The organism is Bradyrhizobium sp. LM2.9 (genome assembly GCF_054056555.1).
This window is the reverse complement of record NZ_JBSRYJ010000002.1, coordinates 2,282,590-2,730,855: the sequence shown is the minus strand read 5'-3', so window position 1 is coordinate 2,730,855 and position 448,266 is coordinate 2,282,590. Positions and strand designations below refer to the sequence as shown.

The following is a 448,266-nucleotide window of genomic DNA, read 5'->3' as shown; positions in this document are numbered from 1 at the left end:
TGTCGGCCGACATTATCGCGGAGCTGAAGGCCAACAAGCGGCCGTCGAAGATGGCCGAGGACGAGACCGTCGTCTACGACTTCGTCACCGAACTCACCACGACCAAGAAGGTCGGCGACGAAACCTATGCGCGCGCTAGGAAGGTCTTCAACGATCAGCAGATCGTCGACCTCACCGCGCTCGCAGGCAACTATGTGATGGTCGCCATGCTGCTGGCGATGGCGGAAGAGACGGTGCCGCCGGACAAGCAGGAGCCGTTCAAGGCGGGTGAGCCGTAGAGCTCGTCATTGCGCGGAGTGGGTCAGGCGTCCTTCTGCCGGCCGATCCGGCCGAGATGGGTGAAGCCGAACCCGGCCGCATATTTCAGGCCATAGCCGAGCGTCCGGTCGAGGCCGATATGGGCGAGCCAGATCAAGGCGATGGACAGGGTGAGCGGCGAGGCGAGGCCGAAGCCAAGCGTCATCAGCGCGACCGGCGCCATGTAGCTGTGGGCGGCGTTGTAGACCAGCGCGCCGAATTTGGCGTCGGCAAGATAGGCGAGAAAACTCAGATCGGGGACCAGGAAGAGCAGGGCAAAGACTGCCCAAGAGCCGTCCCAGGTCCAGTAGAGCATCACCATCCCCACAAACAAGGTCAGGCCCTCCAGCCGCAGCACGATGTTGACGCCGCCCGTCGCCGCGCCCGTCTCAGCCGTTCCTTCGGTCATGCTCGCCTCCCAGGCAAAACTTTGTAATTCCTTGCGCTTTCGCGCTGCGGCAAGGCAGCTCTGCGGCGCCGAAAGCGGCTTCCCGGCCTGTAAAATGCCGTGTTAGAACCCCGGCAATCGCATTTAGGCTAAGAACTGGCGGGAGCAAATGAAGAATATCCTGGACGCCCTCGAAGACCGTCGCGCCGGCGCAAAGCTCGGCGGCGGGGAGAAGCGCATCGAGGCGCAGCACGCCCGCGGCAAGCTGACCGCGCGCGAGCGCATCGAGCTCTTGCTCGACAAGGGATCGTTCGAGGAATTCGACATGTTCGTCGAGCACCGCTCCATCGAGTTCGGCATGGAGAAGAACAAGGTGCCCGGCGACGGCGTTGTCACCGGCTGGGGCACTGTCAACGGCCGCAAGACGTTCGTCTTCGCCAAGGATTTTACGGTGTTCGGCGGGTCGCTCTCTGAAACGCACGCGCTGAAGATCACAAAACTTCAGGACATGGCGATGAAGGCGCGGGCGCCGATCATCGGCCTCTATGACGCGGGCGGCGCCCGCATCCAGGAGGGGCGTAGCTGCCTTGGCCGGTTATTCCTACGTGTTCCGCCGCAACGTGCTCGCCTCGGGCGTGATCCCGCAGATCTCCGTGATCATGGGCCCCTGCGCCGGCGGCGACGTCTATTCGCCGGCCATGACCGATTTCATCTTCATGGTGAAGAACACCAGCTACATGTTCGTCACCGGCCCGGACGTGGTGAAGACCGTCACCAACGAGGTCGTCACCGCGGAAGAACTCGGCGGCGCTTCGGTGCACGCCACGCGCTCCTCGATCGCGGACGGCGCCTTCGAGAACGACGTCGAGACGCTGCTGCAGATGCGGCGCCTGATCGACTTCCTGCCGTCCAACAACACCGACGGCGTGCCGGAATGGCCGAGCTTCGACGACATCGGCCGCGTCGACATGTCCCTGGACACGCTGATCCCGGACAATCCGAACAAGCCCTACGACATGAAGGAGCTGATCCTGAAGGTCGTGGACGAAGGCGACTTCTTCGAGATCGCGGACGCCCTTCGCCAAGAACATCGTCACCGGATTCGGCCGCATCGCCGGCCGCACGGTGGGCTTCGTCGCCAATCAGCCGATGGTGCTGGCCGGCGTGCTCGACAGCGACGCTTCGCGCAAAGCCGCGCGCTTCGTCCGCTTCTGCGACGCCTTCAACATTCCGATCGTCACCTTCGTCGACGTGCCGGGCTTCCTGCCCGGCACCGCGCAGGAATATGGCGGCCTGATCAAGCACGGCGCGAAATTGCTGTTCGCCTACTCGCAGTGCACCGTGCCGCTGGTGACCATCATCACCCGCAAGGCCTATGGCGGCGCCTTCGACGTCATGGCCTCCAAGGAGATCGGCGCCGACATGAACTATGCATGGCCGACCGCCCAGATCGCGGTGATGGGCGCCAAGGGTGCGGTCGAGATCATCTTCCGCGCCGACATCGGCGACCCCGACAAGATCGCGGCCCGCACCAAGGAGTACGAAGACCGCTTCCTGTCGCCGTTCATCGCCGCCGAGCGCGGCTACATCGACGACGTCATCATGCCGCACTCGACGCGAAAACGGATTGCAAGGGCGTTGTCGATGCTGAAGGACAAGAAGGTGGAAACGCCTGCGAAGAAGCACGACAATTTGCCGTTGTGAGGAACTTACAGCGGCTATTCTGTACAAAATCGCGTGGTGCCCCTGAACGGACTCGACTATATTGGTGCGATGACTGACGCTCTCAAGAAACTAATCGAAGCTGCGAAGACCGCCAATCCGTCCCCCGAACACCGGGAGGAGCAGCGGCGCAGCTTCGTATATGGCAACACCCATTTCGAGAATTCGCTTATTACGCGCGAAATGGTGGACCGTGAGGCCGAAAAATTGGCCAAGGAAAAGAAATGACAAGCGAAGAGCGTGAACGGCGCGATAGCCGTGCGCTCGAACCTGAGTTAATTACAGATCCTCAGCAGAAGGCCGCTGCGGAAGCTCGGAACGGGTTCCGCCAATACGACGCAGCCATTGGTGCGATCCATACGGCCCTTGAGCGGGGCTCATTCAAGCTCCGCCCCTCACTCATCCTCGGTTTGCAGCGAGAAGCCTTAGCAGGTATCAGCTCCTATGCTGGAAACTATCGCCCCGGTGGCGTTGCCATCGAGGGAAGTAAGCATGAGCCCGTCGGTGCACATCTGGTCCCCGAACTCGTTGAGGACATGTGCGACTACGTCAATGATCACTGGGAAGCTAGCACGCCGATCCATCTCGCCGCTTACGTCATGTGGCGGCTAAACTGGATTCATCCGTTCGCGGATGGGAACGGTCGTACCTCCCGAATTGTCTCATATGTTGTGCTTTCGGTTCGCGCTGGTGCGGTTCTGCCAGGCACGCCAACGATACCAGATCAAATCATCGACAACCGAAAGCCCTATTTTGACGCGTTGGATGAAGCAGATTTGGTCTTTCGCGGCGGAGGCCGGATCGACGTTTCGAAGATGGAAGATTTGTTGGCCTCACTGTTAGCGAACCAACTTGCGGAATTCTATAAATCGGTTGGGGGCAAGCTACCTAGCTAAGCGAAGGACTTCGCCGCTAGGCTTTATTCGCAATCGAGCTTCCCAAATTTTGAAATCCGATGACCGAAACCGATCCGACCGACGAGATTTCAGACCTTGAAGACCGGATCGCGGCGCTGGCCGAGATTGCCGAGCGATGCCGGAAGTATATTCTGGCGTCCAAGGTCGCGATCGGCGGCGGGGCTGCACTGTTGCTGATCACGATCCTCGGTCTGTTCGGGACAGGTCAGACCGCCGCGCTGGGATCAGTAGCTCTCGTGCTCGGTGGGATCGTCTCGCTCGGCTCGAACGTCAGTACGCTGCGACAGACTGACGAGGCCATCGGTGCTGCGGAGGCGCGCCGTTCAGCTTTGATCAGCAGCTTCGACCTTCGCGTGGTCGCCGATACGCCGATGAAGCTCGTGTAACGAGCTGCCTTATGCCGCGGCCTTGTGCGTCAGCACCTGCAACTCCGTGCGGCATTCGGCTGCGAGCGCCTGAAGGCGTTGCGCGGTTTGTTGGTCGAGGATCGCCTTTGCCAGGCGCTCGGCGCGGGCAAGCTGGTCTTTGAGATATTCGATGCGGGCCATGTGTCACCTTCCGCCCTGATAATTGAAGCCGTTTGCTTCGTTCCGATGGTCGCGATCGTATGGCCAATGCCGGGCTAGTTATGTGAGGCACGTCACGCAGATCGTACGGCGTCCGCCGCGGCGAAATGCGCCATCTGGTCGGCGCGGGCCTTGACGAAGGCGGGGCGCGCCGTAGCGCGGGTGACGTAGGCGCGGCAGGCCGGATGTTCCGCCAAACCGTCGAAGCGATCGACGGGGCGCAGCACGTCCGACATCAGGATGTCGGCGATGGAGAAGGAGGCCGCCAGCCATTCGCGGCCGGCCAGCACGGGCTCAAGATGCTTGAGGCGGAGCTTGAGGAAGCCGTCCACGAATTTCCACGCCGGCGTATCGCCCGCATCGCCCATGAACTTCAGCATCGACCACGGCAGGCTTGGCATCTCCACCGAATTGAGTGCGGCGAACACCCACGCGATCGCTTCGCTGCGGCCGCGCGGATCAGTCGGGATCAGCTTTGCGCTGCGTTCGCCGAGATGGAGCAGGATAGCGCCGCTCTCGAAGATCGAGATGTCGCCGTCGGTGAGCCACGGCACCTGCCCAAAGGGCTGGTGCGCGAAATGCGCAGCGTCGCGGTCACCGAACGGCACGCTCGCAACGCGATACGGCAAGGCAGCTTCTTCAAGGGCCCAGCGCACGCGAAGGTCCCGCACGAAGCCGCGAGGCATCTCGGGAACCCAATCGAAGGTGGTCAGGGTGAGGTCGGCCATGCGGTGTCTCCGTGCTGTCTGGGCATAGGACGGATGAAGCGAGTATGTTCCGACAGCGTCGCCAACTCTTTTGTCGTCGGCGCCGTAAACCGGTTAATCTCACCCCACAAACAGGAGGAACCCTGATGCCGTCAGCCTTCTTCGTCGTTCGTGCCACCGTCACCGATGCCGGCAAGCGCGCCGCCTTCGACAGATGGTACGAGACGGAACATCTGCCCGACGCGGTGAAGGCGTTCGGTGTGAGCAAGGCGTGGCGGTTCTGGAGCCTGGACGATCCGTCGCTGCATCAGGCGATGTATCAGTTCGACGACGAGGCCAGGCTCGCGGCGATGCTGAAGGGCGATGCCTTGAAGCAGCTGGTCGCCGATTTCAACCGCGATTGGCCCGACGTGAAGCGCACGCGCGAAACGCTGGTGGTGGCGCAGGAGTTTGGGAAATAGCGCACCGGCGTTGTAGCCCGGCGTCGGGGCTACGAAACCTCTCACTTCGCAACTAACCTGAATGCGGGATTCAGCTTTGGTTCATGTCGTGACCACGACACTGCCTCTGCATCACTTGCTCGATAGCCCAGAGGACATGCCATGGAGCGCCGGAACTTCTTGAAATTTGCAATCGGTGTCGCTGCCGGAGCCGCCGCGTTCACCACCGCCGCACAGGCCGCGCCGCTGGCGCCGCACCCGCTCGGTGATCCCGGCATGCCGCAGCGCAATCCGGACGCTCATCCCGCAGTCACCAGCAGCGATGAAGCGGCGCAATTGAAACCGGAACAGGTGCATTGGCGCGGCCACGGCCACTGGCATCGCCGTCACTGGGGCTGGCGCCGCCGGCGCTGGCATCGCCGCCATTGGTAACCGCTCGTCGATCGACATCGGGACGGGGATCGCGGTTGCGACCCCCGTTTGATTCGGAGCCGCTTGCAGGAACGCGGACCAACTGTTTGGAGACGTCTCAAAAAGAAAATGGCCGCGGGCTTTCGCCGCGCGGCCATTTCGCTATGCGAAAAAAACGAGATCAGAGCGGGCGGCAGCGGCCGGCGTACCAGCGGAAGCCGTAGGGGCACACGCGCGCGCGCGGCACGACCACGACAGGGGCCGGCGCAACCACGATCGGACGGGGGCGGACAACGACCGGACCGCGCATCGGCCGGCAACCGCCATAGGCGCCGCGATGCCAGCCGGGGCCGCAACCGCCGGCGGCGCTGGCCGCCTCGCTGAAACCAACGACCGCGCTGGCGAGCATCACGGCGGCAAACAGGTATTTCATTTGATCTTCCTTCTCGTCTTTGGGGCAGGCTTTGGAGGGCAGGCTTTGGCGGGCAGGATTGGGGCAGGTTCTAGGAGGGCTTGGCGCTTTCGGCGCACAATGAATCAAAAGACACGATTCGACACGTTAAAGCTCGCAACATGCCGACACGACGCGACGCAGATCTGCCAATCATGACCTGAATGCGGCATGAACATTCCCCGCAGGCGGCCTCAGGCGACGGCAATGGCGTTAGCGGCCGAGAAAGCCCAGGACCAGCTCCTTGTACTTCTCCGGTGATTCCAGGAAGACGAGATGGCCGGTGTCCGGGATCACCTCGGCCCGCGCGTTCGGCATCTTCGCAGCCAGTGCCTTAGCCAGTTCGGCGTTCTGCCCCATTTTCGCGCGCAGCGCCTCCGGTGCGTTCGGTCGGCCCGGTGCGTTGTGGTCGTCGGCACCCATGATGAACAGCGTCGGCTCGGTGATCAGCGCGACCTCGTGCGCCACCGGCTCGCGATAGATCATCTGGCCGGAGCTGACAAAGGCGCGCAGCCAGCGTGGATAATCAGGACTGCCCTTGATGTTGAAGCGGGCGTCGATGAACGGCGTGATCGCGTCCGGCGGCAGCTTGATCGCGTAATTGGTCTGGAGCTGCTTGCGATAGCCTTCGGCCGTGAGCTTGTCTTCGGTCTGGAAAATCTTCTCGGTCGGTGTCGGCGGCACGTAGAGGCGGTAGTCTTCCAGCCCAATTGGGGCCGTCAGAACAAGGTGAGCGACGCGGTCGGGATAGGCGCGGGCGATGCGCACGCCCAGCATGCCCCCGAGCGAATGGGCGACGATCTCCGCTTTTTCGATCTTGAGATGATCGAGTAGCGCCATCGTATTGCGTGCCAGTGTGTCGAAATGCAGCTCACCCGTCGGCTTGGAGGATTTGCCGAAGCCGATCTGGTCCGGCACCACGACGCGGAAACCGGCCTCGCTCAGCATCTTGATGACAGGCGCCCAATAGCTCGACGGGAAATTGCGCCCATGCAGCAGCACCACGGTGCGGCCGTTCGGCCGCGCAGCCGCAACATCCATATAGGCCATGCTGAGCTGCTCGCCGTCATTGGTCACAGGCAGCAATTGCACGGGGTAGGGATAGGCAAAGCCTTCGAGCGCGACGCCGTAGGGCTCGCGCGAGGCGGTGTCGGCGGCGCGAGTGGAGGTGAGCGGAGAGGCGATGAGGGCGGCGGCGAGCGCGGCCAAAGCGAAGCGGTTCATGGGAGTCTCTGAAGGTCAGGGAACGATCGTTCGCATAAACACGTGGATGGCCGGGTCAAGCCCGGCCACGACGAGAGACGTCGTTCACACGGACTTGTGTTTATTCCCGCCCATCACCGAACAACGCCGCAAACTGCTTCTCGCCGGTGCGCGTAAAATTCACCACGCGGCTGCCGGGCGTGGCGTCGCGGGCGGCCCATTTCAGCTCGGCGAAACGTTGCATCATGGCGGCACCAAGCGTACCGGCGAGATGGTGGCGCCGCTCGCTCCAGTCGAGGCAGGCCTTGCAGACCGGCCGGCGCGGATGGGTGAGCATGTCGGGCGAGATCTGCAAATGCTTGGCCAGGAAGCGCTCGCCCTCCGCCGTCAGCTCGATGTCCTGCTTCTTCTGCCTGACTAGGTTTTGCGCGCGCAGGGTGTCGAGCATCTGCACGCCGAGATCGCCGGCGAGATGGTCGTAGCAGATCCGCGCACGCCGCAGCGCCGGATCCTTCGGCCCGGTGCGCACCCGCATATGGCCGGTCCGCGCGGCGAGGCCCGCAAGGCCTTCGAGCACGCCAGCGACGTCGTCGTCGGTGAGGCGATAGTAGCGGTGGCGGCCCTGTTTCTCCGGCTCGATGAGGCCACCGGCCTCAAGCTTGGAAAGATGCGAGCTTGCGGTCTGCGGCGTGATGCCGGCCTCCTGCGCCAGCTCGCTCGCAGTGAGCGCGCGGCCGTTCATCAGCGCCGTGAGCATGTTGGCGCGGGCGGGATCGCCGACCAGCGAGGCGATCATGGCAATGTCTGGGCCTGACTTCATACTTCGATGATAGCCGAAGCATCGCGGTCGGGCAAGCGCGTATTCTTTCACCACGTCGTCATTGCGAGAAGCGAAGCGACGAAGCAATCCAGCATGTCTCCGCGGAGGCACTCTGGATTGCTTCGCTTCGCTCGCAATGACGAAGAAAACAGGAGCTCATCATGTCCGTCACCGTCTTCGTCCGCTACCAGCTCGATCCTTTCAAGCGCGCGCAGTTCGAGGAGTATTCGAAGCGCTGGCTCACCATCATCCCGAAATGCGGCGGCGACTTGATCGGCTATTTCATGCCGCACGAGGGCACCAACAACATCGCGTTTGCGCTGATCAGCTTCGAGAGTCTTGGCCGCATACGAGGCCTATCGCGCCCGGCTGCGTCAGGATACCGAAGGCATGGCAAACTTCCACTTCGCCGAGGAGCACAAATTCATCCTCGCCGAAGAGCGCACGTTTTTGCGCCAAGTGATCTTGTAGGTGGTATTATAGGCCATCAATGACAGGAGAGATGCCCATGATTGCCGTGATCTTCGAGGTTTGGCCGAAGCCGGAACACCGCCAGGACTATTTCGACCTCGCGGCCGACCTCAAGCCCATCCTGCAAACCATCGACGGCTTCATCTCGGTCGAGCGTTTCGAGAGCCTGACCGACAAGGGCAAGATCCTGTCGGTATCGTTCTGGCGGGATGAGGCGGCGGTTCAGGCGTGGCGCAACACGATGGAGCACCGGCGCACGCAAGCGAAGGGCCGCGCAAAAATCTTCGCCGATTATCATTTGCGTATCGCCAGCGTCATCCGTGACTACAGCATGAATGATCGCGAGCAGGCGCCGAAGGACAGCCGCGCGGTGCACGACGCGCACTAGCGCTCGCGGCGGCACGTCCCCATCTCTGCGCGATCAACAAGGGAGAAAAACATGCAGGTGACAATTGCTGACAAGCGCGCGACCTTCAGGAAGCTGCACGAGAGCGGCTGTTTCATCCTGCCCAATCCGGTCGACGTCGGCAGCGCCAAAGCGTTGCAGCATCTCGGTTTCAAGGCGCTTGCGTCGTCGAGCGCGGGCTTTGCATGGACCGTCGGCAAGGCCGACAACCGCGTCTCGGTCGAGGACGTCTGTCAGCATCTGGCAGCATTGAGCTCCTCCGTCGACATCCCCGTCAACGCCGATTTCGAGGGCGGCTTCGCGGTCGAACCCGACAAGGTCGCGGACAATGTCGAGCGCTGCGTGCGCACCGGCGTTGCCGGTCTCTCGATCGAGGACTCCACCGGCGACAAGGACAAGCCGATCTACGAGCGCGCGCTCGCGGTCGAGCGTATCAGGGCTTCGCGCAAGGCGATCGGTGACAGCAACACCCTGCTGGTGGGCCGCTGCGAGGCATATCTGTGGGGCGTGACGGACCTCAAGCTCGTTATCGACCGGCTCGCCGCTTACGCCGATGCCGGCGCCGATTGCCTTTACGCGCCGGGCCTGAAGAGCCGTGAGGACATCGCCGCGGTGGTGAAGGCGGTGCATCCCAAACCGTTCAACCTGTTGATCGGCGGCTCCGGGCTGTCATTGCAGGAAGCGGCCGATCTCGGTGTGCGCCGGATCAGCGTCGGCGGTTCACTCGCGCGCGCCGCCTGGGGCGGCTTCATGCGGGCCGCCAAGGAAATGGCGGAGAAGGGCACCTTCGCGGAACTCGGGAGCGGCTATCCCGGCGGCGAGCTCAACAAGATGTTCAGCTAGAGCATGATCCGGAGAAGTGTGCAGCGGTTCTCCGAAAAGATCATGCTCAGACGGTAGAGGCAAACGAAAACGGCGGGACGTGAGTCCCGCCGCTGTTGCATGTTGTTGCAAATCGTTACTTCGCGCCGTCAGACGGCTTCTGGGTATCCGGGGCCGGCTTACTCGGCGCGGCGCCTGTGGTCACGCCAGGCCCGGTGTTGGTGCGCGGCGGCGTCACGTCGCGCATGCCGGGAGGTGCCGCCGGATTGGCCGACGGCGCCTGCTGCGCAGTCTGCGTCGCCGGCGCGTTGCTCGCCTCGTTGCCGGTGTGTGTGTTGTTCAGGCCGTAGAATACGGCACCCAGCACCAGCGCAATTGCTACTGCAAACATCGCAACCTTGCCGCTGGAGGCAGGGCCTTCACCAAGCTCGGGATCGGCCTGAAGCTGGGCATCCCGTCGCGCCGCGTTGCGATACTCATCATCGGCGAGATTCGGGCGATACGGATCGTTGGTAAAACGGTCGTCAGCCATCGATTTGGTCTCCTCGATTATTGCGCTCGGACAACCCTCAGGTGCGAGATTCTGTTCCATTCCCCATTATGCTTTCGTCGCATGTTGCCCCCATGCCGGGAATCGGGAACCTGTTCGCCTGGGAACCCGAAGCGTAAGTTCCGTGGCATAGGAAGGAACTGAACGATGTGGAGCTTGCCGCCGAGCGATAGCGTGCTGCACCTGCTGTCGCTGGTCGCGGTCGCAGCGCAAGGCATGAGCGCCGCGCTCGCAGCCGGCCGCCGCAGCATGGACTGGCTCGGCGTCTGCTTCCTCGGCTGCATCACGGCGCTCGGCGGCGGCACCTTGCGCGATCTCTTCCTGGGTCACTATCCGCTGGCCTGGGTGCAAAACCCAATCTACCTCGCGCTGGCCGGCGGCGCCGCTTTCCTCACCATCCTGATGGCGCGCCTCGTGCACCGGCTGAAGGTGGCCTTCATCGTGCTCGATGCCATCGGCCTCGTCGTCTTCACCATGACGGGCTGCGATATCGCCTGGCAGATGGATGCCACGCTGCCGATCGTCATTGTCTCCGGCATGGTGACCGGCTGCGCCGGCGGCGTGTTGCGCGACGTGCTCTGCAATGACGTGCCGCTGCTGTTCCGCTCCGAGCTCTACGCCAGCGTCTCGGTCGTTACCGGCTTGTTCTATGCGACCGCCTTTGGCCTCAAGCTCAACACCGAGCTCTGGACCATTTTGACCTTTATCCTCGGCATCAGCTTCCGCCTGTTGGCGGTGCGCTACAAATGGGAGATGCCGAAATTCGTCTTCACGGAAGATGAGGAGCGAAAGCCCTGACTACGGCTCCTGCTTTCGCGCCTTGGCGACCTGTGACGCCGTGACCAGCGGCGCGGCATTGCCCCAGGAATTGCGGATGTAGTTCGTCACCGCCGCGATCTCTTCGTCGGACAATTGCTTGCCATAGGCCGGCATCTCGCCGGTGTTGGGCGCGCGCCGCGTTGTCACGGTGTGGGCGCCGTCGAGGATGATGCGCAAGGTCGAGGACGGATTGACCGATTGCAGCAGCGCGTTGCCAGGCAGCGGCGGATAGATGCGCGGCGCGCCGGAGCCGTCGGCCTCGTGGCAGGCAATGCAGAGTTTGGCGTAGACCGCTTGGCCGGCCTTCATCTCGGCATCGTCAGGCGGCGTCACGATCGTCTCGCGCCGTGCCGGCGGCAGGCCCTTCAGGTAAACCGCGATCGCACGCACATCGGCATCGCTCATTTTCGAGGTCGAGTTGACGACCACCTCCGCCATCAGCCCGCCGGCATGGCTCCTGGCGTTGCGCCCGCTCTGAAGATATTCGGTGATGTCCTCGACGCTCCACGACTTCAGCCCGGCGCGGGGAGCGCCATCGAGCCTTGGTGCGTACCAGCCGCCGACCTTGTTGCCCGAGAGTGCTTGCGCCTGCTTGTCCGCGCCAAAATAGTTCTTCGGCGTATGGCAGGCGCCGCAATGGCCGAGCCCGGTGACGAGATAGCCGCCCCGATTCCACGCCGCGCTCTGGCTCTGGTCCGGCTCGAACAAGCCGGGCTTGAAATACACCATGTTCCAGATCCGCATCAGGCCGCGATAGCCGAACGGCCAGCGTAGCTCCGGTGGCTTGTTCCGGCTCGTGACGGCCGCGAGCGTTCCGAGATAGGCCCGGATCGCCAGCGTGTCGTCTTTCGTCATCCGCGTGAAATAGGGATAGGGGAACGCCGGATAATAGTTCGAGCCGTCGGGTGCGACGCCGGTGCGCACAGCGCGGGTAAAATCGGCATCCGTCCAGGCGCCGATGCCGGTGTCGCGGTCCGGGGTCAGGTTCGGCGCGTAGATTGCGCCAAAGGGCGTGTCGATGCGTTTTCCGCCCGCGAACGGTTTTGCGGGATCGGCGGTGTGGCAGCCCGCACAATCGCCGGCCTCAACCAGCACCTTGCCGTAGGCGATCAGCTCCGGCGACGGCTCTGAAGCGAGGGCCGCGCTCGTAACCGCACTGCACAACGCCAGACCCACGAGAGCCAAGCCAGCCAGAATCGTCCGCATCGAAAGCCTCTCCTGCGACCCATCGACGCCGTGCCGCGTGACCGGGGCGTCAATTCGTTTCGCGACGGCGGGGGTATCGTGACACAAATTGACAATCGCCGATGCCATTGCAGCCACGAAATTGCGATTATCACCCGGCGCCGTCTCTGGGCCAGATTTGTGATGCGGAGCGTGAAATATCCGACATAGAGTGGCAAAGATGGTCGGCGCGCCCTAGCTAAAAACAACGGGCAGGCAACGGCTTAAGCAGCCAAGCGCTCAAAAGGGCGGAAGAGGACATAATGGGCATCAACCAGGGTCCGATCAGTCTCGATCAGAAATACACCCAGGACACGGGACATATTTTCACAACCGGCATTCAGGCGTTGGTCCGCCTGCCGATGGCCCAGATCCGGCGCGACCGTGCCGCGGGGCTGAACACCGCGGGCTTCATCTCCGGCTATCGCGGCTCGCCGCTCGGGGGCTATGACCAGCAGCTCTTCGCCGCGCGCAAGCATCTCGAGCAGTACAACATCAAGTTCCAGCCCGGCGTGAACGAGGATCTGGCCGCGACCGCGGTCTGGGGCTCGCAGCAGCTCAACCTCTCCCCCGGCGCCAAGTATGACGGCGTGGTCAGCATCTGGTACGGCAAGGGTCCCGGCGTCGATCGCTGCGGCGACGTGTTCCGTCACGGCAATGCCGCTGGCTCCGCCAAGAACGGCGGCGTCTTGTGTCTCGCCGGCGACGACCACGGTGCAAAATCCTCCACCGTCCCGCATCAGTCCGACCACGCCTTCATGTCGGCGCTGATGCCCTATCTCTACCCCTCGAGCGTCCACGAGATGATCGAGATGGGCCTGCTCGGTATCGCGATGTCGCGCTACTCGGGCTGCTGGGTCGGCATGAAGGTGATCACGGAGACGGTGGAGACCACCGCCGAGATCGACCTCACGGACGAGATGACGCCGTTCGTGATCCCGACCGATTTCGAGATGCCCGAGGGTGGCCTCAATCTGCGCTGGCCCGACGACCGCTTTGCCCAGGACCGCCGGCTGCAGGACTACAAGGGTTTTGCCGCGATCGCCTTTGCGCGTGCCAACAAGGTCAACCGCATCACCATGGATTCGCCGAACGCCCGCTATGGCATCATGGCGTCCGGCAAGAGCTACGAGGATATCCGGCAGGCGCTGCGTGAGCTCGGCATCACACCCGAGGTCGCGGCCAAGATCGGACTTCGATTGTACAAGATCGGCATGCCCTGGCCTCTGGAGCCGGAAGGCGTCAGGCAATTCGCTGTAGGCCTCGAGGAAATCTTCATCATCGAAGAGCGCCGCGAGATCGTCGAGAATCAAGTGAAGCAGGAGCTGTTCAACTGGCGCGACGATGTCCGTCCCCGCATCATCGGCAAGATGGACGATCACGACAAGCGCTTCCTTCCCTTTGCCGAAGAACTCAGCGTCGCCTCTTTGGCCAGTTCGCTGACCGAGCGTCTGCTTCGACTTGATCTCAATCCCGAAATTGCAACGATGCTGCGTGCCAAGGCCGATTGGTTCAACGGCCGCCAGGCTTCGCAAATGCAGGCGACCGCGCCTGTCGCCCGCACCCCGTATTTCTGCTCCGGCTGTCCGCACAACACCTCGACCAAGGTGCCCGAAGGCAGTCGCGCCTTTGCCGGCATCGGCTGCCACTTCATGGCGTTGTGGATGGATCGCTCCACCGAGACCTTCACCCATATGGGCGGCGAGGGCGTGCCGTGGGTCGGCGTTGCCCCCTTTACCAAGGAAGAGCACGTGTTCGCCAATCTCGGCGACGGCACGTATTTCCACTCCGGCAGCCTCGCGATCCGCCAGGCGGTCGCCTCCGGCGCCAACATCACCTACAAGATCCTCTATAACGACGCGACCGCGATGACCGGCGGCCAGCATGTCGACGGCGAATTGTCGCCCCAGCAGATCACCTTCCAGCTCCACAGCGAAGGCATCCGCGAGATCTATCTGGTCTCGGAAAATCCCGACGCCTATCCGGCGAGCGAGATCGCGCCCGGCGTCAAGACCGCGCATCGTGACGAGCTCGACGCGGTCCAGAAAACGCTGCGCAAGGTCAAGGGCGCCTCCGCGATCGTCTTCGTGCAGACCTGCGCCGCCGAGAAGCGCCGCCGCCGCAAGCGCGGCACACTGGAGGATCCGGCACGCCGTGTGCTCATCAATCCCGCGGTGTGCGAAGGCTGCGGCGATTGCTCGGTGCAATCGAACTGCATTTCGGTCGAGCCGCTGGAGACCGAGTTCGGCCGCAAGCGCGCCATCAACCAGTCGACCTGCAATAAGGATTATTCCTGCGTAAAGGGCTTTTGCCCGTCCTTCGTCACCGTCGATGGTGGCAAGATGCGCAAGCGCGCGCCGGCGGGCGTCGGCGATATCGGCGATCTGCCTGAGCCGGCGTCGCGCCCCAATTTGGACAAGCCCTACAACATTGCGGTCGGCGGCGTCGGCGGTACCGGCGTGCTGACCATCGGCGCGCTGCTCGGCATGGCCGCCCATATCGAGGGCAAGGCCTCGATGATCCTCGACATGTCCGGTCTCGCGCAGAAGGGGTGGGGCGGTGCTCAGCCATGTGCGCCTGTCCGACCATCCGGCCGAGGTGACTTGCTCGCGCATCGTCACAGGCACGGCCGATGTCGTGCTCGCCGCCGATGAGGTGGTCGCGGTCGCCAAGGACACGATCTCGCTCTGCGACACCAGCCGCACCCGCGGCATCATCAACAGCCACGTCATTCCCACCGCCGACTTCGTCCTCAATCGCGACTTCAACTTCCAGACCCGCAAGTTGAATGGGTTGCTGGAAACGGCGCTGCACAAGGACTCCGTGTTCTTCGACTTCACCAAGCCGGCAGAGCAGCTGCTCGGCGACAGCATCGCCACCAACATGATGATGATGGGCTACGCCTATCAGAAGGGGCTCTTGCCGTTGTCAGCGGAGTCGATCGAGCAGGCGATCGAGGTCAACGGCGTCTCGATCAAGATGAACAAGGAAGCTTTCCGCCTCGGCCGTCTCGCGGTCGCGGACCCCCAGCGTCTCGCCGGTATGTTGAAGGGAACGGACGAGGTCATCGCGCCCAAGACACTGGACGCAATGACGCTCGACGAGATCGTCGAGCACCGCGCCAAGCATCTCACCGCCTATCAGAACGGCCGGCTGGCCAAGCGCTACCGCAAACTGGTGGACCAAGTCAGCGAAGCCGCCAGGCAGGGCGGCTATGACGAGGCGCTGACCCGCGCCGTCGCGGTCAACTACGCCAAGCTGCTGGCCTACAAGGACGAATACGAAGTCGCGCGCCTCTTCACCGACGGTGCTTTCGAAAAGCAGCTCCGCGACCAGTTCGAGGGCGACTTCAAGTTCAGCTTCAATCTGGCACCGCCGATCCTTAGCCGTGGCGTCGATGCGCTCGGCCGCCCGAAGAAGCGCGCGTTCGGCCCGTGGATGCTTCCGGTGTTCCGCGTGCTGGCGAAATTCAAGGTGCTGCGCGGCACGCCGCTCGACATCTTCGGCCGCAGCGCCGACCGCAAGCTCGAACGCGACCTGATCACCGGCTACGAGAAGGACGTCGCCACTGTGCTCGGCCTGTTGTCGCCGCTCACGATCGACACCGCGGTGGAGCTGCTCTCGTTGCCCGACCGCATCCGCGGCTACGGCCCGGTCAAGGAGAAGGCCGTCGCGGACGCCAAGGCCCGCTACGCCCAGCTCGCCGCGGATTTGGCGAACCCGCCGCCCGCGCCGAGGCAGATCGCGGCGGAATAGAACTTCGCAGGGTGGGTTCGCTTAACCCACCCTGCGAAATCCTGTGTGAAATCAACCACCGTTCTACTGTGCATGGGGTTGTTTTCGATAAAAACGGGTTTTCGATAAAACGAAACCGCTTGTGCAGTCGGGCAAAACACCTTTACGACTTGGACCGAACGAAGCTCTCGTGCCCCGGACGCAGCGCAGCGTTTTCTTTAGCGGTGCGCTGCAGAGCCGGGGCACATGTCGCAACGATTTGCGTGGCCACATGGGTCCCGGCTCTGCGCGGCAACGTTGAGGCGTTGCAGCGCGTCCGGGACACGGGCGCATCATTTGCGCCAAGCCGCCACCCTCTCGCCCGACGGAATATTTCCGCGCTTGCCAATCAGGCCACCGCGGTTCAGAAAAACGGAGCAAGAAGAAACGCCAGCGGAGACCTGAAGTTTTGACCATCAAGGGCAAGGCCTACATTGCCGGGATTTTTGAACACCCGACCCGGCATGCGCCGGACAAATCCACCGCTCAGCTTCATGCCGAGGTCGCCAAGGGCGCGATCGAGGATGCCGGGCTCAGCAAGGACGATGTCGACGGCTATTTCTGCGCGGGCGATGCGCCCGGCGGCGCCTGGCCGATGGTCGATTATCTCGGCCTGAATACCAAAAAGCTCCGCCACGTCGATTCCACCGAAACCGGCGGCTGTTCCTACATCATCCATCTCGGCCACGCCGCCGAGGCGATCGCCGCGGGCAAGTGCTCGATCGCGCTGATCACGCTGGCAGGGAAACCGCGCACCGGGGCGATGCCGCCGCGTGCGGCCGGCGCCGAGGCCGATTTCGAGATGGCTTACGGCGCGACCACGCACAATGCCTACGGCATGTGTGCCATGCGCCACATGCACGACTATGGCACCACGAGCGAGCAGCTCGCCTGGATCAAGGTCGCGGCTTCGCATCACGCGCAATACAATCCGCATGCGATGCTCAAGGATGTCGTCACCGTCGAGGACGTGCTGAACTCGCCGATGATCTCAGATCCGCTGCATCGCATGGACTGCTGCGTCGTCTCTGATGGCGGCGGTGCGCTGATCGTGACCACGCCCGAGATCGCCAAGAGCCTGAAGAAGCCGCTGGTCAGACTGATCGGACATGGCGAGGCCATGAAGGGCCCGCGCGGCGGCAAGGATCTCGACCTCACTTACTCCGCCGGGATCTGGTCCGGCCCGCGTGCGTTCGAGGAAGCCAGCATCACGCCGAAGGACATCAAGTACGCCTCGATCTACGACAGCTTCACCATCACCGTGCTGATGCAACTCGAAGACCTTGGCTTCTGCAAGAAAGGCGAGGGCGGCAAGTTCGTCGCCGACGGCAATCTGATCTCGGGCGTCGGCAAGCTGCCGTTCAACACCGACGGCGGCGGCCTCTGCAGCAATCATCCCGTCAACCGCGGCGGCATGACCAAGATCCTTGAGGCGGTCCGGCAGTTGCGCGGTGAGGCGCATCCGAAGGTGCAGGTTCAAAACTGCGATCTCGCGATCGCCCACGGCACCGGCGGATTGCTGGGCGTGCGCCACGCTGCCTCGACTGCTATTCTGGAGCGCGTGTGATGAGCGAGACAAAGAAATATCCGGCCCCGGCGACGAACCCCGAGACCGCCGCGTTCTGGGACGCAGCCAAAGAGGGCAAGTTCATGATCAAGCGCTGCACCGCCTGCGGCGAAGCGCACTACTTCCCGCGCGCGATCTGCCCGTTCTGTTATTCGGACAAGACGGTGTGGGAGGAGAGTTCGGGCGAAGCCACGATCTACACTTACAGCTTGATGCGGAAGTCGCCGACCGGTCCTTACGCAATCGGTTACGTCACGCTGAAGGAGGGACCTTCGCTCCAGACCAACTTCGTCGATTGCGATCTCGAGAAGCTGAAGATCGGCCAGAAGGTGAAGGTGGTGTTCAAGCCGACCGACGGCGCGCCGCTGCCGTTCTTTACGCCGGCGTAAGACGGTCCTCATCCTGAGGGCTTGCGAAGCAAGCGTCTCGAAGGATGGCCACGACAAAGAAAGCGTTTCGGGCATCCTCATGGTTCGAGACGGCGCAAGAGCGCCTCCTCACCATGGGGATGAGAACCATCCGGAAGGAAACAAACAAAATGTCCGCCAGATACGAAGAGCTCAAAGGCCTGAAAAACATCGGCCAGAAATACGCCTACAGCGATCGCGAAGTCATGCTCTACGCCTACGGCATCGGTCTCGGCGCCGATCCGATGGACGAGAACGAGCTTGCCTTCGTCAACGAGGGCACGTTGACGCCGCGGCCGCTCAAGGTCGTGCCGACGTTCGCCTCCGTTGCGGCGTGGGGCGCTGGGCCCGGCGAAATGAACCTCAATCGCGTGATGGTGGTCGACGGTGAGCGCGACATCACCTTCCACCAGCCGCTGCCGGTCGCCGCGCACATCACCGCCGATTCCTCCGTCGTCGAAGTCTACGATAAGGGCAAGGACAAGGGCGTCGTCATCAGCCATCAGACCGTGCTCAAGAACGAGAAGGGCGAGAAGCTGGCAACGCTGGTCGCCTCGCGCTTCGCCCGCGGCGATGGCGGGTTTGGCGGGCCGAACCTGACCCAACCCGATCCGCACAAGATCCCGTCGCGCTCACCCGACAAGACCATCGACATCATCACGCGCCCCGACCAGGCGCTGGTCTATCGCCTCTGCGGCGACCGCAACCCGCTGCACTCCGATCCCGAATTTGCGAAGAAGGCCGGCTTCCCGCGCCCGATCCTGCACGGCATGTGCACCTACGGCATCACCTGCCGCGGCGTGCTCCAGACCTATGCCGATTACGACGCCTCCGCCTTCCGCCAGCACGTCGCGCGGTTCTCCTCGCCGGTCTATCCCGGCGAGACCGTGACAATGGACCTCTGGAAGGACGGCAACACGATCTCGTTCGAAGCCAAGGTGAAGTCGCGCGGCGTCACCGTGATCAAGAACGGCAAGACGGTGCTGGGTTAGGGCGGTCTCGTGCCCCGGACGCAGCGCAGCGCTTCTTCAGCGGTGCGCTGCAGAGCCGGGGTCTAGCGAGCCCAAGCAAAGAAAGAGCTGGGTCCCGGCTCTGCGACGCAGCGTTGCACGCTGCATCGCGTCCGGGACACAAAAAAACAACAGGGAGACGCCACCATGGGACTACTTGACGGCAAGGTCGCGCTGATCACCGGCGCGGGCGGGGGGCTCGGTGAGGCCTACGCAAAGCTGTTTGCGCGGGAAGGGGCGTCCGTCGTCGTCAACGATCTCGGTGGCCCCCGTGACGGCTCCGGCGCCGACAAGTCGATGGCGCAGACAGTGGTCGACGCGATCAGGGCCGATGGCGGCAAGGCGGTCGCCAACGGCGCCGACATCTCCAGCATGGAGGGGGGCCAGTCGCTATTCGACGACGCCATCAAGCATTTTGGCCGCGCCGACATCCTGGTCAACAATGCGGGCATTTTACGCGATCAGACCTTCTCCAAGGCCAGCGAGTCCGACTGGGACAAGGTCATCAAAGTGCATCTGAAGGGGACCTTTTGTTGCACGATGCCGGTGTTTCGCTGGATGCGGGAAAACGGCGGCGGCGTCATCGTCAACACCTCCTCGACCTCGGGCCTGATCGGCAATTTCGGCCAGACCAATTACGGCGCGGCCAAGGGCGGCATTTGGGGCCTGTCCAACGTGCTGGCGATCGAGGGCCGGAAATACAACATCCGGATCTGGACGCTCGCGCCGGGCGCGCTGACCCGCATGACCGCAGACCTGCCCCGCTATAAGGAGAACCCCGGTGCGGCGCTGGGGCCGGACGGCATCGCGCCGGCCGTGCTATACATGGTCAGCGATTTGTCGGGCGATCAGACCGGCAAGGTGCTGGGCGTATCCGGGCCCCGCGGCGTGCGCGAAATGCGGATGATGGAGATGGACGGCTGGAAACCACCGCACACGGGCTGGAACGCACGGGACATCGCTGAGCATGCCAAGGAGATCTTCTTCTCCGAGGAGCAGATCAAGATGGGCGCGCGACGGTTTTAGGCCATGGTCTCCCGGACCCCGCAACGCGCGAGCCCGGGGATCACGAACAAAGGATACAGGGACTGATGAAACTCACTGCCGACGCCAAGGGCACCTTCGCAATCGCGCCGACGCCGTTCCACGACGACGGCCGGATCGACGAGCGCTCGATCGACCGCTTGACCGATTTTTACGAGGAGGTCGGCTGCGACGGCGTCACAGTGCTGGGCATCCTTGGTGAGGCGCCGAAGCTCGATGCCGCCGAGGCCGAGCAGGTGGCGGTGCGCTTCGTCAAGCGTGCCAAGAAGATGCAGGTGATCGTCGGCGTCTCCGCGCCGGGCTTTGCTACCATGCGCTCACTTGCCAACGCCTCGATGGACGCCGGTGCGGCCGGTGTGATGATCGCGCCGCCGCCCTCGCTCCGCACCGACGACCAGATCGTCGGCTATTACAAGCAGGCGGCCGAGGCGATCGGTCCCGACGTGCCTTGGGTACTCCAGGACTATCCGCTGACCTTGATGGTGGTGTTCACCCCCGCCGTGATCCGCAAGATCGTCATGGACAATCCAAACTGCGTGATGCTCAAGCACGAGGACTGGCCGGGCCTGGAAAAGATCTCGACGCTGCGCAGCTTCCAGAAGGACGGCTCGCTGCGACCGCTCTCGATCCTCTGCGGCAATGGCGGCACGTTCCTTGATTTCGAGATGGAGCGCGGCGCCGACGGCGCCATGACCGGCTACGCCTTCCCCGAGCTTCTGATCGATGTCGTGAACCTCTCGAAGGCCGGCAAGCGCGACGCCGCGCATGATCTGTTTGACGCGCATCTGCCGCTGATCCGCTACGAGCAGCAGCCGGGTGCAGGCCTTGCCGTGCGCAAATACGTGCTGCAGAGGCGCGGCATCATCGCCTCCAGCGCCCAGCGCAAGCCCGCCGCGACCATCACGTCGGCGGCAAAGGCAGAGGTCGAGTACCTGCTGTCGCGCGTCGCTCGAATCGACAAGCGCGCCAAGCTTGGGCCGCAATCCAGCGCCGCAGGTTAGGTTGAATGGCCGAGGCCTCAGCATCACGTCCCGCGTCGACGATCCTCCTGCTGCGCGACGGCGCAGCAGCGAAGGAAATCGAAGTCTTCATGATGGTCCGCCATCATCAGATCGAGTTCAATTCGGGCGCGCTGGTGTTTCCCGGCGGCAGCGTCGATGCCGGCGATCAGGAGATCGTCAAGCGCTCCGACCTGTATTCGGGCGGCGAGGGCCTGAGTGAATCGGACCGCGGATTTCGTATCGCCCGCGATCCGCGAGACCTTTGAGGAGAGCGGCATTTTGCTGGCACGGTCCAAGGATTCGGGCACGCCTGTTGACGCCAGGCGCGCCGGCGAGATCGCCGATGCGCATCGCGTCGCGCTCAACGAGCACAAGGTCAGCTTCCTGAGCATTCTGGCCGACAACGGTCTCCAGCTCGCGCTCGATACGCTCTTGCCTTACGCGCACTGGATCACGCCCGAGGGCATGCCAAAACGTTTCGATACCTGGTTCTTCCTCGCCGCAGCCCCGCCCGACCAGCTCGGCGCGCATGACGGCCGGGAATCGACCGACTCGATCTGGGTCTCCCCGCGCGAGGCAGTTGAGGGCGGCGAGAGCGGCCGCTTCAAGCTGCCGTTCCCGACCACACGTAATTTGATCCGGCTCGCCAAGCAGTCGAGCGTGAGCGCGGCGCTGGAGTCCGCCCGCGGCATGTCCGTCGTGACGGTGATGCCTGTCATGACCAAGACCGAAACCGGCCGCCAGCTCCGCATCCCCCGCGAGGCCGGCTATGACGGCGAGGTGTTCGAGGTCGGGGCGGTCGGCTAGGACACTTCGATACAAAGCGAAGTATTGACGAGGGCAGACGCGCTAGGTTCCGTGCCTGACAACGGGACGGAGCGCGCGACATGGACAACCGGCAGGACAACAACGTCGCCGTCGAGCTGGCGCTGCTGCTCGCGCTCGCAACGCTCTGGGGCGGCTCCTACACCTTCATCAAGCTCGGCGTCGCCACCATCCCGCCGATCACGCTGATCGCGGCGCGCACCACGATTGCGGGCCTGCTGCTGCTCGCGATCATGTGGGCGCGGGGCATCAGGATGCCGACGGATGCCGCGACCTGGCAGCGCTTCGCCTTTCAGGCCGTGCTCAACAGCGTGATCCCCTGGACGTTGATCGCCTGGGGCGAGCGCCACGTCGATGCCGCGCTCGCCACCATCCTCAACTCGGCCGGGCCGATCTTCACCTTCCTGCTCACGGCGGTCGTCACCCGCCACGAGACGACGACACCGCGAAAGCTGGTCGGCGTGGTCGCCGGCATGGCCGGCATCCTGCTGATCGTCGGCGTCGATGCCTTCCATGATATCGGCAGCGGTCTCGTCGCGGAGGCCGCGATCGTTGCCGCCACCATCTGTTACGCATGCGCCGCGATCTTCGGCCGCGGCTTCAAAGGCCTCGATCCCATGGCGCCCGCGGCAGGTTCGCTGCTGGCGGGGGCCGCGGCGCTGATCCCGGCCTCGCTGATCGTTGAACAGCCCTGGACGCTGTCTCCCTCCCAGAGCTCGGTGCTGGCGCTGCTCGCGCTTGCGACCTTCTCGACCGCCGCGGCCTTCGTGATCTATTTCCGCCTGATCCAGACCCTGGGCTCGGTCGGCACCACCGCGCAGGCCTATCTCCGCGTGCCGATCGGGGTTGCCATCAGCGTCGCCTTCCTCGGCGAGAGCCTGAGCCGGACCGCCTGGATCGGCCTTGCCTGCGTCGTCCTCCGGCGTCGCCGCCATGACTATCCCGGCCCGGCGGCCGGCCAGCGTCAAAACGTCATAAAGCCGGGGCCAGGAAAGGCGACCGGGCTGCAATATTAAGGATATTCGGCGGCTGACGCGTGTTCCCCCGGGGCCGCAATACGTCGTATATTGCGCCTCCAGCAGCCCCGGTCCTCAAATCACGAATGTCCGCCGAATTGACGCCGACCCCTGAGAAAAAGCAAATATTCTCGCTCTCCATCGGCCAGCTCACGTTCGGCAGCTTCCTTCTGGTGCTGGCGGTGATCATCGTGACCTCGACCGCGAGCGTGATCGCGATCCGGCACATCGACACGACCTTTGTCGAATTGCAGCGGCTCCAGAGCGTCGGCGACCTCGCCGAGGACATCGACCGCCGCATGAACGAGTTGCGGCTCGCCGCGCGCGATTTCGTCACCGACCCCGGCGCCGGCACCCAATTCAAGCAGGTGGGCGAGGCGGCCTCGACGCTCAGCGACATCCTGAAGAAGACCCGCATCGAGCTTGCGCCCGAGCAGCAGGACATGATCGACGGGGTCACCGAGCGGCTTGCGACCTATCGCAGCGGCCTGGAGCGGATCTCGACGCTGATTGATCGTCGCGCCCAGCTGCTCGCCGGCCTGCCGCCGCTGCGCGACCAATTCGATGTGGCGGTCGCGGGCACCGCCGACCGCGAGCTGGCCTCCCGCCTGTCGGAGGCGCAGAGCCGGATCGCGCTCGGACTGCTCGCGCGCAATCCGTCCGCGGCCGAGCAGGCGGCGCAGAGCATGCGGGCGATGGACATCGGCGATGCCGGGCTGAAATCGTCCGTCAATAATTATGCCGGGGCCATCATTGCGGTCGCGGTCCGGGAACGGCAGATCGCCGATATCGATCGCGAGGTGCTGGGAACCGAGGGCCGGCTGATCGGGCGCGTCACCGAATTGCTGCGCGAGGTCAGTGCCCGGCGCGGCCACGTGCTGTCGCGCGACTTCGCCCGGACGCTGACGGAGGCGCGCTGGCAGAGTATCGTGCTCGGCACCATCGGCGTGCTGATCGGCATTCTCGCGGCCGGCTTCGTGGTGCGGCGGACGGTCCGTCCGCTCGCCCAGATCGCACGGTCGATCCGCGCGCTCGCAGCAGGCGAGAAGAATACCTCGATCCCGTCCGCCGACGTCGACAACGAGATCGGCGACATCGCCCGCGCGGCCGAAGTGTTCCGCCGCGCGCTGGAGGAGGCCGACACGGCGCGCGAGGCAGCGGTGCGCGCGCTGACCGAGCAGCGCCTCGCCGAAGAGAGCTACCGAAAACTGTTCGAGGGCTCGGTCGACGGCATTTACGTGACGACACCGGCCGGTGATCTCCTCAACGCCAATCCGGCGCTGGCGCGGATGATGGGCTATGACAGCCCCAAGCAGCTCATCGACAGCATCGACGACATCGCCCACACCATCTACGTCAATCCCGAGGCGCGCGTCGAATATCAGCGGCTGATGGCCCGCGACGGCATTGTGCGCGAGTTCGAATACCAGGTACGCCAGCGCAGCGGCAACATCCTGTGGCTGTCCGACAGCGCCACCGGCGTCCCCGACGAGGCGGGCAACATCGTCCGCTACGAAGGCACGCTGCGCGACATCACCGACCAGAAGCGGGCGGAAGACGCCATCGCCGAAGGACGGCGCCTGCTCCAGCAGGTCATCGACACCGTGCCGGCAGTGATCAACGTCAAGGACCGCGACCTGCGCTACGTGCTGATGAACCGCTACATGGCCGGGATCTTCGGCATCGAGCCCGGCGATGCGCTCGGCCGCACCACGGCGGATCTGATGTCGCGCTACGGTGCAGCCAAGACCGACGAGAACGACAAGCGCGTGCTCAGGCTTCGAAAAGGTCTCGGCTTCTACGAAGAGGAGTACAAGGATTCTTCCGGCCACATGCGGCAATGGCTGGTCAATAAGCTGCCGCTGCTCGATATCGAGGGCGAGATCGAGCGGATCGTCACCGTGGCGCTCGACATCGGCGAGCGCAAGCGCGGCGAGCAGGAGATGCGCAAGGCCAAGGAATCCGCCGAGACCGCGCTGCGCAATCTGCGCGAGACGCAGGCCTCGCTGATAGAGGCGGAAAAGCTGGCGGCGCTCGGGCGCCTCGTCGCCGGCGTCGCCCACGAGGTCAACAATCCCGTCGGCATCAGCCTCACGGTTGCCTCCGCGCTGGAGCGCAAGACCGCGATGTTCACCGCCGAGGTCGAGCGCGGCGAGCTGCGCCGCTCTACGCTCAACGACTTCCTTCACACCAGCCGCGACGCGTCCTCGCAGCTCGTCTCCAATCTCAACCGCGCCGCCGAGCTGATCCAGTCGTTCAAGCAGGTCGCCGCCGACCGCAACTATTCGGATCAGCGCAGCTTCGATCTCGGTGACCTCACCGAGCAGGTAGTGATGAGTCTGCGGCCCGGCCTGCGCAAGCACAATTTGACGCTCAATGTCGAATGCCAGCCTGATCTGACCATGAACAGCTATCCCGGACCGTACGGCCAGGTGCTGACCAATCTGTTTCTCAACGCGGTGGCGCACGCTTTCCCGGACGGACGGCCGGGGACCATCGACATCCAGGTGCGCGAGTCCGGCAAGGACAATGTCGAGATCACCTTCTCCGACAATGGTTGCGGCATGTCGCTCGACGTCCGCCGACGTGCATTTGATCCGTTCTTCACGACGCGGCGCGACCAGGGCGGGACCGGTCTCGGGCTGCACATCGTCTACAGCATTGTCACGAACCGGCTCGGCGGACGGCTGGATCTCGATTCCGAGCCGGGCAGCGGCACACGCATCCAGATCATCCTGCCGCGCGTGGCGCCGCTCGAGCAGGCCGCGGAATAGCTGGAGCGTTTTCGGGCGAAGTGGATATCGGTTCGCGAAGAAAACGCTTCAAAACAAAATCTGGAGCTTCGGTTCTGATTCAATCAGAACCGATAATGCCCTAGTCGGCCTCTGCGAGCTTGTGCAGCGTCGCGCCGAAAATCTGGCTGGCCTTGCCGACCAGCGCGGTGCCGGTCATGTCCCCGCGCGTCTCCGTGAAGGTGCCGCTGACGCCGATGCCGACCGCGGCAGGGCCACCGAACAGCGGATTGTCGTCGCCCCGCGGCGAGGTGTGACGCTGGACCAGCACCTCGCCCTTAAAGGTGTTGTCCTTCACCGTGTAGCGGCCGGTGTAATAGAGGTAGGCATCGCCGCCAAGAATCTTGCCGTCGCGAAAAAGAATCACGCCGCTGCCCTTGCCGACTCGACCATCGAGCAGGTTCACGTGAATCGAATAGAGGCCGTTCTTCATAACGTCCCGAGGCCGGCCGCCATCGCCCAATGGCGTAACCGGTAGGGCATTTATGCCAAAGCGCATCCGCTCACGCAACGCGGGAGTTTGGCCGCCGGCCGTGCGGGCCTGCCCGTGAGCCGTAGTTGTCCCGGATTGTCTATGACACTGTCATGACGGTCTGATCATGAAGCGAGGCCTGTCGTTGCTAATCAGGTTGGCCCGCGAAATGCATAACTATCGTTGCACTGGCCGCGGGGTGCTGGAGCAAGACAGACGTGAGCAACTGGATCGATTCCGGCGGCGAATGAGCCGCGTCTGCACAGTGCGCGTCCCACGATTTGCGAAACACGACAACGGCGGATGGGCGGCGCGGCACGCTGGCGAAACGTGGCGAGCCTCCGCTTGCGCCTTGGCCCTGATTGCGCTCGCAGCCCCCTCCGCGCACGCGCGAGACCGCGACCAGTTCGTCAACACCAGTGCCGAATTGAAGGCCTGGTTCGACGGACTGCGCAGCGGCGAGGGGCCTTGCTGCTCCGATGCCGACGGCTTGGCGCTCTCGGACACCGACGCACCGTTCAGGTATATTTCTTGTCGCGCTCGAGCAGCTCGATGGAGATGCCTTCGGGGCCGCGGATGAAGCAGATGCGCACGCCGGGGCGGATCGTGGTCGGCTCGCGCGTGAAGGTGACGCCCTTTGGCCTTGATCTCGGCCGCGACGGCGTCGATGTCCTTCACCGTGAGACCTAAATGGTCGAGGCCCTGGTGCGGGTGCGGCGGCGGGGGGTTGACCGCATTGTCGCCCTCGAGCGGTGCAATGAAGATTTTTGCGCCACCGAGATTCACGTCGATCCGTCCCGGTGCGTGCACGATCTCGCCACCGAGGATGTCCCGCAACCAGGCCGCCGTAGCCTCCGGATCGGGGCTGCGCAGATGGACGTGATCCCAAGTGACGACTGGCATGTCATGTTCTCCCGACGTGTCTTCGATGTTGCGGCGCATGTTAGCGGCCCCGGCCGGTGACCGCCACCGCCCTTGCCGATTCGATAGCTGCGCGGGAACCTTAGTTGGTCTTCCAGATTAAGGTAAACAGTGGCCGGGTCCGTCGTCGAACGTGCTTCCGCCGCTATCGGTGATGCAATCATGAATGCTGGGTTTGACCGCATCGGGTTGAGGCGTTTCGCCGGAACCGGCGAGCGACTGGCACGGGCCGTGACGATCGCGAGCGTCTCATTTGGGCGGGTCCTGCTGTGGACGTTGGCGGCCATGATCGTCGGTTGCGGCGTCTGGATGATGCTTCCACTCTCCAGAGGCAATAGTGCCGAGCCGGTGACGTCCGACGTGGCAGCGGTCGAGACGGCGCCTTCGGGCAAAGCGGCAGAAGCCGTGTCGCCGGCTTCCGAAGCTCAGATTCCGGCAATGGCAGAACTCGGTCGGATGAGGATTTCATCGCAGACCTGGCGCCGCGGCGGCCTTGGCTCGAAGGCGCTGGTGACGTTCACGTTGCGAAACGACAATGACTATGCCGTAAAGGATGTCGAGATCGTCTGCGCTTTTGCGCGGCGCGACGGCAGTCATCTCACCGACCGCAGCCGCGTTCTGGCGGACCCGGTCAGCATGAAGAGCCGCAAGACTTTTGCGCGCATTCCCGTCGGATTCGTCAACGTGAATGCCGATCAGGCGAAGTGTTCGCTTGTGGGCGCGCGTCGTGCGTGAGGGCGGCATTTTCCGGTAGCGGAAAAGTTACCGTCCTTGGGCCTTGGAGCAGAAACTTGGCGTCGCCATTTGAACCGAACGGCTGGGCCAGGAACCAATTGAATGATCCCCTGTTAAGACGGAGAGCCCTCGCGGGATGCGACGGGCGGAGCGCGGCCAATGCCTATCTTTCGGTATTTCATGTTTGTCGGTGGAGCTCTGCTCGCACTGCTGTTCGCGGCGAACTACTTTCTGCCGGCTTCGCCCCTAGCGCAGGCCGTCGCAACCGCGAGCAACGAACAGCCGTTGATCCGGATCCGGTCCGATCGCCACCTGCCGGAGCGCGTCGTGCTCGATACCAGTCAGCCGACGATTACCGCGCCTGCGGTGGAGATCGCCGCTGTCGTGGCTCCCAAGCCGCCAGTGGAGGGCGTGTCGCCGGCTTTGGCCGAGATGTCCGCCAAGACGCGGGTCCGCGAGACGTTCGCGCAATTTACGCCGGCCGGGAAGGCCGATACCCGCGGAGCCGGGAAGACCGATCCCAAGCTGCAGGCTCCAGTTCAACGGCGCAAGGTCGCCAGAGCGCATCCGGCGCCGCAGCAGGGTCGGCCGATGATGGTGATGGCGCAGCAGCCGCATTTCGGTTTCTTCAACAGCACCTGGTAAGAGCCCGTCTGACCCGTCTCGAATCGGCACCGGAAGGGCTTTTTATTGGCCGGCCTCTCTGCTAATTCGAACCCATCCGAACGTCGTCCGGCCTGCTGGCTCGCAAGCAGCGGTCCTTGGCGTCTCGGTTGCGGCCCATTGCCTGGGCCAGGGCGCTCGTAGCTCAGCTGGATAGAGCATCGGATTTCGATTCCGAGGGCCGGGAGTTCGAATCTCTCCGAGCGCGCCACTTAAGCGACTGAGCGACGCGAGAACGCGCGTCAGTGAATTTTTGAAAGATCAGCGGTACAGGCCGCGGGTTCACGGCGATTACAGCCTGAATAGCCCGGTGGGCGTGACGTGGCTCGATACGAAGACGGACGCGGATCGCCTTTGGGCCTGAAACGACAACCCGAAAATATGGTGACCCGCTTCACTTGGCGGTCCTAGCACTCCCGGCGCTCTGATCCGCAATTGAATCGGCAGCCGGGAGCATTGGGGCTGGAAAGCGAGCCGTGCCATGTTCGCCTCTTAACGACAATTGGTAGAAAGGCGGACTCCGGTAGTTGTACCGACTCCATTTTTGGAACGGGGTGTTCTACTGTGTGAACACCGGCGAGATTTAAGTACTCATCAATTTTCAGTTGTCCGGGATGGCCGCAGTGGGGGCTGGAACCACCCTGCGGCCTTTCCCCATTGGTCCAAGCGTAACCCGGTGTCTTTTTTGTTCCAGAGCGGGAACTGAACTTACGTTCTTCCGTTTTGGAGCCGTCAATGCGGCTCACGGAGTGCGACATGACTGAGCACCGCCGCAGAGTGAAGTAAACCCGCTCCCTGGAAGAACGAATGGCCGAACTGGGCCGCCGAGCTGAAAGACCAAGCCAATCAATTGCCCGCTGGCGCGGAGCGCGAGCGCCTTCTCAGGAAGGCGCGGTTCGCGGAAACGGGCGCGCGCCTCAGTGATTGGGTTTCCTCGTCCGGTTTGCGGCCTCCGGAGTAAGGCCGCATCTTCGGCGGCATGCCGGCTACGATCAATCTGCGGCTGTTGCGTCGTTCCTATTCTGGCATGGTTGGCGGCCTGTTTTGCGAGTGCAAATTCAGGCTGGCGGGCCTATGACCACGTACTCGAACGCCACGCCTTCGGGATCGTTCTCATCGAGCCAAGCCTTGGCGGCGTCCTCGGTCGAGAAGATTTTGATGTGCTCGACCTCGCCAACTTGCATGGCGGTGTTCACATAGACGAAGACGGTGGCATGACCCCGATACGGGTGAAGAACGTCGTGCCGCCACCTTCCGCAATCAAGATCAGCGCCTCCATCGCGGCCTGCCACTCCGGCGCGGCGTGCTCTTTTGTTGGCAAATTGGCGATGTACTCGCCGGCGTCGACCAATGTCACGATCTGCCGGCCTTCTGGCTGCACGATCGCCGTGTCAAACGCGGCGGACCAGGTCATGCCTTCGCCAGCAAATCCTCGCCTGGCGTCAGAAGCCGCACATAGGTCCCGCTTTCGTGCAAATCTAACCAGCCCTTCTCGACCAGGTCTCTGAATTGGTGGCGATGAGGCCAAAGCGGTCTGCCGGTTCTTATACGATCTCTTAGTATCGGACGCGCCGGTGATGGATGCATTTGAACTGGCCATCGACGAGGCAATCGACTTCAATACTCAGCGGCCGAAGCTACTCAAAGAACGAGCTGACTTCATGGCGTACATGTTCAGCGATATACGAAATGCATTGCAGGTCCAGCATCAGGGGTGCGAGGCATATTCAATCATTCGTCCCCGAACCGGGGGAGATCTGGATGCGGTCGATTTTCGCGCGCGAGGTCTTAGAGGGGGAGTCCCGCATCGTGAATTGGGCAGATCAAGATCAGAGGCAGAACTTTTTGCGAGAGCGGCGGCATGTAGCAGAAAGTTTAGAAGCCTATCATCTCGACCACGACGGCGTGCTGGCGATGGCTGGCGGCAGATCGTGCCCGCGCTCGTAGACAAGCCCCCAAAGCGCACGTGCAACCATGTGGTCAGTTTGGGCCAGCTTCTTAGCGGCTTCATCGAAGTCGCTCCAAAAGGGCGGGTGCGACGGTATTATCCGATAGCCGCTGAGGCGGGGCTGCGTCGGTGTGTAGCCATCGACGCATTGAGGCGAGTGCAGATATTGGAAGCTAATTCGTTAGCTCTGCGGGGGCAACTTGGCGTCGTCTCGCAGCAATTGCGATATGATCCGCTCGATCCGGACGGCGTCCAATCTCATGTCAGCCATCGATTTCTCCGGTGCAACGTTCTGAACGTGCGAAATTCTCCAATGCCGTCAATGCGTGAACGGATCGGGAAAGTTCAGAACGTGCGTTGATTTTGCTGGTCGGGCTGGGCGGAGTTCGATTCCGAGGGCCGGGAGTTCGAATCTCTCCGAGCGCGCGAATTCTCAGGCCAGAGTTTTTCGGATCTGGCCGCGGCCGGGAGCCGCCGCTACTTGCCCTGGATCTTCAGCCCGTTGGGACCGACATTGATTTGCAGGCCGTCGGGCTGCTTCTTCGTCTGGTAAAGATTGTAGCCGAGCACGGCCGCCGTGACGACCAGAGCACCGATGATCAGAAACAATAGATTGCGGCTGATGGACATTCTTTTCCCTGAACCACTTGGTTGACCGCGAGAAAAACCCCGCGCATGGGGGCGCGGGATGCATCGATACGCCTCGGGGCTGGCGGCGCACTGCGTTGACTGGGATAATGCGGCTCGAAGGAACTGGTTCCCCGTGCGGCTGGCGCCGCATGTGCAAGGCCGGAGCCGTGTCTGGTCAGTCTGCCGGCGAACCCGTGTGTCGGCCCCTTGCCAGCGTGTCCGAGGGCGACTCGCGAAATGTCGCGCGGTAAGCTGCGGCAAACTCGCCGAGGTGATGGAAGCCCTGGGCGCGCGCGCATGAGGCGACGGTGGCGCCGCCGCCTTTAAGGAGCCGGGCGCGGGTGGCCCACAACCTTTTCAGGCGGATGTAGTGGTGCAGGCTCATGCCGCGTACCTTGCTGACGGCGCCGCCAAGCGTCCGGATCGAGACGCCAAATTCACCGGCAAGATCGGCTGTGTAGATCGGAGCAGTCGGATGTGCCGCGACGTAATCGTCGATCCGCTGCACGAGTTTGATCGATCGCTCGCCCTGGACCGAGGCACTCCGGTCGGAGAGCGGATCGATTCGAAACAGATCGTCGAGCGCGAGCAGCAGGCCTTCCTGGAGATGGCCGGCCACCTCGGTGGTCTCGAACAGCAACGGCTGCACCGACGCGGTTCGCAGAATGTCGAGCAGGAGTTGCCGTATGTGGAGCAAGGCGGGCCGGTTCGCGACATAGGCCCGCAAATCGTCGGCCTGATCGAACCAGCCCCGGTCTCTCAAGCCGGGTGAGAGGATGATCATCGCATGATGATTGGTCTGGGGCTCGACGAAATGGCATTCATCGTTGCCGCGGAGCGCAACGAAGAAGCGCGCGTCGAGATCCATTCCCTTGGAATTGACCCGAAGGTCGTCCGTCATGGACAGGATCACCATCCCGCCGGGCATCCGATAGGCGGTGTCGAGGATGCGCGCGAACGAACGCATCAGGACGATGCGGCACGCCGGCAGGGAGACGACGGCACGGGCGGCGGCGAAGTTCGGGACGTCGAGCGGAATGCTTCTGGCATCCTCCATCGACTCGATCGGCCAAAATGCATCGACGTCGGCAAAGCCGATCAGTTGAAGCGCTGAGGATGGGGCGAGGCCGTCGAACAACATGTGTCTGGCCGGATGCTGCAATGTGACAATCAAATGAACGTCAGTACATCGCCATCAATGGCGAAACATCGCGCTTCAGTAAACCGGATTCCGGGCCGTAGTATTGCGGACATCATGGCATGAAGCCCGGCAGATCGATGTCGTCGTCAACGGTCTCGGCTCATCGGCCGGCCGGAGGCGAGGTCGATGAAATGGAGCCGCGTGCAGGCGGGACAAGGTCCGGACCAACCGCGACCGCGACATCCATGATCTCGCAAAAGCGAAGGGGCCCGGAGGGCCCCTTTAAACTTACCAGCGGCGATAGCGTGGTCCGTAATAGCGCGGCCCACCATAATAGCGTGGCGCATATCGGCGACCGTAATAGGGGGCCGGCGCGCCGTAGTACCCATAGTAGTTCGGGCGCCAGAAACAGCGTCCCCAGGCGTCGCAGACCATGCGGACCTGCTCGACGTCCGAGACCTGCGGCGTCGCCGGAGCAGGCGCGATGGGCATGGCAGACGCCGCCGGTGATGCTGCCAAGGCACCCAACAAGGACGCGGCGACGAGGCCAATTCTAAGATTCATGATGTGTCTTCCTCCGCTTACGCACCAGGATATCGAAGTTTGTTCTGATCAAATTGTGGCGGAACCAAAATGTAACGCTGAAGAACAAATCTTCAGCCAGCCCGCCGCAGGCCAGACCTTTAGCTCCGCCAAGACTATCCGAGGTTCGAGCCCGCTAAATGTTGGGCTTGCATCGGCGCCGCCGCGACCTCGCCAAGCTGCCGGTCTACGAAATCGAGAAGCAATTGCTGCTGTCGAGCGCCGCCAAATAGCGGCACCCGCAGAGCACCTGCCGGGGCCCCTCAGAAGCAGGGATGCCGGCGGCGATCCTGGCCGACATAGCCGGCCGCGCTGCGGTAGCAATGGTTGGTCGACGGGCCGTCGTAAAAGGCGAAGGTACCGGGGGTGATGCCGGGCCCGTAATTGTGCAGGTAGCTGATCGAGTAGGGCAGCGGGTTCGCGTGGTAGCGGTGATACCGGTGATGTCCCCGCGCCTCTGCGAGGCCAGGGGCAAGGATTGCGGCCGACAGGACAGCAACCGCGGCTACAAGCTTCAACTTGCTCATCTCGAATCTCCGGAACCCGCACGAATAGGTCAGCCGTTTATAGCCATTTCGGGCCGCCGGAACACCCGTCAGGCACCCGGAAATCGAGGCCAACCCCACAGATTCACGGGTGGGTGTGACACAATTGCCGGACATGGGGTCGAAGCCTGCCCATTTTTGGCCTTTTCGAGATGCTTAACGAATTTCCCACACAAGTATGACCAAAGAGAATTCGGTTAAGAATCTTGCCGCCGGCTCGAAGGATCATCACCTTTGGGATCCCACGAGGCCGGTCCCATTCCTGAAGGTTTTCGCCGTCACCTCGCCATGCGCATCACGCTTCTGAGCCTGCTGTTGCTCTCGGTCGTCGCCGCCACGCCGGCGCGCGCCGAGCTGCACATCACCCGCGACCACGGCGGCTATGTCGAGGAGTACAAAGCCAAGTACAAGCGCGTCCGCGAGAAGGGCGAGCGCGTCATCATCGACGGCATCTGCAACTCGGCCTGCACCCTGGTGCTCGGTATCGTGCCGATGAACAAGATCTGCGTGACGCCCCGCGCCAGCCTCGGCTTCCACCAGGCCTATTACGACAAGGCCTTCACCTTCGGGATCAAGGTCACCAGCGCGGAGGGGACGTCCGATCTGATGGCCTATTATCCCGACACGGTGAAGGACTGGATTCGCCGCAATGGCGGGCTCACCACCGACATGAAAAAGATCAAGAACGGTGTCGAGCTCTGGAAGATCATCGATCCCTGTCCCGAAGAATGGTGAGCGGCTGAGCCGTCACTGTCCGTCGCAGCGCAGCATCGTCCGTACGAAATTGGCCTAAATTCGCATTGCCGCATGGGCCGCCGGTGGGGCAATGAGGGCGGCAATGAATAATAATCAAGAAGCCCTGACCGCCCGCGCCGCGCCGATCCTGTTCGTCCTGCTCTGGAGCACCGGCTTCATCGGCACCAAATACGTCATCAACAACGCCGACCCCTTGACCTACCTCGCCATCCGCATGGCGATCGTGGTCGGCCTGATGGCGATCATCGCCGCAATCGCGCGACCGAAATGGCCGGACGGTATCGGCATCGCGCACAGCGCGGTTGCCGGCATTCTCGTCCATGGCTTCTATCTCGGCGGCACTGCGATCGCGATCGCGCACTCAATTCCGGCCGGGCTCTCTGCGCTGATTCCGGGCCTTCAGCCGATCCTGACCTCGACCATCGCTAACCGCTGGCTCGGCGAGAAGGTGACGCCGGTGCAATGGGCAGGCCTGATGCTTGGCCTCGGCGGCGTGGTGCTGATCCTGCACGGCCGCCCCATGACCGGCGAAGCCGGGCTCGGCTGGCTCGCCTCGGTGGTCTCGCTGATCAGCATCACGCTCGGCACGCTCTATCAGCGCCGCTACTGCAACCACATCGACTGGCGTGCCGGCAATCTCGTGCAATATGTCGCCGTGACGATCTTCTTCGCGGCCGGTGCCTTCCTGTTCGAGGACCGCGTGGTGCATTGGACGCGGGAGTTCATGCTCGCGCTGGCCTGGCTCGCCGTGGCGCTCTCGATCGGGTCGATCGGGCTGCTGTACTGGCTGATCCGCAACGCCGCCGCCACGTCGGTTGCGAGCCTGTTCTACCTGGTGCCCGCCGTCACCGCGCTGATGGCCTATCTGCTGTTCGGAGAAAAGCTCGATGCGCTGGCGATCGCCGGCATGATGATGTGCGCGGCAGCGGTGTTCGTGGTCAACCGACGCTTCTAGCGCCGGCAGGCCGGGCCGCTGGAATACATCCCTGACGTGCGCGGCATGTTCGTGCTAGGGTCGGCGTATTTCAGTGTCCCTTTCACAGGTGGTTTTCCATGAAGAAGGCGAGACGCGCACTGCTCGGCAGGTCCCTGAAGCCGGTCCGGATTGCCTGCATCAACTACGCGGAGCCGACGATCAGCGGCCGCAAAATGGCCAAGCTCACTGCGGCGCTCCAGAAATGCTACGACAAGCACTTCCTGCCGGTGTGGGGCTATCCGGGTCGACCTTTATGTCACCGAAAGGCCGAAGCCGAGCGATTGGCAGCTGGTCTACTTTGACGAGGCCTCCCACAAGAACATGCTCGGCCGCCATGAGCTGACGTATCGTCGCCAGCCGATCTCAAAGATCTTCGTCAAGGCGCTGGGCAGCGAGCCGGTCAGCGTGGCGGCCTCGCACGAGCTGTTCGAGATGGCGCTCGATCCCATGGCCAATCTCTGGGCCGACAAAAATCCGAACACCCAATATGCCTATGAGGTCTGTGACGCCGTGGAGGAGGATACCTTCTCCGTCGCCGGCTTTGAGATGTCTAACTTCGTCTATCCGTCCTGGTTCGAACCGTTCAAGCATCCCCGAGGCACCAAGTTCGACCACAAGGGGACACTGACGGAGCCGTTCTCGATGACCGAGGGCGGCTACGTCATCAAGCGGGTCAACGGCCGGAAGGTGATCAAGGCGTTCGGCTCGCCTGAGAAACGGCGGAGCTTCGCCAAGGAGGACCGGCGCGGCCATCGCAGCGAATTTCGCGATCCGCAAGGCGAGCATCACCCCGGCCGGCGCGCAGCCAGGAGGCGAGGGTAGGGTATCGCTGGAGCTGTCTCCGGGCGCGTCCGCACCCAGAGACGTGAGCGTTGCGATCAGCGCTTGGCCTTCCTGGCCTTCTTTTTCGACTTGGCGGCTTTCTTCGTCGCCTTCTTTGCAGTTTTCTTGGCCGCCTTCTTCGACGACTTCTTTGCAGCCTTCTTCGAAGTCTTCTTCGCAGCCTTCTTGGCTTTCTTCTTGGAAGCCTTCTTCGGCGCTACTTTCTTCGTGACCTTCTTGGCGACTTTCCTGACCTTCTTCACCGCAGTGACAGCGGCGTCCTTGGTCGCTTCCACGGCGGCGGTGATCGTGTCCATCGCCTGTTCGGTGATCGGCTTGTCGTCGTCCATATCGTCCCCCCACGGTTTGCATGGAGCGATGACGATAGCGAGTTTCATAGTTGTGTCAAAGCAACGCTCAACCGCCATCGAAATTCGCTTGGAGGTTTTCGGTGGCGAGATTGGGATGGTCGTGGAGCAGGTGCCGGCAGAACTCGCGCCAGCCAAGCTCGGTCAGACCAACCTCCTGGCGCTGAATGCCACCATCGAAGCCGCGCGCGCGATGCCGGCCGCGTTTTTGCGGTGGTGGCCCAGTTTTTGCGGTGGTGGCCCAGGAGGTCAAGACGCTCGCCGGCCAGACCGCCAAGGCCACCGACGAGATATCGAACCAGATCGCCAGCATGCAGCTTGCGACCCAGCATGCAGCTTGCGACTGAGGAATCGGTTGTCGCATCAAGGCGATCAGCCAGACCATCAAGCGCAGCAGCGGTATCGCCGGCTCGATCCCGGCTGCGGTCGAGCAGCAGAAAAGCGCGACCCACAACATCGTGGTCAGCGTTCGCGCGCCGGTATCGGGCACGGCCGATGTCGCCGTCAACGTCCGTGACGCCGCCGAGGGGGCGAACGAAACGGGCGAGACGTCCAGCCGGATGTTCGCTTCCGCCCAGGCGCTGTCGGGCGAGAGCCTGCATCTGAAGGCCGAGGTCGACGGCTTCCTCGACCGCGTCCACGCGGCGCGAGGGCTCTAACGTCGTCATTCCGGGTCGGTGCTGACGCATCGCCCGGAACGACGTTTGGGTTATTTCGGCTGCGGCACGATCCGGATGTAGGGCTTCGGTTCCTTCCAGCCCTGCGGGTAGATCGTCTTGGCCTCGTCGTTGGAGACTGAGCCCGCGATGATGACGTCGTCACCCTGCGACCAGTCGGCCGGGGTTGCGACGCGATGCTTGGCGGTGAGCTGGAGCGAGTCGATGACGCGCAGGATTTCCTGGAAGTTTCTGCCCGTCGTCATCGGATAGACCAGCACCAGCTTGATCTTCTTGTCCGGGCCGATCACGAAGACGTTGCGGACGGTCTGGTTGTCGGCGGCCGTGCGGGTGAGGGGATCACCCGAGATCGCGGCCGGCAGCATGCCGTACAGCTTGGACACGTTGTAATCGGTGTCGCCGATCATCGGGTAGTTCGGAGCTGTGCCTTGCGTCTCCTTGATGTCCTCCGACCATTTGGAGTGACGGTCGACCGGATCGACCGAGAGGCCCATCAGCTTGACGCCGCGCTTGTCGAATTCCGGCTTCAGCTTGGCGAGCACGCCGAGCTCGGTCGTACAAACCGGCGTGAAGTCCTTTGGATGCGAGAACAGCAGCGCCCAGCTGTTGCCGATCCAGTCGTGGAACTTGATCTTCCCTTCGGTGGTTTCGGCTTCGAAGTCGGGTGCGGTGGCGCCGATCGGAAGTGTCATGGTTCTACCTCATCGAATTGAATTTACTTGAGAATTCATCCTTGGCCGTCACCATCAGTATAGGGTCTTCGCGACCTCAAGTGAACGCCAACTGAACCGCTTCAAGTAAAATGTGAATTCCTTCTTTGAAGGCCTGATGTCCTAGCACCTTTTTGTTACAGCGGCGCCTGCGGCGAAACATCTCCACCGGGGCCACACGGGCCCGATTGCCCCGATAAAGCCTTTTATGACTTCCATCACGCTCGCCCGGCGCTTCCTAGAACCTAAACGGTCTTGGCAGCGACCAATTGGCAACCATCTAGAAAAGTCGTGATCCCCGTATCGAATCATTAACCACCCCTTTACGCCGGCGTGAAAATGCTGGCCGATCAGAAGAAATCTGGAAGTGAACTATGTCTGCCGCTGCGCATACGTCTGTTGAGTCGCCGTCCCTCGAACCGTCCTGCCGCGATACCTCGGCCCACGCACTGACCATCGTGCGCGACGGCGTGATCACGGGCGAAGGCCCGACCACCAAGGGGAGGGTGCACTTCTCCCGCGCGCTCGATGCCGATGACACCGCCTGGTGCGCCCGCATCCTGACCGCCACAGCCGTCAACGACCAACCGATCAGCCGCGCGGAAGCCGAAGCGCTGTTCGAGATCAACGAAGCCGCAACCGAACGCACCGATGGCGGCCGGTTCGACGACCTGCTCGCCAAGGCGGTGGCCCATTATGCCGCGAGCGCCTCGGGCCTGAAGGTGCCGCCGCGCAGCGTCGCGCTGTCTGCCGAGTCCGATATCGAAGGCTGGGCGCCGTCCTATGCCTCCAAGGTCAACAGCGAAATGCTGGAGTGGATTGCCGGCCAGATGCGCGGCAAGCGCCAGAACAACCGTCGCCTGATGGCGATGGTGGCGACCTTCCTGGGCGCCACCGCGCTGCCTCTGGCGGGCCAATTGCCGAACGTGTTCGACATCGGCATGTAAAGTCCGGGCATATAAAGTCCGGTCATGTAAGATCCGGGCATGTGAGAGTGAGATGAGATTGTCGCGCCCCTTGCGAGGCGCGAGAGGCAACGGTGGGGTTATTTCCCCGCCGTTTTTTGTTTGCCGGTGTCCGGCTCGAGGCCGAGCGTGCGGCCCGGGAAACCGGCAGTGTCGAAATAGCGCTGGCTGCCGACGCGCTGGAAATTGAGCAGGGTCTGCAGGCCGTTCTCTGACTTCTTCGACTTCTCAACCGCCTTGTATGCCTTCGGAATGATGCCGTTGAGCAGGGCCTCCGACATCACCCGGCCGACCAAGCCGCCGTTCTGCGTGCCGCGCAGGCCCATCAGTCGGGCGGCCGTCATGCCGACGTCGGCATTGCTGACCGGAATCTCGCTGACGTAGCCGGCCTTGAAGTCCGGTCCGATGGCAGCCATGAAGTTCATGGTGTCGCCGCGGCTGAAGCTGCCATGCATGCCCTGGCCCTGGCGCAGCACGGTGTCGGCGACGTGCACCGAGCAGTTGGTCGGCGCCTCGCCGCAATCGCTGGCGTAGGATCGGAAGTTGACGACGATTGCCGGCGTCGGCGTTGCTGCCTTGCCGCGCAGACTGACGCTCGACAGTGGCAGCGTGCCGGGGAAGCGGCCGAGGGAGTCGTCGACGAACATGCCGGAGACGTAGTCCTGCTCGAGCAGCACCTTGACGGTTTTAGCCGCCAGCTTCTTGTCCTTGTTCGGCAAATAGATCAGGTCGGAGCCGCCATTGGTGGCGACGACGAGATCGGGCTTTTCCGGATCCTTGCCGAGCACGCCGTTGCCGGCCTTGGGATGCTTGTTGCCCTCGACCTTGGCATTCTTGTTGTTGGGGTCGAACAGCGGCAGGTCGAGCGCCTTGGCGAGGTCGAGCGCCAAAAAGCCCATCGGAAGGAAGTCCTTCGGCGTGTCGTCATAGCTGACCTTGGTCGAGGGGCTGGTCTTGCTTTCCTTCGAGATGGTCGAGAAGCCGTGGTCGGCCTGGACCATGATGTTGGTGTTGGCGGCAAGGCCGAGCTCGTCCAGCGCCTTGCGGAGCTGGGCGAGGTTGTTGTCGGCATTCTTGATGCCGGCCATCGAGGTCGGCCCGTTGATGCCGGGCATGATCTGGTTGAGGCTGTCGCCAGTGTTGTGCTGACTGCCGTCGGGGTCGCGCGACCAGAACACCAGCACGAATGGCTTGTTGCGCGCCTTGAACATCGGCAGCACGACCTTGGCAGCGACGTCAGCGAAATAGGCCTGCTGGGCGACGTTGGCGACCGTGGTGCCCGGCGTCTTGGCGTCGCCGGCCTTGCTGTTGTCGCCGCGTGGCGGCGTGGCGATGGGGAGCCCGGCCTTGGTCAGCGCAGCCTTGACCTCGTCGGACAGCGCCACGCCGTTCTTGGCACCGGTGGCATCGTCGAACACGATCGAATGCAGGCCGGTCTTTTCGGGTTTGTCAGTGTGATCGAACTGATAGGTCGGGCCATGCTTGCCAAGGGCCGCCGTGCTGTAGCCCTTGTCGCGGGCCAACTTCAGGATCGTGTCTTCATTGAGATAGTCGCCCTTGAAATGCTCGTCGATGTCGCCGAGCACGGCGTCGTTCTCGATGAAAGGGACTACGGTGTCGCCGGCGGGGACGGACGTGTAATTGGTCCAGATCGTGTTGGAGAACACACCGGTATCGCCGAGATAGTGCCCGGTCGACATCGCCGAGCCATTGGCCATGGTGAAGGTCGGGAACAGCGAATGCGAGTTCTTGAAGTTGACGCCCTTGTCGCGGATTTCGGCCATGGCGGGGGCGGTCTCCGGTGTGACCTTCAGTGCCCGCAGACCGTCCGGAATGAACAGGATCAAATTACGTGGGGTGTTGTTCTCGGCGGAGGCACGTCCCGTCGAAAGCCCGGTGGACAGCAGTGTCAGTCCGGCTGACAGCAACACCAGTGAACGGCGCATAAAGTCTCTCCCTGCGAGGCAGCTTGGCCGCCAACCGCGGCCCCCGGCTTCGTTTAGTTTCGCTGTATGACGGTCTTGTTACAAGAGCGGAGCGGCATGCAAAGAAGGGCAGGGACCGTCCGCGTGTCCCGGACGCGCTGCAACGCCTCCTCGCCTTGCTGCGCAGAGCCGGGATCCAGAAGACCGCGCACTCGCTGCTGCATGGGCCCCGGCTCTGCAACGCACCGCGAAGGGGCGCTGCGCTGCGTCCGGGGGCACGAGCTCGTTGTTGAATAACTGACATGGGCTTGCATCCTCGCGGCGTGTTGCGCCCGAGCTTTGCTTCGTCGCTTCACCCTCAATTGAAAGAGGGTGCAGGGAAGACCGGGAGCCGGCTGGCTCCTATTGATCCGCTATGCCAGGAGCAGATTGCGCTACATTGCACAGCGGGAAACAGGGCAACCGGAGCATCCCGGCCTTCCCTGCGCAATGGTTGGAACGGCTTATGTCGTGCTCTCCCCGGGGAGCGATGCACTATTGCCCCCGTCGCCCTGCGGATCGCTGATGCGCGCGGTCCGGTCGGACAGCACACATCACCGCAAGACTTGGCGCACAGACCCCGGGCGCCAGGACGACACGATTTGGCCGTACGCCGATCACACCGGTCGTGCGCGCGACGCCTTCGCTCACGGCTCTCCGCCCTGCGAAACCATTCGCGCCGATGTGATCGGCGTCCACTGCCGCCCGGCCCGCGTTCGTGACGATCGCGATACGCCCCTCTTCCTTGGGCCGGAGTGAGTAATTCCTAACAAAATCCGAATTCTAATAAAGCGAAATATTTTGTCGTCGTTCCGTTGACCCCGCGCTTGGGATGTTTCGCCCGACGCGACACAAGGGATTGTGGCCGGCAATCAATCCGGCGCGGTCGGCACCCGCGTCGTCCGTGCGAGCGCCTGGACCCGCCCTGTCGTCGAATAGCCGCCGCCATCGGCAGTTCACCCGGTGATCGAAAGTGAGGTGCAACATGAGGACGAGAACGGCACGTCCGTCATTACCCAGAGCGGTGGTCTGGCGCAGGTCTAGGTCAAGATCGAGAAGGAGACCGGGCGCACGACGGTTTATCGCCGCAGCGGTAGAAACACTGCCATCGTGACACAGGGCACTGGAAATCCGCAGGACATGCCGGACTGGCTGCGCAAGTAGCAGGGCCGCTGACGCACGAAGGCCCATCGTCCGTCATGGACGATGGGCCACATCGTGAAGGGCGTTACCAGTTGCGATAGACGCCGGTCAGGGTGCCGTTGTTGTTGCCCTCCGGGCCGACATCGCCCTGCGTCGAGCTCGGCGCCGGATGGTTGGTGCCGTTGAGCGCGCCGTACGGTCCGGCCGGATAGTACGCGCGTGGCTGAACCGGTTGGTAAGCGGGGGCGGTGCGGTCCCATCCCACGCGCGGTCCGTTCCAATCATAGCCCTGGGCCGAGGCGGCCGTCGTGCCCGCGACGAGCGAAGCCGTGATCAGGCAGAGGAGTTTTGAGTTGTTCCGCATTCGAGATGCTCCTTGCTTGTGTCGCGAGACAACGGCCGCAGTGCGGGAGCGTTCCGGACGCGATCGGCGGAAGCGATCAACTCCGATCAACTGGTTATGAAGTCCGCGGAACAAGTGCGACATCAGCCCGGAATCCCGCGCGTCTTGCCGCAGCTTGTTCCCCGTTAATCCCGTGCCTTAACCAACAATTAATTATACGTTTGCGGGTGGGCGACAGCCCGGCCTAGCGTGCGGTGGGGAGCCGTTTTCGCGAAGCCAAACGAGTTGGTGCGTATCATGATGTCCAGATCACAACACGGGGCCTTGCTTGCCTCGCTCGGCGCAGCCGCGCTGCTCCTTGCCCCCAGCGCCAGTTTTGCCAGACCCGGCGGCGCCGTCGCGCACGCCCACGCGCCGTCCGGCCCGGTGGCGCGTCCGCCGATTGCGCCAGGCGCCCGTTTCCGCGGCCGTAACACACCCTGGGTCTATTGGCCGGGCGGTGGCGGGTTCTTCTATGACAACGCAGGCTACGGCCAGCCTTTCGCCGATTCCGGCCAACCCGTCTCCAGCGACGTGCGCTACACCTATACGTACGACGTTCCCTGGGACTGGACGCATCGCTTCCCGCCGAACGTGGTGCCGTCCGACCGGCCCTATGTGCCGAGCTGTCCGACCGAGCAGGTGACTGTGCCGGGTCGCGGCGGCGGCGAGCATACCGTCAACATCATGCGCTGCTACTGAGCGGCGCATTTCCCTCAGCTAGCCCAGCTCAAAACTCGTCACGCCGAAGACGCGGTCGATCCGCAGCGGCGGGATCGGCCCTGTGTACATCCGCGCCGTCTCGAACACCGGCGCGAGGCCGAGCGATTCCGCGAGCGCAATCGCCTCGCGATTGACGGCGGGAACGTCGAGGAAGACTTCGCCGTCACCCGTACTTGCCAGCAAGGCCTGCGCGATCGCTTCCGCCGCCGCGCGGTCGTCGGCAACGAGCGGGCCGATCTTGCGGCCCGTCCGGCACGGCCGGATCACACCCCATGCCGCGAGCTTGCCGTCGCGCAGAAGCGCGCGACCGATATGTCCCGACGTGTCGATCCAGGCACGCAGGAAGCCGGCGCGCGGGGCCGGGAAGACCGTTGCATCGTCGGCTTCAACACGCGCGAACGGGATCGTGTCGAGCGCAATGACATCGGCGGGCGGCCTCAGTGGCGCGGCGACGATGCCGCCATAGCGGATATTGGCGTAGGCGAGCTGGAAGCCGGATTTTTTGTAATTATCCTGCTGCGCCACGACGCCATCAAGGCCGATCACGCGGGTGCCCGCATGCGCGATCGCCGCGTTCCAGATGCGCAGCCCGTGGCCTCTGTCGCGAAAATCCGATCGCACGATGTAGAAGCCCAGGAAGGCGAAGCGATCATCGTAGTTGACGCAGGAGACGGTCGCGACCGGCTCGCCGTCGATCTCGCCGACGAAGAAGCCTTTCGCGTCCGGGATCGCGAAACAGGCGGCATCGGAGAGGCCCGGATTCCAGCCTTCGGCCGCGGCCCAGTCGGCGGCGATGGACATCTCCTCCGGGCGCAAATTGCGGATCTGCAAATCGCTCATCTTTCAAATTGCTCGCGACGGTGGACCTGCCGGCAGGTCCGGCGGTAGAAGGCCTCATGATAGGCCGGGCCTGCGGCTCGCCTCAACGATATCACAGAGGATGATCGATCATGGCAGCAGAGAAGGTCGCACTCGTTACCGCCGGCGGCAGCGGCATGGGGGCAGGGGCTGCGCGTCGGCTCGCAGCCGACGGCTTTCGCGTCGCCATCCTGTCCTCCTCCGGCAAGGGCGAGGCGCTGGCAGCCGAGCTCGGCGGGTTAGGGGTTACCGGTTCCAACAAGTCGAACGACGATCTGAAGCGGCTTGTCGACGGGGCGCTTGCGCAATGGGGACGCATCGACGTGCTCGTCAATAGCGCGGGCCATGGGCCCCGCGCGCCGATCACGGAGATCACCGACGAGCAGTGGCATACCGGCCTCGACACTTATCTGCTCAACGTGATCCGTCCGACGCGGCTGGTGATGCCAATCATGCAGGCGCAGAAGGCCGGCGCCATCATCAACATCTCGACTGCCTGGGCGTTCGAGCCCAGCGCGATGTTTCCGACGTCCGCCGTGTTCCGCGCCGGCCTTGCCGCCTTCACGAAGATCTTCACCGACACCCATGCCGCCGACAACATCCGCATGAACAATGTGCTGCCGGGCTGGATCGACAGCCTGCCGCAGACCGATGCACGCCGCGACAGCGTGCCGATGCAGCGCTACGGCAAGGTCGAGGAGATCGCCGCGACGATCTCGTTCCTGGCGTCCGATGGCGCGGCCTACATCACCGGCCAGAACATCCGCGTCGACGGCGGACTGACGCGTTCGGTCTGAGACGCGGAGAATCGAATCGCGTTTCGCGCTCTTGTCGTAATGCGACACGGGCGTGCGTCGTGCGCCGCGGATCAGGGATCACGCGTGGCCCTTGGGTCACACCCGTCGCGCGTTCGCGCGCCGCACGGCTCACATTACGTCACAGTCCCTATGAACTTCGCCGCAGCCCAAGACGGCACGGGACCGGCGGCGTATGCCCGATCTGCGCCGGACGCCTTCCGCCCGCGCGCATTCGAAACGCGAGATCAATCGCGTGAGGCAAGGAGACTGGAATGAAAAAGTTTTTGCTGGCGGTTGCTTCGGTCGGCTCGGTTATCTTGGGCCCCGCATCCCGTGCAGGCGGCCGATCTCGCGGCGCAATACACCAAGGCGCCCATGATGGCGCCGGCCTACAACTGGACGGGCTTTTACGTCGGCGGCAATGTCGGCGGGCAGTGGGGCAGCGCCGATCCGACCACCTCGACCGTTTTCGATCCGCCCGGCTATTTCGCGGCCAGCAGCGTCCCTGCCATCAACGCGGTCGGCGCCCAGGGCGTCAACAGCTCCAGCGTGACCGGTGGCCTCACCGCAGGCTACAACTGGCAGGTCAACCACGCCGTGCTCGGCCTCGAAGGCGACATCAACTATTTCGGCGTCAAGGGCAGTGCGACGGGTTCCGCGGTCTATCCCTGCTGCGCCCCAACCGGCTTCACCGTGTCCTCGCAGGTCTCGGCCGACTGGCTCGCCACGATCCGCGGCCGTATCGGCTTCCTCGCGGCGCCGACCTGGCTGCTCTACGCCACCGGCGGCGCGGCGATCGCCGAGGTGAAGGGTAATTTCAACTTCACCGACACGTTCGCTGCGGCGACGGAGTCGGCGGCGTTCCGCGACACACGCCTCGGCTGGACCGCAGGTGTGGGCACCGAATATGCCGTCGGCGGCGGCTGGTCGCTCAAGGCGGAATATCTCTATGTCGATCTCGGACGCAGCGCCGTGACCAGCACCAATCTGCTTGGCGGCGCATTTCCGGCCAACGTCTTCACCCACTCGGTCGATCTCAAATCGAACATCGTGCGCGTCGGCGTGAACTACAAGTTCGGCGGACCGGTCGTCGCCAGGTACTGAGCTTCCCGTTCCGATCCTGGCGTGGAAAGCCCCGGCCTGGCCGGGGCTTTCCGTCTTGAGGCTCAGCCTGCGTGCGAAGCCACGAGGCGCGCCAGCGCGGGCAGGATCTTGTAGCGTGCGATCTCGTGCGGATATTCACCCCGGTTAGCGAGCAGGACGATGCCGATCCGCCGCGCCGGCACGAGGCCGATATAGCCGGAGGCGTTGTTGAGCCCGCCCGGCTTGTCGACGACGCTGACGCCCGGAAGACGCACCGCCTCCCAGGCCATTCCCTGGCCAAACTTCTCGTCGACGCGGAAGATCTCGTGCTGTGTCATCCGCAATGCCTCGCGCAAGTGAGGGTCGATCAACCGCCCGTCGACGCAGGCCGCAACGAGTGTCGCAAGATCCCGCGGCGAAGAAAACATCTGGCCCGTGCCGGGAAAATCGAAATAGCTTTGCTGGTCGCCGATCGGGCCGATCGCCATGCCTTGATCCGAATAGCCCTGGACCGCGCGGTGCATCCAGGCCTCGTCCATGACGGCACGGCTATCCTCGCCGCGTTCGGGCACGGAGGTCGCATTCATGCCGATCGGCTTGAGGATGCGCTGTTCGAACAGGGCAGCGATCGGCGTGCCGTAACAGCGCTCGAGCACGAGCTGAAGCAGCACGTAACCGGCGTGGCTGTAGACGCGCTGCTTGCCGGGCATCTCGCCGGCCTGCGGTCTCCAATTGTTGAACATGTCGATGAACTGCGCGCGCGTAAAAGTCCCGTCCGGCCAGGGCGGATGGTCGGTCGGCAGCAGCATGCCCGAGGTGTGCGTGACGAGTTCGCCGACGGTGACGCGGCGGATATAGTCGCCGGTGAGCTCTGGGAGATGTTTCGGCAGATGATCGCCGAGCCGCAACTCGCCGCGGAGGGTGCCGAGCGCGACCAGCGTCGCCTCGAACGGCTTGCGCAGGGAGCCGAGATTGAACAGCGTGTCCGGCGTGACCGGCCTTTGCGTGGCGTCGTCGGCAAAGCCGTAGTTGAAGAACTCGACATGGCTGCCGGCATAAAGCGCGGCGGCAAGGCCGCCCGGCTGGTCCGGCGTCGCGGTCGGCGCCAGCTCATTCGCGACGATGTCGCGCATCTGCGCGATCATGTCGGAATCTGCCGCGGCGCGGTGCGGCCACGCCAGCGCGACCGGAACGAGCGCCGCCCGGGCGAATGCCCGCCGGGTGAGGTGCGATGAGGTGACAACAGACGGCACGGCCCTGACGCAGGATGCGATGCGCCCCCGGTCTCTTTTAACGGGAAGGGCCGTGCCTCCCTATTCACGATTGCGCGTGGTGGGTTCCGCCTGTGGAGCCTCCGAAAAGATTACTTAGCTTATGAGCTAACAATTCTTGACGCCGGATGGTGGCAGCCCTATAATTAGCTCCATGGCTAACCAATTGTCCCGGCTCGACCAGGTCTTTTCCGCACTCGCCGATCCCACCCGGCGGGCGATCGTGATGCGGCTCTGCGGCGGCGAAGCGTCGGTCGGTGAACTCGCCGATCCCTTCGAGATGGCGCTGCCGAGCTTCATGAAACACATCCACGTGCTGGAGACGAGCGGGCTCGTTCTGTCGGAGAAGTCCGGCCGCGTGCGCACCTGCCGTCTCAGCCCGGACGCGCTCGTCGGAGCGGAGGACTGGTTCCAGCAGCAGCGCGCGATCTGGGAGGCGCGGCTCGACCGCTTCGAGGCCTATGTGATGAAGCTGAAGAAAGACAAGGAGAGGGCGGGCGCCAAACGGCCGTCCAACAGGACAACCGGCAAGACAACCAAACGGAAAGGTTCCGAGTGATGACGAATTCTGCCAATCCCGCCCTGTCGCAATGGTCGCTCGACCGCGAGATCGTGATGTCGCGTGTGATCGACGCGCCGCGCGATCTGGTGTTCGAGGCGTGGTCCGACCCGAAGCATCTGCCGCAATGGTTCGGGCCGAAGGGTTTCAAGCTCGAGACCTTCGAGATCGACGTGCGCGTCGGCGGCGTCTGGCGCTTCAACATGATCGGCCCCGACGGCACCGTCTATCCGAACCGCATGCGTTTTCGCCGCATCGAGCGGCCGTCTTTGATGGAGATGGACCACGGCACCGACCAGGATGAGGATCCCGGCCTGTTCCGCTTCACCGTCACTTTTGCCGAGCAGAGCAACGGCAAGACGGTTCTGATGATGCGGCAGCTGGCATCGAGCACGGCGCAGCGCGACGGCATGATCAACTTCGGTGCGGTCGAATACGGCTACCAGACGCTGGACAAGCTCGCCGCGTATGTCGGTGGGATGAAGAGCTGAAGGAGGCCGCGCGGCCCGCCTGCCGCGCGCTCACTCCTCATGGCCGGGGCTAAACCCGGCCATGAGGGAGATGACAGAATTGGGCCACCCCTTACCGAACAGCGTTACTCCTTCGCCTCATCCGTCACGATGCCGCCGAGCTTCTGCCAGCGCTGGCCGTCGAATTGCACCATCTGGAACTGCTTGTTGACGCGATAGTCGGTCGGGCTTGTCGTCACGGAAATCCCTGGCAGGGTCAGGTCGAGCTCGATGTTCCGGAGATTGGCGGCCTGACGCATCACGTTCTCGCGGGTGAGATCGTCGCCGCATTGCTGCAGCACCTGCACCAGGAGCTGGGACGTGATGTAGCCGTAGACGTTCAGGTTCGAATCCTTGTCGCCGTCCGGATAGTACTTGGCCATGAAGGCGAGATAGCGTTTCATGCCGGGATCGTCCTTCCACTCGGGATCGGCGGAATCCTTGACATAGCCGACGCTGACGACGCCCTTGGCGTTGTCGAGTCCGGCGGGTTTCAGCACCGCGCTGACCGAGGAGGCGTTGATGTCGATGATGTGCAGCGGCTTCCAGCCGATTTCGGCGACCTTCTTGATCGCCTGCGCGGCCTGTTTCGGCGTCGTCGCGCTGAACAGCACGTCGGCACCTGCATCCTTCAACCGCAGGATCTGCGAGTCGATGGTGGGCTCGGTGATCTCGTAGGACGTCTCGGCCACGATCATCTTCGCCTTGTCACCGAGACCTGCTTTGAAGCCGGCGAGGTAATCCTTGCCGAGATCGTCGTTCTGATAGAGCACGCCGATCCTGGCGTTCGGATAGTTCTTCAGAAGATATTGCGCGTAGATGCGGCCCTCAACGAGGTAGGAAGGGTTGAAGCCCATGGTCCAGGGGAAGTTCTTCGGATCGGTGAAGCGCGCCGCGCCCGTTGCCGCGAACAGCTGTGGGACCTTCTTGGCGTTGAGATATTTTTGCACGGCGACATTCGGCGCCGTGCCGATGATCTGGAAGGTCAGCAGCACCTCGTCGCTTTCGACCAGCTTGCGGGTCTGCTCAACCGTCTTCGGAGGCGAATAGGCGTCGTCATACTGAATCAAGTTGACCTTGCGGCCGTTCACGCCGCCCAGATCGTTGATCATTTTCATGTAGGCTGCCTGGGTCTTGCCGATCACGGCATAGGCCGAGGCCGGACCGCTGAGCGGGACGGTCTGGCCGACCTTGATCTCCGTGTCGGAGGCGCCGGGATCGTATTTCTTTTGCGCCTGTGCGGTCGGGATCGACAGCGCGAGAACGAGCGCGGATGCCGCGGCGCGTTTGATAAGTGCGTTTTTCATTTCCATTCCCTGTTCGTGACCGTCACTCGCCCTTGAGGCCCGCCTCGCGGATCAGCCCGGTCCATTTCTGCGTCTCGTTGTCGATGAACTGGCCGAACTCGGCCGCGGTGCCGGCGCGCACTTCGAGGCCCTGTGCGGTCAGCTTGTTCTTGATCGCCGGCTCGGCGAGCGCGCGCAAAACTTCGGCCTGCAGTTTGTCGACGATGGCGCGCGGCGTCGTCGATGGCGCCATGAAGCCGTACCAGCCGGCGGCAGCCACGTTGGGAAAACCCTGCTCACGCAGGGTCGGCGCTTGCGGATAGAGCGCGCTGCGTTCGGCCGAGGCGACGCCGAGCACGGTGAACTTGCCGCTCTGGATGTAGGGCAGGGCGGTCGGCAGCGCCGTCAGCGTGGCATCGACGCGGCCGGCGAGCAGCTCGGTGTAGGACGCCGCATCGCCACGGAAGGGAATGTTGAGACCATTGACGCCGGCGTCCCTGAACAGGAGTTCGCCGGCAAGATGCGGCTGCGAGCCGGCGCCGGGTGAGGCGAAGGTCAGTCCGTCCGGTTTCGATTTGCCGTAGGCGATCAATTCGGGAAGCGTCTTGAACGGCGCGTCCGCGCTGATGATCAGGAACAGCGGCGCGATCACCGCCATCGCGACCGGCTGTAGATCCTTGCGGTCGTAGGTCAGCTTGCCGAACAGCGCTTCGGCGGTGGCGTAGGGCGCCGCGACATAGAGCAGGGTGTAGCCGTCGCCCGGCGCATGCGCGACCGTGTCGTTGGCGATGCGCGTGCCGGCGCCCGGCTTGTTTTCGACGATGAATTGCTGGTGCAGGTTGCGGCCGAACTCTTCGGCCAGCAGCCGCAGCGAAATGTCGTTGGAGCCGCCGGGCCCGTAAGGCGAGATCAGCCGCACCATGCGCGACGGCCAGGCGTCCTCAGCGTGCGTGGAGAATGGAAGTGCGGATAGCGAAAGGGCGAGGGTGCCCAGGAATGTTCGCCGTGTGACGGTCATGATGGCCTCCCGGTGGAGCGCCAATTGTCGTGTTCATCGCCTGGCGCTCTTCTTGTTTTGCTTTGGTGTCTCGATCGGTCCCGCGGCGCCCACGATGGCGCGGATGCTGTCGGCAAGGGCGGCAATGCGCGGGCCGATCTCGCTCTCCAGCTGGCTGGGTTGGAGCCGGAACGCGGGAATGCCGCAATTGATCGAAAAGGCCTGCCTCGCCTCGCTCGCATGAAACAGCGGCGCGGCGACGGCATGGATCGAAGCCATGTACTCGCCGAAGCAGGTGCAGAAGCCGCGGCTGGCGCATTGGGCGAGGCCAGCGCGGTATGTCCCGCGGAAGGCTGACCACAACTCGGTGTCTTCGCTCGCGATGCGCTCTTCGAGCAGCGCGGCATCAGCCTGCGGCAAGGTTGCCGCCGCGGCACGGCCCATCGCCGTCATCACCACGGAAATGGGCATCCCGATGTCGGGGACGTGCGGGCCCACGTCGCCGGAACGCGCGGTCTCGACATAGATCATGGAGGTCGCATCGAGCAGGCCGATCGAGACCGTGCCGCGCACGCTCTGCGCCAACTCCTGCATCATGGGCCGCGCGACCTGACGGAACTGCATGTCGGCGAGCAGCGGATGCGCCATGCGAAGCGCCCGCGCGCCGACGCGATATTTGGCGCGTTCGGAATCGTAGCGGAGGTAGCCGAGCTCGGCGAGCGTATGTGTCAGCCGCGCCACCGTCGGCCGCGGAATCCCGGTCAGCGTCGACAGCTCCATGTTGCCGAGCTGCGTCGCCCCCGCCTTGAACGCCTCGAGCACCACGAGGCCTTTTGCCAGCGTCGTCGCAAACGCGGCGTCATCGGCGCTCGAAGCCAGCACGGCGGCGGCGGACGAGGAAGCGCGGATCGGTTTGGACGCGGTTCGAGCCATGCATGTTTAATGAACCTGGTTAGGCCCGTTGTCCAATAGATTCAGAAAATACGTACTTGTGTCCACTATACGGACGATCGGCGGTTGCTTCGGCCGGGACAAAATGGACGCGACGATCACTGCAGCAACACAGATTTTTGTCGCGATTCCGTAGTTTGTCGTGACAGGATTATTACGATCAGACGTCATATCGATTACGGCGGAGCGCTTCATGTTGCAGTGGCAGGCAAGGTCAAATCCCCTCGCGTGGTGGTGGGGGTCCCTGACGCTGGTCAGTGCTGCCAACATTCTCGTCTGGTTCATGCTGTACCGCGAGTTCTACCCGACGCCTGCCGGCAGCATCAGTGGCGGCTCCGACATCGGGCTGATGTTCCTGCTCTGCGCGGGTTATGTCTTCGGCTGCGCCTTCCGCTCGTTCCTGCCGCGCGCCGACGTGCAGCGCATCTGTCTGTTCGACACATGGCTCTCCAGCATCTTCGTCGGCCGCACGGTCGCGACCGTGGCCGAACTGTGCTTCGTCGCGCAATGGGCGATCATCCTGCATCAGCTCGGGATCATGACGGGCGCCGAGACGGTGGTGAACATCGCGTGGGTGATCGTGCCCATCATCATCATCGCGGAGTGCTTCTCCTGGTACGCGGTGGTGACGACCAACTTTCTCTTCAATGCGATCGAGAATTCATTGTGGGCGGTGACATTCTTCCTCGCGGGCATCGCGCTGTGCCGGCTGATGCCGGAATTCCAGGGGCCGGTGCGTTGGGCGCTGATTGCCGGCATCGTCGGCATCGCCTGCTTCCTGGCCTTCCTCGTCACCGTCGACGTGCCGATGTATCTCAGCCGCTGGCGGGCCGGGCATGAAGAGGGTAACCGATTGCTCGGCTTCCTCGAAGGCCTGCATGACGTCTCGACGCGGTGGGTCGTGACCCACGACATCGCGCACTGGAAGGGCGAGCTGACCTGGATGTTCCTGTATTTCACCGCCGCCGTGTGGTCGAGCCTCGCGCTCTGTGCGCTCTACGCGATGGAAGGCTATCTCACGCGCTATCTCGCTTGACGGCTTATTTGCCGACCAGACCGCACTTGCTGCGTTCAAGCGGGCGGAAGGCCTGGTCGGGCGGGATGGTTGCGACCAGCTTGACGAAGTCCCACGGCCCTTTTGATTCCTCCGGCGTCTTGACCTGCACCAAGTAGAGATCGTGTATCATGCGCTGGTCCTCGCGGATGCGCCCATTGGGCGTGTAAGCGTCCGAAACGGGCGTCGCCTTCATCTTAGCCATCACCGTCGCGCTGTCGTCCGAGTCGGTATCCTTCACGGCCTGGAGATAGTGGCGCACGGCGGAATAGACCCCGGCCTGGATTTGTGACGGCATCGCTTTGCGGCGAGCGAAGAACGCATCGGAGAATATCCGGGCTGCCGGCGAGACGTCCTCGAAGAACGACGTGACGATGAGATCGCCGCGCGTCGCCTTTAACCCGACGGCCTGGATATCGACGTTTTGGAACGACATCGGCACGATTTTCATGCCTTGGTCGGCAAGGCCGAATTCTTCGGCCTGCTTGATCGCGGTGGCGTTGTCGCCGGCGACGTTGATTGCCAGGATTTTTGCGCCCGAGGACTGCGCCTGGAGCAGGAATGAACTGTAGTCGGGCGTGCCGAGCTGCGCCTTGACGCTGCCGGCGACCTTGCCGCCAAGCGAGATGATGCGTTCGCGGGCGGTTGCCTCGATCGAGTGGCCGAAGGCATAGTCGCCGGTGATGAAGAACCACGGCTCCTTGCTGGTCTGCATGACGCCGGAGACCACGGCGGTCGCGGTCGAATAGGCGTCCTGGGTCCATTGCACGCTGCTCGGTGCACAGGCTTCATCGGTGAGCTGGTTGGCGCCGGCGCCGGAGATGAGGAAGATTTTCCCGTTGCCGCGCACCAGTTCCTGCACCGCGAGCGCGGCACCGGAGCTGCCGCCGTCCGCGATCGCCTGCACGCCGTCGCTGAACCATTTGCGGGCGAGCGATGCGGCGAGGTCCGGCTTGTTCTGGTGGTCGGCCTGCAAGATCTCGATCGGTTTGCCGTTGATCTTGAAGCCGAACTCCTCCGCCGCCATCCGCGCCGCCTCGGCCGAGCCCGGGCCCATCGCGGTCGCGAATATCCCGTTCATGTCGGTGAGGACGCCGATGCGGACGACATCGCCCTTGATTTCCGCGTGCGCGGTGGCGCCTGCGAGCGCCAGCGCGATCAGCAGGATAGCAGTCGATGTCGTACGAAGCGTGCTCATGGGTTTCCCGATCCTGTTGTCGTTTTGATTGATTGGTGCCCGCGGTCAGGCCGGTTCGGCGATGACCTTGTTGCGCAAACTTCCGATGCCGGAGATCTCGACCTCGACGGTGTCGCCGGGACGCATCCACAGTGGCGGCGTGCGCTTGGCGCCGACGCCGCCGGGGGTGCCCGTGACAATGACGTCGCCGGGGACGAGCGGGCAGATCGCCGAGATGTAGGCGATCAGCTCGGGTATCGCGGTGATCAGGAGATCCGTGGTGGTGTCCTGCACGACGGCGCCGTTCAGGCGCGTCTGCAACGTCAGCTTCGACGGATCGGGGATCTCGTCCGTCGTCACCAGCCACGGGCCGAAACTGCCGCTCTCCGCAAAGGTCTTGCCGGAGAGGAACTGGCTCGTGTGCCGCTGCCAGTCGCGGACGCTGCCTTCGTTGTAGCAGGAATAGCCGGCGATGTGGTCGAGCGCGCGGCTCGCGGGGATGTGACGGCCTTCCTTGCCGATGACGAGCGCGAGTTCGCCTTCGTAGTCGAAATCGTCGCTGACTTTCGGCTTCACGATGGGCTGGAGGTGTCCGACCTGGCTGCAGGGAAAACGCACGAACAGCGCTGGCTTCTCGGTAACGGTGCGCTCCGTTTCGGCAACGTGGTCGCGATAGTTGAGGCCGACACAGATGATCTTTCCGGGATCGGGAATGACGGGCGCGAAGGTGATCTTGTCCAGTGGATGATCGGGCGCCGCGGAAACGGCGAGCTTTGCCGCCTCGGCAACGCGATTGGTTTCGAGCAACTGCCGCAGATTGGTGCAGCCTGCCATGCGTGCGCCGAGATCGACGACGCAATTATCCCTGACGGCTCCGAAGGAGGGATGTCCGTTGGCAATAAAGGAGAGCAGCTTCATGAGATATCCTTGAGAGAAGTCGGTCAGGCCGCGGACGGCACGTGGGTTGGCGTGATGGCGGCAATGAGCCGGTCGAGCTCGGTGTCGTTCCGGGCGGTGCCACGGACGTAGCGGTCGGGGCGAACGAGCGCGGCAATGATGCCGTGCTCGCGCAGCCATGGCCCGACGCCTTCGGCGTCGTCGCTGATCAGGATGTCGATTCCTGCCTGCGTCAGAGCCAGACGTGACGAGAGCGTGGCCGCGCTCTCGACGAGCAGCACGTGGCTGTAGCCGATCCGGTCGTCGCCGCGGCGGCCGTCTTTCAGCTCGAACTGCGGCGCCAGATGTCCGGCAAGAGCCAGATCGCCGAGCGCAAGGCCGGGGCCGAGCAGGGGCTTTTTGACGTGCAGTTTGACCGGTGCATTCTCGCGGGCTTCGCCGGAAGCAAGGCCCGCTTCGATCGCCTTGGTGTTGATGACGCCGCCGAGCCGGATAGCGAGCTCGATGAACTCGCGCACGTGCGGCTGGCGCTCGCGCTGATAAGTGTTGAGCAGATTTGCCTCCGCCCGTCCGTGCAGGACCGCGGCGAGCTTCCAGGCAAGGTTAGCGGCATCTCGAATGCCTGCGCACATGCCCTGACCGAGGAAGGGCGGGGTCTGATGTGCGGAGTCGCCGGCGAGCAGCAGCCGACCGCTCCGCCATTGCTGCGCGATGACGGAATGAAAGGTGTAGACCGCGGCGCGCTCGAGTTCGGCATCCTCGGGCGTGATCCAGCGCGACAGCAGCTCCCATACATGTGCCGGCTGCGCCACATCGTGGGAGTCCTCGTCCGGGAGTACCGTAATCTCCCAGCGCCGCCGCGTGCCTGTGCCGCGAACATAGGTCGCCGGCCGGCGCGGATCGCAATGCTGGATACTATAGTCGCCGAGATCGTCGCGGTCGCGCTTGAGCAGCACGTCGATCACGAGCCAGCGCTCGTGGAAGCCGAGATCGTCCAGGCCTGAGCCGATGAAGCGGCGCACCAGAGATCGGGCACCGTCGCAACCGATGACATACCCGGCGCGGACTTCGCTCAGCTTCCCGTTGGAAAGGTCCTCGTAACGGACGCGCACGCCGGTCTCGTCCTGATCCAGCGCGAACACCTCGCAGCGGCTGCGCAAGGCGACGTGCGGCCAGCGCGCGAGACCGGCGATCAGCTCGTCTTCCAGGTCGGGCTGGTGGAAGCGATAGCTGAGATTCCATCCCATCGGCGTCAATGTCTGTGGCCGCGACCAGTCCAGCAGCATCCGGCCGTCGGCGTCGAGAAAGAGCATGCCGGGGCTGAGGATGACATGCGGCAGGATCGCCTCGGCGAGGCCGATGGTCTGGAACACCCGCATGCATTCGTCGTCGAAATGTACTGCGCGCGGCAGATGATAGGTCCGCGCCTCGCGCTCCAGCACCAGCGTCCGTACGCCGCACAAGCCGAGCAGGTTGGCGAGCGTGGTCCCGACCGGGCCGCGGCCGACGATCACCACGTCAAACTCTTCGGGGGCGGATTTATCTTGCATAGGGGTATCTCTTCCCCCAGCGATGCCGCCGCATCAACGCCGCCGTGCCAAGTGTCCGCCCAGCGGACGGCCTTGCCTAGATCTCGAGCGGAATGGTGGACGCCGTCTCCCGAAGTTGCGCCGCAAACTGTGCGACCGCCTCCTCGATCCCCAGCGCCGAGCGGATCCAGATGATCGAGATGCAGCCGAACACGGCGCCATTGCGCACGATAGGGACGGCGATCGAGGCGGTCTTGGGATTGTATTCGCCCTCGCTGCGGATCGCGTAGCCCCGCGCTTGCGTCTCGGCGATCATTCGGTCGAGGCGGACTTCGTCGAGGAAGGGGCGATCGTCGGCCTCGTCGATCCGGCGCAAATGATTGACGATTAGCTCGCACTCGCGCGCGGGGCATGCGGCGAGATAGGCGCGGCCCGCCGAGGTCCGCAGCATCGGCAGGCGCTTGCCGATCATGCCGCGGTCGATCGAGAGCGGGCTGCGCGAATGCGTGGTCTCCTGCACCACCATCGCGGCGTTCTCGTAAGTCGAGAGATCGACCGGCCAGACCAGGGTCTTGCTCAGCTCGGCGAGGAAAGGTGCCGCCGCCTGGCAGATCACTACGCCGGGATCGTAGCCGTCACCAAGGCTGAGCGCTCGCCGGGTTACGCGAAAACGGTCGTCGCTGGCGCTGCGGGCGACATAGCCCAGTTCCTCTAGTGTCGCGAGCAGGCGGTAGACGGTCGGGCGAGGCAGGTCGAGCGCGCGCGCCACGTCGCCGGCGCGGATGCCGCCGGAGCGGTTGACTTCATGCAGCACGTCCAGCCCGCGCTCGAAGGCGCGGACGCCCTCAGACTGCCGCGGCTGACCGTTCCGCGTCCGCTCCTTGGACACTTCGCATTTCCTCCCTTGTGGCCTGCAGCCTCGCGACTATCGTCTTTGCGAACGCGAAGCGATTGCGGGCACCACCGTAGGATGGCGCGCGGCCGGTATCAAGTTCGCCGCAGTGGGGCGGACGCGGTGCCTCGGGAGGACGTCTATGGAAATCACCGCGCTCGGGTATATCGGGATCAACTCGTCGCAGCTCGACCAGTGGGACCGGATGGCGACCGGGCTGCTCGGCATGCAGCAGGTCGATCGCGGCGGCAACATGCGCGCCTTCCGCATGGACGATCGCAAGCAGCGGCTGATCGTCGATGGCAGCGGCGATGCCGGCCTTGCGGTGATGGGATGGGAGGTTCTGTCGACCGCCGAATTGAACCATTTGGCCGGCCGGCTGGAAAGCCATGGGGTCAGGGTGACGCGGGGATCGCGCGCGCTGGCCGACGAGCGGCATGTCGCCGAGCTGATTGTGTTCGGCGATCCCGCCGGAAACCGGCTCGAGGCCTTCTCCAAACCGGAGCTTGCGACCGAGCCGTTCAAGCCGGGACGGCCGATCTCGGGTTTCCGCACCGGTGCGCTCGGCATGGGGCACGTCGTGCTCAATGTCGAGGACGTCGAGCCGCTGGTGCCGTTCTATCGTGACGTGCTCGGCTTCCATGTCTCCGATTTCGGCCTCAAGCCCTACGGACTTTATTTCTTCCACGTCAACGGCCGCCACCACTCCTTCGCAATGGTTGGCTCGGGGCGGAAGGCGCTGCACCATTTCATGGTCGAGGTCGGCAGCCTCGATGATGTCGGGCAGGGCTACGACCTCGCGCAACTGGACGACGGCCGCGTCGCCTACACGCTCGGACGGCACACCAACGACCACATGACGTCATTCTACGTGAACACGCCGTCCGGCTTCTTCATCGAATATGGCTGGGGTGGGCGCGTGATCGAGCCTGCGACCTGGCAGCCGCACGAAACCTTTGACGGTCCGTCGCTGTGGGGCCACGAGCGGCTCTACATGCCCGAGGAGCAGCGCAAGCGCCTGCGCGACATGAGACTGGATGCAGCGTCGCGTGGCGTTCGTGTGGCCGACCCCCGCGTGCCGCCGCTGAACTGCGCGTGGCTGGATTCAGTGGTCGCGCGCGAATGATCCGCGGCCTCGCGGCAATGATGTGACATCCAAGAAAGGACAATATGTTTGGGATCCTCCCGAGGGCATGCTTCGTGCTGCTCGCATTCGCCTCAGCTGCCTCGGCCGACCCGATCAAGGTCACACTGCTGGGCACCGGCGTGCCGACGCCGCGGCCGACCAGCTTCAGTGCCTCGACGCTGGTGGAGGCGGGCAGCGAAAAACTGCTGTTCGATCTCGGCCGCGGTTCGACGATGCAGCTCTACAAGCTGAAGATTCCTCTTGGCGCGATCACCGCCAACTTCATCACGCATCTGCATTCAGACCATATCGTCGGCCTTCCCGATATGTGGCTGACCGGCTGGCTCGCCACGCCCTGGGCATCGCGCAAGGGGCCGATGAAGCTTTATGGCCCTAAGGGCACCGTCGCCATGACGGAGAACCTGACCAAGGCGTTCACGGATGACATCCGCATTCGTATCGACGACGAGCATCTCGATCCGGTTGCGGCCACTTTCACGGCAAAGGACATCGGGCCTGGGCTGGTCTATGAGAACAACGGCGTCAAGGTCACCGCCATCGAGGTCGATCACGGCGACAAGATCAAGCCGTCTTTCGGCTACGTCGTCGCGTATGGCGGTCACAAGGTCGTGCTCTCGGGCGACACCAGGTACGATGAGCGCATCGCGACGGCGGCTGAAGGCGCCGATTTGCTGATACATGAGGTCGCGGTGATCGAGCCGGAGCTGTTGGTCAGGAATCCCGTCTACAAGGACATTCAGGCACACCACACCTCGCCCGAGGAAGCCGGCCGCATTTTTGCTTCCGCCAGGCCCAAACTCGCCGTGTACTCCCACATCGTGTTCGGCACGGTAAAGCCGGCGCCCGACATTCCGGAGGAGCCGCTGATCCTGCGCACGCGGACGGAATACAAGGGACCGCTCCTCGTCGGGCGAGACATGATGTCGTTCAGGATCGGCGACACGGTCGAGGCGTTTGCACCTGACGGAGCGAAGCTGGCGCCATAGCGCAGGGAGCGATCAGGCCTCGCCGAGATCGACTTCCGTCAATATTCCCTGGCGTAGCGCCAGCCGGACGAGCTCGATGTCGGAGCCGACGCCGAGCTTGTCCTTGATCAGGGAATGCAGGTTCGCCACCGTCTTCGGGCTGACATGGAGCGTCTCGGCGATCTCGTCCGTCGTGTTCTCGGCGAGCAGCAGCCGCAGCACCTCGAACTCGCGCGGTGTGAGGACGTCGGCGGCCGAGCTTTCCCCGGCGAGCCGGCTCAGTGCGAGTTCATGGTCGATGTCGGGGCTGATGGCGATCTTGCCGGCCAGCACGTCCATCACCGCGCGCACCAGCGTCTCCGGCGGACTGGTCTTGGTGACGTACCCCCTGGCGCCGGCGCGGATCGCTTGCACGGCAAAGCCGGCATTCTCATGCATGGTGAAGACGAGAATCCTCGCGCTCTTGTCCCACTGCCTGATGCGCCTGACCGCCTCGATACCGCCGATGCCCGGCATGCTCAGATCCATGATGACGAGATCGGGCGCCTCGGATTTGAACAGACGATAGGCCTCCGCGCCGTCGGCGGCTTCGGCGATGACGCGCAATCCCGGCTGCTTCTGGAGCACGGAGCGATAGCCCTCGCGGACGACGGAATGGTCGTCGACCAGCAAAATGGTCGCGTCGGCCGCGCTCATGCGGCGCGCTCCAGCGGCTGCCGATCGGCGGCTGCGAGCGGAATGACCACGCGCAGTGCGGAGCCTCCGTTCGGCGCGGCCTCGAAGCTCAATTGGCCGCGCAAGGCTGCGACGCGCTCACGCATGCCGAGCAGGCCCATTCCGGATTTCGCGACGGGATCGGTCGCGCGTCCGTCATCGTCGATCGCAAGCGCGATCTCGCTGGCCCCCATCGTCAATTCCAGGCTGACCCGCGTGGCGACGGCATGCTTGGCGGCGTTGGTGAGCGCCTCCTGCACGATGCGGTAAAGGCTGGCGCTGATCGTGGCCGGCAGCGTCTCGAAAGCCCCGTCGAACCGGATCGAGAAACGTGTCTCGCCGCGGCTGCGCCCGTTCCAGCCCGCGACCAGGCCTTCGAGGCTGGCGACCAGCCCGAGCTCCTCGACATCGGGTGGCCGCAGCCGGAACAGCGTGCCGCGCAGCGTCTCCATCATGCCGGTTGCGGTCCGCGCGATGCCGTCGCATTCCCCAAGCAGGGAAGGGCAGTCCTGCGCGGCGGTCTGGCGGGCGGAGGAGGCGAGCGCGCGGATCGCGGCGAGCGACTGGCCGAACTCGTCATGCAGCTCGCGCGCGAGGTGGCGGCGCTCCTCGTCCTGGAGCGCGATCAGCTTCCGCGTCAGCTCGCTGCGTTCGGCAAGCGCATTGTCGAGGCTTTCGGCAAGATGGTTGAATCCGACGCCGATCGCGGAGAGCTCGGCAAGGTCGAACGGCGGCAGCCGCGTGGTGAGGTCGTTGGCGGCAATCCGCTCGAGGCCGGTGCGGATCATGCGGGTGGGGCGCAGCGCGCGTGCCAGCGCGGCGTAGACCAGCGCGCAGAGCAGCGGCAGCGCGATCGCCAGCGCCAGCATCAAGCGGCCGGCCTCGTGCCAGGCCTCCGCCGTCTGTACGGCCGGCTCGACCGAGACCACGGCCTCGCCGAGCTTCGCTCCGCGCACGATCACAGGCCGTGCCGCTTCGCGGCCGGGGTCGAACAGGCCGCGATAGAAGGCCGCGAAAACTTGCGGCGGCGGGCTCGCCGGGACCGGCGCGCCGCTGCAGAAGCGCTGGAGGATGTCGCCGCTCGTGCCGCGGAACGCCAGGCACAGGCCGGGCGTCATCACATAGGCCGAAACGGGGTCGAGGTTGGGAAAGTCCGAGCGCGGGCTGGCGACCCACTGGATCTTGCCCTGTTGCAGCTCCAGCGTCTTCGCCACAATGGCGGCGATATCGTCGAGGCGCGCATGCGCCGCGCGGTCGGCCGTAATCAGGAAATAGGCGGAGATCGCGGCGAAGCAGGCGGCCGATATCGCGGCCACGCGCAACGTCAGACGGACTTTGAGATCGAACCTCGGGCGGTTCCACATCGGCGGGCACCTGGTGCGAACGGGTTTGTCGCGCCCGCATTAAACGGCAGAACGCAACCGGCGGAAAGCCGCCAGGCGTGACTACGGTGCACCGTCGTGAAATTTTCCCGGCGATCGCCGGGACCGGCGCTGCTGTATGGCCTGATTCCGCCGTCCAGATTGGCGCGCCGCTCCGTCCCACGAGGCCCTTTCATGCACCTGCGCCGGTTGATCCTCTCTGCTTGTTTCCTTGTCGTCCTCCCGGCGTCTTATGCGCTGGCCGGCGCCGAGACCGCCCTCGGCGTCGCCATGGACGACTTCAGCTATACCGATACGTCGGCTGAGCCGGCCAACCAGACCGCCGCCCACGAGCGACGGCTGTCGGCCTTCATGGCCGCGCTGCGGCGAGACATCGGCGAAGACCGGCGCTACCGGCTCGTGCCGTCGGCGCAGGACGGCGCGGCGTTCAAGGTCATCGGCGGCATCCAGAAGACGAGCACGTTGGTGCAATGGGCCAAGGTCGCCGTCATCGACGTTGGCGCCAGGAAGGTCGTGATGGACAAGCTCTACACCTTCCGCGGCGACAATGATGAATCATGGGAGCGCGCCGAGACCTTCGTGTCCCGCGAGGTTATGGCCGCGCTCGGCACGCCCGCGCCGATCGCGCTGACGGTGTTCGAATTCGAGCTCGACGACAACACCGCGGCACCGGCCGCCGGCCTCACGGCCGCAGATGCATCCTATCTGGCCGAAGTGACCGGCAGCGTCCGCGACGCCCTCGGCCAATCCGGCCGCTACCGCCTCGTCGATGTCGGCAGTGCAAACGAGGAGGCGGTGAAGGCGCGCGCGCTACGCGACTGCGGTGGCTGCGAGGCGGCGATTGCGCAAAGGCTCGGCGCGGATCAGTCGCTGATCGGGGTGGTGCGGCGGGTTAGCCGCACCGAATACACGCTCGGATTCCAGGTGCGCGATGCAAAGACGGGCGCCGTGCTCGCACGTGGCGACAGCGGCCTGCGCCTGGGCGCGGACTATTCGTGGAAAAGGGGCGCCGTGCGGCTGGTCAGCGATCGCATGATCGAGAACCAGCCGCGGCAATAGGCTTCAGGCGGCTTCAGAAGGTCAGCTGCACCTTCATCGACTGCGAGCGGTCGCTGGCGAGCTCGAATGCCGCGACCGCGTTCTCGAACGGCATCGTCGCCGTAATCAGCGGTTTCACGTCGATCAGGCCTTCGCCCATCAGCCGCACCGCAAGCTCGAACTCGGGATCGAAGCGGAAGGTGCCGCGCAACTGCAATTCCTTGGCGACGATGGAGTTGATCGGCAGCGTCATCTCGCCGCCGAGGCCGAGCTGCACCAATGTGGCGCCGGGCCTGAGCACGTCGAGCGCGGTGCGCAGCGCGGCCTGGTTGCCCGAGGCTTCGAACAGCGTGTCGAACACACCCTTGCCGGTGCGCCAGGGAGATCAAGCGCCGTGGCATCGGCCGCGACATTGATGGCGTGACTGGCACCGAGCTTCCTCGCGACCGCAAGCGGCGCCTCCGCGACATCGGTAACCGCGATCTCGGCCGCGCCGCCGAAGCGCGAGACCAGGATCATCAGTGCGCCGATCGGGCCGCAGCCGGTGATCAGCACGCGCTTGCCGAGCAGGGGGCCGGCCTGCTTGCCGGCATGCAGGCACACCGCGAGCGGCTCGGCGACCGCGGCTTCCGCCAGCGACAGCTTGTCCGCGATGGGCACGGCCTGCGTCGCATCGACCGTGACGAACTCGCGAAAACCACCTTGCACATGAGGAAAGCGCATCGCGCTGCCGAGGAAGCGGATGTCGAGGCACTGGTTGCGCATGCCTTCCTGGCAATGCAGGCACCGCCCGCACGGCTTGCTCGGATTGACCGCGACGCGCGTGCCGGCCTTTACGCCGGTGACGCCGTCACCGACATCGGCGACCACGCCGGCGATCTCGTGCCCCAGTGCCATCGGTTGCTGGATGCGCACGACGCCAAAGCCGCCGTGATGATAGTAGTGCAGATCGGACCCGCAGATGCCGCCGTTCGCGATCTTGACGCGGACTTCACCCGGACCGGGCGCTGCATCCGGATGGAGATCGATCCGCAAATCTTTCGGTGCGTGAATGACGACGGCGCGCATGGGTTCGTTCCTTGGTTTTTCGCGATCACATCGCGGCGATCATGCCGCCATCGACGTAGATGATCTGGCCGTTGACATAGGTCGAGGCCTCCGACGCCAGGAAGATCGCGGCGCCCACCAGCTCGTCCGGTCTGCCCCAGCGCTTCGAGGGGACGCGGCCCATCAGCCAGTTATTGAAGTCGGTGTTGTTGACCAGTGCCTCGTTCATGTCGGTCAGCATGTAGCCGGGACCGATCGCGTTGGCCTGGATACCATGCTGGGCCCATTCCACCGCCATCGATCGGGTCAGATTCTTGATGCCGCCCTTGGCGGCGGTGTAGGGCGCGATCGTCGGACGCGCGAGTTCGCTGCCGAGTGAGCCGATATTGATGATCTTGCCGTGCTTGCGCGGGATCATGCGCTTGGCCGCCTCGCGGCCGATCACGAAGGCGCTGGTGAGGTTGGTCTCGATCACCTTGCGCCACTCGTCGGTGGTGAACTCCACGAGCGGCTTGCGGTGCTGGATCCCGGCATTGTTGACGACGATGTCGACCGCAATGCCTTGTCTGTCGAAGCCGTCGAAGGCTGCGACGATTGCGGGCTCGTCGGTGACATTGAAAGCGGCGCCTTCGGCCTGGTGGCCGGCGGCGCGAAATTCGGCGGCGGTCTGCTCCACGCGCTTGGGATCGACGCCGTTGACGATGATCCTGGCACCGGCCTTGGCCATGCCCTCTGCGATGGCGCGGCCGAGGCCGCGGGAGGAGCCGGTCACGAGCGCGGTGCGGCCGGAAAGGTCGAAGAGGGCGGTGCTCATCTCAAATATCCCTAGGCGTTGGAACGGCGCACGGTCAGATCGGAGCGGTCGAATACGGCGGGCAGAAGGTCGACGCCGAGGCCGGGCCCTTCCATCGGATAGACAAAACCGTCCTTGATCGTGGGCATGGTGGTGACGAGCTCATTGTACCAGCCCTTGTAGAAGGCGCGCACCGATTCCTGGATCAGCGTGTTGGGCTGGCTGAACGACATGTGGATGGCGGCGATGAAGCCGATCGGGCCGATGCAGTCGTGCGGTGCGAAGGGCCGGTGATAAGTCTCGGCCATCGCCGCGATCTTGCGGCCCTCGGTGAGGCCGCCGGTCCAGCACAGATCCGCCATCACCACATGCATGGCATCGCGGTCGAGCATGTCCTTGTAAGGGAAGCGCGAGCCCAGCGTTTCGCTGGCGCAGACCCAGACGTCGGTGCAGCGGGCATATTCGGCCAGCGCCTGAGGCGAGTTCATCCGGATCGGGTCTTCGTACCAGGTCGGCTTGTAGGGCTCGAGAGCGCGCGCGATCTGTTTGGCGGTGGGCAGGTTCCAGAGCGAATGGAGCTCGACCATGATCTCCATCTTGTCGCCGACCGCTTTTCGGATCTTCTCGAACGGCTCGATCGCCTGCTTCATCTGCGCGGCGGTGATGTAGAGACCCTTGTTCTCTTGCGCCGCCGGATCGAACGGCCAGATCTTCATGGCGGAGATGCCGCTCTCCAGCAGGTTTTCCGCGAGCGCATCGGCGCGGTGCATGAAGCCGTCGAGATCCTCGTAAGGACTCTTGGAAGCACCGAGATTCCAGTTGGCGACCGGGCTGATATTGGTCGAGCGGACATATTGGGTGCCGGCGCAGGTGTTGTAGATGCGCTGCTTGTCGCGGCAGAGGCCGCCGAGCATCTGGTGCACCGGCTGATTGCAGACCTTGCCGAACAGATCCCACAGCGCGATGTCGATCGCCGAGGCCGCGCGATATTCGACCCCGGTCGAGGACTGTGCCATCGGCAGGTTCAGCATGTCGCGATGGATCGCCTCGATGTGCAGCGGATTGCGGCCGAGCAGGCGGCCGGCAAAGGTGTCGTGAATCTGCGCTTCGACCGCGCCGGCGCCGTAGAAGGTTTCGCCGAGACCGATCATGCCCGTGTCGGTGTGGACGCGCACCCAGATGACGTTGGAGAATTCCTCGGTGCGCAGCGTCTCGATCGACGTGATCTTCACGGCAATACTCCTCCCATCGCGGGGCGCGCGCAGCGCCGTCTTGTTGCCATTCTGCACCGCAGCATGGTGCGGGCACGGACGGAATCTTACGTCTGCTTGTAATATATCACAACATGTTTTAAGGATATCACAAGCAAGGCGCCGCTCTTCAACGACTGCGCGGGCCGAGGGGAGGGACGGCATGGCAACGCGCAAGCGCACGCTCAAGGTGGTGAGGAACGACGACGGCGAGGGCAAGCCCTCCCGCCGCAACCGCCTCAATTTCTTCGAGCTGGCCTATCAGAAGATCGAAGAGCTCCTCGTCCATTGCGAGCTCAAGCCCGGCCAGTTCATGACGATGCTGGAATTGCAGCACATCACCGGCTTCGGCCGCACACCGGTGCATCACGCCGTCAATCGTCTCTCCGCCGATACGTTGATCATCATCCGCCCGCGCCACGGTCTGCACATTGCGCCGATCGATCTGGCGCGCGAGCGCATGCTGCTGGCCTTGCGCCGCGACATGGAGCGTTTCGTGATCCGGCTTGCGGCCGATCGCGCCAGCCTCTCGCACCGCAATCAGGCGCTGCACATCGATAGGCTGCTGCGCGAGCGCCGCGCCAGCCTGACCCTTGACGAGTTCAACAGCATCGACCGCCGCATCGACGCGCTGGTCCTGGACGCGGCCGGCGAGCCGTTTCTGGTGCATACGCTGCGGCCGTTGCACACGCTGTATCGGCGCATCGGCTACATCCACCACCGCTTCATGCCGGGGCAGGCGGAGCTGTCAGGAACAATCGATCATCATCTGGCTATTCTCAATGCGGTTGCCAATCGTCGTGTCGAGGACGCCGTGAAGGCGAGCGATGCGCTGATCGACTACATGGGCGAGATGTTCACGGGCATGGAAGCCGGGATCGACCCGCGGCTGCTCGATTGCAGCATCGAGCCGCTGCTCGGCACGTAAAAGTTCAGGAGGACCAAGCATGTCGACGATGGCGATGCCACAACCGACGGCGAGCGAAGCCGCGGTCCGTTACCTCATCACGAACTACAGTCCCAAGGGCAACAAGGTCGGCTGGCTGATGATGGCCTCGATCCTGGTCGAGGCGTGGGATCTCTATTCGATCGCCTTCGTGCTGATCTTCATCAAGGAGCAGTACAATCCCGATCCGCTGATGCTGGGCTTGGCTGCGGCCGGCACGCAGGGCGGCGCCCTGCTCGGCGCGCTGCTCGGCGGTTGGCTGTCCGACAAGATCGGACGCCGCGTGATGTTCCTGATCACGATGGTGATGTTCATCGTGCTGGCGCTGGCACAGGCCGTCGTGCCCAGGCGTCGGCTGGCTCGTGGTGATCCGCTTCCTGCTCGGCGTTCCGCTCGGCTCCGACATCTCGACCGGCTACACCTACATCATGGAATCCATGGCCAAGGGTGAGCGCGAGGTGATGGGCAATCGCTGGCAGTTCATGTTCGCCGTCGGTGAAGTCCTCACCATCGGCGTCATCGTGATCTTCCTGCTGCTCGACATCCAGCACGAGATGCTGTGGCGCGTGACGCTGGGCCTCGGAGCGGTGCCGGCGCTGATCATCCTGATCATGCGCCATGACGTGCCGGAGACCGCGGTGTGGCTGGTGCAAAAGGGGCGCTTCCGCGAGGCCAAGAAGGTGGCGCGCGAGATGTTCAATGACGATCTTGCCATGCTGCCGGACCAGGACGTGGTGATGCCGAAGGTCAGCACCAGCGCCTTCATCGCGGACCTCAAGAAGGATCCGATCCGCTGGCGCGCGACGATCTACGGCTGGATCGCCTGTTTCGCCCAGGGTAGCGAGTTCTCGACCTTCGCCTTCTATTTGCCGGTGCTGTTCGTGATGGTGGGCGTGTCGAGCGTGCTCGGCAACAACCTCGTGACGATGGGGCTGTTCTGCTTTGCCGCGGTGTCGGGCTGGGTCGGGCCGCTACTGACGCCGAGGATCGGCCATCGCGGCATCGCGATCGCGGGCTTCTCGATCGTACTGGCCTCGCTGCTGGTCGCCGCTTTCGCGCTCTACACCGACAACACGATCCTGCTGCCGTTCGCGGCCGCCGCCATGTTGTGGGGCCATTATTGGGACGCGTCGAACTGCATGACGATCCCGACCATGGTCGCGAAACCGAAATATCGAGGCACCGCCAGCGGCTTCGCCTACATGTTCGTGAAGCTGCCGTCGTTCCTCGCGATCTTCCTGTTCCCGTCGTTGTTCGCGGCGATTGGGCAGGCCGGCGCCACGCTGTTCGTCGCGATCTTCCCGCTGATCGGGTTGCTCGCCGCAATCTTCATCCTGCCGGAAGTCTACGGCTACGAGAACGACTGACGGCAAAGCGCGATGATTTCATCGCGCTTCAGCCTTTTGCTTTAAGCATGATCTTGTCGGAAAACCGCTGCCCACTTTTCCAGATCATGCTCGTTACCTGATCGCGGCGGCCAAGGCCGCGATCAGGGCCGGCGGCGTCACCAGCATGCCGAGCTTGAGGAACGGCCAGGCGCCGACCTCGATCTTCTCACGCCGGAGTGCGACCAGCCAAAGGATCGTGGCGAGCGAACCGGTCACCGATAAATTAGGTCCCAGATCGACGCCGATCAGGATGGCGCTGACGACCGGCGCGGGCAAATGATCGCTGGCGGCGACCGAGCCGGCAACGAGGCCGACGGGAAGGTTGTTGGCGATGTTGGTGGCGATTGCGGTTGCGACGCCGACACTCCAGGCGGCTTGTGGCACGGATTGCGCCACCGCTTCGTGCAGCAGCGCGCTGAGCTGCCCGATCACGCCCGTCTTCACCAGCGCCTCGACCATCACGAAGAGGCCGCCGACCAGCGGCAGCACGCTCCAGGAAACGCCCTTCAGCACGGGGAGAGGCGACTGGCGGTTGATGAGCAGCACGGCGGCCGTCGTCGTGCTCCCGCAGAGGAATGTTGGCAGACCCAGTTGCAGATCGAGTGCAGAGGCCCAGATCAGCACGATGCCGATGGCGCCGATGCCGTAGGCGGTCAATCGGCCGCCGCGGCCGAGCTTGGGGTGAGGGGCCCGCATTTCGATCGATTCATTCTTGAGCTCGCGATGCAGCGCAAGGCGCAGTGCGACATAGGTGAGACCGATCGAAGCAAGCGACGGCAGGGCAAACTGGCGCAGCCAAGTCCCGAGATGCGGCATGTGCTTGCCGAAGACCACGAGGTTGGCCGGATTGGAGATTGGCAGCACGAAGCTCGCGGCATTGGCAATGAAGGCGCAGACGAAGAGATAGGGTAGCGGCTTGGCGCCCGCTGCGCGCGTCGCGGCGTAAACGGCGGGTGTCAGGACGATCGCGGTGGCGTCGTTCGACAGGAGCACCGTCACGAATGTGCCGACGAGATAGATCAGCAAGAACAGCCGCTGCGGCGAGCCGCGTGCATGTTCAACCGCGAAAGCGGCCAGATAGTCGAACAGTCCTTCGAGCCGGGCGAGCTCGGCGATCAGCATCATGCCGATCAGGAAGAGGTAGACGTCGATGCCTTTCTCGATTCCTGTGAGCGCATCCCGCCACGGCAGGAGGCCGAGCAGCACTAGGGTGCCAGCGCCGATCGCTGCCCAGATCGCCTCGGGCAGGCGAAAGGGTCGGATGATGACGCCTGCGGTCGCGGCTGCGATGATGCTCCAGGCCCAGATGGCTTCAGTCGGCACGGTTGGCAAGTCGATCTCCAAAATCCGTCCCTGACTACCGCGCCTCGGACAGATCCGCCAGCCTCAAAACTTCGCCGCCAGCATCGCTGCCGGTGCAAAGCTATTCACCGCGTCACCGACAGCTTCTCCGAGATCGCCTTTGCGCAGAATGCGCGATAGCGATTCTACCGAATACGGTTTCCGGATCAGCTCGAAACCGCGATGGGCGTTCTCGGCGAGCACGTTGCTGTAGCCAGAGGTGAGCACGACGGGCAGGCCCGGATAACGCTCGCGGATCATGCCGGCGAGCTCGACGCCGTTCATGCCGGGCATGATGACGTCGGAGAAGACGAGGTCGACGGCGAACTCGTTCTCGCCGAGGATGGCGAGCGCCGCATTGGCGTTGGCGGCGCGGCGGACGACATAGCCGAGGTCTTCCAGTAGCTCGGTGGAGAAGCGGCCGACCTCGTCATCGTCTTCCACCACAAGCACGCGATAGCCGCGCCCGGTGGCCGCGGTCTCAATGGTCAGCGCCGCGGCTTCCTTGTCTGTCGCGGGGCTTTGCGCCTGCGGCAGATAGATGGTGAAGGTCGCGCCTTCGCCATGCGTGCTCGTCACCGCGATGTCGCCTTCGGACTGCTTTGCGAAGCCGAAGGCCTGGCTAAGGCCGAGGCCGGTGCCCTTGCCGACTTCCTTGGTGGTGAAGAACGGCTCGAAGATGGCCTCGATATTGTCCGGCGCGATGCCACTGCCGGTGTCTGCGACCGAGATCGCGACATAGTCGCCGCCGCGCGATGATTGCGCGCGCAGCTGAGGGATGCCCCGAACCTTGCGCACGGCGATGGTGAGGCGGCCCTCGCCGTCCATGGCGTCGCGCGCGTTGATGGCGAGGTTGATCAGCGCGGTCTCGAATTGCGCGATGTCGGCGACTGTGAAGCAGTCGGCATCATGAACCTCCACCGCGATCTCGATGCGGCCACCGACCAGCGGGCGGACCAGTTGCGCGACGCCCTCGACCTGACTTCCGACGTTGAAGATCTGCGGTTTGAGCGGTTGCCGGCGCGCGAACGCCAGCAGCTGTGCGGTCAGCTTGGAGGCACGCTCGACGGTGTCGGAGATCGCGTCGACATAGCGGCGGCGGCGCTCCTCCGGCAGTTCGCGGCGGCGCAGGAAATCGGTGGCCGAGCGGATGATCGTGAGCAGATTGTTGAAGTCGTGCGCGACGCCGCCGGTGAGCTGGCCGATCGCCTCCATCTTCTGCGATTGCCGCAGCGCTTCCTCGCCGAGGCGGCGCTCGGTGATGTCGACAGCCTCGGGCACCGCGCCGGTGATGTTGCCGTGGCGGTCGAGCACCGGGCGCATGCCGAATTCGAAATCGCGCTCGCCGATGGGAAGGCGCAGGCGCATCTCCAGCCGCACAGCTTCGCCTTTGAGCACGGTATCGAAGGCCTCGCGCACAATCGCGCTCATGCCGTGGGTGCCGGTAAACCAGGGCGTCTCCCACAACGGCTTGCCGATCACGTCCGCGGAGCGGGCCTTGATGCCATCGAGGACGGTGTTGTTGGCATAGAGCAATTCGCCTTTGAGATTGACCAGCCCCTGATACTGGTTGCTGGTCTCCAGGATCGCGCGCAGCCGCGCCTCGTTGGATTCGAGCTCGGCGGTCCGCTCGGCGATGCGCTCTTCCAGCGTCTCGTTGAGCTGCCGCAGCTCGATCTCGGCTCGCTTGGCGGCGGTGATGTCGTGGGCGACGCCGATGAAGCCGATATGCTTGCCGGTCGGGTCCCAGCGCGGTTGCGACTCCGAGCGCAGCCAGCGCCATTCACCCGATGAATCCTTGTAGCGCGCTTCCAGCACGAATGGTTTTAGCGAGGTTTCGCCCTGGACCGATTGCTGCAGCACGTGCGGCAGGTCGTCGGGATGCAGCACCTTGCGCCAGTCGAAGGCAATCGCCTGGTCGTAGGGCAGGCCGACGAAATCGACATATGCCTGGTTGGCGAACGACCGTGTGCGGTCGAGTTTCGTGACCCAGATCGGCACCGGCGCGCTGTCGGCGATCAGCCGGAAGCGCTCCTCGCTCTCGCGCAGCGTCTCACGCGCGAGCGCCTGGGCGGTGACGTCGATATGGGCGCCTACGAGGCGGATCGCGCGACCGTCCCGGGTCGCGCTCGAACTTGGCGACGACGCGGATCCAACGGGTCGCGCGGTCGCTGGGACGGATGATGCGGTATTCGGCGGTGTAGTCCTCGCTGGTGCCGGCCAGCGTATCGAGGAAGTGCTTCACCGCGGCGTCCCGGTCGTCGGGATGAATGCGATTGACCCATTCCTCGTGTGACTCGTCGGCGGCTTCCGCCGGCAGGCCGTGGAGCAGCAGATATTCCGGCGAACGGCGGTTCTTGAAGCCTTCGCGGAAGTCGACCTCGAGACCGCCGACCTTGCCGATGCGCTGGATGCGCGCGAGCTCCGCCTCGCGCTCCTGGAGCGCGCGATAGGCATTGTCGCGCTCGCGCGCGACATCTTCCAGGTGCTGGCGCAGCCTTTCGGCGGCAATGGTCTCGGGCAAAGGATCGTTCAAGGCGTTGGCCGTTGTGATGCGTGAGCGCACGTGCCGGACCGATATTCACACAGACGAAGCGTGATGGCCATTGCTCAAAAGGGAATATGAAAGGAAAGGCGCCACCGAATGCAGTGCAGCGGGTATGAATGAACGCCACGTCTGGCTATTTGTTCCGAACATTGGAACGATGAGCCTGCGGGCGCGTATCTGCGAGGCGCCACAACTGTCATTCCCAAAACTCCCTTTCCGAAGAGGCTAAAGCTTGAAGCTCTTTGTCTGCCAGGCCTGCGACAACGTCCTCTATTTCGAGAACCGCGCCTGCGAACGCTGCGGCCATCGCGTCGCGTTCCTGCCGGAGAAGGAGACGATGTCGGCGATCGAGCCCGACGGGGAGGCTCAAGGTGGGACTTCTCAAGGTGGGACTTCTCAAGGTGGGACTTGGAGTACGCTGGCCAACAAGGGCGAAAGCCGCATGCTGTGCAGCAATGCCGAGTACGATTCCTGTAACTGGCTGACGGATGCAGGTGATACCACCGGCTATTGCCGCGCCTGCCGCCACAACGGTATCGTGCCGGACCTGTCGGATCAGGTGCAACTCGCAGGCTGGCGCGAGCTGGAGGTGGCGAAACACCGGCTGTTCTATTCCCTGATCCGCTGGAAGCTGCCGCTCCAGACCCGGCAGGACAATCCCGAGCACGGCCTGATCTTCAACTTCCTCGCCGACGATCCAAACAGCGGGGAGAAGATCCTGACCGGCCATGACAACGGCCTGATCACGATCGCGCTGACCGAGACTGACGACATCGAGCGCGAGCGGCGCAGGCTCGAGATGGGCGAGCCCTACCGGACGCTGCTTGGGCATTTCCGCCACGAGGTCGGGCACTATTTCTGGGACGTGCTGGTGCGCGACGGCGGCAAGCTCGACGAATGCCGCGCCGTGTTCGGCGACGATTCCGTCGATTACGGCCAGGCCTTGCAGCGCCATTATGCCGAAGGCGCTCCGCCGGACTGGCAGCAGACCTATGTCTCGGCCTATGCGACCACGCATCCCTGGGAGGATTTCGCCGAGACCTGGGCGCACTATCTGCACATCGTCGACAGCCTGGACATGGCTGGCGAGTTCGGTATGGAGGTGCGTCCCAAGGTCGATCGCGACGGGGAGTTGACGACGCGCATCCGTTTCAACCCCTATGAGGCGAGGGACGTCGAGGCGATCGTCAACGCATGGCTGCCCTTCACCTTCGCCATGAACAGCGTCAACCGCGCCATGGGCATGCGCGACCTCTATCCCTTCATCCTCTCGCCTGCGGTGGTCGCCAAACTCGGCTTCATCCACAGCCTGGTCCGGAACGTGGCCAAGGACAAAGCCAAGGCCGGAAAGCCGTAGGTCGTCCGGGGCTTGCCAAGCCTGTTTCGGTCTTGCGCTGGTACGCCAGAGGGGCCGGATTTAGACCGTTGCCTCCGGCCGATTTTGATGTACCACGGGAGCCACACGGCCCATCCCGATAGGCTCCAACGGCCAGGGAAGGGTCCCGCCCACGGTCGAGATTCAAGAAAAGCATGTTCAAACGCATTCTGATCGCCAATCGCGGCGAAATCGCCTGCCGGATCATCAAGACCGCTCGCCGCATGGGAATTCAGACGGTCGCGGTCTATTCCGAGGCCGACCGCGACGCCCTCCATGTCGAGATGGCCGACGAGGCCGTGCTGATCGGCCCGCCGGCTGCGGCCGAGAGCTATCTGGTGATCGAGAAGATCGTGGAGGCCTGCCGCAAGACGGGCGCCGAGGCTGTGCATCCCGGTTACGGCTTTCTGTCGGAGCGCGAGGCGTTTCCGCGCGCGCTGGAGGCGGCCGGCATCGTCTTCATCGGCCCCAACCCGGGCGCGATCGCGGCGATGGGCGACAAGATCGAATCCAAGAAGGCGGCGGCGAAGGCAGATGTCTCGACCGTGCCCGGCTATCTCGGCATCATCGAGGACGACAAGCACGCGGTCAAGATCGCCGACGAGATCGGTTATCCCGTGATGATCAAGGCCTCCGCCGGCGGCGGCGGCAAGGGCATGCGCATCGCGCATTCGATCTCCGAGGTCGCAGAGGGTTACAACCTCGCCAAAGCCGAGGCCAAGGCCTCGTTCGGCGACGACCGCGTCTTCATCGAGAAGTTCATCGTTGACCCCCGCCACATCGAGATCCAGCTGCTGGGCGACAAGCACGGCAACGTGATTTATCTCGGCGAGCGCGAATGCTCGATCCAGCGCCGCAACCAGAAGGTCATCGAGGAAGCGCCGTCGCCGCTGCTCGACGAAGCCACCCGCCGCAAGATGGGCGAGCAGGCGGTCGCACTCGCCAAGGCCGTGAACTACGACTCTGCCGGCACCGTCGAATTCGTCGCGGGCCAGGACAAGAGCTTCTACTTCCTTGAGATGAACACACGCCTCCAGGTCGAGCATCCCGTCACCGAGCTCGTCACCGGCGTCGATCTCGTCGAGCAGATGCTCCGCGTCGCCGCCGGCGAGAAGCTCGCCATCACGCAGAAGGACGTCACGCTCACCGGCTGGGCCGTGGAGTCACGTCTCTACGCCGAAGACCCGTTCCGCAACTTCCTGCCCTCGATCGGGCGTCTGGTGAAATACCGTCCGCCGGCAGAAGTGAGCCAGGACGGCATCACCGTGCGCAACGACACCGGCGTGCAGGAGGGCGGCGAGATCTCGATTCACTACGATCCGATGATCGCCAAGCTCGTCACCCACGCGCCGTCGCGCGCGGCCGCGATCGAGGCGCAGGCTACCGCGCTGGATTCGTTCTATGTCGACGGTATCCGTCACAACATCCCGTTCCTGTCGGCGCTGATGCATCATCCGCGCTGGCGCGAGGGCCGGCTCTCGACCGGCTTCATCGCCGAGGAGTTCCCCAAGGGCTTTGCTGTGCGCATGCCGGAAGGCGAGGTCGCGCGTCGCATTGCCGCGGTCGGCGCCGCCATCGATCACGTGCTCGGCGAGCGCAAGCGGCAGATCTCGGGCCAGATGGGCGGCCGCATCGTGCAGCGCGAGCGTCGCCGTGCGGTCTGGCTCGACCGCCAGGAGATAATGCTGGAGGTCGCGCGCGAAGGCGAGGCAGTCGCGGTGCGCTTCGTCGATGCCGACGGCAAGGCCGGCAATTCACATCTGTTGCAGTCGCCGTGGAAGCCGGGCGATCCGGTCTGGCAGGGCACCATCGACGGCCACTTCGTCGCGGTGCAGGTGCGCCCGGTCGCGAACGGCATCCGCCTCGCGCATCAGGGCGTCGAGGTGCCGGTCTATGTCTGGACCGAAGCGGAAGCAGCCTCGGCGCGGCTGATGCCGGTGACCACGGCTGCCGACACCGGCAAGAAGCTGCTCTGTCCGATGCCTGGCCTCGTGGTCTCGATCGCGGTGACCGAAGGGCAGGAGGTCAAGGCCGGCGAGACGCTCGCGGTGGTCGAAGCCATGAAGATGCAGAACGTGCTCCGCGCCGAGCAGGACGGCACCGTGAAGAAGATCCACGCCAGCGCCGGCGCGACGCTCGCCGTGGACGCGCTGATTTTGGAATTTGCGTAGGGCTTCAGAGCACAACATTAGACCCTCACCCTGAGGAGCCGCGCTACGCGGCGTCTCGAAGGGCGAGGCCACCAGCCGGGCCTTCATCCTTCGAGACGCGCGTAAGAGCGCGCTCCTCAGGATGAGGAATTGAGAGTGAGGCAACCATGGCCTTTCGTTCCCGCCGCGAAAAACTGCGATCGATCCTGTCGGGCGGGACTTGCGTCCATCCCGGCTCGGTCTACGACGCCATCTCGATCCGCATCGCCGAGGATCTCGGTTTCCCGCTCGGCATGTTCGGCGGCTCGGTGGCTTCGCTCGCTGTGCTCGGCGACCCCGACATTACGCTGATCACGCTCACCGAGCTTGCCGAGCAGATGCGGCGGATGTCGCGCGCGGCATCTCTTCCGGTACTGGTCGATGCCGATCACGGCTATGGCAATGCGCTCAACGTGCGCCGCACGGTGCAGGAGCTGGAGACGGCGGGCGCCGCCGGCCTAACCATCGAGGACACGCTGCTGCCGGCCGGCTTCGGCGAGGCAAAGACGCAGCTGATCTCGCTGGAGGAGGGCGTCAGCAAGATGAAGGCCGCGCTTGACGGCCGCAGCGATCCTTCACTCGTCATCATGGGTCGCACGGGGGCAGCCTCGGTCAGCTCGATCGAGGATGCGATCCGCCGCGCCAGGGCCTATGAAGCCGCCGGCGTCGATGCGCTGTTTTTCACCGGCATCAAGTCGCGCGCCGAGCTCGAGGCGGTCGCGTCCGCCACGCACTTGCCGATCGTCCTCGGCGGTGCGCCGGACGAACTGAACGCGATCGATTATCTCAAGAGCCAGCGCGTGCGCATCGCGCTTCAGGGCCACGCGCCGATCGCAGCGGCGACCCAGGCGGTGTACGAGACGCAGAAGGCGCTGCGCGACGGCACCGCGCCGAAGAATCTCAAAGGCCTGCCAGCGTCGGACTTGACCAGCCGCGTCATGCGTGAAGCCGATGCGAAAGCGCGCAGCGCAGACTTTCTCGGACCGAAAAAGTGAGCCGGGCAATCCTTCAGGTCATGATCCGCGGCCGCGTGCAGGGCGTCGGTTATCGGGCCTGGGTCGAGTACCAGGCGACGGCGTGCGGTCTCGAAGGCTGGGTCCGCAATCGCCGCGACGGCAGCGTCGAGGCGCTGTTCGTGGGATCGCCAAAGCACGTCGCCGACATGGTCGCGCTGTGCCGCCACGGCCCGCCGTCCTCGCGCGTGGACAGCGTCACCAGCGAGACGGCCGATGTCGACGAGCTGAACCTGCGCCGGGCAGGCGAGGCGTTTTCGGTGTTGCCGACGGTGTAGGCCGGTACTCCCTCTTCCCGCACGCGGGAAGACGAAGAAGCAACCTCACCGCGGCAGCTTGGCGATCGCTTCGCTCAATTCGTGGATCTCGTAGGGCTTGCGCAGGATCGGGAAATCGCCGCGCACCCCGGCGGCGACGTCGCTGTAGCCGGTGGCAAGCAGGATCGGCAGGCCGGGACGGATCTGGCGAAGGTGATGGGCGAGGCTGAGCCCGTCCATCTTGCCGGGCATGACGATGTCCGAGAACACGAAATCGACGCCGTTCTTCTCGATCTCGCGAAGTGCGGATTCGGCGTCCGCAACCCGGTGCACCTGATAGCCGAGCTGCTCCAGAAGTCCGATGCTGACGGTGGCGACGTCCGGATTGTCCTCGACCAGCAGCACCGTGCCGCTGCCGTGGAACGCAGGTTCTCCCGCCGCCTCGCGCGATGGCGCTTCTTCTCCGCGCGGCAAGAGGATGGTGAAGGTCGTGCCCTTGCAGAGCGTGCTCGCGACGCGCACCGTGCCGCCGGCCTGATGGGCAAAGCCGTGCACCTGGGAGAGGCCGAGGCCGGTGCCCTTGCCGATCGGCTTGGTCGTGAAGAACGGCTCGAAGATCTTGTCGAGAACGTCGGAGGGAATGCCGAGCCCGGTATCGGTGACGTCGATCGCGACGAATTCGCCGGCGAGGGGCGCCTCGTCGAGCACCGCATTGCGCGCAGCGATCGTCACCGTGCCCCCGTCGGGCATCGCGTCGCGGGCATTGATGACGAGGTTGAGCAGCGCGGTCTCGAGCTCGGAGACGTCGGTCCTGATCGGCCAGACGTCGCCGCTGACGTCGAAGGCCAGGCGCACGGAGCTACCGACGCCGGCATCGAGCACCTCGCGGATCGCCGTGATGCGGTCGACGAAGTCGATCGCCTGCGGATTGACGCTCTGCCGCCGTGCGAAGGTGAGGAGCTGGTTGGTCAGCGCCGCGCCGCGCTTGGTGGCAGTCTCGATGGCCGAGATCGCGCGCTGAATCTTGGCCTCGTCGTCGGCTCCTCGCTTCAGCATGTGGAGGCTGCCGCTGATGATCATCAGGAGGTTGTTGAAGTCGTGAGCGACCCCGCCGGTGAGCTGGCCGAGCGCATCGAACTTCTGGGACTCGGCGAGCTGCTTCTGCATGGCCTCGAGCTTGATCTGGGTATTGCGCCGCTCGGTGATGTCGCGCGTGATCTTGGCGAAGCCGACCAGGTCGCCGTCCTCGTAGATCGGATCGATCACGATGCTCGCCCAGAAGAAGGTGCCGTCCTTGCGGACGCGCCAGCCTTCCTCCTCGTAGCGGCCCTTTTCCCGTGCAGTGCCGAGGGCACGGGCGGGCTTGCCGTTGGCGCGGTCGCTCTCGGTGTAGAAACGGGAGAAGTGCTGGCCGAGGATCTCCCCGGGAGAATAGCCCTTGATGCGCTCGCCTCCGATGTTCCAGCTGGTGATGATCCCGGTGGGATCCAGCATGTAGAGGGCGTAGTCCGCAACTCCCTCAACCAACAGGCGGAAACTGCGTTCGCTCTCGAACAAGTCTCTCTGCTGATTTAACTTTTCGATCATTCCGGACCCCGACTCGACGGGAGCAAACGCCACAGATGGCGGATGGTTCCCCGAGCTTGGAACATTTTTAAGCAATATCGCGGGCCGGTATGCAGGACGCAAGCTGGCAGGCGCTCGCGGCGCACTCGAGGCGTAAAGCCGTGCGGCGTCAGACCGCTACCGCGCTCCGGAACGTCGCTGCCACCGCACGCAGCGCCGCCAGTTTCGCTGGATCGCTGACCTTCGAATGCAGCATCACCTTCGAACTGCCGAGTTTCGGCAGCTTGTAGGCGGATCCGACATCGACCAATCCGGGAGGCGCGATCCGCCGCGCCAGTGGTGCGATTGCAAGCCCGGCAAGGGCAGCTGCAACCACCGCCGTGACGCCGCCGCCGACAAAACGCTCACGCCAGACGAGGCCGGCCTTGTCGAGCGCGCGCACCGCGATGGCGCGGACGCCGCAGGGCGGGGCGAGCGTTGCGAGCGGCAGCGCTTCGCCCTTGGGCAAGGTGAAGCGCCTTGACGCGAACCAGCCGAATTCGTCCTCGGCCAGCTTCTCGCCGCCGCGGCGGCTGCCTTCCTGGCGGACGATCACCGCATCGAGCTCGCCCGCGTCATAGGCGTCCTGCATCTCGCGCGAGAAGCCAATGGTGACGGCGAGCGTAAGGTTTGAGGACATCGCATGCAGCCGTTCGAGCAGCGGCACCAGTTCCGGGCCTGCAGCATGATCGGAGATGCCGAGCGAGAGCGACTGCGCCACTGGGGCCTCGCCCGACAGCGCGCTGTCATGCGCCGCGATCAGCGCGCGGGCGCGATCGAGGAACGTCGCGCCGTCTGCCGTGAGCCGGACCGCGCGCGGCGAGCGCTCGACGAGGCGCTTTCCGAGCAATGTTTCCAGCCGTTGCAGCTTCAGGCTGACCGCCGCCTGTGTCGTGCCGAGCGCCTCAGCGGTGCGGGTAAAGCTCTGGAGGTCGGCGACCAGCAGGAAGGCCCGGACCGTGGCGATGTCGAGTGTTGCTGTCATTATGATTGATTATCACTGCTATCAATAGCGATAAGATACCAAAATGACGGCGGAAGGTCTATTTCTTTCATCGACGCCGCGCGGACCGCGCGACATCTTGAGGAGAACAACCATGCCGCTGATCACCGTGTCCTACACCACCTCGCGCCAGTCGCCCTCGCTGAAGGCCGACATCGCAAGCGCCGTGTCCGAACTCACCGCAACAATCCTGCACAAGGATCCTGAAGTCACCGCCATCATCGTGAAATCGGTCGATGCGAGCGACTGGTTTGCGGGCGGCAAGTCGCTCGCGGAGCAGAAGCTTGCGAGCTACTGGATCGACATCCACGTCAGCGAAGGCACCAATACCAAGGACGAAAAGGCCGCCTATCTCGCCGCGATGTTCACGCGCATGGCCGGGATTTTGGGACCGCTGCATCCCGAGACGTACCTGCACGTCGACGAGGTCAAGGCCGACGCCTACGGCTTTGGCGGCCTGACCCAGGAGCGGCGCTACATCGCCGGCAAGCTCGATGTTTCGCCGAAGGCGGCGTGAGGCGGCAAGTCGCGGGTGAGCAATCTCACCCCCGGCCTGATCGTCAGCTCGCTATTCGAAACTGGACTTCGGAATTGTTCAGGAAACAGGTCTTGTCGAACAGCTTGAGGTCCAGCGGGTTCGGCAGCCTGACATCGCTAAGGTCAGGGCAGGACTTGACCGAGGGATCATAGGAACGATCGATCTGCGAGATGAAGACGACGATCAATCCCTTGTCGCGCGCGAATGATTTCAACGCGCGCACCTGAACGGTGATGTCGGGGTTTTCCCGCCGCTGGTCGAGCAGTTGCAGATAGTCGATCACCACGACTGTGCCGCGCGGTGCTGCGGCCATCTGCTTGACGATGTAATCGGCATTGATGGCATCGGAACAATCGACCTCGAAGAGTTTTTCGAATTCCGCCGGGTCCACGCCGATCACCCGAAAGCGATCCTGAACGTCTTTCTCGGTGTATTCGAGCGAGAAGAACGCGGCGCGGTGGCCCGAGCGCATCGCTTCCACGGCAAGTTCGAGGCTCATCAGGGTCTTGCCCTGGCCGGGGCGCGCCCCGACCAGCACCAGATCGCCCGGTTGAAATTGCGGGAAAAGCCTGTTGGCCGGCGTCGCTGCGGCAGCTTTCGCCGCGAGCATGCTCCAGGCGGAAAATCCTTCCGTCGCGGCGATGCGGTCAAGCGCATCGTGCAACGGAATGCCTTCCTCGCGCGACATGCGCTTCGCTCGCCGCTTCAGATGATAGATCGGTGCAGACAGCTCCATCGTGAGAACCTCCCATTACGAGCATGATCGCAACCCCTCCTTATGCCTGGCGCTCGAACAGTCGGTCCGACGATCAATTCGCCCGGCATGGTCTCTACTTTCCCGGCGGAGGGGGGAGGCGTGGGCGACACCGGGGTCAAGCGTAGCCGATTCCGTGTCGGCGGAGAACGAGACAGGCGGGGCGCTCTCCAGAAAACGTCAGACGACTTCCGGCAGCAGCGCCCGGGTCGGCCCGAACAGCTCCTCAAAGGCCTGCCGGAGTGCGACGTCGATATCGGCCATCGTCACGAGCTGGCCGAGATCGACCAGCGAGGTAACGCCGTAGCGGGGATCGGCGACGCCGCAGGGCACGATGCCGGCGAAATGCTCCAGCTCCGGCTCGACATTGATGGCGATGCCGTGGAACGAGACCCAGCGCTTCAGCCGGACGCCGATCGCCGCAATCTTGTCCTCGCGCTCGGGGCCCTTGTCGGGCCGCTTCACCCAGACGCCGACCCGGTCCTCGCGCCGCTCGCCGCGGACGTTGAAGGCGCCGAGCGTCCGCAGGATCAATTCCTCCAGGCTCGCGACATAGGCCCGAACATCAGGTCGACGGCGCTTGAGGTCGAGCATGACGTAGGCCACCCGCTGTCCGGGCCCGTGATAGGTGAGCTGCCCGCCGCGCCCGGTGGCAAAGGTCGGGAAGCGCGGATCGAGCAGGTCGGTGGCCTTGCCCGAGGTGCCGGAGGTGTAGAGCGGGGGATGTTCGAGTAGCCAGACCAGCTCCGGGGCGTCACCGGCCGCGATCGCGGCGACGCGCGCCTCCATTTCGGCCACGGCCTCCGGATAGGGCACGGGCGCGTCCGAAATCCGCACACTCCACGGGTTCGCCCTCTGCGGCGGAAAACGACGCCAAATCGAGGTCTTGACGTTGATTTTGGCGGTGGTTTTTGGGTGAATTAACCATTGGCTAACCATAACCGGGTGATGATCCCAGGCGCAAATGCCAAGTCCCTAGTCCGAGTCCCAAGTTGCGGTGGTGCTGAAGTGCCTACTCTCGACAAAGTCACCGTGGATCTCATGGTCGTCCTCGGGACGACCACCATGCCGATCCATCAAGTATTACGTCTTTCCCGCGGTGCCATCATCGAGCTGGATGCAACCGAGGCCGACGAGGTCAAGGTTTTGGCCAATAATTTGCCGGTCGCCTCCGGCGTCGTGCTGGTCGATCGCAATCGGATCGCGGTCGAGGTCAAGCAGATGCTGCCGCGTACGCCGGGCACGCGGTAGCGGCCGGGGCACGCCGTAGCGGCCCGGGCACACTGTCGCGGGCCGGGCACGCGGTAAAGGGCTCTCCCGGGTCAAGCGACCGGAACTTTCCTGCAAAGCTTGTGGAATTCAGGGCCTTTGGAGGCTTGTACCCCTCTGATGGATTTGTTAGATCGGCGCCGTTGATCCGGTTGGCCTTCAAGCCTCAAGCCGGCATCCCCAAAAGCGCTCGTGGCGGAATTGGTAGACGCGCTGCCTTGAGGTGGCAGTGAGTAAAATCGTGGGGGTTCGAGTCCCTCCGAGCGCACCAAAATCATAAGTCATTGATATAAAAACTATTTTCGCGATTTCTACTCCCGCATTGTTACTCGCAATGAATCTATTCTTTGAACTTTTCCATCAGCGTCTCTCCGACGTGCTTCCGGCGTTCGCTTTTGTGGGGTCAGCTCTGTTTTAGCCAAAATCTTGCGAAGGAAAACCACCATCTGCTTACGAAAGGACAGTAGCGTAGCCCATCGTAGAGATAGGCGGGTTCGTACTTTCATTCACCAAAGCCTGACTTGAACTCTAAGCGACGGCCTTTGGGATTCTGGCCTCAACCAGGGCTTGGAGGTCGGCAAGAGAAATGTCGTCAAATTTTTTTAAGCATCAATGGGGTTCATTTCGAACGATAGAATAGCACGCGTCCGGTTGGTATGAGCTGGCATAGAATATCATAGTCGCCGACATTTGCAGTCAGGACAACGACGCCGAGCTTTTGTGCCTGCAGGAAGAGCACGCAGTCCTGAAGCGCGCGCAACTTGCTGTCCTTTTCATATCCCTGGAGGCGGCAGAGGATCCCTGATAACAGCGCGGCTCGTCCCAGCACCTCTATGTCCGGCGCAAAGATCCGGTGTGGCGGCATCGCTTTGATCTGCCTCCCGATCACATCGACGACAGATGCGGTTCGCACGTCGGACGGATTTAGCACGCCGACCGTGTGCATCAACTCCTGGATCGCGACAGTCGAATGGTTGACTTGTCGCTGCGCGATCAGGTCGTCCAGGACCTGAGGCGAACGATCTTGCATTTGATCGATATAGACGCAGGTATCGAGCAGTAGTCCCAGTGTCCGGCGATCAGGCTGGCGCTGACGAATGGAAGTTCATCGTCGCTGCGCCGTGCCAGCGTGTTTTCTGGATCGAACCGCGCCCAACGTCGCGCCGCGTCAAAGTCGAATTCCGCCACCTTAGAAACCGAGCTTCAACGTTGGATCGACCGTGCATCGAGACTCCTTGAACGCGCCTGCGAAATTGTCCTCAAGTGCAACCGTCGCCAACGCAAACTCAATCAAGTCCGTATCCGTCTCGATGCCCGTCTGGCGCTTGGCCTGCCTGACCAAGGCCGGACTCACCCGGCCACCGATACGGCTGCCTTTTTCGCTCAGAAGGCCAGATTGTTCCGCCGCCAGCATGACCGCTTCAAATCGTGCCTTGCTCACGACAAGCCCGCTGGTCGCAAGCTCACGCTTAAAGGTCTTTATCAGTACCGAGCTGCCCTTGGATGGAGCTCTCCTCCGTTTCGCCCGGAGCAGTGTGGGCTTGTTCGCTGATGCCTTTGCCATGGAATTTCGCCCGTATGTTAGACAAAAATGAGTTTTGTCTAACATAGCGCTTTGCTGCCCCACCTTCAAGGCGTCTAATAGAAGCGAGCCCCAATCAGGGAGGGCTCGGCGTTCTGCTTCGGTTTTTGTGCCGCCTTTCTTGGCAGGCCACTTCTTTTTGACAGCTGGATCGTCACAGTGTGGGCTAATGGGGAACGATGACCGTTGGGATCGCATTGCAGTCGGTGAGGTCGCCGGGCAAATGCCGGCTGCCGGCGCGTGGCTATGGTTCGACGGTGGAGGACGATGAGAGATAGCGCGTCGGAGGTTGCCGACATCAGCGATGCCGTTCATCTCTGCATCGACATGCAGAACATTTTCGCTCCGGGCGGCCTCTGGGCGACGCCCTGGATAGCGAGAGTTTTGCCGACGATCGCCTCGATCGTTTCGCGTCATCAGGCCAGAACGATCTTCACGCGGTTCATCACGCCGGAGGATCCGGAAGATCGTTCCGGACAGTGGCAGAGCTATTTTCGTCATTGGCGCGAGGCGACCCGCAGGCATTTGCCGCCATCCGGTCTCGAACTCGTGCCGGCTCTGAGCCGCTTCGTTCCGCCCGCTGCTGTCATCGACAAGCCGGCCTATTCCGCGTTCAGCAATCCCGGCCTCGCCAGCCTGCTCATCGAGAAGAACGTTGGCACGGTCGTGATCACGGGCGCAGAAACCGACGTCTGCGTGCTCTCGACGGTCCTGAGCGCCGTCGATCTCGGCTTCAGGGTCGTCATCATCGAGGATGCGCTGTGCAGCTCCTCCGATGTCGGCCACGATGCCCTCATGACGATGTACCGCACCCGCTTTCACGGCCAGGTCGATCTGATGACCGCCGAGGAATTGGCCGAGTTCTGGCGGGAGTAGGGGACGGTCCGCTCAATTGACATTGTCGCCGAGCATGTTGCGGAAGGCCGTGGCGACGGCGGCGATGCCGCTGGCGCCGTGCATCAGTGCGATCTCGCCCTGCTGTTCGTGGCGGATGGCGTGGGCCATGACGCGCAGGCGCAGATCGCCGCCGCTATGCCACATCTGGTCGGCCATCCTGACCGCGCCGGCGTGATGCTTGCTCATCGTCTCGACGAACACCGTGTCGAATTGGTCCGCCGGCGCGGTCTTGACCTGTCGCATCTCGGCCTGTGTCAGGAAGCCCGGCATCGCGGCACGTTCTTCCGTGTTGCAGTCGGGCATCTCGGTGTCGAACCAGCTCAGCCACCAGGTCTCGAAAATCCGGTTCTCGCCGGACTGGCTGGCGACCATCAGCATCGCCAGCTTGCGCAGATGCGGGTCCTGCGCGCGCTCCGCGCCGATGCGCGCCAGCTCGATGCCCTGGGCGTGATGCGCGGTCATATGACGGATGTAGGTCTGGTCCGCGTCCCTGTCGCGGCCCATCCACGGCGGCTCGTAACCATGGCTGCCGAACAACGCGACCACCCCGAGCAGCATCATCACGGCCAGCGCGCCGGTGGTCCAGGCACTGGTGAAGCGAACATCGCGCTCGGGTGCTGCGCCCCGCGTCCAGCGCAGCCGGGCGAACAGGGGGTACATCACGGCCGAGGAGCTATGGACGAGCAGGCCGATCCAGTAGGGCTGCTGCAGCGTGAACAGCGGCTGCCAGAACGGAAACAGCGGCACCAGCACGAACCATTCCATGCTTGAAGAGAACACGGCCCAGGGCAGCGCGAGCAGCAGGATCGTGAGCGGCCGCAGGTCGGCGGTCCAGCGCCCGAGCACGCCGAAGAAGACCAGCGCCCACGAAAAGTCCGCCCATTGGTGAAAGGCGATCCCGGCAAGGATCGCGCTCCACGACGGCTCTGCGCTGACCGCCCAATCGCGCGCGGGAATGGAGGCGACCGTCATCCAGTCGACGGCGGCATCGCGCCCGATCCGCGCGGCGAAGAGCTGGCTGACGATGGTCGAGAAGGTGCTGCTGATCAGGCCCAGCTCGGCAGCGGCGATCCAGCGCGAACGGCGCCGTCTCTTGGCGGCTCGAGGCACGCTTCCGTCAGTGCGCCACGCTGCATTTGAAAGCGCCAGTCGCGGCTCCGCGTTCACGTCCGCTGCTTGAGCTTTTTCAGTGGATCGGGCTCGCCCGGCTTGTCCTGATCGTCGCGGCCGCGCTGCGCTTGCGCCTTGCCGTCATCGTGGAGGTCCTGGTCCCCGATGATCTCGCCGATTGCCTGCCTTGTCTTGCCGCCGATGCGTTGTTCAAGACCCGTCGTCTTGCCCATGAGCTGCCTCCAATAGATCTGCCTCCAAGCTCACGCCGCTACCCCGGCGCTTGAAAAGGGGTGAGCGCCGGGGCCGCGGGTTCGTCTATTCAGTCTCCGGCAGGGGGACGCCGGAAGCGTGAAGAGACTCTCTGAGGCGCGGATGGTTCCTCGGCCGTCATCTTGCCTCGCGTGCGACGATCACGCCTTCATTGCCGCGGAGCAGGATGGAGGCGTCCGGCAACGGCTCGGACGGCCGGTCCAGATGCGTCGACATCAGCAGACGGCCGCAACCTTGCCAGTGCCATTTCCGCGGCTCGGCGGCGATGTTGAGCGCGACCAGAATGTCGCTGCCGCCAACCGTCCGGCGGTAGGCAAGAACGTCGTTCTGTGAGCGTAGCGGCTCGTAATCGCCGTGGCGCAGGCAGGCATGCTCGCGCCGTAGCGTCATCAGTGCGCGAAACAGTGCCAGGATCGAACGCGGGTCGCGCTGCTGCGTGGCCACGTTGGCCGCGCCGTCGGGCGGCTCCAGCGGCAGCCATGGATCGCCGGTTGTAAAGCCGCCGTTGGTGCTGTCGTCCCAACGCATCGGAGCGCGTTCGGGATCGCGGCAAAGGCCATACCCCGGCACGAGCTTCTCGAAGGGATCGCGGACGCGGTCGGGCGGAACGGGAACGCGCTTGCGGCCGATCTCGTCGCCCATGAAGAAGAACGGCGTTCCCCGCAGCGTCATCAGCAGCATCGCCAGAACCCGCATCTGCGCGTCGCCGATTTTGCTCGCGATGCGTTGCTTGTCGTGACCACCGATCACCCAGACCGGCCATGCATGATCCGGGATGGCGTTGAAATACGCGTCGATCGCCGCTTGCAGCGACAACGCATCCCAGGGTGCGTCGAGCAGCGCGAAATTGAGCGGCAGATGCAGGCGCGGCCGATCGTTGCTGTAGAAGTGACCGATGCGGTCGGTCTTGCCCTGGACTTCGCCGCACAACATTCGCCCCGGATAGCAGTCGATCACCTCGCGGATGAATTCGATGCAACCCATCGTCTCCGGCCGGTCGTCGGTAAACACGGGCGTCTGGCGCTGCGGCGGCGGCTTGCCCTTCGCTTGCGGGTTCTGCGGATTGTCGCGCAACAGCTCGTCCTTGATCAGGACCGCGCTGGCATCGACGCGAAAGCCGTCCACGCCGCGATCGAGCCAGAAGCGCATGACATCGGCGATCGCGGCGCGCAGCTGCGGGTTGCGCCAGTTCAGGTCAGGCTGCTCGACCAGGAAGGAATGATAATAATATTGCCGCCGCGCCTCGCACCATTCCCAGCCGCTGCCGCCGAAGCGGCTCAGCCAGTTGTTGGGCGGACCGCCATTCTCGGCCGCATCGGCCCAGATGTACCAATCGGCCTTCGCGCTGTTTCGTGAGATGCTGCTCTCGACAAACCATGCGTGATCGTTCGCAGTGTGATTGGGCACGAGATCGAGGATCAGGCGGATATCCGCCGCGTGCAGGGCCTTGAGCAGGCGGTCGAACACCTCGAGGCTGCCGAAGGCAGGGTCGACGGAGCAGTAGTCGGAGATGTCGTAGCCGAGGTCGCGGAAGGGGCTCTTGTAGATCGGCGTCAGCCAAACCGCGTCGACGCCGAGCCATTTCAGATAATCGGTGCGCGATATCAGGCCAGCGAGATCGCCCTTGCCGTCGCCGTCCGAGTCCTGGAACGAGATCAGTGCGATTTCGTAGATGACGGCGGATTCCCACCACGGGCCTTCGTCACGGGACTCGTCGCTCATTACCTTGCATCACCTCGTCGTGCTTCCTCAGGTCCGCCCGCCGTGGCGTGCGCTGCGATCTGCTTTGCAGCGGTTCTGGCGTTCTCGATGCCCTTGGGAAAGCCGCTGCGGTTCGGATACAGCTTGCGCCGTGCATCGCGCGTCGGCCGCCGCGGCCTGGTGTCCTGAGCGGCGCGATAGTCGAGCATCGCGATGCCGCCGACCATCAGCAGCGCCAGCGCGATATTGCCATTTTTGGGATTGTCCGCCGTCAGCCCCGAGAGCAGCGCGGCGGCATCGAGGCCGTCGCCGCCGACGCGGGCCCACAGGCCGGCGTTCTTGTCGACCGAGAGCGACATGATCCCGGCCATGATCTCCCGCACGCCGAAGGCGCGGACCAGCGTCTCATGGCCTTCCATGCCCAGCGTTTCCGTGACGCGCCTCGGCGCGAAGAATTCCACGACGCCGAGACCGATGCTGAACCAGCCCAGCGCACGGGCAAGCTGGTCTTCGGGCCGCTTCAGGCTCGGCCCGCCCGCGACGATTTTCGGGTCGCCCTTGGTGCGAACGATGTTGGAGAAATGAAACATGGATCTTGCTCCTCAGGGCTTCAGCACGACCTTGACGCAGGAGTCGCGCTTGTCGCGAAACACCTGATACATCTCGGGGCCTTGGCTGAGCGGGACGGTGTGGGTGATGACGAAGGACGGATCGATCTGACCTTCTTCAATGCGATGGAGCAGGTCGTCGGTCCAGCGGTTGACGTGGGTCTGGCCGGTGCGCATCGTCAGGCCCTTGTTCATGAAGGCGCCCATCGGAAGCATGTCGGAGAATCCGCTGTACACGCCCGGCACCGAGATGATGCCGCCGGGGCGGCAGACATAGATCATCTCGCGCAGCACATGCGGCCGGTCGCTCTCCACCATCACCATCTGCTTGGCGCGGTCGAGCAGCGTGTCGGGCAGCGAGGCCATCACGTGCGACTCCATCCCGACGCAATCGATGCATTTTTCGGGGCCTCTGCCGTCGGTGAGCTCCTTGAGCCGCTCCAGAACGCTCTCGCTCTCGAAGTCGATGGTGGTGGCGCCGCCGGCTTCGGCCATGCTGAGCCGTTCGGGCAGGCAGTCGATCGCGATCACCTGATTGGCGCCGAGCAGGATGGCGCTGCGGATCGCCATCTGCCCCACGGGACCGCAGCCCCAGATCGCGACTGTATCGGTCGGCTCGATGTCGCATTGCACCGCGGCCTGCCAGCCGGTCGGGAAGATGTCGCTGAGGAACAGCAATTGCTCGTCGGGAATGCCGGCGGGCACCTTGATGTGGGTGGCGTCGGCAAACGGCACGCGAAGATATTCCGCTTGGCCGCCGGGATAGCCCCCGGTCAGATGCGTATAGCCGAACAGGCCGGCGCAGGAATGACCGAACGCTTTTTCAGCGAGGTGACGCTTGCGGTTGGTGGTCTCGCAGACCGAGAAATTACCGCGCTTGCACTGGTCGCATTCGCCGCAAATGATCGTGAAGGGGACGACGATGCGGTCGCCCTTCTTCAGCTTGCCGTCGACGCCCGAGCCGACTTCGACCACTTCGCCCATGGTCTCGTGGCCCATGATGTCTCCGGGCAGCATGCCTGGAATGTAGTTGTGAAAGAGGTGCAGGTCTGAGCCGCAGATGGCGCAGCTCGTGACTTTAATGACGGCATCGCGCGGGTCCTGGATTTCCGGATCGGTGACGGTGTCGCAGCGAATGTCCTCCTTGCCGTGCCAAACCAGCGCCTTCATCTCCGTCCTCCCGCGAGCTACGAGGCATCCAAGTCGAACAACGAACGATGGTTGCTATTGCACGTGGAAAATCATCGCACCGCACATGCTTTGACTTGAGGTTTGGCTTGGATAGGAACGAGAGGCGGTCGCAGCCATTGGAGCGTCATCAACGCCATCGCAAGGATACGCTCATGTCCGCCAAGCAGTTCGCCGTCGTCACCGGCGCCTCCACCGGTATTGGCCTGGGAACTCGCCAGATGCTGTGCCCAAGCCGGTTTCAACCTTGTCATCGCGGCGGACGAGCCCGAGATCGAGAGAGTGGCCGTCGATCTCCGCAAGCTCGGCGCCAGCGTCGAGGCGGTCGAGGCCGATCTCGCCACCACTGAAGGTGTCGACAAGCTCTGCGCCGCGGTCGGCGACCGGCCGATCGGCGCGCTGCTGGCCAATGCCGGTGTCGGCCTTGGCAAGGCGTTCCTCGATCAGGATTTTGCCAGGGTCAAACACCTCGTCGACACCAACATCACCGGCACGCTTTATCTGATCCATCGGGCCGGCAACGAGATGCGCCGTCGCAATTCGGGCCGCATCCTGATCACGGGCTCGATCGCCGGCTTCACGCCGGGCAGTTTTCAGGCGGTCTACAACGCCAGCAAGGCTTTCCTCGACTCGTTCTCCTTCGCGCTGCGCGAGGAGCTTCGCGACAGCGGCGTCACCGTCACCTGCCTGATGCCGGGCGCCACGGAAACGGAGTTCTTCGACCGCGCCGACATGATGGACACCAAGGTCGGCACCGAGAAGAAGGACGACGCGGCTGAGGTCGCGAAGGCCGGCTTCGACGCCATGTTGGCCGGCGAGTCCGACATCGTGACCGGACTGAAGAACAAGATCCAGACCACGGTCGCCAACGTCACACCGAATGAGATGTTGGCCAAGCAGCATCGCAAGATAGCCGAGCCGGGCACGGCGAAGTCTTAGAACGATACGGTCGCAATCTGCGCTGAGTGGCGCGGCCAATCCCGCGGACCGACAAAGGAGAACGCCGATTCACATAGCCTAATGCGCAAAGCTCCTCGAGCCGTCAGACTGGTTCGGCTGGAAAGAGGGGCTGTGGCGATGGATCGCGTCGAACAGGCTTTTGTCGCGACGGCAATCACGGGTTTCCTCGTGATGTTGGGCGCAATCGTCTGGATGATGATGGGCTGACGGCGGGAAGGGGTCATGTCTTGCGCGTCATGCTGCCTTATGCTGCGGTCCTTCTGTGCCTGGCGGTGAGCGGCTGGCTCGCTTTAGCGCATCTGTTCTGACCGCCGTTCGGCTCAACCGTGCGGATCGGCGATGAGCGCGGCCAGCCTCTGTGCCATCGCCGGCAGATCAATCGGTTTTTCCAGGATCGGCACGTCGTGGAATTCCGGACTAATGGCGACCTTGTCGTATCCGGTCGTGAAGACGAAGGGTACGTTCCTTGCCTTCAGTTCACGGGCCACCGGAAAGATCATCTCACTGCGGATGTTCACGTCGAGCACGGCGGCATCGAGGATGCTGCCGTCGTGCAGGATCCTGAGTGCGTCGTCGAGATCACCCACCGGGCCCGCGACATCTGCGCCGAGCGCGCGACATGCCCTGCCAATGTCATCGGCGAGAAAATATTCGTCCTCGACAACGAAAATCCGCCGCCCGCTGAGCGGCGACAGCGGATGTGACCACGTGGGCGAGATCGTCATGGTGCCTCCCATGCTTTCCTTTCCCGTCCTAGGAACATAGGGCGGTGACCCGCCTTGGTACAAACGCTACAGAAGAAAGTGGGTTCCATGAGCAACCGCGACATCATCGTCATAGGTGGCTCGGCCGGCGCGACCGCACCGCTGAAGCAGATCCTGGGCCGCCTGCCGCCCGATCTGCCCGCGGCGGTGTTCATCGTTCTGCACATCCCCGCGCAGGGCATCGGCATTCTCTCGACAGTGGCCAGCAGCGCGGGCCCGCTTCCGGTCCGGCAGGCCGAAAACGGCATGAAGATAGAGCCCAGCCAGGTTTATCTGGCCGCACCGGACCATCATCTGCTGCTGTCCGAGGATCGCGTGTTCCTCGGGCGCGGTCCGCGCGAGAACATGGTCCGGCCAGCCATCGACGCCTTGTTTCGTTCGGCCGCCATCAATTACGGCCCGCGCGTGATCGGCGTGCTCCTCAGCGGGCTGCTGTCCGACGGTGCGGCCGGTCTCAACGCCATCAAGCGTTGCGGAGGGATCTCGGTGGTTCAGGACCCCTCGGACGCCATCGCCGATGAAATGCCAAGGAGCGCCCTGGAGGCGACCATCATCGATCTTTGCGTCCCCGGCGCCGGAATGGGTGATGTCCTGTCCGATCTCGCCAGGGAGACTGCTGGCGCCGCGCTGCCGATCCCGCCGGAGATCCGGCTCGAGGTCGAGATCGCGGCCGGCGAACGGATCGGCAGTGACAATCTCCTCTCCGTGGCTGATCCGGTTGCGCTGACCTGTCCGGCCTGCGGGGGCGTGCTGTCCGAGATCAAGGAAGCGCGTCCGATGCGCTTCCGTTGCCAGGTCGGTCACGCCTTCACCGGCGACATCCTCGCAAAAGAGCAGGAGGGGCGGGTGGATGAAGCCCTGCGGGTCGCGCTGCGCATCATCGAGGAGCGGGCTGAGTTGGTGCAGCGCATGGCGACCGACGGCCGGCGCAGCGGCCGGCCTGCGGTCGCCGAGATGTACGGGACGCGGGCTGCCGAATATCGCGAATATGCCGACATGATCCGGCGCGTTGTGCTAAAATCGCTCGATCCTCCGGTTTCGCAAGCGGAAGGCTTGAGGGTGTCGCCATGACCATCTCCCTCGCCGAATGGACCGAGCAGCTCGATACCGAGCGCCGCCATCTGATCAAGGCCGATCGGGATATCGAGGAGGGTTCGCAGCGCATCCGCGACCAGGAGGATCGGGTCCGTCAACTCAGCGCCGGCGGCTGCGACGCGGGCCAGGCGGAACGGTTGGTGGAGGCGCTGAAGCAGACTCTGACGGAATGGCTGCGCCATCGCGTCCTGATCCAGCAGCGGATTGCCTATCTTCGGCAGCAAGTCGGCCCGGAGTGATCCAGGGCGCGCTGGCAGGCCGCCCGAACTCTACGCCGAGCTCGTACATCAAATCGAGTTGCCGCTCGGCGCTGCGGCGCAAACGATCGTTCTCGCGGAGCAGCCGACGGGCGGTCGCGGTGGCGTCCTCGGCCCGCCTGATCAGGGCCGTGAGTTCGTCGGACGTCTGCATCACGGGGCTCCTGCCGCACGCAACTATCGGCCTTTGGCCGGGAATTGACAACGATGCTCGCGGTATGGAACGCAGCGTGACATATCCGCCTTTCACCTGTTGGGATAACATCAATTCTGCTATTTGCGGCGAGCGGGCGACCCGCTGGTTCACGTCACTGAATGAGAGCTACCGAGATCATGCATGAAATCGGCGACCAGCCGGTCGAAAGAGAGCACCAGACCAGGTCCCCGCTGATCATCGGGGTGGGCGCCCCGCCGGCAGCTCTGGATAGCATCGAGCGCTTCTTTGCCAAACTGACCGTAGGCGCCGACCAGGCCGTCGTACTGGCGCTTCAACATCATGAGGCGTTCGATGAGCCGCGGCTGCGCCGGATCGTGCGAAATTCCAGCGGCGGCAAGATCGCCGACATCAGCGACGGCCAGACCATCGAGGGCGGCACGGTCTATCTGTGCCCGCCGGCGATGATCACGACGATCCATGGCGGTCGCTTCGCGGTCCGCGAGGCCGAGCAGGCGCCCGGCGAGCGGGCCACGATCGACAGCTTCCTGGTGTCGCTGGCGGAAGAACGCGCCGAGCAATCGATCGGCGTGATCCTGTCCGGCATCGGCGGCGATGGCACGCTGGGTACCGCGACGCTGAAGGATCACGGTGGTCTCGCCATCGCCGAAAAGGGCGCGAGTGACGAGGCTGATCATCTGAAGGACGCCAATACGCCGGCGGCGATCGCCGACTACGTGCTGACCGCGGAAGAGATCGCCGAGCACATCCAGGTCTATGCCCGTCATCTGCGGCGGCTGGACGAGAAGCAGGGGTTCGATGAGGGACTGGCCGCTGCGGCGAGCTCGCTGTCGCGCATCGCCGACGTCCTGCGCAGCAAGACCGGCAATGATTTCCACGGCTACAAGCAGAACACCTTTCTGCGCCGCGTGCAGCGGCGGATGCAGGTGGTTCAGATCGCCGAGATATCCGCCTATGTCGATTTCCTGCGCAACGACCAGGACGAGGCGCTGCACCTCTTCAACGATCTCTTGATCGGCGTCACCGAATTCTTCCGCGACAAGCGCGAGTTCGAAGTGCTGGAGAGCCAGATCGTCCCGAAGATCTTCGAAGGCAAGAGCGCGGGCCAGCAGGTTCGCGTCTGGGTGCTCGGCTGCGCCACGGGAGAGGAGGCCTATTCGATCGGTATCCTCCTGCGCGAGCACATGGCCAAAATGGACTCCGCCCCGCAGGTTCAGATCTTCGCTACCGACATCGACGGACGGGCACTGGCGACCGCGCGCGTCGGTCGTTACCGCACCAAGATCGAGGCGGACATGACCAGGGAGCGCCTGGCGCGCTGGTTCGTGCGCGAGGGCGATACCTATTGCGTGGTCAAGGACCTGCGCGAAATGTGCATCTTCTCGCAGCATAACGTGATCAAGGACGCACCGTTCTCCAAGCTTGATCTCGTCTCCTGCCGCAACCTGCTGATCTACCTCAATGCCGAATTGCAGAACCGGGTGATTCCGCTATTCCACTTCGCGCTTCTGCCGGATCGCTTCCTGTTCCTCGGCAATTCCGAGAACGTGACGCGGCATCCAAAACTGTTCGTGCCGATCGACCGCCGCGCCCGCATCTTCAAGAAGCTCGAGACCGGAACGCGGCTGCCGCCGGAATTTCCGATCACGACCGCTGCGGGCAGGGCTCCCGCCGAGGTGCCGCCGCTGCGCTCGTTCCGTCCCGACGTCGGTCTGGAGCGCCGCGCGCAACGGGTCGCGGAGCGCTACGCGCCCGCCTATGTCATCACCGACGGCAACTTTCAGGTCCTGCACTTCTCCGGGCGCACCGGCCGCTACATCGAGCCGACGGCAGGCGCCGCCACGCTCGACCTGCTCCAACTCGTCCATCGCGATCTCCGCCTGGAGCTGCGAACGGTGCTCAGCCGCGCGGCGGAGACCAATGAGCCCGCCCATGCCGAGCAGGTGCAGCTCGGCGTCAACGGCCATCGCATTCTCGTCGACATCACGGTGGAGCCGATCCAGGATGGCGACCACCGCAATTTCGTCGTCCTGTTCAAGGATGGCCCGGTGCGCACCATGGATGCCGACGAGGTCTATCCCAATGCGCTGGTGCAGACCGAGCACGTCGAGCGTATCGAAGGCGAGCTGCGGGCGACGCGGGAGCGCCTTCAGGCGACCATCGAAGAGCTCGAAAGCACCAACGAGGAGCTGAAGTCCTCGAACGAGGAGTACCAGTCGCTCAACGAAGAGCTTCAGTCAGCGAACGAAGAGCTCGAAACTTCACGCGAGGAATTGCAGTCGGTGAACGAGGAACTGACCACCGTCAACGGCGAGCTGGCCCACCGCGTCCAGGAATTGACGCGCGCCACCAGCGATCTCGAGAATTTCCTGGAGAGCACGCAGATCGCGACCGTGTTCCTCGACAACGATCTGCGCGTGATGAACTTCACGCCGGCGATCACGCAGGTTCTGCATCTCGTCGAGACCGACACGGGCCGGCCCATCGCGCACATCAAGGCGCGCATCCCGATCGAGGAGCTCTATGACGACATTCGCGGCGTGCTGCGGACGCTTGCCAGCGCCGAGCGCGAGTTGAGGGAGCCGGACAGCGGCACGCGCTACATCGTGCGCATCCTGCCCTATCGCAGCATCGACAATTTCATCGCCGGGGTCGTCATCACCTTCGTCGACATCACGGCCATTACCCGCGCCGAGGAGCGGCAGCGCCTGCTGCTGGCCGAGCTCCAGCATCGGGTCCGCAACACGCTCGGCGTGGTGCGCTCGATCGCCCGTCGCACGGCCGATAGCAGTTCGACAGTCGAGGAGTTTGCTTCCCATCTCGACGGCCGGCTCAACGCATTCGCCCGTACCCAGGCACTCGTGACCCGCGATCCTGAAGGCGGCGTAGATCTCGAATACCTCGCCGTCGAGGAGCTGCTGGCCTATAATGCCAGGGAAGGCGAGCAGGTGCGTGTCAGCGGTCCCACGGTGCGTTTTCACTCGAAGGCAGCGGAAACCTTCGCGCTTGCCATTCACGAGCTCGCGACCAACGCGCTGAAATACGGCGCCCTGAGCCGACCGATAGGTCGCATCGAGATTTCCTGGCGCATTGAGCAGGGCACCGAGCCGGCGGAGCTGGTGTTCGAGTGGCGGGAGCGCGGCGGGCCGCCGGTTGCGCTGCCGCCGCACAAAGGATTTGGGACCGAGCTTCTGGAGCGCACACTCGCGTTCGAGTTCAAGGGGCAGACCACGATGGCATTCAATCCCAGGGGATTGGAATGCACGATCACAATTCCTCTTAGCAAGCGGGCGTTTCATACACCGGCGGTGGCCAACTGATGCCCTTGTCGACGCTAGATCGCAGCATGGTGGACCCGGTCATTCGCCGGCTGAACGTGCTGAGGCCCTTGTCGACGGAGGCCCGCACCTCGCTTGAATACGCAATGCTCGAGGGAATCCAGCGCGCAGGATCGGGCGAGGATCTGATCTCGGAGGGCGATCCGGTCGACAGTGTCCGCCTCGTGCTGTCGGGCTGGCTCTGCCGCTACAAGACGCTCGAGGACGGTCGGCGCCAGATCGTCAACTTTCTGTTTCCCGGCGAGAGTTGCGACGCGCACGCGTTCCTGCTGTCGGTGATGGATCATTCCATCGCGGCGATGACGCCGGTTGTCTACACCGAAATCAAGCGTGCGCGGTTCGAGGGTCTGGTGGCGGGCGACCGCGCGCTGGCGGAAGCGTTCTGGTGTGAGACCCTCGTCAACAACGCCATCCAGCGCGAATGGGCCATCAATCTCGGCCGCCGGGTGGCGTTTGAACGCGTGGCCCACTTGTTCTGCGAGATTATCGAGCGGCTGCGTCCCGTCGGCATGGTCGACGGCAATTCCTGCGTGATGCCGGTGACGCAAATGGATCTTGCGGACGCCACCGGGCTGTCGGTGGTCCATCTCAACCGCACGGTTCAGGAACTGCGGGCCTCCGGCCTGATCGTGCTGCGCGATCGCACGCTGACCATCACCGATCTCGATGCGCTCAAGGATGCGGCGCTGTTCTCGCCGAGCTATCTGCAACTCTATCGGCGGGGCTAAGCACTCTTTTTTGCTTGGGACGGTACGTGGGTCCTCGGCCGCGGGCGGTCGACAGGTTCCGAGATACTTGATCCAGGTTAACGTTCGCGGATGATTTGAGCGGATGGCTGGTTTTGAGTAACTTACGTAACTTACGTAAAGGCGCTGTGGTCCCGAAGCTTCTATCGTCGCTCCATGAACGACGTCCTGTTTGCCCGCGCTGAGCGCGCGATCGAAGCGAGCCGCGCCCTCCGGGCGCAGCACAGAGCGCTCGCGGATCAGCTTGATGATGCCACGCGCGAGGTGCGCCGAGTGGTGATGGAAAGCGCGATGTTGCGCTCGGAGATCAAGGCCCTTCGCGACCACCGGGAAGAGTAGGCCCTTCGATAGTTGCCTGGCATGGAGAAACCGTTCGCGGTCCGGAACGTTGAGCCTCCGCTCCGGTCTGGCTATGGAAGCCGTCAGAGAAGGACGCAACGGCGCGCTCTGTCCACGAACAGGGAGAACTCTTCATGTTGACGCGGCATCGTGTCAAGCAAACGGATGCACTGGAAGTGCGCCTGGCCGCGGAAGCCGAGCGGCTTCGCGAACAGGCCAAGTCGCTCCCGCCCGGCGCTGCACGCGACGAGATGTTGCGCAGGGCGCGTCAGGCGGAAACCGGTTCTCAGATGAGCGAGTGGCTGCGGTCGCCGGGGCTGCAGCCGCCGGAATAGGGCCGGCGAAGCGAATGCGCAGCGCCGGAATGGTGCCCCATTCAACGCCGCTTCGCGGCGCAGTCGAAGTCGCGCCGGCGCGCGAAGTGATGCGCATCCGCTGCCCGGTCGCGGTGCTTCGCACCAGCAAAATCATGCACCGTTAACTTATTGAAATGCCGGAACCGGCGGTTGCGGCCGAAGCTGCCAACGTTGCCGGGGCTGGGCCGCCCTCAACCGGCACGGAAACCTGGGCCCTGGCGCCGGACCTCCCGCCGGGGCCAATTTCCTTCCAACCAAAGCGCTTTGTGAAAGTACAATGACCGCCAAACGCAATCGCAGGAAACAGACCCAATCGCTCCAGGAACGGTTGGCGACATTCGCCGAAACCGCTCGCGAACGCGCGCGCAGCCTGCCGCCTGGCAAGGAGCGCGACATGCTGCTTCGGCGCGCCAAGCAAAACGACGCGACCTCGCACCTGACGGAATGGTTGAGCACGCCCGTCTACCCGAGACGTGGAGGATGACGGTGCGGAGAATCAGGCACTACCGCGCATTCCAGATCGATCCGGACGGGCATGTGTTCGGATGCATCAATCTCGTCTGCGATGATGACGAGCAGGCCAAGCGCGAAGCGGCATCGCTCGTGCTGGGCCACAGCATCGAGCTGTGGCGGCTGGACCAGCGGATCGCGCAATTCGACCTGCCGCCGGACGTCGCTCACTGCTAGAGTAACGAGGAACCGCGCGCTGCGTCCCGGGTTGGTCGGGCTGGTCCGACTTCGCCAGGAGCCAGCATGACGGAAGCCGACGTTCGCAAAGGGATGCCGCCCGTCAAGCTGTCGCGGGAGGCGTTCGAACGGCGTTACAAAAATCAGTTCGTCGATCCCGCCTTTGCACCGCTCCAGCGCGAGCTCGATGCCATCGTCGGCGCTGCCTGGGATGCCTACAGCCATTCACGCAAGGTCCCGCTGACGCGAAAGGCGGGCGCCGGATTCTCCGATCCCGACTACGACATCTCCATCGACTGGCTCGATACGCGCGCGAAAATCCTGGCGGCGCAGCGAATTCATGACGATGCGGACGAGACGCCGCGTATCCTCATCATCAACGGCTCGGCCCGCAGCGAGCACACCTGTCCCGGCGAGATGTCCAAGACCTGGCGTCTGGTCGAGCTTGCTGAACCGGTTTTTGCCGAGCTTGGGTTTGCCGTCGACATCCTCGATCTGTCGCGCCTGGCTTCGGAGTTCGGCAAGCATATCCATCCCTGCAAGTCTTGCGTCGGAACCGCGATGCCGCTCTGCCACTGGCCCTGCAGCTGCTATCCGAACTATTCGCTGGGGCAGACCGGCGACTGGATGAACGATATCTATCCGCTGTGGGTCGCGGCCCACGGCATCCTGATCGTGACGCCGGTGAACTGGTATCACGTGCCCGCCGGGCTCAAGGCGATGATGGACCGCATGGTCTGCGCCGACGGCGGCAATCCCGATCCGACCTCGACCCACGGCAAGAAGGCCGCCGAGGCGAAGGCGCTGGAGCTGAAGGGCTGGTCTTATCCCCGCCATCTCGCCGGCCGTCATTTCGGCCTCGTTGTTCACGGCGATGCGGTCGGTGCCGAGGGCGTGCGCCGCGCCTTGTCCGACTGGCTGACCGACATGCAGCTGATCTCGGCGGGCCGCTTCGCCGAGCTCGACGGCTATGTCGGCTACATGGAGCAATACGCCACCTCGCACCGCGCGCTCGATGACGACGGCGAATTCCAGGAGGAGGTGCGGAATGCGGCGCGCGCGCTCGGCAACGCGGTCCGGCTGGCGCGGAGCGGACAGCTTCGCGAGCCCGGTGAGGGCCTGTCCGATCCGAATCCCAAATGAGCGGGGAAAATCAATCGCATGATTGCCTGATCGTCGGCGGCGGCCCGGCCGGGCTGATGGCCGCGATCTACCTCGCGCGATTTCGGCGCCGTGTCTGTGTCGTGGACGCAGGCGCAAGCCGGGCGGCGCTGATCCCGCGCAGTCACAACGTGCCGGGCTTCGTCCACGGCCTGTCCGGCACCGACTTGATGGCACGCATGTCGGCGCAGCTGGACGAGCTCGCGGTCACGCGGGTGACCGCCGAGGTCACCGCCTTGCGGCGGCACGACCATGGTTTTCAGGCGATCTGGAATGGCGACGTGCATGCGGCCGCCACCGTCATCCTTGCCTGCGGTATCGTCGACACCCATCCGCCGTTCGACGAATGGCGCGCCGCGGTCGCGGACGGGCTGTTGCGCTATTGTCCGGTCTGCGACGCCTTCGAGGCGATCGGCCACCGTATCGGAATCGTCGGTCCGATTCACCGTGCCGCCGGCAAGGCGCTGTTCCTGCGCGGCTACTCCCGCGACGTGACGTTGCTCGCAACGGGCGAGGATGACGGGAAGGCCGCAGTGTCGGAGCTGACTGAAGCAGGTGTCGAGGTCGTGGTTGCGCCCGGCGTGCGCCTGAGGCGGAGAGACGACGGCGTCGAAGCCGTCTTCGAAGGCGGCCGGACGGCGCAATTCGAGATGGTCTACCCGGTGATGGGTGAGGAGGTGCGCTCGCATCTCGCGATGACGCTTGGGGCCGAACATACCGGGGAGGGTTACCTGAAAGTCGACGACCATCAGCGCAGCTCCGTCGACGGGCTCTACGGGATCGGCGACGTCGTCACCGACTTGCACCAGATCTCGGTCGCGTTCGGCCACGCCCGCGGTCGCCGCCTGCACGATCCACCGCAGCCTGCCGCGACGGCTGGCATGAGGAACGGGGTATCGGACATTGGCAACAGAATCATCCTCGAGGACCGCGGTCTATGCGGCGCTGCTCGGCAATGTCCTCGTCGCGGTCACGAAGATCGGCGCCGCCGCGTGGACGGGGAGTTCGGCCATGACGAGCGAAGCGGTGCATTCGCTCGTCGACACGACCAACGAGATCCTGCTGCTTTACGGCTACCGGCGCGCGAGCCGTTCGCCCGATGAATCCCATCCGCTCGGCTATGGGCGCGAGCTGTATTTCTGGAGCTTCATCGTTGCGCTGCTCATCTTCGCGCTGGGCGCCGGTGTCTCGCTGTATCAGGGCATTCTGCATGTCGCCGCACCCGAGCCGATCGAAAGTCCGATCGTCAGCTTCGTGGTGCTCGGGCTGTCGTTCCTGTTTGAAGGGGGCTCCTGGCTGATTGCCCTGCGGCGCTTCAGCTCGGACGGCCAGCGGTTGGGATATTATCAGGCTTTCGTTCGCAGCAAGGATCCTCCGGCATTCATGGTGCTGCTCGAGGACAGTGCGGCGCTGGTCGGCATCGCCATTGCTGCGGCGGCCACTGCGGCCGCCGTATTGCTGAGCCAGCCGGTCTGGGATGGGATCGGGTCGATCCTGATCGGGATATTGCTGGCGATCGTGTCGATCGGTCTCGCGCGCGAGAGCAAGAGCCTGCTGATCGGCGAGCCCGCCGATCCGGAGCTTGCGCGATCGGTCCTCGACATCGCAAGGCGTTCGCCCGGCGTGCTCAGGGCCAACGGCCTTCTGACGGTGCAGCTGTCGCCGGTCGAGGTCGTTGCGGCCCTCAGCATCGAATTTGCGGATGACAAGCGCGCCGACGACATCGAACGATGCGTCGTTTCGATCGAGACCGAGATACGCAAACGCCATCCGAGCGTGGCGGCGCTGTTCATCAAGCCGCAGACCGATGCTCGCTACCGGGCGGTGCGCGCGACGCGTTACGGCTAGCTTTGCGAGGTTCCCCCGATGTCGCAATCGGCACGACGGCAGGAACGATCACAACATCCCACTGGTTGACCGGTGCAGGGGGCGAGCATTGGAGAAAGCGGATGGCTCAATCCGAAGACATGACGCGCTGCATCGCGCTCTGCATGAGCTGCTACCAGACCTGCCTCGGCACGGCGATGAACCATTGCCTCGAGACCGGCGGCAGGCACGTCGAGCCCAAGCATTTCCGCCTGATGATGGCGTGCGCCGAAATGTGCCGGACGGCGGCGCATTTCATGCTGATCAACACCCCGCATCACCGGCATACGTGCGGCGAATGCGCCGAAATCTGCACCGAATGCGCCGAGGATTGCGAGCGGCTCGGCGGCATGGACGAGTGCGTCGCCATGTGCCGCTCCTGCGCACAATCCTGCCGTGCGATGGCAGCCTGAGGACAAAGTCCATGCTGGAGGAGAAGCTCAAGGAAGCCATCATCGGCGAACTGCAGCGGCAGGCGGCTAACCGGCCGCAATCGCTCAAGGTCCAGGACACGGACGCTCTGAAAAGCTCGGAGGAGCTGATCGTCAACGGCAAGATCGACCTTGCCGCCCTGGTCATGGTGATCGCGGGATCGGTCTCCGGCGGCCCCTAGTTGCGCCGGTCAACGGCGCCCTCAGCCGTATTCGTCGCCGATGCCGTATTCCCGGTAGATCTCCAGCGGATCGAGGTCGGGAAACAGCCGGCATTTGGCCTGGGCGAGGTGCAGGCTCACCGCCGCCGGCTCCTTGCCGTTCGAGAGCATCTTGCGGATATCGTCCATATGCGCGTTCGGCTGGTGCTTGGTTTCGAGCTGCTCCAGCGCGACCAGCGCGGTCGCCAGCGCCTCGGTCAGAACCCAGTCGTCGTGGCCGGTGATTCCCTTCTTCGGCATCGGAAGCCCCACATGTGGTGGCGGTAGTCTATCGCGGCTTTCGCCAAATCTCCATTGAGCCGTTGCAGCAGCAGGGCGCGCGGAACGAGCCGACAGCCGTGCTCCAGCTTGCATTATGGCGGCGCGCGCGTGGCTAAAAGGCGGCAAATTGCAGGGGCAATAGTATCTTTGTTGAAACAAAATTGGCGTAGACGGGGCCTGCACGGCATCCAGGCCGGCTGTTCCGCTCTGGGCCCCCTGATCCCGTATTCGCAACACGATCCGGTTGCGCCACCCCTTCAAGGCTTGAGCCCGCATGGTCTTTCTAAGCTTCGTCTATCGGTTCGTGACCAACTTCGCATTCATGGCGATGGTCTATTTCAGCCTGAACTTCATGGAGAAGTACCAGAACCGGGCGATCATCGCGATCCTGGTGCTGGTCTATGCCGGTATGCGCGCGGCCTCGACGCTGCGGGCTTTCTTCTTCTACCAGAAGATCGAGAAACTTGAGGCCGAGACCAAGCGCCTTCAGGCTCCGCTCAATGCCGGCGCGGGCGGAACGAATGTGCGCAAGCAGGTCGTGGCCGACGTTGCGCGGGCTGCGGCGCGACGGCGAGCTCAAATCCTATATGGACCTGTTCTTCCTGGCGCTGATCGTGCTGCTCTGCGTCGCCAACATCATGCGGCAGTAGGGCTTTTACTGCGCGCGCTTCTTCAGGCTCGCGACGCGCGTCGGATGCGTCGCAGCGCCCTTCGGAGCAGCGCTCTTGGGGGCCGCGGCATGCTTCGCTCCCGCCGGCGCGGCATGTGCAGTGCGATGTCCGCGCAACTTGCCGGCCTTGCCCCTGGCCGCCCGAGGCGTCTCGGCTGCCATCGCCAGCCGCGTTGCGGCGCGCCGTGACAAGGTCGTCGACAGCAGCACCTCTACCGAGCCTTCAGGGATGGCAAAGAGATCGCGGCCGGGCACGGGCAGGGTGGCCGCGACATTGGCCATTGCCATGGTCCTGCGCGGCAGCAGCGGTTGATGATCGGTCTGCGCGTTGAGGTCGGCCAGCGTGGGCGCCAGCAGCATCTTGGTCTGCGCGAACACGAAGTTCGGCACGGCGGGCCAGCGCGCGATCGGGGTGGTCTCGGTCGGCGGATGCAGCAGCCATTCCACCGGCGTCGTCGGCGTCGCCGGCCGCTCAGCGGTCGCGGGCACCACATGCACGATGCGATAGCCGCGCGCCTTGAGGTCGCGGATGATCTTCGGCAGTGCCGCCACCGTGCGGGCCTGGATATCGTGCAGCAACAGGATGCCCTTGCCCTTGGCCTCCAGCCGCTGGATCGCGAGTTGATAGACGCGATCGGACGACACATGGCGCCAGTCGTCGGCCGGGAAATCGGCGCTCCAGACCTGGATGCCGCGCGAGATCAGAAGGTTCTCGACGCCTTCGGCGCGCATCAGGCCTGGAATGCGGAAGAACGGCGCCAGCTTGGACGGATCGGTCATCGCAGCCGAGGTCCATTCGATGCCGCCGTTGATCTGCGCCTCGGCCTTATCGAGCGGCATCCGGTCGAACGTCAGCGGATGGTTCATGCTGTGGGTGCCGACGGTGTGGCCCGCCGCCACCAGCTTGCGCACGCCTTCCGGATTCGCCTTGGCCTGTTCGCCGATGATGAAGAACGTCGCCTTGATGCACTCGTCGGCGAGCATCTGGAGGATCTGGTTCGAATATTTCGGCAGCGGACCGTCGTCGAAGGTCAGGACGACTTCATGGTCCTTCAGCGGCAGCGTCTCGCGGTACTGCATGGTGCCGATGCGCGGATGCTCGTGCGGATCGACCACGAGGGTGCGCGAAGTCCCGAGCGCGTCCGGATGGCCGGGGCAGTCGGCCGCAACGGCCGCCGTCGAAGTGGTGGCCAGCAGGCCGATACAGAGGACGATCCACGATCGCGTCCGAACAACAACGCTACTTCCGATCATGAATCCCGTCTGCCCTCTTATGCGACTGCCGCCATAGTAGGTCGGAGACATCAGAAAATGGTTCAGGCGCAAGAACCTTTCCCGTTACAAGCATCCCCTAATGCTTGCATGGCGTAGCATGAACAGACTGTTAATAGGGTCCAAATCACCCCATCTTGCGCCGGCGTGACATTCCGGCATCAACGGGCGTCGGCATTCTTCTGTGATGTGCCCGCCGGTACGACGTGAACCACCCGATAGCCGTTCTCCCTCAGATACCGCAGGAAGGCCGGCATGATCGCGGCCGTGCGTGCCTTGGGATCGTGGAACAGGATGATGCCCTTGCCGGCGGCGGCGAGGCGCTCGGTGACAAGCTTCAATTCCTGCTCCGGCGTCATCTCGTTCCAGTCGCTGGCCCAGAGGTCAGCCCCGAACACGACGATGCCGCGGGACTGAAGCAGGTCGAGCTCGGCTTGCGTGGCTTCGAAATACGGAAACCGGAAGATCGGCGTCGAAGGTGTCGTCGTCGACGTCCCGTGTAGCGCCATCTCGTCGGCGGCAATGCCGCGGTCGATCTCGCTCTTCGCCTTGTCGAACGGGATCCGCGCCATGAACGGATGCGAGAAGGTGTGGTGGCCGATTGTGTGGCCCTCGCGCGCGATGCGCTTGACCATGTCAGGGTGTTCGGAGGCGTGCAGGCCGATCAGGAAAAAGGTCGCGCGCACGCATTCCTGCGCCAGCGCCGCCAGCACCTTCGAGGTCGTCGGCGGATGCGGTCCGTCGTCGAAGGTCAGCACGACCTCGTGATCGGCGAGGGCTAACGTCTGCGGAAAGCTCTTCAGGCCCACGCGCGGCGTGGTCCTGGCCTCGACGCTCAGAACGCGGGAGGTGCCGAGCGCGTCCTTGCGCGGGCACTCGGCGGCTTCAGTCGAGGCGATACCGGCGAGGGCGGTCAGCGCTGCGCCTGCCGCCATCGAGCCCCACCTCAGTCGAAGCATCTTTGTCATTGCGCTCAGAGTTGCCTTGTGGGTATTGCCTGAACCATCAGCTCAGACCACTCGTTCCAACCTGTCAAACGGCGAGGCGCGCCATGGATGAACATATGGACGGTGCCGCATCTGCCGCGGAGTCGGTACTCGACCACGTGCCGATGCGCAATGAAGACGGCGAAATTCGTCACGAATTCGTCGAGGAAATTGCCCATGCGATCGAGGCCGGCAACAGCGCCGCGCTGCGCGCCTGCGTTGCCGAGTTGCACGAGGCCGATCTCGGCGATCTGATCGGGGCTCTCGAGCCCGACGACCGCGTCCGCCTGGTCGAGCTGACGGGGCGCGATTTCGACTTCTCCGCGCTGAACGAGCTCGACGAGGGCGTGCGCGAGGAGATCCTCGAGGAACTGCCGCCGGAGACCGTCGCGGAAGGTGTCCGCGAGCTTGAATCCGACGACGCCGTCGAGCTGCTGGAAACCCTCGACCAGGCCGATCAGGAGGAGATCCTCGAGAAGCTGCCGCTCAAGGAACGCGTCGTGCTCGAGCGCAGCCTGCTTTATCCGGAAAATTCCGCCGGCCGCCGGATGCAGACCGAGTTCATCGCAGTGCCCCAGGATTTCACCGTGGGCCAGGCGATCGACTACATGCGCGAGACGCCGGATCTGCCCGAGCGCTTCTACGAGATTTACGTCGTCGACAAGGAGCAGCACTGGCAGGGCGCGGTCTCGCTCGACGTGCTGCTGCGCGCCCGCCGCCCGGTGGCGCTCGTTGAGCTGACCGACGAGGATCGCCGCCGCGTCTCCGTCCTGGAGGACCAGGAGGAGGTGGCGCGCATGTTCGGCAAATACAATCTCGTCGCAGCGCCGGTGCTCGACACCCAGGATCGCCTCGTCGGCGTCATCACCGTCGACGACGTCGTCGACGTGATCGAGGAAGAGGCGGACGAGGACCTCAAGGCGCTCGGCGGCGTCAACAGCGACGAAGAGCTCTCCGACACCGTGTTCACCATTGCGCGCGCGCGGTTCAACTGGCTGCTGGTCAATCTCGCCACCGCCTTTCTGGCGTCCTCGGTGCTTGGCCTGTTCGAGGGCCAGCTCGAGAAGATGGTGGCGCTCGCCGTGCTGGCGCCGATCGTCGCGAGCCAGGGCGGCAATGCCGCGACCCAGACCATGACGGTCGCGGTGCGCGCGCTGGCGACGCGCGAGCTCGGCTCCTCCAATGCCTGGCGCGTGGTGATGCGCGAGGGGCTGGTCGGCCTCGTCAACGGCCTCGCCTTCGCCGTGATCACGGGAATCGCGGCGGTGGCCTGGTTCAAGATCCCGGGCCTTGGCATCGTCATCGGGCTCGCCATCATCGTGAACCTCTTCGCCGGCGCGCTCGGCGGCATCCTGATCCCGATGGCGCTCGAACGTGTCAGGGCCGATCCGGCCGTGGCCTCCGGCACGTTCGTGACCACGGTCACCGACGTCGTCGGGTTCTTCTCCTTCCTAGGTATCGCGACGTTGTGGTTCGGGCTGAGGTAGGTCTCTCGTGTCCCGGGCGCGCTGCGGCGCCATAGCGCGTCGAAGACGCACGTAAACGCGCTTATGGCGCTGCTGCGCAGAACCGGGGCACGAGACCGTATACGCCGCCGCTATCTTTAATCCGAACTTAAGCGGCCTGCCGCATCATCGCCCTTGCTTGGGGGAATGAGCATGCGTGTGCGGCTGAAGGCGGACGGACGGATCGTCGAGTTGCGGGACGGGCAAGAGTTTCCTGTTCAGCCGCTTCCAATCCAGCCCTTTCCAATCCAGCCTGCGGCCAGCGCAGCGCCGGCCGAAGCCAGCTCGCTCGCGGTGCGCGATTTGCGCCGTCGCGCCTGCCTGACCCAGATGGAGTTCGCGGCCAAACTCGGCGTTCCCGTCGAAACCATCCGCAATTGGGAGCAGGGCAAGCGCGCCCCGCGGGGACCGGCCCGCGCGCTGCTTGCCGTGATCGCGCATGCGCCCGACACCGTGTTCCAGGCGCTCGCCAAAGCCTGAACTCCAGACCTGACGTAAAGCTGGTGCGAACCTCCCGTTAGCATTGCGCCGAATATCCGGCCCGGCAGCCCGGGTCGTCCGTTGGCAGTGTCACCAGCCGGGTTCATAATGACACCTGGATGATGATTTGGGGCGACCGCGACAGAGAGGATTCCTCATGCTGTTCGTCGAGGCCAATGGCGCAAGGATACCGGCGATCGGGCTGGGGACCTGGGAGCTGAGCGGGCGCATGTGCGCGCGTGTGATCGAGCAGGCGCTGCGGCTCGGCTATCGCCACATCGACACCGCACAGGTCTACGACAATGAGCGCGAGGTCGGCGACGGCTTGCGCGCCTCCGGCGTGCGCCGCGACAACATCTTCCTGACGACAAAAGTCTGGACCAACCATTTCGCGCCCCACGATCTCGAGCGCTCGGTCAAGGAGAGCCTGGCGCGCATGCGGCTTCCTTCCGTCGATCTCCTGCTGTTGCACTGGCCCAATTCGCACGTGCCTATCGAGGAGACGCTGGGCGCGCTGTCGCATGCCAAGCGCATGGGCCTGACCCGCCACATCGGCGTCTCTAATTTCACGGTGGCGCTGATCGAGCAGGCGGTCGCACTGTCGCCGGAGCCGCTGGTCTGCAACCAGGTCGAATACCACCCTTATCTGGACCAGGCGAAGGTGAGGGCGGCCTGCGACCAGCACGCGCTAGCGCTGGTCGCCTACAGCCCGATCGCCAAGGGGCGGATCAAGACCGACCAGACGCTCGCGGAGATCGGGCGTCTGCATCGCAAGACGCCGGCGCAGATCTGCCTGCGCTGGCTGGTGCAACAGAATGTCGCTGCAATCCCGCGCACTTCGCGCGTCGAACGTCTGTCGGAAAACATCGATATCTTCGATTTCGAGCTTTCGGACGACGAGATGGCCCAGATCGCCGCGCTGGCCAGTCCCAGGGGTCGCCTGACCGATTTCGGCTTCGCGCCAAAATGGGATTGAGAGGGGGCTGCCGTATGCTAGGACCAGCTTGGCAACCCGAAGTCAGGCAATGGAACTGCGGAAGATCATACGGACGGACATTGCAGCGTCGGCGATCGCCCATCTGACGCTGGTCGCGCTGATCATCGTGATCAGCGAAGTCCATCCGTTTCAAGCCAGCCCGCCCGAATCGGTTTCCGTCAGCATCGTGACGCCGGAGCAGGTGAAGCAGGAGGAGGCCAAAGCCGAGAAGGCCAAGGACGAGCTCAAGCAGAAACCGCCGGAGCCGATCCCCGACTTCAAACTGCCGAAGCTGGATTTCACCGACAACGACAAAGACAAGCCCGCCGCGGCGACGAAGTCTGCGGCCAAGCAACAGGCCGCGCCATCACCATCACCATCGCCATCGCCGGCGCCGCAGGCCTCGCCCGAGCCGCAACGTCCTGCGCAGCAGCAGCAACAGCCACAGCAGCCGCCCTTGCCAAAGCCGAGCGAGGCCAACGCACAGCCGCAACCGCCGCCGCCGCAAGCGATGCAGCAGCCAGAGGCCGCACCGCCGCCGGCCTATCAGGCGCCGGAGCCTGACGTCACCGTCAAGTACGGCGTCATGCTGGGCCTGCCGCCGGAATTGCCGCTGGAGCTGCCGAAAGACGCCCCCAAGGACGATGGCGGCGACGCCAAGGATTCAATCGCAGCCAAGCTGCCGGCCGAAATCATCGCCGAGCTGCGTCGTCACTTGCGAAGCTGCGCCAAACTGCCGGCCGGGGTCGCGCCGACCGACAACGTCAACATCAAGCTGCGCACGGTGCTCGCCACCGACGGCACGCTGGCGCGCGAGCCGATCCTGATCGAAGCCCCGCCGTCCGCGAAGGGCGTGGCCCTCGTGAAGTCCGCAATGAGCGCACTCCAGGCCTGCCAGCCCTACAAGATGCTGCCGGCCGACAAATACGGGGAATGGAAGGTGATGGACCTTCCGTTCAGCCCGCGGGATTTCGGCGGCTAGCTCTCGCGTAGCCCATCAACGACCGCGCTTCATCTCATCGCCATCCACCACCTCCGGCGCCATCGCCTCCCACGCACTCGAGGCGAATTGCCGCCGCCAGGTCACGATCACCACGGCTGCCGTGGTCACGAACAGCACCCAGGGGCTGACGAACCAGCCGAGATAGCCAAGTGCGAAGAAGAAGGAGCGTTGGCCGCGGTTGAAATGGCGGCCGGCGGATTCAAACAGGCGCGAGGTGCGGATGACATGGGCTTCCGCCTCCGGCGTGCCGCGCTGCGAGACCGGCGGCATGCCGCCGAACAGGATCGCGACATAGTTGAACAGGCGATACGACCACGCGAATTTGAAGAAGGCGTAGACGCAGATCAGGACGAGGCCGACGCATTTCAGCTCCCACAGCGCGGGCGAGGGGCTGAGGTCGATCGGCAGCTTGCCGAGAATCGCAATGGCGTCGTTGGTCGCGTGCAGCAGCGCCAGCGCGCCGCCAAGCGCGATCAGGCTGGTGGAGGCGAAGAAGGCGGTGCCGTTCTGCAGCGAGGCCATGATCTGCATGTCGACCATGCGCGCGTCGCGGTCGAGCAGCCGGCGCACCCAGACCTCGCGGTAGCGGTTCATGCGTGCCGACAGGCTGTCGCGGCCATAGGCCGAATGCTCCAGCGTCAGCGCGTAGACCAGCCATTCGATGGATGAAGAAGCCGACGGCGGTGATGTCGACCCAGTGCCTGCTCATGTCTGTCTCCTGGCGAGGATCGCAACGCTTGCCACGCATGGCGAGGTGCAGCAACGATTGATTGGCGGCAGGCGATGGCGTTAAAAGCAGCTCGCTTCAAGACGTCTCGGGAAGGACTGATGACATGGCCGCGCTGAAACTCGCAATCGGCAACAAGAACTACTCGTCATGGTCGATGCGGCCCTGGCTCGCGCTTCGCGCCAACGACATCCCGTTCGTCGAGACCGTCATCCCGCTCTACACCGACAATCCCGCGGACAAGGAGCAGATCATCTCGTTCAGCCGCGCCGGCAAGGTGCCGGTGCTGGTCGATGGCGAGATCACGGTGTGGGATTCGCTCAGCATCATCGAATACCTCGCAGAGCGCTTCCCGGACGTGAAGCTGTGGCCCGACGACGCCGCCGCCCGCGCCCATGCCCGTTCGGTGTGCGCCGAGATGCATTCCGGCTTCATGGCCCTGCGCAACGAATGCGGCATGAACCTGCACCGCCCGGTGCGGCCCGTGACGTTGTCGGCGGACGCGCAGGCCAATATCGCGCGCGTGCAGGAGATCTGGCGCGAGTGCCGGGCCCGGTATGGCGCCAACGGTCCGTTCCTGTTCGGGCGCTTCGGCGCGGCGGATGCGATGTATGCCCCGGTCGTGCACCGCTTCCGCACCTACGCGATCGCAATCACGCCGGAGACCAAGGCTTACATGGACACGATGCTGGCGCTGCCGGCGTTCCAGGAATGGACCCGGGACGGGCTCGCCGAAACGCTCGTCATCGAAAAGTTCGAGAACGTGTAGTCGCGAATGTGATTGAGCGCGGCTTGACGGCACGGCGCACGGCGGCGCTCAATCGCGGCGGAGCTACGGCTTAGGAGAGGGCACAGTCATGGGAATCCTGGACTCGCTGGAGAACAACCCGGCGCTCCGTAGCGCGCTCGGCCAGCTCGGCGCAGCCGTGTTGCCGGCCGTGCTGAACGAGGTGATCGGCAGCAATAATCAGGGCGGCCTCGGCGCGATCGTCGCAAAACTCCAGCAGGCGGGGTTCGGTGACCAGGTCAAATCCTGGCTCGGCAACGGCCAGAACCTGCCGATCTCGGCCGACCAGCTCCGCGCCGTGCTCGGCAGCGACACCGTCCGCCAATTGGCTGCGCGCTACAACATCCCGGTCGACCAGTTGGGCCAGATTCTGGCCCAGGAACTGCCCAAGGCCGTGGATCACGCCAGCCCCGACGGCCATTTGCCCCATACCGCCTGAAGAACCGGTTCCAGCGGTATCAGCGGCCGGGGGCATCACTCTGAAATAACTGCAAAATTGGCAGGTTTGCCATGTCGCATACTGCTGGCCAAAAAGGCCGGCCGCATGCTATATGACGGCCGGGTTTCCGGCCGGCCGACGCAGTGGGACCATGGGCGTGGCAGGCGTTGTTTGAGTGATGGAGAGGGTGTTGAAGCACAAATTCCCTATTGGATCGCGCGTGTTGTTCACGGCCAGCAATGTCGCACGCCCCGCTGCCAGCGGATCGTATGAGATCATCCGCCTGCTGCCGACGGATGGTGACGACTGCCAGTACCGGATCAAGAGCTCGACCGAAGCCTTCGAACGCGTCGCCAAGGAAAGCCAGCTCGCGCTGTCCTGAAGCCGACGCTATCCGCGCGTTGGCGCGTACCGGGGAATTCCATTCTGCCGCCGTCAAAAGGCCCGCTTCACCTTCAAAAGGTGGGCCGGGGGCAGTTGCCGACTCTCGGTGCTCGCTTTGACCATTCGCTCTCTGCTCGCGTGAGGGGACGTCGCGCATGAACTGGGCATGGGCCTCGCCGCTCGACCAAACCTGGCGCTCGCCGGTTTTTCCGATGTGGATGACGCTGGCGGCTGCCGGCTTCTTCGGACTGATCCTCCTGATCACGCTGCTGCGTGCCGAAAGATCGGTCGCCAACGGCGCGCTGACTGTCATCGCACTGCTCGCCATCGCCGTCGCATTGGCTGCCAATGTGCACGTCTCTGGACCGGCGGGGCAGGCCACGCCGACCGAGGCGCGTGCTCAGGCCGCGGTCATCGCGAGCCTGCCGGCGCTGTCCTGTCTCGACGATCTCGCCGGCGATGCCGTGGCCATTGGCTGCGAGAAGTCGCTGTTCGGCGCGCCTGACGCAGCCGCCGCGGCGATCTCCTACACCGCCGCCAGGATCGACCGGCTGATGGCGCTCGGCGATGCCGCGACCGCCGAGAAGAGCCTGACGCTCGACGTGAGGGTGCTGCGCAGATCGCTGGAGCGTGATCGCTACGGCCTGGTCGCGCAGGTGCTGGTTGCGCGCGACGGCTGCACACAGTTCGACTGCGCGGCCTTCCGCTCGCTGACCGATCAGCAGCAGGTCGCCGCCAACATGGATTCCCATCTCTACGACACGCTGGTCGCGCGCTACGCGCCGACCTGGAATGCGCCTGGAACGTCGCAGTTGCCGGCCACTGCCGCGCTTGCCGGACTGCCGCCGTCGATGCCGACGGGCAAGCCGACCAATGCGGAGTTCCCGAGCGCCTCGTCGACGCCGCCGATCAGCATCATGAATCCGGAGCCGCCAACGCGCCAGGCGGCGCCCGCCGCAAACGCTGGGGCCTCGCCGGCTCCGCGCGCGCCGGCAGCGGCTTCGGCACAGGCCGCCGCGCCCGCCGCAAAGAAATCGTCTGCGCCGAAGGCTGCGCGGGCGCCGGTGGCACCGCCGGTTCCGCTGGCGCCGCCGGCCGCGGCGCCCGCGGCTGCGGATAACGAGTAGATCGGCATTCCAAATGCGTGGCTGCCCGGCTAATGCTGGGGCATGCCACTACATCTGATCAAGCTCGCGGTCGGTTGCGACTCCGTCAAGGAATTGAAGGAGTGGACCGCCGAACGGATGCAGACCGCCAAGAAGAAGGGTCTGCCGCAACATCACATCCACATCACCCGCATGGTGCCCAAACGCGACGCCGAGATCCTGTCGGGCGGGTCGCTCTATTGGGTGATCAAGGGCGAAGTCGCCGCGCGCGAAAAAATCATCGGCATCGAGCCGTTCCGCGACAAGGACGGCATCGGCCGCTGCCGGATCGTGATGCAGCCGAAGGTGATCTCGGTGTCGCCGCGGCCGATGCGCCCGTTCCAGGGCTGGCGCTATCTCGCCGACGATTCCGTGCCGCCTGATCTCGGCAAGTCCGCAGCCGGCTCGATCGCCGCGATGCCGGAGCCGATGCGGCGCGAGCTGCGCAATCTCGGATTGCTCTAGATTGCGATATTGTCGATCAGCCGGGTGCTGCCAAGCTTGGCCGCGACCAGGATCCGCAAAGGGCCGTCCGTGCGCGAGGTGGCCGGCGCCAGCGTGATAGCGTGGCGCACCTCAAAATAGTCGAGCGCAAAGCCAGCCGCCGTGATCATACCGGCACCGCGCGCCATTGCGGAAGCGATCGCTTCGCCGGCGCGGATGCGCCCGGCGCTCTCCTTCATGGCGCGGTACAGCGTGGTTGCGGTCTGCCGCTCCTGTGGCGACAAATAGACGTTGCGGGAGGACATCGCGAGCCCGTCGCGCTCGCGCACCGTGCGGGAGCCGATCACCTTGACGCCGAGGTCGAGGTCGCGCGCCATCTGCGTCACCACCCGCAACTGCTGAAAATCCTTCTCGCCGAAGATCGCGACATCCGGCCGGCACTGCGTGAACAGCTTGCCGACGACGGTCGCGACACCCCCGAAGAAATGCGGGCGGAAGCGATCCTCGAGGCCGGCCAGCGCCGGTCCCTCCGGCACGATGCGGGTGGCAAAGCCCTCCGGATACATGGCCTCGGCGCCGGGGTGCCAGACGATATCGACGTCCTCGGCGGCGAGCTTGGCGATATCGGCCTTCCAGGTTCGCGGATAGGCGCCAAAATCCTCGGTCGGTGCGAACTGGGTCGGGTTGACGAAGATCGACACCACCACGCGGCTCGCGCGCCGCCTGGCGAGGCGCACCAGCGACACATGGCCGTCATGGAGCGCCCCCATGGTCGGGACCAGCGCGATCGTGGCCTTTCGCTTGCGAAGATGGTCGACGGCGCGTCGCAAGGCGGGGACCGTGCGGGCGATCAAGGGGCTGCGTGACATCAGAACTCGACGGAGTTGGGAATCGGCGAGCGCGTCCCGGCGCCCGGCAGACTAACCTTAACAAGCGGCGACCGTGGACGCCATGCGTCCGACTGCGGCACAGCATCCCGCGCAAGGCCGCGCACGATGTCGCGACGTTGTGGGTTGGATCACAGGCGAGAGAAGACGCCGCGATTCATGATGAAGAACGGCGCAGTGCGAATTGCATTACCTGTCACGCATTTCACTTGACCGCAGGCGCGGCCAACTCGAAGATATTTGTTAGGGGTGTTAGGGATCGCGATGCTTGTGCAAGCTAGCCAAGGCCAGTCCGGCGCGGCGCATGTGGTCGTGCTCGGCAACGAGAAGGGCGGCTCCGGCAAGTCGACCACCGCCCTGCACATCGCGGTCGCGCTTCTGAAAGCCGGCCAGCGCGTCGCCACCATCGACCTCGACTGCCGTCAGCAGAGCTTTACTCACTACATCAACAACCGTTCCGCCTGGGCGCGCCGCACCAAGCTTGACCTCGAACTGCCGCTGCATCGCTGCATCAAGCTCGGCGAGACCATGCAGGTCGCCGAGAACGAGAATTCCGAGTTCCTTCAGTTCATGGAGGCGGTCTCGGCGGTCGAGAGCAGCTTCGACTTCATCGTCATCGATACGCCCGGCACCGACAGCTATCTGATGCGGCTTGCGCACTCGATGGCCGACACGCTGGTGACCCCGATCAATGACAGCTTCCTCGATTTCGACGTGCTCGGCACCGTCGATCCCGCCAACTACGCGGTGACGGGCGAGAGCCACTACGCCGAGATGGTGCGAGACACCCGCCGCAAGCGCCGCCAGCTCGACGGCGCGACCACCGACTGGATCGTCGTGCGCAACCGCCTGTCGATGCTCGGCTCCCGCAACAAGCAGCTCGTCGCCGAGGGGTTGAAAGATTTGTCGCTGCGGCTCGGCTTCCGCTACGTCGACGGCTTCGCCGAACGCGTCGTCTATCGCGAGTTCTTCCCGCGTGGCCTGACCGCGCTGGACGAGATCGACGAGGCCACGCTCGGCATGCGGCCCAATCTCGGCCATCTGACCGCGCGGGAGGAGGTGACGAGTCTGCTCCGCCAGCTCAAGCTTCCGCTCGACGAGCGCGGCCGCCGCCGTGCGGCCAACCGCGCCGAGTGGTTCAGCCAGGTCGATAAGCCGCTCGAGGTCCACGACATCCTCGGCGCTTGAGACGGCGGTATATTGCTACTTCCAGTCGATCAAAGCGGCCGGGTCCCCACGGGAACCGAGCCTTCGCTCGGCCGTTTTCACCTCGCGTTTACTGCGAAATTGAACCCAATCGAGACCGTTGCGTAGGAGGGTGACGTGCACCCTGACGTAGCCGTATGAGAGCAGGGATGCCCAAGAAACGTGTGCGACGCACAATGAAAGGGCTGTCAGTTCACAATATTTGGCCTTCCTGTCACGCCCCTGTGACATATATTAGGGAATAGGCGACCAGGGGCCGAAGAGCTCCGGAAGAACACGATTTTCAACAGGGATTCAGGCCGCACGAGCCTGAGGCTGAGGACGAAAATGAAGCGTGGAATTGCCGTTCTGGTTTCGGTCAGTGCCCTCTGCGGCGTCGCCTATTTCACGGCGAGCAAGTGGGCGATCAAACACGAGACCATCACCTTCTACGACGGCTCGCGCGACAACCGCGCCGTGCCTGTCGATATCGCGATCCGTCGCGACAAGGAAATGCAGGCCAATGCCGGCATGATCACGATGCCGGTCGCCGTGATCAACCACGGCAATACCGTGAAGAACACGGAGTACGGCTTCCTCGCCAACATCTTCGCTGCGCGTGGCTACCTCGTCGTCAGCCCGCAGCATGATCTGCCGACCGATCCTCCGATGGTGACCAAGCCCGGCGAGCTCTATGTCGGCCGGCTGCCGCAGATCCTGCGCGGCGTCGCCAACATCCATCTCGCCATGCAGGAGATGAAGAAGGTTCAGCCCAACGCCGACTACGGCAGGGTGACGATGGTCGGCCACTCCATGGGCGGCGACATCACGATGTATTTCGCCAAGCAGTATCCGGACGAGGTCAAGAAGGTCGTCACGCTCGACAATCTGCGCGTGCCCTTCGTCACCGCCGGCAAGTTCAAGATTTTGTCGTTCCGTTCGCAGGACCCGCAATTCAAGACCGATGCGGGTGTGATCCCGACCGATGAGGAATGCGAGAAGGCAGGCATCCAGGTCGTGAAGACCGAATTCCAGCACAACGACATGCGCGACACCGGTCCGGACGCAGCCAAGAACTCGATCCAGGGCATGCTCGACAAGTTCCTGAGCGCGACTGACAGCGAGGTCGCGCCGGTCGACACGCAATCGTCCCCGCCCAAAATTCTCGAGCCTGGTCCGGTCGCGTTGATGGCGCCTGCCAAGAGCTGACGTCTTCCTCATCGTCAGTATCGATTTTCGAAGCCCCCGCCGGCCCTGCCTGCGGGGGCTTTGCACATTGACCGGGCTGCGCGCGCTAACCACATTAGCCGCTCACGCAGGGTCAATGGATGTCGGGCGAACCCATCAAACCGCGCGGCCGCGATGCCGTCTCGGCGAAACCAGGCGGCGCGGTGCCGCAGGCGGGGGCGTCGACCTCAGAGGACATCGCCGCCTTCGTCGCCAACGCGCGAGCGCTGTCGCCACATGCTCCCGGTGCGAAAGGCCGGCTGATCTTCGCGCTGGATGCGACGATGAGCCGGCAGCCGACCTGGGACATGGCCTGCGCGCTTCAGGCTGACATGTTCCGTGAGACCTCCGCGCTCGGCAGTCTCGACATCCGGCTCGTCTACTATCGCGGATTCAACGAGTGCCGCGCCACGGGATGGATTTCCGACAGCGCCAGGCTTGCGGCGCTGATGAGCAAGATCGATTGCCGCGGCGGCGACACCCAGATCGGCAAGGTGCTGAGCGAGGCGCGGCGCGAGGCGGTCGCATCCGGCGTGCGCGCCGTTGTCTTCGTCGGCGACGCCATGGAAGAGAACGTCGACGAGCTCTGTGCCAAGGCCGGTGAGCTCGGCATGCTCAAGGTGCCTGTGTTCGTATTTCAGGAGGGCCATGACGCCGTCGCCGAGCAGGCTTTTCGCGAAATCGCGCGCCTGACCGGCGGCGCCTGGTGCCGGTTCGATCCGGGCGCGGCGGCGCAGTTGCGCGAGCTGTTGCGCGCAGCTGCCGCCTACGCCGCCGGCGGACGCGAGGCGCTGTTGCAATTGGCGAAGACCGCCAGCGGCGCGGCCAGGCTGATCGGCCAGATGAAGTAGCGCTGGCGCGGTCTGCGGGGGACAAGACACCATGCATTTTGACGATAGGCCGAGTATATTCCGGCCATGACCCTGATTGCCGGCGCTATCGCTGTTATCACCCTTTATCTGCTGCTCCAGATGTTTCGTTCCGCCAATCCGGCCGTGCTGGCACGCACGATCAGGTTCGGTGGCGGCGTGGTGGCGCTGGCTGTCGCAGCGTTCACGGGCTTGCGGGGCGAACTGGTAGTGGCGATCCCGCTCGGGATCTTCGGCGCCGGGCTCCTGGGCTGGACACCGCTGGCAAACGCCGGCTTGGGCAACGTCGGCGGACTGTTCGGCGGAGGCGCGACGCGCCCGGCCGGTCAGGCCTCGCGCGTGCGCTCGCAATTCCTGGATATGCGGCTCGATCACGAGTCTGGCCAGCTCGGAGGCCGGATCGTCGCCGGGCCTCATGCCGGGCGCGATCTCGACGAGTTCGATCTGGCTGGCCTGCTGGCAATGGTCCCGGCGTTCGACGCCGAGAGCGTGGCCTTACTTGAAAGCTATCTGGACCGCCGGTTTCCCGCCTGGCGTCAGAACGCGCAGGGCAACGCGGCAGGGGGGCAGCGCCGCACGGTGGCGAGCGGCAAAATGACGGCGGAGGAGGCCTATCAGATCCTTGGCTTGCAGCCGGGGGCGGGGCGTGACGATATCAGCCGCGCCCACAAGTCCCTGATGAAGAAATTGCATCCCGACCAGGGGGGCTCGACGTATCTCGCTGCCCGTGTAAACGAGGCCAAGGATACTCTGCTTCGTACGCATAACGGCTAACTCCGGCACCACGCTACAAACGCCCGTCCCGTGTGAGCCCCACTTGCTCTGTTTGCCGTCGCCCCGATGCCCGCCATTGTCGGCGTGGTCGATCCCTTGCGCAAAATTTTAACCGTAAATCCTTGACGAGAGGTTGTCGTGGAACAGCCCCGGTATCAAACAGCCTGGCATCACGGCCTTTGGCATCGCAGCCTTGCTATCGAAAGGTCTTGGCATCGAAAGGTCTTGGCATCACCGCATCCCGAAAATGAAAATGCCCGCGCAAGGCGCGGGCATTTTTTGATTGGCGCGGTGCGAAAGATCAGTTGCGGACGGTGATGCAGGAGATATCGGCGCGCTTCAGGGTGCGGCAGACGGCTTCGGCCTGGTCGCGCTCGAGCCCGGCGAAGCGGGCGCGGTAGAGCTTTCGATTGTCCTTCGCGACGACCTCGGTGAACGGGTCGGCCTTGCTGAGCAGGCCGCGGGCCGAGCTGCGCGCCGCGTCGATGCGCTGCTGGGCTTCGTTCTCGCTCTCGAGCGCGCCGACCTGGACGATCCAGCCGCTATGGGTGACGGCCGGCCTGGTGGTGGCGCTCATCTGGATCGGCTGCAGCGTCGGGTCGGCTGAAGCGAGCTTCGCGACGGCCGGAGCGGGCGCGGCGGCGGTTGCGGCCGGCAATACGCCGAGGATGCCATTGCCGGTGCCGAAGCCCGCCGGCTGCCGCGGCAGCTCGGTACGGGCGAGCTCGGCCCTCGGAGCTTCCGGTTGGCCGACGACCTCACGCTTGTTGATGAGGTCTGCCCGGGCGACGACGGCGCTGGAGGTTTCGGCGATGTCGGAGCGGGCCGCGATCGTGCTCGTGACCTGCGGTGCGACCTGAGCCGGGGCGGCGGAGGCGACCTTCACGGTGCCGGCCTTGACCTGGACAGTCTTGACCCGGACCGGCTTCATCGGCTCGGACGAACCGGGGATGAGAGAGAGCGGCTGGCTCGAGATCACGCCATTGGTGAGCGGCGCGGGCTCGATCTTGGATTCAGTCGGCCGAACTTCAGGCTTGCTGGTTTCAGATCTGGGCTGAGCCGGCGGCATCGCGGCGGTCGCAGCGGCAAGCGCCGACAGGCGCGAGGCGAGACGCTGCGGGGCTGTTTCGGGGCCAGGAGCGGCGGCGGCCTGAACCTGCGGAGCGGAGGGGGCCGGGGTATCCGACGTATCGGCGACCTCGACAGCGGCGCCAGAGCCATTGCGCTCGGTGACCGCGGCGACGGTGTGGGTGGTCGCGCCCTTATCGAGGTTCTCTGCGAGCAGGTTGCGCATGATGATGGCATCGCGCGAGCCGCCGCTGCGGCCGCCCAGCACCACGCCGATCAGGTGGCGGTTGCCGCGGCGCATCGAGGTCACGAGATTGAAGCCGGAGGCGCGGGTGTAGCCGGTCTTGATGCCGTCTACGCCCTCGACACTGCCGAGCAGATGATTGTGGTTCCGGATCGGCTGTCCGTGCCAGTTGAACGTCGAGGTCGCAAAATAGCGATAGTAGCGCGGGAAGCGCTCCTGGATGGCGCGGCCGAGCGTGGCCTGGTCGCGCGCGGTCGTGACCTGCTCGTCGTTGGGAAGACCGTTGGCGTTGCGGTAGACCGTCCTGGACATGCCGAGCGAGCGCGCCTTGCGCGTCATCATCTGGGCGAAGTCGTCCTCGTCGCCGCCGATCGCTTCCGCGATCACCACGGCTGCGTCGTTGGCCGAGCGGGTAACGAGACCCTTGATAGCGTCCTCGACACGAATGGTCTGGCCGGCACGCAGGTTCAGCTTGGTCGGATCCTGATCGGCGGCGTGCTGCGACACCGGCATCTCGGTGTCGAGCTTCATCTTGCCGGACTCGAGACGCTCGAACAGTAGATAGAGCGTCATGATCTTGGTCAGTGAGGCCGGATGGCGGATCCCGTCGGGGCTCGTTGCCTGGAGCACGGAGCCGGAATTGCCGTCGACGATGATCGACGCGAATTTCGGGCTGGAACTCTCGGACACATCGCGCTGCACGCGATGCTGCGCGTAATGGCGCCGATGGCGCCGCGCCTCGGCAGCATCGGTGGTGAAGATGACTGCGGTGGTGACCGTAAGAAGCCCGAAAACGCCAATCCGCGCCAAGCGCGAGGAAGACAAGTTTTTACGAAGCATGAAACCCCGTCCCCGTTTCTGACTTGATCACCGGCTCGTGAGGCGAAATTGTGCCCATGGGATCCGGGATCATTACCTGCTCAGGCTGCCCCTCCGCAGGTGTTCGCCGCGGGGGAGGTTGGGCCTGAGCCGCTATTCTGGCTAAGGTGATGTTCTTCAACGGCTTTCGGCCGCTTGCGGTAGTTGAAGACGTCCAGGGAATCAAAGTACGGGGCCGCGGTTTCCAAAAGCTTAAGGAACCATTGCGGGAAACCCCGGGAATCTCCGCGAATTTGCATGCATTTTTGTGCGTCGCACAAGATTCTTGACTTTTTTGTGCGTTGCACTAATTGTGAGCAGAGTCAGGGAGCCGGGGCTTCCGACGAGAGCTAGGGAAAAGGATTCCGAATGTTCAAGGTTGAAGACTTTCAGGGCTACGGGAAAGAGCACTTCGAGCAGTGCGTCGCCTCCGCGACCTCGATGCAGCACGGCCTTCAGGCGATCGCCAGCGCCTATGGCGACTACACCAAGAAGTCGTTCGAAGACACCAAGTCCTTCGTCGAGAAGCTTTCCGGTGTGAAGTCGCTGGACAAGGCCGTCGAAGCGCAGACCGATTTCGCCCGTTCCGCCTACGAGACCTTCGTCGCGGAATCGCAGAAGATCGCCGGCCTCTACAGCGATCTCGCCAAGCAGGCGTTCAAGCCGGTCGAGACCATCGTGTCGAAGTTCACGCCGGCCGCCAACTAACGTTTCCTGGGCATCCTGGAATCAAAAGCCCGGCTGAAGCAGCCGGGCTTTTTTGTGTCGCGGCGGGTCGGTCTTAGCGCGCCACGCGCAGCTTCGACAGCGACGTCCCGATGTCCTTGAACACCGAGACGGTCTGATCTGCCTTCGTTACCAGATAGAACTTGTCGGTGCCGCTCGCGCAATATTGCAGCACGCTGGAGGTCGGGTCGCTGCCGGTGTTCACCTGCACCGTATAGATCGTGATGTTGCTGGGCTGAGCCTTGGCGTTGTCGCACAGCTTCTTCTGCCGCGTGTCGATCTGCGAAGCGCTGCTGTACCAGCGGTTCTGCGTATTCAGACCGTCGGAAAGGATCACGATCGCGTCCTTGTAGGTGTAGTTGGTGTCCTTGGCCGGCGCGTTCATGGGATCGCCGGTCGACAGCGTCATCCAGCCCCAGGCAAGGCCAATGCCCTGGTTGGTGTTACCGGTGGGCTTCATGTCGTCGATCCGGCCCTTGAGCGAGCTCCAGTCGTAGCTCAGCGGCATGATCGGCTGCAGATAGGACGAACTGCCTGTGTTGCAGTAGGAGTATTGTTCGGCCGGGAACAGCGTCCCCACATTGCCGCTCGTGGGCGTCGTGTTCTTGATGTCGTAATCCTGGTCGCGGTCGACCACGCACCCTGTCCAGGCATTATGGTTGGCCGGTGTCCACTTCCAATTGTTGCAGTTGTTGTTGCTGCCTGACGTGCAGCTCCAGCTGCCGTTCGCCGCGTCCCAATCGCTGAAATCGATCCAGTACTTGCTGGAATTGCTGTTGCCGACGTTGACGTCCTTGGCAAACGGAACGACCGAGATGTAGACGTCGCCGCTGGTCTTGGCGAGCGCGCTGAGCTGATCGACCAGGCTCTTCGCGGCGGTCTGCATCGCCGCCATCTTGCCGTCCTGCGCCATCGAACCGGTGTTGTCGAGCACCAAGGCCACGCGCATGCGCACCAGGCCCCAGGCGCTGGTGGAATTGGCGCCGACGTCGAGCGTCGGGAAGCCGGCGACCTTCATGAAGGTGGTCGTGTAACTGCCGGTGCCGGTGACCTGGATCGTGGAGCCCATGCTGGTGCTCGCGGTGTAAGTGGCCGCGACGGTGACTGACGGCAGGGTGCTGGTGGCGGTGAACAGGGCCTTGAAATAGTCCTGCGCCTTGGTGCTGATTTGCGACGTCGTGATGGTGCCGGACGACAGATCCTTGGAGACCATCAGCGCAGTGGAATCGAGGGCCGACTGCATCGCGGAACGGGCCTGGACCGCGCGGCTGTAGTCGACCGCAGCTCCGACGAAGGTCAAAACCGGGAGCAGTGCGATGGCGAAGATCACGGCGATATTGCCTTGTTCGGCCGCTCCGAACCGGGCGAGCTGTCGACCGATACGGCTGACGAGGGGCAGGCGAGACATGGCGATCCCCGAAAATCTTTGACTTTGCCGGTTTTCGCGCCACGCCATTGAACGCCCGGTAAATTCAACCGTAGAAAACCGAAGTATCCCGCGCGAAACCGTCGCAGCGGCGTCAACGGCCGGGTTCCTGGTCAACATCTTCTAAACGGGCGGGCGGAAGCTTTTGTCAAATCGGTCCGGATTGATTAACCTTGCCGAGGATCGCTCCGACCGAGAATCGGGGCCGCCGCGGCCGCATCGGCCGATCCGTCGCATGCTTGCGGCGAGCCGGGGGCAGGCCCATATTCGCTGAAGCCGATCTGGTTTGGACCGGATCGGTTGAAAGCGGCGATCCAACAAGGCGGCGCGCCTATGCGAAGCTCCGAAGACGGGGCTGCGCGGTGAACCGTCATACGCTTCCGTGGGGAATTTGAACGCCTGAGCCATGCCGCAATTGTCTTCCAGACCAGAATTGTCCGCCGCCGCCCACGCTCCCCGGATGAGCAACGACGAGAAACCGTCCCGGCGGTCCCTCCGCGCCAAACACGTCCGTCATCACCAAGGTCAAACCCAAGACCAAGCGGCCGAACCTGTACCGCGTGCTGATCCTGAACGACGATTACACGCCGATGGAATTCGTCGTTCACGTGCTGGAGAAGTTCTTCCAGAAGGATGCCGAGGCCGCGACCAAGATCATGCTGCACGTCCATCATCATGGGATCGGGGAGTGCGGCGTGTTCACTTACGAGATCGCCGAGACCAAGGTGACGCAGGTGATGGATTTCGCCCGCAAGCACCAGCATCCGCTGCAATGCGTGATGGAAAAGAAGTAAGACACCTACGGCGCGTTCGAGGCCGGCTCTTGTGCATGTCGCAGTGTGATGGTCGCGTGAGGTCTGCGCGCGATGTTCGTTGCGGGCAAAACTACGGAATTCTGCACCGGCGCCGATCGCGCCCGAACCGGAACGGGTTTTGCATCAAAAAGTACCGCAGCTGTGCAGCCGCCTGAGTCGCGGAACCGGCCTTTCGCCGCGATCTTATATACCTATATGTGACAAAGGTTGTTGTTGCCTGACCGGTCGATGACGATCATGATGGTGGGGGCCATAGAGGACGCGAATGCCGACTTTTTCCCAAAGCCTTGAACAATCCCTGCATCGTGCACTGGCGATCGCAAACGAGCGTCATCACCAATACGCGACGCTCGAGCATCTTTTGCTCTCCCTGATCGACGACTCCGATGCAGCCGCCGTCATGCGCGCCTGTAGCGTCGACCTCGACAAGCTCCGCACGAGCCTCGTCAATTATCTTGAGACCGAATTCGAGAATCTGGTGACGGACGGCGCCGACGACGCCAAGCCGACTGCCGGCTTCCAGCGCGTGATCCAGCGCGCGGTGATCCACGTGCAGTCGTCCGGCCGCGAAGAGGTGACCGGCGCCAACGTGCTGATCGCGATCTTCGCCGAGCGCGAGAGTCATGCCGCGTATTTCCTGCAGGAGCAGGACATGACGCGCTACGACGCCGTCAACTACATCAGCCACGGCATCGCCAAGCGGCCGGGCGTCTCCGAGGCGCGCCCCGTGCGCGGTGTCGACGAGGAGACCGAGACCAAGGGCAGCGACGACGCCAAGAAGAAGGGCGAGGCGCTCGAGACCTATTGCGTCAACCTCAACAAGAAGGCGCGCGACGGCAAGATCGATCCGGTGATCGGGCGCAATTCCGAGATCAACCGCGCGATCCAGGTGCTGTGCCGCCGGCAGAAGAACAATCCGCTGTTCGTGGGCGAGGCCGGTGTCGGCAAGACCGCGATCGCGGAAGGCCTTGCCAAGCGCATCGTCGACAGCGAGGTGCCGGAAGTTCTGGCGGCTGCGACCGTGTTCTCGCTCGACATGGGCACGCTGCTCGCCGGCACGCGTTATCGCGGCGACTTCGAAGAGCGCCTGAAGCAGGTGCTGAAGGAGCTCGAGGCGCATCCCAACGCCATCCTGTTCATCGACGAGATCCACACCGTGATTGGTGCGGGCGCGACGTCGGGCGGGGCGATGGACGCCTCGAACCTGCTCAAGCCGGCGCTTGCCTCGGGCACCATCCGCTGCATGGGCTCGACCACCTACAAGGAATATCGCCAGCACTTCGAGAAGGACCGCGCCCTGGTGCGGCGCTTCCAGAAGATCGACATCAACGAGCCGACGGTCGAGGACGCGATCGCGATCCTCAAGGGTCTCAAGCCTTACTTCGAGGACTACCACCGGCTGAAATACACCAATGAGGCGATCGAGGCCGCGGTGCAGCTCTCCTCGCGCTACATCCACGACCGCAAGCTGCCGGACAAGGCGATCGACGTGATCGACGAATCCGGTGCGGCGCAGATGCTGGTCGCCGAGAACAAGCGCAAGAAGACCATCGGCATCAAGGAGATCGAGACCACGATCGCCTCGATGGCGCGGATTCCGCCGAAGAGCGTGTCAAAGGACGACGCCGAGGTGCTCAAGCATCTTGAGCAGACCCTGAAGCGCACCGTGTTCGGCCAGGACAAGGCGATCGAATCGCTCGCTGCCTCGATCAAGCTGGCACGTGCCGGCCTGCGCGAGCCGGAGAAGCCGATCGGCTGCTATTTGTTCTCGGGCCCCACCGGCGTCGGAAAGACCGAGGTCGCAAAGCAACTCGCGGCGTCACTCGGCGTCGAGCTGCTGCGCTTCGATATGTCCGAATACATGGAGCGGCACACCGTGTCGCGCCTGATCGGCGCGCCTCCCGGCTATGTCGGGTTCGACCAGGGCGGCCTGCTTACCGACGGCGTCGACCAGCATCCGCATTGCGTGGTGCTGCTCGACGAAATCGAGAAGGCGCATCCTGATCTCTACAATGTGCTGCTCCAGATCATGGACCACGGCCGGCTCACGGACCACAACGGCAAGCAGGTCAACTTCCGCAACGTGATCCTGATCATGACCACGAATGCCGGCGCGTCCGATCTCGCCAAGCAGGCGTTCGGCTTCACGCGCTCGAAGCGTGTCTTCTCCTAAGGCGACGACCACGAGGCGATCAACCGGCAGTTCGCGCCGGAATTCCGCAACCGTCTCGATGCCGTCGTCTCGTTCAGCCATCTCAGCGTCGAGGTGATCGGCACGGTGGTCGAGAAGTTCGTGCTTCAGCTCGAAGCGCAACTCGGCGATCGCGACGTCACCATCGAGTTGTCCGAACCCGCCAAGACCTGGCTGGTGAAGCATGGTTACGACGAGCAGATGGGCGCACGTCCCATGGCTCGCGTGATCCAGGAGCACATCAAGAAGCCGCTAGCTGACGAGGTGCTGTTCGGCAAGCTGAAGGGCGGCGGCCACGTCCGCGTCGTCCTCGTCAAGGACGAGGCCGACGAGACCAAGGACAAGATCGGCTTCGAGTTCGTCGAGGGTCCGGTTACGCCGAAGCAGGAGAAGCTCCCGGGCGCCCGCAAACGCCCGCCGGGCAAGTCCAAGCCGGGCGGTTCGAAAGGGCCGACCAAGGGTCCGCTGGTCAAAGCTTGATCTGCGCGCAATGAATTGAAAAGGCCGGCTGAAGAGCCGGCCTTTTTATTTGGAGGGCCACACTTCCTTAGGTAGGGGGCGCCGATGCCCTCGTGAGAGACGAAGCTTACTTTTCTTCCGCTGGCGGCGCAGCCGCAGCGGTAGGAGCGGGCTCGGCCCTCGGTTTCGCCTTGGGTCTCTTCGAAGGCCCCGCGACCACCTTTTGCGCCTCTCCGGTGACTCCCGCTGCGACGTTTTGAGTCGGAGAGAGGCCCGCTAATCGCCGCGCAGACGCTGATCGTCCTGCACGCGGACATGCTCGGCACCGCGCGCGCACGCGGGCGACAGCCGCAACATGCTCAGCATGGCTCCGCAGAGCGCGAAGCCGACGCCGGTGAGCAGAGCGATCCTGGTTCCTTCGATCGGATAGCGACCCAGGAACAGCGCGACCAGCGCCGCGCCGGTGGTCTGGCCGAGCAGCCGCGCGGTGCCCAGCATGCCGCTCGCGCCGCCGGCGCGCTCGCGCGGAGCGGCGGCGATCATGGTGCGGTTGTTGGGGGTCTGGAACAGGCCGAAGCCGGCACCGGCGAGCGCCATCCGCCAGATCACGTCGAGCGGCGTAGGCGTCGCCGGCAGGAAGGCGAGCGTGCCGAGGCCGCACGCAAACAGCGTGAGCCCGATGCCGCCCAGCAAGCCCGCTGGATAATGCTCGACCAGGCGGCCGGCCAGCGGCGCCGCGAACGCTACAGCGATCGGCCATGGCGTGATCAGGAGGCCCATATGCACCGCCGAATAGCCGAAGCGGCTCTGGAGGTAGAACGGGATCGCAACGAAGGCCAGCATCTGCCCGCAGAACGAGGCGATCGAGGTCGCAATTGAAAGCGCGAACACCGGGATGCGCAACAGGTCGACCGGCAGCAGCGGCGAAGCCACGTGGGTTTCGCGGTAGATCAGCAGCGCGCCGGCGACGATGGCGATGGCAAACTGCACGAGGCAGGTGATGGCGGCCTCGCCATGACCGGACGCTGTCGACGGCCGCGATGCCGATGCCGAAGGTGATCGCGGACAGCCCCGCGCTCTGCCAGTCGAAGGAGTGGCTCGCAGCCTTGGTGTGAGGCAGGCTACGCAGGCCGAAGACGAGTGTCACCAGGCCGAGCGGGACGTTGATGGCGAACAGCCAGGGCCAGCTGCCGAACGCTAGGATGCCGGCGGCGAGCGTCGGGCCGACCGCGGCCGAGAAGGCGACGACGAGGGCGTTGAGCCCGATGCCGCGGCCGAGTTGGCTGCGCGGGTAGGTGAAGCGCACCAGCGCCGCGTTGACGCTCATGATGCCGGCCGCGCCGAACCCCTGCACGATGCGTGCAATCGTGAGGAGCGGCAGCGTGTGCGCCAGCGCGCAGAAGGCCGACGCGAGCGTGAACAGCACCAGCCCCACCAGATAGACGCGGCGATAACCGACGATCTCGCCGAGCGAAGCCAATGGCAGCAGCGAGATCGTGATCGCGAGTTGGTAGCCGTTGACAATCCAGATCGAGAAGGCCGGGCTTGCGTCGAGGTCGGCCGCGATCGTCGGCAGCGCGACGTTGGCGATGGCGCTGTCGACGACCGCCATGATGATGCCGAGCGCAATCGTCAGCACCGCCTGGTTGCGCTGCGGCTGCGGCAGGCCGTCGGCATGCTCGATGGGGGCAGGCGACATGGTGGAGGCGCGCTTGATTCGAGCCGTGGTACATCTCCGAATAGGAAATAGCGAGATGCATCGCAACCCGGCAGGAGACGGACAGTTCCTGCACCGGGAGCGGGTCTCCCGGCGGCGAGGCATGGGCAGGACGGCTTTCGCAGCCTGCCAGGCGATTTCGCGTTTCCGAAGGTGTCTACACCGGCGGCGGATTGCGGTCGGTGAAGGTCGTGCGCTGGTGCCAGTACGGATAGGGCAGGGTCACCTTGCTCGCGGCATCGAGCTTTGCGATCTGATCCTTGGTCAAGGACCATCCGACCGCGCCGAGATTTTCGCGAAGTTGCGTCTCGTTGCGCGCGCCGATGATCAGCGTCGAGACTGTCGGACGCTGCAGCAGCCAGTTCAACGCGATCTGCGAGACGCTCTTGCCCGTTTCCTTCGCGACCTCGTCGATGGCCTCGACGACACGATAGACGTGCTCGTCCGGCACCGGCGGGCCGAACTCGGCCGTCTTGGGTAGGCGGCTTACGTCAGGCTTTGGCTGGCCGCGGCGGATCTTTCCGGTGAGGCGTCCCCATCCGAGCGGCGACCAGACCACGGCGCCGAGCCCCTGGTCGAGGCCGAGCGGCATCAGCTCCCATTCGTAGTCGCGCCCGATCAGTGAATAGTAGGTCTGGTTGGCGACATAGCGCGGAAAGCCGTGCTTGTCGGCGACGCCAAGCGACTTCATCAGGTGCCAGCCGGAGAAGTTCGAGACGCCGACGTAGCGGATCTTGCCGGCGCGCACGAGCCCATCGAGGGTCGCAAGCACCTCTTCAGGCGGGGTGAAGGCGTCGAAGCCGTGAAGCTGGAACAGGTCGATGTAATCGGTGCCGAGCCGGCTCAGCGAAGCATCGATGGCCGCGAGCAGATGTTGCCGTGACGATCCGATGTCGTTGGGGCCGTCGCCGAAGCGGAACGTTGTCTTGGTCGAGATCAAAACCTTGTCGCGGCGGCCCTTGATGGCCTCGCCGAGAACGCGCTCGGACTCGCCGAGCGAGTAGACGTTCGCGGTGTCGAACATCGACACTCCGGCATCGAGGCAGATATCCAGAAGGCGCCGCGCTTCGGCTGCGTCCGTCGTGCCCCACGCAGCGAGGCGGCCGACGCCGCCGAAGGTGCCGGTCCCAAGACTCAAGGCGGGCACCATGAGGCCTGAGCGGCCCAAGCGTCGGTATTCCATCGATATGCTCCTCGGCTGGCCGCTGGTTGAACGGTACGGCCTTGGTGCCGAATGGTAATGCAAGCTGGCGCCGTGTCCTACTCCACGCCCACATACCGGCCTTGCTTGGGAGCGGCCCTAGTCGTGCAGAAGCATGTCGTCGAAGGCTGCGTCAGTCACGCGCGCGCCGGTCGTCGTCGCCGGAAGCCGAGCCGCGCTCCACGTTACAGGTGAGGGAAGGCAGCCGGCGTCACTCTCGCGCGCCTGCCGCGGCAAGAGCGTCAGGGTCCAGCCCACCACGACCAGCACCGCGAGCCGGATCGCGATGATGCCCAGCAAGACCTCCGATCCGCTTGTGTTGGCGTGAGTCCTCATGTGCGCCAGCCTGATCCCGGCGGCAGCACCTGACAATCTGGAATTCACGAGCATTGCCTTTGCCTGAAGCGAAGGCTCCGGCTAATGGCTGCCCCCGGATGTCAATGCCGCAATTGGCTCTGTCTGAAGTCGCGCGGCGACATCCCAAAATGCTCGCGGAAGACGCGACCGAAATGGGAGAGGTCGTTGAAGCCCCAGGCAAAGGCGATCTCGCTGATGTGGCGGTGGGCGAGCACGGGCGAGGCGAGGTCGCGCCTGCATTGAGCGAGGCGCTCACCGAGGAGGTAGCGCTGGAACGAGGTGTCCTCGTCGGCGAGGAGATCGTTGACGTAGCGGGAGGAGATGCCGAGCGCCGCTGCGGTCTCGCACAGCGAGAGGTCGGGATCGGCAAGATAAGCCCGGATATGCGCTTTCAGCCGGTAGAGCAGGGCGGAGCGATGGGTCGAGGACGGCAGCGGCGTCTGGCCTAGCCGCTCGCCCAGCGCCATCGCCAGGACGTCGACCGCCTGTTCCGACAGAGCAGCGGCGTGGAGCGGATCGATCTGATCCGCGCTCTGGCAAAGACGGTAGATGAAATCGTAGGCGATCCTTTGCAGCGGCGAGTCCGGTCCGAAAGTGCTGGCGGTAAGGGCTTCGGTCGCGCCGAGCCGGCGCTGCAGCATCTCGCGCGGCACCTTGAAGATGGTCTGCGTGAACGTGCCGTCGAATTTCAGCTCGTAGGGGCGGGTGGTGTCGTAGAGCGCAAACTCTCCCGGATGCACCACGGCCTCGCGGCCGTCCTGCACCACGCCGCCGGCGCCGCGATTGCCGAGCGCGATCAGGATGAAATCCTGATCCGAGCGCGCGATGCGAGAGGGCGTGCGCAACACGTGCTGACGATCGGAACAGACCTCGGAGCATTCCGCCTTGCCCAGCGGCGCCCGGGTGACCGAGCCGCGAAAGGCGCTGCCAAGGTCGGACTTGCAGTCGAGCCCGACGAAGACGTCGCAGACGATATCCTGCCAGAGCGCAAGCCGGCGGTGGCCGGGGCTGTCGTCCGTGGTGAACTGGATTGGCATCTGCAGAGCCTCCCTTTCACATCCCGTAAAATCGCATGTTGCGCGGATCGCGCCTGACCGAGGCAAATCCCGTACCGCCGTTCCAGTCGAGTTTTCGTGCCGGGGCGGTCGAGCGGGCCTGGTCCGGCTCTGGCCCAATAGACTGCATCGGACGTAGCTTCCGATCAACCGGCAAGGGAGGCGGGAATGGGCATCCAACATCCGAAATACAAGGTCGCGGTGGTTCAGGCGGCGCCCGCCTGGCTCGACCTCGATGCCTCGATCGACAAATCGATCGCCCTGATCAGGGACGCCGCCGAGAAGGGCGCCAAGCTGATCGCCTTTCCGGAGGCCTTCATCCCCGGCTACCCTTGGCACATCTGGATGGATTCGCCGGCTTGGGCGATCGGTCGCGGCTTCGTGCAGCGCTATTTCGACAATTCGCTGTCCTACGACAGCCCGCAGGCCGAGCGGCTGCGCGACGCCGTGCGCATGGCCAAGCTCACCGCTGTGTTCGGCCTGTCCGAGCGTGACGGCGGCAGTCTTTACCTGGCGCAATGGCTGATCGGGCCGGATGGCGAGACCATCGCAAAGCGCCGCAAGCTGCGGCCGACTCATGCGGAGCGCACCGTCTATGGCGAGGGCGACGGCAGCGATCTCGCCGTGCATGCGCGGCCCGACATCGGCCGTATCGGCGCACTCTGCTGCTGGGAGCATCTCCAGCCGTTGTCGAAATACGCGATGTACGCCCAGAATGAGCAGGTGCATGTCGCGGCCTGGCCGAGCTTTTCGCTCTACGATCCTTTCGCGCCGGCGCTCGGCGCCGAGGTCAACAACGCGGCGTCGCGCGTCTACGCGGTGGAAGGATCCTGCTTCGTGCTGGCGCCTTGCGCGACGGTCTCGCAAGCCATGATCGACGAACTCTGCGATCGTCCGGACAAGCACGCGCTGCTGCATGTTGGCGGTGGCTTTGCTGCGATCTACGGCCCTGACGGCAGCCAGATCGGCGACAAGCTCGCGCCGGACCAGGAAGGGCTGTTGATCGCCGAAATCGATCTCGGCGCCATCGGTGTCGCCAAGAACGCCGCTGATCCCGCCGGGCACTATTCGCGGCCCGACGTGACGCGGCTCCTGCTCAACAAGAAGCGATACCAGCGCGTCGAGCAGTTTGCGCTGCCGGTCGACAGCGTCGAGCCCACCGACATTGCCGCGGCGGCGAGCTGATCGTCGGGATCGAGGGAGGGACACGATCATGGAATCCGCAATTCCTCTGCATCTCGAGACCCCGCGCACGCGCCACAAGCGTGTGCCGGACGATTGCCGGCCGCCATATCCGTCCTTCGTGGCGCGCTACAAGCCCGCCGTGAGCCGCGTGTTGATGGCCTATTTCGGCGTTCAATATCGTGGCTCGGCGCCGGCGGTCGCGACGGACGCGCTCGCCGAAATCGCGGAGCGCTTTGCGGCGGAAGACGGGCCCTCGCATTGGGACCGCGCGCAATATGTCGATCAGGCCGGCTACGAGAACGTCGTCTCAGTGGCCTATTGGGACGACATCGCGCGCTTCGACGCCTGGTTCGGACCGGCGCGCGAGGCCTGGACCGGGAAGCAGTTCGAGGGCGTCGGCACCTTTATCGAGGTGCTGCGCCCCACGGTGGCGCGGCACGAGACGCTGTTCTCCTCGCTCGACCGGCCCGAGGGCGTTGCGGTGATTGCGCAGGGCATGAGCGGCGAGGTGCAGGAGCACGCCTATTGGGGCGGCATGCGCGACCGCATCCCGCTGTCGCAGACCGATCCGATGTCGCCGGGCGGCAATCCCGAGCTGATCCGCGACGGCGCGCGGCTGCGCGTGAAAGCGCACGACAATCTCTGCCTGATCCGGTCAGGACAGGATTGGAGCGATACCGAGACCTCGGAGCGAAAGCTCTATCTCGACGACGTCGAGCCGGTGTTGCGCGAGGGGATGGATTTCTTGCGCGATGACGGTCTTGGCATCGGCTGCTACGCCAACCGCTACATGCGCGTGCTTGCAGCCGACGGGAACGCGAGCGAAAAGTCCTACGGCCAAAGCTGGTGGAAGAGCCTGGCTGCGCTGGAGCGGTGGGCGGAATCGCATCCGACCCACGTCAAGATATTCGGCGCGGCGATGAAATATCTGTCGACGCTCGGGCCATCGGCAAAATTGCGGCTCTATCACGAGGTCACTGTGGCCGCGGCGGACGAGCAGTTCTTCGAATATCTGAACTGCCACGCCAAGACCGGCATGCTGGCGGCGGTGGAGACCGTCAGTGCCTAGAACTTAGGCCACGCAGTGAGTGAGCAGCTCGGGATGCGCAGCGCATATGTGATGCGCGCCGGCGTCCCGGAGCTCGGCCTCGCTGCCATAGCCATACAGAACGCCGATCGCCGTCATGCCATTGGTGAGGGCGCCGACCACGTCATGGCTGCGGTCGCCGATCATGATCGCGCTGGCGGAATCGACCTTGGCTTCGTCGAGCGCGTAGCGCAGCAGGTCGCGCTTGTCGACGCGGGTGCCGTCGAGCTCGGAGCCGAACACGCGCTCGAAATACGGTTTTAGTCCAAAATGCTCGACGATGCGGGTGGCGTAAACCGCGGGCTTGCTGGTCGCCACGAACATGCGCGGTGTCGTCGCGGCAAGCGTTGTCAGGGTGTCCATGATGCCGGCATAGGCCTCGTTCTCGAACAGGCCGACATCGCTGAAGCGCTCCCGATAGAGCAGCAGCGCCCGGTCGGCGAGTTCCGCGCTGCCGGTGAGCTTTTCCAGGCTGGCGTGCAGCGGCGGGCCGATGCACCAGGTCAGCTCGTCCTCGCTCGGCACCGCCGCGTTCAGCCGCTCCAGGGCGTACTGGATCGAGCGCGTGATCCCGGGTTTTGGGTTGGTCAGCGTGCCGTCGAGATCGAAATAGATTGTAACCATGTTGCCGCGCCTGGGTTGATACCGCCGTCTATTGCTTGACCTAAACGAGGCCGCGGACCAAGGCAACGCGCAACAATCGTCACGCCGACATCCGCCTTCTTGATATTGCGTATCCCTTAAAGCTCGCTATTCGCGGGAGGGACGCGTAGAGTCGCGCCATCACCGCCCTTCCATTGGCATCAACCGGTGACTGAGGGTCACCAGTGCTCCCGCCGACTGAGCAGGAGCGTGTATGGCTGGATTTCGTCTGGTCGACTGGATCCGCCGGAGAGCGCTTCTTGTCGCATTGATGCTGGGCACACTGTCGCAAGGCGCTGTCGCGGCAGGACCGGACTGCCGCGCGATCGAAAGCACGAGCGAACGTCTCGCCTGCTACGATACTGCATTTCCTCCAAAGGAGAAAAAGCCCGCTGCTGCGGAGAACGATGCGTCCCGTAGTGCCTACAAGGACCCGTTCGTTGCGGAAGAGGCCAAAACCGCAGCGAAGCTGAAGAACATCTGCCGCGGCTGTTGAGGGTTGCTTGTTCGCCGTGTTCTCGTCGACCGGCGAGTCCGGACTAGGATCGAGACAATTTTTTGGGAGAGGCCGGATGAGCGAGCGACTTGAAACTCTGCAGAAGGCCCGTGATCGCATGATCGAGGACAGGGACGCGCATGCGAAAGTGCTGGCCGCTCCCTTTGTGCGCGACACGGCCGAGCGAGCGCGCAACAAGTTTATCGAGATCCAGGCGCTGATCGATGCCCTCGACCGCGCCATCCGGGGCGAATTCCCGGTTCCGGTCAAAACCTAGGGCGATAAGCAGCGACACCAGCGGAGCGTTCATCGCAGATGCCGCTACAGCTTCCTCATTGCTGTCTCGCCCATTCGACGATTGCGGTCGCCTCCGCGCCTGCCTGGGTTTCCCAGGCGGCGATCGCGTCCTTTGCTGCCTTCCGCAGCTCCGTGACAAGGAACGCAGGCGCCGGCTCGGCGATATGGACGCCATTGTCCCGCATGCGCGTATAATTTTCGGATGTGCGATGGGCGAGCAGCGCAAACTGGCTTTGCTCCGTCTCGGCCGCAGCAGCCAGCACCTCGCGCTGCATCGGCTCGGACAGTTCGGCAAATGCGTCGCTGCGGACGAAGGCGATCGAGATCGGCATCGCGTAGTTGATGGCCGTGAAATGCGGCAGGAAGTCCCACAGTTTGCGCCCCGCGCCGCCGTCGCCGGAGGTGAGGAAGGCATTCAGCCGGTGCTCCCTCAGTCCGGCAAGTGCTGCGTCCATCGGCAGGAATTGCGCGTTCGCGCCGGCCGCGCGCATGACCTCGCTGGAATTGGCATCGTAGGCCCGCAAGTTCAGTTTCGGCAGATCGTCGGCGCTGTCGAGCGACCGTTCCGACCAGAGGCCCGTGGCCGGCCAGATCGTCAGATAGAGCAGCTTGAGGCCGCGCGCAGCGAGCGCCTTCTCATAGAGCGGGCGCGCCCGCAAATTGCTGGCGCGGGCGATTTCGACCGATTGCACGAGAAAGGGCAGGGTGGACAATCCGAGCACAGGGTCGAGGCCCGAGAGCGCGCCCGCGAAGGCATCGCCGCCCGCGATCCGGCCGTCCAGCGCCGCGCGCGGCATCTCGCCCGAGTTGATCTTGAGCTCGTTGTCGAAAGCGTTGGTCACGGTCACGAAACCGTGGGTGCGCTCGGAGATGCGGCTGGCGAAGGTCGTCAGCCCGATCCCGGAGATGTTATTCTCAGGATATTCCGTGGTCATCCGCCATTTCACCTGCGCGGCGGCTGGCGCGACGCTCAGGATGATTGCGGCGAGGGCAAGGATCGCGCGGATCCGTTTGGCGGGATATCGCATTGAGAAAAGCAGGTCAGGCAGCATATATTGGCAACTCGTCGAACCATGGCACGATGCCACAACATGGCAGATCATCTTGTTGCACGCCGCGCCGGCGCGCGCCATCACCATGCCTGCACGAGATGGGTGCAGATTGCGTTGTGCATCATCACCGCACTGCTTGTCTCGGCGACACGGGTCGCAGCATGGGACAGCTCGCCTGCAAAGACTGACGTCGCCGTCCCCAGCGTCGAGGAACTCGCGACGCCGCCGGCTAAGTCCGGCGATGCGCGCGAGAGTGACACGCGGGAGTCGATCTGCCTGATTATCGAAGCCGCTGCGCGCGATGCCAATCTGCCGCTGGAGTTCTTTGCCCGCGTGATCTGGCAGGAGAGCCGCTTCCAGGCTGATGCGGTGGGGCCGATGACGCGCAGCGGCGAGCACGCGCAGGGGATCGCGCAATTCATGCCGGGCACCGCGAGCGAGCGAGGACTGCTCAATCCCTTCAATCCGGTGCAGGCGCTGCCGAAGTCGGCGGAATTTCTGAACGAGCTGCGCAATCAGTTCGGCAATCTCGGCTTGGCGGCCGCCGCCTACAATGCCGGCCCGCGCCGGGTCCAGGAATGGCTCGCCGGCACCGGTCCGATGCCGGACCAGACGCGCAACTACGTCTTCGCCATTACCGGCACGAGCGTCGATGCATGGGCCAAGGCCGGCAGCACCGGCAAGGGCCCGCCGAGCTCGCCGCCGACGAGCTGCCGCGATCTGATGGTGCTCCTGAAGCGCGCGCCAAATGCCTTCGTCGCCGAGCTCGAGCAGCATGTGGAGCTCGCGGCCGCAAAGATCTGGGGCGTGCAGCTCGCCGCCGGCTTCGACCGCAACCGGGCGCTGGCGATGTATTCCCGCGCGGTCACGCGGCTAAGCGCCGTGATCGGCGAACGTGATCCGAGCCTGCTGAGCTCGGTGATGCGCAGCCGCGGCACGCGCGCGTTCTACCAGGTGCGCATCGGCGCCGATACGCGGAGCGAGGCGGATGAACTCTGCGGTCGCATCCGCAAGGCCGGCGGGGCGTGCTTCGTGCTGAAGAACCGCGGCGTGAGCGGGTAGGGGCATCTGTCCCAGCGTGCATGCCAGCCCCGCCGCGCGCTTTCTTGACGCGAGGCGCCACTTTGCCCGTTATGCAGGCACGATTCCTCATCCGTCCAAGACTCCCGTGGCGCTTCCTCCGCTCGATTCACCTCAATGGCAAAGTCCCTGGCGCGCCTTTGCGTGGGGACTGCGCTCGATCACGCAGACGATCCTCACCCTCGTCCTGTTCGCGACCTATCTCGGCATTGGTGCGCTCGCCCACGATAGCCATTTCAGCCTGCTATGGGCGCTTTGCTCGACGCTGTTCGTCTGGGCGGGACCGGCGCAGATCATCCTGATCACCACGCTCGGCTCTGGCGCGACCGTCATCCAGTCGGCGATCGCAGTCACGGTCAGCGCCGTCCGCCTGTTTCCGATGGTGGTCTCGGTGCTGCCGCTGATGCGCACGCCGACGACAAAACGGCGCGAGCTGTTTTTCGCGGCGCATCTCACCGCGGTGACACTGTGGGTCGAATGCCATCGCTTCCTGCCGCAGGTGCCGCGTGAGCGCCGGATCGCCTTTGTCAACGGACTTGGCTTCGGTCTCGTCTCGGTGTGTCTCACCGCCAACACGGTCGGCTATTTCCTCGCTGCAAATCTGACGCAGACGCTGGGCGCCGCGATCCTGCTGCTGACGCCGCTGTCCTTCCTGTTCTCGACCGCACGCAACAGCCGCGAGGTCGCCGACGGCGTCGCGCTGGCGCTCGGGGTTCTGCTCTATCCGCTGGCCGCGAAGATGAACTCCGGCCTCGACATCCTCGTCAGCGGCCTCGTGGCCGGCACGATTGCCTATGGCGTGCATTGGTGGCGCGAGGTGCGCGCATGAGCTTTGCACAGCTCATCGGCGACTGGCACGCGCTCGCCGTGCTGTTCGTCGCTGGCGTTGTTCCCAACCAGATATGGCGCATGCTCGGCCTGTGGTTCGGCGGCGGCATCGACGAGGGCTCCGAGCTTCTGGTCTGGGTACGGGCGGTCGCCACCGCGATCCTGGCCGGCGTCATCGCCCAGATCGTGGTCGAGCCGCCCGGGGCGCTTGCGAGCGTGCCGGATGCCTTGCGCTACGGTGCGGTCGGCGCCGGCCTCATCGTCTTCCTGCTGACCCGCCGCTCGATCTTCGCCGGCGTGGTCGCGGGCGAAGTCTTCATGCTGGCCGGTACGTGGTGGTTGGGCTAAAACCGCCGGCGAACAGCAGGGAATTGGAAATATGGTTCGCGAAAACCAGCTCCGCGAGGGTGAAGTCTCTATCGAGCTGCCATCGACGCAAGATGCCGGCCTCGTCTTCATCGGCCGCATCCGCACGCCCTGGACCTCGCGGCTGGAGACCCCGCGGCAAGGCCGGCATGACGGCCCTATATGCCGGCTCGAGATCTTCGAACCGTTCGTGCCGGCGATCAAGGGCGTCGATTTTTACAGCAACCTCGAAGTGCTCTACTGGCTCGACCAGTCGCGCCGCGACATCGTCCTGCAAAGCCCTAAGAACAACGAGAAGACCCGGGGCACCTTCTCGCTGCGCTCGCCGGTCCGGCCCAATCCGATCGGCACGTCGATCGTGAAGCTCGTCGGCATCGAGGGCAATGCGATTCTGGTGCGTGGACTCGATTGCATCGACAACACGCCGCTGATCGACATCAAGCCCGATCGTTGCGAGTTCACCCCGCTGGCCGCACCGCAGCCGGGGGATTTTCAGACGGAGTGAAGGCGCTTCGCTCCATCCGCGTCATTGCGAGGAGCTCTTGCGACGAAGCAATCCAGACTGCCACCGCGGACACAGTCTGGATTGCTTCGCTTCGCGTAACTGCCCAGGTGGCCGTTTGTATTCTCTTGACTGACCACATGTGTTTGTGAGTCAAGGTATGGGTGACGCCGCCAAATTCCTCATTGTCTGTGGACGCCCTGCTGGCCCTGATTGGGGAGTTGCAGGAGCGCAACCTGATGTTGGAGCAGCAGAACGCATTGCTGACGGTGCGTGTGGCCGATCTGGAGCGTCGGCTTGGTCTGGACAGCTCCAATAGCAGCAAGCCGCCTTCGAGCGATGGACCGGGCCAGGCTTCTCGCCGGACACAGAGCCTGCGTGAGCGAGGGTTGAAGAAGCCCGGCGGCCAGCCCGGCCATGCAGGCAAACACTTGAAGCGGTCCGAACGGGTCGATCATACGATCATGCATCGCCCTGTCAGATGCGGGCGCTGCCGAATGGCGCTGGAGGGTGAACAGCTGGAACTTGTCGGCAGCCGTCAGGTGTTCGATCTGCCGGCGCCGGCGCCGCTGCTCGTCACGGAGCATCAGCTCTATCGTTGCAAATGCAGCGGCTGTGGCGCGGTCACGACAGGATCGTTTCCACCCGAGGTAAGGGCGCCGGCGCAATATGGCGTCCGGTTGGCCGCTGTGGTGACCTATCTGTCGGCGGGACAGTTTCTGCCTGAAGATCGGCTCGGGCAAATCCTCTCCGATCTGTTTGGCGTGACCATCTCGGCCGGCACGATCGGACAAATGATCGCCCGGGCTGCCAGCCGGACGCAGGATTTCGCTGCGGCAGTCTGCGAGCAAATCCGCCGGGCACCGGTCAAGCATTTGGATGAGACCGGGTTCTGGGTGGGCGCCACGCCGCAATGGCTGCATGTCGCGGGCACCGCCGGGATCAATGGGCTGGTGCATTATCGCGTCTCACCCAGGCGCGGCGAGGTGCTGACGCAAGCGGCGCATATCGTTGTGCACGACCATTGGACATCCTATTTTCAGATGTCCGGTGTCACGCATGCGCTGTGCAATGCGCATCACCTGCGCGAGTTGACGGCGCTGGTGGACATCGATGGCGAGGCCTGGGCCCGGCGCATGCGCGGGTTGCTCCGCTGCCTGTGCCACGAAGTCAATCTGGCGTCAGAGCATCCAACCGACCAGACAGGCGCGCTGCGTCCCAACAGAATCCGCGCCGCCGAGCGACTTTATGACCGCATTATCCGCGCCGGTATCGCCTGGCACGAGGCGCTACCCGCGCTGCCTCGCGACATCAAGCGCGGGCGGATCAGACGGCGCACGGGCCATAATCTCCTGTTGCGCCTCAAGTTACATAAAGCGGCGGTGCTGCTGTTCCTGCACAACTCGGCGGTGCCGTTTACCAACAACGAGGCCGAGCGCGATGCTCGGATGATGAAATTGCGGCAGAAGATCTCTGCCGGCTTCCGCACCTCACAAGGCGCAGACAATTTCGCCACGCTTCGCACCCTGATCGGTACCGCTCGAAAGCGCGGATGGAACATGCTCGAAACATTGTCCCGATGCCCCACACAACTCATCCACAAACTCAGCGTCGCCTAACCGAGCAAACGGACCTGGGCAGTTACCGCTTCGCTCGCAATGACGAGCCGAGAAACTCAAACCTCCTTCAACGCCGCGATCAGCTTGGTCGCGTTCTCTTCCAGCACCTTGACGTCTTCCTTGCGGCTGGCGGGCGGCAGTAGGGCCACTCCGTCGTGGCGCGGCATCACGTGCATGTGGAGATGAAATACCACCTGTCCGCCGGCCGCCTCGTTGAACTGCTGCACGGTGATACCGTCAGCCCTAAACGCTGTCATCGCAGCGGCTGCGATTTTGTGCGCGCCGCGGGCGACATGGGCGTAGTCATCAGGCTTGATGTCGAGGATGTTGCGGGCAGGGGCTTTTGGAATCACCAGCGTGTGGCCTGGTGCCCGCGGCATGATGTCGAGGAAGGCAAGCACGTGCTCATCCTCGTAGACCTTGTGGCAGGGGAATTCGCCGCGCAGAATTTTTGCAAAGATGTTGTTGGTGTCGTAGGCGGTCATGGCGGCGGCTCCCTGGAATTTCGCGCTACTGTCACCAGCAGCAGTGAACCGATCAAGGCGCCTCGTCGGCGCCTTTGCGGAACGGGCCGAGCTCGGCCAGCTCCCGTCCGGCTTCTGCGACATAGGCGCGCTCGCGCTTGAGGTAATCGTCGATGGCGCGGCGCAAGCCGGGATCGGCGATGAAGTGGGCGGAGTGGGTGGTCCGCGGCAGGTAGCCGCGCGCGATCTTGTGCTCACCCTGCGCGCCGGCCTCGACATTCCCCAGGCCGTGTTTGATGGCGAAGTCGATCGCCTGATAATAGCAGACCTCGAAATGCAGGAAGGGATGATGCTCGACCGCACCCCAGTTGCGGCCGAACAGCGTGTCCGAGCCGATGAAGTTGATCGCGCCAGCGATCCAGCGATCGTTGCGGCGTGCCATGATCAGCAGCACGTCCTGGCTCATGGTCTCGCCGATCAGCGAGAAGAATTCCCGCGTCAGATACGGCCGGCCCCATTTGCGCGAGCCGGTCTCCATGTAGAATTGAAAGAAGGCGTCCCAGGCATCCTCGGTGATGTCTTTGCCCGTGAGCCAGTGGATGGTGACCCCGGCGGCCAGTGCATCGCGCCGCTCGCGCTTGATCGACTTGCGGTGGCGTGAGTTCAGCGTCGCCAGGAAATCGTCGAACGTCGCAAAGCCCGGGTTGTGCCAGTGGAACTGCTGGTCGGTGCGTTGGAGGAAGCCGTGCTTCCCGAGCAGCTTCCACTCCGCCTCGCGCGCGAAGGTAACGTGCACCGAGGAGGCCTTGCTGACGCCGCACAGCGCCACCAGCCCGCTCGCCAGCGCCTCCGTGATGCGCTCGTGGTCAACGCCGTCGCGAACTAGCAGCCGCGGCCCCGTCGCCGGCGTGAAGGGAACCGAGACCTGAAGCTTCGGATAATAGCGCCCGCCGGCGCGCTCATAGGCATCCGCCCAGCCGCGGTCGAAGACGTATTCGCCTTGCGAATGCGATTTCAGATAGCAGGGCGCTACCCCCGCAACGCGGCCGTCGATCTTGGCCACGAGATGCCGCGGCCCCCAGCCGGTGCGGATTGTTGCCGAACCCGATTTCTCGATCGCGGATAGAAACGCGTGGGAGACGAAGGGGTTATAGGCGGGCCTTGAGAGGCCGTGGAAATCGCCTGGAAGCCCGGATAAGGTTCCCTTGCCATGCCCGTTACAAATCTTGCCGGGATTGGCGCAGGCGTCCCAATCGTCCGGCGACACTTCGCCAATGGAAGGTACTGCTTCGAGGGTGATTTCGGATGGTGCCATCGTGCCCAAGATCGTGCATTGCAGCAGCGACTTCAAGAGTGGGAACATCAAGCCTGCGGCACGAAGCCCTCGAAGATCATCTGGTCTGCATATTGCCCGACCCGCGTCCGCTGCTCTGTCGTACGCACGGTCCAGCCTAGCAGGGCGCAGCCGAGCACATTGCGGGCGATCCAGGGCGCCGGGGCCGGGAGGTGGTCGACCTTGAAGGCGACGAAATGCGGCTGGGTCTGGAAGCCGTGGCGCAGGTACAGCATGCTGTCGCGCTGCTCCTGGTTCAGGTAAGCCCAATATTCGTCCTCATAGCTCCGCTGCGCGACGATGCCGCGCGGGAGGGAGGGCAACAGGTCGCGCAGCGCCAGCACCTGGTCGGGATCGAACGACATGCCGACCGCGGGCCCCTGATAGGACGCCAGCACCTCGGCCATCCGCTTCACCAGATTGCGGTCGCCGTCAAAATGGCTTTTGACCTCGATCACCAGCGGCACGCGGCCGGCGACCATGCTGCAGAGGTCGCTGAGCGACATCATCCGCTCGGCCGTGTCCTTGAACGCGACGGCCTTCAGTTCGGCGGCGGTCTTCTCGACCAGCGCGCCGGCGGCTTCGGTCAGGCGGCCCAGCTCATGGTCGTGATGCACCATGGCCTCGCCGTCGGACGACAGCTGGATATCGACTTCGATCGAGAAATTGCCTGCGATCGCAGCCTGAACCGCGCCCGGCATGTTCTCGACGATGCCGCGGGAAATGTCGTGCAGGCCGCGATGGGCGACCGGCCGGGCTGTCAGCCAATCGGGAGCGCGCATTCCGCTCAGGCGACCTCGAACACGCCGTCGACCTCGACCGCCGCATCCGCGGGCAGCGAGGCGACGCCGACGGTGGTGCGGGCATGGCGGCCCTTGTCGCCGAAGGCGGCGACCATCAGGTCGGAGGCGCCGTTGAGGACCTTGGGCCCGTCCAGGAAGTCCGGCGCCGAGTTGATGAAGCCGCCGAGGCGCACCACGCGAACGACCTTGTCGAGGTCGCCCAGCGCCGCCTTGACCTGGGCCAGCAGGTTGACGGCGCAGCCGCGGGCGGCAGCCGCGCCGTCTTCGATGGTCACGCCGGCGCCGAGCTTGCCCTTGGCGATCAGCTTGCCGTCGGGGGCGAAGCAGACCTGACCGGAGACGAACAGCAAATTACCGGTACGCACGAACGGCACGTAATTGGCCACGGGGGTGGGGGCCTCGTGCAGCTTGATGCCCTGTTCCGCCAGCTTCTGTTCGACCGTGCCCGCCATGTTCGACCTCGTTGTCCAAAATCCATCCGCCCGGGCGCATCCGTTGCAGGCCGAGCGCGCCCTGTTTCGCCCATCGTGCCGCCACATGCAAGCAAGCCCAAGGGCCTGCAAGCGGCTGCATTTTGTCGAGGCGGGGCAGGTGGTTCAACTGTAGCCGCAACTTTACGTGAAACGGCCTCAGTTGCGACGCAATGGAACGTTCATTAAAATGTCGGATTTGCGCTTTCCCCAAGGGACCAGACATGCTGCACCTTTTCCGGACTTCGCTCGGTGTGACGGCGCTCGCGGCGGCCGCTTTCGGTCCCGGAGGCGTCGCGCAGGCGGCCAACGGTCCATTCCTCGCGCATCAGGCACTCTACGATTTGAGCCTAGTGAAATCGCGCTCCAATTCGGTCAACAGCGCGCGCGGTCGCATCCTCTACAATTTCGCCGGCAGTTCGTGCGAGGGCTACACCTCCGAATTCCGCCAGGTCTCCGAGCTCGACAGCGGCGAGGGCAAGGTCACGCTCAGCGACCTCCGCTCCAATTCCTGGGAGGACGCCGCCGGCAAAAGCTACCGCTTCAAGATCGAGACGCGGATGAACGAGGCGGATGCCGGCCGGGTCGACGGCTCGGCCGAGCGCGACGGCGACCACATCAACGTCAAGCTGAAGCTGCCGGCGCCGAAGAGCTTTACGCTCGATGGCAAGATCGTATTCCCGACCGAACAGATCCAGCGCATCATTGCCGCCGCCAAGGACGGCAAGTCGCTGCTCGAGCTCTCCGTCTATGACGGCTCCGACGATGGCCAGAAGGTCTACAACACGCTGACCGTGATCGGCCAGCCGATCCCGGCCGAGCGCGAGGGCTCGCCCGATCCGTCGACGTCCGACGAGCACATGAAGTCGCTCAAGCGTTGGCCCGTGACCGTCAGCTATTTCGACCGCGAGGCCCAGCAGAAGGAAGGCGAGCAGACGCCGGTCTACGCGATGGCGTTCGAGCTCTACGAAAACGGCGTCTCGCGCCAGCTCGTGCTCGATTACAACGATTTTGTGATTTCGGGCGCGATGGGCAAGTTCGACGCGAAGGACAGCAAGCCCTGCAATTGAGGGTTCTTTCGTCATTGCGAGCGAAGCGAAGCAATCCAGAATCCCTCCGCGGAAAGATTCTGGATTGCTTCGTCGCAAGAGCTCCTCGCAATGACGGGGCTGGCTCTCCGCTCCCTCTCCAGCTACGCTTCCTCCCAACCACAAACATCCGGGAGGCCAACCATGCCCAAGCTCGATCATCTCCGGCCCAGCGGCCTGCATCACAATCCGGCCTATTCGCACGTCGTCACCGCCACGGGGGCGCGGACCATCTACATCTCCGGCCAGGTGTCGGTGGACGAGGAGGGACGGATCGTAGGCGAGGGCGATCTCGCCGCGCAGACCACGCAGGTGATGCAGAATCTCGGCCACGCGCTGAAAGCGGCCGGCGCGAGCTACGCCAACATCGTCAAGATCACGACCTTCGTCGTGAACTACAAGCCGGAGCTGCGCCCGATCATCGGCAAGGCCCGCTCGGCCTTCTTCGATGGCATGGAACCGCCGGCCTCTACCCTCGTCGGTGTCTCCGCGCTCGCCGCGCCGGAGTGGATGATCGAGATCGAGGCGATCGCGGTGGCGGATTGATTTCGGGCTACGCTCCAGACGCCTCTTGCAAAACAGCCATCGCTTCGTCGGCCCGGTCAGCAGGCACGAAGAGATGGTCGTGATAAAAGGCCGACACAGCGTTCACGCTGATGCCGGCTGCGGCGAGACGCGCCGTGATCGCCGCCAGAAAGCCTACTGCATCGAGTGCGGAGTGAACCGTCAGCGTGATTAGGCGCGAGGCGAACGCGTAGCTTAGGCCTGCTGCTTCGGCCTCTTCGCGAGGGATCACGAGCGTGATGCCCTCCTGTTCGCGAAACGTCAGCAGCGGACTGAGCGCTGCGGGAATCGGCTGGTCTGTGGGGATCGCACAGAACACGAAGATGCCCGGCCGCATCTCCGGATTCATGTATCTCAGCAGCGCGTCGAGATCGCGTTCGCCTGTCATCACTCCTGCGCCTTTTCCGGCCCCTCATAGGCGATGCCTCGGATCACCGCGGCGCTGCCGAATTTTTTACGCAAGCTGTCCACCGCGCGCTCGGCGTGGGCGGCGCGGCGGTCGAGCATGTCGGTGTCGTCGGCGACCGAGCCCTCGCGCAGTGCGCTGACGCCGGCGCCCATCAGGCGGAAGGCGGTGCCGTCGATCTCCTTGGCCAGCATCTCGCGGCAGATCGAGAAGATCTTTGCGGCAAGCTGCGTCGGGGCTGCGATCGATTGCGAGCGCGTACGCTGGCGGAAGTCGGCGGTCTTCAATTTCAACGTGACGGTGGAGCCGGCAAGCTCGCTGCTCTTCAGCCGCGACGACGTCTTCTCGCACAGCCGCCACAGGATTTTCTCCAGCGTCGCGAAGTCGCGGATGTCGGTCTCGAACGTCGTCTCGCTCGAAATCGTCTTGGCGCCCCGATCAGGCTCGACGCGGCGGTCGTCGATGCCGCGCGCGAGCCGCCACAGCCTGCGGCCCTCGCTCGGAAACTGCCGCATCATCTCGATCTCGTCAGCCTTTTGCAGATCGGCGATGATGCGGAAGCCGCGCTGCACCAGCCGCTCCTGCATGGCCGGTCCGACGCCGAAGATAAAGCCGACCGGCCTCGAAGCCAGCATCTCGCGGGCTTCCTCCTGGTCGAGTGCGGCAAAGCCGCGCGGCTTGTCGAGGTCGGAGGCGATCTTGGCCAGAAACTTGTTGCAGGAGAGGCCGACCGAGACGCTGATGCCGATATCGCGCTCGATGTTTTGCGCGAACCGCGCCAGCACCTTGGCCGGGATCATGCCGTGCACCCGCTCGGTGCCGGAGAGATCGAGGAAGGCCTCGTCGATCGAGAGCGGCTCGACCAGCGGCGTCAGCGCCTGCATGGCCTGGCGAACCTCGCGCCCGACCCGGACATATTTGGCCATGTCGGGCCCGATCACCGTCGCGTGCGGGCAGGCTTCCAACGCCTTGTACATCGGCATGGCCGAGCGCACGCCATACGTGCGTGCGATGTAGCAGGCGGCCGACACCACGCCGCGTTTTCCCCCGCCGATGATGACGGGCTTGTCGGCGATCTCAGGATTGTCGCGCTTCTCGACCGTCGCGTAGAAGGCGTCGCAGTCGATATGGGCGATGGTCAGGGTTGCGAGCGCACGGTGGCGGACGACGCGAGGGGAACCGCAGGCGGAACAGCGCCGCAGGCCCAGGCTTTGGATGGCCATGTCCAGATCGGCCGAACAATCCCGGCAAAAGCAGAGAGGCCCGGCCGCCTCCGGAGCGGTCACGGCACGTCGCGCTCCCAATGGCGGTCGCCGAGCGCTTCGCCCAGGACCTGCCGCGCCGCAGCAACGTTGGTCGGATGCAGCTCCGCAGTGTCCGCAAAGGCCTTCACGGTGGCGTCATCGCGCATCACGAAATCGAGCACGCTGAGGAGGAAATTCGGGTCCGAGGCGGCATTGCGCAACATCTCCGGGCCGACCCCCGTCTCGGCCAGGAACAGGCCCAGCCGCTCAGGCTCGCCGGCGACGAAGGATAGCGCCTGAAGCGCAACGATTTCAGCGACTTCGCGGGGGTTGTGAACAGGCTTTTTCACGTGGCCGGTTTGCCTTTCCGTTAACTTTCAGTGTCTACTTTGGAGTCATCATGCCCGAGTCTCGTGCCCAAGTCTTGCGACCCCGGACAAGCAACTGGAAACCACATCGCAGAAAGTCGGCCCCCGGGTTTAACGAAACTCAAGCGAATCTGAGGCTAGTTTGAATCCAGTTTTCGAAGCGCCGGTGAGCGGCGCCTGAGGCGGCACATGTATCGGTCTGTGGACCAAACAGGAGGGCGGGATGGCTAAGACCGTCCTGATCGTGGAAGACAACGAGCTCAACATGAAGCTCTTCCGCGACCTGTTGGAAGCGCACGGCTACCAGACCTCGGGTACCAGCAACGGCTACGAGGCGCTCGACCTCGTGCGCAAGACGCGGCCCGACCTCGTGCTGATGGATATCCAATTGCCGCAGGTCTCGGGCCTGGAGGTGACGCGCTGGATCAAGGATGATCCGGAGCTGCGCAGCATTCCCGTCGTCGCCGTCACGGCGTTCGCGATGAAGGGCGACGAAGAGCGCATCCGCGAGGGCGGCTGCGAAGCCTATTTGTCCAAGCCGATCTCGGTCGGCAAATTTATCGAGACGGTCCGGCGTTTCATCGGATAGGAAGTGAGTTCACAGTGTCCGCGCGTATCCTCGTCGTCGATGACGTTCCTGCCAACGTCAAGCTGCTCGAAGCCCGCCTGTCCGCCGAATATTTCGACGTGATGACCGCCTCGAACGGCACCGAGGCGCTGGAGATCTCGCGCCGGTCCGAATGCGACATCATCCTGCTCGACGTCATGATGCCGGACATGGACGGTTTCGAAGTCTGCCGCCGCCTCAAGACCGATCCGGCCACGCATCACATCCCTGTCGTGATGGTCACCGCGCTCGACAGCCCGTCCGACCGCAACCGCGGGCTGGAGGCCGGCGCCGACGATTTCCTCACCAAACCGGTCTCCGACGTCGTGCTGATCGCGCGCGTGCGCTCGCTGACGCGGCTGAAGATGATGACCGATGAGCTGCGCATGCGCGCCATCACCTCGCTCGAAATCGGCATGCAGGCGCCCGAGCGCACCGCCGTGGCCGACACCGGCAAGGGCGGCCGCATCCTCCTGGTCGACGACCGCCAATCCTCCTACGAGCGGCTGGCGACGATCCTGGCCGCCGAGCACACTATCGACGTCGAGCCGAACCCGACGGAAGCGCTGTTCCACGCCGCCGAGGGCAATTACGACCTCCTGATCGTCTCGCTTGACCTCAACAATTTCGACGGGCTGCGGCTATGCAGCCAGGCGCGCTCGCTGGAGCGTACGCGCCACGTGCCGATCCTGGCGATCGCCGACCCCGAGAACTCGACGCGGCTGCTGCGCGGCCTCGAGATCGGCGTCAACGACTATCTGCTGCGTCCCATCGACAAGATCGAGCTGCTGGCGCGCGCCCGCACCCAGATCCGCCGCCGCCGCTACACCGATCATCTGCGCGACAACGTGCAGAACTCGATCGAGATGGCGATCACCGACGCGCTCACCGGGCTGCACAATCGCCGCTACATGGAGAGCCATCTCGCGACGCTGGCCGAGCAGGCCGCGACCCGCGGCAAGCCGCTGGCGCTGATGATTTTGGACATCGACTACTTCAAGTCGATCAACGACAATTACGGCCACGACGCCGGCGACGACGTGCTGCGCGAATTCGCCGTGCGGGTGCGCAAGTCGATCCGCGGCATCGATCTCGCCTGCCGCTACGGCGGCGAGGAATTCGTCATCGTGATGCCGGAGACCGATCTCCACGTCGCCGGCATGGTCGCCGAGCGGCTGCGCCGCTCGATCGCGGGCGAGCCGTTCGCGATCCACAAGGGCACCAAGCGCATCGAAGTCACGATCTCGATCGGGCTGACCACGTTGGAGCAGAAGGGCGAGGCGGTTGGCGACGTCCTCAAGCGCGCCGACACCGCGATGTATCGCGCCAAGCACGACGGCCGCAACCGCGTGGTGTCGCAGGCCGCGTGAGGCCGCTCGCACAGGGCCGCGCGAAAAAAAACGCGAAAACAACCCCATGCACAGTAGCCGGTGATGGTGAAATCAACGGCTTACGTCGGCCGCAAAACGGCTGATGCAGACAGCAACGCCGTTTGACTCGTCGGGCAAAACAGGGGCATGCTGCTAGCATCCCGAACGTCAACAAACTGCGCCGTCATTCCCCGCGACCCGGCTACGTCAAGGCTTCGCCGAGGTGAGGTCCAGTGGCGCCGAAGCTTTTAGCGTGGGCGGCAGGCGGGGAATCCAGTCCGCCGCAGCGTCTCGGCTCAAGCGTTGCTGCCCGCACCGGTGAACGCGGCCTTAGGATGCGGGTCTCGGTATCCTTGGGGAGCAAACTTGCCGCCGCTGCCGAATGGCTTCGTCTTCCTCGTCGATACCGACGGGGCATTTCTCACGGATGCCGATGGCGCTTACCTGATCGAGGCAGCCTGATGACCATGACTCACACTCTTTCGCCCTTCGCCGTTGGGTGCGCGACTTCCAAGACTTCAAAGTATTCATCGGGTGGGCGCAACTTCATTAAAGCATGTGAATCTGGAGCAAAAGGACCCCAGCTTCAGGGCGGTGAAGCTGGGGCTGTCTTGAGGCTGCCCTTTGGGGAAGGCAGTCGCCCCTTGGCAAAGGGCAACGGGAAAACTTTGCCATCGGCAGGTCGTTCCAAAGCCATTCGTCGGCCGCAGAATTCCCGGATTTGTTGCGGCAAGCCGCTCCCTCAGGGGTATCGGCTCGCTCTCTTCAAAGGACCGCTCTTGGACTTTCCGAGAGCGGCTGTTTCGAATGGCTTGTCAGGCAGCCTTTTCCTTGAGTTGGAAGTCCATGGTCCAAGTAGAATTTCCCGGCTGCCTTCGGAATATCCATATCGTCACGGTCGAACCGGGTGGGATGACGATGCTGTCCCCTTCGTGCATCGTGAATTGACGGATGTTGCTTTCGGTCGCCCAAATCGAATGGGAATAAACGTCCTTGTCGCTGGTCTTTGTGCAACTCAGAACTCCTCCCTTCAAAACGGCGCGGGTGGCGGTCTGGCTGAGGGACGAGTCCATGTGGATGGTAGTCATCGGCAATCTCCAAGGGCATGAAAAACGCCAGATGCTTCCTTGCGTTGTTGTCGCGTGTCAAGCGTCACCTGAGATCTTCCACTTCCTTCAAGCCGCTTGATATGTATCGACAAATCGAAACCGCCGCCGCCCTGGGAGGCGACGGCGGTTCTAGCCAAAGGTCCTAATAAAAGGTGGGGCGGCCACCCAATACTACGCTCCGGTGGCGCATGAGCTTGTTTAATATCGAGGCGGAGCGCAAGCCGTTCCTCTCAGGGACGAAGCCTCAGGCGACGTTCGGCAGGTGGGACGGTTACGAGTGTCAGGACAGATATCGATTTTCGAGACTTCGGAGTTTTTGGCGTCGATCGTAGTGTAGGTGCACCGCAGGCGCGTCGCTCCGCTTCTTTGATCCGAGTTCGAAGTTCTTCCAATTCTGAGAGCTGAGAATTGAGTTCGTTCAACCGTTGGGCAAAAAGGAGACCGGGAGAGTTCTTCATCAATGCCTCCAACACAAAGCCGCTGAAAACTCTTAGCAAAAGAAAGGGCAGGCAGCCGCACTGGGCGGTGAACCGAAGGAAGGTATCGGATTTTAGCCCTGCTTTCTGTGCACTTTTATGAAACTGCTCACATTTTCCGCTGCATTCGAACTTCGACCCTATTGTAGGGCGCCTGTTCGCTCCCTTCAGGAAGCCAAGATGCTTTTCAATCCCTTAACCAGCCTGGAAATTCTTCAGGTTGGTTTGGAGGCACTCCCTGGTGTTGTCGGCGAGAATCCACTGGAGATCTTGGAGTGACCTATCTCGTCATAGAAGGCGCAACATATTTGTTATTTAGGTAAAGGATGATCTCGCCTCGGGTGAAGATAGAGAAGTCTCGCTCACCGAAGGCTTTCTGAAAGGCTCGGCTGCTCTTTGCCAACGGCAGCAGCTTCCAGTCATGTGGCTCGATGAAGACTACGCACACGTCATCCAACCAGGCGAGATTGTCTGTGAAGAGGTCGCTCTCGAATCCTTCGATGTCGATTTTAGCAATAAGCAGCGTTCCGTTTTTTACTTGTTCGAGCGCGTCATCGATGGTCACGATGTCTATTTCGCCCGTCGATGATCGCGCAGTTTCGTGACCCCACGATTGGCCGCTGGAGTTTGAGAGGGTTGCTGAACCCGACTTGGAGCCGATGGCTGCCATAATTGGAATGATGTCGCTGTGACTTTGCGTGTTGTTTTTCAGGACCCCGTAGTTCTTCGGATCGGGTTCAATCGCCACTGTGACAGAGCCTGGATACTTTTCGGAGAACCAGATGCTCGCCAACCCGATATTTGCTCCTGCGTCGACGATTACTGGCGTTTTGCCACTCGAAACAATGTCCGCATGTCTGGCGGCGATCGCCTTCTGTATGACGGTCGTGTTGAACCAGTACTCTTGCTGAACGTAGACCTGACGAAGCGTGAGATAGTCGCTATCACGTCGACGAATGGTGACCCGCGAACTTCCGGGCAGTTGTAGGGAAAGGGGGGGATGTCCCGATCGGTGTTGAACTACGTCGGGCCGACGTTGCCGGAGTGAATGTTACGCGGCCCTCGTGACGTGGGCAACGGGCTTGATCGTCATGCGATCGTGGTGAGCTTGAAGGGCCGCACGCAGAACCGACAATTGCTTATGCGCCTTCAATCGTCGGAAGCCCTTGTTGGCCTCGATCATGCCGGCCGCGACCCATCGCAAGGCCATACCGGCATCCCGCCAGCGTTTGACGTTGCGCGTGACGCGGCGAATGGTGCCCATCATGTTCTCGGCGATGTTGGTACAGGCGAGCGATCGACGAAGCTCCTTCGGCAGCTTCAACCGGACGACAGTCAGGATTTCGTCGAGGCCTTCGAGGATGCTGGCCGCTACGCCGGGCCATTGCTGGTCGAGTCGACGCGCGAGATTGCGGATCAATTTTTCAGCCTTGTCGGCGTCATCGAGCTCCCAGGCCTGGCGCAGCACCCGACGGGTGGCCGCATGATGTTCTTTCGGCAGGCGTTCCACGATGTTGCGCGCCTTGTGGATCTGGCAGCGCTGGATCGCAGCGGCCGAACCGAAGGTGCGGCGGATCGCCTTCGACAACGCTTTCGCGCCGTCGGCGATGAACAGTCTTGGCACCGTCGGGTCGAGCCCGCGCGAGACCAGGTTGTCCAGCAGGGCCTGAACCGTTGCGGCATTCTCGGTCGCCCCTTCCACCAGAGCCAGCGGATGCTTGTTGCCTTCGCCGTCAATCCCGATCGCGGCGACCAGCACGAGATCGTCGCCGAGATGCAGCCCATCGATTTGGACCACTAGAAGGTCGAGCGCGGACAGGTCGGCAGCCATGAAGTCGGCCAGCCGCGCCGCCGACAGCGCTACGAACCTCCGCGAGGCCGCCGACTTCGAAACCCCCGATCCGGGCGGTGCCGGCACGTCACCCTCGGGCAGCCGGACAGCGCGGCCGAACCGGCGCGTCGACACATTGATCAGCATCAGGTTCATCGCCCAGCGACCGAGCCAATCCTCCTGCGCCGCCGTTTCCCAGCTCGGGATCGTGACCTCGCGGCCGTCCACGCCCCGGGCCCGCGGGCGCTCGACCTCGATCTTGCCGCCGTGGAAGCCGATCCGTCCCCGCGTTCGGCCCCAACGGTGCGCCCGCCGCGCCGCGTCGCGACCGTGGCGCAGCCCGCAGGCTGCCGTGACATCCGCCTCCATCATCGTGCCGAGCGCCTCGATCCCTGCCGCAAGGCAGAACCGATCGAAGCTCGCCCGCACTTCTGCAAAAGCTTCGTCCACAGCCCCGGTCGCCGGCGAACCAGCCAGTGTGATATCTCTCGTCATGGCGTTGCTCTCCTTTGTGGAATCAGCACCCCGAGCCTACCGGCTCAAGGTGGGCAACGCCGACCTCTTCAGAAATTCAACAGAACCCGGGACATCCCCGGAAAGGGCGCCTTCGCCGGACATTGATCGAGCGCCCTGCATGGTAGCGTACAATCCTAGAGCATCGAGGTCGTGCGCCAGATGAGTAATTTTGCTCAAGATTCTTGAAATCATGATCGCCCCACTATCTACTGCGGATCAAAGGTTAACTGTTGCCGGCATGCGCCTACTTACTCAAGCCGCGCGGCAGCGGACGTCACCGACGCGAGATCACTTCTCTCACTGTGTATCCCACAGCAAAGCCACTCGCGAAGATCGCCAGAAATACAAATATACCAATCATTGCGTCCAACTAAACTGCACCATCCTAACGTCCTCCGCTGCAATCCCAGCAAGGGCGACCTGTCGGCTTGGTTTAGTCCCTCAGGGATATCGGCTCGCTCTCTTCAGGGGAGCGTCTCTCGGGCATTGGACCGATCTCTTCGTCCCAGCGCTTGGAGAGGTTTAAGGGGAAGCCCACCATCCGTCGGGGAATGACTCCAGCAAAGTCCAATCGACTTGGTTGTCGTTGTCAGGCGGGCTGATAGCTCCTGCATTCCTGCTTGGTGGCGCGTGGCGACGGAGGCGGACAGACAGGGCGCCCGGTTCACGCCTTCGAAGGCGGCGCGAAGCAGGATGTGTCAAGCGTAATGGAGGCACACCGCGGGCGCTTCGCTCTGCTTCTTCGACCAGACCTCGAAGATATTCCAATTCTGAGAGCTGAGAAGTGAGTTCGCTAAGTTGTTGGGCATAAAGGATTGCGCGAGAGCTTTGCATAAATGTCCTCCCCAGCACAAAAACACTATCGGGAAAAAGTAGAAAACTACCATGGGCGAACATCGGATTTCAATACGTCAGGCTCACTGCCTCAGGGCGCTGGTTCGGCCAGCGCGGTCCATGACGCGCTCAGGAAGATGTCGGCTGGCCCGGAGGCGATTGAGTGCTCGGGGGCGACTGCAATGGAGGCACAATGCAAGCGCGTCGCTCCGCCTCTTCGACTTTAAGCCGGAGATCTTTCAGATCTGACAGTTGAGAAGAGAGGTCGTTAAACCGTTCAACAAGAAGGGTCGCGTGATCAGCTTGCATCAACGCCTCCTGAGGTCTGCAGACCAAATTGTCCAGACAGCAAAAGGACCCCAGCTTCAGGGCGGTGAAGCTGGGGCTGTTGAGGCTGCCCTGGGGAAGGCAGCCACCCCTTGGCAAAGGGCAACGGGAAAACTTTGCAATCGGCAAGTCGTTCCAAGCCCATTCATCGGCCCCAGAATTCCCAGATTGTTGACGCAAGCCGCTCCCTCAGGGATATCGGCTCGCTCTCTTCAAGAGATCGAAGGGTGAAGCACGGTGAACTGGGTTGGACGTTCGGGGGCGTGCTCGCCTATCCGGGCTTCTTGCGGCGAGCGGATCGGGTTCTGATCTATCAGCGGCTTCAGGGATACCGGGCCGCCCGCTTGCCTGCCTTCACTGCAGCCTTATCTCCCACATCCACCCCCGCATTCCGCAGCAGCACCTTCGCCGCTTCCTTCGCCGCGCACGCCATCGCGGGGTCGTCACGCACCAGGTCCTGCGCGATCGAGCCGTCGACCAGCAGCACGAGCTGTGTTGCCAGTGCCTCCGCGTCCGTAACGCCGAGTTCGTTCAGCCGGTCGCGAAACCAGACGCGGCGGCTTTCCTTGAAGGCGATTGCGATCTTCTTCACGGCGCGATCCGCCGGGCCAAGCTCGGCGACCGCGTTCACGAACGGGCAGCCGCGAAAATCCTTGGCCGCAAAACGCCGCTCCAGCGAATCGAAGGTGGCGAGGATCTGCTCGGCCGGGGCCTTGTCGGAGGCGCGGGGGGCTGCACGAAGCGGCGTTCGAGATACGCCGCGATCAGCGCGTCCTTGGAGGGGAAGTGGTTGTAGAGCGTGCGCTTGGAGATGCCGATCTCGGCCGCGATGGTATCGACGCCGATGGCGCGAATGCCTTGCAGATAGAACAGCTTGTCGGCGGTCTCGAGGATCCGCTCTTTCATCGTCTGTGGGGCGGGCGGGGGAGCCATGCGGCGGTGAATGTCCTGTTCGCTTGACAGCGCACGCTATCCATAGCCTAAGTACACAGGTCTGTGTAATCAAAATCAACGAGCGATGCAGACGACGGCGCGCGCGCCGCGCCGATGAGGGAGGAGAAAATGCCCCTGCTGCAGGTCCTGCGTCCGACATTGCCTATCCTGATCGGCGCCTCGATCATGCTGACGCTGAGCATGGGGCTGCGGCAGAGCCTCGGCATCTTCATGCAGCCGCTGACGCACGACATTCATCTGTCGATCTCCGACTTCACGCTGGCGTTGGCCGTGCAGAATCTCGCCTGGGGCTTTCTCCAGCCGCCTATAGGCGCGCTGACCGTGCGCTACGGCTTTCGTCCGATCATGATTGCCGGATCGTTCATGTACATCGCGGGCTTGGTGCTGATGGCGACCGCCAACGGGCTCGTCAGCATCATGATCGGCGCCGGCGTCCTGATCGGGACGTCGCTGGCCTGCACCGCGGCTGCGATCGCGATGTCGGTGGCGGCGCGCGCGGTGCCGGCGACGGTGCGCTCCACCGTGCTCGGCATCGTCTCCGGAGCGGGCTCGCTCGGCGCACTGCTGTCGGCGCCGATCGGGCAGATGCTCAACGAGGGATTCGGCTGGCGCGCCGGCCTCGTCGGCTTCGTCGTCATGTCGGTGCTGATGATCCCTGCGGCCTGGTATGCCGGGCGTGTCGACGCGATCCCGCTGCCGAAGCCTTCCGCCGATGACATCGGCGATGCAACGGCCGCGACCGCGGCGAAGACCGCGTTCGGCAACGCGTCCTTCGTGGTGATGACCTGCGCCTATCTGGTCTGCGGCATGCAGCTCGTGTTCCTCACCACGCACCTGCCGTCTTATCTCGCGATCTGCGGCCTCGATCCGATGCTGAGCGCGCAGACGCTGGGCATGATCGGCGGCTTCAACGTGCTGGGATCGCTGTTCTTCGGCTGGGCCGGCCAGCGCTGGAACAAGCTGGCGCTACTCGGCGGTATCTACATCCTGCGCTCGCTCGCACTCGCCTGGTACTTCATGCTGCCTGCGACGCCGGCCTCGACGCTATTGTTCGGCGCGATCATGGGCTTCCTCTGGATGGGCGTCGGCCCGCTGGTCGCGGGCGCGGTCGCCGAGATGTTCGGCTTGCGCTGGCAGGCGATGATCCAGGGCCTCGCCTTCATGAGCCACCAGATAGGCAGCTTCCTCGGCGCCTATGGAGGAGGGGTGATCTACGACGCGCTCGGCTCCTACACCATGGCCTGGCGCATCGGCGTGGCGCTCGGCCTCGCCGGTGGCATCATCCAGGTCGCGTTCGCGCTGATCCGGCCGTCGCAGCCCCCGGCGCCGGTGTTACGGACGGCGTAGGCTATCGTCAGTTTGCGAGCTTTGAACGGACGCCACGCTGCTTGGCACGAACGTTCGTCTGATACGGAAACGGATCGGTAAGCTGAGAACTTTGCTCCAAGCCATTTTCCAATCTCCGCTCAGCAATTACGAGATGCGACGGTAGGATCGAGCGCCTGCCCTGGGAAACAAAAATCGACGAGAACTACGCAAAATAGAAGTTAGAAGAATCTGCCGCATTTGCATAGCTCCCGGTTGCGTCAGTGTGACAAGCTAATCCAGCGGGACACAAACAATGATCCGGGAACGCCTCGGGCCGGCATCGGTTGGGAACGACCAACTCGATTGCTTTGAGGGCCGCTATGCAAGAGGAACACCTGACCATCGACCAGTGCGACGAACTCGCGAAAGCCCTGCGTGAAGATGCCGCTCGCTTACCGCATGGACCGGGGAAAGGGAAAACCTTTTGCAATTGGCGAAGGGTTACCACGCCCTTGCAAACATGAAAAAAATGGTTCTTGCTGCGATGAATTGACTGTGTCCAATGGCCAATGATGTCGGTTATCGGCTCGTTGTCGACATCGAGCGACTCGGCTTCAGCGTCGTCTTCTGCGCGCATAGCGGACGCGACATTTCCAGAAGCACGCGTCCTCGCGCTCTCGCGCCCCGTACGCAGCGCAGCGCTTCTTCAGTGGTGCGCTGCTGAGCCGGGGCCCACGTCTCTGCAGCGTGTTGTGTTGCTTTCTGGGTCCCGGCTCGACGCAGCAGCGTTTCACGCTGCAGCGCGTCCGGGACACGAGAGAGAACGTGCGGGGCGCAGTCGCAGTCCTCGCGCCAACGCCGGGCGTCTGGTTGCCGGCCGCCTTTCCGGAAGCTTTCCGAAATGTGAAAGCGCTTGCATCAGCGCAGACACGGAGAGAGGCACAAATAAAAACGGGGCCCGAAAGGGCCCCCGCAAAACTCAGCAGCGTTTTGCCGATCTTACTTGATCTTGGCTTCGCGGAATTCGACGTGCTTGCGCGCGACGGGATCGTACTTCTTCTTGACGATCTTGTCGGTCATGGTGCGCGAATTCTTCTTGGCGACGTAGTAGAAGCCGGTGTCGGCCGAGGACACGAGCTTGACCTTGATGGTGACCGCTTTGGCCATGTTCTGAACCTCAACAATAAGGGAATCTGGAGCCGGCCAAACGGCCCGCGTTGGGCGGCAACCTAGCCAGAAACCGCGTGTTGTCAAGATTTTAGGGGTCGAAAAGCACTCAAATCGCCCCGATCACCCCTCGAAGAACCGGTTTTTCGGCCGCGGCAGGCCCAGATTCTCCCTCAAGGTGGGCCCTTCATACTCTTTGCGGAAAATCCCGCGCCGCTGCAGCTCCGGCACGACCTTGTCGACGAAGTCGTCGAGGCCGGCGGGCAGGAACGGGAACATGATGTTGAAGCCGTCCGAGCCGCGCCCGACCAGCCATTCCTCCATCTGGTCGGCGATGGTTTTTGCGGTGCCGACGAAGGACAGCCCGCCATAGCCGCCGACGCGCTGGGCGAGCTGGCGCACCGTGAGCTTGTCGCGCGCGGCGAGGTCGACCATGCGCTGCCGGCCGCTCTTGCTGGCATTGGTCTCGGGGATTTCGGGCAGCGGGCCATCGGGATCGAAGCCGGAGGCATCGGTGCCGAGGATGACGGACAGCGAGGCGATGGCGCTGTCGTAGTGCACGCGGCTGTCGAGCAACGCACGCTTCTCCTTGGCCTCGTCGACGCTGTCGCCGACCACCACGAAGGCGCCGGGCAGGATTTTCAGATGCTCGGGGTCGCGGCCGATCTTCTCCATGCGGCCCTTGATGTCGGCATAGAGCTTTTGGCTGTCGGCGAGGCTGCCGCCGCCGGTGAACACTGCCTCTGCTGTCTCGGCCGCAAGCTGCCTGCCGTCTTCCGATGCGCCGGCCTGCACGATCAGCGGCCAGCCCTGCACAGGGCGGGCGATGTTGAGCGGCCCGCGCACCTTCAGATATTTGCCGTTGTGCTCGAGCACATGCATCTTCGCGGGATCGACGAACACGCCGCTTTCGACGTCGCGCACGAAGGCGTCGTCGGCGAAGGAATCCCAGAGGCCGGTGACGACGTCGTAGAACTCGCGGGCGCGCTTGTAGCGCTCGGCGTGCTCCATGTGGTCGTCGAGGCCGAAATTCAGCGCCGCGTCGGGGTTCGAGGTGGTGACGATATTCCAGCCCGCACGTCCGCCGCTGAGATGGTCGAGCGAGGCGAAACGCCGTGCCACGTGATAGGGCTCGTCAAAGGTGGTCGAGCCGGTCGCGATCAGGCCGATGCGCTCGGTGACGGCGGAGAGCGCCGACAGCAGCGTGAACGGCTCGAACGAGGTCACGGTGTGGCTGCGTTTGAGCGCGTTGACCGGCATGTTCAAGACGGCGAGGTGATCGGCCATGAAGAAAGCGTCGAACTTGCCGGCCTCGAGCTTCCTGATCAGCGTCTTGATGTGGCCGAAATTGAAATTGGCGTCCGGCCAGGCCCCGGGATAGCGCCAGGCGCCGGTGTGGATGCTGATCGGGCGCATGAACGCGCCAAGCTTGAGTTGCCGTTGTGCCATCGCCCCGTATCCGTTCCTTGTGTGGTTGAAGAAGACATAGGCACGCCGGGGAACTCCGCCATCGGTCAAGGCGGGAAGATTCTTTTGTTTTTCGCGACGCACTCAGCACAATTCCGTCATTCCGGGGCGCGAGTCTGGAACGACGGCGAGGGGCTATCGAACCGATCCGCCGCTCGCTCCGACCAAGCCATGACTTCGGCTCGTGAGGAGGCCTTCAATGGCAGACGCTATGACCGTGGACGGCAATATCGTCCGCATCGACCGGCCCATGCCCTGGGTCGGGCGGCTGCTGTCATTGCCGCTGCTGGCGGCGAGCGGCTATCTGCTGTGGAATGTCGCGCTCGGCCTGCGCCAGGATTTTGCCGGCTTCGGAAGGCTCGCCGATGATCTCGTGCCGGTGCTGGTGTTCACGGGGCTCGGGCTGCTCGTCGGGATTCCCGGAATCATCCTGTTGACGTTCCGCTATTTCGTCGTGCTGAACGAGACGCTGCGCCAGATCGTCATCACCAGGCAGTTCGGTCCGCTGAATTTTCGCAAGCGTCGCGATCTCGCCGACTATCATTTCATTGGCATCACCGACGACTACGATCTGCAAGCGACGACGTACGACGTCAATCTGTGCGGCAACAAGGGCACTGAGCCGATCGCGCTGATGAGCTTCACCAAGCGCGAGGAAGCCAGCCAACTCGCCAACGAGCTCGGGCGAGCGCTGAACCTTCCCGCGCGCGACTATGTCGGCACCGAGCCGGATGCCGACGAGTAGTCAGCTCAAAATATCCTTCTGCATCTTGCCGCCGTAGAAATGGAAGAACGGCACCGGCGCATCGTGACGGAGCGGGCCGGTAGCAAGGCGCGTGTGGAGTTCGTTGAGTACGTTGCGGGTCATCGGATGCAGATCGGCGAGCGGCTTTGAGCCGAGTTCGACCCAGACCAGCTCGACAAGTTCGGCATCGGCATGGATCACGCCTTCGACGTGATGGGTGATCGCGGAGGCGTCCGCCGTGAAGAAGCGCGTGTCGAACCGCTTGACGCGGCCGGGCGGGGTGATCGCGCGCGCGATCAGGAACAGGCTGGAGGGATCGGGCAACAGGCCAGCATCCGCGAACGGCTTCCAGGCACCTTCGAGTTTGGCTTTGCCCTCGAACTTGTCCTGAATCTTGCGCCCGAGGCAGAGGCCGGTCTCCTCACAGGCTTCGCGGATCGCGGCAATGGCGAGCGACTTCGCACGCGAGGCCGGGGTCTTCGGGCTGCCCTTGGCGAGATTGGCTTCGAGCTCGGCGGTGATCGGCGCCGCGCACGGCACGCGATAATCGTCCTTGTCGACGCGGCCGCCGGGGAAGACGAACTTTCCGGGCATGAACACCACCTTGTCGTGGCGTTTGCCGACCAGGACTTTTGGAACGGCGCCGCTGCGATCGACCAGGATCAGTGTGGCCGCATCCCGGGCACGGAAATAGGGATGGTGGTCGGCTTCCTTGCCCTCGTGGATCTTTGCCTTCTCGGCTGTCTGCGACGTATCCGTCATGTCCTCACCCAAACCGCTTCTTGTTTATTTTGCTTACACCGGCGGAATACCATCCTGTGGGTTCTCGTCAAACCCGTGCATACGCAGAGCCCATTGCAATCCGACCACGGCGCCCTTGACCGGCTGCAGCAGTGCGAGCGAGGCGACGAAGGTGAAGGGCAGATAGGCCGCGAAGCTGATCCAGACCGGCGTGGTGTAGTTGGTCTCGATCCACAAAATAGTCGGCACCACGATGTGGCCGACGATGACGATGACGAGATAGGCGGGCAGATCGTCGGCGCGATGCGGCGTGAAATCGAGGCTGCATCTGGTGCAATTGTCCGCCGTCTTCAGGAAGGCGCGGAACAGCTTTCCTTCGCCGCAGCGCGGGCAGCGGCCGCGAAAGCCGCGCTTCATGGCAGTCCAGACGTCGCGCTTCTCGACGAGGCCGGTCTCGCGGGTCCAGAGTTTTGGGGCTGTGCTTGTTGTCACCACGCCTTGCCCTTCTGTCCTTGGCCTTTTCCCTTGGCCTTTTTGCCCTTACCGGGCTTCTTCTGCTTCTCCGGCTTGCCTTTCTTGGCTGGACTACGCCCGGGATGCGCCTTGAACGAGGGCCGGCGTTGCGGGCCAGATGACCTGCGGTGCCGTGGCGCGGTTTCGCCCGTGGAGGACAGCAGCTCGAAGCGTAACGCGCCTGCGATGGGTGCTGCTTCGATCAGGCGGACGTCGACGACGTCACCGAGCTGATGCATGGTGCCGCTGCGCGTGCCGACCAGTGCGTGGCGGCCTTCGTCATAGTTGAAATATTCCGCGCCGAGGGATCGGATCGGGATCAGGCCGTCGGCGCCGGTCTCGGCCAGCTTGACGAACAGGCCGGCACGCGTGACGCCGGAGACGCGGCCCTGAAAACTCGAGCCGATGCGGTCGGCGAGGTGATGGGCGATCAGGCGGTCGACGGTCTCGCGCTCCGCCTTCATCGCGCGGCGCTCGGTCACCGAGATGTGGGCGGCGACCTCGCCGAGAGTTTCCGGCGTCTCGCTGTCGGGCAACGCGCCGTCGCCGAGGCCGAGCGCGCGGACCAGGGCGCGGTGCACGACGAGGTCGGCATAGCGGCGGATCGGCGAGGTGAAATGTGCATAGCGGCGCAGGTTCAGGCCGAAATGACCGTAGTTCTCTGAGGAATATTCCGCCTGCGCCTGGGCGCGCAGCACGACCTCGCTCACCAGCGGAAAGTGGTCGTGGCCTTCGAGCTGCGCCAGCACGCGGTTGAACAGAGCGGGGCGCAGCGCGCCGCCCTTGGCGAAGGGGACGTCCAGCGTCGCCAGAAACTCGCTGAGCGCGTGGACCTTCTCCAGCGTTGGCTCGTCATGCACGCGGTAGATCAGCGGCAGCGACTTCTTCTCGAGCATCTCCGCCGCCGCGACGTTGGCGAGGATCATGAACTCCTCGATCAGCTTGTGCGCGTCGAGCCGGTCAGGCACGACGACGCGGTCGACCGTGCCATCGCTCTTCAGCAGGATCTTGCGCTCGGGCAGATCGAGATTGAGCGGATCGCGCTCGTCGCGCGCGCGCTTGACGCAGGCATAGGCGGCATAGAGCGGTTTCAGGATCGGATCGAGCAGGGGGCCTGTGGTGTCGTCGGGCCGGCCGTCGATCGCGGCCTGTGTCTGCGCGTAACTCAGCTTCGCTGCCGAACGCATCAGGATGCGGTGGAACGTATGCGAGCGCTTGCGGCCGTCGGGGCCGATCACCATCCGCACCGCGAGCGCGCCGCGCGGCTCGCCCGGCACCAGCGAGCAGAGATTGTTGGAGATGCGCTCAGGCAGCATCGGCACGACGCGGTCGGGGAAATAGACCGAGTTGCCGCGGTCGAGCGCGTCGCGATCGAGCGCGGTGCCCGGCTGGACGTAGAAGCTAACGTCGGCGATAGCGACGTTGACGATGAAGCCGCCTCTGTTGTGGGGATCGTCATCCGGCTGCGCATGCACCGCGTCGTCGTGATCTTTCGCGTCCGGCGGATCGATGGTGACGAGTGGGACGTCGCGCCAGTCCTCGCGGCCTTTCAGGTTGGCCGGTTCCGCCGCTTCGGCTTCGCGCTCTGCCGCGGGGCGGAATTGCAGCGGAATGTCGTGCGCGTAGATCGCGATCAGGCTGATCGCCTTCTCCGACTTGACCGAGCCGAGCTTCTCCTTGATGCGGCCTGATGCCAGGCCGAAGCCGCGCGAGCGGATGATGTCGACGCTGACGAGATCGCCGTCCTGCGCGCCGTGCATCTCGGTCGGGGCGATGTTCAGCTCGCGGTCGGCGGACTTCTTGTCGACGGGGATGATCCGTCCGCCACCTTCGGGCAGGCTGCGGAAGACGCCGAGGATGCGGCTCTTGGTCTTGTCGAAGACCTTGATGATGTGGCCGCGATAGGCCGGGCCTTCGGTCTCATCGGAGCGCTCGACGCGCAGCAGCGCGCGATCGCCGATGCCGGCCGCGGTGCCGGGCCTTGGCCGGCGCGGCATTGTGATGAGGATCTTTGGCGGTTCGCCGCCCTCGACCTCGTCCCATTCGGTGGGGGAGGCGACCAGCTCGCCGTCAGCGTCGCGGCCGGTGATGTCGGCGACCAGCGTCGACGGCAGGCTGTCGGGCTCTGAGATCGTGTGGCGTCTTTTCTTGACGAGGCCGTCGTCGGCGAGCTCGCGGAGCATGCGCTTGAGCTCGACGCGATCGGCGTTCTTCAGGCCGAACTCGCGCGCGATTTCGCGGGTTCCGACCTTTCCGGGATTTGCCTTGATGAAGGCGACGATGGCGTTCCGGTCGGGAAAGCCACGGTCATTGTTACGTTTCACTTAGCCTCTAATTGGTGCCGGCACTCTTCTTGGCCGGAGCTTTGGCGCCAGCTGCCTTGGTCGGCGACGTCTTGATGGCCGAAGTCTTGGCCGACGACGACACGGCGGCGCGCGCCTTGCTGGTGGATTCGGATTTGGGTTTGGCCGCCTTCTTCGCGGCCGGCTTTTTGGTTTTTGGCGCGGCGTCATCGCCGCCCGCGGCCTTCTTGGCCTTGGCCTTGGCCGGCTTCGCCGTCTTCTTCGGTTTCTTGCCGCCACCCTTGGCCGCGCGTTCGTCGATCAGCGCGATCGCCTGCGGCAGCGTGATGGCATCTTTCTCGATGTCGCTCGGGATCGTTGCGTTGACGCCGCCGGCTGTGACATAGGCGCCGTAGCGGCCGCCCTTCACCGTGACGGTGCCGAGGGTGGGATGATCGCCGATCGCCTTGCCGGGATCGGCGCCGAAGCGGCGGCTCGGGCCTTTGGCGATCTTCTCCGCGATCAGCGTGACCGCGCGGTTGATGCCGATGTCGAACACCTCGTCGCCGGCCTCCAGGCTGGCATAGGTTTTCTCGTGCTTCACGAACGGCCCGAAGCGGCCGAGACCTGCCGTGATCGGCTCACCGGTCTCCGGATGCTTGCCGATCTCGCGCGGCAGCGACAGTAATTTGAGCGCAAGCTCAAGCTCGACATCGCCGGGCGAGGTGCCGTTCGGAATGCCTGCGCGCTTCGGCTTCTCGCCTTCGGCATAATCCTTCGCCTCGCCGAGCTGGATGTAGGGCCCGAACCGCCCCGCCTTGACCCAGACATCACGACCAGTATCAGGATCCTGGCCAAGCGAACGGTCGGCGGTCGCCTCGCCGTCGGCGGCAAGCTGACGGGTGTAGCGGCATTCCGGATAGTTCGAGCAGCCGACGAAGGCGCCGAACTTGCCGGCCTTGAGGTTGAGCCGGCCGTTGCCGCAGCTCGGACACTGCCTGATGTCGCCGCCATCCGTGCGCGGCGGATAGATGTGCTGTCCCAGCACCTCGTCGAGCACGTCGAGCACCTGCGCGACGCGCAGATCCTTGATCTCGTCGACGGCGCCGATAAAGCCGGTCCAGAAATCCTTCAGCACCTGCTGCCAGGAGATCTCGTTGTTGGAGACGCGGTCGAGCTGCTCTTCCAGATTGGCAGTGAAGTCGTATTCGACATAGCGGGCGAAGAAGCTTTCGAGGAATGCGACCACGACGCGGCCCTTGTCCTCGCCGTGCAGGCGCTTCTTCTCCAGCTTGACGTAACCGCGGTCCTTCAGGACCTGGAGGATTGAGGCATAGGTCGAGGGTCGGCCGATGCCGAGCTCTTCCATGCGCTTGACCAGCGAGGCCTCGGAGAAGCGCGGCGGCGGCTCGGTGAAGTGCTGGGTGACGGCGAGCGACTGCCGCTTCAGTGCGTCGTTCGGGCTCATCGCGGGCAGGCGGCGCGAGTCCTCGTCCTCCTCGTCGTCGCGGCCTTCCTGATAGAGTGCGAGGAAACCGTCGAACTTCACCACCTGGCCGGTCGCGCGCAGATCCAGCGTGCGGCCGCCGGCTTTCGCCGTGATGTCGACCGTGGTGCGCTCGAGTTCGGCCGATTCCATCTGGCTCGCAATGGTGCGCTTCCAGATCAGCTCGTAGAGTCTCGCCTGATCGGCATCGAGCCTGCGGCTCATGCTGTCGGGGCGGCGGGACATATCGGTCGGGCGGATTGCTTCGTGCGCTTCCTGGGCGTTCTTGGCCTTGGCCTGGTACTGGCGCGGCGCGTCGGGCACGTAGGCGTTGCCGTAATCCTCGCCGATCACCTTGCGCGCCTGCGTGATCGCGGACGGATCGATCTGCACGCCGTCGGTACGCATATAAGTAATGAGTCCGGTGGTCTCGCCGCCGATGTCGATGCCCTCATAAAGCCGCTGCGCGATGCGCATCGTGTGCGCCGGCGCAAAGCCGTATTTGCGGCTGGCTTCCTGCTGCAGCGTCGAGGTGGTGAAGGGCGCCTGCGGATTGCGCCGGGCCGGCTTGGCATCGACGGAGGTAACGGCAAAGGCCGCTGTTTCCAGCGCCTTCTTGAAGTCTTCCGCTTCCGCGCCGGTGCCGATGTCGAGACGCTGGATCTTCTTGCCGTCGGCGCCGATGAGACGCGCCTCGAAGGCATCGCCGCGCGGCGTCAGCAGGGTCGCGACCAGCGACCAGTATTCGCGGGCGACGAACTTCTCGATCTCGAGTTCGCGGTCGCAGACCAGCCGCAGCGCCACCGACTGCACGCGACCGGCCGAGCGGGCGCCGGGCAGCTTGCGCCACAGCACGGGGGAGAGGGTGAAGCCGACCAGATAGTCCAGCGCGCGGCGCGCCATGTAGGCGTCGACCAGCGCGCCGTCGATCTGGCGCGGATTCTTCATCGCGTCCGTGACGGCCTGCTTGGTGATGGCGTTGAACACCACGCGCTCGATCTTGTGGTCTTTCAGCGCGCGTTTCTCTTTCAGCACCTCCAGCACGTGCCAGGAGATGGCCTCGCCCTCGCGATCAGGGTCGGTCGCGAGAATCAGGCGGTCAGCGCCCTTCAGGGATTTTGCGATGTCGTTGAGCCGGCCGGCCGCTTTGGGGTCGATCTCCCAGATCATCTTGAAATTGGCATCGGGATCGACGGAGCCGTTCTTCGCAGGCAAGTCCCGGACATGGCCGAACGAGGCCAAAACCTCGTAGGACGAGCCCAGATATTTGTTGATCGTCTTGGCTTTCGCCGGCGACTCCACAATGACGATATTCATGTAGTTCCAGTAACTTACGGGGAAATTTGGGGCCGAATTCGATGAGATTCGGGTCGGCCGTTTCGTCCCGAACATGGGTGGTGCGACCCTCGCTGTCAAATCGAGGGCTGTTGAAAGCCGTCCCGATGGGAAAAGTTTCATATCGAGAAAGTTGCAAAATACCACCTTTGAGTTGCGGTCGATGTCGGCGTAATGTTTCTGCGGGGATATGGATTCGGGTGGGGTCTGGTGACTAGGCCAGGAAAGAAGCGGGCGCGCGCCGTATCAGGCGCTTCGGGAGGCTCGCGTCACGAGGAACCGGGCGAGGGCGGCGTCGAGGAGGCGGTAGCCTTCATCACCGAGCAGGTCGGCGCATTGCGCAAGCTCGCCGAGCGGCACAAGCTCGACGTGCTGCATTATCTCCTGGGGATGACCAAGCTGGAAGCCGACGAGCATCTGCGGCTGCGGAGCAAGCGCAAGCTGTCGTGAGGGCGCCGGCCAGTATCAGACCCGTCATCCTGAGGTGTGAGCGGCGCGATGCAAAGCATCGCGCCGGGAGCCTCGAAGGATGAGCGGTTGGGATGCAGCCGGGCTGTCATCCTTCGAGGCTCGCCCTGCTTTGCAGGACGAGCACCTCAGCATGACGGTCAAAGATCTGAGCGCGCTGCAGCCGACCGCCGCCGCGGCGCCGGCCGCGGCTTCAGCATCGTATCGGCGGGACTGAGCAGCCGCCCGTCCTCGGCGCGCATTTCGAGCTTCTTCACCGGGCGGCGCTTCTCGCGATCGACCAGAATCGTCGCGATCTCCTCCGGGTGATCGTCGAATTCCTCGCTCCATTGCCGCAGCGCCACCAGGATCGGGAAGGTGCCGCGGCCCTTCTCCGTCAGCACATACTCCTGATACGCGCTGCCGTCGGAAGCGGGGGCGGTTGCCAGAATGCCGTGGTCGACCAGCACGCGCAGGCGCGCGGACAAAATGTTCTTGGCCATGCCGAGCTTGTTTTGAAACTGGCCGAAGCGGCGCAGGCCGAACCGCGCCTCGCGGATGATCAGCAGCGACCACCAGTCGCCGATTGCGTCCAGTGATCGCGCAATCGGGCAGGCATCGCCCTCGAAGCTCGTTCGTTTCACCATCGTCTTCGTTCCGTCGTGCCGTGCGTTTTGACATCAGTCACGCGCTTGTGTGGTTGCATCATAAAACCATAGGCCCTAGATGGCAATCTAGTTTTATGATGCAACCACTGGAGGCGAGCGTGAGACTGAAGAACAAGACGGCCCTGATCACCGGCGGCAACAGCGGCATTGGATTGGCAACGGCGAAACTTTTCGTGGCCGAGGGCGCCAAGGTGGTGATCACCGGGCGCAACAAGGAGACGCTGGAGGCTGCGGCGAAAGAGCTTGGCCCGAACGCGCTCGCGCTCGCTGCCGACGCCACTGACATCGCCGCGACGGAAGCTGCAATCAAGAAGGGCGCCGAAAAATTCGGCAAGTTCGACATCGTGTTCGCCAACGCCGGGATCGCCGGCGGCACGCCGCTCGGTTCGTCGACGCTGGAGGTCTTCGAGAAGGTCATCCGCACGAACCTCACCGGCGTGTTCTTCACAGTTCAGTCGGCGCTGCCCTATCTCAACGATAATGCCTCGATCGTCCTCAACGGCTCGGTGATCTCCGTGCTCGGCATTCCCGGCTACTCGGCTTACGGGGCTGCGAAGGCGGGCGTGCGCGCGATGGCGCGGATCATGGCATCAGAACTGTCGCCGCGCGGCATCCGCGTCAACGTGGTCTCGCCCGGCGCGACCCGTACGCCGATCTGGGGACCTGCGACCGCGACACCCGAAGCCGAGAAGGCGTTCGAGAAGCGGATCTCGCTGTCGACGCCGCTCGGCCGCATTGGTGAAACAGATCACGTTGCGAAGACGGTGCTGTTCCTCGCCTCCGATGATTCCGCGCATGTGCAGGGCCAGGAGATATTCGTCGACGGTGGCGCGGTCGCTTCTCCGAGCGGCGCGCCGATCTATCGCGGCTGATCAATCTTTGCGAAAATTGAATCGGTCGGCGCCGCGGCAAGCGGTTGCGCCGGCCGGTTCCCTCGTCCTGCGAGACGTTTTTCTGAACCTTGCGTGAGGCGTTGAACCTTCGCTTGCGCTGCAAAGACACTTTTTACGGGCAGGGTCACAAGACCCATTTTCAAGGGAACCCGATATGCCGAAGGCAGCTCGCATTTCATCGTCGATTTCGGCACCGCGTATTTACGCCGAACGTTCCGCCATTCCCGCCAAGCGGTCCGACACCTCCGAGTTCATCGGGGTGGCTCTTTTCGCCGGCATCGGTCTGTTCGTTTCGCTCGTCGCCGTCATTCTCGGCGTTCAGGGCGCGTGGTTTTAATTTCGTCGAACTCGCAGCCGCCGCCGGAGTCCGGCAGCGGCTGGTGTCGGCGTAAGCTTTACGCCGCGCGCAAGCTGGTGGCCGCCTCAAGTGCGCCAGCCACCGCTTTCTCGCGGTGATCCGGACCAACCTGAATACCGTCGGCGAAAATGAACTCGGGGCTGGTGATGCCGATGAAGCCGAACACCCAGCGCAGATAGGTTTCGAGATGCTCACCGAGCGCGGCTGGGCCGTAATAGCCGCCGCGCGAGATAGCCACGATCACGCGCTTGTCGCCGGCAAGACCCTGCGGTCCGTTCGCCCCGTAGCTGAACGTCTTCCCCGCCACCAGGACCCGGTCGATCCAGGCCTTGAGCTGGCTGGGAATGGTGAAATTGTACATGGGTGCGCCGATCACGATGATGTCGGCGGCCAGGAACTCGTCCAGCACCGCCGCGCTCGCGGCAAGATCGGGTCCGAGCTCCGCCGGCGCAGGTGCGCCTTGCGCGGCGGCGAGGTGCGAGCCGGAGAGGTGGGCGAGGGGGGTCTGGGTCAGGTCGCGATAGACGATGTCGAGCGACGGTGTCGATTGCCGGAGCCGGTCGACGATAGCGGCGGAGACCTGCCGGGAGACGGAGTGGGGGCCGAGCACGCTGGAGTCGAGATGGAGGAGTTTCATTTGGGGTCACCCTGGTATATGTTTGTAACCAGAGCTACATGAGTGACTATCGAAATCCCCGCAAGAACGCACTTTTTTGAGCCATGGGCACATCCCTGAAACCTGCACACATCGATTTGCCTGCCTCACCGAGGCCGGATCCCAACCATGCGGACTGCCGCGGGGTCGCCTCCGTGCTGTCCCGCGTCGGCGACAAATGGAGCGTGTTCGTGATCATGATGCTCGGCGATGGGCCGAGGCGCTTCAACGAGCTCAAGCGCATGATCAACGGCATCTCGCAGCGGATGCTGACCTTGACGCTGCGCGGGCTGGAGCGCGACGGCCTCGTCACGCGCACGATCTTTCCGACCATTCCGCCGCGCGTGGACTACGAGCTGACCGATCTCGGCCGCGGGCTGTCGCAGCCCGTCGAGGCACTCGGCAAATGGGCGATGGACCATCTGGCGCAAATCGAGGCTGCAAGGACGCGTTTCGATCAGCGCAACGAAACCTAAAGCAGCGACACCAGACCACCGCCGTGACGCTCGAGCCGGCCGGCGAGCTCCAGCTCCAGGAGCACGATGCGCACGATCGCGGGCGAGGCGCCCGACATCCGTACGAGATCGTCGATCGTGACAGGCGTGGGGCCGAGCAGGCCGGTGATCTGGTCGCGGTCGTGCCCTTGCGGATCGCTCTCGAACGGCTCGCTGTCGGGTTCTCTCGCCGGATGCATCAGCGGCCGCTCCATGATCGGCTGGATCGCGTTGATGACGTCGGCGGCTTCGGTGACGAGCGTCGCGCCCTGCTTGATCAGATCATTGGTGCCGGCGGCGCGCGGATCGAGCGGCGAGCCGGGCACTGCGAACACTTCGCGGCCCTGTTCGGCCGCCATGCGTGCGGTGATCAGCGAGCCCGAGCGGTGCGCCGCCTCCACCACGACCACGCCGAGCGCTGCGCCCGAGATCAGCCGGTTGCGGCGGGGAAAGTCGCGGGCGCGCGGCTCGTGGCCGAGCGGCATCTCGGAAATCGCCGCACCCTCGTGGTCGAGGATCGAGGCCAGCAAATCGCCGTGCTCGGGCGGGTAGATGCAATCATGTCCGCCGGCGAGCACCGCGATCGTGCCGCTTTCGACGCTGGCGCGATGCGCGGCCTGGTCGACGCCGCGGGCGAGCCCCGAGATGATGATAAAGCCGGCCTCGCCAAGCTCGCGGGCAAGCTGACCGGCGAATTTCAGTCCAGCGCCCGAGGCGTTGCGCGAGCCGACGATGGCGATGATCGGCCGCATTAACGTTGCACTGTCGCCGCGCACGGCGAGCAGCGGCGGTGCATCGTCGAGCGTTGCGAGCCGGGTCGGATAACCATCCTCGCCGGGCGCGAGCCAGGCGATGCCGAACCTGCGGCCTGCGGCAAGCTCGGCCTTCGCCTCGTCGGCGCTGCAGATGCGCGCCGAACGCTGCGCGCCACCACGGCTTGCGAGATCAGGCAGCCGCTCCAGCGCCGCGCGGGCCGTGCCGAAATGATTGACCAGCGAACGGAAGGTGCGCGGCCCGACATTGTCGGAGCGGATCAGCCGCAGGCGGTCGAGCCTGTCGGCCTCGGTCAGCTCCACGCTCGGATTGATGGCGTCCACGGCAGCTCCTTGCAGGCGCAGCATGGAACAACCTGAGGGCGTGGGCAACAGCGACGTGCGCTTGCGCGGTCTCGTCGCGATGCTAAAAGCGATGGCAATAAGAAGGGTATTGCCATGATCTCACTCGCCGATCTCCAGCGCCGCATCGAAGCCGGCGAGCTTTCGCCCGAGGCCGCCATCGCGCAATCGCACGCGGCGATCGAGGCCCGGGAGAAGGAGGTCCACGCCTTCGTCCGTCACGACAAGTCTGCGCAGGCGCAAGCCTCCGGTCCGCTGCGCGGCATCGCGGTCGGGGTCAAGGACATCATCGACACCGCCGATTTCCCGACCGAGATGGGCTCGGAGATCTATCGCGGCTGGCAGCCGCGCGCGGACGCGCCTGTCGTGATGATGCTGAAGCGGGCGGGCGCCACCATCATCGGCAAGACCACGACCACGGCATTCGCCTCGCGCGATCCGACCCCGACGCTCAATCCGCACAATCTCGGCCATACGCCGGGCGGCTCGTCCTCCGGTTCGGCCGCGGCCGTCGGTGCCGGCATGATCCCGCTGGCGCTGGGCACGCAGACCGGCGGCTCGGTGATCCGGCCTGCGGCCTATTGCGGGGCTGCTGCGATCAAGCCGTCGTTCCGGATGCTGCCGACGGTCGGCGTCAAATGCTATTCGTGGGCGCTCGACACGGTCGGCCTGTTCGGGGCGCGCGCGGAAGATCTCGCGCGCGGATTGCTGGCGATGACCGGTCGCACCGAATTCTCCGGCATCGTCGCGGCGAAGGCGCCGCGCATCGGCGTGGTCAGGCAGGAGTTTGCCGGCGCCGTGGAGCCGGCGGCCGAAGAGGGGCTGCAAGCCGCGATCAAGGCCTCCGAGAAGGCCGGCGCCAGCGTGAAGACCATCGATCTGCCGGAGGCGGTGCAGGAGGCCTGGCGCATCCATCCGATCATCCAGGATTTTGAGGCGCATCGCGCGCTCGCCTGGGAATTTTCGGAGCATCACGACGAGATCGCGCCGATGCTGCGCGCCAGCCTCGATGCGACCGTCGGCCTGACGCCGAAGGACTACGACGACGCACGCCGGATCAGCCGCCGCGGCCGCCGCGAGGTCAGTGAATTGTTCGAGGGCGTCGACGTGCTGCTCACCTATTCGGCGCCGGGCACGCCGCCGGCCAAGGACCTCGCCTCCACCGGCGACCCCCGCTACAACAGGCTCTGGACGCTGATGGGCAATCCTTGCGTCAACGTGCCGGTGCACAAGCTCGCGGGCTTGCCGATCGGCGTGCAGGTGATCGCGCGCTTCGGCAACGATCCCGGCGCGCTTGCTGCCGCGTGGTTCCTGGAGAACGCGTTGGCGAAATCAGGCTAGCGCCGGTTCAGGTGCGGGACGAGCGCGTTTGGCCTCCGCGCCTGTCGCGCCTTGCCCGAGCCAGCGCTCCGCGGCCTCGCGCCCGCTCCGGTGCAGCGCGCGAATGAAGCCGCGGCCGAGATCGGTGCATGAGCGCTGCGCCAGCCCGTCGACGAAATCTTCGGCGGCGATCCTGGAGAGCCGCAGCGAAGACGCCGCGTGCGATTGCGTCCATTCGATTGCCGCGATCTCGGCATTGAGGGCGGCATTGGCCGCGATCTGGTCGAGCCGGCGGTCGATCGCGGCGAGCGTGATCGGCACGTAGCTGTCGCGCGCCGGCGTGACCTGGACGAGCAGGATTTCGGAGCTTGTCGTGTCCTGCACGAGCCGCAGCAGCGGCGGATTGCCGCCGAGGCCGCCGTCCCAATAGGCCTCGCCGTCGATCTCCACGGCGCAGTGAACCAGCGGCGGACAGGTCGAGGCCAGCGCGACGTCGGCGGTGATCGCGTCATTGCGAAAAATCTGCTGCTGTCCGTCGCGGATCCGCGTCGCCGCGATCAGAAGCTTCGGGCAACGCGCGTCGCGCAAGGCGGAAAAGTTGATGTCGCGCGACAGCGCCTGCCGCAGCGGATCGAGATCGAACGGATCGAACTGGCCGGAGCGCAGCGTCGGACCGAACGCGACCGAGCTTCCCGCCGGCGAGAAGCCGCCGATCAGCATCAGCGATCGAAACGAGGCCTCGTGCATCAGCCGGATCCAGAACCGGTTCAGCCGCGCGCGCGCGCCTTCACGGCCGCCCTCGGCGAAACCGGAGGCGAGCAGCAGCGCGTTGATGGCGCCGGCACTGGCGCCGCTGATGGTGTCGATCGCGATGGACGGCTCTTCCAGCAGCCGCTCCAGCACGCCCCAGGTGAAGGCGGCGAAGGTGCCGCCGCCCTGGAGCGCCAGCGACAATTTCTGCGGCGGCCATGGGTCGGCGCGGGGCCGCGCCGGCGCAACTGGTGCGGCCGCGATCACGGCCTCAACCGTCAGAGGAGCTTGCGCGATGCGAGCAGGCTGCGGCGCTGGTGGCGAAACGGACACAGGCTTGGGAGCAGGAAACGGCGAGGGCGCACTGGACCAGATGTCCGTCATCGAGAGCAGCCGGCTTGCCGCCGTGCCCTGCAAGCCACCTTCAACGTGCGCGCCGACAATTTTCTCGCTCATTCTGAGCAACCGCGTAGAGCCATGCCCATGATCAGGGCCAGGCCAGGAACCCGTTCCACCATACAGCCGTGATTCGGCGGCAAGTTGCGAACAGCATCTAGGACATAATGCAGAAGGGCCGCTTCGGAATCCGTAGATGCCCGGCTCAGACCTTCTCGCCGATGCGGCTTTCCTTACCCGATTGCAGCCGCTTGATGTTCTCGCGATGCGCGTAGAACAGCAGCAGGGTCAGCACCGCTGATAGCGCAGACAATGCAGGCTGGCCGAACCACCACAGGAACATCGGCGTGATGAAAGCCGCCACCAGCGCCGAGAGCGATGAGTAGCGGGTCGTGGCTGCGGTGGCGAGCCAGAGCAGGCAGAACACCACCGCTGCCGGCCAGATCAGGCCGAGCAGGATGCCGATATAGACGGCGACGCCCTTGCCGCCGCGGAACTTGAGCCAGACCGGGAAGAGATGGCCGAGGAAGGCGCCGAGCCCGGCCAGCATCGCGGCATTGGGGCCTGCGATGTAGCCGGCGATCACGACCGCCGCCGTTCCCTTGAGCGCGTCGAGCAACAGGGTGGCCGCGGCAAGCCCCTTGCGCCCGGTGCGCAGCACGTTGGTGGCGCCGATGCTGCCGGAACCGATCGAGCGGATATCCTGCGTGCCGCCGAGCCTGGTCAGGACCAGCCCGAACGGAATCGAGCCGAGCAGATAGCCGATGACGAAAGCCACCGGCAGGAATGCTTCAAGCCCCATGGCTGAACCTCCAATGGCCGCATCTGAAGGTCGAACAGAGACGCCACGCATGATCTCGGAGGTCAGACATGCTCGTACACCGTCCGTCCGCCGACAATGGTGCGCACCACGCGGCCTGTAAAGCGGGCCTCGTCGAACGGCGTGTTCTTGCAGGGCGATTTGAGGTCGGCGGGATCGACCACCCAGGGGACATCGGGGTCGATCACGATGACGTCGGCCGGGGCACCTGTGCGCAGGGTTCCGCCAGGCAAGCCCAGGATCTCGGCCGGTCGGGTCGACATCGCCCGGATCAGTGTCTTCAATTCCAGCTCGCCATTATGCACGAGCCGCAAGCCCCGCTGGCAGCATGGTCTCGAGCCCGACGGCACCGGGAGCGGCTTCCGCGAACGGCAGGCGCTTGCCCTCGACGTCCTGCGGATTGTGGTCGGACATGATGACGTCGAGAAGGCCGGAGGCGACGGCTGCGACCAGCGCGCGGCGGTCGTCCTCTGTGCGCAGCGGGGGCGACAGCTTCAGGAATGTCCGGTAGGGGCCGATGTCGTTCTCGTTCAGCGCGAGGTGGTTGATCGAGACCGACGCGGTGACGGGGAGCCCGGCATCGCGGGCGCGTTTCAGGACGTCGAGCGAATCCGTGCAGGACAGCGAAGCCGCGTGATAGCGACCGCCGGTAAGCGCGACGAGGCGCATGTCGCGTTCCAGCATCACGGCCTCCGCCGCGTTTGGGATGCCCATCAGGCCGAGCCTCGTGGCGAACTCGCCCTCGTTCATCACGCCTTCGCCGACCAGCTTGGGGTCTTCGGTATAATGCACGATCAGCGCGTCGAAATCGCGCGCGTAGGTCAGCGCCCAGCGCATCACCTGCGCGTTGGTGACGCTCCTGTCACCGTCGCTGAAGGCGACCGCTCCTGCGGCCTTCAGGAGACCGAACTCGGTCATCTCCTCGCCGTGCATGCCCTTGGTGAGCGCCGCCATCGGCAGGATGTTGACGATTGCGGTGTCGCGGGCGCGGCGCATCACGAAGTCGACGGTCGCTGAATTGTCGATGACAGGCTCGGTCTCGGGCTGGCAGATGATGGTGGTGACGCCCCCGGTCGCCGCCGCCTGGCTCGCCGAAGCAAACGTCTCGCGATGGCTGAAGCCGGGTTCGCCGACAAAGGCGCGCATGTCGATCAGGCCAGGGGCCACGATCTTGCCGGAGCAGTTGACGATGTCGGTGCCTTCGGGGACGCCGGCAGCTCCAATGCCGCGGCGGGTCTCGCGGATGGTGCCGTCGGCGATCAGGACGTCGCCGACGCCGTCAAAATCCCTGGAGGGATCGACGACGCGGGCATTGGCAAGCAGAATGGGTCGTCGATCGATCAACATGGGCATCACGCGTTCGGAAGGTTACGGGCGAGCGCTTCCAGCACGGCCATGCGCACGGCGACCCCCATCTCCACCTGTTCGCGGATCAGGGACTGTGCGCCGTCGGCGACCGCCGTGTCGATCTCGACGCCGCGGTTCATGGGGCCGGGATGCATCACCAGCGCATCGGGTTTTGCGTAGGCCAGCTTCTTCTGGTCCAGCCCGAAATAATGGAAGTATTCGGAGGAGGAAGGCACGAAGGAGCCGTTCATGCGCTCGCGCTGCAGCCGCAGCATCATGACGATGTCCGCGCCGTTGAGTCCCTCGCGCATGTCGCGCGCAACCTCGACCCCCATCCGTTCGAGCCCCGGCGGCAGCAGCGTCGAGGGGCCGACGACACGGACGCGCGCGCCCATGGTGTTGAGCAGGATGATGTTGGAGCGGGCGACGCGCGAATGCAGCACGTCGCCGCAGATCGCGACGACGAGGCCTTCGATGCGGCCCTTGTTGCGGCGGATGGTGAGGCCATCCAGCAGCGCTTGCGTCGGATGCTCGTGGGCGCCGTCGCCGGCATTGACCACGGAACCGTCGACCTTGCGGGCCAGCAGTTCCACCGCGCCGGAGGCGTGATGCCGGACCACCAGGATATCCGGGTGCATGGCGTTCAGCGTCACCGCGGTGTCGATCAGCGTCTCGCCCTTTTTCATGGACGAAGAGGACACCGACATATTCATGACATCGGCGCCCAGCCGTTTGCCGGCGAGTTCGAACGAGGATTGGGTCCGGGTGGAAGCCTCGAAGAAGAGGTTCACCTGCGTCCGTCCACGCAGGACGGTGCGCTTCTTGTCAACCTGGCGGTTGACCTCGACATATTCTTCGGACAGGTCGAGGAGGCCGGTGATGTCGGCCGCGGAAAGGCCCTCGATGCCCAGCAAATGCCGGTGGCCGAGGACGAAGGTCGATTTCGATGTCATTAAAACGAGAGCTATAGGCGGGGATGGCTAAGGGGGCAAGGGCCAAAGCCGAACCGGTGAGTTATCCCCTGATCTGTCTTAACGTCACGATGCAGTCCGGAGCCGCAGCGGTCCGTCATGCCCGGGCTTGTCCCGGGCATCCACGTTCTTGCATTGCCGCCGAAAAAAGGGCGTGGATGGCCGGGACAAGCCATGACGATGTGGATGGATCTCGTGAAATCAATTCGAATTGCGCTTGTATTGACGGCGATCTCTTCGAGTGCCCACGCCCAATCGCTTCCCGGCGGTTTCGTCTATTTGCGCGACATCGACCCCAGCATCGTCCAGGACATCCGCTACGCCACCTCGAACAATTTCGTCGGCCGTCCGCTGGCCGGCTATGGCGCCGGTGAATGCGTGGTGAAGCGTGAGGTGGGGCTGCGGCTGAAGGCGGTTCAGCAGGAACTGGCGGGGCAAAATCTCTCGCTGAAGATGTTCGACTGCTACCGGCCGGCGCGGGCCTCGCTCGACATGGTCAGGAGGTGGTCGCAGAACGGCCACGAGACCGCCGCCGAGCGGCGCTACAATCCCAAAATTCCCAAGACGGAGCTGTTCCGCCTCGGCTACATCGCGAGCCGCTCGCAGCATTCCACCGGCGCGGCGCTCGATCTCACCCTGATCGATCTCAAAGCCGACAATTCGGGCAGATACGATCCGTCAAAAAGCTACGCCGATTGCACGGCGCCGGTCGAGGCGCGGCTGCCGGAAGGCAGCGTCGACATGGGCACGGGCTATGACTGCACCGACGTGAAAGGGCATACCGCCGCACCGTCGATCAATCCGGACCAGCGCGCCTGGCGCAGGCGGCTGGTGGCTGCGATGGCGAAGCAAGGCTTTGTGAACTATTCGAAGGAGTGGTGGCATTTTTCCCTGCCGGGGACGGGTGGAGCGGCCTATGATTTCCCGATTCCGCCGCGGCGGAACTGATCCCGCGCCGAGAAACAAGATGACCCAGCCCAGCTTCGCGACTCACGAGGTCTTCAAACCAGTCGCCGCCGCTCGAGGACGTCGATCTGTTCGCCATGGATCGGCCGCTAGTCGAGGCGGTGAAGGCCAATGGCGGCGCGGCGGCGGAACGGGCGCTGTCGGAGTTCGGGAGGCATTGGGGCTCGGCCGCGATGGCGGACCGCGGGCGCGTCGCGAACGAGAACACGCCGAAGCTGCGGACCTTCGATTCCAAGGGCAACCGCCGCGACGAGGTCGAGTTTCATCCCGCCTATCACGAGCTGATGGCGCACAGCGCGCATGCCGGCCTGCACAATTCGACGTGGACGACGGATGGAAAGCCTACGGGCGATGCCGCCGAGGTCATTCGTGCGGCAAAATTCTACATCGCCGCGCAAGTCGAGACAGGGCATCTTTGTCCGATCACGATGACGCGCGCCTCCGTCGCGGCGCTGGTGATGCAGCCGGATCTGCTCGGCAAGGTGATGCCGGTGCTGTCGACGAAGAGCTATGATCCCGCCTTCGCGCCGTGGTGGGACAAGCGCGGCATCACGCTCGGCATGGGAATGACCGAGAAGCAGGGCGGCACCGACGTGCGCGCCAACATGACGCGGGCGGTGCGCGATGGGGATGCCTATCGCATCACCGGCCACAAATGGTTCATGTCGGCGCCGATGTGCGATGCGTTCCTGGTGCTGGCGCAGGCGGAGCAGGGGCTGACCTGCTTCTTCATGCCCCGGTTTGCACCTGATGGCTCGGTCAACGCGATCCAGTTCCAGCGTCTGAAGGACAAGCTCGGCAACCGCTCCAATGCCTCGTCCGAGGTCGAGTTCGTCGGCGCCTATGCGGAAGCCGTCGGCGAGGAGGGCAAGGGCATCCGCACCATCATCCAGATGGTGCAGCTCACGCGCCAGGATTGCGCAATCGCCTCCGTCGGCCTGATGCGCTCGGGGCTCGCGCACGCGCTGCATCACACCCGTCACCGCAGTGTGTTCCAGAAGCATCTTGCCGATCAGCCCTTGATGCAGGCGGTGCTGTCGGACATGGCGCTGCATGTCGAGGCGAGCGTCGCGCTGATTATGCGGCTCTGCCGCGCCTTCGACCGCACGCCGCACGATGCGGCGGACGCCGCCTATATGCGGCTGCTCACGCCCGCGATCAAATACTGGACCTGCAAGAGCGCGCCGGCGTTTCTCTATGAGGCGATGGAGTGCCTCGGCGGCAATGGCTATGTCGAGGACGGCATTCTGGCACGTCACTACCGGGAGGCGCCGGTCAACGCGATCTGGGAAGGCTCGGGCAATGTGATGTGCCTCGACGTGCTGCGCGCGCTCTCGCGCGAGGCGGATGCGGCGATGGCGGTGCTGCAAGGACTTGCGGCTGAGACGAAGGGCTTGTCCGGAGCAGGCGAGGCGATCACTTTCATCGGCGAGAGCTTCCGCCGGGCGGACGGCGAGCGCGTCGCGCGGCTTGCGGTCGAGAAGCTGGCGCTACTTGCCGCAGCCGCCGCGCTCAACGCTGTGTCGCCCCGCCATGCCGAGCTGTTCGCCGTCACTCGGCTCGCGGCCAACCACGCCAGCATGTATGGCGCGGTGGAGCTGGAGAGCGGTGAGGTGCGTGCACTGCTGGAGCGGGCGCTGCCTTGAACGGGGCATGCTGGAACCACATCGTCATGGCCGGCACATCCGTCCGAAGGACGGCGTCGCTTCCGTTCACCTACGTCCCGGGCATGACGGTCGCTCGATAGACTGCTTCTAACGAAAGCCCTTCATGGACTCCCTCAATCCCGACCATCCGCCGCTTACCGTGACCCTTGCGACGCCGCGCGTCTGGAAGTTCCTGGGCACGGCGCTGTGGGGCCTACTCATCTTCGTCGCGATGTTCGTCGGGCAGATCGGCGCCATCGTTCTGCTGGTGGCGCAGCGTGGCCTGCCGATGGACCTCGCCTCGCTTCAGCTCGTCGGCCGCGAGCCGCAGGCGCTTGCGCTGTCGGTGACCATGGGCCTGCCGGCGACGCTGGCCGCGGTGTGGCTGGCCATCCGCATCAAGAAGGCCGCTTTCGCCGATTATCTCGCGCTGCATTGGCCGTCCTGGAAGCAACTCCTGTTCGGCGCCGTCGGGCTTGTCCTGATCGTGGTGGCCTGGGAGACGATGTCGCGGAGCCTCGGCCGCGAGGCGACGCCGGGCTTCATGACCGATCTGCTGAAATCCGGCCGCGACAAGGGCGCAGCCTTCTTCCTGCTATTCGCCTTCAGCGTGGCAGCGCCGATGTCCGAGGAGGTTTTGGCGCGCGGGTTCCTCTACCGTGGCTGGTCGGCGAGCTTCCTGCGCGTGCCGGGCGCGATCGTCCTGTCGTCGCTGGTGTGGACGGCGGTGCATCTGCAATACGACATGTACTTCCTCGCCGAAGTCTTCTCCATCGGCCTGTGGTTCGGCTACATGCGCTACCGCAGCAGCTCGCTCTGGCTCACGATCGTGCTGCACGCGCTGAACAATTTGACGGCGGTGGTGCTGACGATGTGGCTGGGGAGCTAGGCCACCAGCGCGATCGCGATCGCGATCGGCATGGTGATTGCCGCCAGGATCGTTTGCAGCGTGATGATCTGCGCCAGCAATGGCGCGTCGCCGCCCATCTGGCGGGCCAGCACGTAGGCGCTGGGCGAGGTCGGCACCGCCGCGCAGATCGCGATGATCGCGAGGTTGGTGCCTGCTAGCCCGAACCAGACGGCAAGCGCCAGCGCGAGCACGGGCATCAGCACCAGCTTGAACGTTACGCCGATCGTCGCGCCGACGCTCGGGCGGAGCAGGCCTTTGAGCTGCAGGCCGGCACCGGTGACGAGCAGGCCGATGGCGAGCGAGGAGCGGCCGAGCGCATCCGCGACCTCGTGCCAGATTTTTGGCAGCGGCAGATGGCCGACGTTGATGACGAGGCCGATCACGCAGGCCCAGATCAGGGGATTGCGGACCAGCGTCATTACGATCGCGCGGGCAGACTGCTTTTCCGGCGCGGCGTAATGGGCCAGCACCGCGACGCTGAACACGTTGACCAGCGGGATGATCGCGACCATAGCGACCGAGGCGAGGGCCAGCCCGACATCGCCGAACATGTTGGCGGAGACGGAGAGTGCGACATAGGTCTGCCAGCGGGTAGCGCCCTGGAAGATCGAGGTGAAGGCGGGACCGTCGATGTCGAGCCGCGCGAGAGCCGGGCGGAGCGCGAGGCAGAGCAGCGACATCGCGAGCGCCGACAGCAGCAACGCGCCGCCGACGCCGGCGACTGGGACCCTGGACAGGTCGGCCTTCACCAGCGTCTGGATCAGCAGCATCGGAAACAGCACGAAATAGGTCAGCCGCTCCAGCCCGTGCCATTGCGTGTCGAGCCGCATCAGGGTGCGCTTCAGCACGACGCCGAGCACGATGAGGATAAAGACCGGGAGGAGCGCCGCGATCACGACGGCCATGGATCAGTCAGGCCCCGGCGCTGCGCGCAGATTGGCGAGCCGGTCGAGCGCGCCTTGCAGGATGAAGATCGCGGCGTGCTCGTCGATCACCTCGGCGCGCTTGGCGCGGCTGACGTCCATGCCGATCAGTTCGCGTTCGACCGCGGCGGTCGACAGACGCTCGTCCCAGAGGCCGATCGGCAGCGCGGTCAGGCCGGCGAGGTTGCGGGCAAACGCCCGGGTCGATTGCGCGCGCGGGCCCTCGCTGCCATCCATGTTGATGGGCAGGCCGAGCACGAAGCCGACGGCCTTGCGTTCACCGGCAATCGCGAGCAGCCGGGCGGCATCCTGTTTGAAGGCCTTGCGCTGGATGGTCTCGACGCCGGTAGCTAACCGGCGGTCCGGATTGGAGACGGCAACGCCGATGGTCTTGGTACCCAGATCGAGCCCGACCAACCCGCCGCGTTCGGGCCAGTGGGTTGCAGCATCGACGAGAGGCAGGATAAGAGCCGGCATGGGATTAGCGCATATCACGCGTCGCGCTACGGAGTGAACCCGAAACAATGGATGCGCTGACACTATTTGGCCTGTTCGCCGTGACGGCGATGCTGGTCACTTACGCCCTGGAAGACCGCAGCCACTGGTTCGTGCTGCTGTTCGCGATGTCCTGCGTGCTCGGTTCGGCTTACGGCTTCCTGCAAGGGGCCTGGCCGTTCGGCGTCGTCGAGGCGATCTGGGCCGTCGTGGCGCTGCGGCGATGGCGTCTCAGGCCGCGATGACGTCGTCGTTTTTCTTCAGGCAGGCGGCGGAAAACCCGCTGAGCGCGCTGGTTTGATGCCCGGCGCGGCGCTGGATGAAGAGGGTCTCGACGCGCGCATGCGAGGCGCCGAGCGCGTGGATCGTCACGCTGCCGTTGATCGCGCTGCGTTCGACGACCGCACGCGGCAGCAGCGTCACGCCCATGTCGGCGGCGACACAGCCGATCATGCCGTCGAGCGTGCCGAGCTCGAAGCGTGCGGCTGACGGCCAGCCGAACTCGACAAAAATCTGTTCGAGCCGCTGCCGGTAGGTGCAGCCGGTGCGGAACACCAGCGCGGTCGGGCCGGACTCCGGCGTGCCGGCGCGTAGCTCGGCGAGCGTGGCCCAGCGTCGCGCACTGACCAACACCAGCTCTTCGCGGAACGCGCTTGTCGCGGTGAGATCGGCATGCGCAATCGGACCCGCGACGAAGGCGCCGTCGAGCGTGCCTTCGAGCACGCTCGCGACGAGGTCGGCGGTGGGCGCGGTACGCAGGCTCAGCCGGACGGCAGGAAAGCGGCGATGAAAGTCCGCGAGCAATGGCGGCAGCCGCACCGCCGCGGTGGTTTCCATCGAGCCGATCGCAAGCGGTCCCTTCGGCTCGCCGTCGTCGCGGGCGGCAAGCACAGCTTCGCGTGATAATGCGGCCATCCGCTGTGCGTAAGGCAAAAGGCGCTTGCCCGCGCTCGTCAGCGTCATGCCGCGGCTGTGCCGCTCGAATAGCGGCGTGCCGATCTCGGCCTCCAGCGCCTTCACACGCTGGGTGACGTTGGACTGCACGGTGTTGAGCTCTTCCGCGGCGCGGGTGATGCCGCCGGTGCGGGCAACCGCCGCAAAGGTCTGGATGTCGCTGAGTTCCATCGTATCGTTTCGCTTTTGAGATGGTTGCGTTCACTGGAAATCATTTTTCCAGAATGTTATTCAAGCCTAGTGTCCGTGTCCAGCCGGGAGGGAGACTATGCCGATCGTGACATCGCTGACCCAGCTGCTGGGAATCACGCATCCGATCCTGTTGGCGCCGATGGATACGATCGCGGGCAGCCGGCTGACGCGGGCCGTCAGCGAAGCCGGCGGTTTCGGGATTTTGGGTGGCGGCTATGGCGACCGGGCCCGGCTCGAGGCCGAGGCAAAGAGATTGAGCGGGTTTGCGCCATTCGGCATCGGCTTCATCACCTGGAGCCTCGCAAAACAACCTGAACTTCTCGACGTTGCGCTGGATGCCAAACCGCAGGCGATCATGCTGTCGTTCGGTGATCCCGCGCCGTTTGCGGCGCGCATCAAGGCGTGCGGGGCGCGCTTGATCTGCCAGGTGCAGAGCGAGGACATGGCGAAGCAGGCGCTCGACGCCGGTGCGGACATCCTGATCGCGCAGGGCACCGAAGCCGGCGGCCATGGCGCATCGCGCACCACCGTCGATATCGTGCCTGTTATCGTCGATCTCGCGGCCGGGCGCGTGCCGGTCGTTGCCGCCGGCGGAATTGCCGATGGCCGCGGGCTCGCGGCGATGATGATGCTGGGCGCCGCCGGCGTGCTGATCGGAACGCGCTTCTATGCGAGCGTGGAGGCCGACGGTGCGGAGGAAGCGAAGCAGCGCATTCGCGACGCTGATCCCAATGACACGGTGCGCGGCGTTATCGTCGACTGGTCGCGCAGCCTGTTCTGGCCGGCTCCGTTCACCGCGCGAACGCTGGTCAACGATCATATCAGGCGCTGGACCGGCCGCGAGATCGAGCTGATGCAGCGCGCGGCCGAGGTGACCGTTGAGTATGCTGCGGCAAGGGCCGCGGGCAATTTTGAGGTCGCCGCGGTCTTTGCCGGCGAGGCTGTCGGCCTGATCCATGATATTCCGCCCGCCGCCGAGATCGTCGAACGTATCGCGACCGAGGCCGAGCAACTGCTAACCGGCCGGCGTAATTCCATGGCACCGCTTGCCTGAACCACGAGAGAGCAAAACCATGTGGCCTGACCGTCGATTGATCGACCTCTTCAAGACCGAATTTCCGATCGTGCTGGCGCCGATGGCTGGTGTGATGGATGCGGAACTGGTGATCGCCGTCGCGCAAGGCGGTGCGCTGGGTTCGCTGCCGAGCGCGATGCTGTCGCCGGATAAGGCGCGCGAGCAGGTCAATTTCATCCGACAACGCGTCTCCGCGCCGGTGAACATGAACTTCTTCTGCCATACACCGGTCGAGCTCACGGCCGAGGCGGAGGCGCGCTGGAAGCATCGGCTCGCGGGCTACTACAGCGAGCATGGCCTCGATCCCGCCGCACCCATCAATGCCGCAAACCGCGCACCGTTCGACCCCGGCTTCTGCGAGGTCGTGGAGGAGTTGAAGCCGGAGATCGTCAGCTTCCATTTCGGCCTGCCCGAGGACGCGCTGCTCAAGCGGGTCAAGGCGGCAGGATGTCTCGTCATCTCCTCGGCGACCACGGTGAGGGAGGCGGTCTGGCTCGAGCAGCACGGCGCTGACGCGGTGATCGCACAAGGTGCGGAGGCTGGCGGCCATCGCGGCATGTTCCTGACCGACAAGATCTCGGAACAGCCCGGCACCTTTGCGCTGGTGCCGCAGGTGGTCGACGCGGTGAAGGTGCCGGTCATTGCGGCCGGCGGCATTGCGGATGGTCGCGGTATCGCGGCGGCGTTTGCGCTCGGCGCGGCCGGCGTGCAGATCGGGAGCGCCTATCTGCGTTGTCCGGAATCCAAGGTCAGTGCGGCGGCCCGCGCGGCGCTCGCCGAAGGACGGGACGATTCCACCGTCATCACCAATGTCATGACCGGGCGGCCGGCGCGCGGCGTCCAGAACCGTCTGATGCGCGAGGCCGGCCCGATCTCGCCGGATGCGCCGCCATTTCCCCATGCCGCAACGGCGCTCGGACCGCTGAAGGCGGCTGCCGAGAAGCAGGGCAGGGTGGATTTCACCAATCTCTGGGCCGGCCAGGCCCATTGCCTTGGGCCGCGAGGTCCCGGCGGCCGAATTGACCCGGGATCTCGCCAGATTGGCACTTGCCCGGATGAAGGCGCTGGCCGGCTAGTCCCCAGCGCCGGTTGCGGCGCAAAAGCGGCCTCTGCTATACGGCACATAGGTTTTGCCGTGAGAGGCCTTATATTATGTCCGTCGACGCCGCTACCGTCCGCCGCATCGCGCATCTGGCGCGCATTGCTGTTTCCGAAGGCGAGGTTCCGCATCTGCAGGCCGAGCTGAACGCCATGCTCGCCTTTGTCGAGCAGCTCTCGGAGGTCAATGTCGAGGGCGTGGAGCCGATGACTTCGGTCACCCCGATGCAGATGAAGAAGCGGCAAGACGTGGTCAACGACGGCGAGATCGCCGACGATATCGTTGCCAATGCGCCGGCGACCGAAGGTCACTTCTTTCTTGTGCCCAAAGTGGTCGAGTAATTCTCAGGACGCAGTCCGATGTGCATGCTTTGCGACGACGAGAAGGCCTATCAGGCATACATGAACTATCTCGACAAGATGGAGAGGCAGGGCAAGGCTGCCGACCCCAACGTCGCCGTCAATGCCGTGCTCGACGAGATCGAGGCGGCTGCGAAAGCGGCCGCCAAGAAAGACGACCCGGCCAACGACAAGTCCCTGTCTCCGTTCTTCTGCAGCCCGATCAATAAATGACCGATTTGACATCGCTGACGCTCGCCGAAGCCCGCAAGGGCCTCGCGGCCAAGACTTTCACGTCACTCGAGCTGACCGATGCGCATCTGAACGCGATCGAAGCCGCGCGCGTGCTCAATGCTTTCGTCATGGAGACGCCGGATCAGGCGCGGACCATGGCGCGCGAGGCGGATGCCAGGATCCGGAAAGGCGATGCGGGGCCGCTCGCTGGCATTCCGCTCGGCATCAAGGACCTGTTCGCGACCAAGGGCGTGCGCACCACGGCGTGTTCAAAAATCCTCGGCAATTTCGTGCCGACCTACGAGTCCACCATCACCTCGCAGCTCTGGCGCGACGGCGCGGTGATGCTGGGCAAGCTCAACAATGACGAGTTCGCGATGGGCTCGTCGAACGAGACCTCGTGCTTCGGCCCGGTCGGCAATCCCTGGCGGCGCGACGGAAGCAACACGACGCTGGTGCCGGGCGGCTCGTCCGGCGGCTCGGCCTCTGCGGTGGCCGCGCTGCTCTGCATGGGCGCGACCGCGACCGATACCGGCGGCTCGATCCGTCAGCCGGCGGCGTTCACCGCGACCGTCGGCATCAAGCCGACCTATGGCCGCTGCTCGCGCTGGGGCATCGTCGCCTTTGCCTCCTCGCTCGACCAGGCCGGTCCGATCGCGCGCAGCACGCGCGATGCCGCGATGCTGCTGCGCTCGATGGCCGGCCACGATCCGAAGGACACGACCTCGGTCGATATCCCCGTGCCGGACTATGAGGCCGCGATTGGCAAGTCCGTGAAGGGCATGAAGATCGGCATTCCCAGGGAATACCGTCTCGACGGCATGCCGGCCGAGATCGAAAAACTTTGGGAAGCGGGCGCGGCCTGGCTGAAGGCGGCCGGCGCCGAACTGGTCGAGATATCGCTGCCGCATACGAAGTACGCGCTGCCGGCCTATTACATCGTGGCGCCGGCGGAGGCGTCCTCCAACCTCGCGCGCTACGACGGCGTGCGCTACGGTTTGCGCGAGCAGGGCAGGAATATCAACGAACTCTACGAGAACACCCGTGCTGAAGGTTTTGGCGCGGAGGTGAAGCGCCGCGTCATGATCGGCACCTACGTGCTCTCGGCCGGCTATTACGACGCCTACTATTTGCGCGCCCAGAAGGTGCGTACGCTGATCAAGAAGGATTTTTCGAGGACTGCTTCGCCAAGGGCGTCGACGCGATCCTGACGCCGGCGACGCCGTCGGCGGCCTTCGGCATCGGCGAGAAGGGCGGCGCCGACCCCGTCGAGATGTACCTCAACGATATCTTCACGGTGACCGTGAACATGGCGGGGTTGCCCGGCATCGCGGTGCCCGCCGGCAAGGACGCGCAGGGCCTGCCGCTCGGCCTTCAGCTGATCGGCCGGCCCTTCGACGAGGAGACGCTGTTCTCGCTCGGCGAGGTGATCGAGCAGGCGGCCGGCCGCTTCACGCCGGCGAAATGGTGGTGAATATGGCGGCGTATATCGCCAGCCTCGACGGCGCCGCGCCGGCGCCGGATCTCAGCGCGCCGCTCGCCGGCCTGTGGTGGGCCGCCAAGGGCGACTGGGACCAGGCGCACAAAATCGTTCAGGACGAGGGCAGCCGCGAAGCCGCCTGGGTGCACGCCTATCTGCACCGGGTCGAGGGCGACCTCGGCAATGCCGGCTATTGGTACCGCCAGGCCGGCCAGCCGGTGGCGAAGGATTCATTGCAGGCGGAGTGGGAGCGGATCGCTGCCACGCTGCTCGGGAGCGAGACATGAGCACGGCCACGCACAAGCTTCTCAGAGGCGCCACCGGCGACTGGGAGATGGTCATCGGCCTGGAGATCCATGCTCAGGTGACGTCGAACTCAAAACTGTTCTCGGGCGCCTCGACCGCGTTCGGCGGCGAGCCGAACAGTCACGTATCGCTGGTCGACGCCGCGATGCCGGGCATGCTGCCCGTCATCAACGAGGAATGCGTCAGGCAGGCTGTCATCACCGGGCTCGGCCTCAATGCGCAGATCAATCTGCGCTCGGTGTTCGACCGCAAGAACTATTTCTATCCGGACTCGCCGCAGGGCTACCAGATCAGCCAGTACAAGTCGCCGATCGTCGGCGAGGGCGAGGTCGTTGTCGAACTGGACGGCGGCGAGACCGCAACCATCGGCATCGAGCGACTGCATCTGGAGCAGGACGCCGGCAAGTCGCTGCACGACCAGTCGCCAACCCTGTCCTATGTCGACCTCAACCGTTCCGGCGTCGCGCTGATGGAGATCGTATCAAAACCGGACATCCGCGATGCCGAGCAGGCCAAGGCCTATGTGACCAAGCTGCGCTCGATCCTGCGCTATCTCGGCACCTGCGACGGCGACATGGAGAAGGGAAGCTTGCGCGCCGACGTCAACGTCTCCGTGCGCAAGCCGGGCGCGCCGCTCGGCACCCGCTGCGAGATCAAGAACATGAACTCGATCACCTTCATCGGCCAGGCGATCGAGTACGAGGCGCGGCGCCAGATCGAAATCCTCGAGGACGGCGGCGCGATTGACCAGGAGACCCGGCTCTACGACCCCAACAAGGGCGAGACGCGGTCGATGCGGTCCAAGGAAGAGGCGCACGACTATCGCTACTTCCCCGATCCCGACCTGTTGCCGCTGGAGTTCTCGCAAAGCTTCGTCGACGAGCTGAAGGCGAAGTTGCCCGAGCTGCCGGACCAGAAGAAGACGCGCTTCGTCGCGGATCTCGGCCTGTCGGCCTACGACGCCAGCGTGCTGGTCGCCGAGCGCGAGAGCGCGGTGTTCTACGAGACCGTGCTGGACAAGCTCGCCAACCGCGCGCGTGACGGCAAGGTCGCCGCGAACTGGGTCATCAACGAGCTGTTCGGCCGTCTCAACAAGGAAGGCCGGGATATTACGGGCACTCCGGTTGGCGCCGAGCAGTTGGCTGCGATCATCGACCTGATCGGCGAGGGCACCATCTCCGGCAAGATCGCCAAGGATCTGTTCGAGATCGTCTGGCAGGAGGGCGGCGATCCCCGCGCGTTGGTCGAAAGCCGCGGCATGAAGCAGGTGACCGATCTTTCGGCAATCGAAAAGGTGGTCGACGACATCATCGCGGCCAATCCCGACAAAGCCGCGCAGGTCAAGGACAAGCCGCAGTCGCTCGGCTGGTTCGTCGGCCAGGTGATGAAGGCGTCCGGCGGCAAAGCCAACCCGCAGAGCGTCAACGACCTGCTCAAGTCCAAGCTCGGCATCTGACTTCGCGCGTTCGAACGAGGTGACGGACACGCGTCGTCACCTCGCTTTCGGTTCGCGATGGGATGCTCGCGCGCATCCTCGGCGGCAAACTTCATCCTGATCGACCGCGATACGCCGACCGAATCGCCGCACGCGATTCGCGCAAAACGGCGGCTTGCACACGCTCTGACGAGCGCTCGCGGCGTTAATCATGAAAATATTTTCGTTGCCAAAAGTCGCGACTCAGAGTCCGCGAAGCGCCTTCGCGAGGCCGTCGCGGGATTGGAGATGCGCGTCGTCGCGACGATCGCGCGCGATGTGTGCGTGCAGAAAAATACTTGCTGCATAGTGTTTCCTGCAATTGCATCTCTCGCGGAAGCTGATGCGGCGGGCACTCTCCGCGATCGCAAGCACACGTCATGCAGTGCGCTTGCATCGCGCTCGCCAAGCGCACGCGTCTTTGCTCGTCAACACTTCTTTAAGCGAGACGCTGTTTTTTTCGTTGTGTTGGTGTATTCGGGATGAGTGTGCACTCGATCCCCGACTGCATGCAGCGATTAAGCCATCTCACACATCGGAGGGCAACATGGCCAAGAAAGCTAAGAAGGCGAAGAAGGCGAAGAAGGCGAAGTCCGCAGTGAAGAAGACTGCGAAGAAGACCCGCAAGGTCGCGAAGAAGAAGTAACTTCGCTTTTTGAAGTTGCCGGCTCCTAGAGAGCCGGCACGTCATCAGCGCCTCTCAAAAGGTTCTGGTCGACGATAGAGGGTGTCGGCGAGACATCAGGTCAACGGTCGGATCGTTCTCTTCGCGGGTTCGCTCGCTAAGCCCGGTCCGGCAGAAGAAACAAGTTTTCTTCGTTCGGTGCGGCTCTCCGTAAGGAGCTCCGCAATTTCACAGGCGGCCTTCGGGCCAACGTGAAATCTGGTCCTGACGTGTTCGCCGACGCCCTCGTTCTCTTGAGGCCGGGGTATTGCCGGCATTCCCATATCCGGACATTGCTGATCTGACCGCGACGTGGCTGCGCTGACGTGGCTGCTCTGCCTTGGCCGCTCTGCCTCGGGGCAGCCGAGGGCTGCGGCGCAAGTGCACGCTGTTCCCGCGCCGCTTCTCCATTCGCGGTGTCTTCGCCGGGCCCCGCCCGGGCGATCCGGTACGCCGCGGCCTCCCGTGGGACAATTGCTGTCTCTGGAATGCAGGTGACGACAGCGGGCGGGGACGCCACAGGACCCGCGTCACCGTGCGCGATGGTTATCGTTCTCCCAAGATCCCAAGGTAAACCGAATCTGACGAATTGCAGAAGTGCCTGCAAAACAGGGGCTTATTGCATTTATCGCGCGCGCCCCGGGCGGGCGCGTTTACGTCTGCTTCATCGCGATACTTAAACTGCCATTCAAATTTGCCCGCCATCATTACCTCCAACAAGCCGGCAAACGGCTTGGGCAAAAAGACGCTGGGATGAGTTGAACAGTTGATCGGACGGGAGCCGCGCTCGGGGGACGAGACGGCATAAAAAAGGGGATGCGTTATGTTTCAGGGTACTTTCGATCTGGAGACCGCGACACCTATCGACGCAGGCGCGCTGTCGGACGTGCTGTTCGAGCGCGGGATTTATTGGGCGAGCGGACGCTCCGGTCTCGTCGATCTCGTCGCCGCGCATAAATGGTTCAATCTTGCCGCCCTGAAGGGCCGCAAGGACGCCGTGACGCTGCGCCAGGAAATCGCCGGGCAGATGTCGGATGCCGAGATCTCGGCCGCGCAGCGCGATGCGAGGGCGTGGGTCTCGGCCCACTGAGCCCAGCATCACATCCGGGGCGGTGTTTTCGTTTTCATAGCTGAGCCTGATTACGCTGAGTCAAATGTGTTCGTCGTGCCGCCACTGAACCGGCGCGGCGTGAGCGACCCCGACGGGAATGACCCGGCGTGGGTCCGAGACTTACTCAATGGCTGCCTCAATGGCTGCCGATTCAGATCGCGGCCGACGACGGCGATCTGGAACTCGGACGGCCGCGGTGCCGATTGGCCCTCGCATGGGCCGATCTGGCGATCCATCCGCCGGATGCGGACACACCTATATCAGGAGAGCGCGAATCGAGCTGAACTCGTGGCGCTGATCCTTGCGCCGCGCACCGTCTCAACGATCGCTTTCAGATGATGGAACGCACGGATCTTTGATTCTGGGTGGCGGAGAGGGAGGGATTCGAACCCTCGATACAGCTTGAGACCGTATGACGCTTTAGCAAAGCGTTGCCTTCAGCCACTCGGCCACCTCTCCGGTGCGAGCCTTATGCATCTAATTACTTGGGCCGGTCAATTTGGAAGCGCGTGTTTTCGCTCGAATATTCCCAGCGATTTTCGAAACGAAGCGGTTTGCTCCCGGAGCGAGAACATAACGTCGCGACAACGGACACGGCGCTGGACCTTTTGCGGATGTAGCAAGGAGGGTTTCGGTCTCGTTGAACCCGGCTAAATAGTTGAATTTGCTTACAAATTAGGGGAGGCGGCTTGCTCGAGAGAAGCCTGTCAATGATTCGAATCCGTCCCGCCGATTCTGTTAAGCCATTGATTTTATTATTTCTTTCTGCCGTTGCATGTTCGCGCCCGTCTCTCGTAAATCGGCTGACAGGGGTTCGATCTTAGTCAGGCTGCAGGAAGTTCCTTCGCCATTAGTTCGACAACCCGTTCGCCAAACCGAGGAGCCGCCCCCGCGCCGGGCCGTCGTCCTCAATGGGCCTTCCCGGCAGCGAGCAAAGAGGGTGGCCTCTATTCCACGCTGCCGGCGCCGCGGCGCAAATCGGCCTCGATCTGCAAGCGCGTGCCGCCGCCGAAGCGAGCGCGGTAGACCTGAAGGTTCTCCATGATCCGCTGCACGTAGTTGCGCGTCTCGGAGAACGGGATCAGCTCGACCCAGTCGACCGCGTCGACCTTCGGGTCGCGCGGATCGCCGTAGCGATTGATCCACTTCTTCACACTGCCGCGGCCGGCATTGTAGGCGGCAAAGGTCATGATATAGGAGCCGCGATAATCCTCGAGCAGGCCGCCGAGCTCGGCCGAGCCGAGTGTGGCGTTGTAGACCGAATCGTTCTTCAGCCGCCCCAGATCGTAGGTCCCGCCGTGCCGTTTGCAGACATAGCGCGCGGCGTCCGGCGTCACCTGCATCAGCCCATAGGCCTGCGCCGGCGAGACGACTGAGGGGTTGAAGGCGCTCTCCTGCCGCGCGATGGCGTAGACGATGCTGCGCTCGACCTCGGGGCCGATCGGCGTGAACTGCGGAATGCCGTTAACGGGGTAGGCATAGAAATCGAACGGCAGCCCGCGATTAAGCGCGGCCTTGCCGAGCAGCAGCATGCCGCGCGCGTCGTTGTAGCGCTGGGTGAGCTCGCCGAGGCCGGCAAGCGCTTCGGGATCGCCGTTCTCGCCCATGTCGGCGAGAACAGGCACTGCCATCTCGCGCTCGTCGAGCTCGTAGAGCAGTTGCGCGGCGCGCACGATCTCCAGCCGTTCGGCGCCGCGGCCGCGTGGCTGGCTGTTGAGCTCGATCTGCGGCAGGCCGAGCTTGGCGCGTGCGAGCTGGCCGTAATAGCTGGTAGATTGCTCGGCTGCCCGCGCGTAGGCGTTGCGCGCCTCCTGCTGGCGGCCTGCCGCTTCGGCGGCGCGGCCCTGCCAATAGCCGGCGCGCGCCAGCGTGGTCGGATTGACGCTGCCGATCCCGATGCGGGCAAAATGCTGGGTGGCCGCCGCGGGATCGTTGAGGAAGCGCAGCGCGATCCAGCCGGCGGTGAATTCCTGCTCGGTCTTGTAGATGTCGCGCGAGGGCAGGGCCGCATCACGCGCGATCAGATAGGCGGTGCGGAATTCCTCGGTGTCGATCATCTTGCGCGCCAGCAGGCGCCGCTCGATCCACCATTCGTCGAGATTGTAGAGCCGGCCCGGATCCTTCGGTGCCGACAGCATGAGCTGGGCGGCTTCCGCGAATTTCTCCTCTCGGCGCAACAGCTGGATCTTGCTGAAGATGAAGCCGGGATCGCCATGCAGCTCGCGCGGCACGGCCTCGAGCAGCGCGCGTGCGTTCGGCGCTTTCCTGAGGGAGGCGATGCGGGCCTTGGCGAGGGCGACATAGCCGGCACCGAGGCGCTTTGCAGCACGCAGCGCGGCCTCGTTCTCGCTGCCGTAGAGCAGCGTGTCCATCCGCGCCTTCTGATCGCCGGGCGTCAGCAGCGCGCCGAACTGGTCGAGCGCGTTGTTCTCGGTGTCTTCCGACATCGCATCGCTGCGCCAGGCCTCGCGCACCAGACGTTCGGCGTTGGCGCGGTCGCCGCGCGCCAGCATCGCCTTGGCGAGCGTGAAGCGGCCCTTGGCGGACACGGGGGATTCATTCTCGAACCACGACCACGCGACTGAATCGTCGCGCCTGTCGTCCCACATCGCGGCCTCCAGACGCCGGCGCAGGAAGGTCTGCGACGGCCAGCTCGGATTGGCGGACAGGAAGGCGCGGTAGCGCTCCACGGTGGCGCCATTATCCTCGCCGCGCAGGATGATCCATTCCGCGAGTTTTCGCGCCACGGGATCCGACATCGTGGCCGCGGCATTGGTGGCGTCGCCCGACTTGCGCTTGCGCACGAGCTCGATAACGGTCTCCAGCGTGTCCTTGTCGGCTTGCGACGTCGAGGAGGTCGCAGCAACCGCGGCCGGCGTGACCGGCTTGCGCGGCGCGGCATGCTGGCGGGTCGCCGGCGCCAGGACCGGAGGCGCGACGGGCTTGGCGGGGGCCGGGGCGGTCGGTCTGACGGTGGCCGTCACGGACGGCGGGGATGCTGGTTTGGGAGGCGAACCATTGGCGGTCGGCGTTGATTTTGGCGCGGCGGCCGCCGCAGGCCTGGGCTTGTCCTTCGCGGGTTGTTTGCCGGCGTTCTTGCCAGCGTCCTTGCCAGCATTCGTGGCAGGCTTCTTCGCGGCATCCTTGGCGGGGGCGCTGGTCGCACCCTTGCTCGCGCCCTTGGCGGCGTCCTTGGCGGCGTCCTTCGAAGTTTCCTTGCCGGTTCCCTTGGACGACCCCTTTGCAGTGTTCCTGGCGGCTGGTTTCGCGGTGTCCTTCGCCGTGTCCTTGGCCCCTTCCGCGGTCGTCTCATTGGACTTGGCCCAGCCGGCGCAGCCGACCGATAGCCCTGCCATCAGGCACACGGCCAGACCGGTCAATCGCCATGTGGCACGCGGAAAGGAGGTCATGGCGTTCGTCGCCCCGAATCAGTCAATTGGCTCAGACCCAGTTGTACAAGATTTGGCTGTATTTGATTGAATATGCGGACAAAATTCCAACAGCCGCTTACCTTTGCCGGGTTTGCACCACCACAGCGGCAAAATCGCGGCCTAAACGGTGTGTCACACGGAAGCGGGTCTTTTACCGGCGGGATAGACCCGATATGAATGCGGATTGCTCTCGAGATCGCCGCGTACGGAGGAGGAAGTCCATGGCAGCCAAGACGAAATTCCGGGGTTCGTTCACCGCCTTGGTCACGCCGTTCAAGAACGGCTCGCTGGACGAGTCGGCGTTCCGCTCCCTGGTCAACTGGCAGATTTCAGAGGGCACCAACGGCCTGGTCCCCGTCGGCACCACCGGCGAGAGCCCGACGCTCAGCCATGACGAGCACAAGAAGGTCGTCGAATGGTGCATCGAGGAAGCGAAGGGCCGCGTGCCCGTCGTCGCCGGCGCCGGCTCCAACTCGACCAAGGAGGCGATCGAGCTCGCCCAGCACGCCGAGAAGGCGGGCGCGAACGCGGTGCTGGTCGTGACGCCTTACTACAACAAGCCGACCCAGGAAGGCATGTACCAGCACTTCAAGGCGATCAACGACGCGATCGGGATTCCGATCATCATCTACAACATTCCGCCGCGCTCGGTGATCGACATGTCGGTCGACACCATGAAGCGGCTATGGGAGCTGAAGAACATCGCCGGCGTCAAGGACGCCACAGCCAGCATGGTCCGCGTCTCGCAGCAACGCGCGGCGATGGGCGAGGAATTCAACCAGCTCTCCGGCGAGGATGCGACCATTCTCGGTTACATGGCCCATGGCGGGCATGGCTGCATTTCGGTGACTTCGAACGTCGCGCCGCGCCTGTGCTCGGAGTTCCAGGCCGCCTGGGCCAAGGGCGATCATGCCACTGCGCTGAAGCTGCACGACAAGCTGATGCCGCTGCACAACAACCTGTTCATCGAGAGCAACCCGGCGCCGATCAAGTACGCGCTGTCGTTGCTCGGCAAGCTGGACGAGACGCTGCGGCTGCCGATGGTGCCGGTCACCGAACCGACGCGCGTTGCCGTGCGTAGCGCCATGGTGCACGCCGGCCTGATCAACTGAGATCTGGGAATCCGCACTGGCTGGTCCCGTGCGTGACATCGAAGGAAGGGGACGGATATGCTGAAGGAATTCCGCGAATTCGCAATGAAGTGGCAACGTCGTCGATCTCGCCGTTGCCGTCATCATCGGCGCCGCCTTCGGTGCCATCGTGACGTCGATGGTCAACGACATCATCATGCCGATCATCGGTGCAGCCACCGGCGGCCTGGATTTCTCCAACTACTTCGTTGGACTCTCCAAGCAGGTCACGCAGACCAATCTTGTCGAAGCCAAGAAGCAGGGTGCGGTACTGGCCTATGGCAACTTCCTCACCTTGGTCGTGAACTTTGTCATCATCGCTTTCGTGCTGTTCATGGTCATCCGCACCATGAACCAGTTCAAGCGCAAGGACGAGGCCAAGCCCGCGGAGCCGCCGAAGCCGTCAGCGGAAGTCGCGCTCTTGACCGAGATCCGCGATCTCCTCAAGAAGTCTTGACGCGCGCGCTTCATCCAAACTGTTAGCGTCCTCGCGCGTCTCGATCAGGTTTCTTTGCCAGGTTTTTGAATGTCATGGCCGATAAGAACGAACGTCCTATCAAGGTCATGGCGGAAAATCGCAAGGCCCGCTTCAACTACGCCATCGAGGACACGGTCGAGGCCGGCATTGCGCTAACCGGCACCGAGGTCAAGTCGATCCGCAGCGGCAAGAGCACGATCGCGGAATCCTACGCCGATTCCAAGGACGGCGAGATCTGGCTGATCAACGCCACCATTCCGGAATATCTCCAGGGTAACCGCTTCAATCACGAGCCCAAACGGCCGCGAAAGCTGCTGCTGCATCGCAAGCAGATCAACAAGCTGATGGGCGCGGTCGATCGCGAAGGCATGACGCTGATCCCGCTCAAGCTTTACTTCAACGAGCGCGGTCGGGCCAAATTGCAACTCGCGGTCGCAAAGGGCAAGAAGCTGCACGATAAGCGCGAAACCGAGAAGAAGCGCGACTGGAGCCGGGAGAAGGGCCGCCTGCTGCGGGCGAGGGGCTAGCGAGATGACTCAGAAAAACCTGCTTGAGGTCGACTGGAGCCGGATTCCCGCCCCCGCAGATGACGGCGGCGCGGCGCATCTGAAAGGCATGACGCTGCCCGCGATCAGCCTGCTCGCGACCGACGACACTTCGGTGACGCTGTCGGCGCTCTCCGGTCGCACCGTGGTGTTCGCCTATCCACGCACCGGCGAGCCCGGCAAAATCTCGCTCGTCGACGATTGGGACATGATTCCCGGCGCCCGCGGTTGCACGCCGCAGACCTGCGCGTTTCGCGATCTGTTCGCCGAACTGAAGGCCGCCGGCGCCGCGCAGGTGTTCGGCCTCTCGACCCAGAGCAACGCGTACCAGACCGAGATGACCTCGCGGCTGCATCTGCCGTTCCCGGTGCTGTCGGACGAGAAGCTGGCGCTCACGCGCGCCCTGAATTTGCCGACCATGGAGGTCGCAGGCCTCACGCTGATCAAGCGCCTCGCGTTGATCGTCGACGACGCAGAGATCACGCATGTGTTCTATCCGGTGTTCCCGCCCGACCGGAACGCCGGCGATGTCCTGGACTGGTTGAAGGCCAATCCGGCCAAGACCTAGTCGAGATCCGCCTTCACCTTCGCGAACACGGAGCGGAACATGTCCGGCGTCAGCACGCGGGTGTTCGTGTTGTAGCGCGAGCAGTGATAGCTGTCGTAGAGCCTGAACGCGCCGGCCTGGTGCACCGCGCCGTGGCCGAAGGGGGCTTGCGATGCCTTCAGGTTCAGCGGCTTGAGCACAGTGTCGTGCGCAATGCGTCCGAGGGCGATGATCGCGCGCAGGTTCGGCATCGTTGCGAGATTCGCCAAGAGAAACTGGCGGCAGGTGTGGATCTCGACCGGCAGCGGCTTGTTCTGCGGCGGCACGCAATGCACCGCATTGGCGATCCGGCAGTCGACCAGCTTCAGGCCGTCGTCGGGACGCGCCTGATATTTGCCCTTGGCGAAACCGTATTCGAGCAGCGTGGCGTAGAGCAGGTCGCCGGCATAATCGCCGGTGAAGGGACGGCCGGTGCGGTTGGCCCCCTGCATCCCCGGCGCGAGCGCCGACGATCAGCAGGCGCGCCTTGATGTCGCCGAAAGGCGCAACCGGCGCATTGTGCCACAATGGCTCGCGCGCACGGTTGGCCTCGCGAAAGGCAACCAGGCGCGGACAGAGCGGACAGTCACGGTCGGGGACGACTGTGAGGGGCGGGCGGCTTGGCCGCGCCGCCTCACTCGTCGAGGTCGTCATCGCCCCTCGGCGCCATCGTCGTCGCGCGCTGGAGGAATTGCGGGGCATGATGGCGCGGCTCGCGCTCACCGCGGTCACGCGGGGCGGGGCGTTCGGACGGGTCACGGCCGAGCTTGGCCTGCAGCTCGACGAGGTCGGTGAAGACGTCGGCCTGGCGGCGCAGCTCGTCGGCGATCATCGGCGGCTGGCTGGCGATCGTGGAAATCACGGTGACCCGCACGCCGCGGCGCTGAACGGCCTCGACAAGGGAGCGGAAGTCGCCGTCACCCGAGAACAGCACCATCTGGTCGATGTGTTCGGCGAGTTCCATGGCGTCCACGGCGAGCTCGATGTCCATGTTGCCCTTGACCTTGCGGCGGCCGGAGGCGTCGATGAACTCCTTGGTCGCTTTGGTCACGACCGTGTAGCCGTTGTAGTCCAGCCAGTCGATCAGGGGGCGGATCGAGGAGTATTCCTGATCCTCAATGATCGCGGTGTAGTAGAATGCCCGCGTCAGTGTCCCGCGGCTCTGAAATTCCTTCAGAAGGCGCTTGTAATCGATATCGAAGCCGAGAGTTTTCGCCGTCGCGTAGAGATTGGCTCCGTCGATGAAGAGCGCGATCTTGTCGGTAGAGGAAGGTGACATTCAGTTTGCTCGCGTAGAGTTCGTGATTGATCGTTTATTGTTGGCGTGGCGACAGCAAGCCGCGCAGTTCTAAAGTCCCGCCGAAACCCGTCGAAACCGCAAATCCGGAGAAGCCGGGGCAATCAAGGTATAGTTATGGCGGACTTGCATACACCCCGCGCCGCCCTCGATGGCAGCCCGGGAAAACCACCCATCCCAGCCCCAATGTGGGCGTAGCAGAGCTGTTTGGCGAGGCCAAATTACAAATTGGCCTTGCGAAACCGTCCCGGCCCCTATAACTAGCGCCAATCATCCACATATTTCGTCCCACCCACAACGGAGCGACAGTCCATGGCTCGCGTCACCGTAGAAGATTGTATCGACAAGGTCGACAACCGGTTTGACCTGGTCCTGCTGGCCGCCCACCGTGCCCGCATGATTTCGTCTGGTTCACAACTAACGGTTGACCGCGATAACGACAAGAACCCTGTTGTGTCTTTGCGTGAAATTGCTGACTCGACCATCTCGCCGGAGGACCTCCGCGAGGAGCTGGTGCACTCGCTGCAGAAGTTCGTCGAGGTCGATGAGCCGGAGCCGGACACTGTGCCGCTGATCGGTTCCGCCGGTGCAAGCGTAGACGCGGACGATACCGAAGTCGCGGTCGAGCGCATGACGGAAGAGGAGCTCCTGAAGGGTCTCGAAGGCCTCGCGCCACCCGAGGAGCAGCCCGAGGAGGACGAATAGATCGTCCCGTCGCAGTCATCGACTTCTTGTGATCTTGTCAAAGGCCCGAACCGTTGTTCGGGCCTTTGCTTTTGTTGGCGTTTTCGTGGTTACCATAGTGTTGTCGGTTCGCGCGGGGCCCTGTCACCGAATTGATCGGACACGCGCGCGATCGGAGCTAAGATGTATGCAACGGGCTGCTTCGTGGCCCGTTTGAAGGCAGGACGGCATGGTATATCGGCGTCGCACACAAACGCAGATGCAGGCCGCAACCGAATCGGTTGCCGTGGCCCCGACTGCGCCGGTGGCGCGTCCGGCGAAGTCCCGCGCGCGCATGATGCGTCAATACGACCTCGTCGAGCGCGTCAGGTCCTACAATCCCAACACTGACGAAGACCTGCTGAACCGCGCCTATGTCTACGCCATGAAGGCGCACGGCTCGCAGACCCGCGCCTCAGGCGACCCGTATTTCTCGCACCCGCTCGAAGTGGCGGCGATTCTCACCGATCTGAAGCTCGACGACGCAACCATCGTGGCTGCGTTGCTCCACGACACGATCGAGGACACCGAAGCGACGCGGGCCGAGATCGACCAGATCTTCGGGCCCGAGATCGGCGCGCTGGTCGAGGGCCTGACCAAGCTGAAGCGGCTGGAGCTGGTGTCGCGGGAGGCCAAGCAGGCCGAGAATCTGCGCAAATTGTTGCTGGCCATTGCCGACGACGTCCGCGTGCTGCTGGTGAAGCTCGCCGATCGCCTGCACAACATGCGCACGCTGGACTTCGTGCCGACGGAATCGCGACGGCGCATCGCCGAGGAGACGCTCGACATCTATGCGCCGCTGGCCGGGCGCATGGGCATGCAGGAAATGCGCGAGGAACTGGAGGATATGTCCTTCCGGACTCTCGATCCCGAAGCCTATTCGGTGGTGATGCAGCGGCTCGATGCGCTCGCCGAGCGCAACCGCAATCTGATCGGCGAGATCGAGGCGCAGCTTTCCAACAATCTGCGGCACAGGGGCCTTGGCGCGCGGGTCTATGGCCGCAGCAAGAAGCCGTTCTCGATCTGGACCAAGATGGAGCGCAAATCGGTCGGATTCGAGCAATTGTCCGACATCTTCGGCTTTCGTCTCGTCGTCAACGACATCGAGTCCTGCTATCGCGCGCTCGGCATCGTCCACACCACCTGGCCGGTCGTACCGGGGCGTTTCAAGGATTACATCTCGACCCCGAAGCAAAACGACTACCGCTCGATCCACACCACCGTGATCGGCCCCGGCAACCAGCGCGTCGAGCTGCAGATCCGCACTGAGGCGATGGACCAGATCGCCGAGCGCGGCATCGCCGCGCACGTGTTCTATAAAGAGGGCGCCGGCTCGCCGACCGAGTTCCTCAAGCGCGAGTCCAACGCGTTCGCCTGGCTGCGCCACACCATCGGCATCCTCTCCGAAAGTGCGAACCCGGAGGAATTCCTTGAGCACACCAAGCTCGAGCTGTTCCACGACCAGGTGTTCTGTTTCACTCCGAAGGGCAAGCTGATCGCGCTGCCGCGTCATGCCAATGTGATCGACTTCGCCTATGCCGTGCACACCGACGTCGGCAACAGCGCAGTGGGCTGCAAGATCAACGGCCAGTTCGCGCCGCTGTCATCGGAGCTCCAGAACGGCGACGAGGTCGAGGTGCTGACCTCGGAAGCGCAAGCGGCGCCGCCGTCCGCCTGGGAAACGCTCGCGGTCACCGGCAAGGCGCGCGCCGCGATCCGCCGCGCCACCAGGACTGCGGTGCGCGATCAATATGTCGGTCTCGGCCGGCGCATCGTGGAACGCCTGTTCGAGCGCGCCAAGATCGAATACGCCGACGACAAGCTCAAGGGCGCGCTGCCGCGGCTCGCGCGGACCTCGATCGAGGACGTCATGGCGGCTGTGGGGCGCGGCGAGATCAAGGCCTCCCACGTCGCGCGTGCGATGTATCCCGACTACAAGGAGGAGCGCATCGCGCGCTACGGCGTCAAGAAGGGGCTTGCCGCCAAGTTCAAGGAGAAGTCGTCGGAACCGCCGCGCAGCTCGGTCGCGATCCCGATCCGCGGCATCAATTCGGACCTGCCGGTGAAGTTCGCGCCGAACGGCGGCGCCGTGCCCGGTGACCGCATCGTCGGCATCGTCACGCCGGGCGAGGGCATCACCATCTACCCGATCCAGGCGCCTGCCCTGAAGGATTTCGAGGAAGAGCCGGAGCGCTGGCTCGACGTCCGCTGGGACATCGAGGACTCCGCGCCGCAGCGCTTCCCGGCCCGCATCAGGGTCGAGAACGTCAACGAGCCCGGCGCGCTGGCGCAGATCGCGACCGTGATTGCCGAGCACGACGGCAACATCGACAACATCAGCATGCAGCGCCGCTCACCGGACTTCACGGAGACGACGATCGATCTCGAAGTCTACGATCTGAAGCATTTGAGCGCGATCCTGGCCCAGCTGCGCGCGAAGGCGGTGTCGTCGCCCGCGTCGAACGTGTTAATGGATAGACGCCTTCTGGCTTGGTCTGTCCCTATGGTTCCGTGAGTCCTGAAATGCCTGCACCTCCGCTCCGCCTCGGCGTCAATGTCGACCATGTCGCGACCCTGCGTAATGCGCGCGGCGGCCGCAATCCAGATCCGGTACGCGCGGCGCTACTGGCGATCGAGGCCGGCGCCGACGGCATCACCGCTCACTTGCGCGAGGATCGCCGGCACATCCGCGACGAGGACATGGCGCGGCTGAAAGCCGAAATCTCCAAGCCGCTCAATTTCGAGATGGCGGCGACCGACGACATGACGCGCATCTCGCTCGCCACCAAGCCGCACGCGGTGTGCCTCGTGCCGGAGCGGCGCCAGGAGGTGACGACCGAGGGCGGGCTCGACGTGGTCGGTCAGCACAACGCGCTGGCGCCCTATATCGCGCGGCTGAACGATGCCGGCATCCGGGTGTCGCTGTTCATCGCCGCCGATCCCGCCCAGATCGAGATGGCGGCGCGGCTGCGCGCGCCCGTGATCGAGATCCACACCGGCGCCTGGTGCGACGCCGTCGTCGACGGCCACACCGACAAGGCCGAGGCCGAATGGCGGCGGATCGTGGCGGGCGTAAAGCTGGCGAAGCAAGCAGGGCTGGAGATTCATGCCGGACACGGGCTCGACTATGCCACGGCGGAGACGATCGCCGCCCTGCCGGAGATCATGGAGCTCAACATCGGCTACTACATGATGGGCGAAGCGCTGTTCGTCGGTCTCGCCGAGACGGTGCGCAACATGCGCGCAGCGATGGACCGCGGCCGGAGCCGGGCATGATCATCGGCATCGGCTCCGATCTGATCGACATCACCCGCGTCGGCAAGGTGATCGAGCGCCATGGCGAGCGCTTCCTCGGTCGCATCTTCACCGCGGCCGAGCGAGCCAAGGCGGAGCGGCGCGCCAAGAACGAGAAGATGGTTGTGGCGACCTACGCCAAGCGGTTCGCCGCCAAGGAGGCCTGCTCCAAGGCGCTCGGCACCGGCATCAGGCGCGGCGTGTGGTGGCGCGACATGGGGGTGGTCAACCTGCCGGGAGGACGGCCAACCATGCAATTGACGGGCGGGGCGCTGGCCCGGCTCCAGGCCCTGACGCCGGAGGGGTTCGAAGCACAGATCGATCTGTCGATCACCGATGACTGGCCGTTGGCCCAAGCCTTCGTCATCATTTCCGCCGTGCCGCTGGCCACACCCTGACGGGTCTCCCACGATTTTATAATTATCATTAAAAATCAAACACTTATCCAGTTTTGATGCGTTCCTTGATTGCGTGGCCTCCGACAACCGTCTAAAAGTCCGCGGACGCAAATCAGCCTGGGCGAATTCGGCTTTACGCCGGAATTGGCTCTCATTATCAGAATCAGGACAATCTCCTTGGGACGCGAACCGACGGGCCGTTCGCGGGAGGGGGGCGCGCTGTGGACCGCCGGCCGGAATTGAGAGAGCAATGAGCGTGACTTCAGGGACCAAAACTGAGACCGGCGTGGGCGAAACCATCCGGGTCGTAATCCACGCCCTCTTGATCGCGCTCGTGATCCGCACCTTCCTGTTCCAGCCGTTCAACATCCCATCCGGCTCGATGAAGGCGACGCTGCTGGTCGGCGACTATCTGTTCGTCTCGAAATATTCCTACGGCTACAGCCACTACTCGATCCCGTTCTCGCCGCCGCTGTTTTCGGGGCGGATCTGGGGCTCGGACCCGAGCCGCGGCGACATCGTCGTATTCCGCCTGCCGAAGGACGACTCCACCGACTACATCAAGCGCGTGATCGGGCTTCCCGGCGACCACATCCAGATGCGGGACGGTCTGCTCTACATCAACGACACGCCGGTCGAGCGGCAGCGCATGAGCGAATTTGTCGGCGAGGATCCCTGCGGTTCGGAAGGCGGCGGCGTCTCCCGGGTGAAGCGTTGGAAGGAGACGCTGCCGAATGGCGTGTCCTATGAGACGCTGGACTGCGCCGACAACGGCTACGTGGACAACACCAACGTCTATACCGTGCCGACCGGCCACTTCTTCATGATGGGCGACAACCGCGACAACTCCACCGACAGCCGCTTCCTCGGCCAGGTCGGCTACGTGCCGCAGGAGAATTTGGTCGGGCGCGCGCAGATGATCTTCTTCTCGATCGCCGAAGGCGAGCATGCCTGGATGTTCTGGCGCTGGCCGTGGGCGGTGCGCTGGAATCGCTTCTTCAAAATCGTCCGATGAAAGACGAAGTCAAGGACATCGCGACCCACCCGACCGAGGCGCAAGCGGGCCCCGAGGGCGAAGCTGCGACCAACACCCTTGAAATCAAGACGCCTGCAAAGAAGAAGCGGGTGCGGAGCAGCAAGACCAAGGGCCCGGATGCGAACGCGGCGCTCGAGGCCCGCATCGGCCACAGTTTCGCCGATCCGAACCTCTTGATGCAGGGCATCACGCATGTCTCGGCGCTGAAGTCCGGGCGCAAGCGTGGCGACAGCTATCAGCGGCTGGAATTCCTCGGCGACCACGTGCTCGGACTTGTCGTCTCCGACATGCTCTATCACGCGTTCCCGAACGCCGACGAAGGCGAGATGTCCAAGCGACTTGCCGAACTGGTGCGCAAGGAGAGCTGCGCCGACGTCGCCAAGTCGCTCGGTCTGCTCGACGACATCAAGCTCGGCTCGGTCGGTCCTGGTGCCGACGCGCGCCTGCGCAAGAGCGTGCTCGGCGACATCTGCGAGGCCGTGATCGGCGCCGTCTTCCTCGACGGCGGCTACGCGGCGGCGTCCGAGTTCGTCAAGCGCAACTGGACCGAACGCATGCACAAGCCGCGGCGTCCCTTGCGCGATCCCAAGACCGTTCTGCAGGAATGGGCGCAAGGCAAGGGACTGCCGACGCCGGTCTACCGCGAGGTCGAGCGCACCGGCCCGCATCACGATCCGGAGTTTCGTGTCGCGGTGGACCTGCCGGGGTTGGCGCCGGCCGAAGGCACCGGCGGCAGCAAGCGCGCAGCGGAGAAGGTAGCGGCTTCAGTGATGATCGAACGCGAAGGTGTTGGCGGCGGCAATGACGGTTGAATCAAGCGGCGGGGCGCCCGCCGCAACGAGCTGCGGCTTTGTCGCGCTGATCGGCGCCCCGAACGTCGGAAAATCCACGCTGGTCAATGCGCTGGTCGGGGCCAAGGTCACGATCGTCTCGCGCAAGGTGCAGACCACGCGGGCGCTGATCCGCGGCATCGTGATCGAGAACAACGCGCAGATCATCCTGGTCGATACGCCCGGCATCTTTCTGCCAAAGCGCCGGCTCGACCGCGCCATGGTCTCGACCGCCTGGAGCGGCGCGCATGACGCCGACCTCGTCTGCGTGCTGCTGGATGCCAAGGCCGGTATCGACGAGGAAGCCGAGGCGATCCTCACCAAGGTCGCAAGCGTCAAGCACGAGAAGATTCTGGTCATCAACAAGGTGGATTTGGTCCAGCGCGAGAAGCTGCTGGCACTGGCGCAGGCGGCCAACGAGCGCATGGCCTTCGCGAAGACCTTCATGATCGCGGCGATCTCCGGCGACGGCGTCGACGACCTCAGGCATACACTGGCCGAGATCGTGCCGCCGGGGCCGTTTCTCTATCCCGAAGACCAGATGTCGGACGCGCCGATGCGGCAGCTTGCGGCCGAGATCACGCGCGAGAAGATCTTTCGCAAGCTGCACCAGGAATTGCCCTACCAGTCCACGGTCGAGACCGACAAGTGGGAGGAGCGCAAGGACAAGTCGGTCCGCATCGAGCAGACGATCTTCGTCGAGCGCGAGAGCCAGCGCAAGATCGTGCTTGGCGCAGGCGGCGCGACGATCAAGTCGATTGGCGCGGACTCGCGCAAGGAGATCGGTGAGATCCTCGGTGTGCCGGTGCATCTGTTCCTGTTCGTCAAAGTGCGCGAGAACTGGGGCGATGATCCCGATCGCTACCGCGAGATGGGCCTGGAATTTCCCAAAGAATAGCCAAGAAAAGATCGGTCACCGATGAGCGTACCCGGCAACGTACGGCGCTTCGAAGCGTTGCTCTATGCATCCTTGATGCTGGATGCCCTGTCGGTCGCGGTGCAGGACCGCACACCGAATGCCGAGATGACCGAGCAGATGATCATGACGGCGACGCTGCTCGCCGGCGGCATGATCCTGCTGCTGGTCTATTTCGTCTGGCTCGCTGCACGCTGGCGCAAGAACTGGCCGCGATGGGTGCTGGCGGCAGCGCTCGTGCTGTCGGTGATCTCGCTCGGCCAGATCATCGGCGAGAAGGGCATGGAACTCGACAGCGCCATCGAGATCGTCTCCTGCGTGCTGACGGCGATGGGATTGTATTTCTCGTTCAGCGGAGATGCACAGGGTTGGTTCAACGCGTGAGGATTCGCCGCTTTGCGCGGTTGATCAAATTGGTGGGCACGCTTCGCTTTGCCGACCCTACGATCGCCTGAAATGCGCTAGACTCCGCACATGGAATGGACCGACGAAGGCATCGTGCTGGGCGTGCGGCGGCATGGCGAGAGTAGCTCCATCGTCGAGCTGCTGACGCGTGCGCACGGCCGCCATCTCGGTCTCGTCCGCGGCGGCGCCGGCTCGCGGATGCGGCCGCTGCTGCAGCCGGGCAACAGCCTCAGCGTGGTGTGGCGGGCGCGGCTCGACGAGCATCTCGGCACCTATGCCATCGAGGGCCTCAAGCTGCGCGCGGCGACGCTGCTGACATCCCCCCACGGCGTCTATGGCATCACCCATCTCGCCTCGATTGCGCGGTTGCTGCCGGAGCGCGATCCGCACGAAAACATCCTGGCGCAGCTCGAGCATTCGCTCGACGATTTCGACGACATCGGCGGCGCCGCCGTGCACCTGATCCATTTCGAGCTGGCGATGCTCGCCGAGCTCGGCTTCGGGCTTGCGCTGGAAAACTGCGCGGTAACCGGGGAGACTACCGACCTGATCTATGTCTCGCCGAAATCAGGCGGCGCGGTGTCACGCGGCGCGGGCGAGCCGTGGCGGGATCGGTTGTTGCGGCTGCCGCCGTTTTTGCGTCGTGGCGTAGCCGCGAGCGACGTCACCGACCAGGATCTTCAGGACGGCCTTCGGTTGACCGGGCTGTTCCTGCTGCGCCATGTGCTGGAGCCGCGGGGGCAGGGCCATTCCGACGCGCGGGCAGGCTTCATCAACGCGCTGACGAGACAGCAGGCGAAGGCCGCGATTCCCGCGTCATGAGGCTGGCGCGGCTCTGCATTGCCCCAATAGGCCAACCGTAATTGGAACCAAATTGGGTTTCCTGGACTTGCCCTCGGGGTTCCAACCGGGGATAAGCCTCATGCTGATCAAGGGATTTGTGATATCGGCGGCGCTTGTCACGCTGGCGCCGGACGCCCTCGCAGGCGAGCAACCCGGCGTCTTTCGCCGCGCCTCCTGCACCGTTGTCAGGTTCTATGTGGCTAAATATTCCGCTGTAGCAGCAGAGGCATGGGCGCGATCCAAGGGTGCGACGGAGGCCGAGATCGAGACGGCGCGGCGGTGCCTGACCAATGCCCCGGCCACCACGCAGGCTAAAAACGCGCAACCCACCCAGACCTTCACCGCAGGCTGGGCCGGCCAGTAGGCCGCCCACAGGGAACCAATCGATCCTTGCCCGATTCGCTTCCACGGTTTAACCGGGCGGCATGGGAAAACGATTGATTCCGCCGGAGGAACCGGCCGAAATTCACGACGTGCCGCTGCGTGAGGCGCTGGAAGAGCGCTATCTTGCCTACGCGCTTTCCACCATCATGCACCGCGCGCTGCCCGATGCCCGCGACGGCCTGAAGCCGGTGCACCGGCGCATCCTCTACGGCATGCGCCTGCTCCGGCTCGACCCAGGCACGGCGTTCAAAAAATCCGCCAAAATCGTCGGCGACGTGATGGGCTCGTTCCATCCGCATGGCGACCAGGCGATCTACGACGCCATGGTCCGCCTCGCGCAGGACTTCTCCTCGCGCTATCCGCTTGTCGACGGCCAGGGCAATTTCGGCAATATCGACGGCGATAATCCCGCTGCCTACCGCTACACCGAAGCACGCATGACCGACGTCGCGCGGCTTCTGCTCGACGGCATCGACGAGGACGGGGTCGAGTTCCGCCCTAATTACGACGGCCAGTCGAAAGAGCCCGTCGTGCTGCCCGGCGGCTTCCCGAACCTGCTCGCCAATGGCGCGCAGGGTATCGCGGTCGGCATGGCGACCTCGATCCCGCCGCACAACGCCGCCGAGCTCTGCGAAGCCGCGCTGCATCTGATCGAGAAGCCCGACGCGAAATCCAAGGCGCTGCTGAAATGGGTCAAGGGCCCGGATTTCCCGACCGGCGGCATCTGCGTCGATTCCAAGCAGGCGATCGCTGAAGCCTATACCACCGGCCGCGGCTCGTTCCGCGTCCGCTCCCGATGGGAGCAGGAAGAGGGCGCACGCGGCACCTGGGTGGTCGTTGTCACCGAGATACCCTTTCTGGTGCAGAAGGCGCGCCTGATCGAGAAGATCGCCGAGCTGCTGGACCAGAAGAAGCTGCCGCTGGTCGGAGACATCAGGGACGAGTCGGCCGAAGACGTCCGTATCGTAATCGAGCCGAAGTCGAAGAATGTCGATCCAGCGCTGATGATGGAATCGCTGTTCCGGCTAACGGAGCTCGAAAACAAGATTCCGCTGAACCTCAACGTGCTGATCAAGGGCCGCGTGCCCAAGGTGGTGGGACTCGCGGAGTGCCTGCGCGAATGGCTTGACCATCTGCGCGACGTGCTGATCCGTCGAACCAACCATCGCAAGGCCGAGATCGAGCGCCGGCTGGAGATTCTCGGCGGCTTGCTGATTGTCTATCTGAACATCGACGAGGTGATCAGGATCATCCGCAACGAGGACGAGCCGAAGCCGGCGCTGATCAAGGCGTTCAAGCTCACCGAAGTGCAGGCTGAAGCCATCCTCAACATGCGGCTGCGAAGTCTGCGCAAGCTCGAGGAAATGGAGATCCGCAGCGAGGACAAGGATCTGCGCAAAGAGCTGAAGGGCATCGAGGAATTGCTGGCGTCCGAACCCGAGCAATGGAAGAAGGTCGCCGAGCAGGTTGGCAAGGTCCGCGACATGTTCGGGCCGAAGACCGCGCTCGGCAAGCGCCGCACCACCTTTGCGGACGCGCCCGAGCACGATCTCGCCGCCATGGAGGAGGCCTTGGTCGAGCGCGAGCCGGTGACTGTCGTCGTCTCTGACAAGGGCTGGATCCGCACCCTCAAGGGCCATGTCGAGGATCTCTCGGGGCTGGCCTTCAAGCAGGACGACAAGCTCGGGTTCGCGTTCTTCGCGGAAACGACCTCGAAGCTGCTGCTGTTCGCCACCAACGGAAAATTCTACTCGCTCGACGTCGCAAAACTTCCGGGCGGCCGCGGTCATGGCGAGCCGATCCGCCAGTTCATCGATCTCGAGCCGGAGGCCGCGCCGGTCCACGCTGTTCGTCAACAAGGGCGGACGCAAATTCCTGGTCGCGAGCCACGAGGGCCAGGGCTTCGTCGTCAACGAGGACGATTGCGTCGGCACCACCAAGAAGGGCAAGCAGGTCCTCAACGTGGACATGCCGAACGAGGCGTGCGCGATCACCGAGGTGCTCGGCAACACTGTCGCGGTGATCGGCGAGAACCGCAAGATGCTGGTCTTCCCGCTCGACCAGACGCAGGAGATGCCACGCGGCCGCGGCGCACGACTGCAGAAGTACAAGGACGGCGGCCTTTCGGACATCGCGGTGTTCGACGCCAAGGCGGGGCTGACCTGGAAGGATTCCGCTGGCCGCGAATTCTCGGCGACGATGAAGGAACTGGCCGAGTGGCAAGGCACCCGCGCAGACGCCGGCCGGCTGGCGCCGAAGGGTTTCCCGAAATCGAACAAGTTCGGCAAGGTGATCGGGTAGCTCGACTTTCAAACGAGAGGTGCGGGGCCGCTGTGATCGAGACGGCGCGCAATCATTTCGGGATGGCCGCCGGCGCCGGTGTCGAGACCTTCCTCGGCAACTCGAACTGGATCGGCCGCATCGAATATCTGCACTACGATTTCGGCACAGTAGAAGCGACCAGCACCATCACGACCACGGAGCCAGGCGGCATGCCCACCAGGGATCGAGGCGGCCGGCAGACCATCGATACCGTTCGCGCCGGCCTGTCCTACAAGTTCACGCCGTAGAGCCCGGCTCAGATCACCCCGCCCAGCCCGCCGCCTCTCGCGCCGGTTTGCGCGGTCTGATACCGTCCGCCATCCCGGTTTTCTGGAACGTTGAGAAGTAGCGCGATGTACGATGTCATTGTTGTCGGCGGCGGCTCCGCCGGCGCCGCTGTTGCGGCACGGCTCTCCGAAGATCCTGCGTGGCGCGTCCTGCTGCTGGAGGCGGGTCTCGACTGGCGCGCCGACGAGGCGCCCTGGGAAGTGATGACGCCAAATCCCATCCCGATCATCCACAAGCGCGAGTACCAGGAGAAATGGCAATGGCCTGATCTGCTGACGCGCCGGGTGGCGGGGCAGGAGCCGCGCTTCTACTGGCGCGGCAAGGGCCTCGGCGGCTCGTCGATGATGAACGGCCAGATCGCCATCCGCGGCGTCGCCGATGCGTTCGACGAATGGGCCGCCAATGGCTGCACCGGCTGGTCCGCGAAAGAGGTGATGCCGTTGTTCTCGGTGATCGAGGATGATCTGGAGTTCGGCGACGCAGCGGGCCATGGCCGCGGCGGACCGCTGCCGGTCTATCGGGCGCCGCCGGACAAATGGGGCCCGATCGATCGCGGCTTGCGCGATGCGGCGCTGGCGAGCGGCTATCCCTGGTGTGCCGACGTCAATGGTCCCGACGGCGAGGGCGTCGCCTGCTATCCCATCAACAGCCGGGACAGCCGCCGCATCACCACCAATGAAGGTTATCTCGAGCCCGCGCGGAGCCGCGCCAATCTGGAGATTCGCGGGCACGCACTGGTCGATCGCGTGCTGATCAGCGACGGCCGGGCGACCGGCCTTCGCGTTCACATCGAGGGGCAGGGCACCAGCGAGATCAGCGCGCGCCAGATCGTGCTCTGCGCCGGTGCCATCCACAGTCCGGCGATCCTGCTGCGCTCGGGCATTGGACCTGCCGATGAGTTGAAGGCGATGGGAATCGCGGTCGAGCGCGACCTGCCGGTCGGCCGGCACTTCTTCGACCATCCGCTGTTTCGCGCCACGGTCCAGCTCCATGAAAACCTGCGGCCGAGCGATCCCGACACCCGCCATACCAATTGCTGCGTGACCTATTCGTCGGGCCTTGGCGATGGCGGCAAACGGGACATGATCCTGATCGCCTTCAACCACCGCGGCATCGGCGTATCAGGAGCGATCGGCGCCGGGCTGTTCAATGCGTATTCTCGTGGAACACTTAAACTGGCCTCGACCGCCCCCGCGATCGATCCTGTTGTCGAGGAGAACATGCTGGCCGATCCCCGCGACATGCTGCGCATGATGGATGCGGTGAAACGGCTGGCCGTGATCACCTCCCAGCCGGCGCTATCAGGCATCGCCGACCGGATCCGGCTGGCGGACACCGATCTGACGCTGCCGCAGGCAGCCGCGCTGCCGGATCGTGAGCTCGATGCGCTGCTGCGGCGTGAAACCGGCGACATCCAGCACGCCGCCGGCAGTTGCCGCATGACCGGCTTCAAGCAGGCCGACGGCGTGGTCAACCCTGATGGTACGGTGAAGGGCATCGCGGGCCTGCGCGTCGCCGACGCCTCGATCATGCCGTCGGACTGCCGCGCCAACACCCACTTCACGACGGTGATGATTGGGGAAGCGATTGCGCGGATGATGAGGCGGTAGTTCTGCTGCGTCAAACCACTCTTCTCCTCATCCTGAGGAGCGCGGAACGCGCGTCTCGAAGGATGGCCTCGGGCAAATATCCGGGCCTTCATGGTTCGAGACGCGCTTCGCGCTCCTCACCATGAGGGTCTTATGACGCAGCAAGATTCAGCCGTTTCTCTTCAATTCACATTTCAAACAGCAGCCACGCCATCGCCTTCTCGCGGCATGTTGTGCCCGAGGTTTACTGTCCGTTTCGCGCCACCTTCAAGGAAAGGGCGCAGGGAAGGCCGGGCGCCGGCGGGCACCCGCAAGGTCCGTGCGCCATAGAAATGCACACGGGGTGGACCGCAGGTTCGCCGGATCGCCCGGCCTTCCCTGCGCGATGGTTTTAACGTGTCCTTCGTGCTCTCCCCGGGGAGCGATGCACTATTGCCCCCGTCGCCCTGCGGATAGCTGATGCGCGCGCCCGGTCGGGCCGCCTCATCACCGCAGGACTTGACGCACAGACCCCGGGCGTCAGGACCACACGACTTGTTCGTCCGCGCACGTCTTCGCTGGGACTTCGAGTGCTGGCGTGTGCTCACACCCGAAGCCATGCGAAGACGCTGTCGGCGTCGTGTCGTCGGCGCGAAGCGATTGCTCACAGCCGAAGCCGCCCTGCAATGCCTGTTACGCCCGACGCCGTCGCGTCCATCGCTGCCCAGCCCGCGGTTCGTGACGATCGCGATCCGCCCCTTGTCTCGGGCCAGGGTGTTTTGTCTGTACGATAAATCAGAAATTCGGTAAAGTGGAATATTTTGCGAGATGGGCTTGACAGGCGGTGTGGCGGAAGTGGTCGCGACTGTTTTGCCCGACGGGACGGGGAGGCGAGGGTGACGGCTTTCGCCCAAAGGGCGCGTGCTGAGAGACGGCAGCTTCCGAGGGCAGAGCGGAAGTCGTTCGGCGCGGTCATCATCGACCGGTTGTGACCCGAAGCAGACATTGAAGGACTGATCTTGCAAACCAGCCGCGTCGAGTCACTGCAGTCGAGCCAGGCAGTCTTGGATTTTCCATGGCGGCGGCATTGGGTGCGAGCAACACCGCCCGCACCATGGCACTTTATGCCTGTGCGAGAAGCACGGCTTTAGTGATCGCGAGCGCGGTCCCATTTATTACGGGGTCAACTGGATGGCTCCAAGCCGTCGCATGGAGCATGATCATCGTTCAGGCCGGTGATGCCGTCATAGGCGGGACGATCAAAGATCCGATGAAAACCTATGGTCCTGCAGGCACTGCTCTACTGAACCTCGCGGCAGTGATTTGGCTGATCCAAGCCGTTCGATTCGGAGCTAGCTGATTGCAGACGATCAGGTGTGGTCCTGGCCCATCGGTGGCGACCCGCTTCATTAAAGTCCGCTAATCGAGGCATGGCGGACTAGATTAGCGCAGGTTGAGTATTTCGGATTTTGACCCCTTGCGGACATTTGAGGCCGCCGCAGTTGGCGGCCTCTTTCATGACAGCCTTGCCCCACGCGGCGCGCGGCCTTCCCCGGCTGCCAAATGATCTTCGATGTTATCGGCGATCTCCTCGCAGACCGACGCCAACGCAAGCAGTTCGGTTTTAACGAGACGATCGTCGGCCTGCTCGACAAGTTTCAGACACGTGACCGCTTGATCCCGTAGATAGATAAGCCAATCATGTATGCCGAACACGGTACCGTTAAGCTTGGAGTGGTGACAGTCCATGGTGGAGCTTTCACTAGAACTTCCCGCTTTAGGCCGTCTTGGCGAACATCGTGAGCACACCGTCGGCGATGTTGATGGCAACAACCTGCGACGAGCTCAAGCCCTTCGCTTTAAGCGCAGATACTGCCGCCGGTGCCGCGTCAATGGACTTCCGAAGTGATTGCAAATCTTCTTCGCTTGTCTGCGCGACGATTTCATCGACCTTTGAGCGAACCGCAGGTTGCAATTGCTTGATGTCGACTACCTGTATGCTTCGAATGACCGTGTCGGACTGAGCAGGCGGTTCCTGCGCTCTGGGTTGCGGGGACGCTCCTTGAGCCTGCACGAAAGCGGTCATCCCAAGCGAGAGTGCTGCAATAATGACGGATGCAGTAATGATGCGCATGGTTATTCCTTTCCTCAGTTTGGGAACCAAACGCACTATCCACGAAGTTTGGTTAGCGTTGGATTCTCTCGTGGCCGTTCGGTGAAACCAATGCGGCAGTAACAGTTCCCCGGCCCACAATGATGTGCGTGCGGGCAGAAAAGTTTGGCGGATAGGCGAGCCACTTCCGCTGCGGCCTAAGCAGAAGAACGTAACAACCACTCATGTCGGCTATTGAGGGCGGAAGCTGGCGAACATCGCGCCAGGCTGCGTCGACCGCTTCTGGCCCATCACGTTGGCTGGCACAGCGCAGCGACATGTCCGGAGCGAGAGGTACAGCGGAAGTAGTCCCACTCGGGTCCGACCGCCACCTTTGACCCAGATCCGACAATAGTTTGGCTCGAGGGATGGCTGATGCAGGTAAATCCCGCTGACACTTGGCGGTAGGACTAGCGAATCAGATTCTTTTGGCGCGCGACAGATCTTTGATGTAGGCTGTTTATTCAGCCGCGAGCGGGCAGTGCCGAAGGTCCGTTTATTCTCAGCGGCATGTTGCCCACGGCGGGGTATATGGTCTTTCGCTCAACGCGGTTATGACCGCCTATTTTTTTGAGCCCGATATAAATCTTGCGCTTTAGTGACCTGAACATTCTCCGACAGGAGGAAGTCACCATGCATTTTGTATGACGGGGCAATACACACCAAAATCCCTCAACAGCATTATGGACAAGCCTGGGACCAATCGCGTGGAAGCGGCCAACAACCTCATCGAAGCCGCCGGCGGGAAACTGATCTCAATGTATAGCACCGCTTCTGAAGGTCCGGGCGTCCTGGTGATTTTTGATGTGCCCGATCCCAGTGCGGCACCGGCCATTTCCGGTACCGTGGTGGCATCCGGCGCCATCCACAATGTAAACCTCGTCAGGCTTTGGACGCAGGACGAAATTGCCAAGGTCCGCCAAACTGTAAGCCAGCTTCGGGGCAAGTACTCCCAGCCTGGCAGTTGAGGGAGATACACGACGCCGCAGGAGCGCGCCGATTGCCGCCTCGGTCCCGTTAAGTAGCATTTGAAGTAGCATTTGCCGATTCAGAACAGATATTTTTGATGAGGTCATCATGCCGGAGACATTTGAACTATTGCTGTGGTGTGCCGCGCTTGCGACGTGGCTGATGCTTCTCTTCGCGATCGTGAGCGAGGCACTCAAGCCGCTATCAAAGAGCATCCGCCGACTGATCGAGGAGGCTTTCAAGGTCAAGGTGAAGTGATCGGGCTACATTTTTCGGTCGAAACTGAAGCGGCCCGCCCCAGTGACGAAGATCAACATCGCGCCTCCCATGATCGAGATGTTCTTCAGAAAATGATTGTATTGACCAATCTGCTGCGCACCGGATGGATACTCCCAGTAGCGGTGTGCAATAGCGGTTGCCACCAGTACGAACATAAATGTCAGCACTGCGCAGAAGCGCGTACCGATGCCCAATACCAAACTAACGGATATCAATATTTCCAGTGCGATGTTCGTCGCCGTGAACAGCTCGGGTGCTGGAAAAAAAGGTTCAGCGACCTGGAGTAGCCGACGGAGCCGCTGAAGTTGAATATTGCTCCGTAGGCGCTTCCGACGAATACCCACGCAAATAGGATGCGACCGACCAAGATCAGTGCATCAGCTTTACTTGTGGCGAACTCATCTACCGGCCGTGAGTAAAAATTGGATTTCATTGGCAAAGCCTCCGTTGTTGTCCAACACGGCTGAAAACGTTTACGGCTGAGAGTAACCTATCACGAATAGCGGAATGGCATGAAGCGGCTCTACCAGCTCTTCGGCGCACTGCAACCGCTTCGTCGTTCGTCTGCCAATGGCCGTCAGCGAACGTCCGGGCGGTTGGCCGCCTCTTGTTTTCGGAAATGTCGCCTATTGGCCCATCGCGTCGGTTGGCGCAGTGCAGCGACAGGTCCGGAGTCAGGGGTTAGACCGGACGTCTCGAAGGCAGGGATTGAGCGACGTGAATGGCCCAAGGCCGCCATGCAACCCTGACGGCTTAACGATGCCTTTCAATGGCAAACCGGATGCGACGAACCTATGAGCCGGCTCCCTAGATCACCCCCGCCAGCCGCAGCGCCACGCCCGCAGCGCAGCTGCCGGCGAGCACCGTGAGCATGCCCAGCTTGAACCGGAAGAGCGCGGTCGCGGCCGCGATCGACAGCACGAGCGCGGGGATGTCGACGCTCGTCAGCACCGGCATGTCGAAGGCAAACGGGAAGGCGTGCACCGGCACGGTCTCGCGGAACAGTGTGTGCAGCGCGAACCAGATCGAGAGGTTGAGGATCACGCCGACGACGGCGGCCGTGATCGCGCTGAGCGCGCCGGCAAGGCCGGTGTTGCCGCGCAGCCGCTCGATGTAGGGGGCGCCGACGAAGATCCAGAGGAAGCAGGGTGTGAACGTGACCCAGGTGGCGAGCAATCCGCCCAACGTAGCCGCGAGCATCGGCGACAGGCCGCTCGGATCGCGGTAGGCCGCCATGAAGCCCACGAACTGGAGCACCATGATCAGCCCCCGGGCCCGGCGTGGTCTCGGCCATGCCGAGGCCGTCCAGCATCTCGTGCGGCTTGAGCCAGTGATAGTGCTCGACTGCCTGCTGGGCGACATAAGCCAGCACCGCATACGCGCCGCCGAAGGTGACAAGTGCCATTTTTGAGAAGAACAGCGCGATGTGACTGAAGACGTTGTCTTGTCCAACAGCGAGCAGCAGCGCGATTACCGGCACCAGCCAGAGCGCTAGCCACAGCGCACCCACGCGAATCGTGCGGGCGGTGTCGGGTCGGACGTGATCGGGCACGGCTCCGCCGAGCATGCTGTCGACCAAGGCGCTGCTGCCGCCAGGGCCGTGACCGGCCGCAGCGAATTCCGGACGGCCCTGCCTGGCGCCGACATAGCCAATGATGCCGGCGGCAATGATGATGATGGGGAAGGGGACCGCGAAAAAGAAGATTGCGACGAAGGCAATCGCGGCGAGCGCGATCATGATGCGGTTCTTCAGCGCGCGCTTGCCGACGCGCACCACCGCCTCGACGACGATGGCGAGCACGGCGGCTTTCAGCCCGAAGAACAGCGCCTCGACGAAGCTGACATTGCCATAGGCGGCGTAGACGTAGCTCAGGCCCATGATGGCGATGATGCCGGGCAGGATGAACAGCCCGCCCGCCATCAGCCCGCCGGCGGTGCGGTGCATCAGCCAGCCGATATAGGTTGCGAGCTGCTGCGCCTCGGGGCCCGGCAGCAGCATGCAGTAGTTCAGCGCATGCAGGAAGCGGCCTTCGGAGATCCAGTTCTTTTCCTCGACCAGGATGCGGTGCATCACCGCGATCTGGCCCGCGGGTCCGCCAAAACTCAGGCAGGCGACGCGGAGCCAGACGCGAAAGGCTTCACCGAAGCTGATGCCGTGACCGGCATCAGCTCCTGTTTCGATAGTACGTCTATCCATTACGCCTTCACCTTGTTGGTCGGCCAGTTGTGGGTCTCAGCCGTGGCATCGCGGCACCAGCGGTAGAACGCGTCGTAGAGCAGCATGCCGGCCTCGAGCTGTTCGAGATCGTCGTCGTACATCCGCGACAGCCCGAGCGATGCCGCGAGCAGGCCGGGGGCCTCCGGTGCGAGGTCGGGCCGCGCCGTGTCGGCGCCGCGCACCAGCGTTGCCAGGCGAAGCAGAGCCGGTGCCGCGATCCCGAATTCCTCGATCATCACGTCGAAGGTGCAGAGCTCGCCGCGGTGGCTCCAGAACACGTTCTCGATGTCGAAGGGGGCTGCCTTGAATCGCTCGCCGACGGCGACCACTTCGGGGGGTGCCACGAACAAGAATACCGCGTTGGGATCGACGAAGCGGCGGATCAGCCAAGGGCAGGCGATGCGGTCGACCTTGGGCCGCGCACGAGTCACCCAGACGGTGCGTCCCTTGGCGTCGCGCGGCGGCAGCTTGCTTGTGTCGAGCAGCGGCAGGTTTGCCTCCTTCCAGCCCTCGAAGCCGCCTTCCAGCGTCTCGGCCCGGACCCCAAGCTGCCTGAGCCAGGCCGCCGTGCCCTGTGCGAGCTTTGCGCCGCGCAGGCAGGAGACGATCGCGGTGCGGCCAGCGAATTCGCCGCCCCATTCCGCAACATTGTCGTGGCTGAGCTTGATCGAACCCGGGATCAGCCGCCGGTCGGCGGCAAAATCCTCGTCGGTGCGCACGTCGATCAGGACCGGGGCATTTGCCGTGCCGATCAGCCGTGCCAGTTTTTCAGATGATATCGTCGTGTAGGAAGACATGATGCGCCCTCGTAAAAAACAACGGGACGCGATACTTGGGCATGTCGCCTCGTGGGGAGATCGCTCAAATCCCCATGGACTTCATTACACCGAAACCGTGCCGACCTGTCAATCGGCCCGTTTTCGCCAATTTTGCCGGGAAGACCCGCGGGTCTATATTGCGGGTCAACGGACCGGACCTTATCGGAGAATTCTCGATGCATTCCCATTCCATCGAACAATGGACCCATGACCACGCCTTTCTGGGCGACAAGCACGACGAGAACGAGCGGCGCACCTGGCTCGTCGTCGTGCTGACGCTGGTCATGATGGTCGGCGAGATCGTCGCCGGCTCGCTGTTCGGCTCGATGGCGCTGCTCGCCGACGGCTGGCACATGGGGACGCACGCGGCGGCGCTGGGGATTGCGGCGTTCGCTTATCGCTTCGCGCGGCGGCACCTCGGGAATTCGCATTTCACCTTCGGTACCGGCAAGTTCGGCGATCTCGCCGCCTTCGCCAGCGCGATCATTTTGGGTTTGATCGCGGTCGAGATCGCCTATGAGAGCGTGCTGCGACTGTTCACGCCGGTGCCGATCGTCTATGGCGAGGCGATTGCGGTCGCCGCGCTCGGCCTTTGCGTCAACCTCGCCAGTGCGTGGCTCTTGCGCGACAGCCACGATCACCACCATCACGGCCATGCGCATGATGACCATGAGCATCATGATTACGGCCACGATCATGATCATCATGATCGCCACCACCACCACGACAACAATCTCCGCGCCGCCTACGTCCACGTCATGGCGGATGCGGCGACCTCGGTGCTGGCGATCGCCGCGCTCGTGGTCGCCATGTATTCGGGATGGGTCTGGGCCGATCCGGCCGTCGGCCTGATCGGCAGTGCCGTGATCGCAAGCTGGGCGTTCGGCCTGATCAAGACATCCGGCGCGGTGCTGCTCGACGTGCGCGCCGACGAGAAGCTCGAGCGCACCATCCGCGCGCGAATGGAAGTCGGCGACGACCGCGTCACCGATCTGCATCTGTGGCAGGTTGGGCCCGGCCATTGCGCGGTGCTGCTCTCGGTGGTGTCGGACCAGCCGAAGCAGCCGGCCGTCTACAAGCGGCGGCTCGCCGGCCTGAAGGGGCTGAGTCACGTCACGGTCGAGGTCGAGACCTGCCCGCATTGATGATGGCTTTGCGGGAATTCTGGGTACCGGCCGGGGTTGATCCACGATCACAGCCGACCTGGCTGCCAGGGAGGAACGAATGATGCCAAGGATCAAGCTCGCTCTCGCCGTCGCCGCACTGGCTCTGTCCGGTCATGCGGCGCTGGCGCAGTCGGAAAAGACCGGTGTCGAAAAGCTCTACGTCCTCAATTGCGGGGAAGGCACCGCCGGCGACATCTCGCGCTGGACGCCCGGCCTGAACGAGGGCAAGACGATGGACTTCGTCGATAGCTGCTATCTCATCAAGCACACCAAGGGCTGGTTCCTGTGGGACACCGGCATCGCCGACGCAGTCGCGGCGATGCCAAATGGCTTGCCGCCCGCCGATCCCAAGGCCGTCGCCTGGCGGCGGCCGAAGACGCTTGCCGCCCAGCTCGACCAGATCGGCGTCAAGCCCGCTGACGTCAAGGTGATGGCCGTCTCGCACACCCATCCCGACCACATTGGCAATGTCGAGCTGTTTCCGCAGGCGACGCTCTACGTGCAGAGGACCGAATATGACTGGCCCGGCGCCAACAACGAGCCGCGCTTCAAGCCGTCGCATCCGGTCGAGCTGCTTGCGGGCGACAAGGACGTGTTCGGCGACGGCAGCGTGACCATCCTGTCGACGCCCGGCCATACGCCGGGACACCAGTCGCTGCTGGTGAAGTTGCCGAAGACCGGCGCGGTGGTGCTGTCCGGCGATGCGGTGCACTTCAGGGATAATTGGGACCACCGCCGCGTGCCCAGCATGAACGCCAACAAGGACCAGAGCGCGGCCTCGATGCAGAAGATCGCCGACACGCTCGGCAAGGAGAAGGCGCAGCTCTGGATCAACCACGACAAGGCTCAGCGCGACAGCCAGAAGATGGCGCCGGAGTTTTACGACTAGCTTCCCGCAACGTCCCTGTTGCCACTACGGTGGCAGCAGGGACGTGCTAGCGCCCTCAACAAGCTCCGCAACGGGAGACGTTTGTGGGAGAATGGGCCGGGGTCGCGATCGCGCTGGTATCGAGCAGTCTCGGCGGCACGGCCGCGGCGATCACCCGCTATCTCGTTAGTGGCGCCGATCCGATCTTGCTCGCAATCCTGCGCTGGGGGATCGGCTTTCTCTGCCTTCTTCCGTGTGCGCTGATGCTCGGCGTGCGCTGGCCGCAGCGGTCCGACTGGCCGGCCGTGACGCTGCTCGGCATCTGCTTCTTCGGGCTGTTCTTCATCCTCTACAACATCGCGGTGTCCTACACGACCGCGGCGCGGGCCAGCCTCGCTCTCGCGACGCTGCCGCTCCACACCATGGTGGTCGGCGCGATCCTCGACGTGGAACGCCTGACGGCGCGCAAGATCACAGGCGTCGGCATCGCCGTGCTCGGCGTGGCGGCGGCGCTGGCCGCGGGTCTGGCGCAGAGCCCGCCGGGCGCGTGGCGTGGCGAGTTGATCATGACCGGCGCCGTGTTCTGCATGGCGTTCTACAACGTGCTGTCGCGGCCGCTGATGCAGCGCTCGAGCCCACTCGGCTTTCTCACCGTCGGCATGGGCGCGGGCGCCGCCGTGCTGGTGCTGGCGGGCTTCGTGAAGGGCAGCTTTGCCGCGCTTGATCACTTCACGATGGGGCAGTGGATCGCCGGCATCTATCTCGGCATCGGCGGCGGCGCGCTCGCCTTCATCCTCTGGGTCATGGCGCTGGCGCGCGCAACGCCGACCCGCGTCGCCAATACGATGACGGTCAATCCGATCGCCGCCACCCTGCTTGCCGCGCTGCTGATCGGCGAGCCGATCACACCCAATCTACTGATCGGGCTGATTGCGGTGTTCGCCGGCATCTGGATCGCGACCAGCGATGCCAAGGCGGCTTAGCTCCGCGGTGCGGTCACGGCGGGCGGACTTGCTTCGGGCGCCTTCTTCGGCTTCAGGGAGCCGGCATAGAACGAGATCAGCCACACAAGAATGATGGCGAGGAGATAGACGCCCCAAGCCTGCGGCGGCGTGGTCGCCCAGCGCAAGAGGCCTTTGAATGTGCGGGGCGGGCTTGTGTCTTCGGTCATGCTTCGCTTGTGCGCGAAAGCTCCGGCCCGCGTCAATCCGGCCGCGGTTGCGCGCGGATCATGAACAGCGCGGCCAGCGCCGAGAGGCTGAGCGCGGAGGAGACGATCAGCACCTTGGTGCCCATGACGTCGATGAGCAGGCCGAAAGCCAGCGGCGCCACGGCCTGCGCCATCCGTGCCGGCGCGCCGATGATGCCGAGGCGATAGCCAAAATCCTTCGGGCCGAAGATCGACAGCGGCAGCGTGCCGCGCGCGATCGTCAAAATGCCGTTGCCCGAGCCGTGGAGCAGTGCAAACGCGCTCGCTGCGGGAGCGCCGAAGATGGCGAGAACGGCCGCGCCGAGCGGATGGGTGAGGCAGGCGAGCCGGGTCGACCACAGCGGATGGAAGCGACTGAGAAAACCCGCTTCGAGAATGCGCGCGGCCACCTGTGCGGGGCCGATCAGCGCGCCGGCCGCGATCGCCTCGACATGCGTCGCGCCCGTTGCCTCCAGCAGGCGCGGGAAATGGACGGCCATCGCGCCGGTGACGGTCCAGACCGCCGCGAAGACGAAGGCGAGCAGCACCATGGTGCGGTTGAGCGGTAGATGCGACTTCTCGGCCGTCGCCGCGGCCTGCCTGGCGCCCTTGATCGCCGGCAGCATGAAGAAGTTGAGCGGCAATCCGATCAGGATATTGGCGGCCGCCCAGGCAAAGCAGGTCTCGCGCCAGCCGAAATGCGACAGCCCCCAGGCGGTGAGCGGCCAGCCGACCGTCGATGCAAAGCCCGCCATCAGCGTGATGCCGGTGATGGGCCTGCGCGCCTCGGTGCCGTAGATGCGGCCGAGCGCGGCGAAGGCGGCGTCATAAAGCCCCGTCGCCATGCCGATGCCGAGCACGAGCCAGGCAATCGCCATCACCGCCACCGATTGCGAGAGGCCCAGCAGGACGAGGCCGGCGGCGATCGTCAGGTTCGAAACCGAGAGCACTTGCCGGCCGCCGACGAGATCGATCTGTCGCCCGATGCGCGGGCCGAGCATCGCCGAGATCACCAGCGAGGCCGAGAACGCGCCAAAGATCCAGTTGGAGGAGACGCCGAGGTCGCGCGCCATGGGATCGGCGAGCAGCGCCGGCAGATAGTAGCTGGAAGCCCAGGCCAAGGTCTGTGTGGTGCCGAGCGCCAGGATGATCGGAAGCTGGCGCTGGCTCATGTCCCTGTATGTCTTGTCAGCGGTGTCATCGATTCCATTTGCAGCCGGCGACGAGAGCGCGTCAACAGCGTCCGTGACATATTCGATCTGCTGTGGATGGGAGCCTTCATTGCACGCGTTCGCGCGGCCTTTCGCTCGTCACGAATGCACGCCATAATGGCGTATGCAATTGACCTCGCGCCTCGACCTGATGAACTGGCTGGCCGGCCAGGGACTTACCGGCCTACCCGAAACCGATCTGTTGCGCGGCTTCTGCGAGCGCTGCCGCGCCGAAGGGCTGGAACTTTCGCGCGGGCTCGTCGTGATCGACACGCTGCATCCGATCTACGAGGGGCGCGGCTTCCGCTGGAGCGACCGTCCGAGCAACGAGAGCGATGCGTTCGAATACGGATCGACCGCCGAAGGCGACGCGGCCAAGAGCTGGCGCCGCTCGGTGTTCTTCCACATGCTCGAGCATGGCGACGACGAGAGGGTGATCGACCTCGCCGACGCGCCGTCGATGGATTTTTCCCAGATCGGCGAGCTCGCCGAGGACGGCCACCGGCACTACCTGGCTTTCGTGCATCGCTTCGGCGAGAATGGCGCGCTTGGCCTGATGGACTGCCTCTATTCCTGCTGGACCACGCGCCGCGACAGCGGCTTCGCCGAAGGCGAGCTCGAGGCTCTGCGCGATCTCGTGCCGGTGCTGGGGCTCGCGATCAAATCGGCGCAGCAGGTCGACATCGCGCGCACGCTCGGCCGCGTCTATCTCGGCCGCGATGCCTCCGAGCAGGTGCTGCGCGGGCGGATCTCGCGCGGCGTCACCGAGCGCATCAACGCCGTGCTCTGGTATTCGGATCTGCGCGGATCGACCGGGATCAGCGAGAGCATCGGCCCCGACGAGATCATCCCGTTCCTCAACGACTATGCGCAGGCCGTGATCGACGCGATCCACGACGCCGGCGGCGACGTCTTGAAGCTGATCGGCGATGGCGTGCTCGCGATGTTCACCGGCGAGGACATGGCGGATGCCCGCCGCGCCGCGCTACGCGCCGAGCATTTGTTCCGCAAGAACGTCGCCGCGTTGAACGTGCGGCGGGAGGCCGATGGCCGTCCCACCACGTCCGCCTATATCGGCCTGCATGTCGGCGAGGTCTTTTACGGCAATATCGGCAGCGAGGACCGGCTTGATTTCACCGTGGTCGGTCCCACCGTGAACGAGGTCAGTCGCATCGCCTCGATGAGCCGTTCGGTCGATCGCGAACTGCTGGCGTCGGCGGAATTCTACAAGGGCCTCGACGCCGCCGGCCGCCGCTACCTCGTCTCCACCGGGCGTTACGCGCTACGTGGCATCGGCCGCGCGCAGGATCTCTACACGCTCGATCCGGAGGTGGACGCGAGCGAGCCGGTGACGGGGAGCTACGAGCGGTATCTGACGAACTAGGCTGGCTGCTCCAGCACACGCGGCGGCGCTAACACCGCGCCGCCGCCTCATCGCCCACCATGTCCGGCTGCCGATCCAGCGTCACCGCGGGCGAGAGCCAAATGACCAGCGCCTGCACGCCGAATACCGCCGCCGCTAGATAGAGGCACGCTTCCGCGCTCCAGAGGCCGCCGACGATCGCACCGAGTGCCGAGCCGACCGGGCGGGCGCCGTAGCTCATGATGTTGATGGCGGAGACGCGCCCCAAAAGGCGCGGCGGGGTCACCGACTGCCGCAGCGTCGTGGTCGAGATCACCCACAGGATCGGCCCGACGCCGAGCAGGAAGAAGCTCAAACCCGCGAGCCAGGGCGAGGGGACCAGCACCGTCAGCGCCATCACCACCGCGGCGACGAAGCCGGTGACGGGGCCGAGGCCGACGACCGTGCCGAACGCGATGCGCTTCATCACGCGCGTGGCGAACAGCGCGCCGATCACCATGCCGACACCGTACATCGTCAGCACGGCGCCGATGCCGGCGGCGGTCAGGCCGAGGTGACGCACGGCGTAAGGCACGAACACCGCGATCTGCAGGAACCATCCGGTGTTGAAGATGAACTGGGTGATGAAGACCGGCCGCAGCAGCGGATGGTGAAACACGAAGGCCGCGCCTTCGCGGATGTCCTGGAGCGGATGCCGCCGTGGAGCCGGCGTTCGTGCGGGCTCGTAGATGCCGGAGAGCAGCACGACGGCGATGACCGAGAGAGCCGCGGCGAAGCCGAAGGCCGGACTAGCGCCCCACCATCCCACCAGTACGCCACCGAGCGCAGGGCCGCAGGCGAAGGCGATGGTGCGTGCGAGCTCGATGCGGGCATTGGCGGCCGGCAAGAGGTCAGAATTCACCAGCGAGGGGACCAACGCCGGCGCGGCGACGCTGTAGACGACGGTGCCGCACACGGCGGCAAAGCCGAGCAGCGCCAGCAGCGACAGATTGAGGGCGCCGAGCGCGAGCAGGAGCACGATCGTCGCAAGGGCAGCAGCGCGCAGCGCCTCGGCCCCCGCCATCAGCGAACGGCGGGAGATGCGGTCGGCGAGCAGGCCGGCCGGAATTGCGAAGAGGACGAAGGGCAGGGTCAGCGCGGTCTGCAACAGGCCGGTCTGGCCCTCGGCCACGCCGAGCGTCAGCACCGCGACGATAGGAGCCGCGGCCAGCGCGATCTGTTCGGCCGACTGTGCCGCCAGGTTGGACCAGGCGAGGCGGTTGAATGTCTCGGGGAGGCGCGGGGGATTTGACATGGCTCATTTCCTGCAAAGTCGAGTTGGCGCCAGTATTGGCGTCCGAGGACGGCCAAACCCACCCGCTTCCCGACATGGGCGACAAGGAGCGGCTGCCGCGGGAACCCATGCGGCTAGATGCAGTTGCAAATTAGTTGCAATAAGGCTCGGCTTCGGTATTCTCTACCCATGGATGCTCGCTCTCCCGATCTGACCCGAGACGCCGCCGGCTGGCGCTCCGACGCGCCTGTTACCAAGAGCCTGGCCGAGGTGAATGCCACGGTCGCAATCCCCATCGCGGGGGCGTGGTGGCGGCGCCTGCTCGCCTTCGTCGGCCCGGGCTATCTGGTCTCGGTGGGCTACATGGACCCCGGCAATTGGGCGACCGACCTCGCCGGCGGGTCCAAGTTCGGCTACACGTTGCTCTCCGTCATCCTGCTCTCGAATTTGATGGCGATCCTGCTCCAGGCGCTGGCGGCACGGCTCGGGATCGTCACCGACCGCGACCTCGCGCAGGCCTGCCGCGCGACCTATTCGCCGGCGGTGAATTTCATGCTGTGGCTCGCCTGCGAGGCGGCGATCATCGCTTGCGATCTCGCCGAGGTCATCGGCACGGCGATCGCCCTCAAACTCCTGTTCGGCATTCCCCTGATCGGCGGCGCGCTGATTGCCGCGCTGGATGCCTTCCTGCTTCTGGTCTTGATGAATCGCGGCTTCCGCTTCCTGGAGGCCTTCGTCATCGCAATGCTCGTTGTGATCGCAGTCTGCTTCACGGTCCAGCTTGCCGCGGCAGCACCGCCGGTTGCCGAGATGCTGAGAGGATTTGTGCCGAAGACCGAGATCTTCACCAACCCTGAAATGCTCTACATCGCGATCGGCATCATCGGCGCGACGGTGATGCCGCATAATCTCTATCTGCACTCGTCGATCGTGCAGACGCGCGCCTACGAGCGCAACGACACGGGCCGGCGCGAGGCGATCAAATGGGCGACGACAGATTCGACCATCGCCCTGATGCTGGCGCTGTTCATCAATGCTGCGATCCTCGTCGTGGCTGCCGCAACCTTCCACAAGAGCGGCCACTCTGACGTCGCCGAGATCGGCCAGGCCTTCGAGCTGCTGTCGCCGCTGCTCGGTCTCGGCATCGCCTCGACGCTGTTCGCGGGTGGCGCTGCTCGCCTCGGGCCTGAATTCAACGGTCACAGCGACGCTCGCCGGCCAGATCGTGATGGAAGGCTTTCTCGATTTGCGCCTGCCAAGCTGGGCGCGGCGCCTGCTGACGCGCGGCATCGCCATCATTCCGGTGATCGTGGTCACCGCGATCTATGGCGAGCGCGGCACGGCTGATCTGCTGGTCTTCAGCCAGGTCGTGCTGTCGATGCAATTGCCCTTCGCCGTCATCCCGCTGGTCCGCTTCGTCTCCGACCGCCGCAAGATGGGCAAGTTCGCCATACCGGTGTGGGTGGCGGCGATCGCGTGGATCGTCGCGGGCATCATCGTGGTTTTGAACTTGAAGCTGCTCGTGGATTCGCTGTTCGGATCGTGACTGTTGCGCGCCACTGCGCATCAAATGCCGAAGCTGCAATCACGCATTTGTCTTTCGGCAAACCGACCGTGCGCAGACTAGACCCGGCGTCGCGGCTGATAAGGACTGAGGGGATTTACGTCGAGATCTACAACCTTCACACATTGTTGGCGCTCGCGATGGCTTGAGCCCGCGTGCCATTCCCCGCTTTGAAGCTCGACCCCCGTCATCTCCGCCAGCCTAAAGCACTTCCATTCCCCTCCGGGCGGCAAGCCTTTGCTGGAACTGCCGGCAAACTGAAAGGCGAGCGTGCGTTCCTGGCCATCGGTATGGCCCAATATTGCGGGGCAAATTGCGCGCGGGTGGCCTTGATAGAAACAGAGCACCTGTTGGCGCTCGACCATGCCCCGCGCGATCAGATCATAGGTGCTCGACAAGGAAACCTCCGGAGCTGGTCCCATTCTCGCAGGTTACAAGCTGCCCGGCTTATGAGATCGGCGCGCCGATCAATCCTGCGGCTCGGACGCCGCATCGCCCTGCGCGTCGATGCGCAGCCAGCCTGACGGCGCGAGGCGCTGCTGCGGCAGGAAGCGGGCCTTGTAGTCCATCTTCTTCGAGCCTTCGATCCAGTAGCCGAGATAGACGTAAGGAAGGCCCTGACGTCGGGCACGGGCGATGTGGTCGAGGATCATGAATGTGCCCATCGAGCGGCTGACTTCGCCGGGCTCGAAGAACGAATAAACCATCGACAGGCCGTCGCTGAGCACGTCGGTCAGCGCGACCGCGATCAGCTCCTCGCCGCGGCCGGTGATGCCGCTGTCGGGACCGCGCCTGCGGTACTCGATGATGCGGGTTTCGACGTGGCTGTCCTCGACCATCATGGCGTAGTCGAGCACTGTCATGTCGGCCATGCCGCCATGGCGGTGACGGGAATCGAGATAGGCGCGGAACACCGAATATTGCTCGGAGGTCGGCACCGCGCTGCGCTGCTCGCCGATGATGTCGGCGTTACGCGCGATCACCTTGCGGAAATTGCGGGAGGGGCGAAACTCGTTGGCGATCACCCGGACCGAGACGCAGGCGCGACACTGGTCGCAGGCCGGCCGGTAGGCGATCGACTGGCTGCGACGGAAGCCGCCATGGGTCAGGAGGTCGTTGAGGTCGCCGGCGCGCTCACCCACGAGGTGCGTAAACACCTTGCGCTCGTGCCGGCCCGGCAGATAGGGGCAGGGGGAGGGCGCCGTGAGGTAAAATTGGGGGGTGTCGCGCGAGTGCTGGGTCAAGGGACGTCGTGGGCCTCCAAAATACGCAACAGCATCGCGCTACCAAAGCCCCCGGTCAATCGGTCTACTCGGCAGGTCAGATCGGTCAGCATAGCGGGTCCAGGTTGATAGGTTCTTGATCAAAAGGTCGTTGTTCAGTAGGTCCTCGCGCCCTGCGGCACCGGCGCACGAACGGAATTGTTGATCACGACCGTTCCCAGCACGAAATCCTGCAGCAAGCGCCTGCGGCCGTTGAACAGCCCAACCAGCACCACGAAGGGCGACAGGAACGAGACGGTCACCCAGAACAGCACGGCGTGGGTGGCGCCGAGCACGAAATAGCCTGGCGCGCCGTACCAGGTGCGCAGCTCCAGATCCATCAGGCGCATGCCGATCGTCGCGGACGACGGACCGCCGATACAGGCGCCGTAATAGACGATGGCCCAGATCACGGAAGCCGGCCAGGCCAGCCAGAACAGCGCCCAGCCGATGCCGAGCGTGACCACGCCGAATACCGCGATGAAGAGGTAGCCGAGGATCACCGGCACCGAGATCACGACCATGTCGATCAGGAAGGCGAACACCCGCCGCGTCGCAACGCCGCGGAACAGTTCCGGGTGCAGATAGGGATCGTAGGCGTGCGGCTGCGCTCCGCCGTCATTGCGCCAGGCGTTGCCCGAATCCGAATAAGACATGTCCGTCCTCCCAAGGGAAAACTCCCGTGGCAGGAGATGGGAACAGGCCGTCCGTGTGCCAAGGGCGCGCTGGCGTTAACAAGCCGAAATATTCCGGCGATTCGGGGGCGGTGGGGCGAGTTGCGACCGCTACAAACCCGGGACCGGCGTGCCTTACCCCTGCGCCCGCAGCTTCTCCGCCACCTTCGGTGCAAAGTAGCTCAGCACGCCATCGGCGCCGGCGCGCTTGAACGCCAACAAGCTCTCCATCATGGCGCGGTCGCCGTCGAGCCAGCCGTTGTTCGCGGCGGCCGCGATCATCGCGTATTCGCCGGAGACCTGGTAGGCGAAGGTCGGCATTGCGAAGGTGTCCTTTACGCGGCGGACCACGTCGAGATAGGGCATGCCGGGCTTCACCATCACCATGTCGGCGCCCTCGGCGATGTCGAGCTCGACCTCGCGTAGCGCTTCATCCGTGTTGGCGCTGTCCATCTGATAGGTGCGCTTGTCGCCGGTGAGCGTCTTGGCCGAACCGATGGCGTCGCGGAACGGGCCGTAGAAGGCGGAGGCGTATTTTGCGGCATAGGCCATGATCTGCACGTCGAGCAGGCCGGTGCGATCCAGGCCCTCGCGGATCGCGGCGACGCGGCCGTCCATCATGTCGGAGGGCGCAATGATGTCGCAGCCGGCTTCGGCCTGCACCAGGGCCTGGCGCACCAGCACGGCGACCGTCTCGTCGTTCAAAATCTTGCCGTCGGAGATCAGGCCGTCATGGCCGTGGCTGGTGAAGGGATCAAGCGCAACGTCGCAGAGAATGCCGATCTCCGGAAACTCCTTCTTGATCGCGCGCACCGCCTGGCAGACCAGATTGTTCGGGTTGGTGGCCTCCGAGCCTTCCTCGTCGCGCAAGGAAGGGTCGGTGTAGGGAAACAGCGCGAGGCAGGGGATGGTGAGCTTCATCGCGCGCTCGGCCTCGCGCACAGCCTGATCGACGCTAAGACGCTCGACACCCGGCATCGAGGCGATCTGCTCGCGCTTGTTGTTGCCGTCGATCAAAAACAGCGGCCAGATCAAATCATCGGTGGTGAGGACGTTCTCGCGCACCATGCGCCGGGCCCATTCGGCCTTGCGGTTGCGGCGCGGCCGGACGGTCAGATCGAGGGCAGGGGAGGCGCCAGCGCCATCCCGGCGCGAAACCTCGCGCAATTCGATCGGACGTCCGTATTTGATCGCCATCATTCTTCCTCCGGCTGGAATTATTCTTATACCAGTTCGCATGGTTCCCGTCACCGCGGCTTGACCTGCCGCAAGGCAGAATTGAAGACTTGGGCAGCCGGTTGATTTTGCGGGGCAAAGCAGCCAGAAGGGGCCATGTCCGAGATCTCCACCCGCGATGCGGCCCGCGACAGCGCCAGGGACGCCCTCCGAGACAACGCCAGAGACAACGCAATGTCGGTGGCGGCGATCTCGTCGGAGCGTGCCGAGTCCGACGACAATGTCTGGACGCGCCGGCTCGTGCTGTTCCTGCGGGTGATGGCGCTGCTCTCGATCCTGAAAGGTCTCTATCACTGGGCTCAGGTCACCGGCTTCGTCGGCGGCGAGGACGAGGCGTTCGAGAACCAGTCGATGGCCTGGCAGGCCGCCACCGTCTACTTCGCGGTGATCGAGCTCGTTGCCGCGGTTGGCCTCTGGCTCGCCACACCCCTGGGGCGCGGTGGTGTGGCTGACGACCGTGGTGTCGATGGCGGTGATCGAGCTGATGTTCCCTGGCATCTACGGCGGCAGCCTGGTCGTGGTCGGGGTCGAAGCCTTCATGCTGGCCGCCTATCTCGCGCTCGCCTGGATGGCCGCGCGCGAGCGGCCGCCATAGGCGAAGCTTTCGACACACCAATATTCTCGTGCCCCGGACGCAGCGCAGCGCGCCGCACTTGCGGCGTGGTGCGCTGCTGAGCCGGGGCCCATCTCTCCACGATCCATGCCTTGGCTATCTGGGTCCCGGATCTGCGCTTCGCTTGTCCGGGACACGAGAGTGTCGCGCTTGGTTGACCGTTGGTTGCCTAAAATTCGAGGTAACTTTTCGTTGACTCCGTGCATTTCGCCACAGCTCTTACGCGCCCGTTTCGAAACGGGGCGAGGCTGTTCTGGAATGCGACAATCGGGGCGGACGGAGGGTGAACAGGGCCTTGCGAGAGTCAACAGACGGTTGCAGAAAGTGCTTGTGGCACAGGCTTAATCCGCAATTCACTGTCTTAAATTCATGATCTCTTTATTCTCTTATTTAAGCCGATCTTCAAACGAGCCCCTTAAGTTGCACCTATCAGACGGAGCACAAGTTTCGTCGAATGAGTGTCGATAAAAACGACAACAGGGGAAGTGTCATGATGAAAGCCGTCGCAACTGCGGCAGATACCGCAGAGCGCGTCTCCGGCCAGCAGGGTTCGGTGCAGACGCTCTATCTGGAAGCTTTGACTCTGGTGGAGCGGCTGCATCGCCGGCTGCTCGACGTCATCAAGGACGAGTTCGATCGCCGCGGCCGTGCGGACATCAATTCGGTGCAGGCGCTCCTGCTCTACAACATCGGCGACAAGGAGCTGACCGCGGGCGAACTGCGCACGCGCGGTTATTACCTCGGCTCCAACGTCTCCTACAATCTGAAGAAGCTCGTCGAGCTCGGCTTCCTCGATCACCAGCGCTCGCGCGTCGATCGCCGCTCGGTGCGCATCCGCCTGACGCCGCAGGGCCAGGAAGTTCGCCGCATCGTCGACTCTCTCTACCAGAAGCACGTCAAGACGGTGGAGCAGGTCGGTGGCATCTCCGGTGAGGAGTTCTCGACCCTCAACAAGTCGCTGCACCGCCTCGAGCGGTTCTGGACCGACCAGATCCTGTATCGCCTCTGAGTTCGTTCGACGAGACTTGGCCAAGCCGGCCCACAATAAGACCGGGCAGGCCTCCCGAACGTGCCTGAACTTCCCCAAGCGCACCGGCCCGGCTCTGCCCGGACCGGTGCGTTTTGTCATTTCGCGGTTGCGAAAAAAATCGCTAACCGGTGGGAACGAGTTCCCGGTTCCGCGCTTATCCTCTTCGGATCGGAGGCTGACGATGCTGGTCGAGCGTGGCGTGGGGGCGAACGTGGAACTCGTGAGCGAGGCCTATGCCATCGCCGCGAACTATCTTCGCCGCTCCGGCGCGATCCGCGACACCCTCGTCACCGACGAACGCCTGCTCGAGATCGTCATCAAACTGCTCCAGCACGGCGAATTCAACAAGATCAGGCTGGCCAACAAGGCCATCGCCAGGTTCGAAGCGCAGTCCGAGGCCAAAGCGGTTGCCTGATCACGACTCCCAACATGTCGAAGAACCAGAGGATGCCATGGAAGCTGCCATCGACCGCATCATGCAGACCTATGACCTGCTCGCCAACCGCAGCTCTGCGGCGAGCGCGGAGGCGAGGGCCAAGGTCACTAACTATCTCAATACGTTGATGGAAGCCGGCGAGAAGGACACCCACAGGTTGACGGTGTGCGGCCTGACCTACCTGCGCCAGCTCGACGGCAGTGTGGACCCGGTGAAGGCGGGGTATACCGGACTGTGACGGGACGCTGACCTCGCCCGGCGGGTCCGGCGCGGCGTTTGAGGCTCAAAGCGGCCCCATTTCGGAGGGTCGCAGATGGGGTGATTCCATAGAGCCGCCCCAGCGCCGAAAACCTTCACTCCCACCATATCTTGCACAAATCTCACGCCCGACCCGCAAACCCTTGGCCGGGGGCGGGCGATGTGGTAGATCGCGCTCGCCGCTTCCGATCGCCACACCAGACCCGCCCGTAGCCCGCCAAAAGGCTGCGGCGGTGGAGATATTCGCAAGATGACCTTCGCCAAGACCGCCTCCGCCCCCGATTCGTTTTTCACCGCCTCGCTCGATCAGGCCGACCCGGAAATCGCAGCCGCCATCAAGGGCGAGCTCGGGCGGCAGCGCCATGAGGTCGAGCTGATCGCCTCCGAGAACATCGTCAGCCGTGCCGTGCTGGAAGCGCAGGGTTCGGTGATGACCAACAAATACGCGGAAGGTTATCCCGGCGCGCGCTATTACGGCGGTTGTGAGTGGGTCGACGTCGCCGAGAATCTCGCGATCGATCGCGCCAAGAAGCTGTTCGGCGCCGGCTTTGCCAACGTGCAACCCAATTCCGGCAGCCAGATGAACCAGGCGGTGTTTTTGGCGCTGCTCCAGCCCGGCGACACGTTCATGGGCCTCGATCTTGCGGCCGGTGGCCATCTCACCCACGGCTCGCCCGTCAACATGAGCGGCAAGTGGTTCAAGGCGGCGCACTACACCGTGCGCCGTGAGGACCAGATCATCGACATGGACGCGGTCGCCAAGCAGGCCGAAGAGGTCAAGCCGAAGCTGATCGTCGCCGGCGGCTCGGCCTATTCGCGCGCCTGGGACTTCAAGCGTTTCCGCGAGATCGCGGACAGCGTCGGCGCGTACCTGTTGGTCGACATGGCGCACTTCGCGGGCCTCGTGGCCGGCGGCGTGCATGCCTCACCCGTGCCGCATGCCCACATCACCACCACCACGACGCACAAGTCGCTGCGCGGTCCGCGCGGCGGGCTGATGCTGTGGAATGACGAGGCGCTGACCAAGAAGCTCAATTCGGCGATCTTCCCGGGTCTTCAGGGCGGACCGCTGATGCACGTGATCGCGGCGAAAAGCGGTGGCCTTTGGCGAGGCGCTGCGTCCGGACTTCAAGGTCTATGCGAAGAACGTCGTCGAGAACGCCAAGGCGCTGGCCGAAACGCTCAAGGGCCACGGGTTCGACATTGTCTCCGGCGGCACCGATAACCACCTGATGCTCGTTGACCTCCGGCCGAAGGGCCTGAAGGGCAACGTCTCGGAGAAGGCGCTGGTCCGCGCCGCCATCACTTGCAACAAGAATGGCATTCCCTTCGACCCCGCGTCGCCGTTTGTCACCTCCGGTATTCGGCTGGGCACGCCGGCGGCAACCACGCGCGGCTTCGGCGTCGCTGAATTCCAGCAGGTCGGCAGCATGATCGTCGAAGTCCTGAACGCGATCGCGCAGTCCGACGACGGCAAGGCGCCGCTGGTGGAAGCCGCGATCAAGGAACGGGTCAAGGCGCTCACCGATCGGTTTCCGATCTACCAGTAAGGTTGGGTTAAACGGATGCGCTGCCCGAACTGCAACAGTCTCGATACGCAGGTAAAGGACTCGCGTCCGACCGAGGACTCTTCCGTGATCCGCAGGCGGCGCGTTTGCGTCGCCTGCAATTTCCGCTTCACCACTTTCGAGCGCGTGCAGCTGCGCGAGCTCACGGTGATCAAGCGCAACGGCCGCCGCGTGCCGTTCGACCGCGACAAGCTGATGCGATCGGTGTCGATCTCCTTGCGCAAGCGGCAGGTCGAGCCGGAGCGGGTGGAAAAGATGGTCTCCACCATCGTGCGCGAGCTCGAGACCGGGGGCGAGGCCGAAATTTCTTCCGAGGTGATCGGCGAGACCGTGATGGAGCATCTGCGCACGCTCGACGACGTCGCCTATGTGCGCTTCGCCTCGGTCTACCGCAATTTCCGCGAGGCCAAGGATTTCGCCGACGTGCTCGGCGAGCTCTCCGGTGAGGAGCAAGCGCGGCTCGCCGCGATCCGCAAATGATCTTCCGCATCCTGGAGGATCAATTCGCGCAGAAGGCCCGCGAGTCCAGGGATACCGATCGGCGCTTCATGGCGCTGGCCCTGGCGCTCGGCCGGCGCGGGCAGGGGCGTACCTGGCCCAATCCGGCCGTCGGCGCCGTCATTGTCAAGGACGGCGTCATCGTCGGCCGCGGCTGGACCCAGCCTGGCGGACGGCCGCATGGCGAGCCTGAAGCACTGCAGCGTGCGGGCGAGGCCGCGCGCGGCGCCACGCTCTACGTCACGCTGGAGCCGTGCTCGCATTTCGGCAAGTCGCCGCCCTGCGCCGATGCGGTGATCGCCGCCGGCATCAAGCGGGTGGTGTCCGCGATCGAGGATCCCAATCCGGAAGTCGCCGGCCAAGGCCACGCGCGCCTGCGCGCTGCCGGCATCACGGTGGATGTGGGTTTGTGTGCAGCGGAGGCCGCCTTCGACCACGCCGGGCATTTTCGCCGTATCCGGGATCGCCGCCCATATGTAATCCTGAAGCTCGCGGTCTCGCCCGACGGCAAGATCGGCGCGGCCGGGGGCAAGCCGGTTGCGATCACCGGCGAGGCGGCGCGCAATCGCGTGCATCTCTTGCGCGCGCAGAGCGACGCCATCCTCATCGGCATCGGAACGGTGCTGGCGGACGATCCGGAGCTCAACTGCCGCCTGCCGGGCATGGCGGCGCGCTCGCCGGTGCGCGTGGTGCTCGATCGGAGCCTGCGCATTCCCGGCGCGAGCAAGCTCGTCGGCTCTGCGCGCGAGACACCGCTGTGGGTGGTGGGTTCTGAGCTCGCGGAAGCTGCAGCCGCCACGCGGCTCGGCGCCGCCGGTGCGCAGGTGATCCGCATACCGCCGGGCAACGCATCCGGGCTCGATCTTGCGGCCGTGCTGCAGGCGCTGGCCGAGAAGGGCATCACGCGGTTGATGGCCGAGGGCGGCAGCCGCGTTGCGGCGTCCTTCGTCACGGCCGGCCTCGCCGACGAGATCTGGCTGTTCCGCGGCGCGGAAGCGGTGGGCGCCGACGGGGTGGATGCGCTCGATGCATTGCCCCTGTCGAAAATCACGCAGTCGCAGGCCTACAAGGTTCATGCTAGCGAGACATTCGAGCACGATACTCTCACCGTCTACGAGCGCGCATAACATGTTCACCGGCATTGTCACCGATATCGGCGAGATCGTCGGCTTCAAGCCGACGGCGCAGGGCCAGTTGCACCGGCTGCGCATCGCCTGCCGCTACGATCAGACCACCATTGCCGACGGCGCCTCGATCGCCTGCAACGGCGTCTGCCTGACCGTCGTCGCCTCGGGTGTCGAAAGTGGCTCCACCTGGTTCGACGTCGATGCTGCGGCCGAGACGCTGGCGCTGACGACCGCAAAGCACTGGAGGGTCGGCACGAGGCTCAACCTCGAGCGTGCGCTCAAGATCGGCGACGAGCTTGGCGGGCATATCGTCGCCGGCCACGCCGATGGCATCGCGACCCTCGTCAGCCGCGAGGACCTGCCCGGCATGGCGCGGTTCGAGCTCTCGACGACGCGGGAGCTGGCGCGGTTCATCGCGACCAAGGGCTCGATCACGCTCGACGGCGTGTCGCTGACGGTTAATACGGTGAAGGACGTGACCTTTTCGGTGCTGATCATCCCGCACACCCTGACGGTCACGACGATCGGTACCTGGAAGGCAAGCACCGAGGTCAATATTGAGGTCGATTTGATGGCCCGCTACGCGGCGCGGCTGACGGAAATGAAGTGACGGCGTCTTTGAACTTGGCTTACCCGCTGGCGGCGACTACATAGCGCCAACCCCTGTGAAACGGATCGATTATGGCTGACGCACGGCGTGCACCCCTGAAGGACCAGACCGACATTTCCGGCGCGCGCGCGCTGATTGTCGAGGCGCGGTTCTATGACGATCTCCAGGACGCGCTTCTGGACGGCGCAGTGGCCGAGTTGAAGGCGGCGGGCCTGACCCATGATGTCATCACGGTTCCCGGCGCGCTGGAGATCCCGGCGGCGGTGGCGATTGCCATCGATGCCGCGGCTGCCAATGGCAAGCCCTATGACGCCGCGATTGCGCTCGGCTGCGTGATCCGTGGCGACACCATTCATTTCGAGATCGTCTCGCAGGAATCCTCGCGCGCGCTGATGGACCTCGCGGTGGCGCGCAAGCTGCCGCTCGGCAACGGCATCCTCACAGTCAACACCGAGGCGCAGGCCTGGGCGCGGGCACGCGCCAGCGAGCTCAACAAGGGCGGCGATGCCGCGCGCGCCGCGATTGCGATGCTGCGGATAAAACGCCGGCTGGCGCGGGCTTGATCATGGCCGATAACAACAAAAGGCCGCCGGCTGGCGCGGAGAAGAAGGCGAACCGACGCGGTGCGGCGCGGCTCGCCGCCGTGCAGGCGCTCTACCAGATGGACATCGCCGGCGCCGGCATCAACGACATTTTTGCGGAGTTCGAGAGCCACTGGCTCGGCAATGAGGTCGAGGGCGATACTTATCTGCCGGCGGAAGCGGCGTTCTTCCGCGACGTCGTCTCCGGTGTCGTACGCGACCAGAAGAAGCTCGATCCCCTGATTGACGAGGCGCTGTCGAAGGGCTGGCCGTTGAAGCGCATCGAAGCGATCCTGCGCGCGGTGCTGCGGGCCGGGGCCTACGAATTGGAGCACCGCAAGGACGTTCCGGGCCGCGTCGTGGTCTCCGAATATGTCGACGTCGCCAACGCCTTCGTCGATCGCGAGGAGACCGGCATGGTCAACGCGGTGCTCGACCAGATCGGCCGCCAGTTTCGCGGTGACGAGTTCGGGAGAGGGTAGATTGAGACGACCTCCGCCGTAGCCGTCATCCTGAGGTGCCGGAGCGAAGCGGAGGCCTCGAAGGACGGCGGCGTGCCACCGAGGGTGCATCTCGGCCACGCATCCTTCGAGGCTCGCAAGGGCTCGCACCTCAGGATGACGGGTCTAGTACCGTGACGCAGGACAAAGAACCGGTATCCGCCGAAGACTCCCTCATCGCGCGCTATTTCAGGCCGCTGGCGACCGATCCCGGCGCGCTAGGGCTCGTGGACGATGCCGCCATCCTGAAATCCCAAGGCGAGGATATCGTCGTCACCACCGACGCGGTGGTGGAGGGCGTGCATTATCTTGCCACCGATCCGCCCGACACCATCGCGCGCAAGGCGCTGCGGGTGAATCTGTCCGATCTCGCGGCCAAGGGCGCGACCCCTGCCGGCTTCGTGCTGACGCTGGCGCTGCGCAGCAAGGAGGATGCCTGGCTCAGGCCGTTCGCGGATGCGCTGGGCGAGGACGCGAAAACCTTTGCCTGCCCGCTGCTCGGCGGTGACACGGTGTCGACGCCGGGGCCGCAGATGATCTCGATCACCGCCTTCGGCCGCGTGCCGCGGGGGCAGATGGTCGGCCGCACCGGCGCAAGGCCGGGTGACCGCATCCTGGTGACGGGGACAATTGGGGACGCCGCGCTCGGCCTCGACGTGCTCAAGGGCGGCGAGGCGGCGGTCGCGCTGGCCTCCGATCCGCACGCGCGCGAGGTGCTGATCTCGCGCTATCGCGTGCCGCAGCCGCGCAATGCTCTCGCGCAGGCGGTGCGTGAGCATGCGACGGCTGCGATGGATGTCTCCGACGGCCTTGCCGGAGATCTGACAAAGCTCTGTGCGGCATCAGGCGTCTCGGCCACGATCGACGTGGCGAGCGTGCCGCTCTCGGCTGCTGCGGCCGGCCTGATCGCGGCCAACTTCGTTTGCGTTGAGACGCTGCTGGCAGGGGGTGACGATTACGAGGTGCTGTGCACAGTGCCGCCGGCGCAAGGCGACGCGCTGATTGCCTTGGGACGGGCGGCAGGCCTTGCCGTCACGGCCATCGGCACGATCGTCGCGGGCCATGAGCGGCCGCGCTTCCTGGACGGGCAGGGCCAGGAACTGGTCTTGAAGCGGCTGTCCTACAGCCACTTCTAGGAATTGCCCCAAACCGGCGTCCAGTCTCTCCGACTGAGCCTAAATACCTGCCGAGATCGGCTTTTTCGGCCTTATCCGGCGTTGCACCCTCAATTTGATTTTGGCAAGCTTGTGACCGACTAGGGCCGCGCCTTCGGGCAAGGGCGGCCTTGTTCAACATCAAGGCGCCGCACCGCACGACGGAAAACAAAAGGCGCCGGGGGTACGTTCATCAAGGATCTGAGGCAAAAAATCACATGACAGCATTATGGTTGATTGTGCTCTGCGGAGTGCTTTCCGTCGTCTACGCGATCTGGGCGACATCTTCGGTTTTGAGTGCGGATGCGGGGTCGCCGCGCATGCAGGAGATCGCGGAGGCAGTACGCGAAGGCGCACAGGCCTACCTGCGGCGTCAATACACCACGATCGGTATCGTCGGCATCGTCATTTTCGTGCTGCTTGCCTATCTGCTCGGTCTCTATGTCGCGGTCGGCTTTTTGATCGGCGCCATCCTGTCGGGAGGTGCCGGCTTCATCGGCATGAACGTCTCGGTCCGCGCCAATGTGCGCACCGCGCAGGCGGCGACGACATCGCTTGCCGGCGGCCTCGAACTCGCCTTCAAGGCGGGTGCGATCACCGGCATGCTGGTGGCGGGTCTCGCGCTGCTCGGCGTGACCCTCTATTTCGGCTTCCTGGTCCATTCGCTGAAGCTCGCGCCCGATAGCCGGACCGTGGTTGACGCGCTGGTGGCGCTCGGCTTCGGCGCCTCGCTGATCTCGATCTTCGCCCGTCTCGGCGGCGGCATCTTCACCAAGGGGGCGGACGTCGGCGGCGACCTCGTCGGCAAGGTCGAGGCCGGCATTCCCGAGGACGATCCGCGCAACCCGGCGACCATCGCCGACAACGTCGGCGACAATGTCGGCGACTGCGCCGGCATGGCTGCCGACCTGTTCGAGACCTATGCGGTGACCGCGGTCGCCACCATGGTGCTCGCGGCGATCTTCTTCGCCAAGACGCCGATCCTGATGGATATGATGACGCTGCCGCTCGCCATCGGCGGCATCTGCATCATCACCTCGATCATCGGCACCTTCTTCGTGAAGCTCGGGCCGAGCCAGTCGATCATGGGCGCGCTCTACAAGGGCCTGATCGCAACCGGCATCCTGTCGCTGGTCGGCATCGCCGGCGTGATCCATTACCTGATCGGATTCGGCAAGCTCGACGGCGTCGACTACACCGGCATGGCGCTGTTCGAGTGCGGCGTGGTCGGCCTCATCGTCACCGCGCTGATCATCTGGATCACTGAATACTACACCGGCACCGACTATCGTCCGGTGAAGTCGATCGCCCAGGCCTCGGTGACCGGCCACGGCACCAACGTGATCCAGGGCCTTGCCATCTCGATGGAATCGACCGCGCTGCCCGCGATCGTCATCATCGCCGGCATCCTTGTCACCCACAGCCTCGCCGGCCTGTTCGGCATCGCGATCGCGACTGCCACCATGCTGGCGCTGGCCGGCATGGTCGTCGCGCTCGACGCGTTCGGTCCGGTGACCGACAACGCCGGCGGCATTGCCGAGATGGCGGGCCTGCCAGAAGGAGGTGCGCAAGTCGACCGACGCGCTCGACGCGGTCGGCAACACCACCAAGGCGGTGACCAAGGGCTACGCGATCGGCTCCGCCGGTCTCGGTGCGTTGGTGCTGTTCGCGGCCTACAACCAGGACCTCAAGTTCTTCGTTGCAGACTCCGCGCACCATCCCTACTTCGCCGGCGTCAATCCGGACTTCTCGCTCAACAACCCCTACGTGGTGGTGGGCCTGCTGTTCGGCGGTCTGTTGCCGTATCTGTTCGGCGCGATGGGCATGACGGCTGTGGGCCGCGCGGCGAGCGCGATCGTCGAGGAGGTGCGCCGGCAGTTCCGCGAAAAGCCGGGCATCATGCAGGGCACCGACAAGCCGGACTACGGCAAGGCGGTCGACCTGCTCACCCGTGCGGCGATCAAGGAGATGATCATCCCCTCGCTGCTGCCGGTTCTATCGCCAATCGTGGTTTACTTCCTGATCTACGCCATCGCGGGTGGCGGCGTGGCCGGCAAGTCGGCGGCGTTCTCGGCCGTGGGTGCGATGCTGCTCGGCGTGATCGTGACGGGCCTGTTCGTCGCGATCTCCATGACCTCGGGCGGCGGCGCCTGGGACAACGCCAAGAAGTACATCGAGGACGGTCATTTCGGCGGCAAGGGCAGTGATGCTCACAAGGCGGCCGTGACCGGCGACACCGTCGGCGATCCCTACAAGGACACGGCAGGTCCCGCGGTGAATCCGATGATCAAGATCACGAACATCGTGGCGCTGCTGCTGCTGGCGATTTTGGCGCACTGAGCGGCGCGAACGAACAAGACAAAACCCCGCGGCGTGAGCCGCGGGGTTTTCTGTTCGATAGGTTGGATGCTTTCAATCCGTCATTGCGAGGAGCTCTTGCGACGAAGCAATCCAGGGTCTCTCCGCGAAGGGATTCTGGATTGCTTCGCTGCGCGTAACTGCCCAGGTGGCCGTTTGTATTCTCTTGACTGACCACATGTGTTTGTGAGTCAAGGTAATGGGTGACGCCGCCAAATTCCTCATTGTCTGTGGATGCCCTGCTGGCCCTGATTGGGGAGTTGCAGGAGCGCAACCTGATGTTGGAGCAGCAGAACGCATTGCTGACGGTGCGTGTGGCCGATCTGGAGCGTCGGCTTGGTCTGGATAGCTCCAATAGCAGCAAGCCGCCTTCGAGCGATGGACCGGGCCAGGCTTCTCGCCGGACACAGAGCCTGCGTGAGCGAGGGTTGAAGAAGCCCGGCGGCCAGCCCGGCCATGCAGGCAAACACTTGAAGCGGTCCGAACGGGTCGATCATACGATCATGCATCGCCCTGTTAGATGCGGGCGCTGCCGAATGGCGCTGGAGGGTGAACTGCTGGAACTTGTCGGCAGCCGTCAGGTGTTCGATCTGCCGGCGCCGGCGCCGCTGCTCGTCACGGAGCATCAGCTCTATCGTTGCAAATGCAGCGGCTGTGGCGCGGTCACGACAGGATCGTTTCCACCCGAGATAAGGGCGCCAGCGCAATATGGCGTCCGGTTGGCCGCTGTGGTGACCTATCTGTCGGCGGGACAGTTTCTGCCTGAAGATCGGCTCGGGCAAATCCTCTCCGATCTGTTTGGCGTGACCATCTCGGCCGGCACGATCGGACAAATGATCGCCCGGGCTGCCAGCCGGACGCAGGATTTCGCTGCGGCAGTCTGCGAGCAAATCCGCCGGGCACCGGTCAAGCATTTGGATGAGACCGGGTTTTGGGTGGGCGCCACGCCGCAATGGCTGCATGTCGCGGGCACCGCCGGGATCAATGGGCTGGTGCATTATCGCGTCTCACCCAGGCGCGGCGAGGTGCTGACGCAAGCCGAGGTGCTGACGCAAGCGGCGCATATCGTTGTGCACGACCATTGGACATCCTATTTTCAGATGTCCGGTGTCACGCATGCGCTGTGCAATGCGCATCACCTGCGCGAGTTGACGGCGCTGGTGGACATCGATGGCGAGGCCTGGGCCCGGCGCATGCGCGGGTTGCTCCGCTGCCTGTGCCACGAGGTCAATCTGGCGTCAGAGCATCCAACCGATCAGACAGGCGCGCTGCGTCCCAACAGAATCCGCGCCGCCGAGCGACTTTATGACCGCATTATCCGCGCCGGTATCGCCTGGCACGAGACGCTACCCGCGCTGCCTCGCGACATCAAGCGCGGGCGGATCAGACGGCGCACGGGCCATAATCTCCTGTTGCGCCTCAAGTTACATAAAGAGGCGGTGCTGCTGTTTCTGCACAACTCGGCGGTGCCGTTTACCAACAACGAGGCCGAGCGCGATGCTCGGATGATGAAATTGCGGCAGAAGATCTCTGCCGGCTTCCGCACCTCACAAGGCGCAGACAATTTCGCCACGCTTCGCACCCTGATCGGTACCGCTCGAAAGCGCGGATGGAACATGCTCGAAACATTGTCCCGATGCCCCACACAACTCATCCACAAACTCAGCGTCGCCTAACCGAGCAAACGGACCTGGGCAGTTACCGCTGCGCTCGCATGACGGAAGTGACGCCTACTGCACGTCCATCTGCAGCCCTTCCTTCTGGATGATGCCGGCGAACTTCTTCGTCTCGACGTCCACGAATTCGGCAAACTGCTGCGGCGTGCCGTAGTCGGCACGGGCGCCCATGGCGACGATGTTCTTCTTGATGTCGTCGCGCTCGAGCATCGCCTTCACCTGGAGATTGAGCGCCTCGAGCACGGCAGGAGAGACGCCCTTCGGCAGGAAAACCGAGAACCACGACGAGACGTCGAAATTCGCCAGCTCCGGCGCACTCTCGCGCATGGTCGGCAGGTTCGGCGCGAGGTCGCTGCGCTCGGTCGTGGTGACGCAGAGGCCGGTGAGGGTGCCGTTCTGCACCTGCGGCAGGCTCGGATAGAGGTTGTCGAACAGGATCTGGATGTCGCCGGCGAGCGCCGCCTGGAGCGCGGGACCGGCGCCGCGGAACGGGATATGCGTCATCTTCAGGCCGGTGAGCTGGAGAAACCAGGCGCCGGTGAGGTGAGGGCTCTGGCCGACGCCGGAGGAGGCGTAGCTGAGCTTGTCGGGATTGGTTTTGAGATAGGCGATCAGCTCGGCGATCGACTTGATGCCGGTCTTCGGATGCGCCGAGACGATGTTCGGGATCCGGATCATGTTGGAGACCGGCTGGAGCTGGTCCGGCTTGTAGGTGAGGTTCTTGAAAATGCTGTAGGCGATTGCGTTCGGACCGGGATTGCCGATCAGGATGGTGTGGCCGTCCGGCTTCGAACGGACCACCTCGGCCGCGCCGATCGTGCCGCCGCCACCGGAGCGGTTTTCAACGACGGCCGACTGGCCCCAGGCGGTCTGCAGATGCGCGGCCAGGAGCCGGCCCATCACGTCGGTCGAACCGCCGGCGGCGGCGGGCACCACGACGCGGACGTTTTCGGTGGGTTTCCAGTCTGCCAGGCTCGATCGCGGCAGGATCACTGCGGCCGAGAGGCCGGCAGCACCGGTGAGCACGCGACGGCGGGACAGCAATCTATTGGGCACGAATCCACTCCCTGCTTCTTGTTTTGCAAGGAGCGTATGGAACAGGACGCGCAACGGCAAGTCGCACGCAGCGGCACGACGCCGCAGGCTGAAGGCTCAGTTAAAGCTCAGCAGCTTGAAGATCGGCGTGAGGTAGCTCATCTCCTGGCCCGACGTCGCCGTGGTGCGGCTGACGAAGTCGAAGATCTTGCCGTCCTGGAGACCGTAATTCGCAAGCCGACGCACGCGTCGCGACTTGTCGAAATAGACGGCGATGACGCGCTGGTCGACCACCTTCTGGTTCATGAAGGCGACCATGCGCTCCGAGCGCTGCGAGATGTAATAGAACACCTCGCCGTCGAGGGTTGCGACCGTGGAGGGGGTGCCCATCACGATCAGCACCTGATCCTGGCTCGCGCCGATCGGAATTTGCTCCAGCGCGTTGGGCGGCAGGATGTAACCCTTCTGGAACTGCTCGCCGGTGCAGGCCGGCAAGCGCAACGCCAACCAGGGCCGTGGCCGCGAACAGGCGCAAGCCGCGCCAACGTGCTTGAACGCCGCGCCGCTTGTCCGCGCGCCGGCTGGTCTGGTTCGTTATCGTCATAGCGGAACTGATTCCGTCCCCTTGCGTCGCGCGAGGCGCTGAAGTACCGGGCGGAGACTCTGAATGCAACACGCGCGCGCCCGCTTGCGGAAACCACAATGTTTTGGCCGTTCAATCACTTCAGGAAACCCCGGCTAGCCTCGCCGGGCACCATTGAAGCCATCTATGGCATGATCGTGACGCAGGCGCGAGAACCCATATTTTACCGAGACTTGGGCGTGCCGGATACGGTTAACGGGCGTTTCGACCTGTTGCTGCTGCATCTCTGGCTGCTGCTGCGCCGCCTGCGCACGGTCCAGAGCGCTTCCCAACAAGGCGCCACCGAGCTGTCGCAGGCGCTGTTCGATCGCTTCTGCGAGGACATGGACGACAATCTGCGCGAGATGGGGATAGGCGACCAGACCGTGCCTAAGCGGATGCGGGCCTTCGGCGAGGCCTTTTACGGCCGGGTCCAGGCCTACGACCAGGCCATGGAAGGCGGCGACGCGACGCTGGCATCGGCGATCTGCAAGAATATCTTGAATGGAGCCGGCATGGATCAGGCGCAGCGGCTGGCGGACTATGCCAGGGCTACCGACGCCGATCTGGGCCGGACCGGCGAGGCCGCACTGCTGGGTGCGTCCTTCAAGTTTCCTCCAGCGCTTCCTGAGGATGTCACGCCATGAGCCGACCGATTACAGGACCCGGGCCCGATCCCTGGCGGGTGCCCGTCATCGTTGCACAGATCCCCGACACCGGGCTGCATCGCAAGCTCGAGGCCTCGGCCGCCGAGCGGCAGGCCATGGCCGAGACGGCAGGCTTGCGGGAGGTCCTCTCTGTCCGGGCCGCCTTCGATGTCGTGCCGAAAAGCGGCAACCGGATCCAGGTCACGGGGCACGTTCACGCCCGGATCGGCCAGATCTGTGTGGTCACGCTCGACCCGATCGAGAGCGAGATCAAGGAAGAGGTGGACCTTATATTCGCCCCGGAGGCCGAGGTGCGCCGGCTAGCCGATCTGATGGAGGAGGGGCAGAACGATAAGGAGCATGTCGCCGATCCGCCGGAGGCGATCGTCAATGGCATCATTGACCTTGGGAGGCTTGCCACCGATGCGCTGTTTCTGGCGGTCGATCCCTATCCGCGGAAGCCGGGGGTCGTGTTCGAGGTGGAGGTCACCGCCCCCGATCCCGAGGACCATCCCTTTGCGGTACTGAAGGCCCTTCAGGCCAAGAAGAAAGACAAATAGGTGCCGTCTTCCCCAGAAGACCGCTTTGCCAGGGGGCGTGAGGTGTTTGCGGCGGCGCTTTGAAAGGTCAAGTTATCTATCTGATTTCTATATACTACCTGTGAAATCGTCCGTCCGCAGCCGGATCGTCCCGGATGCAAAAGGCTGGGGGCAAGAGGTTGTTTCGGGATAACAAAACGCTATTGTCGCGGCCCGGTCCGGGTGCGCGTGGCGCTTGGCCGACCGCCATGTACATGGATGGCGAACCCACTTTGCGGCCCCGCTCGTTCAAGACCGCACCAGACCAGGTTTCCAGGACTTTTATGCCAAGCAAGGTTCGTATCGCGCTTGACGCCATGGGGGGCGACGCCGGCGCCGTCGTGGTCATTCCAGGAGCCGCCATCTCGCTCCAGAGGCATCGCGAGATCGAATTCCTGCTGGTCGGGGACCGCGCCAAGATCGAGCCCGAGCTCGACCGCCACCCCGCGCTGAAGGCCGCCTCGAAGATCATCCACACCGACGTCGCGGTCAGCGGGGAGGAAAAGCCGAGCCAGGCGCTGCGGCGCGGCCGCAAGACCTCCTCCATGTGGCTTGCCATCGATGCGGTGAAAAAGGGCGAGGCGGATGTTACGGTCTCTGCCGGGAATACCGGCGCGCTGATGGCGATGTCGCGCTTCCACCTGCGCACGCTGCCCGGCATCGACCGTCCGGCGATCGCCGGTATGTGGCCGACCAAGCGCGGCGATTCCGTCGTCCTCGACCTCGGCGCCAGCATCGGCGGCGATGCGCACCATCTGGTGTCGCTCGCCATCATGGGCGCGGCGATGGCGAGCGTATTGTTCAACAAGAACCGTCCCACGGTCGGCCTGCTCAATATCGGGGTCGAGGAGATCAAGGGGCACGAGGAGATTCGCGAAGCCGGCGAAATCCTGCGTGCCAGGAACCTGCCGGAGCTCGACTATCTCGGCTTCGTCGAGGGCGGCGGCATCGGCCAGGGCGTGGCGGACGTCATCGTCACCGAAGGCTATAGCGGCAACATCGCGCTGAAGGCCGCCGAGGGAACCGCGCGGCAGATGGCGGAATTGCTCCGCAACGAGATGATGCGAGGCTGGATGTCCAAGCTCGGCTATCTCCTGGCGCGCGGCGCCTTCCAGGCGCTGCGCAATAAGATGGATCCGAACAAGTCCAATGGCGGCGTGCTCCTTGGATTGAACGGGATCGTGGTCAAGAGCCATGGCGGAATCAGCGCCGAAGGCTTTGCCTATGCGATCGATGTTGGCTATGAGATGGTCAAATTCGATCTTCTCAACAAGATCAATCAGATGCTCAACCGCGAGGGTGGTGCACTCAATTTCGTGCCGACCGCGCCGGAGGATGTTTCGTGACTCAAATTCGTTCGGTCGTGCTGGGCTGCGGCTCTTATTTGCCGGAGCAGGTGGTGACCAACGCCGAATTGGCGGCGCGCATCGACACGTCCGACGAGTGGATCGTGCAGCGCACGGGCATTCGCGAGCGGCGTATCGCTGCCGAGGGCGAGTTCACCTCGCATCTGGCGCTCAAGGCGGCGCAGGCTGCGCTCGCCGACGCCGGCGTGGACGCGCAGTCGATCGAGCTGATCGTGCTCGCGACCTCGACGCCCGACAACACGTTCCCTGCGAGCGCGGTCGCCGTCCAGCATGGGCTCGGCATCAACCATGGCGCGGCGTTCGACCTTCAGGCGGTGTGCTCGGGCTTCGTGTTCGCGCTCGCCACCGCCGACAATTTCCTGCGCACCGGCGCCTTCAAGCGCGCGCTGGTGATTGGTGCGGAAACGTTCTCGCGCATCCTCGACTGGAACGACCGCGGCACCTGCGTGCTGTTCGGCGACGGCGCTGGCGCAGTGGTGCTGGAGGCGCAGGAGCAGCCGGGCAACACCGCAACCGACCGCGGGATCGTGACCACGCATCTGCGCTCCGACGGCCGCCACAAGGCGAAGCTGTTCGTCGACGGCGGGCCGTCCTCGACCCAGACTGTCGGTCATCTGCGCATGGAGGGCCGCGAGGTCTTCAAGCATGCGGTCGGCATGATCACCGACGTGATCGTCGACGCCTTCGAGGCGACCGGGCTCAATGCCGACAGCATCGACTGGTTCGTGCCCCACCAGGCCAACAAGCGAATCATCGACGCCTCCGCCCACAAGCTCCATATCGCGCCGGAGAAGGTGGTGCTGACGGTGGACCGTCACGGCAACACTTCGGCGGCCTCGATCCCGCTGGCGCTGGCGGTGGCGCGCAAGGACGGCCGCATCAAGCGCGGCGACCTGGTTCTGCTGGAAGCCATGGGCGGCGGCTTCACCTGGGGCTCCGCGCTGGTGCGCTGGTAGCAACAGTCGATAAAATTTTGCCCGAATCAGCACGATTATCGATGCGTCTGCATTGATGAGCGCTGTTGACCGGCGTATCGTAACCTCATAATTTCAGACAACAATTGTTCGCCGTGATGTGGGGGCAGGGCGATGACCGATCAAAGTAAAACCGTAACGCGTGTCGATCTGTGCGAAGCCGTCTACCAGAAGGTAGGACTGTCGCGCACGGAATCGTCCGCCTTCGTGGAACTCGTGCTGAAGGAGATCACCGATTGCCTTGAGAAAGGCGAGACGGTGAAGCTGTCCTCGTTCGGCTCCTTCATGGTCCGCAAGAAGGGCCAGCGCATCGGCCGCAACCCGAAGACCGGCACCGAGGTGCCGATCTCGCCGCGTCGCGTCATGGTGTTCAAGCCGTCGGCGATCCTGAAGCAGCGGATCAACGCCCAGCACCGCACCAACGGCGACGGCAGCAAGGTACAACCCGAGGCTTAAACCGCCTTTCGGATAAGGATTTGGCATTTGGACAAGGCGCCGGATGCGTTCCGAACCATCAGCGAAGTAGCGCAGGAACTCGACATTCCGCAGCACGTGCTGCGGTTCTGGGAGACCCGATTCTCCCAGATCAAGCCGATGAAGCGCAGCGGCGGCCGCCGCTATTACCGTCCCGACGACGTCGACCTGCTCAAGGGCATCCGCCGTCTGCTCTACGGGGAGGGCTACACCATCCGCGGGGTACAGCGGATCCTCAAGGAGCATGGCGTCAAATCGGTGCAGGGCCTGGCCGACGGCGCGGCCGCGGTCTCGTTCGGGGCCATCGAGGACGCCGTCGGCGCAAGCCTGATGGAGCCCGAGGAGGAGACCGGCGTCCGCGGCGCCCGCGACAGCGACGATGACGACTACCAGGGCGAGGAGGAGGAGGGCATCGACTTCCGCTTCTCGGAGACCGACGACGAGGAAATCCTCACCACCTTCCGCAAGGGCGGCGCCCCCGCCGCGCCCGCCGGCCCCAGCGCCATCGACCGGGAGCGCCTCGGACGGGTGCTCGCCGACCTCGTCGCCTGCCGCGAAATGCTGGATCAGGCGCTGAAGGACGCCTGACGCCGGATTCCCTCAGCTTGGGGGCAGTTCCGGGGCCGTTCGGCAGAGACACCAAAATGGTGTGACCTCGCCTTGCGCAAACCGGCGATCCTAGCTAATGGAACGACGTTCGGAGCGTGGCGCAGCCCGGTTAGCGCACTAGTCTGGGAGACTAGGGGTCGGAGGTTCAAATCCTCTCGCTCCGACCATTTTTTCCAAATCATCTGTCGGGTCGATCGAGGGGCGGCGCGGAGGGCCAGCTGCCGACGGTGGCGCATGCGCCGCGATTAGTGGCGGGTGGCTGGTAACTGAAATGCTGAAAACAACCCCATGCACAGTAGCGAAGTCATTGGCGATATGACGTTTTTCCGAATCGGTTTGACGCGTCGGGCAAAACAGGGTCATTATGCCAGCCTGTGTGGGATCAGTTTGAGCCGGTTAGTTCGTTCTTGATCTAGCGCGCTAATGTGGAATCGCTCTCGCGGCAACGTGAGGCACACTTATCCCCAACGGCCAATGTTAACATGGTCGCTCGTGCCAGGACTAAGTTATGTTCTGCCCGAAGAATCACTTTGAATTTCGATGGGTTATACAGCATGGCGGAGTTTGGAGGCCGACGGCAGAGAGCCGGCTCAGGCAGCCAGAAGCGATTGCGCGCGGGTGCACTTTTCTGTGGAATCGGCGGTTTTTGCAGTGGCTTCGAGGCTGCCGGCTTTGAAACGTTATGGGCAAACGAGCTCGACCCATATGCTTGCGAAGTTTATCGCACGAACTACCCGCACATTCGACTGATCGAAAAGGACGTGCGAAAGCTCTCAGTTGTTAAGGACAAGCTGAAACCGGTAGATGTGCTGCACGCAGGCTTTCCTTGCCAGAGCTTTTCCCAAGCCGGCGCACGCGCGGGCTTTGACGATGAACGAGGCAAGCTATTTTTTGAGATCATTCGTCTCGTAAAGGAGTTCGGAAAGGATAAGCCGCGAGCGATAGTCCTTGAGAACGCGCCGTTCTTGACCATGGGCGAGGGGGGTGTTTGGATCTTAGAAATCACTCGACAGCTTCAGCGTGCAGGTTATTGGTTTCGGGAAAGCAGCAATTCCAAGCTCCTCGACCTCTTCGATCTCACGGAGGTCCCGCAGAAACGGGCTCGTTTGTTTATGGTTGCTTGGTCCGTCGATCATTTCAGTAATGGCCGGTTCGAATTTCCCGATTTAGGCAAGCCTCCGAAGAAGGATGCCTCGAAATTCATAGATTTCGACAGCGAAAAACCCGACGGCTATTACCTGCCTACGGATAATAGATACTACAAAATGATTAGTAAGGAAAAAGTGGACACCGAGACTCAGAAGCACGTCTACCAGTTGCGAAAGTACTTGGTTCGGCAGAAAGAACCAGGAGTGTGCCCAACACTGACTGCCAATATGGGGCACGGCGGCCATAACGTGCCGTTCATTTGGGATCGACGAGGATTGCGAAAGCTCACCGAATTGGAGTGCTTAAAGCTTCAGGGGTTTCCAAATTCGTTTGTGTTTCCAGAGCAAATCTCAAGAGCGCAGCGTTACGCTCAGATCGGGAATGCCGTTGCACCGCCGGTGGCCGAACTTCTCGCCCGAGCGGTGCGCACTAAAATCGTGAAGGAGACATAGCGGTGACTAAGACCCTCGGATGGGAGTTTCCCGTTGACGAAGCTGATCAGTGGGAAGGATTTAACAATCCCGGCATTGAACACTTTCGCGGCAACCCCTTTGGCAGCTTGGCGAGGGAAATCATTCAGAACAGTCTCGATGCACCCTCGGGGAGTCCTGTCTCTGTAGCCTTTGAGCTAAAGCAGATCGCGACAGACGAACTCCCTGGAATCGAACAGCTTAGGGACGGGGTTCAACGCTGTGCCAAAGCAGAGACGAACGATAGCAAGAAGGCGAAGGATTTTTTCGCCACTGCGCAAAAATTATTGAAAGCGAAACATATAAACGTGCTCGCGATTCGAGAGTCTAAAACTACTGGTATTCGTGGCCCCTGCAAGAACGGAACGCCTTACTTTGCGTTCATGAAGGCAACGGGCATCAGCAAGAAGGAAATGCACGACGATGATACGGGTTTGGGCTCTTACGGCATCGGCAAGTTTGCGCCGTTCGCTGTTTCCCAGCTTCGGACCGTGTTTGTCTCGACCGTGTATAAAGAGGGAAACGGCTACCATCAGCTAACGCAAGGGAAGGCGTTGCTTACCTCGCATGTTGATGCGAACGGCAAAACGCATCAGGGGACGGGCTACTGGGGCGTGCGGCAGAATTGCATGCCCGTCGAGGGTTGCTCATCCGATGTACCTGTTTGGCTTAGGAGGTCTCCGAAACAGGCGGATCTCGCGAAAAGGCTCGGCACGACATTCTACGTGCTTGGATTCAGCGATGTGCAGCACTGGGAAAAGATTTTAATTGCGTCGGTTCTCGAGAATTTTTTTGGCGCAATTTGGCGAGGCAAGCTGATCGTCACAGTCGGCAAAGAGCTGATCACAAAAGAGACTATCTTAGAGCTGTTCGAAAAGTCCGACTGGGAAAATTATCTGCGGGGGATGAAGGGAGAACCAGAAGCATTTCAGAACGCGCGGCAGTTTCTCCGCACACTGGTTGGGACGGAGGAAATCTTTGTGGAGGCGCAGGAGAATCGAGAATTGGGGCTCTGTGAAGTTCGAATTGCCGTTGGCGAAGGCATGCCAAAGCGCGTTGCAGTCCTGAGAAACGGTATGTTTATCACCGACCAAATGGAGCACCTAAAACGATTTGGCGACTACAAAGAGTTTTGCGGGGTGGTCGAGTGCCAAAACAAGAAAGGCAATACCCTTCTCCGTGATATGGAGCCTCCGAAGCACGACGATTTCGAGCCCGAGCGTCTTCCGCCCGACGAACAGGCGAAAGGCCAGCGAGCATTGTCCGAACTGGCTCGCTGGGTGCGTGATATGCTCAAGCGTCACGCTCGCGATCCCGTCGCGGATGTCTCGGACGTCAGAGAGCTCGCGGACTACTTTGCAGATGACTCTCCGGACGACCAGTCTTCTGAGAAAGGCGAAGAGGTCAATCCAATTGGCGCAATCCAAATAAGAGCGCAGCCTCTCAAACGCAAGGCAATAGTTATTCGTGAAGAAGACGTAGGAAACGAGGGCGGCTCTGGACAGACCGGGAGCAAGGGTGGAGGCGGCCAAGGCGGGGGTAAGGCTACGGGCAATGGCAACGGTGGCAAAGTTGCGGGGTCACCTCAGGTCATGGACCTGAACAACGTCCGCTCTGTGCCGCTTTCGGAAAAGCGGCGCCGCGTTGCTTTCACATCTTCGTTCTCTGGCAAAGTGGAAGTGACCTTGTACGAAGCTGGCGCGGACACTGACCGACGGCTCAATGTCCTCAAGTGCAGCCTAGGGAAAGTCAAAAAGGGAGCCGTGAACCTGCCGGTCAAGAAGGGTGAGCGGGTTTCCTTCGATATTGATCTTGAGGGTAGTTTTTTGGGTGCGATGAAGGTTACGGGCCATGAGATTTGATCATCAAAAGGCATTTCCGTATCCGGTCCTGCGACCGCACGTTGACGACTACCTGGATTCTGAATTTCAAGTGTCCGTCGACTTTAGCGGAGCAAAAAACAATGCGAAAGTCGACGTGAAGATTTCGGTTGCCCTAAGCTCGGCCGAAATCAAAAAGCAGGTCGAGAAGGGAAACGCAGCGGTTTCCGTCATTTTTGCCTGCCGCGAGACCTACTTCCGACAGGCGGTGACCACTCAGAAGTTTGAGCTCAAAAAGTCTTTCGATAGCTCCTCGTTCAAGGGAGAGGTAATCATCTATCCGTTCGTCGTCGCAACCAAGCCAATCCAAAGGTTCGGAGCGAAGGACATCAACAAGGAGTTTCGCAAAGATTCGTTCGAGTTTGCAGTCGGGGAGGTGCTCGCTGCGGACGAGCCTAAGGTCATTTACATCGATCGAGAGCTTTTCAAGCCTGTCAGTTCAATTCTGCAAATCGTGAAGGACGATAACTTGTCTGGGTTCGAGTGGCGGATTCACTTTGACGAGGATAAACTTCAAGTCCTCCTGAGTGCTGAAGCCAAAGAGGTAATAGATAAAGCCCGGAACACTAAGCGTAACCAAGCTGTTCTACTTAATTCAATCTATTTTGCTGCTATTATGGAGGCAATTCAAAGGCTCAAAGAGGAGCCGGGTCTGACTGAAGAAAAGAGATGGGCTCGGGTTATTGAACAGCAGTGCCACAACGCCGCGCTCGATCTTCGGACGCACGAAACGTACATTGTGGCTCAAACATTGTTACGAACTCCTCTCAATCTCTTAAATCAGTACGCCTTTTCGGAGGATGAACGATGAAGGTGAAATTGCTGCGAGAACGGGCGCTCGCAGAGCTTCGGTCGAAGGTTAGTTCAAATCTGGATCTCTATCGTTCAGGTGAATTCGAGTACTTAACTTTAGATCCAGCGCTGAGTTTCAATAGCGAAGTGGAGTTGGTCGAGGAGAAGGTCGCGAGCCTTCGTACGCCTGTCGGAGCCCAAATCTTCGAATCAGAAAATTGCATAACAATGCTGGATGCGTTACCCAGTCTAACTCCGTACCAAGCGGCAGATGAGCGTCTGTGGGCTATGTTGAGCCACACGGTGCTGTTGCCTCATGCACGGGCTCGGTGGCCGATACCTTCAAAGACAGATGATGCGGTTGATCATGTCTTGGCGCACTTCTTCGGGAGCAATCAGCGCCAACTCGAGCGCGACAATATCGGCGCTCGACTCTGGTGGATGGGCCATTTGTGCTCCCGCGTTAACAGCATGCCGCTCAAGCAGGCTCTCGATATTCTCCTGTTTCGGTCAGACGTTCGGGCTAACATTGTCGAGCGTCCAACCACCGCGCAGAGTGTGCCCGTCTTTTCGGCTCTCTTGATGAAGCTTGCCAAGTCTTACGATGGGAAGAAGAAACTCTTTGAGCGAAGCACGTTTCGCTCGCTCATGGTGCAGCTCAATGGACTTGGCGGCTACCGATTGCTCGATGCTTTAGACGCGAAGACGATTGAGCAACTTATCGATGAACTCATTTCGACGAAATTGAGGCTATCGATAATCTAGTTGCCGTTTGAAGAGTGTGCGTAGGCGACGAGCAAGGGTGGGCGTGTCAACTTCGCATTCCCAGATTGTAATGACGCGCCACCCAAGTGCACGGAGTTCGTTTACCTGACGTTTGTGACGTTCGACATTGTTGCTGAGTTTTGGGTGCCAATAGCTTTTGCGGGATTTTGGCAACGAACTTCTCGGGCAACCATGCTGGTGCCAAAAGCACCCATGTACAAAGATAGCGGTGCGATATCGCTTCAGCACTATATCGGGACGACCCGGTAGAGATCGGACGTGTAGACGGTAGCGAAAACCCCTAGCATGCAACAGGCTCCGGACGACAAGTTCAGGCCGGGTGTTAGTTGATCTTATCGCTTGCATATTGCGCCTGCGTTGTAGGCCGGTATGTGTATCTACCAAGTGTCGCTGTCCTCTTCAGTTGAGCTGCGGTCGTTTGCGGTTAGACGCGTTGAGGTATTCTTGGGCTCGAATTTTGTTCCATTGTTGGGCGGCTTCGATTTGCTTCGAGGAGCTCGCCTTATATTCTGTGGAATTTCTTGCCTCAGATACTCAACCACCATCCTTGTCGTCTCGTCCACCAGCGTCCTCACCCTCCTCTGTGGTCTGCGCGACGGCTTCGATTGCGCTGACGCAGATGAAGGCGGCCAAGCCGGGCGGTCTTGCGCATCTCCTTGCGGCGGCTTTCGAGATGGCGCGCACTAAGTTGTGTCGACCTCGCGGTTGAAAGCTTCGACGTGTTTGAGCTGGCCGGTGCGCGGGATCGGTTCGGCGAGGACGCGGTGCAACTTCGATCTGGTCTAGCCCGACAGAGTCGATCTCACGGAGCGCGCCGAGGGCGGTGGGCGTGGCGGTCGAGCTGCATCTGCTCCGTGACCAGCTGCACATTGCGCGCCGATGGCGACGCCGGAGGGGCGGCGAGCGTGTGGGATCACTTGCGTGCGGTGGCTTAAGGGGAGGGTGTGATCGATGTCACAGGTCGCGCCGCCTCTATGGGTCTGGCGCCGTTGCCGCGGCGGGAAAAGGCATCCCCCGGGCGTTTCCTCATGTATCAGCAGTTTTGCGGAGCCTTAGGCGTGGCTCTTGATCTCGTAGTGACCCGGCACGCATTTGTAGCGATCGAGGCGCCAGTTGGCGTGATAGATCGGATGCTCGCCCATCCATTTCGCCAAGGGCGCCTGTGCGCCGATCGCGCACTGCATCATCGACATCTCGGGCGTCATGTTGCTGTCGGTCACGATTTCCTCGATGCAACTGCCTGAGCTGGCTGCACTCAGCCGGCAGAGCACGGCAACGACGGTCACGAACATTCCAGTCACCTCATCGGTTGTTTCTGACCACGAAGAGAATGCAAGCGGAGTGCCAGAGCCTGTGACGCAAACAACACGCTGGCCTGGCCGACTCGACCCAGCGTCCGGAGTCCATTTGACGATTCGGATTGTAAAAATTGCTCTAAAACCGAAGCTGGGCAAATACGGGGAACCGGGAACGGATGACTGCAGGGATGTTGAATGCTGGGGGCAGCGCCGCGCGGGCAGCCCTTCACAGGGCCTGCACAGCCGATAGGCTGGGCTCGTACGGATCCTCGCCAAAAGAGCGGGACCGTTATGGAAACGCGAGGACAGACCATGAAGGCACGACCGACCGGCGTGATTCCGCCGATGACGACGCCGTTCCGCAAGGATGGCGAGATCGACACCACACTCGTGGCGCCCCAGGTCGACTGGATGATCGGCGCCGGGGCGCATGGCGTCGCGGCCGGCGGTTCGACCGGCGAGGGGCATACGCTCGATCACGAGGAATATCGCGATCTGATGGAAGCGACGGTTGCGGCGGTGAAGGGACGCATTCCCGTGATCGCCGGCATTATCGTCGATTCCACGCGCGATGCGATCCGCCGCGGCAAGCTCGTGCGCGACATGAATGTCGCCGCGCTCCAGGTCACGCCGGTGCATTATCTGTTCAAGCCGGACGACGAGGCGATGGTGGCGCATTTCCGCGCCATGGCCGACGAGACCGGCATGCCCATCATCATCTACAACGTGGTGCCGTGGTCGTACCTTTCGCCGGCGCTCCTGACGCGGATCATGACCGAAGTGCCGCTGGTGGTCGGCGTCAAGCAGAGCGCGGGCGATCTGAAACTGTTCGCGGACCTGATGATGATGGCGCCGGACAAGCTGATCTACAGCGCGGTCGATGCGCTGATGTATCCGTCCTACACATTGGGGGCGCATGGTTCGATCGCCGCGATTCTGACCGCGGCGCCGCATGCCTCGGTCGCACTGTGGGATGCGGTCAAGGCGGGCGACCATCCGCGCGCGCTCGACCTGCACAAGAAGCTGCTGACGCTTTGGAACGCTGTGATCGCCGACAATTTGCCGGCCTGCACGCGCTATGCGCAGACGCTCCAGGGTCTGCCCAGGACTTATCCGCGGGCGCCGATGCCGGAGGCATCGCCCGCGCAGCAGGCGGCGGTCCGTAAGGCGCTGGACGGTCTCGGCGCGTTGAACGGGGCGCGCGTCGAAGCGGCCGAATAGTCCGCCCCCCGAAATTACTGATGAAAATGGCAGCGCCGATCCGCTTTTACCTGCGGATGCGGCGCTGCTACATTTTGCGCTGCGCCCCGATGCGCGGCGCGGCCATGAAGAAACACACCGACAAGGGGAGGGGCCGAAAGTCCCATGAAGGATTTTGCAGGAAAGATCGCCGTCATCACCGGCGGCGGTACGGGAATGGGACGCGAGCTCGCACGGCAGCTCGTCGCCGAGGGCTGCAATGTCGCCATGTGCGACGTCTCGGAAGCCGCGATGGCCCAGACCAAGCGGCTATGCGAGGTCGAGAAACTGCCGCAGGGCCTGCGCGTCACGACCCATGTCGCCGACGTCTCGATCGAGGATCATCTGAAGCGATTTCGCGACGAGCTCGCCGAGCAGCAGAAGACCGATCGGATCCATCTCCTGTTCAACAACGCCGGCATCGGTGGCGGCGGCAGCCTGTTCACCAACACGCGCGAGCAGTGGGAGCGCACCTTCAACATCTGCTGGGGCGGCGTCTATCTTGGCGTCCGCACCTTCCTGCCGATGCTGGTCGCGGCGGACGAGGCCCACATCGTCAACACCGCGAGCGTCAACGGCTTCTGGGCTTCGATCGGCATGGGGCAGGCGCACACCGCCTACAGCTCGGCGAAGTTCGCCGTGAAGGGATTTACCGAAGCGCTGATCAACGACCTCCGCCTGCACGCGCCGCACGTCAAATGCTCGGTGGTGATGCCTGGCCATATCGGCACCTCGATCGTGTCCAACTCGCGCAAGGTGCAAAGCGTCGACGGCTCGGAGCGGCTCAACGCCGACGAGGTCGCGCTGACCCGCAAGCGCATGGTCGCGGCCGGCGTTCCGGATGCTGACAAGATGTCGGACGACGACGTCCAGGCGGTGTTCGCCGAGCGCGCCCGCAGCTTCCTCGAGGATGCACCGACGACCGCCTCGCAGGCCGCGAAGATTATCCTCGACGGCGTCAAGGCAGAGCAGTGGCGCATTCTTGTGGGCGAGGACGCAAAGCGCCTTGACGAGCGCGTTCGTGCTGCGCCGGAGCACGCCTATGAAAGATCCTTCTACGAAAGCTTTACGCAGGAAGTCGGCTGGCGGCTTGGTTGAAGCTGGTTGCTGAGGCCGTCGGCGAGCGCGCGCCGATATAGGTATGATGGTCATCATCGCAAGGGGCGCGCAGGTCATTTTACGTGCCGCCTCTTGCCAGTGCTCGGCCACTTATGACGAATTGGAATGTCACGCATGCGACACATTCCATGCGTTCAAGCGATGGTGATCCCGAACGGCTCTCATTCGGTGCACGGCAGCTTGGTCGGGGAACTGAAATAGTTTAGTCAGTGACGTGTAAGGCGATGACCAGAGCGTAGCTCCCGATGATACCCGCATGTCTCTCCGACGACTGGATCCTTTGCCCGGAGCGAGAGGACATCTCCGCTGAATTCACGCGGCTCCTCACCGCGGCCCAGGAGGGCGGCGCCACGATCGCGGAATGCCTGATGATCGCGCGGCGGCTGAAGCGGGGCGAAGACCAGTCCTGGCATCGCGAGTGGAAGAAGCTGGCGCAGGCCAATCGGCATCGCGCCGAGGCCGCGTTCGCCGAAGGTCACAGGGCGACCGCACAGCGCAACTGGCTGCGCGCCATGAATTACTACAGTGCGGCCGCAATGCCGCTCGATCAGGCCGACGAGCGCCGCTGGGTCGCGGTGCTCGCGATGCAGGATTGCGCCCGCCGCTCCCTCGCGGCGCGCGACCCGGCCGGGAAAGTCGTGACGATCCCCTGGCTCGACGGACATTCGTTGCAGGGCTATTTTCTGCCCGCGCCGTCGGGAAGAGTGCGTGCCCCGACCGTGATCTGCATCGGCGAGCCCGGCCACCGCAAGGAGGAGTTCCTGTTCAAGCTCGCGCCGCATGCGCGCGAGCGCGGATTCTCGTTGCTGGCGCTGGATCTCTTTGGCGACCAGCGCGACGATTATCTCGACGCGCTGTTGCGGCGCCGGGATCTCGAGAGTTCGATTCCGTGCGTCATGGACTATCTGGAGACGTGCAGCGACGTCGATTTCGATCGCGTCGCGATCGTCGCCGATGGCTGGGGCTCTTCCTTCGTGGCGCGCGCGGTGCTGCAGGAGCCGCGGCTTGCCGCCGCCGTCTGCGACGGCGGACTGTGGGATCTGCACGAGCGGGCCTTCTTTGCCAGCCGGTTCGCCATGAGCGACGTCAGCATCGTCCCGGTGCCGCATGCTCCGCTGATGGCGTCCAGCGCCGACTGTCCGGTGCTGATCACGCTGGGCGAGGACGGCTGGCTCAAGGCCGATCGGGCGCGTCAGATCGTACAGACGTCCCGGCTCGGTAGCTCGGATGTCATGCTGAAGGTGTTCACCTCGGCCGAAACCGGCGCGGCGCAGGCCCATGCGGACAATCCTAGCCTTGCCAATGAATACATCTTCGACTGGCTCGAATCGCGGCTCGGGGCCGCCGGGCGCATCTAGCAGCGACCGCTGCGTCAGAAGTCGAGGGTCAGGCGGACGCAGGCCTTTTCGAGGCGGGTCTTCAGCGTCGCGAGCTTGGTGGTGAATGCCGTCAGTTCTTTCTCGTCGAACTCCTGGAAGACGAATTCCTTGATCGTCTTGTATTGATCATTGAGGCTCGCCAGGTGCTTCTGCGTCTTCTCGGTCAGGGACAGCCGGACCACCCGCGCATCGGTCGGCGAAGGGCGACGGCGCAACAGGCCCTTCTTCTCGAGCAGCTTGGACTGGGTGGTGACGAACGAGGGATCGACGTGGAGGAGTTTTGAGACGACGTTGACCGGAATGCCGTCGTCCTTGTCGAGGTCGGAGATCGCCATCAGGATCAGCCATTGCGGGCCGCTGATGCCGAGCGTTCTCGCCCAGAACTGACGCAGTTCCTCCAGATACATGTTGATCGACGATATCTCCCAGGTGAAACGCCTGATGATATCCAGATTGCCGATGGGGCGGAGGCGCGCCCCTTCTTTCCTCGTCGCTGACACAGCGTCACTCCCGTGATCTGACTTGTTTGCGGCCGGTGTCGTTCAAGCCATAGTCCACGCAAGCCTGCCCTGACGCAAGTGCAGAGCAACCTAATTTTGTCACTAAAACTACAAACATGATCTGCTCAGCTGAATCGCTTCCTCCCGGTGTTGCGCGCGGGGCACAGGTTTAGTGAAACCCATAAGGCTGACTAAATAAACTATTTTGATTAGGGAACAGCGGATGCATATTGATCCGTGACGGTGGGGGGTACTCGATCGTCCCGTTGCAGGTGGTCCGCTCACGTCCCTCGCGTCGAAAGCGGGTGTGTCCGAAAGCGCGAAGCGGCCGAGCGGATTTAGAGACGGGGATCTGGGGGGCCTCACGGTCCAGTCTCCGTAAAATGAGCAACTTGGAGGTTTAAATGAAAATGGTGAAGAGCCTTTTGCTCGGCACTGCGGCGGGTCTGATCGCCGTCGGTGGAGCTCAGGCGGCTGATCTTCCGGTCAAGGCCAAGGCGGTCGAGTACGTGAAGATCTGCACGCTGTACGGCGCGGGCTTCTACTATATCCCGGGCAGCGATACCTGCATCAAGCTCGGCGGCTACCTGCGTGCTGAAGTTGCGCTCAATGCTGGAGGCAACTACAGCGGTGCGTATAGCAGTGTTGCCGCTGCGAACAACCGACTGGCGAACTACTACTCGACTCGCGCTCGCGAGGACCTCAACATCGATACGCGTACCGCGACCGAGTACGGCGTGGTTCGTACCTATTTTGACGCGGTGTTCACCTGGACGACCGACATTTATACGGGAAGCGGCACGACGCCGGGTGCGACCGTTTACTCGCAACTCGGAAGTACCGGTGTGTCTGCGCCGAACAACGCAAGTTCAGGCACGATCTCGGGCGGTTCGCTCGGCGTCTACTACGCCTTCATCCAGTTCGCCGGCTTCACCATGGGTAAGTCCGTGTCGCAGTTCGACGCGCCCTGGATCAACTATCCCGGCAACAACTTCGACCAGCTCGTCGGCGGCAGCGGCACCACCAACGGTGTCAATCAGTTCACCTACACTGCCGATTTCGGTCAGGGCGTGACGGCGTCAATCTCGGCGCAGGACCAGTCGCTGGCCTTCCAGACCAACGTCTGGAACACAGCCGCCATGTCCACGGCCGGCGTTCTCGGCGGAGCTTATGGCGCGAACGATCTCGGTGGCACCACTGCGCCCGACATCGTTGGCATGGTCCGCGTCGACCAGGCCTGGGGCCTGTTCCAGGCATCGGTTGCCGCACACGACAACCATGTCGGCTACTACGGCGCAACCGAAGCCACCGGTCATCCCGAGGACAAATGGGGCTGGGCGGTCCAACTCGCACTGTCGATCAAGAACATTCCAACGGGCGCGGGCGACCAGATCAACATTTCGGGCGTCTATACCGATGGCGCGAGCCGCTACAACTTCCAGGAGCTGGCAGCGACCAGCTACTCGATGTTCGGCAGCTCGAGCTCCGCGTATCAGAGCATCGGCTTCGCCGGCGTGTCTGATGCGGTGTTCGGTGCCGGCGGCGGCCTCGAGCTGACCAAGACCTACGGCTTCCGTGGTGCTTACACCCACAATTGGAACCCGTACTGGAACTCGGCGCTCTATGGTGCGTGGGCTGCGGTCAACTACAGCGGCACGGCCAAGGGCCTGATCTGCGGAAGCGCTGCGTTTGCTTCGCTGACCGGTACCTGCAACCCGGACTTCAACATTGGCCAGATCGGCGTCATCACCCGCTGGACGCCGGTCAAGAACCTGACCTTCTCGGCTGACTTCGTCTACAGCCACCTCGACCAGAAGTACTCGGGAACGATCACGGCGCCGACGCTGGCAAGCGTTGCCAAGCCGGCGGCTGCATACGAGCTGAAGGACCAGGACACCTACAGCCTGCTGCTGCGCGCCCAGCGCAACTGGTAAGCTAAGGTCTTCGGATCTGAACTAGCCCCGGCGGGAAACCGCCGGGGCTTTTTACGAGATGGGCTTTCGGAAAATCCGGTAGCCCGTGCGGACGACGAAGACGAGCCATGCGATTCGACCGGCCCAAACTTATTTACTTACCTGAGTTACTAAGCTATATGGCTTGTAGCCGATTTACGAAAGTTGCGGCTCTTGGCGTGATGCTAAGCCTCCAGAAACCTCCGGCAATGCCCTGCCGGAGGTTTTTCGTTTTTGGGCACGGCTCAGCTGCGCATCACGCGCGCCCGGGAGTTTGGCCGGTAGGCGAGGCGGCTGTGGCCGGCGCAATAGGACTGGCCGTCGGATGCGGAGTTGCCGCAGAAGCAGAAATCGTCTGCGCCAGGCGTGGAGATCGGCCAGCGGCAGCGGTTCTCGGCAAGCTCCAGCAGCGAGCAGCGATTGGCATCGTCGATCGGGCCGGTGACTACGGGCGCGCCGGTGTCGCCATAGATCGTGGCGAGCATCTCGTATTGCAGCCGCGGCACGGTCCGCGGCGCGCGCGCCGGCGCGGTGCCCCTGTTCTGTACCTTGCGGTCGTCGATGGTCCGGCCGCGCGTCAGATTCAGGCGGGACAGCTTGCCGATCACGGCGTTGCGGCTGACGCCGATGTCGGCGGCGATCTCGCGGCAGGAGAGGCCGGCCTCGAAGTGCTGTTTCAGAAGTTCGATTCGTTCGTCGGTCCAGGTCTGTGAAGAAGTCGGTGAGAGAACAGGCATTGTAGCGGTCCCAGGTTGCAGATGTCGGCCATCCGCCTCTCGAGATCCGTCCGCCTCACGCCCAGTGCGCGCTCACGTCCTGCCATTGTCGCGAATCGACAAAAGCCCGTCCTTGATGGCGAGACGGATGCCTTCCTCGATCAAGGTACGTGCGACGCCGGGAACGCTGGTGCCGTGGGTGCCCTGTCTCACCAGCTTCTCCAGATAGGTGATGGTCGAGAGCGCCAAGGTTACGGGAATGCGGTCAGTCTCGGCTTTTTCGGTGGCCATGCCTAAACGCTAGCCTCATACGCGGGTACATAAAAGTAACGATTAAGAGTCTATTTAGGTTTGGAGGTGGAAGTCAAATCCGGCTTCGGCCGAAGCGTCAGCCCATTGGAATCGCTGGGGAAGTTCGGCATGGCGCAACGCGCCGTCCGAGAGGCCGGGCGGCGGCGTGGCGTCGATGGGTCAGAAAGGGCGGGCCGGATCAGCCGTGCACGATCGCCTTTTCGATCATGCAATGGATGCCCTTGCAGCCGTTGACGGTCTGGGTCACCCGCAGATCGGCCGCCAGGCTGCACAGCGTATAGGCGTCCTCGCGCGACAGGTTTCGCTTCTCGCCGAGCAACACGATCATATCGCGCAGCGCCCGCACCACGCACTGGTCGAGATCGGGGTCCATCGCCATGGTCATGTAGTGCGTCGCCGTCTCGCCGCGGGGATAATCGAGCCTGAGGTCCTTGCGCAGCGTCAGGCGGAAGCGGCCTTGGAGTGCGGTCTCGATCGCGGTGACGCAGACCTCGCCGTCGCCCTGCACGGCATGGCCGTCGCCGCAGGAGAACAGCGCGCCGGGAACGAATACCGGCAGATAGAGTGTTGCACCAGCGCCAAGCTCCTTGTTGTCGAGATTGCCGCCCATGGCGCGGGGAACGAGCGAGGAGATGCGGCCCCAGGCCGGCGGCGGCGAAACGCCCATCACGCCGAAGAATGGCTTGAGCGGCAGGTCGAGTCCCCACGGCATGCGGCCGACCATCCGCGACCGGTCGAGCGGGATGTTCAGGATGCGCGTGTCGTGGAAATCGTCGGGCAGAGTGCCGGACAGCGGCTTGATCATGTTCCAGCCCCAATCCTGGCGGAGCTGGACGTCGAGGATCTCGACCGCGAGCACGTCACCGGGCTCGGCCCCTTCGACCGCGATCGGGCCGGTGAGGATATGGCCGGGGAGCATGCGCTCGTTTTTGGCATGAACCTCGAACATCTCGGGCGGGATGTGAAACTTGCTGCGGTCGGGCAGCATGTCAGGGCCGCCGCTGATGGTGTCGACCGTCACCTCGTCACCGCTCGCGATGGTGAGGACGGGCTTGAGCGCAGCTTCGAAGAAGCCCCAATGGCAGGTTTCGGGGCTGGAATACAGGTGGTGATGGGGCATGTGGCTTGTCCGTCCGGTTTCATCGAACCCGGGCTTGACCGGGTGATCGATCCTCTTTCAAGAAGATTTCTGAAGATGGACGGGCTGGTCAAGCCCGCACATGGCACGATCATTCCAGCGAGGCTCCCCTGTATTTCGTTCTTTCCAAGACCATCGGCACCGCGCTGCTGCCGATCAATCTCCTGGTCGAGCTGGGAATCCTGTCGCTGCTGCTGATGGCGACGCGTTTTTCGGCGCTCGGCCGCAAGCTCGCCGTGACCACGCTGGTCCTGCTGGCGCTGGCTGCGTTCTCGCCGCTCGGCAATCTGCTGCTCTATCCATTGGAATCGCGGTTTCCAGCATGGGACCCGGCGCGCGGCGCGCCCGATGGCATCATCGTGCTTGGCGGCTCCATCGACACGGATCTGTCGGCGGCGCATCGCACGCCAGTCGTTTCGCACGCGGCCGATCGCTTGTTTGCGCCGGCCGGGCTCGCGCGCCGCTATCCCAATGCGCGCATCGTCTTCACCGGGGGCACTGCGAATCTTGTCGAAACCGATTCCAGGGAGGCCGACTACTCCGCGCCGATCCTCGAAAGCCTCGGCATCGCGAAGGATCGCCTGATTCTCGATCGCGATTCCCGCAACACCTGGGAGAATGCGATCTTCACCAGGAAATTGGTATCGCCAAAGCCGGGCGAACGCTGGCTCCTGGTCACGTCGGCCTTTCACATGCCGCGCGCGATGGGGATCTTCCGCGAGGCCGGATTTGACGTCGAAGCCTATCCCGTGGACTGGCGAATGGGCGGGCGTGACGATCTCCTCTCTTTCACCAATGTCGGCGGCGACGGTCTTGCCAGGACCGAAGTGGCCGTGCGCGAATGGATCGGGCTCGTTGCCTACCGCCTGATGGGCCGGACTAGCGAGTTGCTCCCGGGACCGGCGAAGGACTAGAACCGTTCAAGAAACAATAAATAGCGCCGGCGCGCGACCGCCGGCCGGGAGGACGCCATGCAACAGCAGAGTGCAGACAGCATCGATCTTGCCGGCCTCGTCGCCGATCTCAACAGCCTGCTGCGGCTGAAGACCACGGTGATCGGCATGAAGCTGTTCGCGCGTACCGCGGAGATGGAGGCGATCCCGAAAATCCGGCGGCCGAACGCGGTTCACACGACAGACCAGATCGTCAGCATGGCCTCGCGGCTCGGCTGGACCGTCGGCATTACCGGCGACGATCTCGTCGGCGCGCAATGCCGCGCCGTGATCGGCCTTGCACCGCAGGACGAGAAATGGCTCGCCGGCGAAAACTATGTCGGGGTCTGGCACGGCACGGCAGAGGACGCGCGCAAACGCCAGGAGGCGCTGGACGTCGTTCCGTTCGGCCAGTACCAGGCGCTCGCGGTCAGCCCGCTCGCCAGCGGCCGGCTCGATCCGCCCGACATCTGCCTCGTCTACGCCACGCCGGGACAGATGATCATCTTGATCAACGGTCTGCAATATACCGGCTACAAGAAGTTCGAATGGGGTGTCGTCGGCGAGACCGCGTGCGCGGATTCCTGGGGACGGGCGCTCAAAAGCGGTGAGCCCAGCCTGTCCTTGCCATGCTATGCCGAACGGCGCTATGGCGGCGTGCCCGACGAGGAGATGCTGATGGCATTGAAGCCGGAACATCTCACCAAGGCGGTTCTGGGCATGAAGGCGCTGGCCAAGAACGGCCTGCGCTATCCGATCCCGCCCTACGGTATTCAAAGCGACGTCCGTGCCGGCATGGGCGTGAGTTACGCGAAGAAGTAAAGGCCGACCATGAGCTCTGCGAAATTCGACATCATCGTCTACGGTGCGACCGGTTTCACCGGTCAGCTCGTCGCCGAATATCTGACCCAGCATTACAAGAGCGACAAGACGCTCAAATGGGCGATGGCAGGCCGTAGCCTTGGCAAGCTGAAATCGGTACGCGATGCGGTCGGCGCGCCCGGGAACACGCCGCTGATTGTCGCGGATGCGTCCGACGCGGCTTCGCTGAAGGCGATGGCGGAACGGACGATGTCGGTGATCACGACGGTGGGTCCGTATCAGCTCTACGGCGAGGAACTGCTCGCGGCCTGCGTCGCCACCGGCACGGATTATTTCGATCTCTGCGGCGAACCGATCTGGATGCGCCAGATGATCGACAAGTACGAGGCGGCTGCAAAAGAGAGCGGCGCGCGCATCGTGTTTTCATGCGGCTTTGATTCCGTGCCGTTCGAGCTCGGTGCGTTCTTCGTGCAGGAAGAGGCCAAGCGCATGTTCGGCGCACCGGCGTCGCGCGTGAAAGGTCGCGTGCGCGATATGCGCGGCACGCTCTCGGGCGGCACCGCGGCGAGCGCGAAGGCGACCTTCGATGCGGTTGCCAAAGACATCAGCCTCATCACGATCCTGAACGATCCGTTCGCGCTGACACCGGGTTTCACCGGCCCGAAGCAGCCGAAGGGCAACAGGTCGCTGCTCGAGGAGGACCTGCAATCCTGGGCCGCGCCGTTCACGATGGCGCTGATCAACACGCGCAACGTCCATCGCTCCAACATGCTGATGGGCTTCCCCTACGGCCAGGACTTCGTCTACGACGAGATGGTCCTGACCGGTCCCGGCGAGAAGGGCGAGGCCAACGCCAAGCTCGTGATGGCGGCCAATGCGGGCAAGACGGGCCCCGACGCACCGAAGCCGGGCGAGGGGCCGTCGAAGGAAGAGCGCGAAAACGGTCTCTTCGACCTGCTCTATATCGCGATCGCACCCGATGGCCGCATGGTTCGCGCCGGCGTCACCGGCGACCGCGATCCCGGCTATGGCTCGACCTCGAAGATGATCTCCGAATGCGCCATCTGCATGCTGCGTGACGCGACAGACGTCGCCGCGGGCTTCTGGACGCCGGGCGCAGCGATGCAGCACAAGCTGATCAAGCGGCTGGTCGAGCACGCCGGGCTGACATTCGCCGTGGAGAGATAGAGGCGGTCACTTGCCACAATCGCGGTGTCATCGTCCGGCTTGACCGGACGATCCGGTATCCCAGAGATGGCACTGATCGAATCGAGAGGTCGCGGCGTACTGGATGCCCGCCTTCGCGGGCATGACAGCGTTCGCAACTACACCGCCCGCGCGTCGTATGCGTACATGAACTCCATGCTCTTCGAACCCAGCGGCAGCAGCCACTTCATCATCTGATTGCGGATCCAAGCGCCGGTGGCGCTGAATTCGCGCTTGCTGTTGCCGTTCCGGCGCGCCAGAGCGACGATCTTTTCCGCGCGCGGGCGTCGCTCGGCCTCGAAGGCCTGGAAGGTGGCGCCGAGCTCCTGGCCTTGCTGCATCAGCCGGGCGAGGCGCATCGCATCCTCCAGCGCGAGCGAGGCGCCCTGGCCGGCATGCGGGCTGGTCGCATGCGCGGCGTCGCCGATCAGCAGCGAGCGCTTGCGCGACCAGGTCGGCAGGGTCGCGACGTCGAGCGTGTCGGTGACCACGATGTTCTCGGCCGCGTCGATGATGGCGGGGATCGGATCATGCCAGCCGCGATGGAAGCCGCGCAGGTGCTGCTTCAGTGTCGCGGGGTCGAGCGCGCGGAACATCGCCGCATCCATGCCGTGTGCGGGCTGCGTGCTCCACCACATCACACCGTCGTTCGGAACGGGACTGCAATAGCCGTAGCCGAAGAAGCCACTCTGCCCGAACGTGGTCTCGACGTTCCGGCCGATCGGCCGGCCGTCGAGGACGGCGTACGGAACGAAGCCGCCGAAGCCGATCAGTCCGGTGTCGAACGGCTGCGGTCCGTCCGGCACGACCTGGCGCCGTGCAACCGAGTGCACGCCATCAGCACCGATCAGGAAGTCGCCTTCGGCGGTGGTGCCGTCGGCGAAATAGGCGATGATCGGCTGGTCGCCGCGGTCCTCGATCTTGATCAGGCGCTTCTCGAAATACAGCGACACACAGGCGCACCAGGCCTTGTCGATCAGCATCTCGTTCAGCGTGGCGCGGCAGACATTGACCGCCGGCTGGCCGAATCGCCGCGCCATGTCGCGATTGATCGAGCCGAGCCTCTCTCCGCCCTGCGAATAGAAGTCGAACGACTCCGCGATCGAGCCACGGCTGATCAGCTCGTTCGAAAGGCCGATCTCGTCCATGACTTGCATGCCGTTCGGTGCGATCTGAAGGCCGCCGCCGATGCCTTTCGAATAGGGCCAGGCCTCGTAGATCGCGGACTCGATGCCGGCGCGGCGCAACAGGACCGCGGCGACGGGGCCGGCGATGCCGGCGCCGATGATCAGGGCCTTGCGGGGACGGTTGGACATGGCTTGCTCCCGACGTTTCCGTGGTGCTAGGAGAATTAAGGTCGCTAAATCTCTTAGTGACTAAGATATATATCGACTAAGATATGAGGTCGGCCTTGTCAAGGACGAAGGCGCGCGCTGCGCTGTTGCAGGAGCTCGAGGAGGCGATGCGCCGATCGTCCGCGCAGGGCGTGCTCTATGGCCAGACGGTTGCGAACGTTGCCGGAATTGCCAATTCCGACCTGGAATGCATGGACATCCTGTATCTCGAAGGCCGCGTCACCGCCGGCCGGCTCGCCGAAGTCACGGGCCTGACGACGGGCGCCATCACCGGCGTGGTCGACCGGCTCGAAAAGGCGGGGCTGGTGCGCCGGGAACGCGACGATGCCGATCGCCGCAAGGTCTTCATTGCTGTCGTGTCGGAGGCGATAGAAAGGCTCGGCCAGTTCTACGTGCCGATGCAGCAGGCGATGGAGAAGGTTTTTGGCGGCTATTCCGACGCGGAATTGCGCTTGCTGCTGCGCTTCGCCAATGAGGGCTACAAGGGCGTGCTCGCGGCGACCGCGGCGCTGAAGGGCCTGCTAGACACGCCGCCGGAGAAGCGTCCCGATCTCAAGCTGAAGAAGCTTCGTCGCCAGCCCTGATCTTGTAGATCTGTGCGGCCGCGATCATGCCCCACATCGCGCCCAGCATCATCCAGAAGTGCCGCCAGTGGTCGGTGTCGATCACGAAACTTTCGCCGACTGTGCCGACGAAGGCGGAGAAGACGGCGAGATAGGCGCGCTGCCATGGCACGCGAACGAAGATGTGTCGAAAGCCCATGATGACGGTCGTGAAGACCAGCGCGGGATAGCAGATGCCGGACAGCCAGCCGCCGGACATGAAGGCATTGAGGTAGGAGTTGTGGGTGTCCTCGGGGAAGAAGCGGTGGAATTGCAGGGGGCCGATGCCGAACGGCAGGTCGAGCGCCATCTCCGCACCGAGGATGTGCCGGCCGAACCGGCCGAACCGGCCTTCGTCATAGCTCTGGTCGAAGCTCGCGCGCTGCTTGAACATTTCGGCGATGGAATCGAACGACATCAACACCGCGATCAGCGCCAGGCCCAGCACCGCGGCCAGGATCGCCATGACAATGATGCGCGAGCGCTGCGCGTTGGTGCGGCTGGTCAGCACCATCAGCGCCAGCATGAAGGCGGATGTCAGCACCAGCCCGCCCCAGGCGGCGCGGGAGAAAGCGAGCAGGATCGCCAGCGACATGATGCCGAAGGCGATGACGTTGCGGAACGCCTTGCCGAGCTTGTCGGAAACCACGCTCTGGAGCGAAAACAGCGCCGGCAGGATCAGGAAGGCGCCGAGCACGTTCGGGTCCTTGAACGTGCCGCGGGCGCGTCCATAAAGTGTGAGGAGGTCGTCTCCGCCGGGGACCAGGTGGAAGTAGCCGGCGACCGCCGACAGGGAGGCAACCATCGCGCCGATCACGAGTCCGCGGCGGAGCATGTCGAGCCGGGCCGTGGTGTCCTCCGATGTGACCATGGCGAAGAACACGACCGTCACCGCCATGTACCAGGAGGTCGCAATCCAGCTCACCACCTCGGACTGTTCGAATAACGGGATCGCGCTGATCGTGTAGCCGACATTGAGCAGGACCAGCATCAGCACCAGCGGCATCAGCGCGAGCCGCAAGCGCAGACCGGTGGCGAAGAAGGTGATGGTGGCGAGCAACGTCACGATCTCGTAGGGGCTCGGCTCAATGAAGACGATCGCGCCGGAGGCGCCGACCAGCCACACCAGCGCACGCTGAAGGGCCAGCACGCCGGGCGCCGCGCGAACCGCTGCATTCATCTCCCCCGCTGTCGCCGCATACGCCATCACACGCTCACGCTACCGGTACGCCACAAAACACGCTCTCATCGTCCGGCTTGACCGGGCGATCCAGTACTCCGAGACAGCGAGGCTCTATGGCGGCCGCGGCGTACTGGATGCCCCACCCCAGTACGCAATTGCGGACAAGGCGGAGCATGACGGAGAAACTCAGCTCAATACGCGTTCTCGTTCTTGGTCAGCAGCGACATCGGCGTCTTCAGCAGAATGACGAGATCGAACAGCACCGACCAGCTCTCGATGTAATAGAGGTCGAACTCGACGCGCTTCTGGATCTTCTCTTCGTTGTCGATCTCGCCGCGCCAGCCGTTGATCTGAGCCCAGCCGGTGATGCCGGGCTTGACCCGGTGGCGGGCGAAATATCCGTCGACGGCTTCGTCGAACAGGCGGCTCTGGAGCTTGCCTTGCACCGCATGCGGACGCGGACCGACCAACGATAGATTGCCGGAGAAGACCACGTTGAAGAGCTGCGGCAGCTCGTCGAGGCTGGTCTTGCGGATGAAGCGGCCGACACGGGTGACGCGCGAATCGTTCTTGGTCACGACCTTCGAGGCCGTCGGATCCGCCTGATGATGGTACATCGAGCGGAACTTGTAGACGTCGATGCGCTCGTTGTTGAAACCGAAGCGCTTTTGCCGGAACAGCACCGGGCCAGGGCTGTCGAACTTCACCGCGAGCGCCACCAATCCCATGACCGGCAGGGCCGCCAGCAGCGCGAGGCTGCCGACGATGCGGTCGAACAACCATTTCATCACCAGGTCCCAGTCGGTGATCGGCGCCTCGAACACGTCCAGTGTCGGCACCTCGCCGATATAGGAGTAGGAGCGGGGACGGAAGCGCAGCTTGTTGGTGTGCGCGGAGAGGCGGATGTCCACCGGCAGCACCCAGAGCTTCTTCAGCATCTCCAGAATGCGCGTTTCGGCGGAGATCGGCAGCGCGAACAGCACGAGATCGACGCGGGTGCGGCGGGCGAACTCGATGATGTCGTCGACCTTGCCGAGCTTGCGCGCGCCGGCACAGGTGTCGAGCGCGCGGCTGTCGTTGCGGTCGTCGAACACGCCGAGCACGTGGATGTCGGAATCCTCCTGCACTTTCAGCGCCTCGACCAATTGTTCGCCGTTGCGGTCGGAGCCGACAATGATGGTGCGGCGGTCGAGCCGGCCCTCGCGCGCCCAGGCGCGCACCAGCGAGCGCAGCACCAGGCGCTGGCAGACGAGCGCGGCGAGCCCGAGGAAGTAGAAGGCGGCAAGCCACAGCCGCGATATTTCGCTGCCGAATTTGGCGAAGAAGGAGATGCCGATGAACAGCAGGAAGACGAACGACCAGGAGGAGATCATCCGCGTCATCTGCCGGAGCTGACCGCGGAACAGCTGCACTTGATAGATGTCGGCGGCCTGGAAGCAGACCACGGCGGAGACCGCGACGGCGATGATCTGCGCGGGATAAACCCAGCTGAAGGAGCCGGCGAGCGGCATGACATAGCCGAGATAGAGCGCGATGCCGACGAGGCTCAGCAGCGCGAAATCGGCCAGGCGGACGAAGCCGGTGATTACGATCGGCGAATAGGCGCGGGCGACCTTCTGGTTGACGATGTCCAGCGCGGCGGGCGAGAGTCGGCGGCGGCGCTCCACAAAGGGCGGGTCAGCCGGGTTCGCCGCGGCGCTGGTCGCGGCATCGAGCATCGAGCGTGCGTTGAGCGGTTCCACGGGCGTCCACGTCCATTCCAAAAACCCGCGGGACGCGTCCTTGCGCCCCGGGCGAGCATCCCCTGGCACATCGAGTATCGAACAAATCGGAAGATTCTCTAAAGCGGGCCTTAAGGATGGTTAGTGTTTGGTAAATGCGTCGCGATATCCCGCGAGCACGCCATCAACCATCGCCTGCTGAGAGAAATGCGCGGAGATGCGCTCGCACAAGGACGCTGCGCGCTGCACGGTCGCTTGCGGATTGTCGAGCGCGGCCGCAATCGCCTCCGCCATGGCCTCCGCGTCGCTCGGCGCGAACAGCGCCGGGCTCTCCGCCCCAAAAATCTCGGGGATGCCTCCGATTCTGGACGCGATCATCGGAATGCCGGCAGCACCGGCCTCGATCACGACATAGGGCATGGAATCGCCACGCGAGGGAACGACCAGCAGCCGCCCCTTGGAAAAGCCGTAGCGCGCCTTGACATGGCCGATGAAGCGGATGGCACTGGTCAGGCCAAGCCTCTCGACCTGCGCTTTCAACGCCGCGGTCTCCTCACCATCGCCGCCGAGCGTCAGGGTGACCCTCTTGCCGCCCTCGTGCAGGCGCGCCACCGCATCGACCAGCAGATCGGCGCCCTTGATGTGCCTGAACTCACCGACATAAGCGAGGTCGGTGGCGTCGCCGGCGATGATAACAGGCTCGAATTCTTCCGGCGTGACACCGTTGAAGACGCAATGCACCACGCCCTTCGGCGTGCCGACGATGCGCTGATAGGTGTCGCGGGCAAACGCGCTTTCGAACAAAAAAAGGTCGGTTGCGCCCATCAGCGTGCGCTCGAGCCGCGCATAAAACTCGCCCTTGAGCGTGTTGAGGGGATAATGCAGCGAGCCGCCATGCGGGGTGTAGATGCGGATGGTGTCGTCGGAGCGCCGCCGCATGCGGATGAAAGCACCGGCCTTGGCGCCGTGGCCATGCATGACGTCGGGCTTGAGCGTAGCGATCAGGCGCCGCAAGCGAAGCCAGACCAGGACATCGTCCGGCGACGGTTCGCGGCGGATCGCCATCCGGTGCACGCCGAGCTTCAGTCGCGGTGCGAGCTCGGCAAGGGCCTTGTCGGCGCGCTCGCCGCCGGTGAGGTTGTCGGCGAGGATGCCGACATGATGGCCGCGGTCGACCTGGCCGTTGGCGACGTCGAGGATGTGGCGGAAGATGCCGCCGACCGGAGCGCGCACGGCGTGCAGGATGCGAAGCGGCTGGTCTTGAGAGGGGGGCATGATCAAAACCAGCGCTCGACGGCGAATGCTCGAACAAAACTCACGAAATAATCGAGACGGATTAAGAGCCCTCGTGGTTAACAAACGGTGACGAGCGCGCCCGCGCGAGCTGTCGGATGCCGCGATTAACCCAGCGGCAACCTTAATGGAGTGTAATCGCCCCGGTTCAGGTAAGTTCGTGGCGTTGCGCCTGCGGGAGTGTTCGATGCGTTTAGCGTTCTGGCGTGGCGGCAAGGACAGGGCGTTGGTCGAGCGGGCCGTCTCGAAGGCCAAAGCCGAAACCAAGCGGGCCGAACTCGCGCCCAGGATCGAAGCAAAGCCTGCGCCCGTTGCTCCGACGCAGCAGCCAGTCGAATCCGGCGACATCGACCTTCACGCGCTCGGTGCGGCGCTGGCGCGCAAGCGCGGCTGGATCATCGTGCCGACGGTGCTGGCGCTCGTCGCGTCCGTCGCGATCGTCAATCTCGTCACGCCGCGCTACAAGTCTGAGTCCCGCATCCTGATCGACGGCCGCGAGAACGTGTTTCTGCGCCCCAACAGCGATCGCGCCGAGGAGCGGCAGGCGCTCGACGCCGAGGCCGTCACCAGCCAGGTGCAGCTCGTGCTGTCGCGCGACCTCGCGCGCGAGATCATCAAGAAGAACAAGCTTGCGGAGCGGCCCGAGTTCGATCCGGTGCTGCAAGGCATTTCGCCGCTGAGGTCGCTTGCGGCGCTGGTTGGCATCGGCCGCGATCCGTTCTCGATGACGCCGGAAGAGCGCGTGCTCGACGCCTATTACGAGCGCCTCCAGGCCTACGCCGTCGACAAGTCGCGCGTGATCGTGATCGAATTCCAGTCCGCCGATCCCGATCTCGCCGCGCGCGTCGCCAATTCAATCGCCGACGGCTATCTCGTGCTCCAACAGGATGCGCGCCAGGACCAGGCCCGGAACGCGAGCCAGTGGTATGGCGGCAGGATCGACGAGCTGCGACGGAATGTCTCCGAGGCCGAAGCGAAGGCCGAGGATTTCCGCTCCAAGTCGAGCCTGTTCATCGGCACCAACAACACGACGCTGTCGAACCAGCAGATGGGCGAGGTCAACACCCAGCTCAACAATGCGCGCGCGCTCAAGGCCGATGCCGAGTCCAAGGCGCGCCTGATCCGCGAGATGATCCAGAGCGGCAAACCGATCGAGTCGTCGGAAGTGCTGAACTCGGAATCGATGCGCACGCCCTCCCAGCAGCGCGTGGCGTTGCGGGCGCAGCTGGCCGAGCAATCGTCGACGTTGCTTGGCAACCACCCGCGCATCAAGGAATTGAAGGCGCAGCTCGCCGACCTCGACACCCAGATCCGCGACGAGGCCGCCAAGCTCGCCCGCACGCTCGAAAACGATGCGCGTGCCGCCACCGGGCGCGTTCAGGAATTGTCCGCAAGCCTCGAGCAGCTCAAGAAGCAGGCGACGTCCACCAACGGCCAGGACGTGCAGCTCCGCGCCCTCGAGCGTGAGGCCAAGGCGCAGCGTGACCTGCTCGAGACCTATCTCGCGAAGTACCGTGAAGCGAACACCCGCGAGACCATCGATACCGCGCCGACGGATGGCCGCATCATCTCGCGCGCCATCGTCTCGAACATGCCGGCCTATCCGAAGAAGCTGCCGATCGTGCTGATCGCGACGATCGCGACACTGTTGCTCTCGTCCGGCGTCGTCGTCACCGGAGAGTTGTTGCGCCAGACCGCGCCCCGTGCAGTCGCTGTATTCACGCCAGCGCAAACGCGGGCGTCGGCTCGCCAGGAACAAGTTGTTCAACCGATGGTCATCGAGCCGTTCGTCGATCCGGTCATGGCAGAGCCCGCGCCGCTTCAGCCGGAGATGACGGCGGATGCCGATGTCAGCGGATTCGCGGAGATCGAACGCCTGGCCGTTAGCCTGCGCGCCGCCGGGGCTGGGGCGAAGAAAGTCACGGTGCTCGGCACCGCAGCCGGCGAAGCCGTCACGCTGTCGACGCTGACACTGGCCCGGTATCTCGCGCGCGATGCGCGGGTTGTCGTGGTCGATCTTGCCGCGTCCTCGCCGACCATGGCCGCCGTATCCGTCGACGCCTCCGCACCCGGCCTTGCCGAGCTGATGCAGGGCGAGGCGTCGTTCGCGCAAATCATCACCCGGGACAAGCTCTCGCGGCTGCATCTGGTCTTGCCCGGCCGTCCCGGCTTCGATCGCAGTCTGTTGCAGTCGCCGCGGGTGACCCTGGCGGTCGACGCGCTGCTGCGCGCCTACGACCACGTGCTGCTCGATGCCGGCAGCGCCTCCGACCTGCCGGCCGAACTGCTGACGGCGAATGCCCGCGCCGTCGTGGTGCCCGACGCGTCGATGGCGCCGGATGCGCGCGCGCTGATGTGCGAGCAGCTCAGCGCCGTCGGCTTCAGCGAAGTCACGATGCTGAGCAAGCCGGTGCAGCCGTCGAATGCGGTGGATGCGCCGCGCGTCGTGGCGGCGTAGGCAAAGACAGATTACCCGAACGCGCGTCGCAGCCGCTGCGCGAGGTCGAACAGCATCTGGTTTTGTTTCACCAGCCGCTTGCCGTGGCTCAGCGAGGACATTGCCATCGCCGCGAGTTTTCCGCGTGACGTCAGCGGAACAAAACTGTCGAAAATGTTCTGGTCGTCCTTGCAGAACATCCGCTTGTACTCGTCCGAGCCGATGCCAAGGTCGAGCGAACGGTAGCCGCGCTCGGCATAGCGGTCGATGATGTAGCGCATCAGGATCAGCCCGGGGCTGTAACGGGCGTGCTCGGACATCGTGTAGGTGTTGAACATCATCGAGTAGCGCTGGCCATCGGCGACGCCGGCGAAGATCGCGATCACCTCGTCGTCGCATTCGAGCGCGTGGATGTCGATGACGCGGGGCCTTCACCGCGCAGCGCAAGGCAGGCGCTGCGGACGAATTGCTCGACGCCGGGCTCGGCGAAGACGTTGGGAAGCTTCTGTTCGGCCATCCGCGCCGGCTTGACGCGGAAGAACCAGTCGAGCAGGCGGGTGACGTCCGTATCCGTGGTCGCCAGGTGATAGCGATAGCCGGCGAGAGCCTGGAGCTTCTTCTCCTTGCTCTTGAGACGACGGCGGAGGGAATTGCTGATCCGCGACGCCGGCGGACCGCCCGGCTCCATCGTGAGCAGCGGGCAACCGTTGATCGCGCTCTGGCGCGGCAGGAGCACAAACGGATTCTGCTGGTCGTGCCAGTGCAGCGGCTGCTGCGTCAGTGCGAGCACGTCGACATGCTCGCGCAAGGACGCAAGCAGCACGTCGAGATCGGCGATGGCGACCTGCGCTGCAAACTCGGCGTTCCACAAGCCCATGTTGAAGGAGGTATGCTTGCCGCCCATGAAGCAGGCCGTGCGCACGCCGTGGTTTTGGCGCAGCGAGAGCGGCAGCAGCAGGAGCGGCCGATGCTCGGCGTCGCGGGCAATGACGATGAAGGGGCGGGCGCGTTCGTGTTCGCCGACCAGGCCCTGCCAGGGACTCAGTAGGTCAAATCGCTGATAGGGCGTGAAGAGGTGACCGGGCTCCTCGAAGGCGCGCCAGACCGCCTCGGCCGTGCCGAGATCGGTGACGATATCGACATGCGCGATGCGGCTCGCTTTCGACCGCGCTGGCGATTCTGCCGTCCGGCTTTGCATCGCCGCAGCCATGGTCATTCGCGAAACCTGTCGAGAAATCAAAAATGTGCGTAATTCGGCCTGTGGCCGACCTTTGCAAAGAAATGTCAACAAAGGGTAATGACTATAGGGAGGGGGAACGGGCGCCGACGGGCGTGAAGGTGGGATATGGCATCCGACGACAGATGGCTGGAACGGCTGCGCCTCGAGCTGACCTGGTTCACCGGCCAGGCGGCGCTGCGTAGTCGTGGTGCCGGCGCCATCCTGCGCCTTGCGCATGTGCGGCCGCGGCGGCGCGGCGGGTTTCAGCCGCTGCGCGAGAACGAGATCACGCCGCACTTCCTCGATCGCGCCATCCGCGCGCTGAAGCGGTGGAATTATGATTTTGTCGGCATGGACGAGGTCTGCCGGCGCGCGGTGACGCTGCCGGAAAAGCGGCGTTTCGTGGCGCTCACCTTCGACGGCGCCGGCAAGGATCTGATCGACTTTGCCTATCCGGTGCTGGCGCGCCACGGCGTGCCCTTCACGATTTATGTGCCCACGGCGTTTCCCGATGGCGTCGGAGAAGCCTGGTGGCTCGGACTCGAGCAGGTGATCGCGCGCGAGAGCCGTGTCAGCCTGTTGATGGGCGAAAAGGAGCAGCGCTTCACCGTCACAGGCAAAGCCGAGAAGCAGGCGCTGTTTTCGTTCGTCGAGTGTTGGCTGCGCTCGCTGCCGCCGGCGGATGTGTCGGCTGCGATCGCCGATCTCTGCACGCGCTACCGGGTCGACCTCGCCGCGCTCTCACGCGATGCGTCGATGAATTGGGAGGATCTGGCGAAGCTTGCGGCCGATCCGCTGGTGACGATCGGCAGCGCGACCGTGAACTATCCCGTGCTCGCCAACATGAAGGATGCAGCCGCGCTGCGGGAAATGACGATGGGCAAGGCGGTGGCGGAAGCGGCCTTCCAGCGCGACATCCGGCATCTCGCCTTTCCGTTCGGCGATCGCGCCTCATTCCGGCGCAGCCATGTCGTCATGGCGGAGGAGGCGGGCTTCGCCAGCGCGGTGTCGACGATCCCGGGCATCGTGGATGCTGAGGGACGCACCAATCTGCGCGCGCTGCCGCGCATTTCCTGGGATGGCGGGGTGCGCTCGCTGCGCATGCTACGCGTGCTGGTGTCGGGCACGGCCTTTGCGCCGGTGAAGCCGACCGGCACCGCTACGAACTAGAGGCGCTACGACCTGGCAGCGCTACGAACTAGATTTGGCCCCGGTCGGGCCGCTGCATCCAGCTCACGATCGGCATCGCCGGCAGCACCCAGCCCATGCCGACCACCACGTAATAGATTGCCTGCCGCCAGCCGGACTCGGCGATCCATGGCATCTGCGCCAGCGCCATGCCGAGCAGGGCCCAGACGGTGGCGAGCACCAGGAGGAGGATGGTGCCGAGGAACTTGCGGGTGCGGATCGTCATGACGGAATATTGCGGCTTTCGCGTAACTTGCGCTGCGGGAGCGGGGGACTATAAGGGGCACGCAGTCCGGTTCAAGCTCTGGTTTTTGCCTCGAATGACGACGATTTCCGCCCCGTCCGAGCCGCGTCGTGCCGTGCGCTGGTGGCTGATCTCCGTGGCGGCGCTGATCGCTCTGATGGTGCTGGTGGGCGGCGCGACTCGGCTGACGGAATCCGGCCTCTCGATCGTCGAATGGAAGCCGGTCACGGGCAGCGTGCCGCCGCTCTCGGAAGGGCAGTGGTCGGCGGCCTTCGAGGCCTACCAGAAGATCCCGCAATATCGCGAGCTCAACGCGGGCATGAGCCTGTCCGAGTTCAAGGAGATCTTCTGGTGGGAATGGAGCCACCGGCTGCTCGGCCGCTTCATTGGGGTCGCCTATCTGCTGCCGTTCCTGTTCTTCCTGTGGCGCGGCGGCCTGTCGGGTGAGTTGAAGCGGCGGCTGTGGCTGCTGTTTGGGCTTGGCGGGCTCCAAGGCGCGGTTGGCTGGTGGATGGTGGCCTCGGGACTGTCCGAACGGGTCGAAGTTTCGCAATATCGGCTGGCGACGCATCTGGTGCTCGCGCTGCTGATCTTCGCCGGCATCGTCTGGACGGTGCGGCGGCTCGCCGAACGGCCGCAGATCGCAGCACCATCGCGGCTGCGCTTCACGAGCGCCTTGCTCCTCGTCGTGACCTTTATCCAGATCTATTTCGGCGCGCTGGTTGCTGGCCTGCGCGCCGGGCGCGCCTACAACACCTGGCCGAAGATCGACGGCGCATTCATTCCCTCGGCTGAGCGGCTGTGGTTCGAGACGCCGTGGTGGCGCAACATGTTCGACAATGTGCTGACGGTGCAGTTCGAGCATCGCATGACGGCCTATGCGCTGTTCGCGCTGGCGGCGTTGCACGCGTTCGATGCGGTGCGTTCACGCGCAGGTTCTGCGGCAAGCGGCGCGCTTTTGCTGTTGGGCGCGGTAAGCCTGCAGGCAGTGCTCGGCATTCTCACGCTGCTCAACCAGGTGCCGATTGATCTCGCGCTGGCGCATCAGGCGGTTGCGCTCGTGGTGCTGACGCTTGCGGTGATGCAGACAGAGCGGCTCGCTGCGCGTGGCTCAACCGAAGCGCAGCCGCGGGCGATTCCTGTCAGTCAGCCCGGCTGATCAGCAATAGCCGTAGATGCCGCACGAGTAGGGCAGGCGCCAGAAATAATCGACCTGCTTCCCGCCGTAATACGGGCCCTGATAATCGTAATCCCACGGGCGGCCGTAATAGCCCGGCAGCGTGTGGGAGCCCGGCAGCAGTGGCGTAGCCGGCAGGTTGCGGATGTAGCTGCCGATGCCATAGGCCGGCGAGATCAGCGCATCCGGATCCGTCTCGACATAGACCTGCGGCGGCTCCTGCGGCGGAGCGGCGGGCCGCCGTTTCGGCGTGGCCGGCAAATCGGCGGCAATCGCAGCTGAGACCGTCAGCATCGCCGCAAGGGCAGGCACCATCCAGCGCAGCATCGTCGGCTCCGAATCAAAGGGGGCGATCCAATGACGATGTATGCGGCAGATATGGTTAATGACTGTTAACGGAGGCCGTCTTCCGGGACGCACCCAAGCGCCCCGGAATGACCGAGAAGGCTACGCGCCCAGCGCCTGTTCCAGATCGGCGATCAGATCTTCCTTGTCCTCGATGCCGATCGAGAGCCGCACCACGTCGGGGCCGGCGCCGGACTTGACCTTGGCGGCGTCGTCGAGCTGGCTGTGCGTGGTCGAGGCCGGATGGATGACGAGCGAGCGGGTGTCGCCGACATTGGCCAGATGCGAGAACAGCTGCAACTTCGACACCAGGCTGACGCCTGCGTCGTAGCCGCCCTTCAGGCCGAAGGTGAACACGGCGCCGGCGCCCTTCGGCGCGTATTTGCGCGCAAGCTGGTTGTACTTGTCGCTTGCAAGCCCCGCATAGTTCACCGAGGCCACCGCCGGATGGCCGGCGAGGAATTCGGCGACCGCCTTCGCATTGTCGCAGTGCTTCTGCATGCGCAGCGGCAGCGTCTCGATGCCGGTGAGGATCATGAAGGCATTGAACGGCGACAGTGCGGGGCCGAGGTCGCGCAGGCCGAGCACGCGGCAGGCGATCGCAAAGGCGAAATTGCCGAACGTCTCCTGGAGCCGGATGCCGTGATATTCGGGCCGCGGCTCCGACAGCATCGGATATTTGCCGCCGGTCGACCAGTCGAAGGTGCCGGCATCGACGATGATGCCACCGATCGAATTGCCGTGGCCGCCCAAAAACTTCGTCAGCGAGTGCACGACGATGTCGGCACCGTGATCGATCGGCCGGATCAGATAGGGCGAGGCCAGCGTGTTGTCGACGATCAGCGGTACGCCCGCCTTGCGCGCCACCGTCGAGACCGCCTCGATGTCGGTGATGCTGCCGGCGGGATTGGCGATGGACTCGATGAAGATCGCTTTCGTGCGCGGCGTGACCGCGCGCTCGAAGCTCGCGATGTCGTCGGGATCGGCCCACACCACGTTCCAGCCAAAGCTCTTGAACGCATGCGTGAACTGGTTGATCGAGCCGCCATAGAGCTTTCGCGCGGCGATGAACTCGTCGCCGGGCTGGAGCAATTGCTGCAGCACCACGACCTGCGCGGCATGGCCCGAGGCCACAGCAAGCGCGGCCGTGCCGCCTTCGAGCGCCGCCACGCGTTCTTCCAGCACCGCATTGGTGGGATTGCCGATACGGGTATAGATGTTGCCGAACGCCTGCAGGCCGAACAGCGAGGCGGCGTGGTCGGCGTCGTTGAAAACAAAGGATGTGGTTTGATAAATCGGAGTCGCGCGCGCACCGGTGGTGGGATCGGGCTGTGCACCGGCATGCACGGCGAGGGTCGAAAATCCCGGAAGGCGATCGCTCATTGAGGCGTCCTGTTCTGGTGGTCTGAAATCGCGCGGCATGCTGATTGGCGCCGTGGCTGCCGTCAAGGCGGCGCTTCACATCAGAATGATCGTGCTACGCATTGTCGCGTTCGCGAAATGAACCCGTCGCAATTGCGTCAGCTTTGCTCGGTCTTGTTTTTGGCGGCGCGATCCGATGCCGCGGTCTCGCCGCCGCCGACACTCATCCGATTGAGGGATAAGCGCATACCCTGCGTCGGCGCCGGGGGGCGCTTGGAACTCAGCGTGCGCGAATTGACGCCCATCCAGGAGATCTCCGAGGACAGACGGCCATATTCGATCTTGGGGCAGCGGTTCATCACCACCTTGATACCGACCGATTCCGCCTTCAGTGCCGCCGCATCGTCGCGTGCGCCAAGCTGCATCCAGATCACCGTCGGCAGCGGATCGAGTGTGAGGGCTTCCTCGACCACCGGCATGATGTGGCTGGAGTTGCGGAAAATGTCGATCATGTCGATGGGACGCCCGATGTCTGACAGCGAGGCGACGAAGGGCTTTCCGAGCAGCTCCTTGCCGACATGGCCGGGATTGACCGGAATCATGTCGTAGCCGCGCTGGGCCAGATATTTGAACGCGAAATAGCTCGGTCGCACGTTGACCGGCGAGGCGCCGACCATCGCGATCGACTTCACGCCGTTGAGGATGCCCCGGATGTAGTTGTCGGGATAGCTGTCGTGGTTCATTGGCTCTTCTTCTTGCTGTCATTGCGAGGAACGAAGCGACGAAGCAATCCAGACTGTCACCGCGGAGATATCCTGGATTGCTTGCTTTGCTCGCAATGACGAATTTCACTCGTCCCGCCATGTCGGCGTGCGCTTCTCGATGAAAGCGCCGATGCCTTCCTCGGCGTCGCGCGCCATCATGTTCTCGGTCATCACCTCTGCCGCATAGCGATAGGCGTCCGCAAGGCTCATCTCGGCCTGGCGGTAGAACGCCTCCTTGCCGAGCTTGACGGTGTAGGCGGATTTCAGCGCGACCTGTTCGGCCAGCGCGATCGCGGCCTCGCGCTCGGTGCCAACGGCGACGACACGATTGACAAGCCCGATCTCGCGGGCGCGTGCAGCCGGGATCGGCTCGCCCGTCAGCAGCATCTCCATCGCCTGCTTGCGCGGCACGTTGCGCGACAGCGCCACCATCGGCGTCGAGCAGAACAGGCCGATGTCGACGCCGGGCGTGGCGAAGCTCGCAGCTTCCGAGGCGACCGCGAGATCGCAACTCGCCACGAGCTGGCAGCCGGCGGCGGTCGCGATGCCCTGGACGGATGCGACCACGGGCTTGGGCAGGTGTACGATCGCCTGCATCATCGCGCTACAGGCGGTCATCATCTCGGCGAAGAAGGCACGGCCGCGATCGGGGTCGTCGCGGCGCGCGGTCAGCTCTTTCATGTCGTGGCCGGCGGAGAAGGCGGGACCATTGGCCGCGATCACGACGCCGCGGACAGCCTTGTCGTCGCGGATCTCATTGAGCTCGGCATGCAGGCTTGCGATCATCGCCTCCGAGAGGCTGTTGCGGGCGGCCCGGCGGTTGAGGGTCAGGACCGCGATGGGACCTATGGTCTCGCGCAGCAGGATCGGCGGTTGCGGGGAGGGGGCGCGGGCGGCCTGGACGGACATCGAAGCGTTTCCGGTTGGATTATTGCGATTGGATGACGCAGATAACTTAATGTAACAGGGGACGTGAAGCGAGGGTGAGGGGTAGCATGGCGTTAGCGAAAATGAGCGTGGCGGAGCTCGAGCAGTTTCTCCGCAACGAGTTTCCTCAGGCCTTCAGCGGCGACGACATCACGATCGAGAGCGCCGACGGCCAGGCCTGCCTTTTGCGTCAGCGCTACAGCGAAAGGATGCTGCGGCCGGGTGGAACCGTGTCCGGCCCGACGCTGATGGCACTCGCCGATTTCGCGATGTACGTGGTGCTGCTGTCCGCGATCGGACCGATCGGGCTCGCCGTGACCACCAATCTCAACATCAACTTCCTGCGCAAGGGCCAGCCCGGGCAGGACGTGCTGGCGGAGGCGCGGCTCCTCAAGCTCGGCAAGCGGCTGGCGGTCGGCGAGGTGAACCTGTTGTCCGGCACTTCGCCCGATCCGATTGCCCATGTCACCTCGACCTATTCCATTCCAAATGCTTGAGCTTTTCGCGGGTATCTCGATACCATATTTTTAACCCATTGATATTGAACATTTAAATTGCGCCTTTGGGCATTGACCATGGCGCCTCTGTTCTCTAGAAAACCGCTCAGTCCGGTGCGGTGTTCGCGCCGATGCTCCCCGTTCACGGAAACTTTGACATGAAAACCTTTTCGGCAAAGCCGGCTGAGGTGACGAAGAAGTGGGTATTGATCGACGCCAAGGGTCTGGTCGTCGGCCGTCTCGCCACCATCGTCGCCATGCGCCTGCGCGGCAAGCACCTCCCGACCTACACCCCGCACGTTGATTGCGGCGATAACATCATCATCATCAACGCGCAGCATGCGGTCCTCACCGGTCGCAAGCGCGAGCAGAAGACCTACTACAAGCACACCGGCTATGTCGGCCACATCAAGGAGCGCACCGCGCGCCAGATCCTCGAGGGCAAGCATCCCGAGCGCGTGCTCGAGAAGGCCGTCGAGCGCATGATCCCCCGTGGTCCGCTCGGTCGCGTCCAGATGGGCAACCTCCGCGTCTATGGCGGCGCCGATCATCCGCACGAGGCGCAGACGCCCGAGAAGATCGACATCGCCAAGTTGAACCGCAAGAACACGAGGGCCGCATAACATGGCCGAATCCATCCAGTCGCTCGACCAGCTCTCGCAGCTCAAGACGGCGGCCTCGCCCGACGCGCCCAAGCACGAGAAGAAGGTCGACAAGTTCAACCGCGCCTATGCCACCGGCAAGCGCAAGGACGCGGTCGCCCGCGTCTGGATCAAGCCGGGCGCCGGCAAGGTCACGGTCAACTCGCGCGAGGTCGAGGTCTATTTCGCCCGTCCCGTGCTGCGCATGATGATCGAGCAGCCCTTCTCCGTGGCCGCGCGTTCCGGCCAATACGACGTGATCTGCACGGTCGCCGGCGGCGGTCTGTCCGGCCAGGCCGGTGCGGTGCGTCATGGTATCTCCAAGGCGCTGACCTATTTCGAGCCGGAGCTGCGCACCGTGCTCAAGAAGGGCGGCTTCCTCACCCGCGACTCCCGCGTGGTCGAGCGCAAGAAGTACGGCAAGGCCAAGGCCCGCCGGTCCTTCCAGTTCTCGAAGCGTTAATCGCTTCGGTCACATTCGCCGCGAAAGCGGCTTCAATGAGATGCAAAAGGGCGCTGATTTCAGCGCCCTTTTTGCTGTTCGTTTGTATGCAAATTGATGGCGTGTTTCCTGAAAAGTTGGGTCTGGATAAAAACCTGAATGGAAGGCGCGAGACATAGCGTCGCATCTGGAAGGGCGCGCAAATCGGCTGAGCCGATCGCGTAACTGCTATGTCTAGAAGGGGGCCGACATGACGTCGCTCGATAGCATCACGCTCTATTTGGTCGCCACCATGATTGCCGCACTGCTCGGCGCCATGATGGTGTTTTTCGGCAGGCAGGAGAACAGCCCTGCGTTGAAATGGTGGGGCACCGCGTATCTCCTCGGCGCCGCATCGGTCGCGCTGTGGACTGCGGCCGGCGAAAAGCTGGGCCCGCATCTTTACCTCGCACTAAACGCGGTCGGCTTCGTCGCCTGCGGCATGGTCTGGAATGCGGCGCGCGTCTTCCATGGCCGCAAGCCGAACTGGCCGGGTCTCCTGGTCGGCGCGCTCGCCTGGGCCGCTGCCGCTACGCTGCTCGATCCCACGGCGTCCATGCTGCGCATGATCGTAGGCGCCGGCATCGTCTCGGTCTACGCGGCGCTGACCGCGAGCGAGCTCTGGGTCGAGCGGCGCAAGAGCCTGCAACGGCGCTGGCCGGCCTTCGTGGTCCCGGTGATGCACGGCTGCGCCTTGATGCTGCCGATCCTGCTCGGAAGTTTCCTGCGTCCGAACGATGCCGGCTTCTCCGGCAGCATCTGGGTCACCGTGTTCGCGGTCGAGCTCGTGCTTTATGCCGTCGGGACCGTGTTCGTGATCTTCATGCTGGTGTCCGAGCGCACGGTCACCGCGCACCGGACTGCCGCGTCCACGGACCCACTGACCGGCATGCTCAACCGCCGCGGCTTCTCGGAAGCCTGCGGACGCGTGATCGAGCGCGAGGCCAAGGCCGGCCGTCCCGTCACCGTGATGATCTTCGACATCGATCATTTCAAGTCGATCAACGACCGCTTCGGCCATCCCGCCGGCGACGAGATGCTGAAACTGTTCTCGACCGTCGTCGTCAGCAATCTTCGCATCACCGACATGTCGGGCCGGATCGGCGGCGAGGAGTTTGCTGCCCTCTTGCCCTGTTCGCTGGAGGAGGGCGTGCTGGTCGCCGAGCGCGTGCGCGAGGCGTTTGAGACCTCCGGCGTCGTGGTCGATGAAGGCCCGGTCGACACCACAGTCAGCATCGGCGTCGCCGGCGGTCCGGCCGGCACCGAGCTCGAAGTGCTGCTGGCCTCGGCCGACACCGCGCTCTACCAGGCCAAGCGCGGCGGCCGTAACCGCGTCGAGGCGGCGGAGGAGTTGCCGCTGTCGCTGGAAAACTGGCGCCGCCAGAGCGCCGCGCGGATCGGCGTACCCAAGACACAGTCTAAGGCGCAGCCGGCGACAGCCTAGGCAAGGGAGGCCTTGTGGTAAGCTCCTGTTTACCATTCGATCCCTAACATTGCGGTCATGGAATCGATCCGTCGACAGAACCCGCAGACTGCCCTGATGTCGCTGGAAGCCGCCGCGGCCTCGGCACGCGGCGGTTTCGCTTGCCTTTTCTCTACCGCGGATGAATACGAGAGCGCGCTGATCAGCGAGCGCCGCGCCCAGGGGCGCTATGCGCAAGGCCGCAACTACTGGCCGCTCGCGCTGTTCGTCGGTTGTGCGCTCATGGTGGCGGGCACTGTTCTGCTGCTCGCCTGAGTGATCTGCATTTTTGGACCGGGCAGGGCGCCGTTTCGGCGCCTTTTTCTTTGTCGCCGGCTGCGCTAGACACGCCCATCGAACAAAAATGGGTGGAAACAGATGATCACCGAGATCGCGCAAATCGACGTCAAGCCGGGCAGCGAGAAGGACTTTGAGGCCGCCGTCGCCAAGGCCAAGGCCGCTTTCGGCCGCTCCAAGGGTTTTCATGGTTTCGAGCTGCACAAGTCGATCGAGAAGCCGCAGCGTTACCGGCTGATGGTGAAATGGGAGACGCTGGAAAGCCACACCGTCGACTTCCGCGGCTCGGAGAATTTCACCGAATGGCGCGGCCTCGTCGGCCAGTATTTTGCGTCGCCCCCGGAGGTCGAGCACACCGCGACCGTGCTCACAACCTGATGCCGGTCAGGCCGCCTCCGCCAAAGGCGGCGCCTCATAGGCTTTGAAATGGTCGATCATGACCTTGGCGATGGCAACCAGTGGCAACGCCAGCGCCAGGCCCCAGATTCCGAACACGACGCCGAGCAGGATCTGGAACGCGAATAGCGTGGCCGGCGGGATGTCCAGTGCCTGGCGCTGAAGGATCGGCGTCAGCAAATAGCTCTCCATGGCGTGCACGCCCAGGAAGAGGATGAAGGCCGACAGCGCCGGGATCCAGCCCGAGGCGAGGCTCGCCAGCACCACGACGACGCCGGCAATGATGGCGCCGACGGTCGGGATGAAGGCGAGCAGGCCCGCCTGGATTCCCAGGATGAACGAGCCGGGAATGCCGATGACGGCAAGCCCGATCCAGGTCACGACCCCGACCGCAAGCATCACGACGATCTGCGCGATCAGCCAGCGCTCCAGCGTCTCGCCGATGCGGTCGATGATCAAGGCCACGCGAGTGCGATGCTTCGCCGGTGCAAGAAATAACAAGCCGTCGTGATAGACGCTGGGCTGGGCGGCGAAGGCGAGCCCAAGAAACAGCACGATGAAGATGTTGCCGACGGCGCTGATCGTGCCGAGCAGCAGCTTGAAGGTCTGGCTGACGATCGCCCCGCCGCTCGAGGCGAGCGCGCCGGCACCGCTCGGCAATCCATGCGGGGCGGAACTGGGGGCGGGCGTCGGGCCGGCGTCGGTAGGGGCGGCGGGTCCGGCATTGCCGAGATCGAACACGCTGGTGTCGATGCCATGGTTGTCGAGGAAGGACTTTACGTTCGTGATCTGCGACTTGATGGTCTTGCTCAGCACCGAAGCCTGATCGGCAATGGTAGCGCCGCCGAGATAGCCGACACCCGCGAGCATTACGGCCAGCGCGGTGCAGACGATCGCGAGCCGGACCGCATGGGGCAGGTGAACGCGCGCCGCCCAAGCGCGTTGGTCAGCGCGTTGAGGCCAACGCCGAGCAGCATGCCGGTGAAGATCAGGAGCAGGGTGGTGGCAAAATACCAGCTGAACACCAGCATTGCCGCGAACAGCACGATGCCGATGCCCCCGACCGAGATCGACCAGGCCAGATCGTTGCGGGTCCGGGGCCGTTCATCTCTGGGAATGGTCACATCGGGTCCTTTTCGAGGGCGGCGGGCGGGGCACTCTTTCGGCAAACGCGCTTCCGATCAAGACCGCGGCAACGCGCTGGTTTGACGCTGCCGCGCGAACGGCGCAGAGCGATGAGGAAAGAACAGGTGGGGGACGCTTGAGTTTCATCAGCAAATGGGCCGGTCTGCTTGGGCTTCTGGCCGTGCTCGTGATCGGCGATCAGATCCGGATCAACCGGCCGGGGCACAAATTTCGCCTCACGGTCGAGATGATGACGCCTGACGGGATCAAGACCGCATCCGGCATTCTGGCCGTCGTGCCCGACCGCAACTATAACCGCGGCGGCCACACTACGATGCGCGGGGAGGCAGTCTTCGCCGACCTCGGTCGGGGCAAGAACCTGGTGGCATTGCTGGCGCATCAGCAGGGCGGCAAGCTCGACCTCGATGACATCAACTACGTCGCGCTCCGCGCCTATGGCGCCGCGCGCGGCAACCGCGTCTCGTTTAGCGATATCAACCGGCAGACCGGCACCGTTCCGGTGCAGGGCGACCTCATTCCCGTGCTCGTGAGCTTTGGCGATCCCATGGAGCCAGATTCCGCGCGCCTTGTCGCCGCCGACCATGCGGAGGCGGTGCTGGGCGACGGCTACTCGATCCGCGGCCTCACCGCCGAGGTGGTGCCCAACGGTTTCTGGCCGATGGATTTCGGGGGCGTGCTCGGGGAGCCCGTGACGCGCGGAATCGAGGCAAAACTGCCCTGGCTGGCTGCACGGGGCGAGGCGCCGGCCACCGCAGGGAAGGCCGCCGGCCTGCCCGTCGGCGGCGAGATCGAGGCCCGGGAGGCATTTGCGCGAAAATAGCATTGCCGTCCCGCGAAGCCTTCTGTTGAATTTGTTCCACCCCAAGGGCATGTTTGGAGAATCTTCTTACTGGAGAGGTCGGAACGGGAGATGAGAAAGCCGGTCGTCGGCGTGATCGGGAACGCCCATCGCGTCGAAAATCGATTTCAGGTCCAGATGGTCGGCGAACGCAATTTGCGTGCGGTGGCCGAGGTTTCCGGCGGCTTGCCGGTGATGTTTGCGGGAGCACCCGACATCACCGATCTCGGCGCGCTGCTCGATGTGGTCGACGGGATCGTGCTCACCGGCGCCCGGGCTAACGTCCATCCGACCCGCTTCAATGTCGATCCGTGTGAACGGCACGAGCCCTACGACATTCACCGTGATGAGGTGGCGCTGGCGCTGTCCATCGCCTGTGTGTCCCGCGGCATCCCGCTGTTCGGCATTTGCCGGGGCCTGCAGGAGATGAACGTCGCCTTCGGCGGGCTCGCTGCACCCCGAGATCCGCGAAATCCCGGGCCGCATGAACCACCGCATGCCGAGGCTCGAAAACGGCGAGATCCATCCCGATCCGACCGTCGTGTTCGCCGACCGTCACGACGTCGATCTGACGCCCGGAGGCGCGTTCGCAACGCTGCTCGGCTGCGAGAAGATCAGGGTCAATTCGCTGCACGGCCAGGGCATCCTCGATCCCGGCAAACGCGTGCTGATCGAGGGTATCGCCGAGGACGGCACCATCGAGGCCATTCGCATCGCGGAAGCCCCGACCTTTGCGCTCGGGGTGCAATGGCACGCCGAATACGACCCGCAGTGCAATCCGATCAACCGAAAACTGTTCGAGGCGTTTGGCGAAGCCATGATCGAACGCCAGCGCGCGGCGGCGTAGTTGAACGCGGTGTCGGAAGCTCTAACGCGAGCGCATTCCGCCCCATCGTTGCGAGCGCAGCGACGCAAAGCCTGACAATTTGCATCTCAAGTCGAAGCGCGTTGCTGAGCTCCACATGCCTGCCACGGATTGCCGCAGTTCGATCCCGTCCATTGCATCGCACAATCGCAACCGCGGACGACAAGCCACCACATTGAGGTTTGGGAGAGGAACACCATATCTTTGGCAAGGGAGCCCTTGCCGTGCAGACCATGAAGGCGGCCCTCGTTGCGACAATCGGCATCGTCGCTTGTCTTTTTTATCTCCTTCCCGGCTCAGCGGAGGAGAATCGTCCTCTTGCAATCACTGTCACGATCGGGGGAGCCATTGGCCCGGCATCGGCAAGCTATCTGAAAGAGGCGTTGGTCAAGGCAGGCGAACGACGCGCCGAGATCGTGATTCTTCGAATGAACACCCCCGGCGGTCTCAACTCCAGCATGCGCGAGATCATCGCGGATGTGCTCGCCTCGTCCGTTCCTGTGATCGGCTACGTCGCGCCGGCAGGCGCCCATGCGGCGAGCGCCGGGACATATATCCTGTATGCGACCCATATCGCAGCGATGGCGCCAGGCACCAATATCGGTGCCGCGACGCCGGTGCAGATTGGCGGACCGCTTCCAGGCCTGCCGAGTGGCACGCCCGACAAGGACGGCAAGGACAAGAAGGACGAACCGAAAGACGCGATGACGGCGAAGGTGACGAACGATGCCGTCGCCTTTATCCGCAGCCTCGCCGAACTGCGCGGCCGCAATGCCGATTGGGCCGAGAAGGCGGTCCGTGAGGCCGCCACCCTGTCCGCCAACGGCGCGTTGCAGGTGCACGCCATCGACCTTGTCGCGCGCGATCCGGCCGACCTGCTCAGGCAAATCGATGGTCGCGACGTCGAGGTTGCGGGCGGCAAGACGCAACGTCTGGCAACGCAGAACGCCGTCATCGAAGCCGTCGATCCCGGGTGGATCTCCCGATTCCTGGCGGTCATCACCGATCCCAACGTCTCGTTCATTCTCCTGATGGTCGGCATCTACGGCCTGATCTTCGAGTTCATGTCCCCCGGTGCAGTCGCTCCGGGAGTGGTCGGGTCGATCTGCCTGCTGCTCGGTCTCTACGCCCTCAATTTGCTGCCGATCAATTATGCCGGCCTCGGCTTGATGCTGGTCGGGATCGCGCTCCTTGCCATCGAGGCGTTCAATCCGACCGTCGTGATCGGCCTTGGAGGCGTCGTCGCCTTCGTGCTGGGTGCCATCATGCTGGTCAGGGTCGAAGCGCCGGGCTACCGGCTGTCGTGGTCGGTCATCGCCGTCGTCGCGGCGATGTTCACTGGTTTCGTTCTGATCGTGCTCGGCGCGCTCCGGCGCGCTCGCCGAGGTCCGCCACGGGTCGGTGCGCAAGCGATGCGAGGCCTGGCCGCCGAGGTCCTCGATTGGAACGAGAAAGAGGGGCACGTCTTTACGCACGGCGAACGCTGGCAAGCGCGCGGCACTGACACCTTCAAGCCCGGCGAGAGGGTCGAGGTCGCCAATATCGTCGACCTGACGCTGGTGGTCCGGCGTCCGGGCGCTGTGAGCGAGGGAGGTCAACTCTGATGTTTGAATATTCGATTTACGCAGTGCTTGCGCTGATCGTCATCATGTTTCTCACCCAGGCCGTTCGCATCCTCAGGGAATACGAACGCGGCGTTATCTTCACGCTCGGGCGCTTCACCGGGGTGAAGGGGCCCGGCCTCATCATCCTCATTCCGATCGTGCAGCAGCTGGTCAAGGTCGACCTCAGGGTAATGGTGCAGGTCGTGCCGCCCCAAGATGTGATTTCGCGCGACAACGTCTCGGTCAAGGTCAATGCCGTTCTCTACTTCCGCATCGTCGATCCCGAGCGCGCCATCATCAAGGTCGGTGATTATATGGCCGCGACCAGTCAGCTCGCCCAGACCACGCTCCGTTCGGTGCTTGGCAAGCACGAACTCGACGAGATGCTGGCCGAACGCGACAGGTTGAACGCCGACATCCAGGAGATACTGGACAAGCAGACCGACGTCTGGGGCATCAAGGTCACCGGAATCGAGATCAAGGACGTCGATCTCAACGAAACCATGGTGCGCGCGATTGCCAAACAGGCGGAGGCGGAACGGTTGCGGCGCGCCAAGGTGATCAACGCGATGGGCGAACAGCAGGCCGCCGAAAAGCTGGTCGAGGCCGGCCGGATTCTCGCGCAGGAGCCGCAGGCGATGCAGCTGCGTTACTTCGCGGCTCTGCACGACATCGCGGGCGAGCGATCGTCGACCGTCGTGTTTCCACTGCCAATCGGCCTGCTCGATCATTTGATGCCGCGGCGCGAGAACCCGTAGCTGGAAGGTCCTACGCTCTCAAACGAAAAGGCGCCCTCGCGGGGCGCCTTTTGCCTATCGCATAGGGTTCGAGCCCGTTAGCCCGAATAGTACATCTCGAACTCGACCGGATGCGGGGTCATCTCGAAGCGGGCGACTTCGGTCATCTTCAGCTCGATATAGGCGTCGATGAAGTCGTCGTCGAACACGCCGCCGGCCTTGAGGAACGCGCGGTCCTTGTCGAGGTTTTCGAGCGCCTCGCGCAAGCTGCCGCACACCGTCGGGATCTGCTTGAGCTCTTCCTTCGGCAGATCGTAGAGGTCCTTGTCCATCGCCGGACCCGGATCGATCTTGTTCTTGATGCCGTCGAGGCCGGCCATCAGCATCGCGGCGAATCCGAGATAGGGATTGGCGAGCGGATCGGGGAAACGCACCTCGACGCGCTTGGCCTTCGGGTTCGCCGTGTAGGGGATGCGGCAGGAGGCCGAGCGGTTGCGCGCGGAATAGGCGAGCAGCACGGGGGCCTCATAGCCCGGGACCAGACGCTTGTAGGAGTTGGTCGACGGGTTGGTGAAGGCGTTGATCGCCTTGGCATGCTTGATGATGCCGCCAATGTAGTGGAGGCAGGTCTCCGAAAGGTCGGCGTATTTGTTGCCGGCGAACACCGGCTTGCCGTCCTTCCAGATCGACTGGTGCACGTGCATGCCCGAGCCGTTGTCGCCGAAGACCGGCTTCGGCATGAAGGTGGCGGTCTTGCCGTAGATGTGCGCGACCTGGTGGATGCAGTATTTATAGATCTGCATGTGGTCGGCCATCAGCGTCAGCGTGTCGAACTTCATGCCGAGCTCGTGCTGGGCGGAAGCGACCTCGTGGTGATGCTTTTCGACCTTCACGCCCATCTTGGCCATGGCGCCCAGCATCTCCGAGCGCATGTCCTGCACGGAATCCTGCGGCGGCACCGGGAAGTAGCCGCCCTTGGTGCGGACGCGGTGGCCGAGATTGCCGCCTTCATATTCAGTGTCGGAATTGGTCGGCAGCTCCGAGGAGTCGAGACGGAAGCCGGTGTTGTAGGGGTTGGCGGAGAAGCGCACGTCATCGAACACGAAGAACTCGGCTTCAGGGCCGACGAACACGGTGTCGCCCACGCCCATCGACTTCACCATGGCTTCCGCTTTCTTGGCGATGCCGCGGGGGTCGCGGTTGTAGGGCTCGCCGGTGGTCGGCTCGAGCACGTCGCAGGTAATGACCATCGTGGTCTCGGCGAAGAACGGATCGATCGTCGCGGTCACCGGATCGGGCATCAGGCACATGTCGGACTCGTTGATCGCCTTCCAGCCGGCGATCGAGGAGCCGTCGAACATCGTTCCTTCGGCGAAAATTTCTTCATCGATCATGCTGATGTCGAACGTGACGTGCTGCCACTTGCCGCGCGGATCGGTGAAGCGCAGGTCGACGTATTTGACGTCGTTGTCCTTGATCGATTTCAGGACGTCTTTGGCGGTCTTCATGCATACCCCTTTTGGCTCTGCGGGTCGGTTTCCAAACTTCAAGCGACCGTGTTCACGCTTCTTGAGGCGCGCGAGGCACAAACAAAACGAGGCCGCCGAAGCAGCCTATTTCTTGTCAGAGTGTCGCCAAAATGCGGGATAGCACCCGGCTCAGATAGCGTCCAGCCCGGATTCGCCGGTTCGGATGCGGATCGCCTCTTCGATGTTGGAGACGAAGATCTTGCCGTCGCCGATGCGCCCGGTTTGCGCGGCGCGGCGGATCGCGTCAATGGCGCGTTCAACCAGATCGTCGCCGATGACGATCTCGATTTTCACCTTGGGCAGGAAGTCGACGATATATTCTGCGCCGCGGTAAAGCTCGGCGTGGCCCTTCTGGCGGCCAAAGCCCTTGGCCTCCGTGACGGTGATGCCCTGAAGGCCAACTTCCTGAAGCGCTTCCTTCACCTCGTCGAGCTTGAATGGCTTGATGATGGCTTCGATTTTCTTCACTGCGCGCCTCCCGGCCTGTCGATCAAATAGCAACGTCTTCGTCAGGATGCGCTTTTCTTAACGCACGATCTTGTCTTCGCTATGCCGGAATAACCTGACCAGTCCGGCAACAACGGCCGGCCACACCATGATAAATGCCAGTGAGCACGACGAACCGAAGCGGCTTCCGCGAAAGCAGGGTCTATGCCAAGTTGCAAATGCCCTGATTATTGGAGCGTTATCAGCCTTTTAACGTGCAGCCCCTGATAGGTGGCGCCGACCGGCACAAAATACCGAAGACTACGAAATAGGCAAACGGTTCAATATCTGTGCAGATCGTTGTTCCGTCGGATGAGCCGGCACGAAACGTGCCTGTTGAAAAGGCGTTTGGACGGGGAAGTGGCATGGAAGTTCTAACCAACGCCGAAATGCAGCGCGCCGATCAGCTCAGTATTGCGGCAGGCACCCCTGGTTTCAAGCTGATGCTCAGCGCGGGCCAGGCGGTGACGGAGGCCGCCAATGCGCTGGTGGAGGAGGGGCCGATCCTGATCGTCGCCGGCCCGGGCAACAATGGCGGCGACGGTTTTGTCGCAGCTGCCGAGCTCGCCGCCCAGGGCCGCGAGGTCTCGGTGATCCTGATGTGCGAGCGCGACCAGCTTCAGGGCGATGCGGCCTCCGCCGCGCGCGGCTGGAAGCACCCGGTGCTCCCGTTCAATCCGCAGGCGATCGGCAGGCCCGCGTTGATCATCGATGCGCTGTTCGGCGCAGGCCTCAGCCGCCCGGTCGACGGCGAGGCGCGCGCGATGATCGAGGCGATCAACGCCAATGGCGCGCCGGTGCTCGCCGTCGATTTGCCGAGCGGCATCAACGGCACCAGCGCCGCGGTGCTGGGTGTGGCGGTGAATGCCACCGAGACCGTTACCTTCTTTCGCAAGAAGCCGGCGCATCTGCTGCTGCCGGGGCGGATGCATTGCGGCCACGTGCGCGTCGCGGACATCGGCATCGACGCGCAGGTGCTGGACGAGATCGCGCCGCAGATCTTCGAGAACGATCCGGATTTCTGGGGCGCGGCCTTTCCGGTGCCGCGCATCGACGGCCACAAATACGCGCGTGGTCACGTGCTCGCGGTCTCCGGCGATATGGCTGCGACCGGCGCGGCGCGGCTCGCCGCGCGCGGGGCGCTGCGCGCCGGCGCGGGCCTGGTGACCTTGGCCACGCCGCGTGATGCGCTCGCGATCAATGCGGCTGCGCTCACCGCGGTGATGGTTCGCCCCGTCGACACCGCGATCGAGTTCGGCGAGCTCCTCGGCGACAAGCGTTACAACACCTGCATGATCGGCCCCGGCGCGGGCATCGGCGATCGCACCTGCGATTTCGTCCACACGGCGCTTAACGCACAGCGGCATCTCGTGCTCGACGCGGATGCGCTGACCAGCTTTGCCGCGAATCCCGAGCGGCTGTTTGAATCGATCAAGTCCTCGCAGGACAAGGCGGTGGTGCTGACGCCGCACGAGGGCGAGTTTCCACGCCTGTTCTCCGACCTCAGCAACAAATATCCGGGCCGCTCGAAGATCGAGCGTGTGCGCGCCGCCGCCGAGCGCTCCGGCGCGGTCGTACTGCTGAAGGGCCCGGACACCACGATCGCCGCGCCCGACGGCCGCGCCACTATCGCCACCAACGCGCCGCCCTCGCTCGCCACCGCCGGCGCCGGCGACGTGCTCGCCGGCATCGTCGCCGGTCTCCTTGCGCAAGGCGTGCCGGCATTCGAAGCCGCCAGCATCGCGGTGTGGATGCATGGCGAGGCCGGGAGTGAGGCGGGGCCGGGGCTGATTGCGGAGGACCTGACCGAAACGCTGCCGGCCGTGCACCGGCGGATCTATAATGCGCTGGGGATCGAATACTAAATGCTCAGGCAACTCGCGCTCACCGATATGGGCGCGACTGCGCGAGTTCACCGGGCCGCATTGGACCATGCGATGCCCTGGCTCGTTGGGCTGCATACGCCGGATCAGGACCGCTGGTTCTACCGTGAGCGTGTCTTCGCGACATGCCGCGTGTGCGGACACTTCGACGGCGATGTACTGAGCGGGATCATCGCTTTCCGTGACGGCTGGATTGAGCAGCTTTACGTGCTTCCTGCTCTTCAAGGGCGCGGCGTCGGCACCGAACTCCTCGATGTCGCCAAGCATGCCTGCGAACGGCTGGAGCTCTGGACCTTTCAGCGCAACGCGTTGGCGCGGCGCTTCTATGAAGCGCCGCGGGTTCACGCTGATCGAGCAGACCGACGGGGCCCGAAACGAGGAGAAAGAACCCGACGCCCGCTATCTTTGGACGCGCGATCGGCTTGATCTGCAGTCCATTGTAGTCTAAAAACTACACGTGATCGAACTCAAGCAGACTGAGACGTTTCGAAAGTGGCGATTGCGTCTCAGGGATGAGCGCGCCAGGGCGCTGATTGCTTCACGCTTGGATCGGCTCGCGCAGGGGCATGCTGGCGATGCTGAGCCCGTGGGCGACGGGATCAGTGAACTGCGTATTCATTACGGCCCCGGCTATCGCGTCTATTTTCAGAAGCGGGGCAACACAATCATCGTTCTGCTTTGTGGCGGCGACAAGGGCACGCAGGCGAAAGACATCAAGACGGCAAAGCGATTTGCCAAGACCTGGAGTGGATGAGATGGGCGAGAAGCTGTCGACCTATGATCCGGCTGAAGATCTTCAGTCCGATGAGGCCATGGCCGTGTTCATGGAAGAAGCTTTCAAGACCGAGGATGCGGCCTATATCGCGCATGCCCTTGGTGTTGTCGCCCGGGCCAAGGGAATGACGCAGATTGCCAAGGACACAGGCCTTTCTCGCGAGCAGCTCTATCGCTCGTTCAGCACAAACGGCAATCCGACTCTCAAGACAACAATCGCGGTGATGAAGGCGCTCGGGATCGAGCTCACAGCCAAGCCGCACGCCTAGTCGGAGCCCCTCACTCCACCGCGTACCAGCGCACCAGCCGCGGCGCGGCCCAGTCGGTTGCGACGGATTCGATCAGCCATCGCCCGGGGGAGGCCGCAGCGAATGCGATGCGCTGGGTCTGGCCGGGTTCGATCGCGAGCGTGTCGAGCCAATAGGGCTTCCAGCCGTCGTCGAGCTTGTCGAGCAGGCGGAAATGGTGGCCGTGCAGGTGGAACACGGATGCGACCGGCCCGGGGTTCTTCAGCGCCAGCACGATGGTGCGGCCAGCCTTGGCGCGGAAGGCAGGAGCAGAGGACGTCGAGAAATTAGCAGGCCGTATCCACCCGGCGTCGGGTGCGCCGAGCGCGACATCGAACCGCAGGGCGCCTTTCAGATCGAGTCGGTCAGGCAGGTCATTTGACGGGAGCGGCTGTGGCGGCGCTAGTGGCACGCGCCGTTCCTGCTTGCCCGAGATCACGAGGCTGCCAACCTGGCGCCCCTCCTTGCCGTCATGCAGCAGGAATGAGGCCGAGGCGGCCGCATCGACAAAGGCGTCGGCGCGTGCGCCCGGGGCCAGCATGAGAGCGCCGTTGCGTGCCGAAAACGGCTCGGCCGGCTGTCCGTCCAGGGCGATCACGTGGACCTCGTGGCTTTCCAATTTGATCGCCAGAACAGAACGTTGCGAGCCATTGATAAAGCGCAGCCGCAGCCGTTCATTGGCCGCGGCTGAGAGTTCGAATGAAGTCCGCCCGTTGATTGTATAGAGCAGGGTCGTGTCCTTAGGGTCTCGGCCCGGGGGAAGCGCGGTGCCATCCGGCCGCAGCCGCCATTCTTCGATCAAGAGAACCACGTCACGATCGATGGCGACCGGGTTGGTCTCGGCGGCGATGATCGGAAGCGGGCGCGCAGGCTGCTTCAGGCCGTCTTCGAAGAAACGGAAGTCGGCCAGTAGGGTTCCGGCGCTTGGTATTGAAATAATTGATGTTTCAGTCGCGTCCGGCGCCGTCGGCGCGCGGCCCCGGAGCGGGTCGGCCGCGGCCGGGCCATTGAGGCCGTACCAGACTGGTGCAAGCGGCACAGGCAGCTGGTTGCGGAAGACCACCTCGCAGCGGTCGCCGCGCTTGAGACGGACGTCTCCAAGGTGGCTTACGGCGGCCAGCTCCCAGATCGGTGTAGGCGGCTGACCCGGCCTCAGAGCCAGGGTTGTCGGCCTTGCCTGAAGGGCGAGCTGGGTGGTCACGAGCGGGCCTGCGCCGCCCACCATCAGCCCGGCCGCCGAGGCTCCAAAGCTGGCCAAAACCTCGCGCCTCGTCAGGGCAAAGATCCGCGTTTTCATGGGCCGATCCGGACCACGCCGCGGTGGATAAGTCCAGCCGCCGTGCCTACTTGAAGCGTGCCGCCAAGCGGCCATTTTTTTGCTGCGAACAGGCGGGCCCATGTTATAAGCCCGCCGCCCGCGGCATCGCGGCCGGTCTTGATGCAAATTTACGCGGGCGTGGCGGAACTGGTAGACGCGCTGGATTTAGGTTCCAGTGACGAAAGTTGTGGGGGTTCGAGTCCCTCCGCCCGCACCAAGCGCTTTCAGCGTTTGCACGGATTACGCGACCTGCTCCCGCGCGGATGTTTGTCCGCCTGAAGCCGGTCCGATGAACCACCGGCGTTGAGGCGTTTGCCTCGCGCCGGATCGATTAATGACAGCGTCCCGACGCATGCGCGCCGAGACCGAACGAGAAGAAGATTGGACGCCATGCAGGTCACAGAAACCCTCTCGGAAGGTTTGAAGCACGAGTTCAAGATCAGCGTTCCCGCGTCTGATCTCGACGCCAAGGCTGGTGCCAAGCTCGTCGACCTCAAGGACAAGGTCAAAATCAATGGCTTCCGTCCCGGCAAGGTGCCGGTCACGCACCTCAAGAAGGTCTATGGCCGCTCGGTGATGGCTGAGACCATCGACCAGACCATCCGCGACACCAACACGCAGCTGTTCTCCGAGCGCGGCTTCCGCCTTGCGACCGAGCCGAAGATCACCATGCCGACCGAGCAGGCCGAGGTCGAGGAGCTGCTCAACGGCAAGACCGATCTGACCTACACGGTTGCGATCGAGGTGGTGCCGTCGATTGCGCTCGCCGACTTCAAGTCCTTCGAGGTCGAGAAGCCCGTCGCCGAAGTCACCGACGCCGACGTCGACGAGGCGATCAAGCGCATCGCCGATTCGAATCGCGGCTATGCCGCGAAGGCCGAGGGCGCCAAGGCCGAATCGGGTGATCGCGTCACCATCGCTTTCAAGGGCACCATCAACGGCGAAGCCTTCGAGGGCGGCGCCGGCGAGGGCATCCAGGTCGTGATCGGCTCCAATACCTTCATTCCCGGCTTCGAGGAGCAGCTCACCGGCATCGCCGCCAACGAGACCCGCACGCTGAAGCTGGCGTTCCCCAAGAACTACATGAACGACAAGCTCGCCGGTCAGCCGGCCGAGTTCGAGACCACCGCGACGCTGATCGAGGCGCCGCAGGATCTCGCGATCGACGACGAGTTCGCCAAGACGCTCGGCCTCGAATCGCTGGACAAGCTGAAGGAAGCGGCGCGCGAGCGGCTGGTCGCCGAGTTCGCGACCGCGACGCGCCAGCGCGTCAAGCGCGCGCTGCTCGACCGCCTCGACGAGGCGCATCGATTCGAGGCGCCGCCCTCGCTGGTCGACGAGGAGTTCAATCTGATGTGGAACTCGGTGAAAGCCGAGATGGACTCCGCCGGCAAGACCTTTGCCGACGAGGACACCACTGAAGACGCCGCCAAGGAAGAGTACCGCAAGATCGCCGATCGCCGCGTGCGGCTCGGCCTCGTGCTCTCCGAGATCGGCGAGAAGAACAAGATCAGCGTGACCGACGACGAGGTCGGCCGCGCCGTGATCGAGCGGGCGCGCTCGATGCCCGGCCGCGAGAAGGAAGTCTGGGACTATTACCGCAGCAACGCCCAAGCGTTGGCCCAGCTTCGTGCACCGATCTATGAGGACAAGGTCGTCGACTTCATCCTCGAACTCGCCAAGGTGACCGAGAAGAAGGTTTCGCGCGACGACCTCTACAAGGACGACGAGGCGGAAAAGACCGCCGCCTGAAGGCTCCAGGAGGGCCCTCCATAGAGCCTTCCATTAAGGATGATCAGCGAAGAGGTCGAGCTAGCCAGGTGGCCGGCTGGGCCTCTTTGTACGAATCAGCTTCAAGTGCCTCACGGATTAAGCCTTAATTCGCTCCGCACTTGTCAGGCGCGAATTGGGCTATATCTGTCGGTACGCCTTCTGCTTCTACCAAGTTCTTCTTCCAAGTTCCTGCATCACGGGACGTCCATCGGCCTTCCGGCACATCCAGCCAAACTGGCAGCCAAGACTGGCGATGTCCGCCTCTTCAAAACCCTAGGTGACTCATGCGCGATCCGGTTGAAACCTACATGAACCTCGTGCCCATGGTGGTGGAGCAGACCAACCGTGGCGAGCGCGCCTACGACATTTTCTCGCGCCTTTTGAAAGAGCGCATCATCTTCCTGACCGGACCGGTCGAGGACGGCATGTCGACGCTGATCGTCGCGCAGCTGCTGTTCCTTGAGGCGGAAAATCCGAAGAAGGAAATCTCGATGTACATCAACTCGCCGGGCGGCGTGGTGACGTCGGGTCTCGCGATCTACGACACCATGCAGTTCATCCGCCCGCCGGTCTCGACGCTGTGCACGGGCCAGGCCGCCTCGATGGGCTCGCTGTTGCTTGCCGCCGGCGAAAAGGACATGCGCTTCTCGCTGCCGAACGCGCGCATCATGGTGCATCAGCCCTCCGGCGGCTTCCAGGGCCAGGCTACCGACATCATGCTGCACGCCCAGGAAATCCTGAACCTGAAGAAGCGGCTCAACGAGATCTACGTGAAGCACACCGGCCAGACCTACAAGGCGATCGAGGACGCGTTGGAACGCGACAAGTTCCTGACCGCGAGCGATGCCAAGGAGTTCGGTCTGGTCGACAGGGTCATCGACAAACGCGCCGAAGAGGCGTCGGCGAAGACTCCGTAGCACTACGGTCACGGCGATCCCTCTGGGGAATGCCGTGCATCCATCAGGGTGCGTTCACGTTAAAGACACGTGTGCGCGTCGCAAAAACGCAGTTTTGCGCCCTGCGACAGGCAGAAAGTTCCGCTTTCGTGCTTGTTTTTCGTGGCAATCCAGCAACGCCGGGGTGATTTCGATCACTTCGCCCGTGCCAAGACCGGAAATCACGGTATTGTCACGGGTAGCCGGCGACCCCCGATTAGCGAATTCTTGATAGTCGGGTGACAGCATGGTTGGCTACGAACGATCGGCTATGATCGCGGGAGAATTGAGACCGTGATTCGCACGGGATGTAACGCGTAGGGTCTTTTTTGGTACGGAATTTGCTCTATTTAAGCTTCATGCCGATCATCGTGTCGGAATGGAGCGATCGAGCGGAACGGGATCGAACCGCGGACGGAGACATGAATGAGTAAGGTCGGCACGAGCGACTCCAAGAATACGCTGTATTGCTCGTTCTGCGGCAAGAGCCAGCACGAAGTCCGTAAACTGATCGCGGGTCCCACGGTCTTCATTTGCGACGAGTGCGTTGAGCTCTGCATGGACATCATCCGCGAGGAGAACAAATCCTCGCTCGTGAAGTCGCGCGACGGCATTCCGACGCCGAAGGAAATCTGCAAGGTCCTGGACGATTACGTGATCGGGCAGAGCCATGCGAAGAAGGTCTTGTCGGTCGCGGTGCACAATCACTACAAGCGCCTCAACCACCAGACCAAGCACAACGACGTCGAGCTTGCGAAGTCGAACATCCTGCTGATCGGTCCGACCGGCTCGGGCAAGACGCTGCTCGCGCAGACGCTCGCCCGAATCCTGGACGTGCCGTTTACGATGGCGGACGCGACGACGCTGACCGAAGCCGGCTATGTCGGCGAGGACGTCGAGAACATCATCCTGAAGCTGCTCCAGTCCGCCGATTACAATGTCGAGCGCGCCCAGCGCGGCATCGTCTACATCGACGAAATCGACAAGATCAGCCGCAAGTCCGACAATCCCTCGATCACGCGCGACGTGTCAGGTGAGGGCGTGCAGCAGGCGCTGCTCAAGATCATGGAAGGCACGGTGGCTTCGGTCCCGCCGCAGGGCGGCCGCAAGCATCCGCAGCAGGAATTCCTGCAGGTGGACACCACCAACATCCTGTTCATCTGCGGTGGTGCGTTCTCCGGCCTTGAAAAGATCATTTCGGCACGCGGACGTTCGACCTCGATCGGCTTCGCCGCTCAGGTGCTGGCGCCGGAAGACCGCCGTACCGGCGAAATCTTCCGTCACGTCGAGCCTGAGGATCTCCTGAAGTACGGGCTGATCCCGGAATTCGTCGGCCGTCTGCCTGTCGTGGCGACGCTGGAGGATCTGGACGAGGCTTCGCTCAAGAAGATTCTGGTCGAGCCGAAGAACGCGCTGGTGAAACAGTACCAGCGGCTGTTCGAGATGGAGAACATCGAGCTGACCTTCGCCGACGAGGCGCTTGGCGCGGTGGCCCGCAGGGCGATCGAGCGCAAGACCGGTGCGCGCGGACTGCGTTCGATCCTCGAGGCGATCCTGCTCGAGACCATGTTCGACCTGCCGGGCCTCGAAGGTGTGGAAGAAGTCGTGATTTCGCGCGAAGTCGTGGAAGGAACGGCGCGTCCACTCTACATCTACGCCGATCGGTCCGATCGCGCCGTCGAGAACGCCAGCGCCTGATTTGCGGCGCTGGAACGCTCCAATCGTCTCATCAATTGAGGGCTGCGGAAAGTACCTCCGCAGCCGGTGTTGTGTCGCTTATTTGCGTGCGTAAGCGCCTGATGGCGCGCGTCTTTCAATGACTTGACACCCCCCGGGTCGATAGCCACCTAATGTCGGCGGCGAGCGAGAATTCTCTTCAAGATTCGCCTCAGTTCCGATCCGGCAGGCCGGTCCAACTTGAGAAAAGGACCGACCGGTTTTGCGGATCACCTCGGCACCTTGTGGCGGTTGCGCATGAGCATGGCGGGCTGCGTGCAAGGGGGCAAAGCAAAAGGAAAAGGCCATGACTAATCCAAAACCCAGGCCAACCATCGTTCATGGCGAAACGCACGCCTATCCCGTGCTGCCCCTGCGCGACATCGTCGTCTTCCCGCACATGATCGTTCCGCTCTTCGTCGGCCGCGAGAAGTCGATCCGCGCGCTCGAAGAGGTGATGAAGAACGACGCGCTGATCATGCTCGCGACCCAGAAGAACGCGTCCGACGATGATCCGGCCCCCGATTCCATTTACGAGACCGGGACGCTTGCCAGCGTGCTCCAGCTCTTGAAGCTTCCCGACGGCACCGTGAAGGTGCTGGTCGAAGGGCTCGAGCGCGCGCGCGTGCAGAAATACACCGATCGCGCCGACTATTACGAAGCGACCGCGATTGCGCTCGCCGACACCGATGCGAAGTCGGTCGAGGCGGAGGCCATGGCGCGCTCGGTCGTGTCCGACTTCGAGAGCTACGTGAAGCTCAACAAGAAGATCTCGGCCGAGGTCGTCGGCGTCGTGCAGGCGATCACCGATTTCGCCAAGCTCGCCGATACCGTCGCCTCGCATCTCGCCGTCAAGATCGCGGATCGCCAGGGCATCCTGGAGACGCTTTCGGTCACGCAGCGCCTGGAGAAGGTGCTGGGCCTGATGGAGAGCGAGATCTCGGTGCTGCAGGTCGAGAAGCGCATCCGCTCGCGCGTCAAGCGCCAGATGGAGAAGACCCAGCGCGAGTATTATCTCAACGAGCAGATGAAGGCGATCCAGAAGGAACTCGGCGACGACGAAGGTCGCGACGAGCTCGCCGATCTCGAAGAGAAGATCTCCAAGACCAAGCTCTCCAAGGAAGCGCGCGAGAAGGCACAGCATGAGCTGAAGAAGCTGCGCCAGATGTCGCCGATGTCCGCGGAAGCGACCGTCGTGCGCAACTATCTGGATTGGCTGCTGTCGATCCCGTGGAACAAGAAGTCCAAGGTGAAGAAGGATCTGGAAGCCGCGCAGGCGGTTCTGGATGCCGACCACTACGGGCTCGAGAAGGTCAAGGATCGCATCGTCGAGTATCTCGCGGTGCAGACGCGCGCCAACAAGCTGACCGGACCGATCCTGTGCCTCGTCGGACCTCCCGGCGTCGGCAAGACTTCGCTCGGCAAGTCGATCGCGAAGGCGACGGGACGCGAGTTCGTGCGCGTCTCGCTCGGCGGCGTGCGCGACGAGGCCGAGATCCGTGGTCACCGCCGGACCTACATAGGCTCGATGCCCGGCAAGATCATCCAGTCCATGCGCAAGGCGAAGTCGTCCAATCCGCTGTTCCTGCTCGACGAGATCGACAAGATGGGCGCCGATTTCCGCGGCGATCCGTCCTCGGCTCTGCTCGAGGTACTCGACCCCGAGCAGAACGCAACCTTCAACGACCACTACCTCGAGGTCGACTACGATCTGTCCAACGTGATGTTCATCACGACCGCGAATACGCTCAATATTCCGGGACCGCTGATGGACCGCATGGAGATCATCCGGATCGCGGGCTACACCGAGAACGAGAAGGTCGAGATCGCGCGCAAGCATCTGATCCCGACAGCGGTGTCCAAGCACGGCCTGGACTCCAAGGAGTTCTCGATCGACGACGACGCGCTGCTGCTGCTGATCCGCCGCTACACCCGCGAAGCGGGCGTACGTAATCTGGAGCGTGAGCTCTCCACACTCGCCCGCAAGGCGGTGAAGGAGCTGATGATCTCGAAGAAGAAGTCGGTCAAGGTCACCGAGAAGACTCTCGAAGAGCTTCTGGGCGTGCCGAAGTACCGCTACGGCGAGATCGAGAGCGAGCCGCAGGTCGGTATCGTCACCGGCCTTGCCTGGACCGATGTCGGCGGCGAGCTTCTGACCATCGAAGGCGTCATGATGCCCGGCAAGGGCAAGATGACGGTCACCGGCAATCTGCGCGACGTCATGAAGGAATCGATCTCGGCGGCGGCCTCCTACGTCCGCTCGCGCGCGATCGTCTACGGCATCGAGCCGCCGCTGTTCGACCGGCGCGACATCCACGTGCACGTGCCGGAAGGCGCGACGCCGAAGGACGGTCCGTCGGCTGGCGTGGCGATGGCCACCGCGATCATCTCGGTCATGACCGGCATTCCGGTCCGCCATGATGTCGCGATGACCGGCGAGATCACGCTGCGCGGCCGCGTGCTGCCGATTGGCGGCCTCAAGGAGAAGCTGCTGGCCGCTGCGCGCGGCGGCATCAAGACGGTGCTGATCCCCGAGGACAACGCCAAGGATCTCACGGAGATTTCCGATGCGATCAAGGGCGGCATGGAGATCATCCCGGTCTCGCGCCTCGACGACGTCGTCGCCAAGGCGCTGGTGAAGAAACCGGTGCCGATCGTCTGGGAAGAAGACACCAAGGTGACGGTGAAGCCGGACGGCGACGAAGCCGCCGGCGGCCTGACCGCTCACTGAGATCGCAGCTCGAAAAAGATGATAAAACGGCGCCTTCGGGCGCCGTTTTTGTTTGGGGCAGCGGATGAAGCCAATGCACATCGACGGGCAATGCCATTGCGGGCAGATCACCTTTGAAGCCGAGATCGACCCCGAGACGGTGTCGGTCTGCCACTGCACCGATTGCCAGACGTTGACGGGCTCGCCGTTCCGGGTGACGGCCGTATGTTCCGGCGTCGATGTCCGCCTGACCGGCGGTTCGCCAAAAATCTACGGCAAGCGCGGCGACAATGGCCGGATGCGCTTCCAGCACTTTTGCGCCGATTGCGGTTCCCCGCTGTTCACCAGCGGCGAGGGTGACCAGGCCGACGATTGGGGCATCCGCTGGGGCAGCATCCGCCAGCGCGACAAATTGCGGCCCGTCAGGCAGATCTGGTGCCAGTCGGCGGCAGTGTGGATCGACGCGGTACCACTGCTGCCTGGCCGGCCGGGCGATTGAGGCCCAGGAAGTGGAGTTCCGCGCTTGCCCGTTCGGGGCCGGTGGGGATAAAGAAGCGGCGAGGGGCGGTTAGCTCAGTTGGTAGAGCGCCTGCTTTACACGCAGGATGTCGGCGGTTCGAGCCCGTCACTGCCCACCAGCCATTGCTCGCGAAGCGAGCGCCGGCATTGCGGGCCAGCCCAGCGAGCCGTCATATGGGAGGCCCGATGCAGCAGCCAAGCGGACACGAAGAGAACGCAGACCAGATCGCCTATTGGAACGGCCCGAGCGGGCAACGCTGGGCCGATCGCCACGGCGCGCAGGAGAGCCTGCTCGGACCCATTGCCGACGTGCTGATCGACCGGGCCAGGCCGAAGCCGGGTGAGCGCGTCCTCGATGTCGGCTGCGGCTCCGGCGCAACGACGTTCGCGTTCGCGAAGGCTGTCGCGCCGAACGGATTTGCGCTCGGGCTCGACGTCTCCGATCCCATGTTGTCGCAGGCGCGCGCGCTGGCGCCGAAAGGCCTCCCGCTCGAGTTCGCGCTGGCCGATGCGACGGTCCATCCATTCGAGCCGGCGAGCTTTGATCTGCTGGCCTCGCGGTTCGGCGTGATGTTCTTCGCTGACCCGATCGCATCTTTCACCAACCTTCGTCGTGCGCTGAAGCCGTCCGGGCGGCTCGCCTTTGCCTGCTGGCGTGAGCCGAAGGAAAATCCCTGGATGATGGCGCCGCTGATGGCGGTCTACAAACACGTCCCCAAGATGCCGCCGGTCGGGCCCGAGGAGCCCGGGCCTTTCGCCTTCGCCGCGGAAGAGCGCGTGAAACGCATCCTTGGCGGCGCCGGCTTCGTCGATGTCGCGATGGAGCCGCACGATCTCGCGATGGATGTCGCAATCGGTGGCGGGCTTGATGCCGCGGTCGAGGGCTCGCTCCAGATCGGCCCGGCCAGCCGCGCACTGCAGGGCCACCCGCCCGAGACGTATGCCGCCGCAAAATCCTCGATCCGCGAGATGCTGGCGCCGTTTCTGAAGGGGCAGAGCGTGGCGCTCCAGGGCGCAATCTGGATCGTGACGGCGAAGGCGGCGTAGGCGCAACTCTCTCCGCGCCGTCATTGCGAGGAGCACTTGCGACGAAGCAATCCAGAAATGTGCCCGCAGAGGCAGGCTGGATTGCTTCGCTGCGCTCGCAATGACGATCACACCACATCATCCGGCGCCAGCGCGCAGCCATTGTCGGGATGGGTTTCCACTTGAAGGGTGGTGTGGCCGATGCGGAAGGAGGTCTTCAGCATCTGCGCGGTCTCCATCAGAAATGCATCCCCGGCGCCGGTGGGCATGACGAGGTGGCAGGTCAGCGCCGTCTCCGTGGTCGAGATCGGCCAGACGTGGAGATCGTGGATCCCGGAGACGCCGGGACGTGCCAGCAGGAACGCCCTGACCGCGGCGAGGTCGGTGCCTTTGGGGGCTGCCGCCATCGACATGTCGATTGAGCCGCGCAGCAGGCTGGTGGTGCTCCAGAGGATGGTGACGCAGATGACGAGGCTGGTGACGGGATCGAGCCAGAGCCAGCCGGTCCAGATGATCAGCGCCGCCGAGATGACGACGCCGAGCGAGACCGCGGCGTCTGCCGCCATGTGCAGATAAGCGCCCTCGATGTTGATGTCCTCCTTGCGGCCGCGCGCGAACAGCATGGCCGTAAAACCGTTGACGAGGATGCCGATGCCGGCGACCACCATCACGGTGACGCCCGCGACGGGCTCCGGTTCGCGCAGGCGCAGGAACGCTTCCCAGCCGATCGCACCGGTTGCAACCAGCAGGAACACGGCGTTCGCCAGTGCCGCCAGGATGGTGGAGGCGCGCAGTCCATAAGTGAAGCGGCCGCTCGGCGCGCGCCTCGCCGCGATCGACGCGCACCAGGCCACGACCAGGCCGAGCACGTCGGAAAGGTTATGGCCGGCATCGGCGAGGAGGGCGGTGGAGTTGCCGATATAGCCATAGATCGCCTCGGCCACGACCAGCGCGGTGTTGAGCGAAATGCCGATCGCGAACGCCTTGCCGAAATTGGCGGGCGCATGGACATGCGCGTGGCCAGGACCGTGATCGTGACCATGATCGTGGCCGTGGCCGGCATGGTCATGGTGATGATGACCGTGGTGGTCGTGGTTGCCCAATTCTAGCGCTCCCCGGACGCTGCCAAATCAGGCGCTATTGTAGGCGTTTCGGTGCCTGCGTCACGGCGGAACAGCACGTAGAGCGCCGGCAGCACCAGCAGCGTCAGCACGGTCGAGGAGATGATGCCTCCGATCACCACGGTCGCGAGCGGCCGCTGCACCTCGGCCCCGGCCCCGGTGGCAAGGGCCATCGGCACGAAGCCGAGGGACGCCACCAGCGCCGTCATCAGCACCGGACGCAGGCGTGTCAGCGCGCCCTCGCGCACCGCGTCGGCGACGGGGTGGCCCACGCTGCGCAGCCGCTCGATGAAGGCGATGATGACGAGGCCGTTGAGCACGGCCACTCCCGACAGCGCGATGAAGCCGACGCCGGCGCTGATGGATAAGGGAATGCCGCGCAGCAGCAGCGCCATGACGCCGCCGGTCAGCGCCAGTGGCACGCCGGAGAACACGAGAGCCGCATCCGCCGCCGATCCCATGCCCATAAACAGCAGCAAGAATACCAGCAGCAGCGCCACCGGCACCACGAGCGTCAACCGCTTGGTGGCGGAGACAAGCTGCTCGAATTGTCCGCCCCAGCCGATCCAGTAGCCCGGCGGCAGCTTGACCTTTTCCGCGACGGCCGCCTCGGCCTCGGTGACGAAGGAGCCGAGATCGCGCGCGCGGACATTGGCGGTGACGACGATGCGCCGCTTGCCGTTTTCGCGGCTGATCTGGTTGGGGCCGGGCGTCGCATCGACGGTTGCGACCGACGACAGCGGCACATAGCGCATCTGGGCGAGGGGAGAGGCGGGCAAGGCCGTCCGGATCGGCGCGCTGGACGTCGCTTCCTCACCCGGCGGCAGCGGGATCGGGATCGCCCGGATCGCCTCGAGATTGCCGCGCAGATGCTCCGGCAGGCGCACGACGATGTCGAAGCGGCGGTCGCCCTCGAACAGCTTGCCGGCCGACTTGCCGCCCACCGCGATCTCGACGATGCCCTGCACCTCGCTGATGCTGAGCCCGTACCGGGCGAGCGCCTGGCGGTCGAGGCGGACGGTGAGGATCGGCAGGCCCGAGACCTGTTCGATCTTGACGTCGCTGGCGCCGCGGATGCTGCGGATCGCGGCCTCCACCTGTTTTGCCGCGCCTCGCAGGATGTCGAGGTCATCGCCGAAGATCTTGACGCCGACGTCGCTGCGCACGCCGGAGATCAGCTCGTTGACACGGAACTGGATCGGCTGGGAGATTTCATAGGCGCTGCCGGGGATGTCGTCGGCGGCATGGTCGATAGCCTCGATCACGTCCGACTTGGGCTTGTCCGGGTCGGGCCATTCGGCGCGCGGCTTCAGCATGATATAGCCGTCGGTCTGCGCCGGCGACATCGGGTCGGTCGCGATCTCCGCGGTGCCGATGCGGGTGAAGAACTCCTTCACCTCCGGAATCTGCTTGATGCGCTTTTCCAGCGCCTTTTGCAGGTCCAGCGACTGGGTCAGGCTGGTGCCGGGAATCCGGATCGAGGCCAGCGCGACGTCGCCTTCGTCCAGGCTCGGGATGAACTCGCCGCCCATGCGCGCGGCGGCCACGCAGCTTGCGACCACGATGATGGCGGCCATGATTGCGACGCTGAGGCGATTGTCGATCGCAAGCCGGAGCAGGGGCAGGTAGGCGCGCTTCGCCAGCCGCATGAACAGGTTTTCCTGTTCGGACACCTTACCGGTGACGAAGATGGCAACCGCCGCCGGCACGAAGGTGACGGAGAACAGCACCGCGGCGCCCAGCGCCATCAGTACGGTCAGCGCCATCGGCGTGAACATCTTGCCTTCGACGCCCGTCAGCGTCAGCACCGGCAGATAGACCACCGCGATGATCAGCGTTCCGAACAGGCTCGGCTTGATGACCTCGCTCGACCCGCGCCGGATCGCGCGCAGCCGTTCGGAGATCGTGAGCAGGCCGCCTTTCTCGCGCTGGGCCTCGGCCAGCATGCGCAGGCAGTTCTCGACGATGATCACGGCACCGTCGACGATGATGCCGAAATCGATCGCGCCCAGGCTCATCAAATTTGCACTGACCTTGGTCTCGACCATGCCGGTGATCGTCATGGCCATGGACAGCGGAATGACGCAGGCCACCACGAGCGCGGCGCGGAGATTGCCAAGGATCAGGAACAGCACGGCCACGACCAGGGCCGCGCCCTCCAGCAGGTTGTTCTCGACCGTGCGGATGGTGGCCTCGACCAGATGGGTGCGGTCGTAGACGGTCCGCGTCACGACGCCGTCGGGCAGCGATTTGGCGATATCTTCGAGCCGGGCCGCGACACGGCGCGCCACCGTGCGGCTGTTCTCGCCGATCAGCAGCATGGCGGTGCCGAGCACGGTTTCCTCGCCATCGCGGGTCGCGGCTCCCGTGCGCAGATCGCGGCCTTCGGTGACGGTCGCGATATCCCTGACCCTGACGGGATTGCCGCCGCGCGAGCCGATGACGATGTCCCGGATATCGCTGACATTGCCGACCTGGCCCGGCGAGCGAACCAGATATTGCTCGCCGTTGCGCTCGATATAGCCCGCTCCGACATTGGCATTGTTGGCGGCGAGCGCCGTCATGACGTCGCGAAAGCCGAGCCGGTAGGCCATCAGCTTGCCGGGGTCGGGGAGCACGTGGAATTGGCGCTCGAAGCCGCCGATGGTGTTGACCTCGATCACGCCGGGCACGTTGCGAAGCTGCGGCTTGATGATCCAGTCCTGCACGGTGCGCAAATCGGTCAGCGAATAGTCGTGACCGCCTTGCGTCTTCGCGCCCGCCTTGGCCTCGACGGTGTACATGAAGATTTCGCCGAGCCCGGTCGAGACCGGGCCCATCGCGACCTCGACGCCGGCCGGAAGCTGGTCTTTCACCTGCTGGATGCGCTCGCCGACAAGCTGGCGGGCGAAATAGATGTCGGTGCCGTCCTTGAAGACGACCGTCACCTGGCTCAGGCCGTAGCGCGACAGCGAGCGGGTGTAGTCGAGTTTCGGCAGGCCGCCCATCGCGGTCTCGACGGGGAAGGTGATACGCTGCTCGGTTTCCAGCGGCGAATGGCCGGGCGCGCGGGTGTTGATCTGGACCTGGACGTTGGTGATGTCGGGTACGGCGTCGATCGGAAGGCGCTGGAAATTCCAGGCCCCGAAAGCGACGGCGCCGAGCGCGAGCAGCAGGACCAGCCAGCGCTGCTGCAGCGAGACGGCGATGAGACGCTCAATCATGCTCGGCCTCGCCCTTGCCCATCTCCGCTTTCACGACGAAGCTGTTTTCCGCGACGTAATGCTCGCCGGCTGAAAGGCCGGCCTTGATCTCGACATGACGGGGATCGGAATCGCCGAGCTCCACGGGGCGGGCCTCGATCTTGTCGCCGTCCTCGCGGACGAACACGATGGTCCGGTTCTCCAGCGTCTGGATCGCGCTTCGGCGCACGGCGACCGCGACGTTGCGCGCGGCGAGGATCAGCCGTGCCGTGACGAACAGGCCGGGACGCAAGCGCCCGTCCGGATTTGGCAGCACCACGCGCGCCAGCGCGGTCTGGGTCTCGCTGCTGCCGATCGGCGCCATGTAGGAGATCGTGCCCTTGATCTCGCCGCGGCCGTCGTCGGGATCGATCAGCACCTCGTCGTTGAGGCGAACGCGCCGCAGGTCCTGCCGATAGATCGACAGATCGACCCAGATGCTGGAGAGGTCGGCGACGACGAAGGCCGGTTTCTGTTCGGAGGCGTATTCGCCGAGCGAGATCTGCCGCTCGATGATAGTGCCGGCAATCGGCGCCTTGAGCTCGTAGACGGTGAGGCTCTGATTGCTCTCGATCGCGGCGAGCAGATCGTCTTTGGCGACCTTGTCGCCGATGCGCTTCTGGATGGATTTGGCAACGCCGGGAAAGCGCGGCGTCACCTGCACCACGGCCTCCTGGTTGGCGCGCAGGATGCCGTTGAAGGCGAGCGTGTCAGTCAATGTCGCGCTCGCGGCCGCCGCCAGCGTCACGCCGGCGGCGGCAAGCTTGACGTCGGAGATCCGGATCCGGTCGGCGCCGTGCTCGTCCTGCTCGACATGATCGTTCGGCTTCTCCGGCTTTTTGTCCGCGCTGTGTTCGGCATGCTCGACCCTGGTCGGGGCGAGCAGGGAATAGCCGTAAGCGCCGAGTGCGGCGGCAACGACGGCGACAAGGACGGTGGAGGACGTCTTCATCGTGTTCATCGTGCGCTCTCCCGCGCCAGCGTGAAGGGATTGCCGACGAGACCTTCGATGGTCGCCACCCCCGCATGGAAATTCTGGAGCGCCTCCTGCTCGCGCAGCCGCGCCTGGGTGACGCTCGCCTGCGCGTCGAGCACTTCGAGCAGGGTGAAGCGGCCCTGGCCGTAGCCTTGCGCGATTGCGTCCGAGGCTTCGGTGGCCTTGGGAATGGCGCTCTCGCGCAGCACCGCAAGCTCGCGCAGCGAGCCCTGAAGCGAGTCGTAAGCGCGGCCGGCGACCACGATCAGCGTGTTGCGGTTGGCCTCGCGCTCGGCCTTGGTCTTGGCGAGGCTTTCCTGTGCCGAGAGGATATTGCCCTGGTTCTGGTCGAACACGGGAATCGGCACCGAGACAGTGAGGCGCGCCGCGTCGTCATTGGTCTCGTTGAAATGGCGCCAGCCGGCGGCGATCCGCACGTCGGGATAGGGCCTGAGCCGGGCCAGCAAGAGCTCGGCGTTGCGCTGGGCATAGATCGCGGTCCAGCGCACCAGCTGCGGATTGGCGTCGATGGCGGCGACGACCGACTGGAACGTCGGCGGCCGTCCCATGGTGTCGAGCCGGCCGGAGACCTCGCCGAATTTCGCTGCCGCGTCGCCCATCAAGACCGCAAGCTCGCGCCGGGCGCTCGCCAGCGTCGCCTTGAAGCGTTCGCGGTCGGCCTTCACCAGGGCGGAAGCTACCTCGGCACGGCCGGTCTCGGCCGGCGAGGAGGCGCCGGCCTCGACGCGGCGGCGCAACAGCGGCGTCAGCCGGTCGATGGCGGCGATCTGCTCGTCGAGGATCTGGATGCGCCGCTGTGCGCCGAGCACGCTGAGGAAGGCGATCGCCGTCTCCGATAGCACCTCCAGCCTGACGGCCTTGCGCTGGATCGCGGCAACCTCGATGCCGGCGACGCCCGCGGCGATCCGCGCGTCGCGCTTGCCGAACAGCTCGAAGGCCTGGCTGATCTGCAGCGTGGTCTCGGCCGATCGCGTGCCGCGATAGATGCCGGACCCGAACGAATTGTCCTGTTCGTAGGACAGTTCCGGATTGAGAAGCGCACCTGCCTGGATGCGCTGGCCCGTGGCGATGCCGACGTCGCGCTCCGCCGCGGTCAGCCGCGGGCTCGTGGCCAGCGCGCGCGAGAGCGCGCTGCGCATCGTCAGTGTCTGGGCGTGGGACGGCGCAAGCGCCAATCCGCCAATCAGACACGCTGCCGTGCACGCCAGGCGCGCGGCCATTCCCCTGCAAAACATGAAACCGACCTGTGAAGGATGAACCTAATGGGCGCGGGGCGCCCGACCAATCCGTTCAGGCAATATGTTTGGGAGGCGGGGAGTCGGTATCGGGGACAATGCCGGCGAGCCGGGATACGCGTTGCGGGCGCGATGCGGACACGAGCGCGGTCGATGCGGCCGGCGGCGCCGGCTGCGCGACCATCACCGAGAAGCAGCCATGGCAATGATGCCCGCCGATGGCCTTGTGGTCGCTGTGATCTGAGGAGCCATCAATGACCGCAGCAATCTCCGAGCCGCCGCCGGGCGTGGTGACGTCGATGTCGTGCAGGCCGTGCAGCGTTCCCGCGAGCAGATAGACAACCGCGATCAGCACAGACATCAGCCCGCGCCAGTTGCGCGGGCGGCAAGATCCTGAGGGCTGGCGGTTCGCGAGCACGAAGTCACTCTGATTGCGGTCTGCGTCCGGCCTAGCATGGGCGCGGGAATAGTGTCGACCCGCAACATTGTTACGTCCCTGGCGCAATTGCCGCAGCAGTGGCGGAGACGCCAGCGCTTCTCATTGACGCGTGATCAGGCTCAGTTGAGCATCGGCTGGCGCTCCGCGTGCCAGCTCCGGAATGTCGCCGGTGTCGCCGGCTTCGACCGTGACGACGGCGCGACAGCTGGCTTCCATTGCCCGTTCCAGCCATTTGATGGCTTCATCGATCCACTGGTCGTGGTGCTCGGGATCGGCGATCGCCTTTTCCCGGAATGCATCTGCCTGATGAAGGCACGCGGTTCTGCGATCCACGCGGCTCTCCCGATCCGGAGTCCCGCCCCGACCGCATCTTCGATGATCCCAGCGCCGGCGTCGCTAACATAGGACAGGGAGCCCAGCTCAAAACAAAGGCCCCCGGCTCCGGTGTTGACCGGCTGGGCCTCGTGCTCGCAAACAACCCGACTCCGGTGAGTTCGTTCCCGTCGGCTGCAAAAATAGGAACGTTCCGCGTTCCTCCTCATTAGCGCGCAGGAGAAAATCGAGGAGGACGCACTATGAACGGACTGATTTATCTCGTCGGCTTGATCGTGGTGATCATGGCGGTCTTGTCGTTGTTCGGCCTGCGTTGAGAGAGCTGAATATGACCATCGAAGCTCTCGTGCAGGAAGAAGTCACCGAAAGTCGTCCGCGAGTCGCCGAAGACCGCTGGAGTATCCAATGGAGTTCTATCGTCGCAGGCGCATTCGCCGCCGCCGCGTTGTCCTTCATCCTGGTGAGCTTTGGCGTCGCTATCGGGCTCGGCATCAGCTCGACTTCGCCGACGTGGCGCGACGCATCAGCGGCTCTGGCGCTTCTTTCGGGGTTGTATTTGATTTTGCAGGCGATCGCCAGTTTCGGCTTCGGCGGCTATATCGCGGGCCGGACCACGCGTCAGGCGGCCGCAGTTTCGGCCATCGATGACGATGGCGAGCGGTGGGACGGACTCCATGGCCTGATGTCATGGGCGCTTGCCGTACTGATCGGCGGCGTTTTCCTTGCCTTTCTCGGTGCGGGTACAATTGACCGCTCTCCGGCACGTTCGTCGTCAGGCAACGCGACCGCAGCCGAGCCGCTTTTAGGTTATGAACTGGACAAGCTATTCCGTGCGCGTCGGCCTCCCACCGATCTCGGGGAAACCCGCGCTGAAGCCGGACGCATCCTGATGACGTCGTCGAGCCACAGCGGCGTCAGCAGCGACGATCGAACCTATCTTGTGCAGCAGGTTACAGCGTTGACGGGACTGACCGGGCCGGACTCCGAGCGCCGGGTCGACGCCGCGATTGCGGACTCCCGGACGGCGATCAACCGTACGCGACACAGCTCGATCATCCTCGCATTCTCGGTTGCAGCCGCAACTCTGATCGGGGCCGTGGTAGCCTGGGCTGCTGCTGTTGCCGGCGGACTGCATCGCGATGGAGAGCCGCTGCCGAACTGGATTGTGAGCTCCAACCGCTTCCATCGCACCCCTCGCGCGAAGCCGGTGCCGTAAAGGCTGCGGCCTGCGCTTGTGGCCGGGAGCAAGCCCGGCCACGGCGTCTGACCGTATCTACGCTTTTTCCTCCCAGATCATGGCGAGATGCACGATGGTCTGCACGGCTTTCTCCATGTCCTGCCGGCTGACCCATTCGAGGCGCGAGTGAAACGCGTGCTCGCCGGCAAAGATGTTGGGGCAGGGAAGGCCCATGAAGGAGAGCCGGGAGCCGTCGGTGCCGCCGCGGATCGCGGTGCGCATCGGGCGCAGGCCGGCACGGCGGATCGCTTCGATGGCGTATTCGAGGATGTGCGGATGACGATCGATCACCTGCTTCATGTTGCGGTACTGCTCTCGCACCTCGAACCTGTAGGTCGAGCGCGGATAGTCCTTCATCACGTCCTTGACGATGTTCTCGAGCAGGACTTCCTTCTCCTTGAGCCCTTCCTCGGTGAAGTCGCGCACGATGAAGGAGAGCGTTGCCTGCTCCAGTGCGCCTTCGATGCCGATCGGATGCAGAAAGCCCTGCTTGCCTGAGGTCGTCTCGGGCGAGCAGCCTTCCTTCGGGAGGCGCTCGACGATGGCCGCCGCGATCTTGATCGCGTGCTCCATCTTGCCCTTGGCATAGCCGGGATGGGCGCTGACGCCGTTGATGGTGATGACGGCGCCGTCGGCGGAAAAGGTCTCGTCCTCGACGCAGCCCGCGCTCTCGCCGTCCATGGTGTAGCCGAACTCGGCGCCGAGCTTCGTCAGGTCGACATTGTCGACGCCGCGGCCGATCTCCTCGTCGGGCGTGAACAGGATCTTGATGGTGCCGTGCTTCACGTCGCGGTTGTTGATGAAGAAATGCGCGGCATCCATGATCTCGGCGACGCCGGCCTTGTTGTCGGCCCCGAGCAGCGTGGTGCCGTCGGTGGTGATGATGTCGTTGCCGATCTGGTTCTTCAGCGCTGGATGCTCGGCGATGCGGATCACTTGGCTGGTGTCGCCGGATAGAGTGATATCGCCGCCGCGATAGTTGTTGACCACCTGCGGCTTGACGTCCTTGCCGGTAACGTCGGGCGAGGTGTCCATGTGCGAGCAGAAGCAGATCACGGGCACCTTCTTGCCGGTGTTCGCCGGGATCGTTCCGTAGACGTAGCCGTAATCGTCGAGATGGGCATCGGCAACGCCCATGTCTCTAAGCTCGGCGGCGAGCACACGGCCGAGGTCTTTCTGCCTCTCGGTCGACGGCGAGGCCGGGGATTCCGGATCGGACTGGGTGTCGATGAGGACGTAGCGCAGGAAGCGCTCGGTCACGGTATGCGAAAAGATGAGGGAGGACATTTCTGGTCAAACCGCCGGGTCAGGGGAGAGAGGCGGTATACCAGAAAAGTGGGCCGCGTTGCGGCGGGACGACGCTGCTCAGGCTTAACGAAACGTGAGTGGTTAGATCGCCTCTTTCAGTTCCTTGACCGGGCGGAAGGCGACCTTCTTGCTGGCCTTGATATGGATCGGCTCGCCAGTCGCGGGATTACGGCCGGTGCGGGCGGCGCGCTTGCGGACCTGGAGGATGCCGAGCCCGACGATGCGGACGCGGTCGCCCTTCTTGAGGTGCTTGGTGATCAGGTCGACCATGTCGGTCAGGACCGCCTCGGCGCGCTTTTTCGACAGGTCCTGGCTCTCCGCGATGTCGGCGGCGAGGCGCTTGAGCGTGATGGTGGCGGGAGCGGCAGCCTTCTTCGCCGAGTCCTTCTTAGCCATGTCTGGCCTCCTCGATGTCTGGCCTCCTCGATTCCTGCCGGTGGTCGGGAAGACGGCCCCGGAACCCGCAAGTTCCCGGAGGCGTAGACGATTCGGGACCGGACTGACTACGTCAGCCCTCGCGGCCGGGGGTCACGTTCGTGCGCGCCCTCGACGGAAATCCGCTCGTTCCGGCTGCGGATGCAACATCCTTGACTTCAACAGGTCCGGCCTTTAAGTCCCCCCTCGTTCCGCAGACATTTGCGTGTCACGCGGGAGTAGCTCAGTTGGTTAGAGCGCCGGCCTGTCACGCCGGAGGTCGCGGGTTCGAGCCCCGTCTCTCGCGCCATTTTTTGGCAATCCTTTCATACCCTTACCTCCGAATCCTCTTCTTGCTTCGATCCCCGGTCGCTCGCGGCGCGACTCCTGCGTGCTTTTTGGCCTTCGACCGGCGTAAAACTCCCGCGCTCGCGCGGCGCCCTGTTGCGGTTCAGGCGAGAAATTCAAGCACAGATGCGGCGGCTATTGACCCGATCCATGTCGGCGTCCTCACCCGTCGCCTGAATCAAAAAGGCCGCCCGGAGGCGGCCACTGGTCTGTCCGTAAGCCTCGCGTCAGCGGATATCTGACGTCCCGGCGCTCGTCACCACGACCGGTTTGCCGGCCTTGATCACGTGAGTGGACTGGGCGGTCTGGCTGTGATCGGCATTGGTGCGGGCTGCGATCCCGAAGCCGGCCACAGTGATGCCGGCCACCAGCGCCACAACCACGATCTTCAGGTGGGTCGCACGATCAGCAGAGTGAATGGAGTGGTTCATCTGAGCCTCCCGACGGGCTTTGCCGCCGTCTATGGCTCCACGTGTAAGGACCGTCTGTTTCCGGATGGTTTCGCGGGTTCCGCAAAATGGTTTCATCTGGCCGCCCGGCGGGTTTCACCGGGCGAAGGTGTTCCAGGGCCTGCCTCAGGCTGCGGCCCGGCCGATATCGTTCCGGATGGTGCGAGCCGCCCAGACGAACAGGAGCGCCCCCAGCGTGGTCGTGACCGCAGCCGAAAGCAGGGAATAGCGCACGGCGTCCGCGCCATAGCTGCCTTTGAGGGCGTCGTTGACCATGCCCACGGCGAGCGGGCCGACGCCCTGGCCGAAGCAGGTGGCGGTGAGCGCGATCAGGGCGGAGGCGAGCGCCCGCATGCTCGGCTTGGCCACCGTCTGTGCGATCGCGAAGATCGGCCCGAGATGGAAGCCGACCAGGAACGAGGTCAGCGCCAGCATGGCCACCATCATCGCAAAGTCCTGCGTCAGCATGCATACCGCGAACACGGGGCCGGCGAGGCCAGAGGTGATCGCGGGCGCCCACAGCTTCCAGCGATCGTCGCGGCGGCTGATGTTGGCCACCACGAAGCCGCCGAGCAGGGTGCCGGCCATGCCGGCGAGCCCCTTGAAGGTGCCGGCATAGGTGCCGATCTCGGCGCTCGACAGATGGTGCACGCGGGCCAGGAACGGCGGGATCCACGCCGCGGTCGCGTAGTTCGTGTAAGTGGTGAGACAGAAACCGATCAGCACGATGATGAAGCTTCGCTGGGATGCGAGGAAGCGCAGCGTCGGGCCGAGCGGCTCGGGCACGAAGCTCTCCTGCATGGCGCCGCGCTTCGGCTCGGAGATCGTCAGCCACAGGATCAATGCGAGCAGAATGCCGGGCACGCCCGCGACGTAGAACGCCATCCGCCAGCCATAGTGCTGGTTGACGTAGCCGCCGACGAAATAGCCGAGGAAGACGCCGAGATAGGTGCCGACGGCGTAGATGCCGAGCGCGCGCGGACGCTCGTTCTTGGCGAAGAGATCAGCGACGATGGATTGCGAGGCGGGCGAGCCCGCGGATTCGCCGATGCCGACGCCGATCCTCGCCAGCGCCAGCGAGGTGACACTCGAAGCCGCGCCGCACAGTGCCGTCATCGCGCTCCAGAACGCGAAGGCGGCGGCGACGATGTTGCGCCGGTTGAGCCGGTCGGCGACGCGCGCGATGGGAATGCCGAGCAGGGAGTAGAACAGCGCGAAGCCGAAGCCCGCGAGCAGGCCCATCATGGTGTCGCTGAGCTGAAACTCCTTCTTGATCGGCTCGATCAGGACGTTGAAGATCGTGCGGTCGAGGAAATTCAGCGCATAGATGATGGTGAGCAGGCTCAGCACGTAATAGCGCCGCGCCGAAGGCTTTGCCGCGGCGGCCGTTCGCACCGACATTTGTGACGTCACATCGACCATCGCTTCCCCCAATTAGTCTTTGTTATCGTTGTCGGTCCAGCTCTTATTTGGAGCCGGATAGTCAGCCTTCGCGGATGTAATTCCCCGCTTCGAATTCGACGGGATGCGCGCTTGCGTCGAAGGAAATTCCGATCGGATCACGGCCTGCTTCCATCGCTTCGAGCTGGTCGCTCAGCATGCGCCGGATCATGAGGATGCCGCGGTCGCTCTGGCCGAAATGTTCCTCGGAATGGACGGTCTGCGGGCCCTGGCCGACCTGGGCCTCGTAGTCGCCGGGGAATTGCTGGTGCTCGGTCTCGGTCATGTCCCACCAGAACTTTCCGTTGAATTTCGAGCGCATGCGGCCGATGTCGCCGGAGTTCTTGACGCGGCCGGCGACGTAGATGCGGAACGAGGTGTCGTCGATCGGCAGCGTCCAGCCGATCGATTCAACGCGGGCGAATTGCGCGACGCGCGGGTTCGGCACGACGCGCAAGGTAGGCAGCGCGGCCTCGGTAACGCGGTAAAAAACCTTGCCGTCATCCTGCTTGCGGATCGAGCGCACGGCGATCCCGCGCGGCGTCTTGTCGAATTTCACCTCCGGCATCGACGCCATCATGTTGGTGAATTGCGGACCCGAGAACGAGCCGTGCAGCACGGGCACGTGGTAGGGATCGACCACGTTCTCGAAATGCTGGAGCCAGTTGCAGGGGATGATCGCCGGACCACCGCCGCCGATCGAGGAATCGTCGGCTTCGACGAACTCGCCGTCATCCATGGTCTCCAGGCATTCGTAAGCCGGCAGCACCGGGCGTTTCTCGGCAGGGCCCATATAGGCGAAGATCAGCCCGTAGCGCTCCTCGACCGGATACCAGGGCTGGCGCACATTGTCCTTGTACTGGCCGCCGTCCGGCTCGCAGGGCTGCTCCAGGCAGTGACCTTCGGCGTCGAACTTCCAGCCGTGATAGCAGCAGCGGATGCCGTCCTCCTCGACCTTGCCGTAGTAGAGCGTGGTGCCGCGATGGCAGCAACGCGCGTGCAGGAGGCCGACGCGGCCGTGCTGGTCGCGGAACAGCACCAGATCTTCGCCGAGGGCACGCACCTTCTTCGGCGTGTCGGTGGCATCACTGACAAGTCCGACCGGATGCCAGTAGCGGCGGAGCAGTTCGCCCATCGGCGTGCCGCGCACGACCGAGGTGAGCTCGGTACGTGTGAGCGCCGGCTTCATCGCATAGGCGGTGCCGAGATCGCGATCCCGCTGGGTGATGGTCATGCTGATCCTCCCGCTGTCGGCCGTGCTGGCCCGGCTTTTGACGCCTTGAACACCAGTGAAGGGCCGATCGATGACAATGTCAACGAATTTCCAAATGCCTCTTAGTCGCATTCGGATCAGGCTGGGGAGCTAGCGCTACCAACCCTTGGCACGCCGCGGCTTTCTTGGCAGAGGTGGATCATGAGCCAGACACCAGGCAGGGACGGGCGCACATCGTCCGATGCGGACGAAAGTCACTCGCCGGCGCCGATCACCGCGATGCTGTCGTCACGGCTGATGGTGCTGGCCAATCTGCTCAAGCGCGGTGCGATGCTGCGCTACAAGCGCCTAGCCGGATTGTCCTCCGTCGAGTTCGGCCTCGTCGCCTCGCTCGGGCGCCGGCCGCCGATGAGCGTGGCGCGGCTCGCCGAAGCCGTCGGGCAGGACAAGGGGCAGATCAGTCGCGCACTCGCGGAACTCGTCTCGCGCAAGCTGATCGCGAAGTCGGCGAACCCGAAGGACAGCCGCGAGGTGCTGGTCTCGCTCACACCGGCAGGGCTCGCCGCGCATGATGCGATCGTCGAAGGCGCGCAGGACCGCAATCGAAAATTGCTGGAACAGTTGAGCAAGGACGAGTTCGAAACGCTGTTGGCGCAGATCGACCGTCTCACGGCGACGGCAGAGAAGCTGCTCGAAGCCGAGAAAGTTCCGCGCTGATTGCGCGGCAATCTGCGGAAATATTGGATCGCTTCAAAGAAATTTTCTAAGAATCCTTCTTTTCTAAGAATCGTTCTAAGAACTTTTCAATTAGGGATTTCGCGCGCGCTCACTTAAGCGTCACCGCAGTGCCGTCACGGGACTGACGGCATGACGCATGCAGATACGTTTGGGGTGGCGCGTGAACAGTCTTGGAATGCTGCGGTCGGCCGTATTGGCGACCGCATCCGCTTGGGTTTTGGTGCCGCAGGCATCGCTTGCACAATCTTCTGCGCAGAGCGGCGCGCAGAATATTCCGTCGGTGACCGTCGCCGCGCCGGAAGGGCGCCGCCGTGCTGCCGCCGCCCAGCGTCGCGCGCCGCGATCATCCGAGCAGACTGCTAACCGAAGCAAGCCGCAGCCGCAGCGCAATGTCGGTTTCGTCGAGACCCCGCTCGGCCCGGTGCACGGCTACGTCGCCGGTCGCAGTTCGTCGGGCACCAAGACCAACACGCCGATCATGGAGACGCCGCAGTCGGTGTCGGTAATCGGCGCCGAGCAGATCCGCGACCAGAAGCCGAACAAGCTCGACGAAGTGCTGCGCTACACCGCCGGCGTGCGCGCCGGAACCTTCGGTGCCGACACCCGCAACGATTGGTGGCTGATCCGCGGCTTCAAATCCGATGACGTCGGCCTGTTCCTCGACGGCATGCAGCTGTTCTACACGTCCTATGCGAGCTGGAAGCTGCAGCCGTCGAACATGGAGCGCGTCGAGGTGCTGCGTGGTCCGTCGGCCGTGCTCTATGGCGGATCGAGCCCGAGCGGCATCGTCAACGTCATCAGCAAGATGCCGCCGACCGAGCCGGTGCGTTACATCGAGACCGGCGTCAACAATTTCGGCAATGCCTATGTCGGCTTCGATGTCGGCGGTCCTGTCGCGACGCAGTCCCAGGACGGCAAGCTGTTCTACCGCGTCGTCGGCCAGGTCCAGAACGGGAATACGCAGGTCAATTTCACGCCCGACAACAACTACTTCATCGCGCCGTCGTTCACCTGGAAGCCGGATGCCGACACCACCTTCACGGTGCTGGCCTCGGCCTCGAAGCAGGACACCCGCGGCATCAACTTCCTGCCCTACCAGGGCACGGTGACCAACGCGCCGTTCGGCAAGATTCCGACCAGCTTCTTCGTGGGCGATCCCAGCGTCGACAAGTTCACGCGCGAGCAGGAGATGCTCGGCTACCAGTTCGAGCGCAATCTCACCGACGATTTGACGTTCCGGCAGAACGCGCGATTTGCACATATCGACCTGACCTATCGCGGCTACATCGGTAATGGCTGGGACAATATCAATACGGCTACGATGGGCCGCTACAATTGGTATGCAAAGAACACCGCCAATCAGGCCAATCTCGACAACCAGCTCGAGTATCGCTTCAACAGCGGCCCGGTCAGGCACACGATGCTGTTCGGTGTCGATCTGAAGGGCTATCAGATCGATGACTATCAGGCCTTCAACTTCGGCACGGTTCCTCCGATTAACGTCTTCAATCCGGCCTATGGTATCGACATCCCGCTCGCGGGCGCGCCGTTCCGCAACTTCCTGCTTACGCAGAAGCAGGCCGGCACCTACGTTCAGGACCAGATGAAGCTCGGCAACTTCACGCTGGTGCTGAGCGGCCGCAATGACTGGGTCGAGACGACGCAGGCCGCCCGCGACACGGGCGCAAATATCGCCCAACGCGACGACAGCAGATTCAGCGGGCGCGCCGGGCTGATCTACAATTTCGACAACGGCATCGCTCCCTATGTCTCCTATTCGACGAGCTACAATCCGATCATCGGCCTCAACGCACAAAACCAGCTGTTCCTGCCGGAGACCGCCAAGCAGGCCGAGATCGGCGTCAAGGTCGCGCCGAAGGGATTCGACGGCTACTTCACCGCCTCGGTATTCGATCTGAAGCGCCAGAACGTGGCTACCACCGATCCGTTGAATGTGCTGCTGCAAAACCAGACCGGAGAGGTGACCTCGCGCGGCATCGAGCTCGAAGCCGTGGCCAATGCCACGAAGGAGCTGAAGCTGATCGGCGCGTTCACGGCCTATCACCTGTTCAACAGCAGGGATCTCGACCCGTCGCTGGTCGGCAAGACGCCGACCAACACGCCTGAGTTGCTGGTATCGGGCTGGGCGGACTACACTTTCAAGGACGGACCGCTTGAGGGCGTCGGCTTCGGTGGCGGTGTGCGCTATGTCGGGTCTTCCTGGGCCGACGCGGCCAACACCCTCGAGGTTCCCGCGGTTGTGCTCGGCGATCTCGCAGTCCATTACGAATGGCAGAACTGGCGCACGGCTATCAACGTGATCAATCTGACCGACAAGATCTATGTCGCGAGCTGTGCCTCGGCGACGTCGTGCTTCTACGGCGACCGCCGGCGCGTCACCGCCAGCGTTTCCTACAAATGGTAGGCGCAGGCGAGGGGAGGGCTTCGTGAAGGCGCGCACGGTCAGGCTCTGGTCCGTGGTCCACACCTGGACCAGCCTGATCTCGACCGTCTTTCTGCTGCTGCTCTGCCTGACCGGCCTGCCGCTGATCTTCCATCACGAGATCGATGAGCTCCTGGGCTATGCCCCCCAGCCCGAAGCTCATGCGAGCGCGGCGCGTGCGACGACCCAGGCGGTCGCCGACGCCGCGCTCGCCGCCGATCCCGGCCGCGTGCTGCAATATATCTCCTGGGACAAGGACGAGCCCGGGATCGTCACGGCTTTCACCAACAGTGCCGTCGACGGGCTGCCCGATAATACTACCGTGCGCGCCTTCGATGCGGTCTCGACCAAGCTGCTCGGGCCGGTCGGCGTCGGGCCGATGCTGATCGTTCTGAAGCTGCACACCGACATGTTCGCGGGCCAGCCCGGAAAGCTGTTTCTGGGCGGGATGGGTCTGCTGTTCGCAATCGCCATCATCTCCGGCTTGGTGCTGTACTGGCCGTTCACTCGCCGTCTGCGCTTTGCCACTATTCGCGACCGCGCCTCAACCCGCGTGCGCTGGCTCGACTGGCACAATTTGATCGGCGTGGTGACGGTGGCCTGGGCGCTGGTGGTGGGCCTGACCGGCGTCGTCAACACCTGGGCCGAGCTGATGCTCAACCAGTGGAAGGCGACCGAGCTCGCCAGCATGGTCGCACCATATACCGGCAAGCCGCCACCGTCACATCTGGCCTCGCTCGACGACGTCGTCGCACGCGCCAGCCACACCGCGCCCGGCATGGAGGTCGCCTTCATCGCCTTTCCAGGGACGCCCTTCACCTCGTCGCATCACTTCGCGCGCCTTCATGCGCGGCGACACGGCGTTGACGGCGCGGCTGCTCAAGCCGGTGCTGCTCGACGGAGAGACGGGGGAGGTCGCCGACAGCCGCGCGCTGCCGGTCTATCTCCAGGCGCTCCTGATCTCGCAGCCGCTGCATTTCGGCGACTATGGCGGGATGCCGCTCAAGGCGATCTGGGCCGCGCTCGACCTGCTCACGATCGTTGTGATCGGCAGCGGCCTCTATCTCTGGCTGACGCGGCGGCGCAAGCGCGCGCCTGCCAAATCCAACGCATTCGCCAGACGAGCCCCGGTCTCGTCGTGATGCATGGCTCCCCTGACCGTACGCGCCGGTGGATACGTGTCTTTGCTGCACCTGTTCTGCTTGCGGCTGCGACCATCACCGGTCTGCTCGCTGCGCTGCTCTGGGGGACCGTCGGCCAGTACGTCGCCTGGGTGACTGTGGGAGCGCCTGTGCTGGTCATCGCCTGGGTTTGGGTGCGCCGCGGCAGCCAAAAACCCCCGGCATTTTGACCGGATGTTGCGAGGCAAGTAGCTGCCTCGGCCCGTGCGCGCAATCTAAGAACCGCTGCCCTGCAAAACCGTGGGCGCCCTTGCCCAACCCTTGCCGGGTTTTCTGATCTGCTCCATACCAGCGCGGGGTGATTCCGGAATTTCATCGTTCCGGGAGCGGGAAAGGGCCTAAAAAGAGCGTGTCTTGCGCCCATTGGTGCACTGCGCTAAGGCTCAGAACAATTCCAAACTGGACGAATCCGTGGCTGTCCCGAGGCTGCGGGAAAAAGGGCTCGTCAATGAGCGGCATTCTTCAGAACTATCTTCCACTCGTGGTATTCATAGGGGTAGCGGGCCTTATTGGCCTTGTGCTCCTGATCGCGCCCTTCATCGTCGCGTTCCAGCAGCCGGATCCGGAAAAGCTGTCGGCGTATGAGTGCGGTTTCAACGCCTTCGACGACGCCCGCATGAAGTTCGACGTCCGCTTCTATCTGGTCGCCATCCTCTTCATCATCTTCGACCTCGAGGTGGCGTTCCTGTTTCCCTGGGCGGTCGCGTTCGGCAAGCTTGGCGCGACCGGCTTCTGGTCCATGGTGGTGTTCCTCGGCGTGCTGACGGTCGGGTTCGCCTATGAATGGAAGAAAGGGGCACTCGAATGGGATTGAATCCTGCACCGTCCTCCGGTCCGGTTGTAGCGCCGGCCCCCAAGGGCATTCTGGATCCGTCGACCGGCAAGCCGATCGGGGCCCGTGATCCGTTCTTCCTCGAGGTCAATTCGGAGCTGTCCGACAAGGGCTTCTTCGTGGCCGCGACCGACGACCTCATCACCTGGGCGCGTACCGGCTCGCTGATGTGGATGACCTTCGGTCTCGCCTGCTGCGCGGTCGAGATGATGCAGGTGTCGATGCCGCGCTACGACATCGAGCGCTTCGGCTTCGCCCCGCGTGCCTCGCCGCGCCAGTCCGACGTGATGATCGTCGCGGGCACCCTGACCAACAAGATGGCGCCTGCGCTGCGCAAGGTCTACGACCAGATGCCCGAGCCGCGCTACGTCATCTCGATGGGCTCCTGCGCCAACGGTGGCGGCTATTATCACTATTCCTACTCGGTCGTGCGCGGTTGCGACCGTATCGTGCCGATCGACATCTACGTGCCGGGCTGCCCACCGACGGCGGAAGCGCTGCTTTACGGGGTGCTGCTGCTGCAGAAGAAGATCCGCCGCACCGGTACCATCGAACGCTAAGGTTTTACGTCATGGACGACGCCAAGCTCGACGCCCTGGGGCAGACGATCGTTAGCGCGCTTCCGGGCGCTGCCATCGGTCATTCGGTGGCCTTCAACCAGCTCACGGTCGATGTCGAAGCCAGTAAGATCGTCGAGGTGGTGAAGTACCTCCGCGACGATCCGAACTGCCGGTTCATCAACTTCACCGACATCACGGCGGTGGACTATCCTTCGCGCGAAAAACGCTTCGACGTGATCTATCACTTCCTGTCACCGGCCCTGAATGCGCGGATCCGGCTCAAGGCCCAGGCCGACGAGACCACGCAGGTGCCGTCGCTGATCGAGGTGTTCCCGGGCGCCGACTGGTTCGAGCGCGAAGCCTACGACCTCTATGGCGTGTTCTTCGTCGGCCACCCCGACATGCGCCGCCTCCTGACCGACTATGGCTTCGAGGGTCATCCGCTGCGCAAGGACTTCCCGACCACCGGTTTCGTCGAGGTCCGCTACGACGACCAGGAGAAGCGGGTGGTGTACGAGCCGGTCAGGCTCAACCAGGAATTCCGCAAGTTCGACTTTTTGTCTCCGTGGGAGGGCGCCGACTATCCGGTCCTTCCGGGCGATGAAAAAGCAGGGCCGAAGGTCTGAACATGAACGAGCAACCCGAAAACCTTCGCAACTTTACGATCAACTTCGGTCCGCAGCATCCGGCGGCGCATGGCGTGCTGCGTCTGGTGCTGGAGCTTGACGGCGAAGTCGTCGCCCGCGTCGACCCGCATATCGGCCTGCTTCACCGCGGCACCGAAAAACTGATCGAGCAGAAGACCTATCTCCAGGCGATCCCCTATTTCGACCGCCTCGACTACGTCGCGCCGATGAACCAGGAGCACGCCTTCTGCATGGCGGCTGAAAAGCTGCTCGGCATCGAGGTGCCGCGCCGCGCTCAGTTGATCCGCGTGCTCTATTGCGAGATCGGCCGCATTCTGTCGCATTTGCTCAACGTCACCACGCAGGCGATGGACGTCGGCGCGCTGACCCCGCCGCTGTGGGGCTTTGAAGAGCGCGAGAAGCTGATGGTGTTCTACGAGCGCGCTTCCGGCAGCCGCATGCACGCAGCCTACTTCCGCGTCGGCGGCGTGCATCAGGACCTGCCGCAGAAGCTGGTCGACGACATCGACACCTGGTGCGATCCGTTCCTGAAGGTGGTCGAAGATCTCGATCGGCTGCTCACCGCCAACCGCATCTTCAAGCAGCGCAACGTCGACATCGGCGTGGTGTCGCTGAAGGAAGCCTGGGAGTGGGGCTTCTCGGGCGTGATGGTGCGCGGCTCGGGCGCCGCCTGGGATCTGCGCAAGTCGCAGCCCTATGAGTGCTACGCCGAGATGGATTTCGACATTCCGATCGGCAAGAACGGCGACTGCTACGACCGCTATCTGATCCGCATGGAAGAGATGCGCCAGTCCGTGCGCATCATGAAGCAGTGCATCCAGAAGCTGAACGCAGCCGAAGGAAAAGGCCCGGTCGTCGTCGAAGACAACAAGGTTGCTCCGCCGCGCCGTGGCGAGATGAAGCGCTCGATGGAAGCGCTGATCCATCATTTCAAGCTCTACACCGAAGGCGTCCACGTGCCGGCCGGCGAGATCTATGCCGCGGTCGAGGCGCCCAAGGGCGAGTTCGGCGTCTATCTCGTCTCCGATGGCTCCAACAAGCCTTACAAGTGCAAGATCCGCGCGCCGGGCTTTGCGCATCTCCAGGCCATGGACCACATCTGCCGCGGCCATCTGCTCGCCGACGTCTCGGCCATCCTCGGCTCGCTCGACATCGTGTTCGGAGAGGTCGATCGGTGATGGCGCAGGTGCCAATCCAGTTTGACCGTGCCTCGGGGGCCCTTGAAGGGGCCAACCTGTGGGAGCGGACGGCTGCCTTGGCGCTGGTGACGGGATCGAAGATCTCGTCGCACTTCTCGCATATGGGCTACATCGCCTGCGCGAACCTGCTGCGGAAGACGCTGACCGAGCGCAACATCGCGATCAAGCTCAACCCCGACGCTGTGTTCGAATTCCCTTACGGCGACGGTTACTGGAGCAAGCTGCTCAATCGCTCCTACAATTACGAGGACGAACTGGAGCTGTTGTTCGCCGACTCCATCGACGTCGACTACACGCTGCTCGATTGCGGCGCCAATTACGGCTATTGGTCGGTGCTGGTGTCGAGCAAGCCGTTCGGCTCGCACATGGCGATTGCGATCGAGCCGTCGGGCCAGAACTATCCGAAGCTCGCCAACAACGCCCGCGTCAACGGCAATCGCTTCGAGACCATGAAATGCGCGATCGGCGCGGCCCGCGGCACCGCGCGTCTGTCCGGCACCAAGCACGAGGCCTTCAGCATTGCCGGCGGTGCGTCGGCGGGCGGCGAGGACGTGCCTGTGATCGCGCTCGACAATCTCATCGACGACGGCAAGGTTGCCGCCAGCGGCAAGTACCTGATCAAGCTTGACGTCGAGGGCGTCGAGATCGAGGCGATCAAGGGCGGCGCCCGGCTGCTCCAGGCCGACAGCGTCATCATGTGCGAAGAGCACGGCAGCGACCGCTCGCATGCGGTGTCGCGCTACATCCTTGAACACACCCCGCTGAAGCTGATCGTGTTCGATCCGCGCAGCAACCGGATGGAGACCGTGACCGAACTGTCGATCCTCGATCGCATCAAGGTCTCGACCCACGTCGGCTACAACGTTTTCGGCACCGCAAGCGCATTCTGGCAGGACAGGATCGAAGCCCTGAATGCCAAAACCGCGCGCCGCATGCAGTGAGAGATTGAAGAGATGTCCGTTCGCCGATTAGCACCGAAGGAAGTCCAGCCCGCGAGCTTTGCGTTGACGGAGGAGAACCTCGCGTTTGCCAAGCAGCAGATCGCGAAATATCCGGCCGGACGCCAGGCTTCGGCGGTCATCGCCATCCTCTGGCGGGCGCAGGAGCAGCACGATGGCTGGGTCTCGGAAGCCGCGATCCGCGTCGTCGCCGACATGCTCGACATGCCCTATATCCGCGTGCTCGAGGTCGCGACCTTCTACACGATGTTCCAGCTGGCCCCCGTCGGCAAGAAGGCCCACGTTCAGGTCTGCGGCACCACGCCGTGCCGCCTGCGCGGCGCCGAGGATCTGATCCACGTCTGCGAGCACCGCATCCATCACGAGCCCTTCCATCTCTCCAAGGACGGCAATTTCAGCTGGGAAGAGGTGGAATGCCTCGGTGCCTGCGTGAACGCGCCGATGGTGCTGATCGGCAAGGATACCTATGAGGATTTGACCAAGGAAAGCTTCGGCAAGGTGCTCGACGGCTTTGCTTCGGGCAATCCGCCCAAGCCCGGCCCGCAGAACGGCCGCCAGTTCTCGGCGCCGACGGGCGGGCCGACCACACTTAAGGAGGTCACCTGATGCGTGATCTCTCGTCGCCAGTCGTTGAAGGGAGCAGTGTTGTGAAGAAGTGGGGCTTCATCGCAATGCATTCCGCCGCGGCGGCCACATTCATTTTCCTGCTTCAGCGCTTCGCCCTGAACGCGCCGCTGGAATCCAGTCTGCTCTGGGCGTTGACCTTCGCTGTCTGCGCCGCCGGGCTTGCCTACAAGCAAGCCAACCGTTGATCGGAAAGCACTGACATGCTCGAGGACAAGGACCGCATCTTCAAGAACCTCTACGGCCTCCATGATTGGGGGCTCGAGGGCGCGCGGCGCCGCGGCGCCTGGGATGGTACGAAGAACATCATCGACAAGGGCCGTGACTGGATCATCAACGAGATGAAGGCGTCGGGGCTGCGCGGCCGCGGTGGCGCCGGCTTCCCGACCGGCCTGAAATGGTCGTTCATGCCGAAGGAATCGACCGACGGCCGGCCGAGCTATCTCGTCGTCAACGCGGACGAATCCGAGCCCGGTACCTGCAAGGATCGCGAGATCATGCGGCACGATCCGCATCTCCTGATCGAGGGCTGCCTGATCGCGAGTTGCGCGATGAACGCGCATGCCTGCTACATCTATGTCCGCGGCGAGTTCATCCGCGAGCGCGAGCATCTCCAGGCGGCGATCGACCAGGCCTACGAGGCCAAGCTGGTCGGCAAGGACAACATCAACGGCTGGCCGTTCGACATCTACGTCGCCCACGGCGCCGGCGCCTATATTTGCGGCGAGGAAACCGCGCTGCTCGAGAGCCTCGAAGGCAAGAAGGGCCAGCCGCGTCTGAAGCCGCCGTTCCCGGCGAATGTCGGCCTGTACGGCTGCCCGACCACCGTCAACAACGTCGAGTCGATCGCGGTCGCGCCCGACATTCTGCGTCGGGGCGCGGCGTGGTTCGCCGGCATCGGCCGTCCGAACAATGTGGGCACGAAGCTGTTCTGCATCTCCGGCCATGTCGAGCGGCCCTGCAACGTCGAAGAGGCCATGGGCATTCCGTTCCGTGAGCTGATCGAGAAGCATTGCGGCGGCATCCGCGGCGGCTGGGACAACCTCAAGGCCGTGATCCCCGGCGGCTCCTCGGTGCGCATGGTGCCGGCCGAGCAGATCATCGACACGCCGATGGATTTCGACTCCTTGAGCAAACTGCGCTCGGGCCTCGGCACCGCGGCCGTGATCGTGATGGACAAGTCGACCGATTTGATCCGCGCCATCGCCCGCATCTCCTATTTCTACAAGCATGAGAGCTGCGGCCAGTGCACGCCGTGCCGTGAGGGCACCGGCTGGATGTGGCGCGTCTTGAGCCGCATGGCCGACGGCCGCGCCCACAAGCGCGAAATCGACATGCTGCTGGAGGTCACCAAGCAGGTCGAAGGCCACACCATCTGCGCGCTCGGCGACGCGGCGGCGTGGCCGATCCAGGGCCTGATCGCGCACTTCCGTCATGAGATCGAAGCGCGCATCGACGAATATTCGCACAAGTCCGACATCGACGATATCGGCGTCCGCGATCCCGTGAACATGGTCGCGGCGGAGTAGAGAGAATGACCAAGCTCATCATCGACGGCAAAGAGATCGATGTCCCCGCCGAATACACGCTGCTTCAGGCGTGCGAGGCGGCCGGCGCCGAGATTCCGCGCTTCTGCTATCACGAGCGGCTGTCGATCGCCGGCAATTGCCGGATGTGCCTCGTCGAGGTGAAGGGCGGCCCGAAGCCGGTCGCAAGCTGCGCCTGGGGTGTGCGCGATTGCCGTCCGGGTCCCAAGGGCGAACCGCCGGAAATCTCCACGCGTTCGCCGATGGTGAAGAAGGCGCGCGAAGGCGTGATGGAATTCCTTCTCATCAACCATCCGCTGGACTGTCCGATCTGTGATCAGGGCGGCGAGTGCGATCTGCAGGACCAGGCGATGGGCTACGGTGTCGACACCAGCCGCTTCGCCGAGAACAAGCGCGCGGTCGAGGACAAATATCTCGGCGCGCTGGTCAAGACCTCGATGAACCGCTGCATCCAGTGCACGCGCTGCGTCCGCTTCTCGGCGGAAGTGGCCGGCGCCCCTGAAATGGGCGCGACCGGCCGCGGCGAGGACATGGAGATCACGACCTATCTCGAGCACGCGCTGACGTCGGAGCTTCAGGGCAATCTCGTCGACATCTGCCCGGTCGGTGCGCTGACCTCGAAGCCTTATGCTTTCGCCGCACGCCCGTGGGAGCTCGGCAAGACCCAGTCGATCGACGTGACGGACGGCATCGGATCCGCGATCCGCGTCGACACCCGCGGCCGCGAAGTGATGCGTATCCTGCCGCGCATCAACGAGGCCGTGAACGAAGAATGGATTTCGGACAAGACCCGCCACGTCGTCGACGGCCTGCGCACCCAGCGCCTTGACCGGCCCTATATCCGCGAAGCCGGCAAGCTGCGGGCGGCAAGCTGGCCTGAAGCCTTTGCCGCGATCGCCGCGAAAGCGACGCGCACCGACGGCAAGCGCATCGGCGCGATCGCGGGCGACCTCGCCGGCGTCGAGGAGATGTTCGCGCTGAAGGATCTGCTGGCCAAATACGGCTCGGGCAATCTGGCGGTGCAGGGCGGCGACGCCTTCGACCCCGCGCTCGGCCGCGGCTCCTACATCTTCAATCCGACGCTGCTGGGCGTCGAGCAGGCCGACGCGCTGCTGATCATCGGCGCCAATCCGCGGAAAGAGGCGGCCGTGTTCAACGCCCGCATCCGCAAGCGCTGGCGCGCCGGCGGCTTCAAGGTCGGCGTGATCGGCGCCAAGGACGACCTGACCTACGATTATGACCATCTCGGCGCGGGCACCGAGACGCTCGGTGAACTCGCGGCTGGCAAGCACTCCTTCATGGACGTGCTGAAGAACGCCAAGAACCCGATCATCCTGGTCGGTGCGGGCGCGGCCTCGCGCCACGACGGCGCTGCCATTCTCGCCGCCGCCGCGAAGCTTGCGCTCGACGTCGGCGCGCTCAAGGACGGCTGGAACGGCTTTGGCGTGCTGCATGAGAGCGCTTCGCGCGTCGGTGCGCTGGATATCGGCTTTGTCGCCGGTCAGGGCGGGCTTAACGCGGCGCAGATGACGACGTTCGGGACGCTCGACCTGCTGTTTCTGCTCGGCGCCGACGAGATCAAGCCGTCGGACGGCACCTTCGTCGTCTATATCGGCACCCACGGCGACCGCGGCGCGCATCGCGCCGACGTGATCCTGCCGGCAGCCGCCTATACCGAGAAGTCCGCGATCTACGTCAACACCGAAGGCCGCGTGCAGATGACCGGCCGCGCCGCGTTCCCGCCGGGCGAGGCCCGCGAGGACTGGGCGATTGTCCGCGCGCTGTCGGAGGCGCTCGGCAAGAAGCTCGGCTACGACTCGCTTTCGGCCCTGCGCCAGGCGATCTTCAAGGCCGTGCCGCATCTAATCCGTCTCGACCAGATCGAGGCCGGCTCCGCCGACCAGATCAAGAAACTCGCGGGCAAGGGCGGCACGATGGAGAAGGCGCCGTTCAAGCCGCTGGTCGAGGACTTCTATTTGACCAACCCAATCGCGCGTGCGTCCGCCGTGATGGCGGAGTGTTCGCGGCTTGCCTCCGGGCAGATGCTGACCGCAGCGGAGTGAGCTGATGGAATTCTTCGAAAGCGCATTCTGGACCGGGTTCCTCTGGCCGCTGATCATCATGATCGCGGAGAGCGTCCTGGTGCTGGTCGTCCTGCTGGTGGCGATCGCCTACATCCTGCTCGCCGACCGCAAGATCTGGGCGGCGGTGCAGATACGCCGCGGTCCGAACGTGGTCGGTCCCTGGGGTCTGCTGCAGTCCTTCGCCGATCTCCTGAAGTTCGTGCTGAAGGAGCCGATCATTCCGTCCGGCGCCAACAAGGGCGTGTTCCTTCTTGCTCCCTTGGTGTCGTGCGTGCTCGCGCTCGCCGCGTGGGCGGTGATCCCGACTAATCTCGGCTGGGTGATTTCCGACATCAATGTCGGCGTCCTCTTCATCTTCGCGATCTCGTCGCTGTCGATCTACGGCATCATCATGGCGGGCTGGTCGTCGAACTCGAAGTACCCGTTCCTGGCGGCGCTGCGCTCGGCGGCGCAGATGGTGTCGTATGAAGTCTCGATCGGCTTCGTCATCATCACGGTGCTGCTCTGCGCCGGCACGCTGAACCTCTCGGCCGTGGTCGAGGCCCAGCATGTCCGCGGTCTCGCCAGCCTGATCGGGTTGCCGCAGCTCACCATCCTGAACTGGTATGTCTGGCCGCTGTTCCCGATGTTCGTGATCTTCTACGTCTCGGCGCTGGCGGAAACCAATCGTCCGCCGTTCGACCTGGTCGAAGCGGAATCCGAGCTCGTGGCCGGCTTCATGGTCGAATACGGCTCGACGCCGTATCTGCTGTTCATGCTCGGCGAGTATGTCGCGATTGCCACGATGTGCGCGATGGCGACGATCCTGTTCCTCGGAGGCTGGCTGCCGCCGGTGGACCTGCCGCCCTTCAACTGGGTGCCGGGGATCATCTGGTTCTCGCTAAAACTGTTTTTCATGTTCTTCCTGTTCGCGATGGCCAAGGCGATCGTGCCGCGCTACCGCTACGATCAACTGATGCGCCTCGGCTGGAAAGTGTTCCTGCCGCTGTCGCTGGCGATGGTGATCGTGGTGGCCGGAGTGCTGCATTTCGCCGGCATCGCGCCGAAGTGAGGGCCGTCATGGGTATCAACATCAACGCCACTGCACGGTCGCTTCTGCTGTCGGAATTCGTCTCGGCGTTCTTCCTCGCCATGCGTTATTTCTTCCAGCCGAAGCCGACACTGAACTATCCGTTCGAGAAGGGCCCGATCTCGCCGCGCTTCCGCCGGCGAGCACGTGCTGCGCCGCTATCCGAATGGTGAAGAGCGCTGCATCGCCTGCAAGCTCTGCGAAGCGGTGTGCCCGGCGCAGGCCATCACCATCGAGGCCGGCCCGCGGCGCAACGACGGCACCCGCCGTACCGTGCGCTACGACATCGACATGGTGAAATGCATCTATTGCGGCCTCTGCCAGGAGTCCTGTCCGGTCGATGCGATCGTCGAAGGCCCGAACTTCGAGTTCGCGACCGAGACCCGCGAGGAACTGTTCTATGACAAGGCCAAGCTGCTCGCCAACGGCGACCGCTGGGAACGCGAGATCGCAAAAGCGATCGAGCTCGACGCGCCGTACCGGTGAGATGAGAGCATGATCCTTCCCGCGCTGTTCTTCTATCTCTTCGCCGGCGTCTGCGTCGCCTCGGCGGTGATGGTGATTGTCTCGCGCAATCCCGTGCACTCCGTGCTGTACCTGATCCTGGCCTTCGTCAACGCCTCCGGCCTGTTCGTGCTGATGGGCGCCGAATTCCTGGCGATGATCTTGATCGTCGTCTACGTCGGCGCCGTCGCCGTGCTGTTCCTGTTCGTGATCATGATGCTCGACGTCGATTTCCTCGAGCTGCGCGAGGGCTTCATCGAGTACCTGCCGGTCGGCCTCGTGATCGGCGGCATCTTCCTGTTCGAGCTGCTGCTCACGGTCGGCTTCTGGGTCATCAACCCCGGCGTCGCCAAGACGATCACGGCGGCGATCCCGACCAATGTCTCGAACACCGAGGCGCTCGGCCTGGTGCTTTATACGAAGTACATCCACTACTTCCAGCTCTCGGGCATGGTGCTGCTGGTCGCCATGATCGGCGCCATCGTGCTGACGCTGCGGCACAAGGCGAGCGTCAAGCGGCAGGACATCAACGTTCAGAACGCCCGCACGCCCGAAATTGCGATGGCGATACGCAAGGTGGCGCCGGGGCAGGGGCTCCAGGACTCTGACGCGGCGGAGTGGGTGAAATGACGATCGGGCTCGGACACTATCTTGCGGTCGGCGCGATCCTGTTCACGCTCGGGATCCTCGGCATCTTCCTGAACCGCAAGAACATCATCGTCATCCTGATGTCGATCGAGCTGATCCTGCTCGCGGTCAACATCAACCTCGTGGCGTTCTCGACCTTCCTCGGCGATATCGTCGGGCAGGTCTTCGCGCTTCTTGTGCTCACCGTCGCGGCCGCCGAAGCCGCGATCGGTCTCGCCATCCTGGTGGTCTATTTCCGCAACCGCGGCTCGATCGCGGTTGAGGACGTCAATCTGATGAAGGGCTAACGCGCATGATCCGGAAAAGTGGATACCGGTTTTCCGGTCAGATCATGCGCAAAGAGAAATAAGTCATGGTCCAGGCAATCGTCTTTCTGCCTCTGCTGGGGGCCATTCTGGCTGGCCTGATCGCGCTGTTCGGCGCGCATGCCCGCAACCCCTCCGGCGACACCGTCGAGCACCACGATGATCACGGACACGGCGCACAGGCGCATGCGTCCGATATGATCAACGAGGATGCGTCGGTCATCCACGAGTCCCATCACGAGCCCGGCGACGGCCACGACGACCATCACGTCTCCGAGCCGCCCGCGGCGGGCTCGCGCGGCGCCGAGCTGATCACCACGGCGTTCCTGTTCGTGTCGGCGGCGCTGTCCTGGATGACGCTGGTCGACGTCGGCTTCATGCACCACGACATGCGCATTCCGCTGTTGCCGTGGATTCTCTCCGGCGATCTCCAGGTCTACTGGACGCTGCGGGTCGACACGCTCACCGCGGTGATGCTGGTGGTGGTCACCACCGTGTCCTCGCTCGTGCACCTCTATTCCATCGGCTACATGGACGAGGACCCGAACCGGCCGCGCTTCTTCGGCTATCTCAGCCTGTTCACCTTCGCCATGCTGATGCTGGTGACCGCGGACAACCTCGTGCAGCTGTTCTTCGGCTGGGAAGGCGTGGGTCTGGCGAGCTATCTCCTGATCGGCTTCCTGGTACCAGAAGCCGTCGGCGAACGCGGCCGCCATCAAGGCCTTCGTGGTCAACCGCGTCGGCGATTTCGGCTTCGCGCTCGGCATTTTCGCGATCTTCCTGCTGGTCGGCTCGACCGATTTCGAGACCATCTTCCATGCAGCTCCGAGCCTGACCGGCAAGACCATCGACTTCCTCGGCTGGCACGCCGATGCGCTGACCCTGACCTGCCTGCTGCTGTTCATGGGCGCGATGGGCAAATCGGCGCAGTTCCTTCTGCACACCTGGTTGCCGGACGCGATGGAGGGCCCGACCCCGGTGTCGGCGCTGATCCACGCGGCGACCATGGTCACCGCCGGTGTGTTCATGGTGGCGCGCCTGTCGCCGCTGTTCGAGCTCGCGCCGAACGCGCAGGCCGTCGTGATGTTCTTCGGCGCCACCACGGCGTTCTTCGCGGCGACCATCGGTCTCGTCCAGAACGACATCAAGCGCATCGTCGCCTACTCGACCTGTTCGCAACTCGGCTACATGTTCGTGGCGATGGGAGCAGGGGCCTATTCGGTCGGCATGTTCCATCTGTTCACGCATGCCTTCTTCAAGGCGCTCTTGTTCTTGGGCTCCGGCTCGGTGATCTACGCGATGCATCACGAGCAGGACATCCGCAACATGGGCGGCCTCTGGCGCAAGATCCCCTACACCTACGCGGTGATGGTGGTCGGCACGCTCGCGCTCACCGGCTTCCCGCTGACCGCCGGCTATTTCTCCAAGGACGCGATCATCGAGTCCGCCTACGCCTCGCACAATCCGTTCGCGATGTACGGCTTCCTGATGACGGTCGTCGCGGCCGGCCTGACCTCGTTCTATTCGTGGCGCCTGATCTTCAAGACCTTCCACGGCGAGCCCCATGACGAGCATCACTATGAGGCTGCGCATGAAGCGCCGATCTGGATGCTGATCCCGATCGGCGTGCTCGCGGTCGGCTCTATCTTGGCCGGCTTCCCGTTCAAGGAGCTGTTTGCCGGTCACGGTATCGAGGAGTTCTTCCGCGAGTCCGTGAAGATGAATCCGCACATCATCGAGGGGATGCACCACATCCCCGAGACCATCGCCTTCCTGCCGACGGTGATGATGGTGCTGGGCTTCCTGGTGTCGTACCTGTTCTACATCCGCCGGCCCTATCTACCGGTCGAGCTCGCGAACACGCAGCCGATGCTGTACAAGTTCCTGCTCAATAAATGGTACTTCGACGAGCTCTACGATTTCATCTTTGTCCGTCCGGCGAAGTGGATCGGCTATCAGCTCTGGAAGAAGGGCGACGGCTTCATCATCGACGGCCTCGGCCCCGACGGCATCTCGGCCCGCGTGCTGGATGTCACCCGCAACGTCGTGAAGATCCAGACCGGCTATCTCTACCACTACGCGTTCGCCATGCTGATCGGTGCCGCCGGCCTGATCACCTGGTTCATGTTCGGCTTTGGAGGCCAGTAAATGACGACCTGGCCAATTCTATCCGTCACGACGTTTTCTGCCGCTGGTCGGCGCGCTGATCGTCTATCTCAGCCGCGGCGATGACGAGGCGGCCCGGCGCAACTCGCGCTGGATCGCGCTCTGGACCACGCTGATCACCTTCGCGGTGTCGGTGATCCTGGTCATGCGGTTCGACGCGTCGAACGCCGACTTCCAGTTCGTCGAGAAGGCGAACTGGCTCGCCACCGGCATCACCTATCACATGGGCGTGGACGGCATTTCGCTGCCGCTGGTGATCCTGACCACCGCCATCATGCCGTTCTGCATCATCGCGAGCTGGAAGGCGATCACCAACCGCGTCCGCGAATACATGATGGCGTTCCTGATCCTGGAAACGCTGATGATCGGCACCTTCTCGGCGCTCGATCTCGTGCTGTTCTACCTGTTCTTCGAAGGCGGCCTGATCCCGATGTTCCTGATCATCGGGGTCTGGGGCGGTCCGCGCCGGGTCTACGCGTCCTTCAAGTTCTTCCTCTACACGCTGCTCGGCTCGGTCCTGATGCTGCTCGCCATCATGGCGCTGTACTGGAACGGCGGCACCACCGACATCCCGACCCTGATGCACACGGCCGTGCCGCGCTCGTTGCAGACCTGGGCCTGGCTGGCCTTCTTCGCCTCGTTCGCGGTGAAGATGCCGATGTGGCCGGTACACACCTGGCTCCCCGACGCGCACGTCGAGGCGCCGACCGCAGGCTCCGTGGTCCTAGCCGCGATCCTGCTGAAGATGGGCGGCTACGGCTTCCTGCGCTTCTCGCTGCCGATGTTCCCCTTGGCGTCGCATGATTTCGCGCCGTTTGTGTTCACGCTCTCCGCCATCGCCATCATCTACACCTCGCTGGTGGCGCTGATGCAGGAGGACATGAAGAAGCTGATTGCGTACTCCTCAGTGGCGCATATGGGCTTCGTTACCATGGGCATCTTTGCCGGCACGATGCAGGGCGTCGCCGGTGGCGTGTTCCAGATGATCTCGCACGGCATCGTCTCCGGCGCGCTGTTTCCTCTGCGTCGGCATCGTCTACGACCGCATGCATACCCGCGACATCGCGGCCTATGGCGGCCTCGTCAACCGGATGCCGCTCTACGCGCTGACCTTCATGGTCTTCACCATGGCCAATGTCGGTCTGCCCGGCACTTCCGGCTTCGTCGGCGAGTTCATGACGCTGCTCGGCACCTTCAAGGTCTCGATCCCGACCGCGTTCTTCGCCACCTTCGGCGTGATCCTGTCGGCCTGCTACGCGCTCTGGCTTTACCGCAAGGTGGTGTTCGGAGCGCTGGTCAAGCCGTCGCTGATGAGCATGAAGGATCTCACCTTCCGGGAGTGCCTGATGCTGTTCCCGCTGATCGCGCTGACGATCCTGTTCGGCATCTACCCGAAGCCGGTGCTCGACATGTCGGCGGCCTCGGTCCAGCAACTCGTCAACAATTACAACACCGCTGTGACGGCCGTGAAGGCCGCCGCACTGCTCCAGTGAGCGGGCAGGTCAGGATATCGCCATGAGCTTTGAGACTGCAGGTTATCAACTGGCGCCGGTGCTGCCCGAGCTCGTGCTTGCGATCGGGGCCATGGCGCTGCTGATGCTGGGCGCCTATCGAGGGCAGGAGACCACCAAGACGGTCACGACGCTTGCGGTGCTGCTCCTGATCGTGGTCGGCGTGCTCGAATACATGCTGCCCGCGGGCAAGCAGGTGACATTCGGCGGCAGCTTCATCGTCGACGATTTTGCCCGCTTCATGAAGATACTGGCCCTGATCGGCTCGGCGGTGACGCTGGTGCTGTCGACCGAGTTCCTGTCCGACCCGTCGCGCCGCATCTTCGAATACGCGATCCTGGTGCTGCTCTCGACTCTCGGCATGATGGTGCTGATCTCGGCCGGCGATCTGATATCGCTCTATCTCGGCCTCGAATTGATGTCGCTCGCGCTCTACGTCGTGGCGACCTCGAACCGCGACAACGCCAAGTCGACCGAAGCCGGTCTGAAGTACTTCGTGCTCGGCGCGCTATCCTCGGGCATGCTGCTGTACGGTTCCTCTCTGATCTATGGCTTCACCGGTACTGTGACCTTCACCGGCATCGCGGCGGCCGCGACCGTCTCGAATGTCGGCCTGGTGTTCGGCCTGGTGTTCCTGCTCGCCGGCCTCTGCTTCAAGGTCTCGGCGGTCCCGTTCCACATGTGGACGCCTGACGTCTACGAGGGCGCGCCGACCCCGGTCACCGCCTTCTTCGCCTCGGCGCCGAAGGTCGCAGCACTCGCGGTCTTTACCCGCGTCACGCTCACCGCATTCCCGGGCATCGTCTCGCAGTGGCAGCAGATCCTGGTGTTCGTGGCAATCGCCTCGATGGCGCTGGGCTCGTTCGCCGCGATCGGCCAGAGCAACATCAAGCGCCTGATGGCCTATTCCTCGATCGGCCACATGGGCTTTGCCCTGGTCGGTCTTGCCGCAGGCACGGTCGAGGGCGCGCAGGGCGTCTTGATGTACATCGTGATCTATGTCGCGATGACGCTCGGTTCGTTCTCGGTCATCCTCGCCATGAAGCGCAACGGCCAGCCCGTCGAGCAAATCAGCGATTTCGCCGGTTTGTCGCGGACCAATCCGCTGCTCGCCTTCATGTTCGCGATGCTGCTGTTCTCGCTCGCCGGCATCCCGCCGCTCGCCGGCTTCTTTGCCAAATGGTACGTCTTCGTCGCCGCCATCAAGGCGAATTTGTTCACGCTCGCTGTCGTCGGCGTGCTGACCAGCGTGGTGGGCGCCTACTATTATCTCAGCATCGTCAAGACGATGTATTTCGACGAGCCGGCCGGGCAGGTCGATCCTGTCAGGGTCGAGGTGCGGACGGTGCTGGCGGTCGCGGGCCTGTTCAATATCCTGTTCGCCCTGTTCGCGGGTCCGGTGGTGAGCGTCGCCTCCGCCGCGGCAAAGTCGCTGTTCTAGGATGGCATTCGCGCTCGGTCCCAGCGCTCTGTCGGCGGGCTACAAGCTCGCGGCTTTCGAACGGACCGGCTCGACCAATACCGAGGCGATCGAGCACGCGAGGAGCGGCGAACGCGGCCCGATGTGGTTCGTCACGTCGGAGCAGACCGCGGGCCGTGGCCGACGTCAGCGTGCCTGGATCGCGCCAAAGGGCAACCTCGCCGCCAGCGTCCTCGAAGTCCTGGACGTTGCCCCGTCTGTCGCCGCGACGATCGGCTTTGCGGCCGGGCTGGCCGAGGAGGCCGCCCTGGAAAAGGTGAGCCTGGAGGCTGCACTGCGCCTCGGCGAGGGTCGTCCCCGCTACACCCTGAAATGGCCTAACGACGTGCTTGCCGGCGGCAAGAAGCTGGTCGGTATCGGCCTTGAGGCCGAAGCCGTCGGCGAACGCCTTGCCATCGTCGTCGGCATCGGCACCAACGTCGTCGCCGCGCCCGAGGGCACGCCGACGCCGGCGGTGTCGCTCGCCGCGCTCGGCGTCCAGATCAGCGCGGAGGAGCTGTTCTCGGCACTCTCTGACGCCTGGGTGGAGTTCCGCGGCATCTGGGACAATGGTCGCGGCTTTGCCGAGATCCGCAAACTATGGTTGGAGCGCGCCGCCGGCCTCGGCGAGCGGGTTGCGATCCACACGGGAGTGATGACGCTGGAAGGCATTTTTGACACGATCGACGACGCCGGCTGCCTGATCGTCCGCACCGCGGAGGGCCGGCGCGTGCCGGTGGCCGCGGGCGAGGTGTTCTTTGGCTCGGCCGCCTCCGTGGGAGCTGCGTGATGGCGAAGCCTGAAGAACTGGTATTTGCACCGCTCGGCGGTGTCGGCGAGATCGGCATGAATTTGTCGATCTACGGCCTCGGCAACCGCCAGCAGCGCGCCTGGCTGGCGATCGATCTCGGCGTCTCCTTCGGCGACGAGGAGCATCTGCCGGGCATCGACCTGATCATGCCCGACATCAGCTTCCTGGAGAAGGAACGCAAGAACCTGATGGGCCTGGTGCTAACCCACGCCCATGAGGACCATTTCGGCGCCATCATCGACCTGTGGCCGAGGCTGAAATGCCCGATCTACGCGACGCAGTTCAGCGCCGCGCTGTTCGAAGCCAAATGCGCCGCCGAGCGCAATGCGCCGAAGATCCCGGTGACGGTGGTGCCGTCCGGCGGGCGCGTCGATATCGGTCCGTTCAACGTCGAGTTCATCCCCGTCGCGCACTCGATTCCGGAGTCGCATGCGCTGGCGATTCACACCGAAGTCGGCACGGTGCTGCACACCGGCGACTGGAAGATCGATCCGACCCCGATCATCGGCCGCCCGACCGACGAAAAGCGGCTGCGCGAGCTGGGCGATCAGGGCCTGCTCGCCTTGATCGGCGATTCCACCAACGCCGTGCGCGACGGCCGCTCACCCTCGGAAGCCGAGGTTGCGAGATCCATCACCGAGCTCGTCAAGGCCGCCAAGGGCCGCGTCGCAGTCACGACCTTTGCTTCCAATGTCGCGCGCCTCAAGGCGGTCGCCATCGCTGCGAAGGCCGCCGATCGTGAGGTCGTCGTGGTCGGCCGCGCCATGGAGCGCGTGGTGCAGGTCGCGCGCGAGACCGGCTATCTCGACGGCGTGCAGAGTTTCCGCTCCCCCGAGGTCTACGGTCATCTGCCGCAAGACAAGGTGCTGGCGCTCTGCACCGGCAGCCAGGGCGAGCCCCGTGCCGCGCTGGCGCGCATCGCCAATGACGACCATCCCGAGATCACGCTCAACCGCGGCGACAGCGTGATCTTCTCCTCGCGCACCATTCCCGGCAACGAGAAGGCGGTCGGCGCCATCATCAATGGCCTGGTTTTACAGGGTGTGGAGGTCATCACCGACCGCGACCAGCTGGTCCATGTCTCCGGCCATCCCCGCCGCGACGAATTGCGCGACATGATCGCCTGGACCAGGCCGCAGCTCCTGATCCCCGTCCATGGCGAGGCCCTGCACCTGAACGAGCACGCCAAGCTCGCGCGTGCCGCCGGCGTGCCGCGCGTCCTGGTCTGCCGCAACGGCGATCTCGTCAAGCTCGGCCCCGGCGATCCCGGCATCATCGGGCAAGTGCCCGCGGGCCGTCTCTACAAGGACGGCACGATTCTGGAGGACTCCAAGTCCCGCGCGGTGGTCGAGCGGCGCCGCTTGGCCTTCTCCGGCTGCGCCTTCGTGGCTATCGCCATGACGCAGCAAGGCGAGCTCGTCGACGATCCCGAGGTCGATCTGATCGGCATCCCCGAGAAGAACAAAGCGGGCGAGCCCTTCGACGACATCGTCTTCGACGCCGTGGTCTCCACCATCGAAGGCCTGCCGAAGGCGCGCCGTCGCGACGCGGATGCGCTGGCTGAGTCGGTGCGACGCGCTGTCCGCTCCGTGATCAACGAACATTGGGGTAAAAAGCCCCCCTGTCTGGTACACGTTCTGACAGTATAAAGTTTGAGCATGATCTCATCGGAAAACCGCTTCACACTTTTCCGGATCATGCTCTGAGGGAGAAGAAACATGCTGGGCCGGCTCAACCATGTCGCGATTGCGACCAAGGACGCCGTCAAGGCCGCCAGGATCTATGGCGCCGCATTCGGGGCCCAGATCTCGGAGGCCGTCGCGCTGCCCGAGCATGGCGTCACCACCGTGTTCGCGACCCTGCCCAACACCAAGATCGAGTTCATCGAGCCGCTCGGCGAGGCCTCGCCGATCGCAAAGTTCCTCGACCGCAACGCCGACGGCGGCATCCACCACGTCTGCTACGAGGTGGTCGACATCATCGCCTCGCGCGACACGCTGGTGAAGGAGGGCGCACGCGTGCTTGGCGACGGCGTGCCGAAGATCGGCGCCCACGGCAAGCCGGTGCTGTTCCTGCATCCGAAGGATTTTTCCGGCGCGCTGGTCGAAATCGAGCAGGCGTAAGGCCGAAGCCATGGCGATCCAGCTCTCAACCGCGCTCGCGATCTACTTCGTCATCTGGTGGATCGCGCTGTTTCTGACGCTGCCGTTCGGCGTGCGCAGCCAGCACGAGGACGGCGTGGGCACGCCAGGCACCGATCCCGGCGCACCGATCCTGACCGGCATGCGGCGCAAGCTGATCTGGACCACGATCATCTCGGCCATCATCTACGGGATCGGCATAGCGGCCTATCACGCCGGCTATCTCTCGATCGAACGTCTGTCGAAATTGATGGGAATGCCGTTTTAGAATTTTCCGGTTGCGTGAGTTTGGGGGGACGAATGATTTTTCAGAGGATCGTCATCGCGCTGTTGGTGCTGATCGTCGCCGGTCTCGGTGCGATCGGCTATTTCGAGTGGAAGATGGCGGTGCAGGTGCGCACCCTGAAGGCGTTTGTCGAGGGCTACGTCTTCAACGACGCGGTGATGGCCTGCGAGCAGGCCAAGAGCTCGACGCCGTTCAAATGGAACGGGGGCAAGAGCACCTCGGTCATCGGCCTGAACTCGGTCAAGCTGGACAAATACAATGTCAGCGCCAGCTACACGCTGGTGGCGGACAACGTCTATTGCGATTACGATCCGGTCAAAAGAAAGGCCGAGATCGGCTCAAGCTTCCTGGAGCGGGAGTAGCGATCCGGCCATGACAAGCATGGGATGGGATCGTCATGGCGCAGGCGGAGGGGTACCGGATTCTGCATGAGGCTGACTTGCGGGACTATCTCGCAGGCGTTCCGGACCTCAAGGCGCTTCTCGGCGGCGAGGCTGCTTCCTGGTCGATCACCGAAGTCGGCGACGGCAATCTCAATCTCGTCTTTATCGTGAAGGGCGGCCGCAGCGGTGTCGCCGTGAAGCAGGCGCTGCCCTATGTCCGCCTCGTCGGCGAGAGCTGGCCGCTGCCGCTGTCCCGGGCCCATTACGAATATCTCGCTCTGTCCCGGCAGGCCCAGCTCGCGCCCGGCCTCGTGCCGGCATTGCTGCATCACGACGAGGCGCTGGCGCTGACGGTGATGGAGCTGCTCGAGCCCCACATCATCATGCGCAAGGGGATGGTCGCGGGAACGCAATATCCGGGCTTCGCCAGTGACATCACCACCTTCATGGCCCGGACCTTGTTCTTCACCTCCGACCTCGCGCTGTCAGCGGCCGACAAGAAGGAGGCCATCGCGGCCTTCGCCGGCAACCATGCGCTGTGCAAGATCACCGAGGATTTGATCTTTACCGATCCCTACCGCGTGGCCGTACAGAACCACTGGACCGTGCCGTATCTCGATGCGCTCGCCGCGGATCTGCGCGATGACATTGAATTGCACGTCGCCATCTCCCGGCTGAAGCTGAAATTCATGGCGAGCCCCGAGGCGCTGCTCCATGGCGACCTTCACACCGGCTCGGTCATGGTGACGGAGGGCCAAACACGGGTGATCGATCCCGAGTTCGCGTTCTATGGTCCGATGGGGTTTGATGTCGGCGCTGTGCTGGCAAACCTGCTGATGGCCTATTTCGCGTCATCAGGCCACGAGCGCTCGCCGGGGGACCGCCGCGCCTTTGAAGGCTGGGTGCTCGAGACCGTCGAGCAGGTCTGGAACGAGTTCGCCCGCAAATTCCTCGACCTCTGGCGCGCTGGCGCGGCAGGAGATGCCTACCCGGCCTCGCTTTTCGCAGGAGAGAAGGGCGCCGCGCGGCTTGAGGCCGAGCGGCAGGTCTACATGCAGCGCTTGTTCGCCGACACGGTCGGCTTCGCTGCGGCAAAAACCATCCGCCGCATCTTCGGTCTCGCCCACAATATCGATTTCGAGCTGATCGAGGATCCGCGCAGGCGCGCGATCAGCGAAGCACGCGCCGTGAGGCTGGCAAGGACGATGATGCTGGAGGCGGGGGCATTTCCGACCATTGCGGACGTCACTGCTGCAGCGCGAAAATTGCGCGACTGGCAGCCGGAGCTCGCGACTGGCTAGGGCGCGTACTCACAAATCGGCGGGGCCCGAGCGCTACGCTCGCATACGTCAACCCCTTCAAGGCGCTTGCGCTCGACGTGCCGCGGATGGTCAACTCTCGAACCGGAGCACGCCTGCGTTGTTGGGGGACACATGATCTTCAGGATAGTGGCAATCGTCGCTGGTTTTGGACTGGCGCTCGTCGCCTCGGCGGAGGCCCAGACTCCGCGCAAGGGCGGAACCATCCGCATGACCGCGCCTTATGGCTCGAGCTTCACAAGCCTGGACATTCATACGACGCAGCGCGCCCAGGACGAAATCTACGCCAAGGCTCTGCACCGGTCGCTCTACATCTGGAATTCCACGGAAGGCAAGCCGGTTCTGGAACTTGCCAAGGAGGACGTCGTCTCGGGCGGAGGTCTCGTTCACACCTTCAAGCTGCGCGACGACGCCTATTTCCACAATGGCCGCAAGATGACGGCCGACGACATCATCTGGACCTACAACCGCATCATGGACGGCACCAAGGCCTATCCCGGCGCGCGCTATGTCCGCGTGATCGAGGGCGCGGCCGCGGTCGAGAAGGGCCAGGCCAAGGAAATCTCCGGCCTGAAGAAAATCGACGACTTCACACTTGAGATGAAGCTGACCGAGAAAGTCGATCCAGGCTTCTACTTCTGGAACGCGATAACTTCGATCTATCCCGCCGACGAAGCCGCCAAGGAGAGCTTTCTCCAGAAGCCGATCGGTCTTGGGCCCTTCAAGTTCGTCGAGCACGTGCCGGGATCGCGCATCGTTCTGGAGCGGTGGGACCGGTTCTACAAGCCCGGCAAACCCTATGCTGACAAGATCATCGTGTCGGTCATGGGCGAGGCCGCGGCACGCGATGTCGCCTTCCGCAACAAGGAGATCGACACCTCGGTGCTGGGACCTGCGCAATATGTGGCCTATCAGAACGACGCCGACCTCAAGGGCACCGTCGTCGAGGTCGCCGAGGTCTTCACCCGCTACATGGGGATGAATCCCGCGTTCAAGCCGTTCGCCGACAAGCGGGTCCGGCAGGCGATCAACTATGCGATCGACACCGACCTGATCATCAACAAGCTGGTCAAGGGCAAGGCCTATCGCGCCACCAGCTGGCTGCCGCTGACCTCGCCCGCCTACGACAAGGCCATGAAGCCCTACGCCTTCGATCCCGCCAAGGCCAAGCAGCTGCTCGCTGACGCCGGCTATCCCTCGGGCTTCGAATTCGAATGGACCACCAGCCAGAATGAAAGCTGGGGTCTGCCGATCGTCTCGGCCGTCATCCCGATGCTGGACAAGGTCGGCATCAAGGTGAAAGTCAAGCAGGTCGAGACCGCGGTACTGGCGGAGGTGGTTCGCAGCGGCGATTACCAGGCCTTCATCTATTCCCAGGCGAGCGGCCCGGATCCGCAGGCCGCCCTCAAATGCTTCCACTCGGCGACGCCGCAACCAGCCTGCAACTACATGAACTTCAAAAATGCCGACTTCGACAAGATGGTCGATGAGGCCGGACAGGCCGACGATCCCGCCAAGCGCGCCCAGCTGCTGCAAAAGGCCAACGCCCTGCTCTACGAAGAGGCGCCGGTCTGGTTCTTCAACTACAACAAGGCGGTCATGGCGGTGCAGCCGTGGCTCAAGGGGATTCAGCTGAACGCGACGGAGCTGACCCATCAGAACGTCGAGGACCTCTGGGTCGACGAGACCTCGCCCGCGAAGTGACACGCGCTCTCGGGCTCCCTCCATCGCAACGAACGATGGAGGGAGAGAGGAAAAGTGCCGATGCTCCCCTTCCTGTTCCGTCGTCTCCTGCAAACCATTCCGACCGTGCTCGCCGTCGTGCTGCTGGTCTTCGTGCTGTTCAGCGTCGTTCCCGGCAGCATCGTCTCGTCCATGAGCGACGACAGCGATCCACAGGTCGAGCTGCGCATGAAGAAGCAGCTCGGCCTCGACGATCCCGTCTATGTGCGGTTCGGCGCCTACATCGCCAAGCTCGCGACAGGTGATTTCGGAACATCGTTCCGGACCCGCGAACCTGTCACGACCATGATCGCCAAACGGATGTGGCCGACGCTGCAACTCATCTTCGCCGCCATGGCACTTGCCGTCGTGATCGGCGTGCCGCTGGGCTTCATCGCAGCGCTGAAGCCTGGCGGCATCGTCGACACGCTCGCAATGGTCGTGGCGGTCTCGGGCCTTTCGATCGCCAAATTCTGGCTTGGACTGGTGCTGATGTACTTCTTTGCGTTGAAGCTCGGCTGGCTGCCGAGTTTCGGCTATGGTGATGGCGGACTGAAATATCTGATCCTTCCGGCCGTGACGCTCGGCGTCTCGCCGATGGCGCTGTTCGCACGGACGACACGCGCTGCGGTCCTCGAGATCATGACCGCAGATTTCGTGCGCACTGCGCGCTCGAAGGGCATGAGCGAGACACGGGTCGTGAAGTGGCACGTGATGCGCAATGCGCTTGTCATCATTCTCACCACCGTCGGCCTGCAGTTCGGCGCGTTGATGGGGCAGGCGGTGGTCGTCGAGAAATTGTACTCCTGGCCCGGCATCGGCTCGCTGCTGGTCGACAGTGTCCTGCAGCGCGACATTCCGGCCGTCCAAGGATCCATTCTCGTGGTGGTGCTGGCCTTTCTCGCGATCAATCTGCTGATCGACCTGCTCTACGGCGTGATCGATCCCAGGATCAGATACGCATGAAGCTGCGCGCCAATCTCATCATCGGCGGCGCGCTGTTCGCGCTCGCCATCCTGGTCGGCCTGCTCGCGCCCTGGCTGGCCCATACCGATCCCGTCATGGACGCCAATTTGTTGAATGCGGAAGAGCCCCCGAGCTGGACCTGGTGGTTCGGCACCGACGACCAGGGCCGCGACATCTATTCCCGCGTCGTCTACGGCGCGCGCGTCTCGCTGACGGTCGGCATCGTCTCGCAGCTCATCAACAGCGTCATCGGCGTCGCGCTGGGCCTGAGCGCCGGCTATTGGGGCGGCTGGTGGGACGATGTCGTCAACGGCCTGACCAACGTCATGCTCGCGATCCCATCGCTGATCTTCGCGCTGGCCATCATGGCGGTGCTTGGTCCCGGCCTGACCAGCCTGCTGATCGCACTCGGCTTGACCAACTGGTCTTTCACGTGCCGGATCGCACGGGCCTCGGCGCTGTCGCTCAGGAGCCAGGGCTATGTGCAGGCCGCGACCGTGCTCGGCTACGGTGATTTGCGCATCATGACCACGCAGCTGCTGCCGAACATGCTCGGACCGATCGTCGTCATCGGCACGCTCGGCATGGGCAGCGCGGTCCTGTCCGAAGCCGCATTGTCGTTCCTCGGCCTCGGCGTGCGCCCGCCGTTTCCGAGCTGGGGCAGCATGTTGTCGGATGCCCGCGACCAGATCACGACGGCACCGTGGCTCTCGGTCTTTCCCGGTCTTGCCATCTTCCTGACGGTGCTCGGCCTCAATTTGCTCGGCGACGGGTTGCGCGACATTCTCGATCCACAATCGCGGAGCCGGCGCACATGACCGGGCCGCCGCTGATCGAGGTCGAGGATTTGCGTATCGATCTCAACGATGGATCGAGGCGCGTTGCGGCGGTCGAGGGCATTTCATTCCGCATCGATCGCGGCGAGACATTCGGCCTTGTCGGCGAATCCGGCTGCGGCAAGAGCATCACGGCGCTCGCTTTGATCGGCCTGTTGCGGCAGCCGTTGTCGATCGGCGGCGGCGCCATCCGGTTCGAGGGCAGGGAGATCCAGCAACTTTCAGCCGGCAGGCAACGGGAGCTGCGCGGCAATCGCATCGCCATGATCTTCCAGGAGCCGATGACGGCGTTGAACCCGGTGTCGCCCGTGGGCCGGCAGATCGCCGAGATGTTCGTGCTGCACAAGGGCAAGAGCTGGCGGGAAGCCAACCAGCTGGCAGTCGAGGCGCTGGCGAGCGTCCGCGTCCCCGCGCCGGAGCGACGCGTGAAGGATTACCCGCACCAGCTGTCAGGCGGCATGCGTCAGCGCGTGATGATCGCCATTGCGCTCGCATGCGGTCCGGATCTCCTGATCGCCGACGAGCCGACAACGGCACTCGACGTGACCGTGCAAGCCGAGATCATCGAGCTGATGCGGAATTTATGCGCCGAGAGAGGAACGGCAATCCTGATGATCAGCCACGATCTCGGCCTGGTCGCCAATGTCTGTCGCCGCGTGGCCGTAATGTATGCCGGCCGCATCGTCGAGGAGCGCGGCTCGGCCGATATCTTCCGGGCGCCCTCGCATCCCTATACGCGAGGCCTGGTGGCCTCGCTGCCGCGGCTCGGCAGCCGCGCCGCGCTTGGCCGCACCAGGCTGAAGGAGATCGCGGGCGTCGTGCCGGCCATCACGAATTTCCCGCATGGCTGCCGGTTCAATCCGCGCTGCGCGCATGCGACCGATATTTGCCGGACCACCGTGCCGGGAACGGATTTGCTGGAGGCCGGCGGTCTGGTCAGGTGTCATCACCATGCATGAGCCGCAGGGAAGGCCAGACGACGATGTCATTCTCAGCGTCGAGGATCTTGCGGTCCATTTTCCGCTCGGAGGCGGCCTGCTGGGGCGCGGCCGTCGGCTGCTCCGCGCCGTCGACGGTGTCGATCTCAGGCTGAAGCGGGGCGAATGCCTCGGCCTCGTCGGCGAGTCCGGCTCCGGCAAGTCGACGGTCGCATTGTCGATCCTTGGTCTCCAGACCCCGACGCGCGGCCGCATCGTGGTGGACGGGCAGATCGTGACGGGCCGGCCATCCGGCGATCGAAAGGCGCTGGCCCGCATCGTGCAAATGGTGTTTCAGGACCCCTACGCCTCGCTCAATCCACGCCAGACCGTTCGTCGCACGCTGGAAGATCCCCTGCGCGTGCATGGCGTGACCGCCGCAAGCGAGATCGGGGACCGCGTTGCGATCATGCTGCGGCATGTGGGCCTGCGGCCCGAACAGGCCGACCGCTACCCGCATGAATTCTCCGGCGGCCAGCGCCAGCGCATCGGCATTGCGCGCGCCCTGATCCTCAATCCCAAAATCGTCATCTGCGACGAGCCCGTGTCGGCGCTGGATGTCTCGATCCGTGCGCAGATCATCAATCTGCTGCTGGAACTGAAGGAAACGCTCGGCTTGTCGTTCATCATGATCAGCCACGACCTCGGCGTGGTCGAACACATGAGCGACAGGGTCGCCGTGATGTATCTCGGCCGCATCGTCGAGAACGGCGACTGGCGCGAAATCTTCGAACGGCCCGCGCACCCCTATACGCAAGCCCTGATCGCCGCCATCCCCGATCCCCTGCACCATGCACCGCTCGCGACGACAGGCGGCGACCTTCCCAATCCCCTCAATCCGCCGAACGGATGCGCGTTTAGTCCGCGTTGTCGCTACGCCGAGGACGTATGTCGGAGCGAGCCCGGTCCGGTGCTGGAAACGCGAGCCGACGGGCATGAGGTCCGGTGCTGGCGTGCTGACGAGATTGTTGGTCAGACGCAATTGGCTTCGACCGAGGGCGGGCATCCCTAAGGATGAAAGGCGCGTCCGTCGTGCTCAAAAGCGTCGCTCTAGTGGCCCGCTAGTTACTTCCGGTCTGTCCTGACAGCCTGACGATTTGGGGCCCGCCCATGGGCAATCGCGTGGGGTTGATTCTTGGGGCGGTCCAATCGCATATCGCCCTATTTTCATGTGTGCTACCAGATTGGATAGCAAAATGTAGCAGGAAAGGCAGATCATGACTGATGATCAGGTCAATCTCGTCGTTCAGCACCTTTGCGAGCAATTGCACTTGGCGTTCCGATTGAAGGGCAGCGAAGCACATCCACCAAACGCCAAGGATATTGGATTCGATCCGGCCTCTGTGAGAACCGTATTGCTGACCGGCTTGCGCTCGGCGGGTGTCACGACCCACCACGAGGCGGTCGGGAAGAGCGAAGAGCCGCCATGGTCCTAAACACAAAACGCGGGACAGAAGCCTCGCGCCAATGTCTCAGTTGGGTCAGGAGCGGACCTCGGGGATTTGAGGGATAACAATGGAAAAGCTAAGCCGTTCCGGCCTTCTAATTTATGAAGACGGAGTTCGTGCCAAGTGCAACGCGGCCTCAACGCCGCCTTCCAGGATCTGCTCCGCCCGGGCACCATCGGGCACGGCCCGCGCGAACTGGAGGGTGCCGACCATGAGGCCGAAGATGGCCGTCGCGCGGCGGCCACTCGCTGCAGAACCGGCGTCAGGAAGCAGTGCCGCGAGAGTCGAAACGTAGCTTCGCAGTCCTTTCTCGTAGTCTCGCCGCGTGGACAGGGGCTGGCGGGAGATTTCGGGGAGCAACGCCGCTGAGGGGCACCCACCCGCCGGGTCATCGAGGTGAGCGCGGTTCAGGTACCTCCGGATCGCGCCCTCAAGGTCCAGGCCATTCCGCTGATCCTCATCGAGGCGATGTTGCTGGTCGGCGAGCGCGCTCCCCAGCGCCTCGCGAACGAGCGCGTCTTTGGATTCGAAGTGAGGAGAGAATGCCCCTTTGGTCAGGGCGGCTTCGCCCATGATCCCGGCGATCCCGGCGGCGGAGATGCCGTCTCGGCGCACACACTTCGACGCCACATCGACGATGTGCCGTCGCGTCGCTGCCTTATGACCTTTCTCGAAACGCATCTTCTCTCCACTCCACTATATCCCGCAACCGTTAGGCAGCAGCTTCGCCAAGCGAGGGGCCAAGGCCACGGCGTCAGATCGCAGTCGACTTGGCGCCCAAGACGCCTTCGATGCCGCGGGCAAGGTTCAGAAGCGCCCGGTCGCTCCCCAAGGGAGCGTCCAGTTCAAGACCAATCGGTAGCCCAGCGCGAGACAAGCCGACGGGAAGGCTGATACCCGGTAGCCCCACGCTGCTCGCCGACACGGTGTGGTTCGCCAAAGCGAGGTAGCTGACTTCCTGCCCCGCGATATGGACGGTCGACTGCTCCTCGATCAAAGGCGCCGTGCAGGGCGTGGTCGGTTGCAAAATGACCAGCGCCCCATGAGAGACGAACGCCGTGTTGAGGCGGCGCTGGATTTCCGGCCGGCTCACGTCGAGCGCCGTCCGATAGGCCTCTGCCGAGGTAGAACCTGCACCACCCGGCAGTACGATGTGCCCCCACGCCTGCCGAAGTTGGGGCTTAAGGCCGTCGTAAATGGCCTCGAACGTGGTCGGAATGTCATGGCGGCGAAGAAACTGCGAAATTGCGCCCATCGTCTCATGAGCGAAGATGCCCCATGTCGTGGTTTGGACGAGGGAGTTGAAATCGTCGCCAAGGTCTACTTCAATGACCTCGGCGCCGGCGTCCTGCAGTTGCCGAACCACCTCGCGGAAGCGGGTCTCGACTTCCGAATCCACCAGATCCAGGAACTGTCGCGGCGCGAAGGCCAGCCGGACTCCCTTCAGGCCATAGCCGCCGTCGGAGGACTCGTCACCAGTCACGACCTGATCCACCAGAATGCAGTCCTCAACGCTTCGGGTGAATACCCCCGTCGTGTCGAGCGTATGGGAGATCGGCGCAACGCCGTAGCGCGGCCAACGCCCGGTGGTTGGCTTGAATCCCACGACGCCACAGAACGATGCGGGCACCCGAATTGACCCAACGGTGTCACCGCCCAAGGACGCGGGAACGAGGCCGGCGGCCACCGATGCGGCAGAGCCGCTCGAGGAGCCGCCGGACACGCGATCTCGTGCGTGCGGATTATTCACCTGGCCGTAACGTGCGTTGTGACCGGTCAAACCGTAAGACATTTCGACGAGGTTATTCTTGCCGAAGATCAAGGCGCCCGCACCCTTAATGGCTCGTACAGCGTCCGCATCTTCGCGCGGTACGAAGTGAGCGAGGCTATCGAGACCTAGGCTAGTAGGCAGCCCTTTCGTCAAATAGCTATCCTTCACCCCGAGCGGCACGCCAAGCAGCGAGGCCGCCGATCCGGCCGCACGCGCTTTGTCCGCATCCCTCGCGGCCGCCAGCACGGCGGCCTGGTCGATGGTAATGAAGGCGTTGAGATCGGCAAGCAACTGGGCGCGCTGCAGAAGCGCCGCGGTATAGGCCTCCGACGTGATCTCGCCGTTACGAACCGCTGCTGCGGCGGCTGCGAGCCCAAGAAAGGTGATATCTGGGGTTGCTTGCGATGCGATGTGGCGTGAAGTGGCAACGGTGTCGTCCATGAAATCCTCGCGAGGAGCTGAGAAGCAGCATCTCACTCCCGCCGAGGGAGGCGCAGATGGATGCCATTACGATCATAATATAACATTACGATCGTACTTCAATGGCCATTCTCGCGGCAATGCCGCGTCACCGAACACATAAGCGTGAGGCGTTAATGCGCGACCGATGAAGCCAGCAAACACCCGTTTCCGACGAGGGGACCGTTAGCGAGCGCAGGGCTCCGACACGCTATTTATCGAGCAATCCGGCGCGTGCGACTGCCCGCCTAGTGCCGCCGCAATCGGCGGCGTCTAGTCAAGCACATGACTTCTGCTTTGGGTCATGAACGACAAAGCTCGAACTGAGCACCATAGGTCTGCTTTCGGGCAAATTGCCACCAATCCGCTCGGTAGCAGGCTGGGTTGATCCTGACCGCCGAGCCGTCATTCAAGCTCCCGATGAGGAGGCGAGTGCGGCTCGAACGACCGAGCTGGGCTTGAGCTTAGCGCTCGCCAGACATGCGATCGCCGCGTGATGATGTTCTGATCCTGTTTTGCCCGACCTGTCGAACGCCGCCGCAGCGAGGCTATCGATTGCCGGTCGAGCCTATCGTCTGATGCCGACCAGACGCGGGCGGCGGTTTGCGAGCGGGTTTTCGGCCGGCAGGGCGCGCAGCCATTCGCGGAAGCTGACGATCTCAGGGCAATCCGCCGTGCCTTCAGGCGCGATCAGCCAATCGCCCAAGCCGGATCCCGCATCGACCCGGTCGCAGCGATAGCCCGGATGGCGGCTGAGACCCCGGGCGATCAGCAGGTCGACCTTGCCCTCGACCAATTCGTGCAGGCCGGCGGGCTGGAGCACCCGCAAACCGATCTCCGCATGCGCGCCGCGAAACTCCGCCAATTCGAGGCGACGCAGGTCGAAACTGCCATGAACGCCCAACTGCAGCAGTACCGCACCCGCCGGTTTCAATTGCGAGGTCGCCTCCGCGATGTGGCGAAAGCCTTCGGAGACCCCGGGCAGATAGGCCTGACCGGCCGCGGTGAGGATGAGCTGCTTATGCAGCCGCTCGAACAGCTGCACGCCGAGGCGCGCCTCCAGCGCTTTCACCTGCTGCCCCACGGCGGCGGGCGTCACGTGCAGCTCGTAGCCGGCCAGCTTGAAGCTGAGATGGCGGGCAGCGGCTTCGAAGGCTCGGAGCGCGTTGAGGGGTGGAAGGGTGTAGGTCATCGTGCTCCACTTTGACACTGATGGGCCGCGGCCTTGCAATAGATTTTCTTGCGTTGAACCGCAGCAACAATGCTTTGCACGGCGGCGATGTCGCCGCATAGGGTCGGCCCGCAATCCGGAGAAACCTTATGCCGCCAGTTCACGTCGTCAGCCACAATCCCGCAACGGTCCATGCTCCCGCCGGTGGTTACAGCTTGGGAGTTGAATTGACGCAGCACCGCCGCCTCTTGTTCATCAGCGGCCAGGTGCCTGAGAGAACCGACGGCACCGTGCCCGACGGATTCGAGGCGCAATGCGAGCAGGCCTGGCGCAACGTGATGGAGGTGCTCGCCGCCGCAGGCCTTGGCGTCGAGCATCTGGTGAAGGTGACCACGTTCCTGACCGACCGCAATCAGGTCGTGACCAACCGCACCATTCGTTGCGCGGTGCTCGGGGAACACCAGCCCGCGCTGACGGTCGTGATCGTCGAGACCGTCGACAGCAAATGGCTGCTGGAGATCGAGGCGATCGCCGCGGAATGAAACCGACTTCGCGAATGAGCCAATCATATCGGGCATCCAAAGGCTGAAAACATGCATCCCTTCTACGAGGCGTATCGGAGCGCTATGGAAGCGGCCATGCGCCAGCGGCTCGACCTTGCCGATGCGATGTTGCGCGAGCGCGCGCATCTCACCGAGATCGACGGGATCAGGCAGGAGGTGATGGACGAATTCGAGATCGTGCTCACACAGATGCCCTATGTCGGCGGCGCGGCCAGTCGCATGAGCGATTTCTTCATGCGCCTTATGGGCTTCATGGCCATCAGTCGGGTACTGCGGCGGCGCGGCGTGCCGCTGCCTGTGATCGGCGAGATCGAGCGGGAAACCTACAAGGCGCAATTGCTGACCGCGCCTGAAGCGGAGCGTCTCGCCTCGGGGCGTCAATTCATGTCGCCGGAGAACCAGGCTTTGCTGCGCGAGCAGGCGGCCACAAGCATGACTGACAGCCATCAGAACGAGTTTCCGGAAGATTTCGCCTACGATTTCGTCGAGCCGGGTCCGGAAGACAATTTCGAGTTCGGGATCAACTACAAGGCCTGCGGCTTCTGCAAATTCGCGGCGCGGCATGGCGACAAGGACATTCTGCCGAACATCTGCGGCCTCGATTTCGTCGCCTACGCAGCGCGAGGCATCCGGCTGGAAAGGACACAGACGTTAGCGGGCGGTGCGAGCCACTGCAATTTCCGATTCTCGCGGCTCGCGCTGGAAGAGAAGTCGGACAGTTAAGCCGCGTTCTCATGCTCGGCGATCGAGGGGAGGCTGGATTGCCCTGCTGTCACATCGTCATTGCGAGCGAAGCGCGTAGCGAAGCAATCCAGAATCTTTCCGCGGCGGTAGTCTGGATTGCTTCGCTGCGCGTAACTGCCCAGGTCCGTTTGCTCGGTTAGGCGACGCTGAGTTTGTGGATGAGTTGTGTGGGGCATCGGGACAATGTTTCGAGCATGTTCCATCCGCGCTTTCGAGCGGTACCGATCAGGGTGCGAAGCGTGGCGAAATTGTCTGCGCCTTGTGAGGTGCGGAAGCCGGCAGAGATCTTCTGCCGCAATTTCATCATCCGAGCATCGCGCTCGGCCTCGTTGTTGGTAAACGGCACCGCCGAGTTGTGCAGAAACAGCAGCACCGCCTCTTTATGTAACTTGAGGCGCAACAGGAGATTATGGCCCGTGCGCCGTCTGATCCGCCCGCGCTTGATGTCGCGAGGCAGCGCGGGTAGCGCCTCGTGCCAGGCGATACCGGCGCGGATAATGCGGTCATAAAGTCGCTCGGCGGCGCGGATTCTGTTGGGACGCAGCGCGCCTGTCTGATCGGTTGGATGCTCTGACGCCAGATTGACCTCGTGGCACAGGCAGCGGAGCAACCCGCGCATGCGCCGGGCCCAGGCCTCGCCATCGATGTCCACCAGCGCCGTCAACTCGCGCAGGTGATGCGCATTGCACAGCGCATGCGTGACACCGGACATCTGAAAATAGGATGTCCAATGGTCGTGCACAACGATATGCGCCGCTTGCGTCAGCACCTCGCCGCGCCTGGGTGAGACGCGATAATGCACCAGCCCATTGATCCCGGCGGTGCCCGCGACATGCAGCCATTGCGGCGTGGCGCCCACCCAGAACCCGGTCTCATCCAAATGCTTGACCGGTGCCCGGCGGATTTGCTCGCAGACTGCCGCAGCGAAATCCTGCGTCCGGCTGGCAGCCCGGGCGATCATTTGTCCGATCGTGCCGGCCGAGATGGTCACGCCAAACAGATCGGAGAGGATTTGCCCGAGCCGATCTTCAGGCAGAAACTGTCCCGCCGACAGATAGGTCACCACAGCGGCCAACCGGACGCCATATTGCGCCGGCGCCCTTACCTCGGGTGGAAACGATCCTGTCGTGACCGCGCCACAGCCGCTGCATTTGCAACGATAGAGCTGATGCTCCGTGACGAGCAGCGGCGCCGGCGCCGGCAGATCGAACACCTGACGGCTGCCGACAAGTTCCAGCTGTTCACCCTCCAGCGCCATTCGGCAGCGCCCGCATCTGACAGGGCGATGCATGATCGTATGATCGACCCGTTCGGACCGCTTCAAGTGTTTGCCTGCATGGCCGGGCTGGCCGCCGGGCTTCTTCAACCCTCGCTCACGCAGGCTCTGTGTCCGGCGAGAAGCCTGGCCCGGTCCATCGCTCGAAGGCGGCTTGCTGCTATTGGAGCTGTCCAGACCAAGCCGACGCTCCAGATCGGCCACACGCACCGTCAGCAATGCGTTCTGCTGCTCCAACATCAGGTTGCGCTCCTGCAACTCCCCAATCAGGGCCAGCAGGGCGTCCACAGACAATGAGGAATTTGGCGGCGTCACCCATACCCTGACTCACAAACACATGTGGTCAGTCAAGAGAATACAAACGGCCACCTGGGCAGTTACCGCTGCGCTCGCAATGACGGAGCTTGGGCGTGACTCTGAGCCCACCGACGCCAAGCGCCACAATCACATCGTGCTCCTGTTTTGCCCGACGAGTCAAACGTCGGCGCGGTCGCAATCACGCAATTGCGAATTTTGTAAGCGGCTGAACTTCCTCACAGTTTCTACTGTGCATGGGGTTGTTTTCGCGCTTTTTGTTTTGATGGCTGTCTACTCCGCCGCCTTTTCCCTCAGCCGCTGCGCGTAGACGTTGATGATCAGGGCCAAGAGCAGGATCAGGCCGCGGATCAGGATCTTCAAAAAGCTGTCGATGTTGACGTGGTCGAGGCCGTTGTTGAGGACGCCGAGCACGAACAGGCCGACGATGGTGTTGCCGATGCCGCCGCGGCCGCCGAACAGGCTGGTGCCGCCGACGACGACGGCAGCGATGGAGTCGAGCAGGTAAGTGTCGAACTCGTTCTGCTGCGCGCTGCCGAAATGGGCGACACCGAGCATGCCGCCGATGCCGGAGCAGACCGCCGAGATCACCATCACGGCGCCGAGAATGAGCTTGACGTTGAGGCCGGCATATTCGGCGGCCTCGCGATTTCCCCCGACCATGTAGACGTAGCGGCCGAAGCGCGTGTAGGTCAGCACCAGATGGCCGCCGAGCAGCATGATCGCGGCGACGATGACGATCCAGGGAATGCCGCCGATCGATCCGGAGCCGAGCGTGGTGATCACGTCAGGCACCTTGTAGGCGATCTGGCCGCGCACCAGCAGCGCGGAGATGCCGGCCGCGATCTGCATCATCGCCAGGGTCATGATGAAGGAGGGGATGCCGATCACGGTCAGCCCCAGCGCATTGACGAGGCCGAGAGCCGCGCAGAGCAGAATGGCCAGCAGGATCGCCGCGGCGCCGGGGAGGGGAATGTTGGGAATGTTGACGTAGGATTCCTGGAGCGTGAAGTAGGCGACCGCGATGCCGGTGACGTTGGCGATGCTGGCGATCGAGAGGTCGATCTCCGCGCAGAGGATCACGAAGGTGAGGCCGACGGCGATGACGCCCGTGACCGACACCTGCGTCAGGATGTTGCCGAGATTGTCCAGCGTCGCGAAGGAGGGGCTGGCGAGGGCGAAGAAGCCGGACAGGAAAATCAGCGTCAGGAACGGCGCGATGTTGCGCATCTGCGAGCGCAGGAAGGGTGCTAACCCGCGCGCCCGTTGCCTCGCCGCCGGTGCCGTCTCACTGCTCGCCATGGTGCTTCTCCGTCACGCCGCTTCCAGCAGGCGGTCCTTGCTGACCGGCTCGTTCCTGAATTCCCGCACCAATGCGCCGCGCTTGAGCACGAGGATGCGGTCGGCCAGCGACAGCACCGTTTCCGGCTCGGTCGACAGCACGATGATCGCGAGCCCTTTGGCGCGGAGGTCGCGGACGATGTTGATGACGTCGTTCTTGGCGCCGACATCCATGCCGCGGGTCGGCTCGCACAGCACCAGCAGTTTTGGCGGATAGGTCAGCCATTTCGCCAGCGCGACCTTCTGCTGGTTGCCGCCGGAGAGCATGCCGAGATCGAGGCCGACCACCGGCGGCCTGATCTGCAGTTGCTCGACCTGACGCTGGGCGATATCGCGCTCCTGCGCCGGCTTGAGCAGCAGCGCCGAGATGCGATCGAGAATGCTGATCGAGATGTTCTTGTAGACCGGCTCCTGGTGGAACAGCATCGCGCGCCGGCTCTCCGGCACCAGCGCCACGCCCGCGCGCCGCGCCGCTGCCGTGCTGGCGAAGGTCTTGGGCTTGCCCTCGACGGCGGAGCGTGCCGGCATCCGGCTTCAGCTTGCCGAACAATATGCGCGACAGCTCCTGCTGGCCGCAGCCCATGAAGCCGTAGATTCCCAGCACTTCGCCGGCACGCGCCTCGAAGGAGATGTCCTTCAAGCTGCGGGCCAGCGACAGCTGATCGACCTTCAGGACCACCGAGCTGTCGCTCGGCCGCGGCAGCATCAGATCGTCGCTATAGCTGTGCTCGAGCGCTTCACCGCCGCGGCCGATCATGGCCTCGATCAGCGCGCCCTTGCTGGTCGCAGCGCTTGCCGTCTCCGCGACCTTTCGCCCGTTGCGGAACACGGTCACCGTGTCGGACACGCGCAAGATGTCCTCGATGAAATGCGAGATGAAGACGATTGCCGTGCCTTCCGCGCGCAGGCGCCGCAGCGTTGCGAACAGCCGTTCGACCTCGGGCGGGGAAAGAGCGGAGGTCGGCTCGTCCAGGATGACGATGCGCGCGCCGGAGAACAGCACGCGCGCGATCTCGATCAATTGCTGAAGCCCGATCGGGAGGTCGCCGAGCCTGCTCATCGGATCGACGTCGATGCCGAAGCGGGCGAGCTGTTCGCCGGCCTCGCGCGCCATGCGCCGCCATTGTACCAGGCCGAGCCGGTTGGTCGGCTGGTTGCCCAAAAACACGTTCTCGGCGACCGTGAGGTCGGGGGCGACAGATAGCTCCTGGTGCACCATGGCGATGCCGGCGGAGTGCGCATCGCGGGCCGAGCGGAAATGCGTCTCCTGTCCGTCGATCAGGAAGCGGCCGGAGAATTCGGTGTGCACGCCGGCGATGATCTTCATCAGCGTGCTTTTTCCCGCGCCGTTCTCGCCGACGAGACCATGGATCTCGCCGGGTGAGAGCGCAAAATCGACACCACGAAGCGCTTCGACGCCGCCGAAGCTCTTCGTGATGCCCTGCAATTCCAGGATGGGCTGGTGTCCCTCAGGCATGGAGGGTCAGATCAGGAAGTGATCCTCCATCCACTGCATGCCGGGTGCGTTGGCCTTGGTCACGACCGGACCGTCGGTGACGACGTTCTTGGGAATGCCCTGTCCACTCTTCTCCCCGCCGACCACGGCGGAGACGCCCGCGACGATCGCGCCGCCATGGATGCGGCAGGACGGATTGCGCACGGTGGCGAACATGCGGCCCTCGCTGACCGCCTGGATCGCCGGCGGCATCGCATCGACGCCGCCGATCAGGATATTGGTGCGGCCCCGCGCTTTCATGATGTTGGCGGCGGCAAGCGCCATGTCGTCATTGTGGAAGAACGCTGCGTCGATCTGCGGGTACTTGGTCAGATAGGTTTCCCAGAGACGTGCGGTCTTGGAGACGTCCCAATCTGCGGGCTGAGTATCGAGCACCTCGATGCCAGGGAATTGCTTCACGACATTGTTGAAGCCTTTGGCACGGCCCTGCGCGCCGGTATGGCCGAGGGCGCCCTGGGTCATGATGATCTTGCCCTTGCCGCCCATGGCGTTGCACAGCGCCTGCGTCACGGACGCGCCCATGAACTCGTTGTCGGGGGCGAGGAAAGAGTGGACGTTGATCTGGTCGAGAGGGGCAATCAGCGTGTCCATGTCGATCACGGGCGTGCCGGCGTCGATCATCTTCTGCACGGGCTGGGTGAGGGTGCCGATGCCAAAAGCCTGGATGGCGACGAAATCCCATTTCTGCGAGGCCATGTTGTCGATCGCCGCGCGCTGCTTCACCGCATCGAGCTGGCCGTCGAACCAGGTGACCTCGACGTTGAACAGCTTGCCCCAGAACTCCGCGGCCTGCTTGCCCTGCGCGCACCAGGTCGCCTGGAGGCCCGCATTGGAGAACGCCGCCTTCAGCGGCTTCTCGCTTCGTCCGACTTCGGCTGCAAGGGCGGGGTTTATGCCCATGCCGCCGAGGATGGCAGCCCCGGCGCCGGCGGTTGCCGCCGCTTGAAGAAGATCGCGCCTCGTCGTCGAGAAATCTTTCGTCCCGGACATCGCTCGCTCCCATATATTTATCGTCGGCGCGTCATTGATTGCGCGACCGATACGGAAAGTGTCTCACAAGAGTTGATGCCACTCAATCTGCAATCACGCGAGATCGCCGCAACCGGTGTTGGTGCAGCGCAAGCGTCAGGCCTGAACGGCGGCGAATGCGTCGATCTCGATGAGCAGTCGGTCCCAGGCCTGCGCGATATCCGGCGACCATTCATCGCCGAGCAACCCGCGCAGCGTATCCCTGATCACGGCAAAGAAGGCGATGAACAGCTCGCGCGGCGTGCCGTAGCCATCGTGCGAGGCGACCTCGCACGCGATCAGCCGGAAATGCCCGCGACGATCACCGGCGAAGTCGAGAATCGCCTCGATCGTCAGCGCGAGCATCGATCCCATCACGAGCTCGCTGCCTTGCGTGCGGAACATCGCCCGCGTTTCGGGATGTTCTTCGAACAGACGTTGATAGACGAGCGGCGTGAGATCCGCGCAGCGCAAGGCCGCGAGTTCAAAGCTCTGTTCGATCGGATTGGGAGAATTATTCATCGGCGCTGTGGCCATGCAGACAAAAAAAGAGCGGGGCCCTAGCCCCGCTCGAAAATTGTGTCGACCCTATTATCCCCGATTCTAAGATTTGATCTTGATTGGCGGGGCGACGCTGCGTTTTGCGCGTCAGGGGCTCCTCCCGAGACTTGGACCACCAGACTTCGACCTCACGGCCAGCCTGAGCAAGAGGGATGCTAGATCAACTTTTCTCACTTGTCATCATTTTCGGCAACGAATGTTCAAAATTCGAGCAATTAACGAAATGATCGGGCTTCCGGTCTTGTAAGCATATGACAAATATAAGAAATCTGTGGAGGGGGCAGGGTTGCGGGACTGCCTCGAATGCCGCAGATCGCCTCTCGTGGGGTGGCCCGACCACAGTTCTCCAGAAATTTGCGCTGGACCAAGAAGGCGGCGGAACCGGCCTCGACTTGGCTCTCCGCGCGGTGTTTAGTTGGTAGACGAACGAATGGTTCGGCGGATGCGCGCACGGCTGCAAAAATTCTTACCCCTGGTCCTGCTCGCTTTGGCGATGCAGGTGCTGGCGCCGATCGCCGCCTGTTTGGCGGCCGGCCAGGCCATGGCCAATCCGCTTTCTGCAGCCGTCATCTGCCACAGCCCGAGCGAGCGGGGCGGCCTGAGCGACCAGAACGGTGCAGCGGCCGCGCATGGTGGCGCCTGCGCGCTGTGTTGTCTGGCGCAGGTGGGCGCGTCACCCGATTCGCCGCCGCATGCCGCGCTCTCCATTCCCTTCCGCCACGCCGAGCGCGTGGTGTGGCACGTGGCGGATGTATCCGCCGTCGCCGTCTATAGGGACTCAAACGCCCAGGCACGCGCGCCGCCTCAGTTTTCCTGACGACCCAAGGTAACGCCGCGGCCCGTCCGCTGGCGATTGATGTTGTCATTGGCCGGCGATAGCTGCCGGCGTCAGGAATGCCCCATGTTACGTTGTCATGCCCGCCGTGGCGTGAGCCTCGTTGCCGTTCAGGCCGCGCTGCTTGCGTCGTCGAGCGGAGTCTTTGCTCAAAACAGCAATACCGTGCTTCCCGCGGTGACCGTTGAGGCGCCGCAGGCCGCCCGGCCCAAACCAGCGGTAACCCGGCCATCGCGACTACGCTCCGCTTCGGCGGGCCGCGCCGTGAGGCGTGTTACGCCAAACGCGAACGTCAGCGCACCGACCCAAGGCAGGACAGTGACTGCCCGTGCAGCCCGAGATGGTCTCAATCAGTCGCCTGCCGGACAGACCGCGACGACCATCGATCGCAGCCAGTTCGACAATCGCCCGTCGTTTTCGGTCAGCGACGTCTTGCGGGATAGTCCGGGCATCTCGATCAAGCAGGGGAATGGCCCCCGCGATTTCGGCATCTCGATTCGCGGCTCCAACGCCCGGAACGGCTTTGGCATCCGCAATCTCGTGATCTTCGACGACGGTTTTCCGGTGACGCAGCCGGACGGCCTGTCGCGGAAGCGACCTGATCGATCCCCATGCCTATGCTGCGATCGACGTGATCCGCGGCCCTTCGTCGGCGCTCTACGGCAATTACGCGACCGGCGGCGCGCTCAATTTCCGAACCCGGCCGGGCGGCACGATCGACGGCGTCGAGTATGGTGTCGACGGCGGCAGCTACGGTTATCTCAACAACTACCTGGCAGCCGGCAAGAAGGTCGGGAATTTCGAGAGCTCGCTGTTTGCAAGCGACACGCGGGGCGACGGCTACATCGGCAATAGCTGGTTCAACACGCAGACCGTCAATTTCCTCGGAACGCTGAAGGCGACGCCGGACGATCGCTTCACGGTCAAGATCATCAACAACGACCTCAGCGCGCGGCTGCCAATCCGACAATCGCTGAACCAGTACTATCAAAATCCCTTCCAGCAAGGCTGCGCGACCGGCGCCGCGGCCGCGGCCGGATGCGGTACGGTCACGCTGAACAACAACGGCTTCAACGCGACCGCCGGAACCGACAAGGAGACGGCCGTGCAGGCCGGGCTCGGCCGCAACGACCGCCGCACCATCGTCGGCGGCCGGTGGGAGCACGATTTTGACAACACCACGACCTGGCGCAACCAGTTCGTGTTCGACGACAGGAACATCAGTCAGCCGACCGGCACGACTAGCGCGATCGGCGACTTCCCGTCGTATAACTACATGAGCGATCTCACCAAGCGGGGCGAAATTCTCGGCCTGGAGTCGACCGCGTTCTTTGGCGCTTTCTACAACACCCTGACGGCGTCGAGCGACACCCGAAGCGTGATGCCGGGGGGCAATGCCACGCTTGGCAGGATCACGAACAATCTCTACAGCGAAACGTCGAACTACGGCGTGCGCGCGCGAGAGGAACTGAGGCTGACACCATCGCTGCTCGCCGTTGCCGGCATCGGCTGGGAGCAGACCGTCCTGAAGGGCATAAACACGGCCTACAGCTACACTGGTCCGACAGGCATCCTGGATCCTCTGAAGATTACGGCCGCGGACAGGCAGTTCCAGAATACGTCGCCCGAGCTGGCGTTGCTTTATACGGTCAACAGCGAATGGCTGCTCCGGGGACGGGTCGCGACGGGGTACGGCACTCCGCAGGTTTCGAACCTGTTCGTTTTGGCGAGCGGGCTGTCGGGCAACAATACCCAGCTCCAGACCCAGAAAAACCTGGGCTACGATCTCGGTTTCGATTGGACACCGAGCAACACGCTCAAGGTCAGCGCGACTGGGTTCTACGAATTTTTCCGCGACGAACTTGTATCGCAGGCAACTCCAGCCAATTCAGCCAACACAAGCTATACATTCAACGCGCCGCGCTCCGAACATCGCGGCATCGAGCTCGCGGCCGACTGGAAGTTCTATCCGGGCTGGCGGTTCATGGCGGCGTACACCTATCTCGATGAGGTCTACACCGAGTATGTGGAGAACATCACCAATGTCGCGGTGTTCAGCTTCAACCGGGCAGGCAACAAGATCCCCGGAATCTCGCCTAACGAGCTGACGGCCAGGATCGGCTACGACGAATTTGCGGGGCCACTGACGGGGCTGGGAGGTTTTGTCGAAGTCCAGTGGAAGGACTCCTTCTACATGGACAATGCAAATCTGCTGAAAGCGCCAGGTTATGAGCTGGTCAATGTGAACGTCCACTACAAGACCGATCTGGTGTCGGATACCTTCAGATCCCTCAACTTGTTTCTCGAAGTCAGGAACGTGTTCGATCGCACCTACGTTGCGTCGGCAAACAACATCGCCAACACGGTGACCGGGGCCGGCCTTCAAAATCCTGCGAGCGTGCTCGCAAACACAACGGGATCGATCTACGCGGGCTCGCCGCGCACGTTCGTTGCAGGTATGAAGGTGGCGTTTAGATGATCCGGACTCTTGAAGGGAGTAGGGCCATGATCCGAAGTGGCCTCCTCGGCATAGTCGCCCTTGCGTTCTTGCAAGGTACGGCGCTCGCGCAGATGCATACTCAGCATGCCTCCGAAGCGGCCTGTGAGGAGCCCACGTTGCGTTGCGCAACGAAGGCGACGCCTGCATTCGGCCCGGACGGAACGCTGTGGCTCGCCTGGATGGCGGGCGGGCAGGTTTCGGTTGCGAGTTCGCAGGATGCAGGGCGGAGTTTTTCGCCTCCCACCCAGGTCACGACGACGCGGTTCAACCTCGATTGGGGGCCGGATGCCCGGCCGAAGATCGTGGTCGATCGCAAGGGCGGCATCGCCCTCGCATTCTCGATCTTCAGGGACGAGGCATTCAACGGTCAGGTGCTCTGCACGCGCTCGGCCGATGGCGGGAGGAGCTTTGCGGAGCTGAAGCCGATCACCGCAAACAACGAGAGCCAGCGTTTTGAGGCGCTGGCGCTCGATCAGGATGGCACTGTCTTCGCGGCCTGGCTCGACAAGCGCAATCGCGTCCCGGCGAAGGAGGCGGGACGGAAGTACGAGGGCGCAGGGCTGTTCTTTGCGTCGTCGCGCGATGGCGGCGCCACCTACGCAGAGGCCAGTCTCGCGCGTGACAACACCTGCGAATGCTGCCGATTGGGGTTGACGTTCGCAGCACCGGGGCGGCCGGTCGTGATCTTCAGGAACATCTTCGAGGGCGGCGTGCGCGATCATGCTGTCATGACCTTCACCGACGTCTCGACGCCAGGTGAAATCCATCGGGTCAGCAATGACGACTGGCAGATCAATGCTTGCCCGCATCACGGGCCGAGCCTCACGGTTGCACCGAACGGGACCTATCACGTCGCCTGGTACACCAACGGGAAGGTGCGAAAGGGATTGTTCTACGCCCACTCGCGCGACGAAGGCCGCACGTTCTCTGCGCCCTTGGCGCTGGGGCGGCCTGATCGCAGTCCGACGCGCCCGTTCGTGCTTGCGGGCCCGGCGGGAACGGTGATGGTCTGGAAAGAGTTCGATGGCGAGAAGACCTCGGTGCAGATGACGATCTCGCACGACGATGGCGAGACGTGGTCGGCACCGAAAACGATATCGAGCACCACCGACACCTCCGACCACCCCTTGCTCGTTTCCAACGGCCGGCAGACCTACCTGTCATGGATGACGAAGGCGGATGGCTATCGGATTGCAGCAATCGAGGACCAGCCATGAGACGTCGATTTGCCGGCCTGCTGGGCCTGGGTCTCCTGATCGCCTCAGCGTCTGCGCCAGGGGCAGCCCCGGCTCTGAAACCGTTCGAGCGCGGCACGTGGCAAAGCGTGCTGAGGGGCCATGCGGGTCGCCCGACGCTCGTGCATTTCTGGGGCGTAACCTGCGGGCCCTGCAAGGTCGAGCTGCCGCTGCTCGGGCAGTTTGCGAAGGATCATCCTGGGATCGACGTCGTCACGATCAGCGCGGATCTCGTGCCGAACTTGCCGGCGGCGACGCAATCGATGCTCGACAGAGCGGGGCTGTCCTCGACCGAAAATTTCATCTTCAACGACGGCTTTGTCGAACGTTTGCGGTTCGAGATCGACCCCGGCTGGCAGGGCGACATTCCCCGGACAATGCTCATATCTCGCGATGGAGCCATTACGACGGTCGAAGGCTCGGCCGAGATAGCCGACCTCGAAAAATGGTCGGCGCAACAACTCTCCACACACTGAAAGTCAATCTGCAAACGGGAAGACCGATATGAAGACCATGTTGAAAGATGTGCTGTTCGCGGCGTTCGCTCTCGCGCTCTGCGCGGCGCCAGCGCTGGCCGACGACGTCAAGGCGGGCGATCTCGTCATCTCGCAGGCGTGGAGCCGGGCGACACCGGGCGGCGCCAAGGTCGCCGGCGGTTATCTGACCATCGAGAACAAGGGCATGACCGCCGACAAGCTGGTCAGCATTTCCGCCGATATCGCGGGGAAGGCTGAGGTTCATGAAATGGCGATGGATAACGGCGTGATGAAGATGCGCCTGCTCGACAAGGGCCTCGTGATTGATCCCGGCAAGACGGTGAAGTTCGCCCCCGGCGGCTACCACCTCATGCTTCAGGAGCTGAAGGGCCCCTTCAAGCAGGGCGACAAGGTGCCGGTGACGCTTCAGTTCGAGAAGGCCGGCAAAGTTGCCGTCTCCCTCGACGTCCAGGGCGTCGGCGCCCAGGCGCCCGGCGATAGCGGGCAGATGATGAAGAAAATGCCTGATCATTCGGGAATGAAGATGTGACGAGCATGATCCGGACCTTCGGGAGACCGAACATGTCGACGCGAATCTGGCTGATTTTTCTGAGTGCATTTGCGGCAACGCCGGCGACCGCGCACGTCTTTCTCGAAGCCAAGCAGGCGACTGTGGGGGGATCGTACAAAGCCGTCTTCGCCGTGCCGCACGGTTGCGCGGGCTCGCCGACGGTGAAGATCCGGGTGCAGATCCCCGAGGGCGTGATCGCGGTGAAGCCGATGCCGAAGGCCGGCTGGAACGTCGATGTCGTCGAGGGCAAATATGCCGGCGAATACGACTATCACGGCACCAAGCTCTCCTCCGGCGTCAAGGAGGTGACTTGGTCCGGCGGCAAGCTGCCGGACAAGAACTATGACGAGTTCGTCATGCACACGGCCCTGACCGACACGCTCAAGCCGAACACGATTCTGTACTTCCCCGTCGTCCAGGAATGCGAGACCGGCGTCAGCCGCTGGATCGAGATTCCAGCGGAGGGAGCGGGGCATTCGCGCGAGGGCAAGTCACCGGCGCCGGGCGTAAAACTCCTGCCAAAACCCTGATGCGCCTGCTCGCCGCGCTGCTCCTCTTTGTCGGCTTCGCGACCGGCGCCTCGGCGCACGCGGCCCTCGTCGCGGTCGAGCCGCCGAGCGGCAGCATGCTCGCGAGCGCGCCGAAGACGGTGGAGCTGCGCTTCAACGAGGCGGTGACGCCGGGCGCGATCCAACTGATCGACGGCGCGGGCAGGGCGCGGGGTGATGTGCGCGTCAGCGCATCGGGCGAGACGATCTCGATTGCGATGCCGGCGGACCTGCCGCAGGGCACGGCGGTCGTCAGCTATCGCGTGATCTCGCAGGATGGCCATCCCGTCGCGGGATCGGTGATCTTCTCGATCGGCCGGCCGACGGGGACGCAACCTCCGGCAAACGCGGATAGCGGATTGAACGTGCTGATCTGGCTGACGCGGGTCGGTCTCTATCTTGGCCTGTTCGTCGGCGCCGGCGGCGTGTTCTTTGCGCGCTGCGTTGCGTGGTCGATGACCGGCATGGCCGTGCCGCGCATAGCGCTCGCGATCGGCCTTCCGAGCGCGGTTGCGTCCCTTGGTGCGCTGGGTCTCGATCTTCTTGGGCTGCCGCTGGCGGCTCTCGCGACGGTTGCTCCCTGGAAAGTCGCATTTGAGACTAGCGCCGGCCCCGCGCTGCTTGTTGCCATCGCTGCGATGCTGTTCGCGTTAATGGCGCTGCGCGGTACGGGGTATGCACGCGCTCTTGCTCTCATCGCCTTCGTCGGCGTCGGTCTGTCGCTCGCCATGACCGGGCACGCTGCTACGGCACCGCCCGAGGCGCTCACGCGGCCTGCTATCTTCCTGCATGGCCTCGCCGTTGCCTTTTGGATTGGCGCGCTGGTCCCGCTCGCTGCACTTGTGTCGAAGTCGCCAGCCGCGGCATTGCCTGTCGTGAACCGCTTTTCCCACATCGCCGTCCCGGTCGTTGGCGTTCTCGCATTGACCGGCCTCGCGCTCGCCTTCGTCCAGCTTGAAAAGCTGTCTGCATTGGTCGAGACCCGCTACGGCCTGATCCTCTCGATCAAGCTGGCGCTGGTCCTGGTGCTGCTGGCGCTTGCCGCGCTCAACCGCTTTCGCCTGACCCCGGCGCTCCCCGGGGATCACAAGGCCGCGCCAGCCCTCAAGCGCTCGATCCTGTTCGAATGCGCCATCGCGCTCGGCATCTTTGCCGTCGTCGCGGGCTGGCGCTTCACGCCGCCGCCGCGGACGATCGTTCCGGAGACGCCGCTCGCCATCCACATTCACACCGACAAGGCGATGTTCCAAGTCCTGGTCTCGCCGGGTAAGGCCGGGCTCGACGATTTCGTGCTCCAGCTCATGACCGGCGACGCGACGCCGCTGACCGCCAAGGAAGCGACGTTGACCCTGAGCCTGCCTGAACGGGGCATCGAGCCGATGGAGCGGAACGCTTCGCTAGGACCCGATGGCTACTGGCACGTGCGCAAGGTCGAGCTTCCCTTTGCCGGCCGCTGGCATATGCGGATCGACGCGTTGGTGACCGATTTCGAGATGATCACGCTGGAGGACGAACTCGAGGTGGGGCGCCCTGAATCCGGCTCTTCGACAGTTCAAGCTGAACCTGAAGTCGACGGAAAAATGACAGGAATTCCGTTGCCTTAGCGGCTTTTCCTCATTCCCGGTCTTGTGTTTTGGCTCCCAATCCGGTTTCACTGCAAGCCGTCACCTGATTCCTCGAGTATTGCCATGCGGTTGTCGCGGTTCTTTCTGCCGATCCTGAAGGAAAATCCGAAAGAGGCGGAAATTGTCTCGCATCGGCTGATGCTGCGCGCCGGCATGATCCGACAGGAGGCCGCCGGCATCTATGCCTGGCTGCCGCTCGGCTTTCGTGTGCTGAAGAAGATCGAGCAGATCGTGCGCGAAGAGCAGGACCGCTCCGGTGCGCTGGAGCTGTTGATGCCGACACTCCAACTCGCCGACCTCTGGCGCGAGAGCGGCCGCTACGATGCTTACGGTCCGGAGATGCTGCGCATCGCCGACCGCCACAAGCGTGAGCTGCTGTACGGGCCGACCAACGAGGAAATGATCACCGAGATCTTCCGTGCCTATGTGAAGTCCTATAAGAGCCTGCCGCTCAATCTCTACCATATCCAATGGAAATTCCGCGACGAGCAGCGCCCGCGCTTCGGCGTGATGCGCGGCCGCGAGTTCCTGATGAAGGACGCTTATTCGTTCGACCTTAACGAGGCCGCGGCGCGCGTTGCCTACAACAAGATGTTCGTGGCGTATCTGCGCACCTTCGCGCGGATGGGGCTGAAGGCAATCCCGATGCGCGCCGAGACCGGCCCGATCGGCGGCGATCTCAGCCACGAGTTCATCGTGCTGGCCGAGACCGGCGAATCCGGCGTTTTCATCAATCGCGACGTGCTGGACCTGCCGGTGCCGGGCGAGGACGTCGACTATGAGAGCGATTTGACGCCGATCATCAAGCAATGGACCTCGGTCTATGCGGCCACGGAAGACGTTCACGACGCCGCGCGCTTTGAGCAGGAAGTGCCCGCGGACAAGCGGGTGAACACCCGCGGTATCGAGGTCGGGCAGATCTTCTATTTCGGCACGAAGTATTCCGACGCGATGAAGGCGCTGGTTGCGGGTCCCGACGGTGTCGACGTGCCGATCCACGGCGGCTCCTACGGCGTCGGCGTCTCCCGCCTGCTCGGCGCCATCATCGAGGCCTGCCATGACGATGCCGGCATCAAATGGCCCGAGGCCGTGGCCCCGTTCCGGGTGTCGATTCTCAACCTCAAGCAGGGCGATGCCGCGGTCGATGCGGCCTGCGAGAAGCTCTATGCGGAGCTTTCCGCCAAGGGCGTCGACGTGCTCTACGACGACACCGACCAGCGCGCCGGGGCCAAATTCGCCGCCGCCGACCTGATCGGGATCCCCTGGCAGATCATGATCGGGCCGAAGGGGCTCGCCGACGGCAAGATCGAGTTGAAGCGGCGTGCCGACGGCTCGCGCGAGAATATGTCGCCTGCGGACGTGGTTGCGCGCCTCGCCGGCTGAATAGTGTTCACCGCGCGGTAATGGGCCGGCAATCCGGCCACAATTGACCCCGAATCATGGGATTATCAACCGATGGATGAACCCATGACCAAGACTGTACAGACCGCGCCTTTTGCGCCATTCGAGTGGATGCTGTCGGCGCGCTATTTGCGGGCGCGCCGCAAGGAGGGATTCATCTCGGTCATTGCCGGGTTCTCCTTTCTCGGCATCATGCTGGGCGTGGCGACGCTGATCATCGTCATGGCCGTCATGAACGGCTTCCGCAAGGAACTGCTCGACAAGATCCTGGGGCTCAACGGCCACATCCTGGTCCAGCCGCTGGAATCGCCGCTGACCGACTGGAAGGACGTCGCCGACCGTCTCAGCCAGGTCCAGGGCATCCGGCTCGCCGCGCCCGTGGTGGACGGCCAGGCGCTGGCGTCATCGCCGTGGAACGCCTCGGGCGTCCTGGTGCGCGGCATCCGCTCCGACGACCTCAACAACCTCACCTCGATCGCCAAGAACATCAAGCAGGGCTCGCTCGAGGGTTTTGACGACGGGCAGGGGGTCGCGATCGGCCGGCGCCTCGCTGACCAGTTGTCGCTGCACGCCGGCGACAGCATCACGCTGGTGGCGCCGAAGGGCGCGGTCACCCCGATGGGCACGACACCGCGCATAAAACCGTACAAGATCGCCGCGGTGTTCGAGATCGGCATGTCCGAGTATGATCTCGGCTTCGTGTTCATGCCGCTCGCGGAGGCGCAGGCCTATTTCAACCGCAGCAACGACGTCACCTCGATCGAGGTCTTCACCACCAATCCAGATCAGATCGTAGCGTTTCGCCAGGCCGTGACGGAGGCGGCGGGCCGGCCGGTGTTCCTGGTCGACTGGCGCCAGCGCAACTCGACCTTCTTCAACGCGCTCCAGGTCGAGCGCAACGTGATGTTCCTGATCCTCACGATGATCGTGCTGGTCGCGGCGCTCAACATCGTCTCCGGCCTGATCATGCTGGTGAAGGACAAAGGCAGCGACATCGCGATCCTGCGCACGATGGGAGCCTCGCAAGGCTCGATCATGCGCATCTTCCTGATCACGGGCGCCTCGATCGGCGTGGTCGGTACGATGGTCGGCTTCTTCGTCGGGCTGGTGATCTGCCTCAACATCGAGTCGATCAGGCAATTCCTGTCCTGGCTGACCAGCACCGAGCTGTTTTCGCCAGAGCTCTATTTCCTGTCGAAGCTGCCCGCCGAGATCGACATCGGCGAGACCTCGGCCGTCGTCATCATGGCGCTGACGCTGTCGTTCCTGGCGACGCTGTATCCGTCCTGGCGGGCCGCACGCCTCGATCCCGTAGAAGCGCTGCGGTACGAGTGAGGGGCTGATGGAGCAGCAGGGGGCGGAAGATGTACCGGTCATTTATCTCCACGAGATAAAGCGGCAGTACTTGCAGGGCGAGGTGCCGCTGACGATCCTGGACGGCGCCAAGCTCGCGCTGTGGGCGGGTCAATCCGTCGCGCTGGTGGCGCCGTCGGGCTCGGGCAAGTCGACGCTGCTGCACATTGCGGGGCTGTTGGAAGCTCCCGATTCCGGCGAGGTCTATGTCAATGGCGCGCCGACCTCACAACTGCCCGACATCGAGCGCACCCAGCTCCGCCGCACCGATATCGGCTTCGTCTACCAGTCCCACCGGCTGCTGCCGGAGTTTTCCGCGCTGGAGAACGTCATGATGCCGCAGATGATCCGCGGCCTGAAGAAGTCCGAGAGCGTCAAGCGCGCCAAGGAGATTCTTGGCTATCTCGGCCTCGGCGAACGCATCACGCACCGTCCGTCCGAGCTGTCGGGCGGCGAGCAGCAGCGCGTTGCGATCGCGCGCGCGGTGGCCAACGCGCCGCGGGTGCTGTTCGCGGACGAGCCGACCGGCAATCTCGATCCGCACACCGCGGACCACGTCTTCCAGGCCCTGATGCAGCTCGTCAAGGCGACCAAAGTTTCGATGCTGATCGCGACCCACAACATGGAGCTGGCCGGCCGCATGGACCGGCGCGTGTCGCTGTCGAACGGACAAGTGATCGAACTCGAATAAAACCATCGAGCTCGAGTAACGTCATCGAGCTCGAATGAAAAACGCGAAAACAACCCCATGCACAGTAGCCGGGCGTGGCCGGCTACGTCAGGCGTGACTTCCTCCAGCCATTTGACATGTCGGGCATATCAGCCGCGGCGGCGCATCGCCGCCGCAGAAGGCGATTTACGGCCGGATCACCGTTAATTTGAACGGACCGCCATTGGCTGCGGCGTGTTCGACCGCCTCGTTGGCATGGTCGAGATCGAAGGCCGTGGTCTCGTATTCGTCGAGCCGCAGCAGTCCGGCTCGCACCAGCGCGATCAGGCGGCTTGCTGCATCAGGCGGGTACATCCAGACGCCGTGGATGCTGATGCAGTTGCGCATGATCCAGGGGTAGGGCAGCTCGAGGCCCGCGCCGCCCGCCATGCCGACGCCACCCATCAGCACGACGCGGCCGTAAGCGCGCACCGTCATGATCGCCGCGCGCACGACGGTCGTGCTCACCGAGGGCGGCATGATGTCGAACACGCAATCGATCGGCCCGGGAGCCGCACGCTTCATGTTCTCGCAGTCGTCGTCCTCGTTGCCGGTGAGTTTGACCGGCCTCACGCGGTCGCCAAAGCGCCCGACGAGATCGGCCAAAATCTTGTCGTTGCGGCCGGGGGCGACCACGCAGGCCGCGCCCATCGCGAGCGCGACCGAGACCGCTGCGCTGCCGAAATTTCCTGTGGCCCCGCTCACCAGCACGGTCTCGCCGGGCTGAAGGTTGGCGGCAAGGAAGCCGCCATAGGGCACCAGCAGCGTCCCCAGCGCGCACCATTGCGTGGCTTCGTCGGACGTGATTTGGCCAAGGCGCTTCACGTTCTCCGTCGGCACGCGCATCTGCTCGGCAAACGAGCCGTGGCGAAAGTGCTTTTGCAGGAGCATGCCGCCGGGACCTGCGGCAGTCAGTCCCTGCAGGGCGATGTCGGGTGCAACGATTTCGTCGCGCGAGCGCACCGTCGGGTCGCAGAAGACCCAGTCCCCAACGCTGAGCTTCGTCGCGTCCGGGCCGATCGCACGCACCCGTCCGATGCCGCCAGGACCCGGGATGATCGGCAGGTCGAGCGCATAGTTGCGCATCCCGCTGAAGACCTCGTTCATGTAGGACAGCACGCGCGTGGCGACGACGTCGACGATCACCTCGCCGGTCCCGAGCACAGGGTCCGGGGCTTTCTCGATCGCAAGCGGGGATCCAAAGGATTTCAGTACGGCAGCTTTCATGATCTCACCTCAAAGCAGGGTGAAGCCGATATGCGCCGCCTTCCCAGGCGCAGGAAGGCCTGGTATTATCCTAGTATTGTCCAGGCCCTCCATCGAGGCACGTCATCATGGCCGATCCACGCCGCGTCGAATTCGGCGACTTCCTCAGGTCCCGCCGCGAAAAGCTGTCGCCGAAGACCGTCGGGCTTCCCGCTGGCCGGCGGCGCCGCACCGCAGGGCTCCGTCGCGAAGAGGTCGCGCAGCTCGCCGGCATCGGCGTCGACTGGTACATCCGCCTCGAGCAGGGCCGCACCGTCAGTCCGTCGGTGACCACCGTCGACGCGCTTGCCCGCGCGCTGCGCCTCAGCAAGACCGAGCATGCCCATCTCAAGGCGCTGGCGCGCGACGGTGACAAGCGCGCGTTCACGCGCGAGATCGTGCCGGCGCCCGTTCGGCGGATGATCGAGAGCCTGACGCAGCCGGCCTATGTCACGGGGCGGCGCTGGGACGTGCTGGCCTGGAACGAGGCGGCCGAGGAGGTCTTCGGGTTCGGACAATTGCCCGAGCAGGACCGCAACACGCTGCTGCTGGTGATGACGAACAAGCAGACGCGAAAGTTCTATGGTGCCGGCTGGAACGACGTCGCCAAGAGCATGGTCGCGATGTTTCGCGCCACCCACGACGTCTGGGCGGGCGATCCCGCCTTCACGGAGTTGCTCACGCGGCTGCGCGAGGGCAGTCCGGAATTCGTCAAATGGTGGGAAGCGCACGACATCCGCAGCACCGCCGCGGGCCTCAAGACCATGAACCACCCGACCAGGGGCGTGCTCCAGTTCGAACACACGAGCTTTCAGGCCAACGATGATCCCGCGCTGAAGCTGGTGATCTACACGCCAGTCCAAAGCGCGATGAGATTGGGATGAATCGTCATCGCGCTTTAGGTTATTGTTTGAACATGATCTTTCCGGAAAACCGCTGCACACTTTTCCGGATCATGCTCCAGGGCGTAGAACGCAAAGGCCAAGACCTTCGACGCGCAGGCTCGCGCGCTGCGTCTCAGCAAGACCCAGCATAGGCATCTGAAGGCACTGGCGCGCGACGGCGACAGGCGCGCGTTCACGCCCGAGATCGTACCGCCGTCCATTCGGCGGATGATCGAGAGCCTGAATCAGCCGGCCTGCGCCACCGGGCAGCAGATTGGGGAGGCCGCCGGCATATGTCCAGCGGCCTCCGCGCTTAATGTAGTTTGCGGGGCGGCGCCCCGACTAGAGATCGATGCTAACGGCAATGTTACGGCTCTGTAGTTCGGCAATCTTCATTCCGTCAGCCTGCACCTGCGCAAACTCCGGGTCCTTTGCCACGGCCTCCTGCACTTTGCCGTAAACCTCCCAACTGGAGTAGCGCGTCGCAACCAGCAACTCTCCTGTCCAGGCACCAGTGTGGAAACGGGAGAGCCGAAGAAATTCGGCACCATGTTTTTCAAAGATTTTCTTCGCCCGCCTGATAAGCTGGACCATTTCCTCGGCCTTGTCGGTCTTGAAGCGAGTAAATTGAACGATCGGCATGGAGCTACCTCCATAGTTGTGTAAAATTTCCAAGAAGCATGTATCGAGCAACGTGTGAGGAGCGAACCTCCAGTTCAATCTCGATAAAGGTTCGTCTTCAGCGGCTTGATCCTGGTTCAGGCTTCGTAAGCGGAAGCAACTCTGCCCTTTCTCGGCGGATGGGCTCGCATCGTCACTGGCAGGCAATTTTTCGCGCGGAGTGGTGTTCGCGGCGAACCTGAGAATTGCCGAGTTTAATCGACGTAACGCCTTCGAGTGCCAGAGGGGCTGTTCGAACGTCGCGATCGCGGCGAAGCGCGTTATGCACGCTGGTGGGCGGAGTTGCAGATTGAACCGTCGGACCCGTGGTGCTACGTTTCAGCCACGTCATTCCGTTTTCGGTTTGATGCGACGGGCTATCGGGCTTACGGACTGCCGCCCGTTCATTTGAAATTGGAATACTTGAGCCAATAGCGCCCCGCCTCCGGCCCCCCTTTTGAGTGCGGTCGGACAATGTTTTTTCATTGGCCTCCGTTCTTCTTCCCATTGACTCGGAGGCGGGTTCTTTCAGTCGAACTTTGCAACAAAGTCGATCTTCGACATGTGCATTCTGATAAGCCACGCGGATCGCGCCGCACTAGATCATCATCCGAACGCGGGGCGAAGCAGGCATTGCCTGATTGTTGCATTGCTCTGTGCCGCCCCCTTGTTTCAGTCCACGCTGCAGGCATGGGGACAATGCTCGGCGCGCGACGTCTTACAGAATCAACTGAAGCTCGGCAAAGTTCGTGCAGTTGATCTGCCGCAAAAAAACTCATCGGGGCCGCCCGCGATGTTCCGACATGGAAGACGATAGCGGTCGGCACCTTTGCCAATTCCATTGCGTTGCGCAATGCATTGGATTCCGTAGGTTGCAGTATTTGGCGGGCTGGCCGCGGAAGTTCTCGCTCGACCGGCCTTCACCGTCAGTTCCAACAAGACAGGCGTGGAGCTTGTAGTGGTGTCTGCGATCGAGCTTGGCTTCAAAACCGATAGCGTGCCGCTGGCCGTCATTTACGCGCGGGCCCGGCAACTTGGCTTTGAACTTGCGGCAGCGGAGATCGGTCCGCAATTGCGCCTTCAATATTTTGATCAGCCAATGGGCGAATTTCTCATCGTGGGAATGCAGCCAATCAAGACGTGGAGTGGAGAGCCGGTGGTTCTTAACGTGGCAAATGGCGGAGCCGGATTGATCCTGATCGGCCAGGACGGCAAGGACGACGCTGAAATACCGGCGACCTCTCGTTTTCTTTTCGTGCGGTCGCCCGAACTCAGCGGCGGGCTCGATACAGCGGCCGCTCTCCTGCCACCATGAGGACGAACCTACAAAATTCGAGCAAACAGTGGGTGTCCGCAACTGCCTCTCGTCTGGAGAGGCATCAACAGTAGGGAGTAGCATCATGCGCAGATTTGGATCTGTATTTATCTCGCTGTTACTATCAGCAATTCCTGCGACTGCGTCAGATCAAAATCTCAAAGAAGAAATTGGAAAGATAGGTTCTGCCTACGAGCAGTACTTCAACAACAAGGACGCCGCCGGGATTACGTCACTTTATACGAAGAGCTATATGCGTGTTACTGAAGACGGAGTCGTGGATAATACCAAGTACTATGAGAACGCGTTCAGAGCGGGAGTTAGTCGTCTCGAGGTAAAGATGACCGAGGTTGAGTCATTGTCAGAAAGCACGGCTCTGGTAACCGGCGAATCTCGCGTTACTGGCAAGAGCGAGACAGGTGCTCCCATAGACTTCACCGTTATTTGGACCGCTCTCGATGTTCGTGAGGACGGGCAATGGAAGATTCGCATGCTCACGTCGATTCCCAAGCCGCCGCCGCCCCAGCCGCAGCAGGCAGCAAGGTAACTCAAGACATAGCCTGCTTTGCTCGCAATAGTTCTCTGCACCACCTTAACTTAAAGGGAGCTAACGATGGTCATTTTACACGCAAACGTCGCATTGCTTTCAGTCGCGGTCGTTCTGATAACTACGGGTGTCCAGGCTCAGAGTATGCCGCCGGAAGGCGCCGTCTCGGTCATATTTACCGCCACGCCGATTCCTGCTCCCAAGCCGATGCCGATCGGCGGCGGCAGAGAGTTTGTTCTCATGAACCAAGCCATGGCAGCCTCAAACGAGGCGGGAATTCCTGTACTCAACAACATGGGCGGACGTTGTCAGCTCAGCCGCCTAACGGATTCATCGGCGAAGACCGCCGAAATTCATGGGTTCTGTACTTACGTCGACAAGGACGGCGATCAAGTGTTCGAGCAATGCGACTGGATGCCCGCATCCCCCAACAATTGCAACATAACCGGGGGGACCGGCAAATTCGAAGGTCTTCAAGCCGCGCTCGTCGTCACCATCGACCCTCTCAAGAGCAACTTCGATGGCATCAGTCAGGTCATTGGCCACAAGAAGGGGACGTACAAGTTCGTCAAGACGAACTAAGCCCGCCATGTCGATGCCGAACCTTGTTGTGTCTGGCTTTCCGTCCGGCATCGGTGTGATTTCGCGGACATGCAGGGAGCGGGGCGCCAGCATCGCCATAACCATGTCAGGGGCGATGCGGCCGCGCCAGACCCCGTACTTGCCGGCCTGCAGCGGAAACCCTGCGGTCTCCTCCGCTTTGCTTACGCGCAGCTAACATGCCTACAATTTCGCGTGTGTCGCGCGTACGATGCTCTTGTCAATTGAGCAGGTGCGGTTGGGTCCACCTGCCTTTTCCGGTCAAAGCCGCGCCACCTTGCCCGTCGCGCAGCGCCTGGAGCAACTTTTGGCGATCGATCCGAGACCGTTGGCCATCGCTCGACCGGGCGCATCGAGAGCATTGGCAACGTGCCGCCGCGCCGGTTCATGTCCCGGTTCATGGATTGAACTGCCTAGCGCAGTGATCTGAACGCCGCCCGCATCTCGGCGGCGAAGAGCTGCGGCTGCTCCCACGCAGCGAAGTGGCCGCCCTTTTCAACCTCATTGAAGTAATGGAGCGTCGGATAGGCGCGCTGCGTCCATGTCTTCGGCGCGCGATAGATCTCGGCAGGGAATACGCTCACCGCGACCGGCACCGTGATCTCCGTGGTCTTCTGCGCGGCGGAGCTGAAGTTGTTGTTGTTGTTTTCCCAGTAGAACCGGCTGGCCGACGCTCCGGTATCCGTGAGCCAGTAGAGCGAGATGGCATCCAGGATTTCGTCCTTGGTCAGCACGCGCTCGGGCTCGCCGCCGCTATCGGTCCATTCGGCGATCTTCTCGTACATGAAGGCCGCGAGTGTCGCGGGCGAATCGCAAAGCCCGTAGCCGATCGTCTGCGGGCGCGTCACCATCATCGCGCCGTAGGCCGCGCTTCGCGCGAAGAACTTGCTCAGGGTCTCGAAGGCCACGCGTTCCGGCTCAGGAAGTCCTGCAGGCGGCGGATCGCCGGCATTGATGCCCCTGACGTATTCGGCAGGCACAGTTGGCGGCATGTTGACGTGGATACCCAGAAGGCCAGCAGGTTTCTGACGGGCGAGCGCGTCGGAGATCACCGATCCATGGTCGCCGCCTTGGGAGACGTATCTGACATATCCCAGCCGCTTCATGAGCACGTCCCAGGCGCGCGCTACGCGGTCCGGGCCCCATCCGAGTTCGCGTGGTTTCGCCGAGAAGCCGTAACCGGGAATCGAGGGGATGACGACGCGGAAGGCGTCCTCGGCGCGCCCACCGTGCGCTACGGGATCGGTCAGCGGTCCGATGGTCTTGAGCATTTCGAGGATCGAACCCGGCCAGCCGTGCGTGATGATGATGGGCAGCGCGTCGGGATTGCGTGACCGGACATGGATGAAATGGATGTCGAGGCCATCGATCTCGGTGATGAACTGCGGCAGTGCGTTGAGCTGCTTTTCGATCTTGCGCCAGTCATAGGACTTGGCCCAGTAGCCGCAAAGAGATTGCAGCCGCGCGAGTTGCACGCCTTGCGAGATGTCGGGCACCGTCTCCCGGTCGGGCCAGCGCGTTGCTCCGATGCGCCGGCGCAGGTCATCGAGCGTCGAGTCGGGGATGTTGATATTGAATTTGCGGATGCTGGCGTCGCCGGCGGGGCTTGCGGTGCTTTCTGCGGCCTGAGCGGATGACGCGATCGAAGTGAGCGGAAAGGTAAGGCCAATGGTACCGACCAGCGACGATGCAACGAAGTCTCGCCGGCCGATTCCGTTGTTCGTGACAGACATGAACATTCTCCAGTTCTCTCGTCTGTGTTGTCGAGAGCGACAGGGGGATAGCATCGCTGAAATGTCATATGAACGGCGATTGCGAGGTCCGGTGCGTCACGTCGTGCGTTTTCGAAAGACCGGGCCGTCCGGCAAGAAGCATTTGCGCCGACGCGATTTGGCATGGGTCCTTCCGTTTGCAAGCCGGCTTCACAAGCGCTATGCCCCGGCTTTCGGAAGAGCCTGATATGACAATCTCGGATGACAACGACCTCACCAGCCTGAAAGAGATCGGACGCATCGTCGCCAACACTCTCGAGGCGATGGGCAAGGCGCTCGAGCCGGGCATGACCACCTCCGAGCTCGACCAGATCGGACGAACACTGCTGGAGGCTGCCGGCGCACGTTCGGCTCCGGAGCTGGCCTACGACTTTCCCGGGGCGACCTGCATCAGCGTGAACGAGGAGATCGCTCACGGCATTCCGGGTGAGCGACGGATCGCGCGCGGCGATCTTGTGAACATCGACGTGTCTGCCGAGAAGAACGGCTTCTTTGCGGATACGGGAGCGTCATTCGCCGTTCCGCCCGTAACCCGCGTGGTCGAACGTCTTTGCAGGGATGGAAGGCGCGCGATGTGGACGGGCCTGCGGCAGGTTGGAGCCGGCAAACCGATTGCCGGCATCGGTCAGGCCATCGGGACCTTCGCGCGGAAGAACGGTTACAGCCTGGTCAGGAACCTTGCTAGCCACGGTGTCGGCCTGTCGCTCCACGAGGAGCCGACGGAGATCGCGACATGGCCCGACCGCTCCGAGCGCCGTATCATGAGCGACGGCCTGGTGTTCACGGTCGAGCCATTCCTGTCCCTGGGCGCCGAGTGGGCACAGGATGGCGATGATCCGTGGACGCTCTACAGCAGCCCCGAAGCGGCGACTGTTCAATACGAGCACACCGTGATCGCCACTCGAAGCGGACCTTTGATCGTTACGATGGCTGATTGAGGAGGCGTCCTCAAGCCACCGGATCACTGGCGGCATCCGAACGGCTTCGATCATCCGGCGCCAACGGTGGCGCCAGTCTCGCCGGAGGATTCTCCGGTGCGGCCGCGTTGCTTCCTGAGCTGACATCGACCGGAGCAGATTCGGCTTCAGCAGATCTGGCGTCGCGATAGGCGACGATCCAGATCAGGAAACCCAGAACCGCCAGCGCGGCGCCGACTGGGCCGGTGGAGGTCCAGCCCAGCCCCTCGCGAATGGCGATGCCGCCGAGAAACGGGCCGAGCGCATTGGCGGTGTTGAATGCCGAATGGTTGAGGGCGGCCGCAAGTGCCTGCGCGTCTCCGGCGACGTCCATCAGCCGCGTCTGGAGAATGGCGCCGAGCGAGACGCTGGCGCCGATCGCGAAGACGTCTGCCGCCAGCAGCCAGGGATTGCCAGCGGCAAGCGGAAACACCAGCAGCGCAACTGCCGAGAATAACAGGATGACGCCCGCGGTCGGCATCAGCGCGCGGTCGGCAAAGCGCGGCACGAACAGATTGCCGAGCGTGGCGCCGATGCCGAACACGGCCAGAAAAAGCGGAATGACCGCGGGGCTGACCTTGGTCACCTCGATCAGCGTGGTCGCCAGGTAAGTGTAGACGGCGAACATGCCGCCGAAGCCTATGGCGCCGATCGCCAGCGTGATCCAGACGCGGCCGCTTCGCAGCGCTCCCAGCTCTCGCAGCGGATCGGACCGGCCTGCCTGGTCGCGTGGCGCGAACAGGGCGCACAGCAGGACCGTGAGCAACGCCAGCACCGACACGAGACCGAAGCTCGCGCGCCAGCCGACGGCCTGCCCAATCAGATTGGCCAGCGGCACGCCGATGATGGTGGCAGTGGTCAGGCCGAGCATCACCTGGCCGATCGCCTGCGAGCGGCGATGTTGCGGAACGAGGGAGGCCGCGACCAGCGCGGCGATGCCGAAATAGGCCCCGTGGGGCAATCCCGAGAGGAAACGCGCTGCGATCATCCAGCCAAAGCCCGGCGCCAGTGCGGTGAGGGCATTGCCGAGCGCGAACACGGCCATCAGGACCAATAGCTGCGCGCGCCGCGCCAATCGCGCGCCGAGCACGGCGATTAGTGGCGCGCCGAGCACGACGCCGAGCGCGTAGGCGCTGATTGCGTGTCCCGCGGTCGGCTCGTCGATCCCGAGATCGGCGGCGAAAAACGGCAGCAGGCTCATCGATGCGAATTCGGTGGTTCCGATCGCAAAGCCGCCCATCGCGAGCGAGAACAGGACGATGGCGAGATGAGGGGGTGCTGAGGCCGCGGTCGCGCGGGGCGAGGTCGCTCGGTGCGATGTCGTCATGTGTCCTGCAATGGTGGCGTCAACGGGAACCAGCCCAGCAAACGTCGCCACCCCTGCAAGATTTCTCTGTCGTACTTAAACCCGGATCAGTCGGCGTCAACACCGGAAGCTGAACGCTGGGCAGGCCGCATATCAGCGTCCCGATTTAATTGAGGCGCCTTGCGCGGCGAGGGGGCTTCTTCTGCGCAAAATACCGGTTCGCAATGCGCGTCGCCGACCGACCCACGGCCAAATACCTGCACCGCTCGTGCGAGGCGTAGCGGCAATCAAGGAGCGCGAAGCGAGCGCGACGCAGCTTAGCGCAGGAAATAGCCCGGCGGATAACCAGGCGTCTGCGCGTGCGGCCTGTTCTGGTAGGCGTAGGGATCATCGCTTTGGCCTGCGAAATACGGGTTCGCGATACAGGTGAGGGCGCGGCCCGACGAACTCGCCTGGCACTGCGCGTAACTGTCGAACGTGCAATTGCTGAGCCCCGGCCATTCATCGCCGGTGAGACAGAAGGCATGGTGAGTTCCGAACGCATGCGCCGGCGTGCTTCCGCCGGGCGCAAACGCAAATGTGGCGAGCGCGAGCGAAAATATGGCAGAAATGGGGAAAGCAATTCGTCTGCGCATTTCAATTCTCCAATCACGCGAATGTGCGCGCGATGTTGTTACGCGTGCATGCCGTATATGTCGTGTAACCGACATTGGAACTCGTGAAAACTCTTGTTTCAAAGGGTTTCCAGCGCGCCCTGATAAATCTTCATTAATGAAGCGCAGCCCTTTGGGGCGGACTGTGGCGTCGAGGTTACAGCAATTCCGTCGAGCGCTGGTATGAACGACGACACGGCCCGGGGGCCTCACGACAAAACTGGAACGGGAATCAAATGAACAAGAATCTGTTGCTTGCTGCTGTGAGCCTTGTCGCGCTCGGCGCGGCTGCGCCGGCGGTGGCTGCTGACCTCGCTGCGCGGCCTTACACCAAGGCGCCCGCGATGGTTGCCGCGATCTACGACTGGAGCGGCTTCTACATCGGCGTCAACGGCGGCGGCGGTTCCTCGCACGCGACGTGGGATCTGGTGGGCTTCGGCCGCGATGGTTCGCATGACGCGACCGGGGGCACGGTCGGTGGCCAGATCGGCTACCGCATGCAGTCGGGCCAGTGGGTGTTCGGCGTGGAAGGCCAGGGCAACTGGGCTGACTTCTCCGGCAGCCACGTTGGAGCGATCTCCGGCTTCACCAACAACGCAAAGATCGACTCGTTCGGTCTGATCACCGGTCAGGTCGGCTACGCCTGGAACAACGTGCTGCTCTACGTAAAGGGTGGTGCGGCGGTGGTTGGCACCAAGTACGACGCCTCTTTCGGCGGCGTGTCGCTTGCATCGGCCAACGACACTCGTTGGGGCGGCACGGTCGGCGCGGGCCTCGAGTTCGGGTTCGCTCCGAACTGGTCGGTTGGCGCCGAATACAACCACATCTTCCTGGGTGGCAACGATCAGAACCTGACCGGCGGCATCGGTGTTCTGCCGGTCCACGTCAAGCAGGACGTCGACATGGGCCTCGTCCGCCTGAACTACAAGTTCGGCCCCGGCCAGATGCTCGGCCGTTACTGAGCTTGATCGCTCCATCGAGCGGTTGATGAAAGCCCCGGCCTTGTGCCGGGGCTTTTTTATTGTTTGAATTCAGCGAGTTAACCATCGCTTTTCAAGATGGCGCAGACGGCTTGACTCCCAGGAACAAAATGAGAACAATGTTCTTCATACGTTCTGGTGATGGAGCAAGCCATGTTCAGGATTTTCGTCGAAGAAGCCGCCGCACTCGCCTCGATCGCGCTGTTCGTCGGGATGATCGCAATCTGGGCGCAGGTGATTCCGCAGCTCTAGACCCGCGGTTTTGTAAACCGGTGCTCGGCTCACGGGTGCCCCTTGGGGAAAAGCGGGACGACGCGACCGATCGGCCGCTCCGGCGTGGACTCTGAAGCGGTGAGACCCCACCATTGTGAGGCGAGTCGGCTTGGCGAATGCATGATGCCTCCGGTGCCGGCGACCGCTCCATCCATCTGCAAGAGGCCGTCACGCGACCATGCCGAGCGCCGGATTTGTCCACCTTCACGTTCACTCGGCCTATTCGCTGCTCAAGGGCTCGATCAAGATCGCCAAGCTCGCCGAGCTTGCGAAGAAAGACCATCAGCCGGCCTTGGCGCTGACCGATACCGATAACATGTTCGGTGCGCTGGAGTTCTCCGACAAGATGGCGGGCTCCGGCATCCAGCCGATCGTCGGCTGCGAGATCGCGATCGATTTCGGCGACCAGGATCCCAGTGCGCGCAACGCGCTTCTGCCCTCGCGCGTGGTACTGCTGGCCGCGCAGGAGCGCGGCTAACCGCAGCCTGATGCGGCTGAACTCGCGCGCGTTCCTGGAGACGCCCGACACCCATGCCTCCCACATCAAGTTTGACTGGCTGGAGGGCGAGACCGAAGGCCTGATTGTGCTGACGGGCGGTCCGGACGGGCCGATCTCGCTGGCGCTTGCCGCGGGGCAGGCCGAAATTGCCGCCTTGCGCTGCGAGCGTCTGGCCGGCCTGTTTGGCGACCGCCTCTACGTCGAGCTGCAGCGCCACAACACCGAGAAGGAGCGGAGGGTTGAAAGCAGCCTGATCGACATCGCTTACGCCAAGGGCCTGCCGCTGGTTGCGACCAACGAGCCGTATTTCGCCGCGACCGACGATTACGAAGCGCATGACGCGCTGCTCTGCATCGCCGGCGGGCGGCTGATCGCAGAGACCGAGCGCGAGCAGCTCACGCCCGACCACCGCTTCAAGACCCGCGCCGAGATGGCGGTGCTGTTCGCCGACATTCCGGAGGCGCTGGCCTCGACGGTGGAGATCGCCGAGCGCTGCTCGTTCCGCCCGATGACGCGCAAGCCGATCCTGCCGTTCTTCACGGTCGGCGCCGCCGCAAGCTCCGATGCCGCCGCGGTCGAGGCGGCCGAATTGAAGCGGCAGGCCGAGGAGGGGCTCGGCAACCGTCTGCAAGTGCACGGCCTGTCGCCGGGCACCACTGACGAGGACTACAAAAAGCGCCTGGCGTTCGAGCTCGACGTCATCATGCGCATGAAATACGCGGGCTACTTCCTGATCGTGGCCGACTTTATCAAATGGGCAAAGGGCCAGGGCATTCCGGTCGGGCCGGGCCGCGGCTCCGGCGCAGGCTCGCTGGTCGCCTGGGCGCTGACCATCACCGACCTCGACCCGATCAAGTTCGGCCTGCTGTTCGAGCGCTTCCTCAATCCCGAACGCGTCTCGATGCCGGATTTCGACATCGACTTCTGCCAGGACCGCCGCGGCGAGGTGATCAAGTACGTCCAGGAGCGCTATGGTCGCGACCAGGTCGCGCAGATCATCACCTTCGGTACGCTGCAGGCCCGCGGCGTGCTGCGCGACGTCGGCCGCGTTCTGCAGATGCCTTACGGTCAGGTCGACAAGCTCACAAAACTCGTGCCGCAGAATCCGGCCGCGCCCGTCACGCTGGCTGCCGCGATCGAGAGCGAACCAAAACTCCAGGCGTTCCGCGACGAAGACCCGGTGGTGGCGCGCGCCTTCGATATCGCCCAGCGCCTCGAAGGCCTGACCCGCCACGCCTCGACGCATGCCGCCGGCATCGTGATCGGCGATCGCCCGTTGAGCGAGCTGGTGCCGATGTACCGCGACCCCAAGTCGGACATGCCGGTCACCCAGTTCAACATGAAATGGGTCGAGCCCGCGGGCCTCGTGAAGTTCGACTTCCTCGGCCTGAAGACGCTGACCGTGCTCGACGTCGCGATCAAGCTGCTCAACCCGCGCGACATCCATGTCGATCTCGCCACGCTGCCGATCGACGATGCCGAAAGCTACCAGATGCTGGCGCGCGGCGAGGTGGTCGGTGTGTTCCAGGTTGAAAGCCAGGGCATGCGGCGCGCGCTGGTCGACATGCGCCCCGACCGGTTCGAGGACATCATCGCGCTGGTCGCGCTCTACCGCCCGGGTCCGATGGCGAACATCCCGACCTATTGTTTGCGCAAGCACGGCGACGAGGAGCCGGAATATCTGCACCCCGTGCTGGAGCCGATTCTCAAAGAGACTTTCGGCGTCATCATCTACCAGGAACAGGTGATGCAGATCGCGCAGGTGATGTCGGGCTATTCGCTCGGCGACGCCGACCTGCTGCGCCGCGCCATGGGCAAGAAGATCCGCGCCGAAATGGAGAAGCAGCGCGAGATCTTCGTTGCCGGTGCGGTGAAGAACGGCGTGCCGAAGGCACAGGCCGACACCATCTTCGAGCTCCTGGCGAAATTCGCCGACTACGGCTTCAACAAGAGCCACGCGGCGGCCTATGCGCTGGTGTCCTACCACACCGCCTACATGAAGGCGCATTACCCGGTGGAGTTCATCGCGGCGTCGATGACGCTCGATCTCAACAACACCGACAAGCTTTCCGAATTCCGCTCGGAGGCGCAGCGCCTCGGCATCAAGGTCGAGCCGCCGAACATCAATCGCTCAGGCGCGACCTTCGAGGTCGGCGACAAGACGATCTACTACGCGCTCGCCGCGCTGAAGGGCGTCGGCATTGCCGCTGTCGAGCAGATCATCGAGGAGCGGACGAAGAAGGGACTGTTCACCTCGCTCGCCGATTTCGCCGCGCGGGTCAATCCGCGCGCGATCAACAAGCGCGTCATCGAAAGTCTTGCCGCGGCCGGCGCCTTCGACATGCTGGAGCCGAGCCGGGCGCGCGTCTTCGCCGGTGCGGACGCGATCCTCGCCGCCTGCCAGCGCGCGCATCAGGCCGAGACGATCGGCCAGAACGACATGTTCGGCAGCTCGGCCGATGCGCCGACCGTCATGCTGCCGCAGATCGAGCCATGGTTGCCGGCCGAGCGGCTGCGCCGCGAATATGACGCGATCGGCTTCTTCCTGTCGGGACATCCGCTCGACGATTACGCCACCGTGCTGAAGCGGCTGCGCGTACAGTCCTGGGCCGAGTTCTCGCGCGCGGTGAAGACCGGCGCCACCGCCGGCAAGGTCGCGGCCACCGTGGTGTCGCGCATGGAGCGGCGCACCAAGACCGGCAACAAGATGGGCATTATGGGCCTGTCCGATCCGACCGGACATTTCGAGGCGGTGCTGTTCTCGGAAGGCCTCGCGCAATATCGCGACGTGCTGGAGCCGGGCGCTGCCGTGCTGCTCCAGCTCGGTGCCGAGCTCCAGGGCGAGGACGTGCGCGCCCGCGTGCTGCATGCCGAGCCGCTGGACGACGCCGCGGCCAAGACCCAGAAGGGCCTGCGCATTTTCGTGCGCGACACCAAGCCGCTGGACTCGATCGCCAAGCGTCTCGCCGGACCCGACATGGCGGCGTCGAACGGCGCGGCACCGAAAGTCGGCAGTCCCGGCACCGCGCCGCGCTCCAACGGCGACGGTGAGGTCTCGCTGGTGATGATGCTCGACCTCGAGACCGAGGTCGAGATGAAGCTGCCCGGCCGTTTCAAGGTCTCGCCGCAGATCGCGGGCGCCATCAAGGCGGTGGCGGGTGTCGTGGACGTGCAGCAGCTCTAGCAACACGCACGAAGTTGCAGCCGGTTGCATGTTTTGCGCGGGTGATGCTGCGGTCCCGTTGCAACCTGTCGCTGATTCCGGTTAGCATGCTCCCGGGGAAAATCTGGGGGCGTGATGCTATTGCGTGGGCTGGTGTTGCTCGTGGCTGCGGCATTGCTGTGCGGCTGTGAGACGGCGAGAAGTGGGCTCGGGTATTCGGAGGCGGTACGAAAGCTGGGTCCGCCGAAAGCCGGGCAGGCACGGGTCGTCGTGTTTCGCGAGAAGGGCTTCGGCGGCATCGGCGATCCGGACTGGGCATTTTCCCTCGACGGTACGCCGATCAAGGGCCTGAAGACCGGGACATATGTCTATGTCGATCGCCCGGCGGGCCAACACCAGTTCGTAGCAGAGGAGGCGGCGCTCGGCGTGACGCGCGTGGACTTCTCGGCTCAGTCCGGCCAGACCGTGTTCTTTGTTGCGCGCTTCAGTCAGCGCAAGAGCGCCATGATCGCGAACGCGAGCACTGGGCTGCTGGGCTGGGGTCTCACACTTGCGATGACGTCCGGCTATAAAAATCAGGGGCCGCTGGATTTCCTTCCCCTGGATGAACCGGCCGCCATGACGACAATCGCAGAGCTTCGCTTGGCGGAATAGGCCCGCGCGAAACTCGGGCGCCGGCCCGCACCGTCATTTGTGGTTTCGTCACATCGTTGCGGCTATGATTGCACCGATGCCGTTGGTCCATCGCGCCGGGAGGAACGTAACATGTGCGACAAATGCAATGAATCCCTACAGGAGAAGATCGTACCATCGCGGCGGTCCGCGATGTTGTTTGGTGCCTCGGCCCTCGGCCTCGCCTTGACCGGCAGGGCCTTCGCCAAGGAGACGAAAACGCCGCCCAAGCCGCAGAACGTGCTGTCGCCCGACGCATCATTGAAACGCTTGATGGAAGGCAATGCGCGCTATGTCGACGGCGTGGCGCGGCGTCATGATTTCAAGCACGAGCGCGAGGCGCTGGCAGGCGGGCAGAACCCGTTCGCTGCCGTGCTGAGCTGTGCCGATTCGCGCATCGCGCCGGAATATGCCTTCGACACCGGCCGCGGCGATCTGTTCGTCTGCCGCGTCGCCGGAAATTTTGCCGGCACCGAGACCATCGCCAGCATGGAATATGCGGTCGCCGTGCTCAACGCGCCGCTGATCCTCGTTCTCGGCCATGACGCTTGCGGCGCCGTCGATGCGACGCTGAAGGCGATCAAGGACAACAAGCCGCCGCCGGGCCACATCCCCTCGCTGGTCGATGCGATCGCGCCTGCCGCCAAGGTTGCGATGCAGCAAGGCGGGAACGTCCTCGACAATGCGATCCGGCAGAACGTGATCGACAACGTCGCGAAGCTGAAATCGGCGGCGCCGATCCTCAATGCGGCCGTGGAGCAGGGCAAGCTCAAGGTCGTGGGCGGCATCTACCGGCTCACGACGGGAACGGTCGAACTGATCGCGCAGGGCTGACGCGCTGATCGCCTCGCGCCGGTCCACCGTCGCGAGGCTGATGCGAGTCTGACGCAGGAGCTTGGCGCCGGCAACGGGCGCCATGCCTCCGCCTCAATCCAAGCCTTTCGTTATTTGGGCCTTTCGTTATTTAGCCCTTCGTTCAAGTGCCATTCAGCTGGCCGCGCGTCTGATGCGTGGCGGCACCTCAACAACAATAACGGGCAGCAAGCCATGCTTGGGACGCTCAGAGCCTTCATCTGCCTTCTCCTGCCGATCGCGGTTTTTGCCGCGGGCGCGCCGGATCCGGCGCGCGCTCAGCAGCAGGAAAAGCGCATCGCGCTCGTGGTCGGCAACGGCGCCTATGCCAAGTCGCCGCTGGCGACGACCGCGAACGATGCCGGCCTGATCGCGCAGACGCTGCAAGCGGCGGGCTTCGACGTTGTCGGCGCCCGCGATCTCGACGGCGACACGCTGCGCAAGAGTTTTCGCGACTTCATCCAGAAGGCGCAGGCCTCCGGCCCCGGCACCGTCGCGATGATCTATCTCGCCGGCTACGGCGTGCAGCTTGCGGGTGAGAACTATTTCATCCCGGTCGATTCCAACATCACCCGTGACACCGACATTCCGACCGAAGGCCTGCGCATCAGCGATTATGCGCGGCAGCTCGCTTCCGTTCCGCTCAAGGCCAACATCGTCGTGCTCGATGCAGCGCGGGCGCAGCCCTTCGTCGAGGGCGGCCAGCCGATCGCGAGCGGGCTTGCGTTGGTCGAGCCCGATCCGAACATGCTGATCGCCTTCAATGCCGCGCCCGGCACGGTGGCGCCGGAGGAGCCGGGGCCATACGGCATCTACGCACAGTCGCTGGCGGAGATGATCCGCACCGGCGGCCTGCCGCTGCCTGATGTGTTCGATCGCGTTCGCCTGCGCGTCAACGAGGCCAGCAAGGGCGCGCAGGTACCCTGGAACGAGCAGAAGATATCGGCGCAGTTCTCGTTCTTCGAGCGCGGGCCCGACGCGCCGCCGCCGGAGGCCGCGCCCGACCAGGTCGCCGCGATGCGTAACAAACCGATCCGCGATCTCGGCGTACAGGATGCCTACGCCGCCGCGCTCGCGCGCGACACACTGCCGGCCTATGAGGAGTTTCTCGGCGCCTATCCGAATGATCCGATGGCCAAGCGCGTGATGGCGATCGTCGCGGCGCGCCGCGAGGCGATCACCTGGCGGCGGACCTATCGGACCGATACGCCGGAAGCCTATTGGTCGTATCTGCGTCGCTATTCGCGAGGGCCGCATGCGGCCGACGCGCGCCGTCGCCTGGCGATCCTGACCGCGCCGGTCGAGCCGCCGCCGAGCTTTGCGATGATCGACTATGACATACCGCCTCCGCCGCCGGAGGAGATCGTCTATGTCGACCGTCCGGTGCTGTATTTCAGCGATCCCGATTTTGGCTTCGCGCCGCCGCCGCCGTCGCCGATCTACTATCTGCCGCCGCCGCCGCCGGATTTCGTCGTGCTGTCGCCGCCAATGCCGGTGCTCGGCCTGTTCGTGCTGCCGCAGCCGGTGTTCGTGCCGATCCCGGTGTTCGTCAGACCGCCGATCTATGTCGCGCCGCCGCCGAACAACATCATCTACCAGAACATTCACAACACCACGGTCATCAACACCGTCATCAACCGGCCGCAGGCATTGCCGGCGGGTGCGGGGCCGGGGCCCGGACCGGGCAATCTCGCACCAGCCGTTGCCGGCCGGGCCAGCCCGGCCGGTCCCGCCGTGCCGCAGGCGGTCGCGCAGCGCGCCGCCCTGATTCAGCAGGGTAAGGCGCCGATGCCGCCGAGCGCGACGATGCAGCCGACGGCAAGGCCAAGGCTAGCTCCGGCGACGCCGGCCAATGTCGCGCCGACCGCGGCACCGATCGGAGCGCCAACCGCTGCTCCATCGGCCAGGCTGCCCCAGGCCAATACACTGCCGGTTCCAGGGAGCCATGGCGGGCCGCCGACGCCACCAGCGGGGGCAGGGCCTCTGCCGGGCGGCAGACCTGTACCTCCGACGGCGACTGCACCCGGCGCGCCGCTGCCGACGCATCCGGGGGCGCCGACGACTGCTGGTCCCGGTACCGCTCTGCCGGCTCATCCCGGTGCGCCAACCGCCGCGGCGCCGCCGACGGCTAAGCCCATCACTGCAAATCCGGCCGCTGCGGCCGGCCAATCGCCGAAGCCGCCGGTGGCCCAGCCCGGGACCGGGCCCGGGGAGCATGGCAAGTCCGCGACCCGCAACCCGGCTGGCACGCCGCCTGCTGCCCGCACGCCTCCCGGCGCAGCTGGACGACCGGTCACCCCGCCGCCCTCTGCCGCGCGCGAGCCGATCAGGCCCCAGAATCAGCCGTCGGCTACTCCCGCGCAGGCCGCCCGGCCGTCGGCATCACCACCGCGGCCTCAGGCCGTGGCGAGGCCGACTCCACCGCCGGCCGTGGCGCGTCCGGCACCGCCGCCTCCGCCGCGTGTTGCAGCGCCGCCGCTGGCCCGGGTGGCTCCCCCCGTCGCGGCCGCTCGGCCAGCGCCGCCGCCAATGGCCCGACCCGCGCCGCCGCCACCGGTAGCCCGGCCGGCGCCACCGCCGCCGCCCCGGATGGCCGTCGCGCCACCGCCGCGCCCGGCAGCACCTCCGCCGCGTCCCGCGGCCCCGCCGCCGGCGGCAAAGAAATGCCCGCCGAACCAGCCCAGATGCTAGTCGCGGGCCAGGGCGCAGCAGGGTCTTTACGGAAGAGGGCCTCTCGCGGGCGAAAACCGCCGCAGAATGGCCCTTATTTCCTTGCTTCTGGCCGGAATCGCGCTATACAGCGCGCCATCTCACACGGAAGCATGGCTCACAAGGCCGTCCGGTGGCAGCCGGGGCGACAACGCTCCGTTTTGCTCACACGCTTCCGGAGGAACCAACCGGAGAATTAGAACGATGGCACTACCTGATTTCACTATGCGTCAGCTCCTCGAAGCCGGCGTGCACTTTGGTCACCAGTCTCACCGCTGGAATCCGAAAATGGCTCCTTTCATTTTCGGCGCTCGCAACAACATCCACATCGTCGACCTCGCGCAGACCGTGCCGTTGCTGCATAACGCCTTGCAGGCGGTCAGCGACACTGTCGCCAAGGGCGGTCGCATCCTGTTCGTCGGCACCAAGCGCCAGGCGCAGGACGGCGTCGCCGACGCTGCCAAGCGTTGCGCGCAGTACTTCGTCAATTCGCGCTGGCTCGGCGGCACGCTGACCAACTGGAAGACGATCTCGGGCTCGATCAAGCGCCTGCGTCATCTCGACGACGTGCTCGCCGGTGGCGATGCCTCCTCCTACACCAAGAAGGAACGCCTGACGCTTCAGCGCGAGCGCGACAAGCTCGACCGTTCGCTCGGCGGCATCAAGGACATGGGCGGTCTGCCCGACCTGATCTTCGTGATCGACACCAACAAGGAAGACATCGCGATCCAGGAAGCCCAGCGGCTCAACATCCCGGTCGCCGCGATTGTCGATACCAATTCGGATCCGAAGGGCATCACCTATGTGGTGCCGGGCAATGACGACGCCGGCCGCGCCATCGCGCTTTATTGCGATCTGATCGCGCGTGCGGCGATTGACGGCATCTCGCGTGCCCAGGGCGATTCCGGCGTCGACGTCGGCGCTTCGGTTCGGCCGGCCGCCGAAGAGCTGCCGGTCACGAGCGGCTTCCAGGGCCTCGCCGGTCCGCGCGGCACCTCCGACGACCTCAAGAAGCTCCCGGGCGTGTCGGGTGCGATCGAGAAGAAGTTCAACGACCTCGGCATCTTCCATTTCTGGCAGCTCGCCGAGCTCGATCACGACACCGCGCACAAGATCGGCGAAGAAGTCGGTCTGCCGAGCCGGGCCGATGCCTGGGTGGCCAAGGCCAAGGCGCTGACCGCGGAAGCGGAATAGTCAAAAGAGCGATGGGTTGGCCGGATAAGCTCCGGCCACCATTTCAGTTGACGCGAATTCCTGAGATGGACCGCGGCGGGGCAATTGAATGCCACGCCGCGGCGAACCGGCAGGCAAAAAGGATTTTCAACGATGGCAACGATCACAGCTGCGATGGTCAAGGAGCTGCGCGAGTCGACCGGCGCGGGCATGATGGACTGCAAAGCCGCGCTGACCGAAAACGACGGCAACATGGAAGCGGCGCAGGATTGGCTGCGCAAGAAGGGCCTGTCGAAGGCCGCCAAGAAGTCGGGCCGTGTCGCCGCCGAAGGCCTGATCGGTGCGCTCACCAAGGGCACCAAGGGCGTCGTGGTCGAGGTCAACTCCGAGACCGACTTCGTCGCGCGCAACGGCCAGTTCCAGGGCCTCGTCAAGATGATCGCCCAGGTCGCATTCGACGTCGGCGCAGATGTCGAGAAGATCAAGGCCGCCAAGGTCGGCGACGTCACGATCGAAGCCGCGATCAATGACGCGATTGCCACCATCGGCGAGAACATGACGCTGCGCCGCGCAGCTTCGCTCGAAGTGAGCCAGGGCGTGGTGTCGAGCTACGTCCACGGCGCCGTCGTCGAGGGCGCCGGCAAGATGGGCGTGATCGTGGCGCTGGAATCGCCGGGCAAGGTCGATGAGCTCGCAACGCTCGGTCGCCAGATCGCGATGCATGTCGCGGCCGCCAATCCGCTGGCGCTCGAACCGTCCGGTCTCGATCCGGCGGTCGTTAAGCGCGAGAAGGACGTGCTCGCCGACAAATATCGCCAGCAGGGCAAGCCCGAGAACGTGATCGAGAAGATCGTCGAGTCCGGTCTCAAGACCTACTACAAGGAAGTCTGCCTGCTCGAGCAGGCCTTCATCCACGACACCGGCAAGTCGGTGGCGCAGGCGGTGAAGGAAGCCGAAGGCAAGGTCGGCGGCGCGGTGAAGATCGCGGGCTTTGTGCGCTATGCTCTCGGTGAGGGAATCGAGAAGCAGGAAAGCGACTTCGCGGCCGAGGTCGCCGCGGTCAGCGGCAAGAAGTAAGCGCCGGAACGTTCCTTCCGGCGTGCCGCCGGAAGCGGCGCCCGGACAAGGAAAGTGCTCATGACTGATCCGGTCTATCGTCGCGTCGTGATCAAGCTGTCCGGCGAATATCTCGCGGGACAGCAGGGTTTTGGCATCGACCAGCCGACCATCGACCGGGTCGCGGACGATCTGATCGCCGCCCGCCAACTGGGCACCGAGGTTGCGGTCGTGATCGGCGGCGGCAACATCTTTCGCGGCGTCGAGGTGTCCTCGCGCGGCGTGTCGCGCCCGACAGGCGACACCATGGGCATGCTCGCCACCATGATGAACTGCCTCGCGCTGGAGGCGACGATCGAGCGCAAGGGAACGCCGGCGCGCACGCTGTCGGCCTTCGTCATGCCCGAGATTTCCGAGCTTTTCACCCGCACCGTGGCGCACAAATACCTCGCCGAGGGCCGGATCGTGCTGCTCGGCGGCGGAACCGGCAATCCGTTCTTCACCACCGACACGACCGCAGTGCTGCGCGCCGCCGAAATCGGCGCCGAGGCGGTGCTGAAGGCAACCAATGTCGACGGCGTCTACTCGGCCGACCCGAAGAAGGATCCGACGGCGACGCGATTCGACCGTCTGACGCATTCGCAGGCGATCGAGGGCGGCTACAAGGTGATGGATGCGACCGCCTTCGCGCTTGCCCGCGAGACGTCGCTGCCTATCATTGTGTTCTCGATCGCGGAGCCGGGTTCGATCGGCGCTATACTGCGTGGCGGCGGCCACGGAACCATTGTCGCCGGCTGACGGCTCGTCGTTGCGCCCTGAGAGAAGGGTGCGGAGAGGTCGCCGGGATTTTGAAGGAGAAACGTGATGGCCACGGATAATTTCGACCTCAACGAAGTGAAGCGCCGCATGCAGGGCGCCGTCCAGTCGCTCAAGCACGAACTTGGCGGCCTGCGCACCGGCCGCGCCTCCGCCTCGATGCTCGACCCGGTGCAGGTCGACGCCTATGGCACCCACATGCCGCTGAACCAGCTCGCCACCGTCAGCGTGCCGGAGCCGCGCCTGATCTCGGTGCAGGTCTGGGACAAGTCGATGGTCAAGGCGGTGGAAAAGGCGATCGTCGATTCCAATCTCGGCCTGTCGCCCGCGACCGAAGGCCAGGTGCTGCGCCTGCGCATTCCCGAGCTCAACGAGGAGCGCCGCAAGGAGCTCGTCAAGGTCGCGCACAAATACGCGGAAGCCGCCAAGGTCGCTGCGCGCCATGTCCGCCGCGACGGCCTCGACGTTCTCAAGAAGCTCGAGAAGAATCACGAGATGTCCGAGGACGATCAGAAGCGTCACTCGGACGAGGTGCAGAAGGCGACCGACGGCACGATCTCCGAGATCGACCAGTTGCTGGCTGCCAAGGAAAAAGAAATCCTCACCGTCTAAAGCGCGATGGATCGCGCTTTAGGTTATTGTTCGCGCATGATCATTTCGGAAAACTGCTTCGCACTCTTCCGGATCATGCTTTAAGGCAGCCTCATGTCCAACGCCGCCGCGCCAGCAACGGAAGGACCCGATCGGTCCGAGGCGCCTGCGCATGTCGCCATCATCATGGATGGCAACGGGCGTTGGGCGGCCGCGCGCGGCTTGCCGAGGGCGGAAGGCCATCGCCGCGGCGTGGAGGCCCTGCGCCGTGTGGTTCGCGCGTCGCATGAACTCGGCATCCGCTATCTCACCATCTTCTCCTTCAGCTCGGAAAACTGGTCGCGCCCGGCGAGCGAGATCGGCGATCTCTTCGGCCTGTTGCGCCGCTTCATCCGCAACGATCTGGCGAGCTTGCATCGCGACGGCGTCAAGGTCCGCATCATCGGCGAGCGGGACGGGCTGGACGGCGACATATGCGCACTCCTCAACGAGGCCGAGGAACTGACGCGCGACAACACGCGCCTCACGCTCGTCGTCGCCTTCAACTACGGCTCGCGGCAGGAGATCGCGAAGGCGGCACAGAAGCTCGCGCGCGAAGTCGCCGAGGGGCGGCGCGATCCCGCGACGATCGATGCCGAGACACTGGGAGCGCATCTCGACGCGCCCGACATTCCCGATCCCGATCTCATCATCCGCACCAGCGGCGAGCAGCGGCTGTCCAACTTCCTGATGTGGCAGGCCGCCTATAGCGAGCTTGTCTTCGTGCCGATTCACTGGCCCGATTTCGACAAGGCGACGCTGGAAGGTGCCATCGCCGAATTTGCCAGGCGCGAACGCCGTTTCGGCGGCCTGGTCGCGAAAACCGCCTCGTGAGCGAACCCGACTCCGCACCGGCCGGCTCTCAGCCTGCCCCGAGCAATCTCGTGATGCGGGTCCTCGCAGCGCTGGTGCTGGCGCCGCTCGCCATTGCACTCGCTTATGTCGGCGGTTGGTTGTGGGCGCTTCTCGTCACCCTGGTATCGATCGGACTGTTCGCGGAATGGCTGATGGTGGTGGGCGCGGGATCGGTCGCGCTGACCGCCGCAGGGACCATCGTCATCGCCTTGATGGGATCCTGCGTCGCCTTCGGCGCGCTGAAGACCGCAATCATCATCGGCCTCATTGGCGGTGCGATCGTGACGGCGATCGCGCGGGGCAAGTTCGTCTGGGCGGCCTCCGGATTCGCCTATGCATCGGCGGCGCTGCTGGCCTCGATCCTGCTGCGGCAGGATCTCGTGAACGGCTTCGCCGCGCTGATGTTCGTGCTGCTGGTGGTGTGGGCGACCGATATCGGCGGCTATTTCGCCGGCCGAAGCATCGGCGGACCGAAGCTGTGGCCGCGGGTGAGCCCGAAGAAGACCTGGTCAGGGGCGCTCGGCGGCTTTGCCGCGAGCCTTCTGGTTGCGGCCGGCTTTGCCGCTTGCGGGCTCGGAAAGATGGTTCCATTGCTGCTCGTCAGCGCCATCCTGTCGGTCGTGTCGGCCTCCGGGGACCTCTTCGAATCCGCGGTGAAGCGGCGCTTCGATGTCAAGGATTCCAGTCACTTAATTCCCGGCCATGGCGGGCTATTGGACCGTCTGGACGGTTTTGTCGCTGCCATCCTGGTGGCATGGATTATCGGTTTCCTCCGCCATGGTGTGCATAGCGCCGGAAGCGGTCTTATGGTTTGGTGAGGACATGAGCGCGGTTCCATTGCGTAACAACAAGGCTGCGGCGTCGACCGTCCGCAGCGTCACGGTTCTCGGCGCCACCGGTTCGATCGGCGACAGCACGATGGATCTGCTGCGCGCCTCTCCCGAGCGCTACCGGGTCGAGGCGCTGACGGCGAACAGCAATGTCGCAGCGCTGGCGAAGCTCGCGAAGGAGTTTTCCGCGCGCTTCGTCGCGATCGCCGACACCTCAAAGTTTGCCGAGCTCAAGGATGCGCTCGCGGGCACCAGCACCGAATGCGGCGCCGGCGAAAGCGCTGTGATCGAGGCCGGCGCGCGTCCGGCCGATTGGGTGATGGCCGCCGTGAGCGGCGCCGCCGGATTGAAGCCGGCACTGGCGGCGGTCGATCGCGGCGCGCATGTCGCGCTCGCCAACAAGGAATGTCTCGTCTGCGCCGGCGATTTCTTCATGCAGCGCGCGGCGAAAGCGGGCGCCTGCATCCTGCCGGCCGATTCCGAGCACAACGCGCTGTTCCAGGCGCTCGGCTCAGGCAATCGCGACGAGCTCGTCCGTGTCATCATCACGGCCTCCGGCGGCCCGTTCCGGACCTGGAAGCCGGCCGACATCGAGCAGGCAACCCTCGAGCAAGCCCTGAAGCATCCGAACTGGAGCATGGGCCAGAAGATCACGATCGATTCCGCCTCGATGATGAACAAGGGGCTCGAGGTGATCGAGGCCTCCTATCTGTTCGCGCTGAGTCCGGACGAGATCGACGTCCTCGTGCATCCGCAGTCGATCATCCACGGCATGGTCGAGTTTTCCGATCGCTCGGTCGTGGCCCAGCTCGGTGCGCCCGATATGCGCACGCCGATCGCGCATTGTCTCGGCTGGCCCGACCGCATCAAGGGGCCGGCTGCCAAGCTCGATCTGGCCAAGATCGGCCAGCTGACCTTCGAGGCGCCGGATTTCGAGCGTTTCCCCGGGCTGCGCCTGGCTTTCGATTCGCTTCGGACCGGGAAGGGCGCCACCACCGTCTACAACGCCGCCAACGAGGTCGCGGTCGCCGCCTTCATCGCCGGCAAGATCCGGTTCGGCGCGATTGCCAGGCTGGTGGAAGCGACGCTGGACGACTGGATCCGGAGCGGGAACCAGGCCCCGCTGACGTCAGCCGACGATGCAATCTCTGTTGACCATGTTGCGCGAAATAGAGCTGCCGCCCTATTGCCTCAAATTGCCTTAAAGGCATCCTAGATGGTTCGCGACCAGGGCCTTGCGGCGCTGGATGAGGGAATTCGATGATCGACTTTTTCGTCCATAGTTTCAATACGTTGAGCCATGGACTCCTTGGCTATGCGGTTCCCTTCCTGTTCGTCCTGACCATCGTCGTGTTCTTCCATGAACTCGGCCATTTTCTGGTCGCGCGCTGGGCGGGCGTTCGCGTGTTAACTTTTTCGCTCGGCTTCGGACCTGAGCTGGTCGGTTTCAACGACCGCCATGGCACCCGCTGGAAGATCTCGGCGATTCCGCTCGGCGGCTATGTCAAGTTCTTCGGGGACGAGAGCGAGGCTTCGACGCCGTCCTCCGAGAAGCTAGCGGCCATGACGGCCGAGGAGCGCGCCGGCAGCTTCCATCACAAGAAGGTCGGCCCGCGCTCCGCCATCGTTGCCGCCGGACCGATCGCTAATTTCATTCTGGGCGCGCTGATCTTCGCCGGCATGGCGTTGTATTACGGCAAGCCGAGCACGATCGCGCGTGTCGACGGTGTCGTCGCCGACGGCGCTGCGGCGACAGCCGGCTTCAAGATCGGCGACGTCGTCGTCCAGATCGACGGCAAGCCGATCGAGAGCTTTGCCGACATGCAGCGAATCGTTGCGATGAACGCCGGTTCGGCGCTTGCCTTCGAGGTCAAGCGGGACGGCAGCATCGTGTCGCTGACCGCGACCCCGGCACTGCTGGAGCGCAAGGATCCCTTCGGCAACAGCCATCGCCTGGGCGTGCTCGGCATCGAGCACAAGTCTCAGGCGGGCGAAGCCTCGACTTCGCCGGTCGGCGTCGGCGAAGCGCTCAAGATCGGGGTTGAGCAGGTCTGGTTCATCATCACCAGCACCTTCAAGTTCCTGGGCGCGCTGTTCGTCGGAAACGGCAATCCGAACGAGGTGAGCGGTGTGCTCGGCATTGCGAAGATGTCGGGGCAGGCGGCCAGCGCCGGGTTCCAATTCGTGATCAACCTGTGCGCGGTGCTGTCGGTGTCGATCGGCCTGTTGAACCTGTTCCCGATCCCGCTGCTCGATGGCGGTCACCTCATGTTCTATGCGGCGGAGGTGGCCCGTGGGCGGCCCCTGTCCGAGCGGACTCAGGAGATGGGATTCCGAATCGGGCTGGGTTTGGTGCTGATGCTGATGGTGTTTGCCACCTACAACGACATCCTGCGGATGGCCGCATCCTGATAGGGCTTTTTTGTGGCGTTGCTGGGCGTTGCTCTTGGGCAACGTCTTGGAATGAAAATGAAATTACGGCGCGCTCGGCCGTTTGCGGCGTCGTTTAAATTGGCTACAAGCGGCTTGAACTTGGGGAATCTCCAGACCGGCGTTGGGGTTGGGTCTGGTGCGGAATGATAAGGGCGCGCTGCGCAATGAAGTTTGGACTGCGACTCCGGGGGGGCTTGCTCGCAACCCTGATCATGTTCGGCGCGCCGGTGCTTGCCCCGGTTGGGGCTGCTTTTGTGTCTTCGTCTGCGCTCGCTCAGACCGTGCAGTCGATTTCCGTTGAAGGAAATCGCCGTGTCGAGGTGGAGACGATCCGCTCCTATTTCAAGGCGGGTCCCGGCGGTCGCCTGGATCAAGGTGCCATCGACGACGGCCTCAAGGCGTTGATCGAGACCGGTCTGTTCCAGGACGTCAGGATCAACCGCGGTGCCGGTGGCCAGATCGTCGTCTCCGTGGTGGAAAACCCGGTGATTGGCCGCATTGCCTTCGAGGGCAACAAGAAGATCAAGGACGAGCAGCTCACTGCCGAAGTCCAGTCCAAGGCCCGCGGCACCTTTTCCCGGGCCATGGTGCAGTCCGACACGCTGCGAATCGCTGAAATCTATCGCCGCTCCGGCCGCTACGACGTTCGCGTCACCCCTGAGATCATCGAGCAGCCCAACAACCGCGTCGACCTCATCTTCACGGTCGAGGAGGGCTCCAAGACCGGCGTCAAGTCGATCGAATTCGTCGGCAATAGCGCGTTCTCGTCCTACCGCCTGCGCGACGTCATCAAGACGCACGAATCGAACCTGCTGAGCTTCCTCGCCAGCAGCGACATTTACGATCCCGATCGCGTCGAAGCCGACCGCGACCTGATCCGCCGCTTCTATCTCAAGAACGGCTTCGCCGACGTCCAGGTCGTGGCCGCGCTCACCGAATACGATCCGGAGAAGAAGGGCTTCAACGTCACCTTCAAGATCGAGGAAGGCTCGCAATACCGCGTCGGCGCGATCGACTTCCGCTCCAGCATTCCGAACTTCGATCCCACCTCGATGCGCAACTATTCGCGCATCAATGTCGGCTCGCTCTACAACGTCGAATCGGTCGAGAAGTCGGTCGAGGAGATGCAGATCGAGGCCTCGCGCCGCGGTTATGCCTTCGCCGTGGTCCGTCCCGGCGGCGACCGCAACTTCGAGGCGCACACCGTGTCGGTCGTGTTCAACATCGACGAGGGCCCGCGCACCTATATCGAGCGCATCAACCTTCGCGGCAACACCCGCACGCCGCGACTACGTGATCCGTCGTGAGTTCGACGTCTCTGAGGGTGATGCCTACAACCGCGCGCTGGTCGACCGTGCCGAGCGGCGCTTGAAGAACCTCGACTATTTCAAGAGCGTGAAGATCACGACGGAGCCCGGTTCGTCGAGCGACCGCGTGATCCTGCTCGTCGACATGGAAGAGAAATCGACCGGCGACTTCTCGGTCTCGGGCGGTTATTCCACCACCGACGGAGCGCTGGCCGAAGTCTCGGTTTCCGAACGCAATTTGCTCGGCCGCGGCCTGTTCGCCAAGGCGTCGGTGACCTATGGCCAGTACGCCCGCGGCTATTCGCTGTCGTTCGTCGAGCCCTATCTGCTCGACTATCGTGTTGCGCTGGGTCTCGACTTCTATCAGCGCCAGCAGCTGTCCAACAGCTACATCTCCTACGGCACCAAGACGCTGGGCTTCTCGCCGCGCCTCGGTTTCGCCTTGCGTGAAGATCTGTCGCTGCAGCTGCGCTACTCGATCTACCAGCAGGAAATCACGTTGCCGTCCTACCTCGCGAACTGTAACAATGTGCAGACGCTGCCTGATGGCACTCCTAATCCTGCCTTCAATCCGAGTCCGGCCTTTGCCAACTCCATTGGCATGAGCCTTGCCTCGACCAACGGCCTCGGCTGCTACAGCGACGGTGAAGCTTCGCTGCCGGTGCGCAAGGAGCTTGCGGGCGGCAAGACCCTGACCTCGGCGCTCGGCTACACGCTGACCTACAACACGCTGGACAACAACAAGAACCCCACCGACGGTCTGCTCGTCGATTTCCGGCAGGATTTCGCCGGCGTCGGCGGCGACGTCTCCTACCTGAAGTCCGTCATCGACGCTAAGTACTACGCTCCGCTGGTGTCTGACGTCGTCGGCCTCGTCCATTTGCAGAGCGGCATGCTGAACAAGATCGGCTCCAACGACCTGCGCATGCTCGATCATTTCCAGATGGGCCCGAACCTCGTCCGCGGTTTCGCCCCGAACGGCATCGGCCCGCGCGACATCAACCCATACGACACGCAGGACGCCCTTGGCGGCACCAAGTATTGGGGCGCTTCGGTCGAATTGCAGATGCCGTTCTGGTTCCTGCCGAAGGAAGTTGGTCTGAAGGGCGCGGTCTATGCCGATGCCGGCGGCCTGTATGACTATAAGGGGCCGACGACGTGGGGAGTGACTGGCGAAACGACCACGCCGTTTAACTCCGGCTGCACGGCTTCGACCACCAATCCGGCGACGCCAGGTACCTGTACCGGCCTGATCTACGACGACAGCAAGGTGATCCGATCGTCGGTCGGTGTCGGCCTGATCTGGCAGTCGCCGTTCGGTCCGCTGCGCTTCGACTACGCCTTGCCGCTCAGCAAGGGCAAGTACGACCGTACGCAGGAGTTCCGGTTCGGCGGCGGCACCTCGTTCTAATTCGATCAGCACGGCACGATCCGGATCACTGGAGCCGGTTTCCGAAAGGGATCGTGCCGATTTAAGAGATGAGGCATGATGCGGTCTTGCCGCTTCATGCCGAAGCCGGACCGCGATGGGGTGGAATGGCGCAGCCGACCTTCTTCACAAAACCGCCTGCCTCAGCGTTGGCTGACATTGCCACGCTGACCAAGGCGGAGCTGGTCGATCCCGCCAAGGGCGGCCAAATCATCACGGGTCTGGCTTCGCTCGACGAAGCCGGCCCGATGCACCTGACGTTCTTCGACAATCTCAAATATGCCGACGAGCTCAAGGCGACCAAGGCCGGAGCTTGCCTGGTGAGTCCGCGTTTCGAGGCCAAGGTGCCCGCGCATGTGGCCGTGCTGCGGGCGACGCAGCCGTTCCGGGCCTTCGTCAGGATCGCGCGGGAGTGGCATGGCGACGCGCTCCGGCCGCAATCCTGGACCGGTAACGACGGCATCGCGCCGTCGGCGATCATCGACCCCACGGCCCGGCTCGAGGACGGCGTGATCGTCGATCCCCTGGCCGTGATCGGCCCGGACGTGGGAAATCGGCAGCGGCACGGTGGTCGGTGTGGGGGCCGTGATCGGCCCCGGAGTCAAGATCGGCCGGGACTGCAATGTCGGCGCGCGCACCGCCATCCAGTGCGCCCTGATCGGCAATGACGTGCTGATCCACCCCGGCTGCTCGATCGGCCAGGACGGCTACGGCTTCATCTTCTTCGGTCCCGAGGGCCATCTGAAGGTACCCCAGACCGGCCGCGTGCTGATCCAGAACAATGTGGAGGTCGGCGCCGGCACCACCATTGATCGCGGGTCCTTGCGCGACACCGTGATCGGGGAAGGCACCAAAATCGACAATCAGGTCCAGATCGGCCACAATGTGACCATCGGCCGGCACTGCCTGCTGGCAGCCCAGATCGGCCTCGCCGGCAGTCTGACCCTCGGTGACAACGTGGCGCTGGGCGCGAAGGTGGGTATCAACAATCACGTCAAGATCGGGGATGGAGCTCAGGTGACTGCCATGAGTGGCGTCAAGGACGACGTTCCTCCCAACGGACGTTGGGGTGGTTTTTTTGCCAAGCCGACCAGGCAGTGGTTCAAGGAAATCTTGGCGGTGGAGCGCTTGGCGCGCGACGGCAAGGCCGAGCCGAAGCAGGAGGAACGGGAGTGACGGACGAAGCACCGGTCAGGTTCGAGCTTGTGGACATCAATATGATTCTGCAAACGCTCCCGCACCGTTTTCCGATGTTGCTGATTGATCGCGTGATCAACATCCGCACCGATTACAGCGGCATCGGCATCAAGAACGTCACCTTCAACGAGCCGCAGTTCCAGGGCCATTTCCCGGATCGTCCGGTCTATCCCGGCGTGATGATGATCGAGGCGATGGCGCAGACCGCGGGCGTAATCGGCATCAAGTCGGTCGAGGGCACCGAGAAGCCGCGGGCGGTTTATTTCCTCACCATCGACAAGTGCAAGTTTCGCAAGCCCGTGCTGCCCGGCGACACCATCGAGTATCACATGCGCTCGGTCGGGCGCCGCAAGGGCGATGTGGTGGTTTCACGGCGATGCCAAGGTCAACGGCCAAGTGGTCGCGGAAGCCGACGTCGGCGCCATGCTGACCGACTGAACGGTCTGGTTCATGCGCGGCAGTCGTAGCGGCTGCCGGCTGCCTCGCGCTTGATATTCCGGTTGAAGAACTGGCCCATGGACGGAGCGCCCAGGAGGCTGTCGACGGTCTCGGCCGCGACGGCGCAATAGCGGTCATACCTGCCGTCGACCGCGACTACGAGGTTCTGCTGCGCCCGGTCGTAGCAGACGCGCTGAAGCACCGTGCTGCGGCTGATGTCGCGGCATTCGAACGTCGCGAGGTCGGTGGGGCGAAGTTCGCCGGTCTCGACGGTCTCGGAGACGATCGGTGCGGCCGCGAGCTGTGCGAGCAGAAGTGCCAGGGCCCTGACCACGATAGCTGAAGCTCCGCGTGAACTTGTTGACGAGCCGGGAAGGTTGCCTCATCCGGCACTTGAAACACGGCGAGATGATACGTCACTGGACAGATCGGGCATAGTCGCGCTAACCACCGGAAAATCGAATGACTTCAACGCATAACCAGCCCTTCTTGACGAGTTTGATTGCTTGATGAGCAAGATTGATCCCACCGCACGGGTCGAGGACGGCGCCGTGATCGGCGAGGGCACCGAGATCGGACCTTATTGCATCATCGGCGCCAATGTCGTGATCGGCGCGAACTGCAAGCTGATCGGACATGTGCATATCACCGCGCAAACCACGATCGGCGACGATTGCACCATCTATCCCTTCGCCTCGCTCGGCACGCCGCCGCAATCGCTCAGCTATCGCGGCGAATTGACGAAGCTCAAGATTGGCTCGGGCTGCACCATCCGCGAATCCGTGACCATGAACGCCGGCACCGTCACAGGCGGCGGAATCACAGAGGTCGGCGACCGCAACTATTTCATGAATTGCAGCCATGTCGGCCACGACTGCCATGTCGGCAACGACGTGATCTTCGCCACCTCGGCGACGCTCGGCGGTCATTGCGAGATTGGTGATTTCGTCTTCATCGGCGGTCTGTCCGCGGTGCATCAGTTCACGCGCATCGGCCCGCAGGTGATGGTCGGCGGCGTGTGCGGCGTGCGCGACGACGTCATTCCGTTCGGGCTGGCCAACGGCCAGTATGCGGCGCTGGAAGGCCTCAACCTAATCGGCATGAAGCGGCGCAAGTTTACCAAGCAGCGGCTTGCGACCGTGCGCGCGTTTTACCAGAAACTCTTCCATGGCCCCGGCACCTTTGCCGAACGCTTGGAGACGGCGCGGCCGCTCGCCGGTGAAGATCCGGCGATCGCCGAAATCCTCGACTTCATTGGCAAGGGCAAGCATCGCCCGCTCTGTCTTCCCGCCATCGCGAAGTGAGTTCTGGGATGGCCGCGGGCATGACATCGGCGGCTTCGGAGATTTCGTCACCGGTCGGCGTGGTCGCAGGCGGCGGCGCGATGCCGTTCGCGGTTGCCGACTCGCTCGCCGCCCCGCGGCATCACACCGGTGCTGTTTCCCCTTCGGGGGGCCTGCGATCCGGCGCGAGTGGAGAAATTCCGTCACCGCTGGATTTCGGTTGGCCAGCTTGGCCGCGCCATGCGGCTGTTTCGCGAAGAAGGCTGCCGGGACCTGATCTTCATCGGCACGCTGGTACGGCCTTCGCTCTCGGAGGTCCGGGTCGACTTCACAACGCTCCGGCTGCTCGGCAATGTCATCCGCGCCTTCCGCGGTGGCGACGATCATTTGTTGTCCGGCGTCGGGCGCATTCTCGAGCAGGGCGGCTTTCGCATGGTCGGGATCCGGGATGTCGCGCCCGACCTGCTGATGCCCGAGGGCTGCATCAGCCGCGCCTGGCCGAGCGACACCGGCAAGACCGACATCGAGCGCGGACGCGCGGTGCTGACCGCGCTCGGTCCGTTCGACATCGGCCAGGCCGCGGTTGTGATCGACGGCCATGTCGTGGCGGTCGAGGATATCGAGGGCACCGATGCGCTGCTCGCGCGCGTGGCGCGCCTGCGCGAAGAGGGCCGCATCCGCGCTGCCACCGGGCGCGGCGTGCTGGTGAAGGTCCCAAAGAGCGGGCAGGATTTGCGCTTCGACCTGCCGACGATCGGCCCGCGCACCCTCGAGGGCGTCGCCGTCGCGGGGCTCGCCGGCATTGCCGTCGTCGCCGGCAATACCATCGCCGCCGAGCCGCAGGCGATGATCGCGTTCGCCGACACAAAATATCTCTTCGTCATCGGCCTGCCGGCATGATGCAAGGCCGCGATCCCACGCGCAAGATATTCCTGATCGCCACGGAGGAATCCGGCGACCGGCTCGGCAGCGCCTTGATGAAGGTGCTGCGCCAGCGGCTCGGCGACGGCGTGCAGTTCGTAGGCGTCGGCGGCCGCACCATGGCCCGCGAGGGGCTCGAGACGCTGTTTCCGATCGAGCAGCTCTCGATCGTCGGTTTCGCCGCGGTCGTGCAGCAATTGCCAAAGATCCTGCGGCTGATCCGCGAGACCGTGGAGGCTGTGACCGAGTCCGCGCCGGACGCGCTTGTCATCATCGACAGTCCCGATTTCACCCACCGTGTCGCCCGCCGCGTGCGGGCGCGCAATCCAGCAATCCCGATCGTCGACTACGTCTCGCCGCAGCTCTGGGCCTGGCGGCCGGGACGGGCGCGGACCATGCTCGGCTATGTCGACCATGTGCTCGGCCTGTTGCCGTTCGAGCCGGAGGAATATCGCAAGCTCGGCGGACCGCCATGCAGCTATGTCGGCCATCCCCTGATCGAGCAATTGCCGTCGCTGCGACCGAACGCGGAGGAGCAGAAGCGCCGCGACGGTGAGCCGGCGGTTTTGCTGGTGCTGCCCGGCAGCCGCCGCAGCGAGATCCGGCACCATCTTGACGTGTTCGGCGCGACGCTCGGCCGATTGCAGACGGAAGGCCGCGCGTTCGAACTGATGCTGCCGACCACGCCGCATCTCGAAGCGACCGTCCGCGAAGGCATCGCGAACTGGCCGGTCAAGCCGCAGATCGTGGTTGGTGAAAACGAGAAGCGCGCCGCCTTCCGGATCGCGCATGCAGCGCTCGCGAAATCCGGCACGGTGACGCTGGAGCTGGCGCTGTCGGGCATTCCGATGGTGACGGCCTATCGCGTCAGCGTGATCGAAGCCTTCATCCTGCGCCGCGCGATCCGCGTCTCCTCGGTGATCCTCGCCAATCTCGTGATCGGCAAGGATGTCATCCCGGAGTTTCTGCAGGAGGAGTGCACGCCGGAGAAGCTGGCGCCTGCGCTGTCGGAGCTGTTGACGGATTCGCCGCTGCGCAAGCAGCAGGTCGAATCGTTCGTCCAGCTCGATCAGATCATGGCGACCGGCAACAAGCCGCCGAGCGTGCTTGCCGCCGACATCGTGCTGGCGACGATGCGCAAGGGCCGCCGGACAGGCTAGTCTTTGATGTTCTTTTCGACAGTTTCCATGAGCGGAGCATTGAGTCCAAGACTCTGCGCAGTTGTTGAAAGTCGGTGCGGATTGATTGCTTGAAGTCGGCTGCATCGGGACCTGAGATGAGACCCTGATAAATTTCAAGAGCTTGCTGCGTCTTCCCGGACAGCATCAAGGCATGCGCCTTGTTTATTTGCACCCAGCTCAGTTCGGGAAATGAAGGAATGACAAAATCTGCTATGCGAACAGCTTCGTCGTAGTCACGAACGAAAACGAATTTGTAGGTCAGGTCACCGAGAATCTTGGCCGCTTGAAATCTCGTTGCTGCCGGCATCCGATCTCCCGCGTTCGCAACCGCCATCGCTAAACGCACCACCCGCTGACATGATTGCTGTGCTTCCGACTTCTTGGACTCGTCGCTGGTTCGGTCGCCCGCCAGCCAGAGCACCACACAGTAATCCGCTTGATTCCTGGCTGCGTCGAAGATGCGGTTGGCACGCTGATTAACTGCCATTGCCTGTCGATACGAATCGGCCGCTTCCTGGAAGCGCTGGGATTGCGAAGTCCGTATCGCAAGCAGGAAGAGGACGTCGCCGATGTGGTCCTGTTCCATGGCCCAGTCGAGAGGCGAACTATCAATTGTCCATTCCTTTGTTGCCTCCGTGTAGGCCGCAAGCGCGGCTTCCAGGTCGGCTGTACCTGGGCGCAAGCGTCCCAGGCGTAGCCGTACGTTGCCCAGGTTCGTCTGGGCTCTTGCCCAGACCAGTCCGGATCGTTCCTGCGTGATCTCCTGGAGAGCTGCGCGATAGGAGATCGCCGCCTCGTCGAGCAGCTTTACCCCGGAGTCGTCCTTCGCAAGGTCGGACAGCGTGCCAGCAAGATTATAGGTCGTCGTCGCCCAGTCGTAAGGATATCGCTCCCTCGTCTTGACCGCTAGCGAAGCCCGATACGCGTCGATTGCGGAAGCGAGCATTTTCTGGTCGCCATTCCGGGTTGCCAATTTGGACAGCGCCGAACCTAGGTCATTCTGGATCGTCCCCCAGGCCGCCGGATCGCGCTCCACGGGTAACCTCCTGCAGAGCGAGATCGAAAGACTTCAAGGCCAATTCGAAGCTCTCGGTGCCGCTCTCGGTTTCGGCATTCCTCAGATAGGCGGCCGCAAGATTTGTCTGAATGCCGCCCCACTGCAGCGGAGCCTTCTCTCGCGAGCACTCCTTGAGTGCTTCCTGGTAGGCGGCGATCGCCTCCTCCATTCGCCCGGGCCCGGGAGAGCGCTCTCCGAGTTGGGCGAGCGCGCTTCCCAGGTTGCTTTGTATGTTGGCCCAGTCGAGAGGAGACTTGTCTCGCGTAATCACCTGAAGGGCATCGCGGTAAGCTTCAATGCTTTGGAGAAGGATGGGCTCGGCGCCACTGCTGCGTTGCGCAATCGTGTCGAGAGACAGGCCAAGATTGTGCTGGTTGCGGGCCCAGTCCCGAGCCATCTTGTCGCGAGGCAGCCGTTCCAGCAGCGCTCTGCGCCGCTCTATGGACTGGTGCAGCGCCTTGTCGTCGCCGAACTCTTCGCCCTGCAGATAGAGCGCATCGGCCTCGCGCTCGAGATAGTCGAGCGCCTTGGGACTGTCGAATGCGGGTGCATACATGTTGCCTGCGGAGGCAAAATGCGTCGCGGCTTCGACGTAACGTAACCGCGTCATGGCGACCTCGCCTCGGCTTGCAGCCGTTTCAGCAACATCGGCGGCGAGATTGCGGGTCGCATTGAGCAACGCTGCCCGTTGGAGGTCCTCGACCTTGGCGAGCAGGGCCTCGGCCCCAGCTAGGTCCCCGGCGTCGATGGCCTTCCGGGCATCGTTCTTCAGGGTGGAGGTCTCTGAAGAGTCCGTCGGCCTGGTGAGGGCCTGGTCTCTCAGCAGTTTGTATTGGCTGGCGATCTGCACCAATGTGGGTGCGAGCTGGTCCGGTGACAGGTTTGTTTCGCCCAAAATGAAGAGAGCCGAGCGAATTTGTCGTTCGTTCAGATCGAGCTTCTTCTGAAGTTCAGCGAGCCGGGTGATTTGTTCTGCGTTGAACTGCCTTAGATCTGCATTGTTCTGCCTCAGGTCTGCATTATTCTGTTTCAGATCCTGGGCATCTTCCTTGTATTTCTTGACGAGATCATCGACGCCGATGTTGATCACGGAACTTACAATGTCGCGGCCGGCCGCCACACTTCCAAAGTTGGCCTGAACCTGAGCTTGGACGGTGTTCGCGATCAGAAGCGTGATGGCTACAACGACGAATGTGCCACGAAACATTGCTGCCTCATTGCTTACTGCTGCAATCTGAGTCTTTCGGTCCGTTCATCACGATGGTGGCGCCGCTGATGTTTCCGCCCGCCGCTACGCTGCCGCAGTTCGCGGAGACAGGCGCAACATCGTGGGCGGCTTGTTTGGGTTGCAGTTGGACGTAGGCCGTCCATAGGCCCGCTATGGCGACCACGGCTCCCCCGCCGAGCCAAGCTAGGACGTCCCGATTCTTCTTGACTAGAAAGAACCGCCAAAGCGTATCCATGGAGCATCCCCGTGGTTGGTTCTCGATCCAGCTCCCCATCCGGCTCACGCGCCGGCGGCGCTTATCCAGCTTCAATGGTATTGGTCAGTCCACGGTTTTCATGCCGCGTAAATTCTGCTGTGTTTCAATCTGTCGTTCTAATGATTAGTCGCACTCTATCTACAGTTTAGACGTGGTTTATGGCATTTTCAATGAGCAGTTTCGATCCTAGCAGGATGGTATGAAGCGTCGCAGGAGCTGCAACGAACAGTTCGCCTGGAGCGGCTAGCCAATCCCGCCGTCGACCTGAAAACACTGGCGCGTGATGCGCTGGCTCTCGTCGGAGGCGAGGAACAGCGCCATGTTCGCGATATCCTCGGGTGTCACCGCGTCGGGAATGGCCTGACGCGTTCGCAGCTCGGCGATGGTCTGTTCGTCCGGATACCACAGCCGGCGCTGACGCTCGGTGATCACCATTCCCGGTGCTATTGCGTTGACGCGGATGCGGTCGGGACCGACCAGCCGGGCCAGGGAGTTGGTGAAGCCGACGATCGCGGCTTTTGCCGCAGCGTAGACCGGCAGCGCCGGCGCGCCGCGCATCCAGGCAATCGACGACATGTTGATGATCGATCCGCCGCCGCGCGCCTGCATCTGCGGCACCACGGCTTGAGCCGCAAAGAAGACGTGCTTGAGGTTGACGCCGATCGTCCAGTCGAATTCGGCGGGCGTCACCTCGGCCAGCACCTGGCGCTGATCATTGGCGGCGTTGTTGACGAGAACCGCGGCGTCGCCCAGCGATCCGTGGACCTGCGCCATGGCGCCGCGCAGGGCATCAATGTCGAGGAGATCGCACGGCACGAACAATGGTGCGGTGCCGGACGCGGCCGCCACCTCCGCGACCAGTGCTTCGCCGGCGCTCGCATCGAGGTCGAAGAAGGCAACGCGTGCCCTCTGGGCTGCGAAGGCACGCACGAAGGCGGCACCGATGCCGCTGGCGCCACCGGTGATCAACACCACGCGGCCGGCAAGGCTGGAATAGGTGGTCCTGGTCATGCGATCAGCCGCTCCGTTTCGGGGTCGAACAGGCAAATGCGCCGCGTGTCGAGCGCGAAGGAGGCAGTCGCCCCGGGCGTGGGCCGGATATCCGGCGTGATGCGCGCCAGCGCAGGCTCGCCGCCAAGCCGCAGCAGCACGATCGTTTCGGCTCCGGTCGGCTCGACCATTTCCACCGGCGCGTCGACGATGACGGGCGCATCGCTGGAAAACACGCGATTGCCCTCGGCGATGCATTCCGGCCTGATTCCGACCACCACGTCACGGCCGACGAAGCGCGCCGCCGCGTCGTATTGGCCAAGGCGGAGGCGGACCTCGTCCGGCCTTCCTGCGCCGATCACGGCCACAGGCCCGCCGGCATCGGCCTCGAGCCGAGCCGGCATCGTGTTCATCGGCGGTGAGCCCATGAAACGGGCCACGAACAGATTAGCGGGATAGCGATACACGGTATCGGGATCGGCAAACTGCTGCACCACGCCCCGGTGCATCACGGCGATGCGCGTCGCCATCGTCATCGCCTCGATCTGGTCGTGGGTGACATAGATGATGGTGGCGCCGATGCGCTGATGCAGCCGCTTGATCTCCATCCGCATCTCGACGCGCAGCTTGGCGTCGAGATTGGAGAGCGGCTCGTCGAACAGGAAGAGCAGGGGATCGCGGACCAGAGCCCGACCCATCGCCACGCGCTGGCGTTGGCCGCCGGAGAGCTGCGACGGCTTGCGGCCGAGCAGCGGCTCGATCTGGAGCAGGCGGGCTACGTTCGCCAGTGCCTTCTCCTGTTCAGCCTTCGGTACGTGGCGGCATTCCATGCCGAAGGTGATGTTCTGGCGCACCGTCATCGACGGATAGAGCGCATAGGACTGGAACACCATGGCGATGTCGCGGTCTTTTGGCGGGATGTCGTTGACGACACGTCCGCCGATTTCCACGGTGCCTGCGCTCGGGCGGTCGAGCCCGGCGACGATGTTGAGCAGCGTGGACTTGCCGCAACCGGACGGGCCGACCAGCACGGTGAACTCGCCGCTCTCGATGTCGAGGTCGATCCCCTTCAGCACTTCCAGATTGGCGTAGCGCTTCGACAGAGAGCGAATGCTTAGTGCTGCCATGACAATCCCATCATTTCACGGCCCCGGCGGTCAGGCCGCGCACGAAGTACCGGCCGCCGAGGAGATAGATCAACAAAGTGGGCAGCGCTGCGATGATCACCGCCGCGCTCTGTACGCCATGCTGCGGGATATCCGCGATTGCGGCAGATAGCGCGATGAGGGCAGCCGTGACCGGCTGTTGCTGGCCGGTCGTGAATGTCACGCCGTAGAGGAACTCGTTCCAGATGTGCGTGAACTGCCAGATCACGGTGACGATCAGAATCGGAGACGAGAGCGGCAGAATGATGCGCCAGAAAATGCGGAAGAACCCGGCGCCATCGATGCGCGCGGCGCTGATCAGTTCATGTGGGATGGCGACGTAGTAGTTCCGGCAGAACAGCGTGGTGAAGGAGAGCCCCTGGATCGTGTGAATCAGCACGAGGCCCGTCAGCGTGTTAATGAGACCGATATCCCGCAACACGATGGTCCAGGGAAGCAAGCGCATCTGCTGGGGAAGGAAGAGGCCAAGGGTCACGATGCCGTAGATCCAGCTATCGCCGCGAAATCGCCAGAGCGACACGGCGTAACCGGCGATAGCACCGAGCAGGGTAGAGAAAATCGTCGCGGGAATCGTGACGAGCGCGGAGTTCAACATGTACGGCCGGAGGCCGGCGCAGGTCTCGGCGACGCAGAAACCGCTCCATGCAACGGCGTAGTTGCTCCAGGCCCATTGTTTCGGCCAGCCGATCATCGAGGCCTGTGCGATCTCCTCGTTGCTACGGAGCGAGTTCAGCACGACAACAGCCAATGGCGCGAGCCATGCTGCAGCGATCGCCAAAACGAGCAGATAGATCAACATTCGGCTTGGTGCGAAGGCTCGATCACGCATGGGTCGTCCGCCGTCGCTCAAAATAACGCCACGCTGCATACGGCAGCAGCACCGCGAGAAGAATAAGCAACATGAGCACCGCCGCCGCCGCACCCCGGCCGAGCTGGCCACGTTGGAACATCAGATCGTAGACGACGAGTGCCGGCAGCTGGGTCGCGATTCCGGGCCCGCCGTTGGTGAGAGCGCGGACGAGGTCGAAGGCCGAAATCGCGAACTGCAGCTGGATCACGGCGACGGTGATGGTTATCGGCCATAGCGTCGGCAAGATGACCCGCCGATAGATCCGGATAGGTCCGGCGCCATCGATCTGCGCGGCCTTGATGATGTCCGCGTCGACGGAGCGAAGGCCGGCAAGAAACAGTGCCATGGCGAAGCCCGAAGATTGCCAGATCGCAGCGATGACAATGGTCCAGATCGCCATGTCGCGGTCTAGCAGCCAGTCGAACCGGAACGAGGTCCAGCCGAGGTCGTGAGCGAGCTTCTGGATACCAAGGCCGGGATTGAGCAGCCCAGCTCCAGACCGTGCCGGTGACGACGAACGACACCGCCAGGGGATACAGGAAGATGGATCGCAGCACGTTCTCGCCGCGAATGCGCTGATCGAGAAGGATCGCGAGCATGAGGCCGGTGATCAAGCTCAGCACCACGAAAGCGCAGCCAAACAACAGCAAGTTGTCGAACGCGATCTGCCAGTTCCGCGACGACAAGACCGCCGTGTAGTTGCGCAAACCCACCCAGCCCGAAACTGGGACAAGGGTGGAGGGCGTGAACGATACCCAGATCGTCCACAGCGAGAACGAGACGAGATGCCCCGCCGCCAGCAGCAGCGGCACCCAGATCATCAGGTATTCGGGCAGCCGGCGCACCAGGTCAGAGGTCGCCGGCCAGCCCGGCCGCGTCGCTGGAGAGACGGTGTCGGTCAACGCGCGCCCTCGACGGCCTCTGCAAGACGGGTGACCGCCTGCTCCGGTGTAACCGTCTTGTTCTTCACATACTCCGTGATCACGTCGATCATCGCTGCGGTCATGCCGTTTTCCTGCGCCATGTTGTGCGCGAGACTGAGGACCGCTTGATTGCTTGCGATAGCGTCTTTCAGGGCTGCTGCGGTCCGCCGTTGACCGTCCGACCAGCCTTCACCGGAAAGATCGACATCTGTGCGCACGGGTATCGATCCCGTGATCTGTGAATACATCGTCTGGATTGCTGGATCCATGACGAGTTGGGCCATCAGCGCCTGACCCGCCTGCAGATCTGGCTCCTTGCGCTGCCAGAATATGAAGGCATCGGCATTCAACAGGAAAACCGGCTTGGAATTGTCGCTCGGGCCCGGGGCGATGATGAAGTCGTCGAACTTGAAACCGGCATTGCGCAATACGCCCTGCGCCCAGCCGCCCATGATCATCATGCCCATGTCGCCGTCGATGAAGCGCTTCAGGTTGGTCGAAAAGTGCTGGGCGCCGACGTTCGGGTCCATCCAGTCGGCGATCTTGCGCACCTGTGCGAAGGCAGCCTTTATCTCGGGACCCTCCAAGGCCTTCTTGTCGAGATTCATGATGGCTGCGCGGTATGAGGTGGGACTGATGCCGGCCAGAGCGGCCTCGAATTTCTGTCCATCGTCCGGGCGCGTACCACCGTTGGCGATGGGATAGGCGACACCGCCCGCCTTCATCTTCTCGGCAAGGTCGTTGAAGTCGGCCCATGTGACGGGGATCTTGTCGGCCCTGGCTTTGTCCATCGCGCGCTTGGAGAGAAACAGCATGTTGGTGCTGTAGATCTGCAGCGGCAGTGCGATCCATTTGCCCCCCGGCTTGTGCAATCGTGCAAGGTCTGGAGCGACGACCTTTTCATAGCCGGCGGCGGCAACAAGGGCGTCGAGATTGACGGTTGGGGCAATCTTCGACCAGGCTGCAATCTCGGGACCTTTGAGCTGCGAACAGGCCGGTGGATCGCCGGCCATGATCTGAGCGCGCAGCTTGTTCATCATCTCGGTGGTGAATCCGGGGACTGGCGAGTGCTGCCAAATCCCGCCCTTCTCCTCGAATTTCTTGCCGAGCGCCGTGATGGCCGCCCCGTCGCTACCTGCGGACCATTGTGAGATCGCAGTCAGGCGCGGCTTGACCGCGCCTTGCGCGCGGGCAAATGCCGGCAGCGCAAGCGCGGCAGCAGATCCAGCGAGCAGACGGCGCCTTGTTGTCGTGATCGGCATGGCAAGTTCCTCCCGGTGTGAACTCTTTCGCGCGAGAGCCGCGCGGTATCAGGTATCTCAGGCGGCTTCGGTCGATGCGGCCGGCATGCCGCCGCGGCAAGCGAGGCAGAACGCTGCGAATGCCAGCGCCGCCCGCGGATCATTGCCATTCGACGGCGGCACGAAAGCAAGCGACACTTGCGCATGCTTGCGACCGCCCAACAGGCAGACGTCGATCCCGTCGACGAGAGCGTTGCGATCGTCCTCGATGAGAAGCGACGGCCAGCCGCTGATCGCGACGCCGTGGCATAGCTTCACGTTCAGCGTGTTGCCGATCGCGAGGCCAAGCCGAAACAGCCGCCGGCGCAACTCCTGCCGCACGCGCGGCGAAAGCGGCATTGCGGTCAGCCATTCGCTGCCGAGTTGAAGCAACTCGGCCTCCGCGACGCCAAGAAGCTCGGCCAAGGCTGGAAGCGACGTATAGGCCTCGACGCAGCCATGATGACCACAGCGGCAACGGGGTCCGTCGGGCTCGAACACCATGTGGCCGAGCTCGACCGGCTGGAGCGCATCGTCCTCGACCGGATCATCCATCCAGGTCCCCGCGACGCCCTGGCCGACGAAGACGAAGAGATGCGCGCCGCTGAATGGATAATTCTCCGTACGGCAACGGTGAAAAATGGCGTGCGCGACCACCGAATTGGTGAACTCGACCGGCACGCCGGCAAACGTCTCGCCGAGCATCTCGCTGATACGCCCGACGTCGCAGGGAATGATCGGATTGCTCGATGCGCCCAACCGGCCAAGGCCCGGAATGGAGACGCCGATCTGCGCGAGGGGGATACGTCGGCGTCGCGTCCAGTCGCGCAGCAATGTCATCGCCTCGCCAAACGTCCGGCCGACGGTCGCGACGGTCGGCGTCTTCGGTAGCGGCACGTGTCCGGTGTAGTGCAACTCACCCGACAGGCCCCCAACGCCGACGCTGAGACGCTGGGTGCTCAGCTCGAAGGCCGCGAGTGCGACCGAGCCGTCGAGCGACACGAGGCCCGTTGGACCGCCGACATAAGGGGCAGGGCGCCGCACCTCTTCGATCAGGCCTTCGGCCTTGAGATCAAACAGAATGCGCGACAGGCTCGCTTCCGACAGGCGCACGGCCCTGGCCAGCGGCGGGCGAAACGAGCCGCCCGACTGAAGCAGATGAGTCAAAATGGCAGCACGCGTCTGCCGCCGACTTCTCGGCTGCTCCGGCATTTCCATCCCTGTCGTTATTCTTACTTAGGGTAAGGATTTGCGCGCGGAGCGCTTCAACTGTCAAGGCACTTGCGGCTCGATGCATGGACTTGTTGTTGTGCGCGGCAGCAAGATGGGGAGCGGTCCAACCCGTTTCGTAGCGTGGGCAAGGCGAAGCGTGCCCACGCTGTCTATGCCGGTCGCGGAAAGATGGTGGGCACGCTCCGCTTTGCCCACCCCAAGGTGAGCGCCAAACAAAAACGGCGCCATCGCAGACGATGGCGCCGTTTCAAACGTCGTGAGGCTAAGACTTACTTCCGATCCTTGATCGCGACGTAGTCGCGCTTGGTGACGCCGGTGTAGAGCTGGCGCGGACGGCCGATCTTCTGCTGCGGATCCTCGATCATCTCGCTCCACTGGCTGATCCAGCCGACGGTGCGCGCGACCGCGAACAGCACGGTGAACATCGAGACCGGGAAGCCCATCGCTTTCAGCGTGATGCCCGAATAGAAGTCGACGTTCGGGTAGAGCTTGCGGTCGATGAAGTACTGGTCGCTGAGCGCGATCCGCTCCAGTTCCAGCGCCACCTTGAGCATCGGATCGTCACCATGGCCGGTCTCCTTGAGCACGGCGTGACACATCTTCTGCATGATCTTGGCGCGCGGATCGTAGTTTTTGTAGACGCGGTGACCGAAGCCCATCAGGCGGACTTCAGAGTTCTTGTCCTTCACCTTGGCGATGAACTCGGGAATGTTGTCGACCGAGCCGATCTCGGCGAGCATCGCGAGCGCGGCTTCGTTGGCGCCTCCATGCGCCGGGCCCCACAGGCAGGCGATGCCGGCGGCGATGCAGGCGAACGGGTTGGCGCCGGAGGAGCCGGCGATACGCACCGTCGAGGTCGAAGCGTTCTGCTCGTGATCGGCGTGCAGGATGAAGATCTTGTCCAGCGCGTCAGCCAGCACCGGGTTGATCTTGTACTCCTCGCACGGCACCGCGAAGCACATGTGCAGGAAGTTCTCGGCGAACTTCAGCGAGTTCTTCGGGTACACGAAGGGCTGGCCGACCGTGTACTTGTAGGCCATCGCCGCCAGCGTCGGGATCTTCGCGATCATACGCATGGAAGCGATCATGCGCTGCTTCGGATCGTTGATGTCGGTTGAGTCGTGATAGAACGCGGCGAGCGCGCCGACCGCGGCCACCATGATCGCCATCGGATGGGCGTCGCGGCGGAAGCCCTGGAAGAAGCGGGCCATCTGCTCGTGGACCATCGTGTGATGGATCACGCGGTCGTCGAAATCTTTCTTCTGTGCGGCGGTCGGCAGCTCCCCGAAGAGCAAGAGGTAGCAGGTCTCGAGGAAGTCGCCGTTCTCGGCGAGCTGCTCGATCGGGTAGCCGCGGTATTCCAGCACGCCCGCGTCGCCGTCGATGTAGGTGATCTTGGACTGGCAGCTCGCGGTCGAAGTGAAGCCCGGATCGTAGGTGAACAGGCCGGACTGTGCGTAGAGCTTGCCTATATCGATGACATCAGGCCCGACGCTGCCGCTATGGATCGGAAGATCGAAATTCTTGTTTCCGACCGTCAGTGTGGCGGTCTTTATTGCTTGGTTTTGCGTCCATCAGAGGTCCCCGATGTATGGTGAAACGGGCCGGACCCGGAAGGCCCCTAAGCAGATGTTGGGGCAGGCCGGATGTTCCAGAAGGTACGGGTGAGATGGGTATATTATTGCTGTGTGCGCTGCAAGATGGCGCCACGCATGGTCGACTTACGTCGTAGACTAGGCCTTGGCTTGGTCCTTGAGCCGGCCCAGGCTCTCCTGGCGTCCCAAGACGTCCAAAACCTCGAATATACCAGGCGACGTCGTTCGTCCGGTCAGCGCCGCCCGCAGCGGCTGGGCGACCGCGCCGAGCTTGAGACTATTTTCCTCGGCAAAAGCACGCAGCGCGGCTTCCGTGGCGGCGCCGCTCCACGTCTCGACTTTCTCCAGCGCGGAATGAAGCTGGCCGATCAGCTTGCGGTTTTCCGGCGTCAGCAGCGCCGCCGCCTTCGGATCGAGCTCCAGCGGCCGGTCGGCGAAGATGAAATAGGAGCTGTCGATCAGCTCGATCAGCGTCTTGGCGCGCTCCTTCAGGGCCGGCATGGCCTTCAAGAGCTGCGCGCGCGTGGTGTCGTTTAACTTGGCCTTAAGCTCGTCGCGGCTGGGCACGACGTGGTCGAGCACGTCCTCGAACATCTTCACGAGTGATTGATCGTCGGCATTGCGGATGTAATGCCCGTTGAGGTTTTCCAGCTTGGCGAAATCGAAGCGCGCCGCGGCGCGGCCGACGCTGGCGAGGTCGAACGCGGCGACCATCTCCTCGGTCGAGAAAATCTCCTGGTCGCCATGGCTCCAGCCGAGCCGCACGAGGTAGTTGCGGAGTGCGGCCGGGAGATATCCCATGGCGCGGTAGGCATCGACGCCAAGCGCGCCATGGCGCTTCGACAGTTTTGAACCGTCCGGGCCGTGGATCAGCGGGATGTGGGACATGCTCGGCAGCGTCCAGCCCATCGCATCGTAGATCTGTTTCTGGCGGGCCGCGTTGATCAGATGGTCGTCGCCGCGGATGACATGGGTGACGCCCATGTCGTGGTCGTCGACCACCACCGCGAGCATGTAGGTCGGATTGCCATCGCCGCGCAAAAGCACGAGGTCGTCGAGGTTCTCGTTCTGCCAAACCACGCGGCCCTGGACCTGGTCCTCGATCACGGTCTCGCCGGTCTGCGGCGCGCGCAGCCGGATCGTCGGCTTTACGTTGCTTGGAGCCGTCGCCGGATCGCGGTCGCGCCACAGGCCGTCATAGAGGCGGGTGCGGCCTTCGGCGCGCGCCTTCTCGCGCATCGCGGTGAGCTCCTCGGCGGTGGCGTAGCAGCGATAGGCCTTGCCGCCGGCGAGCAGCTGCTCGGCCACCTCGCGGTGGCGGGCGGCGCGGCTGAACTGATAGATGACGTCGCCATCCCAGCCGAGCTCCAGCCATTTCAAGCCGTCGAGGATGGCGCCGATCGCGGCCTCCGTGGAGCGCTCCCGGTCGGTGTCCTCGATCCGGAGCAGCATCTTGCCGCCGTGCTTCTTCGCATAGAGCCAGTTGAACAGGGCCGTGCGGGCACCCCCGATATGGAGGAAACCGGTCGGCGAGGGAGCGAAGCGGGTGACGACGGAATCGGTCATTCTTGGCAGGGCCTATGCATTGGAGGCGGTGGTATATAGCAGGACCGGGGCATAACTAAAGCCCGGCAGCGGACCGCTTAAGGCCTTGGCTCAGCGTCCCGAATTTGGCAGAAGGGCCGCTGATTTCCCTACAGGATTTTCGTAATGACAGAACCGGTGGCGACTGAGGTTGGGCGCGATTTCATTCGTGACATCATCCAGGCCGACCTCGATCAGGCCAAATACAAGGAGATCGTGACCCGGTTCCCGCCGGAGCCGAACGGCTATCTCCATATCGGCCACGCCAAGTCGATCGCGCTCAATTTCGGCATCGCCCAGGAGTTTCCGGGCCGCTGCCATCTGCGCTTCGACGACACCAATCCGGTCAAGGAAGAGCAGGAATATATCGATTCCATCCAAGCCGACGTGCGCTGGCTCGGCTTCGACTGGGGCAAGAACCTGTTCTTCGCCTCGGACTATTTCGACCGCCTCTATGAATGGGCGGAGCAACTGATCCGCGACGGGCTGGCCTATGTCGACGACCAGACCCAGGAGGAAATTCGCCGTGCGCGCGGCACGCTGACCGAGCCCGGCAAGAATTCGCCCTTCCGCGATCGCAGCGTGGATGAAAACCTCGACCTGTTCCGCCGCATGAAGGCGGGCGAATTCCCCAACGGCGCGCGCGTGCTGCGGGCCAAGATCGACATGGGTGCGGGCAACATCAACCTGCGCGATCCGGTGCTGTACCGCATTCTGCATGCGCATCATCCGCGCACCGGCACCAAGTGGAGCATCTATCCGAGCTACGACTACGCCCACGGTCAGTCGGACGCCATCGAAGGCATCACGCACTCGATCTGCACGCTGGAGTTCGAGGATCACAGGCCGCTCTACGACTGGTTCATCGAGAAGCTGCCGGTGCCGTCGAAGCCGCACCAGTACGAGTTCGCGCGCCTGAACCTGACCTACACGCTACTGTCCAAGCGCGTGCTGACCCAGCTCGTCCGCGAGGGGCATGTCGCGGGCTGGGACGATCCGCGCATGCCGACCGTGGCGGGGATGCGCCGCCGCGGCGTGCCCCCGGCGGCCCTTCGTGAATTCGTCAAGCGCATCGGCGTGGCCAAAGCCAACAGCGTCGTTGACGTCGGCATGCTCGAGTTTTGCATCCGCGAGGAGCTGAACCGCACGTCGCAGCGGCGTATGGGGGTGCTGCGGCCGCTGAAAGTGGTGATCGAGAACTACCCGGAAGGACAGGTCGAGGAGCTCGAGGCGATCAACCATCCCGATGATCCCAGCGCCGGCACGCGCAAGATCACGTTCGGCCGTGAGCTCTATATCGAGCAGGACGATTTCATGGAGAACCCGCCGAAAAAGTTCTTTCGGCTGTCGCCGGGCAACGAGGTGCGGCTGCGCTACGCCTATTTCGTCAAGTGCACCGGCGTGATCAAGAACGATAACGGCGAGGTGGTGGAGCTGCGCTGCACCTACGATCCCGCGACCAAGGGCGGCAACGCGCCCGACGGCCGCAAGGTCAAGGCCACCATGCACTGGCTGTCGGCGGCAGCGTCGAAGCCGGCCGAAATCCGCATCTACAACCAGCTCTTTGCGAACCCGAGCCCGGACGCCTCGAATTTTGCTACCGATCTCAATCCGCAGTCGCTGGAGATTCTCGCTGATGCGCGAGTCGAGGCATCGGTTGCCGAGAGCAATTCCACCGAGCCAATGCAGTTCGAGCGCCAGGGCTATTTCATCCGCGACAAGGACTCGACGCCCGGCAAGCCGGTATTTTCCAGGACCATCGGTTTGCGCGACACGTTCGCGAAGGAAGTCGCCAAGGGATGACGAGGGTTGAGGGACGACAATGAGCAACGAAGCCGACGCCATCGTGTCCGCCATCATCGCGAAATGGCGCGCCGGCTTCGCCACACTCGATGCAGCGGCGCTGTCATCGCTTTATGCGAAGAACGCGTTCTTCTTCGGCTCCAACCCGAAACTCTACCGGGGCAGAGACGGCGTCGCGGACTATTTCAACGGCCTGCCGCGATGGCGTAAACCGCGCGTCGGCTTCTCCGAGGTGGTGGCGGCGCCGGTCGTCCCTGACGTGATCAGTATGGCAGGTATCGGCTCGTTTGACTTCGGCGAGGAGGCCGCGCCGCTCTCGGTCAAGATCACCTGGGTGATCGTCCGCGAGGACAGCGACTGGAAGATCGCGAGCCATCACGTGTCTTCAAAGACCCCGCTGATCGAGCAATAGGCCGCTGTGCCCGCTCGCTGCGTCATTCCGGGATGGCCCGAAGGGCCAGGCCCGGAATCCATAACCCCGATCGGTGGCTATGGATTCTCAGATGCGCAATTGCGCATAACAGCTCGCGACTTCGTCGCGCCCCGAAATGACGATGAATATCTACTTTCTTCGCTTGCGCCCTGGTGCTGCGGCGAAGCCAGCTGTTCGCGTTTGCCGTGATGATCGCTGCGGTCGCCGCGGGCTTTGCGACCGCGCGGCCACCGCCAGCTAGATGTCGTAGTAGAGATGGAACTCGTAGGGATGCGGGCGCAGCCGGACAGGATCGACCTCTTTCTTTCGCTTGTAGTCGAGCCAGGTTTCGATCACGTCGACGGTGAAGACATCGCCGCGTAGCAGGAATGCGTGATCGCGCTCGAGCGCGTCAAGTGCCTGATCCAGCGATCCCGGCGTCGACTTCACCTCCTTCGCCTCCGCAGGCGGGAGGTCGTACAGGTTCTTGTCGATCGGGCTGCCCGGGTCGATCCGGTTGTCGATGCCGTCAAGGCCTGCCATCAGCATCGCGGCAAAGGCCAGATAGGGATTGCAGGATGGATCTGGCGAACGAAACTCGACGCGCTTTGCGCGTGGATTTGGCGAATACATCGGAATCCGGCAGCAGGCTGAGCGATTGCGCTGGGAATAGACCAGGTTGATCGGAGCTTCATAGCCCGGAACCAGACGCCGATAGGAGTTCGTGGTGGGGGCGCAAAGCCCGCACAACGCCCAGGCGTGGCCCAATAGCCCGCCGATGTAGTAGCGGCCGAGCTGGCTCAACTCGGCGTAGTCACCTTTGTCGTAGAACAGATTGGTCTCACCGTTCCACAGCGATTGGTGAACGTGCATGCCCGAAGCGTTGTCCTCGAACAGCGGCTTCGGCATGAATGTCGCGGTCTTGCCGTGCTGATGCGCGGTGTTCTTCACCACGTATTTGTAGATCATCAGGTTGTCGGCCATGCGGGTGAGGGTGGTGAAGCGCATGTCGATCTCGTTTTGGCCGCCGGTTGCGACCTCATGGTGATGGGCTTCGATCTGGATCCCCAGAGATTCCATCGTCAGCACCATTTCGGTGCGTAGCGCCTGCATGCTGTCGGTCGGAGGAACGGGAAAGTATCCCTCCTTCGGGCGCGGTTTGTGGCCTAGATTCGGCACTTCCTCTGCGCCGGTGTTCCAGCTGCCTTCGCTGGAGTTGATTTCGTGCATCGCGTAGTTGATGCCCTGTCCGTAGCGCACGTCGTCGAATACGAAGAACTCCGCTTCCGGGCCGAAATAGCTCGTATCGGCGCGCCCGGTGCCCTTGAGGTAGGTTTCGGCTTTCTGGGCGATGTAGCGGGCATCCCGGCTATAGGATTGGCCGGTCACCGGGTCTCTGATGTTGCAGATGAGGACCAGCGTCTTTGCCTGACTATAGGGGTCGACGAAGGCCGTCGCCGGATCCGCGACAACCAGCATGTCGCTTTCCTGGATCTCCTGGAAGCCGCGGATCGATGAGCCATCGAATCCAATGCCCTCATCGAGCGCATCGGCACTCACCGCGCTCGGCGGGACGGAAAAATGTTGCCACGCCCCCGGCAGGTCTGTGAACCGCAAATCGATCATCTGGAAGTTGTCGTCCTTGATCGCCTTCACGAGATCCTCGGCTGTCGCACATTTCGCAACCATGGCTTCGCTCCCAGATCAGCGTCCTGAGATCGCGTTGCCGTTCGGCCGCAACCGAGCGGCTCGCGACGGACTGTGGTCCACGTTCGGCGTTGTCGCCGCAGTCAGGCAAGCTTCGCGCGCCGGCAGTCAGCTTTGGTGTGGCCCGCGCATCAGCTTCATCGCGTCTTCGATGTGCCGCCAGGTTTTTGTCAATTCGAGCTCGCCCTTCTGCTCGAGGTCGATGGCGTTTTGAGCGGCCTCCGCGATGGCCTTGGGGCCATGGGCTTCCAGCAACTGCCGCGCATAGTCGTGGATTTCCATTTCTCGCATGGCGTCATCTCCCTCTTGTTCCGGGCGCGAACTGGGTGGGCCGAGAACGGTAGACATTGACACCTGTCAAGCTCCGACAGTCTGCATCCTGGTGCGCCGCACTCGCAAGGGCCCTTTCCAGGGCATGGGCGGCCAGGATTGAACGCCGGTTCTTGACCGGCAGTCGCGGCAACACAACGCAGGCCGGACGGATGATTTTCATCGGTGCGTCCCCACATAAGTACCAGAAGGGAGGTGAGCATCATGCGCATCCAACATTGGCAAGACGCAGCCAGCCTGTTGGTGGGCGTATGGCTGGTCCTGTCGTCCTTTGTCCTGGGTTTATCCGGGGCAGCCGTCTGGTTCACCATCGCACTCGGGCTCGGCGTCATGCTGTTTGCCATGGAAGCCTTTGTCATCCCGTCCTACCTGGAAGAATGGGGCGAAATGCTGCTGGGCCTGGCTCTGGTGGTGGCGCCTTGGTCCGTCGGCTATGAGCCCGTATCGGCCGCGATCAGCAGCGTAGTGTCGGGCCTATTGGTGATCTTGTTTGCTGTCTGGGAATTGATGACCGATCGCAACTTCAGTACCTGGTGGCACGATCATTGGCCTCACCGCGCCGGCTGAGACGAGAGGTTGCCGGCTCTTCTCCGACCGCCATCGGCTGGCGGCCGGAGGAGAGGTGATCACGTTACGATGCGGTTCTGGGCTCGATCGGTTGCCAGATGCTGATCTTGCGCGTCTCCGGCATCAGGAAGAGCGCGAGCACGAAACACACCGCTGGCACCGCAATCGGGTAGATCAGCGCGTAGCCGACGCTGCCGGTCGCCGCGAACGCTGCCGACGTGATGAAAGGCACCAATCCGCCACCCCAGCCGTTGCCGATGTGGTACGGCACCGATACCGACGTGTACCTGATCCTAGCCGGAAAGTATTCCGCCAGGAATGCGCCAACCGGCCCGTAGACCATCCCGACGTAACAAACGAGGATGAAGATGATGAAGATCGCGATCGGGTAGTTGATGTTGCCGGGCTGCGTGACCGTTCCCAGCCACAGATACAGCGGATAGTACGTGATCGCGGCGAGCAGCATGCCGCCTAGGATCACCGGCTTGCGGCCGATTTGATCCGACAGCCAGCCGAAGAAGATCAGGCTCGGTGTTGCGATCAACAGCGCGGCGCCCACGATGTAGGCCGAGGTCACCGCATCCACCTTGGAGACCTGCTGCAGGAAGTACAGCGCCCAGAACTGGCCGCTGTACCAGACCACGCCCTGTCCGATCAGGACCACGATCGCGATCCCGATGTATTTGATGTTGGAGCTGAGGAAGGCCTCCTTCCACGGATTCGTCGTCATTTGCCCGCGCGCCCTGATCTCCTGGAAGATAGGCGTCTCCTGGAGCTGGAGCCGAATGTAGATCGCGATGGCCACCAGCAGGAATGACACCAGGAACGGAACGCGCCAGGCCCATTCGTCGAAGACCTGATTGCCGAACCAGGTCCGTGTCAGGACGATCACGGCCAGTGACACCACGATGCCGAGAGTCGGTGAGGTCTGTAGCCAGCCGGTGTAGTAGCCGCGCTTGTCGTCCGGCACATGCTCCGCGACATAGGTGATGGCGCCGCCATATTCGCCGCCCAGGCACAGACCCTGGATCATGCGCAAGCCGAACAGAACGAACGCCGCCGTCAGACCGATGGACTGGTAGGTTGGTATCAACCCGATTGCCCCCGTACCCAGTCCCATTCCACTCAGCGTGATGAGGAACGTATACTTTCGTCCGACCCTGTCGCCCATCCATCCAAAGAGGAAGGCTCCCAGCGGGCGGATCAGGAAGCCCGCAGTGAACAGCGCGATCGTGCTGAGGAGGGCTGCAACCGGGTGGGACTGCTCGAAGAACTTGACCGACAGAACTGCGGCCAGGCTGCCAAAGATATAGAAATCATACCATTCGATAACGTTTCCCACCGACGCAGCAACAATCACGCGGCGAAAATCGCTCGGTACTTGAACTGCCATGTGCTGCTCCTATCAAATTCAAAACGCTACTCCTGGCGCCTTTCAGCACCCATTTGCTCGCGGAGTACGCTTGGTGCGTGACGCTACAGGCGAGAATTGCGAGTTGCGTCCGCACCGCCTGGTCTCAGGGACGCTTGAGCCACCTGAGAAAGAGCTCCAGCGGTCTCTTCGGTACCGCGAGCTATCACGACCTGCCCGTCTGCCGGGGAGGCATAGAAGCAGTGTAATCCCGCCGGGGCTGGCGTCTTATGAGACTTTCGGCTCAATCGACCTAAACCGAGGCTGACCCGTCCTGAGATGGAACGGTCGCCCATCGCGCCGGGCGATCTTGTCTCGAACGAACGGAAAGACCTCTCAGGCGTTGTGTGGGTCCAACAAGGAATCCACCATGCAGAATATCGCAGAGCATATGGAAGTTATCGGCGCCGACGGCGTCCATGTCGGCACCGTCGACCGTGTCGAGGGCAACCGCATCAAGCTGACCAAGAAGGACAGCGGCGAGGGCAGCCACAGGGGTCACCATCACTTCATCGACAAGGGCCTCGTCGCCGATGTCGAGGGCAACAAGGTCCGGCTCTCGGCCAAGGCGGATGTCGCCGTGACGATGGAAGAGGAAAAGTAGCGGCTCGGCCCTTTTGTTCCTGATCCGTACCGCTATCCGCCCGCCTGCACGTTCCGGTAGCTTCGGCCTTCGTTGCGTATCGTCAGGTGCAGGGAATGGCGGAGCCGGGCCGGCCGGTACGGTCGCAGGGGATCGCGGGGACTTGGCCCGCGGGCCGCGTTGCGTCCGCGGGCGGCCTTGCGCCTGCGGGTCTCGACCTCTGGACATCGCTGGTCGAGATCCTGCGCGCATGGGTACGCGCCGAGGCTGGCGCCGGGCGGCTATTGCCGTGGGTGCCCGTGGCTTTCGGCTGCGGCATCGCGCTTTATTTCTCCGCCGATCATGAGCCGGTGCTGTGGGTCGTTGCCACGACCGCCGTCGCGCTCATGCTTGGCGCGGCTCTGTTGCGGCGGAGCCGGCTGTTCGCGCCGGCGATCATGATCGCGGCGGTCGCGGCCGGCTTTACCGTCGCGACCTGGAAGACGGCGCGCATCGCCCACCCGGTGCTGGCAAAGTCGCTCTACTCGGTGTCGTTGTCGGGCTTCGTCGAGGCTCGCGACATCCGCGAGCGCACCGACCGTTTCGTGCTGCGCGTTACCGCGATGGAGGCGCAGCGCAGCGACGTCAGGCTCGAGCGCGTTCGCCTGTCGGTCCGCAAGGGCACCGCGCCGGAGGTCGGCAGCTTCGTGCAGTTGAAGGCGCGGCTGATGCCGCCGCTCGCGCCGGTGCGGCCCGGCAGCTACGACTTTTCGCGTGACATGTTCTTCCAGGGCATCGGAGCCTCCGGTTTTGCAATGGGCGCAATCACGGTGGCGGCGCCGCCTGAGACTGGCGGCTTGCGGCTGCGTTACGCAGCCTTCATGCAAAGCCTGCGCGATGCGATCGACGCGCGCATCCGCGCCACGCTCGACGGCGACAGCCGCGCGATCGCGACTGCGCTGCTCACCGGCCGGCGCGATGCGATCACCACGCCCGTCAACGACGCGATGTTCATCTCCGGCCTCGGTCACGTGCTCTCGATCTCCGGTTATCACATGGCAGTCGTTGCCGGTGTCGTGTTTTTCGCGGTGCGCGCGCTGCTGGCTCTGATCCCGGGACTGGCGGCCGGCTTCGCCATCAAGAAATGGTCGGCGGCCGCGGCACTGGTCGCTGCTGCGTTCTACCTGCTGCTGTCGGGCGCGGAGGTCGCAACGCAAAGATCGTTCTTCATGACTGCAGTGGTGCTGATCGCGGTGATGGTCGATCGCCGCGCCATCACCTTCCGCACGCTGGCGGTGGCCGCCCTGATCGTGCTGGCAGTCGCGCCGGAGGCGCTGGTGCATCCGAGTTTTCAGAGCTTCTATGTTGAAGGTCTGGGTAGGGGCCGCGCGGCCTGAATACTCAACGATTTCAACAAGCTGGTAGACTCATGTTGAAGTCGCGCCCAGAACAAAAACCGCTCAAAACGGGGCAAAAACCCCGGATTGGCCGCGTAGAGTCCCGGAAAAAGTCCCGGAATAGGGGCGGGCGTTCTACATGCGTTCGGGAAGGCCCAGCGCTGGGTTCGGGCCGCCTGCCCGAACACAACCGCACGGGCCTAATTTTCTTTTGCCGGGGCCCTGCACAGTTTGCGATCGAGACCGCCACATATGACATGGCGGAAATGAACTGCCTCGAAAAACAATGTGCGACACCCGTGAGTATTTCAGCGGCAAACTCGTATTTTATGTTGAAACACCGCAAACGAGCGAAGGCGCAAGCGTCCGGGGGATACGCTGACCGACACTGCACGGCGCGAGCCGCCTGACTAGCTCGATCGGCCCTTAGCCGAGAGCATCGCTCCGAAGGAGCAACCCCTATAGGGGACTCAGTTGAAAATCCTAGACATCAGACCAAGCCCGCCAGGCTCGACAACGCTTGCGCGTTTCGACCTGGAGCTGAACGACCACTTACGTCTCTACAATTTGGGCCTTCGTCAGCGCGGTAACGGCCGTTGTTGGACCGTCGCGCCCAACGCCTTCAGCGAGCGCACTGCTGCGTTCGGTGAACAATTCAATCGCGCAATTTCTGATCTGGCCCTCGCGGCCCTCATGGAGCTTCCGGCCGATGAATCCATCGCAGCCTAAGATCGCGGACTCGCCCGCGTATTGGACGCACAAGATCGGCGACCCTACTGGCCCAGTGGCAGTTGGGAGAATGTCCCAGCTGGTAGACTTCGATCCTCGCCTGTCGGAAACGTCCAGGCTGGTCTACCGATTTCTGATCAATTGGTATCACCACGAACACGGCGATGCCTTGCTCTCGCAACGACACGTTGCCACGGTCATGAAGAAGCGCGCGCCTGATGGCGCAGAATGCCCGTCACGTTCGGCGGTTTCGCGTGCAATCATATTGCTACTGGAAACAGGTTGGGTGGTGCGCACCTATCGGGGTAGAGGGCGCAACAAGAGCGCCAGCCGATACATCCCCGTCTTCAATGTGCTCGATTTGGCGGAGCAAGGGCGGTTTCCAGAACTGGCCCAGCAGGTGGGCCGGTTTGATGATCCACAGAACCGGCCCACTACGCGGGCCACTACTGGCCCAGCAGGTGGGCCGGTTCATGCCTCAAGTGGCCCAGCAGGTGGGCCGAAGACTCACATACCTGACTCGGGGACAGACCCGAGGACAGGTATGTATGGAGTATCCGCCAGCGGGCCGGACGCTGAGGCGCCGGCCGTGGCGGGAATAGATTTCAACCGCGTCTGGAAAGCCTACGGCAAGCTTGGCGATAAGCAGGCTAGTAGGCTCGCCTTCGAAGCCATCAGCAGCCCCGACGTCAACCACATCGTCAGCCGAGCTACTGCGTGGGCTGCAAGCGCAAAGCCAGGCCGGCGCCGTATGCCGCTGGAGAAATGGCTGGCCGCTGAAAAATATGACGAAGCCGACCGCAGCGTGAGACCGAAGGCTGAGCCACCAGAGCTAGCCGAGGAGGATGACATGGGGAGGCGCCGCTCCAGTACCGTTGACGCAGCCGAGGCCGCCGAGCATGACCGCAAACTCAGCGGGGCAGCCATTGAAATCAGTGTGCCACCGGGCGTGCCGCTGACCGTGGTGTCAACCGCGGTGGAAAGAAGGGGCGGCGATACCTGGATGGCTCTCCAGACTGACCACGGGCGCGTTGCCGTCCTGGTTGAGGGGAGCAACGCTCCTATTCAGGACGCGGGGCAGGAGCACCTTCGGCGGCTTGCTTACGCCTGCGGGGTCGACACCATTGGTGACCCGGCCGAGTTGCACGGTACGTCCTTCATGATAACTCGCGGCACGTTTGCCGCCCTACCTAACAGGGAGGCTGCATGACGGGGCAGGGGTGCCAACACGCTCTCCCAGATCTATCCGGGGGACCGACGCCCCCAAGTCCCCTTGTTTGCGTGCAGAATGAAAACCCAAACATGGTCCGCAGACCATCGTTCGATCGGCGCGCAGATGCCGACGCTCAAGGCCAAAACGGCCAGGTACGTCACGTTACGAGAGCCCTCATATGACACCCGCAAACGACAACCAGCCGCTATCCGCCAGCGAATTCACCGATCTTGCCGCCCGCCGCGCCTGGCTGGAGACCGCCCCAGCTACGCACGCCAGGTACCATGCGCAGTCGCCGTGCATAACTTGGTGCAAGCGCGAAAAGGATGACATCACATTCTTTGGCCTCAAGCTCTGGCGCACCCTGAGCGAGCCGCCGCGCATGGCCGCGAATGATAACGAGGTGGGCGAGCCCGATGAGGCCAACGAGCCTCCGCCGCTGCCCAATATGGACAGGGAGCTGGTCGAGGTGTCCGCCAAGCAACTGATTTGGGCGGTCGAGAACAAGCGGGCGCGCTGGGTTGGCAACAAGCTCGTTAAGATCTGGGACGGGCACGCCTGGGTTAGCCCCGAAGAACGTTTCGGCAACGTGCGCCAACGAAAAAGCGACAAGGCCGATGTCGAGCACTTCGACGCAGAAATGCCCGACGCTCAGGCTGAGTTGGCGCGATGCATGGATATGGAGCAGTTGCGCAAGGCGCTGGGCGCCAAGCCATGCACCGTGCTGGACATGGCGTCGTCCGACAGCACGTTGGCGGAGATCGGCGAGTATCTTGGCTTTGCCGGCCAATACGCGACCAGGATGGCTGGCAGGTCCGTGAAAGACGCAGTGAGCGCACTGAACGCGGCGCTGGCAGAAGGCAAGCGAGCTGCGGCTTAGGCGAGGCCGCCTCAGTTGGCGGCCTTACCGAATGAGGGCTCGGTCGCTGCTAAACCAGCACTCTCGGTCCTGAAAACACAGCGCCCCCGTAAATCTATTGCGGTGAGCCCCGGGAAGCGACTCAAACCGAAGCATCCACGCACCCATCAAAGTGGCAAAGACAATCGCACCCGCGAGAATCACTCGGCTGTCCATCAGTGCCCCCCAAAGCGATTAGGATACTAACAAATCTAAATAGGACACAGGGGCTAAATACGGTCAGCACCTCATTTTGCGTTGGGACGAACGAACTGGGATCATGGCTACAATTTAGGAACGGGCAGACGTGCGTCCTCGAATGGGTAAAAGCCGTCGATGATAACCGGGCATGTACGCTCGCAGGCCCCCCAAACTCTTTAGACTTTAGAGGCAGGTTTCCGCCTCGACGTGACGTGCACCTCTAACGCCGGTTCGATCCCGGTGCACCTTTTTACCGGCCTTGAGCCGTGAAGCCGCTGGCGGCTTTTTGCCCCGCTCCAATAGAGAAATTCGACAAACGACAGAGGAGGTTGCTCTTGTGGCAACGTTAAATGAATGCCTTGCGGCCGCAGAGCGACATCTCGGTTTTCGCGAGCCACGCGCACGCGCGACAGCCAAACGTCTGACAGAAACTGGCGTACTGCCGTCTGGCGGTCCAGGCCGGCCGCCTCAACTTGAGGAAGCTGATTTTGTCCGACTGCTAATTGCTCTCGCCGTCAACTCGCAGCTGCGCCGGTCAGATGAAATTGTTCGCATCTATTCCGCATTGGCTCCGCATGGCGCCAACCTCGCTGGCGCACCTGAATCCATCATCAGGACTGCATTCGAACAGATCGCCACCCTCGCGGACATTGTACTTCACGGCGACGCGGACGCAGTCTCGCTTGTGCGCAAGGCGAAGTTAGAATTTTGCAGGTCTTGGGGCGAGGTCGTTGTCCACGGCTATGGCCCAACCGTTCGCTTTCGCGAAATCGGCGCAGATGCCTCCCATTGGGAAAACGGCAAACACCGCACGTCAACGACCGTAAATGGCGCCGCGTTCGTCGACGCTATCCAAGAACTTTTTGGAGACAATAAGTAACATGGCAATTCTAAAAATGGCCGCCGCGGCAGAACAGTACCGCATCCCGTCATTGGCGGAGGCATCGCCGGAATTTGCAGCGCTCCTGCAAAAGCAGAGCGACCTGTACGCACTCCAATCGAAGCTGAACGGCGAACGCCGCGATATTCAGAAACAGCTCGATGAGGCGGGCAGCGCGGGGCCAATGGTCCCGGTGCGAGTGGCGGAATTGCTCGGCGACGAGGCCGATAGCGCACCGATGTTGCGCAAGCAGGCGGCGGACATCCGCGCAAGGCTGGCCGACGTCGAGACCGCCCTTGAAATTGTTCGGCGTCGTCTGAGCGACGCGAAGGGGCCAGCGAGCCATGCTGTCTGCCAAATCGTCAAGCCGGAATACGGCAAGCGCGTTGCTGCCATTGCGAAAGTGCTCGAAGCGCTTGCGGCTGCACGAGCGGATTATGACGATCTGCGGAATCAGTTCGAAGCTGAGGACATCGCGTGGGGATCGTTGGTGCCGCTGTCACTAGGCTTCCTTGGCGATCCGCGCGGGGACGGGCAGATTCCGCGGTTTATGCGTGAAGCGCGGGAGGCTGGATACGATGTTTGAGAAAGCTGACGAGCGACGAACCAAAGCTAAGCGGCGCATTTCCCTGCGTGGCAAATACTTTAAGACCGACGACACAGATCCAATCGCAATAGCCCGCTCGCTCAGAAAGGAATCGAAATTCGGTAAACGCGAGGCGCGCTTGGAGCAAGCGGAGGCAAAGGTTGGCCGAAGCTAAGACCGTGTGGGGTTACTGCGTCCTGTGGGACGCCATCGCAAACATCGCAAACGAATTTCTTGAACAGTTCGCAAAAGGGTCGCTAACGCGCAGCATCCGGGAGGATGACATCAGGATGTTACTCGACCACGATTCAGGTCGAGTCGTCGGGCGCACGGCGTCGGGGAGCCTCCGCTTGCGAGAAGATGCCTTGGGACTTCGCTATGAAGTCGACGTAAATCTTGACACGCCAGATGGGCAGACTCTTGCCGGAACGGTCGGGCGGCGAGATGTGTCTGGAATATCCCCGTCGTTTTACGTCACATCCGAGAATTGGCCGCGCGTCGGGTCAGGCTTGCCTCTGCGGGTCATCACTGAGGCTCGGCTCAGGGAGATCAGTGCCGTGGCGTGGCCTGCCTATCCACAAACAACCGCGGCGATGCGCTCAACCGCTGCTGCCGCGAACGATAACGCGTCCGCAGCTCGTCGTCGCATCGAAGCAGCGCAGCGAAAAAGGGGACTCCTATGAGCACTTATAACACAAAAGTTCATCGTGATCTCGGTGGCGATAGTCTCACGCTTGAGCCTGGTGGATCGGTCAACTTTAATGGTGTGGCGTTCACCGTGAATGCTGCAGGCAAGTTGCTTGTCACTGGCCTTCCTACCGCGGACCCGCACGTTGTCGGTCAGCTGTGGGCCAACAGCAACGTTTTGACGCTGAGCGCAGGCTAGCTGCGGGTAAGGGGAGGGGTGTTCGCTCGTTCTCGTACATTTCGCGCTGCAGACCGGCCGCTTCCCACAACGCTCGTGAGCGCTGCCCCAGCGTTTTAAAAATTCAGGAACACATATGGCCTCACCAAGGGCACCCGACCACCTATCGCGCACCGCCAAAACCTGGTGGCGACAGGTGCACGCGGACTTCGAGTTAGACGACCATCACCGACACTTGCTGCGATTGGCCTGCGAAAGCCTTGACCAATCGGAGGAGTCGCGTGCTGCCATTGCGGAGCACGGCGCGGTGGTTTTGGACCGCTTTGGGTGCCAGAAACCCAGTCCATGGGTCGATATTCAGCATAAATCCCAAAACCGATTCCGAATCCTATGCCGCGAGCTTGGGCTGGATGTGCAGTCTGCGGACGGACCGCGCATGCCGCGTGACTTAAGCTACGGGAATCGTCGCTGATGCCGGTTCGCAAACGAACCGACAAACGACGCAACGCCGGCACGCTGGACGATTGGGAGTGGGCGCTGGAAATGGGCTGGCCCCTCACGGGCGACTTGTGGGGCATCTGCGAACTCGACGAGCAGGGCTATCCTGACCGAGAGGCTGCGCGCGACGCCTGGCGGCGGTTTGGGGCGGAAATCATGACCAGGTGGCGCGCGGAACATCCGAATGGATCGAGGTACGCCTGCTGGGGACTCGAACAGTTCGGAGAGCCGTGATGCCGGCGCGATTGAAACGCGATAAGCGACGACGTTCTGCAGAGATTACGCCCGAGGCCGTCGCGCTATTCCAGAGGGGCCTCGACAATCCACATGATCAGTCCATCAGGATCGCATTGGCCGGAGCGCTGGGCCGGAGCAAGTTCGCCGCAAGCCCGCTGGATCGCGCGCCGCGGTCTTTGATTGGCTGCGATCGTGAGCCGGTCGAGGTGGCGATGGAGTTGCGCGCGGAGTTGCTGAGGAGGGTACACGCTAGATGACCTGTTCACCACCTAACCACAACCCCGTTCTGCATTTGGTTATGCCGGGCCTTGAGGTTGCTCGCGAGATGCCGCTTCCGCGCGAGACCGTGACCGCTTTCCTGCGGCGCTCTGGTTGGGCCACGCGAGACCGCAAGTATGGCTGGCAGTTCCGCAAGGGCCTGCCGACTATCCTTGAGATCAATGGCGAGGCGGTGCTGCGCAAGGACTGGCGACGTCGGCGCATTCGCGCCAGCGACTCTGTGCGCTTGGTGTCCTATCCGCTCGGTGGGGGCGGCAATGGCGGCGCGAAGCAGGTCATTGGCTTGGTGGCGCTGGTCGCAGTGGCCGCGTTTGCTGGTCCGTTGGGTGGTGCGATTGCAAGCGCTCTCTCGCTTTCTGCAGGTGTAGGCACCGTCATCGGCGCGGGCCTCGCAATCGGTGGATCGCTCCAGGTCAGCGCAGTAAGGATGGTCAGTTTTCATTTCGAGGATTTTTATAATGTCGGCAGCTAATATCATTGTGGCGTCAGACGGTGCGCATCTCGTTTCCGACGCGCTGGTTTGGAATGTCGAGGACCAGACGATCACCGCACTCTGTAACAAGGCGATCCTGCTCCCTCAATTTCAGGCCGCGGCAACGATCCGCGCCGAGCAGTTTGTTGTTTTCCAGGCCGTGTCGCTAGCTCTGTCGACAATGCCAATAGGGGACTTTGACGAATTCAAGCAGGCTATCGGGCCGACGCTGATGGAGCTGAATGACCGGATGGCCGCAATGGGCGCAGCAAGCCCGTTCGAGGTGTCGGTCGCGGGAATTTCGGAACAGCATGGTCCCTCCGGCTTTCGGATCACGACGCTGCATGCCGGCGGCGAGCACCTCGAAGCATGGCGGGTGATTGACATGCCGCGCGGGTTTAATCCGTGCCCGTGCAACACCGAGGCGGATGAGGCGGAAATCAGGCTAGCAATAGAGAAGGCGCCGGCGAGCCTTGATGGCCACGTCATCGCGGCGTTGAAAACGCAGCGTGATATCGCGAAGCGCGATTATCTGGCGGGCCTTAATCCGTGTTGGGTGGGCGGCTTCGCTCAGATCAGTACCATTTCGGCAGAGACTATTGCCACCCGCATCATCCATCGTTGGAACGATGATGTTGTCGGGGCGAGGCTGGTTGCGTGATGCTCGCCGGTCGAAGTCGCGCTCGGGCTTCCGGCGCAGATGCTTAGTAAGATTAGAACAAAGGTTGCAAATGACTGAATTCCACAACGTTCCATCAGACCGAACGGAACCGCCAACGAATCCGATTGAGGGATTTGTGTTTAAGCCCGCCGGAAGTGATGTCGTTCAGGTCTGGCAAAAAATCAACGGCCAGCACATGCGCATTGACGATGCAACTGCACCTTCTGAAGGGAAAGCATCAGAATGACTGCTCTCTATAGCTATTCCACCGGCACCGTTTCGGTCGCAGCAGACGGCACCACTGTTACCGGCGTCGGCCCGATCTGGACCGGCACCAATGCCCGACCCGGCGATATTCTACAGATCGGCGATTTCCAGTCGATCATTACCGACGTCACCGACATTACGCATTTGGAAATCCCGCCGTGGGGCGGCGGCGTGCAATCGGCCGTGGCCTACAAGATTTGGCAGGTCTCGCCACAGCGATTTGCAGGCGCACAGGCGATGCTGGATGTCAGCGCTCTCGTCGCCGCGCTCAATACAACCGGCTTTTTCGTGTTCGTGGATGTCGCGCTCACCACGCCGGACCCGTCACTTGGCGACGACGGCCAGTATGCGTTCCAGCCGACCACCGGCAAGACGTGGGCAAAGGTCGCTGGTGTCTGGACCTATCTTGGTATTTACAAAGGCTTCAACTTCACGGGCGCGTACAACGGATCGACCACCTACTCGCTCAATGACGTGATGACCGATGCCGGGTCGTCCTATGTCTGGATCAATGCGACGCCGGGGTCGGGTCACGCCGCTCCAAATGCGACTTACTGGCAATTGCTGGCGAGCATCGGCAACACCGGCAACACGGGTCCGACCGGCGCCGGCTACGGCGGCACATCGACGACGTCGCTCGCGATTGCCGTCGCGTCGAAGGTGTTCGCAACACAGGCGGGCCTTGCCTACACCAATGGCGCGCGCGTGCGCGCCAGCTCGGCGGCGAACACGTCCAATTGGATGGAAGGTGTCGCGACCTATAGCGGTACGACGCTGACGATCGCAGTTAACAAGATCGGCGGTAGCGGCACATTCGCCGACTGGAATTTCAATGTCGTCGGTGAACCTGGCGCGGGCGACATGCTCAAGACTGACAATCTTTCGGGATTGGCCCAGTGCAGCCACGTCTCAGAAAAATCTAGGTGTGCGCGAGGTGCTAACGGCGGCGCGAACGTATTATGTCCGTACCGACGGCAACGACGGCAACAATGGCATGTCGGACAACAGCAGCGGCGCGTTCCTGACGGGGCAAAGGGCCATCGATGTTGTCGCGGGCACGCTAGATATGTCGATCTATCAGGTCACGATTATAGTTCGGGCGGGCACATTCACAGGACCGCTCGTTCTCCGCTCCTACGTCGGAAACCTCAGGCCGATCATTCAAGGGGACAACACCACCTGGTCGAACGTCATCCTCAACTCGACAACGGGTGACAATGTCACGAGCGACGGCGAGCGTCCTTGGCAGATTGAAGGGTTTCGGATTCAAAATAGCACCGGAAGTTACGCGGCTCTGCGCTCCAAGAACGGCGGCACCATTCTCTACCGCAATATCGACTTCGGAGCGGTCAGTGAGGCGCATATGTGGGCCACCGCACAGGGGCGGATCTTGTGCCTCGGCAACTACAGCATCAGCGGTTCGGCGGGCGGCGACAGCATCCACTGCTTTATCTCGGACGATGGATACGGCGAACTCGCCAGCGCAGCGGTGACAATTACCCCTGCGGTCACGTTCAGTGGTGGCTTCGTCAACGTCGGCCGCAACGGAACGCTCAAGGCCTTTTCAATGACATTCACCAATCCAGGCAATGTAACCGGTCCTCGCTATAGCATCTCCAGCGGCGGCCTTTGTTACACCAGCGGCGGCGGCGCAAGCTATTTCCCCGGAACCAGCGCGGGCTCTGGCACGAACCTCGCCACTGCTCCCTACGGAACATACTCTTAGGTTCGTTACCGGCAATGAGAAGTTGTTGACGGTGCTTTCGCGCATGACGGCCTTGTAGTCGAGACACTTGCCGCGCGGTGAGCGGTGGCTGCGAAGGCGTTTTCCACTCGGGGCCGTCAGTGCAGCCGTCTGATCTTCTTTTTGCGCTTAGCAGTCGCCTTCTTAATCTGTCCTCGCAAGCGAAGGATTTCTGCCCATCGAGCCGCGATCTCCGGGTCGAATGGTGCCCATGTCGGCTTGCCTTTTTGACGGTTGCGCTTCGCCATGTTTGCAGCCTAGCGGCTGCAACCGGCGCTCGCGCGATCATTCCGTCGTTAAGCTTGATGGGCGCGCGCCGGGTTAATTCTGGAACCGCACGCGCGGAGGTCGTTCGACGATGATGATTACCGCTGATGGCCCAGACCAATTCCCAAGTACAGGGCCTTCTGGCGTAGCGAGCCAATGGTGCGCTTGGTTGCCTTGGATATTGTGATGACAGGCGTCCGAGCTTTGGAGTGCGCCTTTAGTTCCTTGATGTCTTCCTTCGTCCACTCGCGGCGAACAGTCTTCTTCGTTTTCTTAGCCAAGACGGCGCTCCTTCATTGATAGGAGCGCCGTCTAACACATAGCGCGCGGTACGCAAACCCGCGCGACTTCAGATTTAACCTCACGTCTCAATTTAGGATACAAATGTCAAACGACCTCGTCGTTCAGCTTGGCGCGAAGCTGGACCAATTCGCTAGCGATATGAATCAGGCGGGCGACATGGCGGACAGCGCCGTGAGCCGTATTGAGCAGTCGTTTGCGAGCATCAATCCGACCGCGGGCGGCTTTGCGTCGCTCGGCGTTGCCGCTGCTGGCGTTACCGGCCTCGTGGGCGGGCTCCTTGCTGCCTTGACCAAGGTCAATAGTGAACTTGCCGACCTGCAGAAGAATGCTGAGTATACCGGACTAACTGCGGAACGCTTCCAGCAGATCCAATTTGCGGCGGGGCAGGGCGGGGTTTCCTCAGAGAACTCCGTCAATGACCTCCGCAAGGTGGCTTCGTTGCTGTCTGACGCCAAGGAGAACGAAAACTCGCTGACGAAACTACTTGATGCAAACAACATCAAGTACAAGGACCGCAACGGCCAGGTCATCAGCCTCAACCAGCTTCTGACGATAGCCGGCGGCCTGCTCAACAAGTTCGGGACTCCTTACCCGAGAAAACAAAGGCCGCGCAAATGCTCGGTCTGTCGCAGGAATGGGTTGAGGCGCTGCGTAATGGCAGTAAGTCGTTTGAGGACATCGCTCAAGGTGCTGAAGCGGCAGGCGTCATCATCGACGGCGCTACTGTTGCCAAGGCGGCGGCATTCGACCGCGCGTGGAAACAGTCCTCGGCGCAACTTGCCGCTCAGTTCAAGTCCGTGTCGTCAGATATCGCGGGCTGGCTGGATGACCTGATCGATAAAGCCAATGATCTGGTGAAGACTGCACTTGCCTCGCAGAATATTCAGGCCGGTAGCGGTCAGGAGACGTTCAATCGCTGGGCGGATGCCGCGGACATCATGCAGAAGGCCATGCGAGGCTTGCCGCAAGATGTCGACCAAATCACCCGCGCAATCGAGCACCTGAACGCCTCCGGCAAGCCGGAGAACCTTGAGATTGTCGCGGGCCTGGAACTGATCCGCGCCAAGGCACAACTCGCCGCAGAGATGCTGAAGGCGGCCGGCGAGGCGCAGTCGAAAGTTGAATTCCCAGGTGGAGTTCCGCTGCCTGGTGCCCGGCCGGCGGCAGCCAACAATGCCGACCCCAACGCAGCCAAACTGCCCAAGCGCAAGGACGGCGCGGAGAGCGCAGATGCTTACGATCGCGCGACCGAGTCCATCAATAAATATGTCGTCACGACGAATGCCTTGGCGGAAGCGCAGGGTAAGGGCGCGGCTGCAACCGAGGAGGCCAAGGCGGAGGCACAGCTTCTGAACGCGGCCCAACTAGCCGGCATTCCGCTTACCGACAAGGTGCGCAATAGCATTCAGGATCTTGCGCAGGATGCGGGGCTCGCGGCTGAGGCGCTGGCTAAGGCTAAGGTCGCCACCGAAATCTCACGCGGGCAACAGACATCGTTCCTGTCACCCGAAGACGTTCAGATCGCACAGCAGTTAAAAGAACTCTACCCGGACGTTGCCGATGCGCTGCGTTCGACGGATTCCCTAGCTATCAAACTTCAGGTGAAGTAGCATGACCGCCGTAAATATCGCGATCCAGAAGCGTGCCGTTCACATCATGACGGACGGCCTGTCCTACAATAAGGAAGGCGTAGTTGTAGGGGTATCGCCAAAGTGCTGGGCGCTTCCGTCGCTGAATGCAGCCGTAGCCTGTATGGGACCGTCGCTGGCCAACATCATCACCGCGGCCGAGCTCACTAAGCGGTTTTCGTCGTTTGACGAAATGATGGCCGGCTTGGAAGACGCTATGCCGAAGATCTATGCCGCAAACATCAGTTTGCTGACTCAAAACGGAGATGGGATTCCGGACACTCGCATCTATATCGGCGGCTGGTCGGAGGGTCGAAACCGGCCTGAGGCCTATTCGATCCTCTGCGTTCCACCTGAGTCTTTCGACTATTGGTACAATACCAACGAAAAACAGAAGGCCGAATTTAGCGAGGGGGCCGTGATCGCTGACGAGCCGTTCAAACTGGTGCCGCTCGATGACGTAATTATGAATCCGCCGTTCGCCGCCGGACTGACTGCGGAGCAATGCGGATTCAAGGCGTCGAAGGCAACCATGGCAGACACGCTTGATCCCGAAGTCGACATGGTGGTCATGCTGCAAATGCAGCGCCTTCGCGAGGAGCCGCTGCGCCCCGGCCTGCCAGCGACGTCAAAGGTCGGCGGCCATGCGCTGCTAACCTCAATCGACGCGGGCGGCATTCGCCAACGTGTGGTCCATCGGTGGCCTGCCGACAAGATTGGCGAGGTGATTGCGCCAGAACACAATACGGATTGGAAGGCGTTTCGCCGCGAGCTTAAGGGCGGGCGGCGCTGGTGGAAGTGAGGGGGCGCGCCAACGGGCACCCTGTCGTTTCTGACAGGTGTGCGCCGTCCCGAGCGTCGGCATGATGGCTGCCAAAGGACGGAGGCATTGCTGTGCAGCGCTACTATTTTCCGATTTTCCACAAGGGCGAGATACAGCCGGATGACGAGGGGGAGCTATTTGTCTCGGCCGAAGTAGCGGGCCAATACGGCGCGCGGGTCGCGCGGGACATCGCCAGCGATCCCGAATATGACCGTGGTGCGGGCACTGTCGTGATTGTGCTCGACGCCACGGGCGCTGAGATCGCGCGGCATAGGGTTGGCGGTGTTGTCTAGCGGGAGGGCGTCGCCCGAGATGCGCCATGCTGACAGGCCAGGCCATTATGGGGGGGCTCGGATACGAACATATCCGAGGGGTTGCCGGGCATCGCTGAAATACCTCTCCCGAACCTTATTGGAGCGACGGACAGGCCCAGGGCTTGCGCGGCTTGTCAGGTTGTTCCACACAGATCAGACAACTGTTCGACTCAGGCGGCCAGCCGCGGTGTCGTACCGCTCCGGGAGAAACTCATTGCTTTCGTTGGTCTCACCGATCTCGTTTCTAAAACCAACGAGCAAAGGAAAAACCGAACCGTTGATGCTGCTGTGCGAGCGGCAAGATGGCTCCGAAGTCGAGATTGTCGCCAAATTCTCCGGTCCGTGCGAGGAAAAGGAAGTAAATCTGGCCCGCGAGGTGGTTGCGGTCTGTCTCGCCGCCGACCTAGATCTGCCCATCGCCGAACCGATGATCGTAGAGGCATCGCCTGAGTGGATCAATACCATTCCCGATCCCGCAATCCGAGCTAAGGTCGAAAGCAGCTGCAGGCTGGCGTTCGGGTCGAAGCTGTGGACGGGCCAGTTTTCAGTTTGGAACTCCGGCACGCTGGTGACCGAAACGATGCTGATGAACGCTGCGGCAATCTTCACATTTGACGCCATTATCCAGAATTTCGATCGCCAGGAGAACAATCCAAACTGCTTGGTTAACGGCGAAAAGATCCTGATTTTCGACCACGAGCAGGCCTTTATGCACAAACTCATGATGTTCTGGAAACCACCCTGGGTGCTGGGTGGGCTACAAAATTTTGAAGTACCCGGACGGCACATTTTCCGCCCAAGTCTGTTAGGCCGTGCTATCGATTTTGAGAGCATTAAGAACTTATGGACCAATATCTCGGACCAACGTGTGGAGGAGTACCGAGCGGCCATCCCGCCGGACTGGTGCGGCAACCCTGGTCCACTCAATGCCGCGCTCTCGCTGATCTGTGATGCACGAGACAATATCGATGGCTGTCTACAAGAGATATCACGGGTGCTGACATGAAAAAAACAGCCTATGGCTACGTCGTTCTGCGGTATGTGCACGATGTCATCACGGGTGAATTCGTCAATGTCGGGCTGGTCATGCACGCGCCAGACACGCAGCAGGTGAAAAGCAAAACCCGAACATCGATCAGGAGATTGAAGGCGACGTTTCCTGATTTGGATCGGACGGCGTTTGTTGCTGCGATGAAGTCAGTGACGAGGGCTCTGGGTAAGGTCGAGAAGCAATTCCAGTCCGATGGCATGCTCAAGCAGTTTTCTGACGCGAAGTCATTTGCTCATCTGGCTGTGCCTATCGACGACAGCTCGCTGCAGTGGTCGCAAGTGTCGACCGGCTTGACGGATAATTTCGATAAAACGTTCGATCGCGTGTACCAGCGAATGGTGACCCGGTATGACCATCAATCGTTAGCCCGTCGCTCCGATGAAGACGTGTGGCGCCCGGTGCGAGAAAAAATCGCAGAGCGAAAGATCAGTGTGCCTTTCGAGGAAAAAACTATCGTGGGTGCAACCGATCAAATCGAGTTCAGGCATGCTTGGAAGAACGGGGCGTGGCACGCCTATGAAGCACTGTCCCTCGATCTCGCGGATGCTGACGGCATCAAGGACAAGGCGCGCCGCTGGCGCGGTCATCTCGACGCTGTTTTTGAGGGGAAGAATGATCCGAATCTCAAACTGAATTTTATTCTGGGTGCGCCGACGGATCCGAAACTGATCTCGGCTTACGAGAACGCGGTCGCCATCTTGGGCCACTCTCCCTCGAAGCCAAAAATATATCGCGAAGGCCAGATCGATGATCTCGTCTCGGAAATCGAGGATGAGGTGCGGGCTCACGCTGAGCACAGTAGACGGACGTAGTCGCAGGCTCGATCGCTTTGTTAACGTTGGCGGCAGCCCTGTGCCGCCGAGATAGCGCGCGATGAGCAGCGCGTCGCGGTGTACAACATAGCAACATCTGCGACAGATAAGATCGCAATCTTCATTTTGCCGACGATTAACGACTGATACGAACGTCGCCGTAGTCTTCTTTGTTCGGCCGCTCACCATCAAAATCTGTGTGGGCGAGTAGGGCGCCAACGCCGAACAGCACCATGCCGCCGATCCAAATCAGTGCGGAGGCAGCAAGAAGCGCCGACGTCCCAACGCCGATACTGCCGGTGAGACCGAACAGCGTGCCGGCGTTGAACAGCAGTCCGAAGATGCCCCAGAGCCAGAAAAGAGAGGTCAGGAGGCCGCGCCCTGTGCTCTGCTGGCTGCGCAGCCGGAACGTGCGGTCCCATTTTTCTTTGCGCTTGAATAGCCCCATTGAAAACCCCCCTTGGCCCAGCGCGACCATAAGGCGAGCGAGCCGGGAACAGCAACTAGTCTTTATTGCGTGGGCCTGTCGCGTGATTGTGGTGGATTGCCAGCATATCGATCACACGAGGAGCGTAGTGCGGCCGGGGGGGTGATGCGGCGAGCCGGTCATGTCTTGAAAACGTTCGGGACAGCCATCAACGGCAATAGAGGCGCGGCTAGGCTCGCTACCGACAGAAGTGGGGTGCACCGGGTGGGCTGTCAATGCGCGCACCTAAGAGCCCTGAAAGAGCAATCAATCGGCCTTGCAGGTCAGGTCAGGGTTTGGCCCTGTGCCCCAAACCCAATGATGCGTTCGACCACAGGCGTCGCCCTCTCTAACCTTTGCGTAGGGGCTAGGGGCAAACAACAAATAGGTGAGCCACAGCGCCGCTCCGATCGCGATTAGCCACCGCTGGCGCGTCACTTCGGCTTCCCCTTCAAGCCCAACTCTACCAGCCGCCGAATGGCCTCGGGCCGGCCTGGCAGGTCTTCCTGCTTGCGGCGCCAGTCGTCGATCTCTTTAGCCATCTCGGGCTGAATACGGACCATAACCGGGTCCCCGGCCCCCGCAGGACGCTTCTGTGGATTTGTGCGATCAATCGTTGTTTTGTTCATGGAATCATGATACCACGAAATCATGTCCTGTGAATAGTCGCGGACAGGGTAGGGGAACACATACCAATGACCAATCTGGGCAACATCGCCACCGGCATAATCGACCCATCCACGTCTTTCTGTGCCCACACCTACTACGCAGGCCTGAGAGCCAAGGGCTGCGACCCCGTTGTTTATAAGGGCGGTCTCCACTGGCTTGTTGGGGAGTCTTCGACGGGCAACCTCAACGCGTGGGCCGCGCATCAAGATCTGGATGGTTCGCTCCGGCTCGAACACGCACGCGCCACTTGGGCGGAGCGGGCCTCGGATGACGATGTCATCCTGCTGGGCGTTCATCAGTAACTAGACTGAGTAGGCCCCCGCCCTCGACACGGGGCGGGCTTTCTCCGCCGCAGCCGAAGAATTTTACGGGTTTTGACTTTGATCCCGGCGAAAACCACGTATGCTAACGATGGCGCGCCTACGGCGGCTTGTGCGTCGGCCCAGGCCGGCGAGGTAAGCAGAGCAATTTTCGTAGGGGCGCGCTCTTGCCCATTCCAGCCAATGACAACCGCTTGCTCACGCCCGAGCAGGCGGCATGTCGGCTCAACATCACCGAAGATCATCTCCGAGCCCTCGTGAGCGAGGGGGTAATTGGTTACATCAATGTCGGGCTTGGCAAAAAGCGGCCACGCCGACGATTCACCGAGGCGGATTTAAACGACTTCATAGAGCGAAGCCGCAGGAGGGAAGTGCCGTGTCCGTCTACCGTGACAAGCGTTCGCCATATTATCAGTTCGATTTCCAGCACGCCGGTCATCGGTTTCACGGCTCGACGAAATGCACGACTAGACGAGATGCAGAAAAGTTCGAGGCTTCGGAACTAGAGAAGGCCAAGGCGCTGGTGAAGGCGACGCGGCGCTCCAAGGCGTCGCTCACCATTGATGACGTTGCCGACCGCCTCTGGAACGACAGCGCGCAGTATGATGCAGAACCGAAGGCGACCGAGACCAACCTCGCGCGATTGATTGAGTATTTCGGCAAGTCGAGGCTGCTGACTGATATCGACCACAGGGCGGCCAAGGAAATGGTGGCATGGCGACGAGGGCAACGCGTCAAGCGGCGCGGCAGGCGTACCAAGGAAGAGGAGCAGGCCCTGCCGCTCGTTTCGAACGCCACCGTCAACCGCTCGGCGACCAAAGTGCTGCAGCGGTTGTTCTCCTTCTCAAAGGCCGAGAAGGTGGCTTTCGAGAACGAACCGAACTGGGAGGCGCTGTTGCTGCCAGAGCCGGAGGAGCGGGTCCGCGAGCTGAAAATCGAGGAAGCCGACGCCCTGGATGACGCGATGCGCGCCGACTACGGACCGTTCTTTGAGTTCGTTCGCGCTAGCGGCATGAGGCTGAGGGAATGCGTGACACTGCGGTGGTCCGAGGTGGACTTCGGTACCAGGCAGATTGTCCGTCTCGGCAAGGGTGGGCGGCGCGTGGTGTTCCCGATCACGCCAGCGGTTCGCGAGATCCTTTTTCCGCTTCGGGGGCAGCACCCTGAGTTTTGCTTCACCTATGTGGCAATCTACGGCAACAAGCGGCTGGGTAGGGTGAGGGGCCAGCGCTACCCTCTGACCTACACTGGCGCCAAGACGGCATGGCAGCGCCTGCGGGCGGGCTCTGGCCTGCAGGACTTCCGTTTCCACGACTTCAGGCACGACTTCGGAACTAAGCTTCTCCGCGACAGCGGTAACCTCAAGCTGGTGCAGAAAGCTCTCAACCATCGGGACATCAAGAGTACCCTGAGGTACGCGCACGTGCTTGACGAGGATGTGGCCGTCGCCGTCGAGCGGCTCGCGGAGTCCCGGAAAAAGTCCCGGAGTAAGATCAAGAAGGTAAGTTAAGAACTTGATTTGCCGCGAGAAGTAGGAATCCGCGTCCCACATTTCAGATGTCGTTCGCCGCGACGCTCGGGCTGGTGGCGCTGGTGCAGATCGGCATGCCGAACCTGTTCGCATCGCCCGATCATTCGGCGACCGCGCGCGTTGCGATGTGGGGCGGGCGCGAGATCGCGATGCTGTTCATGGCTTCGCTGATCGCGGGACTTGCGACCACGCCCTATGCCGCTTTCCACTTCCACCGAATCACCCCGTTCGGCGTGCTCGCCAATCTCGGTGCGATGCCGGTGGTCTCGGCGCTGGTGATGCCGGCGGGGCTGCTCGGGCTGCTTGCGGCTCCCTTCGGGCTCGATAGCGTGTTCTGGTGGCTGATGGGGATCGGCATCGACTGGATGGTCGTGGTCTCGCGCTGGGTCGCGGCATTGCCGGGCGCGATCGGCCGCATCCCGGCTTTCGGCATCGCGCCGCTGATCGCGGCGAGCCTGGGGATCATCGTGCTGGGCCTGTTGCGCACGCCGCTGCGCTGGTCCGGCGCACTGGTGCTGCTGGTCGCGATCCTCTGGGGGCTGTCGGTGCGGCAGCCCGACATCCTGATTGCCGGGGATGGCCAGAGCGTCGCGGTGCGGGGCAAGGACGGACATCTTCACCTGATCAAGACGAGCAAGGATAGCTTTTTGCTCAAGGAGTGGTTGGCTGCCGACGCCGATCCGCGCGATGCCGCCAGCGCCTCGCTGGCCGCCGGCGTGTCTTGCGATGAATCCGGCTGCGTGACGCCGCTCGCCGATGGGCGGCTGGTCGCGCTGGCACTGCGCATCGACGCGCTGGCGGACGATTGCAACCGCGCCGCGCTGGTGGTGACGGCACGTCCCGCGCCGCCCGATTGCGCCGCGATGGTGGTCGATCGACGGCGGCTCGCGAGCCAGAGCGCGCTGGCGCTGACGCAGCGTGGTGACGGCTTTGCAGTTCAGGCGGTGAGGGAAAGAGGCACGAGCCGTCCCTGGTTGCCGGCCGGCGCAGGCGAAGGTGATTTCGACGGCAGTCTTGCGCCGAAAGCGATCCCGCCACGCAGCAAGGACGCAACGCCGGCGGAAATCGATTTGCAAGCCGACGATTAATCGGATCGTGCGGAGAGATGCAGTCGGCTGGTGCATCCGATCGGATTCGCTGGACGCAAACCACACCACCTCGCCGGCCACGGCCGGCGATTGCAAATCAATCCTGGCCTCCGATCCCGTGGCCGGAGGGCGACCGTGTCAGCCGATCGGCAGGCGCGTGATGGTCGGCTGCCTGTTGGCCATGATCTGCGGCTTGTGCTCGCGCTCGCCGGCCGGCAGCGTCACCGGCAGTTGCAGCACGGTCGCGCGCTGTCCTTCGACAAGCTGGGTCACCAGCACGTATTTGCCGTCGGGGAATTCGATCGCGTCATGATGGCGGTCGGGAATGTGCGGATCGATCTTGCCGAACTTGCCGACACGGGAATTGATCGTGCGTGTCCAGATCCAGCGATTGTCGTAGCGGATGTTGTCGGCGAAGGCGAGCTCCGTTCCCGGCAGCAGGCAGACGGCCACAGTCGGATCGGCTGCGGACGCAAAACCACGCGTCGAGGTGCCGCGGAAGGTTGTCGTGACGACCGTCTCGCCGATTTCGGCGGGGCGCGACGCGATGGCATGCAGGCTGTAGTCACACATCGGGTGCTCCTCATGCTGGGATAGCAACCGGCGTCTCTTATCGAGGCGCAGGCCCCTATCAGAGTGGAAACACACAAGCCTCTGCTTGGTTATGGGCAAATCTGCGGCTGGTTTCCGCACGCCGCGATCACTTTATCTTTCCCGAATCGGCGAGGAACAAAGCCTGCTCCTGGGCATTTCGGTCGCGCACGTCAGCGGCCGGAGATGCCGTTGCGCAGACGTCTCCTCAAACCGGAACGCCGCGAAGCCTCTGGGATGCTTGGCGCGGCGTGTCGAGGATGGACCGCCGGAGAAGCGGCCGGATAATCTGTGCAGAACCAGGATGACTATCCAGCCGGAGCGGGCAATCCGTCCACTCCAATTGGAATTGCGTGACTGCCGTACAGGCTCAGTACTTTCGGTACAGCCCGATCAGCTTGCCCTGAATTTTCACCCGGTTCGGCGGCAGGATGCGCACCTCATAGGCGCCGTTGGCGGGCTCGAGCGCGATCGATGCGCCGCGGCGGCGGAAGCGCTTGAGGGTTGCTTCCTCGTCGTCGATCAGCGCCACCACGATGTCGCCGGTATCGGCGCTCTCGTTGCGCTGGATCAGCGCCATGTCGCCGTCGAGGATGCCGGCCTCGACCATGGAATCGCCGCGCACTTCGAGCGCGTAGTGCTCGCCCGAGCCAAGCATGTCAGGCGGTACGCTGATAGTGTGGCTGCGGGTCTGTAACGCCTCGATCGGTGTGCCGGCCGCGATCCGGCCCATCACCGGCACCGCGACCGGACGTTCACCATCGTCCGCGGGCAGGCTGGAGCTCGCACGCACCTTGCCGAGATTGCCCTCAATGACGCTCGGCGTGAAGCCGCGGCGGCTGCCGGCGGCGGCCTGGAGCTCGGGCAATTTGATGACCTCGATCGCACGGGCGCGATTGGGCAGGCGTCGGATGAAGCCGCGCTCCTCGAGCGCCGTGATCAGGCGATGGATGCCCGACTTCGAGCGCAGGTCGAGCGCATCCTTCATCTCGTCGAAGGAGGGCGGCACGCCGCTTTCCTTCAGACGTTCATTGATGAACCGCAGAAGCTCGTATTGTTTGCGCGTTAACATCTCGACCAAAGTCTCCCGTTTGATGTCGTTCGATTCCGAGACGCTGAATTCAGCAATAAGCCGCTACACGCTCGAAACAAATCATGAACGGACACTATATGTTCGATATGTGTTCCGCAACTGCTTAATTTACCGTGAACAGAGCGAAGTTCGCGGAACATGCGTTGTCGGGGCGCTCACACGGGGAGCCGCAACACCTCGCAAGGTGTGCCTGCTTCGGCTTTCGGCGCGAACGGTGCGCGCACGAGAAGTACCTGTGCCGCAGCGAGATTCGCAAGCAGCGAAGAGTCCTGATGGTTGACGGGAAGGGCAACGCGCGTGCCGTCGTCGCGCTCCTCCAGATGCGCGCGTAGATAGTCCTCCCGCTGGTCGTTGGCGCCGACGTCGCGGCCGAGCACGGCGCGCTCGCGGCGATGGTGAATCACTGAACGGCCCGAGAGAGCGCGAATCAGCGGCACCAAGAACAGGAAAGCGCAGACGTAGGACGACACGGGATTGCCCGGCAGGCCGATCACCTCCATCGCGCCGAGCCGCCCGTGCATCATCGGCTTGCCCGGCCGCATCGCGATCTTCCAGAACGCCATCGTTATGCCTTCGTCCCTCAGCGCCTGCTGGACCAGATCGTGGTCGCCGACCGATGCGCCGCCGGTCGTGATCAGGATGTCGGCTCCGCTCTCGCGGGCGCGTCGAATGCCGACGGTGGTGGCCTCAAGCGTGTCGGCGGCAATACCGAGGTCGATGGTCTCGGCGCCCTCGCTGCGAGCGAGAGCGTGCAGGGCGTAGCCGTTGGAATAGACGATCTGGCCGTGACCGGGCGTGGTGCCCGGCATCACCAGCTCGTCGCCGGTGGCGAGGATCGCGACCTTCGGACGTCGGCAAACGGAGAGGTGCGGGTGATTCATCCCGGCCGCAAGCGCGAGGTCGCGCTCGGTGAGACGGCTTCCCTTGCGCAGGAGCACGTCGCCGTCGCGGAAATCGACACCGGCGGGCCGGATGTGCCGTCCGGCGATCGCGGCTTCCTTGATCGTGATGCGCTTGCCGTCGGCGACCGTGTCCTCCTGGATCACGACGGCGTCGGCGCCGTAGGGAACGACGCCGCCGGTGAAGATCCGCACGGCCTCGCCGGCGCCGACTGTTCCCGCGAACGGCCGACCTGCCGCGACCTCGCCGATGACGGTGAGCTTCGAATCGATCGTCGCGGCATCGGCCGCACGCACCGCGTAGCCATCCATCGCCGACATCGCCTGTGGCGGCTGCGTGCGCCGGGCCGCGGCGTCGCGCGCGAGCACGCGATGGTAGGCTTCGTCGATGGCAACCATCTCTTCGGGCAGCGGCTCTGCACCCGCCAGCACCGCGGCAAGCGCGTCAGAAACCGGCATCAAGGCCACGGCGAAAACTCCTGCTCGGCACGTTCGGGCGAATGTTCCGCAAGTCTTCTAGCCGAGCGCGGGCGCAGAGGCAAAAACAGCTGAGCGGGGACAGTCATCCCGCTGCTTCACATTGTTCTGGAAGGCAAGATCAAGCCCGTCGCGGCATGATCCGAGGAACGAGACAGATCGGCAGGAGAGTGACCATGGCAGGGACGAGAATGACGAGCGCCCCGGCCAGCGCCTATCAGGTCCCTGTCTGCTCGGGACTTACGTCGGGCGCCTTCGACCCCTGATCCTTGTCGGGAAGCGGATCGGCCTGGGATTTCAGGTCGGCGGCCTTGCTCACGAGCTTGGCGGAAAGGTCCGAGTCTGAAGTTGTCCTGGCGAATTCAAGAAGAAGAGAGGCCTGCTTGGTGAGGTAGGTCTTGCCCAACACGATGATGCATCCGTCCGTAGAAGTCCCAACGGACTCAAGAGTCCGGAGGGTGGCATTCCGTTCCCGGAACTCTGTCTAAAAATGCACAAAGTGTTTTGGTTCCTCGTCCCCGGGTGAAATTGTTCCGGATCGGCAGGTCGGCTTGCCTGGCAATGCGCCAGGCCGGCGGTCAGATCCCCAGCGCCTTGAGGGCGATCCCGACGTCACGCGGCGAGGTCACATGCACCGCCGTCAAGCCGCGCGCCCGCGCGCCTTCAATGTTCTCGGCAAGATCGTCGAAGAACACGATACGCCCGGCGGGCACGCCGATCGCAGCAACGACGTGGTCGAAGGCCTCCGCATTCGGTTTGCGCAGGCCGATGCTGGACGACAAATACAGCTCGCGGAAATGGCGGAGGACGTCGGCATATTCCTTCGAGAAATAGTCCACGTGCGGCCGGTTGGTATTGGAGAAGACGTAGAGCGGCATCTGCTTCGCTGCCCGCGGCAACAGCTCGGCGATATCAGGCATTTCGCCGGTGAAGATCGCGTTCCAGCCTTCCAGGAACTGCGCGTCCGAAATGCCGATTCCGAGCGAATCTCGCAACGAGGCGAAATAGTCCTCGTCACTGAGCTTGCCCACCTCGTGCAGCCGATAGGCTTCGCTGTCCCGCACGTAGCGCGCGACGATGGCATCGGGCTCGCAGCCGGCATGTCCCGCCCAGCAGGCGATCGCCTTGGAGAAATCGATATCGAGCACCACGCGGCCGAGATCGAACAGAAGCGCATCCGCGCTGCCGGGAGAGAGCGGTGTCATTGCGTCCTTTCACTCAGTATCGATATGGCTCGTGGTCGAACAGCGGAAACGCGCTGAACACGCTCGGCGCGTTGGTTGCGGTCGCTGCATGGAGGCAGGATTTGTC

At 63.6% G+C, this 448,266-nt stretch carries 406 protein-coding genes, 7 tRNA genes and 53 pseudogenes (2 of these 466 cut by a window edge); 291 read left to right on the top strand and 175 right to left on the bottom strand.

The window, feature by feature from the left end:
- Window positions 1–278: the 3' end of a carboxymuconolactone decarboxylase family protein gene (locus ACVWW3_RS14715; RefSeq protein WP_456649506.1), read on the top strand. The gene continues 379 nt to the left of window position 1, outside the view; 278 of the gene's 657 nt are visible here — the last part of the coding sequence; the start codon falls outside the window, past its left edge; the stop codon is at window positions 276–278.
- 23 nt (window positions 279–301) lie between these two features.
- On the opposite strand, the gene ACVWW3_RS14710 is transcribed toward ACVWW3_RS14715, so the two are convergent.
- A complete protein-coding gene (locus ACVWW3_RS14710; protein WP_456649507.1) occupies window positions 302–706 on the bottom strand; it encodes a DUF4260 domain-containing protein in 405 nt (134 codons plus the stop codon).
- 148 nt (window positions 707–854) lie between these two features.
- Between ACVWW3_RS14710 and ACVWW3_RS14705 the strand changes: the two are divergent.
- The 4 genes and pseudogenes from ACVWW3_RS14705 to ACVWW3_RS14690 all read left to right on the top strand — a co-directional run bounded on the left by ACVWW3_RS14705 (window position 855) and on the right by ACVWW3_RS14690 (window position 3,710).
- Window positions 855–2,389: pseudogene (locus tag ACVWW3_RS14705) on the top strand (acyl-CoA carboxylase subunit beta).
- A gap of 33 nt (window positions 2,390–2,422) precedes the next feature.
- Window positions 2,423–2,635 (top strand): hypothetical protein, encoded by a 213-nt coding sequence (locus tag ACVWW3_RS14700; protein WP_247341278.1) that lies wholly within the window; start codon window positions 2,423–2,425, stop codon window positions 2,633–2,635.
- Window positions 2,632–3,303: a Fic family protein gene (locus ACVWW3_RS14695; RefSeq protein ID WP_456649508.1), complete on the top strand. Its 672-nt coding sequence runs from the start codon at window positions 2,632–2,634 to the stop codon at window positions 3,301–3,303. The genes ACVWW3_RS14700 and ACVWW3_RS14695 overlap by 4 nt, the downstream gene beginning before the upstream one ends.
- A gap of 59 nt (window positions 3,304–3,362) precedes the next feature.
- Complete coding sequence (locus ACVWW3_RS14690; protein ID WP_456649509.1) at window positions 3,363–3,710, top strand: hypothetical protein; 348 nt, start codon at window positions 3,363–3,365, stop codon at window positions 3,708–3,710.
- A 9-nt stretch (window positions 3,711–3,719) separates the two neighbouring features.
- On the opposite strand, the gene ACVWW3_RS14685 is transcribed toward ACVWW3_RS14690, so the two are convergent.
- Together ACVWW3_RS14685 and ACVWW3_RS14680 are read right to left on the bottom strand one after the other, a co-directional pair.
- A complete protein-coding gene (locus ACVWW3_RS14685; protein ID WP_247341228.1) occupies window positions 3,720–3,872 on the bottom strand; it encodes a hypothetical protein in 153 nt (50 codons plus the stop codon).
- A 92-nt stretch (window positions 3,873–3,964) separates the two neighbouring features.
- On the bottom strand, window positions 3,965–4,618 hold the full coding sequence (locus ACVWW3_RS14680) for a glutathione S-transferase family protein (protein ID WP_456649510.1): 654 nt from the start codon (window positions 4,616–4,618) through the stop codon (window positions 3,965–3,967).
- A 125-nt stretch (window positions 4,619–4,743) separates the two neighbouring features.
- Between ACVWW3_RS14680 and ACVWW3_RS14675 the strand changes: the two genes are divergently transcribed.
- Both ACVWW3_RS14675 and ACVWW3_RS14670 read left to right on the top strand, forming a co-directional pair.
- Window positions 4,744–5,058: a hypothetical protein gene (locus ACVWW3_RS14675; RefSeq protein ID WP_456649511.1), complete on the top strand. Its 315-nt coding sequence runs from the start codon at window positions 4,744–4,746 to the stop codon at window positions 5,056–5,058.
- Between the two features lie 141 nt (window positions 5,059–5,199).
- The gene (locus tag ACVWW3_RS14670) at window positions 5,200–5,469 is read left to right on the top strand and encodes a twin-arginine translocation signal domain-containing protein (RefSeq protein WP_247445953.1); all 270 of its coding nucleotides are present in this window, start codon (window positions 5,200–5,202) and stop codon (window positions 5,467–5,469) included.
- Between the two features lie 160 nt (window positions 5,470–5,629).
- On the opposite strand, the gene ACVWW3_RS14665 is transcribed toward ACVWW3_RS14670, so the two are convergent.
- The 3 genes from ACVWW3_RS14665 to ACVWW3_RS14655 all read right to left on the bottom strand — a co-directional run bounded on the left by ACVWW3_RS14665 (window position 5,630) and on the right by ACVWW3_RS14655 (window position 7,922).
- The gene (locus ACVWW3_RS14665) at window positions 5,630–5,881 is read right to left on the bottom strand and encodes a GCG_CRPN prefix-to-repeats domain-containing protein (protein WP_247341239.1); all 252 of its coding nucleotides are present in this window, start codon (window positions 5,879–5,881) and stop codon (window positions 5,630–5,632) included.
- Between the two features lie 231 nt (window positions 5,882–6,112).
- Window positions 6,113–7,123, bottom strand: coding sequence for an alpha/beta fold hydrolase (locus ACVWW3_RS14660; RefSeq protein ID WP_456649512.1), 1,011 nt, complete (start codon window positions 7,121–7,123; stop codon window positions 6,113–6,115).
- 100 nt (window positions 7,124–7,223) lie between these two features.
- The gene (locus ACVWW3_RS14655; protein WP_247445950.1) at window positions 7,224–7,922 is read right to left on the bottom strand and encodes a winged helix-turn-helix domain-containing protein; all 699 of its coding nucleotides are present in this window, start codon (window positions 7,920–7,922) and stop codon (window positions 7,224–7,226) included.
- A 161-nt stretch (window positions 7,923–8,083) separates the two neighbouring features.
- On the opposite strand from ACVWW3_RS14655, the pseudogene ACVWW3_RS14650 reads away from it, so the two are divergent.
- From ACVWW3_RS14650 to ACVWW3_RS14640, 3 genes and pseudogenes are all read left to right on the top strand, one after another.
- Window positions 8,084–8,393, top strand: a pseudogene (locus ACVWW3_RS14650) (NIPSNAP family protein).
- Between the two features lie 37 nt (window positions 8,394–8,430).
- Window positions 8,431–8,781 carry an antibiotic biosynthesis monooxygenase family protein gene (locus ACVWW3_RS14645; protein WP_007603077.1) on the top strand — a complete coding sequence of 117 codons (351 nt, stop codon included), beginning with the start codon at window positions 8,431–8,433 and terminating at the stop codon, window positions 8,779–8,781.
- A 51-nt stretch (window positions 8,782–8,832) separates the two neighbouring features.
- A complete protein-coding gene (locus ACVWW3_RS14640; protein ID WP_354053360.1) occupies window positions 8,833–9,642 on the top strand; it encodes an isocitrate lyase/PEP mutase family protein in 810 nt (269 codons plus the stop codon).
- A gap of 115 nt (window positions 9,643–9,757) precedes the next feature.
- On the opposite strand, the gene ACVWW3_RS14635 is transcribed toward ACVWW3_RS14640, so the two are convergent.
- Window positions 9,758–10,153, bottom strand: a complete 396-nt coding sequence (locus tag ACVWW3_RS14635; RefSeq protein WP_247341251.1) for a hypothetical protein — start codon at window positions 10,151–10,153, stop codon at window positions 9,758–9,760.
- Window positions 10,154–10,318: 165 nt separating this feature from the next.
- On the opposite strand from ACVWW3_RS14635, the gene ACVWW3_RS14630 reads away from it, so the two are divergent.
- Window positions 10,319–10,969 (top strand): trimeric intracellular cation channel family protein, encoded by a 651-nt coding sequence (locus tag ACVWW3_RS14630; protein WP_247341253.1) that lies wholly within the window; start codon window positions 10,319–10,321, stop codon window positions 10,967–10,969.
- Here ACVWW3_RS14630 and ACVWW3_RS14625 read toward each other — a convergent pair whose 3' ends face one another.
- Complete coding sequence (locus tag ACVWW3_RS14625) at window positions 10,970–12,196, bottom strand: c-type cytochrome (protein WP_354052114.1); 1,227 nt, start codon at window positions 12,194–12,196, stop codon at window positions 10,970–10,972.
- A gap of 281 nt (window positions 12,197–12,477) precedes the next feature.
- On the opposite strand from ACVWW3_RS14625, the pseudogene ACVWW3_RS14620 reads away from it, so the two are divergent.
- From ACVWW3_RS14620 to ACVWW3_RS14580, 9 genes and pseudogenes are all read left to right on the top strand, one after another.
- Window positions 12,478–15,970, top strand: a pseudogene (locus ACVWW3_RS14620) (indolepyruvate ferredoxin oxidoreductase family protein).
- 427 nt (window positions 15,971–16,397) lie between these two features.
- Complete coding sequence (locus ACVWW3_RS14615; RefSeq protein ID WP_456649515.1) at window positions 16,398–17,555, top strand: thiolase domain-containing protein; 1,158 nt, start codon at window positions 16,398–16,400, stop codon at window positions 17,553–17,555.
- On the top strand, window positions 17,555–17,944 hold the full coding sequence (locus tag ACVWW3_RS14610) for a Zn-ribbon domain-containing OB-fold protein (RefSeq protein ID WP_354104179.1): 390 nt from the start codon (window positions 17,555–17,557) through the stop codon (window positions 17,942–17,944). The genes ACVWW3_RS14615 and ACVWW3_RS14610 overlap by 1 nt, the downstream gene beginning before the upstream one ends.
- A 149-nt stretch (window positions 17,945–18,093) precedes the next feature.
- Entirely contained in the window at window positions 18,094–18,954 is an 861-nt protein-coding gene (locus ACVWW3_RS14605) for a MaoC/PaaZ C-terminal domain-containing protein (RefSeq protein ID WP_456649516.1), read from the top strand.
- 165 nt (window positions 18,955–19,119) lie between these two features.
- Entirely contained in the window at window positions 19,120–19,998 is an 879-nt protein-coding gene (locus ACVWW3_RS14600; RefSeq protein WP_247445945.1) for an SDR family oxidoreductase, read from the top strand.
- Window positions 19,999–20,063: 65 nt separating this feature from the next.
- Window positions 20,064–21,017 (top strand): dihydrodipicolinate synthase family protein, encoded by a 954-nt coding sequence (locus ACVWW3_RS14595; RefSeq protein WP_456649517.1) that lies wholly within the window; start codon window positions 20,064–20,066, stop codon window positions 21,015–21,017.
- Between the two features lie 5 nt (window positions 21,018–21,022).
- Window positions 21,023–21,824: pseudogene (locus tag ACVWW3_RS14590) on the top strand (NUDIX hydrolase).
- Window positions 21,825–21,904: 80 nt separating this feature from the next.
- Window positions 21,905–22,820: pseudogene (locus ACVWW3_RS14585) on the top strand (DMT family transporter).
- 124 nt (window positions 22,821–22,944) lie between these two features.
- A complete protein-coding gene (locus tag ACVWW3_RS14580) occupies window positions 22,945–25,632 on the top strand; it encodes a PAS domain S-box protein (protein ID WP_456649520.1) in 2,688 nt (895 codons plus the stop codon).
- A gap of 100 nt (window positions 25,633–25,732) precedes the next feature.
- Here ACVWW3_RS14580 and ACVWW3_RS14575 read toward each other — a convergent pair whose 3' ends face one another.
- Window positions 25,733–26,083: a GrlR family regulatory protein gene (locus tag ACVWW3_RS14575; protein ID WP_354052131.1), complete on the bottom strand. Its 351-nt coding sequence runs from the start codon at window positions 26,081–26,083 to the stop codon at window positions 25,733–25,735.
- A gap of 257 nt (window positions 26,084–26,340) precedes the next feature.
- On the opposite strand from ACVWW3_RS14575, the pseudogene ACVWW3_RS14570 reads away from it, so the two are divergent.
- Window positions 26,341–26,633: pseudogene (locus ACVWW3_RS14570) on the top strand (hypothetical protein); the annotation flags it as partial.
- A 7-nt stretch (window positions 26,634–26,640) separates the two neighbouring features.
- Here ACVWW3_RS14570 and ACVWW3_RS14565 read toward each other — a convergent pair.
- Window positions 26,641–27,025, bottom strand: a pseudogene (locus ACVWW3_RS14565) (VOC family protein).
- Window positions 27,026–27,205: 180 nt separating this feature from the next.
- Between ACVWW3_RS14565 and ACVWW3_RS14560 the strand changes: the two are divergent.
- The 3 genes from ACVWW3_RS14560 to ACVWW3_RS14550 all read left to right on the top strand — a co-directional run bounded on the left by ACVWW3_RS14560 (window position 27,206) and on the right by ACVWW3_RS14550 (window position 28,652).
- The gene (locus tag ACVWW3_RS14560) at window positions 27,206–27,778 is read left to right on the top strand and encodes a hypothetical protein (protein ID WP_456649823.1); all 573 of its coding nucleotides are present in this window, start codon (window positions 27,206–27,208) and stop codon (window positions 27,776–27,778) included.
- A 159-nt stretch (window positions 27,779–27,937) separates the two neighbouring features.
- Window positions 27,938–28,423 carry a hypothetical protein gene (locus ACVWW3_RS14555; protein ID WP_456649521.1) on the top strand — a complete coding sequence of 162 codons (486 nt, stop codon included), beginning with the start codon at window positions 27,938–27,940 and terminating at the stop codon, window positions 28,421–28,423.
- A 152-nt stretch (window positions 28,424–28,575) separates the two neighbouring features.
- A tRNA-Arg gene (locus ACVWW3_RS14550) sits at window positions 28,576–28,652 on the top strand.
- 847 nt (window positions 28,653–29,499) lie between these two features.
- On the opposite strand, the gene ACVWW3_RS14545 is transcribed toward ACVWW3_RS14550, so the two are convergent.
- The 6 genes from ACVWW3_RS14545 to ACVWW3_RS14520 form a co-directional block, all read right to left on the bottom strand.
- The gene (locus ACVWW3_RS14545) at window positions 29,500–29,625 is read right to left on the bottom strand and encodes a hypothetical protein (RefSeq protein WP_456649522.1); all 126 of its coding nucleotides are present in this window, start codon (window positions 29,623–29,625) and stop codon (window positions 29,500–29,502) included.
- 8 nt (window positions 29,626–29,633) lie between these two features.
- Complete coding sequence (locus ACVWW3_RS14540; RefSeq protein WP_456649523.1) at window positions 29,634–29,855, bottom strand: hypothetical protein; 222 nt, start codon at window positions 29,853–29,855, stop codon at window positions 29,634–29,636.
- Window positions 29,856–30,866: 1,011 nt separating this feature from the next.
- Window positions 30,867–31,019 carry a hypothetical protein gene (locus ACVWW3_RS14535; RefSeq protein WP_247348393.1) on the bottom strand — a complete coding sequence of 51 codons (153 nt, stop codon included), beginning with the start codon at window positions 31,017–31,019 and terminating at the stop codon, window positions 30,867–30,869.
- A 175-nt stretch (window positions 31,020–31,194) separates the two neighbouring features.
- Complete coding sequence (locus ACVWW3_RS14530; protein ID WP_247348392.1) at window positions 31,195–32,160, bottom strand: AraC family transcriptional regulator; 966 nt, start codon at window positions 32,158–32,160, stop codon at window positions 31,195–31,197.
- Between the two features lie 288 nt (window positions 32,161–32,448).
- A complete protein-coding gene (locus ACVWW3_RS14525; protein ID WP_247445921.1) occupies window positions 32,449–32,724 on the bottom strand; it encodes a hypothetical protein in 276 nt (91 codons plus the stop codon).
- Window positions 32,725–33,005: 281 nt separating this feature from the next.
- Window positions 33,006–33,269, bottom strand: coding sequence for a hypothetical protein (locus ACVWW3_RS14520; RefSeq protein WP_456649524.1), 264 nt, complete (start codon window positions 33,267–33,269; stop codon window positions 33,006–33,008).
- 306 nt (window positions 33,270–33,575) lie between these two features.
- Between ACVWW3_RS14520 and ACVWW3_RS14515 the strand changes: the two genes are divergently transcribed.
- The 3 genes and pseudogenes from ACVWW3_RS14515 (at window position 33,576) to ACVWW3_RS14505 (ending at window position 35,841) form a co-directional block, all read left to right on the top strand.
- On the top strand, window positions 33,576–34,022 hold the full coding sequence (locus tag ACVWW3_RS14515; RefSeq protein WP_247445919.1) for a hypothetical protein: 447 nt from the start codon (window positions 33,576–33,578) through the stop codon (window positions 34,020–34,022).
- Window positions 34,023–34,125: 103 nt separating this feature from the next.
- Entirely contained in the window at window positions 34,126–34,998 is an 873-nt protein-coding gene (locus ACVWW3_RS14510) for a DMT family transporter (RefSeq protein WP_456649525.1), read from the top strand.
- Window positions 34,999–35,096: 98 nt separating this feature from the next.
- Window positions 35,097–35,841 (top strand): annotated as a pseudogene (locus ACVWW3_RS14505) (hypothetical protein).
- Between the two features lie 56 nt (window positions 35,842–35,897).
- Here the strand turns inward: ACVWW3_RS14505 and ACVWW3_RS14500 are convergent.
- Both ACVWW3_RS14500 and ACVWW3_RS14495 read right to left on the bottom strand, forming a co-directional pair.
- Window positions 35,898–36,191, bottom strand: a complete 294-nt coding sequence (locus tag ACVWW3_RS14500; protein ID WP_247348381.1) for a histone — start codon at window positions 36,189–36,191, stop codon at window positions 35,898–35,900.
- Window positions 36,192–36,258: 67 nt separating this feature from the next.
- Window positions 36,259–36,594 carry a hypothetical protein gene (locus ACVWW3_RS14495; protein ID WP_456649846.1) on the bottom strand — a complete coding sequence of 112 codons (336 nt, stop codon included), beginning with the start codon at window positions 36,592–36,594 and terminating at the stop codon, window positions 36,259–36,261.
- 73 nt (window positions 36,595–36,667) lie between these two features.
- Between ACVWW3_RS14495 and ACVWW3_RS14490 the strand changes: the two genes are divergently transcribed.
- Window positions 36,668–36,868 carry a hypothetical protein gene (locus ACVWW3_RS14490; RefSeq protein WP_456649527.1) on the top strand — a complete coding sequence of 67 codons (201 nt, stop codon included), beginning with the start codon at window positions 36,668–36,670 and terminating at the stop codon, window positions 36,866–36,868.
- A gap of 50 nt (window positions 36,869–36,918) precedes the next feature.
- Here the strand turns inward: ACVWW3_RS14490 and ACVWW3_RS14485 are convergent, their stop codons facing one another.
- On the bottom strand, window positions 36,919–37,578 hold the full coding sequence (locus tag ACVWW3_RS14485) for a peroxiredoxin (RefSeq protein ID WP_456649528.1): 660 nt from the start codon (window positions 37,576–37,578) through the stop codon (window positions 36,919–36,921).
- A 392-nt stretch (window positions 37,579–37,970) separates the two neighbouring features.
- Between ACVWW3_RS14485 and ACVWW3_RS14480 the strand changes: the two genes are divergently transcribed.
- Entirely contained in the window at window positions 37,971–38,543 is a 573-nt protein-coding gene (locus tag ACVWW3_RS14480) for a hypothetical protein (RefSeq protein ID WP_456649529.1), read from the top strand.
- Between the two features lie 98 nt (window positions 38,544–38,641).
- Here ACVWW3_RS14480 and ACVWW3_RS14475 read toward each other — a convergent pair whose 3' ends face one another.
- Both ACVWW3_RS14475 and ACVWW3_RS14470 read right to left on the bottom strand, forming a co-directional pair.
- Complete coding sequence (locus tag ACVWW3_RS14475; RefSeq protein ID WP_456671994.1) at window positions 38,642–40,507, bottom strand: alkaline phosphatase family protein; 1,866 nt, start codon at window positions 40,505–40,507, stop codon at window positions 38,642–38,644.
- Between the two features lie 1,246 nt (window positions 40,508–41,753).
- On the bottom strand, window positions 41,754–42,032 hold the full coding sequence (locus ACVWW3_RS14470) for a hypothetical protein (protein WP_247445915.1): 279 nt from the start codon (window positions 42,030–42,032) through the stop codon (window positions 41,754–41,756).
- Between the two features lie 276 nt (window positions 42,033–42,308).
- Between ACVWW3_RS14470 and ACVWW3_RS14465 the strand changes: the two genes are divergently transcribed.
- The gene (locus ACVWW3_RS14465; RefSeq protein ID WP_456649530.1) at window positions 42,309–42,752 is read left to right on the top strand and encodes a hypothetical protein; all 444 of its coding nucleotides are present in this window, start codon (window positions 42,309–42,311) and stop codon (window positions 42,750–42,752) included.
- A gap of 18 nt (window positions 42,753–42,770) precedes the next feature.
- Here ACVWW3_RS14465 and ACVWW3_RS14460 read toward each other — a convergent pair whose 3' ends face one another.
- Window positions 42,771–43,613: a GNAT family N-acetyltransferase gene (locus ACVWW3_RS14460; RefSeq protein ID WP_456649531.1), complete on the bottom strand. Its 843-nt coding sequence runs from the start codon at window positions 43,611–43,613 to the stop codon at window positions 42,771–42,773.
- A 110-nt stretch (window positions 43,614–43,723) separates the two neighbouring features.
- Here ACVWW3_RS14460 and ACVWW3_RS14455 point away from each other — a divergent pair, with 110 nt between their 5' ends.
- Window positions 43,724–44,428, top strand: a complete 705-nt coding sequence (locus ACVWW3_RS14455) for an SDR family oxidoreductase (protein ID WP_456649532.1) — start codon at window positions 43,724–43,726, stop codon at window positions 44,426–44,428.
- A 272-nt stretch (window positions 44,429–44,700) separates the two neighbouring features.
- Window positions 44,701–45,532 (top strand): annotated as a pseudogene (locus ACVWW3_RS14450) (outer membrane protein).
- A gap of 62 nt (window positions 45,533–45,594) precedes the next feature.
- Here the strand turns inward: ACVWW3_RS14450 and ACVWW3_RS14445 are convergent.
- Entirely contained in the window at window positions 45,595–46,764 is a 1,170-nt protein-coding gene (locus tag ACVWW3_RS14445; protein ID WP_456649534.1) for a serine hydrolase, read from the bottom strand.
- 172 nt (window positions 46,765–46,936) lie between these two features.
- On the opposite strand from ACVWW3_RS14445, the gene ACVWW3_RS14440 reads away from it, so the two are divergent.
- Window positions 46,937–47,341, top strand: a complete 405-nt coding sequence (locus ACVWW3_RS14440; protein ID WP_456649535.1) for an ArsR/SmtB family transcription factor — start codon at window positions 46,937–46,939, stop codon at window positions 47,339–47,341.
- Entirely contained in the window at window positions 47,341–47,832 is a 492-nt protein-coding gene (locus tag ACVWW3_RS14435; protein WP_247445907.1) for an SRPBCC family protein, read from the top strand. The genes ACVWW3_RS14440 and ACVWW3_RS14435 overlap by 1 nt, the downstream gene beginning before the upstream one ends.
- A 104-nt stretch (window positions 47,833–47,936) precedes the next feature.
- On the opposite strand, the gene ACVWW3_RS14430 is transcribed toward ACVWW3_RS14435, so the two are convergent.
- From ACVWW3_RS14430 to ACVWW3_RS14420, 3 genes are read right to left on the bottom strand one after another with little or no spacing between them, the layout of a single operon-like run.
- Window positions 47,937–49,157: an ABC transporter substrate-binding protein gene (locus ACVWW3_RS14430; protein WP_456649536.1), complete on the bottom strand. Its 1,221-nt coding sequence runs from the start codon at window positions 49,155–49,157 to the stop codon at window positions 47,937–47,939.
- Window positions 49,158–49,179: 22 nt separating this feature from the next.
- The gene (locus ACVWW3_RS14425; protein WP_456649537.1) at window positions 49,180–50,154 is read right to left on the bottom strand and encodes a Bug family tripartite tricarboxylate transporter substrate binding protein; all 975 of its coding nucleotides are present in this window, start codon (window positions 50,152–50,154) and stop codon (window positions 49,180–49,182) included.
- Window positions 50,155–50,187: 33 nt separating this feature from the next.
- Window positions 50,188–51,066: an IclR family transcriptional regulator gene (locus tag ACVWW3_RS14420; protein WP_456649538.1), complete on the bottom strand. Its 879-nt coding sequence runs from the start codon at window positions 51,064–51,066 to the stop codon at window positions 50,188–50,190.
- Window positions 51,067–51,277: 211 nt separating this feature from the next.
- On the opposite strand from ACVWW3_RS14420, the gene ACVWW3_RS14415 reads away from it, so the two are divergent.
- Window positions 51,278–52,120 (top strand): hypothetical protein, encoded by an 843-nt coding sequence (locus ACVWW3_RS14415; RefSeq protein ID WP_456671993.1) that lies wholly within the window; start codon window positions 51,278–51,280, stop codon window positions 52,118–52,120.
- Window positions 52,121–52,124: 4 nt separating this feature from the next.
- Here ACVWW3_RS14415 and ACVWW3_RS14410 read toward each other — a convergent pair whose 3' ends face one another.
- The 4 genes from ACVWW3_RS14410 to ACVWW3_RS14395 all read right to left on the bottom strand — a co-directional run bounded on the left by ACVWW3_RS14410 (window position 52,125) and on the right by ACVWW3_RS14395 (window position 56,630).
- Window positions 52,125–53,336 (bottom strand): ABC transporter substrate-binding protein, encoded by a 1,212-nt coding sequence (locus ACVWW3_RS14410; protein WP_456649539.1) that lies wholly within the window; start codon window positions 53,334–53,336, stop codon window positions 52,125–52,127.
- A gap of 45 nt (window positions 53,337–53,381) precedes the next feature.
- Window positions 53,382–54,233 (bottom strand): fumarylacetoacetate hydrolase family protein, encoded by an 852-nt coding sequence (locus tag ACVWW3_RS14405; protein ID WP_456649540.1) that lies wholly within the window; start codon window positions 54,231–54,233, stop codon window positions 53,382–53,384.
- A gap of 23 nt (window positions 54,234–54,256) precedes the next feature.
- Window positions 54,257–55,762, bottom strand: a complete 1,506-nt coding sequence (mhpA, locus tag ACVWW3_RS14400; RefSeq protein ID WP_456649541.1) for a bifunctional 3-(3-hydroxy-phenyl)propionate/3-hydroxycinnamic acid hydroxylase MhpA — start codon at window positions 55,760–55,762, stop codon at window positions 54,257–54,259.
- Between the two features lie 76 nt (window positions 55,763–55,838).
- Window positions 55,839–56,630 carry a DNA-binding transcriptional regulator gene (locus ACVWW3_RS14395; RefSeq protein WP_247445900.1) on the bottom strand — a complete coding sequence of 264 codons (792 nt, stop codon included), beginning with the start codon at window positions 56,628–56,630 and terminating at the stop codon, window positions 55,839–55,841.
- 145 nt (window positions 56,631–56,775) lie between these two features.
- On the opposite strand from ACVWW3_RS14395, the gene ACVWW3_RS14390 reads away from it, so the two are divergent.
- Both ACVWW3_RS14390 and ACVWW3_RS14385 read left to right on the top strand, forming a co-directional pair.
- Window positions 56,776–57,759 carry a VOC family protein gene (locus ACVWW3_RS14390; RefSeq protein ID WP_456649542.1) on the top strand — a complete coding sequence of 328 codons (984 nt, stop codon included), beginning with the start codon at window positions 56,776–56,778 and terminating at the stop codon, window positions 57,757–57,759.
- A gap of 44 nt (window positions 57,760–57,803) precedes the next feature.
- Window positions 57,804–58,766, top strand: a complete 963-nt coding sequence (locus ACVWW3_RS14385; RefSeq protein ID WP_456649543.1) for an MBL fold metallo-hydrolase — start codon at window positions 57,804–57,806, stop codon at window positions 58,764–58,766.
- A gap of 12 nt (window positions 58,767–58,778) precedes the next feature.
- On the opposite strand, the gene ACVWW3_RS14380 is transcribed toward ACVWW3_RS14385, so the two are convergent.
- Window positions 58,779–59,441 carry a response regulator gene (locus tag ACVWW3_RS14380; protein WP_456649544.1) on the bottom strand — a complete coding sequence of 221 codons (663 nt, stop codon included), beginning with the start codon at window positions 59,439–59,441 and terminating at the stop codon, window positions 58,779–58,781.
- Window positions 59,438–60,823 (bottom strand): HAMP domain-containing sensor histidine kinase, encoded by a 1,386-nt coding sequence (locus tag ACVWW3_RS14375; RefSeq protein ID WP_456649545.1) that lies wholly within the window; start codon window positions 60,821–60,823, stop codon window positions 59,438–59,440. The genes ACVWW3_RS14380 and ACVWW3_RS14375 overlap by 4 nt, the downstream gene beginning before the upstream one ends.
- A 192-nt stretch (window positions 60,824–61,015) precedes the next feature.
- Between ACVWW3_RS14375 and ACVWW3_RS14370 the strand changes: the two genes are divergently transcribed.
- Window positions 61,016–61,900: a DUF2380 domain-containing protein gene (locus ACVWW3_RS14370; protein WP_456649546.1), complete on the top strand. Its 885-nt coding sequence runs from the start codon at window positions 61,016–61,018 to the stop codon at window positions 61,898–61,900.
- Window positions 61,901–61,913: 13 nt separating this feature from the next.
- On the opposite strand, the pseudogene ACVWW3_RS14365 reads toward ACVWW3_RS14370, so the two are convergent.
- From ACVWW3_RS14365 to ACVWW3_RS14355, 3 genes and pseudogenes are all read right to left on the bottom strand, one after another.
- Window positions 61,914–62,947: pseudogene (locus tag ACVWW3_RS14365) on the bottom strand (L-idonate 5-dehydrogenase).
- Between the two features lie 25 nt (window positions 62,948–62,972).
- The gene (locus tag ACVWW3_RS14360) at window positions 62,973–63,740 is read right to left on the bottom strand and encodes an SDR family oxidoreductase (protein ID WP_456649548.1); all 768 of its coding nucleotides are present in this window, start codon (window positions 63,738–63,740) and stop codon (window positions 62,973–62,975) included.
- An 11-nt stretch (window positions 63,741–63,751) separates the two neighbouring features.
- The gene (locus tag ACVWW3_RS14355; RefSeq protein WP_247445889.1) at window positions 63,752–64,951 is read right to left on the bottom strand and encodes a mandelate racemase/muconate lactonizing enzyme family protein; all 1,200 of its coding nucleotides are present in this window, start codon (window positions 64,949–64,951) and stop codon (window positions 63,752–63,754) included.
- Between the two features lie 181 nt (window positions 64,952–65,132).
- Here ACVWW3_RS14355 and ACVWW3_RS14350 point away from each other — a divergent pair, with 181 nt between their 5' ends.
- Together ACVWW3_RS14350 and ACVWW3_RS14345 are read left to right on the top strand one after the other, a co-directional pair.
- Complete coding sequence (locus tag ACVWW3_RS14350) at window positions 65,133–65,897, top strand: GntR family transcriptional regulator (protein WP_247340773.1); 765 nt, start codon at window positions 65,133–65,135, stop codon at window positions 65,895–65,897.
- A 19-nt stretch (window positions 65,898–65,916) separates the two neighbouring features.
- Window positions 65,917–67,282: pseudogene (locus ACVWW3_RS14345) on the top strand (MFS transporter).
- A gap of 93 nt (window positions 67,283–67,375) precedes the next feature.
- Here the strand turns inward: ACVWW3_RS14345 and ACVWW3_RS14340 are convergent.
- Together ACVWW3_RS14340 and ACVWW3_RS14335 are read right to left on the bottom strand one after the other, a co-directional pair.
- Window positions 67,376–68,626, bottom strand: coding sequence for an arsenic transporter (locus tag ACVWW3_RS14340; protein WP_456649824.1), 1,251 nt, complete (start codon window positions 68,624–68,626; stop codon window positions 67,376–67,378).
- Window positions 68,627–68,730: 104 nt separating this feature from the next.
- Window positions 68,731–71,210 (bottom strand): annotated as a pseudogene (locus ACVWW3_RS14335) (PAS domain S-box protein).
- A 214-nt stretch (window positions 71,211–71,424) separates the two neighbouring features.
- On the opposite strand from ACVWW3_RS14335, the gene ACVWW3_RS14330 reads away from it, so the two are divergent.
- The 4 genes from ACVWW3_RS14330 to ACVWW3_RS14315 all read left to right on the top strand — a co-directional run bounded on the left by ACVWW3_RS14330 (window position 71,425) and on the right by ACVWW3_RS14315 (window position 76,047).
- A complete protein-coding gene (locus tag ACVWW3_RS14330) occupies window positions 71,425–72,549 on the top strand; it encodes a zinc-binding metallopeptidase family protein (protein WP_456649551.1) in 1,125 nt (374 codons plus the stop codon).
- A gap of 173 nt (window positions 72,550–72,722) precedes the next feature.
- On the top strand, window positions 72,723–74,738 hold the full coding sequence (locus tag ACVWW3_RS14325; RefSeq protein ID WP_456649552.1) for an acetyl-CoA carboxylase biotin carboxylase subunit: 2,016 nt from the start codon (window positions 72,723–72,725) through the stop codon (window positions 74,736–74,738).
- Window positions 74,739–74,884: 146 nt separating this feature from the next.
- The gene (locus ACVWW3_RS14320; protein WP_456649553.1) at window positions 74,885–75,751 is read left to right on the top strand and encodes an isocitrate lyase/PEP mutase family protein; all 867 of its coding nucleotides are present in this window, start codon (window positions 74,885–74,887) and stop codon (window positions 75,749–75,751) included.
- Complete coding sequence (locus tag ACVWW3_RS14315; protein WP_247340762.1) at window positions 75,748–76,047, top strand: acylphosphatase; 300 nt, start codon at window positions 75,748–75,750, stop codon at window positions 76,045–76,047. The genes ACVWW3_RS14320 and ACVWW3_RS14315 overlap by 4 nt, the downstream gene beginning before the upstream one ends.
- Window positions 76,048–76,092: 45 nt before the next feature.
- On the opposite strand, the gene ACVWW3_RS14310 is transcribed toward ACVWW3_RS14315, so the two are convergent.
- Together ACVWW3_RS14310 and ACVWW3_RS14305 are read right to left on the bottom strand one after the other, a co-directional pair.
- A complete protein-coding gene (locus tag ACVWW3_RS14310) occupies window positions 76,093–77,613 on the bottom strand; it encodes an ATP-binding protein (RefSeq protein ID WP_456649554.1) in 1,521 nt (506 codons plus the stop codon).
- 148 nt (window positions 77,614–77,761) lie between these two features.
- Window positions 77,762–78,616, bottom strand: coding sequence for a LysR family transcriptional regulator (locus ACVWW3_RS14305; protein WP_456671992.1), 855 nt, complete (start codon window positions 78,614–78,616; stop codon window positions 77,762–77,764).
- 112 nt (window positions 78,617–78,728) lie between these two features.
- Here ACVWW3_RS14305 and ACVWW3_RS14300 point away from each other — a divergent pair, with 112 nt between their 5' ends.
- Window positions 78,729–79,151 carry a tautomerase family protein gene (locus ACVWW3_RS14300; protein WP_247445881.1) on the top strand — a complete coding sequence of 141 codons (423 nt, stop codon included), beginning with the start codon at window positions 78,729–78,731 and terminating at the stop codon, window positions 79,149–79,151.
- A 43-nt stretch (window positions 79,152–79,194) separates the two neighbouring features.
- On the opposite strand, the gene ACVWW3_RS14295 is transcribed toward ACVWW3_RS14300, so the two are convergent.
- Both ACVWW3_RS14295 and lipB read right to left on the bottom strand, forming a co-directional pair.
- Entirely contained in the window at window positions 79,195–79,908 is a 714-nt protein-coding gene (locus tag ACVWW3_RS14295; protein WP_456649555.1) for a DNA helicase, read from the bottom strand.
- A gap of 198 nt (window positions 79,909–80,106) precedes the next feature.
- Window positions 80,107–80,854, bottom strand: a pseudogene (gene lipB, locus ACVWW3_RS14290) (lipoyl(octanoyl) transferase LipB).
- Between the two features lie 80 nt (window positions 80,855–80,934).
- Between lipB and ACVWW3_RS14285 the strand changes: the two are divergent.
- The gene (locus tag ACVWW3_RS14285) at window positions 80,935–81,177 is read left to right on the top strand and encodes a FliM/FliN family flagellar motor switch protein (protein WP_011088012.1); all 243 of its coding nucleotides are present in this window, start codon (window positions 80,935–80,937) and stop codon (window positions 81,175–81,177) included.
- Window positions 81,178–81,381: 204 nt separating this feature from the next.
- A tRNA-Leu gene (locus ACVWW3_RS14280) sits at window positions 81,382–81,466 on the top strand.
- A gap of 348 nt (window positions 81,467–81,814) precedes the next feature.
- Here the strand turns inward: ACVWW3_RS14280 and ACVWW3_RS14275 are convergent.
- Both ACVWW3_RS14275 and ACVWW3_RS14270 read right to left on the bottom strand, forming a co-directional pair.
- Window positions 81,815–82,225 (bottom strand): DNA-binding protein, encoded by a 411-nt coding sequence (locus ACVWW3_RS14275; RefSeq protein WP_456671991.1) that lies wholly within the window; start codon window positions 82,223–82,225, stop codon window positions 81,815–81,817.
- Between the two features lie 159 nt (window positions 82,226–82,384).
- Window positions 82,385–82,759 (bottom strand): hypothetical protein, encoded by a 375-nt coding sequence (locus tag ACVWW3_RS14270; RefSeq protein WP_456649558.1) that lies wholly within the window; start codon window positions 82,757–82,759, stop codon window positions 82,385–82,387.
- 285 nt (window positions 82,760–83,044) lie between these two features.
- On the opposite strand from ACVWW3_RS14270, the gene ACVWW3_RS14265 reads away from it, so the two are divergent.
- On the top strand, window positions 83,045–83,653 hold the full coding sequence (locus ACVWW3_RS14265; protein ID WP_456649559.1) for a cysteine hydrolase family protein: 609 nt from the start codon (window positions 83,045–83,047) through the stop codon (window positions 83,651–83,653).
- A 12-nt stretch (window positions 83,654–83,665) separates the two neighbouring features.
- On the opposite strand, the gene ACVWW3_RS14260 is transcribed toward ACVWW3_RS14265, so the two are convergent.
- The 5 genes from ACVWW3_RS14260 to ACVWW3_RS14240 all read right to left on the bottom strand — a co-directional run bounded on the left by ACVWW3_RS14260 (window position 83,666) and on the right by ACVWW3_RS14240 (window position 88,536).
- Window positions 83,666–84,784, bottom strand: a complete 1,119-nt coding sequence (locus ACVWW3_RS14260) for a DUF305 domain-containing protein (protein WP_456649560.1) — start codon at window positions 84,782–84,784, stop codon at window positions 83,666–83,668.
- Window positions 84,785–84,837: 53 nt separating this feature from the next.
- The gene (locus ACVWW3_RS14255) at window positions 84,838–85,017 is read right to left on the bottom strand and encodes a CsbD family protein (protein ID WP_247340741.1); all 180 of its coding nucleotides are present in this window, start codon (window positions 85,015–85,017) and stop codon (window positions 84,838–84,840) included.
- A 157-nt stretch (window positions 85,018–85,174) separates the two neighbouring features.
- A complete protein-coding gene (locus tag ACVWW3_RS14250; protein ID WP_456649561.1) occupies window positions 85,175–86,779 on the bottom strand; it encodes an alpha-amylase family glycosyl hydrolase in 1,605 nt (534 codons plus the stop codon).
- Window positions 86,779–87,348 carry a hypothetical protein gene (locus ACVWW3_RS14245; protein ID WP_456649562.1) on the bottom strand — a complete coding sequence of 190 codons (570 nt, stop codon included), beginning with the start codon at window positions 87,346–87,348 and terminating at the stop codon, window positions 86,779–86,781. Before ACVWW3_RS14245 ends, ACVWW3_RS14250 begins: the two co-directional genes overlap by 1 nt.
- Window positions 87,349–87,360: 12 nt before the next feature.
- On the bottom strand, window positions 87,361–88,536 hold the full coding sequence (locus ACVWW3_RS14240) for a zinc-dependent alcohol dehydrogenase (RefSeq protein WP_456649563.1): 1,176 nt from the start codon (window positions 88,534–88,536) through the stop codon (window positions 87,361–87,363).
- Between the two features lie 173 nt (window positions 88,537–88,709).
- On the opposite strand from ACVWW3_RS14240, the pseudogene ACVWW3_RS14235 reads away from it, so the two are divergent.
- Window positions 88,710–89,493 (top strand): annotated as a pseudogene (locus ACVWW3_RS14235) (SDR family NAD(P)-dependent oxidoreductase).
- A gap of 341 nt (window positions 89,494–89,834) precedes the next feature.
- Here ACVWW3_RS14235 and ACVWW3_RS14230 read toward each other — a convergent pair.
- On the bottom strand, window positions 89,835–90,239 hold the full coding sequence (locus tag ACVWW3_RS14230) for a response regulator (RefSeq protein WP_354053082.1): 405 nt from the start codon (window positions 90,237–90,239) through the stop codon (window positions 89,835–89,837).
- Between the two features lie 87 nt (window positions 90,240–90,326).
- Here ACVWW3_RS14230 and ACVWW3_RS14225 point away from each other — a divergent pair, with 87 nt between their 5' ends.
- From ACVWW3_RS14225 to ACVWW3_RS14165, 13 genes and pseudogenes are all read left to right on the top strand, one after another.
- Window positions 90,327–91,349 (top strand): chemotaxis protein CheB, encoded by a 1,023-nt coding sequence (locus ACVWW3_RS14225; protein ID WP_247340734.1) that lies wholly within the window; start codon window positions 90,327–90,329, stop codon window positions 91,347–91,349.
- The gene (locus ACVWW3_RS14220) at window positions 91,346–91,612 is read left to right on the top strand and encodes a hypothetical protein (RefSeq protein ID WP_354053080.1); all 267 of its coding nucleotides are present in this window, start codon (window positions 91,346–91,348) and stop codon (window positions 91,610–91,612) included. Before ACVWW3_RS14225 ends, ACVWW3_RS14220 begins: the two co-directional genes overlap by 4 nt.
- Before the next feature lie 351 nt (window positions 91,613–91,963).
- Complete coding sequence (locus tag ACVWW3_RS14215) at window positions 91,964–95,125, top strand: CheR family methyltransferase (RefSeq protein WP_456649564.1); 3,162 nt, start codon at window positions 91,964–91,966, stop codon at window positions 95,123–95,125.
- On the top strand, window positions 95,125–95,871 hold the full coding sequence (locus ACVWW3_RS14210; protein ID WP_247445865.1) for a Crp/Fnr family transcriptional regulator: 747 nt from the start codon (window positions 95,125–95,127) through the stop codon (window positions 95,869–95,871). The genes ACVWW3_RS14215 and ACVWW3_RS14210 overlap by 1 nt, the downstream gene beginning before the upstream one ends.
- A 174-nt stretch (window positions 95,872–96,045) precedes the next feature.
- Window positions 96,046–96,228 carry a hypothetical protein gene (locus tag ACVWW3_RS14205; RefSeq protein ID WP_249803826.1) on the top strand — a complete coding sequence of 61 codons (183 nt, stop codon included), beginning with the start codon at window positions 96,046–96,048 and terminating at the stop codon, window positions 96,226–96,228.
- Window positions 96,229–96,362: 134 nt separating this feature from the next.
- The gene (locus ACVWW3_RS14200) at window positions 96,363–96,563 is read left to right on the top strand and encodes a hypothetical protein (RefSeq protein WP_247340728.1); all 201 of its coding nucleotides are present in this window, start codon (window positions 96,363–96,365) and stop codon (window positions 96,561–96,563) included.
- Window positions 96,564–96,861: 298 nt separating this feature from the next.
- Entirely contained in the window at window positions 96,862–97,068 is a 207-nt protein-coding gene (locus ACVWW3_RS14195) for a hypothetical protein (protein WP_247340727.1), read from the top strand.
- On the top strand, window positions 97,065–97,271 hold the full coding sequence (locus ACVWW3_RS14190; RefSeq protein ID WP_354107102.1) for a hypothetical protein: 207 nt from the start codon (window positions 97,065–97,067) through the stop codon (window positions 97,269–97,271). The genes ACVWW3_RS14195 and ACVWW3_RS14190 overlap by 4 nt, the downstream gene beginning before the upstream one ends.
- Window positions 97,272–97,337: 66 nt before the next feature.
- Entirely contained in the window at window positions 97,338–98,414 is a 1,077-nt protein-coding gene (locus ACVWW3_RS14185; protein WP_456649565.1) for a flavodoxin family protein, read from the top strand.
- Window positions 98,411–99,317, top strand: a pseudogene (locus tag ACVWW3_RS14180) (NAD(P)/FAD-dependent oxidoreductase). The gene ACVWW3_RS14185 and the pseudogene ACVWW3_RS14180 overlap by 4 nt, the downstream one beginning before the upstream one ends.
- Window positions 99,318–99,335: 18 nt before the next feature.
- Complete coding sequence (locus ACVWW3_RS14175; protein WP_247340722.1) at window positions 99,336–100,280, top strand: cation diffusion facilitator family transporter; 945 nt, start codon at window positions 99,336–99,338, stop codon at window positions 100,278–100,280.
- Between the two features lie 101 nt (window positions 100,281–100,381).
- Window positions 100,382–100,711: a four-helix bundle copper-binding protein gene (locus tag ACVWW3_RS14170; RefSeq protein WP_247340719.1), complete on the top strand. Its 330-nt coding sequence runs from the start codon at window positions 100,382–100,384 to the stop codon at window positions 100,709–100,711.
- Between the two features lie 11 nt (window positions 100,712–100,722).
- Complete coding sequence (locus ACVWW3_RS14165; protein WP_247340717.1) at window positions 100,723–100,911, top strand: hypothetical protein; 189 nt, start codon at window positions 100,723–100,725, stop codon at window positions 100,909–100,911.
- Between the two features lie 21 nt (window positions 100,912–100,932).
- Here ACVWW3_RS14165 and ACVWW3_RS14160 read toward each other — a convergent pair whose 3' ends face one another.
- Window positions 100,933–101,190 (bottom strand): hypothetical protein, encoded by a 258-nt coding sequence (locus tag ACVWW3_RS14160; RefSeq protein WP_247340716.1) that lies wholly within the window; start codon window positions 101,188–101,190, stop codon window positions 100,933–100,935.
- Window positions 101,191–101,485: 295 nt separating this feature from the next.
- Here ACVWW3_RS14160 and ACVWW3_RS14155 point away from each other — a divergent pair.
- Window positions 101,486–101,861 (top strand): annotated as a pseudogene (locus ACVWW3_RS14155) (hypothetical protein).
- A gap of 5 nt (window positions 101,862–101,866) precedes the next feature.
- On the opposite strand, the gene ACVWW3_RS14150 reads toward ACVWW3_RS14155, so the two are convergent.
- Both ACVWW3_RS14150 and ACVWW3_RS14145 read right to left on the bottom strand, forming a co-directional pair.
- Window positions 101,867–103,135 carry a polysaccharide deacetylase family protein gene (locus ACVWW3_RS14150; RefSeq protein ID WP_456649567.1) on the bottom strand — a complete coding sequence of 423 codons (1,269 nt, stop codon included), beginning with the start codon at window positions 103,133–103,135 and terminating at the stop codon, window positions 101,867–101,869.
- A gap of 179 nt (window positions 103,136–103,314) precedes the next feature.
- Window positions 103,315–104,088, bottom strand: coding sequence for a polysaccharide deacetylase family protein (locus ACVWW3_RS14145; protein ID WP_456649825.1), 774 nt, complete (start codon window positions 104,086–104,088; stop codon window positions 103,315–103,317).
- A gap of 116 nt (window positions 104,089–104,204) precedes the next feature.
- Between ACVWW3_RS14145 and mgtE the strand changes: the two genes are divergently transcribed.
- The 4 genes from mgtE (at window position 104,205) to ACVWW3_RS14125 (ending at window position 108,082) form a co-directional block, all read left to right on the top strand.
- Window positions 104,205–105,626: a magnesium transporter gene (gene mgtE / locus ACVWW3_RS14140; protein ID WP_247340712.1), complete on the top strand. Its 1,422-nt coding sequence runs from the start codon at window positions 104,205–104,207 to the stop codon at window positions 105,624–105,626.
- Between the two features lie 165 nt (window positions 105,627–105,791).
- Window positions 105,792–106,124, top strand: coding sequence for a helix-turn-helix domain-containing protein (locus ACVWW3_RS14135; protein ID WP_247340711.1), 333 nt, complete (start codon window positions 105,792–105,794; stop codon window positions 106,122–106,124).
- 157 nt (window positions 106,125–106,281) lie between these two features.
- A complete protein-coding gene (locus ACVWW3_RS14130) occupies window positions 106,282–107,100 on the top strand; it encodes an aldo/keto reductase (protein ID WP_456649568.1) in 819 nt (272 codons plus the stop codon).
- 49 nt (window positions 107,101–107,149) lie between these two features.
- A complete protein-coding gene (locus ACVWW3_RS14125) occupies window positions 107,150–108,082 on the top strand; it encodes a hypothetical protein (RefSeq protein WP_456649569.1) in 933 nt (310 codons plus the stop codon).
- Window positions 108,083–108,097: 15 nt separating this feature from the next.
- Here ACVWW3_RS14125 and ACVWW3_RS14120 read toward each other — a convergent pair.
- A pseudogene (locus tag ACVWW3_RS14120) lies at window positions 108,098–108,812 on the bottom strand (DUF599 domain-containing protein).
- Between the two features lie 124 nt (window positions 108,813–108,936).
- Between ACVWW3_RS14120 and ACVWW3_RS14115 the strand changes: the two are divergent.
- The 5 genes from ACVWW3_RS14115 to ACVWW3_RS14095 all read left to right on the top strand — a co-directional run bounded on the left by ACVWW3_RS14115 (window position 108,937) and on the right by ACVWW3_RS14095 (window position 112,050).
- Window positions 108,937–109,599: a glutathione S-transferase family protein gene (locus tag ACVWW3_RS14115; protein WP_456649570.1), complete on the top strand. Its 663-nt coding sequence runs from the start codon at window positions 108,937–108,939 to the stop codon at window positions 109,597–109,599.
- An 88-nt stretch (window positions 109,600–109,687) separates the two neighbouring features.
- Window positions 109,688–110,056: a YidB family protein gene (locus ACVWW3_RS14110; RefSeq protein WP_247340704.1), complete on the top strand. Its 369-nt coding sequence runs from the start codon at window positions 109,688–109,690 to the stop codon at window positions 110,054–110,056.
- A 178-nt stretch (window positions 110,057–110,234) separates the two neighbouring features.
- A complete protein-coding gene (locus ACVWW3_RS14105; protein ID WP_007603227.1) occupies window positions 110,235–110,438 on the top strand; it encodes a hypothetical protein in 204 nt (67 codons plus the stop codon).
- A 157-nt stretch (window positions 110,439–110,595) separates the two neighbouring features.
- Window positions 110,596–111,567: a hypothetical protein gene (locus ACVWW3_RS14100; RefSeq protein WP_456649571.1), complete on the top strand. Its 972-nt coding sequence runs from the start codon at window positions 110,596–110,598 to the stop codon at window positions 111,565–111,567.
- A 42-nt stretch (window positions 111,568–111,609) separates the two neighbouring features.
- Complete coding sequence (locus tag ACVWW3_RS14095; protein ID WP_456649572.1) at window positions 111,610–112,050, top strand: DUF1489 family protein; 441 nt, start codon at window positions 111,610–111,612, stop codon at window positions 112,048–112,050.
- On the opposite strand, the gene panC is transcribed toward ACVWW3_RS14095, so the two are convergent.
- Window positions 112,047–112,898 carry a pantoate--beta-alanine ligase gene (gene panC / locus ACVWW3_RS14090; RefSeq protein WP_456649573.1) on the bottom strand — a complete coding sequence of 284 codons (852 nt, stop codon included), beginning with the start codon at window positions 112,896–112,898 and terminating at the stop codon, window positions 112,047–112,049. The two genes, ACVWW3_RS14095 and panC, sit on opposite strands and share 4 nt — an antisense overlap.
- 282 nt (window positions 112,899–113,180) lie before the next feature.
- Between panC and ACVWW3_RS14085 the strand changes: the two genes are divergently transcribed.
- From ACVWW3_RS14085 to ACVWW3_RS14070, 4 genes are all read left to right on the top strand, one after another.
- Window positions 113,181–114,104: a division plane positioning ATPase MipZ gene (locus ACVWW3_RS14085; RefSeq protein WP_456649574.1), complete on the top strand. Its 924-nt coding sequence runs from the start codon at window positions 113,181–113,183 to the stop codon at window positions 114,102–114,104.
- A 345-nt stretch (window positions 114,105–114,449) separates the two neighbouring features.
- Window positions 114,450–115,310, top strand: a complete 861-nt coding sequence (locus ACVWW3_RS14080; protein WP_456649575.1) for an alpha/beta fold hydrolase — start codon at window positions 114,450–114,452, stop codon at window positions 115,308–115,310.
- A 119-nt stretch (window positions 115,311–115,429) separates the two neighbouring features.
- Window positions 115,430–116,179 (top strand): vWA domain-containing protein, encoded by a 750-nt coding sequence (locus ACVWW3_RS14075; RefSeq protein WP_247444348.1) that lies wholly within the window; start codon window positions 115,430–115,432, stop codon window positions 116,177–116,179.
- Between the two features lie 66 nt (window positions 116,180–116,245).
- Complete coding sequence (locus ACVWW3_RS14070) at window positions 116,246–116,971, top strand: DnaJ domain-containing protein (RefSeq protein ID WP_247444347.1); 726 nt, start codon at window positions 116,246–116,248, stop codon at window positions 116,969–116,971.
- A 301-nt stretch (window positions 116,972–117,272) separates the two neighbouring features.
- Here ACVWW3_RS14070 and ACVWW3_RS14065 read toward each other — a convergent pair whose 3' ends face one another.
- Window positions 117,273–119,123, bottom strand: coding sequence for a serine hydrolase (locus ACVWW3_RS14065; protein ID WP_456671990.1), 1,851 nt, complete (start codon window positions 119,121–119,123; stop codon window positions 117,273–117,275).
- A 387-nt stretch (window positions 119,124–119,510) separates the two neighbouring features.
- Between ACVWW3_RS14065 and ACVWW3_RS14060 the strand changes: the two genes are divergently transcribed.
- The gene (locus tag ACVWW3_RS14060) at window positions 119,511–119,849 is read left to right on the top strand and encodes a phasin family protein (protein WP_456649577.1); all 339 of its coding nucleotides are present in this window, start codon (window positions 119,511–119,513) and stop codon (window positions 119,847–119,849) included.
- Window positions 119,850–119,922: 73 nt separating this feature from the next.
- Here the strand turns inward: ACVWW3_RS14060 and ACVWW3_RS14055 are convergent, their stop codons facing one another.
- The gene (locus ACVWW3_RS14055) at window positions 119,923–121,275 is read right to left on the bottom strand and encodes a TadE/TadG family type IV pilus assembly protein (protein WP_354107813.1); all 1,353 of its coding nucleotides are present in this window, start codon (window positions 121,273–121,275) and stop codon (window positions 119,923–119,925) included.
- 478 nt (window positions 121,276–121,753) lie between these two features.
- On the opposite strand from ACVWW3_RS14055, the pseudogene clpS reads away from it, so the two are divergent.
- A pseudogene (gene clpS / locus ACVWW3_RS14050) lies at window positions 121,754–122,087 on the top strand (ATP-dependent Clp protease adapter ClpS).
- Between the two features lie 286 nt (window positions 122,088–122,373).
- Window positions 122,374–124,779: pseudogene (clpA, locus tag ACVWW3_RS14045) on the top strand (ATP-dependent Clp protease ATP-binding subunit ClpA).
- Between the two features lie 255 nt (window positions 124,780–125,034).
- Here clpA and ACVWW3_RS14040 read toward each other — a convergent pair.
- The 4 genes and pseudogenes from ACVWW3_RS14040 to ACVWW3_RS14025 form a co-directional block, all read right to left on the bottom strand.
- A pseudogene (locus ACVWW3_RS14040) lies at window positions 125,035–126,457 on the bottom strand (MFS transporter).
- Window positions 126,458–126,632: 175 nt separating this feature from the next.
- Window positions 126,633–127,658 (bottom strand): aldo/keto reductase, encoded by a 1,026-nt coding sequence (locus ACVWW3_RS14035; protein ID WP_456649579.1) that lies wholly within the window; start codon window positions 127,656–127,658, stop codon window positions 126,633–126,635.
- Between the two features lie 117 nt (window positions 127,659–127,775).
- The gene (locus ACVWW3_RS14030) at window positions 127,776–128,066 is read right to left on the bottom strand and encodes a hypothetical protein (RefSeq protein WP_456671989.1); all 291 of its coding nucleotides are present in this window, start codon (window positions 128,064–128,066) and stop codon (window positions 127,776–127,778) included.
- 47 nt (window positions 128,067–128,113) lie between these two features.
- A complete protein-coding gene (locus ACVWW3_RS14025; RefSeq protein WP_456649581.1) occupies window positions 128,114–129,070 on the bottom strand; it encodes an AraC-like ligand-binding domain-containing protein in 957 nt (318 codons plus the stop codon).
- A gap of 186 nt (window positions 129,071–129,256) precedes the next feature.
- Between ACVWW3_RS14025 and ACVWW3_RS14020 the strand changes: the two genes are divergently transcribed.
- Window positions 129,257–130,273 (top strand): carbon-nitrogen hydrolase family protein, encoded by a 1,017-nt coding sequence (locus tag ACVWW3_RS14020; RefSeq protein ID WP_456649582.1) that lies wholly within the window; start codon window positions 129,257–129,259, stop codon window positions 130,271–130,273.
- Between the two features lie 28 nt (window positions 130,274–130,301).
- Window positions 130,302–131,342 carry a phenylacetaldoxime dehydratase family protein gene (locus ACVWW3_RS14015; protein ID WP_456649583.1) on the top strand — a complete coding sequence of 347 codons (1,041 nt, stop codon included), beginning with the start codon at window positions 130,302–130,304 and terminating at the stop codon, window positions 131,340–131,342.
- 3 nt (window positions 131,343–131,345) lie between these two features.
- Here ACVWW3_RS14015 and ACVWW3_RS14010 read toward each other — a convergent pair whose 3' ends face one another.
- Window positions 131,346–131,984 (bottom strand): HAD family hydrolase, encoded by a 639-nt coding sequence (locus ACVWW3_RS14010; RefSeq protein WP_456649584.1) that lies wholly within the window; start codon window positions 131,982–131,984, stop codon window positions 131,346–131,348.
- 232 nt (window positions 131,985–132,216) lie between these two features.
- Between ACVWW3_RS14010 and ACVWW3_RS14005 the strand changes: the two genes are divergently transcribed.
- Together ACVWW3_RS14005 and ACVWW3_RS14000 are read left to right on the top strand one after the other, a co-directional pair.
- A complete protein-coding gene (locus tag ACVWW3_RS14005) occupies window positions 132,217–132,498 on the top strand; it encodes a type VI secretion system-associated protein TagO (protein ID WP_247340680.1) in 282 nt (93 codons plus the stop codon).
- Between the two features lie 76 nt (window positions 132,499–132,574).
- Window positions 132,575–132,775 carry a hypothetical protein gene (locus tag ACVWW3_RS14000; RefSeq protein ID WP_456649585.1) on the top strand — a complete coding sequence of 67 codons (201 nt, stop codon included), beginning with the start codon at window positions 132,575–132,577 and terminating at the stop codon, window positions 132,773–132,775.
- A 55-nt stretch (window positions 132,776–132,830) separates the two neighbouring features.
- On the opposite strand, the gene ACVWW3_RS13995 is transcribed toward ACVWW3_RS14000, so the two are convergent.
- Window positions 132,831–133,847 (bottom strand): TRAP transporter substrate-binding protein, encoded by a 1,017-nt coding sequence (locus ACVWW3_RS13995; protein WP_456649586.1) that lies wholly within the window; start codon window positions 133,845–133,847, stop codon window positions 132,831–132,833.
- A 21-nt stretch (window positions 133,848–133,868) separates the two neighbouring features.
- Here ACVWW3_RS13995 and ACVWW3_RS13990 point away from each other — a divergent pair, with 21 nt between their 5' ends.
- The 5 genes from ACVWW3_RS13990 (at window position 133,869) to tnpC (ACVWW3_RS13970) (ending at window position 138,242) form a co-directional block, all read left to right on the top strand.
- Window positions 133,869–134,909, top strand: a complete 1,041-nt coding sequence (locus ACVWW3_RS13990; protein WP_456649587.1) for a transglycosylase SLT domain-containing protein — start codon at window positions 133,869–133,871, stop codon at window positions 134,907–134,909.
- A 106-nt stretch (window positions 134,910–135,015) separates the two neighbouring features.
- Window positions 135,016–135,756 (top strand): AzlC family ABC transporter permease, encoded by a 741-nt coding sequence (locus ACVWW3_RS13985; RefSeq protein WP_247444333.1) that lies wholly within the window; start codon window positions 135,016–135,018, stop codon window positions 135,754–135,756.
- Window positions 135,753–136,103, top strand: coding sequence for an AzlD domain-containing protein (locus ACVWW3_RS13980; RefSeq protein WP_247340677.1), 351 nt, complete (start codon window positions 135,753–135,755; stop codon window positions 136,101–136,103). The genes ACVWW3_RS13985 and ACVWW3_RS13980 overlap by 4 nt, the downstream gene beginning before the upstream one ends.
- Window positions 136,104–136,134: 31 nt before the next feature.
- Window positions 136,135–136,626, top strand: a complete 492-nt coding sequence (tsaA, locus tag ACVWW3_RS13975) for a tRNA (N6-threonylcarbamoyladenosine(37)-N6)-methyltransferase TrmO (protein ID WP_354104966.1) — start codon at window positions 136,135–136,137, stop codon at window positions 136,624–136,626.
- A 161-nt stretch (window positions 136,627–136,787) separates the two neighbouring features.
- Window positions 136,788–138,242, top strand: coding sequence for an IS66 family transposase (tnpC, locus tag ACVWW3_RS13970; protein ID WP_456649588.1), 1,455 nt, complete (start codon window positions 136,788–136,790; stop codon window positions 138,240–138,242).
- A gap of 56 nt (window positions 138,243–138,298) precedes the next feature.
- On the opposite strand, the gene ACVWW3_RS13965 is transcribed toward tnpC (ACVWW3_RS13970), so the two are convergent.
- The 4 genes from ACVWW3_RS13965 to ACVWW3_RS13950 are packed head-to-tail and all read right to left on the bottom strand — an operon-like array spanning window position 138,299 to window position 141,294.
- A complete protein-coding gene (locus ACVWW3_RS13965; RefSeq protein WP_247340675.1) occupies window positions 138,299–138,727 on the bottom strand; it encodes an HIT family protein in 429 nt (142 codons plus the stop codon).
- Between the two features lie 52 nt (window positions 138,728–138,779).
- The gene (locus ACVWW3_RS13960; RefSeq protein WP_456649589.1) at window positions 138,780–140,021 is read right to left on the bottom strand and encodes a GNAT family N-acetyltransferase; all 1,242 of its coding nucleotides are present in this window, start codon (window positions 140,019–140,021) and stop codon (window positions 138,780–138,782) included.
- A 47-nt stretch (window positions 140,022–140,068) separates the two neighbouring features.
- On the bottom strand, window positions 140,069–140,821 hold the full coding sequence (locus ACVWW3_RS13955) for a glycerophosphodiester phosphodiesterase (RefSeq protein ID WP_456649590.1): 753 nt from the start codon (window positions 140,819–140,821) through the stop codon (window positions 140,069–140,071).
- A gap of 5 nt (window positions 140,822–140,826) precedes the next feature.
- On the bottom strand, window positions 140,827–141,294 hold the full coding sequence (locus ACVWW3_RS13950) for a RidA family protein (protein ID WP_247340671.1): 468 nt from the start codon (window positions 141,292–141,294) through the stop codon (window positions 140,827–140,829).
- A gap of 242 nt (window positions 141,295–141,536) precedes the next feature.
- Here ACVWW3_RS13950 and ACVWW3_RS13945 point away from each other — a divergent pair, with 242 nt between their 5' ends.
- On the top strand, window positions 141,537–142,382 hold the full coding sequence (locus tag ACVWW3_RS13945; protein WP_247340669.1) for a cell envelope integrity EipB family protein: 846 nt from the start codon (window positions 141,537–141,539) through the stop codon (window positions 142,380–142,382).
- A 162-nt stretch (window positions 142,383–142,544) separates the two neighbouring features.
- Window positions 142,545–142,946, top strand: coding sequence for a RidA family protein (locus tag ACVWW3_RS13940; RefSeq protein ID WP_247340667.1), 402 nt, complete (start codon window positions 142,545–142,547; stop codon window positions 142,944–142,946).
- Between the two features lie 7 nt (window positions 142,947–142,953).
- On the opposite strand, the gene ACVWW3_RS13935 is transcribed toward ACVWW3_RS13940, so the two are convergent.
- The 3 genes from ACVWW3_RS13935 to ACVWW3_RS13925 are packed head-to-tail and all read right to left on the bottom strand — an operon-like array spanning window position 142,954 to window position 144,964.
- Window positions 142,954–143,352, bottom strand: a complete 399-nt coding sequence (locus ACVWW3_RS13935; protein ID WP_456649591.1) for an ACT domain-containing protein — start codon at window positions 143,350–143,352, stop codon at window positions 142,954–142,956.
- Window positions 143,352–144,656: a DNA polymerase IV gene (locus tag ACVWW3_RS13930; protein ID WP_456649592.1), complete on the bottom strand. Its 1,305-nt coding sequence runs from the start codon at window positions 144,654–144,656 to the stop codon at window positions 143,352–143,354. Before ACVWW3_RS13930 ends, ACVWW3_RS13935 begins: the two co-directional genes overlap by 1 nt.
- Window positions 144,653–144,964, bottom strand: coding sequence for a DUF3572 domain-containing protein (locus ACVWW3_RS13925; RefSeq protein WP_456663393.1), 312 nt, complete (start codon window positions 144,962–144,964; stop codon window positions 144,653–144,655). The genes ACVWW3_RS13930 and ACVWW3_RS13925 overlap by 4 nt, the downstream gene beginning before the upstream one ends.
- A 241-nt stretch (window positions 144,965–145,205) precedes the next feature.
- On the opposite strand from ACVWW3_RS13925, the gene ACVWW3_RS13920 reads away from it, so the two are divergent.
- Window positions 145,206–145,571, top strand: coding sequence for a response regulator (locus ACVWW3_RS13920; RefSeq protein WP_247340659.1), 366 nt, complete (start codon window positions 145,206–145,208; stop codon window positions 145,569–145,571).
- Between the two features lie 14 nt (window positions 145,572–145,585).
- A complete protein-coding gene (locus ACVWW3_RS13915) occupies window positions 145,586–146,959 on the top strand; it encodes a PleD family two-component system response regulator (protein WP_247444324.1) in 1,374 nt (457 codons plus the stop codon).
- A gap of 815 nt (window positions 146,960–147,774) precedes the next feature.
- Here the strand turns inward: ACVWW3_RS13915 and ACVWW3_RS13910 are convergent.
- From ACVWW3_RS13910 to ACVWW3_RS13890, 5 genes are all read right to left on the bottom strand, one after another.
- Window positions 147,775–148,047: a hypothetical protein gene (locus tag ACVWW3_RS13910; protein ID WP_456649593.1), complete on the bottom strand. Its 273-nt coding sequence runs from the start codon at window positions 148,045–148,047 to the stop codon at window positions 147,775–147,777.
- A gap of 777 nt (window positions 148,048–148,824) precedes the next feature.
- Window positions 148,825–149,364: an FkbM family methyltransferase gene (locus ACVWW3_RS13905; RefSeq protein WP_456672409.1), complete on the bottom strand. Its 540-nt coding sequence runs from the start codon at window positions 149,362–149,364 to the stop codon at window positions 148,825–148,827.
- Between the two features lie 231 nt (window positions 149,365–149,595).
- Window positions 149,596–150,870 (bottom strand): IS256 family transposase, encoded by a 1,275-nt coding sequence (locus tag ACVWW3_RS13900; RefSeq protein WP_456648077.1) that lies wholly within the window; start codon window positions 150,868–150,870, stop codon window positions 149,596–149,598.
- 1,504 nt (window positions 150,871–152,374) lie between these two features.
- Window positions 152,375–152,728 carry a hypothetical protein gene (locus ACVWW3_RS13895; protein ID WP_456672408.1) on the bottom strand — a complete coding sequence of 118 codons (354 nt, stop codon included), beginning with the start codon at window positions 152,726–152,728 and terminating at the stop codon, window positions 152,375–152,377.
- Window positions 152,680–152,958 (bottom strand): TetR/AcrR family transcriptional regulator, encoded by a 279-nt coding sequence (locus tag ACVWW3_RS13890; RefSeq protein WP_456672407.1) that lies wholly within the window; start codon window positions 152,956–152,958, stop codon window positions 152,680–152,682. Before ACVWW3_RS13890 ends, ACVWW3_RS13895 begins: the two co-directional genes overlap by 49 nt.
- 156 nt (window positions 152,959–153,114) lie before the next feature.
- Here ACVWW3_RS13890 and ACVWW3_RS13885 point away from each other — a divergent pair, with 156 nt between their 5' ends.
- On the top strand, window positions 153,115–154,353 hold the full coding sequence (locus ACVWW3_RS13885; protein WP_247444321.1) for an MFS transporter: 1,239 nt from the start codon (window positions 153,115–153,117) through the stop codon (window positions 154,351–154,353).
- A 960-nt stretch (window positions 154,354–155,313) separates the two neighbouring features.
- Here ACVWW3_RS13885 and rpmG read toward each other — a convergent pair.
- Both rpmG and ACVWW3_RS13875 read right to left on the bottom strand, forming a co-directional pair.
- A complete protein-coding gene (gene rpmG / locus ACVWW3_RS13880; protein ID WP_247321864.1) occupies window positions 155,314–155,481 on the bottom strand; it encodes a 50S ribosomal protein L33 in 168 nt (55 codons plus the stop codon).
- Between the two features lie 123 nt (window positions 155,482–155,604).
- On the bottom strand, window positions 155,605–156,930 hold the full coding sequence (locus tag ACVWW3_RS13875; RefSeq protein ID WP_456649595.1) for an LLM class flavin-dependent oxidoreductase: 1,326 nt from the start codon (window positions 156,928–156,930) through the stop codon (window positions 155,605–155,607).
- Window positions 156,931–157,147: 217 nt separating this feature from the next.
- Between ACVWW3_RS13875 and ACVWW3_RS13870 the strand changes: the two genes are divergently transcribed.
- Entirely contained in the window at window positions 157,148–157,693 is a 546-nt protein-coding gene (locus ACVWW3_RS13870; RefSeq protein ID WP_456649596.1) for a hypothetical protein, read from the top strand.
- Here the strand turns inward: ACVWW3_RS13870 and ACVWW3_RS13865 are convergent, their stop codons facing one another.
- Genes ACVWW3_RS13865 through topA form a run of 4 tightly spaced genes read right to left on the bottom strand, consistent with a single transcriptional unit; the run spans window position 157,694 to window position 164,032 of the window.
- Window positions 157,694–158,455, bottom strand: a complete 762-nt coding sequence (locus tag ACVWW3_RS13865) for an NUDIX hydrolase (RefSeq protein ID WP_456649597.1) — start codon at window positions 158,453–158,455, stop codon at window positions 157,694–157,696.
- A gap of 33 nt (window positions 158,456–158,488) precedes the next feature.
- Window positions 158,489–158,929 carry a DUF983 domain-containing protein gene (locus ACVWW3_RS13860; protein WP_456649598.1) on the bottom strand — a complete coding sequence of 147 codons (441 nt, stop codon included), beginning with the start codon at window positions 158,927–158,929 and terminating at the stop codon, window positions 158,489–158,491.
- Window positions 158,923–161,271, bottom strand: a complete 2,349-nt coding sequence (rnr, locus tag ACVWW3_RS13855; RefSeq protein WP_456649599.1) for a ribonuclease R — start codon at window positions 161,269–161,271, stop codon at window positions 158,923–158,925. Before rnr ends, ACVWW3_RS13860 begins: the two co-directional genes overlap by 7 nt.
- A 7-nt stretch (window positions 161,272–161,278) precedes the next feature.
- The gene (topA, locus tag ACVWW3_RS13850; RefSeq protein ID WP_456649600.1) at window positions 161,279–164,032 is read right to left on the bottom strand and encodes a type I DNA topoisomerase; all 2,754 of its coding nucleotides are present in this window, start codon (window positions 164,030–164,032) and stop codon (window positions 161,279–161,281) included.
- Window positions 164,033–164,260: 228 nt separating this feature from the next.
- Between topA and ACVWW3_RS13845 the strand changes: the two genes are divergently transcribed.
- The gene (locus ACVWW3_RS13845; RefSeq protein WP_456649601.1) at window positions 164,261–164,500 is read left to right on the top strand and encodes a hypothetical protein; all 240 of its coding nucleotides are present in this window, start codon (window positions 164,261–164,263) and stop codon (window positions 164,498–164,500) included.
- A 158-nt stretch (window positions 164,501–164,658) separates the two neighbouring features.
- On the opposite strand, the gene ACVWW3_RS13840 is transcribed toward ACVWW3_RS13845, so the two are convergent.
- A complete protein-coding gene (locus ACVWW3_RS13840) occupies window positions 164,659–165,144 on the bottom strand; it encodes a winged helix-turn-helix transcriptional regulator (RefSeq protein ID WP_456649602.1) in 486 nt (161 codons plus the stop codon).
- 119 nt (window positions 165,145–165,263) lie between these two features.
- Here ACVWW3_RS13840 and ACVWW3_RS13835 point away from each other — a divergent pair, with 119 nt between their 5' ends.
- Both ACVWW3_RS13835 and ACVWW3_RS13830 read left to right on the top strand, forming a co-directional pair.
- The gene (locus tag ACVWW3_RS13835; protein WP_456649603.1) at window positions 165,264–166,037 is read left to right on the top strand and encodes an SDR family oxidoreductase; all 774 of its coding nucleotides are present in this window, start codon (window positions 165,264–165,266) and stop codon (window positions 166,035–166,037) included.
- Window positions 166,038–166,212: 175 nt separating this feature from the next.
- Window positions 166,213–166,395 (top strand): hypothetical protein, encoded by a 183-nt coding sequence (locus ACVWW3_RS13830; protein WP_354051611.1) that lies wholly within the window; start codon window positions 166,213–166,215, stop codon window positions 166,393–166,395.
- 58 nt (window positions 166,396–166,453) lie between these two features.
- Here the strand turns inward: ACVWW3_RS13830 and ACVWW3_RS13825 are convergent, their stop codons facing one another.
- On the bottom strand, window positions 166,454–167,053 hold the full coding sequence (locus ACVWW3_RS13825) for an FMN-dependent NADH-azoreductase (protein WP_354104952.1): 600 nt from the start codon (window positions 167,051–167,053) through the stop codon (window positions 166,454–166,456).
- Between the two features lie 83 nt (window positions 167,054–167,136).
- Here ACVWW3_RS13825 and ACVWW3_RS13820 point away from each other — a divergent pair, with 83 nt between their 5' ends.
- Window positions 167,137–167,547: a winged helix-turn-helix transcriptional regulator gene (locus tag ACVWW3_RS13820; RefSeq protein ID WP_456649604.1), complete on the top strand. Its 411-nt coding sequence runs from the start codon at window positions 167,137–167,139 to the stop codon at window positions 167,545–167,547.
- Here ACVWW3_RS13820 and dprA read toward each other — a convergent pair.
- Window positions 167,544–168,686, bottom strand: a complete 1,143-nt coding sequence (dprA, locus tag ACVWW3_RS13815) for a DNA-processing protein DprA (RefSeq protein WP_456671988.1) — start codon at window positions 168,684–168,686, stop codon at window positions 167,544–167,546. The two genes, ACVWW3_RS13820 and dprA, sit on opposite strands and share 4 nt — an antisense overlap.
- Before the next feature lie 90 nt (window positions 168,687–168,776).
- On the opposite strand from dprA, the gene ACVWW3_RS13810 reads away from it, so the two are divergent.
- Window positions 168,777–170,021: an amidase gene (locus tag ACVWW3_RS13810; RefSeq protein WP_456649605.1), complete on the top strand. Its 1,245-nt coding sequence runs from the start codon at window positions 168,777–168,779 to the stop codon at window positions 170,019–170,021.
- Here ACVWW3_RS13810 and ACVWW3_RS13805 read toward each other — a convergent pair.
- The 4 genes and pseudogenes from ACVWW3_RS13805 to ACVWW3_RS13790 form a co-directional block, all read right to left on the bottom strand.
- A complete protein-coding gene (locus ACVWW3_RS13805; RefSeq protein ID WP_456649606.1) occupies window positions 170,013–171,206 on the bottom strand; it encodes a patatin-like phospholipase family protein in 1,194 nt (397 codons plus the stop codon). The genes ACVWW3_RS13810 and ACVWW3_RS13805 overlap by 9 nt on opposite strands.
- A gap of 145 nt (window positions 171,207–171,351) precedes the next feature.
- Window positions 171,352–171,948, bottom strand: a complete 597-nt coding sequence (gene plsY / locus ACVWW3_RS13800; protein ID WP_456649607.1) for a glycerol-3-phosphate 1-O-acyltransferase PlsY — start codon at window positions 171,946–171,948, stop codon at window positions 171,352–171,354.
- Window positions 171,949–172,010: 62 nt separating this feature from the next.
- A pseudogene (locus tag ACVWW3_RS13795) lies at window positions 172,011–173,313 on the bottom strand (dihydroorotase).
- A 5-nt stretch (window positions 173,314–173,318) separates the two neighbouring features.
- Window positions 173,319–174,266 carry an aspartate carbamoyltransferase catalytic subunit gene (locus ACVWW3_RS13790; protein WP_247340632.1) on the bottom strand — a complete coding sequence of 316 codons (948 nt, stop codon included), beginning with the start codon at window positions 174,264–174,266 and terminating at the stop codon, window positions 173,319–173,321.
- A gap of 204 nt (window positions 174,267–174,470) precedes the next feature.
- Here ACVWW3_RS13790 and ACVWW3_RS13785 point away from each other — a divergent pair, with 204 nt between their 5' ends.
- The 3 genes and pseudogenes from ACVWW3_RS13785 (at window position 174,471) to ACVWW3_RS13775 (ending at window position 177,785) form a co-directional block, all read left to right on the top strand.
- Window positions 174,471–175,232, top strand: a complete 762-nt coding sequence (locus ACVWW3_RS13785) for a M15 family metallopeptidase (protein WP_456672406.1) — start codon at window positions 174,471–174,473, stop codon at window positions 175,230–175,232.
- A 19-nt stretch (window positions 175,233–175,251) separates the two neighbouring features.
- Window positions 175,252–176,896 (top strand): annotated as a pseudogene (locus ACVWW3_RS13780) (acyl-CoA dehydrogenase family protein).
- A gap of 124 nt (window positions 176,897–177,020) precedes the next feature.
- Complete coding sequence (locus tag ACVWW3_RS13775) at window positions 177,021–177,785, top strand: CPBP family intramembrane glutamic endopeptidase (protein ID WP_456649609.1); 765 nt, start codon at window positions 177,021–177,023, stop codon at window positions 177,783–177,785.
- Here the strand turns inward: ACVWW3_RS13775 and ACVWW3_RS13770 are convergent.
- Together ACVWW3_RS13770 and ruvX are read right to left on the bottom strand one after the other, a co-directional pair.
- Window positions 177,782–178,711: an AEC family transporter gene (locus ACVWW3_RS13770; RefSeq protein WP_247340624.1), complete on the bottom strand. Its 930-nt coding sequence runs from the start codon at window positions 178,709–178,711 to the stop codon at window positions 177,782–177,784. The two genes, ACVWW3_RS13775 and ACVWW3_RS13770, sit on opposite strands and share 4 nt — an antisense overlap.
- Window positions 178,712–178,714: 3 nt before the next feature.
- Window positions 178,715–179,206, bottom strand: coding sequence for a Holliday junction resolvase RuvX (ruvX, locus tag ACVWW3_RS13765; RefSeq protein WP_247340622.1), 492 nt, complete (start codon window positions 179,204–179,206; stop codon window positions 178,715–178,717).
- A gap of 47 nt (window positions 179,207–179,253) precedes the next feature.
- Here ruvX and ACVWW3_RS13760 point away from each other — a divergent pair, with 47 nt between their 5' ends.
- Window positions 179,254–179,469: a hypothetical protein gene (locus tag ACVWW3_RS13760; RefSeq protein ID WP_247340620.1), complete on the top strand. Its 216-nt coding sequence runs from the start codon at window positions 179,254–179,256 to the stop codon at window positions 179,467–179,469.
- Here ACVWW3_RS13760 and ACVWW3_RS13755 read toward each other — a convergent pair.
- Entirely contained in the window at window positions 179,456–180,349 is an 894-nt protein-coding gene (locus ACVWW3_RS13755) for a LysR family transcriptional regulator (protein ID WP_247340618.1), read from the bottom strand. The two genes, ACVWW3_RS13760 and ACVWW3_RS13755, sit on opposite strands and share 14 nt — an antisense overlap.
- A gap of 97 nt (window positions 180,350–180,446) precedes the next feature.
- On the opposite strand from ACVWW3_RS13755, the gene ACVWW3_RS13750 reads away from it, so the two are divergent.
- From ACVWW3_RS13750 to ACVWW3_RS13715, 8 genes and pseudogenes are all read left to right on the top strand, one after another.
- Entirely contained in the window at window positions 180,447–181,424 is a 978-nt protein-coding gene (locus ACVWW3_RS13750) for an NAD(P)H-dependent flavin oxidoreductase (RefSeq protein ID WP_456649610.1), read from the top strand.
- Between the two features lie 19 nt (window positions 181,425–181,443).
- A pseudogene (locus ACVWW3_RS13745) lies at window positions 181,444–182,521 on the top strand (NAD(P)H-dependent flavin oxidoreductase).
- Window positions 182,522–182,597: 76 nt separating this feature from the next.
- Complete coding sequence (gene gatC / locus ACVWW3_RS13740) at window positions 182,598–182,885, top strand: Asp-tRNA(Asn)/Glu-tRNA(Gln) amidotransferase subunit GatC (protein ID WP_375314258.1); 288 nt, start codon at window positions 182,598–182,600, stop codon at window positions 182,883–182,885.
- Window positions 182,886–182,903: 18 nt separating this feature from the next.
- Window positions 182,904–183,116 (top strand): hypothetical protein, encoded by a 213-nt coding sequence (locus ACVWW3_RS13735; RefSeq protein WP_007611210.1) that lies wholly within the window; start codon window positions 182,904–182,906, stop codon window positions 183,114–183,116.
- Window positions 183,113–184,590 (top strand): annotated as a pseudogene (gatA, locus tag ACVWW3_RS13730) (Asp-tRNA(Asn)/Glu-tRNA(Gln) amidotransferase subunit GatA). The gene ACVWW3_RS13735 and the pseudogene gatA overlap by 4 nt, the downstream one beginning before the upstream one ends.
- Window positions 184,581–184,883, top strand: a complete 303-nt coding sequence (locus tag ACVWW3_RS13725; RefSeq protein WP_354051635.1) for a hypothetical protein — start codon at window positions 184,581–184,583, stop codon at window positions 184,881–184,883. The pseudogene gatA and the gene ACVWW3_RS13725 overlap by 10 nt, the downstream one beginning before the upstream one ends.
- Window positions 184,880–186,358 (top strand): Asp-tRNA(Asn)/Glu-tRNA(Gln) amidotransferase subunit GatB, encoded by a 1,479-nt coding sequence (gene gatB / locus ACVWW3_RS13720; RefSeq protein ID WP_456649612.1) that lies wholly within the window; start codon window positions 184,880–184,882, stop codon window positions 186,356–186,358. The genes ACVWW3_RS13725 and gatB overlap by 4 nt, the downstream gene beginning before the upstream one ends.
- Before the next feature lie 1,505 nt (window positions 186,359–187,863).
- Window positions 187,864–188,130 (top strand): hypothetical protein, encoded by a 267-nt coding sequence (locus ACVWW3_RS13715; protein ID WP_247340607.1) that lies wholly within the window; start codon window positions 187,864–187,866, stop codon window positions 188,128–188,130.
- A 387-nt stretch (window positions 188,131–188,517) separates the two neighbouring features.
- Here the strand turns inward: ACVWW3_RS13715 and ACVWW3_RS13710 are convergent.
- Window positions 188,518–188,610, bottom strand: a tRNA-Ser gene (locus tag ACVWW3_RS13710).
- A gap of 488 nt (window positions 188,611–189,098) precedes the next feature.
- Complete coding sequence (locus ACVWW3_RS13705) at window positions 189,099–191,561, bottom strand: transglycosylase SLT domain-containing protein (protein WP_456649613.1); 2,463 nt, start codon at window positions 191,559–191,561, stop codon at window positions 189,099–189,101.
- Window positions 191,562–191,803: 242 nt separating this feature from the next.
- Here ACVWW3_RS13705 and dapA point away from each other — a divergent pair, with 242 nt between their 5' ends.
- From dapA to ACVWW3_RS13685, 4 genes and pseudogenes are all read left to right on the top strand, one after another.
- Window positions 191,804–192,694 (top strand): 4-hydroxy-tetrahydrodipicolinate synthase, encoded by an 891-nt coding sequence (dapA, locus tag ACVWW3_RS13700; protein WP_247340605.1) that lies wholly within the window; start codon window positions 191,804–191,806, stop codon window positions 192,692–192,694.
- 57 nt (window positions 192,695–192,751) lie between these two features.
- Window positions 192,752–193,169 (top strand): annotated as a pseudogene (gene mscL / locus ACVWW3_RS13695) (large conductance mechanosensitive channel protein MscL).
- 74 nt (window positions 193,170–193,243) lie between these two features.
- Entirely contained in the window at window positions 193,244–193,717 is a 474-nt protein-coding gene (gene smpB, locus ACVWW3_RS13690) for an SsrA-binding protein SmpB (protein ID WP_247321757.1), read from the top strand.
- 4 nt (window positions 193,718–193,721) lie between these two features.
- The gene (locus tag ACVWW3_RS13685) at window positions 193,722–194,303 is read left to right on the top strand and encodes a peroxiredoxin (RefSeq protein WP_354104935.1); all 582 of its coding nucleotides are present in this window, start codon (window positions 193,722–193,724) and stop codon (window positions 194,301–194,303) included.
- Here the strand turns inward: ACVWW3_RS13685 and ACVWW3_RS13680 are convergent.
- Both ACVWW3_RS13680 and ACVWW3_RS13675 read right to left on the bottom strand, forming a co-directional pair.
- Window positions 194,300–194,975: pseudogene (locus tag ACVWW3_RS13680) on the bottom strand (uracil-DNA glycosylase). The gene ACVWW3_RS13685 and the pseudogene ACVWW3_RS13680 sit on opposite strands and share 4 nt — an antisense overlap.
- Window positions 194,956–195,600 carry a LabA-like NYN domain-containing protein gene (locus ACVWW3_RS13675; RefSeq protein WP_247444292.1) on the bottom strand — a complete coding sequence of 215 codons (645 nt, stop codon included), beginning with the start codon at window positions 195,598–195,600 and terminating at the stop codon, window positions 194,956–194,958. The pseudogene ACVWW3_RS13680 and the gene ACVWW3_RS13675 overlap by 20 nt, the downstream one beginning before the upstream one ends.
- A gap of 330 nt (window positions 195,601–195,930) precedes the next feature.
- Here ACVWW3_RS13675 and rpoZ point away from each other — a divergent pair, with 330 nt between their 5' ends.
- The 15 genes and pseudogenes from rpoZ to ACVWW3_RS13600 all read left to right on the top strand — a co-directional run bounded on the left by rpoZ (window position 195,931) and on the right by ACVWW3_RS13600 (window position 210,311).
- Complete coding sequence (gene rpoZ / locus ACVWW3_RS13670) at window positions 195,931–196,323, top strand: DNA-directed RNA polymerase subunit omega (protein WP_024512695.1); 393 nt, start codon at window positions 195,931–195,933, stop codon at window positions 196,321–196,323.
- Window positions 196,324–196,531: 208 nt separating this feature from the next.
- A pseudogene (locus ACVWW3_RS13665) lies at window positions 196,532–198,819 on the top strand (RelA/SpoT family protein).
- A 45-nt stretch (window positions 198,820–198,864) separates the two neighbouring features.
- Complete coding sequence (locus ACVWW3_RS13660) at window positions 198,865–199,617, top strand: pyridoxine 5'-phosphate synthase (protein ID WP_456649615.1); 753 nt, start codon at window positions 198,865–198,867, stop codon at window positions 199,615–199,617.
- Complete coding sequence (gene acpS, locus ACVWW3_RS13655) at window positions 199,614–200,033, top strand: holo-ACP synthase (RefSeq protein ID WP_456649616.1); 420 nt, start codon at window positions 199,614–199,616, stop codon at window positions 200,031–200,033. The genes ACVWW3_RS13660 and acpS overlap by 4 nt, the downstream gene beginning before the upstream one ends.
- Window positions 200,034–200,283: 250 nt before the next feature.
- A complete protein-coding gene (gene lepB / locus ACVWW3_RS13650) occupies window positions 200,284–201,048 on the top strand; it encodes a signal peptidase I (RefSeq protein ID WP_247349463.1) in 765 nt (254 codons plus the stop codon).
- On the top strand, window positions 201,045–201,881 hold the full coding sequence (rnc, locus tag ACVWW3_RS13645) for a ribonuclease III (RefSeq protein ID WP_456649617.1): 837 nt from the start codon (window positions 201,045–201,047) through the stop codon (window positions 201,879–201,881). Before lepB ends, rnc begins: the two co-directional genes overlap by 4 nt.
- Window positions 201,871–202,797 (top strand): GTPase Era, encoded by a 927-nt coding sequence (gene era / locus ACVWW3_RS13640; protein WP_456671987.1) that lies wholly within the window; start codon window positions 201,871–201,873, stop codon window positions 202,795–202,797. Before rnc ends, era begins: the two co-directional genes overlap by 11 nt.
- A 21-nt stretch (window positions 202,798–202,818) precedes the next feature.
- A complete protein-coding gene (locus ACVWW3_RS13635; protein ID WP_247349460.1) occupies window positions 202,819–203,199 on the top strand; it encodes a hypothetical protein in 381 nt (126 codons plus the stop codon).
- 90 nt (window positions 203,200–203,289) lie between these two features.
- Complete coding sequence (gene recO, locus ACVWW3_RS13630; RefSeq protein ID WP_456649618.1) at window positions 203,290–204,042, top strand: DNA repair protein RecO; 753 nt, start codon at window positions 203,290–203,292, stop codon at window positions 204,040–204,042.
- 100 nt (window positions 204,043–204,142) lie between these two features.
- The gene (locus ACVWW3_RS13625; protein ID WP_456649619.1) at window positions 204,143–204,427 is read left to right on the top strand and encodes a hypothetical protein; all 285 of its coding nucleotides are present in this window, start codon (window positions 204,143–204,145) and stop codon (window positions 204,425–204,427) included.
- A gap of 61 nt (window positions 204,428–204,488) precedes the next feature.
- Window positions 204,489–206,748 (top strand): annotated as a pseudogene (parC, locus tag ACVWW3_RS13620) (DNA topoisomerase IV subunit A).
- Window positions 206,749–206,780: 32 nt separating this feature from the next.
- A complete protein-coding gene (locus ACVWW3_RS13615) occupies window positions 206,781–207,017 on the top strand; it encodes an outer membrane protein (protein WP_456649621.1) in 237 nt (78 codons plus the stop codon).
- A gap of 105 nt (window positions 207,018–207,122) precedes the next feature.
- Entirely contained in the window at window positions 207,123–208,667 is a 1,545-nt protein-coding gene (locus ACVWW3_RS13610; protein ID WP_456649622.1) for a GMC family oxidoreductase, read from the top strand.
- A 1,033-nt stretch (window positions 208,668–209,700) separates the two neighbouring features.
- Window positions 209,701–209,985: a hypothetical protein gene (locus tag ACVWW3_RS13605; RefSeq protein WP_247444282.1), complete on the top strand. Its 285-nt coding sequence runs from the start codon at window positions 209,701–209,703 to the stop codon at window positions 209,983–209,985.
- Between the two features lie 203 nt (window positions 209,986–210,188).
- Window positions 210,189–210,311 (top strand): hypothetical protein, encoded by a 123-nt coding sequence (locus ACVWW3_RS13600; RefSeq protein WP_456671986.1) that lies wholly within the window; start codon window positions 210,189–210,191, stop codon window positions 210,309–210,311.
- 91 nt (window positions 210,312–210,402) lie between these two features.
- Here ACVWW3_RS13600 and ACVWW3_RS13595 read toward each other — a convergent pair whose 3' ends face one another.
- Window positions 210,403–210,759, bottom strand: coding sequence for a hypothetical protein (locus ACVWW3_RS13595; RefSeq protein ID WP_354051670.1), 357 nt, complete (start codon window positions 210,757–210,759; stop codon window positions 210,403–210,405).
- A 662-nt stretch (window positions 210,760–211,421) separates the two neighbouring features.
- Between ACVWW3_RS13595 and ACVWW3_RS13590 the strand changes: the two genes are divergently transcribed.
- Window positions 211,422–211,745 (top strand): GYD domain-containing protein, encoded by a 324-nt coding sequence (locus ACVWW3_RS13590; protein ID WP_456649624.1) that lies wholly within the window; start codon window positions 211,422–211,424, stop codon window positions 211,743–211,745.
- A 109-nt stretch (window positions 211,746–211,854) separates the two neighbouring features.
- Window positions 211,855–212,004 (top strand): hypothetical protein, encoded by a 150-nt coding sequence (locus ACVWW3_RS13585; RefSeq protein ID WP_247349445.1) that lies wholly within the window; start codon window positions 211,855–211,857, stop codon window positions 212,002–212,004.
- A 5-nt stretch (window positions 212,005–212,009) separates the two neighbouring features.
- Here ACVWW3_RS13585 and ACVWW3_RS13580 read toward each other — a convergent pair whose 3' ends face one another.
- The 3 genes and pseudogenes from ACVWW3_RS13580 to ACVWW3_RS13570 form a co-directional block, all read right to left on the bottom strand.
- Window positions 212,010–212,369 (bottom strand): DoxX family protein, encoded by a 360-nt coding sequence (locus tag ACVWW3_RS13580; protein WP_456671985.1) that lies wholly within the window; start codon window positions 212,367–212,369, stop codon window positions 212,010–212,012.
- Between the two features lie 463 nt (window positions 212,370–212,832).
- Window positions 212,833–214,222: pseudogene (gene chrA / locus ACVWW3_RS13575) on the bottom strand (chromate efflux transporter).
- Window positions 214,222–215,040: a chromate resistance protein ChrB domain-containing protein gene (locus ACVWW3_RS13570; RefSeq protein ID WP_456649626.1), complete on the bottom strand. Its 819-nt coding sequence runs from the start codon at window positions 215,038–215,040 to the stop codon at window positions 214,222–214,224. The pseudogene chrA and the gene ACVWW3_RS13570 overlap by 1 nt, the downstream one beginning before the upstream one ends.
- A 197-nt stretch (window positions 215,041–215,237) precedes the next feature.
- Here ACVWW3_RS13570 and dmeF point away from each other — a divergent pair, with 197 nt between their 5' ends.
- The 3 genes from dmeF (at window position 215,238) to ACVWW3_RS13555 (ending at window position 218,078) form a co-directional block, all read left to right on the top strand.
- Window positions 215,238–216,206 (top strand): CDF family Co(II)/Ni(II) efflux transporter DmeF, encoded by a 969-nt coding sequence (dmeF, locus tag ACVWW3_RS13565; protein WP_456649627.1) that lies wholly within the window; start codon window positions 215,238–215,240, stop codon window positions 216,204–216,206.
- 79 nt (window positions 216,207–216,285) lie between these two features.
- Entirely contained in the window at window positions 216,286–217,116 is an 831-nt protein-coding gene (locus ACVWW3_RS13560; protein ID WP_456649628.1) for an N-acyl homoserine lactonase family protein, read from the top strand.
- A gap of 83 nt (window positions 217,117–217,199) precedes the next feature.
- Window positions 217,200–218,078, top strand: a complete 879-nt coding sequence (locus tag ACVWW3_RS13555; protein ID WP_456649629.1) for a DMT family transporter — start codon at window positions 217,200–217,202, stop codon at window positions 218,076–218,078.
- Here the strand turns inward: ACVWW3_RS13555 and ACVWW3_RS13550 are convergent.
- The gene (locus ACVWW3_RS13550; protein WP_247349438.1) at window positions 218,075–218,266 is read right to left on the bottom strand and encodes a hypothetical protein; all 192 of its coding nucleotides are present in this window, start codon (window positions 218,264–218,266) and stop codon (window positions 218,075–218,077) included. The two genes, ACVWW3_RS13555 and ACVWW3_RS13550, sit on opposite strands and share 4 nt — an antisense overlap.
- 32 nt (window positions 218,267–218,298) lie before the next feature.
- The gene (locus tag ACVWW3_RS13545) at window positions 218,299–219,456 is read right to left on the bottom strand and encodes an MFS transporter (RefSeq protein WP_456649630.1); all 1,158 of its coding nucleotides are present in this window, start codon (window positions 219,454–219,456) and stop codon (window positions 218,299–218,301) included.
- Between the two features lie 163 nt (window positions 219,457–219,619).
- Here ACVWW3_RS13545 and ACVWW3_RS13540 point away from each other — a divergent pair, with 163 nt between their 5' ends.
- Window positions 219,620–220,879 (top strand): adenylate/guanylate cyclase domain-containing protein, encoded by a 1,260-nt coding sequence (locus ACVWW3_RS13540; RefSeq protein WP_354104915.1) that lies wholly within the window; start codon window positions 219,620–219,622, stop codon window positions 220,877–220,879.
- A 28-nt stretch (window positions 220,880–220,907) separates the two neighbouring features.
- On the opposite strand, the gene ACVWW3_RS13535 is transcribed toward ACVWW3_RS13540, so the two are convergent.
- Window positions 220,908–222,152: an MFS transporter gene (locus tag ACVWW3_RS13535; protein ID WP_456649631.1), complete on the bottom strand. Its 1,245-nt coding sequence runs from the start codon at window positions 222,150–222,152 to the stop codon at window positions 220,908–220,910.
- Between the two features lie 168 nt (window positions 222,153–222,320).
- Between ACVWW3_RS13535 and ACVWW3_RS13530 the strand changes: the two are divergent.
- Window positions 222,321–223,677: pseudogene (locus ACVWW3_RS13530) on the top strand (Nramp family divalent metal transporter).
- 77 nt (window positions 223,678–223,754) lie between these two features.
- Here the strand turns inward: ACVWW3_RS13530 and ACVWW3_RS13525 are convergent.
- The 4 genes from ACVWW3_RS13525 to hemB all read right to left on the bottom strand — a co-directional run bounded on the left by ACVWW3_RS13525 (window position 223,755) and on the right by hemB (window position 226,828).
- Window positions 223,755–224,093, bottom strand: a complete 339-nt coding sequence (locus tag ACVWW3_RS13525) for a hypothetical protein (RefSeq protein ID WP_247444270.1) — start codon at window positions 224,091–224,093, stop codon at window positions 223,755–223,757.
- Window positions 224,094–224,162: 69 nt separating this feature from the next.
- Window positions 224,163–224,939, bottom strand: coding sequence for an arginyltransferase (locus ACVWW3_RS13520; RefSeq protein ID WP_247349430.1), 777 nt, complete (start codon window positions 224,937–224,939; stop codon window positions 224,163–224,165).
- Window positions 224,940–225,073: 134 nt separating this feature from the next.
- Entirely contained in the window at window positions 225,074–225,613 is a 540-nt protein-coding gene (locus ACVWW3_RS13515; RefSeq protein ID WP_247349429.1) for an RDD family protein, read from the bottom strand.
- Window positions 225,614–225,766: 153 nt separating this feature from the next.
- Window positions 225,767–226,828 (bottom strand): porphobilinogen synthase, encoded by a 1,062-nt coding sequence (hemB, locus tag ACVWW3_RS13510; RefSeq protein WP_456649830.1) that lies wholly within the window; start codon window positions 226,826–226,828, stop codon window positions 225,767–225,769.
- Window positions 226,829–226,963: 135 nt separating this feature from the next.
- On the opposite strand from hemB, the pseudogene ACVWW3_RS13505 reads away from it, so the two are divergent.
- The 13 genes and pseudogenes from ACVWW3_RS13505 to tnpC (ACVWW3_RS13445) all read left to right on the top strand — a co-directional run bounded on the left by ACVWW3_RS13505 (window position 226,964) and on the right by tnpC (ACVWW3_RS13445) (window position 239,276).
- A pseudogene (locus ACVWW3_RS13505) lies at window positions 226,964–227,462 on the top strand (DUF6163 family protein).
- Between the two features lie 508 nt (window positions 227,463–227,970).
- Window positions 227,971–228,489 (top strand): transcriptional regulator LdtR, encoded by a 519-nt coding sequence (gene ldtR / locus ACVWW3_RS13500; RefSeq protein ID WP_007603420.1) that lies wholly within the window; start codon window positions 227,971–227,973, stop codon window positions 228,487–228,489.
- A 202-nt stretch (window positions 228,490–228,691) separates the two neighbouring features.
- Entirely contained in the window at window positions 228,692–228,925 is a 234-nt protein-coding gene (locus ACVWW3_RS13495) for a hypothetical protein (RefSeq protein ID WP_354051695.1), read from the top strand.
- A gap of 37 nt (window positions 228,926–228,962) precedes the next feature.
- A complete protein-coding gene (locus ACVWW3_RS13490) occupies window positions 228,963–229,184 on the top strand; it encodes a hypothetical protein (RefSeq protein WP_247349426.1) in 222 nt (73 codons plus the stop codon).
- Window positions 229,185–229,454: 270 nt separating this feature from the next.
- Window positions 229,455–230,754, top strand: a pseudogene (gene glyA, locus ACVWW3_RS13485) (serine hydroxymethyltransferase).
- A gap of 15 nt (window positions 230,755–230,769) precedes the next feature.
- A complete protein-coding gene (gene nrdR, locus ACVWW3_RS13480) occupies window positions 230,770–231,252 on the top strand; it encodes a transcriptional regulator NrdR (RefSeq protein ID WP_247349424.1) in 483 nt (160 codons plus the stop codon).
- Window positions 231,249–232,397 carry a bifunctional diaminohydroxyphosphoribosylaminopyrimidine deaminase/5-amino-6-(5-phosphoribosylamino)uracil reductase RibD gene (ribD, locus tag ACVWW3_RS13475; protein ID WP_456649632.1) on the top strand — a complete coding sequence of 383 codons (1,149 nt, stop codon included), beginning with the start codon at window positions 231,249–231,251 and terminating at the stop codon, window positions 232,395–232,397. Before nrdR ends, ribD begins: the two co-directional genes overlap by 4 nt.
- A gap of 1 nt (window position 232,398) precedes the next feature.
- Window positions 232,399–233,007: a riboflavin synthase gene (locus ACVWW3_RS13470; RefSeq protein ID WP_456649633.1), complete on the top strand. Its 609-nt coding sequence runs from the start codon at window positions 232,399–232,401 to the stop codon at window positions 233,005–233,007.
- Between the two features lie 71 nt (window positions 233,008–233,078).
- Window positions 233,079–233,570 carry a 6,7-dimethyl-8-ribityllumazine synthase gene (gene ribH / locus ACVWW3_RS13465; RefSeq protein ID WP_247444266.1) on the top strand — a complete coding sequence of 164 codons (492 nt, stop codon included), beginning with the start codon at window positions 233,079–233,081 and terminating at the stop codon, window positions 233,568–233,570.
- A gap of 2 nt (window positions 233,571–233,572) precedes the next feature.
- Entirely contained in the window at window positions 233,573–234,070 is a 498-nt protein-coding gene (gene nusB, locus ACVWW3_RS13460) for a transcription antitermination factor NusB (protein WP_247349420.1), read from the top strand.
- Between the two features lie 152 nt (window positions 234,071–234,222).
- The gene (gene thiL, locus ACVWW3_RS13455; RefSeq protein ID WP_456649634.1) at window positions 234,223–235,224 is read left to right on the top strand and encodes a thiamine-phosphate kinase; all 1,002 of its coding nucleotides are present in this window, start codon (window positions 234,223–234,225) and stop codon (window positions 235,222–235,224) included.
- A gap of 236 nt (window positions 235,225–235,460) precedes the next feature.
- Window positions 235,461–237,582 (top strand): annotated as a pseudogene (locus tag ACVWW3_RS13450) (sodium-translocating pyrophosphatase).
- Window positions 237,583–237,803: 221 nt separating this feature from the next.
- Entirely contained in the window at window positions 237,804–239,276 is a 1,473-nt protein-coding gene (gene tnpC / locus ACVWW3_RS13445) for an IS66 family transposase (protein ID WP_456649635.1), read from the top strand.
- Window positions 239,277–239,330: 54 nt separating this feature from the next.
- Here tnpC (ACVWW3_RS13445) and ACVWW3_RS13440 read toward each other — a convergent pair whose 3' ends face one another.
- A complete protein-coding gene (locus ACVWW3_RS13440) occupies window positions 239,331–240,332 on the bottom strand; it encodes a Bug family tripartite tricarboxylate transporter substrate binding protein (RefSeq protein ID WP_456649636.1) in 1,002 nt (333 codons plus the stop codon).
- Window positions 240,333–240,428: 96 nt separating this feature from the next.
- Window positions 240,429–240,915, bottom strand: a pseudogene (locus tag ACVWW3_RS13435) (outer membrane protein assembly factor BamE).
- A 98-nt stretch (window positions 240,916–241,013) separates the two neighbouring features.
- Between ACVWW3_RS13435 and ACVWW3_RS13430 the strand changes: the two are divergent.
- The 11 genes from ACVWW3_RS13430 (at window position 241,014) to ACVWW3_RS13380 (ending at window position 250,638) form a co-directional block, all read left to right on the top strand.
- Window positions 241,014–241,580: a ubiquinol-cytochrome C chaperone family protein gene (locus tag ACVWW3_RS13430; protein ID WP_456649637.1), complete on the top strand. Its 567-nt coding sequence runs from the start codon at window positions 241,014–241,016 to the stop codon at window positions 241,578–241,580.
- Window positions 241,577–242,140 (top strand): YceD family protein, encoded by a 564-nt coding sequence (locus ACVWW3_RS13425; RefSeq protein WP_456649638.1) that lies wholly within the window; start codon window positions 241,577–241,579, stop codon window positions 242,138–242,140. Before ACVWW3_RS13430 ends, ACVWW3_RS13425 begins: the two co-directional genes overlap by 4 nt.
- Before the next feature lie 302 nt (window positions 242,141–242,442).
- Window positions 242,443–243,504, top strand: a complete 1,062-nt coding sequence (gene plsX / locus ACVWW3_RS13420; protein ID WP_456649639.1) for a phosphate acyltransferase PlsX — start codon at window positions 242,443–242,445, stop codon at window positions 243,502–243,504.
- The gene (locus tag ACVWW3_RS13415) at window positions 243,501–244,481 is read left to right on the top strand and encodes a beta-ketoacyl-ACP synthase III (RefSeq protein WP_354104901.1); all 981 of its coding nucleotides are present in this window, start codon (window positions 243,501–243,503) and stop codon (window positions 244,479–244,481) included. The genes plsX and ACVWW3_RS13415 overlap by 4 nt, the downstream gene beginning before the upstream one ends.
- A gap of 132 nt (window positions 244,482–244,613) precedes the next feature.
- Window positions 244,614–244,955, top strand: coding sequence for an integration host factor subunit alpha (locus ACVWW3_RS13410; protein ID WP_026311906.1), 342 nt, complete (start codon window positions 244,614–244,616; stop codon window positions 244,953–244,955).
- Window positions 244,956–244,982: 27 nt separating this feature from the next.
- Window positions 244,983–245,561 carry a MerR family transcriptional regulator gene (locus ACVWW3_RS13405; protein WP_456649640.1) on the top strand — a complete coding sequence of 193 codons (579 nt, stop codon included), beginning with the start codon at window positions 244,983–244,985 and terminating at the stop codon, window positions 245,559–245,561.
- Between the two features lie 110 nt (window positions 245,562–245,671).
- Window positions 245,672–245,749, top strand: a tRNA-Pro gene (locus ACVWW3_RS13400).
- Window positions 245,750–246,136: 387 nt separating this feature from the next.
- Window positions 246,137–247,183 carry a DNA cytosine methyltransferase gene (locus tag ACVWW3_RS13395; protein ID WP_456671984.1) on the top strand — a complete coding sequence of 349 codons (1,047 nt, stop codon included), beginning with the start codon at window positions 246,137–246,139 and terminating at the stop codon, window positions 247,181–247,183.
- 2 nt (window positions 247,184–247,185) lie between these two features.
- Entirely contained in the window at window positions 247,186–249,063 is a 1,878-nt protein-coding gene (locus tag ACVWW3_RS13390; protein WP_456649642.1) for a hypothetical protein, read from the top strand.
- Window positions 249,053–249,892, top strand: coding sequence for a hypothetical protein (locus ACVWW3_RS13385; RefSeq protein WP_456649643.1), 840 nt, complete (start codon window positions 249,053–249,055; stop codon window positions 249,890–249,892). Before ACVWW3_RS13390 ends, ACVWW3_RS13385 begins: the two co-directional genes overlap by 11 nt.
- On the top strand, window positions 249,889–250,638 hold the full coding sequence (locus ACVWW3_RS13380) for a DUF6339 family protein (RefSeq protein ID WP_456671983.1): 750 nt from the start codon (window positions 249,889–249,891) through the stop codon (window positions 250,636–250,638). The genes ACVWW3_RS13385 and ACVWW3_RS13380 overlap by 4 nt, the downstream gene beginning before the upstream one ends.
- Here ACVWW3_RS13380 and ACVWW3_RS13375 read toward each other — a convergent pair.
- Both ACVWW3_RS13375 and ACVWW3_RS13370 read right to left on the bottom strand, forming a co-directional pair.
- A complete protein-coding gene (locus ACVWW3_RS13375) occupies window positions 250,624–251,043 on the bottom strand; it encodes a very short patch repair endonuclease (RefSeq protein ID WP_456649645.1) in 420 nt (139 codons plus the stop codon). The genes ACVWW3_RS13380 and ACVWW3_RS13375 overlap by 15 nt on opposite strands.
- A 668-nt stretch (window positions 251,044–251,711) precedes the next feature.
- Window positions 251,712–251,951, bottom strand: a complete 240-nt coding sequence (locus ACVWW3_RS13370; protein WP_247349404.1) for a hypothetical protein — start codon at window positions 251,949–251,951, stop codon at window positions 251,712–251,714.
- Between the two features lie 318 nt (window positions 251,952–252,269).
- Here ACVWW3_RS13370 and ACVWW3_RS13365 point away from each other — a divergent pair, with 318 nt between their 5' ends.
- The 3 genes from ACVWW3_RS13365 (at window position 252,270) to ACVWW3_RS13355 (ending at window position 255,673) form a co-directional block, all read left to right on the top strand.
- The gene (locus tag ACVWW3_RS13365) at window positions 252,270–253,178 is read left to right on the top strand and encodes a dihydrodipicolinate synthase family protein (protein ID WP_354104871.1); all 909 of its coding nucleotides are present in this window, start codon (window positions 252,270–252,272) and stop codon (window positions 253,176–253,178) included.
- A gap of 144 nt (window positions 253,179–253,322) precedes the next feature.
- Window positions 253,323–254,294 carry an SDR family NAD(P)-dependent oxidoreductase gene (locus tag ACVWW3_RS13360; RefSeq protein WP_456649646.1) on the top strand — a complete coding sequence of 324 codons (972 nt, stop codon included), beginning with the start codon at window positions 253,323–253,325 and terminating at the stop codon, window positions 254,292–254,294.
- Between the two features lie 266 nt (window positions 254,295–254,560).
- The gene (locus tag ACVWW3_RS13355; RefSeq protein ID WP_456649647.1) at window positions 254,561–255,673 is read left to right on the top strand and encodes an alpha/beta hydrolase family protein; all 1,113 of its coding nucleotides are present in this window, start codon (window positions 254,561–254,563) and stop codon (window positions 255,671–255,673) included.
- 14 nt (window positions 255,674–255,687) lie between these two features.
- Here the strand turns inward: ACVWW3_RS13355 and ACVWW3_RS13350 are convergent, their stop codons facing one another.
- Window positions 255,688–256,194 (bottom strand): MarR family winged helix-turn-helix transcriptional regulator, encoded by a 507-nt coding sequence (locus ACVWW3_RS13350; RefSeq protein WP_247443205.1) that lies wholly within the window; start codon window positions 256,192–256,194, stop codon window positions 255,688–255,690.
- A 404-nt stretch (window positions 256,195–256,598) separates the two neighbouring features.
- Between ACVWW3_RS13350 and ACVWW3_RS13345 the strand changes: the two genes are divergently transcribed.
- Window positions 256,599–258,128, top strand: a complete 1,530-nt coding sequence (locus ACVWW3_RS13345; protein ID WP_247349399.1) for a porin — start codon at window positions 256,599–256,601, stop codon at window positions 258,126–258,128.
- A gap of 263 nt (window positions 258,129–258,391) precedes the next feature.
- On the opposite strand, the gene ACVWW3_RS13340 is transcribed toward ACVWW3_RS13345, so the two are convergent.
- The 3 genes from ACVWW3_RS13340 to ACVWW3_RS13330 form a co-directional block, all read right to left on the bottom strand.
- Window positions 258,392–258,883 carry a GcrA family cell cycle regulator gene (locus tag ACVWW3_RS13340; RefSeq protein ID WP_354104867.1) on the bottom strand — a complete coding sequence of 164 codons (492 nt, stop codon included), beginning with the start codon at window positions 258,881–258,883 and terminating at the stop codon, window positions 258,392–258,394.
- Between the two features lie 72 nt (window positions 258,884–258,955).
- On the bottom strand, window positions 258,956–259,153 hold the full coding sequence (locus ACVWW3_RS13335; RefSeq protein WP_007603456.1) for a hypothetical protein: 198 nt from the start codon (window positions 259,151–259,153) through the stop codon (window positions 258,956–258,958).
- Window positions 259,154–259,352: 199 nt separating this feature from the next.
- Window positions 259,353–260,294, bottom strand: a complete 942-nt coding sequence (locus ACVWW3_RS13330) for an acetamidase/formamidase family protein (RefSeq protein ID WP_456649648.1) — start codon at window positions 260,292–260,294, stop codon at window positions 259,353–259,355.
- Between the two features lie 164 nt (window positions 260,295–260,458).
- On the opposite strand from ACVWW3_RS13330, the gene ACVWW3_RS13325 reads away from it, so the two are divergent.
- The 3 genes from ACVWW3_RS13325 to ACVWW3_RS13315 are packed head-to-tail and all read left to right on the top strand — an operon-like array spanning window position 260,459 to window position 263,254.
- Window positions 260,459–261,226: a YdcF family protein gene (locus ACVWW3_RS13325; RefSeq protein WP_456649831.1), complete on the top strand. Its 768-nt coding sequence runs from the start codon at window positions 260,459–260,461 to the stop codon at window positions 261,224–261,226.
- A gap of 57 nt (window positions 261,227–261,283) precedes the next feature.
- On the top strand, window positions 261,284–262,066 hold the full coding sequence (locus ACVWW3_RS13320; RefSeq protein WP_456649649.1) for a DUF169 domain-containing protein: 783 nt from the start codon (window positions 261,284–261,286) through the stop codon (window positions 262,064–262,066).
- 9 nt (window positions 262,067–262,075) lie between these two features.
- Window positions 262,076–263,254 (top strand): saccharopine dehydrogenase family protein, encoded by a 1,179-nt coding sequence (locus tag ACVWW3_RS13315; RefSeq protein WP_456649650.1) that lies wholly within the window; start codon window positions 262,076–262,078, stop codon window positions 263,252–263,254.
- A 137-nt stretch (window positions 263,255–263,391) separates the two neighbouring features.
- Here ACVWW3_RS13315 and ACVWW3_RS13310 read toward each other — a convergent pair whose 3' ends face one another.
- The gene (locus ACVWW3_RS13310; RefSeq protein WP_456649651.1) at window positions 263,392–264,588 is read right to left on the bottom strand and encodes an FAD-dependent monooxygenase; all 1,197 of its coding nucleotides are present in this window, start codon (window positions 264,586–264,588) and stop codon (window positions 263,392–263,394) included.
- Window positions 264,589–264,734: 146 nt separating this feature from the next.
- Between ACVWW3_RS13310 and ACVWW3_RS13305 the strand changes: the two genes are divergently transcribed.
- Window positions 264,735–265,211 (top strand): MarR family transcriptional regulator, encoded by a 477-nt coding sequence (locus ACVWW3_RS13305; RefSeq protein ID WP_456649832.1) that lies wholly within the window; start codon window positions 264,735–264,737, stop codon window positions 265,209–265,211.
- Here the strand turns inward: ACVWW3_RS13305 and ACVWW3_RS13300 are convergent.
- The 3 genes from ACVWW3_RS13300 to ACVWW3_RS13290 form a co-directional block, all read right to left on the bottom strand.
- Window positions 265,180–266,436: an O-antigen ligase family protein gene (locus ACVWW3_RS13300; RefSeq protein ID WP_456649652.1), complete on the bottom strand. Its 1,257-nt coding sequence runs from the start codon at window positions 266,434–266,436 to the stop codon at window positions 265,180–265,182. The genes ACVWW3_RS13305 and ACVWW3_RS13300 overlap by 32 nt on opposite strands.
- 167 nt (window positions 266,437–266,603) lie before the next feature.
- Window positions 266,604–268,154: an undecaprenyl-phosphate glucose phosphotransferase gene (locus ACVWW3_RS13295; protein ID WP_456649653.1), complete on the bottom strand. Its 1,551-nt coding sequence runs from the start codon at window positions 268,152–268,154 to the stop codon at window positions 266,604–266,606.
- A 120-nt stretch (window positions 268,155–268,274) separates the two neighbouring features.
- Window positions 268,275–269,408, bottom strand: coding sequence for a glycosyltransferase family 4 protein (locus ACVWW3_RS13290; RefSeq protein WP_456649654.1), 1,134 nt, complete (start codon window positions 269,406–269,408; stop codon window positions 268,275–268,277).
- Between the two features lie 205 nt (window positions 269,409–269,613).
- On the opposite strand from ACVWW3_RS13290, the gene ACVWW3_RS13285 reads away from it, so the two are divergent.
- Window positions 269,614–271,884, top strand: coding sequence for a GumC family protein (locus ACVWW3_RS13285; protein ID WP_456649655.1), 2,271 nt, complete (start codon window positions 269,614–269,616; stop codon window positions 271,882–271,884).
- 11 nt (window positions 271,885–271,895) lie between these two features.
- Here the strand turns inward: ACVWW3_RS13285 and ACVWW3_RS13280 are convergent.
- A pseudogene (locus ACVWW3_RS13280) lies at window positions 271,896–273,079 on the bottom strand (GNAT family N-acetyltransferase).
- Between the two features lie 129 nt (window positions 273,080–273,208).
- Between ACVWW3_RS13280 and ACVWW3_RS13275 the strand changes: the two are divergent.
- Window positions 273,209–274,252, top strand: a complete 1,044-nt coding sequence (locus ACVWW3_RS13275; RefSeq protein WP_456649656.1) for a polysaccharide deacetylase family protein — start codon at window positions 273,209–273,211, stop codon at window positions 274,250–274,252.
- A gap of 28 nt (window positions 274,253–274,280) precedes the next feature.
- Here ACVWW3_RS13275 and ACVWW3_RS13270 read toward each other — a convergent pair whose 3' ends face one another.
- Window positions 274,281–274,496 (bottom strand): DUF2842 domain-containing protein, encoded by a 216-nt coding sequence (locus ACVWW3_RS13270; protein ID WP_456671982.1) that lies wholly within the window; start codon window positions 274,494–274,496, stop codon window positions 274,281–274,283.
- A gap of 94 nt (window positions 274,497–274,590) precedes the next feature.
- Between ACVWW3_RS13270 and ACVWW3_RS13265 the strand changes: the two genes are divergently transcribed.
- Window positions 274,591–275,673, top strand: coding sequence for a COX15/CtaA family protein (locus ACVWW3_RS13265; RefSeq protein ID WP_456649657.1), 1,083 nt, complete (start codon window positions 274,591–274,593; stop codon window positions 275,671–275,673).
- Here ACVWW3_RS13265 and ACVWW3_RS13260 read toward each other — a convergent pair whose 3' ends face one another.
- The 4 genes from ACVWW3_RS13260 to ACVWW3_RS13245 all read right to left on the bottom strand — a co-directional run bounded on the left by ACVWW3_RS13260 (window position 275,674) and on the right by ACVWW3_RS13245 (window position 279,071).
- Window positions 275,674–276,018, bottom strand: a complete 345-nt coding sequence (locus ACVWW3_RS13260; protein WP_456649658.1) for a hypothetical protein — start codon at window positions 276,016–276,018, stop codon at window positions 275,674–275,676.
- Between the two features lie 120 nt (window positions 276,019–276,138).
- On the bottom strand, window positions 276,139–277,419 hold the full coding sequence (locus ACVWW3_RS13255) for an O-acetylhomoserine aminocarboxypropyltransferase (protein ID WP_456671981.1): 1,281 nt from the start codon (window positions 277,417–277,419) through the stop codon (window positions 276,139–276,141).
- Window positions 277,420–277,556: 137 nt separating this feature from the next.
- Complete coding sequence (locus tag ACVWW3_RS13250) at window positions 277,557–278,141, bottom strand: CoA-binding protein (RefSeq protein WP_247349378.1); 585 nt, start codon at window positions 278,139–278,141, stop codon at window positions 277,557–277,559.
- 105 nt (window positions 278,142–278,246) lie between these two features.
- Complete coding sequence (locus ACVWW3_RS13245; RefSeq protein ID WP_456649659.1) at window positions 278,247–279,071, bottom strand: enoyl-CoA hydratase; 825 nt, start codon at window positions 279,069–279,071, stop codon at window positions 278,247–278,249.
- Window positions 279,072–279,157: 86 nt separating this feature from the next.
- Here ACVWW3_RS13245 and ACVWW3_RS13240 point away from each other — a divergent pair, with 86 nt between their 5' ends.
- From ACVWW3_RS13240 to ACVWW3_RS13215, 6 genes are all read left to right on the top strand, one after another.
- Entirely contained in the window at window positions 279,158–279,586 is a 429-nt protein-coding gene (locus tag ACVWW3_RS13240; protein ID WP_247349374.1) for a PaaI family thioesterase, read from the top strand.
- 158 nt (window positions 279,587–279,744) lie between these two features.
- Entirely contained in the window at window positions 279,745–280,209 is a 465-nt protein-coding gene (gene rplM, locus ACVWW3_RS13235) for a 50S ribosomal protein L13 (protein WP_092028874.1), read from the top strand.
- Between the two features lies 1 nt (window position 280,210).
- On the top strand, window positions 280,211–280,690 hold the full coding sequence (rpsI, locus tag ACVWW3_RS13230; protein WP_247349371.1) for a 30S ribosomal protein S9: 480 nt from the start codon (window positions 280,211–280,213) through the stop codon (window positions 280,688–280,690).
- Window positions 280,691–280,919: 229 nt separating this feature from the next.
- On the top strand, window positions 280,920–282,152 hold the full coding sequence (locus tag ACVWW3_RS13225) for a diguanylate cyclase (protein ID WP_456649660.1): 1,233 nt from the start codon (window positions 280,920–280,922) through the stop codon (window positions 282,150–282,152).
- 57 nt (window positions 282,153–282,209) lie between these two features.
- Window positions 282,210–282,446 carry a hypothetical protein gene (locus ACVWW3_RS13220; RefSeq protein WP_354049633.1) on the top strand — a complete coding sequence of 79 codons (237 nt, stop codon included), beginning with the start codon at window positions 282,210–282,212 and terminating at the stop codon, window positions 282,444–282,446.
- A 102-nt stretch (window positions 282,447–282,548) separates the two neighbouring features.
- Window positions 282,549–282,845: an antibiotic biosynthesis monooxygenase family protein gene (locus ACVWW3_RS13215; RefSeq protein ID WP_456649661.1), complete on the top strand. Its 297-nt coding sequence runs from the start codon at window positions 282,549–282,551 to the stop codon at window positions 282,843–282,845.
- Between the two features lie 6 nt (window positions 282,846–282,851).
- Here the strand turns inward: ACVWW3_RS13215 and ACVWW3_RS13210 are convergent.
- Window positions 282,852–283,987: pseudogene (locus tag ACVWW3_RS13210) on the bottom strand (AI-2E family transporter).
- A 137-nt stretch (window positions 283,988–284,124) separates the two neighbouring features.
- Between ACVWW3_RS13210 and ACVWW3_RS13205 the strand changes: the two are divergent.
- The 4 genes and pseudogenes from ACVWW3_RS13205 to ACVWW3_RS13190 all read left to right on the top strand — a co-directional run bounded on the left by ACVWW3_RS13205 (window position 284,125) and on the right by ACVWW3_RS13190 (window position 288,074).
- A complete protein-coding gene (locus ACVWW3_RS13205; RefSeq protein ID WP_456649662.1) occupies window positions 284,125–284,829 on the top strand; it encodes a hypothetical protein in 705 nt (234 codons plus the stop codon).
- Window positions 284,830–284,919: 90 nt separating this feature from the next.
- Window positions 284,920–285,694 (top strand): annotated as a pseudogene (locus tag ACVWW3_RS13200) (gamma-glutamyl-gamma-aminobutyrate hydrolase family protein).
- A gap of 242 nt (window positions 285,695–285,936) precedes the next feature.
- Window positions 285,937–287,316 carry an NfeD family protein gene (locus ACVWW3_RS13195; RefSeq protein ID WP_456649664.1) on the top strand — a complete coding sequence of 460 codons (1,380 nt, stop codon included), beginning with the start codon at window positions 285,937–285,939 and terminating at the stop codon, window positions 287,314–287,316.
- Entirely contained in the window at window positions 287,316–288,074 is a 759-nt protein-coding gene (locus ACVWW3_RS13190; RefSeq protein ID WP_456649665.1) for a slipin family protein, read from the top strand. Before ACVWW3_RS13195 ends, ACVWW3_RS13190 begins: the two co-directional genes overlap by 1 nt.
- 77 nt (window positions 288,075–288,151) lie before the next feature.
- Here ACVWW3_RS13190 and glnA (ACVWW3_RS13185) read toward each other — a convergent pair whose 3' ends face one another.
- Window positions 288,152–289,561, bottom strand: coding sequence for a type I glutamate--ammonia ligase (gene glnA, locus ACVWW3_RS13185; protein WP_456649666.1), 1,410 nt, complete (start codon window positions 289,559–289,561; stop codon window positions 288,152–288,154).
- Between the two features lie 150 nt (window positions 289,562–289,711).
- The gene (locus ACVWW3_RS13180) at window positions 289,712–290,050 is read right to left on the bottom strand and encodes a P-II family nitrogen regulator (RefSeq protein WP_007603495.1); all 339 of its coding nucleotides are present in this window, start codon (window positions 290,048–290,050) and stop codon (window positions 289,712–289,714) included.
- Between the two features lie 383 nt (window positions 290,051–290,433).
- Here ACVWW3_RS13180 and ACVWW3_RS13175 point away from each other — a divergent pair, with 383 nt between their 5' ends.
- The 4 genes and pseudogenes from ACVWW3_RS13175 (at window position 290,434) to ACVWW3_RS13160 (ending at window position 292,994) form a co-directional block, all read left to right on the top strand.
- Window positions 290,434–291,933 (top strand): NAD(P)H-hydrate dehydratase, encoded by a 1,500-nt coding sequence (locus ACVWW3_RS13175; RefSeq protein WP_456649667.1) that lies wholly within the window; start codon window positions 290,434–290,436, stop codon window positions 291,931–291,933.
- A pseudogene (locus ACVWW3_RS13170) lies at window positions 291,934–292,399 on the top strand (GNAT family N-acetyltransferase).
- A gap of 9 nt (window positions 292,400–292,408) precedes the next feature.
- On the top strand, window positions 292,409–292,705 hold the full coding sequence (locus ACVWW3_RS13165) for a type II toxin-antitoxin system RelE/ParE family toxin (protein WP_247443281.1): 297 nt from the start codon (window positions 292,409–292,411) through the stop codon (window positions 292,703–292,705).
- A 1-nt stretch (window position 292,706) separates the two neighbouring features.
- Entirely contained in the window at window positions 292,707–292,994 is a 288-nt protein-coding gene (locus ACVWW3_RS13160) for an addiction module antidote protein (protein WP_456649669.1), read from the top strand.
- A gap of 10 nt (window positions 292,995–293,004) precedes the next feature.
- On the opposite strand, the gene ACVWW3_RS13155 is transcribed toward ACVWW3_RS13160, so the two are convergent.
- On the bottom strand, window positions 293,005–294,309 hold the full coding sequence (locus tag ACVWW3_RS13155; RefSeq protein WP_456649670.1) for a multicopper oxidase family protein: 1,305 nt from the start codon (window positions 294,307–294,309) through the stop codon (window positions 293,005–293,007).
- A 153-nt stretch (window positions 294,310–294,462) separates the two neighbouring features.
- Here ACVWW3_RS13155 and ACVWW3_RS13150 point away from each other — a divergent pair.
- The 8 genes from ACVWW3_RS13150 to ACVWW3_RS13115 all read left to right on the top strand — a co-directional run bounded on the left by ACVWW3_RS13150 (window position 294,463) and on the right by ACVWW3_RS13115 (window position 303,030).
- A tRNA-Leu gene (locus ACVWW3_RS13150) sits at window positions 294,463–294,547 on the top strand.
- Window positions 294,548–294,720: 173 nt separating this feature from the next.
- Entirely contained in the window at window positions 294,721–296,082 is a 1,362-nt protein-coding gene (gene tig / locus ACVWW3_RS13145; RefSeq protein ID WP_456649671.1) for a trigger factor, read from the top strand.
- 305 nt (window positions 296,083–296,387) lie between these two features.
- Complete coding sequence (locus ACVWW3_RS13140) at window positions 296,388–297,020, top strand: ATP-dependent Clp protease proteolytic subunit (protein WP_247349357.1); 633 nt, start codon at window positions 296,388–296,390, stop codon at window positions 297,018–297,020.
- Between the two features lie 444 nt (window positions 297,021–297,464).
- Entirely contained in the window at window positions 297,465–298,736 is a 1,272-nt protein-coding gene (gene clpX / locus ACVWW3_RS13135) for an ATP-dependent Clp protease ATP-binding subunit ClpX (RefSeq protein ID WP_045003136.1), read from the top strand.
- Between the two features lie 325 nt (window positions 298,737–299,061).
- Entirely contained in the window at window positions 299,062–301,485 is a 2,424-nt protein-coding gene (gene lon, locus ACVWW3_RS13130; protein ID WP_247349356.1) for an endopeptidase La, read from the top strand.
- A gap of 73 nt (window positions 301,486–301,558) precedes the next feature.
- Entirely contained in the window at window positions 301,559–301,963 is a 405-nt protein-coding gene (locus ACVWW3_RS13125; RefSeq protein ID WP_456649833.1) for a GFA family protein, read from the top strand.
- Between the two features lie 63 nt (window positions 301,964–302,026).
- Window positions 302,027–302,102: transfer RNA gene (locus ACVWW3_RS13120), tRNA-Val, on the top strand.
- Window positions 302,103–302,169: 67 nt separating this feature from the next.
- Window positions 302,170–303,030, top strand: a complete 861-nt coding sequence (locus tag ACVWW3_RS13115; protein ID WP_456649672.1) for a methyltransferase domain-containing protein — start codon at window positions 302,170–302,172, stop codon at window positions 303,028–303,030.
- Window positions 303,031–303,137: 107 nt separating this feature from the next.
- On the opposite strand, the gene ACVWW3_RS13110 is transcribed toward ACVWW3_RS13115, so the two are convergent.
- The 6 genes from ACVWW3_RS13110 to ACVWW3_RS13085 form a co-directional block, all read right to left on the bottom strand.
- A complete protein-coding gene (locus tag ACVWW3_RS13110; protein WP_456649673.1) occupies window positions 303,138–304,112 on the bottom strand; it encodes a cation diffusion facilitator family transporter in 975 nt (324 codons plus the stop codon).
- Window positions 304,113–304,114: 2 nt separating this feature from the next.
- A complete protein-coding gene (locus ACVWW3_RS13105) occupies window positions 304,115–307,333 on the bottom strand; it encodes an efflux RND transporter permease subunit (RefSeq protein ID WP_456649674.1) in 3,219 nt (1,072 codons plus the stop codon).
- Window positions 307,326–308,303 carry a divalent metal ion exporter adaptor subunit IhpB gene (gene ihpB, locus ACVWW3_RS13100; protein WP_456649834.1) on the bottom strand — a complete coding sequence of 326 codons (978 nt, stop codon included), beginning with the start codon at window positions 308,301–308,303 and terminating at the stop codon, window positions 307,326–307,328. Before ihpB ends, ACVWW3_RS13105 begins: the two co-directional genes overlap by 8 nt.
- Before the next feature lie 5 nt (window positions 308,304–308,308).
- Window positions 308,309–309,583: a divalent metal ion exporter subunit IhpA gene (gene ihpA / locus ACVWW3_RS13095; protein WP_456649675.1), complete on the bottom strand. Its 1,275-nt coding sequence runs from the start codon at window positions 309,581–309,583 to the stop codon at window positions 308,309–308,311.
- A gap of 55 nt (window positions 309,584–309,638) precedes the next feature.
- Window positions 309,639–310,001 carry a hypothetical protein gene (locus ACVWW3_RS13090; RefSeq protein ID WP_247349350.1) on the bottom strand — a complete coding sequence of 121 codons (363 nt, stop codon included), beginning with the start codon at window positions 309,999–310,001 and terminating at the stop codon, window positions 309,639–309,641.
- A 120-nt stretch (window positions 310,002–310,121) separates the two neighbouring features.
- Entirely contained in the window at window positions 310,122–310,355 is a 234-nt protein-coding gene (locus ACVWW3_RS13085; RefSeq protein ID WP_247349348.1) for a hypothetical protein, read from the bottom strand.
- 328 nt (window positions 310,356–310,683) lie between these two features.
- Between ACVWW3_RS13085 and ACVWW3_RS13080 the strand changes: the two genes are divergently transcribed.
- Entirely contained in the window at window positions 310,684–311,571 is an 888-nt protein-coding gene (locus ACVWW3_RS13080; protein WP_456649676.1) for a hypothetical protein, read from the top strand.
- 57 nt (window positions 311,572–311,628) lie between these two features.
- Here ACVWW3_RS13080 and pepT read toward each other — a convergent pair whose 3' ends face one another.
- Together pepT and ACVWW3_RS13070 are read right to left on the bottom strand one after the other, a co-directional pair.
- A complete protein-coding gene (gene pepT, locus ACVWW3_RS13075) occupies window positions 311,629–312,879 on the bottom strand; it encodes a peptidase T (protein ID WP_456649677.1) in 1,251 nt (416 codons plus the stop codon).
- A 102-nt stretch (window positions 312,880–312,981) separates the two neighbouring features.
- Window positions 312,982–313,296: an HU family DNA-binding protein gene (locus tag ACVWW3_RS13070; protein WP_456649678.1), complete on the bottom strand. Its 315-nt coding sequence runs from the start codon at window positions 313,294–313,296 to the stop codon at window positions 312,982–312,984.
- A 251-nt stretch (window positions 313,297–313,547) separates the two neighbouring features.
- Between ACVWW3_RS13070 and ACVWW3_RS13065 the strand changes: the two genes are divergently transcribed.
- Window positions 313,548–313,624 (top strand) — tRNA-Asp (locus tag ACVWW3_RS13065).
- 265 nt (window positions 313,625–313,889) lie between these two features.
- Here the strand turns inward: ACVWW3_RS13065 and ACVWW3_RS13060 are convergent.
- From ACVWW3_RS13060 to ACVWW3_RS13050, 3 genes are all read right to left on the bottom strand, one after another.
- Window positions 313,890–314,093 (bottom strand): hypothetical protein, encoded by a 204-nt coding sequence (locus ACVWW3_RS13060; protein ID WP_247349336.1) that lies wholly within the window; start codon window positions 314,091–314,093, stop codon window positions 313,890–313,892.
- 144 nt (window positions 314,094–314,237) lie between these two features.
- On the bottom strand, window positions 314,238–315,533 hold the full coding sequence (locus ACVWW3_RS13055; RefSeq protein WP_456649679.1) for a spinster family MFS transporter: 1,296 nt from the start codon (window positions 315,531–315,533) through the stop codon (window positions 314,238–314,240).
- Between the two features lie 61 nt (window positions 315,534–315,594).
- A complete protein-coding gene (locus ACVWW3_RS13050) occupies window positions 315,595–316,785 on the bottom strand; it encodes a Rieske 2Fe-2S domain-containing protein (RefSeq protein WP_456649680.1) in 1,191 nt (396 codons plus the stop codon).
- 180 nt (window positions 316,786–316,965) lie between these two features.
- Here ACVWW3_RS13050 and ACVWW3_RS13045 point away from each other — a divergent pair, with 180 nt between their 5' ends.
- The 32 genes and pseudogenes from ACVWW3_RS13045 to ACVWW3_RS12890 all read left to right on the top strand — a co-directional run bounded on the left by ACVWW3_RS13045 (window position 316,966) and on the right by ACVWW3_RS12890 (window position 348,117).
- A complete protein-coding gene (locus tag ACVWW3_RS13045; RefSeq protein ID WP_354104838.1) occupies window positions 316,966–317,481 on the top strand; it encodes a MarR family winged helix-turn-helix transcriptional regulator in 516 nt (171 codons plus the stop codon).
- 196 nt (window positions 317,482–317,677) lie between these two features.
- Window positions 317,678–319,927: a TonB-dependent siderophore receptor gene (locus tag ACVWW3_RS13040; RefSeq protein WP_456649835.1), complete on the top strand. Its 2,250-nt coding sequence runs from the start codon at window positions 317,678–317,680 to the stop codon at window positions 319,925–319,927.
- Window positions 319,845–320,738, top strand: a pseudogene (locus ACVWW3_RS13035) (PepSY-associated TM helix domain-containing protein); the annotation flags it as partial. The gene ACVWW3_RS13040 and the pseudogene ACVWW3_RS13035, both read left to right, overlap by 83 nt.
- Window positions 320,739–320,790: 52 nt before the next feature.
- A complete protein-coding gene (locus ACVWW3_RS13030; RefSeq protein ID WP_456672405.1) occupies window positions 320,791–321,087 on the top strand; it encodes a PepSY domain-containing protein in 297 nt (98 codons plus the stop codon).
- Between the two features lie 487 nt (window positions 321,088–321,574).
- Window positions 321,575–321,940 carry an NADH-quinone oxidoreductase subunit A gene (locus tag ACVWW3_RS13025; RefSeq protein WP_007603535.1) on the top strand — a complete coding sequence of 122 codons (366 nt, stop codon included), beginning with the start codon at window positions 321,575–321,577 and terminating at the stop codon, window positions 321,938–321,940.
- Window positions 321,937–322,518 (top strand): NuoB/complex I 20 kDa subunit family protein, encoded by a 582-nt coding sequence (locus ACVWW3_RS13020; RefSeq protein WP_247349482.1) that lies wholly within the window; start codon window positions 321,937–321,939, stop codon window positions 322,516–322,518. The genes ACVWW3_RS13025 and ACVWW3_RS13020 overlap by 4 nt, the downstream gene beginning before the upstream one ends.
- Before the next feature lie 11 nt (window positions 322,519–322,529).
- Window positions 322,530–323,144, top strand: coding sequence for an NADH-quinone oxidoreductase subunit C (locus ACVWW3_RS13015; RefSeq protein WP_247349319.1), 615 nt, complete (start codon window positions 322,530–322,532; stop codon window positions 323,142–323,144).
- 2 nt (window positions 323,145–323,146) lie between these two features.
- Window positions 323,147–324,343, top strand: a complete 1,197-nt coding sequence (locus ACVWW3_RS13010) for an NADH-quinone oxidoreductase subunit D (protein ID WP_247349318.1) — start codon at window positions 323,147–323,149, stop codon at window positions 324,341–324,343.
- Window positions 324,343–325,305 (top strand): FkbM family methyltransferase, encoded by a 963-nt coding sequence (locus tag ACVWW3_RS13005; protein ID WP_456649682.1) that lies wholly within the window; start codon window positions 324,343–324,345, stop codon window positions 325,303–325,305. Before ACVWW3_RS13010 ends, ACVWW3_RS13005 begins: the two co-directional genes overlap by 1 nt.
- Before the next feature lie 12 nt (window positions 325,306–325,317).
- Window positions 325,318–325,929 (top strand): NADH-quinone oxidoreductase subunit NuoE, encoded by a 612-nt coding sequence (gene nuoE / locus ACVWW3_RS13000; RefSeq protein ID WP_247349315.1) that lies wholly within the window; start codon window positions 325,318–325,320, stop codon window positions 325,927–325,929.
- On the top strand, window positions 325,929–326,135 hold the full coding sequence (locus tag ACVWW3_RS12995; protein WP_247447331.1) for a hypothetical protein: 207 nt from the start codon (window positions 325,929–325,931) through the stop codon (window positions 326,133–326,135). The genes nuoE and ACVWW3_RS12995 overlap by 1 nt, the downstream gene beginning before the upstream one ends.
- 15 nt (window positions 326,136–326,150) lie before the next feature.
- The gene (nuoF, locus tag ACVWW3_RS12990; RefSeq protein WP_456649683.1) at window positions 326,151–327,476 is read left to right on the top strand and encodes an NADH-quinone oxidoreductase subunit NuoF; all 1,326 of its coding nucleotides are present in this window, start codon (window positions 326,151–326,153) and stop codon (window positions 327,474–327,476) included.
- Window positions 327,477–327,481: 5 nt separating this feature from the next.
- On the top strand, window positions 327,482–329,557 hold the full coding sequence (gene nuoG, locus ACVWW3_RS12985; protein ID WP_456649684.1) for an NADH-quinone oxidoreductase subunit NuoG: 2,076 nt from the start codon (window positions 327,482–327,484) through the stop codon (window positions 329,555–329,557).
- Window positions 329,558–329,561: 4 nt separating this feature from the next.
- Complete coding sequence (gene nuoH, locus ACVWW3_RS12980; protein WP_007603555.1) at window positions 329,562–330,629, top strand: NADH-quinone oxidoreductase subunit NuoH; 1,068 nt, start codon at window positions 329,562–329,564, stop codon at window positions 330,627–330,629.
- 14 nt (window positions 330,630–330,643) lie between these two features.
- A pseudogene (gene nuoI / locus ACVWW3_RS12975) lies at window positions 330,644–331,133 on the top strand (NADH-quinone oxidoreductase subunit NuoI).
- Between the two features lie 9 nt (window positions 331,134–331,142).
- Window positions 331,143–331,781 carry an NADH-quinone oxidoreductase subunit J gene (locus tag ACVWW3_RS12970; protein ID WP_007610978.1) on the top strand — a complete coding sequence of 213 codons (639 nt, stop codon included), beginning with the start codon at window positions 331,143–331,145 and terminating at the stop codon, window positions 331,779–331,781.
- A complete protein-coding gene (gene nuoK / locus ACVWW3_RS12965) occupies window positions 331,778–332,086 on the top strand; it encodes an NADH-quinone oxidoreductase subunit NuoK (protein ID WP_015685769.1) in 309 nt (102 codons plus the stop codon). Before ACVWW3_RS12970 ends, nuoK begins: the two co-directional genes overlap by 4 nt.
- Before the next feature lie 65 nt (window positions 332,087–332,151).
- Window positions 332,152–334,252 (top strand): annotated as a pseudogene (gene nuoL, locus ACVWW3_RS12960) (NADH-quinone oxidoreductase subunit L).
- Window positions 334,253–335,763: pseudogene (locus ACVWW3_RS12955) on the top strand (NADH-quinone oxidoreductase subunit M).
- 22 nt (window positions 335,764–335,785) lie between these two features.
- The gene (nuoN, locus tag ACVWW3_RS12950) at window positions 335,786–337,222 is read left to right on the top strand and encodes an NADH-quinone oxidoreductase subunit NuoN (protein WP_247349307.1); all 1,437 of its coding nucleotides are present in this window, start codon (window positions 335,786–335,788) and stop codon (window positions 337,220–337,222) included.
- 1 nt (window position 337,223) lies between these two features.
- Window positions 337,224–338,030 carry a biotin--[acetyl-CoA-carboxylase] ligase gene (locus tag ACVWW3_RS12945; protein ID WP_456649687.1) on the top strand — a complete coding sequence of 269 codons (807 nt, stop codon included), beginning with the start codon at window positions 337,224–337,226 and terminating at the stop codon, window positions 338,028–338,030.
- Window positions 338,030–339,700, top strand: coding sequence for a ribonuclease J (locus ACVWW3_RS12940; RefSeq protein ID WP_247447338.1), 1,671 nt, complete (start codon window positions 338,030–338,032; stop codon window positions 339,698–339,700). Before ACVWW3_RS12945 ends, ACVWW3_RS12940 begins: the two co-directional genes overlap by 1 nt.
- A 69-nt stretch (window positions 339,701–339,769) precedes the next feature.
- The gene (gene mce, locus ACVWW3_RS12935) at window positions 339,770–340,174 is read left to right on the top strand and encodes a methylmalonyl-CoA epimerase (RefSeq protein ID WP_106944962.1); all 405 of its coding nucleotides are present in this window, start codon (window positions 339,770–339,772) and stop codon (window positions 340,172–340,174) included.
- Between the two features lie 10 nt (window positions 340,175–340,184).
- Entirely contained in the window at window positions 340,185–340,460 is a 276-nt protein-coding gene (locus ACVWW3_RS12930) for a DUF1467 family protein (protein ID WP_247349302.1), read from the top strand.
- 32 nt (window positions 340,461–340,492) lie between these two features.
- Window positions 340,493–340,840 (top strand): hypothetical protein, encoded by a 348-nt coding sequence (locus ACVWW3_RS12925; protein ID WP_456649688.1) that lies wholly within the window; start codon window positions 340,493–340,495, stop codon window positions 340,838–340,840.
- Window positions 340,841–340,875: 35 nt separating this feature from the next.
- A complete protein-coding gene (gene mtnK, locus ACVWW3_RS12920) occupies window positions 340,876–342,162 on the top strand; it encodes an S-methyl-5-thioribose kinase (protein WP_456649689.1) in 1,287 nt (428 codons plus the stop codon).
- 132 nt (window positions 342,163–342,294) lie between these two features.
- Window positions 342,295–343,884, top strand: coding sequence for an ABC transporter substrate-binding protein (locus ACVWW3_RS12915; RefSeq protein WP_247349297.1), 1,590 nt, complete (start codon window positions 342,295–342,297; stop codon window positions 343,882–343,884).
- 60 nt (window positions 343,885–343,944) lie between these two features.
- On the top strand, window positions 343,945–344,868 hold the full coding sequence (locus ACVWW3_RS12910; RefSeq protein WP_247447417.1) for an ABC transporter permease: 924 nt from the start codon (window positions 343,945–343,947) through the stop codon (window positions 344,866–344,868).
- The gene (locus tag ACVWW3_RS12905; protein WP_247349296.1) at window positions 344,865–345,686 is read left to right on the top strand and encodes an ABC transporter permease; all 822 of its coding nucleotides are present in this window, start codon (window positions 344,865–344,867) and stop codon (window positions 345,684–345,686) included. The genes ACVWW3_RS12910 and ACVWW3_RS12905 overlap by 4 nt, the downstream gene beginning before the upstream one ends.
- Window positions 345,683–346,663 (top strand): ABC transporter ATP-binding protein, encoded by a 981-nt coding sequence (locus ACVWW3_RS12900; protein WP_456649690.1) that lies wholly within the window; start codon window positions 345,683–345,685, stop codon window positions 346,661–346,663. The genes ACVWW3_RS12905 and ACVWW3_RS12900 overlap by 4 nt, the downstream gene beginning before the upstream one ends.
- Window positions 346,656–347,693 carry an ABC transporter ATP-binding protein gene (locus ACVWW3_RS12895; RefSeq protein ID WP_354049576.1) on the top strand — a complete coding sequence of 346 codons (1,038 nt, stop codon included), beginning with the start codon at window positions 346,656–346,658 and terminating at the stop codon, window positions 347,691–347,693. Before ACVWW3_RS12900 ends, ACVWW3_RS12895 begins: the two co-directional genes overlap by 8 nt.
- A gap of 205 nt (window positions 347,694–347,898) precedes the next feature.
- Window positions 347,899–348,117, top strand: coding sequence for a hypothetical protein (locus ACVWW3_RS12890; protein ID WP_247349293.1), 219 nt, complete (start codon window positions 347,899–347,901; stop codon window positions 348,115–348,117).
- A gap of 111 nt (window positions 348,118–348,228) precedes the next feature.
- On the opposite strand, the gene ACVWW3_RS12885 is transcribed toward ACVWW3_RS12890, so the two are convergent.
- From ACVWW3_RS12885 to ACVWW3_RS12875, 3 genes are all read right to left on the bottom strand, one after another.
- Window positions 348,229–348,810 carry a TetR/AcrR family transcriptional regulator gene (locus ACVWW3_RS12885; protein WP_247447343.1) on the bottom strand — a complete coding sequence of 194 codons (582 nt, stop codon included), beginning with the start codon at window positions 348,808–348,810 and terminating at the stop codon, window positions 348,229–348,231.
- 73 nt (window positions 348,811–348,883) lie between these two features.
- Window positions 348,884–350,341 carry an amidase family protein gene (locus ACVWW3_RS12880; RefSeq protein ID WP_354049575.1) on the bottom strand — a complete coding sequence of 486 codons (1,458 nt, stop codon included), beginning with the start codon at window positions 350,339–350,341 and terminating at the stop codon, window positions 348,884–348,886.
- A 586-nt stretch (window positions 350,342–350,927) separates the two neighbouring features.
- Window positions 350,928–351,551: a LysR family transcriptional regulator gene (locus ACVWW3_RS12875; RefSeq protein ID WP_456649691.1), complete on the bottom strand. Its 624-nt coding sequence runs from the start codon at window positions 351,549–351,551 to the stop codon at window positions 350,928–350,930.
- Between the two features lie 128 nt (window positions 351,552–351,679).
- Here ACVWW3_RS12875 and ACVWW3_RS12870 point away from each other — a divergent pair, with 128 nt between their 5' ends.
- Together ACVWW3_RS12870 and ACVWW3_RS12865 are read left to right on the top strand one after the other, a co-directional pair.
- Window positions 351,680–352,072 (top strand): RidA family protein, encoded by a 393-nt coding sequence (locus ACVWW3_RS12870; RefSeq protein WP_354049573.1) that lies wholly within the window; start codon window positions 351,680–351,682, stop codon window positions 352,070–352,072.
- Between the two features lie 96 nt (window positions 352,073–352,168).
- Entirely contained in the window at window positions 352,169–352,816 is a 648-nt protein-coding gene (locus ACVWW3_RS12865; protein ID WP_456649692.1) for an L-2-amino-thiazoline-4-carboxylic acid hydrolase, read from the top strand.
- A 157-nt stretch (window positions 352,817–352,973) separates the two neighbouring features.
- On the opposite strand, the gene tnpC (ACVWW3_RS12860) is transcribed toward ACVWW3_RS12865, so the two are convergent.
- The 5 genes and pseudogenes from tnpC (ACVWW3_RS12860) to ACVWW3_RS12840 all read right to left on the bottom strand — a co-directional run bounded on the left by tnpC (ACVWW3_RS12860) (window position 352,974) and on the right by ACVWW3_RS12840 (window position 358,815).
- Window positions 352,974–354,428 (bottom strand): IS66 family transposase, encoded by a 1,455-nt coding sequence (gene tnpC, locus ACVWW3_RS12860; RefSeq protein WP_456647658.1) that lies wholly within the window; start codon window positions 354,426–354,428, stop codon window positions 352,974–352,976.
- A 273-nt stretch (window positions 354,429–354,701) separates the two neighbouring features.
- Window positions 354,702–355,730 (bottom strand): ABC transporter permease, encoded by a 1,029-nt coding sequence (locus ACVWW3_RS12855; RefSeq protein ID WP_247447348.1) that lies wholly within the window; start codon window positions 355,728–355,730, stop codon window positions 354,702–354,704.
- Between the two features lie 12 nt (window positions 355,731–355,742).
- Window positions 355,743–357,246: pseudogene (locus ACVWW3_RS12850) on the bottom strand (sugar ABC transporter ATP-binding protein).
- Window positions 357,247–357,252: 6 nt separating this feature from the next.
- Entirely contained in the window at window positions 357,253–358,275 is a 1,023-nt protein-coding gene (locus ACVWW3_RS12845) for a sugar ABC transporter substrate-binding protein (RefSeq protein WP_247349284.1), read from the bottom strand.
- Between the two features lie 135 nt (window positions 358,276–358,410).
- Window positions 358,411–358,815 carry a globin gene (locus ACVWW3_RS12840; RefSeq protein WP_456649693.1) on the bottom strand — a complete coding sequence of 135 codons (405 nt, stop codon included), beginning with the start codon at window positions 358,813–358,815 and terminating at the stop codon, window positions 358,411–358,413.
- 481 nt (window positions 358,816–359,296) lie between these two features.
- Between ACVWW3_RS12840 and ACVWW3_RS12835 the strand changes: the two genes are divergently transcribed.
- The 10 genes and pseudogenes from ACVWW3_RS12835 to ACVWW3_RS12790 all read left to right on the top strand — a co-directional run bounded on the left by ACVWW3_RS12835 (window position 359,297) and on the right by ACVWW3_RS12790 (window position 370,089).
- Complete coding sequence (locus ACVWW3_RS12835) at window positions 359,297–359,671, top strand: DUF2946 family protein (protein ID WP_456649694.1); 375 nt, start codon at window positions 359,297–359,299, stop codon at window positions 359,669–359,671.
- Between the two features lie 84 nt (window positions 359,672–359,755).
- Window positions 359,756–362,168 (top strand): annotated as a pseudogene (locus tag ACVWW3_RS12830) (TonB-dependent receptor family protein).
- 26 nt (window positions 362,169–362,194) lie between these two features.
- On the top strand, window positions 362,195–363,406 hold the full coding sequence (locus tag ACVWW3_RS12825) for a sialidase family protein (RefSeq protein ID WP_456671980.1): 1,212 nt from the start codon (window positions 362,195–362,197) through the stop codon (window positions 363,404–363,406).
- Window positions 363,403–363,900, top strand: coding sequence for a TlpA family protein disulfide reductase (locus ACVWW3_RS12820; protein WP_456649696.1), 498 nt, complete (start codon window positions 363,403–363,405; stop codon window positions 363,898–363,900). The genes ACVWW3_RS12825 and ACVWW3_RS12820 overlap by 4 nt, the downstream gene beginning before the upstream one ends.
- 28 nt (window positions 363,901–363,928) lie before the next feature.
- A complete protein-coding gene (locus tag ACVWW3_RS12815; protein ID WP_456649697.1) occupies window positions 363,929–364,450 on the top strand; it encodes a copper chaperone PCu(A)C in 522 nt (173 codons plus the stop codon).
- A gap of 32 nt (window positions 364,451–364,482) precedes the next feature.
- The gene (locus ACVWW3_RS12810; RefSeq protein WP_247447356.1) at window positions 364,483–365,001 is read left to right on the top strand and encodes a YcnI family copper-binding membrane protein; all 519 of its coding nucleotides are present in this window, start codon (window positions 364,483–364,485) and stop codon (window positions 364,999–365,001) included.
- Window positions 365,001–366,623 carry a copper resistance CopC/CopD family protein gene (locus tag ACVWW3_RS12805; RefSeq protein WP_456649698.1) on the top strand — a complete coding sequence of 541 codons (1,623 nt, stop codon included), beginning with the start codon at window positions 365,001–365,003 and terminating at the stop codon, window positions 366,621–366,623. Before ACVWW3_RS12810 ends, ACVWW3_RS12805 begins: the two co-directional genes overlap by 1 nt.
- Before the next feature lie 84 nt (window positions 366,624–366,707).
- A complete protein-coding gene (gene proS / locus ACVWW3_RS12800; RefSeq protein WP_247349275.1) occupies window positions 366,708–368,027 on the top strand; it encodes a proline--tRNA ligase in 1,320 nt (439 codons plus the stop codon).
- A gap of 84 nt (window positions 368,028–368,111) precedes the next feature.
- The gene (locus ACVWW3_RS12795; protein ID WP_456649699.1) at window positions 368,112–369,380 is read left to right on the top strand and encodes a lipoprotein-releasing ABC transporter permease subunit; all 1,269 of its coding nucleotides are present in this window, start codon (window positions 368,112–368,114) and stop codon (window positions 369,378–369,380) included.
- A gap of 7 nt (window positions 369,381–369,387) precedes the next feature.
- Window positions 369,388–370,089 carry an ABC transporter ATP-binding protein gene (locus tag ACVWW3_RS12790; RefSeq protein WP_211398118.1) on the top strand — a complete coding sequence of 234 codons (702 nt, stop codon included), beginning with the start codon at window positions 369,388–369,390 and terminating at the stop codon, window positions 370,087–370,089.
- Window positions 370,090–370,254: 165 nt separating this feature from the next.
- Here ACVWW3_RS12790 and ACVWW3_RS12785 read toward each other — a convergent pair whose 3' ends face one another.
- Window positions 370,255–371,334, bottom strand: coding sequence for an alcohol dehydrogenase catalytic domain-containing protein (locus ACVWW3_RS12785; RefSeq protein ID WP_456649700.1), 1,080 nt, complete (start codon window positions 371,332–371,334; stop codon window positions 370,255–370,257).
- A gap of 107 nt (window positions 371,335–371,441) precedes the next feature.
- Here ACVWW3_RS12785 and ACVWW3_RS12780 point away from each other — a divergent pair, with 107 nt between their 5' ends.
- Window positions 371,442–372,236, top strand: coding sequence for a helix-turn-helix transcriptional regulator (locus tag ACVWW3_RS12780; RefSeq protein WP_247447360.1), 795 nt, complete (start codon window positions 371,442–371,444; stop codon window positions 372,234–372,236).
- 342 nt (window positions 372,237–372,578) lie between these two features.
- Here ACVWW3_RS12780 and ACVWW3_RS12775 read toward each other — a convergent pair whose 3' ends face one another.
- Window positions 372,579–372,878 carry a hypothetical protein gene (locus ACVWW3_RS12775; RefSeq protein WP_456649701.1) on the bottom strand — a complete coding sequence of 100 codons (300 nt, stop codon included), beginning with the start codon at window positions 372,876–372,878 and terminating at the stop codon, window positions 372,579–372,581.
- 979 nt (window positions 372,879–373,857) lie between these two features.
- On the opposite strand from ACVWW3_RS12775, the gene ACVWW3_RS12770 reads away from it, so the two are divergent.
- From ACVWW3_RS12770 to ACVWW3_RS12760, 3 genes are all read left to right on the top strand, one after another.
- Window positions 373,858–374,211 carry a hypothetical protein gene (locus ACVWW3_RS12770; protein ID WP_456649702.1) on the top strand — a complete coding sequence of 118 codons (354 nt, stop codon included), beginning with the start codon at window positions 373,858–373,860 and terminating at the stop codon, window positions 374,209–374,211.
- An 85-nt stretch (window positions 374,212–374,296) separates the two neighbouring features.
- A complete protein-coding gene (locus ACVWW3_RS12765) occupies window positions 374,297–374,758 on the top strand; it encodes a YybH family protein (RefSeq protein ID WP_456649703.1) in 462 nt (153 codons plus the stop codon).
- Between the two features lie 66 nt (window positions 374,759–374,824).
- Window positions 374,825–375,340: a hypothetical protein gene (locus tag ACVWW3_RS12760; protein ID WP_456649704.1), complete on the top strand. Its 516-nt coding sequence runs from the start codon at window positions 374,825–374,827 to the stop codon at window positions 375,338–375,340.
- A 431-nt stretch (window positions 375,341–375,771) separates the two neighbouring features.
- Here the strand turns inward: ACVWW3_RS12760 and ACVWW3_RS12755 are convergent, their stop codons facing one another.
- The gene (locus tag ACVWW3_RS12755; RefSeq protein WP_456649705.1) at window positions 375,772–377,091 is read right to left on the bottom strand and encodes an epoxide hydrolase family protein; all 1,320 of its coding nucleotides are present in this window, start codon (window positions 377,089–377,091) and stop codon (window positions 375,772–375,774) included.
- A gap of 227 nt (window positions 377,092–377,318) precedes the next feature.
- On the opposite strand from ACVWW3_RS12755, the gene map reads away from it, so the two are divergent.
- A complete protein-coding gene (gene map / locus ACVWW3_RS12750; protein WP_354049556.1) occupies window positions 377,319–378,068 on the top strand; it encodes a type I methionyl aminopeptidase in 750 nt (249 codons plus the stop codon).
- A gap of 10 nt (window positions 378,069–378,078) precedes the next feature.
- Here the strand turns inward: map and ACVWW3_RS12745 are convergent, their stop codons facing one another.
- Window positions 378,079–379,413 (bottom strand): MFS transporter, encoded by a 1,335-nt coding sequence (locus ACVWW3_RS12745; RefSeq protein ID WP_456649706.1) that lies wholly within the window; start codon window positions 379,411–379,413, stop codon window positions 378,079–378,081.
- A 296-nt stretch (window positions 379,414–379,709) separates the two neighbouring features.
- Window positions 379,710–380,027 (bottom strand): DUF3551 domain-containing protein, encoded by a 318-nt coding sequence (locus ACVWW3_RS12740; RefSeq protein ID WP_247447368.1) that lies wholly within the window; start codon window positions 380,025–380,027, stop codon window positions 379,710–379,712.
- A gap of 254 nt (window positions 380,028–380,281) precedes the next feature.
- On the opposite strand from ACVWW3_RS12740, the gene ACVWW3_RS12735 reads away from it, so the two are divergent.
- The 16 genes and pseudogenes from ACVWW3_RS12735 to fabZ all read left to right on the top strand — a co-directional run bounded on the left by ACVWW3_RS12735 (window position 380,282) and on the right by fabZ (window position 401,357).
- The gene (locus ACVWW3_RS12735; protein WP_456649707.1) at window positions 380,282–381,007 is read left to right on the top strand and encodes an outer membrane protein; all 726 of its coding nucleotides are present in this window, start codon (window positions 380,282–380,284) and stop codon (window positions 381,005–381,007) included.
- 469 nt (window positions 381,008–381,476) lie between these two features.
- Window positions 381,477–384,981, top strand: a pseudogene (gene dnaE / locus ACVWW3_RS12730) (DNA polymerase III subunit alpha).
- A gap of 141 nt (window positions 384,982–385,122) precedes the next feature.
- Window positions 385,123–385,614: a hypothetical protein gene (locus ACVWW3_RS12725; RefSeq protein ID WP_456649709.1), complete on the top strand. Its 492-nt coding sequence runs from the start codon at window positions 385,123–385,125 to the stop codon at window positions 385,612–385,614.
- A 111-nt stretch (window positions 385,615–385,725) separates the two neighbouring features.
- Complete coding sequence (locus ACVWW3_RS12720) at window positions 385,726–386,466, top strand: carbonic anhydrase (RefSeq protein ID WP_247349260.1); 741 nt, start codon at window positions 385,726–385,728, stop codon at window positions 386,464–386,466.
- Between the two features lie 213 nt (window positions 386,467–386,679).
- Window positions 386,680–389,175, top strand: coding sequence for a caspase family protein (locus ACVWW3_RS12715; protein ID WP_456671979.1), 2,496 nt, complete (start codon window positions 386,680–386,682; stop codon window positions 389,173–389,175).
- Between the two features lie 222 nt (window positions 389,176–389,397).
- On the top strand, window positions 389,398–390,387 hold the full coding sequence (locus ACVWW3_RS12710) for a 30S ribosomal protein S2 (RefSeq protein ID WP_247349258.1): 990 nt from the start codon (window positions 389,398–389,400) through the stop codon (window positions 390,385–390,387).
- Window positions 390,388–390,519: 132 nt separating this feature from the next.
- Window positions 390,520–391,443, top strand: coding sequence for a translation elongation factor Ts (tsf, locus tag ACVWW3_RS12705; RefSeq protein WP_456649847.1), 924 nt, complete (start codon window positions 390,520–390,522; stop codon window positions 391,441–391,443).
- A 60-nt stretch (window positions 391,444–391,503) separates the two neighbouring features.
- The gene (gene pyrH / locus ACVWW3_RS12700) at window positions 391,504–392,220 is read left to right on the top strand and encodes a UMP kinase (protein WP_247349256.1); all 717 of its coding nucleotides are present in this window, start codon (window positions 391,504–391,506) and stop codon (window positions 392,218–392,220) included.
- Window positions 392,221–392,286: 66 nt separating this feature from the next.
- Window positions 392,287–392,850, top strand: a complete 564-nt coding sequence (gene frr, locus ACVWW3_RS12695) for a ribosome recycling factor (RefSeq protein WP_247349255.1) — start codon at window positions 392,287–392,289, stop codon at window positions 392,848–392,850.
- Between the two features lie 93 nt (window positions 392,851–392,943).
- Window positions 392,944–393,702, top strand: coding sequence for an isoprenyl transferase (locus ACVWW3_RS12690; protein WP_456649848.1), 759 nt, complete (start codon window positions 392,944–392,946; stop codon window positions 393,700–393,702).
- Window positions 393,699–394,541, top strand: a complete 843-nt coding sequence (locus ACVWW3_RS12685) for a phosphatidate cytidylyltransferase (RefSeq protein WP_456649849.1) — start codon at window positions 393,699–393,701, stop codon at window positions 394,539–394,541. Before ACVWW3_RS12690 ends, ACVWW3_RS12685 begins: the two co-directional genes overlap by 4 nt.
- A 4-nt stretch (window positions 394,542–394,545) precedes the next feature.
- Window positions 394,546–395,769 (top strand): 1-deoxy-D-xylulose-5-phosphate reductoisomerase, encoded by a 1,224-nt coding sequence (gene dxr, locus ACVWW3_RS12680; RefSeq protein ID WP_456649850.1) that lies wholly within the window; start codon window positions 394,546–394,548, stop codon window positions 395,767–395,769.
- A gap of 44 nt (window positions 395,770–395,813) precedes the next feature.
- On the top strand, window positions 395,814–396,965 hold the full coding sequence (gene rseP, locus ACVWW3_RS12675; protein ID WP_247349250.1) for an RIP metalloprotease RseP: 1,152 nt from the start codon (window positions 395,814–395,816) through the stop codon (window positions 396,963–396,965).
- A 185-nt stretch (window positions 396,966–397,150) separates the two neighbouring features.
- Window positions 397,151–399,704 (top strand): annotated as a pseudogene (gene bamA, locus ACVWW3_RS12670) (outer membrane protein assembly factor BamA).
- 125 nt (window positions 399,705–399,829) lie between these two features.
- A pseudogene (lpxD, locus tag ACVWW3_RS12665) lies at window positions 399,830–400,898 on the top strand (UDP-3-O-(3-hydroxymyristoyl)glucosamine N-acyltransferase).
- Window positions 400,899–400,939: 41 nt separating this feature from the next.
- Window positions 400,940–401,357 (top strand): annotated as a pseudogene (fabZ, locus tag ACVWW3_RS12660) (3-hydroxyacyl-ACP dehydratase FabZ).
- A gap of 10 nt (window positions 401,358–401,367) precedes the next feature.
- Here the strand turns inward: fabZ and ACVWW3_RS12655 are convergent.
- The gene (locus ACVWW3_RS12655) at window positions 401,368–401,691 is read right to left on the bottom strand and encodes a KTSC domain-containing protein (protein ID WP_247447375.1); all 324 of its coding nucleotides are present in this window, start codon (window positions 401,689–401,691) and stop codon (window positions 401,368–401,370) included.
- A gap of 175 nt (window positions 401,692–401,866) precedes the next feature.
- On the opposite strand from ACVWW3_RS12655, the gene lpxA reads away from it, so the two are divergent.
- The 3 genes and pseudogenes from lpxA to lpxB all read left to right on the top strand — a co-directional run bounded on the left by lpxA (window position 401,867) and on the right by lpxB (window position 404,721).
- Complete coding sequence (lpxA, locus tag ACVWW3_RS12650) at window positions 401,867–402,661, top strand: acyl-ACP--UDP-N-acetylglucosamine O-acyltransferase (RefSeq protein ID WP_247447376.1); 795 nt, start codon at window positions 401,867–401,869, stop codon at window positions 402,659–402,661.
- Between the two features lie 20 nt (window positions 402,662–402,681).
- Window positions 402,682–403,540 (top strand): annotated as a pseudogene (locus tag ACVWW3_RS12645) (LpxI family protein).
- A complete protein-coding gene (gene lpxB / locus ACVWW3_RS12640) occupies window positions 403,537–404,721 on the top strand; it encodes a lipid-A-disaccharide synthase (RefSeq protein ID WP_456649851.1) in 1,185 nt (394 codons plus the stop codon). The pseudogene ACVWW3_RS12645 and the gene lpxB overlap by 4 nt, the downstream one beginning before the upstream one ends.
- On the opposite strand, the gene ACVWW3_RS12635 is transcribed toward lpxB, so the two are convergent.
- The 10 genes and pseudogenes from ACVWW3_RS12635 to gltX form a co-directional block, all read right to left on the bottom strand.
- Entirely contained in the window at window positions 404,636–405,778 is a 1,143-nt protein-coding gene (locus tag ACVWW3_RS12635) for a hypothetical protein (RefSeq protein WP_456671978.1), read from the bottom strand. The genes lpxB and ACVWW3_RS12635 overlap by 86 nt on opposite strands.
- On the bottom strand, window positions 405,738–407,006 hold the full coding sequence (locus ACVWW3_RS12630; RefSeq protein ID WP_456671977.1) for a hypothetical protein: 1,269 nt from the start codon (window positions 407,004–407,006) through the stop codon (window positions 405,738–405,740). The genes ACVWW3_RS12635 and ACVWW3_RS12630 overlap by 41 nt, the downstream gene beginning before the upstream one ends.
- A 520-nt stretch (window positions 407,007–407,526) precedes the next feature.
- Complete coding sequence (locus tag ACVWW3_RS12625; RefSeq protein ID WP_456649853.1) at window positions 407,527–408,294, bottom strand: SDR family NAD(P)-dependent oxidoreductase; 768 nt, start codon at window positions 408,292–408,294, stop codon at window positions 407,527–407,529.
- On the bottom strand, window positions 408,291–409,400 hold the full coding sequence (locus tag ACVWW3_RS12620) for an ABC transporter ATP-binding protein (protein ID WP_456649854.1): 1,110 nt from the start codon (window positions 409,398–409,400) through the stop codon (window positions 408,291–408,293). The genes ACVWW3_RS12625 and ACVWW3_RS12620 overlap by 4 nt, the downstream gene beginning before the upstream one ends.
- Window positions 409,401–409,410: 10 nt before the next feature.
- Window positions 409,411–410,268: a carbohydrate ABC transporter permease gene (locus tag ACVWW3_RS12615; protein ID WP_247349472.1), complete on the bottom strand. Its 858-nt coding sequence runs from the start codon at window positions 410,266–410,268 to the stop codon at window positions 409,411–409,413.
- A pseudogene (locus ACVWW3_RS12610) lies at window positions 410,261–411,110 on the bottom strand (carbohydrate ABC transporter permease). Before ACVWW3_RS12610 ends, ACVWW3_RS12615 begins: the two are co-directional and overlap by 8 nt.
- A gap of 77 nt (window positions 411,111–411,187) precedes the next feature.
- Window positions 411,188–412,474 (bottom strand): ABC transporter substrate-binding protein, encoded by a 1,287-nt coding sequence (locus ACVWW3_RS12605; protein WP_456649855.1) that lies wholly within the window; start codon window positions 412,472–412,474, stop codon window positions 411,188–411,190.
- 57 nt (window positions 412,475–412,531) lie between these two features.
- Window positions 412,532–413,710 (bottom strand): ROK family transcriptional regulator, encoded by a 1,179-nt coding sequence (locus tag ACVWW3_RS12600; protein ID WP_456649856.1) that lies wholly within the window; start codon window positions 413,708–413,710, stop codon window positions 412,532–412,534.
- A 284-nt stretch (window positions 413,711–413,994) separates the two neighbouring features.
- Window positions 413,995–415,281, bottom strand: a complete 1,287-nt coding sequence (gene gltA / locus ACVWW3_RS12595) for a citrate synthase (protein ID WP_456672404.1) — start codon at window positions 415,279–415,281, stop codon at window positions 413,995–413,997.
- 177 nt (window positions 415,282–415,458) lie between these two features.
- Complete coding sequence (gene gltX, locus ACVWW3_RS12590; RefSeq protein ID WP_456649857.1) at window positions 415,459–416,886, bottom strand: glutamate--tRNA ligase; 1,428 nt, start codon at window positions 416,884–416,886, stop codon at window positions 415,459–415,461.
- A 144-nt stretch (window positions 416,887–417,030) separates the two neighbouring features.
- On the opposite strand from gltX, the gene ACVWW3_RS12585 reads away from it, so the two are divergent.
- Both ACVWW3_RS12585 and ACVWW3_RS12580 read left to right on the top strand, forming a co-directional pair.
- Complete coding sequence (locus ACVWW3_RS12585) at window positions 417,031–418,707, top strand: glutamine--tRNA ligase/YqeY domain fusion protein (protein ID WP_456649858.1); 1,677 nt, start codon at window positions 417,031–417,033, stop codon at window positions 418,705–418,707.
- A gap of 19 nt (window positions 418,708–418,726) precedes the next feature.
- Window positions 418,727–419,119: a nuclear transport factor 2 family protein gene (locus ACVWW3_RS12580; RefSeq protein WP_456649859.1), complete on the top strand. Its 393-nt coding sequence runs from the start codon at window positions 418,727–418,729 to the stop codon at window positions 419,117–419,119.
- Between the two features lie 258 nt (window positions 419,120–419,377).
- Here the strand turns inward: ACVWW3_RS12580 and glnA (ACVWW3_RS12575) are convergent, their stop codons facing one another.
- Together glnA (ACVWW3_RS12575) and ACVWW3_RS12570 are read right to left on the bottom strand one after the other, a co-directional pair.
- Window positions 419,378–420,808 carry a type I glutamate--ammonia ligase gene (gene glnA / locus ACVWW3_RS12575; protein WP_456649860.1) on the bottom strand — a complete coding sequence of 477 codons (1,431 nt, stop codon included), beginning with the start codon at window positions 420,806–420,808 and terminating at the stop codon, window positions 419,378–419,380.
- 126 nt (window positions 420,809–420,934) lie between these two features.
- Complete coding sequence (locus tag ACVWW3_RS12570; protein ID WP_456652017.1) at window positions 420,935–421,117, bottom strand: hypothetical protein; 183 nt, start codon at window positions 421,115–421,117, stop codon at window positions 420,935–420,937.
- Between the two features lie 243 nt (window positions 421,118–421,360).
- Here ACVWW3_RS12570 and ACVWW3_RS12565 point away from each other — a divergent pair, with 243 nt between their 5' ends.
- Window positions 421,361–421,723 carry an SPW repeat protein gene (locus ACVWW3_RS12565; protein WP_456649861.1) on the top strand — a complete coding sequence of 121 codons (363 nt, stop codon included), beginning with the start codon at window positions 421,361–421,363 and terminating at the stop codon, window positions 421,721–421,723.
- Between the two features lie 64 nt (window positions 421,724–421,787).
- Here the strand turns inward: ACVWW3_RS12565 and ACVWW3_RS12560 are convergent, their stop codons facing one another.
- Entirely contained in the window at window positions 421,788–423,116 is a 1,329-nt protein-coding gene (locus tag ACVWW3_RS12560) for an MFS transporter (RefSeq protein WP_354104780.1), read from the bottom strand.
- Between the two features lie 388 nt (window positions 423,117–423,504).
- On the opposite strand from ACVWW3_RS12560, the gene ACVWW3_RS12555 reads away from it, so the two are divergent.
- The 15 genes and pseudogenes from ACVWW3_RS12555 to ACVWW3_RS12485 all read left to right on the top strand — a co-directional run bounded on the left by ACVWW3_RS12555 (window position 423,505) and on the right by ACVWW3_RS12485 (window position 434,094).
- Window positions 423,505–423,738: a DUF2171 domain-containing protein gene (locus tag ACVWW3_RS12555; protein ID WP_279664231.1), complete on the top strand. Its 234-nt coding sequence runs from the start codon at window positions 423,505–423,507 to the stop codon at window positions 423,736–423,738.
- Between the two features lie 95 nt (window positions 423,739–423,833).
- Window positions 423,834–425,075 (top strand): annotated as a pseudogene (locus ACVWW3_RS12550) (ComEC/Rec2 family competence protein); the annotation flags it as partial.
- 492 nt (window positions 425,076–425,567) lie between these two features.
- Window positions 425,568–425,822: a hypothetical protein gene (locus ACVWW3_RS12545; RefSeq protein ID WP_456649862.1), complete on the top strand. Its 255-nt coding sequence runs from the start codon at window positions 425,568–425,570 to the stop codon at window positions 425,820–425,822.
- Window positions 425,823–426,411: 589 nt separating this feature from the next.
- Window positions 426,412–427,032: a hypothetical protein gene (locus ACVWW3_RS12540; RefSeq protein ID WP_456649863.1), complete on the top strand. Its 621-nt coding sequence runs from the start codon at window positions 426,412–426,414 to the stop codon at window positions 427,030–427,032.
- 181 nt (window positions 427,033–427,213) lie between these two features.
- Window positions 427,214–427,915 (top strand): hypothetical protein, encoded by a 702-nt coding sequence (locus ACVWW3_RS12535; protein ID WP_456649864.1) that lies wholly within the window; start codon window positions 427,214–427,216, stop codon window positions 427,913–427,915.
- Between the two features lie 556 nt (window positions 427,916–428,471).
- Complete coding sequence (locus ACVWW3_RS12530) at window positions 428,472–429,014, top strand: hypothetical protein (protein ID WP_456649865.1); 543 nt, start codon at window positions 428,472–428,474, stop codon at window positions 429,012–429,014.
- A gap of 1 nt (window position 429,015) precedes the next feature.
- Window positions 429,016–429,600 carry a hypothetical protein gene (locus ACVWW3_RS12525; RefSeq protein ID WP_456649866.1) on the top strand — a complete coding sequence of 195 codons (585 nt, stop codon included), beginning with the start codon at window positions 429,016–429,018 and terminating at the stop codon, window positions 429,598–429,600.
- A 161-nt stretch (window positions 429,601–429,761) separates the two neighbouring features.
- Entirely contained in the window at window positions 429,762–430,283 is a 522-nt protein-coding gene (locus tag ACVWW3_RS12520) for an HK97 family phage prohead protease (RefSeq protein WP_456649867.1), read from the top strand.
- On the top strand, window positions 430,280–430,486 hold the full coding sequence (locus tag ACVWW3_RS12515) for a hypothetical protein (RefSeq protein WP_456649868.1): 207 nt from the start codon (window positions 430,280–430,282) through the stop codon (window positions 430,484–430,486). The genes ACVWW3_RS12520 and ACVWW3_RS12515 overlap by 4 nt, the downstream gene beginning before the upstream one ends.
- Window positions 430,487–430,601: 115 nt before the next feature.
- Window positions 430,602–430,937: a P27 family phage terminase small subunit gene (locus ACVWW3_RS12510; protein WP_456649869.1), complete on the top strand. Its 336-nt coding sequence runs from the start codon at window positions 430,602–430,604 to the stop codon at window positions 430,935–430,937.
- Window positions 430,937–431,197 (top strand): hypothetical protein, encoded by a 261-nt coding sequence (locus ACVWW3_RS12505; protein WP_456649870.1) that lies wholly within the window; start codon window positions 430,937–430,939, stop codon window positions 431,195–431,197. The genes ACVWW3_RS12510 and ACVWW3_RS12505 overlap by 1 nt, the downstream gene beginning before the upstream one ends.
- 256 nt (window positions 431,198–431,453) lie before the next feature.
- Window positions 431,454–431,951, top strand: coding sequence for a hypothetical protein (locus ACVWW3_RS12500; protein ID WP_456649871.1), 498 nt, complete (start codon window positions 431,454–431,456; stop codon window positions 431,949–431,951).
- Window positions 431,938–432,612, top strand: a complete 675-nt coding sequence (locus tag ACVWW3_RS12495; protein ID WP_456649872.1) for a hypothetical protein — start codon at window positions 431,938–431,940, stop codon at window positions 432,610–432,612. The genes ACVWW3_RS12500 and ACVWW3_RS12495 overlap by 14 nt, the downstream gene beginning before the upstream one ends.
- A 70-nt stretch (window positions 432,613–432,682) precedes the next feature.
- Window positions 432,683–432,859 (top strand): hypothetical protein, encoded by a 177-nt coding sequence (locus ACVWW3_RS12490; protein WP_456649873.1) that lies wholly within the window; start codon window positions 432,683–432,685, stop codon window positions 432,857–432,859.
- The gene (locus tag ACVWW3_RS12485; protein WP_456671976.1) at window positions 432,856–434,094 is read left to right on the top strand and encodes a hypothetical protein; all 1,239 of its coding nucleotides are present in this window, start codon (window positions 432,856–432,858) and stop codon (window positions 434,092–434,094) included. The genes ACVWW3_RS12490 and ACVWW3_RS12485 overlap by 4 nt, the downstream gene beginning before the upstream one ends.
- Window positions 434,095–434,721: 627 nt before the next feature.
- On the opposite strand, the gene ACVWW3_RS12480 is transcribed toward ACVWW3_RS12485, so the two are convergent.
- Together ACVWW3_RS12480 and ACVWW3_RS12475 are read right to left on the bottom strand one after the other, a co-directional pair.
- Window positions 434,722–434,871: a hypothetical protein gene (locus ACVWW3_RS12480; RefSeq protein WP_456649875.1), complete on the bottom strand. Its 150-nt coding sequence runs from the start codon at window positions 434,869–434,871 to the stop codon at window positions 434,722–434,724.
- 117 nt (window positions 434,872–434,988) lie between these two features.
- Window positions 434,989–435,171 carry a hypothetical protein gene (locus tag ACVWW3_RS12475; protein ID WP_456649876.1) on the bottom strand — a complete coding sequence of 61 codons (183 nt, stop codon included), beginning with the start codon at window positions 435,169–435,171 and terminating at the stop codon, window positions 434,989–434,991.
- Between the two features lie 636 nt (window positions 435,172–435,807).
- On the opposite strand from ACVWW3_RS12475, the gene ACVWW3_RS12470 reads away from it, so the two are divergent.
- From ACVWW3_RS12470 to ACVWW3_RS12450, 5 genes are all read left to right on the top strand, one after another.
- Window positions 435,808–436,803 carry a hypothetical protein gene (locus ACVWW3_RS12470; RefSeq protein WP_456671975.1) on the top strand — a complete coding sequence of 332 codons (996 nt, stop codon included), beginning with the start codon at window positions 435,808–435,810 and terminating at the stop codon, window positions 436,801–436,803.
- 1 nt (window position 436,804) lies between these two features.
- A complete protein-coding gene (locus ACVWW3_RS12465) occupies window positions 436,805–437,623 on the top strand; it encodes a hypothetical protein (RefSeq protein ID WP_456649878.1) in 819 nt (272 codons plus the stop codon).
- Between the two features lie 92 nt (window positions 437,624–437,715).
- A complete protein-coding gene (locus tag ACVWW3_RS12460; protein WP_456649879.1) occupies window positions 437,716–437,937 on the top strand; it encodes a DUF6894 family protein in 222 nt (73 codons plus the stop codon).
- A 235-nt stretch (window positions 437,938–438,172) separates the two neighbouring features.
- Window positions 438,173–438,964 carry a HipA family kinase gene (locus ACVWW3_RS12455; RefSeq protein WP_456649880.1) on the top strand — a complete coding sequence of 264 codons (792 nt, stop codon included), beginning with the start codon at window positions 438,173–438,175 and terminating at the stop codon, window positions 438,962–438,964.
- Window positions 438,961–439,821: a DUF3037 domain-containing protein gene (locus tag ACVWW3_RS12450; RefSeq protein ID WP_456649881.1), complete on the top strand. Its 861-nt coding sequence runs from the start codon at window positions 438,961–438,963 to the stop codon at window positions 439,819–439,821. Before ACVWW3_RS12455 ends, ACVWW3_RS12450 begins: the two co-directional genes overlap by 4 nt.
- Window positions 439,822–439,957: 136 nt before the next feature.
- Here the strand turns inward: ACVWW3_RS12450 and ACVWW3_RS12445 are convergent, their stop codons facing one another.
- Both ACVWW3_RS12445 and ACVWW3_RS12440 read right to left on the bottom strand, forming a co-directional pair.
- Complete coding sequence (locus ACVWW3_RS12445) at window positions 439,958–440,269, bottom strand: hypothetical protein (protein ID WP_456649882.1); 312 nt, start codon at window positions 440,267–440,269, stop codon at window positions 439,958–439,960.
- A 452-nt stretch (window positions 440,270–440,721) separates the two neighbouring features.
- Window positions 440,722–440,850 (bottom strand): hypothetical protein, encoded by a 129-nt coding sequence (locus tag ACVWW3_RS12440; protein WP_456649883.1) that lies wholly within the window; start codon window positions 440,848–440,850, stop codon window positions 440,722–440,724.
- A gap of 132 nt (window positions 440,851–440,982) precedes the next feature.
- On the opposite strand from ACVWW3_RS12440, the gene ACVWW3_RS12435 reads away from it, so the two are divergent.
- The 4 genes and pseudogenes from ACVWW3_RS12435 to ACVWW3_RS12420 all read left to right on the top strand — a co-directional run.
- Window positions 440,983–441,258, top strand: a complete 276-nt coding sequence (locus tag ACVWW3_RS12435; RefSeq protein ID WP_456649884.1) for a hypothetical protein — start codon at window positions 440,983–440,985, stop codon at window positions 441,256–441,258.
- Between the two features lie 128 nt (window positions 441,259–441,386).
- Window positions 441,387–441,623, top strand: a pseudogene (locus tag ACVWW3_RS12430) (helix-turn-helix domain-containing protein); the annotation flags it as partial.
- A 29-nt stretch (window positions 441,624–441,652) separates the two neighbouring features.
- Window positions 441,653–442,786 carry a tyrosine-type recombinase/integrase gene (locus ACVWW3_RS12425; protein ID WP_456649885.1) on the top strand — a complete coding sequence of 378 codons (1,134 nt, stop codon included), beginning with the start codon at window positions 441,653–441,655 and terminating at the stop codon, window positions 442,784–442,786.
- Between the two features lie 35 nt (window positions 442,787–442,821).
- Window positions 442,822–443,895, top strand: a pseudogene (locus ACVWW3_RS12420) (ComEC/Rec2 family competence protein); the annotation flags it as partial.
- A gap of 138 nt (window positions 443,896–444,033) precedes the next feature.
- Here ACVWW3_RS12420 and ACVWW3_RS12415 read toward each other — a convergent pair.
- The 6 genes from ACVWW3_RS12415 to ACVWW3_RS12390 form a co-directional block, all read right to left on the bottom strand.
- On the bottom strand, window positions 444,034–444,468 hold the full coding sequence (locus ACVWW3_RS12415) for a hypothetical protein (RefSeq protein ID WP_456649886.1): 435 nt from the start codon (window positions 444,466–444,468) through the stop codon (window positions 444,034–444,036).
- A gap of 388 nt (window positions 444,469–444,856) precedes the next feature.
- Complete coding sequence (lexA, locus tag ACVWW3_RS12410; RefSeq protein WP_247349229.1) at window positions 444,857–445,558, bottom strand: transcriptional repressor LexA; 702 nt, start codon at window positions 445,556–445,558, stop codon at window positions 444,857–444,859.
- A 176-nt stretch (window positions 445,559–445,734) separates the two neighbouring features.
- On the bottom strand, window positions 445,735–446,946 hold the full coding sequence (locus ACVWW3_RS12405) for a molybdopterin molybdotransferase MoeA (RefSeq protein WP_456649887.1): 1,212 nt from the start codon (window positions 446,944–446,946) through the stop codon (window positions 445,735–445,737).
- A 226-nt stretch (window positions 446,947–447,172) separates the two neighbouring features.
- Complete coding sequence (locus ACVWW3_RS12400) at window positions 447,173–447,364, bottom strand: hypothetical protein (RefSeq protein WP_354048016.1); 192 nt, start codon at window positions 447,362–447,364, stop codon at window positions 447,173–447,175.
- A 169-nt stretch (window positions 447,365–447,533) separates the two neighbouring features.
- Entirely contained in the window at window positions 447,534–448,160 is a 627-nt protein-coding gene (locus tag ACVWW3_RS12395) for an HAD family hydrolase (protein WP_354048014.1), read from the bottom strand.
- A gap of 13 nt (window positions 448,161–448,173) precedes the next feature.
- A protein-coding gene (locus ACVWW3_RS12390) for an alpha-hydroxy acid oxidase (protein WP_456649888.1) crosses the window boundary here: on the bottom strand, window positions 448,174–448,266 show its 3' portion. The gene runs 1,041 nt beyond the window's last position; 93 of the gene's 1,134 nt are visible here — the last part of the coding sequence; its start codon lies off the right edge, out of view; it ends in the stop codon at window positions 448,174–448,176.

Excerpts from the sequence above, each read along its gene's own strand:
- ACVWW3_RS14710 (WP_456649507.1), bottom strand. The coding sequence starts at position 706 with ATGACCGAAGGAACGGCTGAGACGGGCGCGGCGACGGGCGGCGTCAAC.
- ACVWW3_RS14695 (WP_456649508.1), top strand. The coding sequence starts at position 2,632 with ATGACAAGCGAAGAGCGTGAACGGCGCGATAGCCGTGCGCTCGAACCT.
- ACVWW3_RS14690 (WP_456649509.1), top strand. The coding sequence starts at position 3,363 with ATGACCGAAACCGATCCGACCGACGAGATTTCAGACCTTGAAGACCGG.
- ACVWW3_RS14685 (WP_247341228.1), bottom strand. The coding sequence starts at position 3,872 with ATGGCCCGCATCGAATATCTCAAAGACCAGCTTGCCCGCGCCGAGCGC.
- ACVWW3_RS14680 (WP_456649510.1), bottom strand. The coding sequence starts at position 4,618 with ATGGCCGACCTCACCCTGACCACCTTCGATTGGGTTCCCGAGATGCCT.
- ACVWW3_RS14675 (WP_456649511.1), top strand. The coding sequence starts at position 4,744 with ATGCCGTCAGCCTTCTTCGTCGTTCGTGCCACCGTCACCGATGCCGGC.
- ACVWW3_RS14670 (WP_247445953.1), top strand. The coding sequence starts at position 5,200 with ATGGAGCGCCGGAACTTCTTGAAATTTGCAATCGGTGTCGCTGCCGGA.
- ACVWW3_RS14665 (WP_247341239.1), bottom strand. The coding sequence starts at position 5,881 with ATGAAATACCTGTTTGCCGCCGTGATGCTCGCCAGCGCGGTCGTTGGT.
- ACVWW3_RS14660 (WP_456649512.1), bottom strand. The coding sequence starts at position 7,123 with ATGAACCGCTTCGCTTTGGCCGCGCTCGCCGCCGCCCTCATCGCCTCT.
- ACVWW3_RS14655 (WP_247445950.1), bottom strand. The coding sequence starts at position 7,922 with ATGAAGTCAGGCCCAGACATTGCCATGATCGCCTCGCTGGTCGGCGAT.
- ACVWW3_RS14645 (WP_007603077.1), top strand. The coding sequence starts at position 8,431 with ATGATTGCCGTGATCTTCGAGGTTTGGCCGAAGCCGGAACACCGCCAG.
- ACVWW3_RS14640 (WP_354053360.1), top strand. The coding sequence starts at position 8,833 with ATGCAGGTGACAATTGCTGACAAGCGCGCGACCTTCAGGAAGCTGCAC.
- ACVWW3_RS14635 (WP_247341251.1), bottom strand. The coding sequence starts at position 10,153 with ATGGCTGACGACCGTTTTACCAACGATCCGTATCGCCCGAATCTCGCC.
- ACVWW3_RS14630 (WP_247341253.1), top strand. The coding sequence starts at position 10,319 with ATGTGGAGCTTGCCGCCGAGCGATAGCGTGCTGCACCTGCTGTCGCTG.
- ACVWW3_RS14625 (WP_354052114.1), bottom strand. The coding sequence starts at position 12,196 with ATGCGGACGATTCTGGCTGGCTTGGCTCTCGTGGGTCTGGCGTTGTGC.
- ACVWW3_RS14610 (WP_354104179.1), top strand. The coding sequence starts at position 17,555 with ATGAGCGAGACAAAGAAATATCCGGCCCCGGCGACGAACCCCGAGACC.
- ACVWW3_RS14605 (WP_456649516.1), top strand. The coding sequence starts at position 18,094 with ATGTCCGCCAGATACGAAGAGCTCAAAGGCCTGAAAAACATCGGCCAG.
- ACVWW3_RS14600 (WP_247445945.1), top strand. The coding sequence starts at position 19,120 with ATGGGACTACTTGACGGCAAGGTCGCGCTGATCACCGGCGCGGGCGGG.
- ACVWW3_RS14595 (WP_456649517.1), top strand. The coding sequence starts at position 20,064 with ATGAAACTCACTGCCGACGCCAAGGGCACCTTCGCAATCGCGCCGACG.
- ACVWW3_RS14580 (WP_456649520.1), top strand. The coding sequence starts at position 22,945 with ATGTCCGCCGAATTGACGCCGACCCCTGAGAAAAAGCAAATATTCTCG.
- ACVWW3_RS14575 (WP_354052131.1), bottom strand. The coding sequence starts at position 26,083 with ATGAAGAACGGCCTCTATTCGATTCACGTGAACCTGCTCGATGGTCGA.
- ACVWW3_RS14560 (WP_456649823.1), top strand. The coding sequence starts at position 27,206 with ATGAATGCTGGGTTTGACCGCATCGGGTTGAGGCGTTTCGCCGGAACC.
- ACVWW3_RS14555 (WP_456649521.1), top strand. The coding sequence starts at position 27,938 with ATGCCTATCTTTCGGTATTTCATGTTTGTCGGTGGAGCTCTGCTCGCA.
- ACVWW3_RS14545 (WP_456649522.1), bottom strand. The coding sequence starts at position 29,625 with ATGCAAGTTGGCGAGGTCGAGCACATCAAAATCTTCTCGACCGAGGAC.
- ACVWW3_RS14540 (WP_456649523.1), bottom strand. The coding sequence starts at position 29,855 with ATGACCTGGTCCGCCGCGTTTGACACGGCGATCGTGCAGCCAGAAGGC.
- ACVWW3_RS14535 (WP_247348393.1), bottom strand. The coding sequence starts at position 31,019 with ATGTCCATCAGCCGCAATCTATTGTTTCTGATCATCGGTGCTCTGGTC.
- ACVWW3_RS14530 (WP_247348392.1), bottom strand. The coding sequence starts at position 32,160 with ATGTTGTTCGACGGCCTCGCCCCATCCTCAGCGCTTCAACTGATCGGC.
- ACVWW3_RS14525 (WP_247445921.1), bottom strand. The coding sequence starts at position 32,724 with ATGAATCTTAGAATTGGCCTCGTCGCCGCGTCCTTGTTGGGTGCCTTG.
- ACVWW3_RS14520 (WP_456649524.1), bottom strand. The coding sequence starts at position 33,269 with ATGAGCAAGTTGAAGCTTGTAGCCGCGGTTGCTGTCCTGTCGGCCGCA.
- ACVWW3_RS14515 (WP_247445919.1), top strand. The coding sequence starts at position 33,576 with ATGCGCATCACGCTTCTGAGCCTGCTGTTGCTCTCGGTCGTCGCCGCC.
- ACVWW3_RS14510 (WP_456649525.1), top strand. The coding sequence starts at position 34,126 with ATGAATAATAATCAAGAAGCCCTGACCGCCCGCGCCGCGCCGATCCTG.
- ACVWW3_RS14500 (WP_247348381.1), bottom strand. The coding sequence starts at position 36,191 with ATGGACGACGACAAGCCGATCACCGAACAGGCGATGGACACGATCACC.
- ACVWW3_RS14495 (WP_456649846.1), bottom strand. The coding sequence starts at position 36,594 with ATGGTCTGGCTGATCGCCTTGATGCGACAACCGATTCCTCAGTCGCAA.
- ACVWW3_RS14485 (WP_456649528.1), bottom strand. The coding sequence starts at position 37,578 with ATGACACTTCCGATCGGCGCCACCGCACCCGACTTCGAAGCCGAAACC.
- ACVWW3_RS14480 (WP_456649529.1), top strand. The coding sequence starts at position 37,971 with ATGTCTGCCGCTGCGCATACGTCTGTTGAGTCGCCGTCCCTCGAACCG.
- ACVWW3_RS14475 (WP_456671994.1), bottom strand. The coding sequence starts at position 40,507 with ATGCGCCGTTCACTGGTGTTGCTGTCAGCCGGACTGACACTGCTGTCC.
- ACVWW3_RS14470 (WP_247445915.1), bottom strand. The coding sequence starts at position 42,032 with ATGCGGAACAACTCAAAACTCCTCTGCCTGATCACGGCTTCGCTCGTC.
- ACVWW3_RS14465 (WP_456649530.1), top strand. The coding sequence starts at position 42,309 with ATGATGTCCAGATCACAACACGGGGCCTTGCTTGCCTCGCTCGGCGCA.
- ACVWW3_RS14460 (WP_456649531.1), bottom strand. The coding sequence starts at position 43,613 with ATGAGCGATTTGCAGATCCGCAATTTGCGCCCGGAGGAGATGTCCATC.
- ACVWW3_RS14455 (WP_456649532.1), top strand. The coding sequence starts at position 43,724 with ATGGCAGCAGAGAAGGTCGCACTCGTTACCGCCGGCGGCAGCGGCATG.
- ACVWW3_RS14440 (WP_456649535.1), top strand. The coding sequence starts at position 46,937 with ATGGCTAACCAATTGTCCCGGCTCGACCAGGTCTTTTCCGCACTCGCC.
- ACVWW3_RS14435 (WP_247445907.1), top strand. The coding sequence starts at position 47,341 with ATGACGAATTCTGCCAATCCCGCCCTGTCGCAATGGTCGCTCGACCGC.
- ACVWW3_RS14430 (WP_456649536.1), bottom strand. The coding sequence starts at position 49,157 with ATGAAAAACGCACTTATCAAACGCGCCGCGGCATCCGCGCTCGTTCTC.
- ACVWW3_RS14425 (WP_456649537.1), bottom strand. The coding sequence starts at position 50,154 with ATGACCGTCACACGGCGAACATTCCTGGGCACCCTCGCCCTTTCGCTA.
- ACVWW3_RS14420 (WP_456649538.1), bottom strand. The coding sequence starts at position 51,066 with ATGGCTCGAACCGCGTCCAAACCGATCCGCGCTTCCTCGTCCGCCGCC.
- ACVWW3_RS14415 (WP_456671993.1), top strand. The coding sequence starts at position 51,278 with ATGTTGCAGTGGCAGGCAAGGTCAAATCCCCTCGCGTGGTGGTGGGGG.
- ACVWW3_RS14410 (WP_456649539.1), bottom strand. The coding sequence starts at position 53,336 with ATGAGCACGCTTCGTACGACATCGACTGCTATCCTGCTGATCGCGCTG.
- ACVWW3_RS14405 (WP_456649540.1), bottom strand. The coding sequence starts at position 54,233 with ATGAAGCTGCTCTCCTTTATTGCCAACGGACATCCCTCCTTCGGAGCC.
- mhpA (WP_456649541.1), bottom strand. The coding sequence starts at position 55,762 with ATGCAAGATAAATCCGCCCCCGAAGAGTTTGACGTGGTGATCGTCGGC.
- ACVWW3_RS14390 (WP_456649542.1), top strand. The coding sequence starts at position 56,776 with ATGGAAATCACCGCGCTCGGGTATATCGGGATCAACTCGTCGCAGCTC.
- ACVWW3_RS14385 (WP_456649543.1), top strand. The coding sequence starts at position 57,804 with ATGTTTGGGATCCTCCCGAGGGCATGCTTCGTGCTGCTCGCATTCGCC.
- ACVWW3_RS14380 (WP_456649544.1), bottom strand. The coding sequence starts at position 59,441 with ATGAGCGCGGCCGACGCGACCATTTTGCTGGTCGACGACCATTCCGTC.
- ACVWW3_RS14375 (WP_456649545.1), bottom strand. The coding sequence starts at position 60,823 with ATGTGGAACCGCCCGAGGTTCGATCTCAAAGTCCGTCTGACGTTGCGC.
- ACVWW3_RS14370 (WP_456649546.1), top strand. The coding sequence starts at position 61,016 with ATGCACCTGCGCCGGTTGATCCTCTCTGCTTGTTTCCTTGTCGTCCTC.
- ACVWW3_RS14360 (WP_456649548.1), bottom strand. The coding sequence starts at position 63,740 with ATGAGCACCGCCCTCTTCGACCTTTCCGGCCGCACCGCGCTCGTGACC.
- ACVWW3_RS14350 (WP_247340773.1), top strand. The coding sequence starts at position 65,133 with ATGGCAACGCGCAAGCGCACGCTCAAGGTGGTGAGGAACGACGACGGC.
- ACVWW3_RS14325 (WP_456649552.1), top strand. The coding sequence starts at position 72,723 with ATGTTCAAACGCATTCTGATCGCCAATCGCGGCGAAATCGCCTGCCGG.
- ACVWW3_RS14320 (WP_456649553.1), top strand. The coding sequence starts at position 74,885 with ATGGCCTTTCGTTCCCGCCGCGAAAAACTGCGATCGATCCTGTCGGGC.
- ACVWW3_RS14310 (WP_456649554.1), bottom strand. The coding sequence starts at position 77,613 with ATGATCGAAAAGTTAAATCAGCAGAGAGACTTGTTCGAGAGCGAACGC.
- ACVWW3_RS14305 (WP_456671992.1), bottom strand. The coding sequence starts at position 78,616 with ATGACAGCAACACTCGACATCGCCACGGTCCGGGCCTTCCTGCTGGTC.
- ACVWW3_RS14300 (WP_247445881.1), top strand. The coding sequence starts at position 78,729 with ATGCCGCTGATCACCGTGTCCTACACCACCTCGCGCCAGTCGCCCTCG.
- ACVWW3_RS14295 (WP_456649555.1), bottom strand. The coding sequence starts at position 79,908 with ATGGAGCTGTCTGCACCGATCTATCATCTGAAGCGGCGAGCGAAGCGC.
- ACVWW3_RS14275 (WP_456671991.1), bottom strand. The coding sequence starts at position 82,225 with ATGCAAGATCGTTCGCCTCAGGTCCTGGACGACCTGATCGCGCAGCGA.
- ACVWW3_RS14270 (WP_456649558.1), bottom strand. The coding sequence starts at position 82,759 with ATGGCAAAGGCATCAGCGAACAAGCCCACACTGCTCCGGGCGAAACGG.
- ACVWW3_RS14265 (WP_456649559.1), top strand. The coding sequence starts at position 83,045 with ATGAGAGATAGCGCGTCGGAGGTTGCCGACATCAGCGATGCCGTTCAT.
- ACVWW3_RS14255 (WP_247340741.1), bottom strand. The coding sequence starts at position 85,017 with ATGGGCAAGACGACGGGTCTTGAACAACGCATCGGCGGCAAGACAAGG.
- ACVWW3_RS14250 (WP_456649561.1), bottom strand. The coding sequence starts at position 86,779 with ATGAGCGACGAGTCCCGTGACGAAGGCCCGTGGTGGGAATCCGCCGTC.
- ACVWW3_RS14245 (WP_456649562.1), bottom strand. The coding sequence starts at position 87,348 with ATGTTTCATTTCTCCAACATCGTTCGCACCAAGGGCGACCCGAAAATC.
- ACVWW3_RS14240 (WP_456649563.1), bottom strand. The coding sequence starts at position 88,536 with ATGAAGGCGCTGGTTTGGCACGGCAAGGAGGACATTCGCTGCGACACC.
- ACVWW3_RS14230 (WP_354053082.1), bottom strand. The coding sequence starts at position 90,239 with ATGACGATCTCGCCCACGTGGTCACATCCGCTGTCGCCGCTCAGCGGG.
- ACVWW3_RS14225 (WP_247340734.1), top strand. The coding sequence starts at position 90,327 with ATGAGCAACCGCGACATCATCGTCATAGGTGGCTCGGCCGGCGCGACC.
- ACVWW3_RS14220 (WP_354053080.1), top strand. The coding sequence starts at position 91,346 with ATGACCATCTCCCTCGCCGAATGGACCGAGCAGCTCGATACCGAGCGC.
- ACVWW3_RS14215 (WP_456649564.1), top strand. The coding sequence starts at position 91,964 with ATGCATGAAATCGGCGACCAGCCGGTCGAAAGAGAGCACCAGACCAGG.
- ACVWW3_RS14210 (WP_247445865.1), top strand. The coding sequence starts at position 95,125 with ATGCCCTTGTCGACGCTAGATCGCAGCATGGTGGACCCGGTCATTCGC.
- ACVWW3_RS14205 (WP_249803826.1), top strand. The coding sequence starts at position 96,046 with ATGAACGACGTCCTGTTTGCCCGCGCTGAGCGCGCGATCGAAGCGAGC.
- ACVWW3_RS14200 (WP_247340728.1), top strand. The coding sequence starts at position 96,363 with ATGTTGACGCGGCATCGTGTCAAGCAAACGGATGCACTGGAAGTGCGC.
- ACVWW3_RS14195 (WP_247340727.1), top strand. The coding sequence starts at position 96,862 with ATGACCGCCAAACGCAATCGCAGGAAACAGACCCAATCGCTCCAGGAA.
- ACVWW3_RS14190 (WP_354107102.1), top strand. The coding sequence starts at position 97,065 with ATGACGGTGCGGAGAATCAGGCACTACCGCGCATTCCAGATCGATCCG.
- ACVWW3_RS14185 (WP_456649565.1), top strand. The coding sequence starts at position 97,338 with ATGACGGAAGCCGACGTTCGCAAAGGGATGCCGCCCGTCAAGCTGTCG.
- ACVWW3_RS14170 (WP_247340719.1), top strand. The coding sequence starts at position 100,382 with ATGGCTCAATCCGAAGACATGACGCGCTGCATCGCGCTCTGCATGAGC.
- ACVWW3_RS14165 (WP_247340717.1), top strand. The coding sequence starts at position 100,723 with ATGCTGGAGGAGAAGCTCAAGGAAGCCATCATCGGCGAACTGCAGCGG.
- ACVWW3_RS14160 (WP_247340716.1), bottom strand. The coding sequence starts at position 101,190 with ATGCCGAAGAAGGGAATCACCGGCCACGACGACTGGGTTCTGACCGAG.
- ACVWW3_RS14150 (WP_456649567.1), bottom strand. The coding sequence starts at position 103,135 with ATGATCGGAAGTAGCGTTGTTGTTCGGACGCGATCGTGGATCGTCCTC.
- ACVWW3_RS14145 (WP_456649825.1), bottom strand. The coding sequence starts at position 104,088 with ATGGCGGCAGGCGCAGCGCTGACCGCCCTCGCCGGTATCGCCTCGACT.
- mgtE (WP_247340712.1), top strand. The coding sequence starts at position 104,205 with ATGGATGAACATATGGACGGTGCCGCATCTGCCGCGGAGTCGGTACTC.
- ACVWW3_RS14135 (WP_247340711.1), top strand. The coding sequence starts at position 105,792 with ATGAGCATGCGTGTGCGGCTGAAGGCGGACGGACGGATCGTCGAGTTG.
- ACVWW3_RS14130 (WP_456649568.1), top strand. The coding sequence starts at position 106,282 with ATGCTGTTCGTCGAGGCCAATGGCGCAAGGATACCGGCGATCGGGCTG.
- ACVWW3_RS14125 (WP_456649569.1), top strand. The coding sequence starts at position 107,150 with ATGGAACTGCGGAAGATCATACGGACGGACATTGCAGCGTCGGCGATC.
- ACVWW3_RS14115 (WP_456649570.1), top strand. The coding sequence starts at position 108,937 with ATGGCCGCGCTGAAACTCGCAATCGGCAACAAGAACTACTCGTCATGG.
- ACVWW3_RS14110 (WP_247340704.1), top strand. The coding sequence starts at position 109,688 with ATGGGAATCCTGGACTCGCTGGAGAACAACCCGGCGCTCCGTAGCGCG.
- ACVWW3_RS14105 (WP_007603227.1), top strand. The coding sequence starts at position 110,235 with ATGGAGAGGGTGTTGAAGCACAAATTCCCTATTGGATCGCGCGTGTTG.
- ACVWW3_RS14100 (WP_456649571.1), top strand. The coding sequence starts at position 110,596 with ATGAACTGGGCATGGGCCTCGCCGCTCGACCAAACCTGGCGCTCGCCG.
- ACVWW3_RS14095 (WP_456649572.1), top strand. The coding sequence starts at position 111,610 with ATGCCACTACATCTGATCAAGCTCGCGGTCGGTTGCGACTCCGTCAAG.
- panC (WP_456649573.1), bottom strand. The coding sequence starts at position 112,898 with ATGTCACGCAGCCCCTTGATCGCCCGCACGGTCCCCGCCTTGCGACGC.
- ACVWW3_RS14085 (WP_456649574.1), top strand. The coding sequence starts at position 113,181 with ATGCTTGTGCAAGCTAGCCAAGGCCAGTCCGGCGCGGCGCATGTGGTC.
- ACVWW3_RS14080 (WP_456649575.1), top strand. The coding sequence starts at position 114,450 with ATGAAGCGTGGAATTGCCGTTCTGGTTTCGGTCAGTGCCCTCTGCGGC.
- ACVWW3_RS14075 (WP_247444348.1), top strand. The coding sequence starts at position 115,430 with ATGTCGGGCGAACCCATCAAACCGCGCGGCCGCGATGCCGTCTCGGCG.
- ACVWW3_RS14070 (WP_247444347.1), top strand. The coding sequence starts at position 116,246 with ATGACCCTGATTGCCGGCGCTATCGCTGTTATCACCCTTTATCTGCTG.
- ACVWW3_RS14065 (WP_456671990.1), bottom strand. The coding sequence starts at position 119,123 with ATGCTTCGTAAAAACTTGTCTTCCTCGCGCTTGGCGCGGATTGGCGTT.
- ACVWW3_RS14060 (WP_456649577.1), top strand. The coding sequence starts at position 119,511 with ATGTTCAAGGTTGAAGACTTTCAGGGCTACGGGAAAGAGCACTTCGAG.
- ACVWW3_RS14055 (WP_354107813.1), bottom strand. The coding sequence starts at position 121,275 with ATGTCTCGCCTGCCCCTCGTCAGCCGTATCGGTCGACAGCTCGCCCGG.
- ACVWW3_RS14035 (WP_456649579.1), bottom strand. The coding sequence starts at position 127,658 with ATGGAATACCGACGCTTGGGCCGCTCAGGCCTCATGGTGCCCGCCTTG.
- ACVWW3_RS14030 (WP_456671989.1), bottom strand. The coding sequence starts at position 128,066 with ATGCTCGTGAATTCCAGATTGTCAGGTGCTGCCGCCGGGATCAGGCTG.
- ACVWW3_RS14025 (WP_456649581.1), bottom strand. The coding sequence starts at position 129,070 with ATGCCAATCCAGTTCACCACGGACGACAGCCCCGGCCACCGCCGGCTT.
- ACVWW3_RS14020 (WP_456649582.1), top strand. The coding sequence starts at position 129,257 with ATGGGCATCCAACATCCGAAATACAAGGTCGCGGTGGTTCAGGCGGCG.
- ACVWW3_RS14015 (WP_456649583.1), top strand. The coding sequence starts at position 130,302 with ATGGAATCCGCAATTCCTCTGCATCTCGAGACCCCGCGCACGCGCCAC.
- ACVWW3_RS14010 (WP_456649584.1), bottom strand. The coding sequence starts at position 131,984 with ATGGTTACAATCTATTTCGATCTCGACGGCACGCTGACCAACCCAAAA.
- ACVWW3_RS14005 (WP_247340680.1), top strand. The coding sequence starts at position 132,217 with ATGGCTGGATTTCGTCTGGTCGACTGGATCCGCCGGAGAGCGCTTCTT.
- ACVWW3_RS14000 (WP_456649585.1), top strand. The coding sequence starts at position 132,575 with ATGAGCGAGCGACTTGAAACTCTGCAGAAGGCCCGTGATCGCATGATC.
- ACVWW3_RS13995 (WP_456649586.1), bottom strand. The coding sequence starts at position 133,847 with ATGCTGCCTGACCTGCTTTTCTCAATGCGATATCCCGCCAAACGGATC.
- ACVWW3_RS13990 (WP_456649587.1), top strand. The coding sequence starts at position 133,869 with ATGGCACGATGCCACAACATGGCAGATCATCTTGTTGCACGCCGCGCC.
- ACVWW3_RS13980 (WP_247340677.1), top strand. The coding sequence starts at position 135,753 with ATGAGCTTTGCACAGCTCATCGGCGACTGGCACGCGCTCGCCGTGCTG.
- tsaA (WP_354104966.1), top strand. The coding sequence starts at position 136,135 with ATGGTTCGCGAAAACCAGCTCCGCGAGGGTGAAGTCTCTATCGAGCTG.
- ACVWW3_RS13965 (WP_247340675.1), bottom strand. The coding sequence starts at position 138,727 with ATGACCGCCTACGACACCAACAACATCTTTGCAAAAATTCTGCGCGGC.
- ACVWW3_RS13960 (WP_456649589.1), bottom strand. The coding sequence starts at position 140,021 with ATGGCACCATCCGAAATCACCCTCGAAGCAGTACCTTCCATTGGCGAA.
- ACVWW3_RS13955 (WP_456649590.1), bottom strand. The coding sequence starts at position 140,821 with ATGCGCGCTCCCGATTGGCTGACAGCCCGGCCGGTCGCCCATCGCGGC.
- ACVWW3_RS13950 (WP_247340671.1), bottom strand. The coding sequence starts at position 141,294 with ATGGCGGGCACGGTCGAACAGAAGCTGGCGGAACAGGGCATCAAGCTG.
- ACVWW3_RS13945 (WP_247340669.1), top strand. The coding sequence starts at position 141,537 with ATGCTGCACCTTTTCCGGACTTCGCTCGGTGTGACGGCGCTCGCGGCG.
- ACVWW3_RS13940 (WP_247340667.1), top strand. The coding sequence starts at position 142,545 with ATGCCCAAGCTCGATCATCTCCGGCCCAGCGGCCTGCATCACAATCCG.
- ACVWW3_RS13935 (WP_456649591.1), bottom strand. The coding sequence starts at position 143,352 with ATGACAGGCGAACGCGATCTCGACGCGCTGCTGAGATACATGAATCCG.
- ACVWW3_RS13920 (WP_247340659.1), top strand. The coding sequence starts at position 145,206 with ATGGCTAAGACCGTCCTGATCGTGGAAGACAACGAGCTCAACATGAAG.
- ACVWW3_RS13910 (WP_456649593.1), bottom strand. The coding sequence starts at position 148,047 with ATGACTACCATCCACATGGACTCGTCCCTCAGCCAGACCGCCACCCGC.
- ACVWW3_RS13900 (WP_456648077.1), bottom strand. The coding sequence starts at position 150,870 with ATGACGAGAGATATCACACTGGCTGGTTCGCCGGCGACCGGGGCTGTG.
- ACVWW3_RS13890 (WP_456672407.1), bottom strand. The coding sequence starts at position 152,958 with ATGAAAGAGCGGATCCTCGAGACCGCCGACAAGCTGTTCTATCTGCAA.
- ACVWW3_RS13885 (WP_247444321.1), top strand. The coding sequence starts at position 153,115 with ATGCCCCTGCTGCAGGTCCTGCGTCCGACATTGCCTATCCTGATCGGC.
- rpmG (WP_247321864.1), bottom strand. The coding sequence starts at position 155,481 with ATGGCCAAAGCGGTCACCATCAAGGTCAAGCTCGTGTCCTCGGCCGAC.
- ACVWW3_RS13875 (WP_456649595.1), bottom strand. The coding sequence starts at position 156,930 with ATGGCACAACGGCAACTCAAGCTTGGCGCGTTCATGCGCCCGATCAGC.
- ACVWW3_RS13870 (WP_456649596.1), top strand. The coding sequence starts at position 157,148 with ATGGCAGACGCTATGACCGTGGACGGCAATATCGTCCGCATCGACCGG.
- ACVWW3_RS13865 (WP_456649597.1), bottom strand. The coding sequence starts at position 158,455 with ATGACGGATACGTCGCAGACAGCCGAGAAGGCAAAGATCCACGAGGGC.
- topA (WP_456649600.1), bottom strand. The coding sequence starts at position 164,032 with ATGAATATCGTCATTGTGGAGTCGCCGGCGAAAGCCAAGACGATCAAC.
- ACVWW3_RS13840 (WP_456649602.1), bottom strand. The coding sequence starts at position 165,144 with ATGGTGAAACGAACGAGCTTCGAGGGCGATGCCTGCCCGATTGCGCGA.
- ACVWW3_RS13830 (WP_354051611.1), top strand. The coding sequence starts at position 166,213 with ATGCCGAAGGCAGCTCGCATTTCATCGTCGATTTCGGCACCGCGTATT.
- ACVWW3_RS13825 (WP_354104952.1), bottom strand. The coding sequence starts at position 167,053 with ATGAAACTCCTCCATCTCGACTCCAGCGTGCTCGGCCCCCACTCCGTC.
- ACVWW3_RS13820 (WP_456649604.1), top strand. The coding sequence starts at position 167,137 with ATGGGCACATCCCTGAAACCTGCACACATCGATTTGCCTGCCTCACCG.
- dprA (WP_456671988.1), bottom strand. The coding sequence starts at position 168,686 with ATGCTGCGCCTGCAAGGAGCTGCCGTGGACGCCATCAATCCGAGCGTG.
- ACVWW3_RS13810 (WP_456649605.1), top strand. The coding sequence starts at position 168,777 with ATGATCTCACTCGCCGATCTCCAGCGCCGCATCGAAGCCGGCGAGCTT.
- ACVWW3_RS13805 (WP_456649606.1), bottom strand. The coding sequence starts at position 171,206 with ATGAGCGAGAAAATTGTCGGCGCGCACGTTGAAGGTGGCTTGCAGGGC.
- plsY (WP_456649607.1), bottom strand. The coding sequence starts at position 171,948 with ATGGGGCTTGAAGCATTCCTGCCGGTGGCTTTCGTCATCGGCTATCTG.
- ACVWW3_RS13790 (WP_247340632.1), bottom strand. The coding sequence starts at position 174,266 with ATGACATCGAAATCGACCTTCGTCCTCGGCCACCGGCATTTGCTGGGC.
- ACVWW3_RS13785 (WP_456672406.1), top strand. The coding sequence starts at position 174,471 with ATGGATCTCGTGAAATCAATTCGAATTGCGCTTGTATTGACGGCGATC.
- ACVWW3_RS13775 (WP_456649609.1), top strand. The coding sequence starts at position 177,021 with ATGGACTCCCTCAATCCCGACCATCCGCCGCTTACCGTGACCCTTGCG.
- ACVWW3_RS13770 (WP_247340624.1), bottom strand. The coding sequence starts at position 178,711 with ATGGCCGTCGTGATCGCGGCGCTCCTCCCGGTCTTTATCCTCATCGTG.
- ruvX (WP_247340622.1), bottom strand. The coding sequence starts at position 179,206 with ATGCCGGCTCTTATCCTGCCTCTCGTCGATGCTGCAACCCACTGGCCC.
- ACVWW3_RS13760 (WP_247340620.1), top strand. The coding sequence starts at position 179,254 with ATGGATGCGCTGACACTATTTGGCCTGTTCGCCGTGACGGCGATGCTG.
- ACVWW3_RS13755 (WP_247340618.1), bottom strand. The coding sequence starts at position 180,349 with ATGGAACTCAGCGACATCCAGACCTTTGCGGCGGTTGCCCGCACCGGC.
- ACVWW3_RS13750 (WP_456649610.1), top strand. The coding sequence starts at position 180,447 with ATGCCGATCGTGACATCGCTGACCCAGCTGCTGGGAATCACGCATCCG.
- gatC (WP_375314258.1), top strand. The coding sequence starts at position 182,598 with ATGTCCGTCGACGCCGCTACCGTCCGCCGCATCGCGCATCTGGCGCGC.
- ACVWW3_RS13735 (WP_007611210.1), top strand. The coding sequence starts at position 182,904 with ATGTGCATGCTTTGCGACGACGAGAAGGCCTATCAGGCATACATGAAC.
- ACVWW3_RS13725 (WP_354051635.1), top strand. The coding sequence starts at position 184,581 with ATGGTGGTGAATATGGCGGCGTATATCGCCAGCCTCGACGGCGCCGCG.
- gatB (WP_456649612.1), top strand. The coding sequence starts at position 184,880 with ATGAGCACGGCCACGCACAAGCTTCTCAGAGGCGCCACCGGCGACTGG.
- ACVWW3_RS13715 (WP_247340607.1), top strand. The coding sequence starts at position 187,864 with ATGTTTCAGGGTACTTTCGATCTGGAGACCGCGACACCTATCGACGCA.
- ACVWW3_RS13705 (WP_456649613.1), bottom strand. The coding sequence starts at position 191,561 with ATGACCTCCTTTCCGCGTGCCACATGGCGATTGACCGGTCTGGCCGTG.
- dapA (WP_247340605.1), top strand. The coding sequence starts at position 191,804 with ATGGCAGCCAAGACGAAATTCCGGGGTTCGTTCACCGCCTTGGTCACG.
- smpB (WP_247321757.1), top strand. The coding sequence starts at position 193,244 with ATGGCCGATAAGAACGAACGTCCTATCAAGGTCATGGCGGAAAATCGC.
- ACVWW3_RS13685 (WP_354104935.1), top strand. The coding sequence starts at position 193,722 with ATGACTCAGAAAAACCTGCTTGAGGTCGACTGGAGCCGGATTCCCGCC.
- ACVWW3_RS13675 (WP_247444292.1), bottom strand. The coding sequence starts at position 195,600 with ATGTCACCTTCCTCTACCGACAAGATCGCGCTCTTCATCGACGGAGCC.
- rpoZ (WP_024512695.1), top strand. The coding sequence starts at position 195,931 with ATGGCTCGCGTCACCGTAGAAGATTGTATCGACAAGGTCGACAACCGG.
- ACVWW3_RS13660 (WP_456649615.1), top strand. The coding sequence starts at position 198,865 with ATGCCTGCACCTCCGCTCCGCCTCGGCGTCAATGTCGACCATGTCGCG.
- acpS (WP_456649616.1), top strand. The coding sequence starts at position 199,614 with ATGATCATCGGCATCGGCTCCGATCTGATCGACATCACCCGCGTCGGC.
- lepB (WP_247349463.1), top strand. The coding sequence starts at position 200,284 with ATGAGCGTGACTTCAGGGACCAAAACTGAGACCGGCGTGGGCGAAACC.
- rnc (WP_456649617.1), top strand. The coding sequence starts at position 201,045 with ATGAAAGACGAAGTCAAGGACATCGCGACCCACCCGACCGAGGCGCAA.
- era (WP_456671987.1), top strand. The coding sequence starts at position 201,871 with ATGACGGTTGAATCAAGCGGCGGGGCGCCCGCCGCAACGAGCTGCGGC.
- ACVWW3_RS13635 (WP_247349460.1), top strand. The coding sequence starts at position 202,819 with ATGAGCGTACCCGGCAACGTACGGCGCTTCGAAGCGTTGCTCTATGCA.
- recO (WP_456649618.1), top strand. The coding sequence starts at position 203,290 with ATGGAATGGACCGACGAAGGCATCGTGCTGGGCGTGCGGCGGCATGGC.
- ACVWW3_RS13625 (WP_456649619.1), top strand. The coding sequence starts at position 204,143 with ATGCTGATCAAGGGATTTGTGATATCGGCGGCGCTTGTCACGCTGGCG.
- ACVWW3_RS13610 (WP_456649622.1), top strand. The coding sequence starts at position 207,123 with ATGTACGATGTCATTGTTGTCGGCGGCGGCTCCGCCGGCGCCGCTGTT.
- ACVWW3_RS13605 (WP_247444282.1), top strand. The coding sequence starts at position 209,701 with ATGGCGGCGGCATTGGGTGCGAGCAACACCGCCCGCACCATGGCACTT.
- ACVWW3_RS13600 (WP_456671986.1), top strand. The coding sequence starts at position 210,189 with ATGATCTTCGATGTTATCGGCGATCTCCTCGCAGACCGACGCCAACGC.
- ACVWW3_RS13595 (WP_354051670.1), bottom strand. The coding sequence starts at position 210,759 with ATGCGCATCATTACTGCATCCGTCATTATTGCAGCACTCTCGCTTGGG.
- ACVWW3_RS13590 (WP_456649624.1), top strand. The coding sequence starts at position 211,422 with ATGACGGGGCAATACACACCAAAATCCCTCAACAGCATTATGGACAAG.
- ACVWW3_RS13585 (WP_247349445.1), top strand. The coding sequence starts at position 211,855 with ATGCCGGAGACATTTGAACTATTGCTGTGGTGTGCCGCGCTTGCGACG.
- ACVWW3_RS13570 (WP_456649626.1), bottom strand. The coding sequence starts at position 215,040 with ATGTCTTCCTACACGACGATATCATCTGAAAAACTGGCACGGCTGATC.
- dmeF (WP_456649627.1), top strand. The coding sequence starts at position 215,238 with ATGCATTCCCATTCCATCGAACAATGGACCCATGACCACGCCTTTCTG.
- ACVWW3_RS13560 (WP_456649628.1), top strand. The coding sequence starts at position 216,286 with ATGATGCCAAGGATCAAGCTCGCTCTCGCCGTCGCCGCACTGGCTCTG.
- ACVWW3_RS13550 (WP_247349438.1), bottom strand. The coding sequence starts at position 218,266 with ATGACCGAAGACACAAGCCCGCCCCGCACATTCAAAGGCCTCTTGCGC.
- ACVWW3_RS13545 (WP_456649630.1), bottom strand. The coding sequence starts at position 219,456 with ATGAGCCAGCGCCAGCTTCCGATCATCCTGGCGCTCGGCACCACACAG.
- ACVWW3_RS13540 (WP_354104915.1), top strand. The coding sequence starts at position 219,620 with ATGCAATTGACCTCGCGCCTCGACCTGATGAACTGGCTGGCCGGCCAG.
- ACVWW3_RS13535 (WP_456649631.1), bottom strand. The coding sequence starts at position 222,152 with ATGTCAAATCCCCCGCGCCTCCCCGAGACATTCAACCGCCTCGCCTGG.
- ACVWW3_RS13515 (WP_247349429.1), bottom strand. The coding sequence starts at position 225,613 with ATGTCTTATTCGGATTCGGGCAACGCCTGGCGCAATGACGGCGGAGCG.
- hemB (WP_456649830.1), bottom strand. The coding sequence starts at position 226,828 with ATGGCGATCAAATACGGACGTCCGATCGAATTGCGCGAGGTTTCGCGC.
- ldtR (WP_007603420.1), top strand. The coding sequence starts at position 227,971 with ATGATGAAAGCCGTCGCAACTGCGGCAGATACCGCAGAGCGCGTCTCC.
- ACVWW3_RS13495 (WP_354051695.1), top strand. The coding sequence starts at position 228,692 with ATGCTGGTCGAGCGTGGCGTGGGGGCGAACGTGGAACTCGTGAGCGAG.
- ACVWW3_RS13490 (WP_247349426.1), top strand. The coding sequence starts at position 228,963 with ATGGAAGCTGCCATCGACCGCATCATGCAGACCTATGACCTGCTCGCC.
- nrdR (WP_247349424.1), top strand. The coding sequence starts at position 230,770 with ATGCGCTGCCCGAACTGCAACAGTCTCGATACGCAGGTAAAGGACTCG.
- ribD (WP_456649632.1), top strand. The coding sequence starts at position 231,249 with ATGATCTTCCGCATCCTGGAGGATCAATTCGCGCAGAAGGCCCGCGAG.
- ACVWW3_RS13470 (WP_456649633.1), top strand. The coding sequence starts at position 232,399 with ATGTTCACCGGCATTGTCACCGATATCGGCGAGATCGTCGGCTTCAAG.
- ribH (WP_247444266.1), top strand. The coding sequence starts at position 233,079 with ATGGCTGACGCACGGCGTGCACCCCTGAAGGACCAGACCGACATTTCC.
- nusB (WP_247349420.1), top strand. The coding sequence starts at position 233,573 with ATGGCCGATAACAACAAAAGGCCGCCGGCTGGCGCGGAGAAGAAGGCG.
- ACVWW3_RS13430 (WP_456649637.1), top strand. The coding sequence starts at position 241,014 with ATGTTTTGGCCGTTCAATCACTTCAGGAAACCCCGGCTAGCCTCGCCG.
- ACVWW3_RS13425 (WP_456649638.1), top strand. The coding sequence starts at position 241,577 with ATGAGCCGACCGATTACAGGACCCGGGCCCGATCCCTGGCGGGTGCCC.
- plsX (WP_456649639.1), top strand. The coding sequence starts at position 242,443 with ATGCCAAGCAAGGTTCGTATCGCGCTTGACGCCATGGGGGGCGACGCC.
- ACVWW3_RS13410 (WP_026311906.1), top strand. The coding sequence starts at position 244,614 with ATGACCGATCAAAGTAAAACCGTAACGCGTGTCGATCTGTGCGAAGCC.
- ACVWW3_RS13395 (WP_456671984.1), top strand. The coding sequence starts at position 246,137 with ATGGCGGAGTTTGGAGGCCGACGGCAGAGAGCCGGCTCAGGCAGCCAG.
- ACVWW3_RS13385 (WP_456649643.1), top strand. The coding sequence starts at position 249,053 with ATGAGATTTGATCATCAAAAGGCATTTCCGTATCCGGTCCTGCGACCG.
- ACVWW3_RS13380 (WP_456671983.1), top strand. The coding sequence starts at position 249,889 with ATGAAGGTGAAATTGCTGCGAGAACGGGCGCTCGCAGAGCTTCGGTCG.
- ACVWW3_RS13370 (WP_247349404.1), bottom strand. The coding sequence starts at position 251,951 with ATGTTCGTGACCGTCGTTGCCGTGCTCTGCCGGCTGAGTGCAGCCAGC.
- ACVWW3_RS13365 (WP_354104871.1), top strand. The coding sequence starts at position 252,270 with ATGAAGGCACGACCGACCGGCGTGATTCCGCCGATGACGACGCCGTTC.
- ACVWW3_RS13360 (WP_456649646.1), top strand. The coding sequence starts at position 253,323 with ATGAAGGATTTTGCAGGAAAGATCGCCGTCATCACCGGCGGCGGTACG.
- ACVWW3_RS13355 (WP_456649647.1), top strand. The coding sequence starts at position 254,561 with ATGATACCCGCATGTCTCTCCGACGACTGGATCCTTTGCCCGGAGCGA.
- ACVWW3_RS13345 (WP_247349399.1), top strand. The coding sequence starts at position 256,599 with ATGAAAATGGTGAAGAGCCTTTTGCTCGGCACTGCGGCGGGTCTGATC.
- ACVWW3_RS13340 (WP_354104867.1), bottom strand. The coding sequence starts at position 258,883 with ATGCCTGTTCTCTCACCGACTTCTTCACAGACCTGGACCGACGAACGA.
- ACVWW3_RS13335 (WP_007603456.1), bottom strand. The coding sequence starts at position 259,153 with ATGGCCACCGAAAAAGCCGAGACTGACCGCATTCCCGTAACCTTGGCG.
- ACVWW3_RS13330 (WP_456649648.1), bottom strand. The coding sequence starts at position 260,294 with ATGCCCCATCACCACCTGTATTCCAGCCCCGAAACCTGCCATTGGGGC.
- ACVWW3_RS13320 (WP_456649649.1), top strand. The coding sequence starts at position 261,284 with ATGCAACAGCAGAGTGCAGACAGCATCGATCTTGCCGGCCTCGTCGCC.
- ACVWW3_RS13315 (WP_456649650.1), top strand. The coding sequence starts at position 262,076 with ATGAGCTCTGCGAAATTCGACATCATCGTCTACGGTGCGACCGGTTTC.
- ACVWW3_RS13310 (WP_456649651.1), bottom strand. The coding sequence starts at position 264,588 with ATGTCCAACCGTCCCCGCAAGGCCCTGATCATCGGCGCCGGCATCGCC.
- ACVWW3_RS13305 (WP_456649832.1), top strand. The coding sequence starts at position 264,735 with ATGCGCCGATCGTCCGCGCAGGGCGTGCTCTATGGCCAGACGGTTGCG.
- ACVWW3_RS13300 (WP_456649652.1), bottom strand. The coding sequence starts at position 266,436 with ATGGCGTATGCGGCGACAGCGGGGGAGATGAATGCAGCGGTTCGCGCG.
- ACVWW3_RS13290 (WP_456649654.1), bottom strand. The coding sequence starts at position 269,408 with ATGCCCCCCTCTCAAGACCAGCCGCTTCGCATCCTGCACGCCGTGCGC.
- ACVWW3_RS13285 (WP_456649655.1), top strand. The coding sequence starts at position 269,614 with ATGCGTTTAGCGTTCTGGCGTGGCGGCAAGGACAGGGCGTTGGTCGAG.
- ACVWW3_RS13275 (WP_456649656.1), top strand. The coding sequence starts at position 273,209 with ATGGCATCCGACGACAGATGGCTGGAACGGCTGCGCCTCGAGCTGACC.
- ACVWW3_RS13270 (WP_456671982.1), bottom strand. The coding sequence starts at position 274,496 with ATGACGATCCGCACCCGCAAGTTCCTCGGCACCATCCTCCTCCTGGTG.
- ACVWW3_RS13265 (WP_456649657.1), top strand. The coding sequence starts at position 274,591 with ATGACGACGATTTCCGCCCCGTCCGAGCCGCGTCGTGCCGTGCGCTGG.
- ACVWW3_RS13260 (WP_456649658.1), bottom strand. The coding sequence starts at position 276,018 with ATGCTGCGCTGGATGGTGCCTGCCCTTGCGGCGATGCTGACGGTCTCA.
- ACVWW3_RS13255 (WP_456671981.1), bottom strand. The coding sequence starts at position 277,419 with ATGAGCGATCGCCTTCCGGGATTTTCGACCCTCGCCGTGCATGCCGGT.
- ACVWW3_RS13250 (WP_247349378.1), bottom strand. The coding sequence starts at position 278,141 with ATGAACCACGACAGCTATCCCGACAACTACATCCGGGGCATCCTCAAC.
- ACVWW3_RS13245 (WP_456649659.1), bottom strand. The coding sequence starts at position 279,071 with ATGTCCGTCCAGGCCGCCCGCGCCCCCTCCCCGCAACCGCCGATCCTG.
- ACVWW3_RS13240 (WP_247349374.1), top strand. The coding sequence starts at position 279,158 with ATGGCGTTAGCGAAAATGAGCGTGGCGGAGCTCGAGCAGTTTCTCCGC.
- rplM (WP_092028874.1), top strand. The coding sequence starts at position 279,745 with ATGAAAACCTTTTCGGCAAAGCCGGCTGAGGTGACGAAGAAGTGGGTA.
- rpsI (WP_247349371.1), top strand. The coding sequence starts at position 280,211 with ATGGCCGAATCCATCCAGTCGCTCGACCAGCTCTCGCAGCTCAAGACG.
- ACVWW3_RS13225 (WP_456649660.1), top strand. The coding sequence starts at position 280,920 with ATGACGTCGCTCGATAGCATCACGCTCTATTTGGTCGCCACCATGATT.
- ACVWW3_RS13220 (WP_354049633.1), top strand. The coding sequence starts at position 282,210 with ATGGAATCGATCCGTCGACAGAACCCGCAGACTGCCCTGATGTCGCTG.
- ACVWW3_RS13215 (WP_456649661.1), top strand. The coding sequence starts at position 282,549 with ATGATCACCGAGATCGCGCAAATCGACGTCAAGCCGGGCAGCGAGAAG.
- ACVWW3_RS13190 (WP_456649665.1), top strand. The coding sequence starts at position 287,316 with ATGTTTGAATATTCGATTTACGCAGTGCTTGCGCTGATCGTCATCATG.
- glnA (WP_456649666.1), bottom strand. The coding sequence starts at position 289,561 with ATGAAGACCGCCAAAGACGTCCTGAAATCGATCAAGGACAACGACGTC.
- ACVWW3_RS13175 (WP_456649667.1), top strand. The coding sequence starts at position 290,434 with ATGGAAGTTCTAACCAACGCCGAAATGCAGCGCGCCGATCAGCTCAGT.
- ACVWW3_RS13160 (WP_456649669.1), top strand. The coding sequence starts at position 292,707 with ATGGGCGAGAAGCTGTCGACCTATGATCCGGCTGAAGATCTTCAGTCC.
- ACVWW3_RS13155 (WP_456649670.1), bottom strand. The coding sequence starts at position 294,309 with ATGAAAACGCGGATCTTTGCCCTGACGAGGCGCGAGGTTTTGGCCAGC.
- tig (WP_456649671.1), top strand. The coding sequence starts at position 294,721 with ATGCAGGTCACAGAAACCCTCTCGGAAGGTTTGAAGCACGAGTTCAAG.
- ACVWW3_RS13140 (WP_247349357.1), top strand. The coding sequence starts at position 296,388 with ATGCGCGATCCGGTTGAAACCTACATGAACCTCGTGCCCATGGTGGTG.
- clpX (WP_045003136.1), top strand. The coding sequence starts at position 297,465 with ATGAGTAAGGTCGGCACGAGCGACTCCAAGAATACGCTGTATTGCTCG.
- lon (WP_247349356.1), top strand. The coding sequence starts at position 299,062 with ATGACTAATCCAAAACCCAGGCCAACCATCGTTCATGGCGAAACGCAC.
- ACVWW3_RS13125 (WP_456649833.1), top strand. The coding sequence starts at position 301,559 with ATGCACATCGACGGGCAATGCCATTGCGGGCAGATCACCTTTGAAGCC.
- ACVWW3_RS13115 (WP_456649672.1), top strand. The coding sequence starts at position 302,170 with ATGCAGCAGCCAAGCGGACACGAAGAGAACGCAGACCAGATCGCCTAT.
- ACVWW3_RS13105 (WP_456649674.1), bottom strand. The coding sequence starts at position 307,333 with ATGATTGAGCGTCTCATCGCCGTCTCGCTGCAGCAGCGCTGGCTGGTC.
- ihpB (WP_456649834.1), bottom strand. The coding sequence starts at position 308,303 with ATGAAGACGTCCTCCACCGTCCTTGTCGCCGTCGTTGCCGCCGCACTC.
- ihpA (WP_456649675.1), bottom strand. The coding sequence starts at position 309,583 with ATGTTTTGCAGGGGAATGGCCGCGCGCCTGGCGTGCACGGCAGCGTGT.
- ACVWW3_RS13080 (WP_456649676.1), top strand. The coding sequence starts at position 310,684 with ATGACCATCGAAGCTCTCGTGCAGGAAGAAGTCACCGAAAGTCGTCCG.
- pepT (WP_456649677.1), bottom strand. The coding sequence starts at position 312,879 with ATGTCCTCCCTCATCTTTTCGCATACCGTGACCGAGCGCTTCCTGCGC.
- ACVWW3_RS13070 (WP_456649678.1), bottom strand. The coding sequence starts at position 313,296 with ATGGCTAAGAAGGACTCGGCGAAGAAGGCTGCCGCTCCCGCCACCATC.
- ACVWW3_RS13060 (WP_247349336.1), bottom strand. The coding sequence starts at position 314,093 with ATGAACCACTCCATTCACTCTGCTGATCGTGCGACCCACCTGAAGATC.
- ACVWW3_RS13055 (WP_456649679.1), bottom strand. The coding sequence starts at position 315,533 with ATGGTCGATGTGACGTCACAAATGTCGGTGCGAACGGCCGCCGCGGCA.
- ACVWW3_RS13050 (WP_456649680.1), bottom strand. The coding sequence starts at position 316,785 with ATGACCATCACCCAGCGGGATCGCGATCTCGGCACCGCCTATGCGATG.
- ACVWW3_RS13045 (WP_354104838.1), top strand. The coding sequence starts at position 316,966 with ATGAGCCAGACACCAGGCAGGGACGGGCGCACATCGTCCGATGCGGAC.
- ACVWW3_RS13040 (WP_456649835.1), top strand. The coding sequence starts at position 317,678 with ATGCTGCGGTCGGCCGTATTGGCGACCGCATCCGCTTGGGTTTTGGTG.
- ACVWW3_RS13030 (WP_456672405.1), top strand. The coding sequence starts at position 320,791 with ATGCGCGGCGACACGGCGTTGACGGCGCGGCTGCTCAAGCCGGTGCTG.
- ACVWW3_RS13025 (WP_007603535.1), top strand. The coding sequence starts at position 321,575 with ATGAGCGGCATTCTTCAGAACTATCTTCCACTCGTGGTATTCATAGGG.
- ACVWW3_RS13015 (WP_247349319.1), top strand. The coding sequence starts at position 322,530 with ATGGACGACGCCAAGCTCGACGCCCTGGGGCAGACGATCGTTAGCGCG.
- ACVWW3_RS13010 (WP_247349318.1), top strand. The coding sequence starts at position 323,147 with ATGAACGAGCAACCCGAAAACCTTCGCAACTTTACGATCAACTTCGGT.
- ACVWW3_RS13005 (WP_456649682.1), top strand. The coding sequence starts at position 324,343 with ATGGCGCAGGTGCCAATCCAGTTTGACCGTGCCTCGGGGGCCCTTGAA.
- nuoE (WP_247349315.1), top strand. The coding sequence starts at position 325,318 with ATGTCCGTTCGCCGATTAGCACCGAAGGAAGTCCAGCCCGCGAGCTTT.
- ACVWW3_RS12995 (WP_247447331.1), top strand. The coding sequence starts at position 325,929 with ATGCGTGATCTCTCGTCGCCAGTCGTTGAAGGGAGCAGTGTTGTGAAG.
- nuoF (WP_456649683.1), top strand. The coding sequence starts at position 326,151 with ATGCTCGAGGACAAGGACCGCATCTTCAAGAACCTCTACGGCCTCCAT.
- nuoG (WP_456649684.1), top strand. The coding sequence starts at position 327,482 with ATGACCAAGCTCATCATCGACGGCAAAGAGATCGATGTCCCCGCCGAA.
- nuoH (WP_007603555.1), top strand. The coding sequence starts at position 329,562 with ATGGAATTCTTCGAAAGCGCATTCTGGACCGGGTTCCTCTGGCCGCTG.
- ACVWW3_RS12970 (WP_007610978.1), top strand. The coding sequence starts at position 331,143 with ATGATCCTTCCCGCGCTGTTCTTCTATCTCTTCGCCGGCGTCTGCGTC.
- nuoK (WP_015685769.1), top strand. The coding sequence starts at position 331,778 with ATGACGATCGGGCTCGGACACTATCTTGCGGTCGGCGCGATCCTGTTC.
- nuoN (WP_247349307.1), top strand. The coding sequence starts at position 335,786 with ATGAGCTTTGAGACTGCAGGTTATCAACTGGCGCCGGTGCTGCCCGAG.
- ACVWW3_RS12945 (WP_456649687.1), top strand. The coding sequence starts at position 337,224 with ATGGCATTCGCGCTCGGTCCCAGCGCTCTGTCGGCGGGCTACAAGCTC.
- ACVWW3_RS12940 (WP_247447338.1), top strand. The coding sequence starts at position 338,030 with ATGGCGAAGCCTGAAGAACTGGTATTTGCACCGCTCGGCGGTGTCGGC.
- mce (WP_106944962.1), top strand. The coding sequence starts at position 339,770 with ATGCTGGGCCGGCTCAACCATGTCGCGATTGCGACCAAGGACGCCGTC.
- ACVWW3_RS12930 (WP_247349302.1), top strand. The coding sequence starts at position 340,185 with ATGGCGATCCAGCTCTCAACCGCGCTCGCGATCTACTTCGTCATCTGG.
- ACVWW3_RS12925 (WP_456649688.1), top strand. The coding sequence starts at position 340,493 with ATGATTTTTCAGAGGATCGTCATCGCGCTGTTGGTGCTGATCGTCGCC.
- mtnK (WP_456649689.1), top strand. The coding sequence starts at position 340,876 with ATGGCGCAGGCGGAGGGGTACCGGATTCTGCATGAGGCTGACTTGCGG.
- ACVWW3_RS12915 (WP_247349297.1), top strand. The coding sequence starts at position 342,295 with ATGATCTTCAGGATAGTGGCAATCGTCGCTGGTTTTGGACTGGCGCTC.
- ACVWW3_RS12910 (WP_247447417.1), top strand. The coding sequence starts at position 343,945 with ATGCTCCCCTTCCTGTTCCGTCGTCTCCTGCAAACCATTCCGACCGTG.
- ACVWW3_RS12905 (WP_247349296.1), top strand. The coding sequence starts at position 344,865 with ATGAAGCTGCGCGCCAATCTCATCATCGGCGGCGCGCTGTTCGCGCTC.
- ACVWW3_RS12900 (WP_456649690.1), top strand. The coding sequence starts at position 345,683 with ATGACCGGGCCGCCGCTGATCGAGGTCGAGGATTTGCGTATCGATCTC.
- ACVWW3_RS12895 (WP_354049576.1), top strand. The coding sequence starts at position 346,656 with ATGCATGAGCCGCAGGGAAGGCCAGACGACGATGTCATTCTCAGCGTC.
- ACVWW3_RS12890 (WP_247349293.1), top strand. The coding sequence starts at position 347,899 with ATGACTGATGATCAGGTCAATCTCGTCGTTCAGCACCTTTGCGAGCAA.
- ACVWW3_RS12885 (WP_247447343.1), bottom strand. The coding sequence starts at position 348,810 with ATGCGTTTCGAGAAAGGTCATAAGGCAGCGACGCGACGGCACATCGTC.
- ACVWW3_RS12880 (WP_354049575.1), bottom strand. The coding sequence starts at position 350,341 with ATGGACGACACCGTTGCCACTTCACGCCACATCGCATCGCAAGCAACC.
- ACVWW3_RS12875 (WP_456649691.1), bottom strand. The coding sequence starts at position 351,551 with ATGACCTACACCCTTCCACCCCTCAACGCGCTCCGAGCCTTCGAAGCC.
- ACVWW3_RS12870 (WP_354049573.1), top strand. The coding sequence starts at position 351,680 with ATGCCGCCAGTTCACGTCGTCAGCCACAATCCCGCAACGGTCCATGCT.
- ACVWW3_RS12865 (WP_456649692.1), top strand. The coding sequence starts at position 352,169 with ATGCGCCAGCGGCTCGACCTTGCCGATGCGATGTTGCGCGAGCGCGCG.
- ACVWW3_RS12855 (WP_247447348.1), bottom strand. The coding sequence starts at position 355,730 with ATGGCGAGCAGTGAGACGGCACCGGCGGCGAGGCAACGGGCGCGCGGG.
- ACVWW3_RS12845 (WP_247349284.1), bottom strand. The coding sequence starts at position 358,275 with ATGTCCGGGACGAAAGATTTCTCGACGACGAGGCGCGATCTTCTTCAA.
- ACVWW3_RS12840 (WP_456649693.1), bottom strand. The coding sequence starts at position 358,815 with ATGAATAATTCTCCCAATCCGATCGAACAGAGCTTTGAACTCGCGGCC.
- ACVWW3_RS12835 (WP_456649694.1), top strand. The coding sequence starts at position 359,297 with ATGCGCGCACGGCTGCAAAAATTCTTACCCCTGGTCCTGCTCGCTTTG.
- ACVWW3_RS12825 (WP_456671980.1), top strand. The coding sequence starts at position 362,195 with ATGATCCGAAGTGGCCTCCTCGGCATAGTCGCCCTTGCGTTCTTGCAA.
- ACVWW3_RS12820 (WP_456649696.1), top strand. The coding sequence starts at position 363,403 with ATGAGACGTCGATTTGCCGGCCTGCTGGGCCTGGGTCTCCTGATCGCC.
- ACVWW3_RS12815 (WP_456649697.1), top strand. The coding sequence starts at position 363,929 with ATGAAGACCATGTTGAAAGATGTGCTGTTCGCGGCGTTCGCTCTCGCG.
- ACVWW3_RS12810 (WP_247447356.1), top strand. The coding sequence starts at position 364,483 with ATGTCGACGCGAATCTGGCTGATTTTTCTGAGTGCATTTGCGGCAACG.
- ACVWW3_RS12805 (WP_456649698.1), top strand. The coding sequence starts at position 365,001 with ATGCGCCTGCTCGCCGCGCTGCTCCTCTTTGTCGGCTTCGCGACCGGC.
- proS (WP_247349275.1), top strand. The coding sequence starts at position 366,708 with ATGCGGTTGTCGCGGTTCTTTCTGCCGATCCTGAAGGAAAATCCGAAA.
- ACVWW3_RS12795 (WP_456649699.1), top strand. The coding sequence starts at position 368,112 with ATGACCAAGACTGTACAGACCGCGCCTTTTGCGCCATTCGAGTGGATG.
- ACVWW3_RS12790 (WP_211398118.1), top strand. The coding sequence starts at position 369,388 with ATGGAGCAGCAGGGGGCGGAAGATGTACCGGTCATTTATCTCCACGAG.
- ACVWW3_RS12785 (WP_456649700.1), bottom strand. The coding sequence starts at position 371,334 with ATGAAAGCTGCCGTACTGAAATCCTTTGGATCCCCGCTTGCGATCGAG.
- ACVWW3_RS12780 (WP_247447360.1), top strand. The coding sequence starts at position 371,442 with ATGGCCGATCCACGCCGCGTCGAATTCGGCGACTTCCTCAGGTCCCGC.
- ACVWW3_RS12775 (WP_456649701.1), bottom strand. The coding sequence starts at position 372,878 with ATGCCGATCGTTCAATTTACTCGCTTCAAGACCGACAAGGCCGAGGAA.
- ACVWW3_RS12765 (WP_456649703.1), top strand. The coding sequence starts at position 374,297 with ATGCGCAGATTTGGATCTGTATTTATCTCGCTGTTACTATCAGCAATT.
- ACVWW3_RS12760 (WP_456649704.1), top strand. The coding sequence starts at position 374,825 with ATGGTCATTTTACACGCAAACGTCGCATTGCTTTCAGTCGCGGTCGTT.
- ACVWW3_RS12755 (WP_456649705.1), bottom strand. The coding sequence starts at position 377,091 with ATGTCTGTCACGAACAACGGAATCGGCCGGCGAGACTTCGTTGCATCG.
- map (WP_354049556.1), top strand. The coding sequence starts at position 377,319 with ATGACAATCTCGGATGACAACGACCTCACCAGCCTGAAAGAGATCGGA.
- ACVWW3_RS12745 (WP_456649706.1), bottom strand. The coding sequence starts at position 379,413 with ATGACGACATCGCACCGAGCGACCTCGCCCCGCGCGACCGCGGCCTCA.
- ACVWW3_RS12740 (WP_247447368.1), bottom strand. The coding sequence starts at position 380,027 with ATGCGCAGACGAATTGCTTTCCCCATTTCTGCCATATTTTCGCTCGCG.
- ACVWW3_RS12735 (WP_456649707.1), top strand. The coding sequence starts at position 380,282 with ATGAACAAGAATCTGTTGCTTGCTGCTGTGAGCCTTGTCGCGCTCGGC.
- ACVWW3_RS12720 (WP_247349260.1), top strand. The coding sequence starts at position 385,726 with ATGTGCGACAAATGCAATGAATCCCTACAGGAGAAGATCGTACCATCG.
- ACVWW3_RS12715 (WP_456671979.1), top strand. The coding sequence starts at position 386,680 with ATGCTTGGGACGCTCAGAGCCTTCATCTGCCTTCTCCTGCCGATCGCG.
- ACVWW3_RS12710 (WP_247349258.1), top strand. The coding sequence starts at position 389,398 with ATGGCACTACCTGATTTCACTATGCGTCAGCTCCTCGAAGCCGGCGTG.
- tsf (WP_456649847.1), top strand. The coding sequence starts at position 390,520 with ATGGCAACGATCACAGCTGCGATGGTCAAGGAGCTGCGCGAGTCGACC.
- pyrH (WP_247349256.1), top strand. The coding sequence starts at position 391,504 with ATGACTGATCCGGTCTATCGTCGCGTCGTGATCAAGCTGTCCGGCGAA.
- frr (WP_247349255.1), top strand. The coding sequence starts at position 392,287 with ATGGCCACGGATAATTTCGACCTCAACGAAGTGAAGCGCCGCATGCAG.
- ACVWW3_RS12690 (WP_456649848.1), top strand. The coding sequence starts at position 392,944 with ATGTCCAACGCCGCCGCGCCAGCAACGGAAGGACCCGATCGGTCCGAG.
- dxr (WP_456649850.1), top strand. The coding sequence starts at position 394,546 with ATGAGCGCGGTTCCATTGCGTAACAACAAGGCTGCGGCGTCGACCGTC.
- rseP (WP_247349250.1), top strand. The coding sequence starts at position 395,814 with ATGATCGACTTTTTCGTCCATAGTTTCAATACGTTGAGCCATGGACTC.
- lpxA (WP_247447376.1), top strand. The coding sequence starts at position 401,867 with ATGAGCAAGATTGATCCCACCGCACGGGTCGAGGACGGCGCCGTGATC.
- lpxB (WP_456649851.1), top strand. The coding sequence starts at position 403,537 with ATGATGCAAGGCCGCGATCCCACGCGCAAGATATTCCTGATCGCCACG.
- ACVWW3_RS12630 (WP_456671977.1), bottom strand. The coding sequence starts at position 407,006 with ATGTTTCGTGGCACATTCGTCGTTGTAGCCATCACGCTTCTGATCGCG.
- ACVWW3_RS12625 (WP_456649853.1), bottom strand. The coding sequence starts at position 408,294 with ATGACCAGGACCACCTATTCCAGCCTTGCCGGCCGCGTGGTGTTGATC.
- ACVWW3_RS12620 (WP_456649854.1), bottom strand. The coding sequence starts at position 409,400 with ATGGCAGCACTAAGCATTCGCTCTCTGTCGAAGCGCTACGCCAATCTG.
- ACVWW3_RS12615 (WP_247349472.1), bottom strand. The coding sequence starts at position 410,268 with ATGCGTGATCGAGCCTTCGCACCAAGCCGAATGTTGATCTATCTGCTC.
- ACVWW3_RS12605 (WP_456649855.1), bottom strand. The coding sequence starts at position 412,474 with ATGCCGATCACGACAACAAGGCGCCGTCTGCTCGCTGGATCTGCTGCC.
- ACVWW3_RS12600 (WP_456649856.1), bottom strand. The coding sequence starts at position 413,710 with ATGGAAATGCCGGAGCAGCCGAGAAGTCGGCGGCAGACGCGTGCTGCC.
- gltX (WP_456649857.1), bottom strand. The coding sequence starts at position 416,886 with ATGACCGATTCCGTCGTCACCCGCTTCGCTCCCTCGCCGACCGGTTTC.
- ACVWW3_RS12585 (WP_456649858.1), top strand. The coding sequence starts at position 417,031 with ATGACAGAACCGGTGGCGACTGAGGTTGGGCGCGATTTCATTCGTGAC.
- ACVWW3_RS12580 (WP_456649859.1), top strand. The coding sequence starts at position 418,727 with ATGAGCAACGAAGCCGACGCCATCGTGTCCGCCATCATCGCGAAATGG.
- glnA (WP_456649860.1), bottom strand. The coding sequence starts at position 420,808 with ATGGTTGCGAAATGTGCGACAGCCGAGGATCTCGTGAAGGCGATCAAG.
- ACVWW3_RS12570 (WP_456652017.1), bottom strand. The coding sequence starts at position 421,117 with ATGCGAGAAATGGAAATCCACGACTATGCGCGGCAGTTGCTGGAAGCC.
- ACVWW3_RS12565 (WP_456649861.1), top strand. The coding sequence starts at position 421,361 with ATGCGCATCCAACATTGGCAAGACGCAGCCAGCCTGTTGGTGGGCGTA.
- ACVWW3_RS12560 (WP_354104780.1), bottom strand. The coding sequence starts at position 423,116 with ATGGCAGTTCAAGTACCGAGCGATTTTCGCCGCGTGATTGTTGCTGCG.
- ACVWW3_RS12555 (WP_279664231.1), top strand. The coding sequence starts at position 423,505 with ATGCAGAATATCGCAGAGCATATGGAAGTTATCGGCGCCGACGGCGTC.
- ACVWW3_RS12535 (WP_456649864.1), top strand. The coding sequence starts at position 427,214 with ATGACACCCGCAAACGACAACCAGCCGCTATCCGCCAGCGAATTCACC.
- ACVWW3_RS12525 (WP_456649866.1), top strand. The coding sequence starts at position 429,016 with ATGGCAATTCTAAAAATGGCCGCCGCGGCAGAACAGTACCGCATCCCG.
- ACVWW3_RS12515 (WP_456649868.1), top strand. The coding sequence starts at position 430,280 with ATGAGCACTTATAACACAAAAGTTCATCGTGATCTCGGTGGCGATAGT.
- ACVWW3_RS12510 (WP_456649869.1), top strand. The coding sequence starts at position 430,602 with ATGGCCTCACCAAGGGCACCCGACCACCTATCGCGCACCGCCAAAACC.
- ACVWW3_RS12505 (WP_456649870.1), top strand. The coding sequence starts at position 430,937 with ATGCCGGTTCGCAAACGAACCGACAAACGACGCAACGCCGGCACGCTG.
- ACVWW3_RS12500 (WP_456649871.1), top strand. The coding sequence starts at position 431,454 with ATGACCTGTTCACCACCTAACCACAACCCCGTTCTGCATTTGGTTATG.
- ACVWW3_RS12495 (WP_456649872.1), top strand. The coding sequence starts at position 431,938 with ATGTCGGCAGCTAATATCATTGTGGCGTCAGACGGTGCGCATCTCGTT.
- ACVWW3_RS12490 (WP_456649873.1), top strand. The coding sequence starts at position 432,683 with ATGACTGAATTCCACAACGTTCCATCAGACCGAACGGAACCGCCAACG.
- ACVWW3_RS12485 (WP_456671976.1), top strand. The coding sequence starts at position 432,856 with ATGACTGCTCTCTATAGCTATTCCACCGGCACCGTTTCGGTCGCAGCA.
- ACVWW3_RS12480 (WP_456649875.1), bottom strand. The coding sequence starts at position 434,871 with ATGGCGAAGCGCAACCGTCAAAAAGGCAAGCCGACATGGGCACCATTC.
- ACVWW3_RS12470 (WP_456671975.1), top strand. The coding sequence starts at position 435,808 with ATGCTCGGTCTGTCGCAGGAATGGGTTGAGGCGCTGCGTAATGGCAGT.
- ACVWW3_RS12465 (WP_456649878.1), top strand. The coding sequence starts at position 436,805 with ATGACCGCCGTAAATATCGCGATCCAGAAGCGTGCCGTTCACATCATG.
- ACVWW3_RS12450 (WP_456649881.1), top strand. The coding sequence starts at position 438,961 with ATGAAAAAAACAGCCTATGGCTACGTCGTTCTGCGGTATGTGCACGAT.
- ACVWW3_RS12445 (WP_456649882.1), bottom strand. The coding sequence starts at position 440,269 with ATGGGGCTATTCAAGCGCAAAGAAAAATGGGACCGCACGTTCCGGCTG.
- ACVWW3_RS12440 (WP_456649883.1), bottom strand. The coding sequence starts at position 440,850 with ATGGTCCGTATTCAGCCCGAGATGGCTAAAGAGATCGACGACTGGCGC.
- ACVWW3_RS12435 (WP_456649884.1), top strand. The coding sequence starts at position 440,983 with ATGACCAATCTGGGCAACATCGCCACCGGCATAATCGACCCATCCACG.
- ACVWW3_RS12415 (WP_456649886.1), bottom strand. The coding sequence starts at position 444,468 with ATGTGTGACTACAGCCTGCATGCCATCGCGTCGCGCCCCGCCGAAATC.
- lexA (WP_247349229.1), bottom strand. The coding sequence starts at position 445,558 with ATGTTAACGCGCAAACAATACGAGCTTCTGCGGTTCATCAATGAACGT.
- ACVWW3_RS12395 (WP_354048014.1), bottom strand. The coding sequence starts at position 448,160 with ATGACACCGCTCTCTCCCGGCAGCGCGGATGCGCTTCTGTTCGATCTC.